Below are 461,373 nucleotides of genomic sequence, written 5' to 3'. Positions count from 1 at the left end.
GAAGATTCTGCCGGAGCTGGCTGACAAAATTGCTGCTCCGCTCGCCAAGGTAGACAAGATTACTGTCATCTCCCAGGACGGCACTTCCTCCGGCGTGAACAAAATTACCGGGGACATCGCCAAAATCATGGCCCAGGTTCCCGAGTTGACCAAGACGCTTACCGGCATGAACGTGACTGAGGCGCTTGGCGGGCTGCTCGGCCGGGATCAAGAGTAATCCCGGTAAGCATCAGCATAATTTACCGTTAGGTGGAGTTTGACACCACAAAGAGACCGTCCTTTAGATTACAAGGACAGTCTCTTTTTCATGGTTCGGTAGGATTGATCCCCGGACAGGGGGATAATTCAGTCTGGGATTAGCGTTGTACCGCTCTCAGGCGATAGGTGCAGCTTGCGTAATCGCCGCGCAGGTCGGAGACCACCAGGCCGATTCGCATCAGGCGGTCGCCGCCGAGCGGTGTGCCGCCAAAGGCGGCCCGGAACGGAGCGGCGCTGTCGCCCTCTGCTGTCGCAGAAGCCCCTGCACCGCCGTGGAGATGCTCGCTGCTACCGGCAGCCCCGGTCTCAATTACATAATCCAGCTCAGGGTTCAGTCCCTTGAGCGTAAGACGCGAGATGGGCGGATTAGGGATGGCGAGTACCCGGAAGTAGGCGACGAAGGCTTCCGTCTTGTCCTCGCTGACAAACATCCAGGCCGTTTCACCGCTGCCCTCGAACGGACTCAGCAGGCGGTACATGTCCCCCTGCTGCACCAGGGTGCGGATCTCTTTGTACTGGGCAATCTGCCGGGCCGCCAGATTCTTCTCTGCTTCAGTGAACTTCGTAAGGTCCAGCTCATAGCCGAAGTTACCGCTCATTGCCACATCGCCGCGCATAGCAAGGGAGGTGATACGGTCCACCTGATGATTCGGAACAGCGGACACATGGGCGCCCATGCTGCTGGCCGGATAGACAATACTGGTACCGTATTGAATAGCCAGACGTTCAACCGCATCGGTGTTGTCACTGGTCCAGGTCTGCGGCATGTAGAACAGCATGCCCGGATCGAACCGGCCGCCGCCGCCGGAGCAGCTCTCGAACAGAATGTCAGGGAAGCGCGAGGTCAGGCGCTCCAGGAGATCATACAGACCCAGCATATAGCGGTGGGCGGTTTCTTTTTGCCGCTCAGGGCTGGCTGCGGCTGATGCAATCTCCGTCATATTGCGGTTCATGTCCCACTTGACGTAGCTTATCGGTGCGCTAGAGAAGACGGTGCTCAAGGTCTCATACAGATAGTCGCAGACTTCGGGACGGGAGAGGTCCAGGATAAGCTGGTTACGGCCTTCCGTCCGGCGCCGTCCTTCGGCATGAAGGCACCAGTCCGGGTGCTTGCGGTACAGCTCACTGTCCGGCGAGACCATCTCCGGTTCAACCCATAATCCAAACTTAAGGCCTTCGTGATTGACCCGGCCTGCCAGATCAGCCAGACCTTCAGGCAGCTTGCGGCGGTCCTCGAACCAGTCGCCCAGCGAGCTGTTATCCTTGTCGCGTCTGCCGAACCAGCCATCGTCGAGGACAAAGAGCTCAATACCGAGCGGACCTGCTTCCTTGGCGATGGTCGCAATGGTGTCCGCGTTGAAATTGAAGTAGGTCGCCTCCCAGTTGTTGACCAGAATCGGCCGGGCCTGGTCACGGTGAACACCGCGGCACAGACGGGTCCGGTACAGCCGGTGATAGGTGCGCGACATTCCGCCAATGCCTTCGCTGGAATAGACGAGCACGGCTTCCGGGGTCTGGAAGGACTCTCCCGGCTCCAGCAGCCAGGAGAAGTCGAACGGATTAATCCCGATGCTTACCCGGGTCTGCCCGAACTGCTCCACCTCGGCAGTAGCGCTGAAGCTGCCGCTGTAGACGAGGCTGAAGCCATACACATCGCCCTGGTCTTCATCTGCACCAGAGCGGAGCAGCGCCAGGAACGGATGGGTCTGATGGCTGCTTGAGCCACGGCGGCTCTCGAGTGACAAGGCAGCACCCGGAGTAAGCGGACGGCGCTGAACATGACGTTCTCTGGCCCATGCGCCGCTCAGGTGCAGGCTGTCATAGGAGGAATCGGCGAAATCGACCGATGCGCTAAGGGCCTGCTCCAGCCGCAGCGGCGCTTGACCGTGATGCTCGAAGCGGACGGAACGGGTAACCGCGTTATGGTCAGCGAACACCGTATAGAGCAGTCTGACCGTCAGACCGGCGTAGTCATCCTTCAGAGTAAGCTCCAGTGTCTGTGCTTCTGCTTCACTCTCCGCGTAGACTGCTGGCAGTCCCTCAAGCGCCGGCTTGCCGGGTGTGATTACATAACCTGCATATTGGAGTTCAGAGATCCGTGTGCCGTCAGCAAGCTGAACCTGATAAGCCGGGCGCCGGAAATCGCTCGTCCCGTACTGCGGATACTCCTGGGGCAGGGCATCCAGCGAGAGGGAAGGCTTCGCCAGCACCGGGGTTGGCGAGAAGGAGGCACGTTCGCGCAGCTCAAGTGCCCCGGCCAGGCTGTTATCATGCCGGAGTCTGGCGCCCCAGTAGACATGGGCAGGATAACCTTCGATCAGTTGGATAATGTAGCTGGTGTCTTTGGACTGAAGGTGGAACAGCCCCAGCGATTCGTCTGCATAAATGTTCATATTCATAACTCTCCTTGTGAAGTGAGATACGGCCCGGATGCCTGGACCGTCTGAATCTTCTGTACCGGTGGTACGCATTACATGATTTCTGTGTGTACCGGGCTTTCTGTTACTTCGCTGTCCCGCCGCTGGTCTCCCGGACAATCAGCTTCGTGCCGATGATCGTATGCGACGGGGCCTCGCGCCCTTCGAACCGCTCGGCGAGCAGCTGGACCGCAGCTTTGCCCATCTGCTCGGGATAAGCGCGGACGGTAGTCAACGGGGGCTGCACGTAGGCGGCCATCTCGATATCATCGAAGCCGATGATGGCCATCCCGGCAGGCACCTCTACGCCGTGGTCATGCAGGGCGCGCAGGGCACCGACCGCCAGCGGATCACTGGCCGCGAAGCAGGCCGTGGGCCGCCTTACGCCTGACAGCAGCTCGCTCATCATCCGGTATCCGTCAGCACTGGTCCAGCTTCCCGTACGGATCAGTGCGGGATCGTAACAGCCCTGGCTCTGCATGATGCGGGCGAAATGATGCCTCCGGCGTTCTCCTTCGCTGCCGCCGCCGATGAAGGCGATATCGCGGTGGCCCAGCTCAAGCAGGTGGCCCAGCGCCTGATCAACGGCTTGCCGGAAATGCGTCCGCACGGAGTCATACTCCGGGCGCTCCGTGTATTGATCGACAAGCACGGTGGTGGTGCGGTCTGAATGCAGCTTCTCCAGCTCCCCCGGATGGAAGCCGCCGCCTACGACGATAAGACCATCACCGGCACGGAGCGGGGCGAACGCGGTGCGCCCGCGCAGCGTCTGGCCGAGGCGGATGCCGAGCTCCTCACAGCGCAGCTCTACACCGCGCCGGATCGAGCCGTAATAAGGGTCGTCCCGTTCCTCTTCGGCGGTACACCAGAGCAGGAGAGAGATCGTCTTGCTGCCTAGCTCCGTCTCCCGCTTAAGCTGTCTCACCCGGGAGGGCTTGTAGCCAAGCTGCCCGGCCACGGCGAACACCCGGCTGCGTGTCTCCTCACTGACTGCCAGAGACAGGTCATTATTTAGCACTCTCGATACGGTTGCGGCCGATACGCCGGCCTCACGGGCGATGTCTTTAATCGTTGCCAAGCTGCTCACGCCTTTTTAGTTAATAAATTTACTAAATCTTCGTCTTCATCCTACCATCACTTTAGGGTTCTTTCAAGCAGATTTTGAGGAGCGCTTACATTAAAATGTGCCACCTTTTTATGAAGGTGGTGAGGGGAACCCCTACATGTGGCTAATCTGCTGACATAAGGGCCCCTGAGTCCACAATACACAAGGAAAGTTGGTTTTTTGGCGTTATAGCGTCATCTGAGTCCGGTAGTTGCCACAGCCCGTTATCCAGTTTATATGCAATTAAAAAGAGGCTGCCTATGCAGGCAGCCTTGTCCGCTTTTCCGAGCAGGTAACGTCACCCTGATCCATATCATTCTAAGCTACGCTCACCGAATAAATGCCCCACAATCAGATCCGCGCACTCTTCAGAGGTGTTCTCATGCGTGTTCACCTTGAAGCCATACTCGATGTTACGGGCCATCAGCTTATGCTGCTCCTCCGACTGGCCTTCGCCTCTGTGTTCACGGGCAAGATTGCGCTGGCGGCAAACCTCCAAGGGACAGAACACTTCAACCATGGTTAACGGGTATCCGGCAAAAATACTTTGCACTTGTTCATAATGGGGCGCAAGCCCGGGTCTCTCCACAAGGATGCCATCAATTAGCACATGCTTGCCATGATCAGAGAATAATCTGGCTGTATGATACATCATGATAATAGCTTCACTAAGATACTTCCAGTAATCTTCACGCAAGTAACGTTCTCCGATCGTTTCTTCGAACAGATCATTGGCTACCACATAAAAGAATTCTGGCGATCTCGACTGTATAGCATCTACTATGGAAGTTTTGCCGGAGCTGGTAACTCCGTTTAGAAATACGATTTGCCCTTTGTTCATCTGTATATACTCCCTTTCATTATAAAACTCTCCCCATCCACCAACTCATGTCCCCCGCACATTCCCCGTATCCGCTTCGATCTGCTGCATGTAGTCCCGGGGAGAGAGCCCGGTGACCTTCTTGAATACCTTACTGAAATAAAAGGCGCTCTCGTAGCCCAGCTTCTGCGAGATTTCGTAGATCCGGCCTTCGCCGCGGAGCATCATTTCCTTGGCGGCGGTGATTTTGATCTCTGTGATATACTCAACATAGTTCACTTTGGCGACCTTGGAGAACAGATGGCTCAGGTAGTTGGGGCTGAAGTTGAACACATCCGCCACCTGATGGAGCGAGAGCTTGGTGCCGAGGTTTCTTTTGATATATTCCTGGACATTCTTCACGACCTGTTCCTTGTAGCTCTGTCTGCGGGTCGAGAGAATATCCGCACAGCCGTCCCGGAACTGGATCAGCCAGCCGGTGATCTCTTCGATGGTATGCATCTGATAGATGGCCCGGTAGCCCTCCGGTTCATGCTCGAAGATCTGCTCCACAATGTTCTCCCCGTCCGCGAGCAGAGAGGTCGCCATATACAGAATGTTGCAGGCAGCATCGGTGGCGGGAACCAGCAGGTCGGCCCGTCCGTCGAAGATCTCGATCATTCTGGAGATAATCGTGTAGAGGGCGCGGGTATCCATTTCTTCAAAAGCACGGCGGATCTCCGAACGCGATTCGGAGAAATCAAACAGCAGCTGCTCCTGAAGAGGGGCTTCGCCTTCTGTGAAGAAGACGAACGAACGCTCTCTAACGGCGGCAGGCAGCGCCTTCCGGGCAGCGAGATAACTCTCCCGCAGCAGATAAGGATCTTCCACCGCGAAGCCGATGGCCCCGATGATTGTCACATTGAAATAGTTGTGCAGCACGGAGGCCATATCCGCCAGCAGCTTCTGGATATCCTCCATCCAGAGCTGCGGATCAGTGCCCGGGACAGGCAGGGCCAGCGCGAAGTTGCGCAGATCCAGACTGGTTACATAGCAGGCACTGATGGATGAGAGGGTATCCTTCGCCATCTGTACGGTGCTTGAGCATAAGGCGACCAGCTTATCGCCGCGCGGCGGGACCGTATCCGGTCCGAGAATGCGGCAGGTACAGACCAGATAGGCCGGTTCGGACAGCTCCACCTCCAGATCTTCCTTTTGCAGAAGATACTGGTTTTTGTTCTCGAACAGATTGTTGAACAGGCGGATGAAGAATTTATCGCGCTGGGCCTGAAGATTTCCGCGGTGAACGAGCTTCGGATAGCTGTCGATGGATTGGTAGGCCTCCAGGGTTGCCGTCGCTCTGCGGATCGACTCCGCCAGCGCCTCCGGGGTCAGCTCCAGCTTCACCAGGTAATCCGAAGCCTGGACCTCAATCGCTCCGCGCGCATACTGGAATTCTTCATAGCTGGTCAGCATGATGAACAGCGGGAGCCGGCCGTATTTTTGCCGGACCGAACCGGCGACCTCCAGGCCGCTTTTAATCGGCATTTTGATATCGCTGATGACAATGTCCGGGCGGAGGGTGTCGATCATCTCTTCCTCCTGCGCACCGTTGTGGGCGATGCCGACAATCTCTATGTTGAATTGCTCCCACTTCAGCATGGACTGCAGTCCGATACAGACCAGAGCCTCGTCATCTGCGATTAATAATTTGATCACCGTTCATCACATCCTTGCTCAGATTGCTGTAATATCCTGCTAAATTGCGCACCCGCTGAAACATTACCTGCGAATACAATGCACCACTGCGGCTGTAACGGGCCAAATGTAAGCGAAAAACCGAACACAATGCACCAATGCGGCGGTAATGGGCCGAATGTAAGCGAAAAACCGAACACAATGCACCGCCGCGGCGGTAACGGGCCGAATGTAATCGAAAAACCGAACACATTGCACCACTGCGGCGGTAACGGGCCGAATGTAATCGAAAAACCGAATACAATGCACCACTGCGGCGGTAACGGGCCGAATGTAATCGAAAAACCGAACACATTGTACCGCCGCTGCGGTAACGGGCCTAATGTACGGCTATTCTTCCTGCAAGAAGGGCAGCAGCAGCTTCATAATGGTATAGCGGCCGACCTCGCTCTCAATGGACAAGCCGTACTCCCCGCCAAAAGCGAGCTGCAGCCGTTCATTCACACTGCGTAGCCCGACATTCTCCAGCATTCCCTTGGCTTCGTCCCCGGGGACGGATAGGATGGTTGAGATTTGCTCCTCCTTCATGCCGACACCGTTGTCCTCAACGGTGACAAGAAGGTCAGCGAAGCCGCTTCCCGACACCCTGATGATGATATCGCCTCTGCCCTTGGGCTCAATGCCATGGAAGATCGCATTCTCCACCAGCGGCTGCAGCGTGAAGCGCGGAATAAGCCCGGTCAGCAGCTCCTCCTGCTCAATCTCCTTGACCATGGTAACGGTGCTGCCGTAACGGTATTTTTGAATGAGGAAATAGTCATCAAGCAGGCTCAGCTCATCCTTCAGCGGCATTAACCGCCGGTTGTCCTTGGCAATGCTGCGGAGCAGCCGGGACAGGGAGGTCGTCATCTCCGCGATGCCGGTAGCATTCTGGATCGTCGCCATCCATTTGATCGAATTCAGGGTATTGTACAGGAAATGCGGATTAATCTGATTCTGGAGCATCCGGTATTCCAGCTCCTGCTTCTGCTTCTCGTCCGCCAGCCGGCTGTCCATAAGGGCCACGATATCCTGGGACAGGCGGTTAATACCCCGTCCGACATCGCCAAGCTCGCTGTTCCATTCAATATTGCGGTCCAGCAGGAAGTTGCCCTGGGCAATTTTGTCCATGCGCTTCTTCAGCTTCTCTACCGGGAGGCTGATCGTGCGGGTCAGATATACCGTAATGATAGCGCTTAAGACAAGAACGAGCAGACAGACGCTGAGCAGGACCAGAATCCATATATTTGATTTGGGCGCGAACTGGTCGTTCGATAGAGTCTGCGAGAGCATGACTCCGCTCCGTACGGGATAGGATACCACGATATGGCGTTCTGGCTCATCGCTGAGTTTAACCATAGACAGCTCGGTATCCGGTCCGACAGGCTTGTCATTGGTGTAAGCCACCGGTTCATACGGCCCGTCTATAGCATTCACCTGATCGCCGGTAAGCTGATAATGATGACCGCCGAGCGTAAGCAGCAGCCGGGAGTGCTCCGGCAAGGAATATCCTTTGAGCTTATCGGTGATGACTGAGGTACTCGCGAGCAGGTAGACCGTTCCGACCCGGGTGGCCCCCCGGCCATAGATCGGGAACACGAAGGGGATACCATAGGAATTGGAGAGCGGGTCCTTAATCACCCGGTCCCATTGTTCTTCAGCATCATTCGTAAGGCCGGTAACCTGGCCGATATTGTGGATCGTAAGCGGAATCGAAGTGCCGAAATTCTCAACCTGCAGAAACTTTCCGCTGTTATCCGTAGCAATCAGGCGGCGTACATAGCTATAGGAACGGTTGATCCGCAGATCCTCCTGCATGGCGTTGAAGACGTTGACCGCTTGCTTGGGACTAGACTCCGCCGAACCGAAGTATTCCGTAAGCAGAGTGTTCGTAGAAGAGTTGGTGCTGCTGGTCATCGCCAGCGTAGTCAGGTTGATCAGGTCCTGTTCAATAATATGGGAGACGAGCTGCAGGTTGAACTCGGTCGCCTGGATCGTGGTTTTGCGCTGATAATAAGTAATCAATTCATAGCTGAAAAAAGACAGCAGCGACGCAATCAGCAGGGCAAAGGCGGTCATGAGCAGGATGATGCGGCTTTTAATAGTAGATTTTCTTACCGTCGTGAACACTCCTTTAGGATAGGTGAAGAGTTATAAAGCGTTTTCACATACCATAGCATATTCCTGTGTTTCAATATAGAGTAAGGCGGATAAGCTGAGAATTTTACAGGTTTCGGATAAGAAATTACAGGTTTACAGCGGGCAGAGGAGCGAACAACACAGAAAAGTGAATGAACTGTGTTCGATATTGCATCCCAATCCGCTCTGAAAAGGCTTACACTTTGAACTGAGGCCGGGGGAACATGTGCCGGTCACTGATAGACCATTAGAGGATAAAGGGGATATTTGAATGAACTTGAAAAGATTCTACGGCATGACCCTTGCCACTGCGCTCTCCGTGAGCATGCTGGCCGGATGCTCCGGCAATAACAGCAATAAAGAGGCTGCTGCCACCAACGCACCCGCTTCGGGCAACGCTGCAACCGCTTCCGCTGAACCGGGCAAGGACCCTGTGACGCTGAAATGGGCACTGTGGGACTGGGAAGCCACTGCGTACTACAAGCCGCTGATTGATGCCTATAAAGCTGCACATCCGAACGTAACCATCGAATATGTCGATCTAGGCTCCACGGACTATATGACGATGCTCAGCACACAGCTCTCCGGCGGAGCGGACCTGGACGTTCTTACAATTAAAGATATTCCCGGCTACTCGAACCTGGTGAAGCAGAATCATCTGGAGCCGCTGAAGACCTACATGGGTGACAAATCCATTGATCCTTCCCTATATGGCGGCACCGTTGAACAGATTGAAGTGGGCGGCGAGGTGTATGCGCTTCCGTTCCGCAGTGACTTCTGGCTGGTCTACTACAACAAGGCCCTGTTTGACAAAGCGGGCGTGGACTATCCAAGCAACGACATGACCTTCGACCAATATGATGAGCTGGCCCGCAAGATGACCTCCGGCAGCGGTTCGGAAAAAGTATACGGTGCCCACTACCATACTTGGCGGAGCGCAGTTCAATTGTTCGGGATTCTGGACGGCAAGAACACCGTGGTCGGCGGTAATTATGATTTCCTGAAGCCTACCTATGAGCGGATTCTGAAAGAGCAGGAAGACGGCATCGTCATGGATTATGCGACCCTGAAGACCTCCAGCACGCATTACTCCGGCGTATTCTACAACAACTCCGTAGCCATGATGAACATGGGCAGCTGGTTCATCGCCACCCAGATTGAGAAGGTGAAGAGCGGCGAATCCCAATCTGCGGAATGGGGCATCGTGAAATACCCTCATCCTGACGGCGTTGAAGCCGGAACTACGCTGGGAACGATTACTTCCCTGGCTGTTAACCAGAAGTCCAAACACAAAGAAGCAGCGCTTGACTTCATGAACTTCGTAACCGGGGCAGAAGGCGCCAAGGTGATTGCTTCTACCGGTACGATTCCTGCGATCAAGAATGATGAGGTTATCAATTCTATCACTTCCATCGACGGCTTCCCGGCTGACGAGAACAGCAAGGCTGCTTTGAATACCGTTCAGACTTATCTGGAAATGCCGATTCACGAGAAGAGTGCAGACATCGAGGTTATTCTGAATGAGGCACATGATAACATCATGACCAAGAACGCTTCGATTGATGAAGGTCTGAAGGATATGAATGACCGTGTGGGCCAGCTTTTGAACAATTAATTAGACAGAGAACGTTAGAATCCCGGAGGGCGGGCACTGCCCGCCTTCTATATAAGAAGAGTATAAATAGAAGAGCATAAATAGAAGAACAGCCTAGCACCAGAATAGGTTTGGAGTTAATTCCTACTTTGCGGGGATGTTATATAAGGTTTGGAGGAGAACAAATGCAGAACGAAACCCTATTGCGTACAAATAAGAGCCCAAAAAGCCGGTTGTCGCGCGGCCTCCGGGATAACCTGGTCGCTTACAGCTTTATTGCGCCGAACTTTATCGGATTTGCCCTGTTCACACTGGTGCCCATGATCTTTGCCTTTATTCTTGCCTTTGTGAAATGGGACGGGGCCAATCCGATGAAGTTCATCGGGCTGGACAATTTCACCCGGCTGATCTCAGACACCACCTTCCACAAAGCGTTGTGGAACACGATTGTGTACACCATCGGAGTTGTCCCGCTAACCATGATTGTAGCGCTGGCTCTGGCCATTCTGCTGAACCAGAAGATTATGGGCCGTAATTTCATGAGAACGGTCTTCTTCTTCCCCTATGTGGCTTCCCTGGTAGCCGTTGCGGCGGTATGGAACTTCATCTTCAGCCCGACCATGGGTCCGATCAACAACATTCTGCATACCCTGACCGGTATTCCGCTGGAGGACCTGCCCCGCTGGGCGGCAGATAAGCAGTGGGCGATGTTTACGGTAGTTCTTTTCACGGTGTGGAAAAATATGGGTTACTATATGGTCATCTATCTGGCTGGCCTCCAGGGGATCAACCCTGAGCTGTATGAGGCGGCTGAGCTGGACGGTGCAGGCCCGTGGAGAAGGTTCCGCAATGTGACTGTGCCGCAGCTGGCACCGACCACCTTCTTTGTTCTGATGATTCTGGTCATCAACTCGTTCAAGGTCTACGATATCTTTATCAACCTGTTTGCCGGCGCCGATAACCAGCTAAATAACTCTACCAGGGTTATGGTCTATCAAATCTACAATACGGCGTTCCGCTCGCTTGATTACGGATATGCCAGTGCCATGGCGATTGTACTCTTTCTGCTGGTACTTGGCATCACCATCGTCCAGTTCCGCGGCGAGAAGAAATACGGACAATAGGGGGATCTATAAGATATGGTTGGTAAAAGTAAAGGACTTAGAATCAGCTTAATGGTGCTTGTATATGCCCTGTTAATTCTGACCGTGCTGGCGATGCTGGTACCGTATATCTGGATGCTGTCGTCTTCGCTCAAGCTGAACAAGGATGTCTTCTCCTTCCCGATGCAGTGGATTCCGGCGAATCCGCGCTGGGAGAACTTCGCGGATATCTGGACACGGATTCCACTCGGACGCTTCATCTACAATACAGCGAAATTATCGATTATTGTTACCATTCTGCAACTGCTGACTTCCAGCTTCGCGGCGTATGCGTTCTCCAAGCTGCATTTTCGGGGCAAAAATGTAATCTTCCTGGGATACATCGCAACCATCGCGATTCCTTGGCAGGCCTATATGGTGCCGCAATTCATTCTGATGCGCTACATGGGGCTGAATAATACTCACCTGGCAATCATTCTGCTGCAAGCCTTCTCGGCTTTCGGCGTGTTCATGATGCGTCAATTCTATCAGGGCGTACCTGATGAATTGTGTGAAGCCGCCCGGATCGACGGGCTCAGCGAATACGGAATCTGGGCAAGAATCATGCTGCCGCTGTCCAAGCCGGCCTTGTCCACACTCACCATTTTCACCTTCGTGGCGACCTGGAATGACTTCCTGGGGCCAATGATCTACCTGACAGACACGAAGCTCAAGACCATCCAGATCGGTCTGCGCATGTTCATCTCCCAGTATTCTGCCGAGTACGGGCTGATCATGGCGGCGAGTGTAGTGTCCATCATTCCGGTAGTGATTGTCTTCCTGGCGCTTCAGAAGTACTTCGTGCAGGGCGTGGCCGCATCGGGGATTAAAGGGTAGAAGAGTCTGATTAGAAATATATAGATTGTACTTATATTTTTTACTAGGGATTGCCGTGACTCCAGAGAATGTTTGGCCCTCCGGCCGCTGTGTGCTTAACTGCACTCTGTTGGTACAACTAAACTAACTTCTGTGAATAGGGTCAGACCCTGGAGGTTCCGTAAAAGGAAACTATACCGGCCAGTCGACCGGCCAGACGAGTTTGCTCCTAACGGACCTGAGAGACTCTATTCCCTGGAAAACGCCACTTTTGGCGGTTTAACGGACTGAGGAGCCCTTATCGTCTCTCTACGAGATGTTTAGAGCAGAGATTCCAAGAATAAAGTCCATGGGGTCCGTTACGCCGGGCCAAACGCCCCAAATGGACAAACTCCCGTCTTCGTCTGGGAATGGCACCTGAAGGGGTTGACTCCACTCCTTGGCTCCACTTCTGTAGTCCTTCAGGCATCATAGCGCCTCATCCACCCGTTTAAATCTGACGTTGTACTGGTTAGAGTAACAGCCTGGCAGTTGCAGCTTTTCGCAGTCTGCCAGGTATTTTTATATCCGCATTGTGAATTTAGACGAAGGTCTGCCCAAGTCAATCATTCTTCTAACGACTTGCTGAATACGCTTACTTAAATGAGAAGAGGAGGATTAATGAATGAACAGAAAGAACCGCGTTAACAAAAGGCTATTCTCCGTGCTGATGTCCGCTACACTCGTAGCCGGGATGTTCCCTGCCCTCGGTCTGCCGTCGGCATCGGCGGCTGCCGACGATACGGTCTATGCTGCGGCTTATATGGGCACTAAGACTACCGCAGGTACGACACTTCCGGCAAGCATCGAGATTGCAGGTCAGGCTGCGGCGGTGAACTGGAACATCGGCGAAGATACCTTCGATGTACCGTATGACACCGTGACAGTCACTGGAAATGCAAACGGCGGTCCGGTCACGGCAAGTGTGGAGGTGGTTCCGCCAGCCAGCAGTCCGCTAGTCTACTTTGTGGACAGCGGCAGAGGGGGCGATTCTTTTGGCAATGGTCCTTCTGCTTCACCTCTATACGAAGCGGTCAGAACACTGACCGGCAGTGAGCTGCTTAACCCGTCACCGGACCAGAGGTATGTCGCCGGTACCACAGACTGGGGATTCGATGATTCCATTCATAAAGTGAAAAATTCCAAGAACGGTAATCTTACCGATCCTGCCGCTGATCCAAGCCTATGGGTTGTCGGGCTGCGCGCAGACCCTGCCAGTAATGATATTATCTATAAATTGAAAGCGCTTCAGTCTGGGACCTATACGCTTAGCAGCGGTTTTTATGAATGGTATTCCGGTACCCGTAATCGTGTAATACAGCCCCGGCTGGAATATCAGAATAGCACCGGGGAAACTAAGACGATCCCGTTTGCTCAGTTCAACACGAATAGCACGAAATTTATTTCCGGTGAATTTACCATTCCCGGAGATATTGATACCAGCAGTCCGATGACGCTGACCTATGCTTATGTCTCCGGGGAGAAGCCGATCCTTAGCTGGTTTGCTGTTGCCAGGGGCGCGATCAAGCAAGAGATGGATGACGCCCGCCAGACCGCAGCTTTTACAACCAAGATTCTGCTCGATGGGAACGATATCCGGCCGGATAATGTCAACGGACTGACCTTCAAGGGGTTCGGTGTACTCAGCGGCAACAGCACAAGTTCCCTGCTGATGGACTATAAGTCAGAGCAGCCGGAGGCTTATGCCCAAATGCTGAAGATCCTGTTCGGCGGCGACCGCCCGCTAATCGACCATGTCAAGATTGAAATGGGCAATGACCGCAATAACTCTACCGGTCCTGACCCTTCAACGATGCGCACGGAGGATGAAGAGGCTAATGTAGCCCGGCATCCCGGCTTCCAGCTTGCGGCGGATGCCAAAGCTATTAATCCGGCGGTCAAGGTGAGCTTTCTGCGCTGGAATGCTCCAGCCTGGGCTAACAATAACGACAAGATTTATACCTGGTACAAAAACACCATTCTGGCCGCATACCGTGAATATGGCTATATGGTGGATTATGTGAATCCCCATATTAATGAGCACGCGCCGGATCTGGCCTGGACGAAGCAGTATGGCGAGAGGGTCAAGGGGGATGCTGAGGGCTTCAAAAACGATCAGGAGAAAGAGCTGTACCACAGTATCCAGCTGGTGATTTCCGACGAGGTCGGCATCGGCTCCTTCGGGGATGCCATGGTGAGCGATCTGTCGCTGCGTGAGGCGGTAGCTGCTGCCGGATTCCATTACAATACCGATGACGACAGCAAAGGCAATTTCAAACGGCTGGCCGATGAATTCGACAAGGAAATCTGGAACAGCGAGGCGCAGGCTACCTTCAGTAACTCGGCCTTCCGCCCCAATAATAATATGAAGGACCCGTCAGTGGCAGGGACAGGAATTGGCGGTACCGGCGGGCCGCTGGAGATGGGCAATACCATTATCAAGGGCTTCGTGAATTCCCGGCGGACGCATTTCATCTATCAGCCGGCGATTGGCTCCTTCTATGAAGGTGGACAATACTCCTTCAAAGAGCTGCTCAGTGCGCGTGACCCGTGGTCGGGCTTCATTCATTATGATGCGGGGCTGGTCATTCTGAAGCATTTTAACGGGTTCGCCAAAACCGGCTGGGAGAATGAAGACAATACGGCTGGCATCTGGAGAGCCGTTCCCGAGGCCAGCTACACCGGGGCAACGGGTACGAATCCGGTCAGCGGACGTAACGGCACTCCGAGCTACATGACGCTTGCCGCTCCTGACAAGCAGGATTTCTCGACCGTGATCATCAATGACAGCCAGTATGAGAAGATCTACAAGCTCCAGGCCGTGAACATGGGCTATACCGGAAATCCTTCGCTGGAGGTGTGGGAGACCCGTGCGGCTGACACAGGTCAGGCTTTTAACAGCAATTATATGAAGCCCCTTGGTGATGCCCACGCCGATGGCAGCGGCTTGTATACCGTACGTGTGAAGCCGTTCTCGATTGTAACCGTAACCACACTGGATAACCGCACGAATGAAGAGTTCGTTACGCCGCTTCCGGTTGAAGGAGAACGTACGGTGCTTGACACCGATGCTACCGGGTCCGTACAGAATACGGAGGATCAGATGCTGTATGCGGATGACTTCAATTATGGGGACAAAACCGTTCCCGTTATCGGAGAGGGCGGCACAATTACAGGCGTAGAGAGCTATGTTCGCTCACGCGGCGGGCCGCAGAGTGTAATTCCGCGCTATACCCAGGATCTCAACGGCGCGTTCGAGGGGTATCTGGTTAACGGCACGGATAACTATGTGCTGCGGCAACAGCTGGACCAGGTAACTACCGGCGTGGGCGGTGCCTGGAACGGCGGAGATCCGGTCACCGTAATCGGCGATTACCGCTGGACCAACTATAAGGCCAGCGCCGATGTGTCTTTTGAACAGAACAGTACGTATGGCGGGAACAATTACGCAGCGATTGGAGCCAGATATCAAGGCGGCCCGCAGACAATTAACGGTACTCCTTATGCGCTTAAGTTCTGGTTCGATGGCGGTTGGCAGCTGCTGTCCAGTGGCGCCGTTGTAGCCAGCGGCAATGCAGCCACCGGCACTGGCTCCGGCGGCGTGAAGATTGACGGATTTGACACCGCACATGATGCTTGGCATAACCTTGCCATCGAGGTTGCCGGTGACAAGATTACCGCCTATCTGGATGATGTTAAGCTTGCGGCATACACCGACCCGAATCCGAAGCTGTCCGGACGCGTGCAGCTCGCGAGCGGCTTCTACCATGTCCGCTTCGACAATCTGAAGGTGGAGAAGGTGGAGGGATATACGCCTTATTATTCAGAGCAGCTGGATAATCTGGAGATGGCTGATCTGGCGCAGGCACCAGCGGCGAAGCTGGAATACGAGGGTGCCTGGGCCCATGAGAATGGAAAAGGCATGTATGTATATCAGCGGTCCCTGTCTACCAGCCAGGGTGCGGGTGCGGTGCTGAAGTATACTTTTAACGGCACGGGACTTGATATTCTGGGGCCGAACGACGGCTCGGCCAAGCTGGAAGCTGTAGTGGACGGGGAGACCCAAGTGGTCTCGGGCAGTACGGCGGCAGCGAGGGAGCTGTATCAGGCCTTCACGCTGCGCGGGCTGAAATACGGTGAGCATACCGTCCAGATCAAGGTGCTGAGCGGAACCCTGGCCGTTGATTCCGTAGCGGTCATCGGCGGGGAAGGGGCTGGCAGCCCGGATACGGCGGGGCTTCAGCAGGCGGTGAATGCTGCGCTGGAGATCAGCAGAGAGGACGATTTCCCCGAGAAGGACTGGAATACCTTCGTTCATGCACTGGGCGCAGCCCAGGCAGCACTAAGTGATCCGGTTCTGAACAGATTGGACCAGGAAGGGGCTGCGCAGCTTGAAGCACGCCTGACGTTCGCCCGGAATATGCTGACTACGGGAGATGTGAGAGAGCTTGCGGCTATTCCGGACAGGGCGACCTATGTAGGGAGATTGCCGGAGCTTCCCGCCACCGTGGAAGCCACACGTGCAGACGGTACGAAATTACAGGTGGCTGTGAAGTGGAATCTGGAAGCGGTCAGCTTCAACAATCCTTTTGAAAGGGTGGCTATAACCGGCTCCTACGGAAGCTTGAAGACCACGGCTTATGTGGAGGTGGTGCCACAAGGGCTTGTGTACTTCCTGGACCCTGGAGTCCCAGCGGACGGCGACACCCCGCCATTTACGACGATTAAGAATTTCGCAGGTGAAGGCCTGTTGAATAACAAAGCAGACCAGCTGTCGGCAGAGGACACGGTATGGGGACATACCAACACGGGGGCGAACTATAACCCTAAGGGGCTGGGCGGTGCTGTAGTCACTACCGATAAGGCCCAGACAGGGGTATACAGCTCGAATACGAAGAATACGCCGCTCGTCTACAATCTGCCGCTCTCTGCGGGCCCATACACGATTACTTCCTACCATCTGGACTGGTGGAACAATGCCAGCCGGACCATGGATATTACACTCAGCTATGTGGATGCCGAGGGGAAGGTCGTGAATGAGACCGTTAAGACCGGCTTGGTTGCAGGCCCGAATGGGGTCATGGTTCAGCATGATTTCACGCTGCCGGTCAGCGGTACGGTGAAATATTCGGTGAATAATACGTTCAGTCAGGCTCCGCTAATCAGCTATCTGGCGGTAGCCAGAGATAAGTCCAGTGTGGAGAATGAGCAGGCTGTCACTGAGGCGAAGAGCATCCTTGAAGGCGCGAAGTACAGCGTGAAGAAGGAGACAGCGGGAAGTGTAGAGGCTGTACGGATCTGGCTGGCGCAGACCATCGGCGGATTGCCGGGCTTCAAGGGCACCGGGGTTACCCTGGGGGACATTACCTTGTCTGCATTCCGGGGAGCAACGGAGGACACAGAGGGCAGCTTCACTTTCTCGGTAACCTTAAGCAAGGGAGAAGCATCGGCAGAAGGTACTGCCAGCGGTACAATCACGCTACCGGTACCGGATAGGGTTCCGCCGGTGATTACCCTGAATGGTGAGACGACAGTTAATCTACCGGTTGGTGCGGAATACACCGATGCGGGAGCTACCGCCAATGATGATCAGGACGGAGATATAACGGACCGTATTTCGACAACGGTCACCAGCGAAGTGTATGGCTTGACGGAGCTGGATACTTCCAAGGTTGATATCTATACCATCCATTATAATGTCAGTGATAAGGCGGGCAACGCGGCTGCTGAAGTGACAAGACGGGTAGTGGTTGCGCTCGATCCGGATGTAACGAAGCCGGTAATTACCTTGCTTGGTGAAGCATCCGTTCAATTGGAAAAAGGTGCAAGCTATACGGATGCCGGAGCTACAGCGGCAGATGACCGGGACGGCGATATTACAGACCGTATCGTTGTAACGATTACGCAGGATGGGGAGACCGTGCTGACGCTGGATACTTCAGCAGCAGGCAGCTATGTGTATCATTATAATGTGACTGATACAGCTGGCAATGCGGCTGCTGAGGTGACAAGAACAGTCACTGTAAAAGAAGAGGAGCTGCCGCCGGAAGTGACTCCGACTCCGACACCAACTCCGACGCCAACTCCGGTGCCGACAGCAACGCCTGCTCCTGCGGAAGTGCCAGTATGGACACCGGCACCGGCACCGGCTGCAACGCCAGCTGTAGCCCCGTCATCTTCACCGCAGACGGAGAAGGTTCTTGCACCGGCAGATTTCCCGGCACCGGCTGGCGGAGTTATAACCGTTCAGCTTAGCGATGCTATAGCATCCGTGCTGCTTCCGGCAGATGTATCAGGAATAACAGGAGAGAATACCCTGCGTCTTGCCTGGAACTCAGTTGCCGTTGAACTGAGTCCGCAAGTGCTGAAGAGCATCCGGGAGAAGGCTGCCGTTGCTGGAAGACAGCCGGAAGGATCGGCGCTCAGGCTCTCTGCCGTGAAGACAGCGAGAGCTGCTGCGGAGCAGATCATAAATAACCCGGCGGTCAATGGGGCCGTTCAGTTAACGGCGGCAAGTGATGTGATCCGCTTCAGCCTGGAGCTTGTGGCTGCGGACGGCACTGCCGTACCGGTCACAACGTTTAACCAGCCGCTGACGCTTACCTTCACGGTTGATCCTAATGCTAACCGCAGCTTACTCGGCCTCTACTATATTGCTGCCAACGGGGCCGTGGAATACATGGGCGGCACGCTGACAGACGGTAAACTTACCGCTGGTGTGCAGCATTTCAGCCAGTATGCGGTGCTGGAGTATGACAAGACATTCTCGGATGTCAGCGGCAATAGCTGGGCCAGCGGTGTTATTAAGTCTATGGCTGCGAAGCATATCATCGAAGGGATTTCCAGCAGCGAGTTCCAGCCGCAAGGAGAAGTCACAAGGGCGCAATTCGCCGCGATGATTACACGTGCGCTTGGCCTTAAGTCGGCAAGCCCATCCGCATTTGCCGATGTGGACGCCAAGTCCTGGTACGCTGAAGCTGTGGCGGCAGTGAAAGAAGCGGGCATCGTGCACGGACGCAGTAAGGATGCCTTCGCTCCGAATGAACGCATTACCCGCGAGGAGATGGCGGTCATGATCGTCCGTGCGTACGAACACTTGAAGGGAAGCAAGAACAGCAGTGAATCCGCTGCCAGCTCGTTCAGTGACTATTCCCGGATTCAGGGTTGGGCGAAGAACGCTGCCGTTACCGCTGAACAGGCGGGCCTGATCCAAGGACGCGGCAACCAGCAATTCGCGCCGCAGGAGACCATGACCCGCGCCGAAAGTGCGCAAGTCATCGCTAATTTGCTGGGGCCATAGGTAAGCTGGAGATGTAAGCTTCAACTCTAAGTTACCGGCTTAACTCCAAACTAACTATAAGTCAAATAGAGCAGCGGTTCTCCAGTATAGGGGAACCGCTGCTCTTCGTAAACATACTGAAATGAAAGGGATAAGTCCCTCTGAATCCGCCGAAAGTGGGCTATACGTGGAAATGAGAGGGATGACTCCCTCCGAATCCGCCGAATATGGGCTACAGGTGGAAATGAAGGGGATAAATCCCTCTGAATGCTTCGAAAGTGGGCTACAGGTGAAAATGAAAGGGATAAGTCCCTCTGAATCCGCCGAAAGTGGGCTACGCGTGGAAATGAAAGGGATAAGTCCCTCTGAATCCGCCGAAAGTGGGCTACGCGTGGAAATGAAAGGGATAAATCCCTCTGAATCCGCCGAAAGTGGGCTACGCGTGGAAATGAAAGGGATAAGTCCCTCTGAATCCGCCGAAAGTGGGCTACGCGTGGAAATGAAAGGGATAAATCCCTCTGAATCCGCCGAAAGTGGGCTACGGGTGAAAATGAAAGGGATAAATCCCTCTGAACCCGCCGAAAGTGGGCTACACGTGGAAATGAAAGGGATAAGTCCCTCTGAATCCGCCGAAAGTGGGCTACGCGTGGAAATGAAAGGGATAAATCCCTCTGAATCCGCCGAAAGTGGCGCGTGGAAATGAAAGGGATAAGTCCCTCTGAATCCGCCGAAAATGGGCTACACGTAGAAATGAGAGGGAGGAGCAAAAGTGCACCTCATTCCGCCAAAAGCGGGCAGCAGTCGTGAAGGAGGAGCAAAAGTGCACCTCATTCCGCCGAAAGTGGTCAGCGGTCGGTAAGAAGGAGCAAAAGTGCACCTCATTCCGCCGAAAGTGGTCAGCGGTCGGTAAGGAGGAGCAAAAGTGCACCACATTCTGCCAAAAATGAGCAGCAGTCGTGAAGGAGGAGCGGTTGCTTGAAGGTTGGACATACTGTCGATTAATCCGGTTGATCGCAATGGAAAAAATGAGCTGTCTCCAAGCCAGCTTCGACTGGAAGAGACAGCTCATCTTTAACGCTCAATGATCAATAGGATGGCTGCCATGATGCTATTAGGATTGGTTGCGATAACCGGAAATAACATTTCTGACTTGGATATTATCGGTGCTTTCGGGACTCATCGGAATAGCGGGCAGGACCCTTGCGGTTGTCAGGTCAATTGGACGAACCGTTTTAGTTTGTCCCACGTAGACCTTGGTATCCGAGGAGAACGCCAGATCTCCTACATAAGGAAACCTGACTAACGGGAAATTGATACCGGTTAGAGTGTAGAGTTGCACCGCAGCGATCGGTGTAGTTGTGGGCTGAATGGTGACGCCAACATATATTTGCATACGCGAATAACGGATTTTATCCTGCCCCTTGTAGCTGGGGATATCTGCATAATCATCGAAGGTTATGTTTCCATCTTCATCAACGGCAAGGTTAATGATTTGTTTGATAATGCTTTTTCCTTCGTCCGTGGTGCAAAGTAACATTTTGTTGTCCAGGTAGACGCCGGATACTGTATTGTCCAGCAAACTTGACGTAACCGGCTTGCCAATTTGTTCATCAGTGTGAACCAGCATGCCGGAATTTCCCAGCGTGATTTGGGTGTGCCCATCCGGGTGAACGGTCAGGGGATTAAGGCCCTCGTAAAAGGTAAGCTCCATTTCCTTGCCATACGGGTAAGCGATGTGATCCTCAAAGGAAATGGCGACAACGTAATCTTTACCATCGGCAACCTTGCAGGCAACATAGATAAAGTTGCTGTTCTCATTACTCGCAAAGGCAAAAGGCTTGCCTGGGCCCACATCCACATCTTTTATAACATCATTCGTGAGGGTATCAACAATCACAACTGTTTTTTCACCGGAATTGGCTATATACAGTTTACCGCCCAAAGGAGAAGCGAAGATAGCAACAGGGTAAGAATCATTTGATTGGCCCACGCGAAAGCTAGTCAGAACGTCAAGTGTACTCGTATCAACGACGGTGACCGAGCTGCCCTTGCTGCTCAGCACGTAAAGTCTCTTTTCTTCTATATCCAGACACATAGGGCCAGGATCGAAGCCCACGGTAATAGTTCGGATAATCTCATCGTGAACAGGATCAATAACGGCAACATACCCGGCAACATAATCATATACATAACTAACATAGACGTAAGGATAACCTGAGGATAAAGTTCTATCTCTGTTTGCCGTTGCCTTGTTAGGATTCATGAATGATAACCCCCTTCATAGGCTCTACCTGATGGACCCGCCGGCATTTACTAGGATTGAGTGCGATAACCGGAGATAATATTCTTGACATTGATGCGGTCATTGCTTGCGAACCCAATCGGGATAGCGGGCAGAGCCGTTGCGGTTGACAGATTGATGGGACGAATTGCACTCAGTTCTCCTACATAGGCTTTGGTGTCTGAGAAGAAAGCCAGATCGCCAACAGAAGCAAGGGAAATGAACCTGGACTGGGTACCGGTTGAATTATAAATTTGCAGGCCACCCGTCGGGAAAGTAGTAGGCTTTATGGTGACGCCAATATACTTTTGATTACGCGACACACGAATTTTATCCTGGCCTTTGTAACTGTTAATATCTTTGAAATCTTCATAGGTTATGCTTCCATTCGAACTAACGGTAAGGTCAGTGAATCGTTTCAGATAGCTTCTTCCTTCTTGCGTGGTACAAAACAACAATTTGTTATCCAGGAAGACTGCGGATACCGTATTGTCCAGTAGACTAAACGTAGTAGGCTGACCTTTCACATTATCATCAAAAAAACACATGATACCGTTATTCCCCAGCGTGATTTGAGTATGCCCATCCGGGTGAACGGTCAAGGGATTACGGGTTCCGTCAAAGGTAAGCTCATATTCAATGCCAAAGAGATAACCACTGTCATCTTCAATGGAAATGGCGACAACATAATCGTCTCCATCGGCAACCCTGCATGCGGCATAGACATAGGGGCTATTCTTGTTGCTCGCAAAGGCGAAGGGCTTACCGGGGCCCATATCCACTTTTGTTATAACCGTATTTGTGCTGGTATTAATAATCGTAACGTCCTTATCGCTGGAATTGGCTACATAGGCTTTGTCACCGTAAGCGGCAACGAAGACCGCAACAGGATTGGAAGGTGTGGCATTACCATTGCCGACGAAAACGGTAGCGAGAATGTTAAAGGTTGCAGTATCAATGATGGTGACTGTATCCCCGCCAGTATTTACTACGTACAGCTTCTTCTCTGCGGGGTCCATGCACATAGGGCCAGGGTTCATACCCACCGGAATTCGTCCCTTAAGCCGATCTTCTACCGGATCAATAACAGCAACATATCCAAATTGATAGTCAACTTCATACGTTACAAAGACATAAGGATCACCTGAGGTTAAATTCCTGTTGTTGTTTGCCGTTGTCTTGTTCGGATTCATACATTAAATCCCCCTTCTTATGTTTGAACCTGATGGACTCGCTGGACCCGGCGGACCTACAACCAGGGTGGACAGCTGCAAGATTTTGTCCGGAATCCGCATTTGGATGTTTGTTATAAGTTATGTTTGGGGTGCAGGTATATGTTATCCTGCTCAAAAAAGAACTGCCCCCAAGTCGATTTCGACTTGAAGAGGCAGCTCTATTGCAACGCTAAATGACCATAGGTTTGGTTGCTATTCTGTTATAATGATTGCTTGCTAACCGGAAATAATATTCTTTACATTAATGCGAGTGTCGGTTGCGTACCCAATCGGGATCGCGGGCAAGGCCGTTGCGGTTGCCAGATCAATCGGACGAATCGCGCTTAGTTCTCCGACATAGGCCTTGGTGTCTGAGTAAAACGCCAAATCGCCGATAGAATCAAGCGCAACGAGCCTGGACTGGCTACCGGTTGGGTTTAAAATTTGCAGACCACCCGTAGGGAAAGTGGTGGGCTGTATGGTGACGCCAATATACTTTTGATTGCGCGACACACGAATTTTATCCTGGCCTTTGTAACTGGGGATTTCTGAAAAAGTATAGCCTTGATCATTTCCTTGCATATCAAGCTCCAGGCCAACTAATAGTTTCAGATAGCTTTTTCCTTCTTCCGTGGTGCAGAATAAATATTCATTGTCCAAGAAAACTGCAGATACCGTATTGTCCAGTAAACTAAACGTGCGGGGGACGCTTTGTGCAAAAAGATCAAGATAAGTAAGCAAACCGGTTGTTCCAAGTGTGACTTGGGTATGTCCATCCGGGTGAAGTGTCAAGGGGTTGTGAATTCCGTCAAAGGTAAGCTCATATTCGTTGCCATACTGAAAAGTGGAGTTGTTGTCAACGGAAATGGCAACAATATAATCTTTTTTATCAGCAAGCTTGCAGGCAACATAGACATAGGAGCTATTCTGATTACTCGTAATGGCGAAAGGTGTACCGGGGCCCGCATCCACATTGGTTATAACCGTATCTGTGTGGGCATCAATAATCGTAACACTATGATCTACTGAATTGGCTACATAGACTTTATAACCATTAGGAGCAAAGAAGATTTCAACAGGTTCGACATTTGCGCCAACGAGAGTGCCAACGCGAATGGTTTTGATAACGTTAAATGTATTCGCATCAATGACGGTGATCGTATTCCCGTGGGTATTCACTACATACAGCTTTTTCTCTACAGGATTCATGCACATAGGACCAGGGTTCATACCAACCTGAATCCGTTTGATAACCTTATCTTCTACAGGATCAATAACAGCAACATATCCAATGAAATAATCAAGCTCATAAGACACATAGACGTAAGGATCGCCGCCCGCGGGTAAATTGCTGATACTGTTTGCCTTCTCCTTGTTCGGATTCACGAATGAAATCCCCTTTCTTGTGCTCAGGGCCTATGTTGACTGATTGCTATAACCCGAAATAATATTCTTGACTTTGATACGAGTGTCAGTTGCGAACCCGATCGGGATAGCGGGCAAAGCCTTTGCGGTTGCCAGATCAATCGGACGGATCGCGTTCAGTTCTCCCACATAGGCCTTGGTGTCTGAGAAAAATGCCAGATCGCCGACATAAGAGAGTGGAACTAACCAGGAACTGGCACCGTGTACATTATAGATTTGCAGGCCACCTGTCGGTAAAGTAGTGGGTTGAATGGTAACACCAATATATTCTTGCGTACGTGACACACGAATTTTATCCTGGCCTTTGTAACTGGGAACATCTGCAACTTTATCAAAGGTGATGTTTCCCTTCCAATCAACAGTCAGGTCAGTAATCCGTTTCAGAATGGCCTTTTCTTCTTGCGTGGTACAGAATAATAATTTGTTGTCCAGGTAAACCCCAGATACCGTATTGTCCAGCACACTTGACGTGTTGGGCAAGCCAATACTACCATTTCCAAAATAGGTAGCCATGCCTATAGGCCCAAGCGTGACTTGCGTGGGTTCGTCCGGGTGAACAGTTAAGGGGTTGCGGATCCCGTCAAAGGTAAGCTCGATGCCTTGATTATACGGAAAAGCGTGGTAGTCATCTTCAACGGAAATGGCGACAACAAAATCTTTTTTATCGGCAACCCTGCAGGCAACATAGACAAAATCACTATTCTCATTACTCGCAAAGGCGAAAGGCTTGCCTGGCTTGCCAGGAACGATATCCAAATTTGTTATAACCGTATTCGTATCGGTATCAATAATCGTAACGTTCTGATCTCCGGCATTGGCTACATAGACTTTGTTACCGTAAGGTGAAGCGAAGATAGCAACAGGATCGGTATTTGTGCTGCCAACAGTGCCAACGCGAACGGTTTTGATAATGTTAAATGTACCCGTATCAATGATGGTGACCGAACTCGAACGGGTATTAAGTACGTAAAGCCTTGTCTCTGCGATATTAGTGCACATCGGGCCAGGGTTGTAGCCCACCTGAATCCTTTTGATAACCTTATCTTCTAGAGGATCAATAACAGCGACATACCCGATTTGATAATCAAGTTCATAAGACACATAAACGTAAGGATCCCCTGAGGGTAAATTCTTGCTGCTATTTGCCTTGTTCGAATTCACGGATGAAATCCCCTTTCTTGTGCTCTACCTGATGGACTCGCCGGGCCCGGCGGACTGACAACCATGATGGGCAGGCGCGCCAGATAGTATCCGGATGCCGCATTTGGATGTCTGTTATAGGTTATGCTTATATTTTCCACACAGAACAACCAAAACGTCCAGGAAGGCCACAAAAAGGGTTGGTGTAAAGTCGTTTACAATACATAAGCTCTTGTTATATCTGCTGTTATACCTGCTCAAAAAGAGCTGCCCCCAAGTCCATTTCGACCTGAAGAGACAGCTTCACGTAACGCTGAGTGACCCATAGGATGGGCCGCTATGCTGCTATAAGGATTGATAGCTATAACCGGAAATAATATTTTTGACAGTGAGGAGATCCATGAAGTTTATGCCAATCAGTATACCGGGGAGGGCTGTTGCCCTTACCACATCAATTGGAATAATCGCCATCATATCTCCTACATAGGCCATGTTGTCACCGGCAAACGCTAAATCACCTACAAGGGAGAGCGGAACAAATCGTGAACTAGCAGCGTTTACATCGTAGATTTGCAGACCACCTGTATGAGAATTAGTGGGCTGTATGGTGACGCCAATATAATTTTGATTACTTGAAGCACGGATTTTATCCTGGCCTTTGAAACTGGATATTTCTGTGAATTGATCAAAGGTAATGTGTCCCTTATAGTCAATTCGCAGGTTTTTAAATTGTTTCAGGTAGGTTTTATTTTCTTGGGAGATGCAAAATAATAATCCGTTGTCCAGATAGACCCCGGATACCGTATTATCCAACAGACTCAGTGTTTTGGACTGATAAACTTCATGGATTCCAAAATAAGTCAACATCCCAGTCGGCCCAAGTGTGACTTGTGTTTGTCCTAATGGGTGAGCGGTCAAGGGGTTGTGGGTCCCGTCAAAGGTAAGCTCAATTCCATCTCCAACTGGATAAACGCTATCATCCAGATAGGAAATGGCGACAACATTACCGTTATCAGTATCTTTAGACTTGCATGCAACAAAGACATAGGGGGCATTCTTATGACTCGCAAAGGCAAACGGGTAGCCACTTCCGGCTGGAACCATATCTACTTGCTTAATAACCTCATCCGTGACGGAGTCAATGATTGTCACGGCCCTGTCACCAGAATGGGCTACATAGACTTTGTTCACGCTAGAAGCAGCGAAGATAGCAACAGGAGCGCTATTGGTAGAGGGACTGCCAATGTGAACCGTTTTGATAACTTTTAAGGTATACGTATCAATGACAGTGACAAAATCCTGATCGATGTTCACTACATAAAGCTTATCCTCCTGGTAATTCAAGCACATAGGTCCGGGGTTGAAGCCTACCTTAATCCGTTGGATGACGGTATTTTGTGCAGGATCAACGACAGCAACATGGCCACCACCATTGCTAGCAACATAACTCACAAACACATAAGGATAACCTGATGCTAGATTTCTTCTGCGGTTTTCCATATTGGTATTCACAATTAAAAACCCCTTTCATGTGCTTCTAACTCATGGACTCGCCGGGCCCGGCGGACAGACAACCGGATGGGCAGGCGCGCCGGTTATGTCCGGAGGCCGCATCAGGTTGTCTGCTGTATGTTATGTCTTGATGCTCCGGCCCGAATAATCCATTCGTCCAAGAAAGCCACAAAAAGGCAGAGGTTACCCCTTCACCGCCCCCGCAGTAAGTCCGCTAACAATGTACTTTTGGCAGAAGATGTACAGGATCAGCACAGGCAGCGAGGTCAGCACCAGATCGGCGAAGATCAGGTTCCAGTCCCGGCTGTACTTGCCGTAGAAATTGTACACCGACAGCGGCATCGTCCAGTCCGAGCTGTCGGTCAGGAAGTAGAGCGGAATGGTAATGTCGTTCCAGACGGACATGAAGACCATAATCGCTACGGTGGCGTTGACCGGAACGATCAGCGGGGTCACAATTTTGAAGAACACATCGAACGTATTTGCACCCTCCAGAAAAGCTACCTCATCCAGCGCTTTGGGAATAGAGCGGATGAATCCGCTGTACAGGAACACGCTGAACGCCGTGTTGAGCGAAGCATAGATCAGGATGACGCTGGTGATGCTGCCGTAGAAGCCCATCCACTGCACAACGCGGATCGTTGTAATCGTGGACATCGGCGCAATCAGGCCCATGAAGAAGAACATGTACAGGAAATTCGACCATTTGGTCTCCCGGCGCACGAGAATGAAGGAGGCCGCCGACGAGGTGAAGATATTCAGAATAGAAGAGACGCCGGTAATCAGCATCCCGTTCAGGAACGCGCGCCCCAGTCCCCCTTCACGGAAGACCGTTGTATAGTTGGAGAAGTTCCACTTCTCCGGGAGCCGCAGGGAGAACTTCAGCACCTCGGCGCTGGTCATGAAGCTTCCGAACAGCATAATCAGCAGGGGCAGGATAATCAGCAGGGAGGCGAGGATCAGCAGCCCTTCGACTACATAGTTGCGCCAGGCCATTTTACGTGAAAAGCTCATTATTCCGATACCTCCTTACGCCGCATGAAGATCAGCAGGGGAATGGCAATGATCGTTACGGCAGCGAACAGCAGGGTGTTGACGGCTGTGCCCAGCCCCCAGCTTCCCTCTCCGAACGAGCGCAGGATGATTGTACCGACCACCTGGGAGGCATTGCCGGGTCCCCCGCCGGTGAGCACGAATACCTCGGAGAACACCTTAAGGCCGCCGATCAGAGTAAGCATCAGATTGATGTTGATCGCAGGGAGCAGCAGCGGAATCGTGATGCTGCGGAAGCTGCGCCAGGAACCGGCGCCGTCAATGGTGGCGGCTTCATAATACTCTTTGGAGATCGACTGGAGTCCGGCCAGGTAGATTGCCATTTGGAAGCCGGTATGCTGCCAGATGGACACGAAGGCTACGGTCCAGATGACAAGGGCCGGATTGGTCAGCCAGGCCTGGCTCAGCGAAGGCAGACCCACAGCTTCGAAGATGCGGTTAATCGTTCCGTCGGAGCGCAGCATGGGTGTGAACACAATGCTAATAACCAAAACGCTCAGGATTGACGGAGAATAGAAAATAGCCCGCAGCAGATTTTTGGATTTTAGCTTCATGTTCAAGCCGACCGCCAGCGCGATCCCGAGCAGATTCTTGCCTATAACGGTGACCACGGCGAAGATGGCCGTATTTTTGATGGCGAGCAGCAGGGTTCTGTCGGTGAAAATACGCTCAAAGTTGTCCCAGCCGATAAACTGGATATTCTCCCGGTCCAGCCGCCAGTCGGTGAAGGAATAGAAGAGTCCGGTTAGCGCAGGCAGCACGAAAAACACAGAATAGATCAATAGCGCAGGCCAGATCAGGTAATACGAGTATAGTCTCTTGGATACTTTCATCTCTTCACACTCCTCTATAGCCAGGAACAGAATAAAGCCCCGGACGGACTTTATTCTGCCTGTTGTAATGGTTATCCGCTCTAATTAAAAGCCTTCGACGCCTTTGTCCTTCATCAGCTGGCTGAATTTCTCATCCCAGGCCTTGAGCACGCCCTTGGCGTCCAGCCCGCCGGCGAACTCATCCTGAAGCAGGCGGTACAGCTCGCTGCGGTCTACGATCATGTAAGCATCGGTAGTCAGCGTAGTCTTCTTCGGTGTGATATATTGATCGACAATCTCCTGCTTGTATTCCGGAAGCTTCGGCGTAGTGACATCGCTGAAGTTGGAGACGGAGGCCTGGCTGTCAACCATTTTCTGTGCAACTTCTTTGGTGGCGAGGAATTCCAGGAATTTCTTCGCTTCATCCATATGCTTGGCTTTCTTCGGAATGAACAACTGGCCGCCCAGCGGGCTTGCGCCCAGACTTGCATCGTCAGAGGAAGGGATGGCGAACAGGCCCAGATGCACATTCGGATCTTTCTCCGCCACGTTCACGATCAGCCAGTCTCCCATGAACATCATCGCGGTTTCCTTGTTCAGGAATTTGCCCACGGCCATATCATAGCTGTCGCTGAGGATGTCAGTGTTGGTGTAGCCTTTCTTGTAGACCTCGTATTGCTGCTCCAGGAAGGTCGCGAATTCCGGAACATCGGACCACTTCTTGCGGCCGGCATTGATGTCCTCGAACAGGGAAGGTTCGTTCTTGGCCGCCCAGTCGGCAAAAGCGGCAGCCGGCCAGATATTCGCCGCCCAGTTATCCTTGAACGGCATGAAGACCGGTGTAACGCCGCTGGCCTTGATTTTCTCACACACCGCCAGGAATTCCTCGTAGGTTTTCGGAATGCTCAGCCCCAGCTCCTTGAAGATATCCTTGTTGTAGACCACTCCCTGCATCCCTGTATCCTGGCTGTAGTGGAAGCTGTATACATGACCATAGGCGGAGAGAACGTCCTTGTTCAGCAGCCGGCTTACCCACGGCTCATTGTCGAGAATCTCGAAGTTACGCTCCAGGTTAAGATCCGTGGTGGCACTGGCGAGATTGTATTGAATCAGGTCAGGGACCTCATCGACAGCAAGCTTGGTCTGTAGTACGGTGGCGGTCTGTTCTGCCGGAAGCAACTGGAGATTCACTTTGATATTGGTTTTCTGTTCGAACTCATCCAGTACATCCTGGGCCACAAACGCCGAATCCTGCGAGCTTTTGGAGATGGCCAGCTCAATGGTTACCTTTTTGCCGCCGCTGCTGCCACTGCCGCTGTTTCCGTTTCCGCCGCTGTTGGTAGCCGCGGCATTGCCGGAGCCTGAATTGTCTGACCCGCACGCCGCCAGGGATAAGGTCATTACACCGGCCAGTACGCCTGTTGCGATTTTTTTCAGTTTGCTATTCATGTGATCGCCCCCGTTATGAAATTTTCTGTAGATTGAATCCGTTTACATTTTTGATTATAGAATGAGGATTGCGTAAGGTACATGTTTGTACTTGACTCTTTCTGTGTAATATTCTGAACTCCGCGGCCGCTTGTCGGTTTGCCTGTTTGGTTGTAAAGTAAGGAGCATCAAACGCTTCAGGGAGGATTCAACTTGGCTAACCTACTGAACAAATTGGGCAGAGGCAGGGTTCAGGCCAGTCTGCAAACGAAGTTCTTCTTCACCTTCATGCTGCTCCTGCTGATTGTGCTGGGCTGCTTCCTGGTCTATGTGAACTATATGGTCATCCAGCCGCTGAAGGACAAGACAGAGAATGAAATGAAGCTGGCCGCCGTCAAAGTCAGCGATCAGCTGAACCTCTATATCTATAACCAGAACCAGTTGTCCCAGCGGATTCTATCGAATAAAGAGGTGTTCACACTCCTGTCCGAGGGCGATTACTCGCAACTGACCCTGGAGGGCCTTACCCGGAGCCGCAGGCTTAAGGATATTATGTTCCAGGCGCTGGGTCCGAGTCTGAACATTGAAGATATGATTATTTATGACCTAAAAGGGGCCGGGGTGGCCTCTTATATCGGAACCGCCGGGAACCCGGCTTCGCTTAGGCCATTCCTAGAGATCAGCGGCAAGCTGGCGACCTGGAATGCAAGCGGTTACGCGCTGTACCGCCACCCGGGGAATGCCATTTCTTTTGTGCGGGCGATTATGAACCAGAACGGCCAGGTGTTCGGCTATCTGGCGGTTCAGCTGGATCAGCGGTATTTGAACCGGGCGGCTGCGGGCCTTGCGGGCGGCAAGGTGTATATCATGGATCAGGAGCAGCGGCTGGTCTCAAGCTCCCCTGTGCTGCAGGAAGGAGAGAAAGTCCCTGAATTCACAGCCTCTGCACCATCTAACGGAATCTATCTAAGCAGCAGCCAGAACTATGTGGCCTATCACCGGTCTGCCGAAACGGGCTGGACTACGTATGTGGTGAACCCCCGCAATGTGGTGCTCGGCCCGGTCAACTCTGTCAAATACATCTCCATTCTGCTCATTACAGCGCTGATTCTGTTCTCGTTCATCTTCATCTACTTCTCTACGAAGAACCTGCTGCTTCCCATCCGTAAGCTGCGCAGCCAGATTCTGCGGGTGAACTATAGCAATCTGAATGTGAGGGCGGATACCCGGACCCACAACAATGAGCTGATTCAATTGAATGGAGCGTTTCAGGAGCTGCTTGAACGGCTGCAGGAATCCATTGAACGGGAAAAGCTTGCGCTGCATGAAGAAGTGAAGTCGCGGAATTCCGCCCTGCAAGCACAGATTGCTCCCCATTTCATCCATAATGTCCTGTACCTCATCAGCATTGCCGCCCAGGAAGGTAAAAATGGGGTCGTCTCTGACATGTGCAAGCACCTGTCGGACAGCCTGCGCTATATTGTATCGTCGCCTTATCAGCATGTGACGTTGACGGAGGAGCTGAAGCATACCCGGCATTATTTGTCCCTGATTCAGCAGAATTTCGAGGACGATCTGGAGTGGGAGATTGACGAAGACGGGGTGTATGACCGGATTGAGCTGCCCCGTCTGGTCATCCAGCCGTTCGTGGAGAACTGTATTGAACATGCCTTCAGGAATACGGACCCTCCATGGAAGATCCAGGTGCGGGTGAAGGTGTATAACGGCTTGTGGGCCATCGAAATCCGCGATAACGGAGAGGGCTTCGAGCCGGGCCGGATCAAGGAGATTCTGGATAAAATCGACGGCTCGGATTCAGGGGTGTACGAGCTTCAGCATCATACTTCGGGGATTGGCAATATGGGCATTGTGAACACCGTGAACCGGCTGAAGCTGATGTACACCAACCGGCTGTTCTTCAACATCTACAATCATTCCGGGGAGGGGCAGGGCGCCACAGTTCAGATTATCGCATCCATGAGCAAAGACTTCTACTAGACCGGGAGGGACAGCGATGTATACCGCTATTATTGCCGAAGACAGCAAGCCGATTCTACGGAATATTGAGGCCCTTATGCAGTCTATGGAGCTGCCTGTGCATATCGCAGCCACTGTATCGAACGGGCTGGAGGCCCTGGAATATATCAAGACGCATCCGGTGGATATCCTGCTGACCGATATCCGTATGCCCAAGCTGGACGGGCTTGCGCTGATCGGGCAGTGCAGGCAGGTGAATCCGAAACTGAAGGCTGTGCTGATCAGCGGCTACAGTGATTTTGAATATACGCGCAAAGCGCTGAACCTGCAGGTGTTCGACTATCTGCTGAAGCCTGTCGAGCGCGGGCAGCTTGCGGAAGTAATGGAGCGGCTGGTTGCCCATTTGCAGGAGCAGCAGCAGCAAGGCAGTGCCGAGGCTCTGCCGGATGGGATTGCCGAGCTACGGCAGCGGAAGAAGAGCGGCGAGGAGCTGTTCGGGCAGCTCGAGCAGTACTTGCAGCAGCATAAGTACTCCCAGCTCTCGATTACCGATGTAGCGCTTAAGTTCCATGTAAGCCCCTCCTATGTGAGCAGGATCTTCAAGAAATATTCGCACCAGACCTTCGTGCATTACACGATGCAGCTGAAGATTGCCGAAGCCTGCCGGCTTATCGCTGAGCGGCCGGAGCTGAAGGTGAAGGAGCTGTCGGAGGTGCTGTCCTTCGGAGACCAGCATTATTTCTCCAAGGTGTTCAAGGAATATACCGGCGTAAGCCCTACAGAGTATAAGGGAGGGGAGCGGTAGCGGCAGCCGGTATAAAGATCGATTTTAAAAATTTGAGTCGAGGGAAAAGTGGCGGAGGGGAATTTTGGAACTGGAGGAGCGATAGCGACCGCCTTTGTATTAGGATTTCTACCGCGAAGAGCGATTCAAATCAGGGAATTTTAATACAACAGCGGCCGGAAGTCCAAAACTTCTCTGGAGTCACGGCTAATCCCGCAACAACAAAATTATTAATTCTTACGCATAGACGGCAGCGCAGCTGATAGGGGCGGTGCCGTCTTTATTTTCCATATTTACCGGGCGGGATGCCGGTGATGTTCTTGAACGTGCGGATGAAGTTGGCATAATCATTGAAGCCGGACAGGTAACAGGTATCGGATACGGAGTTTCCGGCAGCCAGGAGCTGCTTGGATAACGCGATTTTTTTGAGCAGGACATAACGGTAGACGGTTCCGCCGGTCTGCTGCTTGAACAGATGGCTGAGATAGTATTTATCCAGGTTCAGTTCTCCGGCGATGTGCCCCAGCGACAGGTTCAGATGCAGGTGGTTATCAATATAGCTCATGGCGGATTGGATATGGGAAGAGATCATGCTGGGAACGGCGGAACGGGTACGGCTGTACAGCTCATTGACCAGCACCAGGATTTGAATCAGGTAAGTCAGGGCCAGCACCTCACTGCCATACTGCTTATGCTCCAAGGCCGCAATCAGAAGGCGGGCCAGGTCGGTATACTCCGAGAGCAGCGGCTCCTCCATCCGGGCCAGGTTATTCTCGCCGGGCTGGCGGTTCTGGAAGCAGGCGAGCAGATTGGTCGTCGCCGTACAGAACGGGTAGACCAGCGGAGCTTTGAAGTGAATCGTGAGCCGTTCGTAGGGGTCCGGGGACCGGTTGATGATTTTATGAATCTCATGGTTGTTGAAGAGAAGAACGTCGCCCCGCTGGAGCGGATAGCTGTACTGGTCCACGAATCCGTTCACGCTGCCGCCGAGAAACAGGAAAATTTCATAGTGGTCATGGATATGGAAATCCCGCGTCGGCGAGATCGGGGAATTGCCGATCCCTGCCAGAATATCCCCGTCGAACGATTGATAATACCGGGCGTGCTTCATCCGGGTGGCCCCTTTCCTAACTTGCTGATCACAATATACGCAATAAATCATCATTATTCGCAAAGACATTGCAATAATACCACAATACACTAGAGAAGAAGAATACCTGAAAGGGTGGAATGGCAGATGGATGGGATGGAACAGCGTACCTACTGGCTGGATACGATGCTGAAGATCGGGGGGCCGGTCCTGGAAGCCCTGGCTGCGCGGAGATTGAAGGAACTGCTTCCTACGGAGTTTCACAGTGACCGGAGCCAGTTTGCACATCTGGAGGCTTTTGCACGGCTGGCCTGCGGGATGGCTCCATGGCTGGAGCTTGAAGGGCTTGAGGGCGAAGAAGAACAGCTTAGGGTCCGTTATGCCGGGCTGATGCTGGAAGCCATAGATGCGGCTGTCGATCCGCAGTCGCCTGACTATATGGAGTTCAAGACGGAAGGCCAGCCGCTGGTCGATGCGGCATTTCTGGCCCATGCCCTGGTGCGTGCGCCGAAAGCGGTTACAGCCCGTCTGTCCGAACGGGTCAGAGGCCATCTGATCCTGGCGCTGAAAGAGACGCGCCGGACTGCTCCAAGCGGCAGCAACTGGCTGCTGTTCAGTGCGATGGTGGAAGCGGCATTATATATGCTGGGCGACCCGGAATATGACCGGATGCGGGTAGGGTATGCCGTCCATATGTTCATGGACTGGTACAAGGGCGACGGCGTATACGGAGACGGGAAGGATTTTCACTGGGATTATTACAACAGCTTTGTGATTCAGCCGATGCTGGTGGATATCTTGGCTCTTTTTGAACAGGAAACAGAGCAGTATGCTCTGCTCAAGCCACTCGTCATGGACAGGGCGCAGAGGTATGCCTCCGTTCTGGAACGGAGTATCGCACCGGATGGAACGTATCCATTCCTGGGGCGTTCGATCGTCTACCGCTTCGGTGCGTTCCAACTGCTGTCCCAGGCGGCGCTCCAGCATTTCCTGGAAGACACGCTGCCTCCGGCACAGGTGCGCTGCGCTTTGACCGCCGTGATCCGCCGGATCATGGAGTATCCGGGCACGCTGGATGAGAACGGCTGGCTGCGCCCAGGCATCTACGGCTACCAGCCGGAGCTGGCAGAGAGCTATATCAACACGGGCAGTCTCTATTTGTGCGCCGCTGTCTTCCTGCCGCTGGGGCTGCCTCCGGCAGATCCCTTCTGGTCGGGGGCAGACATGAAATGGACGGCGCTGAGCATCGCAGACGGCGAGAATGTGATGCGGGATCATGCTTTGGAATAGAAGGGAGAAGAAGTTATGAATCAACTGGAGCTAGCCGCCATCATACAGGACATGATACCGGCAGATCTAAGCTTATATTATCCGCAGGGAGATTCGGAAGCTTTTTGGACACAGGCGTTATCCTCGGAAATATTGCAGGCAGACCTTGCCGAGATCCGCGCAGAGGCGCAGAGGCTGGACGGGCAGCCCATACCGCAGCTTACGTACACTCTATTTACCCTGTATGGGCGGACAGGTTCGAGGCTGGAGTATGAACGTCCTTATTTTGAACGGAGAAGAAGGCTGAATACCTATGTGTTCTTAAGTCTGCTGGAGCCGGAGAATACGGAGCATCTGGAAAAGCTGGCCGATGTGCTGTGGGCGATATGCGATGAATATACCTGGTGTGTACCCGCCCATCTGCCCGCAGAACATGATGCCTCAGAGATTAACCGGCATATTGACCTGTTCTCCTCCGAGACGGGCTTTGCCTTAAGTGAAATATCGCTGCTGCTCGGAGAACGTCTTCCGCCGTTGCTCCGCTCCCGGATACGCAGTGAGCTGGAGCGCAGAATCTTCCAGCCGTTCCTTGAGCATGGCCCGTATTTCTGGGAGACCTCGACCCACAATTGGGCCGCAGTCTGCGCAGGCTCCATCGGGGCGGCAGCACTGCTGCTTGTGAAGGACCCGGCCAGGCTGACGGATATCCTGCTGAAGACGGAGAGCAGCATGAATTATTATCTGCAGGGCTTCGGGGAGGACGGGGCTTGTCAGGAGGGGCTGGGCTACTGGAATTACGGGTTTGGCTATTTCACTTATTATAGCGATCTGCTGCGGGCGAGAAGCGGTGGCAGACTGGACTGGTTCAAGCAGGAAAAGGTGGCACAGATTGCCCGCTTCCAGCAGCAATGCTTCATCGACGGCAGCTATGTCGCCAATTTCTCCGACTCGGTGCCTCAGGTTAGGGTGCATAGAGGACTCTCCCATTATCTGGCGGAGGTCTATACCGGTGTCCTGCGCCCTCCGTCTGCGCTGCGCGCCCCGTTCACGGAGGATCACTGCAGCCGCTTCGCCCCGGCTCTGCGCAACCTGATCTGGACAAGAGCGGGTAAAGAGAACATCACTTGGGAGGCAGGCAGCAGCTATCTTCCCGATGCCGCCTGGCTGGTATCGCGGCATGTGTCCACAGCAGGCGCCTTCGGCTTCGCCGCCAAGGGCGGCCACAACGACGAGCCGCATAACCATAATGATCTGGGCCAATTCATTCTGAGCGGACGGGGCGAGATCTTCGCCGCCGATCTGGGCAGCGGGGAGTATACGGCGGACTATTTCGGAGCCGGCCGTTACGGGTATGACTGCAACGGATCGCAGGGCCATTCGGTCCCGGTCATTGACGGCCAGTACCAGGGGGCAGGCCGCGGGTTCTGCTCCAAGGTGCTTCATGCCGCTGCGGCACCGGATAAGGATGAGCTGATGCTGGAGCTGGCGCGCGCCTATCCGGTAGCCGGACTGCAGTCCCTGGTCCGCTCGCTGGTATGGCATAAGGAGGAGCTGCCGCGTCTGGAGTTGACCGACACCTACCGGTATGCCGGGACTCCGGCAGGCTGGACGGAGCGGTTTGTCACCTGGCGCAGACCGGAGCTGGCGGAGCCGGGCAACGTGCTGCTGCCGGGAGCTGATGGCAGCGGCGTTCTGGTGGCTTATAATCCGCAGATCGTGCAGCCGGAGATTACGGTACATGCGTACAAGGATCATTTTGGCCGGGAGACGCAGTGGCATAGTCTGGACTTCCATGCGCTTCAGCCCGGGGCAGTGGGTGTATTGGCTTTTACTTTTCAATTTATATAAGTGACGATACAGGGTATATCATTCAGATAAAGGCGGGATTCAGATGAGCGGAACCACACAGCAGGCCTGGGTTGATGAGGCCTGGAGCAAGGCGCTGGAGAAGACGAGAAGGAACAGTGTGAGCATAGGGGCCGAGTTCCCCCATGCGAGCCAAGGCGGCAAGTATGTACTGGAGGCGCCGAGCTGGTGGACGGCCGGCTTCTGGCCGGGAATGCTCTGGCAGCTCTATGCCGGGAGCGGCGACGAGAGCCTGAAGGCGATTGCCGAGCGCTGCGAGCAGCGGCTGGACGAGGTGCTGGACGGATACGTGAAGCTGGACCACGACCTGGGCTTCATGTGGCTGCTGACCAGCGTAGCCAACTACAAGCTGACCGGCGCAGAGCAATCGCGGGTCCGGGCGCTTAAGGCTGCCAATTATCTGGCTGCCCGCTTCAATTTTAAAGGCCGTTATATCCGGGCCTGGAATCCGTGGAGAGAAGGCGAGGACAACAGCGGAGTCGCCATTATCGACTGCAGCATGAACACCAGCCTGCTGTTCTGGGCTTCCGAAGTCACCGGAGACCCGCGCTACCGGCATATCGCCGAAGCGCATATGGATACGGTGCTGGAGCATTTCATCCGGCCGGACGGCTCTGTCTATCACATTGTCAATTTCAACCCGGTTACGGGCGAAGTGGTGGAGAAGCGCGGCGGACAAGGCTATGCACCCGAGTCGGCCTGGTCGCGCGGCGCGGCTTGGGCACTCTACGGGTTGTCGCTGGCCTATCATCATACGGGCAAGCGGAGTTACCTCCATGCGGCCAAGCAGGTCGCGCATTTCTTCCTGACCCGTCTGCCGGAGGATCAGGTTCCGCATTGGGATTTCCGTGCTCCGGGTGAGGTTGGCGAGATCCGTGATACCTCGGCAGGTTCCTGCGCGGCGAGCGGTCTGCTGCTGATGGCCAGCCAGGTGGAGGCCTCGGAGGCTCATGTATACCGGAATGGGGCGCTGAGAATTACAGAATCCCTCTACCGGAATTATGGAACATGGGATGATGCAGAGGAACAGGGGCTGCTGCTTCACGGCACGAGCAATTATCCGGAGAACCGGAATATTGATGTGCCGCTGATCTACGGCGATTTCTTCTATGTCGAAGCACTGGCCCGGATCAAAGAAGCCGGCCCGTTCTACTGGGAGTAGGGGGATTATGATGACCAGGATAAGCGACAATCCGCTACAGACCCGGGAGGATCTGCTGGCCGCGCTTGAACAGCTTACAGACCCGCTGCGTCCGCTGTACAGCAAGGGCGGTGCAAGACTTGACATCGGCCGGACAGGGGCAAGTTATCCGGCAGCGACTGCCGGAATGGAGGGATTCTCCCGGGTGCTGTGGGGGCTGATTCCGCTGCTGGGCGGAGGCGGGGACAGTGAGCTCTGGCCCACAGTGCTGGACGGTATCCGGCATGGCACCGATCCCGGCCATGAAGAATATTGGGGAGAGGTGCGGGACTACGACCAGCGGCTGGTGGAGATGGCAGCCTTCGGGTTCGCGCTCGCAGCGATCCCGGACCAGATCTGGTCCCCGCTTGCCCCGCAGGAGCAGGAGCATCTGTATAATTGGCTGAATCAGATCAATTCTCATCCCTGCTATGACTGCAACTGGCTGTTCTTCAACGTGCTGGTGAATGTCGGGTTCCGCACGATAGGACGTCCCTATGATGAGGTTCAACTGGAGAGCAACCTGGAGCGGATGGATGCCTTCTATCTGGGTGAAGGCTGGTACAGTGACGGTGTGGACGGACACTGTGATTATTACGGACCCTTCGCCATCCATTATTATTCGCTGCTGTATGCGAAGCTGATGGGGCAGGAGGACCCGGAGCGGGCCCGGAAGTTCAAAGAACGGGCCCGGCTGTTCGCCGCTGAATTCGTGGCCTGGTTCGCCCCGGACGGCTCTGCGCTTCCTTACGGCCGCAGCCTGGCCTACCGGTTCGCCCAGTCGGCGTTCTGGAGCGCCTTGGCCTATGCAGAGGTCGAAGGCTTCTCCGCCGGCACTGTCAAAGGGATCATCCTGCGCAATCTGCGCTGGTGGTTCAGTCAACCGATCTTCGATGCCGCCGGTGTGCTGACCATCGGTTATACATATCCGAATCTGGTTATGGCGGAGAATTACAATGCCCCCGGCTCACCCTACTGGGCGCTGAAGACGTTCCTGCCGCTGGCCCTCGGTGCGGAGCATCCGTTCTGGAGGGAGCAGGAGCTGCCGCTGCCGGAGATTCCGGCAGTGAGTGTGCAGAAGCCCGCACATCTGGTCCTGGTACGGGAGCCTGCTTCCGGTCATACAGCAGCCTTCAACAGCGGGCATCTGTCAACCAATGAGCACACCCATACCTCGGCCAAATACGAGAAATTCGTCTATTCCACGGGCTTCGGATTCAGTGTGCCCCGTGCGGAATGGGGATTGTCGCAGGGGGCCTTCGATTCCATGCTTGCGCTTAGCGAAGCGGGGGAGCATCTCTACCGTGTACGGCGCCGGAACCTGGAATCGGAGATATTGGACAATCTCCTGCGGTCCGTCTGGAAGCCTTGGGCGGACGTAGAGGTGCGAACATGGGTAGTGGCGGGTCTGCCTTGGCATATCCGGGTACACCGGATCGAGACAGGCCGGGCGCTGGATGCCGCGGAGGGCGGATTCGCCCTGGGACAGGAGACCGGGCTTGCGCAGCAGCTCAGCGGATCGGGTGCGGCGGCGGCAACGGCGTGGGGAACGAGCGGTATCCGGGGGTTAACCGGCTATATGCGGGCAGAGCTGATCTGGCCGAATGCCAATACGAATCTGCTTCGCCCCCGGACGGTATTGCCGACATTGACCGCCTCCCTGGAGCCGGGAATTCATTGGCTGGTCTCAGCGATATACGGCGATCCTTCGGCTGTCCCTGTTCCTTCCGCTCAGCTAACGGAACTGCCGGGAAATATCCTGGAGCATGACCCGCTGTCTTTGCTGAACGTTACTTTGGACGAGGATAAGATTAAGGTTCTTACGACCGGCGGGGCAGAAGTTATTATTCCCTTGCAATAGAGAAGAAGGGCTGCATCTCCCGCAATAGGGAGGATGCAGCCATTCTTATGCCAGCCGGAGGGGTTACAGGGTTACGCCCTTATCCTCTACAAGGCTCACTTCAATAACGTTTCTGCCAGCCGGACCAGCTCATCTTTGGTGTAATCCTGGCCGCTCATCTCGTCGAGCTGATAATGGAGCATCTCCCGGCTGCCCGGAATTCCGGCTGTCCATGTCAGATTATTGCCGCCTCTGTACTTGGTGAAGAGCATCTCTACTCCCTTAACGTCCAGCTTCTCTGAGGTGAAATCAACTTGTTCGTCCATGTATTGTGTAACCGGGCCGTTGGTTCTGCTAATGTGTAGAGTGACTTCCTGGTTACCCTTCCGGTAAGCGGCAGTCAGACTAAGCAGACGGTCTGACAGTCCCACCGGCAGCATGGCATAATCCTTGCCGGACTGCTCAGCCTGCTTGCGTAGTCTGTCCGCTGTAGCGGCGGCTTCCTCAGGGGCAGGGGGATGGACCAGATTGACCGGCTCGAAATGAACTGAAGCACTATGGAAGGAATATCCGTCGCCAAGCCGCTCTGCAACCGTCACAGATTGTCCTGACAGCTTGGCTTGGAGTGACGCCAGGTCTGTGTAGCGGACAGGCTTGAACCGGGTATCCGTCACTCCGTCTGGGTTATGGGGCAGGACATAGAAGATGGCTGCGGTGCCCTCTTCAAGCAGTTCTTCCCCTAATTCCCTGCTGTAATCAAGCCGCCGGATATCCTCCGCCTGAACCTCCTTGAATTCTGCGGCAGGCTTAACCTGTAGAGTAATCTCTCCCTTCTTATTGCTTAAGCTCTGGTAGTGAACCGCAGCGAACCCGGAGGATGCGGTCAGCAGCATACCTGTAATAACCAGTATTCCAACTTTATATTTCATGAAAAAACGCTCCTTTTTATGTTGTTCGGCATACAGCTGTTTCATCACGCGGCCGCTCAGATCGACATCTCCAAGGTCTTCCTTAAGAAGGATTTCTTTCAGCTCCGTGTCTTTGTAAGACGGCATAATAATCCTCTCCTTTTGCCTCAGTATAATATTTGCGGAATTTCTTGGCGCTCCGCTCATACTTTTTCCTAAGTCGTGTGCTGCTCTGATGGAGCATCAGGCTGATGTCCTGATAGCTCAGCTCCTCGACACTTCTCAGGATCAACAAGCTGCGTTCTTCAGCCGATAACATCGCCATGGCCCGCTGAACCTTCTCATCCGGGAACTTGGCCTCGATCTGCTGATCCACCGGCCGGTACTCCCGCTCATCCTGATAGAAAAGGCTAAGCGCCTTGCTCAGCTTCCGTCTGCGGATCACATCAATACAGTGATGGTAAGCGATCTTGTACAGCCAGGCTGTGAACGGCACATCAGGCCGGTAAGCGGACAAAGAGCGGTAAGCTTTGAGAAAGACCTCTTGGGCGCCGTCTTCCGCTTCGGGATAAGAGCCGAGCATATGATAACAGTAGAGAATCAGCCGCTTCTGATAGTGAAGCAGGATACGCTCGAACTTATCGAGATTGCCGTCCAGCACCTCACGAATAGTATGATGTATAGTTTCATCCTCCAAGATTTCTCCCCCTTTCAATCTGTACAACGGATGATGAGGCAGGAATGTGACATGTTTTCAGAAAGACCTCAAAAATTATAGCTGAAAATACAGCCTAACAAAACCCCATGCCTGTGAGACGTAAGGCGGCTGGATTATCAATTGTCCCTTGCCGGATTTCCTGCTATAATTTTGGCATGTACGTTGATAGGGGGTTACACTGATGGCAACGAATTGCTCATTAGCTAGGAAGTCCTCATGCAGAGCCTGATCCGGGGCGATACTTTGCGTGGGGTGCGGCAGGAAGATCTTGATCGCCCAAACTGATTTTATCGTTTCTAATCGCAGGCTCTGCACCTTACTTGGTTTGATCAATACAAATAAGGGGCTGAAGAGCTGTGCAACCAACATTTATTAGAAACCATCAATATAATTACATTAAGAAGCAAGCGGATTTTGTTCTGAAAACACTGCGTTCTGTAGCGGACCGCCGGGTCCTGGAGACCGTGAGATACAGTGCTGAGTTGAAAGTGACGGGGGCCTTTGCTTCCCTGACCACCGATCAGGAGCACATGCTGAGAGCCATCTCTTCCTTCGAGAAGGCTGAGGATTTCCAGCAGTATACGAGCGGGCTGGAGCCTTATCTGGAGCCGTTTCCGCCGATTACCCTGAAGCAGATTCAGAAGCTGTTTCCCAAGAATAAGAAGATGAAGCTACCTGATCTGCAGTCGATTGATTTTCGCTATGTGACGTATCTGGCCTGGGTCGATATATCCACGAACAAGCTGTTCATCGTCTACCCGTACGAAGGTCAGTTCATTGGTGTAGAAGGCAGACTGATACCGACGCACAAGAAAGGGTATTGCCTGTTCTGCAACCGCCAGCAGGAGCTTGCCTTCCTGACGGTCAAGATCAAACCGGAGATTGCTGCGGCAGATAATTATGCTTCGGTGGGCCAATACGTATGTATGGATAATCACGGCTGTAATCAGAGTATTACGGATATAAGTGCGCTGGAGAAGTTCGTACTTTCGGTGCGCAAATAGGATAGAGCAGCGGTTCACCTTTTGGTGGACTGCTGCTCTATTTTTTTTTGTGTAGGCGTATAGGGGAGGACGGACAGAGTTGGAAAAAAGGCACTTAATTCTGCTGAATAAGAGTAATGTGAGGAAGCAGTTGGAAAAAGTACACTTAATCCGCCGAACCTTAGGGATTTAGCTAGAATGGGAGCGATTAAGCTACATTTTTCCAACTGCTTATTAGAATTGCGCCAATGGTGCGAAATTAGATGTACAATTTCCACTTAGATATGGCATCTATATAAGAAGCACAAAAGAAATAAACAAAAAGCAAAAGAAGCGGAGGGGGAATTTGGAACTGTAGGAGCGGTAGCGACCGCCTTTGTTCCCGGATTTCCACCGCGAAGAGCGGAATAAATCAAGAAATCTGGGGACGGGCAGCGGCCGGAAGTCCAAATGTTCACCGCAGTGACGACGAAGCCTCAAGTTCAAGACTTAAGTGCGTCTTATCTAGCTTACCTGCATCGTCAACTGGAGCAGCTCCTCCAGAAGCTGCTCCTCCTGGTTGATGATCTCACACATTCTTCGATGAATCTTCACCCGCGCCGCGGGCTTATTGCCGGAACACATCACCATGATGATGAATTGATTGACCAGATCCCATTGCTCTCCTGCATGCTGGTAGCCCTCAGCAGCCCGGGAGAGCGCGGGCGCACCGGCCTCGCGGTGAAGCAGCTCCAGGAACTGGCTGAACCGGATTCTGCTGATCGGCAGGGCATTGGCGTAGATCTTGAAGTTAGAACTGGCTTCAGCCGAACCATCGGAGGCGATCCCTGTCTCCAGATAGGCATTGGCATAAGCTCTAAGGTTGACGCCAACCTGATCCGGCAGCATCTCATTAGCCGGGCTGTTCAGCATTCCCTGAAGTGTGGTCTGCCAATCTGTGCAGGTATGCGAAGGCTCCCCAGGCTCGAATAAGGCATAGAAGTGACAGGCTTGCTCAAGGATATCGAAATCCACGGCTTCAAGTGTTTTGCCGTAGTAGGCATCCGTCAGGTAGATGATATTGCCGGGCCGGTCCAGACCCACGGCAAGACAGGCATGGCTGGTATGCAGCCTGCGGAAGGCCACGCACCAGGGGCAGTCATAGGAATCGAAGCCGACCAGAACCGGCATTCCCGAAGCTAACCGGCTCTCAAGCAGATCAAGCATATAGCTCTTCTCCAACGCCGGCCCCTCCCGCTCGATATAACTGAACGTAAGGCCGTGGTAGGCAGACAGGTAATCTGTACTGATCCGCGGCAGGCGTATCCGCTCAATCAGCGGCTGATCCGGGAACTGCTGCTTCTCCAGGGACATCTGCCAGGCATTGCCGTACATACACTTGCTGTCCCGTCCCTTCCATAGCGCTACAGACTGGATACAGTCATCAATACAACTGCGCAGGGTGGGGTAAGGAGTACTCTTAACGGGAGCAATGTTCAACACTGCTCATCATCTCCTTCGCTGACACATAGTGATGATGCAACCGGTTTCGGTAACAAGCGGGAGTCATCCCGCTATATTCACGGAAGAGCCGGTAGAAATATTTCATGTCGTAAATTCCGACCTCAAGGGCAATAGACTGTACCCCAAGCTCCGTGAACAGCAGCAGAATGCAGCTGTATTTCATCCGGATCTCCTGGAGAATCTGGATGTAGGACCGGCCGGTCTTATTCTTGAGTAACCGCTGAAATTGGCGGGAGCTCACCGCGATCTGCTGGCTCATCTCATTCAGCGTGATCTTCTCGCTGTAATTCGTGATCATATAGAGGATGACATCATGCAGCGGATCGTAGTCCAGCCCGGGCCGCTGAACGAAAGGAACGGCCGCTGCGGGCATAATGAGCTTCGCCAGCTGCCGCAGCAGCGGGTATAGCTGCTGCTGATCCTGAAGCGTGTTATTGTTCTGCATCCCCTGCATACGGCGGAGCAGGAAGGACAGCTCCTTGTTTTTCTCCCTGTATCCGAACCACTGCTTCACCTCCAGCAGCTTCAGTAGCGGCAAATGATCCTCTTCAGAGAATGGCCCGGCCAGCTCGCTGAGCATCCTGCCAAGCTCCGGCCTGAGCATACAATTGAGGATGAGCAGCGGCTCTGTCCCGCTCAGATCCTGCGGGTGAAAGACATGCGAAACGCCGGGAGGTATCACGAGCATATCCCCCTGCATCACCTGCATTTTATCCTCACCCGCCAGATGAATCCCTTTCCCTTGAACCACATAGGCCAGCTCTACGAAATCATGCTGATGACGTACGGAAGTGACCGTTTGGTGAGTCAGGAGCATTTGTACTGGCGAACAGGAGTCAAATAGATATTCCCCAGTAAATACCGGAAAAACTTCCATAAACAAACCTCCGTTTCCTGCTTCCTCAGGGTGTGTACCTGGAACCCATCCTAGTATATCTCAATATTTTGGCGCATTCAACCATATATTAACAGTTAGGGATTTGGTATATTCATCTTATTCATTCCAATTATGCCTACTGAAAGGGGTATTCACATGCAGCAGAAGGTCATTGAGATTATCGCAGAAATCAAGGAGGAGCCGGGCCTGCTTCAGACGCTGAGCGGAGCTTCCGATCTGACGCTGGACGCCGCACTTGATTCGCTGCAAATCATCAATTTTATTCTGAGAGTCGAGGACGAATTCAATGTAGAAGTAGATTTCGATACCTTTGATCTTGAACATTTGAAATCCGTTGACCGGTTCTCGGCTTATGTGGCCGGGCTTGCCGTACAATGAAGAACGCTGTGCACTGCGGCAGTCTGGAATCGGAACGGTACTGGCGGGAGGAGGACCTGGCTTCCCTGCCGGCCATTCCTGATGCGAAGGCACTGGGGATCGTACAGGCCATGGATGAAATGCTGTTTGCCTTCTGCGGAAACGGCGATATTCTTCTAACCCGCCATGGGATGGACCAGGCTCAATATGACTATCTGCAATCGCTTGGCTACTCTTTCCGGACCAATCTCCATCCAATGACCCTGGGAGCAGAGGAACCCGGTACAGGACTGGACGAACTGAATGTATTTGAACTGCTGGGCAGGTTGAACCCTGGACCGGAGCTAAGCGGGTTAATTCCGCCAGGATCGCTGCTTGAACCCTTTGCTGTGCTTCCCGGAACGTATGAGGCCGTAAGGCGGTACAAGCTTCTGCCCGTTCTCCCGGATGAAGAGACTGTACGCGCAGTCAACACCAAAACCTACTCTGCGGCCATGCGGGACAGGCTGCAGCTGCCGAATATTGCTCATGTGGTCCGTAGTATGGAGGAGCTGCTGCAATCGGGAGCAGCGCTGCTTGAGAAGGGGGCCTTTCTGATCAAGGACGAGTACGGGGTATCCGGCAAAGGCAATCAGCTCGTAGACTCTGAGCGGATGCTGCGGAGAATGGCCGGGTATCTGGAGTCCAGCCGGAACCAGGGGAAAAGAATCCGGTTTGTCCTCGAGCCCCTGCTGGACCGGGAGACAGACTTCTCCTGCCAATTTCATATTGACTCCGAAGGCCGGATCTCCATATTGTCCGTTCAGCAACTGGTGAACCAGGGCTTTGCCTTCGGGGAGTCCCATTCTCCCGGGCCGTCTCTGCTTGAGAAGCTGGACCGGGAAGGATACTGGGAGACCATGCACAGCATAGGACGCGAGCTGTATGCCGACGGTTATTACGGTGATGTGTGCGTAGACTCCATGGTGCTGCGCGACGGAAGCCTGGAGCCGCTGGTAGAGATCAATGCCCGCAAGTCGATGAGCCTGATTAAGCATCATGTGGACCGCCGTCTGAAGCAGGAGGGGATGTACACCTGTCTGGTACAGGTACCCCTGGCCGCTATGGGCAAGGTTCATTATGCGGAACTGCTGCAGCGGATGGAGGAGAACGGCAGCTTATTTACACTGGACCAGGGCGAAGGGGTGATTCCCTTGACCTCATCGGCACTCCAGCCGCTTGACCCCTCCCGCGCTACCGGTTCCACTAAGGGCAAGCTGTATGCAGCACTCGCCTACCGGAATGAGGACAGCAAACGTTGGCTCACCCGCACGCTGGATGAATCTCTTTTGCGCACCGGTTACACAATACTGCGATAAAGAAAGGAACCCTCCCATGAATAACACCGTGACTATTCTATGCTCCGGGTTTGGACTGGGCTTCTATGTCCCCGGCCTGCTGATGGAACGGAAATTCACAGCCCTTGGCATCCAGGCGGAGATTGAAGTCTTTGAGAGCCTAATGCCTGACAGCAAAAAAAAGCGGACGGACGACAACCGCAAAGCGTACCAGCAGAGCTTTGCCGTAGCCTTGACCTCACAGAAAATACCCTCCGATATCCGCAGCAGCCTGGATCCCGCCGCCGTTGAACGCTTGTTCCGGCAATGGAAGCAGGAGCAAAGACAGCATTTCATCGTATTGTCCGGGCACTGGGTCCATGTGATGGACAGGTACCGCGAGATTGCCGGGATGCCTGTGTATGCGGATTTGCTGTATATTGATGCCGACCTGTCGCCATCCTGGAAGAATCTGCGCAAGCTGAACCCCGGTTACGCGGAAGGCTACCGTGAAGTGAGCATGTATGATCCCGCGGCACGTGAGATCCTGTACAGCATTGATGCCGAGCCTGCGGAACCGCTGCCCGCTGCGGCCAGGAACGGGAGGCTGGTGGTTCATGGCGGAGGCTGGGGTATCGGAACCTTCCGCGAGAAGTTCGATGCCCTGGAGTCGGCAGGCTATGAACTGGACATCGCCGCTTACAGCGTTCAGGAGATTGGGCAGGCCGTCCGCGGGCGGCGTTATTATATGAATGACCCGCAGTGGCGGACCTGGCAACGTGACAGTAACGGGAAGTACACCTTCCCGCCTTTTGCCGAGGTGACCGGCACCGGGGCAGGGAGCTTCCCGCCCAGCCGTAACTATCAGGACGGGATGTACGGAGTGATCCGGCAGGCATCCGCCGTGATCAGCAAGCCGGGAGGCGGCGCACTGATTGATTCACTTGCTTCGGGTACCCCGCTGGTGCTGCTGGACCCCTTTGGCCCGCATGAGAAGATCAACAGTGATCTGTGGGTGGAGCTTGGTTACGGCATCCGTTACGGGGATTGGGCCGGGAGCGGCTATGATTATGATGAATTGCGCAAGCTGTCGGACAACCTCCGGTCGGCCAGAGGCCAATATCCGGATTATACGTCAAGTTATGCGGAGCTATTATCCGCAGCGGAAGGGAGACGCTAATGCAGCCAACCAGTAAAGTGAACCTTGATGCCAAGTCCTTCGAGGCCTTGAAGCGTACCATTAAGAACGTCGTAGTTCCGCACAGAGAGCGCAAGCTGGACCCCGGCTTCAAAACTGTCATGCCGGAGATTATGTCCCTGAAGCTGACCAACCGCTGTAATCTCCGCTGCAAGCATTGCTATCAGTGGAATGAATCCGGCTACCATCATGATATGGACGCCGACGAGCAGAACCTGGATATGGATCTGGGTATGATTCAGCGGCTGCTGGAGGAGACAGATGAAGCCCAGTCCCGTCTGTACTTGTGGGGGGGCGAGCCGCTGTTCCACCGGAATGCCAAGGAGATTCTGGAGCTGCTGAGGGAGCATCCCCGGGATACCACGATCTGCACCAATGCCTATATGATTCCTAAGTTTGAAGAGGAGCTGTGCGCCATCTCCGATAATCTGGAGCTGCTGATCCCCATTGAAGGGTTCGAGGAGGAGCATGATTTCCTGCGCGGCAAAGGGTCCTTTAATAAGGTGGTCAAGAGTGTTGAACGGCTGCTGGAGCTGCGCGAGCAAGGCCGCTTCCGCGGCCGGATCTCGGTGCACAATGTGATTAATGACAACATGATTGGGCGGTTGTATGAGCTGGTGGAGTTTTTTGAACAAAAGGGTGTGGATCTGGTCCTGCTCTGCTTCCCGTGGTATATCTCTGAGGAAACGAGTTTTGCGATGGACCGCTTCTACGATGAGCACTTTCAGTGGCTGGCGGAGCTTCCGCCGGATCACCGGAGCAGCTGGCATGCCTTCAAATACCACATCAAGCCGGAGAACATCTCCAGGCTGACCGAAGACCTGAGACGGATCAACAGCAACACCTGGCATAATACCCGGATTCGTTACCAGCCGGGGCTTGATTTTGATGAAATCGAGGATTTTGTAGCCGGTAAGCCGATGAAATCCCGCAGTACGTCCAAATGTCTCGCACTCAGCACCCGGGTGGATATTGCACCGAATGGCATGGTGAGTGCCTGCAAATTTTTTGGCGAGCTGGCCATTGGTAATGTGAAGGAGTACTCGCTGACAGAAATATGGAACTCTGCGCGCTACGACAGGCTGCGGCGGATTCTGGATGAAGGGCTGTCACCGGCCTGCTCCAAATGCAATGTGCTGTATCTGAACACCTATGCTGCGCTGACACATGTATGAAGACTGAAGGGGAACAGCCTGTCTACAAGCTAGGTATCCTGGGTGCCTCGAACATTGCCGTACCTGCCATGCTGGAGCCTGCGCGGGCTGTCAAGAAGATCAGCATTACCGCAATCGCCAACCGGACCGCTTATAAAGCGGCAGCAATGGCGGAAGCTTACCAGATTCCTTATGTGGCAGGCAGTCTGGATGAACTGCTAGGGCTTGGCGATCTGGATGGCGTATATATTGCACTCAGCAATGAGCTTCATGCAGAATGGGCCATCCGGGCGTTGCAGGCGGGGAAGCATGTATTGGTGGAGAAGCCGATGTGCCTGCATCCTGAAGAAGCGGAGCGGTTACGGCTGGTGAAGCAAAGCTATGCTGATCTGAAGCTCGCCGAAGGTCTGATGATTGCCTTCCACCCTTGGCAGCAGGCGCTGAAATCCATCGTGGACTCGGGAGAATTCGGCGCTCTACACCGGATCAGTACAAGAATCTCTGTACCCGCGAAGAACAGACATGCCGGGAATTACCGCAGTGTGCAGGCTAAGGGCGGAGGGGCTTTTGCCGATCTGGGCTGTTATTGGCTGCAATTCGTGCAGACCCTTGCCGGGCTCCAGCCCAGCAGGATTAGGGCGCAGTCGGCTTTCGATGGCCCGGATGGCTGCGATTGGACCTTTCAGGCGGCGCTGGACTATGAGAACGGCCTGAAGGCCGAGTGCCTCACTTCCTTCGAGCTGCCTTTCCGGGCATGTCATACGCTGTATTTCGATCAGACAGTCCTGACAGTCCCGGATTTCTTCCGGCCGGTCAAAGGCTTCTACAAAATCAAAATCCGGCACGATCTCCCGGACAACCGAAGCACCCTGTGCGAATTCGAGCCGATGAACTATTATGTGAGCCAGCTTGAAGCATTTGCGGAGATGATGAGCGGGCAACGGGCGGACAACCTGGAAGCTTCTTGGGAAAGGGTGCGCCTGCAAGCCCTGATCCTGGCTGAGGCGCGGCAGCAACGGGTCTATGAAGCCAATTATCTCTAAGAGGTCAAAGGGTCAAAATGTAAAAACAGCGACTTCCCTTCATTGGAGGTTCGCTGTTTTATTATGGCTGTATGATTAAAGAACACCCGTGCAATTCCCCGCACGGGTGTCCTACTGTAGTGAAATATAGGTTGATCTATAAATCTTCAGATAAAGGAGGGAGCAGCGGAGGAGATTTTGGAACTGTAGGAGCGTTAGCGACCGCCTGAAAGCTTTCCGCAGGAAAGCTCACTTCGGAAGCATCATCAGTTTCCGGATTTCCACCGCATAACAGCGGCATAAATCAAGAAATCTGGAAACAACAGCGGCCGAAAGTCCAAAATCTCCGCAGTGGCGACTACTCCTTTGATCTGTGCATTTAGGCTCAACTTATATGAATCCTTATTTGCTGGTCCACAACGCCACACGGTCCTGCACATATTTGGTGTAGCCTGCTTCCATTTTTTTAACGCCGGCTTTCTCCAGATCGGCCATATAATCATCCCAGATTTTATCGAATTCAGCCGGTTTGGCCAGAATCGCCTGCGGGATGCGCTTCCACGTAATATCCTTCATTTTATTACCCAGAATGGAGACTTCATCCTCACCGGGAATCGCAATGTTCCAGGCTGCGCCGTATGCTTTTTCCTTGAATTCCTCTTCTTTGGGGAACAGGTCTTTCCAGGTCGTGGCTTTGTAAGCCGCCAGTGTTTCTTTCTCAACATCGCTATAGCCCAGCACAAGCTGCTCAGGGAAGTTCTTGGTGTAGTAGTTGCCTGTAGCATCCTTGGCTCCGTCGCCGTAGTGAACCATCATGTTCCAGTAGAAGCCAATGCCTGTTTCCTTGGTGAAGGCGGTATTATCATTGTTAATGCGGTCCTGAACTTCGGCTGGCACCACCCGTTTGCCGTTCTCCACTTTGTAGTGTTTGCCTTCAATGCCCCAGTTGTTCAGTATCTGTCCCTCGTCGGAGGCCAGGTAATCCAGGAACTTGATCGTGCGGACCGGATCAGGATTAGTGGAGGAGATTGAGATTCCATAGCCGCCCATGAAGCCGGTAGGCCAGAAGCTGGTTTCTTTGTATTCTTCGGTTAAGGTGACAGGGTAGTGTCCGTAGGTCTGCTCGAATTTGCCCGCAGTCTTCAGAGCCTGCTGCGCGTCATTGTAGTCCCAGTCCTGGTCGATCAGGCCGAGTACGCGCCCTGTTGCCACTTTGGCTTTGTACTGGTCGTATTTCTGTACGAAGCTCTCCTTGTCGAGCAGGCCGATATCATTCATGTGGTTCAGCCAGCGGAAGTATTCCTTCTCCTCCGGGCGGCGGAAGTGATAGATCGCTTCGTGAGTCTCCTGATCAATGAAATATTCACCGTCATCGGAGCCGCCTGTTGTCGCAACCGCAGGGTTGGTTACAGAAATGTACATATGCCAGTCGTCTGCGTTCAGGGATACACCGATGTTTTTGTTGCCGTTCTCATCGGTAGGGTGCTTCTCCAGATAGGCCTTAATGACGTTCTCATAATCCTTGACCGTCTTGATCTCCGGGTACCCGGCTTCCTTCACCACCCGGTGCTGCAGCTCGAAGCCGCCGCCGGCCACGAATTTCTTCTCATCCACGGCTGCCCAGGTCGGGATGGCATAGATCGACTGGTCTTCATTGGTGTATTTGGCCCGGGCCAGATTCTCGCCCAGCACCCGCTTGATGTTGGGGGCATGCTTGTCGATCAGCTCGGTCAAGTCAATGACGGCACCGGCATCGACCAGCTTGCCGATATCGCCTTTGGCCGAAATAATATCGGGATATTCACCGCCGGCTGCAATCAGCGCAATCTTCTGCTGCGGATCACCGACAGCGAATTCGGCATCGAGGGTAACGCCTGTTTTTTGCGTAATGACGGTGCTGACCTCATCCTTCATGTTGTTCCAGTTCGGATTGGGGTCTTCCGCGAAGAAGGACAGAGTCAGGGGACTTAAGTCTTCGGCTGCCTCCGTAGCCTCTGCCGTTGCCGTAGCGTTGCCGCTGTTCGTGGCTTTGGCACCGGTATTCTCAGCCGTATTCTTGTTGTTATTGTTGCCCCCGCCGCAGCCTGCCAGCACACTGAGCAGCAAGGTCAGAACCATCAGCACCACATACGGTTTCGCTGTCTTTCTTGTCATGAATAGAAACCCTCCCTTTGTCTGGTGAGAACATATTGTATACAGGCCGGGGCCTGAGGATACCGCTGATTAAGGCGCACTAGCTTTTGACCGAACCCAGCGTCATGCCTTTGACGAAATAGCGCTGCAGGAACGGATATACAATCAGAATAGGTACGGTGACGACGATGGTAATGGCCATTTTGACGGATTCAGGGGAGATCTGGGCCATCACTTCGGTCATATTCCGCCCGCGGAAATTATCCGCGTTGGTGGTGGTGCTCTGAATGACCTTCATCAGCTCGAACTGCAGAGTGGTCAGGGAGTCCTTCGAGCCGTTATACAGGTAGGTATCAATCCACGCATTCCACTGGCCGACCGCCAGGAACAGGGCGATGGTCGCCAGCGCAGGCTTGGTTAGCGGCAGAATGACACGCCAGTAGATAGTGAAGTCATTGGCTCCGTCCAGCTTGGCGGATTCCTGTAAGGCATACGGCAGACCGTCGATGAAGGAACGGATGACGAACACGTTGAAGGCGCTGACCAGACCCGGCAGGACATACACGCTGAAGGTGCCCATCATATGCAGATCCTTAATCAGGATGTAGAAGGGGATCAGACCTCCCGATACGTACATCGTCAAGGCCAGAAAGGTGGAGACGAACCTGCGGGCCTGGAAGTCCACGCGGCTTAAGGTGAAGGCCAGCATGGAGGCGCTGATGAGTCCGAGCAGCGTTCCGATCAGGGTGCGCAGGACGGATATTTTGAACCCGGTAATCAGTCCCGAGAAGGCGAAGATCGTCTCATAGTTCTTGAAGGTGAACACCCGGGGATAGATCGTAATCCCGCCCTTGATGCTGTCCGTAGAGTCATTGAAGGAAATCGCCAGCACATTCAGAAAAGGGTACAGCGTGGCAACGGTCACCACAGTAATCGCAAGATAGACAACCAAATCGAAGATGCGGTCCGACCAGGATGCGGCGGCCAGTTTTTTGATTCGCATAAGGGCCTCCTATATGATGCTTTCCTTGGTTATTTTTTTGAAGATGCCATTGGCGGTAAAGAGCAGAATCACACTCACCACGGAGTTGAAAATATTAATGGCCGTTCCGAAAGAGAACCGTCCCATGCCAAGCCCGTAATTCAGCGCATACAGATCGAGGGTCTGCGAATAGTCACGCACCAGATTGTTGCCGAGCAGGAACTGCTTCTCGAACCCGATGCTGATGAGATGGCCGATGGAGATAATGAGCAGGATGACAATGGTCGCCCGGATGCCCGGCAGTGTAATGTTGCGTACCTGCTGCAGCCGGCTGGCCCCGTCTACCCTGGCGGCTTCGTACAGCTCCGGTCCGATCCCCGAGATGGCGGCGAGATAGATAATGGTGTTCCAGCCGGTCTCTTTCCAGACATCCGATGCGGTAACAATCCCCCAGAACAGGTTGCCCTTCGCCATGAACTGGATCGGTTCACTGATTATATTAAGGCCCATCAGCAGGTCATTCACAGCCCCGTTGTCGGTGGAGAGCATCTTGGTAATGATCCCGGCGGCAACCACCCAGGACACAAAGTGCGGCAGATAAGAGACCGTCTGCACAAAGCGCTTCAGCACCTGCAGTCTAACCTCGTTCAGCAGAATAGCGAAGACGATAGGAATGATGAATCCCGCCAGCAGTCCCATAATGCTCATCGCGAGGGTATTGCGCAGGGCATTGAAGAATTGCTCATCCTGGAACAGCTCCCGGAAGTACTGGAGGCCAACCCATTTTTGCTCGAAAAAGGATTTGCCCGGCTTATACTTCTGGAAGGCCATCATCCACCCCCATAACGGCAGATAGCTGAAAACAAACGCCCAGAGCACAAAAGGGACAGCCATCATATAGAGATATTTCTGCTGCCGGAACTTCGCCCAGAAGCGTGTAGCTGGGGTTCCCGGCTTCGGCTTCGTCATGGTGGTAATCGCTTTCATTTATGTCCCTCCTTCGATATAGCTTTATCATAATCTCCCGGCAGGCCAGGGAACACCCGAAGATTTAAGTGTAAAAACAGGGGGGAATCAGTTATTTTCGTAAGCGCTTTCTGAAAGGTCATTTTCATGCTCCGTGTCTTTTCTCCGGTAAGCGGAGGGAGAGATTCCTGCTATTTTTTTGAACTTCTCACGAAAATAATCGACATCGCTGAACCCGACCTTGCTGGCCGCCTGATGGATTTTGGAGCCTTGATCCAGCAGCTCCTTGGCCTTCTCTATACGGATGGTATCCAGATAAGTGTTGAAGGAGCAGCCCATGCTGTTCTTGAACAGCTTGCCAAGGTAGGCACTGCTGTAGGCGAATACATCTGCCAGAGTCTCCAGCTTCAGATTCTCGTCAAAATGCCGGTGGATCAGATCGACCATCCGCTTCATCAGCACATCCATATCGTCACGGGTAATCCCGGCTGCATATTGCTCCAGCAGACCAGAGATATAACGCTGGAGCTGGGGGAGAGAGGTATGTCTGTAGATTTGCTGGATTTGTCCGTCCATTCGGGTCTGGGCAAGGCCCAGCTCCTTATAATGAACAGAGAGCTTGCCCGATATTGAAGTGACTGCCCGGACATAGTAGGATTTCACCGCCATCTCGGACCATCCGGCAGCCGTCATGAGGCCGCCTGCTTCCTGAATCAGGGAAGGGATCGCACTCAGGTTACCGGTATCCATGGCGAAATACAGCCGGTCCATCACCGGGGCTAGGCGGTTCTCCGTATCCTGGGGATTCGCAGGCGGCCCCAGCTTCAGCTTCAGAGAATCCGGGCCGATCATCCCCGGCTCATCATAGAAGAAATGCTCCTTCATCCGGGCCAGCGCCGACTGATGGGAGACCGGGAGTCCGCCCAGACTATCCACCCTGTCCCCGGCGGTGATGATACACTCCAGCCCCTCTGCGGCAGCGGCTTCACGGATATGCTGGGCCATTAATTTGCTTACAAGCTCCTTCTGATAAGAGGGCTGAAGCAGTACGCCGAGATAAGAATCCAGTGAGAATACAATGCCCCAGTTGTTCTCCTCGAAGCTTACGGCAAGCCTGGACTTGACGCTGCTGGAAGGCCCGTTGTCCGCATGATCCTGCAGCAGCAGCCGGATCAGGACAACCTGATAGGAATCCCAGAGCAGCCCCGATTGCTGAGCTGACTCCATCAGAGCGGGTGCGGGCTGCACGCTGCTCTCCATCAGCAGGGATTGGGCGAGCATCTCCCGGCTCCAGACCTTAACGGCAGCATGATTCTTGCGGTCTGTAGTCCGCGCGTCCAGTATGCCGGACAGGTTGGTGAGATACACCTGCAGTTCATCTTCGTCCACCGGCTTAAGCAGATAGTTGTCGATATTGTAGGATAGCGCACGCTTGGCATAGCTGAAGTCGGCGTAGCCGCTCAGGATGAGGATATGCAGATCCGCCTGATCCTCCCGCAGCTCCCCGATCAATTCCAGACCGTCCTTCCCGGGCATACGGATATCCACAATCATCAGATCCGGGGAGTACAGCTCGACCTTATGCCTGGCTTCAATCGCGTTGGCCGCCGTGTCCACCACCCGGAAGCCCAGGCTCTCCCAGTCCAGCAGAGTGACAAGTCCTTCACGGATAGACAATTCATCATCAACAATTAACACGCTATACATAGGAATCACTCCTTAAAGGGATGGCGAAGCTAATCTGTGTGCCGTATCCGCTCTGGCTGGCCAGAATCAGCCCGCATTCCGGGCCGTAGGTCAGCTTCAGCCGCAGATGAATGTTACGCATTCCAATGCTGTGGGACTCATAGTCATCCTTGTTGTCCAGCATCTCGCGGAGTTCATCAAGCCGCGCGTCGGAGATGCCGACTCCGTTATCCGATACCTGAACCTTCAGAAGATCATCCTCCACCCGGATATCGACCCTGACCATGCCGCCGTCCATCCGGTCCTCCAGACCATGAATGACACAGTTCTCCACCAGCGGCTGGATAATCAGTGGCGGAATCCGGACCCCGTTCGCTGCCGGATCTACATACAATTCGTAGGCAAGCCGGTCATTGTAGCGGAATTTCTGGATCACCAGATAGCAATTGACGGTCTCCAGCTCACTTTGCAGGGTGATCCTGCCGCCGGCGACCTCTAAGTTTTTGCGCATCATCTTGCCCAGCAGCCGGACAACCTGTGCAATATCGGTCTGGCCGCGGGTGTGGGCCTTCATGCGGATGGATTCCAGGGCATTGAACAGGAAGTGGGGGTTGATCTGGCTGGCCATCATCTTGAATTTGATCTCATTCTGCTTCAGCTCGATGGCATTCTTCTGCCGGTTGGACTCCTGCACCTCACTCATCAGGTCGTTGATATTGCGCACCATATGGTTGAATTGCCGGGCCAGCTGGCCGATCTCATCTTTGCCGTCGATCACAAGCCTTGCTGCCAGATTCCCGGAGGCGACCTTAGAGATATGCTTGCTTAAGTGCAGCATCCGTCCGGTGAGCAGCCGGGAGAAGTAGTAGATTAGGATGATTGCGAGAAAGAGGGAGGAGAGGATGACGGATGAGGCCAGGGAGATAATCCGGTTGGGCTCGCCCACAATATCCTCTACCGAGAATATCGAGATAATCCGCAGGCTGTTCAGGCTCCCTCCGGGATGCCAGTCATCAATCAGCATTTTGGAGGGCTTGCCGTCAATCGTTATGTCCGCCAGTCCATGTCCGGTAAGGGAGGACAGCGGCTGGAGGTTGATGTCGCCCAGTGTCTTGCCAAGCGTATCCGCACGGTTGGAGGCGACGATGTTGTCATTCTCATCGACAATAATCGTCTCGAAGGTCTCCTGGTTCAGGATACTGTTAAGCTGGTTCGAGTTGACATTCACGATCAGTACGCCGGTGGTCCGCTGCTTCAGGAAATCCACCTTGCGGATCAGGCTGAGATAATACTGCCCGTTGCGGTTGTCGCGGATATAATTCCAGAAGACCAGTCCTTTCTGGGCGAGGGCAAGCTGGTACCAGGGCTCCTGTGTGACGGACGGATCAGCCTGGAGGAACTCCCAGTTATTCAGCACCGTCGGGTTGTCGATGTACAGCCGGATGCTGGAGATTTCATTGTACAGGCGGACAAAATCCCGGAAGTCGGGATAATCCCAATAGGCCTGCACCACATCGTAGACCGATTCATAGCGGTGGTTCGCGGCCTCCTCCAGCCGGCTGTCGTTGGATAGACGGTAAGCGATGTCCAGCGGAACGTTCAGCATCTCGCCGGTTCTTTTTTTCACCCGGTCGACGTTGGCCGTAATCTGCTTCAGCGCATTGTTCATCGCCATATTCCGCAGCTCACTGGTCAGGAACACCCCCACAATTAACACCGGAACCAGGACGACGCAGCCGAATGAGAGGAAAAGCTTGGTCCGGAGCTTCAGGTTGTTCATCAAGGTGATGATACGCGTGTACACGAATAGAATCCCCTCCGCATGTGATTTTGTGATAACGCTTACAGTAGAGTATATCGTGATAACTACTGCTAATAAATGTAACTCATTTGGCTTTTTTTGTCTTCTGTTATAGGGTTGGGGAGAAATATAATGAAGGGATGAAATATAATATCCATATCATAGATGAGGTGCGGTTATGAAAGAGAGAACCTTTGTCCTGGCACCCGATTCCTTCAAAGAGAGTATGAGCGCGAAGGAAGTTTGTATGGCGATGGAAGCCGGACTTCGCAAAATATACCCAGGCGCATCCTATATACATGTCCCAATGGCAGATGGGGGAGAAGGGACGGTGCAGGCTCTTGTCGATGCTTCCGGCGGAGAGATTCACTATGCGCAGGTAGCAGGGCCGCTGGGACAGCCGGTGACGGCAGCCTACGGAATTCTTGGTGACGGCCAGACAGCGGCAATCGAGATGGCCTCGGCCAGCGGGATTGGGCTGGTGGATAAGGCTGAGCGGAATCCACTGGTCACCACCACTTATGGGACGGGCGAGCTGATCCAGGAATGTCTGGACCGCGGCATCCGGAGAATTATTATCGGCATCGGCGGAAGTGCAACCAATGACGGCGGTGCAGGAATGGCCGAAGCGCTGGGGGTGAGGTTGCTGGATGAAGCGGGAGAGCCGCTCCCGCGCGGAGGCGGCAGTCTGGGCCGGCTGGCCAGAGTCGACATTACCTCCCTTGATGCCAGATTGCAGCAGGTCCAGCTAATAGTCGCCTGTGATGTGACGAATCCGCTCTGCGGCGACGAGGGAGCATCAGCCGTATTTGGTCCGCAAAAAGGGGCTACGCCCGATATGGTTCAGCAGCTCGACACCAATCTGGCCCACTATGCGGCGGTTGTGAAGCAGCAGCTTCACAAGGATGTGCGTGATCTTCCCGGAGCCGGTGCAGCCGGGGGGCTTGGTGCAGGTCTTATGATCTTCACGCAGGCGACGCTGCAGAAGGGAATCGAAATGATGATTGAATATACGGGACTCAGAGAGAAGCTGGTGGAAGCTGACTTTGTATTTACAGGCGAGGGGGGCATCGACTTCCAGACGAGACTCGGCAAAACCCCGTATGGCGTAGCCCGCACCGCCAAAGCCAGCGGCAAGACCGTAATCGCCTTGGCCGGATACATCGGCGAAGGCATTGAGCCGCTCTACTCGGAAGGCATCGGCGCCATCTTCGGGATTGTCCCGGGCGCATCAAGCCTGGAGAAGCTGCTGGCCGAAGGACCGGCCAACGTCGAGCGCACCTGCGAGAACATCGCCAGATTACTGAAGCTTAGCGAACAGGACTAATTTTTGAATGGGATTGCCCCGGGAAGGTTCCCGGGGCAGTCTTTTGGAATTATAGTATTTTTAGGTTTATAGGTTGCACTTTACAAATGTTCCTGCTATTTCGTGCTATTTCTCGCTATTTCTTTCTATTTATTTCTATTTCTCGCTGTTTCTCGCGCTACAACGCAAGCAGTTGGATTTTCTCCACTTGCTGATGGACGAATCCACGCTGCGAGAACAGGAGTTGGATAAACAGCACTTAAATCCTCGCATTTCACCCAAAGTAGCTGAATCGGCCACCAGTAGATGCTCTTTATACACTTCCTTACCCACAATCCGCCGAAACCGAGAGATTAAGATACGTTTTTCCATTTGCTTGCAGGCGGGGGGCGGTAGCGCTTCAGCGTTCCTTCGGCATCCCCCCGGCGTTCCCTCGGCATCCTCCCCGGCATTCCCTCAGCATCCCTTAATTGGATCTAAAGTTGCACGTTACAAATGATCCTGCTATTTCTCGCTATTTCTCACGCTGCAACGTAAGCAGTTGGATTTTCTCCACTTGCTAATGAACGAATCCACGTTGCGAGAACAGGAGTTGGTTAAACAGCACTTAAATAACCGCACTTCACCCAAAGTAGCTGAAACGACTCTCAGTAGATGCTCTTTATCCACTTGCTTCCCCATAATCCGCCGAAATCGAGAAAATAAGCTACCTTTTTCCACTTGCTCGCGGGCGGGAGGCGGTAGCGCTTCAGCGTTCCCTCGGCATCCTCCCCGGCATTCCCTCAGCATCCCTTAATTGGATCTAAAGTTGCCCGTTACAAATGTTCCTGCTATTTCTCGCTATTTCGTGCTGTTTCTCACGCTGCAACGTAAGCAGTTGGATTTTCTCCACTTGCTGATGAACGAATCCACGCTGCGAGAACAGGAGTTGGATAAACAGCACTTAAGTCCTCGCACTTCACCCAAAGTAGCTGAATCGGCCACCAGTAGATGCTCTTTATCCACTTCCTTACCCATATTCCGCCGAAACCGAGAAAATAAGCTACCTTTATCCACTTGCTTGCGGGCGGCGGGGGCAGCATCCCTTAGGTGTTCCCTCGGCATCTCCCCGGCGTTCCCTCGGCATCTCCCCGGCGTTCCCCCGGCATCCTCTGGCGTTCCCGCAGTCTCCACAGCTTCCCCCGCTACTTAGCCCTGAGCAATACCCGCCCGGCTGAAAATCTCCTTCAGACTCTGCTCATGCTCCGCACTCCAAGCGCCCGGTGAAGCCAGGCTGTAGGTGGATACCTGGACGCCGGATAGACGAACCGCTTCTTTGATAGAAGCGATGAAAGGATCATCTATGCCATACAGCGCCGGAATTTCAACGATCTGCTTGTTGAACTGAAGGACGCCTGCCAGGTCCCCCTTCTTGAAGCTGTCGTACACGCCAAGCATCAGCTGCGGAGCGAAGTTTGCACTGGCAGCGATCGCCCCGTCTCCACCGGCAGCCAGTGTTGGCAGCAAATATTCGTCAAAGCCGCACAAGACGGAGAAGTCAGGACTCACAGCCTTGACCTGCATGATCATCTGCCGGATATGGCTTAGCTGGTCCACGGTTTCCTTGATGCCGGCTACATTCGGATACTTTGCGGCAAGGCGGCTGACGAAGGCAGGACTCAGATCCTGGCCGGTCAGCGCCGGGAAGTTGTACAGCATGAGCGGCACATCGACCGCCTCCAGAATAGCAGCATAATGTGCGAACAGCGCGTCTCCGCTCAGCTTATAGTAATACGGATTAATGACGACGATGCCGGTTGCTCCGTGTTCAGCAGCATGGCGGGACAGCCGGAGGGTCTCGGAGACCGTGTTGCTGCCGGTGCCGATCCAGGCCGGAAGGCGGCCAGCGGTATATTCAAGGCAGAGCTCGGCGATCTCCTCGCGCTGCTCTGCGGTGAACAGGCTGAATTCTCCGGCAGTCCCAAGGAAAAACAGACCGTGAACCCCTTTTGAGACCAGGCTGTCAATCAGAAGCTTCATACCGGCTCGGTCGAATTTTCCGGACTGATCCAGAATCGTGGGAACGGGAGGAATTACACCTGCGGTGGGGTGGACAATTTTCATTTTATTTTTGCCTCCTGGTTTGGTATTATAAACACATGATTATTATAGTGAACTCGAAAGGCTTAATCAATGGATTTATGAGAGGGGAATGAAAGTGTGGACCAGAAGTATTGGGTTCCGGCGCTGGAACGGGCTGATCTGATTCTTAGAGCAATCTCAAGAACGCCCGGAGCGCATAAAATGACGGACCTGTGCGAGGAAACGGGCATTAACAAAAGCTCAATGTTCTCGCTGCTGCGCACGATGGAAACACTGCAATGGGTGGCGAAGGATGCGGGCGAGCGGTATGCGCTTGGTGCGGGAGTGTCCTACTATAACACGGTATACAATGAATCTCTTAAGCAGAACACGAATCTCGTGGAGCGGTTCCTGGCAGAGTCGGTGCAGAGTGTCAGGGCGGTGGGGGAGACTTTTCAGCTATCGGTGCTTGACCGGAATGAGATTATTTATCTGGCCAAGCAGGAGGGGCAATCCCTTGTGAGACTGGAGTCCAGTCCGGGGATGCGGTTCCCGGCACATGCGACAGCGATGGGCAAGATGATGCTGGCGCTGCTGCCGGAGGAAGAACTCGAACGGCGTTATCCCGGCAAAAGCTTATCTGCGGTGACCTCACACACGCTGACGGACTGGCCTGCGTTCACAGCGGCCTTGGCCGGTATTCGGCAGTCCGGCTATGCCATGGACCGGGAAGAGATTATTCAAGGCATCAGCTGTGTGGCTGCGCCGGTTCTCGATGCCGCAGGCAAGGTTATTGCTGCGGTAAGCACTTCAATGCTTCAGCATGCATTCACCGCGAAGCAGGAGGCTGCGGTCCGGGAGGTGCAGCGGCTGGCGAGGAAGCTCTCGTTGTGTTAAGTATTTTTGAGTCTTAGGAGTCTAGGTATCTTAAGCGTCATAGACATCTGTGTCATTACATTCTGAGGGAGAGAAGGAATTCATATGAGATTGACGGTGCAAGAGCTTATGAAGGAAGACGTTATTGAAGCTGTCCCTGTACATACCGCTGCCGAAGGACCGGCAGGCCAATTGCCGATTACCGGAGAGGTGCTGCGGAACGCCCCAAGCGGTGAAATCTTCGGCATGACACAGAATGCGGGGATGGGCTGGAATCCGCTTTTGCTGAACCGGCCGCAATATCTGATTCTCGGAACGATGGGCGGAATCCGGCGCGAGGACGGCAGTCCGCTGGCGCTCGGGTATCACACCGGCCACTGGGAAATCGGCGTAATGATGGAGGAGATCGCTGAGGAGATTACGGCCATTGAGGGGATTCCGTTCGCGGGTTATGTAAGCGATCCCTGTGACGGGCGTTCCCAGGGAACCACGGGCATGTTCGATTCCCTTCCCTACCGGAATGATGCAGCCATAGTGCTGCGGCGGCTGATTCGTTCCCTGCCTACCCGCAAGGGTGTGGTCGGGGTAGCCACCTGCGATAAAGGCCTGCCCGCCATGCTGCTGGCTATTGCCGGTATGCATAAGCTGCCGGGGATCATCGTTCCCGGCGGTGTTACCTTACCGCCGGTTGACGGGGAGGATGCCGGGAAGGTGCAGAGTATCGGGGCGCGGTACAGCAACGGGGAGCTATCCCTTGAAGAAGCGGCGGATCTTGGCTGCCGGGCCTGCGCGACGCCGGGCGGCGGCTGTCAATTCCTCGGCACTGCCGCAACCGCCCAGGTGATTGCAGAGGCGCTGGGCATGGCGCTGCCGCATTCGGCCTTGTCGCCCTCGGGGCAGCCGGTCTGGAAGAATATCGGCCGCCAGTCCGCCCGGGCGCTTCAGCAGATGGACCAGAACGGGATAGTAATGAGTGATATTCTTACGGACCAGGCGATACAGAACGCCATGGTGCTGCACGCCGCCTTCGGAGGCTCTACGAACCTGCTGCTGCATCTGCCGGCCATTGCCCATGCCGCAGGTCTGAAGGTTCCGACGGTTGAGGACTGGAACCGGATCAACCGGATGGTTCCCCGCCTCGTCAGTGTCCTGCCGAACGGTCCGGTGCCGCATCCGACCATCCGCGTGTTCCTGGCAGGAGGCGTTCCTGAAGTGATGCTCCATCTGCGGAAGCTGGGGCTGATCGACGAGTCCGTGCTTACGGTGACGGGACGGACACTGGGCGAGAATCTGGACTGGTGGGAGACCTCGCAGCGCCGGACGGAGATGCGGCAGCGGCTGCTGGAGGCGGACGGAGTAGACCCGGATTCTGTGATTATGAGCCCGGAAGAGGCCAAGCGTCAGGGCATGGCCTCCACGATGACATTCCCTACCGGGAATCTCTGCCCCGAAGGAGCGGTCATCAAGTCGGCGGCTATTGATCCTGCCGTCCTGGACAGTGAGGGAGTCTACCGCCATACCGGCAGAGTGAAGGTGTTCACTACAGAGAGAGCCGCCATCCGGAGCATCAAGCTGGGCATGGTTCAGGCCGGAGATATTCTGGCAGTCATCGGCCGTGGACCCAGCGGGACCGGCATGGAGGAGACCTATCAGCTGACCTCCGCGCTCAAGCATCTGCCTTACGGCAAATATGTCACGCTGATCACGGATGCCCGGTTCTCGGGTGTATCCACCGGAGCTTGTATCGGTCATATGGGACCGGAAGCGCTGGCGGGCGGTCCCCTGGGCAAATTACGGGATAATGACTGGATAGAGGTACTGATTGATACGGTGCGGCTGGAAGGAAGCGTGAATCTGGTGGGCGAAGGCGAAGAGCCGTTGTCCAAGGAAGCTGGCACCTTGATTCTGGCTTCGCGGACGCCGCATCCGGGCCTTGCAGTAGATCCGGGCCTGCCGGATGATACCCGGCTGTGGGCTGCACTTCAGGCGGCAAGCGGCGGAACCTGGCAGGGCTGTATCTACGATACCGACAAAATCATTGCCTTACTGGAAGCAGGACGGCAAGCATTGGGGGAGAAATAATGAGCCGAAACTTGATTCATAATCCGATACTGCGCGGATTTCATCCGGACCCGTCGATCTGCCGGGCGGGAGAAGATTATTATATTGCTACCTCAACCTTTGAATGGTATCCCGGTGTGCGGATTCATCATTCCCGCGATCTGGTGAACTGGCGGCCGCTGACTTATGCGCTCACCCGCAAGTCTCAGCTGAACATGGAGGGGGACCCGGATTCAGGCGGCATCTGGGCACCTTGCCTGACTTACGCTGATGGACTCTTTTATCTGATCTATACCGATGTCAAAAGCAGACAGGGTGCCTTCAAGGATACGCCTAACTATCTGGTGACTGCCGAGAATATCGAAGGTCCCTGGTCTGAGCCGGTGTATCTGAACAGCAGCGGCTTCGACCCTTCGCTGTTCCATGATGAAGACGGGCGCAAATGGCTGGTCAACATGCTGTGGGATCACCGCACCGGCAATAACAGCTTCGCCGGGATTGTGCTCCAGGAATATTCTCCGGCTGAGCAGCGGCTGACCGGTCCGGTCATTCCGATCTACAAGGGAACCGGGCTGAAGCTTACCGAAGGGCCGCATTTGTACCGGAAGGACGGCTGGTATTATCTCATTACGGCTGAGGGAGGCACGCAGTATAATCACGCGGTGACTGTAGCTCGCTCGAAGCAGATCGAAGGCCCTTATGAGACCGCTCCCGACAATCCGCTGCTGACCTCTGCCGGTAACCGTGAGCTTACGCTGCAAAAGGCGGGGCATGCCAGTCTGGTCGAGACGCAGACCGGAGAATGGTATATGGTGCATCTGTGCGGTCGTCCCGTGAAGGACAACTACTGCAACCTGGGCCGGGAGACCGCGATTCAGCGCGTCACATTCACGGCAGACGGGTGGCTTGCCCTGCCCGGCGGCGGGAACGCTCCTGCACTTACGGTGGAAGGCCCGGATCTTCCGGCGCATCCTTTTGCCGCAGCGGCTCCCCGCGACGACTTCGATGCTCCGCAGCTGGACGTCCGCTGGAGTACCCTGCGTGTGCCTGCCGATGATTCATGGCTTTCACTTCAGGAGCGTCCCGGAACTCTGCGCCTGCGGGGCAGGGAATCTATGAGCTCCATGCACCGCCAGAGCCTCGTTGCACAGCGCCAGCAGGCTTTTCATTGCAGCGCCGAGACTTCAATTGAATTCGAGCCGCAGCATTTCCAGCAGATGGCCGGTCTGATCGTCTATTATGACACGAAGGATTATCTCTATCTGCGGATCACTCACGATGAAGTCCACGGGAAATCCTTGGGCATCATCCGCTCCAAGGACGGGGTCTATGAAGATACCCTCACGCCTGAAGTTCCGCTGGAGCCGGGAGCAAGCGTAGGGTTGAAGGTGGTTATTGACGGCGAATGGGCGCAATTCTATTACAGTACCGGGGATTCCGCCTGGGAGAAAATCGGCGCTGCGCTGGAAATCTATCATCTGTCCGATGATTTCCCGGCCTATATCCGGTTCACCGGCACCTTCATCGGTATGTGTGCACAGGACCTTAGCGGGACGCTGCATCCGGCGGATTTTGATTATTTTGAGTACCGCGAGTTTGATGTACAGGAGTAGAGTAGACTGAGGATAGCTTCTAATTGCACTCTCTGCAATAGAATAAGGATAAAGAGGTCTGTGAATCGCATTTTAATGTATTTGCTGCAATAGAATTCGGTCATAGAGTGAATAAGCAGGTTACAGCTGCAAAAAGAAGACCGGGAGCATTGCTCCCGGTCTTTCAATATGGACTTAGACGTCTGCTCCATGGAGCATTCTATAATAGTACTCCACTGAAAAGGTACCGCCCTTAATTATGGGCGGTACAGCCATTTCTACGTGTATCCGTATATCCGGCTACACTCAGCCGATATACTTCTCCAGCGTAGCCCTTACCGCGCCAGGTCCGGCCAGCATCTCGGTGAACATGGCCTCTATAGTCCCGCCCAGTCCGGCGGCATACAGATCTACGCCGAAGATGGCCTGATCCTCCAGCACCGCCCGCACGCCTGCGGCCTCGGCAGCATCCGCGCCCAGCGTAATTCCTGCGAGACGCGCTTGCAGCGAATCCAGCAGCGGATCGGAACTTAGCGTGAACGCAGCGCCTTCATCGTTCACGCCAAGCAAGTACCGGCACCAGGCGGCGATCGCCAGCGGAATGGCAGTCAGCTGCGAAGGATCGAGATCCTCGCGGCGGATATACGACTTGATGGTCTCGCCAAAGCGGATGCCGACCTTCTGCGAGGTGTCGGTTGCGATCCGCTGCGGGGTATCCGGAATGAACGGGTTGGCGAACCGCTCCTGCAGCACTTCATCCAGGAACTGCTTCGGACTCAGGATGCCCGGATCTACCACAACCGGCAGCCCTTCCTTGTAGCCGATGGTCTCCACGAGTCTGCGAAGCGTGGCGTCCTTCATCTCATCGGCAATCAGTGTGTACCCGAGCAGACAGCCGGTTACAGCCAGCGCCGTATGCAGCGGGTTGAGACAGGTAGTCACCTTCATGGTCTCCACCTTGTTGACCGTATCGCGGTCCGTGAAGATGACGCCGGCATCTTCAAGCGCCGGGCGGCCATTCGTGAACTTATCCTCGATCACCAGATATTCGCTGATCTCGGCGTTGACGAATGGCGCAGTGTACGTATTCTTCGAGGTGACGATCACATCCATGCCGCCGATACCCTGCGCAAGCAGCGCTTCCTGAATAGATTCGGACGGACGCGGCGTGATTTTGTCGATCATGGACAGCGGGAACGTAATCTTCTGCTCATCCTCAAGATAGGACACGAAGCCTTCTTCCACATGGCCCTTGGCTGCCCATTCTCTGGCGATGGTGACCATGCCGTTCTTCAGCTTGTCGCCGTTATGCGAGCAGTTGTCCATGCTGACGAAGGTCATCGGGAACTGTCCCTTCAGATAACGCTTGTAAGCGAAGGAAGCGACTATGCTCATCGCATGGACCGGGTGATCCGGTCCGCCGGCAATATCTTGCTCGACGATGCCGAGATACTGGCCGTCCGGACCGGTGAGGGAGTAGCCTTTTTCCGTAATGGTGAAGCTGGCCATCTGCAGACTGGGATTCTCGAATACTTCAGTCAGGCGGCTGTAATCCGCTTCCCGGGTCTTGTCTGCGGTGATGCCTTCCACGATGCTGCTGACGATTCGCTTCTGGAAGTCGCCGCGCGCATTCATCAGCACCAATAGAGTCAGATTATCATAAGGCTTGTAGACCTTATCAATCATCTCGAAGTCGAAGGTCTCAGCAGCAATGATGCCGGTGTCTGCCTTACCGCTGTCAAGCAGCTTCTGGTGGGCATTGGCCACGAAGCCCCGGAAGATATTGCCTGCGCCGAAGTGAATCCACTCCGGCTTCTCCAGCGTATTCTGCGCGACCGCTGCGAAATCGAACTGCGGCAGCTCTACACCTGCGGCTTCCCAGGCTCCGCGGTCCGCAATGCTGCTTCTGGTGAGGCTCAGCATTATTTCGCCCCCTTGGCATTCTCCAGGCTGTCCCATACGCCGAGCAGGTACATGATGCCCATGGCTCTGTCGTATAGACCGTAACCCGGACGGCAGTTTTTCTCCTCGCCCCAGAGATGTCTGCCGTGGTCCGGACGCACATAGCCGGTGTATCCGTTCTCATGGTAAGCCTTGACAACCTCCGCTACATCGACGCTGCCATCTTGCCCCCGGTGGGATACTTCAATGAAGTCTCCGTTCTCGAATACCTTCACATTGCGGATATGGGCAAAATAAATCCGGTCATGGAACTCGCGGATCATCGCCGGAAGATCATTCTGCGGGTTGGTTCCAAGCGACCCTGTGCAGAAGGTAAGTCCGTTATACGGGCTGTCTACCATGTCGAGGAACCGGCGGATAGAATCGCGGCTGCGGATAATGCGCGGCAGTCCGAAGATCGGCCAGGCCGGATCGTCAGGGTGAATCGCCATACGGATATCCACTTCTTCACATACCGGAATAATGCGCTCCAGGAAATACTTCAGGTTGTCGAACAGAATGTCCTCGGTCACATCGGCATAAGACGCGAACAGCTCATCCAGCTTCGCCAGACGCTCCGGCTCCCAGCCCGGCATGGTGAATTCTCCGGCACCCTTCAGAATCCGGTCCACCATCTCGCGCGGATTATCGGTAATGGCAGCCTTTTCATAAAAGAGTGCATTAGAGCCGTCCGGCAGCTCCTTGTACAGCTCTGTACGGGTCCAGTCGAACACCGGCATGAAGTTGTAGCAGATGACCTTAACGCCAACCTTGGCCAGCTTGCGGATCGTATCAATATAGATGTCGATATATTTGTCGCGGGACGGCAGTCCGATTTTGATATCATCATGAACGTTGACGCTCTCAACAACCGCAGTGCTGAAGCCCTTGGCTGTAATCTGATCGGCCACCTTCTGAATTTCTTCCATCTCCCAGACCTCACCGGCAACCTTATGGTGCAGCGACCAGACGATGCCCATTACTCCCGGAATTTGACGCACGTGATCAAGGGTAATGTTGTCGTTGCCCTCGCCATACCATCTCCAAGTCATATTCATTGTCATTTCCTCCTTGTAGATAAACATAAATACAAATGATAACCATCTGAAGCCTTGGGACAATTGACCTTACGGATGAATCATTGTGTGGTAGAATGAACTTGTATACAAGATATGATTCGTAATGATCATAGAATACGCTCTCATCTTTGTCAATGAAATTCGTATCTCTTTTCTATATAATGGGGGGAGAAGAATCCCGTACAGAAAGTTGGTCTATTCCATGACTTCCAAAAAAGAAATAATGGCCTATCTGAAGCAGGAGATCCTCTCTCTTGAGCTGAAGCCGGGGGCGATGATCAGTGAGACTGCACTCTCCGAGCGCTTCCAGCTGTCAAGAACGCCGATCCGCGATGTGCTGAAGCAATTGGCCCTGGAGCAATACGTCGACATTTATCCCAAAAAAGGAAATCTCGTTTCGTACATAGATCTGGAGTCGGTGGAACAGATTATCTACCTCCGCAATGTGCTGGAGAAGGAGATTATGAAGTCGCTGGCCGGGAATTTCCCATTAAAGGGACTGCATATGCTGAAGGACAATCTTGCGCAGCAGCAGAGATGTATTGAGCAGGAGGAGGGAGCAGAGGTGTTCCTGCAGCTCGATGATCAATTTCACCGCACCATGTTCGGCCTGGCCGGCCGTGAATTCCTGTGGGGCGTGCTGCAGCAGTTCAATGTGCATTATATCCGCTACCGCAAGCTGCATATGCTGAAGGACGAGAAGCTGGCAGCGATTCGGCAGGAGCATCAGCAGCTACTGGATTATATCGTGCAGGGAGATACCGCCCGGATCGACGAGCTGGTGCATCACCATCTGCGGGCAGATATCGACTCCAAGAACCTTCAGGAGCATTTCGCTACTTATATCAAAAAGTAGTCCGTTACCCTGCCCGCTGAAACGCAGTGTTCTATTCACCGGACTCGCGGTATTCCCGGGGAGACTGGCTGCTCCAGCGCTTGAACTGCCGGCTGAAATGGGCGATATCACGGTAGCCGAGCAGGCTGGAAATCTGGCTGACAGACAGGCTGTGGTCATCCAGCAGCACCTTGGCCTCATGCAGCATCTGCTCAGAGAGATAGACCCGGGGGGAGATGCCGAATACCTGGCGGAACACCCGGTAACAGTGGGAAGCGCTGATCCCCAGCTCAGAGGCGATATCATCTATACCGTAATGGCTGTCACCCGGCAGCTCCTGCTTGAACTGCTGATAGACGAGCCCCTGGAGGCGGCTGCGGATCTGGTGGGCCAGCTCGATCTTCTCATAGGTGCCGGGGGAGGAGACATCGGCTTCCAGTGAGAAGACTTCCCAGAGCTGGGCGAACAGGTCGAAGACGGCAGCCTGCAGCCTCATGCGCTGAGACATGGTGATGCCGCCCGGCTCTGAGGCTGCAATCTCCACCAGCCTGCTCAGAACCGGTCCCAATCTGTGGGCAATATGGCTCTCTGAGGTGAACAGCACAGGGTTCAGACGGCTGAGCAAGGAGATCAGCAGCTTATCATCAATATCGAAATGGATGCAGAAATACGTAAAAGGCCTGCCGTTTCCGCTGCGGCTGGAATGCGTATCGCCCGGCCTTAAGAGGACCAGATCCCCGGCACGCTGGAGGAAGCTGTGGTTGTTAACAATCAGCTGCTGCTCTCCTTCAAGCACATAATTGAATTCATACTGGGGATGGGCATGCTGCGGATAATCCCATTCCGCGCTCACTTTGCGCAGGTGCATGCCGAACAGGTTAAGTGTGGTCTTCACATCCGGGATGATGGTCTCACTAAGACTTTGCCCCGGTACAGGCGGTACAAAAGCTGCCACCAATAGATTCGCCCCCTGACATTTTACATTGGATTAGAATATTAGAATGAATGGATGTACGCCATGCTTTATTCATTAAAGTATACAAGAGTTCAGCTTGAAACATAAGAAAGTATAGGTTCACTCGATAAACTATCCTTCTATTTCTCGCAGAAACGGTACCGCCCTCTTAAGGACGGTGAAGCCGTTTCTGCTTGATTTGGGTAAATAATAGCTTGATTTGACAATGTTCCGGGCTGCCGGCTGCGTGGTAGGATGAACCTGAACAGCATCTAGTATACAAGATGAACTGGAGGAGATAAGGACATGGGACAACAATCCGGGAATGGGAATGCCGCACGAAATGACAGCGGATACAATGCGTGGTTAAGCTATCCGAAGCTGCCGCAAGGACCTCTATATATGCAATACTCGAAATGGTGCGGAGCCGTATCCGTTACGGAAGAGCATGATACGCTCCAGGCTGCACTTCGTGAATGGCAGAGAGGCATCGCATCCCTGCTGGACATCCAGGCGGTGTCTGCTCCGCAGCCGGAGGGATTCCGGGTAGCGTTCGGTACCTTTGGCGGCGGTCATCCGCTGATTAAGGATATGTATGATAACAAGACCGTTAAGGCGGTGGGGGACGAAGGGTTCGTGATCCGCACCAGCCAGTCCCTGAAGTGCATCGCTATAGGAGCCTCCTCTCCGGCGGGTGTCCTATACGGGGTCTTCCATCTGCTGCGCCTCATCGCCAGCGGCAACGACATCGAGAATCTGGATGAGCTGGTGAATCCGGTGAACTCGCTGCGTATGATTAACCATTGGGATAATTTCGACGGCAGCGTGGAGCGCGGCTATTCCGGGCGGTCCTTCTTGTATGAGAATAATCAGTTCACGCAAGATATGGACAGAATCACGGATTACGCACGGCTGATGGCTACAGCAGGCATCAACGCCATTGCCATCAATAATGTGAACGTCCATGCGCTGGAGACGCTGTTCATCTCCACTTACCTGCCGGATGTTGCACGAATCGCCGGTATCTTCCGTATCTATGGCATCCGTCTGTTCCTGAGTGTGAACTTCGCTGCTCCTATGCATGAGGGTGAAGTGGGCACGGCAGATCCGCTGGAAGCCGGAGTACGGGAATGGTGGAAGTCCAAAGCAGCAGAAATCTATGCCGCCATTCCTAATTTTGGCGGGTTTGTGGTCAAGGCTGACTCAGAGAACCGTCCCGGTCCGTTCACCTACGGGCGGAATCATGCCGATGGCGCGAATATGCTGGCGGAAGCCCTCGAACCGTTCGGCGGCATCGTGATCTGGCGCTGCTTCGTATATAACTGCAAGCAGGACTGGCGTGACCGCAAGACGGACCGGGCCAGAGCAGCCTACGATCATTTCAAACCGCTGGACGGCCAATTTAACGACAACGTTATTCTGCAGATCAAGAACGGACCGATGGATTTCCAGGTCAGAGAGCCGGTCTCCCCGCTGTTCGGGGCACTGGAGCGGACGAATCAGGTCATTGAATTCCAGATTGCCCAAGAGTACACTGGACAGCAGCGTCATGTATGCTATCTGGTCCCGCAGTGGAAGGAGATTATGGAATTCGATACACTGGCCAAGGGCGGAACGGCTCCGGTGAAGCGGATTGTTGACGGCTCGCTGTGGGGCAACCGCTTAAGCGGAGTGGCTGCGGTATCCAATGTGGGTAATGACGCGAATTGGACCGGCCATCTGCTGGCCCAGGCTAACCTCTACGGCTTCGGGCGTCTGGCCTGGAACCCGGAGCTGAGTTCAGAAGCTATTGCCGCCGAGTGGATCGCTCTGACGTTTGGAACAAAGGCTGCCGCCGCTGGCGTGATCAGCCGGATTTTACTGGATTCCTGGGAGATCTATGAGTCCTATACGGCACCGCTTGGAGTGGGCTGGATGATCAATCCCGAGCATCACTACGGCCCGAATGTGGACGGCTATGAATATTCCATGTGGGGCACCTACCATTATGCGGATCATCAGGGCATTGGGGTAGACCGGACCGTGGCTACCGGCACCGGCTATAGTGCCCAGTATATGGGCAGCAACGCCCTCCGTTATGATTCACTGGAGGAATGCCCGGATGAGCTGCTGCTATTCTTCCATCATGTGCCGTATACCCATGTGCTGCATTCCGGCAAAACAGTGATTCAGCATATTTACGACACCCACTTTGAGGGTGCGGAGCGTGCCGAAGGGCTGCTGGACGCGTGGAGCGGACTGAAGGGCAGCATCGCGGACGGCCTATACACACAGGTGGAGGAACGCCTTAAGGGACAGGCCGCCCATGCCAAGGAGTGGCGTGATCAGATCAATACGTACTTCTACCGCAAGAGCGGAATTGAAGATGCCGGCAACCGCACCATCTATTGATCACCTGAGAGGGTAAGGGACATGAACAAGATCATACAGACTGTGTACCCCGGTCGTGAGGAGGGAAGCATGACACTGACCTTCGGAGAGGTTATCAGGCATTTAGAAGCAGGGATCCCGGAGCCGCACAATACTGTAGACAAGCTGGAGCCGGGTGCCCCCGAGACGGAAGTGCTGGGGATTGTGACCGCCTTCTCCGCTTCCCACGAGGTCATTGAGCAGGCGCTTACACTTGGCGCCAATCTGATTATTACGCATGAAGGTGTGTATTATAGTCATCAGGACCGGCGCGAAGGGCTGGAGAATGATTCTGTCTTCCGGCAGAAATCGGCATTGATTGCAGGTTCCGGGATAGGGATCTACCGCTTCCATGACTATGTGCACCGTTATACACCGGACGGGATTATGGAAGGGCTGCTGCGGGAGCTGGAATGGGAGCCGTATGTGGAGCGGAATCTGCCCCATGTGTCGATTCTCTCCATTCCCGGGATGACGGTATCAGAGATCGCCGGATATCTGAAAAGCAAACTGCATATTCCTTATATCCGTGCGGCCGGTAATCTGTCTGCCCGGTGCAGCAGGGTAGGCGTGCTGGTCGGCTACCGTGGCGGCGGTGCATCGACAATCCCGCTGTATGAGCAGGAGTCGCTCGACCTGGTTATCGCCGGAGAAGGCCCGGAGTGGGAGACCCCCGAGTATATCCGGGATGCACTCCGGCAGGGCCGGGACAGGGCGCTGATTATGCTGGGCCACGCCGAGAGTGAAGCGCCGGGGATGAAGCTGCTGGCAGAGCGGCTGGCCTTGCGGTATCCCGGCGTGCCGGTACATTTCATTCCGGTTCAGCCCGTTTTTCATATGGTATAGCAACAGAACCTCTTTGAAGGTAAGAAGGCCCGGGGAAGCTCCCTGCGGCTCTCCGGCCGGCAAAGAGGTTTTGTATATTCTGCTGCTGTCCGCCTTTTTGCGTTTTTGACCATCAATTCCCCATTTTGAATATTGAATGGTTACCAGATTCAGCTTACATTGGAGAGGCACCAAGTCCTCAGACTAACCTTATTACGGAGGTCTTATCATTGATGACATCATTGAGATGGAACAAGCCGCTTGCTGCTCTGCTGGGTCTCGCCTTGCTTGCCGCAGGCTGCAGCAGCCCCAGGAACCTTGACAGCGCTCCAAGCTCTCCTGCCGGGAATACGTCTGCTTCGCGTGAAGCCGCCGGCGGTTTCACTTATCCGGTGCCGGGCGGATTGGAGCTGACATATATGAACGAACAGCCGGGAGGCACGCCGGAGCGCCTGCCGGTTGATGAAGAATATGAGAAGCGCACAGGCATCTCCATCCGGCAGCTTGGCGGAGCACCCATGACCGACCAGAAATTCAGTCTGCTGCTGGCATCGGGCGAGCTGCCGGATATTTTCCTCAATACCTGGCTGCAATACCCGGGCGGTCCGGATCAAGCTGTGGAGCAGGGTTATATTCTGAAGCTCAATGATCTGATTGACCAGTATGCTCCTAATCTGAAGCGGACCCTTCAGGAGAACCCGGATATCGACAAAATGATCAAAACCGATGACGGCACCTACTACGCCTTCCCGTTCATCCGCTCGGAGATTGGGAGGGTCTACGGCGGGCCGATTATCCGCAGGGATTGGCTCGATGAGCTGAATCTCAGCCTCCCGGAGACGATTGAGGAATGGCATACTGTGCTGACTGCTTTTAAAGAAAAGAAACAGGCCGCATCCCCCTTAACCTTACGCACCATGTTCCTGGGGGAACGGACCGGCGGGTTCGCCGGGGCCTTCGGTGTAATGGGGAACTTCTACGTCAACGACGGAAAAGTGGTCTACGGTTATCTGGAGCCGGGTTACAAGGAGTACCTGAACACGATGAGCCAGTGGTACCGGGAAGGGCTGATTGACAAGGATTTCGCCTCGATTGATGCAGCTACCGTTGATAAGAAGATGACTTCGGGTGTCAGCGGGGCAACGATCGGCTGGCAGTACTATATTGAGAAATACAATTCGGCCGTGCAGGCCGGTGATCCAGAGGCAGATTTCGCGGCTGCTCCCTACCCCTCTGCTGTCAAAGGCGGACTTCCGGAGTTCGGCCAGCTGGATAATGCTTATGCCGGGACCAGCTCTGCGGCCATCTCGGCTACAACCCGGCATCCCGAGGCCGCTATGCGCTGGCTGGATTATGCTTTTACCAGGGAAGGCAGCATGCTGAATACGTATGGGATTGAAGGCATTACGTATACGCTGGAGGACGGCAAGCCTGTCTATACCGATCTTGTGGTCAAGAATCCGGACGGGCTGGGCAGCGACCAGGTCATGACGCAATATTCGCACGGCACCAACTTCCCGATGATCCAGCAGGACAATAACCTCCCGGCCAAATATCCGGCAACAACCGAATCCATCGGCATCTGGAAGCAGACCAATCATGAGAGCCACCTGCTGCCTCCCGTAACGCCGACTGCCGAAGAAGCGGATGAGATGAGCAGTATAATGAACGACATCCATACTTTTGTGAAGGAAACCGAACTCAAGATCATCCTGGGCATGGATTCCATAGACCATTATGACAAGTATGTTCAGCAGATGAAGGATCTGGGCATCGGACGGGCACTTGAAATCCAGCAAGCCGCCTATGAACGTTATTTGAACCGCTAAGCCCGGCTATGGGAATCCAGAGGAGGAAGCACAGCAATGAGTATAAGGAAGAAACTTAGCAACAATTGGCAGTTCTGCAAGCAGCCGCTTCATACTGGGCTCGCGGAGGCCGCAGCAGATAACGGATGGATGCCGGTTACGCTGCCGCATGACTGGCTGATCTATGATACCCGGAACCTCTATGAGAACGGAGAGGGCTGGTACCGCACCAGCCTCCGCTTCGATGAAGTGCCTGATGATGAGCTGGTGTCCCTGCGTTTTGAGGGAGTGTATATGAACTCGACACTATATGTGAACGGGCAGGCGGCGGGGGAGTGGAAATACGGATATTCTACCTTTGAATTTGACATTACCCCGTACCTGATAGCGGGAGAGAATGAGATCTATATGCGTGTGATTCACGAAGCCCCCAATTCCCGCTGGTACTCCGGGGCCGGAATCTACCGGCCGGTCTGGCTCAAGACGACGCCGAAGACCCGTATCGCCGCTGACGGGATTTATATTGTTGCCAGAGCAGGAGCGAGCGGGTCCTGGATAGTGGATGTAGATGCGGAGCTGCATCTCTCTGAAGAAGCTGCGGCACAGGGTACGAGGCTGAAGCTGCGGCACAGCCTTCTGGATGCGCAAGGAGCGGTAATTGCCGGGCATACCACGGAGGTGCCTGTGCAGGAGGGGCTAACCGTACATAGCCAGAGCCGTCTGACGGTGGATCAGCCCTTGTTATGGGATATTTGCAGTCCCAATCTCTATAGCCTGCAATCGGAGCTGCTCGCAGAAGATGAGGTCATTGAAACGGAGAAGGAGCGCTTCGGCTTCCGGACCCTGGAACTGGACAGTGAGAGGGGCTTCTTCCTCAACGGTCGTCATGTCAAAATAAACGGAGTCTGCCAGCATCATGATCTGGGCGCTCTGGGGGCTGCCGTGAACAGGGCGGCTCTGCGCCGCCAGCTCGTCCTGCTGCAGGAGATGGGAGTCAACGCCATCCGTACCGCGCATAATATGCCGGCTGTAGAGCTTATGGAGCTGGCCGATGAAATGGGGCTGCTGATCGTGTCGGAAGCCTTCGATATGTGGGAGCGCAGCAAAACGCCTTATGATTACGCACGGTTCTACCCGCAGTGGTGGAAGCTTGATGTTGCCAGCTGGGTGCGTCGCGACCGGAACCGTCCTAGCCTGCTGATGTGGAGTATCGGCAATGAGATCTATGACACTCACGCAGACAGCCGGGGCCAGGAGCTTACCCGGGAGCTGCAGGCTGAGGTGCTGGCCCATGATCCGCAGCGCAATGCGTTTGTTACCATCGGCTCGAACTATATGCCCTGGGAGAATGCGCAGCGATGCGCAGATATCGTTAAGGTGGCAGGCTATAACTACGCGGAGAAATATTACGGGCAGCATCACAAAGAGCATCCGGACTGGATCATCTACGGCAGTGAGACCTGTTCGACGGTGCAGAGCCGGGGAATCTACCATTTCCCGCTGGCCCAGTCTGTGCTGGCCGATGATGACCAGCAGTGCTCTTCCCTCGGGAATAGCTCGACCAGCTGGGGGGCCAAGAGTACAGAGGCTTGCATCACCGCTGACCGGGATGCGGGCTTCTCGCTGGGGCAGTTTCTCTGGACAGGCTTTGACTATATCGGGGAGCCTACTCCGTATCACACCAAGAATTCGTATTTCGGGCAGCTGGATACCGCCGGTTTCCCTAAGGATTCCTACTACATCTATCAGGCGGAATGGACAGATTACCGTAATCATCCGATGATTCATATCTTCCCGTACTGGGATTTCTCCCCGGGCCAGCTGATTGATGTGCGTGTCTGTTCCAATGCTCCCCGTATGGAGCTGTTCATGAATGAAATCTCGCAGGGCATTGTGGAGATCGATCATGCCCGCGGACACAAGCTGCTTGGAGAATGGCAGCTGCCTTACGCGGACGGTATCCTGCGGGCGGTGGCTTATGATGAGCAGGGGGAGATCGTTGCTGTAGAGCAAATCTCCTCTTTCGGAGATGCGGCTTCGCTTGTTCTTGCTCCCGACAAGCGGGTAATCACAGCAGACGGCACGGATCTTATCTTTGTAACGATCAGCACACTGGACCAGGAGGGGCGCCCGGTAGCGAATGCCAATAACCGGGTTCATCTCAGTATTGAAGGTCCGGGACGGCTGATTGGCCTGGATAACGGGGACAGCACGGACTATGATTCCTACAAGGGAGTAAACCGCCGGTTGTTCAGCGGTAAGCTGCTGGCAGTGATTGCCGGAACACTGGATGCCGGTATGATTACCCTGCGGGCAGCTTCTGAGAATCTGGCTTCTGCTGAGCTTACCCTACAATCGGTGCTTCCAGCGCCGGGAACGGCCGCCGAAGATGAGCTGTATCTGTATGCGTATAACCCGCTGGAGGCGGATGCTGTATCCGGGTATCCGGAGAGCGGCCGGGATAGAGAGATCCCGGTCCGCAAGCTGGAGATTATCTGTCCCGGAGGCAATGTTCTGACGCCGGAGCAGCCGTCGCTTCCGGTCCGCGTCAGGCTTCATCCGCAGGGTGCCTCGTGGCAAGATGTCGAGTGGCGGATTACCAATGCCGCCGGGATTGATGCCAATATTGCCACGATTGAGACGAATGGGCATGAGGCGGTAATTACGGCCTTGGGAGACGGAGAGGTGTATATCCGCTGCGGAACAGCCAATGGCGCTGACGGGATACGGCTCTATTCACAAATGGAATTCAAGCTGACCGGACTGGGTCAGGCCTATCTGAATCCGTATGAATTTGTCTCCTCCGGGTTCAGCAGCGGCCATAGCCGGAATCTGACCAACGGCAATGAACGGGGGGTCGCCACGGCCCGCGAAGGGGAGAGCCGGATCTGCTTCGAACGGATCGACTTCGGGGATTATGGAGCCGATGAGATCATTCTGCCGGTCTTCTCGCTCGATGATCAGGAATTTCCGATGGAGATATGGGAAGGTATACCCGGTACGCCTGGTGCCGAGCGGCTCACCACTGTGACTTACCAGAAGCCATCCCGCTGGAATGTATATCAGGAAGAGCATTATACGCTTCCCAGACGGCTGACGGGCATCACCTCTCTGTCCTTCGTGGTGCGCAAGAAGATTCATCTGAAGGGCTTCTCGTTTGTACGTAAGCCTAAGGCATTCGAGCGTCTGAATGCCCTGGACAACACTGCGGTCTACGGGGATACCTTCACTATTACGGAGGATGCCGTCGAGGGAATCGGCAACAATGTGTCGCTTATATTTGCCGGAATGGACTTCGGAGCAGCGGAATGCTCACGGCTGGTCATCTGCGGACGCTCGGCGCTTGCGGGCAATACCCTGCAGATTCTGTTCAGCGGTTCCGGCGGCGAAACGAAGCAGCTGATCGAATTCGCCGGAAGCGGCAGCTACACGGAGCGTGAATTCAGCCTGGACATGCCGGTCAGCGGCAGCCTGACCGTCACCTTCCTGTTCCTGCCGGGCAGCCGGTTTGACTTCAAGTGGTTCCAGTTCCTGCCGCCGTCACTCTAGAATCTGCACTATCCGGCGATCCGCCAGTGGATGGTCTAAGGACAGGCAACAGCTTTCACCGCGAATAAGGGATACCGCAAACAGCCGGGTGGTTGGCGTTTGGGGTATCCCTTTTGAGTGTGAGGCGGGATCTGCGAAGAAGCCCGGGAGCTTCCTGTCAGCAGCCGTAGTCCTTCCCGTCATCGCCTGCTTCACTTATCCGCACCTCTATAAGCTTCATTGGACTGAAGGCACGGACCGTATGTCGTTGTCCCCTGGCTATGGTATAGCTTCCCCCTGCAGCTGCGGCGGATGTGTGCCCGTCCACGGCTACCTCTCCATGACCGGACACAATCATCCAGGTCTTGGCGGAATGCGGACAGACTCTTTCAGGTATGTCATGGTCCAGCAGCAGGGTCAGCATTACCGTAAGGACAAGGCCGGCGCCGCCTGACTCACGGTCAAGGACAGTATAGCTGCCCCAGCCCGTTTCTCCATACCGCATCTCCTTTGCTGAATTCTCCATCAGAATATCCTTGATGAGGTTTGCTTCCTTCCTGCCGGCGATCAGGATGCCATCGGGACTGGCTACGGCGACTATACCGGGGACACCAATGACATGCAGCGGTATCCCCAGCTCGTTAATAAGCTGACTGTTCCCGCATTCTCCCCATAGCCCGCCTTCTCCAATGACCTGTGAAGGCAGCCGGTCCGTCAGCGTATCCCAGCTTCCCAGGTCGGACCATTCGCCTTCATGTCTTACGACGACAGCTCTGGTGCTGCGCTCCGCCACTTCCTTGTCGAAGCTGCGGACCGGGAGCCCCGGATACAACGCGGTCAATGCCGCGGATTCGGCAGGCAGCCCCAGCCTCTCCAGATGCTCCAGCAGGAAGCTCAGCCGCGAAGCGAATACCCCGCAGTTCCATAACGCCTGTTGTCGCATCAGCTCCCGGGCTCCAGCCACATCAGGCTTCTCTGCAAAAGATAATACCGGAGCATACACGCCGGAGTCACCCTGTGCCGGGACGATATAGCCGTATTGCTCCGAGGGATAAGCAGGCCCTGTTCCAAGCAGGAGGAGCTCAGCATGCGAGGCGGCCAGGATATCTTCAAATTGGTGAAACTGGCGGAAGAAGCCGTCATCCGCGAACATATCGGCCGGAGCGATACAGACGATGTCCTCCGGCTGTGCCTTTCCGGCAGCAAGCAAGTGCAGGGCGCCCAAGGCGGCTGCAGTGAAGGTGCCGCGCTTGCAAGGCTCCCCGATGACCGGATAACGGCTTCCGGTATACCGCTGTGTGAGGGCGACCTGCTCCTGGTGTGCTACCAGGAGCAGGGATTCGTCCAGTCCGGCATGAGCGAGCTGACGGCATACCCGCCCGAGCATGGACTCCGTGCCCCCGTCCGGTGCAGGAAGCAGCTGCAGGAACATCTTGGAGCGGATGCTGCCGGACAGAGGCCATAGCCGCTGGCCGGAGCCGCCGCACAGAAGGATAGTATGCATCACTTTGCGTGCCTCCTTAGGGCTTGCCCGGAGTAGAATATCCCTTGCGCTGATGGAAGGAGAGTGAACGGTAAGACCCGGCATACTTCTGAATCTGCGATTGCGTCAGGGAGCCTGCCGGGATCTTCAGCGATTTATTCTTGGCGTTCTTGAGCAGCACGGCGGTGCGGTTTCCGCTGTACACGTAGTTGGCATAGGTCTCGAATTCGGAGAAGCCGAACTGTCTCTTCTTGTTGATACTGCGGATAACGGCGGCATGCCAGGACATTCCGTGCCTTGCTTCAATGGTTCGTTTGAGACTGGCCAGCTTCGCGGACTCGAACAGCATATAGTGGGTGACACAAGATTTGGGGGCGGAGGCAGCGGCACCGAGCAGCTTGCGGTAGGTGCGGAAATACTCCGGCTGGCTCCAGTTACGGCAATAGAAGATGCTTTTCCCGCCGGAACGGAACCGATGGGGACGAATGAGCACCGTATCCGCATCAATGACCAGGAAATATTTCTCGCGGCAGATATGATCCCCGTTCATCTTAAGCAGCTGCTGATACAGCCAGCCTGAGCGGTTCCAGCGGGTGGAGGAATAGCGGATAGCTTTTTTAGTGAACGGCAGGACGGTGGTTTCATTGACAAAAACACAGCTTTTGCGGGAGCACAGTTGTCTGATTCTACTGTTATTCGGCGAGACAATATAGATATTGCTGATAGGGTGCTGGACATACTTGCGAAGACTATCAATCACATAAGGAAGGGTGGCGAGATCTTTTTCGATAGCAGGGATCAGGATGTCGATCGAAGGAGCACTTGAGGTCACACTTACCGTAGCAACGGACATGGATTCATCTCCATACATATATTGACATTTGAGCGTCTTCACTAGGGTATGCCTGGGGAGCGTCGGTTGATAGGGCCATCATCCTGATAAAGTTAATCTTTCCGTACGGGACAAATGATATATTCAAGGGCACCTCCAGCGGCATAGGATACAGTGAATATGTAATTATATGTAAAAAGGGAGCACTGGCTCCCATCCCGGACAGGAGAGTGCATAAGTGACCGCCAAAAAGGTTCAGTCAGGACAGAGCAAATGGTATAAGACACAATTGCTGCTTAAGAACGAGTGGATTAAGTCCTTCATCCCCGATACCCGGAGAATGAGCAGGCGCAATCTGGAGCAGATGATCCACAGTTACGGAATGATCTATATCAAGCCGGAACGGGGAACGTATGGCATTGGAGTAATCCGCGCGGAGCGGAGAGAGCGGGAGGGATATACGTACCAGTATGAGGAGACCCTCCGCCGGTTCACTACCTTTGAGGCTTTTCATCACAGTCTCGTGAAGAAGCTCGGTAAGAGGAGTTATCTGCTGCAAAAAGGCGTCCATCTGCTGAAGCATAACGGGCGCCGTTTCGATATCCGGGTGATGGTGCAGCTCAGTCCCAAGGGGGTCTGGGAAGCTACCGGGATTATCGGCCGGCTCGGGCATCCGCGCAAAATTGTGACCAATTACCACAGCGGCGGCAAACCGACCGCAGTGGAGCATTTGCTCTCCACCCATCTGTCTGCGCAGCAGCTTATGCAGCTTAAGGGGGATATGAACCGGCTGGGCACACGCATAGCGGTACAACTGAAGAAGACTTTTCCGCATCACCGGCAGTTTGGTGTAGACATCGGACTGGACCGCTCACTGAAGCCGTGGATTATTGAAGTGAACATGAATCCCGATCCTTATATTTTTAATCAGCTCAAGGATAAATCCATGTACCGCAGAGTGATGAGGTACCGGCGTTATGGCTTGAAGCATTAGTACGGCGTACCAGAGGTTGGCTCCCGGCATGTGGGGGGGCCGCCTCTGGTATTTGCCGTTTCGGGAAGCATACACTTCCCCGGCAGGAAGCCGTCAGGTTTCGGGAGGGCCCCTTCATGAACTGTCACCGGTAGCCAACGCGGGATAAGTGTAGTTTAAACTCAGTTTACATTCCGGCTGTACATTCAGACTACAGCAGCGCAATGAAGAATGCCGGAAGGAGGAGAGCCGGGTCTGCTTCGGCACCTGGATAGTTAGAACATTGACAGTTAGAGTTCTATGTATTATATTTGACTTGTTACTTATAATTCTATCTAAAATAAAAAGGGGACTTGAACATGACTGAACCCATTCTGCATACACCGTATTCCGATTTGTTCCGTGAGATTGGCCTCAAGCTTAAGAGCTCTGCCGATGCCCGGCTGAACGAGCTGGGCCTGAATTCCGCGCAAGGCCGGATGATCGGATATATCTATGAGAATCAGGACCAGGGCGTGATCCAGAAGGATCTGGCGGAGCAGTTCAAGCGGCGGGGAGCCAGCATCACCAGCATGCTCCAGGGTCTGGAGAAGAAAGGCTACATCGCCCGCGTCACCGATGAGAAGGACGAGCGGCAGAAGCGGCTTACCGTGCTGGAGAAAGGGGTTGTCTTGGTGGAGGAATTCAACCGGATGTTCGCGGATGTGGAAGCAGGCATTACCCGCCAGCTCACCAAGGAGGAGGCATCCGCCCTGCTAACGCTGCTGTCCAAAGTCAATCAAAGCCTGTAATTACGACCGGAGGTATGAATTATGAAACAAGAAGTGTCCAATCAATATTACCTGGAGTCCGCTCCAATGAAGAAGGCTATCTTCCATTTGTCGGTTCCCATGATGATCGGCATGTCAGTCGGAACGGTATACAATGTGATCAATGCGTATTTCATCGGCCTCCTGCATAACACAAGTATGCTGACGGCAATTACACTGGGCCTGCCGATTTTCACTGTTCTGATGGCTTTCGGTAACGTGTTCGGGGTAGGCGGCGGAACCTTCGTCACCCGGATGGCCGGGGAGAACAATACCGCAAAAGGCAAGCAGATCGCCGGATATACCTTCTATGCAAGCATTATTGCGGGCCTTGTTATCGCCCTGCTGGCCATGTTGGCCATTAACCCGCTCACGCGGCTGCTTGGGGCGGATGCGGCAACCTTCGGCTACACGAAGACCTATGCCCTGACGCTGTTCGCCGGCGGCTTTGCGGTCGTGCTCAACTTTGCGCTGGAGCAGCTAGTCCGCGCGGAGGGAGCGTCGAAGGAGTCCATGTATGGTATCTTTATCAGCACAGCGCTCAGCCTGATCTTTGATCCGCTGTTCATTCTGATCCTGGACTGGCATGTCGCAGGTGCGGCGCTGGCCATGTGCCTGGCTAACCTGGGGTCTGCGGTCTATTATCTCTATTACCTGGAGAAGCGGAGCCAGAATCTGCGGGGATTCCTGAAGCAGTTCAGAATATCCCTGCAGGATCAGCTGGAGATCTATAAGGTCGGCATCTCTGAGCTGCTGCAATGCGCTTTTCTGATCGTGTCCACCCTGCTGCTTAATAACTACTCCATCCAGTATGGTGAGAATGTGGTAGCCGGGTTCGGGGTAGCGCTGAGAATTGTGCAGATTCCGGAGTTCCTGTCCATGGGACTGTTCCTGGGCCTGATTCCGCTCTTCGCCTTCACCTATGCCAGCAAGAACAGGGCCAGACTTACCTCCAGCATGAAGTACGCCTTCAGTTATATTGCGGGCATCTCGTTAGTATTTGTAGCCCTGGTCTTTGCATTCAGAGGGCCGGTCCTGCATCTGTTCTCCAGCGATAACTCAGTGATCGGCATGGGAACCTATATCCTGGGGGCGATGCTGGTATCCGCGCTGTTCAACGGGTTCACCGGTCTGTTCATGAGTATCTTCCAGGCTACAGGCCAAGGCGCACAGGCCGCAGTTGTCGCGGTTACGCAAGGTGTACTCTATATCCCGGTCATTATCCTGCTGCATCACTTCTTCGGCCTGCACGGGGTGATCTGGTCGATGACCATTACCGAGGTAATCACTAGTCTCCTGGGAGCCATCCTCTTCATCGGCTTCAACCGCAAGCTACGGAAGCTGGGACAAGAGGGCAACCCGCAGAATGCGGTCCCCGCTCCAGCTGGACAGGTGTAAGCGGAGTGGAGAGTTGCGTGGGGGTGTGAGGAAAGGTAGATAGTGTGTAGGGAGTAGAGTTACTGGGAGAAAAAGTAGATAGTGTGTAGGGATTAAAGTTACTGGGAGGGAATGTAGATAGTATGTAAGGAGTAGAGTTACTGTGAGGGAATGTAAATAGTGTGTAAGGAGTAGAGTTACTGGGAGAAGAAGTAGATAGTGTGTAGGGAGTAGAGTTACTGAGAGAAAAAGTAGATAGTGTGTAGGAAGTAGAGTTACCGTGTGAGGATCATAGATATTAGCAGCATATAGCGTGAGGTGAGTGTAATAAGAGTTGCTTCTACCGTGGAAGGCAGGTTCGGTCAAGTATTCCGGTAACAACACGGATGGGAGTCCTGCTATCCGCCACTCACCTGACTATTAAGTTGATATCCGGACACTCATCCATAGTGTCCATCCAAAAAACCTTGAATCTTCAAGGTTTTTTGGTGTATGGAAAAGTTAATTGTCTTTCAAAGTTTATAAGTCCAATTTAACTAACGAACTTCCCATATCGAGAGGGATAAATCCCTCTGAATCCGCCGAAAGTCGGCAGAGTGGGGCAAGGAGAGGGATAAATCCCTCTGAATTTGCCAAAAGTGGGCAGAGTGGGGCAAGGAGAGGGATAAATCCCTCTGAATCCGCCGAAAGTTGGCAGAGTGGGGCAAGGAGAGGGATAAATCCATCAGAATCCGCCGAAAGTGGGCAGAGTGGGGCAAGGAGAGGGATAAATCCCTCTGAATCCGCCAAAAGTGGGCAGAGTGGGGAAAGCAGAGGGATAAATCCCTCAGAATTTGACTAAAAGCAGGCGGCTGCGGGAATAAGGAGCACAAGTGCACCTGAATCTGCCGAAAGCAGGCGGCAGGTGGGAATGAGGAGCACTAGTGCACCTGAATTTGCCAAAAGCTGGCGGCAGGCCGAAATAAGGAGCACAAGTGCACCTGAACGCATCATCATCGGCATAACTCCGGCATAGCTAAATCCCGGTGCTTTATAGTAAAATTAGATAAATTTGAACACAGGGGAGTTACTGTATGCTGGACGTTAATGAAATTCAGGCGCGGATTCCACACCGTTATCCGTTTCTCCTGGTAGACCGGATCACCGAGCTTGAAGAAGATATCCGGTGAAGCCGGGGGATCAGCTGCGCCTTGAATTTGAAGTGACCCGGGTCAAAGAAATGATTGTCAAAGGAACCGGGACCGCTACAGTAGACGGTGAACGAGTGTGCGAAGCTGAGATTATGTTTGCGTTCGGCGGGCAATAATTAGCGGAAAAGGTGGCTGAACAACCCTCATGACAAAAAGTGTTGTATTTAAAACGGTTTCATGCTATTTTATAAACTATAAAAACGTTTTTATTGAAGAGGAACAATGATATGGCAAAGATAACGATCAAAGACGTAGCCAGAGAAGCGGGGGTCTCCATCTCCACGGTCTCGAACGCCTTGAATGATGTGGATGTCCTCAATCCGGAGACCAAATCCCATGTGCTGAAGGTCGCCCAGCGCCTGAATTATGTTCCGAACCTGAACGGCAAGCTGCTGAAATCCGGTACCACCAAGATGCTGGGGTTCTTCACCACAAGTGTGTCAGGCCCGTACTTCTACAAGCTGGTAGAGTCGATGGCCCGTCAATGCGACCGCCTGGGCTATGGCCTGAATGTATTTGTCACCAAGGACAAACATGTCATTATGAGCAATATTCTCGGACGGCGCGTGGATGGTGTCATTATCTATGAAGAGCTGGGCATTGACGAGAAGGACATTGCCGCCATGAAGAAAGACAAGATTAAGGCGGTGTTTCTGGACCGGGTGCTGGAAGACGAGGGGATGGGCAGCATTATTTTTGATTCCTACGAATCCGGCTATGAGGCGACGAAGTATTTAATCAGTCTTGGGCATAAGAACATTGCCTATATCTCCGGCGTAGATACGATGTTCGACAGCGTACAGCGGCGGGAAGGTTACCTGGCGGCGCTGCGCCAATATCAGCTCCCGGTGGATGAGGATTATATTATTCAGGGTTATTTTGAGGAGGATAGCACCTATAATGCCGTGAAGTCCTTCATCCGCGTGCATCCCGAGAAGTTACCCGACGCCTTCCTGGCCGGGAATGATATCAGTGCAATGGGCTGTATTCAAGCGCTTAAGAGCTACGGCTATGAAGTTCCGCAGGACGTCAGTGTGATGGGCTTCGATGATATTGACATTGCCCCCTATTACTCGCCCCCGCTCACGACCGTACGGAATCAGATTGCAAGGCAGGGGATGCTGGCGATCGACCATCTGGTCCGGATGATTCAGGAGAAGGAGCAAGGCGCCGTGCAGAAGCTGCAGGGTGAACTTATCGTAAGAGGCTCAAGTCATGTGAAGCTGGAGCGGAAGGACCGCACTTAGCGTGCAGGAATGGTGTTAACTACATGAATAGCAGGGGGATTTTTCTGAAAGATAAGAATTTATATGCTTCGCGCAATAAATCTTGCTTTTCTTTCTCGCTGAAACGGATGCCATCCTTTTGAAGGTCGGTGCAGGCGTTTCTGCTTGCCCAAAAATAAAAACGTTTTTATTGAACCGGACATTTGCATGACCATTTCTTGATTGGGAGGGGAGAAGAACATGAGTAAAACAGCTCCAGCACCTTCAGCTTCAATACCGCCGTCCGCCAAGAAGTCTATGGGGCAGCGGATCAAAGAATTTGCAAGCGATTACAAAAGGCAGTGGGAGATTCAGTCGATGGTGCTGCCGGGCATTATTTTTATGATTATTTTCTGCTACATACCGATCTATGGCCTCAGCATCGCCTTCAAGAATTACACGGTCATTGATACGCTATCAACCGCACCCTGGGTGGGACTGGATAACTTCAAGATTATTCTGTCTGACGAATATTTCTGGGATGCGGTCGTGAACACCCTGGGGATCAGCTTCCTGAAGCTGGGGATCGGGTTCATCATTCCGATTATTCTCGCCATCATGATCTACGAGCTGAGTATGGGCCGCTTCAAAAAATTCGTCCAGACGATCTCCTATCTGCCGCATTTCCTGTCCTGGATCGTACTCGGCGGGATGCTGATCACCTGGTTCTCCACCTCAGGCCTGTTCAATGAGCTGCTGCTGAATCTCGGGCTGATCTCGAAGCCGTCCAACATTCTGCTAGATGCAGGCAAGTACTGGTGGATTGCCACGCTGTCCGATATCTGGAAGGAAGCCGGATGGGGCACGATTTTGTATCTGGCGATTATGGCCAAGATCGATCCGACCTACTATGAAGCGGCCAAAATAGATGGAGCCAGCCGGCTCCGCCAAATCTGGAACATCACCCTTCCGAACATGAAGCCGATTATCAGCCTGAATCTGATTTTGACGGTAAGCGGTCTGCTCGGCTCGAATCTGGATCAGACGCTGGTCCTGATGAACTCCCAGAACCGGGCCAAGGCTGAGGTTATCAACTCTTATGTATACCGCATGGGGATGACGCAGGGAGACTTCTCTTATGCCACCGCCGTGGGTTTGGGTGTCTCCATTGTGTCGGTGATCCTGCTCGTAACAGCCAACAAAGTCACCAGTAAATTGAACGATAATCAATCGGTGTTATAGAGGGAGGTCTTTGTGTGAATCGAAAGGTGGTTAAAGAAGATCTCGACAGCCGGATCTTTGATGCGGTCAATATGATTGTGCTCAGTGTGTTCATGGTTATTATCCTCGTTCCCTTATGGAACGTTATTATTTCATCGCTCAGTTCAGGCAAGGCGCTGGCCGAGGGCGGATTCATCTTCTGGTCTAAGGAATTCTCCCTGGAGAATTACCGGGCGGTATTTAATGACAGCAGCATCGGGCAATCCTTCATTGTCTCCGTCGCCAAAACGCTCATCGGGGTCATCACCCATGTGTTCTTTTGCGCCATGATCGGCTACGGTCTCAGCAAAAGATATATCCGCGGCCGCAAGCTGTATGTGGCGATGGGCGTCATTACGATGTTTTTCTCCGGCGGGATGATTCCGACTTATCTGCTTATTAAATCCCTCGGTCTCCTGAACAGCTTCTGGGTGTATATTATCCCGGCGTTATTCAGCTATTACGATGTTGTGATTCTGATGAATTTTTTCCGGAACGTCCCGGATTCGCTGGAAGAGTCGGCTAAGATCGACGGCGCAGGCGACTGGCATATTTTCCTGAAAATCTTCATTCCGCTATCCATGCCCGCTATGGCCACAATCGCCCTCTTCAACGGGGTGGGGCAATGGAACGACTTCATGACCACGAAGTTATATATCACCGATCAGGCACTGTACCCGCTGCAGATGAAGCTGTATGAGATTATTGTGCAGTCGCAGACCCAGTCCATGCAGAACATCGGCGGCTCCGTCGTAATTGAAACCACCACCAAAGGGGTTCAACTGGCAACCATTGTCATTACTACCCTGCCGATTGTTGCGATGTATCCCATTCTTCAAAGATACTTTATCTCCGGCATGATGGTGGGGGCAGTCAAGGAGTAGGGCAATGATTTCAATATCATATTTCAGGGAGGTATATTAATGATTAAGATGAAGAAATTCCCGGGTCAAAAGAGTCTGAAGCTCGCGCTGCTCCTGCTCTCGGCTATGCTGGTTGTGGCAGGCTGCAGTTCAAACGGCGGCTCCAAGAAAGCCAGCGAGGTGTCGATTGAAGACCGCTACACGGCAGACCCGGAGACCCCGGCCTGGAAGCTGGATAAGAAGAGTGAGACTACAGAATTAACCTGGTATGTCAACGCGGACTGGTGGAATACGGACTTCGGCAAGGATGTTGTAACCAAGAAGATCAAAGAGGATCTGAACATCAATATCAAGTTCATTACCGGGGACGATACCAAGCTGAACACCTTCTTCGCAGGCGGCGATATGCCGGATCTGCTGACGATCTTTGACTCGAATTCTCCGGTTGTGCAAAAAGCCGCTACCTGGGCGCTACCGCTGAACGAGCTGGCTGAGAAATATGATCCGTATTTCAACAAGGTGGCTGCTGCCGACACCCTGAACTGGTTCCAGCTGAAGGACGGCAAAACCTATGGCTATCCTAACTATTCCAATACACAGGCCGATTATGACAGCGGTAACATTCCGGCTAAGACGGCTTTTGTGATCCGCAAGGATGTCTATGAGGCGCTGGGCAGCCCGTCCTTCGGGACCCCGGAAGAATTCAAGCAGGTGCTGAGCGAGATCAAGGCCAAGTTCCCGGACATGATTCCCTTCGGCTTCAATGCGATTGGGGAGGGTACCGGCTCGCTGGGGGATGTACTGCAGGACTTCATCGGGGTTCCGCTGGAGACTGAAGACGGCAAGTTCTACAACCGCAATCTGGATGAGGATTATCTGGCCTGGCTGCGGACGCTGAATGCTGCTTACAGAGACGGGGCGATCAGTGATGACAGCTTCGCAGATGACGGCACAGGGTTTGAGGAAAAGGTGAAATCCGGTAAATACGCCACAATGCTGCTCGATGGTACGCCCCAGCAGGGCGGGAACCTGCAGATTTTCATGAGTGCCAATCCGGGAAAAGAGTATATCGCCATCGACGGCCCGCAGAGCACAGCAGGACATCAGCCTACCCTTAATCAATCCGGTATTACGGGCTGGATGATCAGCTACATCACCAAAGACTGCAAGGACCCGGCCAAGGCGATCCAAATCTTCACGTATCTGCTGAGCGAAGAGGGACAGAAGCTGATGAACTACGGGGTTGAAGGCGTGACCTACAAGACCAATGCTGACGGAACGGTTGAACTGCTGCCGGAAGTGAAGGATCTGCAGCTTAACAATGCGGATAAGTTCAAGAAGGATTACCGGATGGGTGAATTCATGTTCTTCGGACATGACCGCCACAAAGCGCTGAGCAAGGATGCCTTCCCTGAATCGATCAAGCAAATGCAGGAATGGGGCAAAGGCAAGCTGAAGCCGCATTTCATCCTGGAGAATATCAATCCTGATCAGGGGACGGCAGAAGCCCGCGGCCTGAGCGCGATCAATACCAACTGGAATACCTCCATGGTAAGCATGATCCGTGCGAAGGACGACGCGTCCTTTGAAAATACCTTGGCTGAGTATAAAGCCTTCCTGGATAAGAACGGCTGGGATAAGATCGTGGAGGTCCGCAGCGGCAAGATGAAGGCCAACAAGGAGAAGCTGGGCATTCAATAAGCGAGGCGCAGGAGGGAGGGAAAGAACATGCGGGATATTATCATGTACCAGTCCAGCGGAGAAGATGAGCTGTTTGTGGAAAAATCCACAGCAGAGCTGCCGCAGCCAGCTGCTGAAGCGGTTACGGTCACCGTAGAGATTGATGCCGGCCAGACTTATCAGGAGATGGATGGCTTCGGGGCATCCTTCACCGATTCGGCTGCCTATCTGATCCATCAGGTGCTTGACGAAGCACAAAGAACAGAGGTCATGAGCAAGCTGTTTCATGCGCAGGAGGGCATCGGCCTGTCCTTCCTGCGGAATCCCATGGGGGCGTCGGATTATGCCAGATCGGTCTATAGCTATAATGATCTGCCGGAACAGGAGACCGATCCTTCGTTGGAACGCTTTTCGATCGCCCATGATGAAGCAGACATTATTCCGTTATTACAGCAGGCGCTGAAGCTGAATCCGGAGATCAAGCTGATGGCTTCGCCCTGGAGCGCACCGGGCTGGATGAAGACCAGCGGCTCGATGATCGCCGGGCAGCTGAAGCCGGAGAATTACCGGGTGTATGCCGATTATTTTGTCCGTTATATTCAGGCCTTCGCGGCTCACGGTTTGCCTATCTATGCCGTTACCGTGCAGAATGAGCCGCTCTATGAACCGCATCATTATCCGAGTATGCTGATGCTGCCGGAGGAGCAGCGGGAGTTCATCCAGAGAGAGCTGAAGCCAAGCTTCAGGAAGCACGGGCTGAACACGAAGATCTTCTGCTACGATCACAACTGGGACCGGCCGGACTATCCGCTGACTGTTCTTGAGCAGGCAGAAGCTGAAGTGGATGGCGTAGCCTGGCACTGGTACGGAGGCGCTCCGGCTGCACAATCGGAAGTGCTGGCGGCTTACCCGGATACAGAGGTGCATTTCACCGAAGGCTCCGGCGGGGAGTGGATTCCGCCGTTTGAGCAGGCCTTCTCCAACGTGATGCGTACGGGGATAGAGATCCTGCGGAATCACAGCAAGTCGTTCGTACTCTGGAATATGGCGCTGGATGAACAGAACGGCCCGGCCGTTCCCGGCTTCGGCAAGAGCACCTGCCGCGGGGTGGTGACGGTCAACCAGCAGACCAGGGAGCTTACGTATACCTTGGACTATTATGCGCTGGCCCATTTCAGCAAAGTCATCCGGCCCCGGGCGCTGCGTCTCGGGACCACCGCCAGCCATGAACAATTGCGCTCCGTTGCCTTCCGCAACAGGGACGGATCGGTTGCGGTAGTCTTGTTCAACGATGGAGAAGCGGAAGAGACTGTAGCCGTGAAGCTCCAGGGGGAAGAGGTGCTGACCTTCTCCATGGCTCCGAAAAGCGCGGTTTCGCTGAAGCTGAGTGAGATGCAGGTATAGGGGACAATAGTGAGGCAAGGAAGGGAACAAGGACAAGGACTGAGACAACGACAAGGACAGGTACTCCTAGGGATAGGACGCCTGTCCTTTTTTTTAGGCGGCCGTCTGCGTTAAGATGAAGGCAAATACGAAGTTATATGCCAAGAGGAGTGATTCAGCCAGTGAATACCACCAAGCTTTGTTTCATCGGGGCAGGCTTCCATGCCGCCACGAATATCTATCCTGCGGCGGTGGAAGCGAAGGCGGAGATTCAGGCCGTTGCAACCCGCAGTCTGGAGCGTTCGGCAGCGGCGCTTCAGCGTTTTGGCAGCAGCGGCAGACCTTATGAGGATTATACGGCCATGCTGGAGAATGAAGATTGTGACGGAGTTGTGGTTGTGGCCCAGCCCGGGGATCAGCCTTGCCTTGTGCTGGACTGTCTCCGGGCCGGCAAAAATGTCTATGTAGACAAACCGCTGGGCTGGAATGCAGCGGAGGCGCTGGGGCTGGCAGAGGCTGCGGAGCAAGCCGGGGTTGTCCTGATGGTAGGTTTTATGAAGCGGTATGCCCCGGTCTATATGAAATTGAAGCAGCTGATTGACCAGGAAAGTCTGGGTGCCGCCAGATCTTTTCAGGTGAAATTCGCAGTGGACAGTACCCCCTTCTGCAAGGATGAGGAACAGTTCATTAAGCTTGCGGCTATTCATATGGTTGATCTGATCCGTTATTTGTTCGGGGAGGTTATTCAGGTGTCAGGCATGTCAGGCAGCAGCGGGGAGTATATCTCGATGAGCCTCTCCATGAAGTGTGCCGGCGGTGTGGTGGGCAGTATCTATTTCTCCGGCATGAGTGCCTGGTCCAGGGAGAGCGAGAGCGTGCTGGTTACGTTTGACGAAGGCTTTGCCGCGGCTGATGAGATGAACAGACTCACGATCCACAGATCATACGCTGGCAGCACACTGCCCTGGCAATCGCTGGCTGAAGAGGATACCATCCTGACATCTTCGGCATCTGCAATGTCCGGCGGCCTTAGGGACTTATACCTTCGCGGTTTTGTGGGGGAAATGGAGCATTTCATGGATTGCTGCCGGAAGGGGCAAGCACCGCTCTCCAGCGGACGGGATAATGTACAGACGATGGAGCTGTGCGGGCGGATATTGTCAGCGCTTGGCCCGGACAGAGAAGAAGCTGCAAGATTTTCAAGCTAAGCTGGTTTGCTCATACCAAAGGGATGCCCCCGCAGCCGTCGTATGGCCCGGGGCATCCCTTTTCCTCAGATCGCGGTTAGAAGCTTACTGGGTGCCCTTGCTGCTAAAAATATCCGCGATTTCATCCAGCAGCCGGTCAAGCGTGATCGGGTCGTCGAAGTTATACTTGCTGTCGAGCGTGTACACACGGCCTTCCTTGACGGCAGGAATGGCTTGCCATAGGCCGCTGTCCATAAGCGCTGTCTGTCTCGTAACCGTCTTGCTGCTGGTGTCCGTCAGGATGAACATATGCGTGCCTATATATTGCGTCAGTACCTCATCGGAGATAGTTGCGAACCGTTCATTGGCATCAATCAGCTTCTGTACGCCTTCACCAGGCTTGAATCCGAGCTGACCGTACAGCGTTTCGTTCAAGCCTTTGTTGCCCATGATGTACAGGTCGGAGCCAAGCACCAGCAGAGAGGTGGCGGTTTCGCCTTCCGTCAGGTTGAGCTGCTTCTTCACGGAGGCAACCTTCGCGTTATAATTATTGAACCAGGTATCCGCTTGTGCAGTGCGGCCGAACAAATCAGCGATTTGACGGACACGTTCTTCGGTCGGGAAGGTGCCGTCAAGTCCAACAACCACGGTTGGTGCAATCTGGCTTAATGCTTCAATCCCGGCTTCATCCCAGTCGTCGAAGATGATCAGGTCCGGGGATAAGGCAAGGATCTTCTCAGGTGAGAAAGGATAGCCGATATCTTCAATACCTTCGAGCAGATCGGGGTAAGCAACCTGTGTCCCGATGACACTAAGTGAAGCTCCCTTAGGCTTGACCCCAAGCGCAAGCAGATCACCCGGATTGCTGCCGACATACACGATGTTCTGGGGATGGGCGGGAATTTCGACCTTCCGTTGTTTGTAATCCGTATACGTCCGCGTTGTGGCCACAACTTCCGCTGTAGACGGGTTGGCCGCAGGAGATTCGGTTGCTTCACTTGTTGCGGTGGCAGTTAGAGCAGCGGTTGTCGTGTTATCCGGCTGGCCGCAGGAGGCCAGAATGAATGCCAAGAGAAGCAGGGTTAACGGAAGAAACAATTTCTTGATAGTTGGCATAGGTGAGGCTCCTTTGGGGTGTTTAATGGCTTAAATGAATATGATAATCATTCTCATTTAATTATAATAGAGAGGAACAAGAGAGTTGTCAATCCTCAAGATTGCCTGATCTGACGGATAAGGCGTCTTACTCTTTCTATCACCAGTCTGCTGGGAAAATCTGGTATAAGCTGATTTATTAGCAAATGACAGCATTAGCGGCTGTAAGATGATAGAATGATAGTTATAGTCTTCTACGGGGAGTGAATTTCTTATGAAAAAGATTGCGGCCGGATTCATTGCCGGAGCGATACTGATGGTGGGTGCGCAGGCGCTGGGCGCTTCTGCAACGCTTGTAGGAAAGGCCATTCAGGCGGAGTATATCGTGAAGGTGTACGGCAAAAAACTGGCCGATTCGGCCATCGTCATTGACGGCAAAAGCTATGCGCCTGTTCGCGCAATCGGCGAATTGGCCGGATTCCAGGTAACAGTAGCGGGCAAAACGATCAGTCTGGATGATAAAAAGGGATCGGCCCCTCCGTTATCCGACGAGAAGAGCTCCCTGGTCGGTCCTGTGCCGGTGAGTACACCTGATCCTGCCTTGAATGTATCCAAAAGCAAAATTGAGCTGATCGACGCCAGGATTGACTCCGTTGTCAGTAATATCCTGACTACCAGCAGTCTGCTGAAAGCGAGTCCAGGCAATGCCGAGCTCAAGCAGAAGCTGGAGCAATATAAGGAAGAATACGCTGACCTGCTGAAGGAAAAGGATCAGGAGCTGCAGAAATAAGCAGCTGCCAAGCGGAAGAGAGTAGCGCACACAAAGGAAGCAGGACCGGTGCTTCAGGAAGGTCTTCCACGGACAGCACGCGGGTGCCCCGCAGCCATGAATGATTGATTATTCATGGCTGCGGGGCATTCTTTTGGGTATGCCTTAGCTTGATGAATTTCTTCCACCGGGATATAAGAACGGATATAAGGCAGGATATAAGACTGGCTGGAAGAAAGCGCTATACAAATTTTTATAACACGTGTTATAATCTCTCCGAGGTGCTAATATGGGCAAAAAAAGAGTAACCAGCTTTGATGTAGCCAAGCGGGCGGGAGTGTCGCGCAGTGTAGTCTCTGCGGTGCTGAATAATACGCCGGGCATAGGGGTTGGAGCAGATACCCGCGAAGCTGTGCTGGAAGCCATCCGGGAGCTGAACTACCATGTGGACGCCGGAGCGCGCAGCATGAAGACTGGAAGAAGCATGACGTTAGCCGCTTATGGAGATACCCGTCATCCATTGTTCACCCGGCTGCTGGAAGGCATGCAGCGGGAGTGTGAACAGAGCGGGTATCATATTCTGCTCTGCTCGCCGCGCCATAAGGGGAACGCTGAGGGCAGGGCCGAGCTGCTGGAGCTGTATCATCGTCGAAAGATCGACGGGATTGTGACCCTGGATCATACCAGCTACCAGGATGAGGAGTGGGCATCCCGCATAAATAGCGCCGGAATCCCTTATGTCTCCGTCGAGGGATATGCCGAGGTACCCGGGGTGTACTCAGTACTCGCTGATTATTCAGGCAGTGTGGAGACCGCTTTGAATTATTTAATGCGGGAGGGTACACCACAGCACTTAGGGCCGGTCTACGCCGAGGTATACCATGAGCTTGAAGAGGATAACTGGGCGGAGCGGAACCGGCGCGAGGCCTACACGGGCTGGTGCAGCGCACATGGATTCGAGCCGCTTGTGATTCGCTTGGAGGAACATGGCGATGGATGGACAGAGTGCCTGCAGAGGCTGGCGCCGGATGGCGGGCAGGGACTCGCGCGGGATAGTCGTCAGGGACTGGTGCGGAATAGTCGTCAGGAGCTGGAGCGGGATAGTCATCGGGAGCTGGTGCGGGATAGTCGACAGCCCTATGCGCCGCTCCTGGTCAATTGGTCGAGTGCGATTCCCGACCTGTACCGCGCGGCTCATAAGCTGGGCCTGCGGATTGGTGAAGACCTGCGGCTAATGGCGGCAGATAATACGATTCAAGGCCACCGGCTGAGCCTGCCGTCCCTAAGCTGCGTAGAAATTCCATACGTCAGTATGGGAGAGGAGGCCGTGCGCTGCCTGCATACGCAGATGAGCGTGGGCAGCGAGAGAGTGCGGGTGGACAGGGACGGCGCGAAAGTACAGTTGGACAAAATTTGGTTGCCTGCGGTACTGCGGGCAGGAGAAAGCGCGTAAACGCGCTTGCAGCACGGTGGCAGCAACTATAGCATTGCAGCAGGAGCCGCGCTGGATGGACTGAAGCTACTATAGTCTACTAGGTGCCACCCCTTCTTAGGTGGAGGGGATCCTCTGGAATTAGGCTAAAGGCGGAACTGAAAGGGATAAATCCCACTGAAAGCGCCAAAAGCGGTCTGGAACTAGAAATGAGAGGGATAAGTCCCACTGAAAGCGCCGAAAGCGGGCTGGGAGCGGAAATGAGAGGGATAAGTCCCACTGAAAGTGCCAATAAGTGGACTGGGAGTGGAAATGAAGAGCAGAAGTGCGCCTCAATCCGGCAAAAGTGATCGTCAGGTGGAAATGAGGAGCAGAAGTGCACCTCAATCCGGCAAAAGCGAGCATCAGGCGGAAATGAGGAGCAGAAGTGCACCTCAATCCGCCGGAAGTGGGCATCAGGTGCAGATCTGGTGCAAGTTAGCACCTTCCTTTTGCTCGTTTAATAACACGTGTTATATATGGGAGGAGAATGAGAATGAAGATGTTCTGGACAGAAGAGAAGCTGGCTGCACGGTTGAGAGAGCTGGAGGGTTACCGGTACCGTGAGCGGATTGCGCTTGATGAATGGCAGGTTACTGAGGATCTGGAGGGAGAGAACGGTGTCTATCCCTCCACTCTTGCAGGAGAGAAGAAGCTCCGGACGGGGGAGTACTGGACCGGAAGTGATGTCTACCTGTGGCTGCACAGGAAGATAACGATTCCTGCTGACTGGCAGGGCAGACGTATTGTAGGATTGTTCGATTTCGGCCGCACGGGCGGGGGCAACAACAGCGGGTTCGAATCTCTGCTGTTCCTCGACGGCAAGCCGTATCAGGGGGTGGACTCGAACCATCAGGAGGTGTTTCTTGAAGACGATGCGGCCGGCAGGGAGCTGGATTTCACTTTCCGCTTATGGTCGGGTCTGAACGGGGACGGCCAGCTGATTCCCCAGGAACACAAAATCAAGCGGGCGGAGCTGGCTTATCTGGATGAATCAGCTGACAATCTGTATTATACCGGCAGAGCGGCGATCGGCACCTTCAAGCAGCTTCAAGAGAGCCAGGTGGAGAAGCAAGAGCTGCTGATGGCCTTGAACCGTGCCTTCAATATGCTGGACTGGTCCAGACCCGGAAGCGCTGAGTTCTATGCTTCCGTCCAGGAGGCCGAGAAGAGCCTGCTGGAAGCCTTGGCCCGGCTGGAGCAGGAGCATCCGGTTACGGTAACAGCCATCGGCCATACACATATTGATGTGGCCTGGTTATGGCGGCTTACCCACACCCGCGAGAAAGCGGCGCGCTCCTTCTCGACCGTACTGCGCCTGATGAAGCAGTTCCCGGAATACGTTTTTTTGCAGACCCAGCCTCAGCTCTATGCGTATATTAAGCAGGATTACCCGGAGATTTATAGCGAGATTAAAGAGCGGGTAGAGGAAGGGCGCTGGGAAGCCGGAGGGGCGATGTGGCTGGAAGCGGACTGCAATCTGACCAGTGGGGAGTCACTGGTGCGCCAGATTCTGTCCGGGACGAAGTTTTTCCGCGAGGAGTTTGGAGTGGACTGCAAATATTTGTGGCTGCCCGATGTGTTCGGCTATAGCTGGGCGCTGCCGCAGATTCTGCGCAAGTCGGGTATTGACACCTTCATGACGACGAAGATCAGCTGGAGCCAATACAACCGGATGCCGCATGATACGTTCCAGTGGAGAGGAATTGACGGCAGCGAGGTGCTGACCCATTTCATCACCACACCGGAGGGGCCTGAATCGGGTGCCTGGTATTATACGTATAACGGCCTGATCGAGCCCTTCTCTGTGCAGGGCATCTGGGACCAGTACCGTGACAAGAACCTGAACCGAGAACTGCTGTTGTCCTATGGTTACGGGGACGGGGGCGGCGGTGTCAACCGCGAGATGCTGGAGATGCGGCGGAGGCTGGATACGATGCCGGGTCTTCCCCAGGTGAAGACGGGGCGGGCGGCGGAATATTTCGAACGGCTCCATGAAACCATAGAGGGCACCGATCAATATGTGCATACCTGGGACGGGGAGCTATATCTGGAGTATCACCGGGGGACCTATACCAGCCAGGCCTATAATAAAAGAATGAACCGCAAGCTGGAGCTATTGTACCGTGAAGCGGAGTGGCTGCAAATGCTATGGGCGGCGGAGAGCGGCGGATTCACGCAATATCCTGTGGAATCGCTGCTGGCAGGCTGGCAGATTATTCTGCGCAACCAGTTCCACGATATTATTCCCGGCTCCTCGATTCATGAGGTGTATCAGGATTCACGGGTGGAATATGCGGAAGCAGAGCAGCTTGGTCTGGAGGCAAGGGATGCTGCGGCTGCGCGGCTTGTCAGCCTCGCCCTATCTGCTGAGCCGGAGAACGCTGGCCTTGTCGGCCTCGCCCCATCTGCTGAGCCGGAGAACGCTGGCCTTGTCGGCCTCGCCCCATCTACTGAGCCGGAGAACGCTGATCCTGTCAGTCTCACTCCATCTGCTGAGCCGGAGGACGCTGGCCCTGTCGGCCTCGCCTCATCTGCTGAGCCGGCAGATGCCCCGCTGCACAGGGAATATACGGTCTTTAACAGTGCCTTCTTTGCAGGCACCAGGCTGGCAGCCATTCCTCACAGCGCAGAGAACGTCACCTGGACAGATGCCGCGGGGAATTACCTGCCAGTCCAGCGCTCCGGCGGTCATTGGCTGGTCGAGACGGCTGCGGTACCGGCGATGGGCAGTGCAGTGATCACAGCTACGGCGGGCGGTGTACCGGGAGAGAGCCGGGAGCAGTCTGTTCCCTTTAGTCATCAGGATTCAACATTAACCACTCCTCACTATATTCTGGAGTGGAATGAGGCTGGTCAGCTTAGCCGGATCTTCGACCGCAGCGCTGCACGCGAGGTGCTGGCACCGGGTGAATGCGGCAACGTGCTGCAGGTATTTGAAGATAAGCCGAAGATGTTCGATGCCTGGGATATTGATCTGTATTATCAGGAGAAAATGCGGGTGGTCACCGATCTGCGCTCCGTCAAGCTGACCGAATGCGGCCCGCTGCAGGCAGTGCTGGAGTTCACCTGGAAGTACATGGATTCCACGATTATCCAGAAGGTCAAGGTCTATAGCGGAAGCGCGCGGATGGACTTCGAGACGCTGGTGGACTGGCATGAACAGCACCAGCTGCTCAAGACGGCATTCCCGGTTGCCGTGCGGGCAACGGAAGCCACCTATGATATTCAGTTCGGCAATGTGAAGCGTCCGACCCACTGGAATACGAGCTGGGACTATGCGCGGTTCGAGAGTGTGGGCCACCAGTGGGCCGACTTGTCGGAGCGGGGCTATGGCGTCAGCCTGCTGAACGACTGCAAATACGGATACGATATCAAGGATCATACGATGCGGCTGTCGCTGATCAAATCGGCAACCAGCCCGGACCGGCTGGCCGACCAGGGCGAGCACCGTTTCACCTATGCCTTGCTTCCGCATCAGGGGGATTGGGTGGAAGCGGGAACGGTGCAGGAGGCCTGGGCGCTGAATCATCCGCTCCTGGCCGTAGAAGGAGGATATGCCGCCGGAAGCGGCAAATCACTTCTCACCTGCGATGCCCCGAACATTGCCGTCGATGCCGTCAAGCTGGCGGAGGATGGCAGCGGATGTATTGTCAGGCTGCATGAGTATACAGGAACACGCTGCACAGCGAATGTCAGCAGCGATTATTCCGCCGTCTCCTGGCAGCTGCGCGATCTGATGGAGCGCCCGCTGGAGACAGAAGCGGTGGACGGACCGGCGATCCGCCTTGATTTTAAACCGTATGAGATTCATACGGTGCATATTGTCTTTGCCTGAGTAGCCGTTCGAGGGGATACACTATACGTGTCTACTCTATAAAAAAAGCAGTGTCTGCCTGTCAGGGCAAACACTGCTTTTTTGCATGATAATTTATCCTTCTATTTTTCACTGAAACAGTTGCTGCCCGTTAAAGGGACGGCATAGCCGTTTCTGCTTGGCGTACCGTATCAAGTGGATAGATATATCCACCCTGTTCGTAGAAGGATGGGATACGCTGAAATTGCGGTACTTGCTACAATAAGGCTGTAAGAATACAGAATGATTCCATCAATCACCGAGCCTACCAAAGGGGAGTGTATGCAATTGACAACAAAACGTTCATGGATGAGAACGCTGACCACGATGTTTGCCTTGACAGGAGTGCTTGCCGGCTGCGGCGGCAATAACAATGCGGGAAGCAGCGGCACGGCGGCTCCGGCCGGTTCATCGGCCACACCTGCAGCTACTGCTGCTGTGGTGCAGAAGGTTAATTTCTCCATGGTCTCAGCCAGACCCGGGGACGAGGCTTTTTACAAGGAACAAATGGACATTTTCATGAAAGCGAATCCAGACGTCAAAGTGACGGTCATCGCCAACCCGACGGAGCAGTATAACAATGCGCTTCAGCTGTCTTTTGCCGCCAATGAAGGCCCGGATATCTTCTTCATCGAAGGCGGCCAGCCGCAGGCAAGAACCGTCTACGACAACAAATGGGTGGAACCGCTGGACAGCTATATGGATGATGCGTTCCTGGCGCGGTTCCCGGAAGGCTCCTTCAGCCGCACCAGCCAGACCCGGGTGAACGGGGAGATCATCGGTGTCCCGGTCCGCGACCCGCGCTTCGATAAAGTAAGACCGTTGTATTACAACAAGGCCATTCTGGAGCAGTTCGGCTACAGTGAACCCCCGAAGACACACAGCGGATTCGTGGAAGCGGCAACGAAGATAACGAAGGAAGGCAAAGGGCAGGTATACGGCTTTGCCATGATGGGCAAGGCTCCGGCGGTGTTCGGATTAAGCGTGTCCGGCCTGGGGTCCGGGCTTGAAGGCGGTGTAATCGGATACGAGGGCAATACCATCATCAACCTGAAGAGCGGACAGTTCTCGGCGAAGTCAGCGACACCGGTGGTAGAGATCCTGCGCCAGCTGAACGCACAGAAGATTGTGGCGCCGGGCTGGGAGAACTGGGATACAGCGCAGATGCATCAGCAATTCGCAGCCGGACGAGTGGCGATGTTCATCGGTGCAGCCTGGCAGGCGGAGGAAATCCGCAAGCTGAACGAAGGCATGGATATGGGCATTGCGGCAGCGCCGGTTCCAGATGCGGGCCGCAGCGGATACCGGGATACACCAACGATTGCCGAGCCGCGGTATGCTATGAGCTCCCAGTCGAAGGTGAAGGAAGCGGCGTGGAAGGTGCTGGACTTCCTGGGCTCGCAAGAGTTCGAGCGGGCGAATTATGAATATGCCAAAGAGCTGGTGCTGATGCCGGCAGCTATGGAAGGCATTGAGATGTCGGCAGATATGCAGCAAATGGTGAAGGTGATGGATGAGACGATCAGGATGGCACCGGCGGTGAATACCAACAACCAGAACTATGACCAGTTCTCGAAGAGCATCAGCGACGCGATGCCGAAGCCCAAAATCCAGGAGGTTTTCCTGAAGGCGGTCATGAGTAATGAAGACCCGGTTCCGCTCGCAGAGGAATATGATGCCAAGGCGAACAAGGTAATTGATGAGCAGATCAAGATGGCTAACGACGGCGGTATTACCTTCTCCAGAGAGGATCTGAAGTACCCGGATTGGGACCCTATGCAGGACTATATCATCGAATAAGCGCTGCTTAGGGTCCGGAAACCCTATAGAAACAGACAGGAGTGAATACATTATGGGCTACGGCACACCACAGCAGACGATTCCTGCTCCCGCCGGCAAGGCTCCGTTCTCCAGAAGGGCGGAGCTGTTCAAACAAATCAAGAAGCACCGCTATCATTACCTGTTCGTGCTGCCGATGCTGGTGTTCTTTTCCGCCTTCACCTTATGGCCGATGCTCGCAAGCTGGTATTATTCGTTCTTCAACTGGGATGGCATCGGCTGGCCGACAGATTTCATAGGTCTGGGCAACTTCCGGGAAGTGGCCGCCGATCCGGGCTTCTGGAACGCTTTTATGAACACCTTCCTCTTCGCACTGACTCATGTCCTGATCCAGATGCCGCTGGCGCTTGTCGTGGCGGTGATTCTTAATAACCAGTTTCTGGCGGGGAGGAATATCTACAGGCTGCTGCTGTTTGTGCCTGTGATCTCAACAACGGCGGTTATCGGTGTTATTTTCTCGATTTTGCTGAATCCGCTGGGCGGTGCAGTCAACGAGATGCTGCTGAACACCGGTATCATAAGCGAGCCGATTAACTTTCTGGGATCTACTGCTCTGGCGTTGCCCACACTACTGGCTGTTTCGGTCTGGAAAAGCTTCGGCACACCGATGATTTACTGGCTTGCGGGGCTGCAGACAATACCGGCTGAGCTGTATGAGGCGGCCAAAATTGACGGGGCAGGCAGGATACAGAGCTTTTTCCGTATCACCATTCCTATGCTCGCACCGATTGGCCTTGTAATTACACTGCTCACTTTTATCAACAATCTGGATCCGTTTGATCTGGTCCGCACGATGACCGAAGGCGGCCCTGTCAAAGCTACCGATGTAGTCCAGACTTATATTTTCCGTTATGCATTCGAGCCGGAGAGCGGCTCTTCCCGGTACGGCTTTGCCTCGGCTGCAGGCATTCTGTTCAGTCTGGCGGTTCTCGTAGTAGTCATTATCCAGGTGCTGACCGGCAAATATGCCCGCAGATCCGGCACGAAAGGGGCGGAATAACCATGTACCGGCTAACCCGTCTGCTCAGACAACTGCCCGTCCAGCTCCTGCTGCTGGGCTTCACCTTAATCTGGAGTTATCCGTTTATCTGGATCATCTCCTCCTCCTTCAAGTCGCAAAGTGAAATGTTCCTGGGCGGGATTAACATTATCCCCAAAGAGCCGACCTTCGATAATTTCGTACGGGCCTGGGAGCTGGCTAACTTTTATCAATACTTCTTCAACTCGGTTATTGTCACTGCATCGGTGGTCATGCTCGTACTTGTAATTACCTCGATGGCGGGGTATGCGCTGGGCAGAGGTGCCATGCCTGGTAAAAAGCTGATTATGACGATGCTGATCATCTCGATGTTCCTGCCCAAAGGCTTCACTATTCTTCCGCTGTTCGAGCTGATCGTCGGACTGGGCTTCAACAATACGCTGATGGGAGTCATCCTGGCCGAGTCCGGCCCGTCCAAGATCGTATCGATCCTGCTGTTCGTCGGCTACTTCGCCTCGCTGCCCAAAGAGATGGAGGAATCCGCCACGATTGACGGCGCCGGTTACTTCCGTATGTTCTTCAGCATTATGCTGCCGCTGTCTAAGCCGATCCTGGGTACGGTGACTATATTCAGCTTCATCGGGGCCTGGAATGCGTTCTTTGTCCCGCTGACCTTTACGTTAAGCAAGCCGTCGCTTCGTACGCTGGGGGTCGGCATGTACAACTTCTTCGGGACCAACAGCGTGGACTGGACCGGACTGGCGGCGGGAGCAGTCATGTCTGTTGTACCGATTATCATCGTATTCCTGTTCCTGCAGCGGTATTTCATTGAAGGTCTGGCCGGTTCCATCAAAGGCTAAGCAACGGGAGGTGTGGACATGAGTCAGTTACACGCAGTGCAGGCGGATGTGCTTGTTGTTGGGGGAGGAACAGCCGGCTGTGTGGCGGCCATTGCGGCCGCCGAAGAAGGCGCCAGGGTTATTCTGGTTGAGAGCGATACCGCACTCGGCGGAGTCGCTACCCGGGGAGGAATCCACCGTTATTACTACGGGTCTCCCGGAGGGCTGCAGGAAGGGATCGACCGCCGGACTGCAGAAGCAGCCGCAGTCTTCGGCGGGAAGACCAAGGGCTTCCATCCAGACGCGAAGCGGGTGGTGCTCGCAGCCCTCTGCCGCGAACTAGGAATCGGGGTGTGGCTGGATTCTGTTGTCTATGAGGTGATCAAGGAAGCAGACGGGGTGGCAGGTGTGCTGCTTCTGACTCCTGCCGGGCCGCTTGAAGTCCGCGCCGGGGTTACCATCGACAGCACCGGCAACGCCCATCTGGTGCGCATGGCCGGCGGCAAGCTCCGGCACGGCCGTCAACTGGACGGCATCTATCATAACTATTCGTTCATCCCGCGCAGAGTCCTGGACGGCGAGATTGGTTATGACAATCTGGATGCCGGCTGGGTAGACCCTTATGATCCGTGGGACGTATCGAGAGCCTTCATCCGCGGCAGGGAGTGGGTCAGGCAAGGAGTTGAACAGGGGGCGCGTTATTTCGCCGTCTCCTCTATGCTCGGTGTGAGGGAAGGCGGACTTATTGAAGGGGACGCAACCATTGTGCTGCGGGATTACATCGAAGACCGGCCCTCCCCGGAGGTTATCGCCCGCAGTTATTCTCATCTCGACAATCACGGCTTCGATACAGGCAATGAGAGTGAATTCAGCCAGTTGTGGATTGCAGTCATGGGCTTGTTCGTCAAAGGGCTCTGGTGCGATATTCCGTATGGGGCGCTGCTGCCAAAAGGGCTGGAGCGGCTGCTGGTGGCCGGGCGTGCCTTGTCAGCGGAAAGAGATGTCAGTATGGGGATACGGATGCAGAAGGATATGCACAAAACCGGGGAAGCGGCCGGGGTAGCAGCGGCGTTAAGCCTGAAGGCGGACTGCACCCCCCGGCAACTGGACCGCTCCCTGCTGCAGAAGCGGCTGGTAGAGCGCGGCGTGCTGGAGCAAGAAGATCTGCAGCGGAGCACAGGGCGGAATCTCCGCTTCAGGCAGGGGGATCTGGCCGGTCTGGAGCTGGATGGGGACAAGGCCGTGAGGTATAGTGAGCAGCTTGCCGGTTATCTCGGGACGGAAGAGAGCTGGAAGGCGGTCTGGCTGCTGGGCCGTTCATCAGCCGCAGCCGGCGGCCCGGAGATCATCCCGTTACTGGCCGGCAAGCTTGAAGGCGAAGATGAGGCTGCCGGCGGCGCCTTCTGCTCAGCCATTACGCTGGCGATGCTCGGCAGGGAGGAGCCTGTGCCATATCTGCTTGGCCTTATAGCTGCAAGGGACAGCAACAAGCTCAGCAATCATCCGAAATGTGTGCCTTTCTGGGTCGCTTCATTTGTCCTCCTGCGTATGCTGAGGAGCCCTGCCGGGCTGAAGGAGGCCGTTATTGCCCTCGCGGAACAGCCGGGTGCTGTGCACAGCACTTTTCTGCTGGACTACTTGTCTTCCGTCTTGCGGCTCCTAAGCAGGGAGCAGCGAGCAGAAGCGGCGGCTGCGGTTAAGGCCTGGCTGGGGTCCGCCGGACTGGGGGAGGATTACCGGATGCACGGCGACCGGCCTGAATCGCTCCGCTGGAGCCTGGAGCTTAGGGCCGCCGCATTTCTGTCACAGGCCGGGGAGGATGACAAGCTGAGTATGAATATTGCCGCAGCCTCAGTCTCGGATTCAAGAGGGTATGTGCGCAATGCGGCTGCCCGCCTTATTCCCGGCAGTGCAGCAGGTACGCTGGACAAGGAGCCCGCTGTCCCGCTGCTTGGAACCTTCGACCTTGCAGTCATCGGGGCGGGAACAGCAGCGGTCATCTGTGCGGCTGCCCTGGGCCTGCGCGGCAAGCGCGTGGTGCTGCTTGCGCCTGGCAGTGCCCTGCTGACAGAGGTTACGAGATGCCGTGTCACTGCCTTCCAAGGGGCAGCAGAACAGGAGGATCATGCGGTCAGCAGGCTGATCCGCCTGCTCCGCAGGGAGGGGGCGTGGAACGGTGCACAGCTGGAGCCTGTACGGACACAACTGGCAGCAGACCGTTTCTTGGAGGAAGCCGGAGTAAGCGCCTTATATGAAGCCAGGACCCTGAGGTCATGGAAGGAAGGGGAGCGGCAGGCAGTTGAGCTCGCTACAAAGAACGGGCGCTGCATCATTTATGCGGGAGAATTAGTTCCGGCTGCGGGTGGATACGGGAGTACCCGCCCTGCGGCACCGGGAACGCTGACGGCAGTTCTCACATGTACAGAGCCGTTCGGACAGGAGGCAGACGGGCGCTGGAGCCCCTGGCTGTGGACCGCCTCCCGGCTGCTCCTGCGGCTGCGGCCGGGTTATTATCCGGAGGAGGCATACCTCGATATCCGCTGGCCGGAGGAAGCTGCCGGTACAGCAGCTTCAGGTGAGCTGCTGATGGTTCCGGCAGTAGGAGAGCTGCGCAGGCAGGGCCGGATTCCTGATACAGCTGCGCTTGCCTATATTGCGGATGACGTATGGCCGGAAGGCTTATCGGGGGAAGCGGGGAGCGGGCTGAATCCAGAGGATACCTTCATTGCCGACCAGATAACCGCCGGTCTGGCCGCTGCTGCCCGGCTGCCGGATCACTAAGCAGTCTGTTTTTGAACAAGCAAGCATAAGTTATCCATCCTATAATCCAAAGGAGCGATTATTCATGACTATTCTTTCTGCACTGCCGCTTGTCCGTATTGCTGAAATCCGGGTGGAGAGTGCACCGGAGCTTGCCGTAACCTTCACTTCCCTGGCCAGCCTCGTGCCTGCTGGCACGCGCCATCTGGTAGTTGAGGTGAACGCCGCGCAGACCTACACCGAGCGCAGATTCTGCGAGGTCATTCTGAATGGCGATACGGCCAGCCACTATAACCGCAGGGAATTCACGGCGGCCGGCTCGGCAGTAACAACAGTAAGCACTACGAATATTAATGCTGCACAGGGTGTGGACGTTCCTCCGGCAGCTGCCGGTTACGGAGGCGGCTATCTGCTGTTTCCGTTTGCCTTCCGCACCGACAACCTGAAGTTATGGCAGACGATGGGCTCTTCCCTGGAGACAAGATTGCAGCGTCATTCGGGGGCCTGGGAGAGCACGGCGGCTATCAGTTCCATTACCCTGCGGCCCTGGCAGAATGTTCCCGGCGGCGTCAACCAGTGGGCTGCCGGTTCTATTGTGACCCTGTATGCGGTAGATGAGGCACGGCTGGCTGCGGACCGTCTGCCTGACGAACGGTCGAAGAAATTCACCTTTGGCACCCTGCCTTCAGATGCCAATCATCTGCTCCTGCTGATGCATCTAAGATCCAGTCAGAACCTGGTCACCCGTCAGGGCGACCGGGTCTATCAGCAGCTTAATAATGATACGGCCTCCGCCAATTATCCCATTCAGCGTTTGGGCGGTGAGGGGATAGCGGACAATAAAATCATTGATGAATTTTTCACGGAGAAGCGGGTGGGCTGGTCAACCGCCGCTGCAGCCCCTGCGGATTCCTTCGGCAATCTGGTCGTCATGTACCCGGAGTACCGGAGTACCGTCTTCCATAAGCCGTGGATGAGCCAGCATGCCGAATTTGAAGAGGTCTTCTATCCGGTCAGCCAGGAGAACGGCCGCAGAAGGAACACGGACGCGCTGAATCACCTCCATTACTTCCCAGGCATAGGCGGGGAATATTATCTGCCCGGGTCGATCATCAGCGCCTATAAATCTGAAGTACCGGCTGCCCGGCATGTTGTATCTGCCTCCGGCGAAGCCTCCGTTACGCTCCAGGTTCCGGCAGGAGCTGTAGGGCTGCGGGCGGTGGCCGTTGCCAGAACCAATGGCGCCGGGAAAGAGGACCGGCTGCTGATGGAGCTGAACGGTGATGCTTCCGCTGCCAGCTATGCTGTCCGCCGGGCGTCAGCCAGTGAGCATACTCATGAGACGGCGCTGCAAAGCGATAATGAAATCGGGGTTATCCCCGGCGGTGAAGCGGAAGCCGGGCAGTACGGCTGCGGAGCGCTTGCCGTTGTCCGGCATGCCGACACTGACCGGCATAAGCATATTCTGTCCCTGATCGGCGCTTCCGGCGGACGGCTGGCCTTGTACGGCGGCCGGTGGAAGAACAACGCCGCCGTGACCTCCGTTACGTTTAAGCCGAAGGATGGAACGCTGTTTGCCGCAGGCTCTGTTTTTGAGCTCTTGGTTGCAGGAGACGCCTTGTAGAATTATAACCGGGTAACGAAGAGCAGTCCTAAAGTAAATATTCTACTGACCATTCAGCTATCAAATTTCTCAAAAGCTTCAAACGTTAAGAAACCAGCGATTCCCGTTATTGGGATCGCTGGTTTTTTGTCTTTTGGGTTGGGTAAGCTGGGCTTCAAGATTTGCACGACTGAAGGGATTTGGGGGCGAAAGTAGGATCGCTGCCGTCCGGCCAGCCACATGAAAGGAGGGCGATTTCTTTCGTGTTTGAAAAACTACTTTTTGCCCTTCCAGGCACCCTCCTCTTCCCGGTATTGACTGGGGGTCTTGCCGGTGAGCCGCCTGAAGATTCTGGCGAAATATTTATAATCGGGAATGCCGACCTGTTCGGCAATCTCACCCACCTGCTTATCGGTTTCCCTAAGATATTGCTTGGACCGTTCAATCCGGTAACGGGTGACATAGTCGGAGAAATTGATCCCGGTCTGGGACTTGAACAGGTGGCTGAAGTAATTGGGGCTAATGGCTGTGTACCCGCTGACATCCGCCACACTGATGGGCTCCTGGTAATGATGCGCTACATAACTCAGCGCCTTGCGGATTTCGGAGCGCTGCACCGGCTGGTCGAAGGAGAGGCGGCTCTCACTCGCTCTCCACAGGAACAGACTTAACAGAAATTCCTCTGTATCATGGATGGTTTCGATACCGTCAGTACCGGTGAGATAGCGGCTGCGGGAATGGGAGTCGGAAGTCGTCCAGCGCAGGGTGAGCTCCTTCATCCAGCGGAGCAGCACCTGCGGCTCCGGCTTCAACCGGACGATGGGCCGGATGTATTCCTCATGCACCAGCCGCTGAAGGTGGGAGGGATCGTCCAGTCCGTCAAGCCGTTCGGCAGGGTCGGGAAGCTCCGGGTTATCCGGAATATCAGGGGAAGAAGGGCTCACCGGGGCAGGGGCATTCTCTTTCCCGGCTCCGTACGCTGCGTCATGCTCATGATAGCCGCCATGACCGTGATAGAACAACACGGCATTCAATTGCTCCAATTCTTCAAATGCACTGCCGAATGCTGCCGGCCATGCCTCCGGTGAAGCATCCATCGGATGTACGGCACTTACCCGGACCGATACGGTAAAGGGCAGGTATTTGCGGGCGTGATGGAGGATGCTCTCATAGAACAGCTTATGCTGTTCTGCATGCCACTCCGGTTCCTGAAGCAGTATCCAGAGACCAATGCTCTGCGGGTCCCAGTCGAATACATTGCAGGAGACATTCTGCCCTGCAAGCTCCTCAATCATTCTCATCATTACATATTTGAACAGTGTGAGGTCCTTCGGGTGAAAGGTCTGGGACAGACGGCTGTAACCGTCAATACTGACCATTCCCAGGGCGAAGGCCGGTGCCGGTTTTTGCCAGTGCAAATAATCGCATGTCCCGCTAAGCCGGGTCAGAGAATGGACCGTTCCGCTGCGGATATCCAGTATAAGCTGCTTGCGGAGCAGCGGCTGGCTGTCCTGGAGCTGCCTGCGCTCCTCAATGGACAACAGCATCTTTTCACGGTCAGCCTCAATATCGCTGCGGGCCTGGTCCAGGATTTCGAGCAGCTCCTGATAGCCTGAGGTTACCTTCAGCAGATATCCCAGCGCCCCTAACATCACGGCCTTGCGGGCGAACTCAAACTCCTGGAAGCTGGACAGAATAATGACCTTGATCCTTGGCATCTGCTGCTTCAACTGCCCCGTTAGCTCCAGGCCGTTCATCCTTGGCATGACCACATCTGTTATGACGATATCCGGGCTGAGCTGTCTGCATAGCTCCAGCGCTTCTTCGCCGTCCTCCGCTTCACCTACGATCTCGAACCCGTGCTCCTCCAGCGGATAAGCATAACGGAACCGTTCCCGGATCAGCGCCTCGTCATCCACCACGATACAGCGGATTTTGTCCAGTACAACCGGATTACTGCTCATCTGTCTGTTCTCCTCTCACCGCCGGGAAGGTAATGTTGATTATCGTACCAGCGCCTTCTGCGCTCTCAATCTTCAGGCCATAAGCTTCACCGAAATGCAACTGCAGCCGTTCGTGTACATTCCGCAGGCCCATCGAAGAATAATGGGGGATGTCTCCGGCAGCAGCAGGTGGGGGCGTTAGCGGGTCCAGCAGTCCGGCAAGACGCTCCGGGGCAATTCCGGTGCCGTTGTCCTCCACAGAGAGCTGCACCAGTCTGGAGTTGAATAGCCTGCCGCGCACTGTAATATGGCCCTCTCCGCGCCGTTTGTCCCGGATTCCATGGAATATGGCATTCTCCAGAATCGGCTGAAGGGTCAGCTTCATGATTTTGCAGTCCAGCAGCGCTTCGTCAACGTCAATGCTGACTTCGAATTTGTGCTGATACCTGATCTGCTGCAGGTAGAGATAATGTCTTAACCCTTCCAGCTCCTTCTCCAGACTGGTCAATGCTTCCCCTTTGCCCATTGAATATTCCAGCAGATTCACCAGCGCATGCAGAACCTTGGCGATTTCATCCGTCCGCTTCAGATCGACCAGGGCATTAATAGAATTGAGGGTATTATAGAGAAAATGCGGATTGATCTGAGCCTGCAAGGCACGGAACTCATATTGCTTCTTCAGCTTCTCCGTCCGCAGCTTGTCATCAATCAGCTCACCGATATGGTCCAGCATAATATTGAAGGAATCTGCCAGGGTACGGAATTCATCCTTCCTCTTCAATTGGACGCGCAGCCCGAGGTTGCCCTTCTGGATCCGCCGCATCTGGAGGATAAGGCCGGAGATGGGGCCGTCAATGTAACGGGCGAGCAGGAAAGAGAGAATCAGTGACAGCAGGATGAAGAAGAGAACCAGGTAGATGGCATAATAGCGGAGCCGGGTGACAGGTGCGAGAATATCCTGCTTATCGACAAAGCTGACCAGCCGCCAGCCCTGTGAATTGGGACCGCCAAATAGCGCCACGAACTCTTCGTGATCATTATAGAGGGGGAGGACACCGTCCGCGTTATGCAGAAGAAAGCTTTGAATCTGGGGAAACAGACCGCTGTATTCATCCTGCCTGACCTTGACCGAGCTGAGGATCGGCTGCAGGTCCCGGTTGAACAGCAAAGTGGACGTTGTCGGGGACGGGTTCATACCGGTGATCAGCTCGTTGATGGCCAGGAGGTCAATGTCGGCTGCCAGTATTCCTTGAACATCCATGCCTCTGTAAACGGTTACGGCAATGGTGAGCACAAGGCCTTTGTTCTCGGATTGGTAGGGGCCGTAGGTCTGCAAGGAGGTCCAGGAGGACCTTGCTCCGGCAAAAAGCTGATTCATAAGGGCATCAGGCAGCACGGTGGTCTGTGCAGTTTCATAAATGGAATAATCGGGGGCAATGAAATACATGCCTCTTGAAAAAGGATACACCGAGTACTGGTACATCCGGAGCACGCCCTTTACAGCTTCGCTGGACTGGTCGGTCTCGGCCAGCTTTCCGGCGAGTTGTCCCAGCGGGGCTCTGATGTCTGACATAATCCGTTCCAGCTGCTCGAACTGCCGGTCGGCATAGGATTTCATCTGGCTCATCTGTTTCTCGGTCAGAAGGTCTGTAATATACCTGTAGGCAATCAGGCTGATGGACAGCGCAACCGTCAGCATGCAGGCAAGAATGATTACGAACATTTTGAAACGGATTTTATGCAGATATAGAAGAAGCTTCTTCATGTCTGATTGCCCCCTGCTGTGATCCAAGCGATATGTCCAGTTTAACGATTTTTTTTCGCTGCTGTCAATGCATAGGGCGAACAAGGGAAGCACACAGCAAAACAGAGCCGCCAAAGGCTGACTCTGCAAACTTGGGCGGGCCGGTGCACTGTCTTGCCCGAACCTCCGCTATGATATTATAAGTCTTCCAGACCCGTCTACAGCAGCTTAATCAGCGCCTCCAGCTCATCCATCAAACTTTGGGCAAGCTCGAAATCAGTAGCTTTTAGAGCCAATTCGATTTTGGTTTCCAATGCTTTTTTCTGCTGTTCCAGCTCCAGATAGTCCTTATCAAAATGCCGGGCATAGATCATCTTTTTGAACTTTTTGATCGTCATTCTTCTAACAGTCTTATCATCAATGATCAGCACATAATCCATCCCGTTGACCACTGAATAAAAATCATGGGAGATCATGAGAATCGCACCTTTGTAGTCCTGGATGGCCTGGTCCAGTGCGATTTGGGTGTAGGTGTCTAAATGGCTGGTCGGCTCATCAAGGAGCAACAGGTCTGCATTACTGACAGCAACCTTAGCCAATTGAAGCAGATTTTTCTCGCCGCCGGATAAAGATTCTATGCGCTGGTTGAGGATTTCCCTTTCAAAGCCATAGCCTGCAAGATGCGCCCGGATCTCATCATAAGTGGACATCCCGGCATCAATGAATTCTTCAAGCAGGGTATTGGAATCCTTCAGCACTTCGCCTTGAAGCTGAGAGAGGTAAGCGACTTTCGCATCCGCATGGAGCGTAATAGAATCCGGATGGTTGTTGGCAATATCCCGCAGCAACGTCGTTTTGCCGGTACCGTTGGGACCGATCAGGGCGACCTTATCCGTAGACTTCATCTCAAAGCTCACCTTGTCGAGCAGCAGCTCATCATAGGCGGCTCTATACTGATCGACCTTCAACACCGTGAGGTCCTGAACATCATGATCTATTCCAAAATGGATCTCCGGCTGCTTAATATCTACGAAGGGTGCTTTAATCCGGCGCGCTTCCAGCCGTTCCTGAAATTTCACTCTGGCCTTCAGTGCTCTCCCCCGGGAGGCTTCTGAATTATAAGTGGCGATAGCTCTAAGGTTGTCGATGATATTCTCGTTTCGCTCAATTTCTTCCTTTTCAGCGAGAGTGAGCTCCTGCAGCTCGATTTTGGTCTGAAGCAGGGAGAAGTTATATTCGATATACCGCCCGTCGTACTCCTGAATCTCCATGTTCTCCAGATGAATAATTTTGTTGAAGCAATGATTCAGCAGATACCGGTTATGCGTGACCACCAGCAGGATGCCTTTGTGGGAATTAATCAGCTGCTTGAGCGCATTCAGGTTATCGAAGTCGAGGAATACATCAGGCTCATCCATGATCATCAGGTCGGGACGGTTAAGCATTTCCTTCATGACTTGAACCAGCTTGAATTCCCCGCCGCTCAGATCGGATACCTTCAGATCTCTTCGCTTCATGAGATTAGCCAGATTCAGCTGCTTATGAATGTTGCTCTCGAAATCATTCCCGCCCATGGCATCAAAGGCGTCCAGCGCCAATTGATACTTGTCCAGCAGCGGCTCTATGTCGGATGACGTTTCCATTTCAGAGCAGATCGACTCGATTTCGTTCTGGAGCTTAATGAAGGATGCCCCGATGTATTCAAAAACGGTTGTATCCGCAGAGGTGTCCGGCTGGGCGAACTGGCTTACATACCCGATGCTGCAGCCGGGCTCCATCTCTAGCCTGCCATCGAACAAGTACCGGTCAGGGTCCATCAGGATATCAATTAGTGTGCTTTTCCCGCTGCCGCTTGTTCCGATGAAAGCGCAGTGCTGCCCCTCTTCGAGCGTGAACGAGATGTTTGTATATAGCTCCTTTTGCGGAAAGGAGAAGGACAGTTGTTCAACTTTTATCATAGAATTACCTTTCTGTGGAGCTGAAGTAGTGATGAGTTTACCGTTGATAGCCTAACACTATTTGCTGCTAACATCAATCCTTCTTCAGGATTACGTGTCTTGCAGCGAATCTTGGGTTCTATAATAGCTGAAAAGCGTTGTATATTTATAGGGTCAATCCTAGAAAAGACGGGGTGAGGTCCATGATAGCTGTCCAAAAACTGCGTGTGGAATACAGGGAGAATCCGCTGGGGCTGGATATCCGTTATCCAAGAATCAGCTGGCAGATGAGAGCGGATGAGCGTGATGTGAGGCAGCAGGCCTATCAGATTCAGATTGCAGGTGAACAGGATTTCGGCAGCAGCTTATTATGGGATTCAGGCCGGGTGGAGTCCGGGGAGTCTCTGCATCTGGAGCTGAAGGAGCTGGAGCTGCAGTCCAGGCAGCGGTATTATTACCGGATTACCCTATGGGACCAGCAGAACCGGCAAACCGGGTGGTCGGAGACGGCCTGGTGGGAGATGGGACTGCTCTCGCCGGAGGAGTGGGAGGCAGAATGGATTACGGCTCCGCTGGCTTGTCTGGACGTTCACGCAGATCAAGTACCGCTGCTGCGCGGGAATTTCCGGGTGGACCGGCAGGTGACCAAGGCCAGAATATATGTGACCAGTCTCGGCCTGTATGAGCTGGAGCTGAACGGCGCAAGAGTCGGTGATGCGGTTCTGACCCCCGGCTGGACCAGCTATAGAGAGCGCCTCCAGTTCCAGACGTATGATATGACCGGGCAGCTGGCGGTGGGGAATAATGTCCTTGGCGCCTGGCTCGGGAACGGATGGTACAAAGGTAACCTGGGCTGGAATCAGCAAAAGCATCTCTATGGCGACCGTACGGCGCTGCTCTTGCAGCTTCATCTCACCTATGAGGATGGCGGGGAGCAGATCATCGGAACGGGCCCGCAGTGGAAGGTATCGCCGGGTCCGATTCTGATGTCGGAGCTGTATCATGGGGAGACCTATGATGCCCGCCTGGAGCAGCGCGGCTTCAGCCAGCCGGAGTACGACGACAAGGGCTGGGTGCCGGCGGAGATCCTTCCGTATACCAAACAGATTCTGCTCGCACAGGAGAATGTTCCGGTAAGGGCGGTGCAGGAATTGACACCGGTAGCCCTCATTCATACTCCGGCGGGTGAGACCGTGCTTGATCTGGGCCAGAATATGGTCGGCTGGCTGCGGTTCACGGTAGAAGGGGAGCCGGGGCAGGAATATCAGCTGCGGCATTTCGAGGTGCTGGATCAGGAGGGCAATGTCTACACCGAGAATCTCCGTACGGCCAGGCAGACGGTAACCTATATTGCCGCAGGCGGGGGCCAAGAGAGCTATCAGCCGCGATTCACCTTCCAGGGCTTCCGCTATGTGCAGCTTATCGGCTTCCCCGCGCAGCCTGAGTTACAGAATTTCACGGGTGTGGTTCTGCATTCGGATATGGAGCCGACCGGGACCTTCACCTGCTCCGATCCACTACTGAATCAGCTGCAGCACAATATCCTCTGGGGTCAAAAAGGCAATTTCGTCGATGTGCCGACCGATTGCCCGCAGCGGGACGAACGGCTCGGCTGGACCGGGGACGCGCAGATGTTCATCCGCACTTCAGCATATCTGATGAATGTGGCGCCCTTTTTCAGCAAATGGCTCAAAGATCTGTCAGCGGATCAGCAGGAGGACGGCGGAGTCCCATACGTGATTCCCCATGTGCTGGGGGAGAAGGAGTATTCCTCTGCGGCCTGGGGCGATGCGGCGGTCATCTGTCCGTGGACGATCTACCAGTGTTATGGCGATAAGCGGATTCTGGAGCAGCAATACAGCAGTATGCAGGGCTGGGTGGAGTATATCCGCCGGCAGGGAACGGATGAGTTCCTGTGGAATACCGGCGTCCATTTCGGAGACTGGCTGGGTCTGGACGCCAAGCCGGACAGTCATGTGGGGGCTACAGACAGCAATTATATCGCCACAGCCTTCTATGCCTATTCGGTTCAGCTCATGGAGAAGACCGCGAAGGTGCTGGGCCGGACAGAAGACGCACAGCATTACTCGCTGCTTCACAGCGGGGTCAAGGCTGCGTTCAATCAGGCGTTCATCATCCCGGCGGGAGAGGGCGGTGCAGCTACCCAGACGGCCTGTGTGCTGGCATTAATGTTCGGACTGGTCGAAGGGACGGCGAAGGAACATACGGTTGCGAGGCTTATCGGGCTGCTGGAAGAGAGCGGGTATCACCTGACAACAGGTTTTGTCGGCACACCTTATCTGAATCTGGTGCTGGCTGACGCGGGCCATATGGAGGCTGCCTACAAGCTTCTGCTGCAGACCGACTATCCGTCCTGGCTGTATCAGATCACCCGCGGGGCAACCACGATCTGGGAGCATTGGGACGGGATTAAGGAGGACGGCAGCTTCTGGAGCAAGAATATGAATTCCTTCAATCATTATGCTTACGGGGCGATAGGGGATTTCCTGTACCGTTATGTGGCCGGTATCGAGCAGATGGAGGATTATCCGGGCTATAAGCAGTTCCTGATCCAGCCTCATCCGGGGGGAGGACTGACCTCGGCTGCCGCCGGACTGGAATCCATGTACGGGAAGATCCGTTCCGAATGGACGATAGCTTCCGGCCGGATAGAGCTGATCGCCGTAGTTCCGCCGAATACCTCGGCTACTGTGTATCTGCCGGACGCGGCGCTGCCCGGGGTGCTGGAGAGCGGGCAGCAGCTTCAGCAGGTCCGCGGCATTCATTCCGCAGAGCAGCTAGCGCAGGCGGTGAAGCTTACGCTAGGCTCGGGGGAGTACAGATTTGAATATACCTTTCAAAAGTGAGCGGAGTACAGAGTTCCTGAGAAATGACGGGACTCTGTTTTTTTTGTAAATATAAGGTCCCCACACTTGCAATTGTGCAGTATAAAATATATTATAGATAAATAAAGTCTGTGATTGAACCAAAGTCCATATGTAAGGTGGAACAAGACATGAAATACTCCAAGGCAACGAACTACGCGCTGCACACGATGCTGTTCCTGGTGGCACATACTCCCGATAAGCCGGTAGGGGTGCAGCAGCTTGCCGAGCGGCAGAACGTATCGCCTACGTATTTGTCCAAGATTCTGACCAAGCTGGTGAAGGCCGGGCTGATCGAGTCTGCATCCGGGGCGAATGGCGGATACCGTCTGCGGCGCAAGCAGGAAGAGATCTCTTTCCTGGACATTATCCATGCCATTGAAGGCACCGCTTCGCTGTTCGACTGCACTCTGGACCATCCCAGTGAGTGTCTGATTCAGCAGGAGATGGTTAAGGCTGAAGGGCAGATGGAAGATTATTTGAGGGGCAAGATGATGTCCGAGCTTGCCGAGAAAATGAGGTCCTGGCATTAAGCTCTGGCGTTAGGCTGTCTGCTGTTTTTTACAGCTATTCCCCGTTGAAACGGATACCGTCCCTAAAGGGCGGTATAGCCGTTTTTACTTGGCGGGTTTCATAGATATTCAAAGTCTGTTAAGTCTGTATAAAAACATCAGGAGAGGATGAAGTAGTGATGAACAACTATTTATTCGATGCTAAAGTCTGGGAGAAGGCCTGGCAGGAAGATCCCAAGGCAATGGCCAACAGGTTCAAGAAGATGGGCATGGACCCGCACAAGAGCTTCGATCATAAGGCAGAGGTTTTTAACGAGGAGGTATTCAGCAGCGCCGGGAGGGACAGAAGCGAACGGATTATCAGCTGGATGGAAGGGCAGGGCGTGGACTTCAAAGGCTTAAGCGTACTGGATGTGGGTGCGGCTTCGGGCGGCTTCACCGTCCCTTTTATCAAGCGGGGGGCCAAGGTTACAGCGGTAGAGCCTAACGTTCCATTATCCGAGCTGTTTCTGAAGAACACTGCCGGAGCGGCTCCCGGGCAGGTGGAGCTGGTGCGTGAAGCGTTTGAGCATATCGACATTGCCGCCCGGGGCTGGCTGAACGCCTTCGATCTGGTGTTTGTATCCATGTGTCCGGCCGTATTCGACTGGGAGAGCACGGAGAAGGTGATTAGCTGTGCCCGGCAATACTGTTATATCAGTACATCGGCGGGTGTTCAGGAGCATAGCCTGAAGAATGAAGTGCTGCAACTGCTGACCGGACAAGAAGCTCATATGGAGTCTTCGGACATGGCTTATCTGCTTCAGCTGTTATATTTGAAGGGCTACAGCTATGAATCTATTGTGACCCGGGAAACGAAAAGCAAGGAGCTGCCGCTGGAGGCGGCTGTTGATGAAGTCATGGAGCTGCTGCCGCTGCATCAGCTGGACGGGACAGAGTCTGTCCGCAAGGCAGTGACGGACTATTTGCATACAGCGTATCCGGGGCAACAAGTGGTTATCCGCCAAGGCGGACGGTTCGGCAAGGTGCTGATCAAGCTGCAGGACCTGAATATGTACAGCAGGGCAGCAGCGAAGTTGTGACATTATAAGGGACATTACAGGAGTATAAATACATGAGATTGTCTTTCCATAGAAAGATGCTATCATAGAGAATAGATCCCCACGCGGGATCTATTTTACTATTCGGGAGGACTGAGGGCTATGAGGTTGAACAAGCGTATTTTCGAGCATGACCTGATGAAGAAAGTGGGTGAAATCTACTATGAGCCATAGTCTCGGAACGGTTTCTTTGCGCGAAGAGCTAGTACAGCAGCTGGTCTATCTTGATGAGCATAAATTCTCTATTCTGGACAGAGGCAAGTGGGAATCACCGGCTGAGCGGGCCGAGGTTCAGGCCATAATCAAGAATTATCAGGAGACGGTGGAGCGGATTCTGTCCGGTGACGGCGAAGCGCTTGAACGTTCCATAGTTCTGGTCGGGTCCCGCGTGTCGCTGCGGATTGGTCAGGAGACGCTGACGGAGACGTACCGGATCGTAATCCCCGGTGAAGCCGAGCTGGATGAATTCTGTATCTCCATCTGGTCGCCCATGGGCAGAGGGCTGCTGCTGGCATGTCCGGGGGATACCGTAACGATTCAGACCCCGTTCGGCAGTGATGAAGTACTGATTCTTGATAATGTGTATGAATAATTGAAGCTGGCAATGGAGCAAAAAGCAAGAGGCGTCCCCCTCATCCTATGATGACCGGGGACGCCTCTTTGCGTTTGTCTTATGTTACAGGCTACAGCTCCTCAATCTCCCGCAGCCAGAGCGCGGCGGAAGCGTCGCTCGGCATCCGCCAGTCGCCGCGCGGCGAGAGGCTGACCGTACCGACCTTCGGCCCGTCCGGCAGGCAGGAGCGCTTGAACTGCTGGGTGAAGAAGCGTGTGACGAACACCTTCAGCCAGGCGGTCAGCTGCTCTCTGGGATAAGCTCCGCCGAAGGCGTGCTCGGCGAGATAGAGCATTTTGCCGGGGGAAGCGCCTGTACGCAGCATATAATACAAGAAGAAATCATGCACAATGTAAGGTCCCAGAATATTCTCGGTAAGCTGGACGATCTCTCCGGTGGCCGAAGGCGGCAGCAGCTCCGGGCTGATCCCGGTCTCGATGATGCTGTAGAGGAACTTGCCCGCTGTCTCATCCGCTTCGTGATCCGCATACCAGGCGACGACATACTGGATCAGTGTCTTCGGAATACCCGAATTGACGCTGTACATGGACATATGGTCCCCGTTATAGGTGCACCAGCCCAGCGCCAGCTCGGACAAGTCGCCCGTGCCGATGACAATGCCGCCGTTCTTGTTGGCCAGATCCATCAGAATCTGTGTGCGCTCGCGGGCTTGCACATTCTCGTACGTCAGGTCATGCACATCTTTGTCATGGCCGATGTCCTCGAAATGCTGGAGGCAGGCGGCTTTGATGTCAACGACCTTAAGCGAGGCGCCGAGTGCCTTGATTAAGCCGACAGCATTGTCGTAGGTCCGGCTTGTTGTGCCGAAGCCGGGCATCGTGACGGCAAGCACATCGCTGGCCGGACGCCCGAGCAGCTCCATCGCCCGCACGGCAACCAGCAGCGCAAGCGTCGAGTCGAGGCCGCCCGAGATGCCGATCACGGCCTGCTTGGTGCCGATGTGGCGGATACGCTTCATCAGGCCGGAGGTCTGAATCGAGAGGATCTCCCGGCAGCGTTCGTCCCGCTGGAGCGGATTGCCCGGTACGAACGGATTGACGCCTACGGGCCGCTTCAGCTCCCGGCGGCTCTTCCCGCTGACCGGCGAAGCGTAGAGCAGCTCGCGGTAGTTGCGGCCGCCCTTGCCGGCACGGAACGTTCCCATCACGGTGCGGGAATATTGCAGCCGGGGCAGGTCGATGTCAGCGGTAATCATCCGGCTCTCATGGGTGAAGCGTTCTGATTCGGCCAAGAGCTGGCCGTTCTCTGCGATCAGCGAATGTCCGCCGAAGACCACATCCGTTGTTGATTCGCCGGTATTGCAGCTTGCATAGACATACCCGGCCACACAGGAAGCGGATTGGCTGCCCACCAGCTGGCGGCGGTAATCAGCCTTGCCGACCAGCTCATTGCTGGCAGACGGGTTGAACAGCAGCGTGGCCCCGGCCTGGGCGAGAAGGCTGCTTGGCGGAACCGGCACCCAGAGATCCTCGCAGATCTCAACGCCGAAGGAGAGATTACCGTTACTCTCACAGGCAAAAATCAGGTCATTGCCTACCGGCACTACAGCACCGCCGATCCGCAGCTCGGACACTTCCAGCTCCTCGGCACCGGCGAACCAGCGCGGCTCGTAGAATTCGCTATACCCGGGAATGCAGGTCTTCACAACCAGCCCGAGAATCCGGCCTTGCTGGAGGACAGCCGCACAGTTGAACAGCCTGCTCTTAATGGAGACCGGCAGACCGGCAATGACGATCACCCGATGCTCTGCCGTTGCGGCAGTGATCCGGAGCAGAGCTTCAAGTGCAGCGTCCAGCAATGTAGGCTGCAGGAACAGATCCGCACAGCTGTAGCCGGTGATGCACAGCTCAGGGAGTACCAGGTACTCCACCTCCTGAGTTCGGGCTGAATGAATAACTTCAATAATCTGGTCTGCATTGAATACGCAGTCGGCCACCCGTAGCTCCGGGGAAGCGGCAGCGACTCTGGCGAATCCGTAATTCTGCATTCATTTCACCTGTCCTTTACCTGTTCCTTATGTTGAAGTACATTATCTAATAATTGTACCCATCATTTGGCACCGGTAACAAGCAGGGATTTGGACAAGCGCTTCCATTTGGCTTCAGCCGGGTATACACTAATATAACAATCTGGAATTTGACCGAGAGGAAGGGAGTATAGAGTTATGACTTTAGCAGGAAGAGAACTAATCGAAGAGATCCGGGCCACCGGGGTGCCCTATGGCTGTGTGGCCGTCTGGTTTCTGGGACAAGCCAGTGTCATTATCAAGGGAGCGGAGGTGACGGTGTATATTGATCCTTATGTATCACCGAACCCGGACCGGACATTCCCGCCGCCGATTGGACCCGGGGAGATTACGAATATGGACGTCTGTCTGATTACCCATGACCATTCGGATCATCTGGATGAAGAGGCATTGCCTGTGCTTGCCGGGCTGAATCCGGGGGCGAAGTTCATGGCTCCGGCAGTCTGCCTGGAGCGTCTGCAGGAGCTGGGCATTCCGCAGGAGCGGCTTACCGCTGCTGTGCCTGCCGATGCAGCAGAACCTGCCCATGGTCTGAAGGTCTTTCCGGTTGCAGCGGCTCATGAGGAGCTGGAGCGCGATGAGCAGGGCCATCCCAAGTACGTCGGCTATATCCTGGAGCTGAACGGAGTCACACTGTATCACGCCGGGGATACAGTTCTGTTCCCTGAGCTGATTGAAGAGGTCGGCAGCCGGAAGATTGACCTGGCGCTGCTGCCGATTAACGGACGCGACTATTACCGGGGCAGCCGCAATATTGTCGGCAATATGAATTACCGGGAGGCGGCGGAGTTCGCGGCGACCTCCGGTTTTGAGACGGTCATCCCGCTGCATTATGACCTGTTCGCCGGCAATGCGGAGAATCCGGGATATTTCGTGGATCACCTGTACCGCCATTTCCCGGAGCAGAAGTTCCATATGATGGCTAGAGCGGAAAGGTTTGTCTATGTTTCGGCTCAGGCTTTCCAGAACAACCGTTAAGTCTTCAACCCTGTACAGCAGGATAGAGCAGAGAAACCTGATATTTGCTGAGGAACTCAATCCATTCCCCGGACGGCTGCTGATCGGTGACGATATAATCAACCTTGTCGAAGCTGAACAGCCGGATGAAGGCGATCCGGTCGAATTTGGAATGGTCCGCCAGAAGTACAACTTTGCTCGCCTGCTGCTGCATTAGTACCTTAAGCTCGGTCTCCGCTTCGTTGGAATCGCAGAGTCCGCCGGTCATGGAGAGCGCCTTGCAGCTGAAGATCGCCACATCCACATTATATTTCAGAATGGTCTGTGAAGCCGTCGGACCTACGAAAGAGCTGGTCTCCGGCCCCAATATACCCCCCGTGGAGATAAGCTTCTGCCCGGAATGCTGGAACTCTGACAATACCGCCAGGGAATTGGTGATGATGGTCAGATTTTTTTTGTCCTCTACGATTCTCCGCAAGCCTTCAAAAGCCGTCGTGCTGGTGTCCGTCATCACACTGTCACCGTCATTGATCAGCTCCAGCAGACATGCGGCAATGCGCCGCTTCGCCTCAAGGTTGACCTGATGCCTGTGAGAGTAGGAGGGGTCCTCGTTGGTATGGGCGTTCAGAATAGCCCCGCCGTAATTCTTCTTGGCAATGCCCTCTTTATCCAGCCGGTCGAGATCGCGCCGGATCGTCTCCTCCGACACCTTGAATTTCTGTGCGAGGTCCGCTACGTGGACTTTTTTGTGCCTGTAGAGTTCGTTAATGACCAGATCCCGCCGTTCAAAAGCCTTCATATCGTTGCCCACCCTTAGTTACATAGTTCTATTGCTTAGTATATAAGACGCACTTAAGTATTGAACTTGAAGCTTCATCGTCACTGCGGTGAACATTTGGACTTCCGGCCGCTGCCCGCCCCCAGATTTCTTGATTTAAACCGCTCTTCGCGGATGAAATCGGGGGACTGCTGATGCTTACGATGCTAGCTTTCCTACGGAAAGCTTTCAGGCGGTCGCTACCGCTCCTACAGTTCCAAATTTCCCCTCCGCTTCTTTTGCTTTTTGTTTATTTCTTTAGTGCTTCTTATATAACTACTAGTGTACTACAACCCGCCACAAAACATAAACCATTCAAACAGGAACAATACCACAATATATTCAGATTATATCACACAAAACCACATAAATATCAAATTAAAGTGTGGAATAGTGTTGACTTTAAGGGTCTGGAAATCTATGATGGAGAAGAAAGAGATTAGTCGGCGGGCAATAGCCATAGTATGCAGACAGCAGCAGGCTGTATTTGATAGCGCTTACTAATCGGAGTGTGCAGCTCCAATGTAATTATTTTATCCAATCATCTATTCATTCACGGGGAGGAACAGCAGTGACAGCACATTATCCGAAGATTGGTATCCGGCCTACGATTGACGGCAGAAGACGCGGGGTACGTGAATCGCTGGAGGCCCAGACGATGGGCATGGCGCAGCGCGTGGCAGCATTTTTGCAGGAGCATTTGTATTATCCGGACGGTTCTCAGGTGGAATGTATTATTGCCGATTCTACGATTGGCGGCGTGAAGGAAGCGGCGGCGGCGGCGCAGAAGTTCGCGGGTGCGGGAGTAGGCGTATCCATTACCGTGACTCCGTGCTGGTGTTATGGTTCAGAGACGATGGACATGGATGCTTCGATCCCGCATGCGGTATGGGGATTCAACGGAACAGAGCGCCCTGGAGCGGTGTATCTGGCGGCTGTCCTGTCTGCTTATGCGCAAAAAGGCATTCCCGCCTTCGGGATCTACGGGGAGGATGTCCAGGAATCCAGCAGCGAGGAGATCCCGGCTGATGTGCAGGTGAAGCTGCTGCAATTCGCAAGATCTGCGCTGGCGGCCGCCCTGATGAAAGGCAAGTCGTATCTGTCGATGGGCTCCGTGTCCATGGGAATCGCCGGTTCCATCGTGAACGAGCAGTTTTTCCAGGAGTATCTTGGCATGCGCAATGAGTATATTGATATGTCTGAATATGTACGGAGATTTGAGGAAGGGATCTATGATCCTGAGGAATTCACGCGGGCGCTGGCCTGGGTGAAGGACAACTGCCGTGTGGGAGCGGACAATAACCCGCCGCATCTGCAGCTCAGCGAAGAGATCAAGGAAGAACAATGGGAGACCTGTGTCAAAATGGCGCTGATTGCCCGCGATCTGATGATCGGCAACCCGGAGCTTGCGAAGCTCGGCTTCGAGGAAGAAGCGAACGGGCACAATGCCCTGCTGGGCGGCTTCCAGGGCCAGCGTCAATGGACAGACCACTTCCCGAACGGTGATTTCATGGAGACGATCCTGAACTCCTCGTTCGACTGGAACGGCAGACGGGCGCCTTATATTGTCGCTACCGAGAATGACAGCCTGAACGGGGTAACGATGCTGTTCAATTATCTGCTGACGAACACGGCGCAGATTTTTGCCGATGTGCGTACGTTCTGGAGTCCGGCGGCCGTCAAGCGCGTGACCGGCTATGAGCTGGAGGGAGCAGCGGCAGGCGGTCTGCTGCATCTGATCAACTCCGGCTCGGCGGCGCTGGACGGCACCGGAGAGCAGAGCATGGACGGCAAACCGGCCATCAAGCCGTTCTGGGACATCACGGATGAAGAAGCGGCTGCCTGTCTCGCGCAGACCCAGTTCCGCCCGGCTTCGCAGGAATATTTCCGGGGAGGCGGCTTCTCCACAGACTATCTGACCAAAGGCGGAATGCCGGTTACGATGGCCCGGCTGAATCTGGTCAAGGGCCTGGGACCTGTCCTCCAGCTGGTGGAGGGCTTCACTGTGGAGCTGCCGGGAGAAGTGCATGATACGCTTGATCAGAGAACGGACCCGACCTGGCCGACGACCTGGTTCGCGCCCAAGCTGACAGGCAAAGGCTCCTTCCAGTCTGTATATGATGTAATGAATAATTGGGGCGCCAATCACGGAGCAATCAGCTACGGGCATATCGGAGCGGATCTGATTACGCTGGCCTCGATCCTGCGGATTCCGGTCAGTATGCATAATGTGGAAGAATCGCGTATTTTCCGTCCGCGCGTCTGGTCGCTGTTCGGCACAGAGGATCTGGAGAGTGCCGATTACAGAGCCTGCCGTAACTTTGGCCCGCTCTACTAAATCTTCAAAGTGAAGCAGGTGTGCAGATAATGGGTGACAACGGAATTAAGCTGCTGGCCATTGACCTTGGGGCAAGCTCCGGCAGAGTAATGCTGGGCAGCTTCGCGGACGGAAAAGTGGAGGTGGAGGAAATCCACCGTTTTCCTAATGGTCCTGTAGAGATTGCAGGACAGCTGCACTGGGATGTGCAGCAGCTGCTGCAGGAGATGAAGCAGGGAATAGCTGCGGCTGCCGGAAGATACGGGCCGCTCCAGTCGCTAAGTGTTGATACCTGGGGGGTCGATTACGGTCTCCTGGATGATCAGGGCGAACTGCTGTATGCCCCGCATCATTACAGGGACCAGCGGATGGAGGGCATCGCTTCAGTGCTGGAGACGGCCCTGCCTCCCGGAGAACAATTCAAGCTGACGGGCAACCAGTCCAGCCTGATTAATACGGTATATCAATTATTTGCTGATCTTCAGGGGAATCCGGGGCTGCGGGGTACGGCCAGGCAGCTGCTGATGATGCCCGATCTGTTCCATTATATGTTCAGCGGCGTTGCAGCCGCCGAGCAGACCATCTGGAGCACCAGCGGCCTGCTGAATGCGGACTCAACGGTACCTTCGGAGGAAGTGCTGCGCAGGCTGGAGCTGCCGGCGGAGCTGATCCCCCGGCTGGTTCCTGCTGGCACCGTGCTGGGGGAACTCCGGCCTGCCCTCCAGGAAGAGCTCGGCACCGGCCCGCTCAAGATCATTGCCGGGGCTTCGCATGATACGGCTTCCGCCGTGGCTTCCATCCCGTATGACTCTGGCTCTGTCGGTACTGGCCGCATTAGCGGCCTTAATCCTCCGCAGCCAGCCGCCGCGTTCATTAGCTGCGGTACCTGGTCGCTGGTAGGCCTGGAGACCACGGAGCCTGTGCTGAGCGATGAAGCCTTCGCCTGCGGATTCACGAATGAGAGCTGCTTCGGCGGCACGAACCGGCTGCTGAAGAATATCACCGGCCTCTGGCTGCTGCAGGAGACCCAGCGGAGCTGGACCGAAGCGGGGGAGCCGCTCACCCATCAGGAGGCAGCGGAGCTTGCTGTGAATCTGGACCGTTCCAAGGCGGATATTGCCATTCTGGACCCGAATGATCCCCTCTTCAGCACACCGGGGGATATGCCGCTGCGGATCGAATCTTACTGTATCCGCACCGGGCAGCCGGTGCCGCAGACCCGTGCGGAGATCATCCGTTCCATTCTGGAGAGCCTGGCCTTGTCATACGCAGGCACGATCCGCGAGCTGGAGGCCATTACAGGCCGAACGGTGAGCTGCATTCACATGGTCGGCGGAGGAATCCAGAACAAGCTGCTGTGCCAGCTTACTGCGGATGCCACCGGCAAAGAAGTCATCGCCGGACCGGTAGAAGCGAGTGCCATCGGTAACATCGTGGTGCAATTGACGGCGCTGGGAGCTATCCAAGCCCCGGAAGCCCGGAGAGTTGTAGCCCGTTCCTGCACGCCCGTCCGGTATCAGCCGGCTGTATCTAATTATTTCTACCCACAGTAATCAAGGAGGCAATTATGAATAAGCATGAAGAAGAATTGCGGCGGCTAATCTGTGATATCGGCCGGAATCTGTTCAACAAGGACTTCATTGCGGCCAATGACGGCAACATCTCGGCCCGCCTGTCGGCAACCGAGGTGCTTGCTTCGCCAACCGGAGTCAGCAAAGGCTATCTGCAGCCGCATATGCTCGTCAAAGTAAATCTGCAGGGTGACATCCTGGAAGCGGCGGAGGGCTATCGGCCGTCCACAGAAGTGAAGATGCACCTGAAGATTTACAATGAATTGCCCGAAATGGGCGGCGTGGTTCATGCGCATCCTCCGTACGCGACCGCTTTTGCGATCAAAGGTGAAGCCCTGGACAAGATGATGATGCCTGAATCGGTAATAGCCATGGGGGATATTCCACTGGCGGTATACGGGACGCCTTCAACCGAAGAAATCCCGGATTCGCTAACCCCCTTCCTTGGCAAGAAAACCGCTGTTCTGCTGGAGAGTCACGGTGCCCTGACTTGGGGCAAGGATGTAATGGCTGCTTACATGAACATGGAGCGGCTTGAATATACAGCGAAGCTGACCTTCCTCACCCGCATGATCGGCGGAGAGCGTGAGCTGCCGCAACACCGGATTGATGAGCTGGTAGCCTTGAGGTCGTTCTACGGAATGTGATCAGGGAGAGGAACGGAGGGAAGGTTATGCTCAAAAAAATACCCAAGCTGCTCTCCCCGGAGCTCGTCCGCACCCTGATGGAGATGGGCCACGGGGATGAGCTGGTCCTGGCGGATGCCAACTATCCGGGACATGCGCTGCATTCCAGAGTCTTAAGAGCTGACGGAATCGGCATTCCTGAACTGCTGGATGCCATCCTGGAGCTGCTCCCGCTGGATCATTATGCACCGGCTCAGGCAGCCTTCATGGCTGTAGTGGAGGGGGACCCCACGGTTCCGGTGATATGGGATAAGTACAAGGAGATTCTGGCCCGGCATGACCGTACAGCGCAGATCGAATATGAAGAACGTTTCGACTTCTATAACCGCTCCAAGAGCAGCTATGCCATTCTGATCACCGGGGAAGAATCGCTGTACGGGAATATTATTCTCAAAAAAGGCGTAATCTCCCCTGCTGCCGGGGAATAGCGCTGCTTCCCTCTGCGTTCCGGCAGAGGACCTGATGAATGCTGCAGCGGGCTCTGCAAACACAATAATGTGCTCCTCGATGAAATGTTGTATATTTTGCAATTTGCTGTCCCTAATAACCGTAGCTGGGGGAGGAATGTTGCAGGAAATGCAGGAATTGTCTCCACTTAACTGCTTATTAGCAGAAGAATGTTGACATTGGTGCAACAATTTTACCTGAGACGTTATCCATCAGGAGAAGAGTTGCAGTCTGTGCAGCATTTTAATTGCAAATATGAAAATAGCACCCCAAAATGCCCCGTTCGCCAAATTGGCCGGGGCATTTTCTTTTTATTCCCGCTAAAACGGGTACGTCCTTTATAAGTTATAAGGACGGCGTAACCGTTTTGGCTTAGAACTGGTTTTACCATTTAGAGCTCATCATACAATCTCCGCAGGAATTGCGCGCTGTCATTCAGATTCGCTTCAGGAGTACTCTCCAGCAGGCCATGGATATGCGGACGCTTATACTTCATGTAGTGGAGCAGCGGAGCGAAGTTCAGCATTCCCTGCCCTGCTGGAACGATGGTGATAACGCCGCCCAGTACTGTGAAATCCTTCAGATGCAGGACAGCGATCCGGTCGCCCAGCAGCTCAAGCGCGTCTGCAACGATCTGCTCCTGCTGAAGGTAATTCTCTACCGTCATCAGATTCGCAGCATCCAGAATGATCTGCAGATTATTAGACGGCACCTCATCAAGCAGCCGCCGGGTTAGCTGTGCCGTATAGAGCGGATGATTGATGCCTGCTTCGATGCCGACAGTCACCCCGAATCTCTCGGCTTCCGCAACCATGGCTGTAACCGACTCCACCACCTGTTGAAAGGCTTCCTCTGTGAAATTATCCGTTGTATATCCCTGACCTACACTGCCTGTCTCCGTCCCCACCAGACTTGCGCCGAAGTCACGGGCCAGCCGCAGATGGGTGCTGAAGTCGCTCAATGCCTGTGTGCGCCTGGCAGGATCGGAATCAATGATATTGACATAACAGCCGAGGACGGCAATCCGGATACCAGCTTGTCTGAAGGCATCGCCATAATAGGAGGCAGCCCCCGGACTCAGTGCACCCAGTCCAGCCACACTCTCCGGAAAAGACTTATGCAGCGCAAATTGAATCGCCGGGAAGCCATGCTCCTTCAGCTTATCCACCAGCTGCGGCAACGGACACCGGTTGATGTCGTGGGCGCGGACGCCCAAGTGAAACGGAACGGTCATTAGGTATCTCCTTTGAGTTCAGTCCTTAAGTTGGTGCAAAGCGGTTATTCTTCGCAAATAAGGCCGCTTGTGTCCTTAAGGTCCACAGGCGGCCCAATTCGTTATCCAAGAGAAGCCGTGTAACACGCTACACCCTCAGATACGGCTGTAGCCCGGCAAGCGCCGCAGACTGAGACACGGACTCTACAAGCGCTTCTGCAACCAGGGCTGCGATCTTCTGCGCCCCGGCCTGGGAGAAATGCGTGTCATCCGCAATGCCATCCGGGTAGTTGGGGCGATTGCCCGGCGGCAGATGCATGAACAGCTCCATTGAAGCTTCCGCTCCCAGTGTGCGGTAGAGCTGCTGGGAGGCGGCAAAAATATCGAGCAGAGGGGTTCCGGTCTCCACTGCAACCTCACGCATGACCTGCGGATAGAGTCCGACCGCCTGCGGATCAGGTTCACCGTCTGCGGTGAAGCGGCGGCGGCTGACAGAGGTCAGCAGCAGGGGGACGGCTTCCCGGCTGCGGGCGGAATCAATGAAGCTCTTGAGATTCTGGCGGTATTCGGTATGCGGCTCCGTGTAACGAAGAGGGTCCTCAAGCTTCTGGTCATTATGGCCGAATTGGATCAGCAGGAAGTCCCCGGGAAGCAGATCCCGCTCCAGATCCGTAAGCCTGCCCTCGGCGAGGAAGGAGCGTGTGCTCCGTCCATTCATCGCACGGTTCATAATCCGCACCTCACGGCTGACATACGCCTGGAGGAATTCGCCCCATCCGGCCATCGGCCATTCCCCGCCGCCCTTCTGGGCAGCGGTTGAGTCTCCGGCGATATAGATTGTCGGCATTTTCAGCAGCCCTCCATCTAGACGGGAAGCCCGGATTCGCTGCCGGCGGTCTGGAATCCGAAATACCCGGCGGCGTTATTATAGGAGATACCCTCGACCATTGCACCCAGTAGCCCAAGATCGTCCGGCGCTTCACCGCGTTCTGCGAGTTCACCGAGCAGCCCGCACAGCACCCGGCGGAAATATTCATGCCGGGTATAAGAGAGGAAGCTGCGCGAATCGGTCAGCATCCCGACGAAGTTACCCAGCAGGCTGCCTTCAGCCAGCAGAGTCAGCTGATGGCGCATGCCGCTGCGCGTATCATTGTACCACCAGCCGGAGCCGAGCTGGAGCTTGCCGGGAGTATCCTTCTGGTAACAGCCCAGCAGAGCCAGCAGGGACGGGTAATCGCCGGGATTCAGCGAGTACAGAATCGTCTTCGGCAGCCCGCTGCCGCTCTCGGCCCGGTCAAGCAGCTGCGACAGCGCGGTGGTCAGCGGCAGATCGTTAATCCCGTCATATCCGGTATCCGGTCCAAGCTTCTGGAACATCGGCGTATTGTTGTTGCGGTAAGCATGGAGATGCAGCTGCATGGTCCAGCCTTTGGCCTGATAGAAGCCGATCAGCGCCGTCAGCAGCTCTGTACGGTAGAGTGTGATTTCTTGTGGCGAGAGCGGCACACCCTGCAGTCTTTTGGCGAAAATAGCTTCAACGGCTTCCGGCTCCCCCGCCTCATAACGCAGCACATCCAGCGCGTGGTCCGACAGGCGGCAGCCGTTCTCGTGGAAGAACTCCACACGGCTACGCAGGGCATCCAGCAGCGCCGCATAGCTCTTGACCGGCTGGCCGGAGGCCAGCTCCAGCTTGCCGATCCAGGCCCCGAAGCCTTCTGCGTCAATGTTCAGTGCCTTGTCGGGGCGGAAGGTCGGGAACACCTGGAAGGCGGTCTCACTATCTCTCAGCAGCTTGTGGTACTCCAGCGAATCGGCAGGGTCATCGGTAGTACAGATGATCTTCACGCCGCTGCTGCGGATCAGGCCGCGCCGGGTGAAGGCCGGTTCCGCAAGCTTGCGGTTCACCTTCTCCCAGATGGCCGGCGCAGAGGCTTCGTTCAGCAGCTCCTCCACGCCGAAGAACCGGCGCAGCTCCAGATGGGTCCAGCTGTACAGCGGGTTGCCCACTGCCTTAGGCAGTGTACGGGCCCAGGCCAGAAATTTATCGTAATCAGAGGCGTCGCCGGTGATATGCGATTCAGGCACACCGTTGGCGCGCATCAGCCGCCATTTGTAATGGTCACCGTAGAGCCAGGCGGCGGTCACGTTCTCGAATGGCTGATCTTCATAGATTTCGCGCGGGTCCAGATGACAGTGGTAGTCGATAATCGGCATGGTTTTGGCATGGTTATGATAGAGCTGCCGCGCCGTTTCGCCGGATAACATGAAGTCCTCGTTTAGAAACATGGATAGGATCTCCCTTTGGATGGATTATGATAAGTTCTATAAAGTTACGCCTGTTTTGAAAATAGCCAGCTCACGCACTTCATTCTGCTCGTTCCGGGTTTTTTGGCCGCTGGCGACATCAATGATATAGGAGATGAATTCCTCCAGCACATCGGCCATCGGCGTTTCCAGCAGCGGACCCGCGTTGAAGTCCATCCAGTGGCCTTTTTTGGCAAACAGATCGTTATTGGTTGCCACCTTAACCGTAGGCACGAAGCTGCCGAATGGCGTGCCGCGGCCGGTAGTGAACAGCACGAGCTGGCAATCCGAAGCGGCGAGCGCAGAGGCGGCGACCAGATCGTTGCCGGGAGCCTGCAACAGGCTCAGCCCTTTTTTGCGCAGCTTCACGCCATACTGCAATACATCCACCACAGGCGACGATCCGGCCTTCTGCGTGCAGCCGAGCGATTTGTCCTCCAGTGTGCTGATGCCGCCGGCCTTGTTGCCGGGAGAGGGGTTCTCATAGACAGGTTCGCCGTAAGAGAGGAAATACTGCTTGAAGTTATTGATCAGCGATACGATATCTTCATAGACCTCCCGGCTCTCTGCGCGGGCCATCAGCACCTTCTCCGCACCGAACATTTCGGGTACCTCTGTCAGCACCGACGTTCCGCCCTGAGAGATAATGAAGTCAGAGAACGCACCCAGCAGCGGGTTGGCCGTAATGCCGGAGAATCCGTCGGAGCCGCCGCATTTCAGGCCGATATTCAGCTCACTTAGCGGCACCGGCTCACGGACATCATTCTCAGCAGCTACGTACAGCTCCTCCAGCAGCACAAGACCGGCTTCCAGCTCATTACCCACCTCCTGGGCCACCAGGAACTTCACCCGCGACTCGTCATAATCGCCCAGCATGCTGCGGAACTCGGAGACAATATTGTTCTCGCAGCCGAGGCCGAAGACCAGCACGCCACCGGCATTGGGATGGTTGACCGCGTCAAGTAGAATACTGCGGGTCATCCGGTGATCATCGCCAAGCTGGGAGCAGCCGTACGGGTGCTTCAGCACCGTTAAGTTGTCGAACCCGCCAAGATCGGGATGCTCGGCTTTGAATTCCTGAAGCATTTGTTCGGCAATGCCGTTCACACAGCCTACGGTTGGTATAATGAACAGATCATTACGGATTCCGACCTTACCGTTACTCCGCCGGTACCCCTGGAAGGTCAGATCACGGCGCGGATAGATCACCGGATGAACGTCAGGCACATACTCGTATTCTTCCTCGCCGGACAGATTGGTTTTGATATTATGCGTATGAATCCAGTCACCTGCCGCAATGGGAGCCGTGGCATGGCCGATCGGGGAACCGTATTTAGTAATGATATCTTCGCTGCTGAAATCCGTCAGGGCAATCTTATGACCCTGCGGAATATCCTGCGCTGCCCGCACCGTTAATCCGTCGATGGACAGTTCTTCACCGGCCGCAATCGGCCGCAAGGCTACAGCTACCGTATCTCTCGGGTTCATCTTCATTAAGTTCTTCATGTTGGCCCTCCTAAAAGTTTGTCTTGCGGAAAATGGTTCAGCCGACGAGTTCCTGTAAGGCCGTGCGGGAATCCTCACGCTCCAGCCGTTCAAGGTGGGCGGTGATGGCGGCGCCCATTCCTGGAAGCAGGGTCAAATCCTGTCCCCAGAGGCTGGTGTCGCCAAGAATGGTATTCACGAAGCTAGACGGCTCGCTCCAGGCCTGATCGAACACGGCCAGCACTTCCGCACTGTCCTGCCGGGCAATCCGGTCTCCCCGGTAGCTGAGCAGCAGGGCAGCGAAGGCGAGCGTGATCCGCTCTGGAAGTCTGCCGCGTTCCTTCTGGTATCGCAGCATTACCGGAAGCAGGCGTGTCTTGAACTTGGAGATGCTGTTGAGCGAGATGGAGGTCAGCTCATGGCGGATGAACGGATTCCTGAACCGCTCCTGCACAGCACCGGCGTAAGACAATAGCTCCTCAGCGGGCAGATCCAGCATAGGAATCAGCTCTTCTTCAATCAATTGCTTCACGAAGCGGGAGAAGGTCCCGTCATTCATCACATCTTCAACGGTCGCAAGACCCGCGAGCAGACCCAGAGGGACCATAGCGGTATGCGGACCGTTCAGCAGATGAACCTTGCGCTCCCGGTATGCCGTCATATCAGGAGTCATCACAACATTTAGTCCTGCCTTGGCCAGCGGCAGACGCTCCGTCAGGGATTCAGGGCCTTCAATCACCCAGAAGAGAAAAGGCTCAGCTGTCGCCATAACCAGATCGGTATAACCGAGTTCAGCTTCCAGAGCAGCGGCCTGTTCATGCGGATAGCCCGGGACAATACGGTCTACCAGACTGCAGCAGAAGGTGTTCTCTGACTTCAGCCATTGCAGGAATTCCCCGCCCAGGCTCCAGTCGGCTGCGTAACGCTCTACGATCTCCTGCAATTTCTCGCCGTTGCGGTCAATCAGCTCACAGGGGATGATAACGAAGCCTTTTTTGCCAAGCTCAAACCGGCGGTAGAGCAGTGCGGTAAGCTTGCCCGGGAAGCTCACCGGAGGCGTGCTGTCCGCACGGTCACCGGGAAGATAGGCAATGCCGGCCTCGGTAGTATTGGAAGTAATGAATTCCAGATCATCATTCTCTGCGAGGGCAAGATAAGCTTCATAATCCATATATGGGTTAATCACCCGGCTGACAGAGCTGATAATCTCGCGGGAATTGACGGTCTCGTTGTCCATGATGCCGTTAAGCAGCACCGTATAGAGATTGTCTTGCTCAGCCATATGCTCGGCTACTCTGCCGACGGATTGGGCAATGGGCTGGACGATTACAGCGCTTCCGTTGAATAATCCCTGATTGTTCATTTGCTGCAGCTGCCAGTCAACGAAAGCACGCATGAAGTTGCCACCGCCGAATTGGATCATCCGTTCACGATGCAGGGGTAACCCCGGATGAGTGCTTCTGGATAAACGGTTTGTCATAATGGTCATGATCTCCTTTAACATACAAGATAATTTGCACACGTTAACATTTTATTTTGAACAGGATACGGATCACCTTCTCTTGTCCAGGAAGGCTCCGTACCCTGCAGAAAATAGCAGCTTGTCATCCGGCCGGGCTATCCACCCGCCACTGTATCCCGTACAACCAGCGAGGTCTTAACGAATAGCTGCTGCGGCAGGGTCTCCGGCTGCTGAAGCAGCTGGATCAGCATGGTCATGCCCAGCTCACTGATCTCTGCAATGGGCTTGCGGACGGTGGTCAGGGCAGGATTCGTATAGCGGGCGAACATGATATCGTCGAATCCGATCAGCGAGATCTGCTCCGGCACATCGACCTTGTGGGCATAACAGGCATTCATGGCGCCAATCGCCATATCGTCATTGGAGCAGAATACAGCCGTAGGCCGATCCTCCAGATTAAGCAGCCTGCTCATCGCCGCATATCCGCTCTCAATACTGTAATCTCCGGAGATGAAATACTCGGGATTCAGCGGAAGACGTCCGGCAATCAGGCTGTCCAGGAAGCCCTGCTTGCGTTCGCTTGAGGATTTGAAGCCGGGTTTGCCTTCAATAATAGCCAGCTTGCGGTGTCCTAGCTGAACAGCATGATCAATAGCTTCCTTGACACCTTCGCGGTCATTGGCCACAACATTCATAATGCTTGGGTCCTCCAGCTGGCGGTTCAGCACGACCAGCGGAATGCCCATCTTCTTCACATGATAGATGAAGGCATTGTCCTCATCGCTCTGGCTCATGACCAGAATGCCGTCGAAGCGCTGCGGCTGAATGTTGCTGTAATGCCGAACACCGTCTATCCCGTTGACCGTCAGATTATAGTTCTCGTCGAGAATATGCGTAATGCCCTTGATGGCATCCACCAGGAAGCTGGCCGATGTCCCCTGCTCAATACTGGAGAAGAACAGGCCGATGATGAAGGATCGCTTGGTGACCAGGCTCTTGGCACTGTAATTCGGCACATAGTTCATTTCTGCGGCGATCCGTTCAATCTTGTCCCGGGTGGCCTTCTTGATCAGCGGGTTGCCGTTCAGTGCCCTGGATACGGTAGTATGGGACACGCCGGCAACGCGGGCAATATCTTTGATGGTAATCATAGGTTCACTCCGGGAAAATAGAATTGTTAACGATTTCATTTTAGTTCTCCGGCAGCGTCAAGTCAATAGTTTAATGGAATGCACACGTTAATATTTTGTGAAAAATAATTGCAAAAACAGACCCGGATTCCGGTCCTGGGTCTGTCTTAAGCATAAGAAGGGGAGGCTTATTGAAAACGGCTTATTCTCAGCAGAGGAGCGGGAAACATCAGCTGTGGTTACGCTGGAATTTCGTGATGTCCCGGGCGTAATGCGAGGTGGTGCCGTCGTATCTTTTTAGCCGCACATACTCTTCGGAGAACTTCTCAACGACCCCGGTGCCTACCTGAGAGTACATCCCGTCGGGATCAAGCTGAAGTGCGGACACAAAGGTCTGTGACAGGGCGGCAACGAAAAAATCAATATTTTTAACAAGCGTCTGTGGCAAAAGTCCCAGTCCTTTCATCGGGTTATTCATCATATTTTACGACAGGCTGACGGTTTTGAACATAGGCTTAGCCTTGTGTATATATATCCAGCCGAAGAAAGTCACTCCGGGGAATATGACACAAGGCTGTCCGGTTTGGTATGTTACGATATACAAACAATGGGATGGAACAACATCAGCAGGAGGAATTGAAGAATGGCGGAACCCCTGAAAGCAATGTACAACAAGGAATTCTTGCACAGCTTCGGTATGAAAATTCATACCGTCTACGGTTCGTTTGAGGTGGAGCGCTTCGTTGCAGCAGCCATGAAGGAGCCTTGGGAGGAGCTGGAGCTTAAGGCGCGGATGCGGCGGATCACGGAGACGCTGGGCAGCTTCCTGCCCCCGGCCTATGAAGAAGCGCTGAGAATATTATATGCGATAGATAAAGACTGTGTCGGCTTCCCGTATCTGATCTTCCCCGACTTCGTTGAGGTATACGGGGGAAGCGGGGAGCATTGGGAGCTGTCGATGGAGGCGCTGGAACGGTTTACTGAGAAATCCTCAGCGGAATTTGCCATCAGGCCGTTCCTGCTGCGTGATCCGCAAGCAGTGATGGCCCGGATGCTGCTCTGGGCAGAGCATCCCAGCGAGCATGTCCGGCGGCTGGCCAGTGAAGGCAGCCGTCCCCGTCTGCCCTGGGGCCAGGCGCTGCCGATGTTCAAGCACGACCCGTCTCCGGTGCTGCCGGTGCTGGAGAAGCTGAAGGCAGATCCGTCCCGCTATGTGCGCAAAAGTGTTGCCAACCATCTGAATGATATCGCGAAGGATCACCCTGATATCGTTATAGCGACAGCCCGCCGCTGGAAGGGCGGTAATGAGAACACGGACTGGATCGTGCGGCATGGCTGCCGCTCGCTGATCCGTAAGGCAGATCCGCAGATTATGGAGCTGTTCGGCTATGCTCCCGAGGAGAGCGGCGCGCCACTTGTCTCCGCGGCTGTCCTCGCGGCTCAGCCGGCTGTGCTGAGGATCGGTGACAGCTGTGAGCTGCAATATACGCTCACCATCCGGGAGGGGGAGCCGGTGCGTATCCGCATCGAGTACGGGATCGACTTCGTGAAGGCCGCAGGCAAGACCTCGCGCAAGCTCTTTCTGTTATCCGACAAAACCGTCCCCGGAGGTTCCAGACTGAGCGGAACGCGGACGCACCGCTGGGCTGACCTGACCACCCGCCGTCATTATCCCGGCGGACATCAAATCACGCTGCTGGTGAACGGCCGGGAAGCAGCAAGCACATCCTTGCTGCTTGAAGGCCAGGCTGAAGCTGTGAACATACAATAAGGCACAACAAAACGGATGCAGCGGCAGCCCTCTGAGGACCGCCGGTGCATCCGTTTTTTGTTCCCTATATAATTGCCCCGGCACTTAGTCCTTGATATTGCCCGCCATCTTAAGGCGTTTGGCAATTTCCTTGAATTCTTCTTCGGAGATCCCCGGTGCGAATTCCTCTTTGGACTCGGGAGCCTCAGGAATCGGCACGCCTTCAGGAACACCCTTGATCACCTCAAGCGGCAGGCCGTCCTCCGGATGGGTGCCTTTCCAGATCTGGTCAATGGAGCTGAAATCCTTATCGCTCCAGGTGTACAGCTTGGTGTGAACCCCTTTTTCCTCGTACTTTCTGGCTTCATTGAATGCCTTATTGTCAAGGGACGGAATCGGTACCAGCTTGGTTACGTTGACGCCGGTGGCAATCTCCAGTGCTTTGGCATAGGCAACCACATGAACGCCTCCGCGGACAAGGAGGAAGCCGACAACTGCGCGGGCAGCCGGATGGTCAGTCATTTCGTACACCTTCATCTTGTGTGTTCTTGCACCGCACTCCAGGAAGAAGTTATGCAGCAGATCCTCGACCAGATTCCCGCTGTTGAATACATTGGCTCCGGTCCACGGGTTGCCCATGGAATCGAATGGCATGGCACCCTGGGCTCCGGCCAGGAAGTGGTAGGACAGCCTTGCATCCTTGACCGCATCCAGCGGAGTGGAGTCGGGCTTCTTATATGCTGTTGAACCTCTAAGACATTTGTTCACAGCATGGGAGACCAGTTCGACATGGCCTAACTCCTCAGCTGTGATGCTCATCACCAGATCATAGAAGGGCTTCAGCTTCTCCTTGGAACGGAAGTTGAAGGATTGATACAGATAGTTGTTGAGTGTGGACATTTCACCAAATTTACCGCCAAGCAGCTCCTGTACAGCCGCAGCGGCGTTAGGGTCCGGTTTCTCAACGTCTGGGATTTCAATCATAATCTCATCCATACGTGTGAACATAATGATCATCTCCTCAGCAAAATAGGTGTGTTTATACTTGTCTATTTTACACCTATTTCCACTTCTTCAAACATCACCTCTCCTGTAGCTGCACATGCAGCCTGTGGTTATTCTCCGGTTCCTGTGCGGCCATTCCCAGGACATAACTCCTCATCCCGCTGGCGGGAGCCTTGTGCCAGAGCCGGTAACCTTCTGTGGCAATTACAGCAGCATTGCCGGTGCCTGCAAAATAATTCTCGTTCAGCAATCCCACCACATCAGCCATCTCGCGGAGCTCAGACTCCGTATAATCGGCGTAAGCGGGGTCCTCTGCCAACCGGGCAAGACTGCGGGAAGCCGAACGTTTGCGGAAACTCGCCTCACTGTAGGCACTGAAGCCAAGCAAATTCGGATCTGTCTGGCCTGTGGCTGCAGCCCAAGGCTCCATGCCTAATCGGGCTGTGCTGTAATCCAGCGTCTGACGGGCGGATGAGTAGCTTAAGAGTCCGTATTGATGGGGGAAAACCGATAATGCACTGCCGGCAATGTCATATATGCGGTTGCCGCCCTCCTGATATTCACTGATATCCTGAATATGAATATGTCCGCTGAGTGTAATTTGAATTCCATTGCGCCTAAGGGCAGCGATGACCTGTTCGTTGTCGTCCACCGTGAAGCCTTCCTGAATGAAGTCACTGTGATCCATCAGGCTGTGGTGCATGACCGCTACAATATGTGCACCCTTTGCCGCCGCCAGCTCACCGCACCTATCAATCCATTCCAGGGTATGGGCGCTTACTCTGCCTTCCAGCTGGGGATGGCCCAGGGCTGTGTTGTTCCCGTACTGTGCAGTATCCAGCATAAGCAGCCATAACTCCTCTGACGGGGCGGCCAGATAGCTGAGCGAATCCTCGTCAGTCAGCAGGGCTTCCTGATAACCGAAGCTGCCATAGATCTTGCGGAACTCTTTGGCGTTAACGGAATCGGTAGCGTTTTGGCGCTTATTCTGAAATTTCCGGGCCCAGGGATTCCGGATATCGTGATTGCCGGGGATCACGTATACCCGCGTTCCGGTCTCCCGCTCAATCTTACTCAGATGTCCGGCCAGGTCCTTGTGGCTGGCTTCTTCGCCGTTGTTGCTGAGATCCCCGCTGATGATGACGGCGTCCGGCTTGCGGATACCGATGTCATAACCCAGCGCTTCCAGCATCTCATTGCTGTATCCGAGCTGCTTGCCGTCTCCGGCAGCCAGGAACTGATGGAAGGCAGGTCCGAGATCCCTCAGGCTTTGCGATAAATAATGTGTATCGGTCGTTGCAAGAATACTAAGATCATGGCCGGATTGAATACGGTATTGCAGCTCCTGCTGCGCTTCTTGTCCGCTGCAGGAGGAGAGCATCAGGAGCAGAAGGGGGAGTATGGCGTATTTACGGATAGTTATCATGATAGGACAACACCTCTTTTTCGCGGATAAAAACCCAAAAGGGGTGCTCTCCCCGGTCAACTTGCCCGAAGCGGAGCACCCCTGAACAGTCTGGATTTATTGTTTCACTTCAGTTACACCGGTTACCTTACCCTGGTCTGATGCCGAATAGGTAGCCTGGTACTTGGCATCGGAGAAATACACATTGCCTTCGATAGTCGCATTCACTACCGCGAAGCCGTCCGCCTCCACATAGACATCACCCACAAAGGTGCCGCCCTGAATCCGGGCATTCTCACTGCGGATCGTTAATTTGGGCGCTGTGAGCTTGAAGGAATTCGTGATGTTGTGATCGGCATCCTGGGTATAGAGCGCGATTTTGCGGGCAGGCTCTTCCTTATTGATGAACTGTCCGTCTACCACAAGCTCCTCGGTGAAGGTCAGATCGTTCAGGGTTGCTGCAATCCAGGTGCCGTCTTTGCTGATCGCTTTCTTGAAATCCTCCCCGTTATTGACCACCGAAGCCGAGGTTACAGCATCCGGGGCGTCTGTAGCGGCGGCGGTATTGCCTGGGTTTGCGGGCGTATTTGTATTTGCCGCGTTGTTGTTCGAGTTGCCGCATCCGAGGATCAGGGTCAGGGTGAATGCCGCAAGCAGTACTGCGATCTTTCTCATGTGAATAACCTCCTTGGGGTGTGTAATGCTTGAACGTGCTTTTGCTTTAAAATTAATATAGAATGATTAGTGCGGAATTAATGTGATGTATTTAACATTGGTAACATAATATTTACCGAGCGTTCTATAAATGGTAAAATAGACCCCGAAAGGAGCATGATCATGGCGAGAAGCAAAGAATTTGACATTGATGATGTTTTGCTCAAGGCAATGAATATTTTCTGGCAGCAGGGTTACGAAAAAACCTCGATGCAGGATCTTGTAGCCGGCATGGGAATTCACAAGCGAAGCATGTATGATACCTTTGGAGACAAGCATACCTTATATATAAAAGCGTTGGAGCGGTTTGCATCCATTCAGAGTTCACGGCTGGAGAGCCGTATCGAAGGGATTACTTCCGCCAGAGCTGCGCTCCGCCTCTTATTTGAGGCAACGATCCTTAGAGCTGAAGCGGAACCGAAAGGCTGCATGCTGGTGAATACGGCTGTTGAGCTGTCGAACCATGATCCGGAAGCAGCTGCCAGAGCCAATGAGGCCTTCCTGAACACTGAAGGTCTGATGGAACGGCTGATCCTGCACGGGCAGGAAGCCGGGGAGCTCTCCTCCCGTTACGAGGCTGCGGCGCTTGCCGCTTACCTGCATAATGCCCTTGTCGGACTGCGGGTGATGGTCAAGGCCACCAGGGATAAAGACAAGCTCCAGACAATTGTTGACACTACGCTTGCCGTGCTGGAATAACACTGCCGTAATAGTATGAACGCGCCTGCTGCGAATTATCCAATTTATATTTCAGATTACCAGCAGGCTCTGAGGTGTATTTGTACTTCAATATCGCGTTTGTTTGGATTACAATATGATTTCGGACGATTGTTATGCCCGTCAGGAGGGAACGCGAGGAATGGCTAAGCAGAAATACTATGTTGTATGGGAAGGCAAGCAGCCTGGAGTCTACAGCACATGGGCGGAATGCCAGGCGCAGACGGATCATTATACCGGAGCGAAATACAAGTCCTATGAGAGCAAAGCGGCTGCCGATACGGCCTTCAAGGCAGGCTGGAAGGGCAACTGGGGAACAGGTGCAGCGTCCTCCGGTGCGTCCGGCAAGAGCAAGACAGCCCGGACCTGGAGCCGGAGTGCAGGTGTCGAGACCTCTGAAGAGATTGATTATGACAGCATCTCGGTGGATGTCGGAACCCGGGGGAACCCCGGACCTGTGGAATACAAGGGTGTGGATACACAGACCGGGGACGTTATTTTCTCCTGCGGTCCGATCCGCAAGGGGACGAATAACCTCGGAGAGTTTCTGGCGATTGTTCATGCACTGGCTCTGCTTAAGCAAGAAGGCAGCAGCAAAACGGTCTATAGTGATTCGGTAAATGCGATGAAATGGGTCAAGCAGAAGAAGGTAGCCACAACCTTGCCCCGCGACGCGTCTACAGAGGAGATCTGGGTACTGATTGACCGGGCGGAGAGCTGGCTGCGCAGCCATACCTATGACAACAAGGTGCTGAAATGGCAGACGAAGGTATGGGGAGAGATCAAGGCGGACTATGGCCGCAAATAAGTTCCTCTTATTTTGGTTAATAACAGATAATGAAACAATACTAACCGTAGAGTATGTGGGAGGAGAATAGGATGTTTGGGAATGATTGGGATGAGGTGCTGCAGGAGGAGACGCAGAAGCCTTATTTTGAGGAATTGCGGTATGCCCTGGCACGTGAGTACAAGCAGTATACGGTCTATCCCCCGAAGGACAAGCTGTTCTCGGCGCTGAAGCTGACGCCTTACAGTAAGACCCGGGTAGTCATTCTGGGACAGGACCCGTATCACGGCGCGGGACAAGCGCATGGCCTAAGCTTTTCGGTAGAGCCTGGTGTACGGATTCCGCCGTCTCTGCGCAATATCTATGCCGAGCTGCATAGTGATCTCGGGGTGGCGGTGCCGAATCACGGATCGCTGCTGCATTGGGCGGAAGAAGGGGTGCTGCTGCTTAATGCAGTGCTGACGGTACGGGAAGGCCAGCCGAACTCGCATAAGGGTCTGGGCTGGGAGACCTTCACGGATGCGATTATGGAGAAGCTGAATGAGCGTACGGAACCGATGGTGTTCATCCTGTGGGGCAGTCATGCCCAGCTCAAGGGAGCGGCGATCGACCGCAGAAAACATAAGGTTATCCAGTCTACACATCCGAGTCCGTTCTCTGCGCACCGCGGATTTCTTGGCAGCCGTCCGTTCTCGCAGGCGAACCAGTATCTGGAGCAGCATGGGCTTACAGGCATAGACTGGTCCATACCGAACGTATAAGCAGCACAGGCACAGCGAAGGGGGTGGAGCCATGAAGCATTGGGTAGGCAGACCGGTCATTATGTACTGCGGAGAGCAGCCATATACGATCATGAAAGGCGTTCTGCGCAGATGGGATCTTGCAGCTTCGGTAGCCGTCATTGGACATCAGGAGATTGCCGTCCCTTTTCGCGATATAGTGTATATCAAAGCCCTGGCTCCCAAAGAGAGGGCGTTGCCCCCGGTTCTCCATTCCGTAGGATACATAATGAGAGAACGCCAGCAGTTTGACAATGCCGTCTATTTCAAATCAGCGGTTACCGTCTGGAGAGGGGATCAGCTGGTTGCACTCAATGCGACCATCGTCGCCCATACCAAAGGTGCGGTTACGCTGCGTGACGGCCAGAACCTGCCTAAGGGCAACCACATCTTCGTGGTCCGCTCCTTGCGGGGCTGAGATACCGGCGCGGAGGTATTACCACATGCAGCAAGGCGGGCAGGTCCCCATATCGGAGACCTGCCCGCCTTTTCGATTTAACATGGATGAATGCGGTGGAAGAAGCGCTGATTTGAGCATGAACGTGAATGACCCCAGGTGATGCTACTTAGAGCATGAGCGCGAGAGTCCCGCTGTAATGATACCGGGAATTAGTTGGATTTTGTCCACTTGCTGATGAACGAATGGCCGCGTCAGGAACAGCAGTTGGAAAAACAGCACTTAAATAATCACATTTCACCCAAGTTAGCAAAAACCAATAGAATTAGATGCCGTTTATCCACTTGCTTCCGGGTAATCCTCCGAAATGGGCAAATTAGGATACGTTTATCCACTTGCTTACATAGGTGGCGATCCGCACTCAGCAGCCCCGACCTCGGCAATCCCATGTCGGTCCGCACTAGCCTCCGCCCCGGCAATCCCCGTGTCGGTCCGCACACAGCAGTCTCCGCCCCGGCAATCCCATGGCGGTCCGCACACAGCAGCCCCCACCTAAGCAATCTCCCCAGGCGGTCCGCCAGAGAACGTGTTACACCTTATCCTCCTTGGTGATCTCAATCTCAATCCCCGGCGGAGCGCCGGACTCGGCAACGGCCTGGTCCACACGTTCCGCGACAATGATCTCGTAAATACTCATGAAGAGGATTTTGAGAATCATATATACCGGAAGCGCAATGAGCACGCCGATAATACCATAGAAGTCGCCGCCTACCAGTACAAGCACAACGGTTGTCAGCGGATGGACATCCAGTGACTTTCCGTAGATGATCGGAGACAGCACATTATCCTGAATCTGTTGCGCGATCAGAACGACAACCAGCGACCAGATAGCCATCGAAGGGGATTCAATGAACCCTACGATAATAACGGGAACCGCCGCCAGCAGTGAACCGACATAAGGAATAAAGTTCAGCGGAATGGAGATTACGGCCAGCAGGAGCGAATAAGGCAGGCCGATCAGCAGGAATCCGATGTAGAGCAAGATGCCCAGCACCACATTGAGCAAGACCCGCGTAACGATGAAGCCGCTGAGCGCAGTGTCGATAGCCTTCAGGATATCCTGGCCTTCCTTGCGGTATTTTCTCGGGACCAGACCCTGAAGAATCGGCGATAGCTTGTGGCCATCCTTCAGCATGTAATAGAGAAGGATCGGCAAGGTTGCGATAACCACCACAATGCTGGAGACGACTGAGATGAGATTGGACATCGAATTGGTTACCCAGTTAATAGCCTCATTCAGATAATCGGTCAGGCGTGTGGTCATATCCGTGTCGCCCTTGAAGAAGCGGGAGAGTGACGGATCATTCTGCAGCTTGTTGAACTGATTCTGTATACCCTCTACCAGAAAAGGCGTATTGTCGATGAAATTCTGGATCTGCTCGCGCAGTGTCGGCCAGACCAGCACCCAGAATAGGACGAACAGCCCGGCAAACACCAGATAAATCAGCAGAACGGCGAGCCCGCGGTTGATTTTTTTGGTCCCCAGGTAATTGACGAGCGGCCGCAGCAGATAGAACATGAAGCCTGACAGCATCATCGGTACGAGCAGCAGATTAATGATAGATACGAGCGGCGTGAATAGAAAAATGACCTTGGAGCCCAGATACAGAATCGTCAAAAAGGCGATAATGGCCAGGCAGGTCCGGAAATACTTGCTTTGAAGCACAGCAGCCCCCCCTGTCTCTTAAGATAGTTTATGTATACGTATCTTTATAACCGAATTAGAAGAGATTGATTCACTTCGGGCCATAACCCCGCCAGGTTCAAGCCTCAGGCAGAGTGGTAATACCAAGATTACAGGAGGGATGCCGAGTGCCTACATTGGTATTGGGGATTTTTGGACACCGGAGTGATGCTGCGCTTGCAATCGAAGAATTGAAGGAGAATGGAATGAAGGCCAAGCATATATCCGCAGTCACGAAGCAGAAAAATACACTGGAGATCATCAGCCATGATACCGGAATTGGCGCTGCACAAACGGGGCTGGGGAACGGGGGCTTGTTCGGTACAGCCCGCGGCCTTGGAGTGGGGCTGGATATGGTGGCCGATTCTGCGGTCGCCGCAGGTCCGGCAGCACGCAAGCTGGCGGGGGCAGAGCTGGAGACAGATAGTCTTGCGGTTAGTCTGATCGGGATAGGAATTCCGCAGGAGGACGCAGAGGCCTATGCCAGACATGCTAATCTGGAGCATATTATTGTGATCGTTCTCCTCTCCGATGAGGAGCTGAGGGAGAGTGTAGAGGTTATTTTTGCGAAGCATAATGTAATACCACTGGGTTCAGACTAACCAGAGATCAGCGCAGCCGGCGGGATTTTCGTCGGGCTGCTTTTTTTGTGCGCGACTGCACGAACAGAAACGGGTCCAGACCCGTGCCTCCCTGTCCGCCGGTTTCCTTGGTCACCTGCTTGGCTTTAACCAGTGAGAGAAAAGCGAACAGTTCCCCGAGAACACCGAAGCCGGCGGAAATAATCGCATAATCCTCAGCACTGAGCTCCTCGGTTTCCAGGAGTCCGTCACTGTCTGCTCCTGCGTTGTTGTAATTGCCGCCGGCATTGTTGCCAATGCCGCCTGCGCTGCCGTATCCATTGTTCCTGTTGTAGGCCATCTCCTGTTCACCCGCTTTTCCCCATATGTAATATAAATATGTCGCGGACTGCCGTTATGAAATAGGCGAATAGGAGGTAATTTGCTGCCCACGCCCGGAATGAACCGGAATGATCCGGGATGAAATGAGCAATAATGAGCATAGATGCGCCAATGCTTACGGAATTAAGCTGGAAGGTCTTCAAACGAAAGGGAAATTGAAGCCTTTTGAGGGAGGGAAATAAGCATAAAAAAGCTCTTTACAGCTTATGAAAACGCTGTTACAATCATAAATGAGCACAAATGATCAATAATAGTCAATAATGACTGTTAACCAGTCCATCTTATAATCCAACTCAAATAGACGATGTGTATATAGGAATCCGGCAGCGGGTAGCTGCACATCCTAAGGAGTGAGCTGCATGTTTGAAGAGGAACGCAAGCGGATGATTCTGCAGTATATCGAGATGCATACAAGAGCCTCTGTTCAGGAGCTGGGCCAGGAGCTGTCCGTCTCTGAATCCACCATCCGCCGGGATCTGCGGGAGCTGGAGGAAGCGCGGCTGCTGAAGCGTACGCATGGCGGGGCGGTGTCTCTGCAGAGTGTGAATTATGAAGCGGCTGTTCCCGATAAGGAAGACCGGTTCCTGGAGGAGAAGCTGCGGATTGCACGCAAGGCTGTAGAGATGATAGAGGAAGGCGATGCGATTCTTCTGGACGGGGGAACCACCACTCTGCACATTGCCCGGGCGCTGAAATCGTTCCGTGATCTCAAAGTAATCACCAACTCGATCATGGCGCTTAATGAGCTGAAGGATTGCCGTCATATCGAGGTTTCGATTACAGGCGGGATGCTGCGGCCGGACACCATGGCTTTCGTCGGACCGATGACGGAACGCTCGCTGGATATGGTACGGGTTGACAAGGCATTCCTGGGGACCAACGGGCTGGATATACGCGAAGGCATCACGACGCCGAACATGCTGGAAGCCGCCACCAAGCGCAAGATGATCGCTGTGGCGAAACAGACGATCCTGCTGGCAGACCATAGCAAGATCGGGCAAATCTCCTTCTGCAAGGTTGCGGATCTGACGGAGATGGACCACTGTATTCTCGACACGGATACCCCGGACAGCTTCCGCCGGCAGCTTGACAAGTTGGACGTTGATTATACGTTGGTGTGATTGGATCGCAAGACAAACATTATAAATGAGGGATGAATGATGATTTACACTGTGACACTTAATCCTTCCGTCGATTACATCGTGGAGGTTGAAGAGCTTACACTAGGCGGGCTCAACCGGATGAAGCGGGATATGAAGCTGCCCGGCGGGAAAGGAATCAACGTATCCCGTGTGCTGAAGCAGTTAGAGGTTGAGAATACGGCAACCGGATTCCTGGGCGGCTTTACTGGGGGATACATTGAGACCTGGCTGCGCCAGGAGGGGATATCCTCCGATTTCGTTCCTATAGAGGATGACACACGGATCAATATCAAGCTTAAGGCCGGTCAGGAGACGGAGATTAACGGGGCCGGGCCTGTAATTACGGAGTCTGAGACTGCTTCTCTGCTGCACAAGCTGGATGCTCTGAAGCCGGGGGATATTGTGATCCTGTCGGGGAGTACGCCACCTTCGCTTGGCGGAGATTTCTATAGCAGGCTGATTACGGTATGCAAGCAGAAGGGCGCGGAGTTTGTCATTGACACCACCGGGCAAGCGTTGCAGGATGCTCTGCCCCACGGACCGCTGCTGGTTAAGCCGAATCACCATGAGCTGGCTGAACTGTTCGGCGTTCAGATCCGCACTAGGGAGGAGATCATTACTTACGGACGCAAGCTGCTGGAAGGCGGTGCCAAGCATGTGCTGGTCTCCATGGCTGGCGAAGGCGCATTGTTTATATCGGAGCAGGGAGTCTACCATGCCAGCGCTCCTGCAGGCCAGGTGAAGAATTCAGTGGGTGCGGGTGATTCGATGATTGCCGGGTTCGTGGGCACCTTGTCACTGACAGGGAACGTGCTGGAAGCCTTCCGGGCCGGTGTTGCTTCAGGGAGTGCGACAGCGTTCTCCGATGATCTGGCAGACAGAGCGCTCATTGAACAGCTTCGGCCGCTGATTGTAATGTCTCCGCTATGAATTACAAAGGTAAGAAGTTCAAGTACATTCGGGGAGTTGAGCATTTATGAAAATTACAGATTTGATGATCCAGGACACAATGATCATGGAGCTGCAGGCTACGACCAAGGAAGCCGCCATCGACGAGCTGATTGCAAGTCTCTCGGCCAGCGGACGCATTAATGATGCGAAGCTGTTCAAAGATAAAATACTGGACCGTGAAGCCCAGTCCAGTACAGGAATCGGCGGGGGCATTGCGATGCCTCATGCCAAGACTACAGCCGTTAACGAAGCCACGGTGGTCTTCGCCAAGAGCAGCGCCGGAATCGACTTCGCTTCTCTGGATGAAGCACCGGCTCACTTGTTCTTCATGATCGCCGCACCGGACGGAGCTGGAAATATGCACCTGCGGACACTCGCAGCATTGTCCAGGCTGCTCATTGAAAGCGAGTTCATCGAACAGCTTATGGGAGCCAAGACTCCTGCTGAAGTGACCGCCTTGTTCGATGCCAAGCAAGCGGAGGCAGAAGCCCAGGCCGAAGCGGAAGCCAAGGCATCTGCTGTGAAGGCTGCACCGAAAGCCGCCGCTCAGGCGCCGGAACCGGCACGGATGATTACAGGGAATCCGGATTCACAGAGCTTCGTGGTTGCTGTGACAGCGTGTCCTACAGGAATTGCCCATACCTTCATGGCAGAAGATGCCCTTAAGAAGAAGGCCAAGGAGATGGGAGTTAATATCCGTGTCGAAACCAACGGCTCGGAAGGTGCGCAGAATGTGCTGACGGCGGACGAGATCGCCCGGGCCAGCGGAGTCATTATTGCCGCCGACAAGAACGTGGAGATGGAGCGCTTCAACGGTAAGCCGGTACTCCAGCGCCCGGTAAGTGACGGTATCCGTAAGTCAGAGGAATTGATCCGCATCGCTGTCAAAGGAGACGCGCCGATCTACCGCGGCTCCGGCCGCAATGAAGAGGGGACAGCGTCCGTGAAGTCCGGTTCTATTGGAAGCAAAATCTACAAGGACCTGATGAACGGCATCTCGCATATGCTGCCGTTCGTGGTCGGCGGAGGTATTCTGCTGGCTATCTCATTCCTGATTGAACAGGTTGCCGGTGTGGATAATCCGCTGGTTAAGCTGCTCCAGACCATCGGGGGCGGTGACGGAGCCTTCCACTTCCTGATTCCCATTCTTGCCGGATTCATCGCGATGAGCATTGGTGACCGCCCTGCGCTTATGCCGGGTATGGTCGGCGGGATTATGGCCCTGAATGCCAACGCCGGATTCCTGGGCGGCCTGGCTGCCGGATTCCTGGCCGGTTATGTCGTAATTATGCTTCGCAGAGCCTTCTCCGGTCTGCCTCGTACCCTGGACGGTCTGAAGCCGATCCTTCTGTATCCGGTGTTCAGCCTGCTGATTACCGGGGCAGTCATGTTATATCTGCTCAATCCGGTATTCAGCTGGATCAATACAGGGATGATAGATACGCTGAATCACCTGGGCACAGGCAACAAGGTTCTGCTGGGCCTGGTGCTTGGCGGTATGATGGCCATAGATATGGGCGGCCCGTTCAACAAAGCGGCTTATACCTTCGCTATCGGCGTATTCGCCTCCAGCGGCAACACGAACGGACTGATGATGGCTGCTGTTATGGCCGGAGGGATGGTGCCTCCGCTGGCGATTGCACTGGCTACCTCGTTCTTCAAGAACAAATTCACCGAGACTGAACGTAAATCCGGTTTAACGAATTATGTACTGGGCTTGTCGTTCATCACTGAGGGAGCAATTCCGTTCGCTGCGGCAGATCCGCTGCGGGTGCTCACCTCCTGCATCATTGGTTCAGCGGTGGCCGGCGGACTTACCCAATTGTGGAATCTCAATGTTCCCGCACCGCATGGCGGGGTATTCGTAGCCTTCCTGTCCAACAATGCGGCGCTGTTCCTGCTGGCCGTAATCATCGGTTCCGTGATCTCCGGGCTGATGCTGGGACTCTGGAAGAAGCCGATTGCGGCCAAATAATAGATCATGTCTATCCCCGGAACCGCCGGGAAGCAGAGAATTTCATCTGTTTCCCGGCGGTTTCTTTGCTTGCCACTCCATTTTACTGTCGTATTTCGGTATAATCAGAAGTATACATACAGAGAAGGTAAAGGAGAATGCGAAATGATTCTGCACAGAGGTGAAGTCTTGTTCCGGCAGGGAGATGGCGGCCAGAACCTGTTCAAGGTCAAGAGCGGGCTGTTCAAGGTCACGAGACTGCATGAGAACGGGAACATGGTACTGTTCAACCTGCTATACCCGGGTGAGACGGTCCCGCATCATTCCCTCATTTCGCCGAAGGAGGCGCATGGCACAGCAGTGGCGATGATGAAAAGTGAAGTCGAGCTCATTCCGGCTGCGGAGTGGTACCGCGAGCTGCGCGAGGACCCCGATAAGGTGATGGAGGTCGCCCTCCTGCTTCAGGAGAAGGTCCGGTTCATGCAGACGAGGCTCGACCATCTCACGGTTGGAACGCCCGGGGAGCGGATGGCCCTGCTGACCCGCTGGCTGACTGAATATTCACATGGCGCCCAGCTAACAGATCTGCTGACACAGGAAGAGATCGGACAACTGATCGGTGTCCGCCGCGAGACCGTCAACCGTCTGCTCCGGCATCAGGGCTGATTGCCCATTTTTGCTGGAAACTGTTTAGAATGGCCCCTCCGCGTGGTATAATCTATTCAGAACATATCAAACTAAAGAAAGGATCAGGATACCATGTGTCCCCGAAGGACGATTCCCCAAAGGACGATTTGGAAACGTTATGATCTGTCTTACACTTAGCTTCCCTGTAGAATGTGCGCGAATCGTTGTTCATTGACGAGGCCGTCTCTGCGAGGGAAGGGGAGTATTGTATGCGAAGGAGCAACACCTCCGGTTTAACCCGTCGTAGAGGCTGGTGGGACGTCTAGCCGCCATTTACGATAAGGGGAGACCGAGTATGAGGAAACAAGACAGTGGCATGGGTTTGCCGCTTCGACTAGCTGTTATTTTGTCTGGAACATTATTGCTTGCATTTACGTATTATCACATCAATTATCAGAACCACTTGACCGAAGGCGGATTCGTAGGTTTGTCGCTGCTAGGCAAGTATGTACTGGGGATTTCGCCATCACTAACCATTCTGGTCCTGGACATTCCAGTACTCTTAATCGCAATCATCTTCAAAGGAAAATCCTTCGTGGTGAACACGTTCATCTCCGTCATAGCCTTCACGGTATTCTACGGACTGATGGAACGTTATTCCGGATGGGTGATTGATCTGCAGGATAACTTGCCGGTTGCGGCACTGTTGTCCGGTGTACTGACAGGTCTTGGAGCGGGAATGGTCCTGCGAGGCGGCGGGGCGAGCGGCGGTGACGATATTCTGTCGCTGCTGATCAGTGAGTGGAAGGGAATTAAGGTGGGAACCGTATTTATCCTGATGGATGTAATCGTACTGGCATTGTCCCTTTTCTATATGCCTGTAAGAGAAACCTTGTATACAGTGATGGCTGTAGTAGTCGCCGGTTATGTAATCACTTTTACAACTTCTCTGGGCAGACCGAAGCGGGTCAAAGCACCGAAGATTCAGTCCGCACTAGCCAAGACTCAGGATAACAAGGTTAATGTAAACAATGCAGTGTAAACTCCGTAATACGCGGGGATGATCAAAGGTCAGCGGACCTTAAGTCCGGCTGGTCTTTTTTTTGTGAAAAACCTGCCGAAACGGTACCATCCCCGCAGCACATAAGCTTCCTGTTCGTTACAGCTTCACCGCAGACAGCAGCAGGAACATCGGACGCCGGGTCTCCTCCTGCCAGGCTGCATTCTTCTCCAGCATTTCAGGCGTAGGCTGCAGCTCCGATATTCGCTTCAAGGTGAAGCCGGAATCTATCAGCGTATTTAGGTAGGTGGCGGTGGTCCGGTGGTATTTGGCCACTTCATGATCGAGGAAGTTGGCCTGCCGCAGCCCCTCCAGATGATAGTTGTCCACAGGCCAATGCTGCTTCTCCCCGTCCGGGCTGTAGTGCCAATCCTGCGCAGCCAGCGCGGTGTAGATTGGATGCTCGACCGAGAATACGAAGGCTCCTCCGGTCTTCAGGCAATGCTGCACCTGGCGGCAGAGACTGCCGAAGTCTTCAATATAGTGAATTGCCAGCGAGCTGATAACGGTATCATATGAATCTGCGCCAAAGGCGGCATCCTCAATCGCCAGCTGAAGATACTCAATCTTCGGATCGCTGGTCATGGCTCTAGCGCGCTCCAGCATATTGGCGGAGAGATCTATGCCCACCACAGAAACAGCTCCCTGCTCCCGGGCATACCGGCAGTGCCAGCCGAAGCCGCAGCCGAGATCCAGTACCCGCTGGCCTGACAGCTCAGGCAGCATCCCGCGGAAGGTATCCCATTCTCCGGCAGACTCCAGTCCGCCCGTGGAGCGCGGCATTAAGCTGTAATTCTCAAAGAAACCCGAGTCATCATATTTATTCTGCTTCATTACACTGAACCTCCCAATCGCTCACTTCTTATAGAAAGTATATCGCACATCGGGCCGGAACGCAGGTACAGTATTGCTCTATTTGCTGCGGGTCCGGTAGCGGAGAATCAGAAGGACAACCATGGACACAACTGCCAGCGACAGGGAATTGGTGATCAGAAAAGCAAGTCCAACCCCCTGCGCGGCCAATTGAACCGCATAAGCTTCCATTAGTAGGATGCCCAGCAGCATCAGCAGGTAGGACTTCAGGCTAAGGTCTGCGACAGACTTGGTCTTGATTATCTGTACAATCTGTGGAATCCAGCCTACAGAGAGTATAATGCCGCCAATCAGCTGCATAACCGTGAATACCATGCGTACACCCCGCTAATCTTCTTTTAGTATGATGTATGCTCCGGGAGCAATAGTGGTTCTGCCGGGAAAATTGTAAGTTTCAGAAATAGCTGTGGATGTTTACAGTTATTAAGAAGACCAATCAAAGGAGGATAACCATGGAGCTGTTGACCATTGTCAAAGCAATTATATTGGGAATTGTAGAAGGCCTTACCGAATTTGCTCCGGTATCCTCGACGGGCCACATGATCATCGTGGATGATATGTGGCTCAAATCCCAGGAGTTCCTGGGAAAGTATACGGCGAACACGTTCAAAGTAGTGATTCAGCTCGGCTCCATTCTGGCGGTAGTGATCATCTTCCGTAACCGGTTCATTGATCTGCTCGGGCTGAAGAGATTAAGCCGCAAGGAACTGGCAGTAGTCCCTGAAGGACAGCCCCCGGCACCTGCCGAAGGCCGGCTGAAGCTGGCTCAGGTCATTGTAGGACTGATTCCTGCCGGAATCTTCGGTTTTCTGTTAGAGGATTATATTGATGAACATCTGTTCTCCACCTCTACCGTACTGATTGGACTTGTGGTCGGGGCTATATTTATGATCTGTGCCGACCGGTTTGCACCTAGAATCACCACCACAGAGAGTGTCGATCAAATTACATATAGGCAGGCGCTATCGGTCGGATTGATCCAGTGTATCTCCCTGTGGCCGGGCTTCTCGCGTTCGGGATCGACGATCTCAGGCGGTGTTTTGCTGGGCATGAGCCACCGGGCGGCGGCCGATTTCACCTTCATTATGGCCGTGCCTATTATGGCCGGAGCCAGCCTGATCTCCCTGCTGAAGAACTGGCAGTACTTCACGCTGGACGCCTTGCCGTTCTTCGTTGCCGGCTTCATCAGCGCCTTCGTGTTCGCGCTGGTGTCGATGCGTTTCTTCCTGAAGCTGATCAACCGGGTCAAGCTGCTGCCCTTCGCGATCTACCGGATTGTACTTGCAGGTGTGGTCTATCTGGTCTGGTTCTGATTCGGGCGGTACGGACAGCTTAAGCTGCACCTCCTTCGTGGAGAGTGCGGCTTTTTGCTGTTCCGCTATAGGGAATCTGTATAACTGGAATCGCCGGAATCTGTTGCCGGGCGCGGGATCCGTGCAGTAAGATGGCATCAGATTAAGGGTTACAGGCATAAGCGAAAGAACAATATAAGAGGAGTGGACACCTATGAGCAAGGGATTAAAGACAAGCAGCCTCGGTTATCCGAGAATCGGCAAGAACCGTGAATGGAAGAAACTGCTGGAAGCCTATTGGGCCGGTAAAATTGATGAGCAGAGCTTCCGCTCGCAGATGGAGGAGATTCAGCTTCAGCATTTGCAGACCCAGCAGCAGGCTGGAATTGATCTGATTCCTGTGGGGGACTTCACCTTCTATGATCATGTACTGGATACTGCCGCGATGTTCGGTATAGTACCGGCGCGTTACGGATATAAGGGCGGCGAGATTCCGCTTGACCTATACTTTGCCATGGCCCGCGGGAATGCCGGGGCTACAGCCTGCGAGATGACCAAATGGTTCAATACGAATTACCATTACATCGTTCCCGAGATCGGCAGTCTAACCCCTGCGCTGACAGAGAATAAGCCGCTGGCCGCTTACCGTTTCGCCAAAGAGCGGGCAGGCATCGAGGGCAAACCGGTTATAGTCGGACTTTATACCTTCCTTAAGCTGTCCAAAGGCTTCCCGGCCGCAGACATCGCAGCCGTTGCTGCACGTTTCCTCCCGCTGTATGTACAGCTGCTGCAGGAGCTGCAGGCAGAGGGAGTCGCATGGGTACAGATTGATGAACCGGCTATAGTGACCGGCTTGACCGCAGAGGAGATCGCTCTCTTGGAGAACATCTACGGCGGCATCAGCGCCGCTGTGCCAGGCCTTAACATTATGCTGCAGACGTATTTTGAAGCTGCGGAGCCGCTTGAAGCGCTGCTCGCACTGCCGGTGCAGGGGATTGGCCTTGATCTCGTCCATGACGGCGGCAAGAATCTGGAGTCGGTTGCACGCCTGGGCTGGCCGCAGGATAAGACGCTCGGCGCCGGTATTCTTGACGGCCGCAACATCTGGCGGGCAGATATTGATGCCAAGCTGGAGCTCGTTGCCAAGCTGCAGCAATATGTGCCTCAGGAGCGGCTGATTCTCCAGCCAGCCTCCAGCCTGCTGCATGTTCCGGTCACGGTTGAAGGAGAGGCTAAGCTCAAGACAGCGGTTAAGAATGCCTTGGCGTTCGCCAATGAGAAGCTTGCGGAGCTGGTGCTTATTGCGGCAGCCGCAAGCGAAGGGAAAGAGCGTTACGCCGCTGAGCTGGACCGCAGCCGTGAGGTGCTGGCTGTATTCCGCGCCCTTCCAGAGCGCGGGCGTGAGGATGTAGCAGAGCAGGTGCGTTCCCTGGCACAGCTGCCGGACCGCCGCAGCCTTCCCTTTGCAGAGCGCGTCAAGGTTCAGCAGGAGAAGTGGCGCCTGCCGCTGCTGCCGACAACAACCATCGGCAGCTTCCCGCAGACCGCCGAAGTCCGCCAGGCCCGCCTGAAATGGCGCAAGGGAGTCTGGAACCAGGAGCGTTATGACTTGTTCATCAAACGCCAGATTGCCGAAGCCATTACTCTGCAGGAGGAGCTTGGACTGGATGTGCTGGTACACGGTGAATTCGAGCGCACGGATATGGTGGAGTTCTTCGGAGAGAAGCTGGCCGGTTATCTCTTCACCGCAGGCGGCTGGGTTCAGTCATATGGCTCACGCTGCGTGAAGCCGCCGGTTATCTATGCCGATGTTGCTTTTATCGAGCCGATGACCGTCAAGGAAAGTCTATATGCCCAGTCGCTGACGAAGCTGCCTGTCAAGGGAATGCTGACCGGTCCGGTCACAATCCTGAACTGGTCGTTTGTCCGGGACGATCTCAGCCGCGAGGCGGTGGCGGGACAAATCGCCCTTGCCCTGCGCCATGAAGTATCTGCACTGGAGGAGGCAGGCATCGAGATGATCCAGGTCGACGAGCCGGCCATCCGCGAAGGCTTGCCGCTGAAGGCGAGAGATCACGAATACTACCTGAACTGGGCGGTGAAGTCCTTCCGGACGGCCACGAACCATGTCAAGGATACAACCCAGGTGCACACGCATATGTGCTACAGTGAATTCAATGACATGATCGGTTCGATCTCTGCCATGGATGCGGATGTGATCTCGATTGAGACCTCGCGCAGCCATGGGGAGCTGATCGTCAGCTTCGAGGAGCAGGAGTATGATAAAGGCATCGGACTCGGTGTGTATGATATCCACAGTCCGCGCGTACCTGTTGTAGAGGAGATGACTTCGGCTATCGAACGTGCGCTGCGCGTGCTGGATGTCCAGCAGTTCTGGATTAATCCCGACTGCGGACTGAAGACGCGGGGCTGGGAGGAGACTACAGCGGCACTGCGCAATATGGTGAAGGCTGCGGTTCTGGTAAGAGAGAAGAACGGTGCGGTTAGCCGTTAAAAAGCTATCAGCAGTCTGGACGTCTGCTTAAGGGTACAGAAAAACCACTGCAATCGGGATGACATCCCGGTTCCAGTGGTTTTGTTTTTTGCCGGAAACACTTGATAATAATTCTCATTCTTGATAGAATGAGAAAAGGAAAAGAAGGAACCGTGGAGGGTCCCTTCAATGTTCATTCATTATTTGCTTTCAAAGGTTTTGCAATCTGTTTCTTCAGATTGTGTAGGCTGCTTGGAGCTGTGATAAGCAACGAAGATGGACTCGGCGTTGCATTTGTTCTCTTCAGCCCAGTAGGTGCAAGAATTAACTGCGCACAATACGTCTTTTGCCATGAGGGTTCACCTCCTCTTATAGTTGTAGGCAACATAAACCGGCAAGAAAGAACTGAATACAGCTGTCCGGCAAGGTGGAGCTTGTCCGAACAGTGCCCTACCCTTATTCTAGTCGAATAGAATAGGGGTATTTGGTGTTTTTTTGCCGTTTTATCTCGTAATTGTAACAAATAAAGCGGGACTACGCAAACAGGACCCTGCACAGCGCAGCGGTTCTGTTTGTTATTTTCCGAATTGGGCTGCAACTTTCCAGCTTCTGGAACGTCAAAGGGATAAGCGCGGAGGAGACCCGAGAGAGAGAACGGCCTTTCGCTGCGGAAGCTGCATACTGGAAGCGTTATACAATTACATTTATTGGAGGAATGAACATGCGAAAATGGGGTCTGCATTATTTGTTGTGTTTATTGGTAATGGCGGTGGTTCTGTCGGGCTGCGGTGCGGCGGACCGGGATTCGAATTCGGCAGCACCGTTAGCAAATTCACTCACCTCTGAATCGGAGGCAGATGGTTCAACGGACAGCGTACCGGCGGCCAAGGAAGTCAGTGAAGAGAGTGCCAATACTGCGGGCGCTGTTAATGATCAGGCAGGACAGCAAGGCGGCGGTGCGAATCCGGCGGTGCCTAAACCGGGAGCAGAGCAGCAGGCAGACGCTTCAGCGGGATTCACCGGAACCGATGTGGTCGCAGGACTGAACAAGAAGCTGATCTATAAGGCTAACCTCAATATGGAGGTACCCGATTACGGGGCGGCACAGACAGAAGTGCGGAATATGATTACACTCGCAGGCGGCTATATTATTGAATTCTCGGAGAATATGTCCGAATACGAACAGGGCGGAACATTCGTCCTTAAGATGCCGGCGTCCGGCTTCTCATCATTTCTTAACAACCTGGAGAAGGTGAAGCATGATGTGCTGCAGAGAAGCATTCAGGGACAGGATGTCTCGGAAGAATATGTGGATCTGGAGTCCCGGCTCAAGGCCAAGCAGCTGATGGAGACGCAATATATTGATTTTATGAAAAAAGCGACCAAACCGGCAGATCTCGTACAATTCGCCAATCAGCTTGGGGCAATCCAGGAACAAATCGAACAGATCAAGGGCAGAATGCGTTATATCGACCAGAATGTATCCTTCTCGACTGTGGAGCTTCGCCTCTACCAGACGGAAGAGAGCCTTGCCGTCACGCAGACCAAGGCTCAGGGACCGCTTGCTGAACGGGCTTCGGAAGCGCTTAAGAGCAGCATGAAGGCATTGTCTGTGATGTTCCAGTGGCTTGTAGTTGTGCTGGCGGCTGCACTTCCTGTGCTGATTGTGGGCGGGGTGGTGGCGGCAATCGTCCTCTGGTTACGGAGAAGCTTGAAGCGGCGGGCGCAGGTTCAGAGTGAACAGATGCGCCAGAACAACCGTGAGTTGAACCAGGAGCGGCTGAACCCGCCCGCAGAGGCTTCAGAGGCGGCGGCTCCAGCTCCAGCTGAGAATGAGCTTGACAAGGATAATATTAAATAACCGCATCGGGCGGTAATGTATAACACAAAGCCTCCAGACCCTGATTACTGGGCTGGAGGCTTTTGGCTGAATTATATAACTGTCAGTATGGAGAGGTACCACCTTGATCACCTATATCAGGCATGCTGGAAAAGAACACGGTATTCGCCGTAGCCTTCCTTCTCCAGATCTTCTTTGGGAACAAAACGCAAGGCCGCTGAATTGATGCAGTAGCGCAGTCCGTTCGCACCGGGACCGTCATTAAAGACATGACCGAGATGGGAATCAGCAACCTTGCTGCGCACCTCGGTGCGGACCATGAGATGGCTGAGGTCGCTTTTCTCCTTGACCGCATAGTCACGGAGCGGACGCGTGAAGCTCGGCCAGCCGCAGCCGGAATCGTACTTGTCCTGTGAGCTGAACAGCGGTTCACCTGACACAATATCGACGTAGATCCCGTCCCCGTGATGATCCCAGAATTCGTTGCGGAAAGGGGATTCCGTAGCGTTGTTCTGTGTCACTTCATACTGCAGCGGGGTCAGACGCTCCTTCAGGCTCTTAGGGTCTTCCTTGTGCGTCCAATGGGCTTCGATAAAATCTTCCCGTCCTGAGCCCTTGCGGTAACGCTTGTAATGGCCCGGATTCTTGTGGTGATAGCCCTGGTGATATTCTTCCGCCGGGTAGAACGGCTTGGCCGGAAGAATCGGAGTCACAATCGGCGCGGAGAAGCGCCCGCTTGCCGCAAGGGCTGCCTTGGAAGCCTCGGCCTGCAGCCGCTGCTCTTCTGAATGGGTAAAGATGGCCGTCCCGTAGGAGGTGCCGCGGTCATGGAATTGTCCTCCCGCATCGGTAGGATCAATCTGCTGCCAGAACAGCTCAAGCAGCTTGCTGTATGGGAAGATATCTGGGTTGAACGTGATCTGCACAGCCTCGACATGTCCTGTCGTTTCCGAGCAGACCTCTTCGTATGTCGGATTTATGGTATGTCCGCCTGTATAGCCGGAGATGACCTCAACGATACCGGGGAGTTCTTCAAAAGGGGATACCATACACCAGAAGCATCCACCAGCGAAGGTGGCTTGTTCAGTCTTGAAGTTTATAGAATCAGATTGAAATTCACTCATTGTTATCCCTCCATCTGTAGAATGCAATTAAATAGATCACAATCTAATTATAAATCAAACAGAGGCTCACTGCCAGCATGCCGGAGATTCTTCAGGCTCAGCGGCCGGCAGAAGAGCGCGGACGCATGGATAATCCGGCAACGCTCAGCACCGCAAGGTACACAATGACAGCCAGGGCTGCACTGCGCGGATGCTGGAACATTTGTCCTCCGAGGAAGGCGTATAGGGCGATGCCGGGGATTTTGCCGAGAGCGGTGGCTCCGAGATAACTCCAGAACGGCAGTCCGGCAGCACCGGCATAGATATTCACGGCCATCTGCGGAATGATCGGCGCCAGCCGGGCGATCACTACGGAGGCAAAAGGGCGCCGCTGCACAGCTGCGGTGAATTTATCCAGCACGGAAAGGTTGTTCAGATAAGCCATGGACTGGTTCTGGAACATATATTTCACGAACCCATATACAAGGGCTGCAGCTATAGTCGTGGCAATCCAGCAGATTATGGCACCATTCAGGCTTCCATAGGCATATCCGAACAGACCGATGATGAGCTTGTAGGGCAGGACCGGGAACAGCGCCAGTACGGTGGCGGCGAGCATGGACCAAAACAAATTATGATCCTCTTTGAGCCAGGCCAGAATATCATACCTGTAGATAAACGCGAGGATGATGCACGAAACATACAGAATAACCGTTAGCCATTTGCTCATTGTACTATGCCCCTTCTTCTCTCCATTCATCTCATCATACTGAAAAAAAAGTAATTATTGAAGCAAAGATCATTGTCCCGGCAGCTTGTCACGGTATAATACACCTATAAGGGATAGAAATCACCCCCAAGTAGGAAGGGAGATGCCTTAATGAATAGTCCTGTCCGTAAAAGAGTGGCAATGATCGGCATCGGCGATATTGCCCGTAAAGTTTATTTACCGCTGCTCTCCCGGCATGATCAGACGGAGGTTGTAGGGGTACTCAGTCATTCTACAGCCACGGTAGAGCGTGCCGTTCAGGCTTATCGCCTTCAGAGAGGAACCACCGAACTGAAGGAGCTGCTGTCCTGGGATCTGGATGCGGTATTCGTACATAGCCCCACAACTACGCATTATGAAATCGTTACCTCTTGCCTGGAGCAGGGGGTGTCCGTATATGTGGACAAGCCGCTGTCCTATGATCTGGAAGAGTCCCGGCGGATGGCAGAGCTTGCAGAGAATAAGGGGCTGCTGCTGGGAGTGGGATTCAACCGCCGCTATGCCCCGATGTATGCGGCGGCCAAATCCTGGCTGCATAAGGCGGGAGGCATCAGCCAGTGCAGTGCTGTCAAACACCGGACGAAGCCCCAGCAGAATAGCAGTCATGAGACGATTCATGATGACCTGATCCATATGCTGGATCTGCTGCTCTGGCTGTCCGGCGGTGATTATGAACTGCTTCACGGCAGCTTGAAGGCGGATGCTGATGACAGGCTTTTGCAGGCTTCAGGGATGCTGGGCTGGAGTAACGGGACCACTGGCCACTACAGCATGGTCCGGGATGCCGGGGCCGATCTGGAGAAGCTTGAACTGCACGGGCACGGCAGATCCGTTGAGGTGACGGATATGGAACGGGTTATATTATATGAGCAGGGTTCATTGCCCCGCACGCAGAGCTTCGGCAGCTGGGATACTGTGCTGGAGCGCAGAGGCTTCAGCGGAGTGGTCAACCATTATCTGAGCAATATAGCGACCCCCGAGCAATGCGGCATATCTGCATCGGCCGTATTACCGAGCCATGAGCTGGCAGCGAAGCTAAGCCGTTGAGACCGGACTCGCAACAGAGAGGAGAACAACATGGAGGATTACGACAACAAGTCAATGGAAGAGCGGATTATCGAGAGCTATAAGCGGGATGAGGAAATGATGATTCTGGTGTTTGCCCAGTGGTGTGTGAATAACCGGCTGGACCCGCACGCCCTGTATCTGCAGGCCTATCCGCAGCAGGAGGGCAATCAGGCACTGGCCAGAGCGCTGGCGTTGACGGTGTCTGAGGAGGAAGCCGGATATATTTCGGATGATACGGTGCTGGGCGTACTTTCCCTGTACAGCAATGACGACCTAGCCTATGTGGTTACGGAGGCCATTCAGCTAAGGGAGAAGGCAGCAGACACCAAGGATTGACAAACGGGATATAATAGTTGTGGTTAATGAACTTTTTTTTGGTAAACGATGTTCATTCCAGAATAAATGTGGTAAAATTATATATACTAACTAATTGTAAGCTTCATATGTGAGAGGTGATAACCATGGAAGAACATCCACTTACGATGTGCCCGAGATTTGAAACGGCTTTTTCGTTTCTGGGCAAACGTTGGAATGGACTTATTATTCAGACATTGATGAGCGGCCCTAAGCGGTTCAAGGATATTTCCGGGCTGATTCCGTCAATGAGCGATAAGATGCTGTCCGAGCGCATGAAGGATCTGGAATGTGAAGGTATTCTGGTCCGTCATGTATACCCGGAGACTCCGGTACGGATTGAGTATGAATTAACGGTCAAGGGCCGTGCGCTTGAGCCGGTCATGCAGCAAATTCAGTCCTGGGCCGAGAGCTGGGTTGAATAGTAACGAGTTTTGATGACAACCCCTTGCCGGGAAGCCGGTAAGGGGTTTATTCTTTGTTAACAGCAGCCTGAATTTGCATTTTTAACAAATTTTATGTTCTGTTTAGTCAAATAAGACTTGCACTTAGGCCAAACCTGTGTAATATAATAGAACAAACTAATATTACGGATGTGGAAGCGTTAACAAAAGTAGGAAAAGCCCAAGGGTAAAGAATAAATGATGTTGGTAAGTATAGCGCTCAGGATCAAGAAGATGCTTTCGATGCAAGTTTTGAACGATGCTGATTCAAAGGATGTTTAAGCACACAAAACTTTTAGGAGGCGAGGATCATGACCATCACCTTGTTTTCCCGGGAAATAACCTATGGAAAAAAGGATGTCGCCGAACTGGAGAACGCTTCGATCAGAGTGCAGCTAATTTATGACAAGGTGTTGTTCATGCTTCATAGCCATCTCCCCGCTTCTCTATGGGATGCATGGATCGGTGTACCCTATGAGATTATATCTTCCCTATACAAAGGGGACAATGACAGCGGCAGCGTATTTCAGAAATGGATTCAAGGTCCGTCCGGCTGGAAATGTATCGGCTGTGAGAGGCATTGCCTGGAACCCGTCACGGATGGGGAAGGGGAGGCTTCCGGTCCTAAGCGCCGGTTTACTTTTCATAATGGAATTAGCCAGAGCATGGTACTCCAGGCTGTGATCTGGTCGATGTATGAGAATACCCTGCTGCTCCAGCCTTATTTGGGTGAAGAGGCTTTTCTGAGTGAGGAGGATCTGGAGCTGATTTCTGTCTATTTCGTGCCCACCTATCTGACACAGGCCCCCCTGATGGAGCTCAATAAACCCGCCAAAGAATATAAGGACAAGAATATCAGAGTGTACCAGGAATGGATCTCCGCCCCCGATCTGGTGCTGCAGTGGAATGGAGGCCTGACCGAAGGCAGATGGATGACAGGTGTATATGTGGATCATTCGCGGTTCGCCGGACTTGGCCCCTATCTGAAGGATGCACAAGGCAAACGGACCTATATGCAGGCGACAGTACAATAGATCACTGGGAGAGTGCTGCTCTCTATGTCTCATTTCGCCCGGAGAGTTAAAAATTTGTGTTCATTAAAATTTGTTATATTCAGTGCGTACAATCACTAGTTTGGCCTACCGCCAGTGTTAAGGTGTAAAGGTAATCAGCAACGAAAAACCTATACCTAACATGAGGAGGGGCCAACAATGGCGTCCAATCAATTAAACGATATAACAATTCAACCGGGGTTCACTTCGGAAGCAATGGTAAGGGATATTGTCCTTCAGTTCCCTAAGGCCGCAGATTACTTCAAGGCTAAGCGGATTGATTTCTGCTGCGGAGGTGCGAAGCCGCTGGCTGAAGCCGCTGCAGAGAAGGGGCTTGACCCGGAAGCAATGGTTCAGGATCTCAATAAGCTTCAGGATGAGCATCCGGTGCTGGAAGAAGATACGGCCTGGAACGAAGCTTCCTCGGAGGAGCTGGTGAATTATATCGTGAACAAGCATCACCGTTACTTGCGTGAAGAGCTTCCGTTAATCAGCCAGAATGTTACCAAGGTCTTCCGGGTTCATGGAGAAGATTCACCGCATCTGGGTGAGATGCATCGTCTGTTCAACTTGCTGCGTGAAGAGCTGCTGCAGCATACGGCGAAGGAAGAAGAGAGCGAATTCCCTAAAATGCTGGCCTACACTCAGAATCCAAGTGAAGAAGGACTCGCTGAGCTGCGCGGACTGCTGCACAATCTGGAAGAAGAGCATGACGGCGCCGGTGAGATTCTGCGCGAGCTTCGCAGAGTCACGAATGATTACACACCGCCTGCCCATGCCTGCACAACTTACCGGTTGACCTATGCCCGCCTTGAGGAGCTGGAAGGTATGACCTTCGAGCATGTGCATCTGGAGAATAACATCCTGTTCCTGCGGTATCAATAGAACCGGTAGGGCGGAGGCTTGGAATATGGTTTAGCAGAAACAGACCGCATCCTTTGACCAGGGCGGTCTATTTCTTGTTGAGGTAGTTAAGCTCACGGCAATCCCAGCAGAAATAATTTGAGAACCCTTCTCCTATGCGGTATTCTTAAACAGTCAGGGAGAATACATATGAAGGCGGTGCCGTGGAATGTCCACGAAATGGATGCGCTTGTTGCTGTGCCTTATCCTGCTTGCCACGGCAAGCGGCTGCGGCTTCGGATCAGGGAATACAGGGAGCGGTAACAGGGGCGAAGGATTAACTTTTTCCGTGCTGGTGGGTGAAAGTGAATTAGCCGGAAGCTCTGTCAGACTGCTTAACGAAGCCTATGTTAAAGGTATTTCGATAGTAGAGCTGTTCAAGAAGAGCGGCGTTGTTAGATTGGCAGCCGACGGGCACAGTATTCTTGAGGTGAACAAGGTTGCACTGGATCCGGTTATGAGCTGGGAGATCCAGGTGAACGGCAAAAGCATTCAAGAATTGAACACGATCGTAGAACCTGGGGCAGCAATTGTTATAGCGGCAAGGCCGGCTGCGATAGGAACGGTGTTCTATCCTGTCATCATTACCGTGAACGGGGGGAGCGAGCAGCCTGAGCTGACGCATTCTCATGTTCTTCCCTTTGTAGAGGATATGTCAGTAAGAGCACTGATGAAGAACAGTGGAATGGTTAAGCTTGCGGATGATAACCGGACGGTACTCACTGTAATGGAATATACCCCGCTCAGCAGTGAAGAATGGAGGCTGAAGGTCAATGATAAAGCTCTGCTGGGAAATGGAGTGGACATGAAGCTGAAGCCGCAGGACAAGCTGGAGATTGCTCTGGTGTTGAGATAATGGAATAGAGAGTAGCGGATAAGCGGATTTCTGTGCGAAAAGCATAGAGATCTGCTTATTTTAAAATATAAAAATCTAGTTGTTGCACACGATAACTCATCCTTTAAAAGAACCGGAAAAGCCGCTTTCACTTGTTGTGAAAAATTTCACATCTAGTGTGACTGGGGTCACACTTGCCGTGGAATTTGGGGCAGTATAATTTCACTATGAGGTAAGTATTAGTAGAAACCAGATTTTCTGAAGGAGGGTCTACCAGTGGCAGCGGAAAGAGAAAAGTTAGTGCTGATTGGCAATGGCATGGCGGGAGTAGGCACTATTGAGCAGATTCTAAAGCTGGGCGGGGCTTATGATATTACGGTCTTCGGCAGTGAGCCGCACCCCAATTATAACCGGATTATGTTGTCCTATGTACTTGAAGGAAGTAAAACCATTGAGGATATTATTCTGAATGACCTCGGATGGTATGAAGATAATCACATTACACTGCATACAGGAACAACAGTTGTCCGTATTGATGAGAATTCCAAACAGGTTATTACAGATACAGGGATGGCCGTTCCCTATGACAAAGCCATTATTGCAACAGGCTCGAATTCCTTCATTCTGCCCGTACCCGGCAGCACCAAGGATGGGGTCGTCGGCTTCCGTGATATTGCGGATTGCGATGCGATGCTGGAAGCAGCGAAGCAGTACCGTACGGCGGCTGTGATCGGCGGAGGACTGCTTGGTCTGGAAGCAGCGAAGGGTCTTGTCAATCTGGGCATGGATGTTACCGTTGTGCATCTGCTGGAGGATCTGATGGAGCGGCAGCTGGACCGCACGGCTTCATCCATGCTGCAGGCAGAGCTTACGCGTCAGGGTGTGAAGTTTGCCATGGGCAAACAGACTGTTGAGCTGACCGGCGATGAACGGGTTACGGGTCTGCGCTTCAGTGACGGCAGTGAACTGCCGGCAGAGTTTGTGGTTATGGCCGTCGGCATCAAACCTAACGTTCAGCTTGCTAAGGACAGCGGCATTACGGTTAACCGCGGGATCGTGGTTGACGATTACCTGCGGACCTCTATGGCTGATGTGTATTCCGTCGGCGAATGTACAGAACACCGGGGCACCTGTTACGGATTAGTAGCACCGCTTTTCGAGCAGGGCATGGTTCTGGCCAAGCATTTATCGGGAGTACAGACTCCAGGGTATGAAGGTTCGGTCGTTGCAACCAAGCTCAAAATTTCCGGGGTAGATGTATTCTCGGCAGGAGAATTCACCGAAACAGCAGAGCATACGGTCATTTCTGCCAAGGATGAATGGAAGAGAACGTATAAGAAGATTTTGCTCAAAAATAATGTAATTGTCGGTGCCGTACTGTTCGGTGATGTTACGGAATCTGCCAGTCTGCAGAAGCTTGTGAAAAACGGCACAGAGATGACCAATGAGATCTACGATGAGGTTATGGGCACCAGCTGCTGCGGCGGAGGCGGAGCCAAGAAGGGGATGTCCGTTGAAGCGATGGCCGATGAAGAAATCGTCTGCGGCTGCAACGGGGTTACCAAAAAGGCTATTGTGGATGCAGTTACAGAGAACGGCTTCACTACAGTGGATGAGATTAAGGCTTGTACGGGTGCAACCCGCTCCTGCGGCGGCTGTAAGCCTGTGGTTGAGCAGATTCTGCAGTTCGTTCTGGGAGACAGCTTCCAGCAAAGCGCCAAGCAAGGCATCTGCAGCTGTACCCCGCTAAGCCGGGATGAGATTGTAGCGGAGATTACAGCCAAAGGCCTCAAAACCACCAAAGAAGTGATGCATGTGCTGGACTGGAAGCAAGCGGAAGGCTGTTCTAAATGCCGTCCTGCGGTGAACTATTATCTGGGCATGATCTATCCGGACACCCATGAGGACGAGAAGGAATCGCGCTTCGTCAATGAACGGATGAGCGCCAATATTCAGAAGGACGGAACGTATACGGTTATCCCGCGGATGTACGGAGGGGTTACCACTCCCGAGGATTTGAAACGGATTGCCGATGTTTCCCTGAAATATGATGTGAAGGTTGTGAAGGTGACGGGCGGTCAACGCCTGGATCTGATAGGTGTCAAAAAAGAGGATGTACCGAAGGTATGGGAGGAGCTGGATATGCCGTCCGGCTATGGCTATGCGAAATCCCTGCGCACGGTGAAGACCTGTGTAGGTTCGCAGTTCTGCCGCTTCGGCACACAGGATTCCATGGGCATGGGCGCTATGCTGGAGCGTAAGTATGAGCGGCTGGATATGCCGGCCAAGTTCAAAATGGCGGTGAACGGCTGTCCGCGCAACTGTGCGGAATCCTGCACGAAGGATATCGGCATTGTCGGCAATGACGGCGGCTGGGAAGTGTTCATCGGCGGCAACGGCGGGATTAAGCCGCGGATTGCGGATGCCTTCTGCAAGGTGAAAACCGACGAAGAGCTGGTTGAGGTCTGCTCCGCGGTCATCCAGTATTACCGTGAAACGGGGAATTACCTGGAGAGAACCTCTGAATGGGTAGAGCGTATGGGCCTGGAGCATATCCAGACTGTAGTCATGGGCAGTGACGACAACCGTAAGGAGCTGGCGGCACGTATAGATTTTGCCCTGGCACAGGTCAGTGATCCATGGAAAAAAATGCTGGATGACAAAAACACCCGCACCGCGTTGTTTGAACAGACACAGGTATAGTCTTAAGGGGAGAGGGAGAGAGCATAATGGAACGGAGTAACCGGGAGTATACAGTAGGAGCTGTGGAAGATTTCATGCCCCAGATTGGCCGGGTAGTGAATGCAGGAGAGGTGGAATTAGCCATATTCCGCACATCGGCTGGCGCCTTATATGCCGTTAAGAACCACAGTCCCCACCCCAAGGGCGGCCCGCTCGCTGAGGGGATAGTATCAGGCTATTATTTGTATGATCCGTTGCATGATTGGAAAATCGATCTGCGCACCGGAGAGGTTCAGGCTCCGGACCAGGGCCAGGCCGAAGTCTATCCGGTAGCCGTGGATGGCGGAGTCGTCAAGGTCACTTTGCCTGCGGCAGTAGCAAGGCTATAAATTTAAAGAAGAGCAGGTGCTGATATGTTTACGCAGAGCGTAGAGAATATCGTTGAGACAGCCGTAGGCAAACGCGACAAGATGAATGAGAGCCTGCCCAAGTATTTCTTGGCGGCACTCCTGGCAGGAGCTTATGTAGGTATTGGTATTATTCTGATCTTCTCGCTGGGGGCGCCGCTGGCTGCGATCAAGTCACCGTTCCAGCCGCTGATAATGGGCGCATCCTTCGGGATTGCCCTAACCCTGGTTGTATTCGCAGGCTCAGAGCTGTTCACGGGAAATAATATGTTCTTCACGGTAAGCACGCTTGCCGGGAGAACTACGGTCTGGGACACCGTGAAGAACTGGGTCCTGGTATTCCTCGGTAATGTAGCCGGTGCAGTAGTTCTGGCCCTGCTGATTCAGGGATCGGGTCTCTTCAAGGCAGCGCCTGCCGAGCATCTGATCTTCGCGGCAGCAGCCAAGAAGATGAGCCTGCCGTTCTCGGAGCTGTTCTTCCGCGGCATTCTCTGTAACTGGCTGGTCTGCCTGGCGCTCTGGATGTCCTCCCGCGCCAAGAGTGAAGCGGCGAAGCTGGTGCTGATCTGGTGGTGTCTGTTCGCCTTCATCGCAAGCGGCTATGAACACAGTGTAGCGAACATGACGCTGCTGAGCGTGGCAGTACTGCTGCCGAATCATCCTGAGACCGTCAGCATCGCCGGTTGGCTGCACAACATGATTCCTGTTACGCTAGGCAATATCATCGGCGGCGGTGTATTCGTCGGCATGGCCTACTGGCTGATCTCACCTGTGCGAACTCCGCGTAACGTATCTGCTAATATGCAGACTAAGAAAATAAGCTAGATTCACAAAAAGCCCCGCAGCCGGAATATGGCTGCGGGGCTTTTTGTCGCTCTATCCCTGCTATAATAGGGATAATTCTTACCAGGAGGTTATTTTCATATGAATATATTGATTCTTGGTGCCACCGGCCGGGTGGGAAGCCACATTGTTACCCATGCTCTTCAGGATGGACATCATGTGACAGTGTTGGTCCGCACGCCGGAGAAGGTTCAGCCGCTCCATGCCAACCTGACGATCATCGAAGGTAATGTTCTTAATCAAGAAGATGTCGCCCGGGCAGTGCAGGGAAATGATGTAGTTATTAGTGCATTGAACACCGATGGGACAACCACGCTTTCAGACAGTATGCCTTTTATCATTGCAGCCATGTATCAGGAAGGAATAGAGCGCATTATTACCGTAGGAACTGCGGGTATACTCCAAAGTGAGCTTTCGCCTGAACTCCTGCGTTACCAATCCAGCGAATCTAAACGCAGGTCTACCCGTGCCGCAGAAGAACATGAACAAGCCTATCGTTTGCTGGAGCGATCGAACCTTAATTGGACCATTGTGTGCCCAACCGCTCTGCAGAACGGAGAACGCTTGGGAACCTATCGGGTGAGACAAGACATTCTACCCCAAGGCGGTACTGAAATATCTGTAGCAGATACAGCGGAATTCACCTATAGTCAAGTTGAAGCTAGCGATTTCATAAGAGCTCGTGTGGGTATAGCTTACTAATGAAGGGGAGCAATCCAGAAAATGAACCGAGGAGAGGGCTGCGATGGAAAGCTTTAACCATTTTGGCGTATATGGAATTTGCCAGCGTAAAGGCAAGCTGCTGGTAATTCATAAAGGAAGAGGCCCGTATAGCGGAAGATACGATCTGCCGGGGGGAAGACTGGAGGCTGGTGAATCACTGGTTGACGGATTGATCAGAGAGTTCATCGAAGAGACTGGTTATACAGTAAAGGTACAACAGAACCTGGGCACTTTCGATTTCTTTATCCGGTATAACGAAGATAACTTTACGCATATGCACCATCTGACAGCCCTATATCAGGTTGAATTGACCGGGAAAGAGGGGCCTGTTGCTATTTCAATGTTCGAAGAACAGGATTCCCGTGGGGCGGAATGGGTGGATATCACTAGAATAACCCTAGATTCTGCTTCTCCGCTAGCCGTATATGCTGCGAAGTTCCTGAGGGGTGAGGATCTGCCTTTAGCACCAGAATATTATGATAATTGGGAAGTAAAAGGTACATAGGATGTGCCTCTAGAGCGGTGAATTCATCTTCAGACAAGAAAAAAAGACGCCGGACAGGGCGCCTTCGACCACTCTATTAAATTTATGGGGTCAGATATGTTTCAATGAGGTGAATAGAGGGTATTATTGATAGGAAATTAAATTCGGCAGATTTCATTCGGGCATAATTCGCAATGGCAGATTTCCTGAAGCATCGCGAGATCCTTGATGACAATCATGCCATTCTCATACTCTACCGCGTCTTTTTTACGCAGATCACTCAGCATGCGGTTGACGCTCTCACGGGTAGCGCCGATCATGTTGGAGAGATCAGTGTGGGTGATTTTTTTGTTGATGAGAATGCTGTCGCCGGTCTTCTCGCCATACGTATTGCCCAGACGGATCAGTGTGGAGCAGAGTGCACCCGGTTTGCCGTACATCATAAGGTCGCGGAATTTCGTCTGTGTGAGACGGTGATGAATGCCCATCCATTTCATGAAGTCGATCGCGAAGTCGCAGTGCTGGCAGATCAGAATCTCAAGATCCTTCTGCTCGATAACGCCAACCTCACTTTCCTCAATAACTTCTGCTGTGAAGCTATGCTTCGTGCTGAAGAACGGGTCTGCCTGGCCTACCATGTCACCTGCCTGATACATATACAGAATCAGTTCTTTGCCTTCGTCTGTTGATTTGGTTAATTTCACTCGTCCACGTTTGATATAAAACAATTTATCCGAAAAGTCGCCTTCCCAAAACAGGTGAGAACCCTCTGGGACCATGCGTTCCTTCATTGTGACCAAAAGCCGGTTAAAGTTCTGTTCGGAGAAACAGTTTGTATTGCCGCGGGCTTCGATAACATTATAATGTTCCTTTATCATAATCGACATCCCCTTTATTCCCTCAGTTTTTCAGTAAATTTTAAATTAATTATACCTTGAAATTCCTCATTATGGGTAAATATTTTCCCGTCAAAAGTGTCGAATTTTTAACATTGTGATAATTTTCACTTCATTTGTGTGAGAGTTGGTGTATTTTCGCCCCAGAACGGGTTCAATTCCCCTGTTTTACAGAATATTATAGCAGCTGTCTCCTAATCCGGATAGATCCTGGGAGCAAGCGGCTTTTTTGCGTTGGTCACAGATTTCCGCATTCCGTAAAAATACACATAACTCTCTTACGCACAGACCTTGGTCCAGAAGGAGCTTAGAGATACTCTGAAACTGAGCGTCTGTGCTTCCGTGGACAAACGGCGGGACGGGCGGAGCATTCCCTTAGGGAAGGAGAGTTCGTAAATGGCAAAAGTAGCTGATAAATATCTGAAGGTCGATCCATGGGCAATTATTGAAGAAGGCTTTGATCCGGAACGCAACCGGACTTCGGAATCGGTTTTTTCACTGGGCAACGAGTATATGGGGGTACGGGGGTATGCGGACGAGGGCTATAGCGGGGATTCGCTGCCGGGCAGCTATTTCAACGGCTTGAATGAAGAGATGGAGGTAGGCAACCACTACAAGGGGATCATCCGGTCGCTGCGTTATATGGTCAATGCGGTGGACTGGCTGTATACCCGGATAGCGGTGGATGGTGAATCACTGGATCTGGCCCGCAGCAACGTTAAGGACTATACCCGCAGACTGGACCTGCGGACCGGAACCTATAAGAGGGAATTCATCTGGCATCTGGCGGGTGGCAAAAAGCTAAAGATCAGCTTCACCCGGCTGGTCAGCATGACGATGTCACATCTGGGGCTGCAGCAGGTCACCTTCGAGCCGCTTAACTTCACGGGCACGGTGGATATTTGCACGGGTCTTGATTTCGGGATGGTTCATGAGGAACGCGGCCAGAGCATGTGGAAGCGGCTGCGCAGCGGCGGAGAAGGGGCAGTTACGGCTATTATGGCAGGTACGCTGACCACCGGGAATAAGCTGTTCTCGGGGTTTCTGCTGAAGTCCTCCCAGCCTGTAAATACAGAGCTTGTGGAGCGTGAGCGGTTCATCGGCCGGACATTCTCGCTTGACCTGTCTCAGGGAGAGCCTGCTTCGTTCACTAAGCTCGCAGTCCATGTCGCTGACAGCAGTGCGTCACGGACAGAGGAGGGTCTCTGGACAGAAGGGATGGAGCTTGCAGCAACGGCTGACCGGCTGGAGGAGCGTGAGGTGTTCGCCGATCAAGCCTCTTATTGGAGCAGCATCTGGGCCACCAGCGATATCACCATTGAAGGAGACCCTGAGAATCAGCAGGGCATCCGCTTTTGTATCTTTCAGTTAGTTCAGACCTATCACGGGGATCATCCCGGTTACAACATCGGTGCCAAAGGATTAACAGGGGAAGCCTACCGGGGGCTTGCTTTCTGGGATACGGAGTCTTACTGTCTGCCGTTCTATCTGTTCAATAATCCCAAGGCTGCCCGCAGTCTGCTGGAATTCCGCTACAAGACTTTGCCGGAGGCGCTGCAGCGCGGGAAGGAGGTAGACTGCGAAGGCGCCTTCTATCCGATTGCTACGATTGACGGGACGGAGAGCTGTGACCTGTGGCAGCACTCCAACCTTCAGCTTCATGTCGGGACGGCAGTCTCCTACGGCATATGGCATTATGTGAAGAATACGGGCGACCGGGAATTCCTCTACAGCAAAGGGGCCGAGATGCTGATTCAGATCAGCCGTTTCTACGCCTCCCGCGGCCAGTGGGGACAACGCAGCGGGAAATACGGATATTTTGGCGTAATGGGACCTGACGAATTCCAGCTGATGGTCAACAATAACTGCTATATCAATCTGATGGCGAAAAAGTTGTTTGAATTCACACTGGATACGGTTGCCGAGATGAAGCAGAAGGTGCCGGATGAGTATGCCGCCGTCGCCGCCGCAACCGCGCTCCGCGATGAGGAATTGGCCGATTGGGACAATAAACGCGAACACATGAAGATTCCGCTGGACACGGAGAGCGGCGTGTATGAGGAGCATGACGGATTTTTTGATATGCCGCATATTGATATTCATTCGATTCCGGTCACCGAATTCCCGTTATACTCCAATTGGTCATACGACCGCCTGTACCGTTACGATATGATCAAGCAGCCGGATGTGCTGATGTTCATGTTCCTGTATAACGGGGAGTTCTCCAGAGAAGCCAAGCTGGCGAATTACGAATATTATGAATCCAGATGTATTCATGAGTCCTCGCTCTCGCCATCCATTCACTCGATTCTGGCCTGTGAAATCGGTAAGCCGGAGGAAGCCTACCAATTCTTCGAGTTCGCCACCCGGCTGGATCTGGATAACTATAACCGCAACACCCGAGAAGGGCTGCATACTACTTCGATCGCCGCAGCCTGGATGAACATTGTGTACGGCTTCGGCGGCATGCGTTCCGATGGCCCCTGTCTATCCTTCCGTCCAACGATGCCCCGGCAATGGACCTCTTACAGCTTCCAGGTGAGGTACGAGGGGGTACTGCTGGGCATCACAGTGAACAAAGACTCGGTGAGCTTCAGAGCTGTCGATGGCGGACGCACGGAAGTTCTGATCTATGATCAGCCGGTGATGGTGGACGAAGCCGGAACTGAGCTTCCGCTGGGTGAAGGGATGATGGCGTGATGAACTGGACGGTAAGCGAGCACAGCTTCGAGTCTGACAGGATCACAACCAACGGCAACAAATATATGACCGGCAACGGATATATGGGCTTCCGGGGAGTGCTTGAGGAATACGGTAAGGAGCAGCTTACGGCTGTTACTCTGGCCGGGATATATGACAGGTCGGGTGACAAGTGGCGCGAGCCGGTGAACGCTCCGAATGGACTATACACGGTTATCAGCTGTGACGGAGAAGTACTTAGTGTGCTGGAGACAGAACCGCTGGCTCATACCCAGAGTCTGGATCTCCGCACAGCAGTCCACCGGAGGGAGACGGTGTTCAGTACCCGTGAAGGCGGGAGGCTGACTCTGACTGCCGAACGGTTCGTCAGTATGGATCAGCTGCATGTGCTGGCTGCCAAATGGACGGTTCACAGCACTGTAGATTGCCGGGTTGAGATTAAGACAGGAATGGATAGTAGGGTGTGGGATATCAACGGCCCCCATCTGCTGGAGCAGCGGATACAGTCCGTCAGCGGGGCGCTGCTGTCAACGGCTGTTACCGGTGAGCTGCGGTTGCCGGTGGCGGTCGCGGAGCTTGCTGAGTTCGGCTTAGCGGAACGGGTAACGGATACCGGGACGGATAATAACATGGACATACGCATGGGAGTAAATACAGATACGGACCCAGAGCTGGCGCTCCGTCATCTTTCTTTTGACGTCAAGGCGGGTGAGACCTATGAGTGGACCAAATATGTGGCTGTATTCACGGGTCTTGATGCGGAAGGCAACCCCGGGGAAGCGGCGCTGTCAACAGTCAGGAGTGCAGCCGGGGAGGGGTATGCCGGACTGTTGGAGGCTCACCGGCGGAAGTGGGAGGAGAGATGGTCACGCAGCGATTGTGTAATTGAGGGAGATGAAGAGGCGCAGCTCGCCCTGCGGTATAGTATTTATCAGCTGCTGATCATTGCACCTACGATGTCGGAGAAGGTATCCATTCCGGCCCGCGGTCTGTCCGGTCAGGTCTATAAAGGCGCGGTATTCTGGGATACGGAAATGTTCATGCTGCCGTTCTTCCTGCACAGTGATCCCGGCATCGCCCGCAATCTGATGATGTACCGCATCCACACGCTGGACGGTGCCCGCCGGAAGGCGGCGGAGTATGGATATACGGGCGCATTTTATGCCTGGGAGAGCCAGGATTCGGGTGACGATGCCTGCACGCTGTTCAATGTGAACGATGTATTTACCGGACGTCCGATGCGGACCTATTTCCGGGATAAGCAGATTCATATCAGTGCAGATGTTGTGCATGGGATTTGGGAGTATATCAAGTTCACGGGGGATAACAGTATACTGGCGGACGGCGGGGCGGAGGTGATCTGGGAGTGCGCACGCTTTTACTACTCCTATGCTTACTATAATCCGCTGAAAAAACGTTATGAGCTTCTGGATGTCACCGGACCGGATGAATATCATGAGCGGGTGAACAATAATGCCTTCACGAATGCCCTGGTGCAGGAAGCCCTGGAGATTGCCCTGCGGGCAGCGGAGCTGCTGGAGGACAACTATCCCGCTGTGTATGCGGAGCTGGCTGAATCGTTTGCAGGCGGGCCGTTCCTGGCTGAATTCACAGAGATGCTGGAGCAGTTGTATGTTCCGCAGCCGGACCCGGACAGCCTGCTGATCGAACAGTTTGACCGCTATTTCAAGCTGGAGGAGGTAACCCTGGCTGAGCTGAAATCAAGGGTCATCCACTCTCATGAATATTGGGGCGGGGGCAACGGACTGGCGACGACTACCAGAATACTGAAGCAGGCGGATGTCGTGCTGATGCTGAATCTGTTCAAAGGGAAGTTCAGCCGGGAAGTGAAACAGGCCAACTGGGAATTCTATGAGCCGCGCACCGAGCATGGCTCCAGCTTAAGCGCATGTATCTACGCCCTTGCCGCAGCGGACATCGGCATACCGGACTGGGGATATCCGTATTTCATGCGCACAGCCACGGTAGATCTTACCGGTGAATCGAAGCAATATGTTGGTGACCTCTATATTGGCGGGACTCATCCTGCGGCGAATGGGGGCGCATGGATGGCCGCGGTCCTTGGCTTCGCAGGTGTGCAATATGACGGGGGGACGGTTACCTTGAATCCGGCACTGCCGAAGGCGTGGAAGTCTGTCCAGGTGCCGGTTGTGCTGCGCGGCAGCAGCTTCCGGCTGGAGATTGGCCGGGAAGCGATCGTGGTTACGGCAGCGCCAGGCAACAGTGAAGCGGTAGCCTTCGCCGGATTCGGCGGCGCACCTGAGCTGTGCCTGCCGGGGATGGAGCTGCGGATTGTTGTATTTTGGGAGGAGGACTTATAAAAGATGCTGGAGCATATGAAGGGTGCTATTTTTGATCTGGACGGTGTAATTGTTGATACTGCGAAGTATCACTATCTGGCCTGGCGTTCGCTTGCCGGAGGGCTTGGATTCCAGTTCACGGAAGAACACAATGAACGGCTCAAGGGGGTCAGCCGGATGAGATCCCTGGATATTCTGCTTGCGATCGGCGGCCGGGAATTCAATGAAGCGGAGAAGCTTGCAATGGCAGATAAGAAGAACCGTCTCTATGTAGAGTATATCTCGTCTCTGGATGAATCGGAGCTGCTGCCCGGCGTCAGAGCTTACCTGAGCGGACTCAGAGCACGGGGTGTGGCTATTGCCCTCGGTTCCGCCAGTAAGAATGCCGGATTTATCCTGGATAAACTGAATATCGCCGGGCTGTTCGACGCTGTTGTTGACGGCAATAAGGTAGCCCGGGCGAAGCCGGACCCTGAGGTGTTCCAGACCGCCTGCCGGGAGCTGGGGCTTCAGCCGGAGGACTGCGTGGTATTCGAGGATGCCGAGGCCGGAGTAGCCGCCGGCAAGGCTGCAGGAATGCAGGTCGTTGGCATCGGTAAGCCTGAAGTGCTGAAGGATGCCGATCTGGTGATCTCCGGATTGCATGAACTGTAAGACCTTGATAGAATGGCCCTTGAGGAGCTATTGTCCTCTATTATCTATTCTATTATAGAAGGAAAGCATGAGGGATGATGATGGAAACGTTGTTGTTATGGCCGGAAGGTGCGCCTGGAGCGCTTGGAGACAGTGAAGAAGACCAGCCTGCGATTACACCTTATCTGGTGGGCGGCAAGCAGAACGCTGCTGTGCTGGTATGTCCGGGAGGCGGGTATGCGATGCGGGCTGATCACGAGGGCGGCCCGGTTGCACAGTGGCTCAATACTCTGGGAATCTCAGCATTCGTGCTGCGCTATCGTGTAGCACCTTACCAATACCCGAGTGCGCTGGAGGACGCGAAGCGGGCGCTGCGCACGATCCGCTTCCGGGCGGACGAATACGGCATTGACCCGGACCGTCTCGGCATTCTGGGCTTCTCTGCCGGCGGACATCTGGCTTCAACAGCCGGGGTATTATATGATCTGGGAAATCCCGATCATCCGGAGCCGCTGGAGAGGCTGTCAAGCCGTCCGGACCGCCTGATCCTGTGCTATCCGGTCATCTCGATGACCGAAGGGATAACGCATCAGGGCTCGAAGGAGAACCTGCTGGGAGCTACCCCGGATGAGCAATTGCCGCTGCGGCTCAGCAGTGAGTTCCAGGTGAACGCAGAGACTCCGCCGACATTCCTCTGGCATACCTCGGATGACGCTTCTGTTCCCGTAGAGAACAGCCTGCTGTTCGCCGCAGGGCTGAGCCGTCACCGTGTTCCGTTCGATCTGCACATTTATGCGCATGGCGTACATGGGATTGGGCTTGGCACCGAAGAGCCTCATACCCGGACCTGGACAGATGCCTGCGCCTCCTGGCTGCAATTGAACGGTTACACCAGAGCATGAGCATCGGCTGCTATGTCCGCGCCCAAAGGAGGTACATATTATGAAGCTTAGATTTCTACGTGTGCATTCAGCGGAAGAAACTGCTGAGGTTGCCCAGTTAGCGGCACAGATATGGCGCGAATATTATATCACCCTTATTACTTCTCAGCAGATCGAGTATATGCTTGGCAAGTACCAGTCGGTTCCAGCGATTACGCAGCAGATCCATGATCAGGGTTACGAATATTACTTAATCCATAATGGGGAAGGCTCCACGGTGGGGTATCTGTCGGCCAGACAAGACGAAGGGAAGCTCTTCCTTAGCAAGTTCTATATAGGCAAGGAGCACAGGGGCCGCAGCTATGCCAGTCAAGCACTGGCCTTCCTGGAGAAGCTGTGCCAGGAGCGGAACCTGACTCATATTTGGCTAACGGTCAATCGTGATAATGAATCCAGTATTGCGGTCTATACAAGAAAAGGCTTTCGGACCCTCAGGGAACAAGTGGCGGATATCGGGAACGGATTCGTCATGGATGATTACATTATGGAAAAAGAAATCCCGGTCTCCTGAGAGAGGAACAGCTTATTCATGAACAAGGATTCTTCCTATAATCAATCGGTGACCTATTGGAAGCAATATCAGAAGTTTTTCCCGGATGACATGCAGATCAATGAAGCCCATTTACCCGCAGAAGAGTGGATGACCTGGAACCATGCTCATATTCATCTGGATCGTATGCCTGCTTCTGACGCACCTTTAAAAATTATTTTCATTCATGGAGCTGGCGGCAATGGCCGGTTGCTCGCGCCTTATGCACGAATGCTGCAAACCTACGGTTATGAAGTAGTGTCGCCGGATCTGCCGCCTTATGGTCTAAGCTACACCGATTCAGTGGAATCATTGGAATATCAGCTCTGGATTGACCTCCTTAATGAATTGATCGAACAGGAGCTCAGCAGGGACGGCAAGCCTATTATTCTGCTGGGCTCCAGTATTGGAGGCATGTTAGCTTATCACACTGCTGTGCAAAGTCAACGGGTCCAAGGGTTAATTGCAACGACATTTGTGGATACAAGTGATGCCAAGGTTCGTGATCAGTTAGCTCCTAACATACTCATTAGCCGGTTGGGGGGATGGTGTATGAATCAATTCCCTGCCCTGCTAGACTCCCTGCAGATCACTGTGAATAAAGTATCCCGGATGAAATGGATCACGAACAACGCCGAGCTGACCAGACTCATTATGAATGATCCCCATGCCGCAGGCACATCTATTCCCTTACGCTTATTAAGAACGTTCTTGAATATGAAACCGGTGATTCATCCTGAGGATTTTGAGGGTTGTCCGGTATTGCTCGTTCATCCTCAATTAGACCCCATGACTCCTTACCGCTTCAGTAAACCGTTTTACGATCATCTCAAAAGCAGAAAAGAAGTTGTGATTCTAGAGGGCGCAGGCCATTTTCCGATTGAACCACAGGGGCTGGAGCAGATGATTGTGGCTGTGCTTGCTTTTTTGAGAAGGATAGAGGATGAACTTTAGAAGCAGGAACGCCAGCTATAAGTACTATTCAGTAAAAACCAGTCTAACACGGTATGTTCGTGTGTTGGCTGGTTTTATTTTATGGCTGATGCAATGGTGAAACTCCATACAAACAGACATAAAGAACTTTGAAATAAACCTGTGTAAGCGCTTGTAGGTTTGTTAAAATATAAGAACTTATATGTTTCACACGATAACTTATCCTTCTATTTCTCGCTGAAACGGTACCGTCCTTTAAAAGGACGGCAACGCCGTTTCCACTTGTATTATTGAAACTGGAGGTGAATCCAGATGTTGTCCATGCTTATTAAACCCATCGTTAAGCTAAATGTCAAGCAGCAGCTGATCCTGCTGTTCCTGATCATGATCTCGCCCATCCTGATTCTGAACAGCTACGGCAACTACAAGGCGGAGGAGATTCTCAAGCGCCATGTGACCAATGCCTATGTGGAGCTGAACAAGCAGAATTTCGCGATCATTAACAGAGATATTGATACGGTTAACAAAATAACGACCACCATCATCCAGAATCCGGTCCTGCAGCAGCTCAATATGAGCGGGAATGATACAGTGCTGGAGCGCGTGGAACGTTATGAGACAATAGAGAAGCTGCTGGGCAGCTATTCGCAGGGAGCGGAACGCGGCGACGGAATTTACTATTCGCTGTACGTGTATGATCCGGATAACTACTACTTTTTCGCCCCCAATTTTCCGCAGGTGAAGAAGGCGGGGGTTTATTTTTTCTCCAAGGGGGAAATGCCGTATTGGTTCGAACCAGTGGTGCAGCAGAAGGGCCATGGTTATCTGATGTTCACCGAGAAGTTAAGCCCGCAGGCTGAGAATCTGAGGACACTCACTTATGTCAGGGCAGTCAATAATATCTACCGGGGAGAAGGGACGATCGGCGTGCTGGTCGTGACCAAGATGGAATCGAAGATCGGCGAGTCGCTCAAATCCATCTCTCTGCCCGACGGGGAAATCTATCTGACGGATATGGAGAACCGCGTACTGGCCTCTACAACGAATTCTACGGGTGAGATGATTGCGCTGCCGGACGGCTCCAAGGCGGGAGATCCCGAGGGGACCGAGGATATCATCACGGATGATTTCATCTATGTGGTGAACAACAATCATGCCTTTGAGCAAAAGCTGGTGTACAAGGTGCCTGTCAAGTCGCTGCTCCAGCAGCAGAACGAAATGAAACGTGTCATTCAATACATAACGGTGGCGTACGCGCTGTTCGGACTGATTATTATTACCTACTTCTGGCGTTCGCTGATGACTCCTTTGCAGAAGCTGGCTTTTTTTGTGCGCAAGTATGAGCCCGGCAACCGTGTGCCCGAGACTCCCCGGAGGGGAAGCAACGATGAGGTCAGTGTGCTGATTGCGTCTACCTACGACATGGCCCGCAGGCTCAACAGCCTGATTATGTACAAATACCAGATGGAGATCAAGCAGAAGGAGGCGCAGCTCCAGCTCCTCTATCAGCAGATTAATCCGCATTTACTGTACAACACCCTGGAGAGTATTTATTGGAAAAGCTCGCTGGAGGGCAACGTGGAGTCTGCGGAAATGATCAAGGAATTATCCAAGCTGATGAAGATCAGCTTAAGCCGGGGCCGGGAGCTGATCACGCTCGAAGAGGAGCTTGAACATGCCAGTGCCTACATCAAGCTCCAGCAGCACCGGTACGATTATGTGTTTGCTGTCAGCTGGAACATCGCTCCTGAGACCACAAGCAATCTGATTCCCAAGATCACGCTTCAGCCCTTAATCGAGAATGCCATTATTCACGGAGTCAAAAACATGGGCGAGGACGGCGAAATCATCATCACCTCCGTTCTGCAGAAGGACAGGATTCTGATTACCATCGAGGATAACGGTTATAAGCAGGTCGATTATAAGGCCATTGACCACGTGCTGAATGATGACAGCCCCAGCCCGGTCAGCGGATACGGTATACGCAATATCAATCAGCGCGTGCATCTGCATTTCGGCCCGGACTACGGCATCAGCTATGGGCCGCGTGCCAGCGGGGGAACCGTGGTGACGGTGACACTTCCGAAGTCAGAGACTATAGAGTAGAGGAGAGAACCTTATGTTCAATATATTGGTTGTGGATGATGAGCCGCTGATCTGCAAAGGACTGAGCAGCCTGCTGGCTGCCTCCGGGCTGGATATCGACCATATTTACACCGCCAGCAGCGGCTTTGAGGCACTGGACTGTATCCGGATGGAGGAGATTGATCTGCTCGTCACTGATATACAGATGGGTGCGATGAGCGGGATCGAGCTGATGCAGCATGCCAAAATGGCCAAACCCTGGATGCAGACGATCGTCATCTCTGCGCATGAGACCTTTCAATATGCCCAGATGGCTGTCCGGCTGGGAGCCAAGGATTATCTGATCAAGCCGCTGAACAGTGAACAGTTCCTTGATTCAGTCCGCAGTGTCGTCCTCAAGATGGATAAACCGTCACAGGAGCTGGCTACCTATATGGATGGGACTGGAGATAGCTTCCGCCTGGAGGAGCCGCTTCCAGAATATAGCGAGCTGCTGAATACGCTGCTAACGGAAACTGCGGCGGTGCTGGGAACTGAGGAGAAGCTGCGCAAGCTGGATGAGCTGAGGCTGCAAGGCCCGTTTTTTGCCGTGATCAGAATCAAGCTTCCTTTGCCGGAAGATCGGCGTGAGCAGAAATATACCCCCCGCGACCACAATCTGCTGCGCTACGCGGCCCTGAATATCGCCAAGGAGCTGCTGGATCAGGAGTGGAATTCCACAGCCTTCTACTCCCCGGACGGAGAGATTACAGTGATCATTCAATGGGATGAGCAGAGCTACGAGGAACCGGCAACCGGCCAGGTGAGCCGGCTTGATGTGCTGGGACGCAGCCTGCATTTCAATATTCACCGCTATTTGCAGCTGAATGCCGTCATCGGCATCAGCCAGATTCTGAAGGGGCTTAGCTTCATGGATGTACTGAACCGTCAAGCCGGGAAGGCCATTCTCTGGAACAACGAGCATGCCGATCATTATGTGTTCTACTACGGGGATTTCAACTGGAATAACTATGCCGCTGATCCATCGCCCGAGGAGCTGCATTCGCACAGCAACCTGATTGTGCAGAAGGCGAAGGAGTATATTGACGCGAATTATGCCCAGAAGGGTCTGACCATCCACGAGGTGGCGAAGAAGAATCATGTCAGCCCCAACTACCTGAGTTATCTGTTCAAGAAGAATACAGGCTACAACCTGTGGGAATATGTCATTAAGCTGCGGATGGAGGACAGCCGGGAGATGATTCTGAGTACCGATTTGCGCCGGTATGAGATTGCGGAGCGGGTAGGATACGAGTCGCCGGAGCATTTCAGCAAGATTTTCAAAAAATACTACGGTATCAGCCCCAGTGAACTGAAGAAGTAAGAACGCTTACGATTACCATAGATATAGACATGTTAACTCTCTCCCTCATTTCCTACAATGAAGACAGGAGGCACTTTCCTATCAAGTGCTGAAAGACGACAGGAATGAGGGAGCTGCAATGAACCAGTCTGCTGCGTTACATGATCACCTGCCAGCGGAGCTAGAGAGTAAGCCGTACAAGCAGAACCGCTGGAAAAAGAATTTTTGGGGCTTTATGTTTCTTATCCCCGCGCTGATTATTTTCATCATGTTTATGTGGGTGCCTATCTTCAAAGGGTTCCTGTACAGCTTCTACACCGTAGATTTTGTCAAAGGAAATACCTTTGTCGGAATGGACAATTATGCGAGGGCGCTGACCGACCCGGATGTGCTGATTGCTGTGAAAAACACCTTGTACTACATGCTGCTCTGCATGGTGATCGGCTTCTGGGTCCCGATTGCTTTTGCCATTGCGATCTCTGAGCTGCGGAAATTCGGCGGATTCGTCCGCGTGGCCGCCTATTTGCCATATGTAATGCCGGCTGTAGTCCTGTACGGGCTGTGGCGGTGGCTGTATGATCCCGTAGGACCGATTAATGCGGTAATTGGCAGCACGGGGGCAGAGCAGATCGCCTTCCTGACGGATACCCGGTGGTCGATGATCTCACTGGTATTCATGGAGACCTGGCAGCAGTTCGGTTCGGGGATGCTGATCTATCTCGCTGCGGTGCTAAGTATTCCCCGGGACTGGTATGAGGCTGCTGAGATTGACGGAGCCGGAGTCTGGGCGCGTATCCGCCACATCACGCTGCCTTCGCTGCGCAATCTGATTCTGCTGATGCTGATTCTGCAGGTGATTGCTACCTCTCAAGGCTACCAGTCGCAGATGGCCCTGCTCGACGGAGGACCGAACAATGCGACGCTGACCTATGCGCTGCTCATTGTGAAGTATGCTTTTACAAGACTGGATTATGGTACCGCGACTGCGCTGGGGATGCTGATGTTTGTTGTTCTGGGCGGTTTGGGCATTGTACAGTTCAAGCTTAACAAGGAGGACAACTAGGATGAAGAGCGCAGACAGAGGGATTCTCTCCGAACACGATCTGAAGAAGACCAGCAACAGAGTCGTATACGGAATCATGGTGTTTTTCATTCTATTAATGATTTTCAGCATGCTGTATCCCATACTCATGACAATGTTCAACGGACTTAAGTCCAACGTCGAGGTCAATTCCTTCCCGCCGCATTTTTTCCCGCAGGAGTGGCATTTCGCCAACCTTAAGGATGCGCTGGATTACATCGACCTGCCGATGTTCCTGCGGAATACGCTGTACATTTTTGCCGGAAATATGGTAGCTACCCTGGTGGTTCTGGGACTTGCCGCCTTCAGCATCTCGCGGATGAATGTGCCTTACCGGAAGGTCTTCTATTTCTTCTTCCTGATGACGCTGTTCATTCCGGCCACCAGCTATATGATTCCGAACTTTGTCAATCTCAAGGAACTCGGGCTGCTCAATCAGTATGCCGCGTTCTGGCTGCCGGCGGGTGCGAATACCTTCTTCTTCCTGCTGCTGAAGAATTTCTTCGACGGGATTCATCCGGAGATTCTTGAAGCCGCGCGGATTGACGGAGCTTCGGAGCCGAGAAGCTTCTTCACCATTGCCGTTCCGTTGTCCATTCCGATATTTGCAACGCTGGCGATCTTTATCTTCTCCACAGCCTGGAACGATTGGTTCTGGCCGTCCCTTGTGATGCACAGTGAGGACAAATATACACTGGCAACTGCGATCTATAAGTACGTTATCAATGTAAAAGCACTGAATACGAACATCAAATTCGCCATCCTGTTCCTGGTGTCGCTGCCGCCGATTCTCGTCTTCCTGATCTTCCAGAAGTTCATTATGCGCGGAGTGTCGTTGTCGGCGGTCAAAGGATGAGCAGGAAGAGGCTATAGGGCGCAGCGGATCGTATACCTGCACATGAAAGGAATATGATTACACCTCGTTTGCAAACGGTTTCTCTTTTAAGATGAATTTGTAAGTACATTATGAATGGAAAAGGGGAGTTTCAATGCGTAAATTTTCCAGCGTGTTAGCCTGTCTCCTGGTGACGGGAACGTTATTGTCCGCCTGCGGCGGCAATAATAACGGGAACAAGCCGGCGGCAAATGGAGGAGATGGGGCACCTGCACCTGCGGCGACCACTGCGTCAGAAGAAACCACTGCTCCTACAGAGGCGCCGGTTGATGATATCACCCAGAGAAAAGTAACGATCAAAATCCACTATCCCACACCTGACCTGACCGAGGTAAGAGCGCAGGAGGATGACAAGATCAAGCGGTTCCAGGAAGTCTATCCGAACGTGGAGATAGTCAAGGATGACTGGCAGTATAATGTAAGTGAGATCGGAGTGAAAATGGCTGCGAACGAAGCGCCTACCTTCTTCAATACCTATGCGACTGAAGCGAAATTCCTGGTGGAGAAGGGCTGGGTCGCCGATGTTACGGATCTGTGGAACAACTATGAGTTCAAGGATCAGATCAATCCTGTGCTGCAGAACCAGTTCATTATTGACGGCAAGGTGTACGGTGTAACGCAGAAGGGTTATGTCACGACAACAATGATTAACAAAAAGATGCTCGATGCCAAAGGTGTAGCCGTCCCGGCAATGGATTGGACCTGGGAGGATATGCTGAACACGGCCAAAGGAGCAGCAGATCCCAAGAAGGGAATCTCGGGTATTGCTCCAATGGGGAAAGGCAACGAAGCAGGCTGGAACTGGACCAACTTCCTGTTCGAAGCAGGCGGGGAGATTCAGAAGATTGAAGGCGGCAAGGTAGTGGCAACCTTCAATTCCGAGGCCGGTATCAAAGCGCTGGACTTCTATAAGAAGCTGAGATGGGAAGCCAAAGCGGTTCCCCAGGACTGGGCGCTTGGCTGGGGCGATGCGGTAGGCGCCTTCCAGCAGGGCCGCACAGCGATGGTTATGGCCGGATCAGACGGTGTCATTGAACAGGCGCTCAATCAGGGCGGACTGAAGCCTGAGGATGTTCTGACCTACCCGATGCCGGCGGCTGAGAAGGGCGGGAAGCATACCGGCGTACTCGGCGGAGATTATCTGGTCATTAACCCGAACGCCACCAAGGATGAGCAGGAGATGGCCTTCCGTTATATTACCTTCGATTATTTCTCTGACAAAGGCCTGGAGGCGCTTGATGCGATTCTGCAGCAGCGCAAGGCGGACGGCAAATACTTCATTCCGCCGCTGCTCGATTACTATGCTGCGGATTCCGAGTTCGGCAAGAAGACCAAATCGGTATACGACAAGTACTCCGACATTGTCTATCAATATAATACGGACATTATGGCACTGCTGGACGGCAAGCCTGAAGCCCAGTACAATACCCAGGATTACTATGCGACGATGTCCAACGTGATTCAGGAGCTGTTCGCCAAGGAAGGCACGGACTCCAAGGCGCAGCTAGATGCCGCAGCTTCAACGGTGCAGAAGAAATTCTTCGATACCATCAAAGTGGAGTAGTACCCGGCGATAATAATCAAGCAGGAGACGGCAGCGATGCCGTCTCCTGTTTTTTGTACAAATATAAGAAGTTATATGTTGCACACGATAACTTATCCTTCTATTTCTCGCTGAGATTTATATTTATAATTTGGGCACAGTGTACCTGGATGAACGCGGGGGCAAAACATCTATTGAATAATTGGATGCGGTTACCATTATTTAGAGGTGACAACCGGGAGAAAAGCGAGAATGGATCGAGAATGAACACACTAAAGATGGAACTGGAGGATTGCAGTTCGCAGAACAGACAAATATCAATTAAATATTACATATAATATGGAAAAAATGCCGGTATATGATCGAATGAAAGCGCTTTGAAAACAACTCAAAAAAAACTTTAAACTTTGTGAAAGATTTCACTATACAAGGTGAAACGGATGTGCTAAGATAAATGTATAGAAAGAAACAACCTAAAAATTGACAGGAGGACGAGGGAGATGGCAGTTAAAAACGAAGTCGCCGCCCAAGTGAAACAAACCACCGCTGAAGAGTATATTCAGGTTTTGGTGGATAAAGCAAAGAAAGCCCACGAAGCGTTCATGGGCCTGGATCAAGAGCAGACAGACACAATCGTTCATGCAATGGCACTGGCGGGACTCGACAAGCATATGTACCTGGCAAAACTGGCTGTTGAAGAAACAGGACGCGGAGTATACGAAGACAAAATCACGAAGAACATCTTCTCCACTGAATATATCTGGCACGGAATTAAGTACGACAAGACTGTAGGCGTTATTGAGGATAACGTTTATGACAGCTTCCAGAAGATTGCTGAACCAGTCGGAATCATTATGGGTATCACACCGGTAACCAACCCAACATCCACCACGATGTTTAAAGCTTTGATTTCCGCTAAGACACGTAACCCTATTATATTCGGTTTCCACCCGTCAGCGCAAGAGTGCAGTGCGGCAGCAGCCAAAATTCTGCATGATGCAGGCGTAGCAGCCGGCGCACCTGAGAACTTCATCCAATGGATTGAACTTCCTACAATGGATAAAACAAACGCACTGATGAACAATCCGGACGTTGCTCTGATTCTGGCAACCGGCGGATCGGCAATGGTTAAGGCAGCTTACAGCTGCGGCAAACCGGCACTCGGCGTAGGTCCTGGTAACGTACCTGCCTTCATTGAGAAGAGTGCTGACATTGATCAGGCTGTCACTGACCTTATTCTGTCGAAGACTTTCGATAACGGCATGATCTGTGCTTCCGAGCAAGCGGTTATCATTGAAGAAGCTATTTTCGACCAAGTGAAGAAGAAGATGATTGCGAACGGCTGCTACTTTGTTAACAAAGAAGAGGCTGCCAAGCTGACAAGCGGCGCAATGAACGTAGAGAAATGTGCGGTTAACCCAGCAATCGTCGGTCAATCCGCTGTGAAGATCGCTGAAATGTGCGGTATCCAGGTTCCTGCCGGAACGAAGATCCTGGTAGCTGAGCTTGAAGGCGTAGGTACGAAATATCCGCTGTCCGCTGAGAAGCTGAGTCCGGTTCTGGCTTGCTACAAAGTGAAGAATGCTGACCAGGGTATCGAACGCGCAGCTGAAATCGTTGAATTCGGCGGCATGGGCCACAGCTCGGCGATCCACTCGAACAACGAAGAAGTTATCATGAAGTTCTCGAACCGTCTGCAAACCGGACGTATTCTCGTCAACTCGCCTTCAACACACGGCGCAATCGGCGATATTTACAACACTAATATCCCTTCATTGACACTGGGCTGCGGATCTTACGGACGCAACTCTGTATCGCAGAACGTGACTGCAATCAATCTGATCAACGTGAAAAGGGTGAACCGTCGGACCGTGAATATGCAATGGTTTAAAGTACCTGACAAGATTTACTTCGAAAAGGGAGCCACTCAGTATCTGGCCAAAATGCCTGACATCACTCGTGTAGCAATCATCACTGACCCTATGATGGTGAAGCTGGGCTATGTTGAAAGAGTGGAGCACTACCTGCGTCAACGTCAGACTCCTGTAGCGATCGAAGTATTCTCTGAAGTTGAACCAGATCCGTCAACCACTACTGTAGAAAAAGGCGCGGCTATGATGAACAGATTCCAGCCGGATTGCATCATTGCACTCGGCGGCGGTTCCCCAATGGATGCTGCCAAGGGAATGTGGCTGTTCTACGAACATCCTGATGCAGACTTCAACGGTCTGAAGCAGAAGTTCATGGATATCCGCAAACGGGTATACAAATTCCCTAAGCTCGGCAACAAAGCAAAATTCGTTGCGATTCCAACAACTTCGGGTACCGGTTCTGAAGTTACATCGTTCGCAGTTATCACAGACAAGACAACAGGCAATAATACGAAGTATCCTCTGGCCGATTATGAGCTGACTCCAGATGTAGCAATTATTGATCCGGAGTTTGTATACAGCTTGCCTAAGACCGCTGTTGCCGATACAGGTATGGACGTATTGACACATGCCATCGAAGCTTATGTATCTGTAATGGCCAGTGACTACACCGATGGTCTGGCAATCAAAGCGATTCAGCTGGTATTCCAGTGGCTGGAGAAATCCGCACTGCAAGGCGATAAGCTGGCCCGTGAGAAAATGCACAACGCTTCTACACTTGCCGGTATGGCATTTGCGAATGCATTCCTGGGGATTAACCACAGCTTGGCGCACAAATGGGGCGGACAGTATCACACAGCACACGGCCGCACGAATGCGATCCTGATGCCGCATGTTATCCGCTACAATGCCAAGAAGCCCACGAAGTTCGCTTCATTCCCTAAATATTCGCACTTTGTAGCTGACGAACGGTATGCTGAAATCGCCCGTATTCTGGGATTGCCGGCACGTACTACCGAAGAAGGCGTAACCAGCCTGATCAATGCAATCCGCGATATGAACAAAAAACTCGGTATCGAAGAATCCTTCTCGGCTCTTGGTTTCGATCCTAAGGACTTTGAATCCCGTGTAGATTACCTGGCTGACCGTGCATTTGAAGACCAATGTACAACTGCCAACCCTAAAATGCCGCTGGTATCTGAGCTTGCTGATGTATACCGCAACGCATTCTACGGCAAATTCGATAACTAATTAACGGTTGCCTGGCAAAGAATAAGGTTAAAGGTTAATATGGGACTGGATGGAAGTGACAAATATCACCGAAAGAGTGATATTTGTCACAGTCCTTTTTCAGAAAATAAACTAAAATGTTTATATAAACAAAGATCCCAGTTATACAGTCACGATTGTGAATTTTATAACAACCAGTAGCTACGGGATCACGAGACACGGGATTAACCTTCAAGCCCGCGATCTCTACAAATATACTAAATATAAATGGAGGGATTTAGCATGTCGGTGATTGAAAAAGAAGTACAAGAGGTTAAGTCGGGCTGGAGAAGTTTTGCAAAAGGTACATGGGCTAAGAAAGTTGACGTTAACAACTTTATCGCCAAGAACATCAAGCCTTACGAAGGAAACGAAGAATTCCTTGTAGGTCCTACCAGCAATACTACTGAACTGTGGAAGATTATCTCCCAACTGAGCAAGGAAGAAAGAGAAAGAGGCGGCGTATGGGATGTATCCCTCGATACTGTCTCCACCATTACTTCCCACAACCCGGGATACATTGACAAAGACAAGGAACAGATTGTAGGCGTTCAGACTGATGCGCCATTCAGACGTTCCATTCAACCGTTCGGCGGTATCAAGATGATGATCGACGCTACTAAGGCTTACGGCTTCGAGCTTCCGCAGAATATCGTTGACATGTTCACGAACATCCGCAAAACGCATAACCAAGGCGTATTTGATGCATATACACCAGACATGAGAGCTGTGCGTAAATCCGGTGTAATCACAGGTCTTCCTGATGCTTATGGCCGCGGACGCATCATCGGCGACTATCGCCGTATTGCTCTGTACGGTATTGATTTCCTGATCAAGGACAAGAAGCAACAACTGACTGAGCTTGAAGTGGATTCCATGACAGAAGACGTCATTCGTCTTCGTGAAGAACTGTCCGAGCAAATGCGCGCTCTTGGCGAACTGAAGCAAATGGCTGCAGCTCACGGTATGGATATTTCCAAGCCGGCTATGAACTTCAAAGAAGCTACACAATGGGTATACTTCGGTTATCTGGCAGCAGTGAAAGAGCAGAACGGTGCGGCAATGTCCCTTGGACGCGTATCCTCCTTCCTCGACATCTATGTACAACGTGACTTTGAAGAAGGCACTCTTACTGAAGAACAAGCTCAAGAAATCGTTGACCATTTCGTAATGAAGCTGCGTATCGTGAAGTTCCTGCGTACGCCTGATTATAACGACCTGTTCTCCGGCGATCCTACTTGGGTAACTGAATCCATCGGTGGTATGGCTGAAGACGGTACAACACGTGTAACCAAGAACAGCTTCCGCTTCCTGCATACCCTGTACAATCTGGGACCTGCACCGGAACCTAACCTGACTGTACTGTGGTCCGAGAAGTTGCCTGAAGGCTTCAAGAAATATTGTGCCAAGGTTTCCATCGAAACCAGTGCCATCCAATATGAGAACGATGATGTAATGCGTCCATACTGGGGCGAAGATTATGCGATTGCCTGCTGCGTATCCCCAATGCGTATCGGTAAGCAAATGCAGTTCTTCGGTGCCCGTGCCAACCTGGCAAAAGCTCTGCTGTATGCTATCAACGGTGGTGTGGATGAGAAATCCGGCGCTCAGGTAGGTCCTGAATATCCGGCGATTACTTCCGAATATCTGGATTACAATGAAGTAATGAAACGTTTCAAACCAATGATGGAATGGCTGGCTAAGACTTATGTCAACACGCTGAACATCATTCACTATATGCATGACAAATATTCCTACGAACGTATCGAAATGGCGCTGCATGACCGCGACATTCTGCGTACAATGGCTTGCGGTATCGCCGGACTGTCCGTTGCTGCTGACTCCCTGAGCGCCATTAAATATGCGAAGGTTAAACCGATTCGCAACGAACAAGGCATTGCCATCGACTTCGAAACTGAAGGTGAGTTCCCTTGCTACGGTAACAACGACGATGCTGTTGACAACATCGCAGTTGAGCTGGTTGAAACCTTCATGTCGATGATCCGCAAAAACAAAACTTACCGTGATGCTGTGCCGACTCAATCGGTACTGACAATCACTTCAAATGTTGTATACGGCAAGAAGACTGGTACAACTCCAGACGGACGTAAAAAAGGCGAACCATTCGCTCCTGGTGCTAACCCAATGCACGGACGCGACAAGAAGGGCGCCCTGGCATCCCTGAACTCTGTTGCGAAACTGCCTTACTCCGATGCACAGGATGGTATCTCCAACACCTTCTCCATCGTTCCTAAGGCACTGGGTAAAGACGAAGATTCCCGTAAGTCCAACCTGGTCTTCATGATGGACGGATATTTCCACAATAACGCTCAGCACTTGAACGTTAACGTATTTAACCGTGAGCAACTGCTTGACGCTATGGATCACCCAGAGAACTATCCGCAATTGACCATCCGTGTATCCGGCTATGCTGTTAACTTCATCAAGCTGACCCGTGAACAACAGATGGATGTTATCAACCGTACGTTCCACGATTCCATGTAAGAATGGTTCTTGCTCTAAAAGAATTGAGATAATGAAGGAGCTGCCGCCCTTGAAAGAGGGCGGTAAACTCTTGTTAAAAATTAATTAAAATTTTAAGGTTTTTTTGAAAGGATGACATCTCATGCTTAAAGGACATATCCACTCCTTGGAAACGTTTGGAACGGTGGATGGCCCGGGTATCCGCTTCGTGCTTTTTATGCAGGGCTGCCTGCTTAAATGTCAGTATTGCCACAACCCGGATACCTGGGAACTGAATGAAGGCAAGGAAATGACCGTCGAGGAAGTGTTGGCGGAAATTGAGCCCTACCTGAATTATTATAAAACCTCCGGCGGCGGGCTTACGGTATCCGGCGGTGAACCGACACTGCAGGCGCATTTCGTCAAACAGTTATTCACCGAGGTGAAGAAACGCTGGAACCTGCATACCACGCTTGATACCAACGGCTATAATGACGGCTCCAAAATCAGCGATTTGCTGGATGTTACCGATCTGGTACTCTTGGATCTGAAGCATATTGATGATGAAGCTCACATCAAGCTGACCGGTAAATCCAATGATCGTACCTTGAAGCTGGCCCGCTGGCTATCAGATAATAACCGTAAAATGTGGATTCGCCATGTGTACGTTCCCGGCATTCACAATAAGGAAGAGGATCTGCAGAATCTCGGCCGCTTCATTGGCACGCTGAATGGAGTAGAGAAATTCGAAATCCTGCCTTATCATGTGATGGGCATCTACAAATGGAAGGAGCTGAACCGTCCCTACGAGCTTGAAGGGGTGGAATCACCTTCCGACGAGGAAGTGCAGCGTGCGTACCGGCTGATTGAAGAAGGCCGCAACCAGTCTGCTCTGGTATAATCTCATACCTATAATGAACAAGCGGAGCTTCCATTTGAGAAGCTTCGCTTTTTTGATGTCATTAAACCTGACTGATTTCGCTTACATTAGAGGATTTTATCCCTATTGAAGATGAATCTTAACCTTACGATTACCCAGTTGATTTCCTATAATTAGAATTGTAAGGGAAACCACTAAATAGGGAGGGTCACCCGTAATGAGAAAAAGCTTAACACTGCTATTGTCCCTGATGTTTGTTACCTCAGCACTGCTGACTGGCTGTGGAGACACGAAAAATAATGCGGCCAACAACAAAGGGGAAGCGGCTGCGACCAATGAGGCGGCTGCTACCACCGCAGCAGCTACGGAAGAACCGGTTAGCGCTGAGCCTTTTGAAATGACAGTACGTCATACCCAGGTAGGTGCAGACAAGCAGAAACGGCTGGCGATTCTGGAGGATGTGGTTGGCAAAGTGCAGGCAGATGTGCCTGGACTCACCTTCAAGCTGGATGGTGTAGATTCGGATGTGAACCGTAAGGAGAAGCTGCGCGGTGAAATGGCGGCCGGCAATCCGCCGGAGATCTTCGACCTGTTCGGCAGTCCGGATTCTAAGATCTATGCCAAAGAAGGCAAGCTGCTTGATCTGACCCCGATTCTGGATGAATTAGGCATTAAGGATAAGTTCTCCAATCTGGACCCGTTCACATATGAAGGTAAAATCTATGGCCTGCCCATCGGCGGCTCAGGTGAAGGCTTCTTCTATAATAAAGAGTACTATACCGGTAAGGGCTGGAAGGCTCCGGCCACCTTCGCCGAACTGGAGCAGCAATTGGCCGATATCAAGGCTGACGGTAAAGTGCCGCTTGCCGGTGCCTCCAAGGCGGGCTGGGTACCGCTGATGCTTGCGAACCATCTCTGGTCCCGGTATGCCGGACCGGATGTTACCGCCAAGTTCGCTACCGGTGAAGCGAAGTGGAATGACCCGAATGTGATCAAGGGCTTGGCGAAATACAAGGAATGGGTGGATAAAGGCTACTTCAAGAAGGGCGAGCTCGGCTTCGAGTATGCTGAATATACAACCCAGTTCACCAGCGGTGAAGCGATCCTGATGTATGATGGCACCTGGAAGTCTTCCGTATTCAAGGCTGGACAATCCGGAGAAGGTCTGATTGGCAAAGTCGGCTTCTTCAATATTCCGCCGGTTGACGGAGGAGTAGGCGACCAGACTGCCCTAATGCGTGATGTGAACAACGGTTATGGCTTCTCGGCTTCAGCAGGTGAAGATGAGCGCAAGCTTGCGGCGGTCAAATCCTTCATTAAGAATATGTTCAATGAAGAAATGCAGCTGCGCGGTCTGGTGGAAGACGGGGTACTGCCGGCTATGAAGGTTGATCAGGCTGTGCTGAATAAGAATATTACGGATGATCTGATGAGTGAGATTGTAGCGGTGCTTAACAGCTCCCAGTCTTCCTTCCCGGCCTTTGACTCCCTGGTGCAGGCAGATGTGACCACCGAGATCAGCAATATCCAGATTCAGAGCCTGATTGGCGGGCAGACGACTCCTGAGAAGATGGGCGATGCCCTGCAGAAGATACAGGAAGAGGCCAACGCAGCAGTTGAATAACAGGCGGTAAATGGAATGTACCCTGGTGCTTGCTCCAGGGTGCATTTTTAAAGAGATATAGGTTTCGGGGTCCCCGCAAAGTTCCTGAGTGAGCCTCGAAGCTATAGCCCCACTGTGTGGGGTAGAGTGATGTCTAAGCAATTTGGAGGTAGTTATGAATAAGGCACTGAGAAACCCTCTGGTGTTCATCCTGTTTGTGATCCCGGCAATGGTTCTGTTCATTATGTTCTTCATCTATCCCATCTTCAGCTCCATCTACTATAGCTTCACCAGCTGGAATGGGGTATCCGATACGGTCAAATACGCCGGACTGGACAATTTCAAAAAAGCCCTGGGAGATGAACGCTTCTGGGTTTCTGTTAAAAATAACGGCTGGTTCATTCTGTTCTCCGTAGGGGTACAGGTGCCGCTGATTGTCTTCTTCTCCTTATTGATTGCTAATGTGAAGAAGCTGAAGGGGCTGTATAAGACGGCTGTATTCATGCCATCTATTATGTCTACTGCGGTTATAGGGATTCTCTGGGGCTTCATCTATGAGCCGAATATTGGCTTGTTCAACAAAGTGCTTGGCCTTGTCGGCATTGAGCCTGTCTACTGGCTGTCGGATGAACGCTTCGCCATGCTGTCAATTCTGATTACGAACGCCTGGCAGTGGACCGGATTCTACATTGTGATGGTGCTGGCGGCCATTCTTTCCATTCCAGGTGAACTGGACGAGGCTGCTGCGATAGACGGCGCTACAGGGTTCCAGCGGGCCACACGCATCACTCTGCCGCTGATAGTTCCGATTATCTCGGTAGTGATTATGCTGTCGATTGCCGGAGCGATGAAGGCAGCTGATATCGTCATTGTCATGACCAAAGGCGGTCCTGCAGGTTCAACAGAGGTGATGGCCACCTACATGATCAAATATGCGATTACCAACTTCAAATACGGGTATGGCAATACCATCGCCGTTCTGATCTTCATGTTCACGCTCGTGGTAACCGCTCTCTACCAGCTGGTGTTTGCCCGCCGTACGGAAAGGATTGAATACTGATGCCGCGCGCTCTGAAGAAAAGTCTGCCGCACATCGCCTTGCTCGGGTATCTGCTTATTGTGCTGTTCCCGTTCCTCTTCGTCCTGTTCTCCTCGGTGAAGAAGGATAACAATGCGATTGCCCTGAATCCTTTTGGCATCCCGAAAAGCTTTGAATTCTCCAACTATGTGGAAGCCTGGGTGAACGCCAAGATCAGCACTTATTTTTTCAACAGCTTATATATTTCGATTCTGGCTTCTGTGGTCTCTATTCTGCTGGCTTCGATGTTTGCCTTTGCGGTCACCCGGATGCGCCAGGGCAAGTGGAACCAGATTCTGTTCTCGCTGGTCCTGATCGGGATGCTGATTCCGAACAACGCGCTGATGCTGCCCATCTACACGATTGTCCGCAAGCTGCATATCCTGAATACGCACTGGGCGCTGATCATTCCCTACATCGCCAATGCGATTCCGTTCACGATTATTATTCTGGCGGCATTCATGCGTTCCCTGCCCAGTGAAATTGAAGAAGCGGCGGTCATGGATGGCTTGAAGGCCCCGGGTATCTTTGCTAAAATTATTGTACCTTTGACAGTTCCTGCTATGGTTACGGTATTCATTGTTAATTTCCTGGGAAATTGGAACGAGTTCCTGCTGGCCAACTATTTCCTCTCCAATGACGAGCTGCGCACGCTCCCTGTGGGCATGGTCCAATTCCGCGACCAGTATCAGATGAATTACGCTCAGATGTCGGCGGGGATTGTGTTCAGTGTAGTTCCGGTTATTGTGATCTATGCCATTTTGCAGGAGAAGATTATTGAAGGCGTTACCGCAGGCAGTGTAAAAGGATAACATCATTTTTGTCAGGAGTCCGGGCCGATGAATCTGCGCTACAAATTATTTACGGCATTCTTAGGCCTGATTATCATTCCGTTATTCATTCTTGGCATGATTATGTTCTTTGTCACTTATAATTCGATAGAGAAGAAGTACAGCCAGCAGTCCGAATATTCGCTAAAAGCGATCAGTTACAGTATTTCCAGTGTGTTCAAGGATATGGACAATGTGACAGACAACGGAATTGCGACCTCGGTGTTTCATATGGCGCTGAGCGCGGATGATCCCTCCACCCAGGATTTGACCGATGCCGAGCAGCTTAGTCTGAACGCCAGCCAGCGCAACTTCCGCAGTCTGCTCTATAATCATCCGTCGATCAGCTATGCCTTCCTGTATAACTTCAATGGCAAAGGCAGCTCGGAGATCGTATCGGTCTTCAATAAAGAGAACTTCCGCACACTTCCCTACGATAAATTCAAAGGCAGCGAGCTTTACCAGGAGGTTATGAAGCTTAACGGGGTCCCGAAATGGCTGGCACCGCATGAGTATCCCGAACTGACGGGGACGGAGGCTGTGTTCACGCAAATCCGGCTGATTAAGGAGCTTAGCTTCTTTCAGAACATCGGCATTCTGGTCGTCCAGATCAAGAACTGGGAGTTCGAGTCGATATTCCGCAATCTTAAGATCGGGGGTACCGACCAGAAGGTGTCTTTCATGCTGGTTAATGATGACGGGATGATTCTCCTTGACCCGGACCGGAAGCTGGACGGACAGGATTTTCGTGATTTCACCACGAAGGATATAACGTTCAAACCTGGTTTTCAGAGCTTCAAGACACAGTTCGACGGCTCCAAAAGCATTCTGTCGGTTTACCATCTGAAGGACTATCCCTGGAGCCTGGTCTCCGTCACCTCCTGGGGCTCCCTGTCTCGTGAGGTAACAGTATTTGCCCGCTGGTTCGTGATCGTGATGTTTCTGTGCCTGCTCGGAGCCGTCATCTTCAATCTGTTCTTCATGAACCGGATTACAGGAGGAATTGCTGTAATCGTGCGCTTCATGCGCCGGGTGGAGGACGGGGACCTTACGACCCGTGTCGAGGAGAAGGGCAATGATGAAATGACGCTGCTGGCCAGAGGCTTCAATGATCTCATGGACAAAATCAACACGCTGTTCAGCAGGGTTCATGTCGAGCAGCAGCGTAAGAACCAGGCGGAAATGCGCGTGCTGCAGGCGCAGATCAAGCCGCATTTTCTATTCAATACCCTGGAGTCGATCAATGTGCTGGCTGTGCAGAATGAAGGCCGCAAGGTCAGTGAGATGGTATACCGGCTGGCTAGCATCCTGCGGATCAGCATTCAGGACAGGGATGAAATTACGCTGGAGGAAGAGATTAAGCATCTGCGCAATTATCTGGACATCCAGAAATTCCGGTTCGAGGATCTGTTCGATTACGAGCTGGAGGTACCCGTAGAGCTGCTGGGCTGCGGGATTCTGAAGCTTACGCTCCAGCCGCTGGTGGAGAACAGCATTCAGCACGGTTTTGAGGGGATCGGGTACAAGGGTTTGTTGAGCGTTAAGGTCTGGGAGACCCAAGGTAATCTGATTCTGCGGATACAGGATAACGGGATCGGGATGACTCCGTCCCAGCTGTCCATGTTTCAGTATATGGTGAACGATACTGCAGAGCAGAAGCCGGAGGGTAAGCCGGGTCAGGGTATACATCTCGAACGGCGGGGGCTGGGAGTCCGCAGTGTCGCAGACCGCATACGTATAGAATATGGCGACCTGTACGGGATTTTCATATGTGCCAGTCCAGGTGAAGGAACGATCATCCAGTGCGTCATCCCAAAATACGGGCAGGGGGAAGATCATTATGCTAAAAGTATTATTGGTTGACGATGAGGCGCCTATCCTGAATAATCTGAACAGAGTTCTGCCCTGGCAGGACATGGGGATGGAGGTTGCGGGGATGGCCCGCAGCGGAATGGAAGCTCTGCGCATGGCTGAGGAGCAGCCGCCGGATCTGGTGCTCTGCGATATCCGTATGCCGGTGATGGATGGCCTGGTGTTCATCGGGAAGCTGCGGGAGATGGGGCTGGAGAGCGAAGTGCTGCTGCTCAGCGGCTATCAGGAATTCGATTATGCGCGCGAAGCGATCCGTCTGGGCGTGAAGGAGTACATCTGCAAGCCGATCCACTACGGGGAGTTGGGTGACAAGGTGCGGGAGATCGGCGCGCTTATCCGCAGCAAGCAGTACAAGGATAAATTGTATAACAGCATTCCGTTGTTCCAGGAAGTTCCCGCGGCTGAGGATACCGTCAAAAAAACACCGGAGCAGCTCATGAATCAAGCCGTACAATACATTACGGAGCGCCTGAATGCTGACCTGGGCATCGACGAGGTGGCGAACAGGATCGGCATCAGCAGTAGTTATTTCTGCCTGTTGTTCAAAAACCATTTTGCGATGACCTTCGTGGAGTATATCACGCAGCAGCGGATTGAAGCGGCCAAATTCATGCTATCAAGCAGCGATAAAAGCATCACCGTTATCAGCTCCGGGGTCGGCTATCAGGAACGTCGTTATTTCACCAAGGTATTCCAGAAGCAGACGGGAATGACGCCCAAGGAATACCGCAGCAAGTACAGGACGGCTGAAGTCCGTTAGTTCATAGTCAGGATGGAAGAATGGCGGTTGTCCCGGGAGAGGGCAATCGTTTTTTTTGTGTCAACATATTGGATGTTATCTAGTAATTAATGGATAATCTTTGATTTTCTTTTACATGGAATGAAACTTTTCGCTGTTCCTTGCGTCTAATACTATGTTTTGTAAAATGAACGTGGCAAAATATACTGCCGTCCTGCGAAGGGCGGTTGCGTTTTTGCGGGGATTATAAGGTGGAGAGAAAGCAATGAAGATACTGCCTTATACACTACAAATGGGAGCAGAAGGAGTCGTACAATGAATTTGAAAAAAATGTTTTTAGTGGCAGTATTGGCTGTGTCGCAGTCCGTGGCAGCCGTTCCGGCTTTTGCAGCGCCTGTCAGCACACAGACTACAACAACCGAGAATGTGGGCGCAGCGGTAGACACAGAGGTAACACCGCTTCAGCCTGAGGCAACAGATCCGCTGCCGCCGCTTGTTACCGAGCCGCCAGCAGGTACAGTGATTCCAACCCCAACACCGGTTCCGGCAGTAGTTGTTCCTACAGCAACACCAGCTCCGGGAGTAACGGAAACACCGATTCCGGCGGCTACTGTAGCTCCTGAGGCTACTATTGCTCCTGTTGACGGTACTATGCCAACGGATGCGGCAATGCCTACAGCTACTCCGCCGGTTGCCACTCCAGGTATGACTACCTCTTCTACAGGCGGAGGCCAGCTGATCCTGATGATGAACAGCAACAAGATGTTCAGAAATGGTACCCCGTACACTGCCAATCAGCCAATGGCTGTCAAGAATGGTGTCTCGTATGTATCCATTCGGGCAATGGTGGAGATGGTCGGCGTTGCCTTCACTTATGACGCCAAGACCAAAGAGGTTATTGTGACCAAGGGCACCAGCATTATGCGGTTCAAGACGGACAGCAAGATATACACAGTCGATGGTACCAAGGTTACCATGAAGGGTCCTGCTTACCAGTTCAAAGGCACCTTCATGATTCCGTTAACCTCTATAACTTCTGCACTCAAAATTCCCTACACCGTTGACAATGTGCAGAAGCGGGTTATTCTTACGCTGAATACGAAGCCGACAGCCTCCTTCACCGTTCAGCCGAAGGAAATCTATGCCGGTGAGACTACAGTGAATTATCTGACCACCAGTTCTTCACCAAACGGTGTTCCTATTGTTGAAGAGCTGTGGAGCGGCAATAAGATGGATGTGTATGATCAGCCGGGATTCTATACGATTACTTATTCTGTGCGTGATGCGAATAACCTGTGGAGTGATCCTTACCCGGTAACGATCCAGGTATTGCAGCCTAACCAGCCGCCAGTGGCTCAATTCACAACAGACAAAGAAGAATACAAAATGGGTGAGCCGGTAACCCTGACGGATACCAGCTATGATCCTGAGAATGAAGAGCTGACGGTCACCTGGAACAACCGGGCCCTGGCTTACTTTAACCCGGGACCGACGTCTATTCAGCTGACGGTTACGGATAAGCACGGTCTTAGCAGTACTTTTGAGAAGACGATTACAATCACCAGTGAACAACTGTATACGCAGGATGAAGTAACGAAGCTGTTCACCATTCCGGGGGATATCATCAGCATGGACGGCGGACTGATCCCGGCGCTTCCTAACCTGCCGTATACGCTGTCGTCCGAAGGCTACTTGTTGATCCGCAGTAACAGTCCTGAGACCGTTAATACGGAAGGCGTACTGTACCGTGAGAGCTCTGTAGGCAATACTCGCTTCCTTGTGCACCATATGAACAACATGGCTACCAGACAGAAACTCTACGTAATTGCTACGAACAACAACCTGTATCCGACGACAATTAAGATCCAGTACCTGGGTATTGCCGGTCCGGTTGTATCACCGGAATATACGGGTAAGATTTCGATTCAGAAATATTTTGATTCCATGGTAACAGGGGCAACCCAATCAGAAATTACCCTGCAGCCGGGTCAAAGCATCCCTATTATGACTGATCTGAACAAGATTGCCATGAAGCCCAAAGAAGTACTATCGCTTAGTGCGGATCTGTTCAGTGATTTGCCGGTGCAATACAACGTAGTGATGGTGGAACAATCCAAAGATCCGGTCGCTGAGCTGCCATACCTGCCTGTTCTCGACCGCGATGGTGTGCATACCCGGGGAACCTTTCCTGATTCTACGCGCATCATGAATGTGACGGATCTGGTGGGTGCCACACAATCCAAGCTGATTCTGGGCGATAACGTCAACGACAAGAACCTGGATGGCATTGACCCGATGAACCAAACTACAGCCTCGAATGCCGGTAACTTCGGCGTGCTGTACAAAATTGTCCTGGAACGAGTTGCGGCGAACACCCTGATTACCTTCAACCCTCGTGGAGGCGGTTATCTGGGATCTGTTCTGGTGAACGGCACGATTGTAAATCTGCCGAACAAGGGCAAATTAGATAAGTCGGACATGAATGCGGTAGTCTATCGTACCGGAGAATACGAAGGAAGAGTGGAGCTTGTCTTCTCCGTGGCTTCCGGCAGTAATCTGCCCGTTAACTTCGTCTTCACTCCGCTTCCGGCCAAGAAATAAATATTCTCTATAGCACAGACGGCAGCGTTCCTGATGGAACGGCTGCCGTTTTGTTTTCTGATGCAGATCTGTGGATACGGGAGCTCGAAGGCAGTTTTATTGACGGGGCAGTGCTTTTGGGGCATTATAAAGAGAGTGCAATACAAACGACCTAATTTTATGGGAGATGAGCGAATGCTGTCGACAGATCAAATACTGGAAGCCATGTCGGGGCAGGGGCTGCGAATCACCGATCAGCGCAAGACGCTTGCCAGATTATTCGGCGAGAATACGGGATATTTGTCTGCGAAGGATGTATATGAGCATATGGGCCGCAAGTACAGCGGGCTCAGCTTCGATACGGTCTACCGCAACCTGCGTGTCATGGAGGAGCTTGGGGTACTGGAGCAGATTGTATTTGAAGAAGGTGTCAAATTCAAGGCAAGCTGCAGTCAGGATCACCATCACCATCATATGATTTGTCTTCAATGCATGAAGACTTACCCGATTCAGTTCTGTCCGATGAATCTAACAGATCCGCCCGATCAGTTCCGGGTGGTCAAGCATAAATTTGAGGTGTTCGGTTACTGTAAGGATTGTGAGCAGGGAAGAGAAGAAGTGCCGGCTGTGGCGACTCACGGCAAAGAGGGGCACTGAATATGGCTACCTTACGAAGAACGGTACAGGCCCCTATCCGGGTCTACCGCAAGTTCATCTCGCCGCTGAAGCCTGCAACCTGCCGGTTCTACCCTACTTGTTCGGCGTATGCGCTGGAGGCCATCGAGGTTCACGGTGCACTGAAGGGCTCGTGGTTGGCTGCGCGGCGGATTGCCCGCTGCCATCCCTTCCATCCGGGGGGGCTTGACCCGGTGCCACCCCGCGAGGAGCAATCCTCCGGGAAGAAGCCGCTGCATACGACTTGACATGGACAGCTTGGATGGGTATATTTTGAATAATACGTAATATTCCGAGGAACGGATGAGTAGATGTGGACGACCATTACAGAGAGCCGGGTGCTGCTGGGAGCCGGTATGGGATGCCAGATTGAATATGGTCCGGGAGGATCTGTATTCGAGCGGGAGCCGGTAGTCACGGCTGCGTAAGATAACAGCGTGTTCCAGCGTTAATGGACAGTTCCGAGAAGGGACTGGCGAAGCCTGTGCTCTGTGAGGAGCCGGGGAACTTTGGGTGGTATCGCGTGAGTATACTCTCGCCCCATATAGGGGCGGGAGTTTTTTGCGTCAGGATATGTAAATACGAGATGGTATAACGAAGGGATGACAACAGAATGAGTGAGAACAAAACCTTTTATCTAACAACACCGATCTATTATCCGAGCGACAAGCTGCACATTGGACATGCGTATTCGACAGTAGCCGGTGATGCTATGGCCCGCTACAAACGTCTGCGCGGCTATGAGGTGCGCTACCTGACAGGAACAGACGAGCATGGGCAGAAGATTGAAGAGAAGGCAGGCAAGGCAGGCAAGACCCCTCAGGAGTTCGTGGACGGGATTGTGGTAGGCATTAAGGATCTGTGGAAGAAGCTGGACATCTCCAATGATGACTTCATCCGTACCACTGAGGATCGCCACAAGAAGGTGGTTGCTGATATTTTTGACCGCCTGCTGAAGCAGGGCGATATCTACAAAGGAGAATATGAAGGCTGGTACTGTATTTCGGATGAGACCTTCTACACCGAGACCCAGCTCGTAGACATTGAGCGTGACTCAGACGGCAAGATTACCGGCGGCAAAAGCCCGGACAGCGGCCATCCGGTGGAGCTGGTCAAGGAAGAGAGCTACTTCTTCCGCATGAGCAAATATGCTGACCGCCTCTTGCAGTTCTACGAGGAGAACCCGGAGTTTATCCTGCCGGAATCGCGTAAGAATGAGATGATTAACAACTTCATCAAGCCGGGTCTGGAGGATCTTGCCGTCTCCCGTACAACCTTTGACTGGGGTGTGAAGGTAAAGGGTGACGAGAAGCATGTGGTGTATGTGTGGATTGATGCGCTTACCAACTATATTACTGCTCTTGGCTATGGCTCGGAGGACCGCAGTCTGTACGAGAAGTACTGGCCTGCGGATGTACACATCGTCGGAAAGGAAATTGTCCGTTTCCATACGATTTACTGGCCGATCATTCTGATGGCGCTGGGTGAACCGCTGCCGAAGAAGGTCTTCGCACACGGCTGGCTGCTGATGAAGGACGGTAAAATGTCCAAGTCCAAGGGCAATGTGGTTGATCCAGTTACCCTGATTGACCGCTACGGACTGGATGCCCTGCGTTATTACCTGCTGCGCGAGGTTCCCTTCGGCTCGGACGGAACCTTCACGCCGGAGAGCTTCGTGGACCGCGTTAACTACGACCTGGCTAATGACCTGGGCAATCTGCTGAACCGGACCGGAGCGATGGTGGAGAAATACTTCGGCGGCGAGCTTCCGGCTTACGCAGGCCAGGTAACCCCGTTTGACGGTGAACTTGAGACGGCCGTGCAGAACACTTATGCCAAGGTCGAAGAAGCGATGGAGAAGATGGAATTCTCCGTAGCCCTGACTGCGATTGGCGCGCTGATCAGCCGGACGAACAAATATATCGACGAGACCCAGCCATGGGTACTCGCCAAGGACGAGAGCCGCAGCGGGGAGCTGGCTTCGGTGATGAGACATCTGGTAGAGGGACTGCGCACCGCGTCCATTCTGCTGCAGCCGTTCCTGACCGGCGCTCCCGCGAAGATCTGGGAGCAGCTTGGCATCCAGCCGGGCGAGCTGACCACCTGGGAGAGCGGCAGATCCTTCGGCCTGATTCCAGCGGGAACCAAGCTTGTGAAGGGCGACCCGATCTTCCCGCGCCTGGATGTGGCGCAGGAGGTGGCGTACATCGCCGAAGCGATGGGAGCCGGCAAGCCTGCAGAAGCAGCTGCGGAAGCTGCGCCTGCAGGGGCTGCTGTGACTCCGGAAGCGGCGGGTGCCGATCCGGAGGAAGAGGAGCATAAGGAAGAAATCGGCATCGACGATTTCGCCAAAGCAGAGCTGCGCGTAGCCCAGGTCATCGCCTGCGAGCCGGTGAAGAAGGCGGACAAGCTGCTGAAGCTGCAGCTCGATCTTGGATACGAGCAGCGCCAGGTCGTATCCGGCATTGCGAAGTTCTACACACCGGAGGAGCTGGTGGGGCGCAAGGTGATCTGTATTGTGAACCTGAAGCCGGTGAAGCTGCGCGGCGAGCTGTCGCAGGGCATGATCCTGGCCGCTTCCAAGGGCGAGCAGCTGACGATCGCTACTGTACCGGACAGTATGCCGAATGGAGCCATTGTGAAGTAAAGGCAGGCTGAGCCTAACCGCATTAGATAAGATAAGCGCAATCCCCGCAGGCACCAGGCAGCGGGGATTGCTGTGCTTACAGATCGGAGTTGACTTATCGTAACCATTACTATTATAATTCTAATAGTAAAATTTACGATTTAAGGGGTCGATAGAGAAATGTTGTATAAAAGCTTACAAAAAGGGCTGTTGTCCTCCGCTGTCCTGCTGCTTGTACTGGCACTCGCCGCATGCGGACCTAAGAGCAGCGGCAGCATCACCGAGGGGAAAGTTAATGTTATTACTACCTTTTATCCCATATATGAATTCGCTATTGAAATCGGCGGGGAAGATATCAACGCGATCAATCTGCTTCCTGTTGGGGTAGAGCCGCACGACTGGACACCGCGCAGCCAGGATATTATTAATACTTCTAAGGCACAATTGTTCCTTTATAACGGAGCAGGACTTGAAGGCTGGGTGCCTAATTTCCTCAAAAGCCTTGACAGTGACAGTGAAGCCAAGGCCGTGGAAGTCAGCAAAGGGGTGAAGCTGATTATGACCGACGAGGAAGACGGGCATGATCACGGGCATGATCACAGCCACGGTGAAGAAGAAACAGAAGCAGAACATGGCGACAGCCTGCATACGGACCCTCATACCTGGGTGAGTCCGAAGTCGGCGCTTGTCATGGCCAAGAATATCAAGGACAGTCTTCAGGCTGTTGATCCCGCACATACAGCAGGTTATGAAGAGCGTTACCAGAAGCTTGCAGACCGTCTAAGTGCGCTGGATGATAAGTTCACTGAAGAGCTGGGCAAACTGCCTAACAAGGAGATTGTCGTATCTCATCAGGCATTCTCGTATCTGGCACGTGACTACGGCCTGTCGCAGCACGCGATTATGGGGCTGTCACCGGATGCCGAGCCGCGGGGACAGGATCTGGTCAAGCTGGCGGCACTGATTAAGGAAGAGGGCATCCGCTATATTTTCTTCGAGGAGCTGGTGTCCGATAAGCTGGCCAAAACACTGGCAAGTGAGACTGGCGTGTCTACGATGGTACTGAATCCGGTAGAAGGGCTGACCGAGGCGCAGCAGAAGAATGGGGACAATTATTTCACGCTAATGGAGAAAAATTTGCAAAATCTCATTCTGGCCTTACAATAAAAAGGAAAGTATAAGTGAAAGGCGGTACTTCACATGCAACCGGTATCCCTGGACTGCCATCAGCATATGATCGAAATACAGGATTTGTCCTTCTCTTACGGCGAGCAGAAGGTCATCCATAATCTGAATTATACGGTAAAAGAACGGGATTTCCTCGGCATCCTCGGCTCCAACGGTGCGGGTAAGACCACGCTGCTTAAGATGATTGTCGGACTTCTGCCTGCGACCAGCGGGGAGATCAAATTATTCGGCCAGCCGGTGCGGAAGTTCAAGGACTGGGAACGGATCGGCTATGTGCCGCAGAAGAATGCGTTCAACCCTTTGTTCCCGGCGACCGTGCGCGAGGTAGTATTGTCCGGACTGTATAACAACAAGAACCTGATCCGGCGTGTATCCAAAGCCCAGCATAGACAATGTGAGGATGCGCTTGAAGTGATGCGGATTCAGGACATCGCCGAGAAAAGAGTCGGACAGCTGTCCGGCGGCCAGCAGCAGCGTGTCTTCCTGGCCCGCGCGCTGATCAACCATCCGGATCTGCTGATTCTGGATGAGCCTACCGTCGGTATTGATGCCGAGACACAGGCCGGATTCTTCGAGCTGATTATGCACATGCACGCACATCACCACATGACCTTCCTGATGGTCTCGCATGATATCGACATGATGAAGAATTATCTCGGCAGCGAGCCGGTCCAGAAGAACGGTAAGATCAATTTCTACTGCCGCCATTCTCATGATGCCCAGGACTGCGCCGTTGATAATCTGCAGCATACCCTGTCCTGATAGTATCCGGAGGTGAGTTCGTTCAGTAACATCAGCTTCTCCTGCTCAGCGCTAGAACACAATTCGTTTGTATGGATGATGTTCGTTTGATCAATTTATACTAATGCGCTGTTCAGTTTTCTATGTTGCTTAAATTATACTTCTGTTGTATTTTGTACATTAGATTGTTTACTATGGCTGCCCAATTTGCAGTTCTATTGTATTTTGTACATTCGATTCTTTTGAAATGGCCTATATTTAAGCTTTTTGCCACTTTCAATTGCACAGAATACAATAGAATGGAATCTGATGGTTCAAAATCAAGAATCTATTGCACATTATGCAATAGACCTGCTCTAGCCGCTCATTTTATTATTATCTCTCAGGTCGTCCATTGTACAACATAGGACGACCTTGTATTCTTATTTGTTGACTTATTAATTTCCCTTAACCGTAGTTAGATCCCGCGATTTGTGAAGCGTATCCCGCAGGGAGGAAAAGCGTTCCTTTCACCACCGTCCCTAAACTGCGACAATCCCTCCTCCCACGCCAGTTGCACTTAACGGGTGTCCAGAGGGCAGAGCCCTTGGGGCCCTCCCTTGGCGAAGGGAGGGTTTGGGAGGGATCGAAAAAGGTTTGATAAAGCTTTCGCCTGAAAGGTTTCGCCCTGATAGGTTTTCAGCATTTGAATAGCTTTAATTGGAAAAGGAGAAAAACATCTTGGAAATCCTGTTTAGTGACTTTTTTCAGCGGGCGCTGGCCGGCGGGCTGATGATTGGGATTACGGCGCCGTTGATCGGCGTTTTTCTGGTGCTGCGGCGCCTGTCCATGATCGGAGATACGCTGGCACATGTGACGATCGCCGGGGTAGCGCTGGGCTTCCTGACCGGTTTTTATCCGCTGGGAGCGGGGCTGATCTTCGCTGTGGTGGCCTCGTTTGCGATTGAGAAGCTGCGCAAGGCTTATAAAAGCTACGCCGAGCTGTCCATTGCCATCATCATGTCGGGCGGGGTAGCGCTGGCTTCACTGTTCTTCACCCTGGGCAAAGGGTATAATGCAGATGTAATGAGTTATCTGTTCGGCAGCATTTATACGCTGAATAATATTGATCTTATCGTGGTGGGAATCGTGACGATTGCTGTAGTGGTGGTAGTTACACTATTCTTCAAAGAATTCTTCCTGCTTAGCTTCGAGGAGGATGCGGCCAGTGTCAGCGGACTTCCGGTGAAGCTGCTCAATATGCTGATTACGGTGCTGACCGCGCTGGTGATCAGTACGGCGATCAAGATTGTCGGCTCGCTGCTGGTATCTGCGCTTCTGACTATCCCTGTAGCCATCAGCCTGCTGCTGTCGCGGAGCTTCAAGTCTTCGGTTATCCTGTCTGTAGCGATTGCCGAGATTGCCGTGATCGGCGGGCTTGTAATCGCAGGCGTATGGAACCTGGCTCCGGGAGCGACGATTGTCCTGCTGCTGATTGCACTGCTGACCTTAACGCTGATCGGCAAAAAAGGGCTGCCTGCGTAAACCAAAAACCAAAATTGTACGTTTGGTAGGTTTGATTCAGCACAACTACATATCACAGCTACTGCTATACGAAGTGACCCCGAGTATGGAAGGAGAGATGCGCCCAGTGTCCAACCTGAATGCAGGAATCGCTTTTGCCGCCGGAGTGGCGTCATTCATATCACCGTGCTGTCTGCCGCTCTATCCTTCATATCTATCTTATATTACCGGATTATCGGTGCAGGAGCTGAAGAGCGGAAGCAACAGCAAAGAGGTCCGTCTCCGGACCCTCTCGCATACGCTGGCTTTCATCCTGGGCTTCTCGGCAGTGTTCTATACCCTTGGCTTCGGAGCCGGGCTGTTCGGCGAATTCTTCAATGAACAGCGGGATCTGATCCGCCAGTTGTCGGCAGTCTTAATCATTGTGATGGGGCTCTTCCTGCTGGGTGTGTTCCAGCCGCAGTTCCTGCTCAGGGAACGCAAGCTGGAGCTGAGATGGAAGCCTGCGGGATACCTGGGCTCCTTCATCTTCGGCATTGGATTCTCTGCGGGCTGGTCTCCATGTATCGGGCCGATCCTGACGGCAATTATCGCGTTATCCGCCAGTGATCCGGGAACGTGGTTTACCATGATTACGGCGTACAGTATCGGCTTTGCGCTGCCGTTCTTCGGACTGGCCTTTTTCCTGGGCGGCGCGCGGAAGATTCTGAAATACTCCAATCTGCTGATGAAGCTGGGCGGCGGGCTGATGGTGTTCATGGGCATTTTGCTGTTCACCGATCAGATGTTCCGCATTACGATATGGCTGCAGGGAATCACGCCGCGCTGGCTGATTTTCTAGCTTAAGTGAAATAATCAATGGCCGCTTCCGGAAAATGCTCAAAAATCCGCTCTGTGATGAATTCGCGCAGGGCGGTTTGCTGTTCGTCAGGGTAGACATATTTGTTCTGTCCCCATTTGCCCCATTTCTTCTTGCGCTTCTCGATGTCCATCTCCAGCTTCGACTTCGGATAACGTTTCTCGATCACCGTCTTCGCTGTTTTGGTGAACCGGTGCTGGATCATTTCAAAGGTCAAGCCGTTGCCTATTCCGGGCGGCAGGGCATGGGCCAGCTTCTCCAGGAGCTCCGCATAGCCTGCTTCCCAGCCGTCATGCCAGATAATAGGGGCGATGATGAAGCCCAGCGGATAACCGGCACGGGCGATTTGACCGGCGGCCTCAATCCGTTCCTCGAACCGTGAGGTGGCAGGCTCGAAGTTCTTGATGACATAATCGGCATTCACACTGAAGCGTACCCGGGTATGTCCGTTATGCTTCAGCTTAAGCAGGGGCTCGACATGCTGGTACTTGGTCACGAAGCGTAGCCGCCCGAGCGGCTCCTCCGCCATGAATTCAATTAATTCGGTCAGGGAGCCGGTAATATGCTCAAGCCCCAGCGGATCTGAGGTACAAGCGGCTTCAAATGTCGTGATTTCCGGGGAACGCTCTACGATATATTTTTTGGCCGCATCCATGATATCTCCGGTATTCACGTAGACACGGATGTAGGGCTTGGCTCCAAGCGTGGTCTGCAGATAACAGTAATGGCAGTGACCCATACAGCCTGTGGCAATTGGAATCGCGTAATCGGCAGACGGCTTCGACTGGTCAAAGGTCAAGGTTTTGCGCAGACCGACTACGAGCGTTCTTTTGGCGATTTTGTATTGCTCTACCTCGGTCTCGCCGGGCAGATTGGTGATCCGGTTATGCGAAGTCGTCATGCGGTAGGGGATATTGCGGGACTTGACCCATTCCATGATCCGCTCCCCTTTGGGATAGTTCAGGGCGTCAGGTTCAAAAAAAACTAGCTCCGGGATGAACAGGCCGGTAGGCTTGCGCTGTTTTTTGGCAGGAGGGTGTTCTGGAGTTATTATGGTCATCATTTCACGCTCCTTAGGGATGAGGATAGCCTTATTGTGCCGATCTGCAGGCGAATGGAATCCTGGTAAACATCGCTAAGCGCAGGTAAGTCCGAGCGGCAGGACTTGCCAAGGAGCGGCAGAAACATGTATCATTGTTAGAGCAAGGCCCGGTCCCACCGTTACGTTCATTATAGAAAAGAGGTAAGCCAGAATGCCAACACCCAGCATGGAGGATTATTTGGAGCGCATATATAAGCTCATCGACGAGAAGGGTTATGCGCGGGTCTCGGATATTGCCGAGGGACTGGAAGTCCATCCCTCCTCTGTGACCAAGATGATCCAAAAACTGGATAAGGACGAATATCTCATCTATGAGAAATATCGTGGGCTTGTCCTAACAAGCAAAGGGAAAAAAGTGGGGAAACGTCTTGTGGACCGCCATCAGCTGCTGGAGGAGTTCCTCGGGATTATCGGGGTACAGCAAGAGCATATTTATAAGGACGTTGAAGGCATTGAGCATCATTTGAGCTGGGATTCCATCACCCGGATCGAAACGCTGGTGGAGTATTTCCGCCGGGATGAAGCGCGTCTGCAGACCTTATACGATATTCACCATGAGATGGCCAGCGATTCGTAAATGTGGCTTTTTTTGTTTGATTAGCGCAACCTTTCCAGTTTTATTACGTCAAAACGGAGACCGTTCCTTTTTCATCAAGGAAGGATTCCGTTTACAAAAGAGCGGCCTTCTCCCTTATCCAAGGACGAGAGGGTCATTTTTTTGTTTACATATAACTTCAATACCTGGGAGGAATTATGAATTACCGTAAATGGATTGTGGGATTATTAGTGGTTATGCTATGTCTGCCTATGTGGACGCCTGGTGCGCGTGCGGCTTCCTTGCAGATTACCATTGAACTGGATGGAGAGACCCTGAACAGTGACGTACCGCCTTATATTACGCGTTCCAATGTAACGATGGTGCCGGCCGGAGTGATCAGCCAAGGACTTGGCGCCGGTGTGAAGTGGGATCAGGCCAGCAAGACAGCAACCATCAGTAAGGGAAATGATGTCCTGAAGCTGACCAGCGGGAGCAAGAGTGCTATCGTTAACGGGGCTTCGGTAAGTCTGGATACTTCCGTGCAGATTACGCAGGGCCGGGTAATGGTTCCGCTGCGGTTTGTCAGCGAGCAGCTTGGGCTGCAGGTGGTCTGGAACCAGGCTACGAAGCATATTGCTTTATATTCAAATATAGAAATCGGCGGACCGGCAACACCTTCAACACCGGCTGTTCCGACTGTACCTGCACCTACCGTGCCCACGCCTGTAGTGCCGATACCGACAGTGCCAACGCCAACGGTACCCTCCATTCCCGGGGCCAAAACCAGTAAGGCAATGAAGGGGGCCTGGGTGTCCACCGTGTATAATCTGGATTGGCCTTCAACGTCTTCTGCCAGCAATGCCGACAAGCAGAAGAGGGAATTCGACAGCTTGCTGGACAAGCTGAAGGCTGCCGGGTTCAATAGTGTGTTCGTGCAGGTCAGACCCTCCGGGGATGCGCTCTATCCTTCACAGATTGTTCCCTGGTCGAAGGTGCTTAGCGGCACACAGGGGAAGGAACCCGGCTACGATCCGTTACAGTATATGGTCAGCAGTGCCCACAGCCGGGGGATGCAGCTACACGCCTGGTTCAATCCGTTCCGGGCTACGACAGATGCCTCCACGAGCGGTCTTGCCCCTAACCATGTAGCCAAGCAGCATCCGGACTGGATCGTCAAAGCCGAGAACAAGCTGTACATCAATCCGGGGGTTCCGGAAGCGCGGCAGCATATCATTGACACCGTGATGGAAGTGGTCAGAGGGTATGATATTGACGGTGTGCATTTGGATGATTATTTCTATCCCTCCAACGTAGCCTTTGCTGATGAACCTGCATTCAAGGCTTATAATTCGCAAGGCATTGCAACCAAAGGAGACTGGCGGCGGGATAATATCAATCAGTTCATCCGACAGCTGGGGCAGGAGATTCATGCAGCGAAGCCGTCGGTATCCTATGGTGTCAGTCCGTTCGGGGTATGGCGCAATAAAAAGGCGGACAGCAGCGGCTCGGATACTACCGCGGGGGTGTCTGCTTACGATGACATGTATGCAGATGTGCGCACATGGATCAAGAGCGGCTGGATCGACTACGTCGCCCCGCAGGTCTATTGGAGTCTCTCTTTCAGTGCTGCTCGTTACGACAAGCTGGTAGACTGGTGGGTGAACGAAGTCACTGGAACGAACGTCAAGCTATACATCGGCCTGGCCTCCTACAAAGTAGGAGATACCAAGCAAACTGCGGAATGGCAGAGCGGGGAACAGATTATCAACCAGCTCAAGTATAATGAGAAGTACGATCAGGTTGCGGGCAGTATTCTGTTCCGGGCCAATGATATTGTAGTACGTAATCCTTATGGCCTGGCCGGTCTGCTCAGCTTTTATTTTAAGAATTAATAATGTGTAAGTTAAGCCATAATCTCATGTCATGAATAGTCCCCCGTGCTCATAGATAACAATACAATCTATGGAACGGGGGTTTGCCATGTATGGAGATTAACGCAGTTTTTGAAGGCGGAGGGGTCAAAGGGATTGCACTGGCAGGCGCGGTGGAAGCGACGGAACGGGCAGGGCGGACCTTTGGGCGGGTAGCGGGGACCTCTTCCGGCTCTATTATTGCCTCACTGCTGGCAGCGGGCTACAGCGGGGAGGCGATGAGCCGGATCATCCGGCAGACGCCGTTCACCTCCTTTCTGACGAGGGGGGCACTGTTCAATACAGCCTTCGTCGGACCGGCCTTGCGTGTGCTGCTGAAGAAGGGCCTGTACTCGGGTCAGGCGCTGGAATCGTGGATTCGCAATCTCCTGCGGGAGAAAGGGGTGGTTACCTTTCGTGACTTGCCGCGCGGCAAGCTGAGGGTAATCGCTTCAGATATTACAAGCGGGCGGATCGTTGTGCTGCCCGATGATCTGGAGCTGTACGGAATTGCACCGGACAGCTTCGAAGTAGCCAAAGCGGTGCGGATGAGCTGCAGCATTCCGTACTTCTTCGATCCCGTGATCCTGCGGCTGGCCGGGGAGGCGGCAAGGGGGAAATCTTTTACCGGGCAGATGATCTATATGGTAGACGGAGGGGTACTGAGTAACTTTCCGCTCTGGCTGTTCGAGGAGAAGAAGCACGGCTTCCCGTCTGCCAAGCACAGAACGCCTACGGTAGGCTACCAGCTGATCGGGAAGACGTCCCCGCAGCCGCATCAGATCACCGGGCCGTTCAGTATGCTGCAGGCGATGGTGGAGACGATGCTGTCTGCGCATGACGAGCGGTATATTGAGACGGATAAGTTCGTGCGTACCGTTAAAATTCCTACGCTGGGCATCTCCACCACCCAGTTCCGGCTCTCCCGGGAGCAGAGTGATGCACTGTATACCGCAGGCATTCTGGCGGGGGAAGACTTCTTCACCCATTGGCGGCCCGCATATCCTACATACATCCGGGAGCAATCCCGTCAGCTTACCTCTCCTAAGCGATAACCAAAAAGGCATCCCGCACGTGGTCTTAACCACGCGGAGATGCCTTTTGCAGCTTGTATTTAGCTTTCAGTGATATTTGGGAAGCTGGTCGTCATTCTTGCCCTTGCTGCCTTCAATCACCTGGAAGGGATAGCTTTTGCGCTTACTCGGTACGCCTTGGGTTTTGCGGATTCCGGCAACCTTGGACATCGTCTTGGCCGAAGGCTTGATCTTGGTGCGCGGCCGTCCGGGCCCGCCTCCCATTCTGCCGGGAGCCACCTTGTAGGCGTAATATAGCAGCGCCAGCAGGACGAGCGGGAAAATAAAGAAAGACAGGGCCGCAATGCCGCGTACCATCAGATCCACTACCAAACCCCATACTGCAAGAGCTGTTGTAATCCAAAAAATCAAAGCATGTCTGATCATTGGCCACTCATCCTTTCGCAGGATCCAAAATGCCGCCTGACACACTTGCCTCCGAATATCCTCTTGCTTCTATTGCGGCGTCCAGCTCCCGCATCCGGTTGAACGAGGCGATCGACACCTCAACCATATCGTCCTTGGGTTCCTTAGTAGTTAAGAGCTGAAGCCACAGTCCCGGATACCCGAGATACTTGAGGCCGGGAACATCTCTTACCGCATTCGTGCCCTTCAGAACCTCGAACGAGATTCCAATGACAACCGGCAGAAGGATGATCCGCTGCAGCACCCGTTCCATTAGACTATCCCATGGGACGACGGAGTAGATAATGACACCGAGGATAATGGTCAGCATCATGAAGCTGCTTCCGCAGCGGTAATGCAGACGGCTGTATTTCTGTACATTCTGTACGGTCAGTTCTTCGCCGGCTTCAAAAGCGCTGATTACCTTATGCTCAGCCCCATGATACTGGAAGAGCCGCTTGATCACCGGGGTCTGCGAGATCGCCCAGAGATACACCAGCAGGAGGATCAGCTTGATGCCGCCTTCCACAAGGTTGTGCAGAATATAGCTGTCAAATACATTCTTGAATAAAAAATCTTCGACGAATACCGGCACCAGGGTGAAGATCAGCTTGCCGAACAGGAATGAGAGAATACCCATCACGGCTACGCCGAAAATCATGCCAAGACTCCAGCCTTCGTCTTTCTTCTTCTCCTTGCCCTTGGCCTGCTGCTTCGCAAGCTCCTCCGGCTCCGTCTCATCCTCGGCATAGGATTCAGCCGAATAGTTCAGGTGCTTCGAGCCTTTGGCGCTGGAATCTATAATACTGACAATGCCGCGAAGCAGCGGAATCTTGCGCAGTCTAAGGACCCAGCTCTTGTCGCTCTTCGGCACCTCCAAAAATGTAATCTCCTGATTCTTCCGTCTTACGGCTGTTACGTTGATATGCTTGCCGCCGAACATGACGCCTTCAATGACGGCTTGGCCGCCGTAACTGGGAGTTTCCTGGGACAACCAATTCACCTTCCCGTATTTTGATATGATTTATATAATACATTGTAACTAATTTTTAACCACATTACTAGTTGGATTGCCTTTTGCTGTACATACTAGCTATAGAGAGCGGAGTGGAAACCGGGTTAACCCCATACCGAAAGTGAGGGAGCTCTATGAGTTCTTCAAGCAAGCAAAAGACAGTCCAGACGAATCCCTTTTATTTTTCCATTGAACTGGGTTATTTCGCCGGTTTGATCTGGGGAGGGGCGCACTGGCTGATGTATGTCCTGCATTTTACCAAGGTCATTCCGGGATTTTTGGCGGAGCCCTTTTTCAAGCATGATTTTTTGCTGACGCCTGCCGGGTATCTGCTCGGATATTTATTTTTTATCGCCTTCTCTGTCCTGTCGTCCCTGATCTACGTGCTTATATTCCGCAAGCTTAACGGGCCTTGGCCGGGGATGTTATACGGGATTCTCTGGTGGTCGGCCCTGTTCCTGGCCTGTTCCCGCTGGTTCCTGCTCCAGCCGCCGTTCAAGCTGCCGTGGACTACGGTGATCAGCGAATTCTGCCTCTTCCTGCTCTGGGGACTATTCATCGGATATACAGCGGCGATCGAGTACACGGACGAGCGCAAACGCGAGCAGCAGACCAAGCTGGCCTGAGCCTGCGAAAAAACTTCTCAGTTGGCCTGCCACTATGTTAAAATACAATGTGGCTATTTCGAGAGGAGAATGAAAATGGGCAACAAGCGCGTCTCCAAGCTGCGTAAGGTTTTGCAGGAACAGGGACTGGATGCGATGTTAATAACCAGCGGCTATAACCGCCGCTATTTGAGCGGATTCACCGGCTCCTCCGGTTATGTGCTGGTTACCGGGGATGACAGCTATCTGCTGACGGACTTCAGGTATATGACACAGGCATCGGAAGAAGTAACCGGACTCAAGGTTGTTCAGCACGAAGCGAAATTCATCGACACAGTACGTGAGCTGCTGCCGAAGGGCGGACAAGCCCGGGTGGGCTTCGAGCAGGATGATGTGACCTTCAGCGCGTACACTGCGTATGCCGAGGCTCTGCAGCCGGCTGTCATGGTGCCGTTGTCCAAGACTGTTGAGAACCTGCGCATGTTCAAGGACGAAGAAGAGCTGGCTGTGATGCAGCGGGCGGCCGATCTGGCTGACGCCACGTTCAGTCATATCCTGAATGTGATCAAGCCGGGCATGACTGAACGTGATGTCGATCTGGAAATGGAATTCTACATGCGTACGCATGGTGCGACTTCGTCTTCGTTCGATACGATTGTCGCCTCCGGCGAACGTTCGGCTATGCCGCATGGGGTTGCCAGCAGCAAGATTATCGGGAACAACGAATTCGTCACCTTCGATTTCGGTGCCCTGCTGGACGGCTATTGCTCGGATGTAACACGTACAATTGCTCTGGGATCACCGGACCCCAAGCTGAAGGAAATCTATGATGTTGTACTGGAAGCGCAGCTTCACGCGCTGGCGCATATCAAGCCCGGTATGACCGGCCGCGAATGCGATGCCCTGGCCCGGGATATCATCACCCGTTACGGGTATGGGGAGTATTTCGGCCACAGCACAGGCCATGGTCTCGGGATGGAAGTACATGAGTGGCCGCGGTTGTCCAAGCTGGCAGATGAAGTGCTGCAGCCGGGGATGGTCGTCACTGTGGAGCCGGGAATCTACCTCGCCGGCCTTGGCGGTGTGCGGATTGAAGATGATATCGTCATTACCGACAGCGGCATCGCGCTGCTGACTCATTCATCTAAGGATTATACGGTACTGTAAGACATTACTATTCAGTTAATTTATCAATTCCAGGAGGGATTTTTTGTGATTTCAGTTAATGATTTCAAGACAGGCTTGACCGTAGAAGTAGAAGGGGACATCTTCACCGTCCTGGATTTCCAGCATGTTAAGCCGGGTAAAGGCGCAGCCTTTGTCCGCTCCAAGCTGAAAAACCTGCGTAACGGCAATACGGTTGAGCGCACCTTCCGTGCCGGCGAGACCATTGGCCGCGCCATCATCGAGAACCGTGGTGTACAGTACCTGTATGCTAGCGGTGCGGAGCATGTGTTCATGGATAACGAAACCTATGACCAGTTCGAATTGACTGCCAAGCAGCTCGAATGGGAGCTTAACTTCCTTAGAGAGAACATGACAGTGAACATCGTCAGCTACCAGGGTGAGATCCTCGGGATTAACCTGCCTACAAGCGTGGAGCTGAAGGTGACTGAGACCGAACCGGGCGTTAAAGGCAACACGGCTCAAGGCGCAACCAAAGCCGCTACGCTGGAGACCGGTCATACGGTACATGTTCCACTTTTCATTAATGAAGGAGATGTTCTCCTGATTGATACCCGCGAAGGTAAATATATTTCCCGCGCGTAGGAGCTGATTTCCGCTCAGGGTTCCACAGGTTTCATCCGGCCTCCCCGCATTTTGCGGCGGAGGCATTTTATTTTGTGAAACCATTAACGCATGGTATGATTTTCGTATTATACTGTGTTAAAGCATTAACCAAAATATAAGCTACTACTTAGAGCGAAATAGGGAGTGAATGGAACTTTGTCACTTTATGTCATGAAATTCGGAGGCAGCTCCGTCGGCGACATTGAACGCATGAAGCGTGTTGCCGGGCGTATCGCAGCCAAGCAGGATGAAGGACACCGCTGCGTGGTGGTGGTATCCGCTATGGGGGATACGACAGATGAACTGATCGATCAGGCGAAACAGCTGAACGGGCAGCCTCCCGCACGGGAGATGGATATGCTGATGACTACGGGGGAACAGATCTCTGTAGCGCTTCTGTCTATCGCTCTTCACGGGCTGGGACGGAGTGCGGTCTCCTATACAGGCTGGCAGGCGGGGTTCCGTACCGATGAGACTCATGGCCGTGCGCGGATCAGCGAAATCGTTCCACGCCGTGTTCTGGAGTCGCTGGAGCGCGAACAGATTGTGATCGTTGCCGGCTTCCAGGGAATGACGCTGGATGGCGAGATCACTACGCTGGGCCGCGGAGGTTCGGATACCACAGCGGTAGCGCTGGCCGCAGCCATCAAAGCGGATGTCTGTGAAATCTATACCGATGTGGACGGCATCTATTCCACAGACCCGCGTATTGTGAAGACAGCGCGGAAGCTGAAGGAAATCTCGTATGACGAGATGCTGGAGCTGGCTAATCTCGGTGCAGCTGTGCTGCATCCGCGTGCCGTAGAATATGCCAAACGATATCAAGTGAAGCTGGTCGTCAGATCGAGCTTTAATCATAATGAAGGTACTGTTGTGAAGGAGGAAGCAAGCATGGAGCAGGGTGTGGTAGTAAGCGGAATAGCATATGACAAGAATGTGGCCCGGATCAGTATTCTCGGGGTACCGGATGTACCGGGTGTACTCGCCCAGGTATTCGGCAAGCTGGCCGATGAGGGTGTGGACGTTGATATTATCGTACAGAGCGGGGTGCAGAATGAGACTGCTGATTTCTCCTTTACTGTAGCGCTCAGTGATCTGGTGAAGGCCAAAGAGGTCATCGAAGGACTGCATAGCGCGCTGCCGTACCGTGAAGTAACTTCCGAGGACAGTCTGGTCAAGGTGTCGATTGTCGGCGCCGGTATGGTCAGTCATCCGGGGGTTGCCGCCAAGATGTTCGAGGTGATCTCGAATGAAGGGGTAAGCATCAAGATGGTCAGTACTTCCGAGATTAAGGTATCTTGTGTGATCGAATCCGGCAACCTGCAGCAGATTATTCAGGCGCTGCATACGGCGTATAATCTGGATACGGCAGAGCAGGCCTTCGTCGGAGGTCCGCAGGACCGCCGCTAAGCCGCTGAAGGGCTAGTCTACAGCATAACCATACATCAGGGATGTTCTCCGGCAGGAAGGCTGGAGGGCGTCCCTGTTTGGCTTCTGGCGGCGGGTGAGTCTAAACGGATTAGGAGCATGGGCCGGATATTTGCGAAAACCGAACACAATTGGACTGGGAGCGCCGGTAGGCCAAATGTAATCGGAAAACCGAACACAATTGGACCGGAAGCGCCGGGTAGGCCAAATGTAATTGAAAAACCGAACAAAATTGGACTGGACGCGCCGCATAGGCCGAATGTAATCGAAAAACCGAACACAATTGGACTGGGATCGCCGCGTAGGCCAAATGTAATCGAAAAATGTAATCGAATAAACCGAACACAATTGGATTGTGAGCGCCACGTAGGCGGAATGTAATCGGAAAACCGAACACAATTGGACTGGACGCGTCATGTAGGCCGAATGTAATCGGAAAACCGAACACAATTGGATTGGGAGCGCTGCGTAGGCCGAATGTAATCGAAAAACCGAACACAATTGGACTGTGAGCGCCACGTAGGCCGTGCGTTTATCGCAGGTTGTGCAAGAAGTATTTTCACAGAAAACCGAATACACTGTACCATCGTAAAATTAAAAAGAGTGCTGTTACCCGCTTCTGTGGGAGCAGCACTCTTTTATTTTGCCGCAGGATATGCCGCTTGCCGGGCGCTCCCGCGAACAGGCGGTAAGTTCGCTCCTTCTCAGCTCAGGCGTCTGAACCGGCCCATGATCTCAACCGTCTCCAGCACATTTACAAAAGACTTCGGATCGGTCTCAAGAATCGTCTTGCGCAGATCAGCCAGCTCGTAGCGCGTAGTTACGGTCATCAGCATGGTATTGCCCTCGTGGCTGTACCCGCCTTCGGCATTAACCACCGTGATGCCGTGAGGCAGACTGGTCAGACGGTTCAGCATCTTCTCCCGTTCCTTCGTGACAATGAAGCAGGTCAGCTTGATATGGCGGATGTGGATCATGTCCACCACCCGGCTTTTGACGAAGATACAGAGCATCGCGTACAGCGCGGAATCCCAGCTTTTGAAGAAGCCCAGGCATAGAATGACGACACCGTCCATTACGAACAGCACAGTCCCCATAGGAATATCCCGCTTGCGGGTAATGATAGAGCCGAGAATATCGAAGCCCCCGGAGGAGCCCCCCGCCCGCAGCGAGAAGCCTACCCCGCCCGCAATAATCACCCCGCCGAATATACTGGCCAGAATCGGGTCCTTGGTCAGCTTCACCGCAGGAATGAGGTTCAGGAACCAGGTGGTGGAGAGGACGGACAGCATGCTATAGCAGATGTATTTCTTCCCCACAGCAACGAACCCCCAGACCAGGATGGGCAGGTTAATGGCGAAATAATACAGCGAGATAAACTTTGGATGTGTCACATAACCGATGATAGAGGCCGTTCCCGCTACACCGCCGCTAAGCAGCTGATGCGGAATGAGGAACAGGCGAAGCCCCGCCGCTACCAGGAAGGCTGAAAATAGGATAATGGCTACTTCTTTTACCTGTCTGACTATGGTTCCTGATACAAGCGGTACTACTAAATTACGAACTTGCATGACTGTGCTCCCCTTCTTTGCCCTAATATAAGAAAAATTAATTTTATCATACCGATGATATTTTTTTATAGCGTATAGGACTATGATTTCTTTCACACTCCCGGAAATATGTGCTAGTGTCCATCATTTCTTCTTGTCTAAAGCAGCCTGCCGCCGCATATCCATGGATAACATAGATTTGAACAAAGGAGTGGGGAAATGTGGACAAGTATGTAAGCTGGATGGCGGTGTTGCGGCTGCTGTCGGGCAGCGTGGAGATTGCGGCTGCCATAATTATGCTGAAGCTGAACCAGGTGGATAAGGCGCTCGCCGTCAATTCCGGGCTGGCGCTGGTCGGACCGACAATTCTCGTTCTGACCACGGCAATCGGGCTTACAGGGATGGCAGAGCAGTTGTCATGGGGCAAGCTGGGCTGGATCGGCTGCGGGGTGGCTTTTCTCTTAATCGGAATTCTGAAGAAATGATAGATGATAGTCATAAACTACAAGTACAAGCATAAATATGGAATAAAGCTATTTAGTAGAGGACAGCTTGGGGGTACCTGGTATGGCTAATGATTGGCTTCTGTTGTTTCCCGAGAGAGTAAGAGCACTGCTCGGCGGCCTCCCCGTTGCGCTCTTGGACAAGGTGGAGGAGATTCGTGTCCGTGAGGGACGGCCGCTTGAGATTAACTATTCCGGCAAATATCATTTTGTAGGCGCTGGCGGCCGTCTGACCCTGCTTCCCGGTGAGGCGTACAAGCCCGACCGGGAGGATTCGCACCGCTTGCTGGACCTCATCAGCAATCATTCACTCTATACGATGGAAGAGGAGCTGCGCAAAGGCTTCATCACCATCCCCGGCGGGCACCGGATCGGCCTCTCCGGCCGGACGGTCCTAAGCGGAGGCGGGGTTGAGCATCTGCGCGATATTACCGGCTTCAATGTGCGGATTGCCCGTGAGGTGCACGGCATTGCCGACGGAGTGCTGCCGTATCTGCTGGACCGGGGGCGGCAGCGGGTCATGCATACGCTGATCCTGTCCCCGCCGCAGCATGGCAAGACAACGCTGCTGCGTGACCTGGCCAGGCAGCTCTCGGCCGGAGGGCGGGGCGGCCGCGAGGGCAGCCGTCCGGGGCTGAAGGTCGGCATCGTCGATGAACGCTCTGAGATTGCCGGCAGCCGCCGGGGAATTCCCGCCTTCGATGTCGGGCCGCGTACGGATATTCTGGATGGCTGCCCTAAGGCGGAAGGCATGATGATGATGATCCGCTCGCTGTCGCCCGACGTGCTGATTGCCGATGAGATCGGCCGCATGGAGGATGCAGAAGCGGTAACAGAGGCGCTGCATGCGGGAATCTCGGTGGTCGCTTCCGCGCATGGCAAGGATGTGTCCGAGCTGGCCCGGCGGCCCGGGCTAGGCGGGCTGCTGGAGCACCGCATGTTCGAGCGGTATGTGATTCTGCACCGCGCAGAGTCGGGCTTGTCCTTCCGCATTCTGGACGCCCAGAAGCGGGCGCTGCTGCTGACGCCGGAAGACCGGGCGGAGCCGGTGAGCGGAGGTGACCGCCATGCTTAAGCTGCTTGGTGCAGTACTCATCGTACTGGCCGGTACGCTGGCCGGCTTCAAGCGGGCAGCCCAGTATGCCGACCGGCCCCGGCACATCAGAGCCTTGATTGCAGCGCTGCAGCGGCTGGAGACCGAGATCCAGTATGGATACACGCCGCTGCCGGAGGCGCTGCGCCGGATCGGGACGCAGACGAAGGAGCCGCTGAAGGCCTTCTTCCTCATGGCAGCGGCGGAGATGAGTCCTCCGCAGAACTGCACTGCCGAAGAAGCTATCCGGCGGTCTATGGAAGCCCACTGGAGCAGCGCATCGCTGAAAGGAACGGAGAAGGAGATCGTCCGGCAGCTAAGCTGCACGCTCGGAACCAGTGACCGGTCCAACCAGAGTACGCATATTGCACTGGCTTTACAGCAATTGAAGCAGGAGGAGACAGCGGCCAGAGAAGATCAGGGCAAATATGAGAAAGTGAGTAAAAGCCTGGGTCTGCTGCTTGGAGCATTGATCGTCATTTTGATCTTTTAGCGAGGTGCCAGGAATGAATATTGAAGTCAACGCGATCTTTCAGATTGCCGGCATCGGCATCATTATCGCCATGATCCACACGGTGCTTAAGCAGATGGGCAAAGAGGATATCGCCCACTGGGTAACGATTGTCGGTTTTATTATCGTGCTGTTTATGGTCATCCGGATGCTGGACGGACTGCTTCAGGAAATCAAAACGATTTTTCTTTTTCAATAGGCTGACGTTATGGAAATCATTCAAATCGTGGGAATTGGCATCTTGTCGACCGTCCTCATCCTCGTACTGAAGGAACAAAAGCCGATATTCGCCTTCCTGCTCGCTACGGCGGCAGGCATCCTGATCTTCCTGTTCCTGATCGGCAAGATCGGAATGATTCTCGGTACGCTGGAGCGGGTCGCGGAATCCTCCGGGATGGAAATGATCCACATCAAAACCGTGTTCAAGATCATCGGCATTTCATATATTGCGGAGTTCGGGGCACAGATCGTACGGGATGCCGGGCAGGAATCCATTGCCTCGAAGATAGAGCTGGCCGGGAAAGTACTGATTATGGTGCTGGCCGTGCCGATTATCAGCATCATTATCGAAACGGTGATGAAGCTGCTGCCGGCCTGAAGCAGAGGAGAAACCGGACAAGTTGGAGGGAAACGGAGGTGAGGGGAATGCAGGAGCACAGTGTTTTTCGTCCGCCCAAAGGTTACAGGCTGCTCTTGCTTCTGCCGTGTCTTGTGCTGGCGCTTCTGCTGCTGCTGTGCGGAAACACCGCCAGCGCCTCAAGCGCCGCTCCGGCTCCGGCAGCCCCGTCCTCAGGCGACAGCGGAGGCTCACCGTCCCCTGTGGACCAGTGGGTAAGGCAGCAGGCCGAGAATCTGCCGAAGGATAAGGTGGAGTCTTACTGGGATCAGCTGATGAAGGATTACGGGGGATTTTTCCCCGAAGGCCGGACCCCGTCCCTGATGGATATGCTGCTGCCGGGAGATGAGGGCTTAAGCTTCAAAAGCGTATTGTCAGGCCTGACCAACTTCATGTGGCACGAGGTGCTCTACAACGGCAAGCTGCTGGTCACGATTGTGATGATCAGTGTGCTGAGCATGATTCTGGAGACGCTTCAGACCGCTTTTGAACGGAAATCAGTCAGCAGGATCGCTTATATGCTCTGTTACATGGTTGTGCTGGTCATCGCTGTCAACAGCTTCAACATCGCCATCGGCTACGCCAAGGATGCCATCGACCGGATGATCGACTTCATGATGGCCATGATTCCGCTGCTGTTCGCGCTTCTGGCTTCGATGGGCAACATCGTCACGGTGTCGGTAACCCATCCGCTGATCGTGTTCATGATTCATACCGTAGGCACACTTATTCATACCCTGGTCTTCCCGCTGCTGTTCTTCTCGGCGGTGCTGCATCTGGTGAGCGCAATGTCGGAGAAGTACAAGCTGACCCATCTCGCCAACCTGCTGCGCAATATCGGGGCCGGATTGCTTGGAGTGCTGCTTACGGTCTTCCTCGGCGTGATCTCGGTCAGAGGGATTACAAGCTCGGTAACCGACGGGGTGACCATTCGCGCCGCCAAATATATTACAGGCAATTTCGTACCGGTAATCGGCAAAATGTTCGCGGACGCGACAGACACGGTGATCTCGGCCTCGCTGCTGGTGAAGAACGCCATCGGGCTCTCGGGAGTGATTATTATCCTCTTCCTCTGCGCTTTTCCGGCGATCAAAATCCTGATTCTCGCCCTGATCTACAATCTGGCCGCCGCCGTGATGCAGCCGCTGGGCGAGACGCCGATTGTAATCTGCCTGCAGACGATCGGCAAAAGCATGATATACGTCTTCGCTGCGCTGGCTGCGGTGTCACTGATGTTCTTCCTGGCCGTCACCATTATGCTGACTGCGGGCAATGTGACCGTCATGATGCGGTAGAAACTCACATTTCAAGGGAGGTGCGCCATGTCCTGGCTCAGCAGCTGGCTTCATGAGCTGATTCTGGTAGTGCTGATGGCTGCATTTGTGGAGATGCTGCTGCCCAGCAAATCCATGGAACGCTACGCCCGACTGGTCCTTAGTCTGCTGGTGCTGCTGACGATGCTCAGCCCGCTTGTCTCTCTGCTGAAGGGGGATGCCAGCAAGGAGCTCAGCGTGGCAATGCAGCAGCAGGAGAGAAGCGGGGGACTCTTATCCGGGGAAGATGATGGCGCAGACTCGCTGGAGAAGATTCTGGCGGACGGACGGATGCTTGCCGCCGGAGCACAGGATCAGAGCCTGAAGCTGGCTGCCGAAGAGATTGCCGGCCAGATGCGTGACCAGATTGCCGGCAGTACCGGCATCGGCGGGGTGAAGGTTACGGTTGCCCTCGCTATGGGGCCGAATCCAAGTGCTCCGCTCGGCAAGGATGTGCCGCTGATCTCCTCGGTCACGGTAGCTCTTCCGGCAGCGGAGAGCGGCGCTCAGAGCGCTGTCCCGGGCTCTGGTGCCGCTGCCCTTCCATCAGGCCGTCCGATACAGATTAACCCTGTCCAGCCGGTCCAGGTCAGCCTGGAGGACGGCAGCGGGGATGGCGAAGCTCAGGGAGCGGCCCCGGGGGTTGCAGAACCGGCAGATCCGGCGGCTTCAGCCGCAGGGACGGAAGCAGGAACCATTATCGAGCTGCTGGAGAAGAACTGGAACCTGGACCCCGATCTGATCAAGGTACAGAGCACCGGGTCCGATACTGTGAAATCATAAGAGAAGGAGGGAATTCAATGGGCAAATGGATGAAAAAGCTGGAGCAGTGGGCCGGAGGCGGAAACGGCAGCCCGAAGCGCAGCCACACATTCCGCTGGCTGATTATTCTCGGCCTGCTGGGTGTAGCGATCATGCTGTTCAACTCCTTCGTGAATGTGAAGAAGCTGGACAACGAGAACACGGGGCGTGAACCGCCGGTTACCGAGACCTCGCAGACCGTCATGCAGCAGGAGGCCGGGAACGCTAATTCTTTTGACGGCCTCGAACTGGCGATGGAGAACCGCACGAAGGAAATCCTGGAGAAAATTGTTGGAGTCGGCACAGTAGATATTATGGTCACCGTAGACTCCACAGAGGAAATAGTTGTGCAGCGCAATATGAATGATTCGCAGCAACAGAGCGAGGAGACGGATGCCAGCGGCGGCAAACGCCATACCACGCAATATTCCAGGGACGGGGAGATCGTCACCTACAGCCAGTCAGGCGATGAGACTCCGATCATTACCAAACGGATCAAACCCCAGGTGCGCGGTGTGCTGGTAGTCGCCAAGGGGGCAGAGAACAAAGTTGTACGCAACCTCATAGAACAAGCGGTGGAAAAAGGGCTTAATGTGCCAAGCTACCGAATCTCTGTCGTCCCGCGCAAGCAGGAATAGGCATTCTGTGGAAAGTCCAAGCATATGCTTCTAAGGAAGTCTTGTACCAGGGCAGTCACGGAGGATATGCAACAACATTTTAGGAGGAATATACAATGAAGGGCAAAAGACAAACGATTTGGCTGGTTTCCATGCTCAGTTTGATGGTGGTGCTCTCGGCATATTACCTGTTCACGGAAGACACGGGCACCCCTATCCCCAAAGAAACGGCAGGCAGCATTCAGGTGGACACAGTGAAAGACGGGGCGGGCGGCGGAACGGCCACTACGCTGGACAGCGGACTTGTCATCAAAGAAGTCAGCACCGACAAAGGGATCGCAGTGGGAACTGTGAATGAGAGCGGCAAGACCGCTAAGGATGAAGAGACAGCGGCAGTTGTAACCGAAGACGATACGACTCCAGCCGTGACAGAGGACACTGGTGTGGTGGCTGACACCGGAACTACTGACAAGGATAAGGCTAAAACTGAAGACAAAGCTGAAGACAAAGCGGCATCAGCCACAGTCGACAAAGACAAGGACACGAAGGATGCCAAGGACACCAAAGACACCAAGGAGACTGCAGCCTCCGCCAAGACTCCGGAGAAGAACGACGAGGCTATTCTGGACGAAGTGGCTTCGCAGAGCGTATCGGCCAGCAGCCTGTTCACCAACTATCTGTACGAACGGGAGCAGAAGAATCTTAAGGACCACAATGATCTGCTGGCGCTGATTAATGATATGGATAAGACGCCTGCCGAGAATGCGATGGCTCAGGAGCAGCTCAGCAAGCTGGAGGAGAAGGAGTCCAAAATCACCGGAATCGAAGAGAAACTCCAGCAGAAATACGGGGAAGCGATTGTGAAGGAAGAAGCAGGCGACGCCTATACCATCGTTGTACTCAGCGACAAGCTGGATGTGAAGCAGGCTGTCGGTATCGTGGACTTTGTAATGAAGGAATTGAGTGTAACCCAGGACAAGATCAAGGTCCAATACGTCTCCGAGCAATAAGTCTCCTGAATAAAATCAGAGAAAATAGAATAAAATGCCGAAAGAGCCCGGGGTCGTCCCAGGCTCTTTCCATTTCTAGCGTTTGTGATATAATACATAAAGTTATCTATGCATATAAGAAGAAGATTGCGCAGGCAGCGGTTACACAGAGCACCGATTCAAGAGAACCAGGGGCAGACCGGCTCACAGGTTTGCTTGTCAGAACGGATACGTACCCTGCACAGCCCGCGTCCAAAATGGCTTCGAGAGAAAGCTGAAGGAGTGAACTACCCAATGTTCAAGTTAAGCGAGATTAAGGAATTAATTAAATTGCTGGACCAGACTTCCTCCGTGCACGAACTGGAGATTGAAAGCGAAGGTATGAAGCTGGCTATCCGCAAACCGGATCGCTCTGAAGCTGATGGAACAGTAATTCAGGCGACTCCTTATGCGTACCCCTTTACGCCAGCCCCGCAGCCGCAAAGTCCACAGATTGTTGCCCCTCCGGCTGTCAGTGAAGTCCCTGCTGCCACGCAGCAGCAAGCACCCTCCGCTGAAGGCGCATTACATAAAATCGTCTCGCCGATGGTAGGGACCTTCTATAGCGCAGCTTCACCGGAAACGCCAGCCTTCGTCAATGTAGGAGACCGGGTGGGCGAGAAATCCACGGTCTGCATCATTGAAGCGATGAAGCTGATGAATGAGCTGGAAGCGGAAGTGAAGGGCGAGATTGTCTCTGTCCTGGCTGAGAACGGCCAGCTGGTCGAATACGGACAGCCGCTGTTTCTGGTGAGAGCGGAATAATTGCCGCGAGAATTAGGAGGAGCTTGCAAGCTTCGCTAAACTTTGGGAGGAAACGCATGAACATTCAAAAAGTGCTGATTGCCAACCGCGGCGAAATTGCGGTCCGCATTATACGGGCCTGCCGCGAGCTGGGTATTTCCACCGTGGCTGTCTATTCGGAGCCGGACCGGGATTCCCTGCATGTCCGCCTGGCTGACGAGGCGTATTGCATCGGACCGATGCCCGCCAAGGACAGCTATTTGAACTTTACCAATATTATGAGCGTGGCTACGCTGACAGACTGCGATGCTATTCATCCGGGCTATGGCTTCCTGGCCGAGAATGCGGACTTCGCCGAGATTTGTGAATCCTGCAATATTACCTTCATCGGTCCGTCGCCGGATGCGATTACGCGGATGGGCGATAAGGCTGTTGCCAAAGAAACGATGAAGCTGGCCGGTGTTCCGATTATACCGGGCTCGGACGGGATTGTCGGGGATATAGAGGAAGCGGTGATGCTGGGGCGTGATATCGGGTACCCGATTATCGTCAAGGCTACCGCAGGCGGCGGAGGCAAAGGCATCCGTATCGCCGAGGACGAAGAATCGCTGGTGAAGCAGATTACAGCGGCCCAGCAGGAAGCCCAGAAGGCTTTTGGCAATGCCGGGGTATATCTGGAGAAGTTCCTTACCGGCATGAAGCATGTGGAGATTCAGATTATCGCCGATAATCACGGCAACGTAGTCCATCTGGGCGAACGGGACTGCTCTGTGCAGCGCCGCCGCCAGAAGCTGGTGGAGGAAGCTCCATGCTCCATCCTGACACCGGAGACCCGCGAAGCGATGGGCCAAGCGGCTGTACGGGCTGCTCAGGCGGTTAACTACTCGGGAGCGGGCACCCTGGAATTCCTGCTGGGACCTGACGGCCAGTTCTATTTCATGGAGATGAATACACGTATCCAGGTGGAGCATCCCGTAACGGAGATGGTTACCGGAGTGGATCTGATCAAGGAAATGATCTCTGTGGCGGAAGGCAATCCGCTCTCCTTCACCCAGGAGGAGATTGTGATTAACGGCTGGTCGATCGAATGCCGGATCAATGCCGAGGACCCTGAGCGTAATTTCATGCCGTCTCCGGGCAAAATCGGCTTCTATCTGCCTCCGGGCGGACTTGGAGTACGGGTGGACAGTGCGGCGTACCCGGGCTATACGATCTCACCTTTTTATGACTCGATGATTGCCAAGCTGATCGTCTGGGCGCCGACGCGGTATGAGGCGGTCGCCAAGATGAAGCGGGCACTGGCCGAATTTGCTGTGGAGGGCATACATACTACGATTCCTTTCCACCAGAGACTGCTGGAGCATCCGGTGTTCTTGGACGGTAATTTCGATATTAAGTTCCTCGAAGAGTATGAAATTTAGGACGACTTCTCATCGTTTGTCATAAAGTTCGCCAAATGATATAGTATGTTTAATAAGAGGCGAACTGCCCGCTTGAAGTGTACCAACAACTTTTTTTTGCAGGAAAGGTGTGAAGTCCAAAATGAGTACATTGCCGACAGAATATGAACGTACGGAAATCGGTGAAATCCAGATCGCTCCTGAAGTGATTGAGGTTATCGCCGGTTTGGCAACCGTCGAGGTTAAAGGTGTGGCCGGAATGAGCGGCGGTTTCGCCGGCGGAATCGTGGAGCTTCTAGGACGCAAGAACCTGTCCAAGGGAGTTAAGGTTGAGGTTGGGCAGCGCGAGGCTGCGGTTGATGTGTCCGTGATCATTGAATACGGCAACCGTCTTCCCGAAGTGGCTGCTGAAATTCAGCGCAACGTTAAGCGTTCCATCGAGACCATGACCGGTCTGACCGTTGTGGAAGTGAACGTGCATATTCATGATGTGCAGTTCAAAAGCAATACAAGCATTGACAAGAGCGAAGATACAGATGCGGTTATCCGTGTGAAGTAAAGGCTTTGTTCTTTCCTAAACCCTCGGGCAGTACGTCGAGGGTTTACCTTAATTTAAGGAGGTTGTGAGACTCGTGGCCAAAATTCTGGACAGGCTTCTGCTGTTCCTTTACAGCTTAAGTATTGGAATACTATCTGTAATTGCCATCCTCCTCTTAAGCGGTGTCATCCCGGACAAGTATGAAATTCAGGACGGACCGGCGGTATATATCGCTGCGATCTCTGTGGCGGTCATTCTGTTCCTGCTGAGCATCCGTTTCTTCTACATCTCCCTGCGCCGCGACCGTGCTTCCCTGCCCTCCGTTGATCAGCGTACCGAATATGGGGATATTCAGATCTCAATGGAGACGATTGAGAACCTCAGTCTGAAGGCAGCGGGCAAAGTGAAGGGCATCCGTGACCTGAAATCGCGTATCCGTGTCTCACAGGCGGGTCTTGAGATTATGATCCGTGCGGTAGTCGACGGCGAGCATTCGCTGCCCCTGCTTACTACGGAGGTACAGCGCCAGGTGCATGATTTCGTGCAGGAGACAACCGGGATTCCGGTTGCAGATGTGTCCGTATACATTGCTAACCTCACACAGTCCCCAAGCTTCAAAAGTCGAGTGGAATAGAGGTGGGTTTCCCTTATGTCCTGGAGAGAAGTATGGGAAAGTCACGGGGGTAGAATTACCGGAGTTACCTTCGGTGTCTTTCTCGGATTGATTTATCTGATTAGCGGTTTTTGGGATATGCTGTTCTTTGCACTGGTAGTGTTCATCGGATATACGTTCGGCAAAAGAAAGGATACCGCGCAGGGTCCCCTGTTTCAATGGCAGGAGATTGTGGCACGGCTGTCCGGACGCTGGCGTCCCTTCAAATGAACCGCGATAGTCTTTCTCCCGGAAGCCTGGAACCCGTTACTTTGAGTTGCTGACCTGCGGAAGAAAGGCTGCGCGGTTTTTTGCAGCTTGGGAATTGATTTATCTCGCTGCCAAGTGGGCGATGTGAGGAAATGAAGAGTATAAATGCACTTGAATCGCTCCAAAGTGGGCGATGTGAGGAAATGAAGGGTATAAATGCACTTGAATCGCTGCCAAGTGGGCGATGCGGGGAAATGAAGGGTATAAATGCACTTGAATCGCTGCCAAGTGGGCGATGCGGGGAAATGAAGGGTATAAATGCACTTGAATCGCTCCAAAGCGGGCAGTGTGAGGAAATGAAGGGTATAAATGCACTTGAATTGCTCCAAAGCGGGCAGTGTGAGGAAATAAAGGGTATAAATGCACTTGAATTGCTCCAAAGTTGGCGTTGCGAGGAAATGAAGGGTATAAATGCACTTGAATTGCTCCCAAGTGGGCGATGCGAGGGCCAGTAGTTGTAGTTGAAAAATGATACACCATACCGTAGGAGGAACAGATGAAGAGACGTTTAGCGAGAGAAATTATTGTTCAAAGCCTGTATCAGATGGAAATGAACGATGTTGAGGTTACCGAGGCGGTTGAGATGCTGATTGAAGAGGCGGCGGATGAGAATGAGACCGAGCGCGTCATTACGGATGAGATTGAGCTGAAAGCGTATGTCATTCTGCATGTCAACGGCGTATGGGAGCACAAAATGGCGATCGACGATATGCTGGAGCATTACCTCAAGGGCTGGCAGATGAGCCGTCTGTCACGGGTAGACCGTCAGATTCTGCGTCTGGCTACCTTCGAGATGATCTTCGCCAGCGATGTGCCGGCCAAGGTTGCCGTCAATGAGGCGATTGATCTGGCCAAGCATTTCGGTACCGACGATTCCGGTAAATTCGTGAACGGTGTCCTCGGCAAAATGATTCAGGATGTGGATACGCTTAGAGCAGAGCTATAACCGACCGGCCGTTAGGGGCAGGCAGCAGGCAGTTTTAACAGGCTCATAAAGCTTGATTCAGATAAAAGGGGAGAGACTTACATGACAGCAGCAATTATCAGCGGTAAACAGGTATCGGACGACATTCGGATCGGGATTGCCCGGGAGGTTGCAGACTTAGCAGAGCGCGGCGTGAAGCCGGGTCTTGCTGTCGTTCTGGTCGGCGAAGATCCCGCTTCTCAGGTCTATGTGCGCAACAAGGAGAAGTCCTGCATCGAGCTGGGCTTCCATTCCGAGGTGCACCGGCTGGATGCCGCTACAACCCAGCAGGAGCTGCTGGCTCTGGTGGCAGATCTGAACAGCCGTGACGATATTGACGGAATACTCGTGCAATTGCCGCTTCCTAAGCATATTGAAGAGAAGGCGGTCATTGATGCCATCTCGGTGGAGAAGGATGTTGACGGCTTCCATCCGGTCAATGTGGGGAATCTGGTCATCGGGGATGACAGTCTGCTTCCCTGCACGCCTGCCGGAGTCATTGAACTGATCAAGCGGACTGGCACGGATATCTCCGGCAAGCATGCTGTGGTGATCGGCCGCAGCAATATTGTCGGCAAGCCGGTATCCCTGCTCCTCCAGCGTGAGAATGCGACTGTTACCATGTGCCACTCGCGCACAGCGAATATGGCTGAACTCAGCCGCCAGGCCGACATCCTGGTAGTCGCTATCGGGCGTGCCAACTTCATAGATGCCTCCTTCGTGAAGCCGGGTGCCATTGTTATTGATGTAGGGATGAACCGTCTGGATACCGGCAAGCTTGCCGGGGACGTTGATTATGAGAGCGCCCGGGAAGTCGCCGGGTATATTACGCCGGTGCCGGGCGGAGTAGGGCCGATGACGATCACAATGCTGATGAGCAACACGCTGATCGCAGCCAAACGCCGTCACGGCCTGAAGTAGGCTGGCTTATGGCGGCAGAGCGGCAGATCTACTCCATCAAGGAGCTTAACAAGTATATCCGCATGAAGCTGGATTCCGATTCTCTGCTGTCCGATGTATGGATTCGCGGTGAAATCTCGAATTTCACCCATCACGGAAGCGGGCATATGTATTTCACGCTGAAGGATGAGAGCAGCCGGATCAAATCCATCATGTTCGCCTCGCATAACTCACGGCTGCCGTTTGTGCCGAAGGAAGGCACCAAGGTGATTGCCAGAGGGAATGTGACGGTATATGAACGGGACGGGCAGTACCAGTTCTATGCGACACACATGCAGCCTGACGGAATCGGCAGCCTGTATCTGGCATACGAGCAGCTCAAGAGCAAGCTGGAGAAGGAAGGCCTGTTCGCAGCGGAACGCAAGCGTCCGCTGCCGCGTTACCCGCGTGTGATCGGTGTGGTTACCTCACCGACAGGAGCGGCTGTGCGGGATATCATCATCACCCTGCAGCGCCGCTATCCGCAGGTGGCGGTTGTTCTCTACCCTGTTCTCGTACAGGGTAAGGGGGCAGGCCCGTCCATTGTGCAGGCCATAGAGAACCTGAACGCCATGGGCGAAGCCGATGTGCTGATCGTCGGGCGCGGCGGCGGCTCCCTGGAGGAGCTGTGGGCCTTCAATGAAGAGGCCGTCGCCCGGGCCATTGCGGCATCGGGGATTCCGGTGATCTCGGCCGTCGGCCACGAGACCGACTTCACGATCGCCGATTTCGCTGCCGATCTCCGGGCAGCAACCCCCACGGCAGCGGCGGAGCTTGCCGTGCCGAGCGCAGCCGAGCTGGCCGGGCAGCTGCGCATTGCCCGGCAGCGGCTGCGCCAAGCGCTGCTGCGCCGCTCGCAGCGCGGCGGCGAACGCCTCGCGGCGCTGCAGCGCTCGCTGGCGCTGGCCGGCCCCCGCCGGCAGCTGGCCCAGCACGCGCAGCGGCTCGACATGCTGCGCGCGGCCCTGCTCCGCGCCGCCGAAGCCAGGCACAGCCGCGCACAGGGGCGCAGCGCGCTGCTGCACCAGAGCCTGCAGCGCTTCCATCCGCTTAGCAGCGTCAGCGCTGCCCGCCGGCGCACGGACAGCCTCACCCGTGAGCTGGCCGGGGCCATGCAGGCGCGCCTTGCCGATAAGCGCGCGCGTTACGGGGCTGAGCTGCGCCATCTGGATGCGCTCAGCCCGCTTAAGGTCATGTCACGGGGCTACAGTCTCGTCTATGACGAGAAGGAACAGCATTTAATCAAATCGCTGAAGGAAGTAGAGCTTGGCGATGTGGTCAACATAAAGCTTAATGACGGACAGCTGAACTGCCATGTATGGGGAATGAAGGAGGATGTTAGAGACGATGACGAAGGAAGCGGAACTGGATTTTGAAGGAGCCATGGAACGCCTGGAGGGTATCGTGCGTGAGCTTGAGCATGGCGACGTTCCCCTGGAGAAGGCGATTGATTTATTCCAGCAGGGAATGAAGCTCTCGCAGCTCTGCGGCAGCAAGCTGGAGCAAGTGGAACGCAAGATTGAGATGATCACATCGGAGGATGGCGAGCTGCGCAAGAAGCCGTTCGGTGCCCGGCTGGAAGGCGATGGCGATGAGTCGTTCTGAGTATCAGCCATCCGGCAGCCCGGCAGAGACACAGGCGCGTGAACCGCTGAAGCAGTACATTGCCGAAGTGGGCGACTGGGTGGCTGAGGCGCTGGGCGCAATCGTGCCTGCGGAATGGATCGTGCCTCAGGTGCTCCGGGAGGCGATGGACTACTCGCTGCAGGCAGGCGGCAAACGCCTGCGTCCGCTGCTGGTCATCGCCGCCTGTGAAGCCCTGGGCGGCAGCCGTGAAGCTGCACTGCCCGTAGCGGCAGCGATTGAGATGGTGCACACCTACTCCCTGATTCATGATGATCTGCCAGCCATGGATAATGATGACTACCGGCGCGGCAAGCTTACGAATCATAAAGTATACGGAGAAGCTGCGGCGATCCTGGCCGGAGATGCCCTGCTGACCCATGCCTTTTACAGTGTCGTGCAGTCTTCCCGCAAGCATGGCGTTCCAGCGGAGAATGTGCTGTCCATCGTGGAGGATCTGGCCGAGATGGCCGGTCCGCGCGGAATGGTCGGCGGGCAGGTTGCGGATATGGAAGGCGAGCAGGGATTAACCGACCTGCATCAGCTTCAGTATATCCATCTGCATAAGACCGGCGATCTGATGATCTTCTCGCTGCTGGCGGGAGGCAGAATTGCCGGTGCGGACGAAGGTCAGCTGGAGGCGCTGCGCCGGTTCGGGACTCAGATTGGTCTGGCTTTTCAGATCCAGGATGATATTCTTGACCTGGTTGGTGATGAGAGCAAGCTGGGCAAAAAAACCGGCAGCGATGTCAAGCAGCAGAAGGTGACCTATCCTTACTTCATCGGCCTTGAGGCTTCACGTGAAGAGGTGAAGCAGCTGACGGCTGCGGCGCATAATGCGGTTCTTGAGGGCGGGTTCCAGGACCCTTCCCGTCTGCTTGAGATTGCAGATTATCTGATGTCACGCGATCATTAGAGGAATTTCGGGAACGGCTGTGTTTCGACAGCCGTTTCGTTTGTGTTATAATGGGGTTTATATTTTACAACATCTAGGAAAGCGGGGAATACTCGTGCTGCTTCCACAAATAAATGATCCTCAGCAACTTAAATCTCTATCAGTCGGGGAACTGGCTGCACTTGCGGAGGAGATCCGCCAGTTTCTGATCGAGAAGCTGTCTGTAACAGGGGGGCATCTCGCATCCAATCTGGGCGTCGTGGAGCTTACACTGGCCCTGCACTACTGTTATGACAGTCCACGTGACAAAATGATTTATGACGTAGGGCATCAGGCGTATGTCCACAAAATATTAACCGGCCGCCAGGACCGGTTCGATTCCCTGCGCAAGCATGGCGGATTATGCGGCTTCGTCAAGCGTACAGAGAGCGAGCATGATGTCTGGGAAGCCGGACACAGCAGTACCTCTTTGTCTGCAGCCATGGGTATGGCGATGGCCCGTGATTTGAAGGGCGGGGACAATAAGGTAATTGCCGTGATCGGCGACGGTGCCCTTACCGGCGGGATGGCTTTTGAAGCCCTGAACCATATTGGCCATGAGGGCCGCAAGCTGATGGTTATCCTTAATGATAATGAAATGTCGATTGCTCCGAATGTAGGGGCGATGCATAATTATTTGAGCAAAATCCGTTCGGACCGCCACTATCTGCGGGCGAAGGATGAGGTGGAAGGCCTGCTGAAGAAGATTCCGGCCATTGGCGGACGGCTGGCGAAGACGGCGCAGAATGTGAAGGACGGCCTGAAGAATATGCTGGTTCCCGGCGTTCTGTTCGAGGAGCTCGGATTCACTTATCTCGGACCGGTGGACGGTCATGACCTGGAGAAGATGATTGATACCTTCCACCAGGCGGATAATGTAACCGGCCCGGTTCTGGTGCATGTACTGACCACCAAGGGCAAGGGCTACAAGCCGGCGGAAGTCGATTCTTATAAATGGCATGGCATCTCCCCTTACAAAATCGAATCAGGCCAGGTGCTTCAGGCCGTCGGCAATCCGATGTACACCGAGGTGTTCGGACAGACACTGATTGAACTGGGGCATCAAGACAAACGGCTGGTAGCCGTAACCCCGGCGATGCCGGGCGGTTCGGGACTGTTCCCGTTCGCTAAGGAGTTCCCGGGCCGGATGATTGATGTCGGGATTGCCGAGCAGCATGCCGCCACCTTGTGTGCGGCGCTGGCCATGGAGGGAATGAAGCCGGTCTTTGCCGTCTATTCCACCTTCATGCAGCGGGCGTATGATCAGATTGTTCATGATATCTGCCGTCATAATGCCAATGTTATGTTCGCCATTGACCGTGCGGGCTTCGTGGGCGCTGACGGGGAGACCCATCAGGGCGTCTACGATATCGCCTTCATGCGTCACATTCCCAACCTGGTACTGATGATGCCGAAGGACGAGAATGAGCTGCGCCACATGATGAAGACGGCGCTGGATTATGATGATGGACCAATCGCTTTCCGCTATCCGCGGATTAACGGCACAGGCGTGGCACTGGATGCAGAGCTTCACAGCCTGCCTATTGGCACCTGGGAGCGGCTGCGCGCCGGTGATGATTATGCGGTGCTTGCCTGCGGGCCGATGGTTCAGGTGGCTGAAGAGGCTGCTGAGCTGCTGAAACGTGAAGGCATTCAGGTCGGTGTAGTGAATGCCCGCTTCCTGAAGCCGCTGGATAACTCCATGCTGCTGGATCTCGCACATGCCGGAACCAGCATGGTGGTGCTGGAAGAAGCAAGCCAGGCGGGCAGTCTGGGCAGTGCAGTGCTGGAATTCTATGCGGAGCACGAAATTTATGATGCCCGTGTCCACCTGATGGGGATACCGGATAGTTTTGTCGAACATGGCTCGATCAAAGAGCAGCGCCAGGAGACAGGGCTGACCGTTGAAGCGTTGTGCGGGCGAATCAAGGCGATGAAGGCACTCAGCACTTATACTTATAAGTCAACTTCCACCTCCTGACAACAGTGATGGAAGCCGGACTGCAGTGATCGGGAGATGAACATGGAACACCCTAAGGAAAGAATAGATGTACTGTTAGTGGAACAAGGATTCTACGACAGCCGGGAGAAGGCCAAAGCGGCCATAATGGCCGGCCTTGTCCTGGCGAATGAAGAACGGATCGAGAAGCCGGGAATGAAGGTGCTGCGCAGCTCTGTCCTGAGAGTCAAGGGAGCGGTGCATCCCTATGTCAGCCGGGGCGGCCTGAAGCTGGAGAAGGCCCTGCGGCAGTTCGGCATTGCACTGAACGGGCGGATTATGCTGGATATCGGCTCCTCCACAGGCGGCTTCACCGACTGTGCGCTCCAGAATGGTGCGAGCCATGTGTATGCAATTGATGTGGGCCAGAATCAGCTGGACTGGAGCCTGCGAAGTGATGAGCGCGTAACCGTCATGGAGCAGACCAATTTCCGTTACATGACCCCGCCTGATCTCAAGGGGCCTGTGCCTGACTTTGCCAGTATTGATGTGTCGTTCATCTCGCTGAAGATTATTCTGCCGCCGCTTAAGGCGCTGCTGAACCGCCCCGCCGACATCGCTGCGCTGATCAAGCCGCAGTTCGAAGCCGGCCGTGAGAAGGTGGGCAAGTCGGGAGTGGTGCGCGAATCGGCTGTTCACAGAGAAGTGCTTGTCAACGTGCTCTCCATGGCGGCTGACCTGGGCTACAGACTGGAAGGGCTGACCTTCTCGCCGATTACCGGAGGGGAAGGGAATATCGAATTTCTGGCACACTGGAAGCTGCTGCCTGAAGCTGCGGAGGGTACTTCCGTGGAGCAGCCTTCTGCGGCTGAAGCACAGCCGAATAATTTCGCCGCGCTTGCAGATTCCGTTATTAAGGAAGCGAATGCAACCTTTAGCGCTGCGAACCAGGGAAACTCATCGAAGCGATGAGTTTCTTTTGCTGCAAGAATAAGAATTTGCAGGATTTCACCCGCCCTCACGCGAATAATTCACCGAGGTGATGGGAGTGGCGAGCTCGGACAAGGCCGTAGTGGCACTTATGGGACTGGCGGCGGCAATCTTTATCATTTACAGAATCTACATCTGGCTGCAAGGCTCTCCGCAGTCCTTCCTGAAGGACCGGGTGCCGATCAACAAGGTGATCCAGCGCCATCCGTGCATCGGTCTGCTGGAGGATGCCGGTTATGAGGTGGTCGGCGGCAAGCTGAAGATCCCGCTGTCTTTTCAGGTGAATGGCGCACCGATGTACAGCAGGCTGTTTATTGATTATGTAGCCCTCAAGAATGAGGAGCATTACTATCTGGTGATCCTGTCGCGTCCCCGCAAGGAGCTTGAATTCACCGGCAGCGGCCTGCGCGACACCTTGCTTCCTTATCTGCTGATTTATCCGGATTGCAGCGGTGTATTGTATGTGGATACGGTGAATTCCAACATTCATGTGATCAATTTCGGTAAGGACGACGGGGAATCCAGCTAAGCACAATATAAATACAGGAGGCAACAATGAAGGGACACAGGCACATCAAAATAAGAGAAATTATATCGCAAATGGAAATCGAAACCCAGGATGATCTGGTGGAAGCTCTGCGCGAAGCCGGATTTCAAGTCACCCAGGCTACCGTATCCCGCGATATCAAGGAACTGCTGCTCATTAAAGTGCCTATGGATGACGGGCGTTACAAATATTCTCTGCCTACGGACCAGCGTTACAACCCGACCCAGAAGCTGAAGCGGGTGCTGGTGGACAACTTTGTACAGATCGACTATTCCGCGAATCTCGTCGTGATGAAGTGCCTTCCGGGAACGGCGAATTCCGTGGCTGCACTGATTGATAATATCGACTGGCCGCAAATTATGGGCACCATCTCAGGGGACGATACGATTCTGATTATCTGCCGCCAGCCGGAAGACAGTAAGAACGTCATTGCACAAATTATGGGATATATATCGTAAGACTGATTATGGAGAGATAAGCGATCATCTTTTCGGGGGTGCTGTAATCGTGTTAGAAACATTGTCTATACGCAATCTGGCCGTTGTTGAGGCGGTGGATGTGCACTTTTATCCGGGGTTCCATGTCCTTACAGGGGAGACCGGTGCAGGGAAGTCGATCATCATTGATGCGCTTGCGCTCATTGCCGGAGGCCGCGGTTCAGCGGACTCTATCCGGTATGGGTGTGACAAGGCGGAAATGGAAGCGCTTTTCAGTCTGCCGGGAGGTCATCCGGTCTGGGATACGCTGGAGCGGCTTGGCATCGGAGCAGAGCGCGAAGAGCATCTGGTGATCCGCCGGGAGATTACCTCCCAGGGCAAAAGCACTTCACGGGTGAACGGCCAAATGGTCAACCTGAGCATGCTGCGTGAAATCGGCGAGCTGCTGGTCAATATCCACGGACAGCATGAGCATCAGAATCTGCTGAAGGCAGAACGTCACCTGGGATTGCTGGATACCTATGGAGAAGCTGTGATTGGTCCGCTCAAAGCGGATTATCAGGAGAAATATACGGCCTTTGCCAAAGTGGAAAAAGAACTCCGGGAACTTCAGGAAACCAGCCAAAAAGCGTATCAGATGCTGGATTTGTACCGTTTTCAGCTTGAGGAAATTTCTGCTGCGGGACTAAAACCGGGAGAAGATGAATTACTTGCCGAAGAACGGGTAAAACTATCCCACAGTGAGAAAATGATGGATTCAGTATCCGGCGCATACGAGCTGCTGTATGACAGGCAAGGGCTGGAGTCCATTGGAAGTGTCATTTCCAAGCTGGAGGATGCAATCCGGTATGACGAGAAGGGCTTAAGGGCAGTTTTCGAGCAATTGCAATCATCTTATTACCAGCTGGAGGATGTAGCGTTTCAACTGCGTGACTACAGGGAAGAGATCGAATTCAATCCGGCCCGGCTGGAGGACATTGAGAACCGTCTGGATCTGATCACCGGACTGCGGCGTAAATACGGGGACAGCGTGGAGCAGATTCTGGAATATTATGAGCAGATTCAGCGGGAGACCGATCTTCTGGAGAATAAGGATGAATACATTGAGAAATTAACGGCCAAACGCGATGACCTGCTCAGCACCTTAATGAAAGCGGCCCGGGTCCTAAGCGCAGCGCGGCGGCAGTGTGCGACGGAGCTCGCTTCCCAAGTGGAGAGTGAGCTGAAGGATCTGCAGATGGAGCGGACCTCACTTCAGGTCAAGATGGATACGCTCGAAGACCCGCGCGGGATGGAGTATGAAGGGCGGCGTTACCGTCTGACCCGGCAGGGGATCGACAGCGCTGAGTTCATGATCTCCCCGAATCCGGGTGAGCCTTTGCGTCCGTTGGGCAAAATCGCCTCCGGCGGTGAGCTGTCACGGATCATGCTGGCGATGAAAAGTATTTTTGCCCGGCATGATGCCATTCCTGTTCTGATCTTCGACGAAGTGGATACCGGGGTCAGCGGGCGTGCAGCCCAGTCCATCGCAGATAAATTGTTCAAGCTATCCTTCACTTGCCAGGTGTTCTCCATTACCCACCTGCCGCAGGTGGCCTGTATGGCAGATCATCAATACCTCATTGTCAAAAAAGTCGAAGACGGACGCACGATGACCGAAGTGGACTCCCTCTCGGCAGAAGGCCGGGTGATGGAGCTGGCCCGGATGCTGGGTGGTGTGGAAATTACCGAAAAAACATTGCATCACGCACAGGAGATGCTGGGTCTGGCCGAGGCCAGCAAGGCAGCTGTAAGCTAAGCGGGACAATGATTGACAGTAATAAAAGCCTGGGGGCAAGGTTATCTTATAGGTACGCAATTGGCGACCACCTTTTTCGTCAAGCGAAAGAAGCAAAAGGGAGCGTGACAGCCATTGAAGCCTAACCTCAGGAAGTTTTTGCCCGGCCTTTTATTTGCCTTCTTTCTCAGCTTATCAGGCATAACGGGACCCGCGCAGATCCAGGCAGCACCACTTGAACATCAGCCGCTTAAGGCGGTACAGGGGACCGGGAGTGAGCTTAAGGTCATCCCCGGAGGCCAAACCATTGGCGTGAAGGTGAAGTCAGCAGGCGTGCTGGTTGTAGGGCATCATCTGATTGAAGTATCGGAGCAGTCCAAGACTTCACCCGGTGAGAACAGCGGCCTTATGCCGGGGGATCTGATGATCTCCATTAACGGAGTGAAGCTGGACGAGGTATCCAAGGTCGCGAAGCTGGTAGAGCATGCAGGTAAAAGCAATAATTCCCTAAGCATTGTGTACAAACGCGGCGGTAAAGAGCATACAGCTCAGCTTAAGCCCGCCTATGACCGCACGGACAAGGTGTGGCGGCTGGGCCTCTACATCCGTGATTCTGCGGCAGGTGTTGGGACACTCACTTTCTATGCTCCGAAGCAAGGGGTGTACGGGGCACTTGGACATGTTATAACCGACATGAACACAGGAACTCCAATCGTGGTGGGCAGCGGGCATATCGTGCAGTCCAGTGTCACCTCCATCTCCAAAAGCCAGGACGGTGATCCGGGCGAGAAACGGGCCCATTTTCTGAAGGAAAGCCAGGTGCTCGGCAATGTAGAGAGCAACACCGATTTCGGCATCTTCGGCAAAATGACCCGCAATCCCGAGCACAGCCTGTATCAGGAACCGATTCCGGTAGCCATGAGCACTGAAGTGAAGGAAGGCCCGGCGCAGATTCTCACGGTAGTCGATGGTCAGCAGGTCGAACGCTTCAATGTGGAGATTATTCATGTAGCCCGTCAGCAGACTCCTGCGACCAAAGGAATGGTGCTGCGCATCACTGACTCCCGTCTGCTTGATAAGACCGGAGGGATTGTCCAGGGGATGAGCGGCAGCCCGATTGTCCAGAACGGCCGGCTGATCGGTGCGGTAACTCACGTATTCGTCAATGATCCGAAGTCGGGTTATGGCTGCTTCATTGAATGGATGCTGAGGGATTCCGGTGTAGTTCAACAAGATCAGGAGCCTCAATACAATCTTAAGGCGGTTTAGCCTTAAGATTTTTTTGTCGAAGAGCGCCGATTAACATCGAATCGTGAAACAAAATATTTAATTATAAATCAACGTCCAAAAAAAATAAAGAAAAATAATTTTCGACAGAAGGATATTCAATCCAGATGTCGAAACTTAGTCGAAACTTATAGGGAGAGAAGATGATCATTATTTTCTGAATAGCAGATATAAATGAGGAGGAAGCAGCCAGTGCAGAATATTGAAATATTGTTGGCCGATGATAACAGGGAGTTCACGAACTTGCTTGCCGAGTACATTACCGAACAAGAAGATATGACCGTGACAGGCATCGCCTATAATGGGGAAGAAGTGCTTCAAATGCTTAGCGGAGCGCGCAAAATTCCCGATGTCCTTATTCTAGATATCATTATGCCACATCTGGACGGCCTTGGCGTTCTGGAACGCCTGCGTGATATGGATCTGAACCCTCAACCCAAGATCATTATGCTGACCGCCTTCGGACAGGAGAATATTACCCAACGGGCCGTTCAGCTTGGAGCTTCTTATTATATTCTGAAACCGTTTGATATGGAGGTTCTGGCGAACCGGGTGCGTCAGCTTGTGGGCACACAGGGCAGCATGAGCACTTCTGCAAGCATGTCCGGCTACTCTTCTTCCAGATCTTCCAGTAATGTGGTTCCGCTGTCCAAAGGCAAGAATCTGGATGCCAACATCACCTCGATCATTCATGAAATCGGCGTACCTGCCCATATCAAAGGATACCAGTACCTGCGTGAAGCCATCACCATGGTCTATAATAATATTGAGATCCTTGGAGCCATTACCAAGACGCTATATCCTGCCATTGCCGAGAAATTCAAGACAACGCCATCCCGTGTAGAGCGCGCCATCCGTCATGCGATTGAAGTCGCCTGGACGCGCGGCAACATCGACAGCATCTCCCTCCTGTTCGGCTATACCATTAATATCTCCAAATCCAAGCCAACTAACTCGGAATTTATTGCCATGGTAGCCGACAAGCTGCGCATTGAGCATAAGGTGTCTTGAAAGGGTTAGGATAAGGATAAGTGAAGGGTTTAATGGGGGATTTCGATATTTGAGGTAATGCAAGAATACCGATATACATCGGAAAATGGTCAATTTAAACCGATAAATGTTTTTTACCATGAGCTATATATACCGCTATTTATTGGGTTTCCAAAAATCCAATAAAAGGCGGTTTTTTATTGGCAAGTTATGAGCAAACATTAAAATTGTACTGCGGACAATTAGTCCATACGATGATTGATTACAGAGATTAGAGAGTATACGGCGAGAGAAAAAATCAAAAAGAATACGATTCCTTCTTTAACAATAAAATAAACGATTCCAATTATAATTAGCCCTATGACATTAAAAAAGAAGAGTCTCTTAAACAAAGAACTCTTAGTACTTTTTTTAACAGCAAAGCCAACTAAGCTAATTACAAGATGCATTACGTATAATATTAGAAAGAAATACACGAATATAACTGCTCCACCAGGATCACTTACGTATGGTGCTTCAGTCACTAATTGATTATCTACATTCACAATTAAAAAACTATACAATAAACTTAGTACTAAGGAAACACCCAAAAGATTTAATACCAACTCTTTTTTCATTTTGTCCATGGTTCTGACTCCTAGAAGATGTTATTTATTATATAATAAAAGAAAAAATGCTAAAATTCCAAATTTTAAATTTTAAATATGAAAAAGGCGACGCAAGCATAGCTGGCACCACCCAGTTATTAATACCAATCAATCCCTTACACTCCTACCTCTTAGAGAGCCAGTTTCAGGTTTGGTATGCTAACATAGGTCCCATTCGTGAGTGGCTTTTTTCAAAAAACACCTGGGTCATTACATGTGGAATCTATAGCAGCTTGTTACCGGATTGGCTGTTAAATCAGGAAATGTAATTTATGATTCAGAAAAGGAATTTTAATTATAACAACTAAGCCCCTGAGACATCCTCTTAGGGGCTTAGTTGTATGCAATGATATTAACTTTTTCAATTAATTCCTGCTCCAGCTCCATACAAATTCGCGTATGTCTCAATTACCCTGTTCTATCTCTCAATTAACCGCCTGGTTGCCCAGGCTGTTCAGGTAAGCATCGGCTTCTTCGTAGGTAGGGTAATGAACGGCGAATTTGCCGAACAATCGCTTCATTTGCATTTTCCATACCGGGGAGTCTGCGACGTATACCCAGCCGCCAACCCCTGCCTCAATAGCGCGGTCACCGGTGGGGGCGAGCAGAGCGGCTACTTCAGGCGAGAGTACTGTCGGGGAACCCGTTACATCGGTTACTCCGGTGAATCCTGGCTTCAGCTTCTGCAGCGCGTTCTCGAAATCGGATATGTATGCAGGTACGTCACTTTCTGTAAGTCCATAAGCTCTAACGATCACCTGGTTTTTGGCAACATTGACTTCCATTGTGTAAGACATGAACATTCCTCCAGTTGTGGTTTTATGTTTACATTAGTTTTTATCGGATAAGAATGGGACGTATTTGAGAGAATAAGGAAATCAGAACAAACCTGTTCTCAATTATGGAAATTACATCCATACAATTAGAGCGGGGTGCCAGCGCATATATTGTACTTAAGGGGCCATCCCGGGGATTTAATGATTCTCGTCCAAAGAATTTACACAAACAATTGTTATTATGAAACACAAATTGTTGTCTTGTGTTATGATATAGGTAGAGGTGGCTCTTATGAACGATTTCGATAATTACCCCGATGAGCTGGGGAATTTCATCCGGCACTTCCGCAAAGCCCGAGGATTAACCCTAAGGGGGCTTGAAGAGAAGAGCGGCATCAGCTATTCACAGCTCAGTAAGATTGAACGGGGGGAGAGTATTCCGCTGAAGGATAACCTCGATAAGATCATTGAGGCACTTGGTGGGGATCTTAAGAACCGGATGTATCATCTGGCAGATTATATGCCTGATATTGAATACATCAAGACGCTCAAGCAGGGATATAAGCTGCCACAGCATAATCAGTCCCAGGATTACATTTACGAAACGGCGTTCAACAAGCTGAAGGAATTCCGGGCGAAGGAAGACAAAGAAACGTCATACGTTTCCTTTGATTCTGACGAAGTTATCGTTTATGAAACGGAATATGGGGCAGGAATGGTAATAGAGAAGATCGAGAAATACAACCTGACCGATGTGCTGAACGATAAGTTCGAAGGAAGTCTGGACAGCTTGCGCCGACAGCCTCGTCAGGGCCGCCAAGCGTACTTATTCGGAGAATGGCTGCGTGAAGGCATTTATGAGCTGAAGGAAGAGGAACAGGATCTGGTTATTCAGTCCTTGAAGGAATTCGCCCAGTTCAAAGTTCAGCAGATCAAGGGCGTATATAAGTAAAGAAGGGCCTGGCTTAGCTAGCTTCAAAAATGAATAATGTTGCCCTTTCTTGCAGCCATCTATTCATCTTGATCCATAAACAAACTACAAATGGTTAGACAGAAAAGGGGATACGAAACATGAGAATCAATATGAAGTTTACCAGCAAAGGAAAAGCTGCAATCGAGAATTTTAATAACGATGAGCTGCTGGAGATTTTTGCAAGATACATCAAGACGCTTAGCAAAAAATACGATATTGAAGTGGATGTACCGCTTGAAGTGAACCAGAATATCGTTGGCGACGGAACCGTTATTGCCTTGGCCCAGAACGTGAAATGCGATGCAGAGACCTTCTTCAAGGAGCTGGGACGCGATATCAAGGTTCCCCTCAAGAAGCGGCTCGGCGGTAAGCTGGAGAATGTCTTCAAGACAGAAATTATCGAATAGACCGTATATCCCAAAAAGCCATCCCCGCACTGATGCGGAGGATGGCTTTTTGGCGTCCGATGCGGCTGCGGTTTGGTTAAAAACCGCCTCTGGAGTGAATGATCTGACCGGTAATCCACCCGGCATCATCGCTGGCGAGAAAAGTGATCAGGCGTGCTGCATCTTCAGGAATACCGATCCGGCCCATTGGGAATTGGGGCAGCAGCGCTTGCTTGACCTCATCAGACATCCAGCCGGAGTCGGTGGGTCCGGGATCCACAGCATTTACGGTGATGCCAAGCGGTGCCAGCTCTGCGGCCAGAGATTCGGTGAAAACAGAGATGGCGCCTTTGGTAGCAGCATAAGCAAGGTTTCCGGGCATCGGCCCCTTCCCCTGACCAGAAGTCAGGTTAATAATTCGTCCGCCGAACGTGCCGGGGGAGGAAGAGGAAGTGTGTTCTGCCTCGAACCTGCGGGCGAATTCTGCGGATAACATGAATGTTCCCCGGATATTCACCGCACAGTGTGCGTCGATGAGCGCCTCGTTCAATTGCCTGAAATCTGCATCGACGCTATACGCGGCATTGTTGACGAGTATGGTCGGAGAACCCAGTGCTTGGCTGGCTTCGTCCAGCAGTAAGGAGCCTGCACCCGGCATGGCAAGATCCAGCTTCATATGTTCAGCTTGTACACCGAATTGGCGCAGCTCCTTAGCGAAAAGCTCAGGCCAGCTTTCATCGGCATCACTTGGATTATTGCTTTGATCATAGTCATACAGATGGGTGAAAAATAGGCTGGCTCCTTCAGCGGCCAATGCCCGGCAGATGGCCGCCCCGATTCCGCCGGGACGGCTCGCCCCTGTGACTACAGCGATTTTTCCTTGTAATCTGTTCATTGGAATGTTTACTTTACAGAAGCAGATAACAGATTGGAGATTACTTTGGCCGCTTCAGCCCGGGTAGCAGTCGCCTTAGGGGCAAAGCTGCCATCTGTGCGTCCGGCAATAATCTTCTTATCGGCAGCGACGGCTACAGCGGTGGTCGCCCAGGCGCTGATGGAGGCAGAATCGCTGAAGTGGAGCGCTGCACCTGCGGTTAATATTTTGCCAGCGCGCAGATCAAGCCCCTGCTTCACCATAACGGCCATCTGTTCACGGGTAATGGACTGATTGGGAGCGAAGGTATTGGCGGTTACACCGCTAACCAGCTTGTTCTCATGCGCTGCAGCAACGGCCCCCGCATACCACGCAGACGCTGGTACATCCGTGAAGGCTGTTGAGACATTGACCTTCAGCTTCAGGGCTTTGGTCAGCAGACTGGCGAATTCTGCGCGGGTGACCAGACCGTTCGGATCAAAGGTATCGGCAGTTTTGCCGGAGATGATCTTGTCTTCAGCCAGCTTGTTGATGTAACCTGCCGCCCAGTGCGTCACAGGAACATCTGTGAATACAGGAATTGCCGGCTGTTCAGCAGGCGGATCGGTCACAGGAACCTCGGGGGTTACCGATTTGCTTACATCAAGGGTGAAGATGCCGAAGCCTTTGTCATCCATTTGGCCGGTATAGGCAATATTATCTGTTGTCTTGGCATAGACTTCCGCCTTAGGCGATGAAGTGAAGGTAACCTTCACATTACCCGGGACCGGAGCAATCGACCAGTTGTTGTCAGCGGACGGATTAATGGTCTTGCTCGCCGTAATGTAATCCATCAGAATCTGGCGGTTCTCATCCGGTGAGTCGATGATGTATTTGCTGCCTTTGACACCAGGGAAGTTCCCGCCGCCGCTTGCACGGTAGTTATTGGTGGCCATGATGAAATCCTGATTCGGATCAATCGCTTTGCCGTTGTACTGCAGGTTGATGATCCGGCTGGAGGAAGCGTCATTCACGGAGCCGTCCGGCTTGTACTTGGCTGCCTTGGTTACATCTACCTGATACGTTACACCGTCGATGATGTCGAAGTTGTAGACCGCGAAGGAGGAGTTCAGCAGCTCCTGCGCCTCTGTTCTAGACGGGTCAATCTGATTGAATTTGCCGGCAGACATCTCCAGCCATTCCTTGACGACCGAGCCCTTCACCAGAATCGCCTTCAGGGTATTGTCGTACAGATAGAGGTCACCGGCACTCTTAATGGCCAGAGGCCCTTGTGGAATGTCTGTGTACTCTTCCGGTCCGTTGCGTCCGGCCTTGAATGGAGCGCCGACCGACAGAACCGGAATACCCGCATATTGCGGCAGGTTGGCTGCGATGTATTTCTCTACATACTGTTTCTGCGCCGTGGTAACGATCTGCACCGACGGATCATCCTGCACCAGCCCGAAGTAGCTGTAGATCGGCGCGGTAGTCGTACCTATCGGACTGTTCGCATAGGCAATCGTTGCCTCATGATCGGCCTGCACGGCATCAACAATGGCCTGATCTGCGTCTACCGTAGATTTTTTGGCCACGGCATCATAGATGGCTTTGGTGGAGGATTGTGAGGCAGCGACCTTCCACTTGCCGCCCGATTTCTCCAGAGTCAGATCAATCAGGCCCAGATTACTGCCGCCGTATCCGGCCTGAACCGCAGGGACACCGTTGATGGTTCCTTTGGCATTGTCAACGCCGGGCAGGATTTTGCCCGAGGCATCCTTGAAGAGCACATCCAGCGACTTCTCGTCGGCAGCAGGGAAGACTTTGTGCGTGTGGGAGAAGGTAATAGCATCAATACCGGCAACCTTGCTCAGCGGGAAAATAGCGTCCTCTGCCTTAACGTAAGGCTGGGCATTGCCGCTGAAGCCCGAGTGAGTCATCGCAATAATCAGATCCGCACCGGCAGCGCGCATCTGGGGGATGAACTTCTCTGCGGTTGCTACAATATCCTTGGTAATGACTTTGCCTTCCAGATGGCTCTTATCCCATTCTGTGATCTGCGGAGTTACCAGCCCCAGCACACCGATCTTCAGCGTCTGTACGCCGCCGGCTTCGTCTTTGTAGGATTTCGTAATGATTTTATAAGGGCTGTATTTGTTGACATCGTTATCGGGATTGCCGTCTTTGTCATCTACATACACGTTGGCGTTAACATAAGGGAAATTGGCACCTTGGATCGCTTGCTCCAGATAATCCAGGCCGTAGTTGAATTCATGATTGCCAAAGGTGGCCGCGTCGTAGCCCATCAGATTCATGGCTTTGTATACAGGATGGATCTCAGAGCCCTTGATGGGGCTGACAAGCGCCTTGTACGTTCCTAGCGGAGTTCCCTGAATGAGATCTCCGTTGTCCACGAGAAGCGTATTGGCGGCCTCCTGGCGGGCCTGCTTCACAAGATTGGCGGTCCGGGCCAGTCCGACTGTAAGGGCGGTGGAGCTTTTGTAATAATCATAAGACAGCAGGTTGGTGTGGATATCCGTAGTCTCCATAATCCGCAGCTTCATCGTGGAGTCGGCTGGGGCTGCTGCCGCATACATTCCGCCTAAGGGCAACACAGTCAAAGTAAGTGCGAGTGAAGATAGAAACGTTTTATGCAGCAAATGCTGTAAATTATGCCTCATGCAATCTTTCATCCCTTCTGTTGTCAAAATAGGTAACAAACACAATGAATATTATAGCGGAAAGATATTGAAATTAACATAAAAATTAAACAATTCAGCATAACAAAAAGTATGTTACCCCGGCAGTACCGGGCCAACATACTAATACAAACAGGGTAGGACTGGATAGTGAATGATCAAAGGCTGGAACACTACAGGTTAAGCATCGTAATGATCTCTGTCTGATAGATTCCGTACAGTGAGGACATTCTTGATAATTTGGATAAAGTCAGGTGAAGCCTTGGCTTCCAGCGCCAATTCATAGATGTTTATTAATTGTTCGTCAGACAATAGCTCAAGTGATGAGGGGCGCGGAGAAGGATGAAAGTAAGTTTCCATTGAATTCCTCCATCATGGTTGAGAGTGTTAGGGAACGCTTGATATCTATTCAAAGGATACGAATCTATTTAAATGGTACCATCTGGAAGAAAATCCGTCTGCTGTCATTCGCCCTCTGAATTTATCTTTACATAAGTTGGATAATATGTGATAATAATTGATTTTGAGTTGGGGAGAGGGGGAGTAGGATTGACGGGAGCGCTTTGGATGGACGCTCCGCAAACGGACCGTTGTTTGGGTCGCTGTTGTCCCCAGATTTTATTGATTCTCCTTAGCGGTGAAAATCCGGGGACAAAGGCGACCGCTGACGCTTTTACGCGGGTCGTTCCGTTCTCTCCGCTGTTTAAGCGGGGGACCATCCAATCATTTCAAAAGGTGAAATTTCTCAGAGCCAAAAAAAGAGCGATCCTCCAATAACGGAGAATCGCTCTTTTTTGACATTTTAAGGACAGAAGATAAGTCCTTTATACATCGGTTTGGCGTGTACTCAGGTATTTCTTGATTCTGGATTCATTGGATTCTGATACAGTAGCAAATTGTTCTCCTTGATTGAACAGAACGATCTTCCGTTCCGAATCATAACCGTCAATATTGCCAATGTTCACTACATTACTGCGGTCAAGACGTTCAAAGCCTATGCCCCCGTATGCTGCATATAAATCGGAAAGAGTGGTGGGGAGAACAAATTCGCCTTCTTTCGTATGGACGAATATTGTATTCTTATGGTTGGAGAAATACAATATATCTTCTTCCCTGATACTAAGGGAGGAACCGTCGTTTAGTAAGATACGCATGTTTTCCCCATCCTTGTGTGATTACTTACGCAATTCTTTTGGTGCTTCCGGGCTGTGAATCGCTGGCTTCATAATTGAAACAAAGAAACGTGCAGATCCAGCAAGAACGGCAGAGGCTTTTTTAGCAATAGTTTTTTTCAACGTTGTCCCCCCTTGTCCAAGGAATTACTGTTAATGATTGGACTAAAAACGCCAATCCGATTACAGCCGAATGAAGGAAAAAATTAGAGGATACTATTACTATAGAAACCAACTTCAATATAGGATATATAGAAGTGGGAATTCTTGCATTTTGGTCCGGGTTTGGAGCAAATAAAACTACTATTACTAAGCTGATAATATTAATGATCCAAAGTGCTGAGTCTGAAGGGGAAATTAGTGAAGGTAACAAGGTACTTAATAAAGTAGTGACAATATTACATGCCATAGCTGTCTTTAAATGAAAACCGCCAGAGGTTAGGCGTAGTATGCAGAAGCATAGCAGAAAGGTTAAACATTCTTCAAAACGGCCGAAAATAAGACCTATGAATGCTGTACTCACTATGATTAACAGTGTGTTTAAAATAATGCCCAATGAGTATTGCATGACTTCAACTGAATGGGTTTCCTCAGGATTTGCATTTTTGATTGCAATTGCAATTCTATTAGCTAATGAATTCATTGTGAGTTCGATCCTTTTTATATGAAAGATATAGGTAAGCATAGAGCAGAACGGCATAAACCATGGGCATGAGGAAGAAATATTGCGAATATCTTTGTGTTAGGATCACCATTAATATAACAAAGATTAAGGATGGTGCACTTAGAATAAAGATTTTGATTTCACGAAGTTCAATGTTTACTTTGACATTTTGTTTGTCAGGAACGAAATCAAATCCTTTTCTCTTTTTGCCTATATAAAACCCAGTAATCATTGCAGAGATAGCAGAAATAAATTGAAGAATAAAAACACCCATTGTCGTATAAGGCAAATCCAGATAGTACAAGCCTGTTAATTTCAGAATGAAGTAGCTTGTGGACTGAATGAGCATATAGGCAAGGTATGTTAGGCCAGTCATAGAAACAGCATAAAAAATATGAATTCTAAACAAAAGCCATAAAAAGCAGAAGGTCAACAGATATTGAAGAGCTACATCTGTTAATATCAATTCATAATCATTACGGAGAACGTACGATACAAATGCCATAAGTACGCCAGCGAATAACATTTCTTTGGGATAAATATCAATCTTGAAAACTTTGAAAGCTAAATAAAACATTGCGTAAGTTTCCAGTATTGAAAATACCATATACAGCACGAAATCCAACATGCTTACACTCCCAAATTCCAAAGTTGCTAACTTCCTGATATTATACATAATAGGATAAAATTCAACAACAGCTTTTGACACTTTCCGGCAAATATTTCTTAAAAAATGTATTTGAGAGGAGTTTTCCCATGATCGGACGTCCAGAACAAGGCGAATACAGCGAATTTCAGTCCAGATATATTTCCCTGGTTCCGCCAGAAGGTGAATTGAAAGTGATTCTAAGAGAGCAGACCCGGCAGGTACTCGCTCTGCTCGGCGGACTGACGGAGGAGCAAGGCGCGTACCGCTATGCCCCGGAGAAGTGGAGTATCAAGGAGGTCATCGGACATCTGACGGATAACGACCGCATTATGTCCTACCGATTGCTGTGTTTCGCCAGGGGAGAGCAGGCGCCGCTGCCGGGGTATGAGGAGAATGATTACGCGGCTGCGGGTGAATTCGACCGCTTCTCGCTGCAGGAGATGATTGCGCACTACCGGATTGTCCGGGAGTCCACCTTGGCGCTGATAGATAGTCTGACAGAGGATGCCTATACCCGCAGGGGCAGCTTCGGGACTATAGCTATGTCGGTCAGAGCCCAGATCTGTCTGATCATCGGACATGAACTGCATCATCTGCGGATTCTTCAGGAACGTTATTTGAACTAGAGGGCTACACAGGGACAGGAGGGGAGCGCATGGCAAGCGTACTGAAAGGCATCTGGCATTTCTTCATCCCGAGGGAGCGCACATTAATATACACCACCTTTGACCAAGGACAATATTTCAGAGTCAAAAGCCGCCTCTCGGCAGCAGGCGTACCGCATCGTTCCAAGATTAACGGCGGGATGTCTGCGACCACCCAGCGGGCCGCCTTCGGAGGCAAGGCAACGGTACAGCATGAGCTGTATGTCCATAAGGAAGATGAGCACAAGGCGCTGCAAGCGATTCATTAGACTGAACAATCAAAAGGAACTGTCTCACAAGTAGGTTTCTACGGCGAAAGACAGTTCTCTTCATTCTTAATGCTACAAAAAGTGAGCAGAGCAGCCATTCTCGCGTTATTGGAGGATCGCTGCTCTGCGTTTTTGGTCATTGGTGGCAGTGGTAGCTGTCACGGCCGCCGCCGGGATAGGCAGCGTCAAAAATGGCGTTGTCCAGCCGATTGACGGCGGCATTCACGAGCGCGAACGAGGTGACTTTCCGGGATATCTTCTTCCAGATCCATTGGCAAGCAAAGTGGGTCCATGGACTATTGAATGTACAGAAAACTCTCCTTTGAAAGGGTTGTATGGTAACTCCATTTTACCAAAGGCCGGTTTCTCTTTGTGATTTTAGAAAGATTTTAGAAACTTTTCCCGCTTAAACAGCGGAGAGGACGGAACGATTGTGGAAAAGCGGAAGCGTTCGCCTTGGTCTCCGGATTTTCACCGCCAAGGGGAATGAAAAAAATCTGGAGAGCACAGCGATTGGAACAACGGTCCGTTCACGCAGCGTCCACCCAAGTGCTCACGTTGATCTTACTCCAAAACAAAGGGCTGTCCCAAGCCGCCATTTCATGGCTTTTGGGACAGCCCCTTTTGTGTTTTTCTCTATAAAATGATTAAAATCCATAACAATAGGCTAAATAGGATCGGAAGGTAATTTTACAAAGGAGGGTTCTTGTGGCATTTGCGGCAGACCGGGTAATAAGCTTCATTGCCGCCAATCTGAATCTGTTTGCCGCTGTATACGGGCTTGCCGTTCTCCACCCGAAGCGCCATCGTGGCTTTCCGTGCGCAGAACCAGCAGATAGTCTTCATTTCTTCGATCTTGTCGGCGTAGATCAGCATATATTTGCTGCCCTCGAACAGGTTGTTCTGAAAATCATTTTTGAGGCCGAAGGCCATCACCGGAATCTCAAGTTCATCCACTATACGCACCAGCTGAAGGATGCAGTCTTTGCTCAGGAACTGGCACTCGTCAATCAGCACACAGTGGGGCTTCGGCAGACTGGTGCTGACGATGCTGTAAATATCCGTATTCTCGTCGATAGGGATGGCCTGCTTGCGCAGTCCGATCCGGGAGGAGATATAACCGACTTCGTCCCGGTCGTCAAGGGATGGAGTGAAGAGGAGCACCGACTTGCCCTGCTCTTCGTAATTATGTGCAACCTTGAGAATCTCAATGGATTTGCCGCTATTCATAGCTCCATACCTGAAAAACAACTGTGCCATGTCCATCTATCCTTTCGCTGTTCAGCTTGTCTAATATTCATCCGAAAAAGGCGACCTTACTAGAGTATCATATTCGGGCCTGGGGGTGCCAGTGAAAACATTGCTCCTGCCCGGGATGTGATATAATGAACCCAATTGTGTCTTCAGCAGGTGAATGATGTGAACAGAAGGGAAGTTGGTCAGGGTGACAGAGAAATTGGAGCAATACAAGGAGCGGGTGGACCTGCTTCGGGAGAAGGGGGAGCTGGCCCCGGATACGGAGATTTTGCTGGCTGAACTGCTGGCTGAGCTGACCGAGCTTGAACGGAGCAATAAGGCACTGCGGCGGGTTATTCTGAAGTCGGGACAAGGCTCTGCCATGTCTACCCGTCTGCGGGAAGCGCTATACGAATAAACAAATGGGGTATCTTCGATGAAGCTGACATTCACTTATCTTAAAAAATACCGTGTCGCCGCCATTGCCGCGCTGGTCATGATGCTGATCGAACTGGCGGTTGAGCTGTCGCAGCCGCTGCTGATCTCCAAAATTATAGATGACGGTATCCGGCAGCAGGATACGGCTGTCGTCTGGCTGTGGGGCGGTGTGCTGGTGGGGAGCGCGGCAGTGGCTTTTCTTGCGGGAATACTCAGCTCCTTTTTTGCATCTCATACAAGTCAGGGGTTTGCGTTCGACCTGCGGGATAAGCTGTATGAGAAGGTACAATCCTTCACTTACGATGTATTCAGCCGTTTCCCGACCTCGTCGCTCATTACACGGCTGACCGGTGATGTGTCTCAATTGCAGGATACGATATTCATGGGTCTGCGGTTCATGACCCGTATTCCGCTGGTTGTGATAGGCAGCGTGGTTATGGCGCTCGTGGTGCATGTCAAGCTGGGGCTGCTGCTTACGGTAACGCTTCCGTTTCTGGTGATCTTCATGATCTGGCTGATGCGCCGGGCCTCTGAGCTGTTCCGCAATGTACAGAACCGGCTGGACGGCGTCAATGGGGTCATTCAGGAGAATCTGACCGGTATCCGGCTGATTCGTGTATTTGTGCGGATGGGCCATGAGATTGGCCGGTTTGCTGCGTTCAGCGGGGAGCTGATGAGATCGACTGTGGCTGCGCTGCGGCTGACGGAGACCTCGACACCGTTCATCATGATCATCGTGAATGCAGGGATTCTGGCAGTGTTATGGTTCGGACGCATCGAGATTTCCACAGGGGATGCGACACTGGGGCAGACGGTTGCGGTTATTAATTACTCCTTGCGCACCATGGGAGCGCTGTCAGCACTGTCCTGGATTATGGTGAGCTTCTCGCGCGCCCGGGCTTCTTCTGTGCGGATTGCTGAAGTGATGTCGGCAAGTGAAGGCCCGGGAGAGCTCGGTATGACGACCGGGAACGGAGCTACGCCAGTACAAGCTGGTCTTTCTTCACAGCATGGTCAGAGCCAGAGTGTATTCCACAAGGGCTCTGACCATCAGGCGCCTGCTGTTCAAGGTAAGGTTGAATTCCAGCAGGTCAGCTTCAGTTATCCGGGCAGTGATATTAAGGTGCTGGAGGACATCTCCTTCACCGTGCAGCCGGGCGAGCGTGTAGCGATCATGGGGGCAACCGGCTCCGGCAAATCCTCTCTGGTCACGCTGATTCCCCGCTTGTATGAATGCGGCAGCGGTATGATCCGGGTGGACGGAAAAAATCACACAGAAATGGATATACAGGCACTGCGGCGCTCGATTGGCTATGTGCCGCAGGAGGTGCTGCTGTTCACCGGCTCCATCCGTGAAAATATTGCCTGGGGGAACGACCAGGCGAGTCAGGCGGACATTGAACAGGCGGCGGCAGCGGCCCAGATTCATGAGACGGTTGCAGCGCTGCTGCAGGGGTACGACACCCAGCTCGGGCAGCGCGGAGTCAACCTGTCGGGCGGGCAGAAGCAGCGCCTGACGATTGCGCGGGCGCTGGTTCGCAGGCCCGCGATACTAATTCTGGATGACAGCACCAGTGCGCTGGATGCGGTGACTGAGGGGCTTTTGCTGGCGGAGCTCAAAAAAATGTCCTGCACGACGTTCCTGATTACACAGAAGATCAGCTCGACCGCATCGGCAGATCTTATTCTGCTGCTGGATGAAGGCCGCCTGATTGCGCAAGGGACCCATGCCGAGCTGATGGAAGAGTCCGCGCTGTACCGTAAAATCTATCAATCGCAGACAGGGGAGGCGCAGCATGTTCAAAGCACTCATTGAGCCGTTCCGCTATCCGAAGCTGGAGGTAGGTCACGGGGAGGCCAAAGTCTTCGGGGCGATGGGCAGCCGGAAGCCGAAGGCCAAGGCTAAGAACTGGTCCGGCACATTAGGACGGATATGGCATTACCTTGCGGAGCGCAGGGCCAAGCTGGTACTGGTGCTGTTCATGGTTCTGTTAAGCTCCGGCCTGTCGCTCCTTGGACCTTATCTGATCAGCCGGGCGGTGGACGATTACCTAGGCGGGGCGGGAGGCAGAACCTGGGGCATTTTCCTGCTGATACTGGCTCTGGTCTATCTGCTCAACTCACTGGTCTCCTGGCTGCAAAATGTCTGGATGATCGAAGTGGCCCAAGAGACGGTCTACCGTATGCGGACGGAGTTGTTCGCGCACCTGCACCGCCTGCCGATCTCCTTCTTCAACCGCAGGCAGCAGGGAGAAATTATGAGCCGGCTCACGAATGATATTGAGAATATCAGCTCGACGCTGAACAGCTCGGCGATTCAGATTTTCTCCAGCATCCTGACGCTGGTCGGCACCGTCGGTGTAATGCTGTGGCTCAGTCCCTTGCTGACGCTGCTGACCTTCATTGTAGTGCCGCTGATGATGCTGGGTATGCGCTGGATTACCCGGCGGACCGGTCCGCTGTTCAAGGAGCGGCAGCGCAATATGGGAGAACTGAACGGCTTCATCGAAGAAACGTTGTCCGGGCAGCGGATTATTAAGGCCTTCTCACAAGAGGAGCGGGTGATTACCGGCTTCAGGGAGCGCAATACGCGGATTATGCTGTCGGGATACTGGGCCCAAGCAATTTCGGGCTTTATCCCCAAGCTGATGAATGGCCTGAACAACCTGAGCTTTGCTATCGTTGCCGGAGTCGGGGGGCTGCTTGCGATCCGCGGGCTTGTGACGGTAGGGATTATTATCGCTTTTGCCGAATATGCGCGCCAGTTCACCCGTCCGCTGAACGATCTGGCGAATCAGTGGAATACGCTGCTGTCGGCTATCGCCGGAGCGGAGCGGGTGTTCGAGGTATTGGATGAAGAGACGGAAGCCCGGGATGAAGGCGCGGCGGTCAAGCTACAGCATGTGGAAGGAGCGGTGAAATTCTCGGGCGTGTCCTTCTCCTATGAGGGGGGCGCGGATACGCTACAGGATATTTCTTTTGAAGCGAAGCCCGGTGAGATGATTGCACTGGTTGGACCTACCGGGGCGGGTAAAACCACTCTGATCGGCCTGTTGTCCCGCTTCTACGATCCGAGCCGGGGAAGCATTACGCTGGACGGACGGGAGTTGTCCACGATTACCCGGGAAAGCCTGCGCAGCCAGATGGCCTTCGTCTTGCAGGATTCCTTTCTGTTCAAAGGCACGATCCGCGATAATATCCGCTACGGCCGACTGGATGCCACGGACGAAGAGGTCGAGGAAGCGGCGAAGCTTGCCAATGCTCATGCCTTTATCATGAGGCTACAGGACGGTTACGACCGGATGCTGTCCGTAGACGGCAGCGGCATCAGCCAGGGACAGAAGCAATTGCTGGCTATTGCCCGGGCAATTCTCGCGAATCCGTCCATGCTGGTGCTGGATGAGGCTACGAGCAGCATCGACACGGTGACCGAGATCAAGATCCAGGAAGGCCTCCAGGCGCTGATGCGCGGCCGGACCAGCTTCGTCATCGCCCACCGACTGGGCACGATCCGGGCTGCCGACCGCATACTGGTGCTTGAGGGCGGACGCCTGCTTCAGCAAGGGTCCCATGAGGAGCTGCTCCAGCAGGGCGGCCTCTACAGCGAGCTGGTGCGGGGGAGTAAAGAAGCGGCTGAGGCATGAGTGAGAAATAAGTGAGTCATAAGTGAGACATAAGTGAGTGATAAGTGAGACATTGCTGAGGCATGTGTAAGACATGGGTGAGACATGGGTGAGGCATGAGTGAGTCATAGCTGAGGCATGAGTGAGGGGAAGGGTAAGGGGAAGTGCGTAAGGCGGCAAGTGTGGTAAGTGAGGTAAGTACGATAAACGCGATAAATGCGATAAATGCGACAAGTATGGGAAGTACGGAAAGTGCAGTAGGTATTGTAAGTGCAGTAAGTGTAGTAAGTGTAGTAAGTTCAGTAAGTGCTGTAAGTGCGATAAGTACGGTAAGTGTGGAAAGTGTTGTAAGTGAGAAGAAGCGGGGTAATGCTCACACTGGTGCATACGGCGAATGGAATGCAGAAGCTGCGGCGCATGATTTATAAGGTAACTGTATTTTGTGCAATAGACATCTGATTTTTCAGCGGGAAATTGCATTCTATTGTATTTGGTACACTAGATTTTGATGATTTAGGGTGAAAAGCGGGTTTTGCCTGAATTCTGCTGTACGAAGTGCAATAGCCTCTGAATTCTGCCTGATATTACTCTTTTCTGTTGTACATTGTGCAATTGTGCTGTTGGTAAGCTCTACTATCGAACCGCATACTGTGAATCGTATCTCGTATCTCGTAATCTCACGGATAGTTGTATTTCATACAGCTATAAAGCTGCGAATTACCGAATAAGTTCGGATAGATGCATTCCGTACAACTAAGATCGGGCACATTAGTCTACCTCTCCATGGACCGAAATCGAGCATTATAGTTGTACAAACTACACTTAGCGCTTGGGTGACAGGCTCGTAGCGCATGAGAGTTAGAGTCGCAGCGCCTGAGCGATAGATTCGTAGCTCATGAGTGTTAGGCTTGTAGTGCCTGAGCGATGGACTCGTAACCCTTGAGCGATAGACTCTTAGCCTGTGAGCCGTAGACTCGTAGCGCATTCTCACAGAGCACATTGTGCTGTTCACGCGGCGTCTGGTGTGAATCGGGAGTCCTCCAGTTAAATGTTCAATAGCTAACAACAAGGGGATGCCTCGCAGCCGGTTCAATGATGGCTGGAGGCATCCCCTGCTTCTATATGTTATGAACAAAAGTTGGCTTAGGACGGGGGCTGCTCGGCTTTTTGTTTCTCTCTGAAGCGGGGGCCCACATAGTTCTTCTTGCGGTCGCGGGTCAGAATCCAGCCGCCCAGGAAGCTCATTCCGGCCAGGAACAGCACCAGTCCGCCGCCAAAATGCAGCCACGCGAAGTCCGGTACGACCGTGTCGTCGCCATGCATCGCGAAATAGTTGAACAGATCATCTTTCATCATCAGGAAGCCCGTCATCGCCAGAAGGCCGGGGATCACCAGGATCAGGATGGCAATGAAGCGTGAAATCAGCAGTTTCATAACAGTCGCTCCTCTTCGCAGCCGTTGGAATTTACCCATATGATAACGCTTCAATCTGTAAAAGTCCATGCATACATGACGTTTGTAAGTTTTGTATTACCAGCGAAAGAGAGTACAATATAATAGGTTAGGCTGAACTTTAGAGGAATGACTGGAGGATACATATCATGACAATGACCTGTGATGTGGCGATACTTGGCGGAGGTACCGGCGGTTATGTGGCGGCGATCCGCGCTGCGCAGCTGGGCAAATCCGTCGTCGTTATTGAAATGGACAAGCTGGGCGGAACCTGTCTGCACCGCGGCTGTATTCCCAGCAAGTCACTGCTGCGCAGTGCAGAGGTATTAGCGGAAATTAATGAGAGCGAAAGCTATGGCATAAAGACAACAGGCGTAGAGCTGGTGTTCCCCAAAGTGCAGCAGCGCAAGGAAGCGGTTGTGGAGCAGCTTCATCAGGGCGTGCAGTATCTGATGCGCAAGCATAAGATTCAGATTGTAAAAGGCAAGGGCCGGATTATCGGCCCGTCGATCTTCTCCCCGCGCAGCGGCGCAGTGGCCGTGGAGATGGAGGATGGCGAGATGGAGACCGTGGTCTCCACGAATCTCATCATCGCCACCGGCTCGCGTCCGCGTGTTCTGCCGGGCCTTGCGCCGGACGGTAAGGTAATTCTGAGCAGCGAGGAAGCGCTGACGCTTGAGGAGCTGCCGGCATCCATTATTATTGTGGGCGGCGGAGTGATCGGAGTGGAGTGGGCTTCCATGCTGGCTGATTTCGGTGTGCAGGTCACTGTAGTCGAAGCTGCCGGCCAGCTTTTGCCGCAGGAGGATGAAGAGGTGGCCCGTGAGCTGCTGCGCCTGCTGAAGAAGCGCGGAGTCCGGGTCTTGACCGGCACCACGGTAGATGCAGAGACTTCCAAGGTGTCGGAGACGGGGATTACGATTGAAGCCCGCAAGGGGGAGCAGAGTCAGAGCCTGTCGGCCGAGAAGCTGCTGGTATCGGTTGGACGCGTGGCGAATATCGAGAATCTTGGACTGGAAAATACAGATATCCGCTACGACAAAGGCGTCATTGCGGTGAATGCCAATATGCAAACCGGTGAACCGCATATCTATGCCATTGGGGATTGCATCGGCGGATTGCAGCTGGCCCATGCCGCCAGCCATGAAGGCATCCGTGCCGTCAATCATCTGGCGGGCGAAGCCCTCCATCCGTATGAAGCCCATCTGGTCCCGCGCTGTGTCTATACACGGCCCGAAGTGGCAAGTGTCGGTTATACAGAGAAGGAAGCGAAGCAGCTCGGCCGCGAGACCGTGACCGGCAAGTTCCCCTTCTCCGCTATCGGCAAAGCGATTGTCTACGGAATGAAGGACGGCTTCGTGAAGGTGGTTGCCGACGCGAAGAGCGGGGATATTCTCGGGGTACAGATGATTGGGCCGCATGTGACCGATCTGATCGGTGAAGCCGCCTTGGCGCAGCTCCTGGATGCAACACCTTGGGAGGTCGGTGAGGCGATTCATGCCCATCCGACGCTCTCGGAGATTATCGGGGAAGCGATGCTGGCGGTGGATGGAAGAGCAATCGGATACTAGGATACGATACAGAGGTTATACAGTTAGCCGGAAGGAGCTGAAGGCGCGTGAAGCGCCTAAATGACTCTATACCGGCTATATTAGGTCCCTGGACAGTAGCTGAGTCCAGTTTCACCCTAAAGACTCCGCGTGGTGGGGTGATTTTGGCTTTTCTTTTTGGAGGGAAAGGGATTATAATGGATTTAGTACCTGGTTATAGGATCAGGGCAAAGCACAAGCTAAGTCATAGCTTAACACATCAGGTGAACACTTCCGAGCCGGCAGAACAGTTGCGGACCCGGAACGGTTAACACCAACCAAACTTTTAGGAGGTACCTCTTATATGGAATCCCAAGGTACTGTAGAAACGGTTAACAGACATAAGCAGCTTGGACTCACTGACGGCCAGGTTATTGATATGTACAGATTCATGCAGCTGGGACGGAAATATGATGAGCGCAGTCTGCTGCTGCAGCGCGCGGGGAAGATCAACTTCCATGTATCCGGCATCGGGCAGGAAGCGGCGCAGGTCGCGGCTGCATTTGCGCTGGACCGGGAGAACGACTATTTCCTTCCGTATTACCGCGACTATGCTTTTGTTCTGACGGCGGGAATGACCACGCGTGAGCTGATGCTGTCCGTATTCGCTAAGGCGGAAGACCCCAACAGCGGCGGCCGGCAAATGCCGGGCCACTTCGGCAGCAAGCGCCTGCGTATTGTAACGGGCTCTAGCCCCGTAACGACCCAGGTTCCACATGCGGCAGGCTTCGCGCTGGCGGCCAAAATGCAGAAGAAGAAGTTCGTCTCCTTCGTCACCTTCGGGGAAGGCTCCAGTAACCAGGGAGATTTTCATGAAGCCTGTAACTTTGCGGGTGTGAATAAGCTGCCTGTCATTATATTTTGCCAGAATAACCAGTATGCAATCTCCATCCCGGCTCATAAGCAGCTTGGCGGCAAGGTCAGCGACCGTGCGCTGGGGTACGGCTTCCCCGGCATCCGGGTGGACGGCAACGATCCGCTTGAGGTCTACCGTGTAGTGAAGGAAGCCCGGGAGCGTGCGGTTGCCGGAGAGGGACCAACCTTGATTGAAGCGATGATGTACCGTCTCTCTCCGCATTCCACTTCGGATAATGATCTGGCTTACCGGACCCAGGAAGAAGTCGATGCGAACTGGAAAAAAGACGGCATCGCCGCGTTCCGCACGTATCTCACCGGACTCGGTCTGTGGAGTGACGAGCAGGAGCGTGATCTGGCTGCCGAATATAATCTTGAATTGAAAGAGGCCATAACCTACGCGGAGAATGCACCGTTCCCGAAACCGGAAGATACGCTGCTGCATGTGTACGATGAATCCGGCCTTAAGGGAGGAGCTTAAGCCATGGCGATGATGGAATATATTGATGCAATCCGGCTGGCAATGAAGGAAGAGATGGAGCGCGATGAGTCGGTATTCGTGCTGGGTGAGGATGTCGGCGTGAAGGGCGGCGTGTTCACAACTACCAAGGGACTCCAGGAGCAGTTCGGCGAAGAACGTGTGCTTGATACCCCGCTTGCGGAGTCAGCCATTGCAGGGGTTGCTATCGGCGCTGCCATGTATGGCATGAAGCCGATTGCCGAGATGCAGTACTCCGATTTCATGCTGCCCGCAACGAACCAGATTATCAGCGAAGCGGCCAAAATCCGTTACCGTTCCAATAATGACTGGAGCTGTCCTATCGTTATCCGCGCCCCTATCGGCGGCGGAATCTTTGGCGGACTGTATCATTCCCAGTGTCCTGAATCCATCTTCTTCGGTACGCCGGGACTGAAGATTGTGGCCCCATACTCGGCAGCAGATGCCAAGGGATTGCTTAAGGCCGCTGTCCGTGACCCGGACCCGGTTCTGTTCTTCGAGAACAAGAAATGCTACAAGCTGATCAAGGGCGATGTGCCGGAGGGCGACTACACGGTGCCTATCGGCGAAGCGAATCTCCTGCGTGAGGGCAGCGATATTACGGTGATCGGGTATAGCCTGCCGCTGCATTTTGCGATGCAGGCAGCGGAGGAGCTGGAGAGCGAGCATGGCGTTACCGCGCATATCCTTGATCTGCGCACGCTCCAGCCGCTCGACCGCGACGCAATTATTGCGGCTGTCCGGCAGACCGGTAAAGTGCTGATTATCCACGAGGACAACAAGACCGGAGGCATCGGCGCCGAAGTGGCGGCGATCATTGCCGAGCATTGTCTGTTCGATCTGGATGCACCTATCTTCCGCCTGTGCGGGCCTGACGTCCCGGCGATGCCGATTTCTCCGCCGATGGAGAAGTTCTTCCTGCTGAGCAAGGACAAGGTGAAGGCTGAGATGCTGCGGTTGGCGGAGTACTGATATTGGAACATGAGAATTGACATATGGAACAGCAGGTGAGCTCCTCACACTTAAGCTCACCCTGCTATGTATATTGGGCATGAATGTTGCAGTTATTGCAACTTGGATTCGGGATTAGCGGTGGGGTGGATAGATTGCTGCATGAAATGCAACAATTCACTCGCTTATCCGCTTGGATGATGAGGAATGCTGCCTTTTGTGCAACTTTTTTGACTTCTGGCCGCTTTAAGTGGTGGAATGTTGTATTTGAGGCAGGATTTCGTGCGTATGCTTTCGAAACCAGTTTGTACTAAGCGGATTCGTGAAGTATAGGCTTACCAAACTTAAGCGTATGCTTCCGAAGCCAGTTTTGTCGAAGTGAATTCAGGAAGTGTATGCTTACCAAACTTAAGCGTTGCTTCCGAAGCCAGTTTTGTCGAAGTGAATTCAGGAAGTGTATGCTTACCAAACTTTAAGGAGTGACATTATGTCTGACAATACAACGCTGACGGATGTAATTATGCCGCAGCTCGCGGAATCGCTGGTATCGGCAACCATCGGGAAGTGGCTGAAGCAGCCGGGCGATCCCATTGAGCAATATGAGCCGATCTGTGAGCTGATTACGGATAAGGTGAACGCGGAGCTGCCTGCGACGGTGGACGGCACGCTGGTTGAGCTGCTCGCGGAAGAAGGCCAGACGGTCAGCGTCGGCGAGATCATCGCCCGCATCGCAGTGGCTGGTTCCGCTGCAGCCGCGCCAAGCCCTGCCGCCCAGCCGCAGGCAGCGGCTGGGGACAGACCCGCAACTGCCGCTGTACCTGCGGCAGTATCCGGCACCGCGCCGCAGCCGCCTCACGCCGCCGCGCGGCCGGCAGCACCGGCTGCCGCGGCTTATGATGCCGCGGCTCCGATGCGCTCCCGTTACTCTCCGGCTGTGCAGACGCTGGCCGCCGAGCACGGCATCTCCCTTGCGGCCGTGCCGGGCACCGGCCTGGGCGGACGTATCACACGCAAGGATGTGCTCACGTTCCTTGCAAGCGGCGCCTCTGCCGTTCAGCCGCCGGCACCCGCAGCCACAGCACCCGCAGCAGCACCCGCCGCTGCGCCTGTACCTGACTCCGCTCCTGCACCGGCAGCGCTGCAGCCGGTGTTCCAGCCGGTTCATGATGTGCATCAGCAGGTGCGCAATTCCGGCCTGCATCTCAGTGAATCGCCGAAGATTCCGACGATTGAGATCGAAGGCGGACGGGGCAGCAGCTCGGAATATCTGATTGATGTTACACCGATCCGCAATACCATTGCGACAAGAATGCGCCAGAGTGTCTCGGAGATTCCCCATGCCTGGACGATGATCGAGGTTGATGTGACCAATATGGTGGTGCTGCGCAACAAGCTGAAGGACGAATTCAAGCGCAAAGAGGGCATTAACCTGACCTATCTGGCTTTTCTGATGAAGGCTGTTGTCAGTGCCATCAAGGATTACCCGATCATGAACTCGGTCTGGGCCGTTGACAAAATCATCGTCAAACGCGATATCAACATCTCGCTTGCCGTAGGCACGGAGGATTCCGTAATGACGCCGGTCATCAAGAAGGCCGACCAGAAGAATGTTGCCGGGCTGGCCCGCGAGATCGACGAATTGGCGCTGAAGACACGTGAAGGCAAGCTGCGGCTGGATGATATGCAGGGCGGCACGTTCACGGTGAACAATACCGGCTCGTTCGGCTCGATTCTGTCTTACCCGATTATTAACTATCCGCAGGCGGCGATTGTAACCTTTGAATCTATCGTCAAAAAGCCTGTCGTCATCAATGATATGATTGCCGTGCGGTCGATGGCCAATATCTGCCTGTCGCTGGATCACCGGATTCTGGATGGGGTCATCAGCGGACGGTTCCTGCAGCGCGTGAAGGATAACGTGGAAGGGTATACGCCGGATACGAAGCTGTACTAATTAATTCAAGTTAATCAAGGCCGCTGTGGACTCCTGGGACAGGGAGAATGAGAAGCAAAGGGGACCTTATGATCATGGATGACCTGAACTTAAGCAAACTGGAGGTTACCTATCTCCCGCTGATGGAGTACGGGGCGGCCTGGGAGCTGCAAAAGCAGGCGGTACAGGCAATTGACGCAGGTACCGCCTCCGAGCGGCTGATCCTTGTGCAGCATCCGCCTACGTACACCATCGGTTCACAGAATCATCCGGAGCATCTGCTCCTCAGCGGGGAACAGCTCAAGAAACAAGGGATTGCGCTGTTTGAGATTGACCGCGGAGGAGATATTACATATCATGGCCCCGGCCAGCTCGTCGGCTATCCGCTGCTGAAGCTGGGCGAGAACGGCAAGGTCGATCTGCACGGGTATCTGCGCAGGCTGGAGTCCGTGATCATTGCCTATCTGGAGGGTTATGGGATTACAGGAACCCGCAAGCAGGGGTATACCGGAGTATGGGTCGGCGATGAGAAAATATGTGCGATTGGCGTCAAGTTCAACAAGTGTAAATTCCGCAGAGGTTTTGTCACCAGCCATGGCTTCGCCTTCAACGTATCGGCCGGAATCGGTCAGAGCGGCTTCGCGGGGATTATCCCTTGCGGCATCGCTGAATACGGAGTGACTTCGCTTGCGGAATGCACCGGGCGCTCTTTCAGCGTAGAGACGGTGGCTTCCGAGCTGCTGCCTTATTTCCTGCAACAATTCCCGTATGAAGCGGTTGCCGGGGCGGTAAGTTCGGCCGAGTAAGGAACAGGCATACAGGCATAGTCAAACAGCGCCCGGGTCTCCCGGGCGCTGTCACTTACGCGCTAAGCGTGATTAACCGGCCATAAACGGTTCGATGACGAACAGCACTGTAGAGGCGATCATGGCGAACAGCATGATGTAGATGATGATTTTGAACCATTTTTGTCGTTGCATGAGTGACTCCTTTGAGATTAGTTTAAGTTAAGAGCGTAGGCTCTATATTGAACGCAGTACAACCATTGTAACGTATCCGCGAAAGAGAGGGAAGTCCAAGTGATATCACAAGAACGGTTAATCAATGAATTCATGGAGCTTGTCCGTATTGACAGTGAGACCCGTAATGAACGGCGGATTGCCGACGTGCTGAAGGAGAAGTTCGGCAGCCTGGGGCTGAGCGCAGTGGAAGATGATTCCATGGAGAGAACGGGGCACGGGGCAGGCAACCTGTTCGTTACCTGGCCTGCGGACAGCGGAGTGAGCGCACCGAAGCTGCTGTTCACCTGTCATATGGATACCGTGGTTCCCGGCCAGAATATCAAGCCTTCCCTGGGGGAAGACGGCTGGATCAGAAGTGACGGCAGCACGATTCTCGGAGCGGATGACAAAGCGGGACTGGCAGCTTTGTTCGAAGCGATCCGGGTCATTCAGGAGCAGAAGCTCCCGCACGGGCAGATTCAGTTTGTCATTACGACAGGCGAAGAATCCGGCCTGATGGGCGCCCGTGCGATGGACCCGGCGCATCTGGATGCAGAGATGGGCTTCGCGCTGGATTCCAACGGTGAAGTAGGGGCCATCGCCATCGCTGCGCCGACTCAGGCGCGGGTAACGATGCAGATCTTCGGCAAATCGGCCCATGCGGGTGTGAACCCGGAGGATGGCATCAGCGCCATTCAGGTAGCAAGCAAAGCGATCTCGGCCATGAAGCTCGGACGGATTGATAAGGAGACCACAGCGAATATCGGCAAGTTCGCCGGCGGCGGACCGACGAATGTAGTCTGTGACCATGTCCAGCTCGATGCGGAGGCACGCAGCATTGTGCAGGAGAAGGTGGAGCTGCAGATTGCCTCTATGCGGGAGGCGCTGGAGACTACGGCACGCGACAACGGCGCACAGAGCGAATTCCGCAGTGAGATCATCTATCCGGCGTTCAGCTTCAACGGGAATGATCCTGTAGTACAGCTGGCAGACCGTGCGATTACCTCCCTTGGCCTGACTACCCGGCTGTTCGCTTCCGGAGGCGGCAGCGATGCGAATGTGTTCAACGGTCTGAAGGTTCCGACAGTGAATCTGGCGGTTGGCTATGAGGATATCCACACGACGCAGGAACGGATCAAGGCCGAAGACATCGTCAAGGTGGCCCGCCTGGTTGTAGCGATTGTGGCGGAGAGTCTCAAAGGCTGATCAAGATTCAAGTCCTTGCAGGCACACGGCAATCCTAAGGAAGCCTGCCGGGACTAGGGAGTACAAAGAAGGAGCTGCTTCCGGGATTCACCGGGAGACAGCTCCTTCTTGTTCAAAGATAACTTATATGCTTAACGCAATACGATGCGGCATTATCCTGCCTTCGAAGCTGTGATCCGCGATTCTGCCTGGAGCAGCAGGATGTAGGAGAGGGGCATATCACGCCCGTACTGCTTCATCCACCCGGCCAGTACGGCCTTGATCTGTTCCGGTTTACCTACCATTGTAACTGCGGATGAGCTTGCTTGGACAAGACAATGATTCATGCCTGCATTCCTTCTTTCCTCTTAAGTTTGCTATAATACACCCTATGCATAACCATGCCAAAGGAGACCACCAATCTATGAAAAAAGATGAAATCAATAGCAATCCCGCCTTGGATGAAGAAACGTTATCGACGAAGCCGATTTTTAGCGGAAACATTATATCCCTCCAGGTAGACACCGTGAAGCTGCCGGACGGCAATACCGCCACCCGTGAGGTTGTGAAGCATCCGGGAGCCGTAGCCGTACTGGCGCTGAATGACGGCAAAATGCTGGTAGTGGAGCAGTACCGCCAGCCGATGCACCGGACCGAAGTGGAGATTCCGGCAGGCAAGCTGGATAAAGGCGAAGATCCGCTGGCCGCTGCGGGCCGTGAGCTTCAAGAGGAGACGGGCTTCCACAGCGGCGGGCTGAAGCTGCTGAAGTCGTTCTACACCTCTCCCGGCTTCGCCGACGAGATTATTCACCTCTATGTGACCGAGGACGCCCAGCCGGGTGAGATGGCGCTGGATGAGGATGAATTCCTGGAGGTCTCCGAGCTTACGCTGGAGGAGGCGTACCAATATATCGCAGATGGACGTATTGCCGATGCCAAGACCATGATGGCTGTCTACGCCTGGCATCTCTATACGCTGACTGGACAATGGCACTAGAGGCGGCGCTTCAGAGCATATACTGTGACCTGCACGTGCATATCGGGCGGACTTCGGAGGGGCAGGCGGTCAAAATCAGCGGCAGCCGCGACCTGACCTTCGCCGGGATTGCCAAGGAGGCGGCGGAGCGCAAGGGGATCGGCCTGATCGGCATCATCGACAGCCATTCCCCGGGGGTGCTGCGGGATATTCATGCTGCGCTTGACTCCGGCGAGATGACGATAGCAGAAGGCGGCGGAATTGCCTACAGGGGGACAACGATCCTCCTGGGGACCGAGATCGAGATCCGTGAGCCCGGGCGGCGGGAGTGCCATGTCCTGGCCTTTATGCCGGACCTTGGGACGATGGAGGATTTCAGCCGCTGGATGAGCGCCCATATGCGCAATGTGAATCTCAGCTCCCAGCGTCTCTATGCCCCCTCCAGGGAGCTGCAGGACGAGATTACGGGACGGGGAGGGCTGCTGATTCCGGCACATATTTTCACTCCGCACAAGGGATTATACGGCTGCTCAGCGGAGCGGATGGCTGAACTATTCGACCTGGACCGCATCGCGGCAGTGGAGCTTGGCCTCAGCGCGGATTCGGAGATGGCCGGATATATCTCGGAGCTTGACCGCTACAGCTTCCTGACCAATTCCGACGCCCATTCTCTCGGCAAAATCGGCCGCGAATATAATGTGATTGAGATGCAGCAGCCTTCGTTCCAGGAGCTGAAGCTGGCCCTGATGCGCTCGGAAGGACGCCGGGTCAGCGCCAACTTCGGGCTGAACCCCCGGCTGGGCAAATATCACCGCACGTATTGCGGCGGCTGCGGCAGCATTATTGATGAGGCCTATGCCACTTCAGAACGCTGCCCGTACTGCGGCAGTCCGAAGCTGGTGCAGGGCGTGCTGGACCGCATTCTGCACATTGCCGACCGTCCACTGCCCCAGGTCCCGCAGCATCGGCCGCCGTATCATTATCAGGTGCCTCTGGAGTTCATTCCCGGGCTAGGCAAGCGTAAGCTGAATACGCTGCTGGAGGCGTTCGGAACAGAGATGAATATTCTGCATCAGGCGGGTGAAGCCGAGCTTGCTGCAGTTGCCGGACGGGAGCTTGCCGAGCTGATTGTGCTTGCCCGTACAGGCGGGCTTGCGCTCTCCTCAGGAGGCGGAGGCACTTACGGCAAGGTGATCAGGACCTAAGGACAAGTCATAGATCGGGACATTCCCTCATATGGTGTAACATGTGACCGGAAAGGGGAATGTCAGGTGCGCAGTTTAAGGCTGATGCTGAAGGAACAGACGCCACTTTATATTTTTGTCGCGGTATTATTTCTGGTCGGGGTTGTATTCGGAGCGCTCATCGTCACTGCACTTACGCTGGATCAGCAGCAGGAGCTGGGGGATTACTTAAGCAACTTCTTCGTGACCGTTGATCAGCAGGGACTGCCTGCCGCGCAGGATTCGTACTGGAGTATCGCTGCCTTTCATCTGAAATGGGTCGGCCTGATCTGGGTTCTCGGCTTATCCGTGATCGGGCTTCCGGGGATTCTGATTCTGGATTTCCTCAAAGGCGTGCTGATCGGCTTCACCGTCGGCTGTCTGGTCAGCCAGTACTCCTGGCACGGGATGTTGTTTGCGCTTGTCTCTGTGGCCCCGCATAATCTGGTGCTGATTCCGGTGCTGCTGGTATGCAGTGCGGCAGCCCTGGGGTTCTCCCTGCTGATGATCCGCAGCCGGGTGCTGGGACAGCAGCGCCGCACTCAGGTGACCCGGCCTTTCTTGATGTATACTCTGCTCTCCTTGGGGATGGCACTGCTGGTGATGGGGATCTCGGGATTCGAGGCCTGGGTTACGCCGGCGATGATGCGATGGGTGACGCCAATGCTGGTGTCGGCAGGGTGAGGGAGCGGCCCGGACGGTTCTGGCCGTCCAGACTAATATTCAGACATTCAGAGCGTGCTTCTCCATGTGCTAAAAGCGTTTGACTTCTCAAACGCAATCCCCCTATAATGGAAGAAGTGGCTTGAAGCCCGGTGCGGTAATTTTCCAAGGGGGAGGCAGACAATGGAAGCCCGGATAGACAAAATTAAGCAACAACTACAATCCCAAGGATACAAGCTAACACCTCAACGGGAAGCGACCTTAAGAGTTCTCCTGGAGAACGAGGATGATCACTTAAGCGCTGAAGATGTATTCATGCTAGTGAAAGAGAAGGCCCCAGAGATCGGTCTTGCCACCGTATATCGTACCCTGGAACTGCTTAGCGAGCTTCATGTCGTGGAGAAGATCAACTTCGGAGACGGTGTTGCCCGCTATGATCTGCGTACGGATACGGCGAAGCATCATCATCATCATTTGATCTGCGTGCAATGCGGAACCATGGATGAGATTCGTGAGGACTGGCTGGGACCGCTGGAAGAGCGGCTGGAGAAGGAATATAATTTCACGGTTGTTGACCATAGACTTGATTTTCACGGAATTTGCTACCGCTGCAGGGACAAGAATAATGCAGACGGCAATACTCCCGAATAAGCGTATATAGAACCTGAACTCATATACAGATGAGGAATTACCGCGCAAGCTCTCCCCGGCTGAATGGCTGGAGGGAGCTTTTTCACTTAAGTATACATAACATAATCCTCCGGCGCATACAGTGAAGGACGAGTTCTGTACGAAGCAGATTCAAGCTGCTATATCAACTCATCTTTTGAGGAGGAATGTCCGGATGATTGTTTCTCTGCCCCGAACTGTGCGCCGGCTGTACTTCATGACTCTGCTGGTTGCGATAAGCTGTGTGCTGTATTATGCCTTGAGCTGGGTCAGCGCATGGATCAGTCCGGCCCGCAATGTTGAAATTCCGGAAGGCACAGCCGTCCGGGCGTTTCAGGATGTCCAGTACAGTGAGCAGGGGCTTAGCGCCGCCGACCGCCTGCGTCTCTACTACTGGTATGGGGAGTAACGGCTCCGCTTGAAGGATAAAGGAAGAGGACTGTCGAATCCTTCTATAGCATGTCATGGAACGTATGGCTGTTCCGGCTGCTGGACCTAAACCCGCTGCGAAGCCGCATGAAGCAGCCTGAGTATGACAGGAGCGTGAATTGATGAAGTCACACTTGCAGCCGTTTATGCAGTATTTGTCCGGGGACAAAGGATTGTCTCCTAGTACACTGGAATCCTATGGACGGGATATTTCGCAGTTTCTGGAGTTTACGGAAGAACGCGGGTTGACCGCAGGGGAAGAGATCAGAAGATCACATATCATGCTCTATCTGGGTTCCCTGCGCGGAGCGGGCAAAGCAGCGGCAACGGTGAACCGCAATACGGTGTCGCTGCGTGCCTATTTTCATTATTTGCTGAAGGAACGGCTGATCGGCCAAGATCCCACTCTGGATATGGAGGCCATCAAGCCGAGCAAGAAGCCGCCGATGATTCTTAGCATTGAAGAAATCGAGCGTCTGCTGGCTGCTCCAGATGAAGCCGCTCCCCAGGGGATGCGCGATAAGGCTATGCTGGAGCTGCTCTATGCAACAGGTATCCGTGTGACGGAGCTGATCTCGCTGAATGTGGAGGATGTGAACACGGCCTTGCGGTTCGCACGCTGCAGCGGCGCCTCCGGCAAGGAGCGGGTGGTACCGATTGGCAGGATCGCTGCGGACAATGTGGCCCGCTACACCTCGGGGATGAGGGACAAGCTGCTGCGCGTTAATCAGGAGGAGCCTGCGCTGTTCCTGAACAGTCTGGGCGGACGGCTGACCCGGCAGGGCTTTTGGAAAATCATCAAAAAATACGCGCGTGAAGCCCGGATCGAGCAGGACATTACCCCGCATACCCTGCGCCACTCCTTCGCTGCGCATTTGCTGGAGGGCGGGGCAGACCTGCGTTCCGTACAGCAGATGCTGGGCCATTCCGATATATCGACCACGCAGATTTACAGCGGAATTGCCCGCAAGAATATGAAGGAAGTCTACGAGAATCACCATCCCCGGGCGAAGCTGCCGGATCTATAGGATGAGGCAGCCCTGGAAGTGCCGGGCGACGGAAAAAGATGCTTTTTGTGAGTAAGAAAGTTATGATGGAATCATACTGAAGAAACAGCTCCCGGGAGAGGCTCTCCCGGAGTTTCTTCCTGCTTAGAGCAGACTCTAAGATTATGCAAACTACTGAAGGAGTGAAGACGGCAATGTCCTCATTTAAACGCATCGGATTTATTGTTCTGGATAGTGTAGGTATCGGCGAAGCGCCGGATGCCGCTAATTTTGGAGATACAGGCTCCCATACGCTGGGACATATTCTGGAACGGGTTCCGGGTCTTAAGCTTCCGAATCTGCAGCAGCTCGGACTTGCCAATATTGCTCCGCTCCCGCCGCTTGAACCGGTAGCAGCCCCTAGAGGCTATTACGGCAAAATGCAGGAGGTGTCGGTAGGCAAGGATACGATGACCGGTCACTGGGAGCTGATGGGGCTGAAGATCGAGGTTCCCTTCAATACGTACTTCGACGGCTTCCCTGCGGAGCTGATCGAGAAATTTGAAGCGGCCACCGGACGTAAGGTTATCGGCAACAAGCCGGCTTCCGGCACCGAGATTCTCGTTGAATACGGCGAGGAGCAAATGAAGACCGGCGCATGGATTGTATACACTTCGGCGGACAGCGTATTCCAGCTGGCAGCGCATGAAGATATCATTCCTCTGGAGGAACTATACAGCGCCTGCAAGATCGCCCGTGAGCTGACGATGGCCCCGGAATTCTCAGTAGGCCGCGTGATCGCCCGTCCTTATGTCGGCGAGCCGGGGAATTTCGTGCGTACGCCGAACCGGCATGATTATGCGGTGAAGCCGCCGGAGCCGACGGTGATGAATGCACTCGAGGATATCGGCAAGGATGTCATTGCGGTAGGTAAAATCAATGATATCTTCACTGGCGAAGGAGTTACGGCTACGTACCCTACAAAGAGTAATGAGCACGGCATCCAGATCACCATTGATGAGCTGCGTAAGCCATTCAATGGGTTCCTGTTCACCAATCTTGTGGACTTCGACTCCCTGTACGGCCACCGCCGTGACCCTGAAGGCTACGGCCGTGCGCTGGAGGTATTCGATCAGGCGCTGCCTGAGCTGCTCTCGACCCTTGGGGAAGATGATCTGCTGATCATCTCCGCAGACCACGGCAATGACCCCATTCACGCCGGAACGGATCATACGCGTGAGTATGTGCCGCTGCTGGTCTACAGCCCGAGATTCAAGACTCCGGGCAGTCTGGGCATCCGCCAGACCTTCTCTGATGTGGCGGCTACCATTGCCGATAACTTCGGGGCGAAGGCGCCGCAGTATGGGACGAGTTTCCTTTCAGAGCTTGTCTAAATATCAAACCAAGATGAACTTAAGGAAATAGCCAACAAGCTTGAAGGAACAAAGGGGATATTTGGAACTGTAGGAGCGGTAGCGACCGCCTTTGTCACCGGATTTCTACTGCGTGGAGCAGTATTCAATCAAGAAATCTGGGGACAACAGCGGCCGGAAGTCCAAATATCACCGCAGTGACGAATCCGCTTTGCGCTGGTAACTTAAGTTCATCCCACACACCCCAAGGAGGAACCACCCATGACCACAGTAACCTCAACCCATATCCAAGAAGCAGCCGTATACATCAAAGATAAATGTACCGTCGCCCCCGAAATCGGGCTGATCCTGGGCTCCGGCCTCGGTGTTCTGGCGGATCTGATCACAGAAGAAGTAGTCATTCCTTATCATGAAATTCCCCATTTCCCGGTGTCCACGGTGGAAGGACATGAAGGCGAGCTGCTGATCGGCATGATTGAAGGCCGCCGCGTGGTCATGATGAAAGGCCGCTTCCACATGTACGAAGGCTATGGCCCAGAGACTACAGCGTTCCCGGTACGCGTAATGAAAGAGCTTGGCGTAACCAGCCTGCTGGTAACCAACGCTGCCGGTGGAGTTAACACCGATTACACCCCCGGCGATCTCATGCTGATTACCGATCACCTGAACCTGACCGGGCGCAACCCGCTGACCGGACCGAATGACAATGCTCTGGGCGTACGGTTCCCGGATATGTCTTCCGCGTACAGCCCGCGCCTGATTGCAGCCGCCAAGGAGGCTGCTGCAAGTATGGGCTTCGAGTTCAAGGAAGGGGTATACGCCGGTCTGCTCGGACCGAACTATGAGACCCCGGCTGAGATCGTTATGCTGCGCCGCCAGGGAGCAGATGCCGTAGGCATGTCTACCGTGTCGGAGACCATCGTAGCCCGTCATGCGGGGATAGAAGTGCTCGGGATCTCTTGTATCACCAACATGGCTGCGGGTATTCTGGAACAGCCCTTGAACCATGCAGAGGTGATGGAGACAGCGGAGCGTGTACGCGAGCAGTTCCTGAAGCTGGTGCTGGCTTTTATACCGAAAATGTAAGATCTGCTTCATGCCATAGAACACCCTATAATACACAATTCATATCCGGGAGGATCAACCTATGACAACATCAACAACCGTCCCATACGGCACTCAGGTTCAAGAAGCTGCTGCCTATATTCAATCCAAATTCGGCGCGTATACTCCGGTCATCGGTCTTATTCTGGGTTCAGGTCTTGGAGACCTGGGCGATCAGATCGAAGATGCGGTATATCTGCCTTATGAAGAAATTCCGCATTTCCCGCGTTCAACGGTAGAAGGCCATGCCGGACGGTTCGTGATCGGGAAGCTGGAAGGCAAGGATGTTATGATCATGCAGGGCCGTTTTCACTATTATGAAGGGTATGAGATGCGCAAAGTAGTGCTGCCGGTCTATGTAATGGCCAAGCTTGGCATAGGCACACTTGTCATCACCAATGCAGGCGGCGGAATGAACAGAGCGTTCAAAGCGGGTGACCTGATGCTGATTACCGATCACCTCAATATGACGGGCGACAACCCGCTGATCGGACCGAATGATCCGGAGCTGGGCGTACGTTTCCCGGATATGTCCCGTGCCTATGACCCCGAGTATATCGCACTTGCCAAAAAGCTTGCAGCCGATGTAACAGGGGTGGACGGTGAAGCGCTTGTCCTGCAGGAAGGCGTATATGCCGGTATCAGCGGCCCGACGTATGAGACTCCGGCTGAGCTCAAAATGCTTGCCTTTCTCGGCGGCGATGCTGTGGGAATGTCCACCGTGCCGGAAGTGATCGTAGCCAGCCACAGCAAGCTGCGTGTGCTCGGCATTACCTGTATCACCGATATGGCGATCGGGGATGAGCTGGAGCCGTTGACCCATGAGCAGGTGGTGAAGGTGGCGAACCTGACCAAGCCTAAATTCATCGGACTGGTGCGCTCCTTTGTCCGTGAGGTGCAGGTATAATGCGTGCTGTTGATCTTATTCAGAAAAAAAGAGACGGCGGCGAGCTCAGCCGTGAAGAAATAGCTTTTCTGATCCAGGGGTACAGCAAAGGGGAAATCCCGGATTACCAGATATCCGCCTGGGCGATGGCCGTGTATTTCCGCGGAATGAACGCGCGGGAGACCGGCGATCTGACGCTGGAGATGGCAATGTCCGGTGATCAGGTGGACCTCAGCCCGATTGCGGGCATCAAGGTGGACAAGCATTCTACCGGCGGAGTGGGCGACAAGACTACCGTGGTGCTGGCGCCGCTGGTTGCGGCTGCCGGAGTTCCGGTAGCCAAGATGTCCGGGCGCGGCCTCGGCCACACCGGAGGCACGCTGGATAAGCTTGAGTCGATCACGGGCTTCTCTGTGGAGATGGACCGGGAACGCTTTTTTGCCCAGGTAGGTGAGATCGGCGCGGCTGTAATCGGCCAGTCCGGCAACATCACGCCTGCGGACAAGAAGCTGTATGCCCTGCGTGATGTGACGGCAACTGTGGAATCCATTCCGCTGATTGCCAGCTCCGTCATGAGCAAGAAGATTGCCGCAGGCGCGGATGCTATCGTGCTGGATGTGAAGACCGGCAGCGGCGCGTTCATGAAGACGCTGGACGATTCCATCGCGCTTGCCCAGGCGATGGTGGATATCGGCACTCATCTCGGCCGCAACACCGTTGCTGTCATCAGCGACATGGACCAGCCGCTGGGCTTCGGCATCGGCAATGCCCTGGAGATCCGGGAAGGCATCGAGACCTTGAACGGCCACGGGCCGAAGGATCTCCAGGAGGTCTGCCTGATCCTGGGCAGCCAGATGCTTGTCCTCGGCGGCAAGGCGAAGGACGAAGCAGAAGCGCGCTCCATCCTGCTGTCCCATATCGAAGACGGCAGCGCGCTCGATAAGTTCAAGCAGATGGTGTCTGCCCAAGGCGGCGATGTCACACAGATTGAATCGCCGGACACCCTGCCGTCCGCCCGCAAGTTCATCGAAGTGAAGGCGGCAACGGCAGGTTATGTGGAGAGTATCCAGGCCGAAGAGATTGGCGTTGCAGCGATGCTGCTGGGTGCCGGACGCGAGACGAAGGAATCCGTCATTGATCTGGCTGTCGGCATCCAGCTCTCGCTTAAGGTCGGTGACGCTGTAGCCGCAGGCGATATATTGGCTGTGCTGCATGTGAACGATGCCAGTGAGAGCAAGGTGCTGGAGGCCGAAGCCAAGGTGCTGGAGGCTTACCGTATCTCCGCCCAGCCGGTTCCGCCGCAGCCGCTGGTATTCGCACTGGTGACCAAGGACGGCGTTACGCGGTATTAGAACGGACTCCGGTTCCGTCGTTCCGGATAGCGGATAGCTGAATTCCATAGGAATGACCAAACAAGCCGTACAATCAGCAAATTGCTGTTGTGCGGCTTGTTTTGGTTTGGTTTTGGGTTTGGTTGGTTTGGTTTGTTTTGATCTGGGTTGGGTTGGTTGGGCTGGGCTGGTTGGGTTGTTCAGGAAACCCTGTAGGATGCAAGTGGAAAAAGGGCATTTAATTTTCCTTGAATGAACGATAATTGGATTTTAGTTGGAAAAAGTACATTTAATTATCCAAGATACCCGCCTAAGAGGAGGAATCAGTAAAATTAAGTGACGTTTATCCATTTATTGTAGGGGGTGCGGTCGTTATGCTGGAAGGAAGTGTACAAATTCCACTTATTTCATAATTCTGTGTGCTGCTCCGTGCGGACACACCTTTTTACCGCGGTAGAATTTCCTCCACGGCCAGCATCATCCGGTAGACATCTCCACTATGGTTGCTGAGAGCAGTGAAGGTTACACCGTTTGCCGGATAGACTGCGGAACGGAAGCTGATGCCTGGATCGTAGCCCATGACATGGTATTTTAACACCTCATTATTACTCACCGAGATCCAGACTCCATAGCCATAGCGGGTGTCCTCATCCACATGAATATGCGGTGTGAGCAGCAGGGCAGTCGTCTCGGGCTGCAGCAGCTTGTGCGCGAGCAGGCCTGTCCACAACTTTTGCATGTCCGCTGCTGTAACAAAAGCACCGCCATCGCCGCCGCCCACAACCGGAAGAGAGTAGATGTTACTGATACTTTGACCGTTACCGTTGTCTATATAACCGAGAGCGGTATTGGCGGGAAGTGCATCAAAGGCGAAATAACCGGAATCCTGCATTCCGCAAGGCCGGAAAATATGCTGCTCCACATAATCCGTGAACTTCATCCCGCTGAGCGTTTCTATGAGCAGACTAAGCATAATGTAACCCGCATTATTGTAGTGGAACCGCTCGCCGGGACTGAATTTCATCGGCAGTGCCGCGAACATGGGCAGGAAATCAACGGGACGCCTCAGTGTATACATCGGGGTATCGTTCCAGAGTGCAGCGAAATCCTCCATCGTCTCCTCGTCAAAATAATCCGGAATCCCCGAGCTATGCGTCAGCAGCTCATGCACCGTGATCTCCGGGTTAAACAAAGGAAACTCCAGTTCATGCAAGATCTCCAGTACTTTGCTGTCAAAAGAAAGCTTGCCCTGCTCTGCCAGCTGGCAGACGGCTATCGCTGTGAATAGCTTGCTCCCGGAAGCAATCCCGAAGCGGGTATTCACCCGGTTGCCCCGGTCCTCCGCCATATTGGCCTGGCCGTAAGCCGCTGCTGCGAGGGTCTGTTCCTTGCGCGAGACCTGCACCACCCCCGAGAACCCGGAGCGCCGGGCTTCTTCAGCGATGATCTCATCGAGCTGTTCTGGTTGTACTTTCTGTTCCCGCTTCATGTACTTACCTCTTTTCTGACATTCTGATGGTGTAGCCTTTCTTAATAATCTCTTACTATTCGCCGATTTGGGGACAATTCCCTTTATTTTACTAGCTGAAACGGTACCGGCCTTTCCAAGTATGACATAGGCGTTTCCATTTGGTTGCGGTGTACTAAGGCTGAGGCCTGGCATCTGGAGGAAGAGTGTCCTCGGACGTAAGGTTTATCTGCAAAGGACAAGAAATGCTGTCTACGTTTGGCAGGGCGGTACATTGTGGACATTTTGTGGTTTGAGATAGTATAAATGCAAACATCACAAACATGAGCATGCAACCGGGGAGGAATCAGAATGGCACTTCATCAAACGATTACAGTCTTGAACGCACTGGACAGCGCTTATGTTAACGGTAAGCAGGTCAAGCAGTTATTCGCAGAATATCCTGCGGTTAAGGTTGAGGTTCAGAAGGTGGAAGGTGACAAGGGCAGCACAGAATTCGTCAAAATCACGATCCCGGGCAGCGCCGGCAAGCTTGGCGGCGGTTCAGCACCAACATTCGGCATTGTCGGCAGACTTGGCGGCATTGGGGCGCGTCCCAGCCGGATCGGTATTGTCTCTGATGCAGACGGCGCGGTAGCGGCTATCGCATCGGCGCTGAAGCTGGCGGACATGCAGGCCAAAGGGGATGTATTGCAGGGCGATGTACTGGTGACCACCCATATTTGCCCGGATGCCCCGACCCTGCCGCATGAGCCGGTGGACTTCATGGATTCCCCTGTGGATATCCTGCAGATGAATGAACATGAGGTGCTGCCGGAGATGGAAGCGATTCTGTCTATTGATACGACCAAAGGCAACCGCGTGGTGAATCACAAGGGAATCGCCATTTCGCCTACCGTCAAGGAAGGTTACATTCTGCGGGTCAGCGAAGATTTGCTGCGGATCAAGGAGATGACGACCGGACAGTATCCGGTTACTTTTCCAGTGACCACTCAGGATATTACGCCTTACGGCAACGGGCTGTATCATATTAATTCGATTCTTCAGCCTGCGGTGGCTACCTCAGCTCCGGTAGTAGGCTTGGCGATCACTGCCCAGTCTATGGTACCCGGCTGCGGCACCGGCGCCAGCCATGAGGTGGATATTGCCCAGGCGGTGCGATTCGCGATTGAGACTGCCAAGGAAGTCACTCAAGGCAGCTGCTCCTTCTATAACGAGGAGGAATTCGCACAGATTACCGAGCTGTACGGTTCAATGAAAGTGCTGCAGACGCTGGGTAAACCGGCGGTAGCCTCTCACTAACTTTTGGCTAACAGGATAACGGATTCACAGGCAGGCGCTGAGCTTCAATCAGCGCCTGCTCTACGATTACATTCTCAGCGGATACCAATAGCGTGCGGAGGGAAGCGGATGAAGAATATCGGGTTGATCACGATTGGACAAGCGCCGAGGAATGATGTTGCGCCGATTATTGAGAAGTATCTGGAAGGCAAGGCCGGGCTGATACAGTCCGGGGTACTGGACGGATTCACGGCTGCCCAGGTCAGTGAATACTACAGTCCCGGCCCGGGGGAGTATGTGCTGACAACCCGTATGGCAGACGGAACGGCTGCGGTGATCTCCCGGGAGCGGATACAATCCGTGCTGCAAGGGAAGGTTGATGCCATGGAAGCCGCAGGCATTCGGACGATTTTGCTGGCTTGCACCGGTGTTTTTCCGGGGCTGCGTACGTCTGTTGCCCATCTGATTGAACCGGACCGGATCATTCCTCCGGTTGTGCAGGCAATGCTGGACGGGCGCCGCCTGGGACTGATCGGTCCGCTGCCGGAGCAGGAGGACAGTATGATTGAGAAATTCGCTGGTGCCGGAATGCGGCTGCCGTTCGCAGCGGCTTCACCGTACACCGGCACAGAAGCAGATTTCCGCGCTGCTGCTGAACGTCTGCGGGACCATGCGGATGTGATAGTGCTTGACTGTATGGGTTATGTGGAGCAGCATAGACAGTGGGCGGCCTCCGCAGGAGTGCCTGCCGTGCTGTCCAATGCCCTGATGGGCAAGCTGGTAGCAGAAATGGTATAACCCGGGAGGAAATGAAGATGAGTGAGCAAAGAATACGGATCAGCATGAATGTTCTTAAGGATTGTCTGGGGCTAGGCAGCGGTGAGCTGCTGGCTGTAGTGGCCGACGATGATAAGCGGGATCTGGCCGAATCCGTCTATGAAGCAGGCAAGCGGCTGGGGGCGGAATCCATGCTGCTGATTATGCAGCCGCGGAGCAAGTCCGGGGAGGAGCCGCCGGCTCCGGTTGCCGAAGCTATGGCCAAAGCGGATGTGGCCGTATGTATTACGACACATTCGATGACACATACGGCGGCGCGCAAGCAGGCCGCCGCAGCGGGAACCCGGGTGGCGACCATGCCGGGGATGACGGATGATATGTTCAGCCACGGCGCTATCACGGCCGATTACGCGCAGGTGAAGACTCTGACCGAGCAGGTCGCTGCGCTGCTGTCTGCGGGAAGCCGGGTGCGGGTGGAGAAGGATGGACTATCCTTAAGCTTCTCCATTGACGGCCGGGACGGTGTGCTTAGCACCGGCTTGTATCTGAATCCTGGGGAGTCGGGCAACCTGCCGTCAGGGGAGGCTTATATTGCACCGCTGGAAGGCACAGCCACCGGACAGATTAAGGTGGACGGCTCGATTGCAGGCATTGGCGCACTGGATAGTCCGATGATCCTGACGGTGGAGCAGGGACGCCTGAGGAGCGCCGAAGGGGAGAATGGCGGCAAGCTGCTGGCTATGCTTGGAGACGGTGACGGCAGACTGCTGGGCGAATTCGGTATCGGGACCAACAACAAGGCCAGAATTACAGGTGTGGTGCTGGAGGATGAGAAGGTCTATGGGACCATCCATGTGGCTTTTGGCAGCAATAATACGTTCGGCGGGGTAGTAGCGGCTGGCGTTCACATTGATGCCGTGGTCATGAAGCCGGATGTCTATATTGATGATAAGCTGATTATGCAGGCTGGGGAATTGCTGTAAGCGGGCGGTTGTTGAACGTTCACACTATAGCTGAGCAGGAGGAGATGGGAATGCTTGGAATTATACGTGTAATTACGCTGCAGGAGGACTCCGCGATCCGGCTGCACGGGGAACTCATTGAGCGCCGGTACGGTCTGCCGGTGATCAGCCGCTGCATTCCGGATCAGCCCCGGGGTGTGTTCAATGAGGAGACGGAAGCAGAGTCCATTCCGAAGATTATCACGCTTGCCCGGGAGCTGGAGCAGCAGGGGTGTACGGCAATCGGCATCAGCTGTGCCGCTGATCCGGCGCTGGCGGAGGCGAGGGCGGCGGTGGGAGTTCCTGTTCTGGGGGCGGGCTCCTGCGCAGCCCTGATGGCCCTGGCATATAGCAGCAGGATCGGCGTGCTGACCATCCTGGAAGAGGTGCCGCCACTAATCCGCAGCATTCTCGGCGGGGCTTATCTGGGCATGGGCCGTCCTGACGGCGTTACAACTACGCTGGATCTGGGTACGCCTGCCGGACGGGCCGGCGCTCTGGCCGGAGCTGCCCGGCTGGTGGAACGCGGTGCCGAAGCGCTTGTCCTGGCCTGCACCGGCTTCGCTACGATTGGACTGGCAGCAGAGCTGGAAGAACGGCTGGGCATCCGTGCGTTCGATCCCATACTCTGTCTTGGTGCGGCTGCTGCTGCGTCCGCCTCGGCCTCACCCCCAAGAGCTGTGTAGCGGAAGGCGTGTCCATTTATCCGGGCCCCCGTCCCTTGTGGCCCGGTATCTTTAAGCTCTTGTTATACACTTTCCGAATTTACATTTCTCAATTGGAATTTTAGGCAGTCTGCTTAATCGCAGACACACTCTTTCGAAGCGTTCGTCCTGGCTCAGGCCTGGGGGACGCTTTTTTGATGGTTAGGGAATTCTAGGCTTTTTCTAGGCTTCTTATTTACTCATGCGGCCTTCGAATCATTTAAAGAGCACTTCTCCCCACTATGCCCTTTTATCCACATCAGACAGATAGAAGATTATATGTGAAAAACCAAATATAATGTGCTGGTGCGAGTAGCGTGGGCCGGACGTATGTGAAAACAAACATGTCTTTCAAGGCACAACTCCAGCATGAAAATGAGCAGCGCGGCTAAAAACAGAACGTCGTCTGTTCATCTATTTAACAAATTTTAACGGAAAGCCGAACACAATTAGACCGGGTGGGTAGCGTAAGCCGAATGTAATCGAAAAACCGAACACAATTGGACAGGGAGCGCCGCGTAGGCCAAATGTAATCGAAAAACCGAACACAATTGGACTGGGAGCACCGCGTAAGCCGAATGTAATCGAAAAACAGGCATGACAAGACAGAGGCCTTGTCACCCCCAGGAATGAAAATAAGTGGGTGGCATCCGTCGCATCCATTCTAAAAGATGCTGTAGTCGTCAACACTACATATACAAATCAAAGGGCGGAAGCGGTTACTGGGATACACCCCGTGCGAAAAACCGTTCTATTGCGCTTTTCGAGCATCGCCTATTGTACCCCCCAAAAAGTACGTGTATTAAATTACACTCACTCGAGCGCATGATTTGTAAGCTGACGATGGAGGATGATTGGAATGGATGCTGTACGTATGTGTTGCGCGGGTCTAGACGTGCACCAGGAAACCGTTGTGGCCTGCGTGTTAAAAGGACCGATCGAACAGAAACCACAATGTCACCTGAAAACCTTTGGGACGACAACCCGAGAATTGTTAGGACTGCAAGATTGGCTGAGTGAACACGGGTGCCTTGAGGTGGTGATGGAGAGTACCGGCGTGTTTTGGAAACCGGTATGGAACATCTTAGAGGGCAGTTGTGATCTTGTCTTGGCCAACGCCCAGCGGGTAAAGAATATGCCGGGTCGAAAAAGTGACATGCAAGATGCGCGCTGGTTAGCGCAATTGCACCGTTGCGGGCTCATTGAAGGCAGTATGGTGCCAGAACAAGACATCCGGGATTTGCGAGACTTGACCCGTTACCGGAGTAAGATGGTGCAGGCGGTGACGGCGGAGAAAAACCGCATCCACAAAATCCTGCAGGATGCCAACATCAAGCTAACCACCTTTATGTCCGATCTATATGGGGTTTCGGGACGGGGCCTGCTCCAGAAGATCATGGACGGCGAGGTCGTAGACGAAGTGACCGTTAAAAACCTGGTCAAAACCCGTTTAAAAAAGAAAGTTCCACAGTTGCTAGACGCGCTCAATGGCAAGTTGCGCCGTCATCATCGCGAGATGATTCGAGACCACTGGGACCACTTGGTCTATTTGGAGAAAAGGATCACGGAACTGGAAGCTCGAATCGAGGCGAAGGCAGAACCCTACCTGGAGAGGATTGAACAAATTGACTCCATTCCAGGAATTGAGCGGACGTCTGCCGTGACCATCTTTGCAGAAGTGGGGCCGCATGTCGCGGAAATGTTCCCGAGTGATGCGCAGTTTGCTTCATGGGCGGGGGTGTGTCCAGGGAACAACGAAAGCGCTGGAAAGCGAAAAAAGTCAAAAACGATGCAAGGGAACAAGCATCTGAAAGGGGCCTTGTGCCAGGCAGCTTGGGCGAACTCTCGCTCATCGAACCGGATCGGCCAATTCTTTCGACGAATTCGTAAGAGACGGGGAGATAAAAAAGCAAACGTCGCCACCGCGCATTTGCTGATTAGAATTCTCCATGCCCTGATGCGGGAGAAAAGGTCATACCAAGAAATAGACGTCTCACTAGGCGATGAGACGTCCAAGAAAAACCCGTTGGATAGGTATGTGAAATATATCCAGCAGTTAGGATATAGCGTGCAATTAAATCCTATCCAATAGTCTCCCCTTTTTCAAAAAAACGAAACGTTATTTTGGGGCGGTGGGTCTTTTTTTGTCAAAATCCAGTCTGCGGCGCATTTTCCGATACTTTTATTTTCGTATTAAACCGAACACAATTGGACTGTGGGCGCCACGTAGGCCGAATGTAATCGGAAAACCGAACACAATTGGATTGGGAGCGCCACGTAGGCCGAATGTAATCGGAAAACCGAACACAATTGGACTGGACGTGCCACGTAGGCCGTGTGTAATCGGAAAACCGAACACAATTGGACTGCACGTGCCACGTAGTCCGTGCGTTTATCGCAGGTTGTGCAAGAAGTGTTTTCACAGAAAAACCGAATACAATGTACTGGTGCGAGGGTGCTAGCTATACAGGCTGTCTGGCACCACAGATGTTCTTACAGTACCCACCCGCAGGGCGATGTTGTTCATGGTTGCTAATGTACATAAGACACACTTAAGGTTTGTATTTGATGCTGAGTCGTTACTGCGGCGGTGAACATTTGGATTTCCTACGACTGCGCCGAACGACCGAACACGGCCCACCGCCCGGAATCAGAGGGATAAATCCCTCCGAACGCGCCGAACACGGCCCACCGCCCAGTATCAAAGGGATAAATCCCTCTGAACGAGCCAATTGTGGCTCACCACCCGAAATCAGAGGGATAAATCCCTCCGAACGCGCCGATCACGCCCCACCGCCCAGAATCAGAGGGATAAATCCCTCTGAACGAGCCAATTGTGGCCCACCGCCCGGAATCAAAGGGATAAATCCCTCCGAATGTGCCGAATACGGCCCACCGCCCGGAATCAGAGGGATAAATCCCTCCGAATGTGCCGAATACGGCCCACCGCCCGGAATCAGAGGGATAAATCCCTCCGAATGTGCCGATCACGGCTCACCGCCCGGAATCAGAGGGATAAATCCCTCTGAACGGCCGAACGCGGCCCACCGCCCAGAATCAGAGGGATAAATCCCTCTGAACGGGCCGAACGCGGCACACTCACCTCGCCCTAGGCCCGTACAAGCTGACTAATCAAAGCCCCAGCCGCGCGCAAATCCGATATTATACGCAGTTGGATATATATTTCCTGTGGCGGAGCGGGCATCTCTGATAAAATATCTGGAATGCGAATGTAAGCTGGCGGCATGGCTTAGGGCATATTTCAGGAAAAATCATGAAATACTGAAGACAGCAGAGGGAGGCGGAAGGTTGAATACACGAGGAATAACGCTACGGGAGCTGATGGAGCTCTCTGTTCTGGGAAAAGCGAAGGTCATTAGCGGCGAGCAGGGACTGGACAGGGTGGTCCGGTTCGTGGACATTATGGAGGTCCCTGATCTGAAGGGCTGGATCAGCGAGGGGGTCATGCTGCTGACTACAGCGTATTCGATCCGGCATGATCCTTCGCTGCTGACTGAGCTGATCTACACGCTCGACAATCTGGGTGCAGCGGCGCTGGCGATCAAGCCGGCCCGCTTCCTGAAGGAGATCCCCCAAGGAGCGATCGAGGCCAGCAATGCCTGCGGTCTCCCGATTGTGGAGATTCCGCCCGAGATTCCATATACGGATATCACCCAGCCGGTCATGGAGCTGCTGCTCGGACGGCAGGCGATGCTGCTGCGCCGTGCGGAGGAGGTCTACCGCACACTGACGACAATGGTCCTGGAGAATAGCGGAATCCAGGCGGTCAGCGACAGTGTGGCGGATTTCCTCAAAGCCCCGGTTGCACTCGTCGATACGGACCGGAAGATCATTGTGTCCTCACCGGCCGATTACGACTGGTCGCAGAGCAGTACTCCGCTGAACTGGAATATCCATGTGGACCGCCGGACGGTTGCCCGGCTGCTGGTGGACAAAGAGCAGCTGGATGATATGGAGGAAGTGGGCATCGAACAGGCCCGGCTCGTCTTTGCCCTGGAGCTGATGCGGCGGAAGGTTGCCGAGGATACCGAATTCAGGCTGCGCGGCAACTTCATCGACGAACTGCTGACCCCGCCGCTGCCGTCGAGGCATGAGGTGCAGCGCCGGGCCCGCCAGCTGGGGATGAATCCTGAGCATAAGTGGGAGGTTGCCGTTATTGAAGGCGAGACGGCGCCGAGTGAGGAGACAGTGAACCGGCTGCTGGAGCGCGAAGCGAAGAAGCGCGGAGTCACCCCGCACGTAGAGTACCGTTCGAGCCGGGCGGTGTTGTTCCTGCCCACGCAGGAGGGGCGCAAATTCACGCCGGGCGGTGATGCGGAGGAACGGTGGGAGAAGACGCTGGCAGGCTGGCTGCAGGATAAGACCGAAGGATTGAGCGGCTACCGGTGCGGCATCGGGACCTCCGAGTACCTGTGGGATATCCATACCAGCTATAACGAAGCGCGCAAAGCGCTGTCGATCTCCCGGAGGCTCGGCCAGGGTCCGGGCGGGATCACCCGTTATGAAGAGATGGAGGTCTACCACCTGCTGGAGGGGCTGGGCGGTCCGGGGTTCGAGCGTCTGTTCGAGCGGAAGCTGGGCAAGCTGCTGCAATATGACCAGGAGCATGACAGCAATATGCTGCTGACCTTCTACCATTACCTGGAGTGCAGGGGGAGCCTGATTGAGACCGCGAACAGCCTGTACATCCACCGCAACTCAGTTAAATACCGGCTGGAGCGGATTCGGGATATTACCGGCTTCGATCTGAATGATCCGCGCGAGCAATTCGTCTGCCATTTGTGCCTGATTTACTACTACCTACAGGAAAAATAGACCAGATTGGAAGATTCGCGGAACAACGTGTCAGTAAATGTGACATTAATAGTGGTTAATAGTGCACAACCGACAAACGGTTGTGCCTTTTTTTAGCTGAACGGGACGTAGAGGGGTTGTGAAATTCTATGTAGAATTAGCTCAACACTTTAATAAGACACAGTAACAGGCTGTACCTGACATGAGCGCGGAATTTCGTCCACAAAGCGGATTCACAGCATGGTTGGCACAGAAGTCGTAAGGGGGTTGATTCATTGTTCGCTTATACACTAAAAAGACTTGTGCAGATGATTCCAGCCTTGCTCGGCATTATCGTCATCACCTTCATTCTGTCGAGAGTACTGCCGGGTGATCCTGCGATTATGCTGGCCGGAGAGCAGGCGCCGGAGGAGATTGTGAACAAGATCCGCCAGGACATGGGGCTGGACAAGCCGCTGTATATCCAGTTCTTCGCGTATATCGGCCAATTGCTGCAAGGCGATATCGGTTATGCCTATCACACCGGGCATTCGGTGGCCAGCGATCTGGCCTCGCGCTTCCCGGCTACGATTGAGCTGACGCTGGCCAGCATTCTGATTGCGGTTCTGGTAGCCATTCCGGTGGGGATTGTCGCCGCTACCCGCAAGGAATCGCTGCTCGATCACATCTCACGCGTATTCTCCCTGATAGGCGCGTGTGTGCCGATCTTCTGGCTCGGGTTAATGTTCATTTATGTCTTCTATTCCATTCTGGGCTGGGCACCGGCCCCGATGGGACGGATCAGCGGCGACCTCAACCCGCCGGTGCATATCACCGGACTGTATGTGCTGGACAGTCTGCTGTCCGGTGACATCGCCGCACTGCGGAGCAGCCTTGCGCATCTGCTGCTTCCGGCCATCTGCCTCAGTACCGGCACGATGGCGATCATCGCCCGGATGACCCGCTCCAGTATGCTGGAGGTGGTCGATCAGGACTTCGTCCGCACCGCCCGGGCCAAGGGGCTGCGGGAATCAGCCGTCATTTACAAGCACGCGCTTGTCAATGCGCTGATTCCAACTCTGACCGTGCTCGGCTTGCAATTCGGGTTCCTGATGGGCGGCGCAGTCATTACGGAGACCATCTTCTCCTGGCCGGGGATTGGCGGTTATGTGACCGACTCCATACTGGCGGCGGATTATGCGCCAATCCAGGCGTTCACCCTGGTCAGTGCCGTGCTCTACTGCGGAATCAACCTGGCTGTAGACCTGATCTACGGCTTCATTGATCCGAGAATCCGTTATGAATAGAACAGCTTGTGTGAGAGGAGGAGATTGCTTGTGAGCACTGCAGCACATTCAGCACAGGGCAGCCCGGGCAGACCGGCCCCGGCCAAGCCCCGGACATTATTATCCCTGCTGCTGCACAACCGCCTGGCGGCCATAGGGTTAACCTTTATCCTGATCTGGACGGTGGTAGCCGTCTTCGCCCCCTGGCTGGCTCCGCATGATCCGTTCGTCACGGATATGGCTAACAAGCTGCAGGCACCTTCCGGCAGCCACTGGTTCGGCACCGATAACTTTGGCCGCGACATTCTCAGCCGGGTGCTGTACGGCGCACGGATCAGCATCTGGACCGGTCTGATCGCCGTCTCGATCTCCTTTCTGATCGGGATGCCGCTGGGCGGAATAGCCGCTTATTACGGGGGCCGTACCGGAACCATCATCATGCGGTTCATGGACGTACTGCTGTCCTTCCCGTCCCTGGTCTTGTCGATGGCGATTGCCGCCTCGATTGGAGCCGGTCTCAGCAGCGCGATGATTGCCGTCGGCATTGTCGGCATCCCTGAATTTGCCCGGCTGATGTTCGGGCAGACCGTCTCGCTCCGGGAGAAGGAGTATATTGAAGCAAGCCGGGCCATCGGTGTGAAGAATTCGGTGATTCTCTACCGTCACATTTTGCCCAATGCACTGGCTCCGCTTATGGTGCAGGCTACACTCGGGATGGGCTTCGCCATCCTGACCGCTTCCAGTCTCAGCTTCCTCGGGCTTGGGGTCAGACCCCCGATTGCCGAATGGGGCGCGATGATCTCCGAAGGCCGGGAATACATCATTTCCGGGCAATGGTGGCTGGTTACTTTTCCAGGACTCGGTATTGCCACTTCCATCTTAGGCTTCAATCTGCTCGGAGACGGTTTCCGGGATGTGCTTGATCCGCGGTTGCGTTCGGGCAAATAATGCGGAGCAGGGGACAACCCCGATTGCTCTGCTTAGCCCCCGATAAATATAGATCATGGCTCGCCGGAGCATCAGCGGCAGATGATCACAAGCAGCACCAGCGTTGTTATGCAGGCAGGATATAGAAAAGGGAGGAATTACCCGATGAAAAAAGTTAAACTGTTATCCACACTCGTCGCTTTTTCGATCATGCTTGCCGGATGCGCCAGCAGCGCCAATCCGCAGACCCCTGCTGCCACTCCGGCAGGAACAGGGAACACAGGGACGGCTGCTCCGGTCCAGAAGAATCTGACCGTGGCTTACTCCGAGGGCGGCACCACGCTCGATCCGGCAGAAGCCAACGATCTGACCTCCGATACGCTCGTGCTTGCCGCTTATGATCAGCTGGTCACCTACGGCATCAAGACCGAGAATGGCGCAAGCATCGCCAATACCGAAGACATCAAGCCCATGCTGGCAGAGAGCTGGGAAGTGAATGCTGACAACACGGTGTATACCTTCAAGCTGAAGTCCGGCGTGAGCTTCCAGAGCGGCAATCCGGTGGATGCCGAGGCGGTAGCGTACTCTTTTGACCGCGTGGCGAAATCAAGCTCCGGCAGCTTCCTCTACGGAATGGCCTCGATCAAGACTGTTACGGTAAAAGACGCCTCGACGGTAGAAGTTACGTTGACCAATGCCAATCATAATTTCCTGCAGATTCTGGCAATGTACACCTTCTCCATCGTGGACAAGAAGGCTGTAGAAGCACAGGGGGCTGACTACCTCAAGACGAATGCCGCCGGCTCCGGCCCGTTCAAGCTTGAGAAGTGGGACCCCGCAACAGAAGCGGTCTTCACCGCGAATCAGAGCTACTGGCAGGGTGCGCCAAGCCTGGGCAAGGTAACCCTGAAGTTCACGAAGGAAGCCTCGAACCGCGTGCTGCTGCTGGGCAAAGGCGATGTCGATATGGCGATTGAGATTCCTCCGAAGGATGTAGCCTCACTGGAGAGCAATTCTGCACTGACCGTCGCTTCCAATGCGAGCAACCGGATTCTCTTCTTCGCCATGAACAACAAGGTGAAGCCGTTTGACAATGTAAAAGTCCGTCAGGCAATCAACTATGCCATCCCTTACGATGAGCTGCTGAGCGGTGTGATGTACGGCCAGGCCAAGCAGATGAAGAGCGCGGTAGCCAGCAACACGCCAGGCTTCACCGATGCAGGTTTTGTGTACGAGCATAATCTGGACAAAGCCAAGGAGCTGCTGAAGGAAGCGGGTTATGAGAAAGGCTTCACCTTCGACTTCACCCTCGGTTCCGGGTTCGACGACTGGGAAGATGATGCCGTGCTGATTCAGGCCGAGCTGGCCAAAATCGGTGTAACCATGAAGATCAACAAGCTGGCCCGCGCCCAGTTCCTGGAGCAGCAGAAGACCAACAATCTGACCTCTTATATCTCCAAATGGACTTCATTCGTCAATGATCCCGGCTACCATCTCGGCTTCCTGCTGTACGGCAAAGGTTCCTCCAACTACATCAACTACCAGAATGCTGAAGTAGACAAGCTGTGGGACCAGGCGAATCTGGAGACCGATGCAGCGAAGCGGAGTGAACTCTACAAGCAGGCTCAGGAGATTATCACAACGGAAGCGCCTTGGGCGTACCTGTACGAATACAACCGCATTGTAGGCATGAGTAATACAATCAGCGGCTATGCCTTCTACCCGGATGAAGTGATCCGCTTCTATCCATTGTCCATTCAAGAATAATCTGTTTGCTCTATAACCAATACAGAGGAGCCCCGTGCCTGGTCTGAACGGCCAGTGCCGGGGCTGCAAAGGAGAACTCACACGATGACTGACTGGAGAAGCAAAGTGCTGGAGGCCATAGATGCCGGGCAGGAGGAGCTGCTGGAGCTGTGTTCGCAGCTTATCCGTTTCCCTTCGGAGAATCCGCCGGGCGATTCGCGGGAGATCAGCGCTTTTATCATTAATTATCTGAATGAAGCAGGGATAGGCACTTCGATCTATCCGGCCACCGAAACGATGTTCAATCTGGTGTCTACCCTGGGTGCAGGGGCCGAGGACCGGACCGGCAAAAAGCTGATCTACTGCGGACATACAGATGTCGTTCCTGCCGGAGACCGGTCGCGCTGGGACTTTGATCCGTTCAGCGGCGATATTGTAGACGGCTATCTGCTGGGGAGAGGCGCCTCAGATATGAAGGCGGGCCTGGCCGGATTAATCTACGTAACCGCTCTGTTAGCGAAGCTTGGTGTTCCGCTCAAAGGCGACTTGTCCCTCCTGATCGTGCCCGATGAAGAGACGGGCGGTCATCTGGGTGTGCCCTGGGTGCTGGAACGCGGCCTGATCACCGGAACCGCGGCGGTGATCGCCGAGCCTTCCGGCCCGCTGAACCCGACCATCGGGCAGAAGGGGAGCTGCTGGTTTGAATTCACCGTGGAAGGTACGCCGGGTCACGGCAGTCTGTCGCCGGTGGTCGGAGACAGCGCCATAGTCAAGGCGGCCAAAGGCATTGAAGCCTTGCAGCGGTTATGGGATATTAAAGTGGATATTCCCAAGGAAGTCCAGGACATTATCCGCATCTCACAGGATTATGTGAAGGGAAGCGAAGAAGAAGATTCACTCGCTTATCAGGTGTTCGACCATGTGACGGTCAATATCGGAACCATCCAGGGCGGAACCAAGGTGAATGTGGTGGCTGACCGCTGTACGATTCAGGTCGATTCCCGTGTCCCGTTCGGGGTAGATTACCGCGATGTGCTGGACCGTGCCCGCTCCCTGCTGCTGGAGGCAGGCATTGAGTCGGAAGTGAAGGGCTTCGGCTTCCAGGGGAATGCCAACTGGACCTCCAATGAGGAGCCGGTGGTCAAGGATCTGGTGGAGAGTATCTGCGAAGTAAGCGGGGAAGAGGCCTACGGCGTGCTGCAATGGGCATCCAGCGATGCGCGCCATTTCCGGACGCATAACATTCCGGTGCTGCAATACGGCCCGGCCGAGCTGTCTACGATTCATAATTTCAATGAGAAAGCGCCCGTCTGGCAGATTATCCAATGTGCGAAGGTATATGCTTTGACGGCCCTTAAATATCTGGGCGTGGAAGATAGAGAGAGCTGATTTTTATTTTGGGGCCCCCGCAAAGCACTTGAGTAATCATCGAAGCTAAAGCATCACTTTGCGGGGATATTTAAGGAGGGGCAATCATGACAGAACTGCTGGAAGTATCAGGGCTATGCACCGAATTTCAGACAGCGGCGGGTACAATCCGTGCGGTGGACGGCATCAGTCTGTCAGTGCGCAAAGGAGAGACGCTGGGCATTGTAGGCGAATCCGGCTGCGGCAAAAGCATTACCTCACTATCGATCATGCAGCTGCTGCCTAAGCGGATCAGCCGGATTGCTTCCGGCCATATCCGTTTTGAAGGCAAGGATATGCTGGAGATGTCGATGAATGAGGTGCGGAATATCCGGGGGAACCGGATTGCGATGATTTTTCAGGAGCCCATGACCTCGCTGAATCCGGTGTTCAAGATCGGCCGCCAGATCTCCGAATCCGCACGCTACCATCTGAAGCTGAGCAAGAAGGAGGCGGCTGAGCGGGCGGTGGAGATGCTGCGCAAGGTGGGGATTCCCCGGCCGGAAAAAATTGCGCAGCAGTATGCCCATCAGCTCTCCGGCGGGATGCGGCAGCGGGTTATGATTGCAATGGCGATGGTCTGTAATCCCCAGCTGCTGATTGCCGATGAGCCTACTACGGCGCTGGATGTGACGATTCAGGCCCAGATCCTCGATCTGATGCGGGATCTGCAAAAGAATGAAGGCATGTCGATTCTGATGATCACGCATGATCTGGGCGTTGTCGCCGAGATGTGTGACCGGGTTGTCATTATGTATGCCGGTCAGATCGTCGAGGAGACGGATGTGGCTACTCTGTACAGCAATCCGCTGCATCCTTACACCCGCGGGCTGCTGGCTTCCCTGCCCCAGCTTGCGGGAGACGAGGAGCGGCTCAGCTCGATCCCGGGGCAGGTGCCTAATCCGGCCAACCTGCCGTCCGGCTGCCGGTTTGCGCCGCGTTGCCCGGTAGCGGTGGACCGCTGCCGGGAGCAGCTTCCGGAGCTGCTAGAGGTGCAGCCGGGCCATACATGCCGCTGTATCCTGCAGCAGGAGGGGGTATTATGACCACATTACTGGAAGTCCGCAATCTGAAGAAGCATTATCCCGTCCGCAAAGGCTTTTTCTCGAAGCAGGTCGGTGCTGTAAAAGCCGTGGACGGCATTACGTTATCCGTGGAGCAAGGGGAGACCCTTGCTGTGGTCGGCGAATCCGGCTGCGGGAAATCCACGACCGGCCGGGCCATCCTGCGGCTCATCGAGCCGACGGAAGGCGAGATTATATTCGGCGGCACCGATGTGCGCAGCCTGAATACCGAGCAGTTGCGCCGGTTCCGTACGGATATGCAAATGGTGTTCCAGGACCCCTATGCTTCACTCGACCCCCGCTGGACGGTCCAGCGCATTCTGGAGGAGCCGCTCCGTACCCACGGTTCTGCTCCCGCCGGTGAGCTGACAAGCAGGGTCGAGCAGCTGATGGAGGTGGTGGGCTTGTCCCCCTATCAGGCCCACCGCTATCCCCATGAATTCTCCGGCGGCCAGCGGCAGCGGATCGGGATCGCCCGGGCGCTTGCGCTGAATCCGAAATTCATTGTCTGCGATGAGCCGGTATCTGCCCTGGATGTCTCCATCCAGGCCCAGGTGCTGAATCTGATGCAGGATCTGCAGGAGCAATACGGCCTTACCTATATGTTCATTTCCCATGATCTGTCGGTGGTCAAATTCATCAGCGACCGCGTGGCCGTGATGTATCTTGGGCGGATTGTCGAGCTGGCGCCGACCAAGGAGCTGTTCGCCAAGCCGCTGCATCCGTATACACAGGCATTAATGTCAGCCGTTCCGGTGCCGAATCCGGGACTGAAGAAGCAGCGTATCGTTCTGAGCGGGGATGTTCCCAACCCGGAGACGCCGCCTACAGGCTGTGCCTTCCATCCCCGCTGTCCGTATGCGATGGACCGCTGCAAGTCAGAGGCTCCAGTGCTGCGGGAGCTGGGTCCGGGCCATCAGGCGGCCTGCCATTTGTATTAATCATAGTTGCAGTGACTAGGGCCATCCGGCAGCGGGTGGCCCTTTGCTTGTATCGGATACGAAAACAAACATTAACGGAAAACCAAACACAATTGGACTGGGAGTGCCGAGTAGGCCAAATGTAATCGAAAAACTGAACCGTACCGCAGACTTTAGCCCTATTGAGAAGCCCGGATGGGGCAGTGTCCCACGTCTAGGAACAACGTCTTATTTTTGCAGAGTGTTCCGCGTTGTTAAGTGAATTTACTTTCAGGAATACCGATGAAATTTTTCATGTAAGTTTGAAAAGAAAAATAAACCCTTCTATAATTGTATTAAATTAAAACTGATTTGGGAGGAGATGGGAGGAGAACGTGAACAAACCACGACAATTATGGATTGATGCCGCCAAGGGATTCAGTATTATATTTGTAGTAATGGGCCACTCCGGCGATGCGGCAGCGAATCATTATCTGTCCTGGTTCCGGATGCCTTTGTTCTTCATGCTTAGCGGACTTGTATTTAAGCCGGTTGAACCTGGACGGTATTTGGGCTGGGCGGCCAAACGGACCAAGGGGCTGATGACTCCCTATTTTGCCTACGGACTCCTGATTGCTTCCGTGCTGCTGCTGTTCAACTTCAGTGTACGGGGATTCGCCGAGAATGTAGCGAGACTGCTCTACGGGGGATTGTCGCTTACGGGCCCTTACGGGGTGTTCTGGTTCATCACCTGCCTGCTGTTCACCCAGCTGCTCTTCGGATACATTGTCCGTTATTCCCGCCGCACGCAATTTCTCCTGATCGCTTCTGCTTACCTCCTGTCACATCTCATCTCCCTGACCGCGCTCAGGAACTTCAATCTTCCCTGGAATGCAGATGTGTCCCTGCTCGCCATTACTTATTATGCGATCGGATTCTACGGCAAACAGGTGATCCCTGCGCTGATCCGCCGCTATTCGGCGTTGCCGGTGCTGCTTCCGCTATGTGCTCTTGTGCTGCTGCTGGAGCGGTCAGGTGTGCTTCACTACAGCCTGAATATGAAATACAAGGAATATACTTCCCTGCTGCTTGATCTGGCCGTGCCGCTGCTCATCTCATTGACGATCTGCGCTGCGGTGTACCGTCTCTCGAAGCTTGTTCCGCTGGACTGGATGGGCAGCCTGGGACGTAACTCCATTGCGATCATGTACCTGCATTTGCCGTTGAATTACGGGCTCAAATATCTCCTCGGGACGGATTACGGGCTGTTGCCCTTTACGCTGATCGGAGTGGGGGTGCCGCTGCTGGCCGCCAATTGGGCGGTGCGTTCTCCTTTATTGTCCAGACTCTATCTGGGGCATAAGGGCGGCAGCCGTCCGGCCGTGAATTATAGCAACGCACGCTAAAAAATAGGTGAAACTAGTGATAGAAATGCACAAGCTCTTTTTCATATCTTTCATATACTTTAGTAGAATATGAAAAGGAGTGATAACGCATGGTCAAAACACTTTTGGATTATAACGCATCCGTAGTTACACCTATTACTAACGGGGTCTCCATCCCCGTCCCTATTTCTCCGGCAGGTATACAGATTGCAGGAACATCGGTTTATATTGATCCCGCAGTTCCAGGACATTTCCCCAATAAGGTTGAACTGAAAGCCACCATCGGCGTGGATGTTACGCTGGATACGCCCAATGTGCTGGTCCGCATCTGGCGGGCAGGCACCGAAATCTTCTATGCACGGGTAGAGCTGGAGGAGACTTTCAATGACGACGGCATTATTTCGCTGCATATGGTAGATATCAATGTCCCGGCCGGTGTCCAGAACTATCAGCTGATTGTAGAGAACCAGGATGTCGGCTCCGTTGCCACAGTGGTGGGACCTGTTATTTTCAGCGCTTTAGCTATCGGCGGCTAAGCTATTCATAGCCTTACCGAAAGGGGCTTTCTCAAGTATCTGTGAAGATACCGGGGGAAGCCCTTTTTTTTGTGCGTGAATTTGTGCGTGAAATGGAATAATTTCCTGCCTTTCTGACGAAACTGGAACACAGTACCTGTGAAATGAAGGTTAATGTTCAGGAGGGGAACTATTGTGAGGAAAATTCGTTATATTATGCTTGTGCTGTGCATCGCTGTATCGGTTCTGGGAGGAGCAACAGGAGCCTGGGCGGAGGAAAAAGCCAAAGGCACCGCTAATTCCGGCAATGCCGGAGGGGCTGCCGCTGCTGAACTGGCGCCGGGGGCGCGTTCTGCCATTCTCATGGATGCCGATACAGGCACCGTTATCTACGAGAAGAACAGCCATGATAAACTTCCGCCGGCCAGTATTACCAAGATTATGACGATGCTGCTGACCGTGGAGGCGCTGGACGAAGGCAAGCTGCAGCTCACCGACAAAGTACGGACCAGTGAGTATGCGGCGTCGATGGGCGGTTCGCAGATTTTTCTGGAGCCGGGTGAAGAAATGACGGTAGACGATATGCTGAAGGGTATCGCGATGGCCTCCGGCAATGACGCTTCTGTAGCCATGGCGGAGAAAATCGCCGGCTCGGAGAGCGCCTTTGTGGATCTGATGAACCAGAAGGCCGAGGCCTTGGGCCTCAAAGATACTCACTTCGCCAACTGCAACGGCCTGCCGGCTGCGAATCATTATTCCTCCGCGCATGACATTGCCGTAATTAGCCGGGAGCTGCTGAAGCATGAGCAGATTATCAAATACACCGGCTCTTATCAGGATTACCTGCGCAAGGATTCACCCAAGCCGTTCTGGCTCGTCAATACGAACAAGCTGGTGCGGTTCTATACAGGGGCTGACGGTCTGAAGACGGGCTATACCTCTGAAGCGAAGTTCTGCCTGTCCGCGACAGCGGCCCGGGACGGACTGCGTGCTGTGGCGGTGGTGCTGGGCGAGCCGAACACCAAAACCCGCAACAGTGAAGTATCGGCGATGTTCGACTACCTCTTTTCCCAATATAAATTGCATACGATTCACAAGGAAGGCGACACCATCGGTACGGTAAGGATCGAGAAGGGTGTGAAGACGCAATTGCCGCTGGTGGCGAAGGAGAACTATAGTGTGCTGCTCCGCAAAGGAATTACCCAGGAGGGTATCCGTCATGAGCTGGTGCTGGATGAGCATGTGAAGGCTCCGGTGGCCGAAGGCCAGACGGTCGGCAAGCTGGTAGTCTACCAGGGAACCGGTATTCTGAAGGAATATGAGCTGAAGGCAGGCGAAACAGTAGCCAAGGCAGGCTGGTGGAAGCTGTTCAAGCGGGCAACGGGCTCTATGTTTACGAATGATTAATTTCTTGCATTTTGTAGATTGATCGCGTGCTTTGTGTAAGTTCTTAGGGGTTTTCTTCTAGTTTTGTCGTGAGGCAGGAATCCTCAATTGCGGTGTAGAAACCTTGTCCTTGTAGGGGAAAGTTAAAAAGTTACAGGGCGGTTGTCCAAGCAACGAAGAGGAGAGTGGCAAGTATGAATTCTCATGTGGAGATGGAGCATCACCGGGGTGTGCTGATTGTCCGGTTGTCCGGGGAACTGGATCATCACGCAGCCGATTATGTACGTATGGATATGGATGAAGCAATAATGCGGGGCCAGGTGGAGCATCTGATCCTCAGTCTGAGAGACCTGCAGTTCATGGACAGCTCAGGGCTGGGTGTCATTCTCGGAAGGTACAAGCTGATCCGCAGCAAGGGCGGAAAAATGGCAGTCTGCGATGCCACCGCACCCGTGAAGCGCCTGCTGGAAATGTCGGGCCTGTTCAAAATCATGCCCCTATATGACGACGAGAGCGCCGCACTCTCGGATTTGGAGGTTGCGTTATGACTAGTAGCGAAGCTCGTAACTTCATGAGTGTCCAGTTTGCCGCACTGTCGGAGAATGAATCGTTCGCACGTGTAGTGGTGGCTGCGTTTGTCTCCCGGCTCGATCCGACGATGGAGGAGCTGAATGACCTGAAAACCGTAGTCTCTGAGGCGGTTACCAACTGTATTATCCACGGATATGACAGTGATCCCTCAGGCGTTGTCACGATATCCGCTTCCCTTGACAATGAGACCGTACATCTGACCATTGAGGATCAGGGCCGGGGGATTGAGGATCTGGAGCTGGCCCAGCAGCCGCTGTATACCTCGAAGCCGGAGCTGGAGCGGTCGGGTATGGGGTTCACCATTATGGAGAACTTCATGGATGAATTCGAGGTCACCAGCGAGCCGGGACGCGGGACCTCCATCTCGATGAAGAAAACCATCGTTTCGAAAAAAGCTTTATACAATTAGGGGTTGGAGCCATGGATGCAGGGTCAAAAAAAGCTCCGCCGACCTATTTGGACGATGCGGAGGTCAAACGTCTAATCGCACTCAGTCAGGCCGGGGACCATACGGCCCGCGATACGCTGGTGAATTGCAATATCCGACTCGTCTGGTCGGTGGTACAGCGGTTTATGAACCGCGGATATGAACCGGATGATTTGTTCCAGATCGGCTGTATCGGGCTGCTGAAGTCCGTTGATAAATTCGACCTCAGCTATGAGGTCAAGTTCTCCACCTATGCGGTGCCGATGATTATCGGCGAGATCCAGCGCTTCCTCCGCGATGACGGCACGCTCAAGGTCAGCCGCTCGCTGAAGGAAATGGCCAACAAGGTGCGCAAGATGAAGGATGAGATGTCCAAGACACTCGACCGTCTGCCGACCATCGGTGAAGTGGCCGAAGCGCTGGGCGTGACACCCGAAGAAATCGTCTTCGCCCAGGAGGCCAACAAGCCGCCGACCTCCATTCACGAGACCGTCTTCGAGAACGACGGCGATCCGATCACGCTGATCGACCAGATTGCCGACGAGTCGCAGGAGCGCTGGTTCGACAAGCTGGCCTTGAACGAGGCCATCGGTGCCTTGACCGAGCGGGAGCGCCTGATCGTATACCTGCGTTATTACCGCGATCAGACCCAGTCTGAAGTCGCCAGCCGCCTCGGCATCTCGCAGGTGCAGGTGTCGCGGCTGGAGAAGAAGATCCTCGCGAACATCCGCGAGCAGATTGCGCAGTAGCGCGGGTGCGGCGGTCGGATGCAGCAGTAGAGTGAAGGCAGCGGTGCGGCGGTCTGATGCAGCAGTAGAGCGAAGGCAGCGGTGCGGCGGTCTGATGCAGCAGTAGAGCGAGGGCGACGGTGCAGCAGTCAAGCACCCTCTGCTGGCGGTAGCCACCGGAGGGCCGGATTACCAGTAAGGCTTGAGCGTGATTCAAGTATGTGATGTACAGTGACGGGTGCAAGGAACGGCAAGGTGTATGTGAAGCAGTTGGGACCGCCCCTTCCGGGGCGGTTTTTTGCGCGTGATATTGCTCGCTGATCTGAACAAACCAGAGGTTATGAGAACCGGGAATAGATGGATTTTCTCCACCTGCTGAAGGGGAATGAAGGCCTGCTACATCAGCAGTTGGAAAAATGGCACTTAAATTCACCCATTTCACCCGAAGTCACGAAAACGAATAAATTAGATGCTGTTTTTCCGCTTGCTTCGGTCCATTCCGGAAAAAGGAGCGAATTAAGATACACTTTTCCACTTACTGTAACTGATCGCTGCACCTGTAACCGAAAGTTGCAACTGCTGTAACTGATAGCTGCACCTGTAAACGAAAGCTGTAACTGCTGTAACTGATAGCTGCACCTGTAAACGATAGCTGTAACTGCTGTAACCGAAACCTGTAACTGAATTTCAAGCCGCCCCGCTTACAAAAGGATCATTAATGGCCTTCTCAGTGTTATGTTGGCATCGTAATATGTGATACACTCTTAAACATACGTAATCATATAGGTTGTTTTTGGCACCAATAAGACATTTTAGTGAGGGGACTGGCCATGGATTATTCAAAGCTCAGTAAAGAGGTTTCTTATGCGCTGCGTCATGCGCCTTGGGAATATGAACTGGAATTAGATCCTGAGGGCTTCGTAGAGATCGGACAGTTGCTGAGTGCCTTGCACCTTGATCAGCAGTGGAACTCAGTTACGGCTGAGGATCTGGCTAAGATGATAGAAGCATCGGCTAAACAACTGCATGAGATGGTGGAAGGCAAGATCAGGGCGCTGTACGGCCACTCTGTGCCCCAGAAGATCGCCAAGAAGGATGAGACTCCGCCCCCGGTACTGTATCACGGGACTGCCAGACAATGGGTGGAGACGATTCTGCATGAAGGCCTGAAACCGATGAAGAGGCAGTACGTTCATTTCTCGGTGGACACGGATACGGCAAAACTGGTTGGTGCACGAAAAGATTCCAGACCTGTAATCTTAACCATTGATGCCGGGCGTGCAGCAGCTGAAGGGATTAAATTCTACCACGGCAATCATAATATCTGGTTAGCAGACTACATTCCCCCGGAATTCATCTCAGACCCACAGCCATCCGTACCGAGATGAAATTTATCCTGATCCCCAGCGCAGCTCCGCTGCCCGGATGCTCTGTATTACTGTATTTGCTTCCCAACCCCAAAAAGCGTCCCAGCCAGCCATTCACGGCTCGCGGGACGCTTTTATTTAAATATAATTTACAGAAACGGTACCGCGTCCTTCAAAAAGCTGGCAAGGCTGCTTCCGCTCATCTCTGTATGCCTTGCTACTTCCTATTGACCTAAGGTGCTACAATCACACCCGTAGTGATCATATCATTCCCCGGTGCCCGATAGTTACCAGCATCGTCGCCGGATAAGGTGTAGACTACCGTGATAAGTTTGCCGCTCCCCGCAGCAGCATCGCTATAGGTGGCAGTTGCGCTGAGGGTTACATCATCCCCCGGAATAATTCCGTTTAGCGTGCCCGGAGTGACTTGAGCGGATCTGGTTCCGTCAAAAAGCTTGGACTCCGTGATAACTGGTGCGGTAATGTTCAACTGCAAGGCAGTGATGATACCGGTACTTATAGTATAGCTGGCAGGCGGATAGTAGTTGCCCGCATCTAACCCTGTCAGGGAATAGGAGATGGTAATGAGTTTGTTCACGCCTACGTTGGCATCGCTATAGGTGCCCGCAGCATGTACAGTCACATCATCCCCAGGGAAAATGCCGGTAACCGCACCGGCAGTCACCGCCGCTGCCGTAGTTCCGTCATAGATTCTGGTCCGGGTGATCTGATCCCGGTCAATCTCACCAGTGGTGACCACGTAGTTCACAGGTGCAATATAATTCCCTGCGTCGGCTCCGCTCAGGGTATAGATTACAGTTATCGTCTTATTTGTACCCACTGCGGAGGTATCATAATTGGCAACTGCGCTCACACTGACATCATCCCCGGAGACTATCCCGATGAGCTGGCCTGGGGCCACCGCCGCTGCCGTAGTTCCATCCTTGAACTTCGCCAAGGTCAAATCAGGGGTCTCGATAGTCAACTGATTGAGCGTGATACTTCCCGTATTTACGATCGTTGGAGCAGGTGCAATATAGCTCGCTGCCTGTGCTCCGCTTAAGGTATAGCTCACGGTGATCGCCTTGTTCACCCCAAGTGCTGCGCTGTCGTAGGAAGCTGAGGCATGGACTTCGACTTCGTCGCCGTTCAGTATACCAAGCGGCGAATCCGCCGTTACTGCTGCTGTAGCTGTGCCATCATAGATTTTGGACTCCGTCAGGGAGACGGGGAGACCTATGGTCAGTTCAATAGCTGTAAGCTCAATTGTGCTGGAAGGGGCCGAAATATTGCCGGAGCTGTCTACAGCGTACAGCACATAATCATTGGCGGGCAGACCCTGCGTGTTCAGTGAAGAGTAGACGGAGGCGGTTACTGCAAGCTTTTTACCTTGAGCAGCAAGGACGGAATTCTCCAGGCCCGCCGTGGTCACCGCAACAGTGGAAGGGACCAGATACAAATAACCCGCTTCATTGCTTGTGCCATAGACATTATCTCCGACAGAAACCGCTCCATGAGTTACGCTGGTTAGCAGAGGGGCGGAGGTATCTCCCGGATCTACTGGTTCTGCTGTGGGTGCCGGTGTCGCTGTAGGAGTTGGTTCCGGTACTGTTGTAGGTATTGGTGTAGGTGTAGGCGTTGGGAGAGAAGGCTCGTATACGTTGTATACAGGTGTAGGAGTGGCAGTGGGTGTAGCTGTAGGACTGGCTGTAGGAGAAGCTGTCGCCGAAGGCGTGCCCGCATCGTCAATGCCCGGGGTACTGGAAGGGGCGGCCTCAATGGTCTTGGTCCGTGTCAAGGAGACTACCGCTTCCGCGCGGGTGATATCTCTGCCGGGTCTGAAGCTGTTATCCTCGGAATACCCTTTCATGACTCCTGCAGAGGTAACTGCATGTACAGAACTTAAGGCCCACGGAGCAATCTCCCTGGAATCGGAGAAAAGAGTACCGGTCTTCCCTGCATCCAGCTTCAATAACCGGTTGATGATTACAGCAGCCTCTTGCCTGCTGATGGTCTTGCCGCTGCCGATTGTACCATCGGAGTACCCTTTGATATATCCTGCTTTCACTGCTTTGGCAACCTCGGCATAGGCCCAGTTGCTTGAAGAGAGATCCTTATAGGAGACAGGAGCAGCTTCAGTGAAGCCGAAGGCACGGTTAATCAGCGCCATGAATTCTGCTCTTTTCAGACTATTATCCGGCTTGAAGCTGCCGTCGGCGTATCCCTGAATGAACCCTTTGTCCATCCAATCCGTAATTTCGTCCTGTGCCCAGTGGCCTGTAATGCCTGTTAGTGAAGGTGCTGCACTGACCGTGGCGGTTCCTGCTGAAGTGTAAAGTGCAGTAACGATCATTAGAGTGGAGAGAAAAAGCTTGCCGGGTGTATGATTCAATGTTGCGCCTCCTGAAATTGGTTTTGTCTCCGGTGAATAAGGCCATGGGGTGTGCTAAAGATCCTCCCGGCAGCAGTTTTGGCCTGCATAATCTTGCTAAATGAAATAATAGTATCACAAACTATTAAAAATTAATCGAATTAAATTTAATTAATGTAAATTAAATTTACCAAAATATAAACCTGCCACTGGTCAATAAATACAGGGAGGGTGGCGGAGAGAGACTGTTCCGGCTGCGGGACAAGAACGGGACAAATTCATGTAACCTTTTGCCTCCGGAAGGGCACTTATTATTAGAACCATCTAAAACATACAGAAATGAGGTTCGGGAGACCTATGCTGCAGTGGATTGAAGAAGCGCAGAAGGGGAATGCCGAGGCATTCCGGGAGCTTAGCAGGCATGTCCGGGGGATGGCTTACGTTGTGGCCTATGACATGCTTGGAGATGTACAGCTGGCTGAAGACGCGGTGCAGGAAGCGTTCCTTGAGGCCTATATGAACCTTGGCAGCCTGCAGGAGCCGGCGGCGTTTCCGGGATGGTTCAAAACGATTGTAGTCAGGCAGTGTCACCGGCAGCTGAGACGTGAGCGCCTGGCACTGCTGCCTATGGAGGCTGCTGCACATGTCGCGGAGTCTACTCCCGGCGTTGCGGAAATTGCCGAACGCAAAGAATGGACCCGGGTGCTGCACAGCTCCGTGGCAGAGTTATCCGCCAAGCTGCGGGTACCGTTGCAGTTGTTCTATTTCTACGGCTATTCGCTTCAGGAGATTTCCGTGTATTTAGGAATACCGCCAGGGACGCTGAAGAAACGGCTGCACGACGGCAGACGCAAGCTGAAGGGAGCTTTTCCCGTTGCTGATCTTGCCGCTGCATTTCATCTGTTACAAGAGGGAGGACAACGTATGCTGCATATTGTGAATGGGGATTCGGTTGGAGATAAGCTGAAGCAGGGAATTGTCCAGGGAGATGTGCTCGTCTGGAGGGAAATCTATTCGGCCGGGCCGATATTCATAGATCTGTCCAGAGAGCAGGAGCGGCGGCTGCGGGCGGAGGTTCTGGAGGCCACACTGGGCATTCCGGCGGCTGAGTATATGACAGGATGTGCGGAGCAGGAGCGGATTCTCGGCGGATTCCACGGTTATGATGAGGTGGTGCTGTGGTTCGAGCATGATCTGTTTGACCAGAGTATGCTGGCCTATCTGCTGCATTGGTTCAAGGGGCGCAAGCTTGGCCGCACCAAGCTGAGTCTGCTCTGCATCGGCGAATTCCCTGGAATTGAGCCGTTCCATGGTCTGGGACAGCTTACGAAGGATCAGCTTAGCACCTTGTCCGGGACCTGGCAGAACCTTGGCAAGAAGGAGCTTCAGCTCGGGAGCCTGCTGTGGGAGGCTTACGCCTCAGCAGATCCCGGGAAGCTGGCAGCATTGCTGGAGGAGAGAAGGGATGAGCTTGGGGAGGGTGCGCTTTCTTTTGCCTATGATGCCTTCAAGGCCCATCTCTCACGGCTGCCTTCGGTAGAGAACGGCCTCGGTATTGTTGAGCAGACAACCCTTCAAGCTGTAGCGGACGGAGTGGATACACCGCTTAAGGTGTTCCGCCGGGTTACGGATGAACTGCACCGGCTGGGGATGGGCGATACTGAATATTGGAAGGTTCTGCGCACACTGACCGCCGGGGGGCATCCGCTGCTGGCGATTGACGGTACGGCAGAAGTTACAGACTACAGGGAAGTACCTGAATTCCTGAGCCGCCCGGTTATGCTGACTCCGCTTGGAGGGCAGGTGTTGGCCGGAAACGCTGACCGGGTAAAAGTACAAGGAGTAGACGAATGGTATGGTGGCCTGCATATGCAGGGGCATGAGGCGTCATGGCGCTGGGACAGCACTGCCGGGCGGCCTGTGCATGACCAGACTTCCACACAAACGGAATAGTGCGATGTCCAAATAGAGCGATGTCCAAATAGAGCGATATCCAAATAGTGCAATATCCAAAGAGGTTTCCCGGCTAATTCGAAGCTGGGGAGCTTCTTTGGTGTTTGGGTGGGGATAGAAGATGGAAATAGAGAATAGGAGTAGGGTATACGAGGCAATCAAAGGGAGAAATCCCTCTGATTCCTCCGGAAGTAAGAGATGTGGGGAAATCAAAGGGAGAAATCCCACTGATTCCTCCGGAAGTAAGAGATGTGAGGAAATCAAAGGGAGAAGTCCCACTGATTCCTCCAGAAGTAGGAGATACGAGGAAATCAAAGGGAGAAATCCCTCTGATTCCTCCGGAAGTAAGAGATACGAGGAAATCACTCAAAGGGAGAAGTCCCTCTGATTCCTCCAGAAGTAGGAGATACGAGGAAATCAAAGGGAGAAACCCCTCTGATTCCTCCGGAAGCGGGAAATATGAGGAAATCAAAGGGAGAAATCCCTCTGATTCCTCCGGAAGCAGGAGATACGAGGAAATCAAAGGGAGAAGTCCCTCTGATTCCTCCGGAAGTAGGAGATACGAGGAAATCAAAGGGAGAAGTCCCTCTGATTCCTCCAGAAGTGGGAGATGGGAGGAAATCAAAGGGAATAATCCCTCTGATTCCTCAAGAGTAAGCGATATGGAGAACTCAGGCAGCGGTCGACCAGGAGGAGCAAAAGTGCCCCTCATTCTGCCAAAAGCGGACGGCGGGCGGCCAGGAGGAGCAAAAGTGCACCTCATTCCGCCAAAAGTGAGCGGAGGTAGGCGAGGAGGAGCAAAAGTGCACCTCATTCCGCCAAAAGTGGTCGGTGGTCGGCGAGGAGGAGCAAAAGTGCACCTCATTCTGCCAAAAGTAGTCAGAGGTGCTCATTTCCATACAAACCACATCCGCCGCAAGCCAAATAACATGCAAAAAACAGCCTGCAAACATACCTTCAGCAGCCGGCCCATACACAAATTCAGCAGCCGGACCATGCAGAGCTCCGCTTTTATAAGTATAATGATTACTCTGAGCCTAAGAAATCTAAGCAGAGGGGGAGCGACTATCCGAACATTAGTGATCAGTGACATTCATGGCTGTGTACAGGAATTCAACCTGCTGCTGCGCAGGGCCAATTACAGACCCGCCGAGGATCAGTTAATTCTGCTGGGCGATTATGTGGACAGAGGGCCGGATAGCAGAGCGGTGGTTGAGCAGGTGAAACGTCTCGCCGAAGACCATGGGGCCATCGTATTGCGGGGCAATCATGACCAGATGGCGTGCGATGCGCTGACGGGGGAAGATGATAAGCGGGATACCCACTGGATGACGGGCGGGGGCTTCCAGACCTTGCTGAGTTATTGCGGAGGCCGGGAGTCGGTTCTGCTGCGCCCGGATTCCAGCTGGAAGGACTACGCAGAGATGAAGGAATATATGCGCAGTGAATATAAAGAGCATCTGGAATTCTTAAGCTCGCTGCCTTTCTATTATGAGACGGACACCCATCTGTTCGTACATGCCGGGATCGATCCTTCCCTTGCGGACTGGAGGAGCCAGCGGGAGTATGATTTTATATGGATACGTGAGCCCTTCTATAATCATCCCGTAACTTCTACTGTGAAGACGGTCGTATTCGGACATACCTCTACACTGGATTTGCAGGATGGGGCAGGTGTCTGGTTCAGCCCGCTCGGGGATAAGATTGGAATAGACGGCGGCTGTGTATATGGGGAACAATTGAACTGCCTGGAGATTCATGAAACCGGGTATAAGACCTATTCCGTCCGGTTCGGCGAGCGTGCCTGACTAAGGCGGCGGAGTCGTAAGGGTGAAATCCGGGATGAAATTGGTTATAATTGGAATATTAAATCCAGAGTCCAGGAGGAAGAGATGGCCAATTCACTTTTAACGAAGAACGCTTTGGCCCGGTCACTCAAAAAGCTTATGCTCACTAAGCCGCTGAACAAAATAACGATCCAGCAGCTTACCGCAGACTGCGGGGTGACCCGTCATACGTTTTATAACCATTTTCAGGATATCTATGAGCTGCTCGGGTGGATCTATAAGTCCGAAGTGATTGAAGGGCTTGAGCAATATTGCTGCTGGGCCGGTTGGAAGCAAGGATTCCTGAGTGTCCTGCGCTACACCGTGAATAACAAAACCATCTGTCTGAATACCTTCCATTCGCTTGGCCGCGAGCATCTGGAGACGTTCCTGTACGGGGTAATCTATAGCGTTATGATCCGGGTAGTGGAAGAGCTGGACGCGCAGGAATGGCCGGGACAAGAGCTGATTCCGGAGCAAGTGCGTGTACAGGCCAGACTGGATATAGCCGATTTCTACACACTGGCGATCCTCGAACAGATCATCCACTGGCTCAGAGCAGGTGCGAACACAGACCCGGCCGGGATCGTGGACAAGGTGTCGCGGATTATGGATGGAAGTATTGCCCGGGGGCTTGCGCATTATCAGTCGGCTGTTCATTCAGCCAAGTAATGACACAATGTCCGGCGGATGTGTAATCCCTATACAGTCACTCCAAGCTGTCCATAGAATTCATTGATCACCGTGGGTATAGTGAAGGCAGTTAGCAGGCACTTATCCCACATCAAGGAAGGAAGAGGACACATGGGTACATATCAAAGAATACATCCGCAGGTTCAGGAAGGCATCGCTTCGCGCAAGGCTTATCTGGTTGGAGGCGGGATCGGCTCCCTGTCGGCAGCGGCATTCCTGATCCGTGACGGGCACATGCCCGGCCGGAATATTCACATTCTGGAGCAATCGGCAGTATATGGCGGTTCGATGGACGGGGCAGGCAATGCGAAGGACGGCTACAGCGCCCGGGGCGGACGCGAGATTGAGGAGCATTTTGAATGCTTCATGGAGCTGTTCGGCTTCATTCCATCATTGACCAACCCGGACCGGACAGTCCTGGATGAGTTCCGTGAGCTGAATCTGGCAGAACCGATTGAATCGCATTGCCGCCTGGTAGAGAAAGAAGGCACACCTGCAGACTTCTCTACGCTTGGACTCTCAACGGCACACGCGCTGCAGCTGGGCAAGCTGACCCTTGCCACTGAAGACAGACTTGGCGCGGTGACGATTGAGCAGTTTTTTGACCCGAGCTTCCTGGAGACGAATTTCTGGTATTTCTGGCGTTCGATGTTCGCCTTCGAGAATTGGCACAGCGTAGTTGAGGTTAAGCGTTACATGGAGCGGTTTATGCACCTGATCTCCGGCATGAACCAGCTAAAGGGCATTCTGCATACCGAATACAACCAGTTCGATTCGCTGATTCTGCCGCTGATGAAATGGCTGGAGCGTGAAGGCGTTCATTTCGACAAGGGTCACCAGGTAACCGATCTGGAGCTTGATTTCAGCGGCGGCGAGAAGGTGGTAACCGCGATTCAGCTCCTGGTGAACGGATCGCCTAAGACCATTTCTACAGCACGCGGAGATCTGGTGATGGTCACGAACGGCTCAATGACAGAGAATTCCACCCTGGGCGATATGGACCATCCGGCCGTGCTGAACCGGTCCGTCACAGAGCGCGGCTGCTGGAGTCTATGGGAGAAGCTGGCCGCCAAATCCCCTGATTTCGGCCATCCCGAGGTATTCTGCGGAGACATCGACAAGTCGAAATGGCTGTCCTTCACGATGACCTTCACCGATGACGAGATTGTCTTCCCGCATCTGCTTGAGCTGACGGGAGATGCTCCCGGAATGGGCGGGGTAGTGACGATCAAGGACTCCAGCTGGATGATGTCCTGGACCGCACCGAAGCAGCCGCATTTCATCAACCAGCCGGATAACGTGAAGGTGCTATGGGCGTATGGCCTGTTCCCGGATGCCGAAGGCGACTATATTAAGAAGAAAATGAGCGATTGTACCGGCCGCGAGCTGCTGGAGGAGCTGTGTTATCATATGGGGCTGAAGGACCGCATCCCGGAGATTCTGGAGCATACCACGAACGTGATCCCTTGCATGATGCCTTATATCACCTCCCAGTTCATGCCGCGCGTAGCGGGTGACCGTCCGCAGGTTGTACCGCAGGGAAGCATGAATCTGGCCTTCCTCGGCCAGTTCGCCGAAGTGCCGGACGACTGCGTCTTCACTGTGGAATATTCGGTACGTTCCGCGATGATGGCAGTATACAATCTGCTCGCGCTGGAGAAAGAAGTGATTCCCGTCCATCCGAGTAAATATGATGTCCGGGTGCTGCTGACCGCGCTCAGAACCTGCCTGGGCAACAAGGCGCTGCCGCTGGACAAGACGCTGGGTGAACTGCTGGCCGGAACCGTGATCTCCAAATTAATATAACAGATAGACATTCGCCGCTACAGTCATGCCCGGCATCCGGCAGACATAGGATGGTAATAAGCAAGCGCTTTTACTATTTCTGTTACTGCAGGAGGAGATCGTGTGAACGATAGACTGGCAGCCCTTATTCTGCGGATAGACACGATTGCCACGGAGATCCTTGAACCGCTGCGCCGTAAGACCATTAACGAAGCAGCTCTGCTTGAGCTGTACGAGGTACTGGATGAGACCTGTCTGCTGATCGGGCATGAGCGGCAGATTGACCGGGAACTCGCTTCGAACCTGTTCCTGATCTATTCACAGCTGGTGACCCAATCCAATTATGTATATGACAAAAGCCTCTTCGTGCCGCATATCGGCAAGCTGCAGGGCGTTATACGCAAATTATTCGGCGGCACGCTTCAGAAGGTATAATACCTTCCTTCCGGCATTGCCCTCATATGTCAGCAAGTCCAATTGGCAGCCTATGCTCCCGGTGCATCTTTAACAGGATGTATTCAGGAGGATAGGCTGTTGTTATTTTTCATTTGTCCATTGCCAACAGGGGCCTGTTCCTTTACAATATGATAATGAGAATGAGAATCAATTTCACGGAAACAGGTGACCAACATGAATCATCAGGCAGTGTCCGGGAGCGGACTAGACCGGAAGGCAGAACCGCTGAAGCTGCGGTCCCGTCCCTGGGCGGCAACATTAATTCTAATTGGCGGTCTGATTGCGCTGGCGCTGGGCGTCGCTGTTTCAGTATCGTTCGGGGCGGCAGATATTAAGCTTTCTGTCGTATGGACCGCCGTCTTTCATTTCAATCCCGATATTACAGAACATCAGATAATCCGTGAGCTAAGGCTGCCGCGTGTGCTTGGCGGAGTAATGGTCGGAGCCAGCTTTGCTGTGGCAGGGGCAATTATGCAGGGAATGACCCGCAATCCGCTGGCGGATTCGGGACTGATGGGCATTAACTCTGGAGCAGGCTTTGCGCTCGCCGTCTGCTTTGCCTTTTTTCCGAATCTGTCGTTCATGTATCTTATTCTGTATTCCTTCATCGGGGCGGGAGCCGGAGCAGGTATCGTCTACGGCGTAGGTTCGCTGGCGAAGGGCGGGCTTACCCCGGCCCGGCTGGTATTGGCCGGCGCTGCGCTCAGTGCGCTGCTCTCGGCGATGAGTGAAGGCATCGCGCTGTATTTCAAAATAGGACAGGATCTCGCCTTCTGGTATGCAGGCGGCTTGGCCGGAACCAAGTGGCTACAGCTCCAGATTATGTCCCCATGGGTGGGCGCGGCAATCCTCGGAGCCATTGTTCTCTCACGTTCCATTACGATGCTCAGCCTGGGTGAGGATATTGCCCGGGGGCTTGGACAACGTACCGGGCTGGTGAAGCTGGCCGGTACCCTGATTGTTCTGATTCTGGCCGGTGCCTCGGTAGCTATAGTAGGAGCCGTAGGGTTTGTCGGTCTGATCATTCCCCATCTGACGCGTTACCTCGTAGGGGTGGATTACAGATGGATCATTCCTTGCTCGGCGGTGCTGGGTGCGCTGCTGGTTGTGGGGGGCGATCTGACTGCCCGGATGATCAATCCGCCGCATGAAACGCCGGTAGGCGCGATTATCGCACTGATTGGGGTGCCGTTCTTCCTGTATCTGGCCCGCAAAGAAAGAAGGGAGCTGTAAGGATGCAGAGTCATAAGCTGACTTCCTCAGAAGTGGCAAAGCGTAAGCGTGGCCTGACGATACTCGGCGTGCTGGCCATTCTGATTATTATGATGTTCATTATAAGTATGAATACAGGATACATACGATTAACTCCGTCTGAGCTGCTGGATACGCTGCTCGGCAAGGGGACGGATAAGCAGGAGCTGATCCTGTTCCAATTCCGCCTGCCGCGGATTGTAATCTCCCTTCTGATCGGTACAGCCCTTGCCGTCTCCGGTGCGGTAATGCAGGGGGTCTTCCGCAATGATCTGGCGGACCCGGGAATTCTCGGCATCAATGCCGGAGCCGGACTGATGGTCATGCTGATGGTGTCATTCTATCCGACGACCTCGGCCGCACCAGTCTATCTGCTGCCTGTCGTTGCCTTTGTCGGGGCGGCATGTACTGCCGCTCTGATCTATACCCTTGCCTACAAGCGGCATCAGGGCATTGCCCCGATCCGCCTGCTGCTTACCGGTGTTGCAGTGGCCGCAGGGATGAGTGCCGCGATGATCGTGCTGACTCTGCGCCTCGACCCGGACAAATATCAGTTCGTCGCCACCTGGCTGGCGGGCAGTATCTGGGGAACAAGCTGGAAGTTCGTATTGTCGCTGCTTCCCTGGATCGTCATTCTCCTGCCTTACGTCTTCTATAAGGCTCGGGTAATGAATGTGCTTAACCTGGGCGAGCAGACGGCTACCGGACTCGGTGCCCATGTGAGCAGAGAGCAGTTCCGCCTGCTGGCGGCGGCGGTCGGGCTTGCGGCATCCAGCGTAGCCGTAAGCGGAGGCATCGGCTTCGTCGGGCTGGTCGGCCCGCATCTGGCCAGACGGCTGGTGGGGCCGAAGCATCAGCTGATGCTGCCTGCGTCGGCCCTGATCGGTGCGCTGCTTGTCGTGACGGCCGATACGATCGGGCGCCGGATTCTGCAGCCGTCCGAGATTCCTACCGGTATCGTGGTGGCGGTGATCGGCGCTCCGTATTTTCTCTATCTTCTGGCCCGTACCAAATCTTAAATACACCTAGACCTTGGAGGGATAATATATGAACGAATCAATGGAACTGTACGATGTGACGATTATTGGCGGAGGCCCCGCAGGGATGTACACGGCATTCTACAGCGGGATGAGGGATCTGAAGACGAAGCTGATTGAAGCGAAGGAAGAGCTGGGCGGAAGAATGCTGATCTATCCTGAGAAAATGATCTGGGATGTCGGAGGAGTAACGCCCATTCTCTGCCGCCAGTTAATAGATCAGCTTGCGGAGCAGGCCCGCACCTTCGATCCTACCATTGTATTCGGGCAGCAGATTGTACATCAGGCCCGGCAGGAGGACGGAACTTACATCCTGACTTCGGCAACAGGCGAGCAGCACTGGACACGGACCGTTATTCTCACCATCGGATACGGAATTCTGAAGATGGCGAAGCTGGAGATTGAGGGGGCGGACCGTTACGAAGTGACGAACCTGCACTATACCGTGCAGGAGCTGGAGCCGTTCCGCGGCAAGCGGGTACTGATCTCGGGCGGCGGTGATTCCGCAGTGGACTGGGCGAATGAGCTGGAGGGGATTGCCGCAAGTGTAGCGGTGGTGCACCGCCGGGAGCAATTCGGCGGACATGAGAAGAACATTGCCCGGATGAAGGCTTCCTCTGTGGATGTGCGTGTGCCGTGTGCCGTAAGCCAGCTGCACAGCAGCGACGGCGAGCAGATTAATCAGGTGACTGTCTGCCATCTTCAGACCGGTGAGCATGAGCAGCTTGAGGTGGATGCCGTTATTGTCAACCATGGACTCCGGAGCGACTTCGGTCCGCTGAAGGATTGGGGGCTGGATATGGGCGAGTGGTGCGCCAATGTCAGCGGGAAGCTGGAGACGAATCTGCCCGGTGTCTTCGCTGCCGGGGACTTCGTGGATTATGAGAGCAAGGTGAGACTGATTGCCGGAACGTTCACGGATGCGGTGCTTGCCCTGAACAGTGCGAAGCTCTATATTGACCCTAACGCTGAGAAGGTAGCCTATGTCTCTTCGCATAATGACCGGTTCAAGGAGAAGAATAAAGCGCTTGGCGTAGCAGATAACCACTAGTTATCCCCCTAGTTAGCCCCTGCATAAGCTGTCCCTTATACGGATTATTCCGTAGGAGGGACAGCTTATTTTTGCATGAGAGCAGCCCTCTCTTACACATTCCATATGCTGTATAAAAAAAGGATAGGGGGCGAATAGTAAGGGCAGGAGGTGCAGATATGGATAACCGTACACAACAATCCGCTGATGCTGCACAAACGGCAGGCAGCACTAGCCAGCAGGCCAATAATTCGCCGATCTCCACTCAGCTGGAAGAGACAATCCGCGCGATTCAAGCCAGACTGGGGAACAGTCCGGATCTGGTTGTACGCACTTATGATTTAATTAATAGATCAGCCCGTGTGGCTGCTGTATATATGACCGGCATTACAGACCGAGGAATGGTGGAGGACTTCATCTCCCATGTAATGTCCTTTCAAGCCTTGAATGACGGTGCGATGCTTGCGGTAACCCCGGAGGAAGTGCACAGCTATATCAAAGAGAATGCCCTCAGCATCGGCAAGGAGAAGCTGGTTAAGGATATCAACGGGCTGCTTGAAGCGCTGCTGTCGGGAGACACGGTTATTCTGATCAACGGGCTGGGGGAAGGGGTCAGCGGAAGCACCTGCGGCGGTGAGGTCAGACCCGTTACGGAGGCGGGGACCCAGGTCGCTATCCGCGGCTCCAAAGAAAGCTTCACAGAGACCATCAGCACGAATATCGCCCTGGTCCGCAAAATCATTAAGAACCCCGATCTCTGGACCGAAACGATGAAGCTGGGCGATATCACCCATACTGATATCACTATTATGTATATCCATGGGGTGGCAGACGAAGAGACGATTAAGGTGTTCAAAAAAAAGCTTCAGGAGATCAAGGTCGATTCCATTCTCGAATCGGGCTACATTGAACAGATCGTTGAGGATAACAAATATTCCCCGTTTCCAACGCTGTATAATACGGAGCGGCCGGATAGCGTGGCCGGAAATCTGCTGGATGGACGGATTGCCATCTTTGTGGACGGCACTCCGTTTGTGCTGATAGCACCGACGACCTTCTTCATGTTCTTTCACACGGTGGAGGATTATTATCAGCGTTATGATATCTCCTCGCTGATAAGGATGCTCCGGTTCGTGTGCCTGATCATTTCTATGTACGGCCCGGCGATCTTCGTCGCCGCGCTCAACTTCCATCAGGAGATGATCCCGACACCGCTGCTGATCAATCTGGCTTCACAGCGGGAGGGAGTCCCTTTTCCTGCCTTTGTAGAAGCGGTCATGATGGAGATTACCTTTGAGATTATCCGTGAAGCGGGGGTGCGTATGCCTTCCCCGATCGGGCAGACGGTGTCCATCATCGGAGGTCTGGTGCTTGGGACGGCGGCAGTTCAGGCGGGGATCGTCTCCCCGGCTATGGTCATTGTGGTCTCCCTTACCGGGATCTCCAGCTTCGCCACACCCGCCTTCAACATGGCGCTCTCCATCCGGATGCTGCGGTTTGTGATCATGGGCATCGCCGCCTTTATGGGACTGTATGGCATCGCTATTTTTACGATTATGCTGATTGCCCATCTATGCAGCCTGCGTTCCCTCGGAGTGCCTTACATGATACCTATGGGTCCGTTTGTGCCCGAGAACCTGAAGGATACCTTCATCCGCTCGCCCATCAGCTTCATGAAGCTGAGAAAACGCCTGCAGACCAACACCGGCAGCACTTCCGCCTCTCCCAAAGGAGCCTCAAAGAGGAAATCCGATGAACGCTAAGGGACTGCTGCGCCTGATAGCCATAGCGGTAATTCTAATGCCGCTCGGCGGATGCTGGAACAGCCGGGAATTGAATGAACTGGCCGTGGTGAGCGGCATAGGAATGGACCTTGTGCCGGAGACTGATGAATACCGGGTGACCTTTCAATTGGTCAATCCTACCTCAACGGCGACGAGTGCGTCACCGGGCAGCGGGAAGCCTGGTGTTGTCGTCGTATCTGCCACAGACAAAACCATGTTCGGCGCCTTGCGGCGGGCCTCCAAGCATGTGACGCGCCAGCTTTTTTTCGCCCATACCCAGCTTATTGTTCTGGGGGAGAGCTTGGCGCGGAGTGGAATTAACGATGTGTTCGATATCTTCGAGCGTTCCCATGAGCTGCGCCTGAATTCGGCAATATTGGTCGCCCGTGGCAGCGATGCCGCATCTGTGATGAAGCTGCTGACGGCTGTGGAGAGTCTGCCGGCTCTGGGGCTGGTCAAAAAAACTCAAAATACCTCCCGGGTATGGGGAGAGAACCGGACCATCAGCGTATTCGATGTAATTAAAGGCATCACAGGTGAAGGAGATCTGACGATCAACGCGGTGAAGATCAATGGCGATGCTGAAGAGGGGAAGAAAAACAGCAATCTGGAGCAATCCGAGACGCCTACCAAGACGATGATGAATGGGCTTGGGGTGTTCAGACAAGGCAAGCTGCTCTATTGGATGAAGGATTCGGAAGCACGGGGAACCGAGTGGCTGCTTGATAAAATAGAAGAAACGGTGATCAACATTGATTCAGAGTATAAAAAAGAATCCATCGCCGTCAATGTCATCTATTCAAGAACGGAGGTACGGACCAGCATGGAGGGCGGACTTCCGGTCTTCCATGTGACGATTGCTGAAGAAGGGAGCGTCAATGAAACGGACAGCTTCGTGGACCTCGGCAACAGAGAAGAGATCTTGAAGCTCGAACGGGAGCTTGAGAAGCAAACGCGGGATGAAGTGATGCAGGCTTTTCAGAAGGCGCAGGAGCTGGAAAGTGATATTTTCAATTTCGGCAACGAGCTGAAGCGGAAGAATCCTCAGGTATGGGCGACGCTTGACAAAGACTGGGGCAGGCTCTTCGCTCAAGGCAGACTGGACCTCCATATCAAAGGGTATATCCGCAGTACAGGCATGAGTCTGAAGCCCTATATTCCCGAAGGTAAATAAGCAGCTTGAATGCAGAGATAAGGTGAATGGTGTATGAGAAAAGAAGTGGTCGGCCCAAGCCAGCTGCTTGCGATGATTATTCTGTTTGAGCTGGGGACAGCCGTACTTGTCCCTATTGGCCTTGAGAGCGGACATGCGGTCTGGCTCTCTGTTCTGTTTGCACTTCCTGGAGGAGTCTTGCTCTATCTGGTGTTCGCACATCTCTATCTCCAGTTCCCGGGCCAGATTATCAGCGGGTATACACGTACTATTCTCGGACCTTGGCTGGGCTGGCCGGTAAGTCTGCTGTTTCTGCCGGTGCTGCTCTATAACGGCTCGAGAAATCTCCGGGAAGCCGGGGATTTGCTGATTACGGCATCCTATGACAAAACACCGATTCTTATCATTAATTCCATCATGATTATTGCCGTAATGTACATCCTGAACAAAGGGATTGAGGTATTCGCCAGGACTGCCGAGATTTTCCTGTGGATCGTAATTATTATGGGGTGCATCTGTATTCTTGCCGTGATTGCTGCGGGGCTGGTGGAGTACAAGAATCTGTTCCCTCTGCATATGAGTGACTATGTGGAAGCGCTGGATTCCGCTTACCCCAGCATCTGGATCTTTCCGTTCGGAGAACTGGTGTGCTTCACAACGATCCTGCCCCAATTCAGCAGATCGCGGAAGGTTAAGAAAACCGGAATGGTGGCTGTCATCATAAGCGGTTGTCTGCTCAGCTTCACACATGCCATTGAAATGGCTGTACTTGGAGAGAATCTGTACAGCCGGACAACCTTTCCGATGTTTACTACGATCACCCTGGTGAATGTGGCCAACTTCGTCCAGCGCCTGGATGCGCTTGTCATGCTTACCCTGATTATCGGGGTATTCTTCAAGCTGACGGTCTACTGCTATGCCGCCGTAGCTGTAGCCAGCGATCTGTTCAAGGTTACTGACACAAGAAGGCTGGTGATTCCGGCAGGCGTTGTTATGCTGTTCAGCTCTTTTGTGAGCGCGCAGAACTACTCGGAGCATATGAATGACGGGAAGGCTTTTCTGGAGACTATTCTGCCGGTGTTCTGTGCGGTTATCCCGATCCTGCTGCTGCTGATTCATCTGGTCCGGCGCAGATTCGGCTTATACCGTTAACTTGGGCAGCATTATTGGGACGGCTTGCGGCGCGGGTGGCGCTGGTAGTAGGTGTGAACGGCAACCTGAATGAACGGGAGAATGAGGAAGATCATGATACATATGAATTCCTGCAGTGTGGTTGTGGCAAAGATGGTCGAGAGGGAGTGAATGGATTCAGTCACGCGGATTCCCGCTATTACATCAATCAGTGTAATCATGGAGAGAGTAAGCACAGCGAACAGGGCATAGATGCTGATAATCTTCATAGAGTAAGCTCCTTCATGCTCCGCAGGCTGATTTGCCGGGTCCGGCAGGCGGGCTACAGGTATTATCTCCAATAATGGATAGGGTAAACAACAAAAAAGCTGCCGGAAGCCGTTCAAGGCCCCCGGGCAGCTTGATTATCACTCTCTTACTGTGCCGAAGTCAGCCAGTCGGCCAGCTCTTCCGTCTGAGCCAGAACGGCAATCGGGTCATAGTACCAGGAACGCTCTTCTTTCCATACATAGAGGTTGCCCTTCTTAACCGCCGGCAGACTTCCCCAGATCGGGTCTGCCTGGAAGTCTTCAATAGTCCGTGTATTATCGGTTATGACCAGATAATCACCTGCGTATTTGCCAAGGGTCTCGGCGGATAACTCAGCCCACTGCTTCTCCATAATTTCAGCGGCCACATCTGCCGGCGGCTTGCGTCCCAGGGCCTGGTAGACCGGCTGTCCTCCGCGTCCGAAGTTGTCTCCGTAGACCCAGGTGGACTTGTCAGAATGCTCCAGAATACTGAAGGTGGCACCGGCGGGAATGGCAGCATCCACCCGGGCCTTGGCATCGGCAATACGCTTATCATAATCGGCCAGCCAGGCTGCAGCTTCCTGCTCCTTGCCCAGCAGCTTGCCGAAATAGGTCAGCTCTTCATGGGCATTCTTCAAATCGCCGTACGGCACAATGACCGTAGGGGCAATCTGGCTGAGTGCCGCATAGCTGTCTGCGTTACCGGAGATAATCAGGTCCGGGTTCAGCGCGAGGATATTCTCCGGTGACATTTTTCCGTACGTACCGGTATCTGCGACTCCCGCGAGGGACTCTTTGAAGTAGATATTCTCAAGCGTCAGTCCGGGAGCGCCGACTGGAATGGTATCCAGTGCAATCAGGCTGCCCAGATATTCTTCTGCGACAATCCGCTCTGGTGCAGTCGGCACTTCAATATCCCCATTAACAGTCTTCACTGTATGGAAGGCGGGAGCTGCTGTGGCCTCAGCTTTGCCAGGCTGCGTGGAGGATGCGGGTGCCCCGGTAGCCTGAGCTCCAGCAGCACCGTTACTTTGGTTAGAGGTGTTGTTTCCACAAGCCGAGGCTATTAGCGTCAGTGCCAGCAGTAGCGGAAGGAACAGCCAATGTTTCAGATGAATACTGCGTGAATAGGGATGGTTCAAGATGTAGCCTCCTTATGTAGAACGATTATCATTCTCAATAACACTCTACAGAGTTTGCTCTATTTACACTAGGGCTGAATGTGATGTCCTGCCATGTAAATTTATGATGTCAGCGCCTGCAGGAGGACCTTGAGCTGGGCCTCAGAGGAGAGCGGATCGAAGCCGTAGAACATGGCCGGCTGATTCAGGAAGTAGATCTTCCTGCCTGAAGTGCCTTCCATATGCCGATGATCAGCAGGGTGAAGAAAGGCACGGAGCGGCTCCAGCGCTTCCGCAGCACCGGCACTGGAGGTAATAAAGATGTGGTCGGCAGGATAGCGGGCGATGTCGGTGAAGGCCATCTCCAGGTAGCCCTTATCCATGAGTCCCTCCGCAACGAGGCTGAGTGGTGGCCGGAAGCCCAGATCATCATACAGAATCTGTGTTCCGCGTCCATAGCTGCTGCTGAAGCAGTAAGCTGCTTCTGCACCCAGCTCCCAGACGATTGCGGTTCCCCGGCCGCCTATCCTGCGGTCAAGCTGCTGGTTAGCCTGGTGGCATTGCTCATCATAGAGATTTAGCCAGGCTTCCGCCTGCGGCTTACGGCCTGTTACTTCGGCAATCAGCCGGAACTGCTCGCGCCAGTTCATCTGCATGAAGGGAATCTCAATAACCGGTGCTACGGACAGGAGCTGTTTGTTCTTGTCAGGCAAGGAATAGCTGATAATCACATCCGGCCGTGCTGAGGATAATCGGTCGTATAGACCTGTGGAGCTGCTGCCTTCATCCTGGAGCTTGTGCCCTGAGGGAACAGGCAGCCTTCGCTCCATCCAGGCCGAATAGACACCGAGACGGGGAACCACTTCAAGTGCCTGAAGGCTGGCGGTGTGATTGAAGTTCAGCGAGACAACGGATTTGTTCTTGCGGTGGTAGGCGGCAGGAGAGATTCCTACGACCTGTTTGAACTTGCGGCTCAAATAAGTTCCTTCGCTGTAACCGACTTCAAGCGCAAGGCTGCTCAGATTCGGCGCACCTGTAAGGATACGCTGCTGGGCCTTGCGGATGCGCAGCAGGGTTACATATTCATTAAAGGTCTGGCCGGTGGATTTACGGAATGCGCGGGAGAAGTGCTCCGCGCTCACTCCGGCAAGCTCGGCGGCCTGTCCTCTTGTCAAATCCTCATTATAATGGGACTCTATATATTGCAGCACAAGGTCAAGCCAGTGAACCGCCTGTTCTGTGTATTCCGGATTACTGTCATACAGCTCCGAGAGCAGCTGCGTGAATAGTAACTGCAAGGCGAACGGCGGTTTCTGCTCCGGCTGGTTCCAGCCGCTTAGCAGCCGTGCAGCCAGTGCGCCAATATGGGGCGGACAACTGCGGAGCGGTTCACCGCTATTTAACGGGCTGAAGCGGTGGCTGCTGCCGGGGATCACGGCATATTCGATCCACACGCCCTGTAGCTTATGCGGCAGAGTAATCTGTGCAGAGCGGTCACTGCATAAGATATGGCCGCCGGACAGACGAATCCGTTCTCCGTCCAGCTCGATCATCCCGCTGCCTCCGGTAACTACAACCAGCAGGGAAGAGCAGGGCCGGCTGGCCTCCTCCCGGCTAGAAGTAGCCTTATCCAGCGCCGTAACACGTACAGGGATGTAGAAGCTGTGAGGATTGGGCAATGTACTGCCGGAATGTGGCGTGTGCATGTTGGGAGTCACTCTTTTCATAGTTGATAATCATTCTCAGTATTAGTATAACAGCCTTTCCTTCTATTGACGATCCTCTATAAGACAGGTAAGTTTAGGGTTACAGACAAGCAGGGTATAGTTGTAGTAGAGGGGAGCGGGAAGTCCATGACGACTTGGAATCTGCAAGGAACGGTCAGCCATCTGCTGATCTGTAACGGAAGCGACTGCAAGAAGCACAAGGGAGAAGAGGTCGCTGAAGCGATAGAGGATGAGATCACGAAGCAGGGAGCAGATGCTCTGATTCATACGACAGTTACCCGCTGCAATGGAAGATGCTCGGATGCATGTGTCGTAATTGCTTACCCGGAAGGTGTATGGTACAGGGATATCACCCCCAAATCTGCCAAAAGCCTGGTACGTAAAGTCCTAAAGGGAGAACAGCTCGAAGAGAACCTGCTCTATACGTATGAGGAAGGCCTTCAGGCCGCAACGCCCAAGGGGGCAAAGGGTAAGAAGAAGAAGTGATAGTGCAGGATAAATGCAGCCCGCTGGAATAATTCAGCGCGGGCTGTTTATTTTTTCCAAGGGGAGCTTTAGAATAGATAGAAAAGCTCTAGGAGGGGGAAGCCGGATGTTTGTAAGCTTTGGGCCGGATGACAGTGTGCTGCACAGCAAGGCATTCATGCAGGAAGAGGCGGAGTATAATCTCATTCATCTGATCGCGGGGAACAAGGAAGCGCTACGGATCAAGACGCCCGAGGATGATCTGATCTTCGCCCATGCGGCGGGGTTCAATCCCTGGCTGTGGATCTCGGCGGAGATGGATGCGGGGAAGCGTAATTCCCTTGTTCAGCAACTGTTGGAGAATCTGCCGGACCGGGAATTCCCTGGAGTTACGGGTACCCCGGAGACGGGCAGACTATTTGCGGAGGCTTACTCCAGGAGAACCGGCAAGCAAGCCCGCGTCCATATGTTGATGGAAGCCTATCATTGCCCTCAAGTGCAGCATCCGCATAATGTCAGCGGTAGGCTTGTGCAAGCGGATGAGAGTTACATCCCGGTAATTGCTGAGTATTTGGCCCGTTTTGTGGAGGATGTGTTCGGTACAGAGAGTGCACCGGAGAACTTCCTCGGCCATGCCAAAGAGGTTACAGACTCTGGTAAGCTACGTTTGTGGATCGATCAGGGCCGGGCAGTGTCAATGGCGAATCTGGCCCATCAATCGTTCAGACACGGGCGGATTAATGAGGTCTTTACTCTCCATGAATTCCGTAAGCAAGGCTATGCCAGCGCGGTTGTAGCGGAATTATGTGCAGAGCTGCTTAATAGCGGCCTTACCCCTATGCTCTATGCCGATGCCGCTAACCCTGATTCCAACAAGGTCTATCAGTCGATTGGCTTCAAGCGGACAGGCAGTATTGCAGATTTGCGGTTTCAATAGACAGTTAACAGTTAATTCATAGAGGATTATCAGATGAAGGAGAGTTAATGGATGCTGCAGGGAATGAAGATGATTGTGACGGGAGCCGCTTCCGGGATCGGCGAGGCGATTGTTAAGCTCAGCTTGCAGGAAGGGGCTGAAGTGATTGCGTGCGATCTGGATGGTCCGCGTCTGGAGGAGCTGCGTGCTGAATTGGATTCAGACAAGCTGTACACCTACCGGCTGGATGTGAGCAATTACGTGGAGGTGGAAGCCTTCTTCGGATACATACAGCAGGAACATGTTGATGTGAGCGGTCTGGTCAATAATGCAGGCATCTATCTGGGTCGCAGTCTGCTGGAGTATACCCCGGAGGAGATTGACAGAGTGATGGATATCAACATCAAAGGATATGTCTATTGCTCGCAGGGCTTCGGGCGCCTGCTGCTGGAGCGGAAGCGTCAGGGGGTTATCCTCAACATGTCCTCCCTATCCGGCCAGGAAGGCAGCTCCGATGCCGTGTATGGCTTGACGAAGGCGGCAGTCCTCGGATTGACCAAAAGCTGCGCCATGAACTTTGCCCCTTATATCCGCGTGAATGCCGTGGCCCCGACGATGACCAGCACGCCCATGATGGATCATATCCCCGCCTGGAGGCAGCAGGAATACCGGGAGCATCAATTAACCCCGGAGCCGCTGCTGGCGGAGGATATTGCAGGTACGGTAACTTTTATGCTGAGCAGCAGAGCCAGGGCGTACACCGGAGCGACTTTTGATATTAACAATGGCTGTTATTTACGTTGAAGCGTCTGGCGGGCGGGGAACCGGAGGAACAGGCCGGAAATTTGACTTGCAGGCACCGGATTACTATGCTTATACATAGTGCATTTAATCACACTTAAACAGGTAAGTGTTGCAGCAAGGGGGCGGCAGGATATGGAGAGACGGCAAGTATGGCCGAATAAATTCAAAAGGTTTTTTCTGAACAACAAGTTTGTGGTGGGGCTTCTGATTGCGCTGCTGATTGGTTTGACGGTGCTCATATTCTCAAAGATTCCGTTTGTGTTCAAACCTCTGTCTGTGCTTCTGCATACGGTGGCAGCACCGCTGCTGCTCTCGGGGATCGCCTATTATCTGCTGAATCCGCTGGTTGACCGTATGGAGCGGAAAAGCAAGCTGAAGCGCGCTTACGGCATTGTAATCATGTACCTCGTGATTGCCGGAATTATCACGCTGATCCTGCTTATGGTGATTCCCATTATCCGTACCCAGCTGATGGGACTGATCGATAATTTCCCTCAATACAGTACCCAAATTCAGGAGGAGTTCCTCCAGCTAACAGGCAGTGAGCTATTCAACAAGATTCAGAGTAGTGTAGGCACGGATCTCAGTGATATCACCGGCAAAGTGACGGCTTGGGGCACTACCTTCCTGAATAATGCCGCCAGCGGTGTGGGCAACTTCGTAGGAACGCTGACCGAAATTGTGCTGGCCGTAGTGACTACACCCTTCATTCTCTTCTATCTGCTGCGCGACGGCAAAAGATTGCCGGACTACCTCATGAAATTCATTCCTACCGCCCTGCAGCCGCAGTCCCGGATGGTCATGCAGGAAATGAACAGCCAGGTGGCCTCGTATATCCGCGGTCAGATTATTGTGAGCTGTTGTATCGGTGCGCTGCTGTATATCGGGTACCTGATTATCGGGCTGGAGTATTCCCTGGTACTGGCTATCGTTGCCGCATGTACGGCTGTAGTCCCTTATCTGGGACCGGCTATTGCGATTACACCTGCGCTGGTAGTAGCGATGGTAACCTCGCCGTTTATGCTGCTGAAGATGGTGATTGTCTGGACTGCCGTCCAGCTGATCGAAGGGAAGTTTATCTCGCCGCAGATCATGGGCAAATCGCTGAAGATTCACCCGATTACGATTATTTTTGTTATTATTTTTGCCGGTAAAATGTTCGGTGTGCTCGGTATCATTCTTGCGGTTCCGGGCTATGCCGTGCTTAAAGTGGTTGTGACCCATATCTTTCAGTGGTTCCGCTTCCGCTCAGGGCTCTACAAAGTAGTGGTTGAAGAAAAAGCTGAGGAATAAAGCGAAAAGGATGAGTGCAATGACAGGACAACTGGTGGATACAGCCTATGGGAAACTGAAGGGGGAACAGGGCGACGGAGTGAATGTCTGGCGCGGCATCCCGTTTGCTGCCCCGCCTGTCGGGGAGCTGCGCTTCCGCGCGCCGCAGCCGCCGGAATCCTGGGAAGGGGTGCGGGAGGCGACGGCCTTCGGACCGGTCAGCCTTCAGCCGGTGAGCACCAGCAGTACGCGGTTTGGCGGCAGCAATCCGGTATATTCCGAAGATTGCCTGTACCTCAATGTCTGGTCCCCGGCAACAGAGCAGGAGGATGCTCTGCCGGTTATGGTCTGGATTCATGGGGGCACCTTCGTCACCGGCGCGGGCAGCCAGCCGATGTTCGACGGTACCCGCATGGCCGCCAGCGGCCGGGTAGTGCTGGTTACGGTCAATTACCGGCTCGGTCCGCTCGGATTCATGCATCTGTCCCCGCTGGGAGCGGGGCTTGGCTCCAATCTGGGCCTCCTGGACCAGATTGCCGCTCTGGAATGGGTGCAGCAGAATATTGCCGCATTCGGCGGCGATCCGGGGCGCGTCACGGTATTCGGAGAGTCGGCAGGGAGCATGAGCATTGCCGCGCTGCTGGCGATGCCTGCGGCGAGGGGACTTTTCTCACAGGCGATCATGGAGAGCGGGGCGGCACAGACCTTAAGCAGCCCGCAGGGGGAACAGATCGCAGCCGCTTTCCTGGCAGAGCTGGGCCTTCAGCCTGGCGGTGACACGCAGCCGCTGCATACACTCCCGGCTGCGGAGATTATGGAAGCTGCAGCCCGGATGGCTTATAAGCTGTCCGGTGACTCGATGAGCATGTATTTCCAGCCGGTAGTTGAGCAGGCCACCCTGCCGGTTGAACCGGCACAGGCTATTGTTGAAGGCGCCGCCAGCGGCATTCCGGTACTGATCGGAACGAATCTGCACGAAGGAAATCTGTTCTTCCGTGAGGGGCAGGGAGGCGACAGCTTTGAGCGTTCCCTCAAATCCCTGGAGCAGCTGATGGGTATTGAGGACCTCTCCGAGCTGACTTCGGATTACAGCCATACCTGGGAAGGGCAGGCGGAGGTGCTGACCGACCTGTTCTTCTGGGCCAGCTCGATTTCGTTCGCGGAGAAGCAGCTGGATCATGCTCCCGTATGGATGTACCGGTTCGATTGGACGGTCCCGGGACATCCGTTGCTGGAGAAGGCCATTCACGGCGCGGAGATTCTGTATGTCTTCAATAATCTCCCGCTGCTGAAGCAATACGGCCTGAGTGTGACACCGGAAATGGCCAAAGTCGCGGAAGCGATGAGGGCGGCCTGGACGGCCTTCGCCCACCATGGAGATCCGGCTGTGCCGGAGCTTGATTGGCCGCAGTATACACCGGAGAAGCGTGCTACGATGGTGTTTGATAAGGTGTCACATGTAGTGGAAGATCCGGACGAAGCGAAGCGCAGACGGATTTTTGAGCATTACAGAGGGTGAGTGATCATACCTGATAGAATAGCAGCGCCTTGCACAAGCAGCAGACCCTTCACCGGAAAAGACTTCCCGGAGGGTCTGCTGCTTATTTGCTATGCAAGCCGATACTAGATGGATTTTATACACTTGCTGATGCACGAATGAACTCTGGCGGGATAGCAGATGGATAAATGGCACTTATATAAGCAGAATTAAGCGAATGAGGCCAAACCAACAAGATTAAATGTTGTTTTTCCACTTGCTTGCTTGCGATTTCGGAAAGCTTATAAATTAGGATACCTTTCTCCACTTGTTTGCAGAGGGGATTTGTACGCTGTCCGTTATTTCACCGGAGTATACCCTGTCTTCTCGACCAACTCCTGCCCTTCAGCAGACAGGATCCAGTCCAGGAACGGTTCGATATTCGGGTTGGTGCTTCCTGCCGTTACTGCGTAGAACTCGGTAGTGAGCGGGTATTCACCGCTGCGGATGCTCTCCTTGGAAGGCGGGACATTATCAATCTCCAGCAGCTTGATCTCATCGCTGGCATTCATCTGCGAGGCATAGAACAGGAAGCTGAAGCCCAGCGCATTATTGTAATTACGGTAGCTGGCCGTGAGGCTGATAATCCCGCTCATAACGTCTGCAACATTGTCCTTAGGGGGATTCATGAGCTGGCGGTCCCCCATGATCCGCTCCAGCATAGACTGGCTGCCGCTATTCTCCTCGCGTTGAAAGGCCCGGATGGATGCCTTCTTGCCGCCGACCTGCTTCCAGTTGGTCAAGGTGCCGGAATAGATATCCTTAATCTGCTCCGTCGTCAGGCTGTTCACCGGATTGCGCTTGTTGACGAAGAAGACGAACGCTTCACGCCCGATCGGGGTCAGCTTCAGCTCACGGCCCGCCAGCTTCGCCTGTTTCGTCTGGGCGAGTGAAGGGGCAGCGGCAAAGATAATATCGGCGTTGCCCGCGATCAACCGTTTGTAAGCCTCAGAGGTGCTGGTACACAGGACGAGATCATTCCCGGTAAGCTCGATGCTGGAGTTATAGGTATCCTGCGGATATACGGCCTGTGCAAAAGCGGAATACAGCGGATACAGTGCAGTCGCACCATCCAGACGGGGCATTTGCTCTGTGAGCTGGTAGGATGCCTTATGGTCCAGGACAGCAGCTTTGGTATTCACCTCAAAAGGCGCATACTGGTGCAGGTCCACCTCCGGCTCTCTTACTTCAGCAAGGCTGTTCACATAAGCCTCTCTGATCTCATGGCCTGCAGCTGCCAGGACACAGATTCCGGCAAAAGCGGCCAGGATGATCCGGCGCAGCCGTCTGCTGAACAGGCCGAAGATAGTGATCACGGCGAATAAGGCCAGTCCTGAAGCGATGACCAGCATAAGCGGAGCATAGAAGAGCATCCCGCCGGTAAATGAAGCGATAACATAAGCGATGAAGCCGGTAATGGCGATTCCGGCCAGGGCAAGAATGGAATAGAGCAGATTAGTCAGAAATGATCTTTTCACAGTGACCTCCAAGCCAATTAGTGATCTTAAGGATAATTCATTCAATCCTGATCTATTCTACAATAAGCCTGCGTTTCTGCCAAATGAAGCAGAATATGGATTTGAGCATGAAGTATTCTCTTCATGCTACAAGAAGCACTAAAGAAAATAACAAAAAGCAAAAGAAGCGGAGGGGAAATTTGGAACTGTAGGAGCGGTAGCGACCGCCTTTGTCACCGGATTTCACCCGCGAACAGCGGTTTAAATCAAGAAATCTGGGGACAACAGCGGCCGAAAGTCCAAATGTTCACCGCAGTGACGACGAAGCTTCAAGTTCAAAACTTAAGTGCGTCTTATATAAGAAATGCTTTTTAAGGAATGCTGGAATGATTGTGAAATGAAAAACTCTGATGTTTTTTCATAAAAAGCTGGACGAAATGAAGAAACGGAGTTATCCTGAGGTTGTGAAAATAATAACAGAATACAAGATTCTCGGGGTAAGGTGAAATTCCTGACCGGCGGTGATGTTCAAGCGAACTAAGCCCGCGACTCGTTACTCTATCACAAGAGGAGCGACTGATCTGGTGACAATCCAGAGCCGACGGTAAAGTCCGGATGGGAGAGGATCATAAGATAAAGGCGACGGGTGTATTCCGTTTGTCTTTATTGATAATGGCCCCCGATGTTTGTCCTGTTTCCAGGAGACGCGGGGGCTTTTGGTCTCTTATCGAGGGTTTGTATCGACAAGGAGAATGAACGATGAGTAATGTATCTGCTTCATCCCAAGGAGTCCGCACCGCACCGGTGCGCAGCGGGTTCTGGCTGGTGGTTCTGGGGGCGGCGTTATGGGGTGTTGACCCGCTGTTCCGGATTATCCTGCTGAAATCGCTGACCTCCTCCCAGATTGTACTGCTTGAGCATGTTGTGCTCTTTCTGGTGGCGGCTCCGGTACTCTGGCGCAACCGCGCCGAGCTGAAGGGCGTCCGCCTGCGCCAGACTGCGGCGCTGCTCGTTGTATCATGGGGCGGCTCAGCCGTAGCTACGATTCTGTTCACCAAGGCTTTATCCAGCGGAGACTTCAATGCCGTGCTGCTGCTGCAAAAGCTTCAGCCCCTGTTCGCCATTGGTCTTGCCGCTGTTATTCTTAAAGAGCGCCTGCCGCGTAACTTCGCACCGCTGATTATCGTTGCCTTGGCCGGAACCTATCTGCTGACCTTCGGCTGGACGATTCCCTTCGGCCATGTGAACAGCTTCATGGGCGTAGGCAGTCTTATGGCGCTTGGCGCTGCCGCCTTATGGGGCGGCTCCACGGTAATGGGCCGTTATCTGCTCGGTTCGATGAAATACGAGACGGTAACCTCGCTGCGCTTCATTCTTGCGCTGCCGTTATTGTTCGTGATTACCAGCATGGAGGGCGCCCCGTGGCAGATGACCGGCGGAATAGGCAGTTCGGCTGCTGTAGCCATTAATCTGCTGCTGCAGGCATTGCTGCCCGGACTGCTCAGTATGCTGCTCTACTACAAGGGACTGAACACCACCAAGGCTTCGGTAGCCACGCTGGCCGAACTTAGCTTCCCGATGACAGGGATTCTGATCAACTGGGTAGTATATCACCAGCTCGTGACCCTGCCGCAGATCATTGGCTTCGCCTTAATTTGGACGGCTCTGTTCTTCATCTCCAACCAGCAGAGGGGCCAGATGGAGACACTCAAACCTAACTAAATTCCGAATGGCCGCAGTCTGAGGGGACAGACCCCAGGACTTTGCCACACTACAAAGAGGATGTTCCTATACGGCCGCGCCGTCCGGGAACATCCTCTTTTTGCTATGGAGACAGGGGTAAGTCTATAGAGTCATTACACTCATGCTCTAGTGAAACGCGTTATTACTTCAAGTAAGGCGTTAACTTGATGCTCTTGTAGCCGAGCTCCTTCAACTGCGCCGGTGCGATATACAGCCTGCTGGCCAAATTGAAGCTGTTCACAGGCGTAAGAACCGCAGCTCTGCCGTTGTTCGTAATCTTATAGATGTAAGCGGCAGAAGGATCGCCCGTCTGGGTAATATTCATCACTTCCAGCTTCCAGCCCAGGGCGGCGGCAAGCGGCTTCACGGGTATCCAGTCTTGTCCGCCCTCGGAGAATATCGTGGATACATCGACACTTGCCCCGTCCAGATTCACATTATATTCATAGGCTAAAGTGATGGGCATCTCCATGACAGGCAGGTCCTTCAGCACCATATCCTGCGGCAAGGAGGCTTCCGGCTTCGGGGATGGAGAGACAGGGAACAGGACTTCTAGTTCGCTAGAGTCTTTGACCAGCCGTGATGATCCGTCCTTCAGGCTGTAGATCCACGGCTGACGTTTTGGTTCGTTTTTGACATATTGGAGGATGCCCTTCGTCAGGTTCCAGTTGTTCAGGGTACCCTTCAGCAGCTCGTGCCGCTTCCCGGTGGACGGGTCATAAGTGCTGATTACATTCTGCCTGGCAGCCTCATTATATCCGCTCTCAAGCAGGGTATGCTGGTTAATCCATAAGGCATGATAGTAGCTCGTGGTGGAATGATAGACGGATACTTTGCCGGTTGCCGTATTTCTCAGATACTGATCATTAAATTTAGCCGTGTATTCATATAGGGTGTCTGATGTATTAGCCGGAACCCGCGCGTAACGTGAACGCTCCAGAATCCCCCAGCGGCCGTCAGGTGAGAGGGTGTAGTCGCTTTGCCGCACAATGGACTGGCTCTGTGTATCGTACATATAAGCTTGCTCCGGATCATCCTTCCCCGTTAACTGCAACATTCCTTTGTCATTCTTCCGGAAATATTGAAAAGGCTCCTGCCACTTGGCGTACGTCCCGTCCGGCTGCCGGGCAATGACTGCATTGATGTACTTGTCCCCGTCTACCTGACTCACCGAATACAGCCGGACACCGCTGCTCTTGCTGGTATAGGAATCGTATACATAAATCTCTTCTGCTGCATGTGCGGTAAGCGGTGATACGAACCCCAGAAGCATAGATGCAATAATAACCGTCCGTAACGGACCATGCCATGTCTTTGTCATTGGACTTCCATCCTCTCTATGTAAATAACTGTTAATATAGACGGTCCGGTTGCAGAAAAAGTTTCGCCTGCCCCCAAAGTATAGATGAATTGCAGACTTCAAGAGTAAAAATAAGCCTTTTCTCCCATACTACCGTTATTCTTCCCGTTTCACCTGCTTCACACCCTAACTAGAGGAGGCGCCGCAGATGAACCCTGACCACACGGCTCCAGTCATTTATATCCAGCTTAAGAACCGGGTTACGGTGCCCAAAGGCCATGGGGTGATGCTGCGTGATGTAGCTTATCTGATCACTGAGCCGGAGTGGCGGGAGCCGCTATATTCGCTGCTTCTGATCCAGCCGCAGCAAAGTGACGGCAATCTGATTCTGATTGATCTGATGACCGTCATTCCGCGGATTCATGAGCTGTTCCCCCATGCGGAGATTCAGCCGATCGGCGAAGGGCGGACGATTGTACAGATTGAAGGTCCTGCGACGGCAAGCAAGCCTTCCCTGGCTCTGTTCGTATTAGTGTGGCTGCTGCTGTTCTTCGGCTCGGCGCTGACGATTATGAATTTCCATGCCGATGTCAGCATGCAGGAGGTGCAGATCCGGATTGTGGAGATGCTGACCGGCCGCAGGGACGAGCATCCTTATGTGTTTCAGATCGCCTACTCGCTGGGCATCGGGTTTGGGATGGTGATTTTTTTCAATCATCTGTTCAAAAAGAAATGGAACGAGGAGCCGACCCCCCTTGAGGTGGAGATGTTCCTGTATCAGAAGAATATCGACCAATATGTAGTCAATGAGGAGTACAGAAAAACACAGCGGCGCGGAGACGGCACCTCCGGTAACCAGGGGGAGTGAGCATGACTGCACAATTATCGCTCGGACTTCATCTGCTGCTCGGCATTGCCGGAGGGATTGCTGTGGGCGGCGGGGTGATCGCGTTATTCATCGTGCTGGATATGGTTCCCCGGCTGGCGCAGCTGACCTCTTCCTACGACAAGGTTCACTGGTATGAAGGAGCCATGGTCGGGGGTTCGCTGCTGGGGACCATGAGTGATTTCTGGAACTGGAAAATGTCGGCGGGGCCTCTCATCGAGCTGGGGGTCGGCCTGTTCGACGGAGTATTCATCGGCATGCTGGCTGCTGCGCTGACGGAGGTGCTGAACGTCCTGCCTATATTGGCCAAACGCCTGAATATGACCCATATGTTGTTCGGCCTTCTGATGGCGATGGTATGCGGCAAGGTGGCGGGATCGTTGTTCGACTGGTTTGTCTATCAACAGTAAAAGGAGGCGGCGGGGTGGTTAGGTATATTCATAGCGGCGATCAGGTGAAGGCGGATTCCAAGCAAGACAAGCCGGCGCTGGAAAAGAGACAGGAGCATGCGCCGGAACAGGCAGACCCTACTCCGGTGCCTGGGAGCGGGCGGGGTCAGGAGATGGAGGCATCGGCGGAGCTTGAAGCCGTGACCCGCCCGATTGAGGGCGGGCAGGAGAGCCCATCGGGCCTGGATGCTGCGTCAGATCCCGGCAGCGCCGGAGCTGGTGCAGTAAGGGCTGAAGGCGGCGAGGAATCCGGAGACGGAGCGGCAAGCGAAGGGAATAGCGCAAATGCAGTAGGTGGCGAGGAGAGCGAGGGGAGTAGTGCTGATCCCGGCAGCGGGGCTGGCGCAGCACGGACTGAAGGCGGGGAGGAAGCCGGAGACGGTGCGGCAAGTGCCGGACATCGGTCAGATGCCGTAAGCGGCGAGGAGAGCGAGGGGCATGGTGCTGATGCCGTAGGCGCGGAGGAGAACGCGGTCTACGGCAGCACAGAGGCTGACGGAAGCGGCGGAGCAGGCGCAGCACGGGCTGAAGGCGTCGAGGAGAACACACCCTACGCCAGCGCAGAGGCTGACGGCATCGGCAGGGCTGGCGCTGCACGGACTGAAGGCGGGGAGGAAGCCGGAGGCGGTGCGGCAAGCGCCGGACATCGGTCAGATGCCGCAGGCGCGAAGGACAGCTCAATTACAGGTGACGCTGCTGCCGAAGATGATGCCAGTGCGGAGAGCGGAACCGGTGACGCTGCCGGAAGTAATGACGATCAGGCAGCGTCCGGCGGAGGTGTCAAAGGATTCTTCAGCAGTCTGTTTGGTGATGACGCCGGGGCGGAGGAAGAGGCCGGGAACGGCTCCGGGAATGAGGACGGACAGCGTCAGGATATGGAAGCCGGAGATGAGCTGGGCAAGTCCGGTCAGCAGCAGGAGGATTCTGCTGATGCCGGGTCTGAAGGCCAAGCGGCAGACGATTCGCAGCAGGCGGCAGATAACTCTGGGGATTCTGCCGCTCCCGGAGACCAGGAACAGGATACAGAAGCCTCGGATGAGCTGGGTGCGCAGACGGAGGACAAGAGCCACAAAGGCTTTTTTGCCAGATTATTCGGGGATGATGAGGAAGAGCCGGAGAATGAAGAGGACGAGCTGGGGCGTAATAGCCTGCCAAGGCAGCCGGAGAAGCCGGCCCCGAAGAAGGCCAAATCCAAACAGGGCGCGGATTCCGCAAGCAAGCCCCAGGATCTTTTGCAGCAGAAACGGGACAATGAACGGTCCGACTCCCTGGAGGAGTCCATTAAGTACTGGCAGGGCCACGACAAAATCTCGCCGGTGCTGGAGGATAACCACAGAACGCTGACCGAGGTCATGGGACTGGGCTCCTCTTTTGATATCGTCTTCAGGGAAATGTCGTTTGCCGGCCGCCGTGCGGCGCTGCTCTGCATCAGCGGGTTCGCCAAGGACACGATTATTGATGAAATTCTGAAGCGCCTGACCTATCTGACCCCGGATAATCTATCGACCGATGTGTTCGCCAGCTTCATGAGCGAGTATATTCCCCATGTCCAGGTTGAGAAAGGCGAGCTGCTCAGCGAGAGCATCAACAAAGTGTTATCCGGCATGAGCGTGTTCTTCATTGAAGGGGAGACGCAGGTCATCATCATGGATACCCGTTCGTATCCTTCCCGGAGCCCGGATGAACCGACGATTGAACGGGTGGTCCGCGGAGCAAGAGACGGCTTCACGGAGACCCTGCTGAGCAATATCGCCCTGGTCCGGAGACGTATCCGCGACCCCGGGCTGAAGCTGGAGATGCACCAGATTGGACGGCGGACGCGGACGGATGTCTGCTTAGCCTATATCGACGATATTGTGGACAAAACCCAGGTGCAGGCGGTGACCGATAAGCTGAAAAGCGTCAATCTCGACGGCATTCCCCTGGCGGACAAGCAGCTTGAGGAGGCCATTGTCGGCGGCGGCTGGAACCCTTATCCGCTGGTCCGTTATTCGGAACGGCCGGATATTGTCGCTTCCCATCTGCTGGAGGGGCGGGTAGTTGTTTTTGTCGATACTTCGCCGAGTGTTATGGTTCTGCCGACAACCTTCTTCGATCTCTGCCAGCATGCGGAAGAGAACCGCCAGACCCCTTTTATGGGAAGTTATCTGCGCTGGGTACGTTTTCTGGGTATCTTTGCCTCGATGTTCCTGCTTCCGCTATGGATGCTGATGGTTCTTCATCCGGAGCTTAAGCCGCCCATGCTGGACTTTATCGGTCCGCAAAAGTCGGCTAACCTCCCGCTCATTGCCCAGTTTCTGATCGTTGAGCTGGGGGTGGATCTGCTGCGGATGGCTGCGGTGCATACCCCGACTCCGCTCGGCTCCGCGATGGGGCTCATTGCAGCGATCCTGGTCGGTGATATCGCTGTACAGACCGGATTGTTCGTGAACGAAGTGGTGCTCTACATGGCGGTAGCTTCGATAGGGATGTTCGCAACACCGAGCTATGAGCTGGGGCTGGCCAACCGGATTGTCCGTCTGGGGCTGCTGCTCGCGGTGGCTGCTTTTGGCATTCCCGGCTTCATGATCGGGACGACGCTGCTGGTGGTGCTGCTGACCACTCACCGCTCCTACAATTCTCCTTATATGTGGCCGTTTATACCGTTTAATGCAAAGGCCATGGCTGAAATTCTCCTGCGCCAGCCGGTGCTCAGCTCCAAAACAAGGCCATCCTTCAACAAAACAAGGGATAATACCCGTATGGCTCCTGTCAAGGAAGATGAGCACAAGTCGTAGGAAAATACAAAACAACTGCAAATTAGTCCATTCTATGGAGTTCCCATTGTCTGTTATACTGAATATACTTAATAGCCCCGTAATAAGCCGGATCTCATTTCTGGAGACCTTTTTCAGGAACGCTGCGGGGCTCCAAAACATATAATAGACAGGGTGGAACAGATCATTCCACAGAAACTGGAGGATTGCGCAATGTTTTTACACGGGACGAGCCGAATTAACGATGCAGGACATTTGGAGATCGGCGGATGTGATGTAACAGAATTGAAAGCGGAGTACGGTACACCGCTATATATAGTGGACGAGCAATTAGTCCGTCGCCGTTGCCGTGAATACATGGAGGCATTTACCGCGTCGGGTCTTGGCTTCCAGGTGGCATACGCCAGCAAAGCTTTTTCAACGATGGCTATGTGCCGTCTGGCCGATGAGGAAGGGCTGTCGCTGGACGTCGTTTCCGATGGAGAGCTGTACACCGCACTGCAAGCCGGATTCCCGGCAGAACGCATTCACTTCCACGGCAACAACAAGACACCGGATGAGATTGAAATGGCCATTGATGCGGGGATCGGCTGCTTTGTCGTCGATAATCTGGTAGAACTCCGTCTGCTGCAGGCCATTGCTGCCCGCAAGGAAGTGACCGTCGACATTCTGCTGCGCGTCACACCTGGGGTGGAAGCCCATGCCCATCATGCGTATGCTTCTACGGGACAGACCGATTCCAAATTCGGCTTCGATATCGGCAACGGTTCGGCGAGTGAAGCGGTCAGACAGGCAGACAGCCAGGCCAATCTGAACCTGCTGGGGGTTCACTCCCATATCGGTTCGCAGATTTTTGAGACTGAGGGCTTCCAGCTTGCCATTGAACGGATCGCTGAATTCACGCGTAAAGTCAAGGAAGAGCTGGGGATCAGCTTCCCTGTAGTCAACCTGGGCGGCGGCTTCGGAATCCGTTATGTGGATGGCGATACACCGCTGGAAGTGTCGGAATATGTCGCAGCGATTACAGAGGCAGTGAAGACGTACTTCACCGGCATTGGCGATGCGCTGCCGCAGATCTGGGTGGAGCCGGGCCGGAGCATCGTAGGCGATGCCGGAACGACCCTGTATACGGTGGGGACCAGCAAGGAGATCCCGGGTGTACGCAAATATGTAGCCGTCGATGGCGGCATGACGGATAATCCGCGTCCGGCCTTGTATGAATCCAAGTACGAAGCGCTGCTGGCGAGCCGTGCGACGGAGCCGAACGAGGAGACTGTATCCATTGCCGGCAAGTGCTGCGAGAGCGGAGATATGCTTATCTGGGATGTAGAGCTGCCCAAGGTGGAGAGCGGCGATTTGCTGGCTGTTGCCTGCACAGGCGCCTACAATTACTCCATGGCCAGCAACTATAACCGCATCCGCCGTCCGGCGGTAGTGTTCGTACAGAACGGGCAGAGTGATCTGGTTGTGCGCCGCGAGACCCATCAGGATATCGTGGCCAATGACCTTGTACCTGCACGTATTGCCAAACAGGCCGTTGCCAAATAAGCCCGCAGGGGCAGTCCTATAGCCGCAAGCGGGAAGACTTCCCGCTTGCTTTGCTTTGTGACCCGTTTCATAGTAAACTAATAAAAGTGTTCTACATCTGTCATTTCGAAAGGGGTCATTTACATATGGCTAAGCAAGCGAAAATTACACTCGAAAACGGCGGCGTGGTACTGATTGATTTGTTCGATCAGGATGCGCCTAATACAGTAGCAAACTTTGAGAAGCTGGCTAAAGACGGTTTCTACAACGGATTGTTGTTCCACCGTGTCATCCCTGGCTTCGTAGCACAAGGCGGCTGCCCTAACGGAACCGGCGCCGGCGGCCCGGGATACACCATCAACTGTGAGATCAACCCTAACAAGCATGAGCGCGGCTCCCTGGCTATGGCCCATGCCGGCAAGAACACAGGCGGAAGCCAGTTCTATATCGCTTATGCTCCACAGCCTCACCTGGACGGAGTACACACTGTATTCGGCAAAGTGGTTGAAGGTATGGACCAGGTTGACGCCTTCAAAGGCCGCGACAAGATGGTGACCGTTGAAGTTGTAGAAGTATAATACAAGTAAGCTATAGAGGCCGAAGGGGAGATTTATTCTCTCCTCGGTATCGCCAAAGCACCCGGCTGGGTTATCCAGCCGGGTGCTTTTTTGGGTGCTAATTCCTCTGGTATCGCTGGAGGTAGGCGTGAAGCGGGACAACCAACTCTACAAGGTTCTTCTCCCTGCGTGGGCGCGGCGGGCGGTGTACAGCTCCGGCAGCTTGAAGAAAATCAGAAACATCAGGAGGAAGATGACCAAGGCGAAGCCTTCTTCCACCAGCAGATAGTAGGGATAAGGGCCGAAATAATCGAGCACCGAGAAGGTGCTGGGCTTGCGCATCAGGAACATATAGTTGGAGTCCAGCAGTACGTTGGCGGCATACACACAGGCGGCGACAAGGTTCAGGCAGAGCATAGTGAACAGCAGCGACCGCCAGGCAGGCCTGTATCCTTCCACCCAGGTCATATACAAGGACGCGAGAATAATCGAACCGTGGGCGATGAAGAACAGCAGGAAGCGGAAATGCGGGAACGGATAGACCAGATTAGGCGTAAGCAGAGCGATGAATGCACCGCCGATCCCGGCAAAATAAAGAAAGCTGTACAGCAGCCTGCTGCGTGTGAGCAGCATGATTATGGATAAGAGCAGGGTAATACCGCATAGTTCCAGCGGCAGGGAGGAGCTGCGACTCCAGCTATCCTGGGAGAGATACCAGACATGCAGGCCTGCCTCGGAAGCGGCCAGCAGCAGGATCAGCAGCAGGCGTACGAATAGCCGCAGGCCGGAATGCCGGCGCAGTGCGAAGCGGGCTGCGAAGAGCATCAGGCAGCACAGGGCAATCACAGACAGGGCAATGAGATGTGAGGCTGAGAGCATTACGAAATCGCTGTCATGGGGACGGTCCCAAAATAAATTCCGGTTCACTGGAATCTCTCCTTGAATCCTGAGATAAATTACCAAACATATTTTTGCTTAAATTTAATTATATCTGATTCTAAAGTTCTACTCTTAGGTGATATAAGTATATATCGTATGTAATGGACAGAAAAGTCAAGTTTACTGGTTTATTTACATAAGATGGACTCTAAGCCCGTATACATAACGAGACTTCAGGTGGAGTGTGTCTTTACCGGTGCGTACAGCCATCTTTTTAGCATGCTTGCTTCAGAACAAACGAAAGAACGGGGGATTATAGGAAAATGGTAAAAAAAAGAACAAGCCTGGCAGTGGTCCTGATGATGTTATTCGTACAGTTTGCCTATGGCCTGGGGTTCACCCAGCAGGTTACAGCGGCGGCGATTGAACAGGACAGGGACATTATTACCAGTGTGTCCATGGCGGTATATGGTCCGGATGGCCAGACGGTGACCGGCAGCGTCTACGATGTGGATTCGACAGTGGTGCTGGATTATACCTGGGCGCTTCCAAACGATCATGGCTATAGCCAGGGAGACAGCTTCACCTTCCAGCTTCCTGAGCAATTCCAGCTGTTCAATGATATTCAGGGCGGACTGGAATCGGAGGACGGGAGTGTAGGTACCTTCACAGTCAACCAGTCCACACATCAGGTAGTGATGACCTTCAACGACTACATTGAGAGTCATGCCAATGTTCAGGGCACCTTACGTATTAATACCCAATTTGATAAAAAAGTGATCAGCGGCAGCATCGTCCAGCAGATCCTGTTCCCGGTGAACGGCGGTGTGCAGACGATTACGGTATCGTTCAAGCCTACAGTAGGTTCAACTATTGCCAAGAAGGGGATCTCCAGCGGCTTCAACGCAGATCATATTTCCTGGACGGTCGATGTTAACAAAAGACTGGAGCCGGTCAGCCATGCGGCTGTGACCGACCCGATCCCGGCAGGGCTGTCCTTGGACAGCACGGCTACCCTTGCAGTGTACCAGCTGAATGTTCTGCTAGACGGCACGGTAACGCAAGGCCAGCTTGTAGACAGCAGCAAATACACTGTGGACGTCTCCGGGGGAGCTCTGACACTTCGGTTCACAGACCCCGTGATTACAGGAGCATACCGCATTGCCTATACGACACAGGTAGTCAATGACAACTTGTCCAGCTTCACCAATACGGCAACCTTCACAGGAGATGGCCGTGACCCGGTAAGCGCTTCGGATACGGTCGTTATAGAACGCGGCGGCAGCCTTAACAAAAAAGCAGTCCGCTATGACTGGGGCACTCAGACCATTAACTGGGCCATCGAATACAATTACAATAACCGGACGATCTCCCCGGAGAATGCGGTTTTGACGGATGTGTTCAATCCTTCCCAGCTGCTGGTCGAGAATTCGGTCAAGATTTATCCTGTTACCCTGAATTCAGCGGGAGAAGCAGCCAAAGGCCCAGCTCTGACCGCAGGTACAGACTACACTGTAAGCCCTGTTACTGACGCATCCGGCAATGGATTCAGACTGGAGTTCAAGAATACAGTGAAATCGGCTTATCTGATCGAATATACGACTAAAGCCGCAGACCGTGTGTTCAGCGATACCAAGATCACCAACACGGTCTCTGACAGTACCTACAGCAGCAAGGCGACTCAACTGATCCGGCCTATTATTATCTATAAGAATCTGTCCGGCGTGAATTACAATACACACACCACGGACTGGAAAATCACATTCAACGGCGATAATTATCCGATGAACGAAGTGGTGGTTACCGACAGTTTTCCGCAGGGCGGACAGAAAGTTATCCCGGGTTCACTGGTAGTCCGTACCCTATCCGGTACAGTGGTTAACCCTTCGGCCTATACCCTGCTTGTGAATTCGCCGGTTAAGCCCAACGATGGCTTCAAGGTGAAGTTCAACTCACCGGTTACTGGAACTTATACGATTAGTTATCAGACAGAATTCAGCAATGACTGGCTTACCGGCAATACGAATGATTTCATCAATGTCGCACGGATTGACTGGAAGGACGCTCAGAACAAAGCACAGTGGACGGAAGCCAGCGGGAAGTTCATTCCTAATCCTGAGGTGAAGAACAATGGGTTCAAATCCGGGACCTATGATGCTTCTTCCAAAGAGCTGACCTGGACCGTGGGCGTCAATTACAACAGCAAAGCCATCGCTAATCCCGGGGTTACAGATGTACTGGGCGACGGACAGTCCCTGGTGCCGGGTTCACTCAAGATCTTCAAGATGAACATTGCGAAGGACGGAACCCATAGCCCGGGTGCTGAGGTTAACGGGAATGAGTACAGCTACAGCGTGGGCAGTAACAATGAGCTGAGGGTTGATTTTGCCAACGCCATTAATTCGCCCTATTATGTGGTATTCAAGACCAGCCTGGCAGGACAACTGATTGGAACCAAGGTAGCCAATACGGCGAAGCTGCTGGATGGCACGAAGCAGGTCTCCAAAGACTTGAAGGCTGTGGTAGACATCCCGCATGGGGACGAATATGTGTTCAAAAAAGGTGTGCAGAACGGAGATAAGCTGAACTGGACGATTGCGATCAACCGCACCCAGTCCCATGTCAAGAATGCCGTTATTACTGACGTACCTAGCACGAATCAGATCCTGTTGCCTGACAGCTTCCAACTGTACCGCACAGTAACATCCGCGAACGGAGAGATCACGAAGAGCGGTGACAAGCTGGTGAAGGATACGGATTACAGCTTGAATATAAGTGCGGATGCACAAGGCAAGCAGACATTTGTCCTTAGCTTCCTCCAGGATATTCATTCCGCTTATGTGCTTGAATATCAATCGCTGATCGTAGCGAACACAGGGGATAAATTGGTCAACAGCGTTAACTTCAGCGGCAATAATGTTAAGCTTGTCAATAAGGATACCACTACAGAGGTTATTGTAGGTGTATCCAGCGGATCTGGAACCGGCAGCGGGGTCAGAGGTACGCTGAACATTCATAAGCTGGATGCAGGCGACACAACCAAATCACTGGCCGGAGCAACCTATGAGCTCTACCGCCTGAATGGAAGCGACCGTGTGCTGGTGAATACCCGTACCACGGATGCGGCAGGCAGGGCTGTATTCAACAACATATGGCTGGGAAGCTATATCCTGATTGAAACAGTAGCGCCTGCAGGCTACGTGCTGGATACTACCGAGCATCCGGTGACTATTGGCTCATCAGCCGCTCTGAATCTGACGCTGTATAATACACTTGCGGCTCAGCCGACCGCTACGCCGACACCGGCAGTCACACCGGTACCAACGGATACACCGGTAGAGACTCCAGTTCCGACAACAGCTCCGTCGCCAGTGCCGACAGATACAGTGGGTCCAGGGGTTACTCCTGCTCTTACAGCACCGCCGGTTGGCCCTGTGTTTACACCAGTTCCTACACCGGCAGGTACGTCTACGCCAGGCATTATCATTGACGATGCTGAGATTCCAGCCGGCCCGGGCCTGCCTGGAACAGCGCAGCCATCGGCTCCGGCAGCGTCAGCTACTCCAGCGCCGACTGTAACGGAGACGGAGACAGCTATTGATGAGGACCTCCCGCTCGGCACTGTGGATGCTGAAGATGAGGAAGTCCCTAAGGGAACCCTCTCCAGTACAGATGGTAGCGGTACGCTGCCCCAGACAGGGGAGAGCAGCCCGCTGCCGATCTACCTGACAGGGATGGGCCTGATTCTCGCAGGCTTCATACTCAGCCGGGTATTCCGCAGAACACGCAAACAGGATTAGGGCAGACCAGAGATAGATCAGCGATTGACCAGAGATAGATTAGTGATTGACCAGAGGTTCACCAAAGATAGACATGATTAGCAGCAGGTATACGGACGGTACACGTTCGTATACCTGCTTTTTTATCTTTCTCACTGAAGCGGAAGCGGATGCTGCGCTTTTGAAGGACGGCATAGCCGTTTCTACAATCAAGAAATCAGGAGAAACAGCGGCCGAAAGTCCAAATGTTCACCGCAGTGACGATGAAGCTTCAGGTTCAGATCTTAAGTGCGTCTTAAATAGATTGAGAACGGCTGAGTAGGCTTGGTTGGCAGGGGACTGGAAATAGCAGTTGGATTTTGTCCACTTGCTGATGGAGGAATGGGCTTTGGTGAAACAATAGTTGGAAAAATGCAGCTTAAATCATCCCACTTCTTCCAAAGTTGAGTAAACGCCCAGTAACAGATGCTGTTTTTCCACTTGCTAAGGCCTTTTCTTCAAAAAGCGGCGAAATAAGATACATTATTCCATTTACTTGCAGAAGCAGGTTAGTGTTGCGGTGGCGGGACTGTTGCTGTAGCAGGGAGCGTTATCCCTCGAGACTATTCCACGGCATACTCCTTTTTGTTCTGTGGAAGGAAACTTTCCGCATCAGCGTGTTTAAACCAATCTATAAATGCTATAATAATTTCAAATTCAAAGTTTCGGAGGGAGTATCGTGATGTGGAAAGAATTTAAAAGCTTCGCTATGAAAGGCAATGTGCTGGATCTGGCGGTAGCAGTGGTTATTGGAGCAGCGTTCGGCAAAATTGTAACCTCTCTGGTGGCTGATATCATTATGCCGCTGATCGGCCTGATTAGTGGGGGCATTGATCTGAAGGAGCTTAGCTTTGGCGTAGGCAAGGCGGAGGTGAAGTATGGACTGTTCCTGCAGACCGTGGTGGACTTCTTCATTATTTCCTTCTCGATCTTCATGGTGGTGAAGCTGAGCAGCCGGTTCAGACGCAAGGAGACGGTTAAAGTTGAAGTGGTAGAGACACCAGCTCCGGCACCGGAGGTAGTCCTGCTGACAGAAATCCGTGATCTGCTGAGAACGGACAAACAGCGGGAGTCAGGAATGCAGGGGAACTAAGTTACATAAATATAGTAAATTTCTGAAACACACTTGCATTTCACGCAGCGAAGTGATAATTTTGTTGTAGGCAAAACTTGTTACTTAACTGAATAGATCAATCCTTCAGGGCAGGGTGTGATTCCCTACCGGCGGTGATGCTGCTGGATCTGGCTGAGTATAGCCGATTCTGACGCTTAGTCCGCTACCCGATTCGTATGAGCTTCATACGGACGGTGGACCCGGTGCAATTCCGGGACCGACAGTATAGTCTGGATGGAAGAAGGAGAGATTCACGTGCCGCGCTTCGTAGGCGGCCGGACTGCAGTGTTTTCGATTATTATGTGCGAACTTTCACAATGCCTGGGATCAGGCGTTTATTTACGCATATTTTTACTCTAGCTGCCGTTACCTCTCGTATATCCCGTCTTGAACTCCTCCTGGAGATTAAGGCGGGTTTTTCTGTTTGGATTGTACACATTATAGAGAATACAGCCAGGGATAGGAGGCAAGACATGGATAAGATGAATGATGAGTTCTATATGTCCCTTGCGCTGGATATGGCGGAGAGGGCACAGGGACAGACCGGCATTAATCCGGTGGTCGGCTGCGTAGTCGTGAAGGATGGCGTCATGATCGGTATTGGAACCCATCTGCAGCGCGGGACCGGACACGCCGAGGTTCATGCCCTGAATATGGCAGCGGGTAAAGCGAAAGGCAGTACGGCATATGTTACGCTCGAACCCTGCAGCCATTACGGAATCACGCCGCCATGCAGCCAGCGTCTGATTGACGAAGGTGTGGCAAGAGTGGTAGTCGCCTGTGAGGACCCTAATCCTCAGGTGGCAGGCCGGGGCATTGAGATGCTGCGCGAACAGGGGATTGACGTCGAAGTTGGTCTGCTGCGGGGCCGTGCTGCCCGGCTGAACGAGAAGTTCATCAAGTATATTTTGACGAAGCAGCCGTTCGTGACCCTGAAGAGTGCCAGCACGCTGGACGGCAAAATCGCCACCCGGACCGGTGACAGCAAATGGATCTCGAATGCTGAATCCCGGGAGCTTGTACATACCCTGCGTCACCGCCATCAGGGGATTATGGTCGGGGTGAATACAGTGATTGCCGATAACCCTTCGCTGACGACGAGGCTGAATGTGCCGGGACTGAACCCGCTCCGGATCATTATTGACTCTTCGCTGCGGCTTCCGCCGGACAGCGCTGTAGTAACTGACGGGCTGGCTCCTACGGTGGTTGTAACTACAGAAGCAGCCGATCCTGCCCGCAGAGCAGCGCTGCTTGCAGCAGGGGTACAGGTGATTGCTGCAGGGAGCGGTCCCCGGGTTGATCTGCAGGCTGCTATGGCTGCGCTTGGCGCAATGGAGATTGGTTCGATTCTGCTTGAAGGCGGCGGTACGCTGAACGGGGCGATGCTGGAGCAGGGGCTTATTGACCGGGTCGTGCTTTTCTTCGCTCCGAAGATTGTAGGCGGCGGCGCGGATGCGGCGGGGGCTTTCGATTTCAGCGGTGTGGAACGGATGCGCGATGCGGTTACGCTTGAAGGATTGGAAGTGGAAGTGCTCGGAGATAATGTGTGTATCAGCGGTGTTCCGGTACGTTAACATTACAGCAATTTATGAAGGAGGGATGGTATGTTCACCGGCTTGATAGAAGAGGTGGGTGTCCTCCGCAGCGTCACCAGCGGCGGGGAGATGATGGTGCTGAATATCGGAGCCTCACTTATTATGGGAGATCTGAAGATCGGCGACAGTGTGGCTGTTGATGGTGTCTGTCTCACGGCAACCTCACTCGGAGACCATCACTTCACCGTTGACGTCATGCCCGAGACTTATCGCAACAGCACGCTCAAAGAGCTGCGCACCGGGGGCAAACTGAATCTGGAACGTGCGATGGCTGCCGGCGGACGCTTCGGGGGACATATTGTCCAGGGGCATGTGGATGGAACCGGCGAGATCCGCAGCGTGAGGCGTGACCAGAATGCAGTCGTATTCGAGATTGCGCCGGACCGCAGAGCCTTGTTCAAATTCATTATTCCCAAAGGCTCCATTACGATAGACGGCATCAGCCTTACGGTTGTGATGACAGAAGCCGGAACGTTTACCGTGTCGATCATTCCGCACACGCTGGGTGAAACGGTGCTGGCCCACAAGCGTCCGGGTGACCGTGTGAATATCGAATGCGATGTGCTGGGTAAATACGTGGATCATCTGCTCCATTACGGTTCGCGTGCAGGCAATGAGGACGATGCAGGAAGCTCGAAGATCAGCCATGAGTTTCTGGCGGCTAACGGGTTCGTATAATTTATAGATTAGGCATACGGCAGCCGTCAGGCGGCGTATAGCCATCAGGAGGACAGCAATATGAGCCAGCAAAATAATAAGGACAGCGTCCTGGACCCGATTGAGGATGCGATCTATGATTTGATGCGCGGTAAGGTCGTCATCGTGGTGGATGATGAGGACCGCGAGAATGAAGGAGACTTCGTCGCTCTGGCAGAGCGTGCCACGCCTGAAGTCATTAACTTCATGATTACCGAAGGACGCGGCCTGGTCTGCGTACCGATTACGGCGGAACGTGCAGAAGAACTGGACCTGCACCCGATGGTTAGCCAGAATACCGATAATCACGGCACCGCGTTTACCGTTTCTGTGGATCATGCAGATACGACTACCGGTATCTCTGCCGGAGAACGGTCCCAGACCATTAAGGCGATGCTGGACCCGAATGCGAAGCCGGCCGACTTCCGCAGACCGGGGCATATGTTCCCGCTGATCGCCAAGAAGGGCGGAGTCCTGCGGCGTTCCGGCCACACCGAAGCTGCTGTGGATCTGGCCCGTATGTGCGGGGCTTATCCGGCAGGCGTTATCTGCGAAGTGGTGAAGGTGGACGGTACCATGGCCCGCCTGCCTGATCTGATTGAGATCGCCGAGAAGCACGATCTGAAGCTGATCAGCATCAAAGACCTCATTCACTACCGCAATGAGAAGGAGCATCTGGTTACCCGCGAGGTAGCGGTGAATCTGCCGACGGATTTTGGGGATTTCCAGACCATTGCCTATACTAACGAAGTGGATGACAAGGAGCATGTTGCCCTGGTCAAGGGCGATATCTCCGGTAGCGAGCCGGTATTGGTGCGTGTGCATTCCGAGTGCCTGACCGGTGATGTGTTCCATTCGCACCGCTGCGACTGCGGGCCGCAGTTCGAAGCGGCGCTGCGCCAGATTGAAGAGGCCGGCAGAGGCGTTCTTCTCTATATGCGCCAGGAAGGCAGAGGAATCGGCCTGATCAATAAGCTGCGCGCCTACAAGCTGCAGGAAGAAGGGCTGGATACCGTGGATGCCAACCTGAAGCTGGGCTTCGCGGCTGACCTGCGGGATTACGGCATCGGCGCACAGATTCTCAAGGATCTGGGGATACGCCAGATTCGGCTCCTGACCAACAATCCGCGCAAGATTAAGGGGCTGGAGGGCTACGGCCTTGAGGTGGTGGAGCGCGTAGCGATCCAGATGCCGGAGAACAAGGACAACACCAAGTATCTGCATACGAAGCAGGCCAAGCTTGGCCATCTGCTGAATTTTGACAAGATCGAACAAAATGAGAATACCAAAATTTAATCATAGATTACCTATCCTATACACGAAGGGTTGATGAGTATTATGCCGAATTATTTTGAAGGACACTTAGTATCTGAGGGTTTGAAATATGGGGTTGTCGTTGGACGTTTCAATGAGTTCATTACCAGCAAGCTGCTCTCAGGCGCACTCGATGCATTCAAACGCCATGGTGCAGCCGATGATGAAGTGGATGTTGCCTGGGTCCCGGGGGTATTTGAAATTCCGCTGATCGCTCAAAAAATGGCCGAAAGCGGCAAATACGATGCGGTAATCACACTCGGTACGGTGATTCGCGGTTCTACAACACATTATGATTATGTGTGCAATGAAGTGGCCAAAGGGGTTGCGGCCATTAATCTCAAGACCGGTGTGCCGACGATTTTTGGTGTAGTCACTACCGAGAATATTGAACAGGCCATTGAACGTTCCGGGACCAAAGCGGGCAACAAAGGCTGGGATGCAGCGACTGCCGCTATTGAAATGGCAAACTTGAACAAGCTTTTCAAATAATCCCCCTCTTGACGGATCAGCCTAAGTCGTGCTTATTTATAGGTATGAGAAGAAAGCATGAACATAGATCTTTCTACTTGTGTAGCGTCCGTGCGGCGCTGCACTTTACTTTTTTTGGGCTGGAGGAAACCGCGTGACTGTATTGTACAAGCTGGAGACGTTCGAAGGTCCGCTCGATCTGCTCTTGCATCTGATTGACAAAGCGGAAATCGACATCCAGGACATTCCGGTCAGCGAGATCACGGAGCAGTATATGGAATACCTGCAGGGGATGCAGGAGCTTGAACTTGATATCACCAGCGAATTTCTGGTAATGGCTGCCACCCTCTTGTCGATTAAGAGCAAGCTGCTGCTGCCGAAGCCGCCGGTGATTGAAATCGAGGACTTCGATTATTACGAGGATGACGGCTATGATCCGCGTGCAGAGCTGGTGCAGCGACTGATTGAATACCGCAAGTTCAAGAGCATTGCTGTGCAGCTGCTGGATATGGAGAGTGAGCGCAGTCTAATTTTTACGAAGGAGCCGGAGGATCTGGGCCCCTTTGTTCCTGCGCAGACTGACCATACGCTGAAGGGTCTGCATACCGCCGACCTGATCGCTGCGTTCCGCAAGGCACTCAGCAAGGCCGCCCGGAGAACCTCCTATCAGCGGATTACCCGGGATGAGATTTCGGTCAAGGACCGGATTCGCGAAGTATCGGAAGCGTTGCAGCGCAAAGGTACGGGCGGCAGACTGCGGTTCTCGTCCCTGCTGCATGAGGAGATGGACCGGCATGAGATTGTCGCTACCTTCCTGGCGATCCTGGAGCTGATGAAGATGAAGGCTATTCTCTGCTATCAGGAGAAATTATTTGACGATATTGTAATGGAGTGGAGAGGAGGAGAGGATGTCAATGGACTACAACACGCTGAAATCAATTATTGAAGGTCTGCTGTTTCTCTCCGGCGATGAAGGTCTGTCGGTCCGGCAGATTGCCGAGATTACCGAGCAGCGGCCCGATCTGGCTACAAGGGCACTGGATGATCTGAAGGAGGATTACCTCTCGCAGAGCCGCGGCCTTCAGGTGGTGCAGATTGCCGGTAATTACCGGCTGGCGACACTTCCTGAGCATGCGCAATATTTCGAACGTCTGGCGTATTCGCCTTCAAGGTCATCGCTGTCCCAGGCGGCGCTTGAGACACTCGCCATTGTGGCTTACCGCCAGCCTATTACGAGAGTGGAGATTGAAGAGATCCGCGGTGTGAAATCCGAACGGGCGATTCATACGCTGGGCAACAAGGATCTGATCCATGAAGTGGGCCGGGCTGAGGCTGTCGGCCGTCCGATCCTGTACGGCACGACCAAGTCCTTCCTGGACAGCTTCGGGCTGGCCAGTCTGAAGGAGCTGCCGGAGCCGTCGAGCTTCGATACCTCCGAAGGTCTCGAAGAAGAAACCCAGCTGCTGTTCAGCAAGCTTGACAGCCAGATGACCTTTGATGAACCGGAAGAATAACCGCAGCGCACTGCCGCTGTACAGATATGCCGTTGTCCCGCCGGGACAGCGGCATTTATTTTTTGGGGAGACAGATATACTTTCTTGGAGATGTTTGCGAAATAGCCGAATTTTATCCAGCCACAATTGCCATACTAATCCAGAGGCACCACATTACATTACTCTATAGGCTGCTTGGAGGTTAAGCTTGTGACGTTATGGCTGGGAATACCATTAATCCTGCTGTTGCTTGTGATTCTGCTGTTACTGCTGGTTCTGGCGTCATCGATCCATTTTCATTTCCGTTTATGCAGGCTGGGCAAGGATGACCGTATCGAATTTGACATCAAGGCTGTATTCGGACTGGTTAAATTTCATTATGAGGTGCCCGCGCTGGTATTTGAAAGTCTCGAACAGGGGATCAAGGTCAAAGTCGAAAAAAGCGGAATTGCTCCGGTGAAGCTGGACAGTGACAAGGAAGGCCAGGTTGATAAGGAATCTGTAACGGAATGGTTGAAAAATATACGTACCGCGTTGCAAGCCACCCGGGGACTCAAAAAATGGCTGAAGGACACCTTATCCCATGTGAAGATTACCAAGCTGGACTGGTCAACGGATTTCTCCCTGGGGGATGCTGCGGCAACCGCAACGGCGGTAGGGGCACTCTGGGGACTCAAGTGGACGATGATCGGCTGGGTATCGCGCTTCGTCAGACTGCTGCATAATCCGAGAATGTTTGTGGCACCTGTATTTCGGGATGAGCCTTCGTTTGCAACGGAAGCGGTATGCACAGGCAAGCTTTCGGCCGGATATGCCATGTATGCAGGGCTGCTACTGCTGCGCCGTGTCTCCAAGGTAGAAGGCGGCTTGGGCCGGTGGAAGAAACTACTGAGCCGGGAGCGTTCATAAAAAAACTACATACTCCATTCCATTGTGGGCAAGATAAATACTGCAGGTACATTTATATACACACGAGGAGGAGAAAAACAATGTCAGATCATCCGATTCAAGGTCTCATGCAGACCGCAATGGAAAATATCAAAGGCATGGTTGATGTGAATACAATTGTTGGAGATCCTGTAGAAACGCCGGATGGCAGTGTCATTCTGCCAATCAGCAAGGTGGCGTTCGGGTTCGCTGCAGGCGGCAGTGACTACAGAGTGGAGGACGATGCTCCAGGCGTAAACGGCAGCGGGTCCGGTGTCAAAATGCTTCCTTTCGGTGGCGGTAGCGGTGGCGGCGTGTCTATTCGTCCGATCGCATTTCTGGTCGTTGGCAGAGAAGGGGTACATATTGTGCCGCTCGATAATCAAACCCATCTGTTCGAGAAAATTATTGATGCCACTCCTAACCTGATTGATAAAATCCAGAATATGTTCCAGCCCAGCGGCATTCCTGCGGGGGCAGAGGTGCACAGCGCCAAAGTGACCAAAACGGTAGTGGAGACCGAGCCGTCCACCCACTAACCGGTACTCGCTCACGGGCAACCAACCATAGAGTATAAATATTTGGGGATATCACCTTACAAGGTTGGTATCCCTTTTTTTCGGGCAAATAGAGGATAGGACATACCTGCCCCATGACCCGCATACACTTGTACAACCAGGCAAGACTGAAGAACCGTTACCCCAGGAACGGATAAGAAGCCGGAGGATGAACATGAAGACACTAACCCGAAAATCTTTGCTGTCCTTACTATTGTGCGTGCTGCTGCTTGCGCTGGTGCCGGTGCCATCCATCCGGGCTGAGAACACTTCGATCTCTACCCATGCCAGGGCGGCGGCGCTGATTGATGTAGCATCCGGAAGAATCCTCTACAGCAGCCGCGGGGATGAGCCTATGCTGATTGCCAGTCTGACCAAAATAATGACTGCACTTGTGGCAATAGAGAATGGCGACATTACGTCAAAGGTCAAGGTTGGCAAAAATGCTTTTGCCAAGGAGGGCTCCTCGCTGTATCTGAAGCTGGGCGAAGAAATGACGCTGAAAGATATGCTGTACGGGCTGATGCTGCGCTCCGGTAACGATGCTGCAACCGCCATTGCCGAGCATGTCGGCGGCTCGGAGCAGGGATTCGTCTATCTGATGAATGCCAAGGCACAGGAGCTGAGTTTGACCAATACCCATTTCGCCAACCCGCACGGGCTTGATGCCGAAGGCCATTATTCCAGCGCGAATGATCTGGCCGTACTGACTGCGTATGCGATGCATAACCCGGTGTTCAAGGAGATTGTAGCCACCAAAGAGAAGACGGCGGACAATCCTTATGAGAAATGGGACTACAAGTGGAGCAACAAGAATAAAATGCTGCGTCTCTACGAAGGGGCAGACGGGGTGAAGACGGGGTATACCAAAAAAGCGCTGCGCTGCCTGGTCAGCTCCGCTACACGTGACGGGCAGCAGCTTGTGGCCGTTACGCTGAACGACGGCAACGACTGGAATGACCATTCTTCGCTGCTGGACTTCGGGTTCAACCATTATCCGCTGAAGACGCTGGTAGAGCGGGGAGAAGGCGTCAAAGGCTACAGTCTGGTGACCGGCAAGGACTTTGCTTATCCGCTCGGAGCAGGGGAAGAGGCAAGGCTTGTCAACAAGCTGGTATTGAGCGGGGAGCATGGGGCAGCGTGTACGCAAGCTGGTAACGGAGCGGCTACAGATACGCGCGGTAATGCAGGAGCGAACGGCGGTGACGGGGTAAATAAGGGCGGCAATACTGGCGGCACTAACTTCGGGCTAAAGGGTGTGATTATCCTCCAGCTGGGCGGCAAGGAGATCGGCCGGGTTCCGGTGTATACCCCGGATCAGCTGCCGCCGGAAACTTCGGCGTATGTGAAAAAATACAGTTCGGCCAGTGCCTTGGCTTATCCGGCGGGCAACTGGCTGCAGGCATTCGGCAGCGCGCTGCGAGCCTTGCTACTGAGCGGAAATAACGGATAGACAGATAAACAGTATTCAGAATGAACCGGGGGAGGGGATAGGTATGTTAAATGGAATCTGGCTGGGGATGATCCTGATCGGGTTCGTATTCGCAGCGGTCAACGGGCGGATGAATGAATTCACCGCCGCCGTATTCGACGGTGCGAAGAGCGGAGTTACCGTAAGCTTCGGGCTGATTAGCGTGCTGGTGTTCTGGCTGGGAATCATGCGGATTGCGGAGGATGCCGACCTGCTGAAAAAAATCGCCAGAGTGCTGGGCCCGGTAGTATCCTTTCTATTCCCGGATGTGCCCAAAGGCCATCCGGCCATCGGCTATATCCTCTCCAATATGAGCGCCAACCTGCTCGGACTCGGGAATGCGGCTACACCGATGGGGATTAAGGCGATGCAGGAGCTGCAGACACTTAATCCGGATAAAGAGACCGCGACGCCGGCCATGTGTACGCTGCTCGCTCTGAACACCGCCAGCATCACGCTGATTCCGGCGACCCTGATTGCCATCCGGCTGAATTACGGATCGGCGGACCCGGCGGCCATTGTCGGTACCACGCTAGCGGCGACCGCGGTGGCTACCCTTGCCGCTGTTGCGGCGGACAGGCTGTGCCGCCGCCTGACTCTGCTGCGCAGGCCGCCCGGACCGCCGCCGCACCTAAGGAACGGCACGGCCGCAGCGAACGGGAGCGGGGCGCTCCCGCATTCTTCTGTGAAGGGGTGAGGCGTCCTTGTTACAACTGATCAGTCTTATCTCTGCCTGGGCAATCCCGGTAATGGTTACCTTTATCCCGCTGTATGCCTTCACCCGCAAGGTTCCGGTCTATGAATCGTTCGTTGAAGGAGCGAAGGACGGATTCGGTACGGCGATTTCCATTATCCCCCATCTGGTCGGTATGCTGGTGGCGATCAGTGTCTTTCGCGCTTCGGGTGCGCTGGACTTCCTCATGGGCTTTGTAAGCCCTCTGATGCAGGGGCTTGGTATTCCGTCTGAAGTTCTTCCGCTCGGTCTCTTGCGCCCGCTGACGGGCACTGGATCACTTGCCTATACCACAGACCTGATTCGCGTCCACGGCCCGGACTCCCTGATCGGAATGATTGCTTCTACTATACAGGGCAGCACAGATACAACCTTATATGTACTGACCGTCTATTTCGGCGCCGTAGGCATCCGTAACGGCCGTTATGCTCTTAAGGTAGGCTTGTTCTCGGATATTGTCGGCTTCATCGCGGCGATCGCTGTATGTCTGCTGGTGTTCGGGTAGCTAGATAAGTGAAGTGAAGTGAAGAAAATTAGTTGGAATTCCTCCACTTGCTGATTAACGAATGGACGTTGCTGCAACAGCAGTTGTATAAACAACACTTAATTATTCGTATTTCTTTATGGAGCTGGTAAATTGAATAAATTAAATGCTCTTTTTCCACCTGCTTCACCATATTTCCCCGAAACCAATAAATTAAGATACGTTTTTCCAATTGTTGGCCTTCAGGAGAGAGTAAATGAAGGGTATTAATGCACCTGATTCCAGCAAAAGTCGGCCCGATGAGCAGATGAAGGGTATTAATGCACCTGATTCCAGCAAAAGTCGGCCCGATGAGCAGATGAAGGGTATTAATGCACCTGATTCCAGCAAAAGTCGGCCCGATGAGCAGATGAGGGGTATTAATGCACCTGATTTCAGGAAAAGTCGGCCCGATGAGCAAATGAAGGGTGTTAATGCACCTGATAAAGGTAGTGCTCATTCCCAAGCGCTGCCCGGCAGCCGCTTGCCCTTGTCCCTGCCCTTGCCCTACAGTCCTCACCCCCACCTGGAGGTGAGGACTGTTTGTGATTAGGTCTACCCGTGCGTGGACGGAGGAACGGAGAGGGATTTTGGAACTGTAGGAGCGTCAGCGACCGCCTTTGTCTGCGGATTTCAACCGCTTACAGCGGTCTAATCAGGAAATCTGCAGACAACAGCGGCCGGAAGTCCAAACATTCCTCGGAGTTACGATTAGTCAACGCCCTTTCTTTGGCTCCCAGCCGCCCCAAACATTTTAACAAACATTCCTCACCGCCCGCCCCCTCCCTTCATATGCTATTTCAGCAAACGGAGGGAGGCTGACAAAGGGTGGAATACAAAGGCTTTATTCTGCATCATTCCCGCTGTCCGTCCATCAACGGCAAAGGATTTGACTTCTGGGTCGGGCTAGGCGGGGCGGTCTATGCTGCGCCGCTGCTGACAGACCCCGAGCATATTCATATTTGTCTAGAAGGCAACTACGGTGAGGCGGACCAGATGCCGCAGCTGCCGGAACGCCAGCAGCAGTTATTTGCCGCAGGAAAACTCATTCTGGAGCTGGCCGGACGTTATCAAATGTCGCCTTTGGTCGTTGAGCCGCATAGCCAAACTTGCCCCGGCGCATTTTTTCCGTGGAATGATCTTGTGATTTATGCCTCCGATGGTTATCATTAACCTGAGGTGAGTAGTCGAAAATGGAAAGATTACAGAAAATATTGGCGCAAGCAGGCGTGGCGTCCAGACGCAAATGTGAAGAAATGATTTTGGCCGGTAAAGTGGAAGTCAACGGGGAACTCGTAACTACGCTTGGCACGAAGGCGGACCCCGCAACAGATATCATCAAAGTCTCGGGCAGACTGATCCGGGGCGAGAATAAGATCTACATCATGTTCAACAAGCCCAAGGGCGTAATTACAAGCGCCTCGGATGACAAGGGCCGCAAGGTTGTAACGGATTACCTGAAAGGCATTACAGAGCGCGTGTACCCTGTAGGCCGTCTGGATTACGATACGGAAGGGCTGCTGCTGCTGACGAATGACGGTGAGTTTGCCAACCTGCTCACGCATCCGAAGCATCATGTGCCCAAGACGTATCTGGCCACGGTCAAGGGTGTGCCGCACGGCACAGCGCTGGACAAGCTGAAGGCCGGCATTAAGCTGGAAGACGGCATGACCGCTCCGGCGGAGGTCGAATACAAGGATATTGATGAAGCCAACAAGGAAGCGGTTATCAGCATTACCATTCACGAAGGCCGCAACCGTCAGGTCCGGCGGATGTTTGAAGCGGTGTCGCATCCGGTTCTCCGTCTGAAGCGGATCTCTTTTGGAGACATCATGCTCCAGAATCTTAAGCGCGGCTCCTACCGCCATTTGACCAAGGATGAGATCAATCATCTGCAGCAAATTGCCAAAGCCGGAATGCTGCGGGACAATCAGACACGCAAAGACACATAAAGTTCACAATTAACCCTCCTAAAACTGTGACAATATTCGTTATAATGTTCATAGGATGTTCACACCTGACAACTAAAGTAATGAGTTGCGTCACAGAAGGGGGCACCCTTGTATGGGCAAAGCCAGGAAGCCAATCCAAATCGTGATACTATTGTTAATTGTTCTGCTTGGTGGTTATGCGATCAGCTCCTCGGTGTTCGGGGGGGACGGCAAACCCAAGGAAGGCGGAAAAGCGCCAAACTTTGAACTGCTCGGACTGGACGGCAAGACCCATACGCTGGAGGAATACAAAGGGAAGTCAGTGGTGCTTAACTTCTGGGGTTCCTGGTGTGCTCCCTGCGTGAAGGAAATGCCTGCCCTGCAGGCACAATGGGAGAAGTGGAAAGATCAGGGCGTAGTGGTATTAGGCGTTAATGTAGGCGAGGATCAGATGACAGTGGACAATTTCGTGAAGCTCGTGGACATTGATTTTCCGGTTGTGATGGATAAGAATCGTGATGCTGTCCGCAGCTACGGGATTTCGCCGCTGCCCACCACCTTCTTCATTAATACGAAGGGCAAGGTGGACAATATTCATATCGGCCAGCTGGATCTGAGTTCGCTTGAGGAGCAAATCGGAAAGCTGGTGGGACGATGAAGGAGCATGTGCCGCTGATCAGTAACACCAAATGCGAATGCGGTCATCAGAATCCTGTTGGGACTGTTCTCTGTGAAGCCTGCGGCAAGCCGCTGGATGAGAAGGAATGGAATTCCTCCGAGAACCTGGAGATGCGCTACGATGGGGTTGCCCGCCGTTCCCAGCGTGTAAGTCCAGGGGTAATTGATAAGGTCTGGAACTTTTTTTCATCAGTCAAAATAGCCATCTACCTGATCGTGCTGACGCTGCTGGGTGCGATGCTCGGTACGATTTTTCCGCAAGAGAGCACCTTTCTGAATATTGACGCTTCAACCTATTATCAAGAAAAGTATGGAACAGCCGGGAATATATATTATAGACTCGGCCTTTCGCATACCTATGAATCCTGGTGGTTCGTGACGCTGCTTGTTATGATCGGAGCTTCTCTGGTCATTTGCAGCCTGGACCGCGTGCTTCCGCTCTACAAGGCCTTAACCCGGCAAAAGATCCGCAAGCACCGCCAATTCCTGACCCGTCAAAAGCTGACGCTGAGTACAGAGGTTGAGCAGGAGCCGGAGGAATGGGTGGCACGAATAGTGCAGCCGCTCAGGAAGAAAGGGTACCGCGTCCGGACGGATGGCGGCGCTTTACTGGCCGAGAAACACCGTTTCAGCCGCTGGGGACCTTATGTAATACATATTGGCCTGATTATTTTTTTACTCGCAGTGCTGGCAAGGGGACTTCCCGGACTGAATATGGACCAGCATCTTGCCTTTCCGCAGGGAGAGACGGTGAGGATACCGGATACCAGCCTGTACCTAAAGAATGAGAAGTTCACCGCAGAATTCTATACCGCAGAAGAGATGCCCGAAGAATTCCGGGACAGGAAGGTTCTCCCGAAGCTCTACGAGACGAAGGCGGTTCTCTATGAATGTACTGCTGATTGCGGCGACCCCTCCAAGGAGCCTCAGCTTGCAGAAGTGGCCAGGCATGATATTCAGGTGAATTCTCCGCTCAGCTACAAAGGATTGAAAGCGTATCAGTTTGACTATGATCTGACGCCTGTGCTGCGTTCAGTGCAGCCTGATCTGGTGAATAAGGCGACTGGAGAGAGCTATGGCAAGTTCAAGCTGGATATGAAGAACCCGGAGCGCAGCTTCAAGGCCGGACCGTATACCCTTGAGCTTAAGGAGAAATATATGGATTTCGGATTGAATGACGAAGGCCGTCCGGTATCCAAATCGCCTTATCCGAATGCTCCGGCGTTTCTGTTTCTTATAAGCGGGCCTGAACTGCCGGCAGGGGGGCAACAGTACTTCTATTTCCCGAAGCAGGTAGACAAGGAGCAATTCCAGCAGAACGCCATCAACGACAAGCTTGGAGGCGGCGGGCGGTTTCTGGAGTTTGAGGTCGGCAGCATGAGTGATGTTGATTTCTCGGAATCCACGACCTATCTCAATGTGCGGGTGGACCGGGCTATGCCTTTTGTCTGGATCGGTGCGGGAATTGTTATGCTGGGGCTGATTCTCGGCTTCTATTGGCAGCATAGACGTATCTGGCTGATCGTTGAAGGCGGGCGGCTGGTGCTGGGAGGCCATACGAACAAGAACTGGTTCGGCTTCCGCCGTGAGCTCGTCTTCATTCTGGAGAAGGTAGACATGACAGTCGATGAAAAATCATTGGACAACGGAGGAGGCCTGGCATGAGCTTACTCGATTTCAGCAGTGACGTCTTTATAGCCGCATTCTTCTTATACAGCGGTGCCTTCATGTTGTTCACCATTGCTATCATGGGCCGCAGATGGTCGGGCAGGAAGCCGGAGGAGCATACCGCAAGGTGGGGAAGAATTGCTTTTATCGCCTCCTCGCTCGGGCTGCTGTGCCATATGGCTTACTTCATTACCCGCTGGATGGGTGCCGGACATATTCCGGTAAGTAATATGTATGAGTTCATGACCTTTTTATCAATGATGGTGATGGTTGCCTTCACTGTGATCTTCGCGATCTACCGCAAAATTATCCTCGGGGTATTCGCGGTTCCAATCTCGATTATTGTGATGGCCTATGCGGCGGTATTCCCACAGGAAGTGCAGCCGCTCATTCCTTCGCTCAAGTCGATCTATCTGAATATTCATGTCACGCTTGCCGCGCTCGGGGAGTCCTTCTTCGCTGTCGGCTTCGCGGCCGGGCTGATGTACCTTCTGCGGACTGTGAATTTCGACAGCAAGGAACGCAGTGACCGCAAGCAGCAGCGGCTGATCGAATTTACTCTGTTCTCGATCATTGTTATAATTGGGTTTCTTGGATCTGTTTTTGCCTTCCGCGGTGCGGGCTATGAATCTATTTTTGTCCGTACGAACGTAACGATTGACAGCCCCGGGCAGGAAGATAGTACAATAGAGAAAGTGAGTTATAAAATGCCGCCGATTGTGGCACCTTACCATAGCGAAATTGAGAGCTTCCAGCCGTTTCTGGGGTTGCAGAAGCCTTTGTTTGAAGCGCCCTCCTGGATGAACGGCGTCAATGCAGGACGCAAGTTCAATACCGTGATCTGGTCACTGCTGTCCGGGTTGCTTCTCTATGGTATTCTTCGGCTGGCCGTGCGTAAGCCGCTCGGCAAGGCCATTCATCCGGTACTTGATGGAATTGATGAGAATGATCTTGATGAAATTACCTACAGGGCGATAGCCATCGGGTTTCCGATTTTCACCCTGGGGGCTTTGATTTTTGCAATGATATGGGCGCAAGTGGCTTGGGGCAGATTCTGGGGCTGGGACCCCAAGGAGGTCTGGGCACTCGTCACCTGGCTGTTCTACAGTGCTTATCTCCATTTGCGGCTGGCCCGCGGATGGCAGGGGCGCAAGTCTGCCTGGCTCGCTGTACTCGGCTTTCTAATCGTAATGTTTACCCTGGTCGGTGTTAATCTGGTGATTGCCGGACTTCATTCATATGCGGGAACGGACTGATGAGCCTTTGCTTCTCCGGGCACGCGTATGATCCAGGGTGACGTTCTACTGTATTTGATGAAGGGGTTGTTGTGTAAATGGCTGAGCACTTGAATAGAATTCTGGTGGTGGATGACGAAGAACGTATCCGCCGCCTGCTCAAAATGTATCTTGAAAAAGAAGGCTATGAGATTGATGAGGCGGAAGACGGGGAGATCGCCCTGCGCAAAGCAACCGCGAACGATTATGGTCTGATTCTGCTGGATGTCATGCTGCCGGGCATCGACGGGATTGAAGTGCTGACCAGACTCAGAGGGGTGAAGTCTACCCCTGTCCTGATGCTTACGGCCAAGGGTGAAGAGATTAACCGGGTACAGGGCTTTGAGATGGGGGCAGATGACTATGTCGTCAAGCCATTCAGTCCGCGCGAAGTGATCTACCGGGTCAAGGCGATTATGCGCCGTTCTTCCGCAACCGCATTTTTGTCCAAAGAGAGCAATTCCAGTAACAATATCGTGTTCCCGTTCCTGATTATTGAGCATGATGCCCACCGCGTAAGCGCAGGCGGCCAGGAGGTAAGTCTGACTCCCAAGGAATATGAGCTGCTGCATTACCTGGCTATCTCACCGGACAAGGTATTCTCGCGTGAAGAGCTGCTTAAGGATGTATGGAATTACGAGTTCTTCGGAGATCTGCGTACCGTGGATACCCATGTCAAGCGTCTCCGCGAAAAACTAAATAAGGTATCCCCGGAATCGGCAGCTATGATCACAACGGTATGGGGAGTCGGCTATAAGCTTGAGGTGCCTAAATAAGTGAACTTCTGGAGAAGCCTTGTCGGTAAGCTGTGGATCACGATCATCTGTCTGGTTGCTGTCGTGCTCATAACACTCGGGCTGTTTCTGCTGCCTTATATCGACAGTAATTTCACCAATTCCGGGGCGATTAAGCGATTGTTCATGTATACCTGCATGATCGGGTTTTCATTAACGACCTTCTTTGCATTATTCCTGTTTACGAAGATCACACAGCCGATGCAGCAAGTCATTGAAGCTGCCAACGATATCCGCCGCGGCGAATACGGAACCAGACTGACACTGGTTACAAGCGATGAGATCGGCCAGCTGGCCACCTCATTTAACCACATGGCTGCAGAGCTGGAAGAGAATATACGCAGTCTGAATAACGAGAAAGGGCATTTATCCAGTGTCCTGCGCAGCATGAGCGATGCGGTGATCACCTTTGATATTGAAGGACGGATCATTCTTACCAATCCTCATGGACAGACCCTGCTGGAAACCTGGAGTGATCTTGCCTGGGAGCAGGAAGAGGAGAGCGGGCTATTGCCGCCGGGCGCCGCCTCGAGTGAGGTGCCGCCGCCGCTGCGTCCGCTGTTCTTCAGCACACTGAGGGGCGGGGGCGATGAACGCTCCAATATCCATGTCCGGCAAGGGGTATGGTCTGTGCACATGGCGCCGCTCTATTCCGAAGATAATCTGCGCGGTGCCGTTGCTGTTCTGCGTGATGTGACAGAGGAGGTGCGTCTGGAGAAGATGCGGCGCGATTTCGTTGCCAATGTATCGCATGAGATCCGCACTCCGCTCTCCATGATGCAGGGCTACAGCGAAGCGCTGCTGGACGGAATGGCCTCCTCTCCGGAGGAGAGCAGCGAGCTGGTTCAGGTCATTCACGATGAATCGTTGCGTATGGGACGTCTGGTTAAGGATCTGCTGGATCTGGCCCGCATGGAAGCGGGACATACCGACATTCTGAAGGCACAGGTGGATGTGGGAGAATTGCTGGAACGGGTGTACCGCAAGTTCTCGGTCCGGGCCAAGGAAAGGGATATTATGCTTGAACTGAAGTTACCTGAACGGGAGCTGCTCCTTAAGGCTGCTGACGAAGACAAGCTGGAGCAGGTGCTGACCAATCTGCTGGATAATGCCTTCCGCCATACCCCGGCGGACCGGAGGATCTCCATCCTTGCGGACACTGCTACGCTGGAAGGCCGGAGTTATGTAGAGATACAGATCAGAGACCAGGGGGCAGGCATTAACCCCGAGGATCTGCCGTTTATCTTCGAAAGGTTCTACAAAGCCGACAAAGCCCGCCTGCGCGGGGAGACGGGCGGTACCGGGCTTGGACTTGCCATTGTGAAGAATATCGTCGAATCGCATCGCGGCAGTATTTACGCCTCCAGCAAGCTTGGAGAAGGCACGACATTTACCCTGCGGCTTCCTGTCGAAAAACAGTAAACTGAGACCATGCATGACAGCGCCTCTGAGAGCAGAGGTGCTTTTTGTTGAAACCACTACATTAATCTTGTTCATCGTGGAACATATATTTCAAGCTAAGGCTTGCAGGAGGCTGGGCATTATGATCTTATCCTTAGACCAAGGTACCACCAGCTCACGGGCGATAATCTTCAATGAAGAGGCGGAAACAGTCTCGCAGGGGCAATATGAGATTAAGCAGTCCTTCCCCCGTCCGGGCTGGGTTGAGCATGACCCGGAGCAAATCTGGGAGAGTCAGCTTGCTGCAGCCAGAGACGCCATTGAAGCAAGCTCTGCACCGGCTGAACAGATTACGGCTATCGGGATTACCAACCAGCGGGAGACTGCGCTGATCTGGGACAGAGTGACAGGAGAACCGATCTATCCGGCGATTGTCTGGCAGGACCGGCGGACTGCAGAGCAATGTGAGGAGCTGAAGTCCCGGGGAATGGCCGGAGTGATTGGGGACAAGACGGGGCTTGTCATCGACGCGTATTTCTCGGCGACCAAGCTGGCGTGGATTCTGGACCATGTACCAGGGGCAAGAGACCGGGCAGCTAAAGGGGAACTGCTGGCGGGAACGATAGACACGTGGCTGATCTGGAAGCTAACCGGAGGCACTGTACACGCGACAGACGTTACCAATGCTTCACGGACTATGCTGTACAACCTGCATGAGCGCAAATGGGATGAAGGGCTGATGGATGCGCTGCGCATTCCGCGCTCCATTCTGCCGGAGGTAAGGATGTCCGGCGGAGACTTTGGAGCATGTGATAAGCAGTGGTTCGGCCTGGAGATCCCCATCCGGTCTGTGCTGGGCGATCAGCAGGCGGCGCTGTTTGGACATACCTGCTTAGAAGCCGGCAGCGCCAAGAATACTTATGGAACGGGCTGCTTCATCCTGATGAATACAGGGACGGAAGCCGTTGCGTCCAGCCACGGTCTATTGACCACGATAGCCTGGGGCATGGGTGATGAGCTCTATTACGCGCTGGAGGGCAGTGTGTTTGTGGCTGGAGCGGCAGTGCAGTGGCTGCAGGAGGGGCTCGGACTCATCGTTGCTCCCGCAGACTCAGAAGAGAAGGCCAGCGAGGTGGAGGAGAGCGAGGGGGTTGTGGTGGTGCCGGCCTTTACCGGACTGGGCGCGCCTTATTGGGATATGTACGCGCGGGGGGCGATATTCGGATTGACGCGGGGCACAACGTCCGGACATCTGGTGCGGGCGACGCTGGAATCGCTGGCCTTCCAGTCCCGTGATGTGATCGGAGCGATGGAAAAGGATGCAGGGATGCCCCTCACCGGCCTGAGAGTGGACGGCGGTGCGGTACGCAACAATCTGCTCATGCAGTTCCAGGCAGATATTCTTGGCAGCGATGTGACACGTACTACCTATTCGGAGACTACAGCCCTTGGCGCTGCACTGCTTGCCGGACTGACCTCGGGAGTCTGGACCCGTGAGCAGCTGGAGAGCTTCAACAAGGCCGAGAAGGTGTTCTCACCGCAGATGGAGCCGGAAGAGCGCGAACGCCGCTACAACGCCTGGCAGGATGCGGTATCGCGTACTATGGGCTGGGAGAAGCACGCAGGCAAGCAACAGGACGGAGCCTGAAGCAGACGCAAGATAATCATAATGTACCCTCTAACACAAACGGCCCGCTGGCAGAAATCTGCTGCGGGACGTTTTGTATATCTGAATTAGAAGAAGATTAGTACTCCATTACGAACGCGACATTCTGCCAGCCCGCGCCTACCGTCCAGAAGAGGACCTTGTCTCCGCGTTCAAGCTGTCCGGTGGTGACGGCTCTGTGCAGGGCGATGAACGGGCTGCTGGTTGAGGTGTAGCCGAATTCATCGCCGATGTAGACTGCTGCCTCCGGGTTAATGCCGGTTTTGCCGGAGACCGCCTTGATGTTCGGGAGGGACAGCTGTGAGAAGCAGGCTGCCTTGACCGACTCAGGAGCGATTCCGTTATTGCTAAGCAAGGTGTTGATGGATTCAGAAGCGGCGTCCACACAGATGGAATCATCGAACGGAATGAACTTCACATTGAACTCTCCTGCTGCTACACCGGTGCGCCCAAGCTGTGCCAAGCCTTCTGCCGGGAAAAGAGAGTTACCGTACACACAGGTGTCCGTCTGGTAGATGGAGTCAATGAAGCCCACCGCATTCTCATCGCGTTCCAGAATGAGCGCGGCAGCAGCATCACCGAAGTTCGCATAATAGACCGGATCATTCTTATTGGCATGAGGTGCAACGTAATCAGAGCCGATGACCAGGGCGCGGCGGATTCTTGGGTTCGCCATCATCTGGCGGCTGACCTGTTCAACTGAAGCGGTCATTCCTGCACAGTTGGCATTGCTGTCAATACAGATCGTATGCGAAGCTCCGTTGATTAAGCGGTGAATCATCAATGAGTTCGTCGGGAATATATATTCAGGAGTCTGGCTTGCGTAAGCGATCAGATCAATATCAGGACCGGTAAGTCCGGTCTTCTCCAGAACATTGCTCGCGGCTTCAAAAGCCATAGTCAGGGAGTTCTCATCCGGGCTGTCGATGCTGTAGCGATTCTCACGGCCCAGAGTAGCCAGCAGTCCACGGATATCAATACCCTTGTCGTCAAAATGCTGAATGAAAAAATCATTGCCGATTCTTTTGCCTGGATGGTAGATATCAATATCCTTAATGCGAATCCCTGCCATAGTAAACCTCCTAAAAGTATGGTTAGCGATACTTCTCATGAAGTTGCTGTTATGAACCAAGTCATGCGTTTCAAGCTGCTGATTTTGGTTTAATTTTAGTTCATTAAGCTTGTGTCGTCGAAGTGATTTCCAGGTTTTCGAGTCCCGCTTTGCGGCCCAGGCGTGCCAGCTGCATTTTGAGGATCGGGTTGTTCTCCAGCGTAAGACTTACTTTCTGGAAGCCGTCAGACTTGAACATGATGAAGCAGCCTTCGAGCAGCGGCACAACATCAGGTGCGGTTACATTCAGCTTGCGGCAGTCGATATCCAGTGCATATTCAGCAGGGGTAATCGGGTTGATGGTCTGCTGGTAAGCCTGTATGGATTTGAGCCCGTCCTCGTTAGAAAAGGTTCCCTCCAGCTCGATATTGATTACTTTCTTCGCAGTGTCAGTCTTCAAAATAAATTGTCCCATGTTGTTTATCTCTCCCTAATTGTAAGTGGTGATACCCTAAAAACATTGCCAGATAATTCTTAAATGTGCAACCTGAAAGTCGAAATTTGTAAAATTGTGCAGATGATTATCTCACTTCCTCCAGGGTCTCCAGCAGGACATTGAAGGCTGAAATCACCCGTGGAGCCCCCACACAAGGGACGAGATGAAGCAGCACGCCTTTGATCTGCTCAACAGTCATGCCTACCCGCAGCGCCATTACATAATGCACTCCGAGCTGTTCATACTGACCCATCGTAATCAGCGAAGAGATCACAGCAATCTCTTTCCAATCCGATCCGATAGTGGTCCGCTGAAAAATATCACCATAGGCATTGCCCATGATATACTCGGCTAATTCCGGAAAATGCTCTTTGATTGGTGCTAGGGCTTTGGCCCCATAATCCCCTGAAAGATTAGCGAAATGTTCAAGTCCGCTGTTCATGTTCTTGTTCACGCGTCTGCCTCCTGATAGTAAGTTAAGGACTTCTGTATGATACTACGGCTTATGTGAGATCCAGTGTGCGATGGGCCGTAGGAGGCATTTCATCACGGTCGGTCAGCAGCTCGATCACGGCTACCCGGTTAAGGGCGACAGCCTCGCTAATCGCAGCGGCGAACTCGTCCTGAGTCTCACAGCGGAAGCCGGCTGCACCAAGAGACTCGGCGAACTTCACGGCATCTACCGGAACCTCGAAGATCGTACCATCAATCCTGCCGGTTGTTTTCTCCATCCCTTTGAGGGCCATATCCAGCTGCATATTGTTCACAACGATGAAAATAACCGGAATGTCCTTGCAAACAGCTGTGTTTATTTCAGTTCCGAGCATCATAAAACAGCCGTCCCCGGTAATGCAGAAGACTGTCTCCTCCGGAGCGGCAACCTTGGCACCGATCGCCATGCCAATGGAGTTGCCCATACAGGCAAAGTAGGCATCGAAGATAAAACTGCCGGGCTTCTTCACATTGAACCATTTCACAGCATTGAAGCCATGGCTGCCGTCATCAACAAACACGCTGCTGTTGTAAGGAATCAAATCGCTCATCGTGCTCAATACCGAAGCCAGCGAGAGTCCTGTCAGCACGGGCAGCTCATCATTGTAATCGTTAGGAACCGCTAATTCATGTCTGGTTACCGCTGAGGGGTCCACCAGCTGAAGATATAGCGCCAGGTTGTCCCGTACATCCCCGCCGACAGCGAGGGTCGGTGAGGTGAGGATTTTGCCGACAAAGGTCGGATCTACATCGAACTGGATTAACTGCTGCGGGTGATTCTCCGGCTTCAGATTACAGATGGTCATATCGCTGAGACGGGAACCCATGACGATAAACAGATCGCTGTTGTTCATGAGCTCATCCCCGTGTGTAGAGCCTCCTACTCCGACCGGACCATGGTAGAGCGGATGATCATAAGCAATCGCCCCTTTGCCTCCGGGAGAGGTAACCACAGGAATGTTGAAGGTCTCGGCGAATTGAACTAATTCCTGATGTGCGCCGGAGCGGTTGACCCCCTTGCCGGCAATGATGAGCGGTCTGGTTGAAGCATTGATCGCTGAAGTAATCCGTTCATAGTTCTGATAGCTTACGAGCTTACTGCGTTCCGGCAGAACAATCCGGCATTCTTCAAGCCGCTCTGTCTGGACATCAAACGGCATACACAGATGGACGGGGCCTTTGCGGTCACCGAGGGCGATCGACAGGGCATGATTGAAAATGGTGCTGAAATGGTCGCCGCGTTCAACCAGCTTGCTGAAGAGGGTGGCGGGTCTGAACATTTCAGCCAAATCCGCCAGATAGGAAGTGGAGTCCTGGCATTGGGGAATGCCTAGCTCCTTAATGGATTGATGCCCGGTAATAAAGAGGACCGGGAGATTATTGGCCTTGGCGTGTGCTGCTGCGGTAAGCAGATTCGTTCCGCCCGGACCGGAGGTGCCGAAGGCAACCCCGAGACTGCCGGTTTTTAGCGCATAACCGCCGGCTTCAAAACCCGAGCTCGCCTCATGCCGGCCGGGAATAAACTCAATACCATAGTCAACCAGTTTCAAAGCGATGGGGCAAATAGATTTGCCTATGATTCCAAAAGAATGGGTTACTCCTAGATTACGTAATGCTTCCGCCATATAATCTGCAACTGTCTTCAGAACATCCACCCCGCAAGTTGTTATTTGTTTATGCCAGCAATAGAAAACCTGTACTCAAAGTAGGAGCACAGGTCTGTTGCACGAAGCACCATAAAAAACGCAAAAATCAGGCGTTCACAGTTTTTCAGCAACCTGGCAGTCATGATCTCACCTAATAGAAATGAGACTGTAGATCCATGGCTTTGCGTCATTCCCTTTCGGAGAATTTTGCCCGGTATGTTGTTATAAATCAATGAATGGAGAATTTTCCTTTACAATATATTCCTCGCTCTGCTTTTGTCAATAACCCCTGGGAGAAGAAACTCGGAATTTGACGAATATTCAGATCAAAAAACCGATAAATATTTAGATTTTCAAACTTTTGAAAATGGGTACGTCTGGAAGACTAAAGTCTTAAAATGCAAATAGGCAATAACCGCTGAAATTGTACGGGTTGAGTCCAAAGACTTATTGCATCCGTCTATTGCTGCTAAGAGACATGGATAGTTTAGAATTACAGGGCTGAAGTATTCTCCAATAGGTCTTAAGAATTACAACGCTTGAAAAACGAATGAACAGCCGGAATCTGGTTATAAAGCATCAATTGTAAAGAAGTGCAAAGCTGTATTTTAGGCCTTATGCACAATTTCAACAATTTGTGAATATTACATAACAATCTTTTATTTTGTTGAAAAAAGAGACACCTCCCGCAAAAAATTCTGCAGGCGTGCCTCTCTTCGGGAATGCTAGAATTTGAAAATATGAATTGTTTTTTGCAGATTGAACACCGCTGAGGTCATCTTCTCCGTCTCGTCGGCTACGGATTGCAGGGCGTGAATCTGTTCATTCATCGCTGCGGATACCTCTTCCGTGCCTGCGGCCGTCTCCTGGGTAATGGCTGAGATATTCTCAATCGCCCCGGAGATCTTAAGTGCGCTCTCCAGCATGAGGTCACTCTCTGCTGAGAAGGAGGCGATCTGCTCGGTTATGTATTGGACACTATGTACGATCTGAGCAAAGATATGGGCCGTCTCCGTAATCATCTCATTCTGTACCTGAACAACCTCTTCGTTGATAGCAATGTTATCAATGGCCTGCTTGATATCCGCCTCAATGCTGCGTACCAGTCCGAATACTTCTTTGGTCGAAGCGGTTGATTCCTCAGCCAGCTTGCGGACCTCCTGGGCTACCACAGCGAAGCCGCGGCCATGCTCGCCTGCACGGGCTGCTTCAATCGAAGCATTCAGCGACAACAGATTGGTCTGTTCCGCAATCTCGGTGATCGTCTTGGTGATCATCGTAATCCCGCGGGCATTCTGGGAGAGGGCTTCAATGGTATCCGCAACCTTTTGGGTAGCCTGAATGTTCTTCCGCATGCCTTCTGCCTGAGTATCTACCGATTGCCGACCCTGTTCAACCAATTCCAGCGTATGTACGGAGCGTTTGTTCATTTCTTTGGTTGAATTGGTATAGTTGGAGACTTTGGTTTCAATATCCTTGATGGATTCTGTCATCTCGGCGATATCGGTTGAGATTTCATTGGCGCCCAGTGCCAGCTCATTGGAGGAGGAGGCCACCTGTGCCATTACAAACTTCAGGTTCTGATTCTTGTCTTCAATCCCGCGGCTGGCATCCATCACCTGCCGGGTAATCTGGGAAGCGTCGGTGAGGATTTTTTTTAATTTATCAATCATGGTATTGAACGAACGGCTGATGTCTCCCATGGAGCCGCTCTCGTCGGCACGGCTGGTGAAGTCGCCTTTGGCAATCGTGTGCGTCACATTGGAAATGTCCTCGAACGAAGATGTAAGCGTTCTCTCAATGAAGCGTGCAAGCGGGTAAGTCAGTGCGGCCAGGATCGCCACAAGAATGATGCCGATGAGCAGCCTGTCCATGATAATCAGCGTAATTAACACCGGGACAGCGAATAGAGCGGCAACCAGGTAACAGCCGGTAACAATCTTTTGTTTCAACGGCAGCTTGTTCATCCAGTCCATAATGGTAAGTTCCCCCTAAATAATAATGATGTGTATTGTAATATTATAGGGGATAATAGTGCAATTGGTCTATTGTAAGATATCATATAATGCTGCAGCCTCATGCAGAGAGGAAGCGACCGTACCCGCAAGGATGCCAGCCCGCACCGTCGATACGAATCCGCTGGCTGAGGAAGCTGAAGGGAGTGACCAGCTGCCTCGTAGCGGCAGCCTGCAGCTTGCGGGCTGCCGAGGAGAACTCCTCCTGGATTCCCAGAGCCCGCAGAATCGCCGGATCAGCGGGCAGGAGAAGCGCTGCAATCTCTTTGGGGTTCATGCCTGTCAGGGAGGTCCGGTAGCCTTCTGCCAGCTTCCAGCCGCCTTCACGGCCGCGTTCAGCCAGAACCGGAATGCCGGAGAAGCTAAGGGCCTCCATATCCCGGAAGATCGTCCGTTCGGATACCTCCAGAGTCTGCGCCAGCTCCCTGGAGCTGATTTTCCCGCGGCTCTGCAACAGCAGCAGAATATATAATAAACGGTCAGCTCTCATGGGTTGCCTCCTGAATAGATTCATTATATATGTCAGTTGTTGTCATATATAAGGTATATATTAATAATGATTACGAAATGAAGCAAGTGAGAGGAGCGAATCATATGACTAATCTTCAGGGCAAAATCGCACTAGTAACCGGAGGGAGCAGAGGGGCAGGCAGGGGGATCGCGCTGGAACTGGCAAAAGCAGGCGCCTATGTATACATTACGGGCAGGAATCCCGGCACACCGCAGGGGGCGGGCGAGCGGACTCTTGCAGGTGTGCTGGACGAAATTCACCGTTTAGGCGGGTCGGGTGCAGCGATCCGCTGTGACCATACGAAGGATGGTGAGACAGAGGCGGCTATCAGACAGATTGCTGCAGAGCAGGGCAGACTGGATATTCTGGTCAACAACGTCTGGGGAGGCAATAACCTGCCCATCCTGAACGACCCGTTCTGGGAGCAGGCTCCTGAGCATTGGGACAATATGTTCACTGCAGGTGTCAGGGCACAGCTGATGACCAATTATTACGCTATCCCGCTGATGCGCAGCCAAAGGGCAGGGACGGGGCTAATCCTTCATACCACCTTCTGGGATGAGTACAAGTACACGGGGAACTTCTATTATGATCTGTCCAAAAATGCGCTGGTGCGTATGGCCTACGGGTTATCCATTGAACTGGCTGCGGATAGCATCGCGGTGATTCCCCTGTCTCCGGGCTGGATGCGGACGGAGCTGGTCCTGGAGAGCTTCGGTACAGACGAAGCGCACTGGCAGGAGAAGGAGGGGCTTGAGACTACCGAATCTACAGCCTATGTCGGACGCGCAGCCGCCGCACTCGCTGCTGATCCTGAAGTGATGACTATGACGGGGATTCCCCAGAGAGTAGGAGATCTGGCGGAGAAATACGGCTTTACGGATATTGACGGCCGGAAGGTTCCGGCATTCCGCATTTCCGGTTAAAAGAAAGAAAACACTCTAGAGGGGTGACCGGCTTCTGCCGGTACTCCTTTAGAGTGTTTTACTTAATAGTACATAAAAGATATATTAGAGCGTTCTAGAGCAGAATGATTTCCTCTGCGGTGTTGATCTCCGGCAGTCCGGCCAGCTTAACCAGGACCTCCTTCGGAACAGCCTTGTCAACGGTCAGCAGCATAATGGCTGCTCCCCCGACGATTTTACGGCCCACCTGCATGGAAGCGATATTGACGTTGTTCTCCCCGAGCAGAGTGCCGACCAGTCCGATAATCCCCGGCTTGTCATTATGGGAGATTACAATCTGATGCCCTTCAGGAGCGATATCCACCGGGAATTTGTTGACCTGTACAATCCGTTCGCCGTAGCCCTGCAGCAGGGTACCGGCTACCAGACGCTCTTCGTCATGCTCAGCCTTGAGCGTCACGGTAATGAGATTCGTGAAGCCTTTGGTTTTGGAAGCCTTAGTCACTACCACGTTCACATCACGGGTCTTCGCCAGATGCATGGAGTTGACGATGTTCACATCACCGGCGAAGTGGCGGGTGAGAACGCCTTTAACGACATAACGGGTCAATGGCTGGGTATCCACATCCGAGAGATCGCCGGCATATTCGACATGGATCTCACGGATTGCTCCGTCTGTAAGCTGGGTAGCGAAGCTGCCCAGCTTCTCGCCGAGCGTGAAGTACGGCTGCAGCTTGTTCATCACACTTGGAGCAACCGGCGGAATGTTGACCGCGTTGATGAACGGCTCATTACGCAGGATATGGAGCACCTGCTCCGATACATCAATAGCCACATTCTCCTGGGCTTCTATCGTGGAGGCACCCAGATGCGGAGTTACGATGATCTTAGGATGCGTAAGGAACGGATGATCCGCCGCTGGCGGCTCCTTCTCGAATACATCGAAGGCGGCACCGGCTACAATGCCGCTGTCAATCGCTTCAACCAGAGCCATTTCATCAATGACACCGCCACGGGCACAGTTGATGATGCGCATGCCTTTTTTCATGACTTCAAATTGCGGGCGCGAGATCATGTGGCGGGTCTCCGGGGTCAGCGGGGTATGAACGGTAATGAAATCTGCTCCGCGCACAATGTCGTCCACCGAGGCCAGCTTCACTTCCATTTTCTCTGCACGGTCTGCCGTGAGGAACGGATCGTAGGCCAGAATGTCCATGCCGAAGGCTTTGGCGCGTTTCGCCACCTCGCTGCCGATCCGGCCCATTCCGAGCACGCCCAGTGTTTTGCCGCGCAGCTCTACACCCAGGAAGGTCTTTCTGTCCCATACGCCGGAGATTGTCTTGGCATAAGCTTGAGGAATATGGCGGGCCAAGGCCATCATCATGGCAAAAGCATGTTCACAGGTTGTAATCGTATTGCCGTCCGGGGCATTAATAACGACTACACCGCGCTGTGTGGCTGCCTCCAGCTTGATATTGTCTACGCCCACTCCGGCACGGCCGATAACCTTGAGATTAGTACCGGCTGCGATAATTTTGTCCGTTACGGTAGTCTGGCTGCGAACGAGTAAGCCGTCATATTCGCCAATGATTGCAATAAGCTCATCTTCACTAAGTCCTGTTTTTTTGTCTACAGTCACATCGCTTGCGTCCATCAATTGCTGAATACCCAAATCGCTGATCGGGTCCGATACTAATACTTTGTACATGGTCTCTTGTCCTCCTTCAAATGGGAAAGCTAATATATATGCCAAGGATTGCCCGGTAGGGGTAATCCGCAGTACCTGATCTCACAATCCTAGCTTAACACTGAAGTAACGCGCTGTCGCATAAAAGAAAAAGCGTGCAGAAATGCCTGATTCGGGCGCTATAGGGCAATAAAAAAACTCCCAACCCCATACTACTGCCGTAGTAAGGGACGAGAGTTGTCGTGGTACCACCCTAATTCACTGCATCGGTTAAGAAGCAGCCTCATTCGCCTGCAAAGGCCACACTGGTAACGGAGTGATCCGATTGTATCTACTCAAGGTTCAATACAATATCTCAGGAGCGCTAAAGATTAATGTCCGCCACCGGTTCTCACCACCCACCGGCTCTCTGAAGACTGCAAGTAATCTTTGTTCCATCATCGGTTTTGCTTGATTAATTTGTCATAATGTAACATGGTGATGCCAAGTGTGTCAATACTATTCTTCCGTTTCGTGCTGCCTTGAAGTGAACCGTGTTTTTCGTTATGATGCAATAACTGGTCCTACTCATAGAAGAACGGGAGCTGCGGCATGATTTCCTTGCCGTAATATTGTTCCCGCCATTTGATGAAGTCCTGCTCCTGCACCGCACCGGTTGAGATGAGCAGGGTGACTGAGGACTGAATATCATTCAGTCTCAGCGAGCTGGCTGTCCCGGAATAGATCATATCGTCAATCTTGGCGGTTATATCCTGGGGATCGTAGCTGGCATAGATGCCGCGGTTCAGCATCATGTCGGCGATGGATGCATTCTTCAGCAGCAGCGGCATTTTTTTCCACTGGATGAAGGTGAGCGTCTTCTGTCCGCCGGACTTCTGCGGAATGGCCGGGCTGGTCTTCGACCCCCATTTGAGCATGGAGTCATAGAAGTTCTTCTGTGCCAGCAGGCCGAACTTCACGGCGCTGGTGGTGAAGTTGTCGCTTTTCAGTATTTTGGCGGCTTCCGCGCCGGAAGCACCTGCCGATACCTTGCCCGAGGCCTGGGAGAAGAGCGTGAGACTCTTAAGAATATTCAGCTGTGATTCATAGAGCAGCGGAGAATTGGTGAAGAGGGAATCCTGGGTCACCTTGTCATACTGCTTGTCTGCCAGAAGACCCAGGTTCTTCAGCGTGGCCGCGTTCTGGCGTTCGTCTGTGCTGCGTGCAAGACTGTCCACCTGATCGTTCCAATTGCGCTTGAATTCCCGATACGGCAAAAATACGTTATGATAAAAGGTAACAAGATCCTGCTGCTGGTAGGAGCCGGAGAATTCCTCGGCACTTTTGTCGCCGGCCAGCTGTGCATATTTAGCCTCGGTCTTGTCTGCTCCAACCTTTACTCCCGTAAAAAATGAAGCGAATGCGGATATTAGAAAAAACAAAAAACCTAGTGTGTACAACATTTGAGTGCGGGAGGTACGGCTGTTCATGATTAGGTGCTCCTTCGTATAGGTAAATTATCTTATGTCAAAACATTTATAGAACAGGCAGGTTATAATGAAAAAATTCAAATTGGGTGAAATCAAAATTAAAAAGGCCGATCCACAGCAGTTAACAGACAAGCTGTTACTCATTAATCTGTATATTACGCAGGGCCTTACCTTATTTATCGGTTTGATATGGATATTATTGCAGAAAAGAAATCCTATTCACATATTAAATTTTCCGGAGAGTCTACATTTCGTGTATTGGGGCCTTGGCCTTGCGGTAATTATGCTTGCCGTTGATTTCCTGTTGACCCATATTGTTCCTGAGGATGCCATGGATGACGGGGGAATTAATGAACTTTTGTTCGGCAAACGGCCTTTGTGGCATATTATTGTCATTTCTGCGGTGGTGGCAGTCTGTGAGGAGCTTTTGTTCCGCGGAGCGATCCAGCATTCCCTCGGACCGTATTGGACCAGTATTCTGTTTGCCGTTATTCATGTCCGTTATCTGCGCCACTGGCTTCCTACAGGCTGGGTATTCCTCAGCAGCTATGGTCTCGGGCTTATTTATATCCATTCGGGCAGTCTGTGGGCACCGATCTTGTGCCATTTCCTTATAGATTTGTTCTCCGGTATGGTCATTCGTTACAGGAGGGTATCATGACAGAACAATTAAGCCGGGTGAGGTCCCGCCAGAAACAGCGTAAGCGTGAAGAACAACCTCCAGTCCAAACGAATAAAAGAACCCCTGCTTCTAATACAGCTGCAGAACGGACGGACAATCCGGTGGTCGCGGCAGGAACCTTGTCCAGAAAGGACCGCTTATCAGGCCGCAGGGCCTCCAGAAGGCCTGAGCGTGAGGCGGTGCAGCAGGAAGGGGAGGATACCCCGTCGCGTACGCAGAGTTATCCGTCGGAACGAATCCGCTTCAGCAAAATGTTCGTGAATTCACTGATTGTCCTGTTTCTTATGCTGCTCGGGTTCCTGCTCTGGTGGGGATTTGCGGGGGCACCTGAACTGAGAAAATTATGGAATTGACCTGGCTGCTCATTCTCTTGGCCGTGTGTCTGGGAGTGGCGGGGGTTATGGGCATCCTGATGGTTGCTGCCGCCTTCAAGAAACAGATTATAGCCGAGGATATTGTGCTGGAACGGCTTCCTGCCGCGTTCGACGGCTTCCGGATTCTGTTCATCACCGATATTCACCGCCGCCGGCTTCCGGAGGATATGCTGAACCCGCTGCGGGGGAAGGTGGACGCTGTTCTGCTGGGCGGTGACCTGACAGAGAAGGGCAGCCCCATCGAGCGCCTGCTGGACAATCTGACGCTGGCCGCCTCGATTGCGCCTGTGTATGCGGTTCACGGCAATCATGATTACCGGGCGAATATCACGCTGGTGGACCGTATGATCCGGGGCAGCGGCGCCATGCTGCTGGAGGACGAGAACCATTCCATGGAGCGGGCCGGAGCACGGCTTATCCTTACGGGGGTTGATTTTCCGCGAAAAGGGGGCAAGATGGCCTATTCGTCTCTGCCCGGCGTGTCTGAAGAGGATGCCGGAGCTTTCCGGATGATCCTGGTCCATGATCCGCTCTGGCTGTCCCGGCAGCAGGAAGTGCCTGCAGATCTGATTCTGGCCGGACACACGCATGGCGGGCAGGTCGTTCTGCCCTTGCTGAGGAATAGACATACCGATGAGTTCTACCGTAAATATAATGCGGGGATGTACGAAATTCCCCGGGCCGGAGAGTCCGCCCTCCCGCCGCTGAAGATGCTGATCAGCCGGGGGTACGGCACCGCACATCTGCCGCTGCGCTGGGGCAGTCCCGCCGAGATGCATGTGCTGACCCTGCGCTGCGGGGAGAAACAACATTCTGTGTAATGCAGAGCTACATACAAGCGGACATGAAGAAACGGCTGCCCCCTGCGGGACAGCCGTTTCTTCCAGCTTATCAGACGTATTCGGAAGAGCTTAGCGCATCTTCAGCTCAATACTGCGCGGATCGACAAAGCTGTACCCCTTGCCTTCAAGTGTGGTCAGCAGGGTATCAAGCGCCTCCACTGTCCAGGGCAGCTCATGCATCAGAATGTTGCTGCCGGAATGGAGCTGGCTGGTCACATTAGTGATCAGCTTCTCCGTTTTGCCCGTGTCCTTGGCCTTCATCTCCCAGTCCAGGGAGCCGACAGACCAGGTCATATAGAGCATGCCGTTCTCAGCGGCGATCTTCTTGCCTACATCACCGCCAGCGCCGTGCGGCGGACGGAAGAAGTGTGGCGTCTCTCCGGTAATCTCCTTGACGATATTCTGAACATCCTCAATCTGCTTCTTCACTTCGGCTTCGGACTTGTCCTTCAGCACAATGTGATCCCAGCTATGATTGCCGAGAATGCCGCCCCGGTTGTGAATCAGCTCCAGCAGCTCGGGATGCTCCTTCACCCGGTAACCGTTGACGAAGAAAATAGCTTTGGCCTTATGCTTGTCCAGCGTATCCATCAGCGGATTGATTAATTCCGCTTCCTTCGGCCCGTCATCGAAGGTCAGCAGGACCACCTTTTTGTTAGTGGCGGCATCGTTCGGGATGATGTCGTAATTCTTGTTCATATGGTACAGCAGCGGTACCTCTTCAGCGCTGGCTGCCGTTGTCGGCTGTGCGGCGGGGCTGTTCACCTCACTGGAGGCGGAGGGTGCGGCCTCCGGCGATGCAGTCGCGCCTGGCGAAGCAGTTGCCTCCGGTGATGCCTCCGTAGTTGCCGTAGCCGCCGCCGGCTGCTGGGTTGCCGAAGTCTTAGGATCATTCTCTGCGGATTGGTTGCCCGAATTTCCGCCGCTGCTGCAAGCTGACAGCAGACAAGCTGCAAGGAGCAGCGTTATTGTTGCTTTACCCACTTTTTTCATCTCGCTTTCTTGTTGTTTGGCTGTATGAGCCGCTGTCTTTCCGCGAACACTAAGCATGATTTTACCATACAAGGAGGTTAGAGATATGAATACTTCGTCATTTCTGTGCGGAGTGCTGATGGGGGCAGCCGCCAGTATGATTATGTCCAAAAAACGCAGCGCCATGATGTCTGCTCTGCTCAACTCGAACGGTTCTTCCCACAATGCAGCGGATAAAGCCAAGGATAAAATTATGGGAATGGCCATGACGGGCTTCGGAAGCACTGCTGCGGGCAGCAGCCATGAACCTTCAGGCTCACATGTATCCGGCGGCAGCGCCCATAAAGAGGAATCCCTTAAGTCCAAAGAATCGAATTTGAACATGCTGAAGGATTTCATCCGCAGCAATCCCGATGTGAAGCATGAGGTAGAACAGATTCTCAAAGACACTCATACAGCCATACCGGGTTTGTAACCGGATTTAGCCGCTGCAGAATCATTTTGGCGATGCTGGCATCGCCGGAGTGATTCTTTTTTTTAGTTCAACGGTCCCGCTTTACATATAATGGGCGGCAAATCGGGCCTAATCTATATTTATTTACGTGCATTTGTAGCGTCAAAATGATAACATACATACATAGTAACCATTTTTGGCTCATTACTCGGGACTCATCATACATTAATATTAAATGAGCTTGCAAAAGGAGGATCCTGTCATGAGAATAGAGCGATTAAGTCAAGATAAGATACGGATTTTCCTCACTTTTGACGACCTGAGCGAGCGGGGCATCCAGAAGGAAGACATGTGGCAGGAGGTTCCCAAGGTGCACGACCTTTTTACGGAAATGATGGATCAGGCGTACAGTGAGCTTGGATTTGACGCCACAGGTCCGCTTGCCGTGGAAGTGTTCGCATTGCCCGCGCAAGGCATGGTCGTTATAGTGACCCGGGGGAAATATGATCACCATCAGTACGGTGGGGCCGGGGAAGATGAATTGCCTGAAGAGATTTACGAAATGGAAGTTACTCTTGAACAAAGCGACTCCATTGTATATGCATTCCGCGATTTCGAGGTTCTGGTGGAAGCGGCTCACGTACTCATCGGCAATATTACTTCTCAAGGACAACTGTATTCTTATAATGATAAATGGTACCTCTACTTCGACCCGAAGGAATTTGAAGAGTCAGCCTTATCAGGGCTGGTAGGCGTGCTTGCAGAGTTCGGAGATGCATCTCCGGTGACCCAGGCCGTGCTGGCTGAATACGGCAAGACAGTGATGGCGGAGAATGCCATACAGCTGTTATGCACTCATTTTAAGCGCCAGGAATAGGCGGGGCGGTTCTTAACCCCATTCAGCAGAAAATCAGGTTTTAGCGCAGGGGAGGCTATTCGGTGCTTTTGTTATCGGTCATTTCGTCAGCAGTAGCACCGGGACTCGCGCTGCTGACTTTTTTCTATCTGAAAGACAAGTATGATCAGGAACCGCTCCATATGGTGCTGAAGGTGTTTTTGCTTGGCCTGCTTGTTGTTTTCCCCGTGATGATCATCCAGAGAGGCCTTGTGCTTGGTCTGGACGGCGGTCCGTATGTGGATTCCTTTTTGATCTCAGCCGGTGTCGAGGAAGCCCTGAAGTGGTTCGTGCTGTACCATATGATTTATAATCATACCGAATTTGACGAGCCTTATGATGGAATACTATATGCCGTAGCGATTTCGCTCGGTTTCGCAACGATAGAGAATGTAATGTATGCATGGTACAGCAATGCTTCAATCGGCTCCATGATTTTGAGGGCGCTGCTCCCGGTCTCCGGACATGCCATGTTTGGCGTGATTATGGGATATCATATGGGCAGAGCCAAGTTTTCGGGCGGGGTCAAGACAAGAAGAATACTGCTGATTTCCTTGCTGCTGCCTTGGCTTTGGCATGGAATCTATGATTTTCTGCTGGTCACCACAGCGAACTACTGGATCTGGTTTATCGTGCCTCTGATGGCCGTCTTATGGTACGGGGGCATGGGGAAGGTAGCGCGGGCCAACAGCCGTTCCCCGTTTCGTTTTTTGAAGCGTGAGGAAGAGGTTAACCTATAAAACAGATGGACACACTTAATCCTACAGGGCAGTTCCGTTAGGCCAGGAATTCCAGAAAGGAGAGAGGTGTCTTTTTTTGCGCGTAAAAGTTCGGATTGTCTGCAAGCAGTGCGGTGAAACCTACATATTAAGAGGAAATAAGGAGCAGGGGGTTATCCAGACCGGCTTCAAGCAGTGTTTGTGCAGCAGTGTTAGCGGCTTCGAAATCGAGGAACGGGTGTAAGTGGGAAGTATTCACTTCCTTTATTGGGTACAGCGGGTGCATAAGACTTCTCAGTTATTGTCAAACTAACGGCAATAAGCTACCGAAAGGAGTTATGCGGACCTATGTACAAAAGATTAAGTGCCATAATGTTCCCGCTTACCGCACTCTTGCTGCTTGGAGCGCTGGTCTGGGGGTATCAGGAGAATCAGGAGAAGAACTCTATTCTGATCAAGGCGGAGAATCAGTATCAGCGTGCGTTCCATGATCTGTCCTTTCATGTGGAGCGGCTGCACGGGGAGCTGGGGAATACGCTTGCGGTGAATACCACCTCCAACGGAATGCACCGTAAGGGACTGGTCAATGTATGGCGGATTACCAGCGAGGCACAGAACGAGATTAACCAGCTGCCGCTGACATTGCTGCCGTTCAGTGAGACGGAGGAATTCCTCTCCAAAATCGCAAATTTCTCTTACAAGGCGGCGGTACGTGATTTCACCAAGAAGCCGCTCTCAGAGGGCGAGATGGCGAATCTGAAGACACTCTACGAGAATTCCGCCGAAATCTCCAGGGACCTGCAGAAGGTTCAGGACAAGGTAATCGGCAAGAAGCTGCGCTGGATGGATGTCGAGACAGCACTCGCCACAGAGGAGAAGGCTGAAGACAATACGATTATAGACGGGTTCAAAACCGTTGACAAACGCGTGGCGGCTTATCCGGAACTGGATTATGGCCCTTCAGTGGCGAGCATCTATGACAAGCGTTCGGTGAAGAAGCTGGGCGGCAAGCCCGTTACAGGGGAGCAGGTCAAAGCCAAGGCGCTGAAATTCGCCGGGCTGGGCGGGAAAGCTCAGGTGAAGATTCAGGAGAACGGCAAAGGAACCGAGTGGGCCTCTTATACTGCCACTGTAACATCCAGTGACCATAAGGAACCGGTCTCCATGGATTTCACGGCGGAAGGCGGCCTGCTGATCTCTTACAACGACAACCGGGAGGTGGGTCCGGCCAAGGTGTCCATGAAGCAGGCGGTGGAGAAGGCGGGCAGCTTCCTGAAGAAGAAGGGATACCCCGGCATGACCGCAGTCAGTGCGGACAGATATGATAATCTGGGCAATCTGACCTTCGTCAGCAGCCAGGACGGCGTTCTGATCTATCCCGAGAAAATGACCGTGCGCGTCGGGCTGGACACAGGTGAAGCTACAGGCTTCCAGGCCAGCGATTATGTGCAGGAGCATAAGGAGAAGCGTGTATTGCCGAAGCCGAAGCTGTCCCTGGCTGAAGCCAGAGCGATGCTTAATCCGGAGTTCGAGGAGTTGTACAACCGGCTGGCCTGGATTGAGAATGAAGATGCGGTGGAGCTGCTCACTTATGAATTCGGCGGCAAAATCAACGGCTCGCAGTTCAGGATCTATCTGAATGCCGATGACGGTAATGAGGAAGCTGTAGAGCAGGTGCGAACCTCTTCGGGAGCGCAGGATAAATAACCGGGCTCTTCGTCCCGGCGAGACAAGCTATGCTATAGAACTGGCGTATTTCCGGTTGCGGGAATGCGCCTTTTATAAATTATAAGGACCAGCCGCGAGGGGCCATGCTATAATCGGTTTAGCATTAATTACTAACTCAAGCGGCGGTGACTGGTTTGTATCCCAAAATCAACGAATATATACACCTTCAGGTAGCATCCAGCGATGCAGCGGAGTCTGAGACTGAGTACCGGGCGCGGATTGCCGACATGGAGGATGAGAGCTTTCTTATAGAAATCCCTATGCAGGAGGGCAACGGACGGCTCAAGAAGCTGTTCGTCGGAGACGAGCTGTCGGTCTATTTCATTACAGAGGGCGGCATTAAGAATTATTTCAATACCCATGTGATCGGGTTCAAGGAAGAGGTCATCCGGATGGTCCGGCTGCGCAAGCCTGCGGCGGAATCCATCTTCAAAATTCAGCGGCGCAGCTTTTTCCGTGTCAATGCCGAACTGGAGCTTGCCGTTAAAGATGCCATGGGCAGCCGGTTTCTGGTGCGTACCGAGGATATCGGCGGCGGAGGAACGTCATTCTTAAGCGATGCCAAGATTACTTTGAAGGTGGCGGATAAGCTGGTCTGCTGGCTGCTCGTATCCTACCGCAACGGAAGCACAGAGCATGTTCATTTTGAAGGCGAGATTGTGCGGATGAAACCGCTGGATACCGGGCGGAATCTGGTCATGGTCAAATTCTCGGCAATTTCCGATGCGGAACGCCAAAAAATTATCCGGTATTGTTTTGAACGCCAATTTGATTTCCGCAACCGCTGATCCGCTGCGCGGGAATCTTCAAAAGGCATCAAAATAAGCTTTTTTCTCCCCAAAAAACCTCACAGTCATTTTGCACTGAGTGTTAAACTGTGGTATAATTTTATAAGTCGCAGGCAATGCCTGCTTTTTTCTTGATAATATCAGCAAGTTCCTAGAGAGACATGTCGATAGGCATATTTCCTGCGGAAGAGTAGTTGAGGAGGAATGCCCCGTTGGACAGGCAGGGTACACATACTAACGACAGAATTAACGTCGCCATCGACGGACCTGCCGGGGCAGGCAAGAGCACTGTAGCCCGATTGGTAGCACGGGAGCTGTCTTACATCTATGTTGACACGGGTGCGATGTACCGGGCAATCACCTGGTATATGATTCGTGAAGGCATAGCTGCGGAGGAGCATGAGCTGGTGGACCGGAAGGTCCAGGGCATGGTGATTGAGCTTCTCCCGGAGAAAGATGTGCAGAAGGTGCTGATTAATGGGGAAGACATGACCCCGCATATCCGCAGTCTTCAGGTCAGCGGCCAAGTGTCGCAGTATGCTAAGATTGAAGGTGTAAGATCCAGACTGAGTCAATTGCAGCGCCATATGGCGCTCCGCAAGGGAGTCGTAATGGATGGCCGGGATATCGGTACGACCGTACTGCCGGATGCCGAAGTGAAGATTTTCATGACGGCAAGTGTGGAGGAGCGTGCTCTCCGTCGTTATAAGGAACTGAAGGATACGGAAACAGTGACTCTCCAGCAGCTTGAACATGATATCGCAGCGCGGGACCGGCTTGATGAAGGCCGTGAAATTTCACCGCTGTGCCGTGCCGAAGATGCCATTCTTCTGGATACGACGCATATGGATATCCATCAGGCCGTGGAAGCCATCGTCTCCCACTGCAGAACTTATGTTGACGGGGAGAGAAATTAGCTATGATTTATGCCATTTGCGTTGCCTTGCTTCGCCTGATTTATGCCATTCTGTTCCCGCTTAAGATTGTGGGAAGAGACAATGTGCCGAAGGAGGGCGGGGTCCTGCTCTGCGCGAATCACATCAGCCTGCTTGATCCCATGACGCTCGGCATTAAGCTGAAACGACAGGTAAGATACATGGCCAAGGCGGAATTGTTCGACGTTCCGGTGCTGGGCTGGCTCATTAAGAAAGTGGGCGCTTTTCCTGTCAAACGTGGCGGCGTAAGCAAAGAATCCATTAAGACGTCCCTTAACACGCTCCGCAGCGGACATGTAATGGGCATCTTCCCGGAAGGAACGCGGAATTCCGATTCCGGTTCAGCCAAGAAAGGGGCGGCAAGCTTTGCGCTCCGCAGCGGCGCAGCCGTTGTACCGGCAGCCATTATCGGTTCCTACAAGCCGTTTCGCCGGATGACTGTGGTATATGGTGAGCCCATTGACCTCAGTTCGTTTGAAGGTGCGGGAAGCGATTCTCTGGAAGCGGTAACCGATGTGATTATGGGCCGTATCCACGAAATGATCAGTACCGGCAAGCCCAGTTCGCGGTAAGATAAGGGCAGGATTTCATGGTTCCTTGAATAGCTTATTAATAACAGCATAACCGCTATTTTTTGGAACATACTAATTTACAAAGTGAAATTGGTTTTACCAAGCGTAATGATTGTTTTGAACTCTGCTCTACGCGGGTTTAAATAAATGGGGTTTTGAATCGAGGAGGGTAATCACATGTCTGAAGAAATCAAGAATCAAGAAGCTGCGGATAACGTTGAGAACAACGAAACCGTGGAAGTGACAGAAGCTGTGGAATCCACAGAAGCTGTTGCAGGTACTGAAGAAGAAGTGACAAGCCAAGAAGGTATGGAAATTATTTCCTTGAAAAAAGGCGATACCGTGAAAGGAACAATCGTCAAAATCGAAGATAACCAAGCTTATGTAAGCATTGGATATAAATACGACGGCGTTATTCCTATTCGCGAATTGTCTTCCGTTCAGCTGGACAATGCCGCAGCAGCGGTAGAAGTCGGCCAAGAAGTGGAATGCAAGGTTGTCAGCATCAACGACAACAAGGAGAGCCTGGTGCTTTCCAAGCGTGCAATCGACAGCGAGAAATCATGGGAAGATCTGGAGAAATATTTTGCTTCCCAGGAATCCTTTGAAGTTACTGTGGCTGACGTTGTCAAAGGCGGCCTTGTGGCTGACGTTGGCGCGCGCGGCTTCATCCCTGCTTCCATGGTTGAACGTCACTTCGTTGAAGATTTCAGCGACTACAAAGGCCGCACTTTGCGTGTCAAAGTGAAAGAGCTTGACCGTGAGAACAGCAAGGTGATTCTCTCCGCCAAAGAAGTTCTGGAAGAAGAATTCGAAGCTAACAAGCAGAAGATTATGGCTGAGCTGTCCGAAGGACAAATCATCGAAGGTACGGTTCAACGTCTGACTCAATTCGGCGCATTTGTTGATGTTGGCGGCGTTGACGGACTTGTTCACGTATCCGAGATCGCTTGGAACCACGTGGAGAAGCCATCTGATGTAGTATCTGAAGGCGATAAGGTTCGCGTTAAAGTACTTAAGGTTGATCCTGAGAAGGGCAAAATCAGCCTCAGCATCAAAGCAGCAGCTCCAGGTCCTTGGGATTCCGCTTCCGGACAGATCAACATCGGCGATGTAGTTACAGGCGAAGTTAAACGTCTTGTGAACTTCGGCGCATTCGTTGAACTGCTTCCAGGCGTTGAAGGCCTTGTGCATATCTCCCAGATCTCCCACAAGCACATTGGTACTCCGCATGAAGTGCTCAAAGAAGGACAGGAAGTACAAGTGAAAGTCCTTGACTTCAATCCATCCGAGAAGCGCGTAAGCCTGAGCATCAAGGAAACAGAAGAAGCTCCGGCTCCTTCGGCCAGACCAGAACGCAGCAACAGCAGAGACAGAGCGCCTAAGGAAGTGCTGAACAATCCTAACGTATCGCTCAGCAACGAAGGCCTCAGCTTTACACTGGCTGAACGTTTCGGCGACAAGCTGGACAAATTCAAGGGTAACAACTAATCCCTTTGTTATCTCATCATAACGGGTAAAGTAATCGGCGAGCCCTCGATAAGAGGGTTCGCCGATTGTGTTTTACAGGGCTAATACAGATTGGCAGGACAGTGATTAGGCAGTTAGCCAATTGTAAGGTTTTTTGCTATGATGAGTAACGTAGGAAGACAGGAGGAATGTATATGGCAAGACCCGTAGTGGCCATCGTAGGCAGGCCTAACGTCGGTAAATCGACGATATTTAACCGGCTGATTGGCGATAGACTGGCCATCGTAGAAGATAAACCGGGGATTACACGCGACCGGATATATGGAGTATCAGACTGGAACGGCAAATCCTTCAGTGTCATTGATACTGGCGGGATTGAAATTGACGGTGAAGACGCTATTCTGAAGTCGATCCGCGTTCAGGCGGAGCTGGCTATCGAAGAAGCGGATGTAATCGTCTTTATGTGCGAGGCGAAGAGCGGACTTACGAGTTCGGATGAGGAAGTCGCACAGATTCTGTTCCGTTCCGGCAAGCCGATCGTTCTGGCTATTAATAAAGTGGATAACATGAAGCGCACAGAAGATATTTATGAATTCTACAGCCTTGGAATTGGCGATCCGATCGGAATTTCAGGAAGCCACGGAACCGGAATCGGAGATTTGCTCGATGCGGTTGTTGAACGTCTGCCTGATAAGACTGAGGTGGAATATGATGATGATGTCATCCGGGTGGCATTGATCGGCCGTCCGAATGTAGGGAAATCCTCGCTGGTAAATGCTATTCTTGGCGAAGAACGCGTCATTGTCAGCGATGTTGCGGGTACTACACGCGATGCGATTGATACGCCTTTTGAACGGGACGGCCAGCGTTATGTGCTGATCGACACTGCAGGTATGCGCAAACGCGGCAAGGTCTATGAGAACACAGAGAAATATAGTGTTATGAGAGCCATGAAGGCGATTGAACGCGCGGATGTTGTACTCGTTGTGATCAACGGCGAAGAAGGCATTATTGACCAGGACAAGCATATTGCCGGTTATGCCCATGATGCGGGCAAAGCCTCGATCTTTGTCGTCAACAAATGGGATGCCATTGAGAAAGACGACAAGACCATGCAGAACTTTGAACGCAATATCCGGGATCACTTCCTGTTCATGAGCTATGCCCCGGTCGTGTTCCTGTCTGCACTTACGAAACAGCGTCTGCAGAAGCTGCTGCCTGTCGTACAGCATGTAGCTCAACAGCACGCTCTCCGCATTACAACGCATCTGGTGAATGATGTCGTATCAGATGCCGTGGCGATCAATCCTCCGCCAACGGACAAAGGACGCCGTCTGCGCATTAATTATGTAACCCAGGTTGCTACGAAGCCGCCGACCATTGTGGTATTCGTCAATGATCCTTCGCTGATGCACTTCTCCTACGAACGTTACCTGGAGAACAAGCTGCGCGCAGCATTCAATTTCGAGGGTACACCGATCCGTCTCTTTACACGGCGCAAATCCGAAAACGAAGGTTAGGGGAGAAGAGTAGTGGCGTTTGAACTTCTGGTGATCGTTATAAGCTATCTGCTTGGCTCCATCAGCTTCAGCGTATTGCTCGCCCGGCTGCTCAAAGGGATTGATATCCGCCAATATGGAAGCGGCAATGCAGGAGCGACCAATACACTGCGTGTGATGGGGAAGGGACCGGCCATACTGGTGCTGTTTCTGGACGTACTGAAGGGAATTGCCGCAGTCTGGCTTGGTACATGGGCCGGCGGCTGGGGAACCTGGGTTGCAGTGGCCTGTGGCCTCGCTGCCATCATCGGGCATAACTGGCCGGTCTATTTTCACTTTCGCGGAGGAAAGGGCATTGCTACGACGATTGGCGTAATGGCTACGCTTGTATTTTGGCCTGCGCTTATTGCCGGTGTTATTGCCATTCTCGCTATTGTTCTTACCCGGTATGTCTCGCTGGGTTCACTGATTTTTGTGGCCCTGACTCCGGTATTCCTGCTGTTCACGGATTATACGGCCCCAGAGCTGTGGGGAAGTCTGATCATCGTACTGTTCGCGTTCTGGCGTCACCGCAGCAATATTGTGAAGATCTCGCAGGGCCGTGAGAACAAAATCGGCTCCAAAGCCAAGGAGGGGAATCGCGTTGTCTGATAAAGTAACCGTGCTGGTCGCGGGCAGTTGGGGAACTGCGCTGGCTACTGTGCTGGCGGCTAACCACTCGGAGGTTTATCTGTGGACGCGAAAGCCTGAACAGGCTGCCGAGATTAACGGGGCGCATACGAATCATCATTTCCTGCCGGGGATCAAGCTTCCCGGGAATATTATAGCCACTACGGATATGGAGACTGCCGTCTCCGGCTCCAAGGCGGTGGTCATTGTGGCGCCTTCTTCCGGGATGCGCCAGGTTGCGCACAGCCTGAAGCCGTTCTGGAAGAAAGACATGCTCTGTATTCACGCCACGAAGGGCTTTGAGACCGAGACCATGAAGCGGATGTCGACAGTGATCTCGGAGGAGCTGGGCTGCAGCGAAGGCGATATTGTTGTGCTCTCCGGCCCCAGCCATGCTGAGGAGGTTGTACGGCTCTGCCCGACGACTGTTGTGGTGGCTTCGCCGGATGAGAGCCGTGCCAAAGCGGCGCAGGGTCTGTTCATTAACAATGACTTCCGGGTGTATACCAACAGGGATCAGCTCGGGGTAGAACTGGCTGGTGCGCTGAAAAACATTATCGCGCTCGGTGCAGGACTGTCCGATGGTCTGGGCTTCGGGGACAACGCGAAGGCAGCGCTGCTTACCCGCGGCCTGGCCGAGATCTCGCGTGTCGGTGTTGAGATGGGGGCGAATCCTCTGACGTTCTCCGGCCTTGCCGGACTCGGTGACCTTGTCGTAACTGCAACCAGCCAGCACAGCCGTAATTGGCGTGCCGGTTCCATGCTGGGCCAGGGTCAGCCTCTGGCGGAGGTGCTGGAATCCATGGGCATGGTTGTCGAAGGCATCCGGACTACGGAGGTCGCTTATGCCATCTCACTCAAGCTGGGAGTGCAGATGCCGATTACAGACCAGATCTATCATGTGCTGTTCAAGGGCAGAACACCGCGTAATGCTGTGGAAGCCTTGATGGGCCGTGACCGCAAGACTGAGATGGAAGTTATCTCTCAGGAGACCTGGGAGCAGTGGCATTCCTGATCACGTTCACCTTTTACCGGGGGTTCTCATATGTTGTAATGGGGACTTACGGAGGAGGGATGAACAGTGAGCAAAGATTTTTCCAAGGATGCTTTGAACGCCATCAACAAGAAGACGGGCAAAAACATCTCCGAAGGCGCCATCAAAAAGCTGGCCGGAACGGTCAAGCCGGGGACCACGCAGAATGAAGCCCAGCTCCGCCAGTTAATTAAACAGGTGTCAGCCATGGCCAAGGTACCGGTCAGCGAGGCTACCGTGCAGGAGATCGTCAATGCTGTTAAAAAAGGCGGCGCCGGTTCCGGTACGATGGAGTCATTAATGAAAATGATGCTGAAAAAATAGCATATCCGTAAGGCAAATCCATCCCCGCCGGGATGGATGCTGTTCAGACTGGGCATAGACACCGGAATCATTCTGATTTCGCGGTTTATGCCTTTTTTTGTGGCGGCCTGAAAATTATACTTAAAAAAGTTCGGAATTCACGCTATAATAGTCGCAATCCCGGTAAAGTGAAATGGAGGCGCATGAAATATGGACCCGATGACAAAAATGTGGCTGTCACTGATAGCGGTACTGATTATGGGCTTATCCGTTTTTTTGATTACTTTTGCACGCAGCAAGACCAGAGGCCTGCTTAGAGCCGTTCTTTCCGTGATCGCATTTGTATTCCTGCTGATCGGAATTTTGGGCGGGGCCGCTTCAATTATGTAAGCATTTACATTATATTCAGACAGACGTATTTCTGACAGAATCGATAGATGATTTTACAGGAATGGGGCGTGTGTGATCAATGGCCGGTTCAGGAATTCCTTATGCAGTGGAGACCGCGCTTGGCAGCATCGTGGAGAAATTAGACTTCTGCGGATTCGGCAAGCCGCCGGTGTGGCTGCTTGGTGGAAGCTGCGGACTGTTGCTGCATGGGGTTCAGCTGAATACTCTCCCGCGTGATATTGATCTCTATTGCGATCTGGAGGATACCCTGCGGCTTCATCAGGCACTGCTGAGGTATACCGTAAGCAGCCCGGAAGAGGACTTCAGCGGCAGCTGCTTCTCCATGCGCGGGCTCTATTTCATTGGAGAAGTGAAGGTTGAGCTGGTGGGCGGGTTCAGAATCGGTGCCGGCTCCCTGCAATATGCTGTGGATGTCGGTACGCTGCAGCAACATGCCCCTACAAGTCATTATGAAGGGATTGGCCGTCTGTCACTGATGCCGGTCGTCCATGAGCTGATCTTCAATCTCCTGCGCGGCAGGGAGGATCGCTGCCTGGCCATCGCGGAACTCATCAAGGGGGATGTGGCTGCCCATCTGCCGCTCCTGCACCAGCTCATTGAGGAGAATCACCTGGAACCGGAGGTGCAGTCGAGACTGGACGGGCTTCTGGGGATATCGGAATCGTTGCAGATCTAAGTGAATGACAGGAAAGGACGCATGTAGAATGAACGCTCAATCTAAAATAACGGTTACTTTCCTTCCGGATAACAAGAGCGCCTCCGTTAAGCCTGGAGTCTCGCTGCTGGAGGCCGTACGCAAGGCCGGAATCGTGTTGCCTACCCGCTGCGGCGGCAAGGCTGGATGCATGATGTGCAAAGTGTCAGTGGAGAGTACGGAGCAGGCAGCGCTTAGACCTCCTGCCGAAGCGGAGAAGCGCAAGCTGGGCAGTCTGCTGGATGAAGGGGTCCGCCTGGCTTGTCAGGCCGCCGTGTGGGGCGATGTTCGCGTGCGTATTCCTGAGGACCCGCTTAAGGCGGCTGTACGCCGCAGACTGGAAGCGGCGCGCCGTGGAGAAGCGGAGGAGCTGTGGTGACAGTCAAGGCTGACGTCTGCACGCAGAGAAACCAACAAAGAGGAGGTTGTGAATGGACTCCAGACAGCAGGTGAAGCTCACGGAGAGACAGAGGAAGAGGCGGAGGAGAGCAGCGATGCTGCCGGTGCTCATCCTGCTGATCTTGTCACTTGGCGGCTGTATGTACCCCGGAGACCAGCAGAAGCCCGGCGGCGGAGCCCGCGAGAGTGTGAAGCGGGTGCAGGCCGCGGTAGACGATTATCAGGAGCAGGAGGGGCTGCTTCCGATCTTGACCAGCGGGGAAGCCACGCCAAGATATGAGAAATTTGTGATTGACCTGAACAAGCTCCAGCAGGAGGGATACCTCGATGAGATCCCGGCTGCTGCATTTGAGAAGGGCGGCAGCGCTTATTTTCTTATTCTGGATGAAGAGACTGACCCTAAGGTTAAATTGATGGACCTGGTGACCGTACAGAAGGTAAACGATATCCAGCGTAAGGTGAACCAGTATAAGTCTGCACACGGCGGGAAGCTGCCTGCGGAAGACGAGATGTATCCGGGCCTGTCGGCTATTGATTCCAAACGGGCAGGGACGGAGGGGATTAAGCTGAACAGTGTATATTCCGGCCAGCCGCTCGGGTTCCTGATGGACAAGGAGGGGGCCGTCTATGTAGATTACGGCGCGGATATCACTTCAGCTATGGATAAGAATGACGGTGTGCCTGAGGCAGACCGTGATCTGCGGCTGGAGCTGGTGCAGGCCTCCTATTATGTGCCTGTGAAGTCGCTCCCTTACCTGTGGGTGGAGGGCCGTCCCGTCCCGCAGGCGCCGCAGCAGTAGAAGCTACAGGCGGTCTCCTATCAGGAATTTATTACCTTTATAGTATATGCAGACACAAAAACAGCGATCTCCGGTTATTGGAGATCGTTGTTTTTTTAAGCAAAATAGCTATATAAGAAGTACTAAAGAAATAAACAAAAAGCAAAAGAAGCGGAGGGGAAATTTGGAACTGTAGGAGCGGTAGCGACCGCCTTTGTCACCGGATTTCCACCGCGAACAGCGGTATTAATCCAGAAATCTGGTGACAACAGCGGCCGGAAGTCTAAATGTTCACCGCAGTGACGACGAAGCTTCAAGTTCAAACCCTTAGTACATCTTAATAACTTCAGACCCCGATAAACAGCAGTTCTAGGCAGCAAACCGGCCTCATAGAATTGATGAGAAGACTTCCGGGCGTCTTGACGCAGTGGCGAGCTAGAGCGGGCATACGAAATTTCAGATGCAAAAATGCGCGGACGCTGGTCATAAATCCATTACGGATACATATGATGATACTAGTCCAAATGCATGTCCGAGCATTCGGAGTTTAGCGCGGGGCAACATGTTCCGCCTCAGGCAGTAGCTAGGCTTCGGGCGGGCAAAGCTTAGTCCGGTGGTTGTCCTGCAAGGGTCAGTTTGCCGGCGGAACGCGAAGTCGATGCTCTTCAGGCATTTTTTCTTCGGAGTAATATGAGGAGGGGATCTCTTTTGGAAAAAGTGGATATTTTCAAGGACATTGCCGAGCGTACCGGCGGAGACATTTATCTCGGCGTCGTCGGCGCGGTTCGCACGGGGAAATCGACATTCATCAAGCGCTTCATGGAAACGATTGTTCTCCCGAACATCACCAGTGAAGCAGACCGGGTAAGAGCGGTTGATGAGCTGCCGCAAAGTGCGGCAGGCAAAACAATCATGACGACTGAACCGAAATTTGTACCCAACAATGCGGTGCAGATCAAGGTGGCAGAAGGCCTGGAGGTCAACGTCCGGCTGGTCGATTGTGTGGGGTATGCGGTTGAAGGTGCAAAAGGGTATGAGGATGAGAATGGTCCGCGTATGATCTCGACTCCATGGTTCGAGGAGCCGATTCCCTTCCAGGAAGCGGCTGAGATCGGGACACGCAAGGTGATTCAGGAGCACTCTACACTGGGTGTGGTAGTAACTACGGACGGTACGATTGCCGAGATTCCACGGAACTCGTATGTCGATTCCGAAGAACGCGTCATCGCAGAGCTGAAGGAGGTCGGCAAGCCGTTCGTGCTTGTCATTAACTCCACCCGGCCGCGCAGCGAGGAAGTCCAGCAGCTCCGCAGCGAGCTTGCCCTCAAATATGATATCCCGGTCATGACGCTCAGTGCAGCGAATATGACGGAGGACGATGTAACCGGTGTACTGCGCGAAGTGCTGTATGAATTCCCGGTACACGAAGTCAATGTGAATCTGCCAAGCTGGGTCATGGTACTGGGCGAGAACCACTGGCTGCGCAGCAGCTATGAGAATTCTGTCCGCGATACCGTGAAGGATATCCGCCGCCTGCGTGATGTGGACCGGCTTGTGTCCCAGTTCACGGAATATGATTTCATCGACAGGGCAGGCCTCAGCGGAATGAATATGGGCCAGGGCGTAGCCGAGATTGACCTCTACGCTCCGGAAGAGCTGTATGATCAGGTACTCATGGAAGTTGTCGGCGTAGAGATTCGCGGCAAGGACCACCTGCTCCAGCTGATGCAGGACTTCTCCCATGCTAAGCGTGAGTATGACCGCTTCTCGGAAGCACTGGAGATGGTCAAAACGACCGGGTACGGCATCGCCGCTCCTTCCCTTGCCGAGATGGCTCTGGATGAGCCGGAGCTGATCCGCCAAGGGTCGCGGTTCGGAGTCCGGCTGAAGGCCACAGCTCCATCCATTCATATGATCCGGGTGGATGTCGAGTCTGAGTTCTCGCCGATTATCGGTACAGAGAAGCAGAGCGAGGAGCTGGTGCGCTATCTGATGCAGGACTTTGAGAATGACCCGATCAAAATCTGGGAATCGGATATCTTCGGCCGGTCCCTGCATTCCATAGTCCGCGAGGGCATCCAGGGCAAGATTGCCATGATGCCGGACAATGCGCGCTACAAGCTGCAGGAAACACTGGGCCGGATTATCAACGAGGGCTCAGGCGGCCTGATCGCCATCATCCTCTAAAGCTGAATAAGATTTCCATTCAGAGCGGGAGCCTTTCCCGCTCTTTTTGCGAGGTCTGGACCTTGGCGGGCTTCAACTGTGAATCCATGAATGGTAGACTGAAAAGGGGAATTCTCCCTGGAACGGCTCCGTTTTTACGGAATAATTGGCAGTAATATACTGCGCGGATGAAGCAAAATCAGCGTGAACCTGCTACTTTCTGCTCCTTTTTTGAGGAACGCCTTGAAATTATGGGTGGGCTGTATTACTATAAGTTTGTTGCGCTTCTAGAAGAGAGGTGCCAGTATCTAGTAATAAACGGGATTATCACGTATATTTTACGTTGAAACGGAAACAGTGTATGATACCGGAACTTTTACCCAGGGAGGTGAGAAGACATGAATAAATCAGATTTGATCAACGTAGTTACAGAAGCAACTGAACTTCCCAAGAAAGATGCTACTAAAGCGGTAGACGCCGTTTTTGAAGCGATCACAGGTGCCCTGCAAAGCGGAGATAAGGTTCAGCTGGTTGGCTTCGGAAACTTTGAAGTGCGCGAACGTTCCGCACGTAAAGGCCGCAACCCGCAGACTGGTGAAGAAATCGAAATTCCTTCGAGCAAAGTACCGGCATTCAAACCCGGTAAAGCGCTGAAAGACGGAATCAAATAAAGATTTCTACATATCTGCCCCATAGTCTCTGAATAACAACTATGCCGCCCTCCAAGGCGGCATTTGTTTTTGAAAGGCTTATAAACTTTGAGGAGGATCACAATGACTGAGAAGAAGAATGAAGTGAATCCTGTACCGTCCGGCAGCGACTACATCGTAGTGAAGGCCAAGGAGAACGGTGTCCAGGTGATCGGGCTGACCAGAGGGCTGGACACACGGTTTCACCACACGGAGAAGCTGGATAAAGGCGAGGTGCTCATCGCCCAGTTCACCGATCACACCTCAGCAATGAAAATCCGCGGCAAGGCAGAAATCTGGAGCAAGCACGGCCAATTAGAGAGTGAAAGCTGAAAAGCAGGCATAGCCTGCTTTTTTTCAAAATATAACTAGAAACATGAGTATTACAGGTTGGAGCAAGGGAGGCTTGTCATGAACCGGAACTGGCTAATCGGAACGGCAATAATGCTCAGTGCGGCCACTACTCTGGTGCTGCCGCAGCTGGCCGGCAACGCTCTAACTGCCCGGGGGAATTATGGCGTGCTGCAGACTATCGGACCAGGTGCTGTGATCCTGGAGGATGATAATCTGGTGGATGCGCTTAGCGGGATTCCATTTAGTCTGATGATTGACAAGGCCGGCTGGGAGAACGGCGTATTGTCCCTGGATCTGAAGGTGAACGGTGATGCCCATGAACCGCAGGAGCTATATCAGAATATGGCTCTGGCTATCGCTTTCGCCATTCAGGAGACGGGGAACGTGGATCAGCTGCTGCTGCGTGTAGTGGCAGAGGATCAATGGCTGAATACCCGCCGCCTGCTCCTTGCCGGAGACATCCGCCGGAGTGAATGGACTCCTCAGCTGCAGGAAACACTCCGGAATGCAGGCAATACCCCCCTTCCTGACCCGCTTAAGAACGGATTCCGCATTAGTGAAAGCGAGCTGTGGAAAAAGCAGTTCATTTATCCCTAATACGGGTAAATGAAACTGGAATGCATCAACCGTGCGTGACAAAAAAACATGTGATATAATAGACAAGATTGTGAACAAAGATATAGTCAAACGTCAATGGCTTCGGAGGCTGAAATGAAACCGTACCGCATACCGCAACTGGCTAAACCCTACACCGACTACGACATGATTCAGCGGCATACGGAACTGCCGCCGTTCTCAGACGGGCGGGGTCATTTGTTATATATTTTTCTGGGCTGCAGCCGGGGGACCGGATTCCAGCAGGGGGAGCTGTTCACGCTGGTGACCAGCCTTGTCCAGCTTGGACTGGATACCCATGAGAGCATCGACCGTTATCAGGATGAGCCCGGGGGCGATGTCATGCGCACCCGCCAGCTCAAAGTACTGGCCGGTGATTACTTCAGCAGCTGGTTCTACCATCTGCTCGCGAGACAGGGACAGATTGAGATGGTGGGTATGTTAAGCGCGGCTATCGCTGATTTCAACGTGATGAAGGCCAATCTGTACGGCCAGATGAGCGGAAGGCTTGTCCCGGCTGAACAATACTTGAAGCACACGGTACAGCTCAATATGCGGCTGTTTCTTTCTTTTACACCGATGATTGAAGAATCGCTGAGAGACATCTGGGAGAAGCTGCTGGTTGAATTCAGCCAGTGCGAGACTGTAGCGCAGGAATTGCGCCGGGGAGCAGCCCCGGCAAGTGCGCTGGGGGGCTATGCCTACTGGAGGGTGATGGAGTCGGCCACCGAAGAGGAGCGTCAGCAGCTTCAGGGTCAGACGCTGGATATTAAGGACTGGAAGAAGCTTAAGCTGAGATGTAAATGCGATGCCCAGCTGACGGACAAGCTGCACGGGTCGCTTGAGTCCATTCAGGGACTGCTGCAGGGCATCAGGGACGAGGAACTGGCCGGCCAGCTTAGAGCTGCACTGGACCGCCTTCTTCTGCAAATGAAAATTTCCGGACAAGCTGCCGTGGAGGGTTAGAGAATGACAGTAGATAAAGCTACCGTAATAGGTGAGCAGGGCGACAAGCCGAAGGAGCAGTTTGTCCATTCGGTATTTGAGAGCATTGCCGGCAAATACGATCTGATGAATGATATTCTGAGCTTCCGCCGCCACAAGGCATGGCGGAAGTTCACCATGCGCAAGATGGGCATGAAGCGCGGGGACTCGGCAGTGGACCTCTGCTGCGGAACCTGCGACTGGAGCATTGCCCTGGCGGATGCCAGTGAGACCGGATGTGTAATGGGGCTGGACTTCAGCGCAGGTATGCTGGAGGTAGGACGGCGCAAGGTGGAAGCGCGGGGACTCCAGGACCGCATCTCCCTGATTCAAGGCAATGCGATGGAGCTGCCGTTCGGCGACAATTCCTTCGACTACGCCACAATCGGCTTTGGGCTCCGCAATGTGCCTGATCCCGTTCAGGTGCTGAACGAGATGAAGCGTGTGGTGAAGCCGGGCGGAATGGTGGTGTGCCTGGAGCTGTCCAAGCCGATGAAGCAGCCGTTCAAAGGCATCTATTATTTTTATTTCCAGCGTGTGCTTCCGCTGCTGGGCAGGCTTTTCGCCAAGCGGTATGAACAATATAAATGGCTTCCTGAATCCCTCGCGTTATTCCCGGACAGGGAACAGCTGGAAGTGATCTTCCGGGATACCGGACTTACCAAAGTGGAATCGTTCCCCTTGAACGGTGGCATCGCGGCATTACATATTGGACTCAAGGAGAACTGTAATGGTTAAGAAAATCGGCATCTTTTTACAAATGATCAAGTTCGAGCATACGGTATTTGCCCTGCCCTTTGCGTTTATGGGAGCTTTGCTGGGTTCTGTAGTTATGTTTGGTGAACTGCCCTCCTGGAGCCAGATCGGCTGGGTGATTATTGCCATGTTCGGCGCACGCAGCGCGGCCATGGGGCTTAACCGGTTAATTGACCGGATCAGTGATGCGAAGAATCCCCGGACAGCGGGGAGAGCCATCCCGGCAGGACTGTTGAAGGTTGGAGAAGTATCGCTGTTTATCGCGTTCTCGTTCTTTTTGCTGTTCTGGGCGGCCTTCAAGCTTAATCCGTTGTCGGCGAAGCTGCTGCCGATCGCTGTGTTCCTGCTGGTCTTCTATTCGTTCACCAAACGCTTCACCTGGGCTTGTCACCTGATCCTCGGCCTTACGATTGCCCTTGCCCCGCTCGGCGGCTGGGTAGCAGTTACAGGAACGGTGGACGGGACAGCCATGATTTTTTATTTCACCATCGTGTTCTGGACAGCGGGCTTTGATATCATCTATTCCTGTCAGGATGTTGACTTCGACCGGAAGGAAGGTCTGTATTCCATACCGGTCCGCTTCGGAGTAGCCCGTGCGCTCGGCATTGCCAAGGTCTTTCATCTGCTGACGGCCCTTGGTTTCATCTCGCTGCTCTTTATTACCGATTTGAGCTGGTGGTATGTCGCCGGTATGCTGATTGCCTATATTATTATGTTTTATGAGCACTATATCGTGTCTCCGAGTGATCTGAGCAAGCTGCAGACGGCATTCTTTACGATGAACGGCGTGCTGAGCATTGTTGTCTTTTCCTTTACTCTGATTGACCTGGTGGTGCAGTTCTACAAATGACTGAACTTAAGACTCGAAACTTCGTGGTCGGCATTACCGGCGCCAGCGGGGCGGTCTATGGCATCCGGCTGACAGAGACGCTTCTCTCGCTCGGTTACACGGTACATCTGGTGGTGAGTGGTGCGGGCTGGCGTGTCTTCAAGGAAGAACTGGGCTATGCTGTCTCCGACCGGGAAGGCTTGTTAACCGGGCTGTTCGGCAGCTATCCCGGTTCTCTTCTGTATCACCCTGTACAGGATATCGGCGCTTCGATTGCCAGTGGCTCCTTCCGGACGGAGGGCATGATTATTATGCCATGCTCCATGGGAACACTGTCTGCTGTAGCACATGGCAGCTCGGATAATCTGATGACACGGGCTGCGGATGTCATGCTGAAGGAAGGCCGTCCGCTCGTCCTTGTTCCGCGGGAGACTCCGCTGCATGCTATCCATCTGGAGAATATGCTCAAGCTGTCCCGCATGGGCGTCAAGCTGATTCCGGCGATGCCGGCATTCTATTATGGACCTTCGACCATGGATGACCTGGTGAATTTCATGGTCGGGAAGGTGCTTGACAGCTTCAATATCGAACATACTTTATTTCGCAGATGGGGGGAATGAAGGATGACACAGCCGGAACGCACCGTTATCGGCAAAATCAGCTATACCAATTCATGGCCGGTCTATCATCATTTCCATCCTTCTTCTTTAAGTTTTCCTGCAGAAATGGTGAGTGAAGTACCGGCTGTCCTTAACCGGGGGATGGCAGCGGGGGATATCCATGTAGGCGCTTTATCCTCCTTCGCCTATGCAGCAGCCAGCGACCGGCTGGTGCTGCTTCCCGGCCTGTCCGTCAGTGCGGACGGGCCGGTCAAATCTATTTTTCTTTTCTCCAAAATGCCGGTACATCAAATAGGTAATGCAAGGATCGCCGTAACGAATACCTCGGCTACCTCAGTTAATCTGCTGAAGATTCTGATGCACAAGGCCATAGGTGCAAGCCCGGAGTACATCAGTGCCGATCCCGATCTGAACGTTATGATGAACCAGGGGGATGCCTGCCTGCTGATTGGTGATCATGCCATCCGCGCTTCGTGGCAGGATCAGGGATATCATGTAACGGATTTGGGCGGGCTGTGGAAGGAATGGACGGGCTGTAGCATGACCTTTGCCGTATGGGCGGTTAACCGGGCGGCGGCAGCCCGTAATCCGGAGGCTATTGCCGAGATTGCGGAAGCCTTCGAGCTAAGCAAGAGACGCGGCCTGAGTAATCTGGGACCTGTAATTCAAGAAGCCTGCTGCACTATCGGAGGCACAACCTCCTATTGGAATGATTACTTCCGTAATTTATGTTATGACTTTGGGGAAAGGCAGCAGGAAGGTCTGAACCTCTATTTCCGCTATGCCTATGACATGGGCCTGCTGCCGCAGGAAGTGAAGATGGAGCTTTGGAGCCACAATCTGCTGACACGGGTGAAAGAATGAAGCGACTGCAAATGTTCGGCTTGCTGAACAAAGACATGGATCAGATTGAGAAAGAGCTGTACCGCAGCGTCCAGGGGGACGATGACCTGCTCAGCGAAACCTCGCTGCACCTGCTCAAAGCAGGAGGCAAGCGTCTCCGGCCGGTATTCGTCCTGATGGGCGGCAAATTCGGAGAATATGACCTTGATAAGCTGAAGCGCGTGGCGATCCCGCTGGAGCTGATTCATAGCGCCTCGCTGGTTCACGATGATGTCATTGACGATGCGGATCTCCGGCGGGGAGAGCCGACCGTCAAGGCGAAATGGGGCGACAAGATCGCCATGTATACCGGGGACTATATTTATGCCAAGGCCCTCGTGATGACTTCGGGGCTGAAGAATCCCCTGATTCATCAGATTCTCTCCAAAGCCATGGTAGAGATGTCCATCGGAGAGATGGAGCAGATCCGCGATTTCTTCAACAGCGGGCAGAGTGTGCGCCATTATCTGCGGAGAATCCGCCGCAAGACAGCGCTGCTGATTGCCGTCAGCTGTCAGCTTGGCGCTCTGGCAGCGGATGCGGAGCCGGAAACGGCACGGCTGCTCTATAATTACGGATACAACGTAGGTATGGCGTTTCAAATCCGTGATGATCTGCTCGATCTCTCCGGAACGGAGAAGCAAATCGGTAAGCCTCCGGGAAGTGATATGCGGCAGGGGAATATCACACTGCCAGTGATCTACAGCCTGCAGGATGCGAGGCTCCGCGAGGGGCTGCTCGAAGAGCTTGACCGGATTCGGAAAGGCAGCAGCGGGGCTGGACGGGCCATTGATCTGATTCTCTCCGGAGAAGGGATATCCCGTGCGGAGGAGCTGGCTTCCCGCTATATCGCCAAGGCGCTAGAAGCGCTGGACCAGCTGCCCCGCAACCGGACTAAGCGCAATTTGCGCGACATCGCCTTTTTTATTACCGGCCGCGCGTATTAGACTTATAACACACATGCAAATTTACGTTCACAGATGCCGGGGTTTCTGATAATATGTGACCATAAACAGCCTATTCATTAGAATAAGGGGAATTGGAGAGTGACTCTATGGAACAAACGTATCTGATGATCAAACCGGACGGTGTACAGCGCGGGTTAATCGGGCGCATTGTTACCCGCCTGGAGGACAAGGGATTCAAGCTGGTTGCTGCCAAGCTGATCACCGTTACAGAGGGACAGGCGAAGAAGCATTACGCAGAGCATGAAGGCAAGGACTTTTTCCCGGAGCTGGTGAGCTTCATTACCTCGGGTCCGGTGTTTGCCATGGTATGGGAAGGCGATGATGTCATAGCGTTATCCCGTCTGCTGATCGGCAAAACCAAAGTGGGCGAAGCATTGCCGGGCACTATCCGCGGTGATTATGCCAGCCACACTCCCCTTAATCTAATCCACGGATCGGATTCGCCAGAAAGCGCAGCACGTGAAATCGCTAATTTCTTCGCTCCGGATGAACTGGCACAGTATGATAAAGACATCGCAGCCTGGATGTAAGATCCGGGCGGGAGACAGGAGAATATTATGGCTGAACGTGAAGAATCCTCATTGGCCCCGGACCCGGATTACACCGGATTTATTCATAATATCAAACAAAGCACAGGCATTGATCTAGCCCAGTATAAGGAAGCACAGATGAAGCGGCGTTTGACGACGCTCCGCATGAAGAACGGGTACAACACGTTTAATGATTTTTTTGCGGCAATGATGAAGGATAAGGCGTTATTCTATGAATTCCTGGACCGCATGACGATCAATGTCTCTGAATTCTGGCGTAACCCGAACCGCTGGGAGGTGCTCAGGGATGTGATTCTGCCGGATCTCCAGCGTTCCGGCCGCAGGCTGAAGCTGTGGAGTGCCGCCTGCTCCACCGGGGAAGAGCCCTATACGCTGGCGATGATCCTGTCGGACAAGAATATTCTGGCCCAGACCGGTATTCTGGCTACAGATATCGACGACGGAGCTTTGGCCAAAGCGAAGCAGGGGCTGTACCTGGAGCGTTCTTTGAAGGATGTGCCCAAAGATGTAGCGGAGCGGTATTTCACTCCGGACGGCCCTGTGTTCAAGGTCAGTGACGGATTGAAGAAGAATATTGACTTCCGCAAGCAGAATCTGCTGCTGGATAAGTTCGATGAAGGTTTTGATCTGATCATCTGCCGTAATGTGATGATCTATTTCACGGAAGAAGCCAAGAATAAGCTGTACCACAAATTCTCGGCCAGTCTGCGGCCCGGAGGGTATCTGTTTGTGGGCAGCACGGAGCAGATTTTCACACCTGCACAGTATGGCTTCGAGTCTACCGAAACCTTCTTTTACCGCAAGAAATAACGGCTGGAGCACTGGGGCGTGATCACTTGGCTCAGGTATACTTTAACCGCTTTTCAGTGATAATGAGAAGTAGGAAGAAACCTAACGCCAAGTGAAAGGTCGTTAATCCAGATGGACAAAAGCATGGTTATAACCGCGTATAGACGGGGGTTCCTCACGATACGCGAATGCGGGCAAATTCTCGGGATGGAGGAGCTGCAGCTGCAGTGCCTGCTTACCGTGGAAGAAGGCAGAACCTCCAGCCGCCTTCCTGCACCGGGCAGTGATAGGCTGGAGACAGGCTCCTGAACGGGGACGCGCACAGCAGCGCCGCTTCTACTCGAAAGAGCAGGAGCGGCGTTTGTTTTGTACCTGGAGCTGCTGCTGATAAGGCCATTGCATTCTTGTCAAAGCCGGGAGCCTATACTATAATAAGCAAAGACATTTAACATTTTAGCGGTTTACAGTCTAAAAGTGTGAAGGGGGAACGCAGCATGAGTTTACGCTATTTAACAGCGGGGGAAACGCACGGCCCCCAGCTTACAGCCATTATTGAGGGATTGCCCAGTAATTTGACACTTAACTTTGAAGAGCTTAATTTCCAGCTGCACCGCAGACAGAAGGGCTACGGCCGTGGACGGCGGATGCAGATTGAGAAGGATACCGCGCAGATTGTTGGCGGTGTGCGCCATGGTTATACCACCGGAGCTCCGGTCGCACTTGTGGTGGAGAACAAAGACTGGACCCACTGGAAGAACATTATGAATATTGAACCGGTTCCCGGCAGCGACGAAGAGAAGCGCCGGGTGAACCGTCCGCGTCCCGGTCATGCTGACCTGAACGGGGGACTCAAGTATAACCACACTGATCTGCGTAATGTCCTGGAACGCTCCAGTGCCCGCGAGACGGCAGCGAGAGTAGCCGTAGGTGCAGTAGCCCGTCAGCTGCTTGCCGAATTCGGGGTGAAGATTGCCGGACAAGTGATCCGGATCGGAGAGATTGAAGCGCCGGCTAACGGGCTGTCCGCCGATGAGCTGATCGCGTTGACTGAAGAATCCTCTGTGCGGGTAGTGGACAAGGAGACCGAGCAGAAGATGGAGGCTTACATAGACAAGATCAAGGAAGAAGGCGACTCCATCGGCGGGATTGTGGAATGTATTGTCGAAGGCCTGCCTGTCGGCCTTGGCAGCTATGTGCAGTCAGACCGCAAGCTGGATGGTGCCATTGCCGGAGCGGTTATGTCCATCAATGCCTTCAAGGGTGTGGAGATCGGGATCGGATTCGAGGCCGGCAAGCTGCGCGGCTCACAGGTCCATGACGAGATTATGTACGAAGCTTCTAAGGGATACTACCGGGCAAGCAACCGGCTTGGCGGGTTCGAAGGCGGAATGACCAACGGAATGCCGGTAGTTGTCCGCGGAGTGATGAAGCCGATCCCGACGCTGTATAAACCGCTGCAGAGCGTAGATATTGATACGAAGGAACCCTTCACTGCCCAGGTGGAACGTTCCGATGCTTGCGCCGTTCCGGCTGCCTGTGTCGTCCTGGAGAATGTGGTTGCCTGGGAGATTGCCAAGGCGTTCCTGGACAAATTCGGCGGAGATTCCCTGGAGGAGATCCGCGCTAACTATAATAACTACCTGGCTCAGCTGGAGAGCTACTAAGATGCGCAGCATTACAGTAGAGCTGGGAGAACGTTCTTATCCTATTCATATCGGCAGCGGCCTGCTGAACAGCATAGGCGAACGCTGTAGTGAGGCCGGGTTCGCGCAGCGCAGTCCGCTGCTGCTGGTCAGCGACAGTGAAGTGGCTCCGCGTTATCTTGCTCAGGTAGAGGCTTCCTTGCGGAGCAGCGGATATACGGTGGTCAGCCACATTATTCCGGCGGGAGAAGCATCCAAATCCCTGGCGGTGTATGAAGAAGTCATCTCGACAGCGATTCAGGGCGGACTGGACCGCAGCTCTGCGGTGCTGGCGCTAGGCGGGGGAGTGGTCGGAGATCTGGCCGGATTCGTCGCAGCTTCTTATATGCGGGGAATCGGATTCATGCAGATTCCAACCACCATTCTCGCTCATGACAGCAGTGTCGGCGGCAAGGTTGCTGTTAACCATCCGCTGGCGAAGAATATGCTGGGCGCCTTCTACCAGCCGTCCATGGTACTGTATGATCTGGACACATTGGCTACACTTCCTCCCCGGCAGGTCGCTTCAGGCCTGGCGGAAGTGGTGAAGCACGGGCTGATCCTGGACCGTGAGTTCGCTTACTGGTGCCTTGAGCATGCCGGTGAGCTGCTGGCTCTGGACCCGGAAGCGCTTGGATATGCGCTGGAACGCGGCTGCGCGATCAAGGCGGCTGTCATCGGCAATGATGAACGGGAACAGGGGCAGCGCGCAATTCTGAATCTGGGACATACCATCGGACATGCCATTGAGGCGGTCGGCGGTTACGGCACCTTCCTGCATGGCGAGGCTATTTCCATCGGCATGGCCGGTTCTGCTCTCCTGGCAGCGAAGCTGGGGCGGGACAGACAGATCTATGAAGATACGGTGTCCATGCTGACGGCCTTGTCACTGCCTACCCGGCTCCCGTCGCAGTATAGCGAGGAAGAGCTGATGGAAGCGATGATGCACGACAAGAAGTTCAAGGAAGGCCGAATGACTTTTATCGTACCCGAAGCCATTGGTGCTGTCAGCATCGTGAACGATGTGCAGGCAGGCGATGTGCGTGAAGTCATAGCTCAGCTTAAGAAGGAGGGGAGCCCATGGTGAACCGGGGCATACGCGGTGCAACAACCGTAACCCAAAATGATGAAACGGAAATTTTACGTGAAACGGTTGTTCTGCTTAGAGAAATTGTTGAGCGTAATGACGTTATCGCAGAGGATATTTGCAGTGTGTGGATTACGATGACCGGGGATCTGGATGCGACGTTCCCGGCGCGGGCCATCCGCGAGATTGAAGGCTGGGAAATGGTGCCGCTGATGTGTTCGGTTGAGATTCCTGTAAAGGGCAGTTTGCCGAATTGTATCCGCCTGATGGTGCAAGTGAATACGGACAAATCCCAGCGGGATATCCGCCACGTGTATCTGAACGAAGCCCAGCGGCTCCGCCCGGATCTCTCACAGAGCAAGTAATAAATTACGTATACGGGGTTGTCAATGACCTCTGTCATCATGTATAGTGAAGTTAGCCGAGTAAAGCAGAGTTTAGAATGAGTTGAGTTGAGTATAGTTGAGCTGAGTGCAGGACTTTATGATAGGGCAGACCTTTGATTGTCAGTGTTCTTTTTTTGGCATACCTGTATAGCGGTAACTTATGTGTTGCACACACGCTATTCCTGTATCCATAGGAGAATCTGCTGCATTCGATTGGGTTCATGCCGGTCCGAGGCGCTTAATCACATACTGACTACCAACAAACCTCTACTCCGGTAGAGGTTTTTCTGTATTTCGGACAATACCTTAACTAACCCTAGGAGGTTACCCAAGTGACGAATCCGAGCATTGAAGAAGTGGTGTCGCTGTCGCGCGAATATAATCTGATCCCGGTCGTGAAAAGACTGCTGGCTGACATGGAAACGCCTATCCGCCTGTTCCAGCGTTTTGCCGAGCAGGATCGCGCATTTTTGCTGGAGAGCGTAGAAGGCGGCATTCAATGGGCGCGCCATTCTTTTATCGGCAGTGATCCGTTCCTGATGATCTCCGGTAAAAAGGGGTTAATCCATGTGGAGGTCGGCGGTGAGAAAAAGCAGCTCTCAGGCAAACCCGTAGAGGAGCTCAAAGCGCTGCTTCGCTCTTACCGCAGTCCCAAGCTGGACGGGATGCCGCCGTTTACGGGCGGGGCCATCGGATTCTTCGGCTATGATCTGCTGCAGTATTATGAGAAGCTGTCCGCACATGCCGTGGATGATCTGAATATGGATGATATCCGCTTCATGTTCTGTGACCGCATTATCGTCTTCGACCATGTGAAGCAGCAGATCCTGCTCGTGGGCAATCTGCATATCAAGGATGGCGATACCGATTCCGATATCCGGGCCAATTATGAGGAGTTAAGCTGCCGCTTAGAGAATCTGGCGGAGGAGCTGCAGAAGGAAGGCCCGAAGGAGAACGTCAACCGCCGCAGTATTCCGCAGGATATTGAACTGGGCGAGATTCACTCCAACCTGACGAAGGAGCAGTATATCCGCAATGTGGAGCAGGCCAAGGAATACATCCGTGCCGGTGATATCTTCCAGGTAGTGTTGTCGCAGCGGATGCATATAGAGACTGAGGTATCCCCGCTGCATGTGTACCGGATGCTGCGTACCCTGAACCCTTCGCCTTATATGTATTATCTGAAAATGGATGAGGAGATTATCGTCGGCACCTCACCGGAAGCGCTGGTTAAGGTGGACGGCGGCCGCGTGGAGACCCGGCCCATCGCCGGAACCCGGCCGCGCGGAGCAACAGAGGCAGAGGACCAGCAGCTTGCCGCAGAGCTGCTGGAGGATGAGAAGGAACGCGCCGAGCATCTGATGCTCGTAGACCTGGGCCGCAATGATCTGGGCCGGGTCTCGAAATTCGGCAGCGTGAAATGCAATTCATTCATGGAGATCGAGAAATACTCGCATGTGATGCATCTGGTCTCGAATGTAACCGGAACCCTGGCAGAGGATAAGGATTTCTTCGATGCCTTCCTCTCCTGCCTTCCGGCGGGCACCGTATCGGGCGCACCGAAGCTGCGGGCGATGGAGATCATAGCCGAGCTGGAGCAGGAAGCGCGCGGCGCTTATGCCGGGGCCATCGGGTATCTCGGCTTCTCCGGGAATATGGATTCGTGTATCACCATCCGCACGATCATCTTCCGCAAAGGCCGGGCCTATGTGCAGGCTGGAGCAGGGATTGTCTGGGATTCCGTTCCGGAGAAGGAATACGAGGAGACGGTGAACAAAGCCAAGGGGATGCTGAAGGCGATCCGGATGGCTGAGGCCATGTTCCCTGCCGAGGTGAAGGAGAAGCAGGTCATTAACCAGGATTACATGTACGAATATACCCCGTGAGCCGGGAATAGCAGAGAAGTTATTACGAAGCCGAGCCGAGCAGAGAATGCTCCATACTACTTTTAGCGTATGCTTTCGGAGCCAGTTTTGTACGAAGCTGATTCAGGAAGTACCCCTAACAAAACTTTTAGGAGGACAACACTATGGAAGCAAGCCAGTTAATACAGTCAGGAATTGCCGGTCTAATTGAGGGCAGAGATCTTACCCGCACACAGGCCCGTGAGATTATGGGCACTATTATGGAGGGGGCGGCATCTCCGGCCCAGATCGGGGCACTGCTGACGGCTCTGCGGATCAAAGGAGAGACCGTGGAAGAAATCACCGGCTTCGCCGAAGCGATGCGCGGCCACGGGACTCATGTGCTTACAGAGCGGAGCCAGTTGCTGGATACCTGCGGCACAGGAGGCTCCGGCATCCATAAATTCAATATTTCCACGGCTTCGGCGATCATCTCTTCCGCCGCTTCTGTGCGGGTTGCCAAGCATGGCAACCGTTCGGCCTCTGGCCGGGCGGGCAGCGCGGATGTGCTGGAGGCGCTAGGCGTCAATATTCATCTGAACGCAGATCAGGCGCGGCAATGTCTGGACAGTATCGGCATCTGCTTCCTGTTCGCCCAGATCTATCATCCTTCAATGAAGCATGCCGCTGCTCCCCGCCGTGAGCTGGGAGTGCGGACAGTGTTCAATATGCTGGGCCCGCTGACCAATCCGGCAGGAGCAGACCGGCAGCTTATGGGCATCTATGACCTTAACAAGACGGAGACCGTGGCCAGAGTACTGGGTGAGCTGGGCTCCAAACGGGCGATGATTGTCAGCAGCCTGGATGGACTGGATGAGATCAGCATCTCCGCACCGACACAGGTCTCCGAACTGAAGCAAGGCGTAGTCACCACGTATGAAATTACGCCGCAGGAGCTTGGCCTCAGCCAGCATCCGCTGGAGGATGTCATGGGCGGCGACGCAGCCGAGAACGCGGCTATTATTACTACCGTGCTGGAAGGCCAGATGAATCCGTACCGCGATATCGTGTTAGCGAATGCCGGGGCTTGTATCTATGTCGCCGGACTTGCAGCTACCCTGAGAGAAGGCGTTGACCGTGCAAGAGAAGTTGTGGATTCAGGTGCGGCACTCCGCAAACTGGAACAGTTAAAAGCGATGACAAAGGAGCTTGATTATGTATCTTGACCGGATTGTTGCCACCAAAGTAAAAGAGGTTGAAGCGTTAAGCGCGCGATTGTCGATTAGCGAAGCGGAGCGTTCCATTGCAGCGCTGCCTGCAACCCGGGGGTTCCGTGCAGCGCTGATGGAACGGCGGAACCGGCAGATGGGACTGATTGCCGAAGTGAAGAAGGCCTCGCCGTCCAAGGGCTTGATCCGTGCCGATTTTGATCCGGTAGCGATTGCCAGGGGCTACGAAGCGGGAGGAGCCGATTGTCTGTCTGTATTAACGGACAAGGATTATTTCCAGGGCAGCGGGTTATATCTCCAGCAGGTAAGAGAGGCGGTGAAGCTTCCGCTGCTGCGCAAGGACTTCATCATTGATGAGAAGCAGATCTATGAGGCCCGCCTGCTTGGAGCGGATGCCATTCTCCTGATTGCGGCGATTCTATCACCGCAGCAGCTCGCAGGCTTCACGGATACCGCCGCCGCGCTTGGACTGGACATCCTCATTGAGGTTCATGACCGTGCCGAGCTGGAAATGGTACTCGCTACCGGCAGAGCCGGACATCCCGGTGTCCTGCTGGGCATTAATAACCGGAATCTCAAGACCTTTGAGACGTCGCTCTCCGCTACGGCGGAGCTGGCAGCCTTGCTTCCGGAGGGTCTTCCGGTAATCAGCGAGAGCGGGATCACCGGACCGGAGGATATCGCTTATCTTAGCAAGACCCGGGCAACCGGTGTGCTGGTGGGGGAATATCTGATGCGCCAGCCGGATGTGGAGCAAGCCGTCTATCAGTTGCTCGGCCCCCTTCCTGCAGGGAAGGACCGTGAGCGGCATGGCTGATACGCAGGTAAAAATCTGTGGACTTCAGGACGTTGAAGTGCTAAAATCTATGAAGAGTTTGCCGCTGGATTATGTCGGCCTGGTATTTGCCCCCAGCCGCCGCAGAGTTACCGCTGAAGCGGCTGCGGAGCTGATCGCCGAGCTGCGGGATTGGGAGTCTGAGACAGCGCCCCGCTCGGTGGGCGTGTTCGTCAACCCGGATCGCGAAGAGCTGGCAGAGCTGCTGAGAGCTGTTCCGCTGGATGTCGTACAGCTTCACGGACAGGAGAGTCCGCAGGTTTGCGCGGAGGTCAGACAGGCATTTCCGCAAGTTAAGGTGTGGAAGGCTCTGTCGGTTGCCGGCCGTGATACTAATGCTGCGGAAGACATTCATGCGCTCCTGGACAGCTACGCAGGCACCATCGACGCGCTGCTGCTGGATACTTATGATCCACAGGGCAGCGGCGGTACTGGCCGTACGTTTGAATGGGAGCAAATCCCCCTATACCAGCAAGCGGCGGCGAACCATAGGCTGCCTTTATTTATAGCCGGAGGACTTCACCCGGACAACGTGAATGAGCTGCTGGACGGATATTCCCCTTATGGCGTGGATGTATCCAGCGGAGTGGAGAGTAACGGCAGTAAGGATATTATAAAAATGACAGCTTTCGTAGAAAGGGTGAAGCAATTATGATACAAGTACCGGACAAGGACGGACGTTTTGGTTCTTTTGGAGGCCGCTTCGTTCCTGAGACCTTAATGACTGCACTGATTGAGCTGGAGGAGGCCTACCGCGAATTCTCGGCAGACCCGGCCTTTCAGGAGGAAATAGATTATCTGCTGAAGCAGTATTCCGGCCGCGAGACCCCGCTGTATTATGCCGAGCGGTTAAGCAAGCATCTGGGCGACGCCAAGATCTACCTGAAGCGCGAGGACCTCAATCATACGGGTGCCCACAAGATCAATAACGCCATTGGACAAGGCATTCTGGCCAAAAAAATGGGCAAAACCAAAGTGATTGCCGAAACCGGCGCAGGCCAGCATGGAGTAGCTACAGCTACGGTGGCCGCCTTGCTCGGCATGGAATGCAAGGTGTTCATGGGCGAAGAGGATACCCGCCGCCAGGCGCTGAATGTCTTCCGGATGAAGCTGCTCGGTGCAGAGGTCATTCCGGTGACCTCCGGCTCCAGAACATTGAAGGATGCCGGGAACGAGGCACTCCGTTACTGGGTGAGCAATGTTGAGGATACATTCTATGTGCTCGGTTCTGCGGTTGGCCCCCATCCTTATCCGATGATGGTCCGCAATTTCCAGCGGATTATCGGAGATGAGACCCGGCGCCAGATTCTGGAGGCGGAAGGGCGTCTGCCGGATCTGCTGGTTGCCGCTGTAGGCGGAGGCAGTAATGCCATCGGCATGTTCTATCCGTTCATGGAGGATGAGCAGGTGGCGATGATCGGTGTAGAAGCGGCCGGTAAAGGCATTGATACACCGTTCCATGCGGCAACCATGAGCAAGGGAACCCGCGGGGTGTTCCAGGGCTCGCTCAGCTACCTGCTGCAGGATGAGCATGGACAGATCATAGAGGCCCATTCCATATCGGCCGGACTCGATTACCCGGGTGTCGGACCTGAACACTCCTATCTGAAGGATATTCACCGTGCCCAGTATGTCCCGGTTACGGATGCGGAAGCGCTGGACGCGCTGAAGCTGCTCTGCGTGACGGAAGGGATTATTCCCGCGCTGGAATCAGCTCATGCCATTGCCCATGTGGTGAAGCTGGGCAAGACACTGACCAAGGATGATGTTGTGGTCATCTGCCTGTCGGGCCGGGGCGACAAAGACGTTGAATCCATCATGGCGTACACGGAAGGGGCGCAGAACCAATGACAACCGAAACCACGAACCGGATGGATCTGACCTTTCAAAAGCTGAAGACAGAAGGCCGGGCTGCTCTGATTCCTTTCCTGACGGTAGGTGATCCTGATCTTGAGACTACCCTGGATATTATTTCTGAGCTGGAGGCTGCCGGTGCGGATATGCTGGAGCTTGGCGTTCCTTACTCCGATCCGCTTGCTGACGGTCCGGTCATTCAGCGGGCCTCCTCCAGAGCCTTGCGCAGCAACGTTCATCTCCGTACTTGTATGGAGACGGCGCTGAAAGCCCGCCAGGCCGGCAGTGAACTGCCGTTCATCCTGTTCACTTATTATAATCCGGTGATGCAGATGGGGCTCGATACATTTTTTGCCGCGCTGGATGCCCATGAGATCAGCGGGCTGATCATTCCCGATCTGCCTGTTGAGGAATCAGAGGAGATGCGTGAACGCAGCCGTGCGGCCGGAGTGAACCTCATTCCGCTGGTTGCCCCGACTTCCAGTGAACGGATTGCCCGGATTGTCTCAGGTGCCAGCGGGTTTGTCTATTGTGTATCTTCCTTGGGGGTGACCGGTGAACGGTCTGCCTTCCACAGCGGAATAGATGAGTTCATTGCGTCTGTGCGCCGGTCTACCGACCTGCCTATCGCTGTAGGCTTCGGGATCTCCACCGGAGAGCAGGTATCCCGGTTTGCCAAGATCTGCGATGGGGTAGTAGTCGGAAGCGCGATTGTCCGCAAGGTGGAGGAGGTCATTCCTTTGCTGGCCGAGCCGCAGACGAGAAGCGCCGGACTGTTGCAAATTCGTGAATTTGTGGCACAATTAAGACCATAATGGTTTTTTTAGACCTAATTAACCTTTGGAGAGCGAGGATCACCCATGAATCCAAAACCGAATATCGTTGACCTTCCTGTCTATAAGCCGGGGAAACCGATTGAAGAAGTCAAGAAGGAACTGGGCTTAAGCGAAGTGATTAAGCTGGCATCCAACGAGAACCCTTACGGGGCTGCGCCAAGTGCAAAGGCTGCTATTATAGCTGAGCTGGATAACCTGTATTTATATCCGGACGGCTCTGCCGCCGAGCTGACGGCAACGCTTGCTAAGCATCTGGGTGTTACGGATGAGCGGATTATTTTCGGATGCGGATCGGACGAGATTATTGCCCTGATTGCCCGGGCCTTTTTCCTGCCTGGTGATGAGACGATTATGGCCGATCAGACCTTCTCTGTATATAAGAGCAATGCAGATATAGAAGGGGCGGTATCCATTGAAGTCCCTCTGAAGAACGGAACGCATGATCTGGATGGAATGCTGGCTAAGATTACAGAGCGGACCAAGATCGTCTGGATCTGCAATCCGAACAATCCAACCGGAACCATTGTGCCGGAGGAGGCTCTGATTTCGTTCCTGGATGCAGTGCCTGCCGGAGTGATGGTTGTGCTGGACGAGGCCTATTTTGAATATGTGACGGATCTGAGTTACGCTGACGGGATTAAGCTGATTGATACTTATCCTAACCTTGTAGTACTCCGTACCTTCTCCAAAATTTACGGTCTCGCTGCACTCCGCATCGGTTATGGCGTAGCCAGCCCGCAGATCATCTCTTTGATTAACCAGGTGCGTGAGCCGTTCAATACTACCCGTTTGGCCCAGGTCGCGGCTGTCGCGGCACTCTCCGATCAGGAGTACGTGCAGCAGTGCCGCGCACTGAACAGTGCGGGAATTGTGCAGCTTCAAGCCGAATTCAAGCGTATGGGGCTTGAATCCTTCCCGGCTCACGGCAATTTCATTATGGTGGATGTGCGTAAGCCGGCCTCGGAAGTCTTCGATGCCCTGCTGCGGCAGGGTCTAATCGTGAGAACGGGCTTTCACTGCTATCCGACCTACCTTCGGGTTACCGTGGGCTCCGCCGAGCAGAACACAGCCTTCATTAACGCTCTGGAGCTGGCACTTCAGGAACAGGAAATTCGTGCATAACTGCAAGCAGAAGCTGAACTGACGATACCACAGAAGGCAGGTAGTTCTAAGAACATGACGACAAAAATAGCAATTTTCGGTGTCGGCCTGATCGGCGGCTCACTGGCCCTTTGCTTCAAAGGCAAGGAGGGCCTGACCGTTGTAGGCCATGCCCACCGCCCTGAATCTGCAACCAAATATCTTAACAGAGGTGTAGTCGATCAGGCTACACTGTCGCTTGAGGAAGCTGCGCTGGACGCGGATTATATCTTTCTGTGTGTGCCTGTAGGCAGGCTTGAGGACTATCTCCAGCAGTTAAGCAAGCTGCCGCTGAAGCCCGGCTGCATTATTACAGATGTCGGCAGCACAAAGGCCAGTATTGCCGCTTGTGCCCTTACGCTGGATCTGCCCGGCGTACATTTCATCGGCGGTCATCCTATGGCCGGATCGGAGCGCTCGGGCGTAGAGGCGGCCTCCTCTTTACTGTTCGAGAACGCGTACTATGTGCTTACGCCTCCGCCGGGTGTGCCGGAAGCTGCATACCAGGCGCTGGAGTCTTTGCTTCTACATACGAGAGCGCAGATTGTCCGGCTTGAACCGGAGCGCCACGATGAGATTGTTGGAGCGATCAGCCATCTGCCGCATATCATTGCCGTAGCGCTGGTGAATCAGATTCAGGCCTATGATAATTCGGACTCCTTGTACAGCACACTGGCTGCGGGGGGGTTCCGCGATATTACGCGGATTGCCTCAAGCGATCCGATCATCTGGCGTGATATTCTGCTGAATAACCGCTCAGTGATGCTTCGTCTGCTCAAGGACTGGAACGATGAGGTAGCTTCATTTATTCATCTGCTGGAGAGCGGGGATGGGGAGGGGATTGAGTCGGCCTTCCATGAGGCGAATCATTTCCGCAGCCAGCTCCCTGAGCGGCGCAAAGGAATGATAGCTCCGCTCTTCGATCTGCATATTGATGTTCCCGATCATCCGGGCATCATCGGACGTATTGCTACGGAGCTGGGCGATCAGGGGATTAACCTTAGCAACGTGCAGATTATTGAGAGCCGGGAGGATGTTCCCGGCATCATGCGCCTCTCCTTCCGTCAGGAGAATGATATGGAGCGGGCCAAAGTTCTGCTGCAGGAGAATGATTACACCGTATATATGTAACGTGGAGCCGGGGCGGATGCCCCGGCTTTACTTATGCTGTGGGGGCATTCCCCCAATTGTTCGCAAAAATGGGCAAAAAAAAGACCGCTTACATAATAAGCGGTTACAGTTCACAATTAATTGGAACCGTGCAGTGTTTGGATAGGAGTGGAGAGAAACCATACTGTACTTTTATTATATGTATCCGTTTACATTTTGTCAACACTTTATTCAAACTAAATAACACCGCTTTCATCCTCCGGTCTTTTTCTAGTCTAGGAGTCTAGTAATGCAATCCTGTTAGTAACTATGCTATACTGGGTTAAGTATGTTTATAGATTCTTTCCAGGTATAGGAACATTTTTAGTTTTTGAAAAGGAATCTGAGTTTTGTAAGTCTGCGTTTTTTTTCTGTATTTACATACACCAAGCCTTAAATAACGGTGAGTTGAATATACATAGGAAGTATTGGATGTAGTCATGCAAATTTGAAGCAATGCCGCAACTTTTTCTTACCTGCCCGGTATAAGTAGATACGGACCGGACGGGATTACACGTGCAAGGGCGAGGAGGGCCGACTCACCATGACGGATTCCCAGTTGATCCAGCTAATCAAGCAAGGAGATACAGAATTATACTCGGAATTGATGCGCCGTTATCAACGCAAAATACTGGCGTTTGTGTATCACATGCTGAAGAACTCCCATATGGAGCTGATTGCCGAAGACCTCTGTTCAGAGACCTTCTACAAAGCCTTCCGGAGTCTTCATTCCTTCCGTGAAGTAGATGCTTCTTTCTCTACATGGCTGTATACCATTGCCCGCAATACCGTACTTAGCGAGCTGCGCAAGAACCGTGCCGGGAATGTATCGCTTGAAGAGAGCGGATATACTCCTGTGGCACCGCTGGAGGTTGCCCCGGAACAGGCAGCACTGCGCAAGGAACGGATGGAACTCGTACGGGAAGCGATAAACAATCTCCCGGAGAAGCAGCGCTCTGCGCTTATTCTGCGTGAATATGATCAGATGGATTATCAGGAAATTGCAGTGATTCTGGATCAAAGTGTCAGCTCGGTGAAATCACTGTTGTTCCGGGCGAGGAGCAGTGTGAAGCTGCAGCTTGAATCCTATTTCTATGAGCCTGAAGCTGAAGAGCAGGCTGAGAGGGTGTAAGTCCTATGAATTGCAGGGAAGCGCAGGATTCCATTCCACATTTGTGGGACGCTCCCCCCACAGATCCCAGGCGGATTCGATTGGAGAGACATATTGCCGGCTGCTCTTACTGCAGTGCCGAATGGGCGCTGTGGCAGGAGACCAGCGAGCTTATGCAGGATACAAGATTTGATGTCAGTGATGAGCGGGCAGAAGTCATTAACCTTAAGGTTATGGAGCGGATCTACCTGGAGAGTCCGTGGCTTATGCCCGGCGATGGTAAGTCTGCGGGGAGTTCGACGGTTTTCCGCCACCGCTTAACCCTCTGGATTGCCTGTTTTCTGGCCGTGTTTATCTCCAGCTTTTTATATTTCACGGTGTTCCAGACCCCTGCGAATACCACTGCGGCTCAGAGCGGGATCGTCGAGACAGGTGTGGCAGGTCTAACCCTGGATTGGTCCTCTTCTTATCCGGTGGAAGCTGAAGGCGGCATTATTGAACCGCTGGTGGCCAATATGGGCCCTACCCACCCGCAATACTGGATGGTATTGTCGACGCTGGGCGTCGGATTGTCTATATTCCTGCTGGTACGCCTGAACCGGTACCGCAGACAATGAAAGCCCCCTTCCCTAATCATAGGAAGAGGGCTTTTGTGTGACATTTGTTTGTATTCGTGTTACATTATTAAGCAAACATAAATGGAAGGGAACGGTGATAGGCGATGCTGATCGGCTTAATACGCCATGGGCTGACAGATTGGAATGCGGAAGGCAAAATTCAGGGACAAAGCGATATCCCGCTTAATGATGAAGGCCGCAGGCAGGCTGAGATGCTGGGTGACCGGCTTCTGCAGGAGCCCTACCACTGGGACTACTGTATAACCAGCAGTCTTTCCCGTGCAGCAGAAACCGGCAAGATTGTTGCCGCTAAGCTGGCTATTCCTCTGCTGGACCCCGATGAACGCATCCGCGAACGCGCCTATGGCCAGGTAGAGGGCATGACGGCTGCCGCCCGCGAAGCCAAGTGGGGCAAGGATTGGAAAGAGCTGTCTCTGGGACAGGAGAGCGATCAGGCGCTTCAGATCCGGGGGCTTGCGTTCCTGGAGGATGTCACGGCCCGGTTCCCGGACAAGAATGTACTTGTCATCTCCCATGGAGGGTTTCTTGCACAGCTGTACACGGCACTCTACAAAGACAAATACTCGGAACGGCTCGGCAATCTCTCGCTGACGATTCTGGAGAAAAATGAGCAGGAATGGAATCCGTTACTGTACAATTGTACCCGTCATGTTTTACAACAACAGCATTAACCCGACCCTTCGGGTTATTTTTTTTGCGGCAAAAGGAATAAAAAGGGCTGTATTTCCCATAATGGTAGTAAAACGGTGAGGCGATGAGAGATGAATCTGGCGGATATGCTCACTTACGCAGACATTGGTCAGCTTACCGCCATTGCGGGACGCTACCAGTGTGAGTGCAAACGGAATTCCAAACATGATTTGATTCAGAGTATATTAATCACCTTGGGCAGCCGGGAGTTCATGGAGTCCCACATCAAGGGGAGTTCCCCGGGAGAACTGCGTTTTCTGAATACGCTGCTCTTCGATGAACGCAGCCAATTCAGCCTGGAAGACCTGCTTGCCGCAGCCCGGCAGGCGTCCTTCGATACTGCGCCCGGCAAGAGCGGGGACTACCGTGAACTGGTCAGCCGGTTCAAGAACGGGGGATGGCTCTTTAATGGCGCTTCCCAGCAGAACAGGTATCTGTTCCAAGTTCCGCTGGATTTGAAGAACCGCTTCCGTGAACGGATGGGGGAGCATTTGAAGGAACGCATTGTTCAAAGTCCGGAACCGGCGATGTACCGGGGCGAGGGGGATTTGCTGTCGGGGGATCTGCTGCTGTTCCTGCGGTATGTGAAGGAGAATGAGCCTGAGCTGAACCAGGAAGGCGCGCTCTACAAACGTAATCAGCAGGGTGTGATGAATGCGCTGCAGATTGCGGAACCTCTGCTCGGCAAAGGCGGCTGGAGATTCGGCTACGGCAGAGCATGTGAGCATTATCCGCCGAGATTTGCCCTGCTGTATGATTATGCCCGCCACCGCCGCTGGATCTCCGAGGAGGGTTACAGGCTGCAGCTTACAGCCGCAGGCAGTCATTTTCTGGAGGAGGGGAAATTGGAAAAGCTGATGCAGTTATTCTCCTTTTGGTTAAGACTGTATAAAGGGGCGATTCCAAATTTACCCTCGCTGGTCTACTGGATCAGTCTTAGTGCAGACAAATGGGTGACCACAGCCTCGCTCGCTGAGGGGATCGGCTGGCTGATCAAACCGTTTTATTACGATGACGCCGTTTCGATTCTGGAACAGCGTGTTCTGCGGATGATGCTTCATCTGGGTATGCTTAGGCTGGGTGAGGATGCCGGAGGATCAGTGGTCATGATGACGCCCTGGGGATGTGAGGCGGCAGTGCCGAAGCATCTGCTCAGGTAAGGGGGAGAGAGATGCGGATTGCATATGGGAGTTACATACCGCAGCTTGATGAATCAGTATATGTGGCGGAAGGCGCTAAGCTCGTTGGCGATGTAAGGATAAGCAAACAATCCAGTGTCTGGTTCAATGCCGTTCTGCGGGGGGACCTGGCTCCGGTGATCGTCGGGGAGCGCTGCAATATTCAGGACGGTGTTGTCGGCCATGTAGCGGAGGGATTGCCGCTGGTGCTTGCGGATGATATCTCGGTGGGCCATTCAGCAATCATTCACGGCTGCCGGATAGGCAAGGGCACATTAATCGGAATGGGTGCAATTGTATTGAACGGAGCAGAGATTGGTGAATATGCTTTAATAGGAGCCGGCTCCGTTGTAACCGAGAACAAAATCATTCCTCCGTACACGCTCTCCTTGGGCACACCGGCCAAAGTGGTCCGCGAATTGACGCAGCAGGATCTGCTGCGAATGGCACGCACAAGTGAAAGCTACGTGAAAAAGGCATTGGAATACGGAATTTCTTAAACAGCGGAGGTGTATCGAATGGACAAAATGAAGGCTACTTATGAAGTGATGCTGGGGCTTGCTGCAGAAATGGTTTGGGATGAAGCGTTAAGAAAGCGTCGTACCGACATCTTGTACCGGAAGATCGACACGGCGCTGGCTGCCGGAGATGAGGCGGCTTTCCGGAACCTGACTGAAGAACTGAAAAGTTTGGCATAGGGAAATGCGCCTGGCGCATTTCTTTTTTTGAATTAATGTTGCACTCGATATTAAAGATTGCCAAGTCGATTCTACTTGATTATGATGCTTTTAGCGTGATGATTATCGTTGCCGGATTCGGCATGAGGAGGCAAGTCTATGAAATTCAGTGATTTTGATACTAAAAGCTGGGAGACAGATGGGCACTTCTATGATACTTGTGTAATTCCTTTTAGCGGACTTCAGGGTACCGAGACTCCTCCTGAGACCGTATCGCTGCTAGAGCGCCAGCGGGATTTCCTGGAGCTGATCGAACAGCCGTTTCAGGGGCGGGTAGTTACATACCCGGCGGTACAGTATGCGGGACCCGGCAGTGCGGCTCTGATTAATGAGCTTTGCCGAAAAGTCAAATCCAGTGGCTTCCAGTACGCCGTTGTGCTGTCTGCCAATGAGCGGCTGTCCGGGGAGGAGATCTATGAAAGCGATTTACTGCTTAGCCTGCCTGAGATAGCGGCGGATTCCCGGACAGCTGTCAGCACGCATGTGCGGGGTGAAATTCAGGGCTTATGGCAGAAGGGGAAATGAAGTAAATGTGACGGAAAATCAACAATTTGTTAAAAAACAGCCTCAAACGCCTGTCACAATTTAGACAATATTCTTGACGGGTTTTAGACCCTAAGCTATGATTAGGATGAACTTATATGTTATGTGATATTTTTCATTGAAAACGGATTTTTTACCTTAGATGTCTATGTAATAACTCTGCAGAAGCCTTCTCACATTTTGAAAAGGGGGTTACACACAGTATGAGCAGCCTTAATGAAGAGCAAGAGTCACTTCCGCAAGAAGCAGAACCGCCTCGCCGAAATGAGATGTCGCGCAGACAGTTTTTGACCTATACGTTAGGCGGCGCGACTGCTTTTATGGGAGCCGGAGTTATCCTGCCGATGATTCGATTTGCCGTGGACCCGATCTTACATAAAAAAGGCGAAGGAGACTTCATCAAGGTAGCGGAAGCGGCCAAAATTACCGACGTACCCCAGGAGTTCACCTTCGAGCTTCCACAGCAGGACGGCTGGTATGCCAGTACAGCGATGCTGACGGCATGGATCCGCAAAGACGAGAGCGGAGAAATTTATGCGCTTTCACCCATCTGCAAGCATCTTGGCTGCACGGTGGGCTGGAACAATGACAAGGCGTACCCTGATGAATATCATTGCCCTTGCCATGGCGCCCGTTATACGAAGCAGGGCCAGCATTTGGCGGTGGCTGCGAAGCCGCTGGACCAGTACACCACCAAGATTGACGGGGGCTGGGTCTATCTCGGTGAAATCGTTCCTAATACGGAAGCCAAGAAGGAGGCGTGAACGGCGTGTTCAAAAACGTATATAACTGGATTGACGAACGTCTGGATATTACACCGATCTGGAGAGATGTTGCCGACCACGAAGTGCCTGAGCATGTCAATCCGGCACACCACTTCTCAGCCTTTGTGTACTGCTTCGGCGGACTTACTTTTTTCATCACCGTAATTCAGATTCTATCCGGCATGTTTCTGACCATGTATTATGTACCCGATATTATTAATGCCTATGCCAGTGTGGAATATCTGCAGACGAAGGTCGCCTTCGGCAAAATCGTCCGCGGCATGCACCACTGGGGGGCGAGCCTGGTTATTGTTATGATGTTCCTTCATACCATGCGTGTGTTCTTCACCGGTTCTTATAAGGCCCCGCGTGAAATGAACTGGGTGGTGGGGATGCTGATCTTTTTCGTCATGCTGGGGCTGGGACTCACCGGTTACCTGCTTCCGTGGGACAATAAGGCCTACTTCGCTACCAAGGTTACGCTGGAGATTGCCAATTCGGTTCCGTTCATGGGACCTGTACTGAAGGAGCTGATGCAGGGCGGTACAATTGCCGGCGCCGAAACGCTGACCCGCTTTTTTGCCTTGCATGTATTCTTCCTCCCGGCGGTGCTGCTTATTCTGCTAGTCGGACATTTCATCATGATCCGCAGACAAGGCATATCCGGTCCTTTGTAAAAAAACGTATAGGAGGCACTGTCATGGCACACGGAGACGACTCCAAAGAGAAGGTGGTATTCGTCGGGGATTCCCGGGTCCGCAGAGGGAACGGGTTCATTACCCCGCCGGATTACACGGCTTATCCGGGCAAATCGGAGGCCTTTATCCCTAACTTTTTGCTCAAGGAATGGATGGTTGGCGTAGTGGTGCTGGTGGGAATTCTGGTTCTGACGATCTCAGAGCCGGCACCGCTAGGATTCCCCGCCAATCCGGCAGCGACGGTAATTCCTATCCCGGACTGGTATTTTCTCTTTCTCTATCAATACTTGAAGCTCCCGTACGCATCCGGTGATTATATCGTGCTTGGAACGCTGGGGGTAACGGGCGTAGCCTTCGGGGCGCTGCTGTTGGCTCCGTTCCTCGATACAGGCCGGGAGCGCCGGTTCTACCGCAGACCGATTGCCTCCTCGCTGATGTTCGTGTCCCTGGCGGCCATCATCTACTTGACCAATACGGCCTGGACAGAGTACAAACATGAGATGGCTGAATCGAACATGATCCCTGAGGATATCCTGCGTGAGGAGAAAGCTGCCGAGAATAAGGCTGCAGGCTTGCCGACCACCAGTGCCGTTCAGCCAAAGGCCATTGCCATTGTGGACAAGGATGATCCGGCGATGGCTACCTTCAAGCAGGCGACTTGCATATCCTGCCATGCAACGGACTTGAAGGGTGCAAGCGGGCCCTCCCTTCGTGGTGTAGGGGATAAACATGATAAGGCGGCTATCCTTGCTATTATCAAAGAAGGCAAAGGGCAAATGCCTCCAATGTATGATACGGCCATAGGAGCAGGATTGACCGACCAGGATATTGACGGGCTGGCCGACTGGCTTGCCAAACAAAAAAGCGAACAGTAAAATAAAATTAACGCAAACCTGATCGTACAATGCGGTCAGGTTTTTGTGTGTGATGAAGTGGTGGTGAAATGAAGCTGCATAGTCGGGAGGAAGTTGTTGAGATGCCGGGTCATTGGTTAGAGAGATTATTTAGGGACAGAAGAATCATATGGCTGCTGCTGATAGTGAATCTGCTGGGGACGGTGTACGGATACATGTGGTATGGCAATCAGCTTGCGTTCACAGCGAAGACTGAACCGCTCTGGCTGCTGCCGTTTGTTCCCGACAGTCCTACCGCGAGCCTGTTCTTCACGGCTGCATTGCTGCTGCTGCTCTATCCGCCGAAGGGGCTTACAGGAACGCTGGTCCGTCAGTTAATCGAAGCGCTGGCTGTAGTGACCTCTGTGAAATATGGGATCTGGGCAGTCAGCATGATCGTGGCAGGCGGTTATCAGGGCGACTCCATCACCTGGAAGGATTGGATGCTGATGATCTCGCATACGGGGATGGCGGTAGAAGCACTGATCTATGCCCGGTTCTTCTCCTTCCGGAGAATGCTGCCTGTTGCGCTGTTATGGACGTTCGCTAATGATATGGTGGATTATTCGGCAGGCGTATACCCGTGGCTGCCTTCGGTGCTTGAGGATGATGTGGTGGCCGTGCAGTATTTCACCATGGGGCTTACGCTGTTCAGTACAGCCGCTGCCTGGCTGTTCTGCGGCAGGACAAGGCGTCCGGCGCTTCCGGGCAAAGCTGCCGCGAAGCGCTGATCCTCAGTTCTAACTCTTGTCCCTCCGCCATAGATTAAGGTGGGAGGGATGTCTCATGCCGCGCAGAAGAATATTCATATGGTCAGGAATGATGCTGTGCTGGCTGCTGGCCGGCATTGGCGGGTGGAGCCTTCAGGCTGAAGCGGCTGCTGCCCATTCGGGTTCCGTAAGCAAAGTATACATAGATGCAGCCGGTGCCCCCAGTGATCCCGCTGCACTCACTGCCAGAAGCGGAGCAAAGCGGCTGGAGGCGGCGGCGGAAGCCTTATATGGTTATGTGCTTGAAGGCGATGTGCTTAAGGCCCGGAAGGAAGCAGAGGAGATCTCACAGATCTTTATTGCTTCGTCCTTTGAAGGATTAACCTCCGTGGAGGGAGTCAACGCTCTCTCGTCCGTGATCCTGGATATGAAGTCAGAGCTGGCTGCGGCTCAGCCTGCCCCGCAGAGATGGGAAGCTGCTGCAGCCAAGCTGCGGCTTGCCGCCAACAGTCTGAATCATCCGCGGCAGCCGATGTGGCTGCAGTATTATAAGCTGGTCCGTGAGGACCTGAATGATATGGAGCAAAGTGCCGCAGCAAGTGATCTGAAGAGCTGGACAGCGGCACTGGCAAGACTGCAGAGCAGGTATGCGAATATCCGGCCAGCAGTGATCATCTCCCGCCCTGCCGAGACGGTGAAGGAATTTGATTCCTGGATATCCTATGCCGGAGGGGCAGCAAGCTCAGAGCAGCCGGTGGAGCGGACCCGCCTGCTGGAGATCGTATCCTACGGACAGGATGCTGCCAGGGTGATGTTCGGCAAAGAACGTAATGAGCCGGCTCTGTCGCTGCCGCTTGCTCCGCAGCAATACGGCGGCTGGGGGCTTCTGGCAGGAGCGTTCATTCTTACCGTACTGGTCTATGCTGCGTACCGCAAATACCGCGGCCAGAAACGGGATATGAAGACTGTGTAACGAAAAGCTAAAAGCTCCCTTCCCGCAAGGCGGACGAAGGGAGCTTTTTGGATGTAAGGGCATCTGAATGCGATTTCGGGAAGATACGCGGTTCAGGTCTCCCGGAAGCCTTCACCGTGAACATCATGAACGTCGCTGATAATGACGAAGGCCTTAGGGTCAATGGACTTGACCAGCAGGCTGAGGCGGCGGATCTCTTGTCTTGAGACCACGCAATACACCATATGCTTGGCCTGCTTGGAATAGGCTCCAATCGCCGGGATCAAGGTTACGCCGCGTTCCAGCTCAGCAGTGATCAGCTCGGCAATCTGCGGAGCCTCATCACTGATGATGGTGAAGGCTTTGGCGGCGTAGGCCCCTTCCTGAATGAAATCAATTACGCGTGATGCGATGAAGACGGCCACGAGGGTGTATAATATTTTTTCGCGTGGGATGTAGAGCAGGGATACCCCGATGATGATCACATCAACCGCCAGAATGATCTGCCCCATACTCCAGCCGAACTTGCGTCCAAGAATCCGCGCTACAATATCTACACCCCCGGTAGTGCCCCCGAAGCGGAAGACAATCCCCAGCCCCAGGCCCAGTGTGACCCCTGCATATAATGAAGCAAGAATGAAATCATGCTCTGTACTGAACGTTACAATCCAGCCCGCTTTGATCATTCTTTCAAACAGCCAGAGGAATAAGGACAGCGAGCCGATACCCACTCCGGTATAGATGATCTGATTCCCCCCGAGCACCTTCCAGCCGACCAGGAAGAGCGGAAGATTGAGCAGCAGTGTCGTCAAAAAGATGGGTATGTTAAAGGCGTAATTGAGCAGGATGGTAATCCCGGTGACTCCGCCCTCCATCAGCTGGTTGGGGACAATAAAATACAGTAGTCCGAATGCGTAAATGGCAGCGCCCAGCATGATGGGGGCCACTGCTTTGCTGATGGTGCCTAATTTAATGGATGAACTCATATAATCCCTCGCCTATGCCTCTAATTGGGCAATTTAATATGTAATGATCAAAAAAGATTTGTCTTCAAAACGTCTTTACGATAACATAGGGGCAAACAGAAGGCAAGAACATACGGGGGTGAAACAACAATTTATGGAAAAAAGTCTTGCTGACATTCAGCGTGAGGTAGATGCTTATATCTCACAATTTAAAGAAGGCTATTTCAGTCCGCTCTCCATGCTGGCCCGGATGTCCGAGGAAGTCGGTGAGCTGGCCCGCGAAGTGAACCATCAATTTGGCGAGAAGCCGAAAAAAGCGGATGAAGCCGACAATTCAATTGAGCTTGAGCTGGGTGACATTCTCTTCATTACCGTTTGTTTCGCCAATTCACTCGGTATAGACTTAACCGAAGCGCATAATAAGGTGATGCACAAGTTCAATACCCGGGATGCGGGGCGCTGGACACCCAAAAACACCGATTAGGCCTATGCTACATATGCTGTACCAAACTAACGGGATTTAGCCGTGAGGATGGTGAGAATATGGATCATAATGATTATGTAAAAGCGGCATACCGCTCGATTCTGCGCAGTGACTTCGCGGAGGCGATCACTCTGTTCGAGGCGGCCATCGCAGCAAGTCCGGATGATGCGGAAGTAAGATACCGCTGTTCGATAACCTATGCCCGCAGCGGTATGCTGGACAGAGCGCTTGAACATGCTGTAGCCGCTCGAAGACTGGATGGGACCAAACAGGAGTACCAGCTCCATCTTCAGCATCTGCAGGCGCTGCAGCTCGTGCAGGAAGCGAAGCGGCTGCTGGAGGATGAAGTCGCGGAAGCGGTGAATCCATACCATCCGATTACGCTGCTGAAGGAAGCTGTATCGCTTGACCCACTATATGGGGATGCTTATGTATGGCTGGCGATTGCGCACAGCCGGATGAATGAACATCTGCAGGCGATTGCTGTATTAAAGGAAGTGATGTCGCTGCACCCGGATGACAGCGGACTGCGTCTGCTGATGAAGGATCTGCAGAAGTCACTGCAAAAATATATCCAATAATAGATGAGACAGGGAAAGCGGGGAGAATTCATTTGAGTGACAAGATCAGAGTTATTGTTTCCGGAGCAGGAGGCAGAATGGGCAAAGAGGTTGTGAAGCTGGTATTGCAGGATGATGAATTGGAACTGGCAGCGGCGGTTGACCGATCTGCACAAGACAGAGATGCCGCCCGTCTGGTTGGCCTTGAGGATTGCGGGGTGCGCGTGACTTCGAATCTGGAAGCCGCGCTTGCGGATACGGCTGCGGATGTAATGGTGGACTTCACTATTCCGCAGTCCGCCTACAGCAATACTGCACTGGCTATCAAATACGGCGTTCGTCCGGTGATCGGAACTACCGGATTCACGCCCGAGCAGATCACCGGGCTGGACAAGCAATGCCAGGAGCGGGGAATCGGCGGGCTGATTGCGCCGAACTTCTCGATCGGTGCGATTCTGCTGATGAAATTTGCTGCACAGGCCGCCAAGTATTTCCCTCATCTCGAGATTATCGAATATCACGGAGACCAGAAGCTGGATGCTCCTTCAGGTACGGCGATCAAGACGGCAGAGATGATCTCTGAGGCGCGGCAGGAGCTTCGCCAGGGACATCCCAAGGAGGAAGAGCTTATTGAAGGCTCACGCGGAGGGTATTATAATGGCTTCCGCATTCATAGCGTACGTCTTCCGGGAGTTTTCGCCCAGGAGGAAGTGGTTTTCGGCGGCTTCGGACAGTCGCTGAAGATCCGCCATGACTCGTATGAGCGTGCCGGTTATATGCCGGGAGTCAAGCTGGGCATCCAGAAGGTGATGGGCTACACCGGCCTCATCTACGGGTTTGAGCATTTTATAGAATAGACAGGGGAGAGCTATATGTTGAAAATCGCTTTTATCGCACATGACCGCAAGAAAGATGAAATTGTTAATTTTGTTACCGCTTATGAGCATGTCTTTCATGGGCATCAGTTATATTCCACCGGAACCACCGGTCAGCGTATTATGGAAGCAACGAAGCTTATCATCCACCGCTATATGTCCGGTCCGCTGGGCGGAGACCAGCAGATTGGCTCTATGGTGGCCACGGATGAGCTGGATTTGATTATTTTCCTGCGTGATCCGCTGATGGCACAGCCGCATGAACCGGATATTACGGCCTTGCTGCGTCTGTGTGATGTATACGGAATTCCGGTAGCCACCAATATTGCCACAGCAGAGATTCTGGTAAAAGCCATCGACCGCGGAGATTTCGGCTGGCGTGAGCTGGTACATAAATACAAACCGGGTGTGGATGAGTCATGAAGCTCGATATTCTGGTATTCGGCGCCCATGCGGATGATGCCGAGATCGGTATGGCGGGAACGATTGCCAAGCATACCGCTGCGGGCTTCAAGGTGGGAATGTGTGATCTGACACAGGCTGAGATGTCCTCGAACGGAACCGTGGAGCTTCGTAAGCAGGAGGCGCAGCAGGCAGCCGAGTTGCTGGGTGCGGTTGTGCGTACTAATCTCGGACTGCCTGACCGCGGCCTGTATATGACAGAGGACCATCTGGCAGCTGTGACTGCGGAAATCCGCCGTTTCGCTCCGTCCATTGTGTTCGCTCCCTACTGGGAAGACCGTCATCCGGATCATATTGCCTGCAGCAGACTGGTGGAGGAAGCTGTGTTCAACGCCAAGCTGCGCAAATATATGCCGGACAAGCCTTCCATTCCTGAACCGCAATTATATTTCTATTTCATTAATGATCTTGGACGGACCGATCTGATTGTCGATGTGACCGCACAGTATCCGCTGAAGGAGCAGGCATTGTCCTGCTACCGTTCACAGTTCACGGTCGCACCCGGAGAGGATGCCGTGTCAACTCCTTTAACCGAAGGGTATATAGAGCGCGTCCGTTCAAGAGACATGCTGCTCGGTCAGCGGAGACTGATTCCGTATGCCGAAGGGTTCGCCAGCAAGGTGCCCTATACTGTAGATGTGTTCAGTGCTGCCTGTCAATAAATGAAGCCTTTGAAAAAGCCCGGAAATCAACTATAATAAATTCATATCATTACTTGAAGTAATAGACCTATGTTAGATGAAGGGGCGGAGCTATGGAGCGGCTTAAAATAGGCATCACCTGTTATCCGTCTCTGGGCGGCTCGGGGGTTGTGGCAACTGAACTGGGCAAGCTATTGGCCGAAAAAGGTCATGAGGTCCACTTCATTACCCACAGCATCCCGTTCCGGCTGGGAACGTTTCAGAAGAATATATTCTACCACGAGGTAGAGGTTAACGATTATTATGTGTTCCGTTATCCGCCGTACGATCTGGCCCTGGCGACCAAGATGGCGCAGGTTGCCAAAATGCAGAACCTGGACTTGTTCCATGTGCATTATGCGGTGCCGCACGCGGTATGTGCTTTTCTGGCCAAGCAGATTCTGGGCAACGACATCAAAGTGGTTACCACCCTGCATGGCACGGATATTACGGTTCTGGGCCAGGATGAATCCCTGAAGGATCTGATCCGGCTGGGCATTAACGAGAGCGATGCCGTAACGGCGGTCTCCCGGGACCTGATCAACGAAACACGCAAGGCGCTGGATATTACGCGCGAAATAGATCTGACGTATAACTTCGTGGACAAACGGGTGTATTATCCCCGCGATGTCACTGACCTGCGCGGCGATTTCGCCTCGCCGGATGAAAAGATTCTCATGCATATCAGTAACTTCCGCCCGGTCAAACGGGTGAGTGACGTAGTGGATGTATTCGCCAGGGTAAGCCAGCGGATACCATCCCGACTGCTGCTGGTCGGCGAAGGGCCTGACCTGCCGAAGATCCAGGCCAAGATCAGCGAGATGGGCCTGGATGACAAGGTCAGATTCCTGGGCAAGCAGGACGAGATTGCCCAGGTGATCTCTCTGGCGGATCTGCTGCTGCTGCCTTCAGAGAAGGAGAGCTTCGGGCTTGTCGCTCTGGAAGCGATGGCTTGCGGAGTTCCAACCGTCGGCTCGCAGACCGGAGGGATTCCGGAGCTGATTCAGCATGGCAAGACCGGGTTCCTTGCACCGGTCGGCGATACAGTATCTATGGCGGATTATGCCATCCGGCTACTGTCGGACGATGCGATGGTAGAGAGCTTCCGGCGGGCTTGTCTGGAGCGCTCGTGCAATGATTTCAGCCGGGATATGATTACCAATCAATATGAAGATATCTATTACCGTGTGCTTGGACGCAAGGTACTCGGACTCGATGGAGTCCGGGGGTAAGGAGCACCGCATGGAATGGACAATGGCACCATCCGGCATGGCCGAAGCCGCCGGCGCTGTAGTTGCAGGTCTGCTGGCAGGCGGCCATGAAGCTTATTTCGTGGGCGGCTGCCTGCGTGATGAGCTGCTCGGCCGTCCGGTGCATGATATAGACATTACTACCTCGGCATTGCCGCAGGAGGTTATGGACCTGTTCCCCCGCTGTGTCCCTACAGGATTGGCGCATGGCACTATTACTGTGCTGGAGGCAGGCCACAGCCTGGAAGTTACGACCTACCGGACGGAGAGCGGCTATGCCGATCACCGCCGTCCGGAGCATGTCGTGTTTGTGAGGGATGTGCGGGAGGATCTCCGCCGCCGTGATTTCACCATCAACGCCATCTGCTGCGGCCTGGACGGGAAGCGGATCGACCCCTTTGGCGGACAGCGTGACCTTAAGCTCCGTATGATCCGCTGTGTAGGTGAAGCGGAGGAGCGCTTCGACGAGGATGCGCTGCGGATGCTGCGCTGCGTACGTTTTGCCTCCGTGCTGGATTTCGCCGTGGCGAAGAATACCTGGCGCGGACTGCTGCGCCAGCGGGACAAGCTGGCGCATATTGCTGTGGAGCGGGTGCGCGCGGAGGTAGAGCGCATCGTCCTGGGCCCGCACCCGCAGCGCGGGCTGGGTCTCCTGCTGCGCAGCGGCCTGCTGCCGCGCGGCAAAGCGCCGTTCCCTTGGACCGGCCGTGAGCTGGCGGCAGCCGCCGCACGCACAGCCGGTCTCGGGCACCTGCAGGACGCCCGCCTGCGTTGGGCGCTCCTGCTGCATGCCCTGGGATCGTCGGCCGCTGCGGCCGATGAGCTCCTGCGGGCATGGACGTTCCCCGGGGCGACGCGTGCTGGCGTCGTCGCCGTGCTGCGCGTCCGCGAAGCCTGGGACGCGGCGCTGTCATCGGCGGCGCCGGAGGTGTCCGGCGCCGGGGAACTGCTGCGGCGGCGGTGGATCGCCGCCGTGCTGGCCCACGGCACGTCAGCCGCCGAAGGGTGGCTGACGCTGCTCGAGGCGGCGGGGGCCACAGCCGCCCCGGTCCCTGGCGCAGCCACACCGGCTGCTGCTGCCGTTCCTGATGCTGCCACATCTGGCGCGGCCCCCGCTCCTAATGCTGCCGCCCCAGTCACCACCAGCCAGCTGCGGTCCTGGGCCGCAGCTATGCCGCTCCGCACACTCGGGGAGCTGGCGGTGACCGGCCATGAGGTGACAGCGGTGCTGGATAAGCGGCCCGGCCCTTGGCTGGGCGTGCTGCTGCACCGGCTCCTTCAGGCAGTGGCTGCCGGAGACCTTGCGAATGACCCCCAATCACTGCTGCAGGCAGCGCAAAGGATGGATCGAGATGAATAACAAGCATGTTCAGCCTCCGGGAGCCTTGCTGCGGGAGGACTTCGTATCGGGCTGGCCTGGCGAGATCGTACGGATGAATCGGGTAGCCTCCACCCAGGAGGAAGCCAAGAAGCTGGCGGAGATCGGTGCCCCCGAGGGCACGACGGTAATGGCTGAGGAACAGACCGGCGGCCGGGGCAGGATGGGCCGTAAATGGCATTCCCCGCATGGCAAAGGGATCTGGATGAGCCTGGTGCTGCGTCCGGAGCTGCCGCTGGCCTTAACTCCGCAGCTGACTTTACTGGCCGGTGTGGCTGTCTGCACAGCCATCCGTGAGGTAACCGGTGTGCCTGCCGGAATCAAGTGGCCCAACGATCTGCTGGCGGGAGGCCGCAAAATCTGCGGAATCCTGCTTGAATCCTCGCTTAGAGAAGGCGGGCTTCATTATTGTATCGCCGGTATCGGCATTGCCGCCAATCTGACAGAGGCGGACTATCCTGAGGAGCTTAAGGGAATTGGAACCTCGCTGCTGATTGAAGGCGGCGGCATTCCGGTAGACCGGACAAGACTTGCGGAAGCCGTGCTGGAGGAACTCGAATATTTGTATGCCCTGTACCAGGAGCGGGGCTTCCAGCCTGTGAAGGAGCTATGGGAGTCGATGTCGGTCACACTGGGCCGCCAGGTGAGCGTGAACACTCCCCAGGGACGCACCGAGGCGACTGCTGTCGGGCTTGATGATAACGGCGGACTGCTGGTGCGCAGCGGGACAGGCGGTATTACCAGCGTGCTGTCCGGTGAAGTTGAAATGATCTGAATGGCAAGGGTCACAGCCCTTGTCATATTTTTTGGTGTTATTTGTTGTAATTTTTTGATATACTGTGTTCATAGGCGGCATCGCATTGGCGAGCTGTACTTGTGTAAGAGAAGCTTATACCAGGAAGTTGTGTTACCGGATATACCTTCATAACTGGATGTGACGGTTACGTTGGATTCTGCTCTGAGCCGTAAGGACCGAGACAGAAGGGACGATCGCGAGTGACTCTTTTTTGCCCTTCGGACCTATTTAGCGGACTAATGCTAAAGGGTTTTTTTGTTTGCGCGGAGAACGCGTATTTTATGGAAAAGGGGAATGAGAGCGAATGGCAGACAAACATGCACTGAATATTATCAAAATGAAAAAAATGAAAACGGATGGTGTGCCCCTAAGCATGATCACCGCTTATGATTATCCTTCAGCCCTGTTGGCTGAGGAAGCAGGAATAGACCTGATTCTGGTAGGCGATTCACTGGGGAACGTCGTGCTTGGTTATGATACAACGTTACCGGTTACCATAGAGGATATGGTCTACCATACCCGGTCGGTGAAACGCGGAGCACAGCATACTTTTATTATCGCGGATATGCCGTTCATGACCTATCACGGCAGTGTGGATGAGACCTTGCGCGGTGTGCGCAGACTGATGCAGGAAGGTCAGGCCCATGCGGTCAAAATGGAAGGCGGACTGGAGATCTGCTCCACCGTGTCCGCAGTTGTGTCTGCGGGCGTTCCCGTCCTCGGCCATATCGGCTTAACCCCGCAATCGGTCAATATGATCGGCGGCTACCGGATTCAGGGTAAGGACCCCAAGGATGCACAGCGTCTGATGGATGAAGCCAAGGCGCTGGAAGCTGCCGGAGCCTTCGGGATCGTGCTTGAACTAGTGACGGAGGAAGTGGCTGCGGCCATCTCCAAGGCAGTCAGCATTCCGACTATCGGGATCGGTGCCGGACGTTATTGTGACGGTCAGGTGCTGGTGTTCCATGACGTTCTGCGTTATGCCTCTCCTTACCGGGAGAAGAAGTTCGTCAAGACCTACGCGGATGTAGGCAGTCTGATCCGTGAAGGAATCAGCAGCTACGTTCAGGAAGTGAAGGACCGCTCGTTCCCGGCGCAGGAGCATGTGTTTAATGCGGACGAGACGGTGCTGGAATCTTTATACGGCAATGCCGGCAAAGGAGCGAAATAAGATGAAAGTCCTCAGAACCATTGCAGAACTGCGCGAAGCGCTTGAATATATGCGTCAAGGAGGACACGGACCCGTTGGGTTTGTGCCTACGATGGGATATTTACACGAAGGACATGCCAGTCTGCTGCGCAAGGCGGGGGAGAAGAGCGGCACCGTGGTGATGAGTATTTTTGTCAACCCGCTGCAGTTCGGGCCGAATGAGGATTTTGCATCCTATCCCCGCGATGAGCAGCGTGATCTGGAGCTGGCCGAACGCGAGGGTGCCGATCTGGTGTTTATTCCGAGTGTGGAAGAGATGTACCCGCAGCCGATCCGTACAGGGGTTTCGGTCTCCTCACTGACCACACAGCTCTGCGGTGCGTCCCGGCCGGGGCATTTTGACGGAGTAACTACTGTGGTCAGCAAGCTGTTTCATATTGTGCAGCCGGACTATGCCTTCTTCGGATTGAAGGATGCCCAGCAGGTTGCTGTTCTGCGCCGGATGGTAGCTGACCTGAACATGAATGTAGAGATTATCGCATGTCCGATTGTCCGTGAGGAAGACGGGCTGGCGTTAAGCTCACGCAATGTCTATCTGAGCGCGGAAGAGCGCAGACAGGCCCTGGTCTTGTCCCGTTCGCTGCGTGAAGTGCGTCAGGCTATTGAAGAGGGCAGAATCAGTACGGTGGATGAAGCGCGCGGTATGCTGGGTTCGGTGATTGCTGAATCTTCCCTCGCGGTCATTGATTACGCAGAGATTCTAACCTTCCCTGACCTTGAGAGTCTGGAAGGCGGCAGCAGGCTGAGCGATGCGGAAGGCGAAGTTATTATCGCACTTGCCGTGAAGTTCGGCAGAACCCGGCTGATTGACAATAACGTATTTATTCCTAAGGAGGCGCGCGCACTTGTTTAGACATATGATGAAATCCAAGATCCACCGGGCTACGGTCACTGAAGCCAATCTGAATTATGTGGGCAGCATTACCATTGATGAGGACTTGATGGAAGCCGCAGACCTGCTGGAGAACGAGAAGGTGCAGATCGTGGACAATAATAACGGTTCCCGTCTGGAGACCTATGTCATTCCCGGCCCGCGGGGCAGCGGCGTCATCTGCCTGAACGGGGCGGCAGCCCGCCTGGTGCAGCCTGGAGATACCGTCATTATTATCTCGTATGCTGTGATGTCCTCCGAGGAGCTGGCGTCACACAAGCCCACTGTAGTGTTTGTCGATGCGGACAATAAGCCGGTGAAGCTGGCGGATCATGAGCTACACGCGACGATTGCCTAAATCCCGCTGTTTGAGCCATGTAATCAATGGCAGGGATGAAGACACCTGTTCTTGTGAAAAATGAAGGCAGGCAAGCTTAAGCTGACTTCATTATCAGTAAGGGTGGGATGTCCGGTGTTTCAACATTTATTTGCTGAGATGAACAAGATGCTGCAGGAGATCCAAACCGACTTCCCTACTGCGGAGGGTGACCGCCGAAGCGACCTTTTATCTAAGTATAATATGCTCCACCGGATCAGCGATAATGTAATGGATGAGTGGCTGGTCTTTGCCGAAAAGCTTAGCGAATTCCGTGAACAGGCGGACTTTCAGGTTCCGCCGGAGGAGTTGCCCGAAGAGGAAGCGCCTGAGCTTGGCATGGACGCTTTTGTCAGGGGGCAGGGCTATTACAAGCTGCTGATGTACCGCAAATGTATTGAACAGTTCCGGCAGGTCACGGATAAACACCCTGACAGTCTGGCAGCCCGCCTATATTTGGCCATGGCTTATCTGCAGGAAGGCGAGGCGGAGACAGCCTGGGGACACCTGAACCATATGCTGGGCCTGATCCGTGAGGCGAAGCTGAAGGCGATGATTTATAATGCGCTTGGCTGTATCCGTGCTTCGCAGGAACGTTTCAATGAAGCCAGTGAGCTGTTCAGCCAGGCCTTGCAGCATGATCCGGCCCTTCCGGAGCCGAACGTTAATCTGGAGGTGTGCCGCAGGCGGGGCGGGAAGCTCCAGTTCGGACATCAGCTGGTTTCGCTTTTATAATTTATCTTCGGTTCCTTCAAGCGATGCGACCTCCCCACTTCCCGGGGGTTTGCATCGCCTTTTTTCGTAACTTCTGTTATGCTGATAAAGAGTCTCAAGTGAAAGGGAATAGAACTTATAATGAAATTTGCCGTGCTTGATTTTGAAACTACGGGAACCCAATCTGTGGGTGAAATCATCCAGGTTGGCCTTGCCATTATAGAAGAAGACGGGACTATCTCCAGGGTGTATGGTTCCTACGTCAAGCCCGGAGCACCAATTCCTCCTTTTATTACGGGCCTGACCGGAATTACTGACAGTGATGTGCAGGATGCGCCGGAGCTGGATGAGATGATGATGGAGCTGGTGCCGCTGCTGGATGATGTTGTCCTTGTTGGTCACAATGTAGCCTTTGATTTTCATTTTCTGCAGAATGCGCTGGACCGCTGCGGCTACCTGCCGTTTCAGGGGCGTATTCTGGATACAATTGATTTTCTCAAAATATGCTTCCCCTCGCTGAGCACCTATCAGCTTGGCGCGGTGAGCCATCATTTCGGCATCACGCATGAGCGTCCCCATCAGGCGGACAGCGATGCGCTGGCCACGGCTATTTTGCTGCTTAAATGTCTGGAGGAGCTGCACAGTCTGCCTCTCCTGACGATTCAGCGGCTGAATGAGCTGTTCGCGGACGAAGACAGTGACCTGTCCTGGTATTTCGACGGTCTGCTGCGAGAGCGGGAGATGGAGACCTTTCAGCCGGAAGGTGAGCTGACCTTCTACCGCCAGCTGGCGCTTGCCGTGGGCGACTGGGCGGAGCTTCCCTCCCCGCGGGAGGAAGGAAGCAGTAATCCGCTGGAGAACATTACCTTCCAGGAATATATGGATGAGGTAACCAAGCGGCTGAAGGCTGCTCTTCCCCAGTATGAGAGCCGTGAGGCCCAGGAGCTGATGATCCATGAGGTCATGACGGCGCTGGAGCAGGATAAGCATCTGCTGATTGAAGCGGGAACAGGCACCGGCAAATCGCTCGGATATCTGCTTCCGGCTATCTATCACAGTGTCCGCAGCAACCAGAAGGTTATGGTCAGCACGCATACGATCAACCTCCAGGACCAGTTGCGGGAGCGGGACATCCCTCTGCTGACCAGTGTGGTGCCGTTCCCGTTCAAAGCTTCGATCTTCAAGGGAAGAGGGCACTATTTGTGCCTGCGCAAGTTTGAACACAGAATTAACAAAAAAGACTTCACAAGTCCAAGGGAAGAAGCGCTTACGGCTGCCCAAATGATCGTCTGGCTGACCCAGACGGAGACCGGGGATGACGAGGAGCTTAACTTAAGCGGACGCGGCGGTGATTTCTGGGAGACGGTTGCCAGTGACACTGATTCCTGTCTGGGCCGGGCCTGTCCCTGGTTCCGCAAATGTTATTACCACCGGGCCAAACACGAAGCTGGGATATCCGATGTAGTGGTTACCAATCACTCCAAGCTGTTCGCTGATGTCAAGGCCGGCCATCAGCTCCTTCCGGCTTATGAGCATCTCATCATTGATGAAGCTCATCATCTGGAGGATATCGCCGGCAAGCATCTTGGCATGCAGATGAAATACTTCACTGTTGCCCATACGCTTACCCGCTTGTACAAGGATAGCCGCAGCGGCCAGCTGCCTGCTCTTCGCATGGCTCTGCAGTCTTCCGGCAGTGAGCAGGCTTCCGAATGGAGCGGAGTGATCGACCGGATCTATCCCGATCTGTTGACGGTGAAGGAGTCCTGGGATGCGCTTAGCGACAGGCTCTTCGGGCTGCTGCCCGAGCGCAGCGATGCCGGTGCCGGGGAAGCCGGTCAGCTGGTGGCCCGGCTGCAGCCGGGCAAGAAGCCCAAAGACTGGGAAGAGCTGGCTGCCCTGGAGAATACGCTTAACCTCAGCTTGAGCGATATCATCCGCAGGGGTGACAAGATGCTCAGTGAGATGCGTGACACGGACAGCCAGTCCTCCTCGGACGGTCTTGTCACGGATATTAGCGGATTGTTCAAGGATCTGGCCTCCATCAGGGAACAGATCCGTTTCTTCATGAATCTGAATGATGAGAACATCGTGTACTGGCTGGAGGGAAGCGGTAACTATAAGGGGAAGTCGCTGCAGATGTACGCCGTTCCCGTGGATGTCAGCACCCAGCTCAGGGAGCTGTTCTTCGACAAGAAGAAGAGCGTTATCCTGACCTCGGCCACATTGTCCGTAGATAAGTCCTTCCAGTTCATGATTGATAATCTGGGTCTTGGCGAGGCTGCCGAGCACGGGCAGCTGATGACCGCACTGCTTCCGTCGCCGTTCAAATACCGGGAGCAGGCTTTGCTGGTGATTCCCCGTGACTTCCCGAGCGTCAAGGGAAGTATAGGGGATGCCCGTTTTGTGGACACGCTGGTGCATTCCCTTGCTGAGACCGCTGTAGCTACCCGGGGACGGATGCTGGTGCTGTTCACCTCGTACAAGATGCTGCGCCAGGTCTATGATCCGCTGAAGGAGGCGCTTGCCTCGCAGGATATCGCGGTGCTTGGACAAGGGGTGGAGGGCGGCAGCCGGAGCAAGCTGATCCGTCGCTTCCAGGACAGCTCGGCTTCTGTGCTGCTGGGGACCAGCAGCTTCTGGGAAGGGGTGGATATCCCCGGGGAAGCCTTGACCTGCCTGGCGATCGTCAGACTTCCGTTCCAGCCGCCGAATCATCCGCTGGCTGAGGCGAAGTCGGAGCTGCTCCAGGCACAGAAGAAGAATCCGTTCATGAAGCTGTCCGTCCCGCAGGCCGTCATCCGCTTCAAGCAGGGCTTCGGGCGGCTGGTCCGCACGGCGCAGGACCGCGGAATCGTTATTGTATATGATACCAGGGTCATTGAATCTTATTATGGCAAATACTTCCTGTATTCTCTGCCCGGCCCCAAGATGGAGCATATGCTGACGGATCAGATGGTCCCGAGGATCGCCGAATGGCTGGAAGAAGGCGGGGTTTCCTAATTCCTCTGCTATTGATATGATGAATAAGTTATGGTTAACCTGAAGATCCGCGCCCCGGCTGTAGCTGCCGAGTTAGGCAGGCGGCGGGGCACGGTTCCTATAATCGGCTTTCGAGGCAAGTTTAGCTAAGTTATGCAAGGAAGCGTATGCTATCCAAACTTTTAGGAGGAGAAAACATGAAATCGGATAAAATATCGGAGGCTGTCGTCCGCAGGCTTCCAGTGTACCTGCGTTTCCTGAACGATCTCCAAAAACGCGAAATCTCAACCGTTTCTTCTCAGGAGCTGGGACAGAAGCTTGATCTGAACCCTGCTCAGATCCGTAAGGATCTGGCTTATTTCGGTGATTTCGGCAGAAAAGGCATCGGCTACGATGTATCCTATCTGATCGAGAAGATCCGTCATATTCTGAAGCTTGACCAGCAAATCAACGTTGCTCTTGTAGGCGCCGGTAATCTCGGTCATGCCTTGTCCAATTACAATGCCTATCTGAAGGATACGATGAAGATTACGGCCGTCTTCGATGCTTACCCGCCGAAGGTGGGCCAGCAGATCAACTCCCTGGTTGTGCAGCCGATGGAAGAGCTCGGCGATACGATCCGTTCCCAGGGAATCCGCATCGGGATCATTACCGTACCGGACAGCGAAGCCCAGAACGTAGCTGATATTCTTGTAGACTCCGGCATCGAGGCTATTCTGAACTTCGCACCGGTTATTCTCAAGACTCCTGCCAATATCCGGATTCATGCCGCAGACTTTACCACCGATCTGCAGAGCCTGGCCTATTATTTGCATGATGGAAAGGAAGAGACCGAAGATGAGCAGCAATAAGACGATAATCAAGCATGGCCGTTTCCTGGTTCCGGGCAGTGACAAGCCGGTCTTGAACGGGTATATGACCATTGAGGACGATCTGATTACTTACATAGGTGAAGCTGAGCCTGTCATGGAAGAGAACGCTCAGGTGGTGGACGGCAGCCGTCTGCTGTTCATGCCGGGTCTTGTGAATACCCATGGGCATACGGCAATGTCGCTGCTGCGCGGATACGGTGATGATATGGTGCTTCAGACCTGGCTGCAGGAGAAGATGTGGCCGATGGAAGCGAAATTCACTGGTGATGATGTATATTGGGGAACCTCGTTGTCCGTACTGGAGATGCTGAAGGGCGGGACGACGACTTTCCTCGATATGTATGATCATATGGACCGGGTAGCAGAAGTGACCGGACAATCCGGGATTCGGGCTGTGCTGATGCGCGGCGTGATCGGGCTATGCCCGGAAGAGGAGCAGAAGTCCAAGCTCGCAGAGGCGATTGCATTTGCCCGTGACTGGCACGGCAAGGCCGACGGCAGAATTACTACGATGCTCTCGCCGCATGCCCCTTACACCTGTCCTCCAGAGTTTTTCATGAAATTTGTAGAGGCTGCGCATGATCTGGATCTCCCGATGCACACCCATATGTCCGAGACGCGCCATGAAGTGGAGCAGAATGTTGCCGACTACGGACTCCGTCCGGTAGCGCATCTGGAGAAGCTGGGGATGTTCACCCGTCCTTCGCTGATTGCGCATGGTGTCCATCTGAACGATGAAGAGATCGGCATCCTGGCCCGCCATCACGTTGGCGTGTCACATAATCCCGGCAGCAACCTGAAGCTGGCCAGCGGTGTAGCCCGTGTCCCGGAGCTGCTTAGAGCAGGGGTTAAGGTCTCGCTGGGTACTGATGGCGCAGCAAGCAATAACAACCTGGATATGTTTGAAGAGATGAGACTGGCGGCGCTGATCCACAAAGGCGTAAGCGGCGATCCTACAGCGGTACCCGCACCTGAAGCGCTGCTGATGGCGACGGAGTATGGAGCGCAGTCTATTTTTCTGAAGCAGGTAGGCAGGCTTGCAGCAGGGATGAAGGCCGACTTCATTGCGCTTGATATTGACCAGCCGCATCTGCTGCCCCATAGCGATCTGCTCTCCCACGCCGTCTATTCGGCAAGTGCCAAGGATGTGGAGCATGTATGGGTCAACGGCAAGCAGGTGGTGAAGCACGGGCAATGCCTGACACTCGATGAGGAAGCGATCCGCCGCAAAGCACAGGAAACATTCGAGAGCCTGCTTAAACGGTAATACAGAGGTTTTGGAAAGGGAGCTGTATGGTGAAGAAGAGGAGAAAATGGCTTCTGCTGGGGATTTCCCTGGTTCTGCTCCTTCTGTTCGGACTAAGCCAGTTTTATGCCTACATTATGAAGGATCAGTGGAACGAGCGGAGTGAAGCCAAAGAGCTGGCCAGAACGCGAGCCGGGTTAACAGAGGTCACCAAGGCCCAGAAATCAGTCTGGAATGAGAATGAAATCTATTGGGTCTTGACCGGCAAGAATGAGGCAGGGACGGAGATCATGGTGTGGGTCCGTTTTACCACGGAAGGCAAGCCTGCCGGAGGCGCCAATGATCTATATGCTGAAGAGCTGAGCAAAGGAACCCCGGAAGCGAAAATGCGCGAGATCATTACCGCCCAGCTGCCGGATATTACGATTAAACGCCTGCTGCCTGGAGTATATAACGGAGAGTATGCCTGGCAGCTCTTTTACAAAAAAGACGGGCGTTACTATTACAACTTCTACCGCTTCACAGACGGCAGCGCCATCGGTGAAGGGTACAGTCTGCCCAACCGTTAATCGTCTGCATGATAAGCGGCCGGGTGGTAAGGCTTGAACCATAGCAGAAGCGGGGGATACAGTTGAACTGTTCTCCCGCTTTTTTGTTACCGAAGCGGCTCCACGCTGCTCTGCTGTTCATTCGGATACACGGAAGTATACACTCATAGCAATACCATTCATGTATATCGGATCAGCAACACTACGCGGAATTTTATGAAGCAGGAGGGAATTTTGAAATGGAAATTTTGGCATATCTGAATCAGGCGGTGGAATTGTTCAAGGAGGAGCTGGGGGCAAATCTGTCCGGGATTTATGTGCACGGGTCGCTGGCGATGGGCTGCTTCAATCCGAATACCAGCGATATCGACTTGCTGATTGTTGTCCATGACAAGTTATCTGGGGAGGTCAGTAAGAGACTTGCGAAGAGGGTAGTAGCGTATCACAATAGCCTGCCGAATCAGGGGGGAGTTGAACTAAGTGTTGTCCTGACAAGTTATCTGAAGAACTTCGTGCATCCGACGCCGTTTGAATTCCATTTCTCGAAGGGTCATCTGGAGCGCTACAGTCTGGAGGAGGATTACATTTGCGGCGGTTTGGAGGATGGGGATCTTGCCGCTCACTTTGCTGTCGTCTATCAGCGGGGATTCATTCTGTACGGCGAACCCATACGCGAAGCCTTCCTGCCGGTAGACCGGCAATATGTTCTCGATTCCATTCTGGGCGATATTGAGGATGCCAGGCAGAATATTATTGATGCTCCGGTGTATTACACACTGAATCTGTGCCGGGTGCTGTATTATGCGCGTGAAGAAATTGTGTCTTCCAAAAAGGAAGGCGGAGAGTGGGGATTGAAGCATGTGCCACAGTGCTATCACGGGCTGCTGAAGGACTGTCTGGATCAATATAGCGGTGCGGTCAGCAGCATAGGCAGCAACCCTGAGCTATGGATAGAATTCGCTGAGTATATGGCTAAGGAAATCAATCTCTCTACTGAAACATCCAGAAATTAGTATCAAAAATTTTAAATATATTCACACTTTTATGTAAAATCGTATATACACCTGTGATATACTACTACTTGTATCAAGACATGCTTAAGAGCATGTCAGTCTCGGATGGGCGCTAGACACGCTGGTTGGTCATTATTATAGATGGATGTTCGGTCATTATTGAGAGGAGGACGTTTCTTGAAACTGCGTCTTGTGCCTGTACTGCTAACGTCTCTGCTGTCTGCTGCATTATTATTTGGTGGCTGGTATGCTTACCGTCAATTTGTGGTGCAGGAGCCGCTGCATAAGCTGGTATCTTCTTATGAGGGAGTGAAGGATTCCCATATTACTATTAAACGCAATGAAGTCACTTTGAAACTTGAATTGCAGCCGGGTACGAAATTACGTGAGCTGGTACAGTATGTGTCGAAGGAAGGCAGTGCAGCCATTAATGGCCGGACACTGAAGCTTGATGTGGAACAGGATACCAGCGCTCTGCTGGATGAATATTGGGATAAAGCGATGTTCTCTGTGGCGGAAGCCATGGAGAGCCGGAAGTATACATTAATCCCCGCCAAGCTTGATGGACTTAAGGAGCAGGACAGCAAGTACAGCGGGGTTACCGCTACAACAGAGATTGATGATAATAATGTGTATGTGAGCCTGAGCAATGGCACGGAGAGCAAGTTTATTATTTTACCGCGTGTGGCAGCCAAGATGGGAGTGTGGAACAATGCTTAAGTATTGGAAAGAAATACTAGCCGGAGCTGTTCCGGTCATGCTGATTTTTATGGTTTTTGTCGGGATTAATATCTTTCCGGTAATCATAGCGCTCGGCATGGTCTCTGCACTTCTATTCATTGCCCATGCGCGCGGCGGTCTGGCCGTCAATGCAGGCGCAGATAAGAAACGCAAGAAGAACGGCCCGTCCAAGCTGACCTTTGAAGAAATCGGCGGACAGGACAATGCCAAGCAGGAGCTGCGTGAAGCCCTTGACTTCCTCATCCGTCATGAAGAAATCAGCAAATTCGGGATTCGCCCGCTCAAGGGAATTCTGCTTACCGGCCCTCCGGGAACAGGCAAGACCCTGATGGCCAAAGCTGCCGCCCATTATACCAACTCGGTGTTTGTGGCTGCTTCAGGCAGTGAATTTGTAGAGATGTATGTCGGCGTCGGTGCCGGGCGCGTCCGCGATCTGTTCAAGGATGCCCGCACGCGCGCGCTCAAGGAGAACAAGGAAAGCGCCATTATTTTCATTGATGAGATCGACGTCATTGGCGGTAAACGCGAAGGCGGACAACAACGTGAATATGACCAGACCCTTAATCAGCTGCTGACCGAGATGGACGGGATCTATAACAATGATGCCCCGCGTATTCTGCTGGTAGCCGCCACGAACCGCAAAGAGATGCTGGACTCGGCGCTGCTGCGCCCTGGCCGTTTTGACCGGCATATTCAGGTCGATATGCCTGACAAGAAAGGCCGCAAGTCGATTCTCGATCTCCATGCCAAGAACAAACCGCTGCACGAGACGGTAAGCTTGGACAAAATTGCCGAAGAGGCCTACGGCTTCTCAGGGGCACAGCTGGAGAGCGTGATGAACGAAGCGGCGATCTACATGATGCGTGAGAATCTGACCCAGGTGGAGCAGCGTCATCTCTCGATGGCGATCGACAAAGTGATGATGGGCGAGAAGACCGACCGCGAGACCAACCATGAAGAGAAGAAGCGTGTGGCGATTCACGAACTTGGACATGCTATTATGGCTGAACTGCTTCGTCCCGGAAGCGTCAGTCAGGTCACGCTGACCCCGCGCGGGCAGGCTCTCGGATATGTACGGCATAATCCGCAGACCGAGCAGTATCTGTATACGAAGGATTATCTGGAGAATCAGATTATGATTGCCTTGGGCGGAGCCGCCGCCGAAGAGATGTATTACGGAGGACGCAGTACCGGCTCCCGCGGAGATTTCGACCAGGCGCTGAATATTGTCGAGACCATGATGAAGTCAGGACTTACCTCACTCGGAATTGCGAATCTGCAGATGGTTACCACGGAAGAGCTGATGAAGGAGAATAGTAAAATCCTGGATGAACTGATGATCCGTACGAAGGAGCTGCTGGAGAAGCAAAGAAATGTATTTGATTACTCTCTTGACATTTTAATGAAGGAAGAAGTTCTCTCCGGAGAGCAATTTCGTTGTCAATTTCGTGACAGTGTCCTTTTACCGGCATAATTCTTTATGCCGGTTATTTTTTTTTACTTTTCAGACATGCTAAGATATCATTATATGTCGGGCTACTTATTTTTTACGACAGACAAGGTACAATACAGAAGTATAGATACCTGAAAGGATGGAGACTTTTACATGAATTTTAAAAAGATCGGTGTCATCGGCGGAGGCACAATGGGACAAGGGATTGCCGAAATGCTGGCAGCCAAGGGCCTGGATGTTATGCTGGTGGAGAAAACTGCAGAAAGACTGAACTACTCCTACGAAATGATTGAGACCAGTCTCGACAAACAGCTGGAGAAATGGGCGATTACCCAGGCGGAGAAAAAGCTGATTCTGGCCCGCATCCAAAAAGTGACACATTTCGCTGAACTCAGCTCCTGCGATATGGTCATTGAGACCATCGTTGAAGATCTGGAAGCGAAGCAAAAGGTATTCAATCAGCTTGATCAGGTGTGTCCGAGCCACATTATTCTTGCCAGCAATACGTCAACGCTCAGCTTGACGGAGCTTGCAAGCTCGACAATGTATCCGGAACGCGTGATCGGCATGCACTTCATACATCCTGTAGGAAAGGTAGATCTGGTTGAAATCGTGCGCGGCCTGAAGACCTCAGACAGCACTTTTGAAGATACCAAAGCCTTTGTTGATGAGATTGTAGAGAAAAAAGGCGTCATGATCTACGAATCCCCCGGATTTGTATCTTCGCGCCTCATTTGCCTGTTCATTAACGAGGCTATGCATGTGCTGCAGGAAGGTGTCGCTTCTCCTGAAGATATTGATGACGCTATGCGTATTGGCTACCAGTTCCAGAACGGGCCGCTTGAAATGGCAGACCGCTTCGGTCTGGATTCCGTTCTTGCCGCACTTGAGAACATGTTCCGTGAATACGGCGAACTCAAGTATCGTCCATCTACAATTCTCAAAAAGATGGTGCGTGCCGGACAACTGGGTACAAAATCGGGCGAAGGCTTCTTCAAGTATGACAAGGATGGTGACCGGGTATGAAAGTATTAGTAATTAACGCAGGCAGTTCTTCTTTGAAATATCAGCTCTATGACATGACGGATGAATCCGTACTGGCGAAGGGTCTTGTAGAGCGTATCGGTATGGATTCCTCCATTCTGACTCACAAACCAACCGGTAAGCAGGAAGTTACAGAAGTCAGTGAAATTCTGGAACACACTACGGCTATCCGCAAGGTTCTGGCTAATCTGACTGACAAAGAGCATGGCGTCGTTGCTTCCATCAACGAGATCAATGCTGTGGGACATCGCGTGGTACACGGCGGAGAGAGCTTCAAGGAATCCGCGCTTGTCACTACGGAAGCCAAAAGTGAAATCCGCCGTCTCTTCGACCTGGCTCCGCTGCATAACCCTGCTGCGCTGCTCGGAATTCTTGCTGCCGAGAGCAATATGCCGGGTGTACCTCAGACGGTTATTTTCGATACAGCCTTCCATCAGACGATGCCAGAGAAAGCATACCTGTATGCAATCCCAAGAGTGCTGTACAGCAAATATAAGATCCGCCGTTACGGCTTCCACGGTACTTCCCATGATTATGTAAGCAAGGCAGCGGCAGAATTTGTCGGACGTCCTCTGGAAGAACTGAAGATTATTACTTGTCACATCGGTAATGGTGCAAGTCTGACGGCTATCGAAGGAGGTGTATCTGTAGATACTTCCATGGGTATGACTCCGCTTGAGGGTCTGATGATGGGCACGCGCAGCGGTGACATTGACCCGGCCATTGTTCCTTATGTGATGAACAAGGAAGAATTGACTCACGGTGAGGTCAACTCTATGCTTAACAAGCACAGCGGTATGCTGGCGATCTCCGGGATCAGCAGCGATATGCGTGAGATTATTGAAGGGTACGAGAAGGGCGAGCCGAATGCTTCCCTGGCTTTTGAAATGTATGAATACCGTCTGCGCAAATATATCGGAGCTTATACCGCGGCCCTTAACGGTGCGGATATTATCGTCTTTACCGCCGGTGTAGGCGAGAATGCTTCACTGCTCCGCGAGAAGGTGCTGAACAACCTGTCTTACCTGGGCATTGAGCTTGACGCAGAAGCCAACAAGGTTCGTTCGGGCGATCCGCGGCGTATCTCTACAGAGAATTCCAAGGTACAGGTCCTTGTGGTACCCACGAACGAAGAGCTTGTGATCGCTCGCGATACTTATCGTATTGTGCAAGGAATCAACGGCTAAATTAGAGGAGAGATTGTAGGCATGGCTAATAAGAGTGTAATCAAGAACGTGAACGAGCATGTCGGAGAGAGTGTTGTGATCGGATCTTGGGTCAACAACAAGCGCTCCAGCGGTAAAATTCAGTTCCTGCAGCTTCGCGACGGTACCGGGTATATTCAGGGTGTCGTGGTGAAATCAGAAGTGCCCGAGCAGGTCTGGAATGATGCCAAGAGCCTGACCCAGGAAAGCTCACTGTATGTGACCGGGATTATCCGCGAAGAGCCCCGCAGCCAGTCGGGCTACGAGATGACGGTTACGGGAATTGAGATTATTCATCTGACCGAGAATTATCCGATTACCCCGAAGGAGCATGGCGTCGATTTCCTGATGGATCACCGTCATCTCTGGCTGCGTTCCTCCAAGCAGCGGGCAGTTATGGTGATTCGTGCGGAGATTATCCGCGCGGTTCAGCAGTTTTTCAATGAGCATGGCTTCACGAAGGTAGATCCGCCGATTCTGACGCCGACGTCAGCAGAAGGGACTACCAACCTGTTCCATACGAAGTATTTTGAAGAGGATGCCTATCTGACCCAAAGCGGACAGCTGTATATGGAAGCCGCAGCAATGGCTCTGGGACGCGTATATTCGTTCGGACCTACCTTCCGTGCAGAGAAATCCAAAACCCGCCGCCACTTGATCGAGTTCTGGATGATCGAACCGGAAATGGCCTTCACGGATCATGAAGAGAGCCTGTGCGTGCAGGAAGAATTCATCAGCTTCGTGGTGCAGTCCGTACTTACGAACTGCCGTGCCGAGCTGGAAGCGGTTGGCCGCGATGTCTCGAAACTGGAGAACATCAAAGCTCCGTTCCCGCGGATCAGCTATGACGATGCCATCAAGTTCCTGAATGAAAAAGGCTATGAAATCGCCTGGGGCGATGATTTCGGGGCTCCTCACGAAACGGCAATTGCCGAAATGAGCGACAGACCGGTATTCATTACCCATTATCCGGCTTCCTTCAAGGCCTTCTATATGAAGCCGCATCCTGAGCGTCCTGAAGTGGTGCTGTGTGCGGATATGATCGCTCCTGAAGGTTACGGGGAGATCATCGGCGGATCACAGCGTATTGACGATCCGGCGCTGCTGGAGGCCCGCTTCAAAGAACATAATCTTTCGATGGACACCTACAAATGGTACATGGATCTCCGCACCTACGGCACGGTTCCACACTCCGGCTTCGGTCTGGGGCTGGAACGTACAGTAGCATGGATTTGTGGTCTAGACCATGTGCGTGAGACGATTGCCTTCCCTCGTACACTGTACCGTCTTTACCCGTAAGGAAGGGCAAAGGGGGCTAACGTATGGACGGAAAAGGTTGGAGTACCTGGGGCGAAGGCGTTGCTTTTGGCCTGGAGAACGGCATGGCCGTCATTCCTTATGCACTCTTGAAATATTACAGGAAGCTGAATCTCACCGGCAGTGAGGCGATGCTGCTGATTCACCTGCTCTCCTTCAGGCAAGTGGAGGGCATAGACTTCCCTTCACTGGAGGAGCTGCAGGCCGTAACCGGGCGCAGCATCTCAGTGCTTGCCGGAGAGCTGCAGAAGCTCATGAAGGAAGGGTTCATCAGCATCGACGGAGATAACGACGAGCTGCGGGACATCCATTATGAGCGCTACAACTTCTCCGGCCTGTACGCCAAGCTCGGCGGTTTTCTGGCGGAAATCGCGCAGGCGAATCCTCAGGAGAAGCCGGGCCGGGCCGGGAGTGAGCCGGGTTCACGGGCAGCTGCCCATTACTCCGGGGCTCCCGCCCCGGAGGGCGGTTATGGCCGTCCGGCGGCACCGGCGGGGCAAGACGCCGAGGAGAGCCGGAGTCTGTTCAGCATTTTCGAGAAGGAATTCGGCCGCCCGTTGTCACCGATGGAATGTGAGTCCATCTCCGGCTGGGTGGATGAAGACCGGTATCCCGAAGAGCTGATTCTGCTGGCGCTCAAGGAATCTGTCTTCGCCGGCAAAGTTCATTTCCGCTATATTGACCGCATCCTGCTGGAATGGGCCCGCAACCGGGTCAAAAACGCCCAGGATGTCAAAGCCTATTCCCAGAAGTTCCGGGGTGGGGGACGGTAAGTGGGCTGTGAGTGAGCGTAAGTGAGCCGTTGGTGAGCTATAAGTGAGCCGTAGTGAGCTGTTGGTGAGCTATAAGTGTGAGCCATAGGTGAAATGTGAGTGAGTTATACATGAGCTGTAGATGAGCTTATAAGCGAACTGTGAGTGAGCTGTTGGTGAGCTAGGAGTGAACTGTAGGTGAACGAAACAGCTTAAGTTAGTAAAATTGGATTGAGGGGCACACTGCCCCGGATCAGCAAGAACACCCCCGCAGCTTCCTGCGGGGGTGTTCTTGCTGATGCGATGGTTGGGAGTTCGTCTGTTGGGAGTAAAAGTGAAGGTCGCCCGCAGTACACCCCATTCCGCCGGAAGTGAGCGGGAAGCGGGAATAAGAAGCAAAAGTGCACCTCACTCCGCCGGGGGTAGGCGGGAGGCGGGAATAAGGAGCAAAAGTGCACCCCATACCGCCGGAAGTGGGCGGAAAGCGGGGATGAAGAGCAAAAGTGCACCCCATACCGCCTGAAGTAAGCGGGAGGCGAAAATAAGGAGCAAAAGTGCACCCCACTCCGCTGGAAGTAGGCGGGAAGCGGGAATAAAGAGCAAAAGTGCACTCCATTCCGCCGGAAGTAGGCGGGAGGCGAAAATAAGGAGCAGAAGTGCACCTCATTCCGCCGGAAGTAGGCTAAAATTGGAAACCAGAGGTATAAATCCCACTGATTCCGCCAAAAGTGGGCGGGATGAAGAAACCAAATGTATAAATCCCATTGAATCCGCCGAAAGTGGGTGGCGTGAGGCAACCAAAGGTATAAATCCCACTGAATCCGCCAAAAGTGGGCGGAGTGAAGAAACCAAAGGTATAAATCCCTTTGAATCCGCCAAAAGTGGGCGGTATGAAGAAACCAAAGGTATAAATCCCACTGATTCGGCTGAAAGTGGGCGATATGAGGAAGCCAAAGGTATAAATCCCACTGATTCCGCCGAAAGTGGGCGGTGTGAGGAAACCAAAGGTATAAATCCTACTGAATCCCCCAGAAGCAGGCGGAGTGAAGAAACCAAAGGTATAAACCCTTCTGAATCTGCCGAAAGTGGGCGGCAAGCAAGATTCAAAGGTATAAATCCCACAGATTGACGGAGGCTGCGGCCTAAGCTCCAACGTATTTCACAGAGTTCGGTATGTATCAAAGAGTCCAGCGTGTTTCACAGAGTTCGCTATGTATCAAAGAGTCCAGCGTGTTTCACAGAGTCCGGTATGTTTCAAAGATCTTAGTGTGTTTCAAAGATCCCAGTGTGTTACACAGAGTCCACGATGTTTCACAGCTTAAGCCAAGTTTGTTCTTGTAATACCTGTAGGTTACCCCTAGTTTACCCGCAGACAGCAGACAACCCGCAGTTCCTTCCTCCGGAAGAATCTGCGGGCTGTCTGTGTTAGAAACAGTAGCTCAAAATAATAACAGGAATAATGCCAATAGATTAACGCAGCTCGTTCTCAAGAGCCGAGCCCATTTCACGGGAGCGTTCGGCGCAGCGGTTGACAGCAGCGATTACAGTCTCGAAGAAATCACCGCGTTCCAGCACTTCAATCGCCGCTTGGGTAGATCCGTTCGGCGAGGTAACCTTTTTGCGCAGAGAGGCTGGTTCTTCACCGGTCTGCTGTACCATTCTTGCTGCTCCGAGCACCGTCTGGACAGTCAGCTCGCGGCTCTGCTCCAGCGGCAGTCCGCCGCGGATACCGGCGGCAATCATCGCCTCCATCATGTAGTAGATGTAAGCCGGTCCGCTGCCGGAGATGCCGGTTAAGGTCTCCATCCGTTCTTCATCAATGACAGCCGTTAAGCCAACCGCTTCAAAAATGTTAAGCGCAGTACGGCGGCTCTCTTCGCCAACCTCCTTGGAGAAGGCGATACCGGTTGCCCCGAGGCCGATGGAGCTTGAGGTGTTAGGCATCGAGCGGACAATGGGCTGCGGTGTGCCTAGCAAGCCTTGCATCGTACGGATGGTCAATCCGGCGATCACGGAGATTACGAGCTGATCCGGCGACAGCAGCGGGCCCAGAGTGCGGAGTGCCTCGGCTGCGTCTTTGGGCTTCATCGCCAGGACGATGACTGGCGCAGTGCGCAGGGCCTCGGTTTTTTGCTCAGGAGCATTAGTGCCGAGAACGCCATAACGGCTGCGGAGTTCAGCCAGGCGTTCGTTGCTGCTGCGGTTCAGCATAGTGATTTTACCCGACTCCACTACATTCCGGGCGATCATTCCCCGCACAATGGCTTCAGCCATGGAGCCTGCGCCATAAAAAACGATATTATGATTGATGAGCGGAATTGCTGGTTGCTGGCACATGGCTGGCAGTCCCCCTATAAGTTGAGTGAGTTATCCCCTGATTTGGCCGGAGCCGTGAATCATATATTTGGTTGAAGTCAATGCAGGCAGCCCCATAGGACCGCGGGCGTGAAGCTTCTGTGTACTGATGCCAATCTCGGCGCCGAATCCGAATTCAAAGCCGTCCGTAAACCGGGTAGAGGCATTATGATATACAGCCGCAGCATCAACCTCCTGCAGGAAACGGGCAGCCTGAGCGGCATCCTCTGTCACAATACACTCGGAATGCTTGGTTCCGAACTCGGCGATATGTCCGAGAGCTGCTTCAAGAGTGTCCACGATGCGGATATTAAGAATATAGTCGTTGTATTCCGTGGCGAAGTCCTCCGGCGATGCAGGCAGAGCCCAAGGGATTAGAGCTACGGTATCCGCGCAGCCGCGCAGCTCCACACGGGCTTCGCGGAAGGCTTCTGCGAGTGCAAGCAGATGCTGGTCTGCATAAGTACGGTGAACCAGCAGCGTCTCCATGGAATTGCAGACCGAAGGCCGCTGTGCCTTCGCGTTCACACTAATGCGCTCTGCCATTTCCGGATTGGCGCTTGCATCCAGATAAGTATGGCATATGCCTGCACCTGTTTCAATCACGGGTACTGTAGCATTAAGCACCACATTCTGTATCAGGGAGCTTCCCCCGCGCGGGATGATAACATCCAGCAGTCCGTTCAGCTTCAGCATTTCATCTACGGAGGAGCGGTTCGGATCTTCAATCAGCTGCAAGGCATCCGGAGGAAGGGCTGTTCCCGCAAGCGCGCGGTGCAGCACCTCTGCAATCGCACGGTTAGATGAGAGGGCGGAGGAACCGCCGCGCAGGACGACAGCGTTGCCTGTTTTGAGGCACAGACCGGCAGCATCAACGGTTACGTTAGGGCGTGCTTCATAGATAATGCCGATCACTCCAAGCGGGACCCTTACCTTCTCGATGACAAGACCGTTGGGCCGTTCAATGGTCTCCAGATTGTCGCCAACCGGATCTGGCAGCACAGCGATCTGCTGCAAGCCTTCAGCTATACTGTCAATCCGTGAGGTATCCAGTGCCAGCCGGTCGAGCATTGACTCTGGCGTGCCGTTGGCCCGTCCGCGCTCCAGATCCTCGGCGTTGGCGGCAATAATGTAGTCAGCTTCTGCACGGAGAGCTGCAGCCATTGTAAGCAGTGCTTCATTTTTCTGACAGGTATTCAGGCTTGCAAGCACTCCGGTGGTCGCTTTGGCCAGCGTTGTTTTGTGTACCACTTCACTCATGACCATTCCCCCTAAAAGTTTTGTGCGCATATGCTTCTCTGAAAGAGCTTCTTACAAAACTCGCTTCGAAAGCATACGCTAAAAGCTTGGTGAGCATACGCTAAAAGCCTGGTGAGCTTAACGAAGCGTAATCCATTCGTCACGGTGGATAACCTCCAGCCGGTGTACTTCACCCAGCTTGGGAACAATCTCGCGGCTGGGAAGCCCCTGGATGCTGCGGAGCTGGGTATCATCATAATTGACGATGCCCCGTCCCAGCAGCTTCGCATCCGGGCCGAGCACTTCAACAACGTCCCCGGAATGAAAGCTGCCTTCGATGCGCCGGACACCGACCGGCAGGAGGCTGTGGCCTCCGTGCAGCAGAGCCTCAACGGCTCCGTCATCGACGTATAATGATCCCAGCGGTGTGGACATGAAGCCCAGCCACTGCTTCTTGACCGGCAGGGAGGAGAGGGTGGTGGCAAAATACGTGCCTTTGCCGGTTCCGGCCGCTGCGAGTGATAAATCGCCGGGTTCCGTCACCCTGCCGACGAAGACCGGGACGCCGCCCCGTGTGGCAATCTTGGCAGCGTCAATCTTGGATCTCATGCCGCCGGTGCCTACACTTGAGCCTGCACCGCCTGCAATCGCATAGATTTCCGGCGTGATCTCTTCAATATGCTGATACCGCACCGCATCGGGATGCTTGCGGGGATCGCCGCTGTACACGCCGTCCATATCGGTCAGCACCAGCAGGTGCGAAGCCTTCAGGAGATTGGCGACCAGCGCCGACAAGGTATCATTATCGCCGAATTTCAGCTCATCCACCGATACGGTATCATTCTCGTTGAACACGGGGACGGCTCCCTGCCGCAGCAATTCCTCAACAGTCATCATGGCATTGTTCATGGCCCGGCGGCTGCAGAAGTCCGTGCGGGTCAACAGAATCTGTGCGGTGGGGATGCCATGCTGTGCGAAGGCCTCCTGATAGGCCTGCATCAGCATAACCTGTCCTACCGCTGCCGCTGCCTGCTTCTCATGCAGCAGCCTTGGGCGGGAGGAATAGCCGATGCCCCGGAATCCGGCAGCCACAGCCCCTGAGGTTACCAGCAGCACTTCACAGCCGTCCTTGCGGAGGGCGGCAATCTCGGATGCGAAGAACGCTACCGCCTCCCGGTTCAGGCCGCCTTCAGGACCCGTGAGCGAGCTGCTGCCGATTTTGACCACAACTCTTGTTGTCATTGTCTTTCACTTTCCTCTCGAGTATTAATGCCTGTTAAGCCCGAAAATGACAAAAAGCCCCCATCCTTAGACTTAGCAAAGGACGAAAGCATGATTAACTTCCGCGGTACCACCTTCATTGATGAGGGTTCATCCGACTTCATTCTCATAACGGGAGTATCCGTCCTGCGGGGCAGGCCGCTCGGGGGTAGGATTCAGAATGGTCATCCGCGGTAAATTCTCCCAGCCTTCAGGAATTTACTCTCTGCACACGAATATACGCCTATTCTTACTGGTCCCGTCAGCACGTTTCACTATTTGACACTTAGGATACCATGGGGCAGCGGGGTTTGCAAAGAGGCGCAGACAAATTTATTCCGGCAGTGCAGGCGGCGGATTGGATGTTTGGGCTTCAGGGGAACGGGTAAAATACTTATAATCTATGACCAGGAGGTGGATGATTTGAGTAAGAGCAGCGATGCAAGGCAGGATCAGAGTCACAATGCCAAGGAAGCAGCCGAATTTCAAAATCAGACGATCCGCGAATTTGTAGAGGAGAAGGCCGGAGATAACCGTACCAAGGGACCTGTTGACGGGAGCACAGCACGCCTGCCCGATGATCAGAACCGTCTGATTTCACAGCATAATCTGCGTAAATAATATTCTAGATATACTAAGTTACAACAATGCCCGTCCGGCATCACTTCATAAGCCGGACGGGCATTTGACGTTCATAACGCTTATTTAGGAGTTCTAGTGGTCTGTGAGACCGGCAACGGTTGCCTTGAAGGTTTCAATAAAAGCTTCCGCCGCGCGGGATAAATAACGTCCGCGCCGGTAGGCTATCACCAGGGTACGGCTGGGCACCGGCTCCGCCAAGGGAAGATAGACCGGCACGAACTCGCTCCGGGGAGCGCGCGCGATGAAATGCGGCACCAGTGTAACGCCCATCCCGGCCGCAACCAGCGACTGCACCGTCTCCATATTGTTGCTCTCAAAAACAATCCGCGGTTCAAATCCGGCTGCGCGGCACAGCTCCACTGTCATTTTACGGAAGCCCTGCCCCTCCTTAAGGACAATGAACGGTTCATCCTTAAGCTCTGCCAGGCTTGTGCGGATATCCTGTGATTCACGGCCAGCCAGCGGATGCTCCGGCGGGACTGCAAGATCAATCCGCTCCTCACCAAGCACCTCGTAGGCCAGAGTCGGAATGGCGAGCGGCAGAGAGAGGAGGCTGAGATCGGTCTGTCCGCTGGCGGTCAGCTTCTCCAGATTCATGGAGGAGTCCTCCAGCAGGGTGATTTCGACCTCGGCATATTTATGCTTGAATACAGGCAGTACATGCGGCAGCAGATGCGCTCCGGTGATCGGCATGCTGCCGACCATAACACGGCCGGTGCGCAGCTGGGAGATGTCGGACATCTCTTGTCTGAGCAGCTCCACGGCATCAATAATAACCTGGGCCTGTTCAACGAATTTCTCACCGGCATGGGTCAGCTCCACAGAGCTGGTATTCCGCTGGAAGAGTAGCACCCCGAGTTCCTTCTCCAGCTTGGACAGCTGCTGGCTTAGCGAGGGCTGGGCGATATGCAGCTTCTCTGCGGCGCGGGAGAAGTTCCGTTCGGCTGCAATCTGCAGCGTATATTGCAATTGTCTAAGTTCCATATATAAAGCTCCTTTAATAGGGTAGATCATCTCTTTATAAGTATAACCTATGAACCCTATAGAAATCATATCTTGGAATTATAAACGTACTGATGTTATATTTAGAACATTCAAGAGGGACTCCACACTCTCTTCAAATGAACGATTCTACTATATGAGGTGAAATTCATGGGCAACAAGACAATGTTTGAAAAGATTTGGGATAATCACGTTATTCATCAAGAAGAAGGTAAGCCGAGCATTATTTATATCGATCTTCATCTGGTTCATGAGGTTACTTCTCCGCAGGCCTTTGAAGGACTGCGCCTGAGCGGCCGTAAGGTCCGTCGTCCGGGACTTACCTTTGCTACGATGGATCATAACGTGCCTACCAAGGACCGCTTCAACATTACCGATCCGATCTCCAAGCAGCAGATTGATACGCTCTCACAGAACTGCCGTGATTTTGGCGTAAGATTGTTCGATCTGAATGATATTGACCAGGGTGTCGTTCACGTTATGGGACCTGAAATTGGCCTGACCCATCCCGGCAAGACGATTGTCTGCGGGGACAGCCATACCTCCACACACGGAGCATTCGGTGCCCTGGCCTTCGGAATCGGTACCAGCGAAGTTGAACATGTGCTGGCCACCCAGTGTCTGCAGCAGTCCAAGGCCAAGACCATGGAGGTCCGCTTCACCGGCAGCCGTAATCCGGGAGTGACTGCCAAGGATATGATTCTCGGCGTGATTGCCAAATACGGAACAGACTTCGCTACAGGATATGTTATTGAATATACAGGTGAAGCTATCCGTGAACTGTCTATGGAAGAGCGCATGACCGTCTGCAATATGTCGATTGAAGGCGGAGCAAGAGCGGGACTGATCGCACCGGATGAGACGACCTTCAACTATCTGCGCGGACGCCAGTATGTACCGCAGGGCGAAGCGTATGATGCCGCAGTGGAGATCTGGAAGGGTCTTGTAAGTGATGAAGGCGCTGAGTATGATACCGTCGTGGAATTCGATGTTGAAACACTGATTCCGCAGGTTACCTGGGGCACCAGCCCGGGTATGGGTACGGATATTAACTCCCGTGTACCGAATCCTGCTGACTTCACCACCGAGAATGAACGCAAAGCAGCCGAGAAGGCGCTTGAATATATGGATCTGGTTCCTGGCACTCCTATCTCTGAAATCGGGATTGATTATGTCTTCATCGGTTCCTGCACCAACGGCCGGATTGAGGATCTGCGGGCGGCGGCTGAGGTTGCCAAAGGCCATAAGGTATCCGACAAAGTTACAGCAATCGTTGTTCCTGGCTCGGGACGCGTGAAGATGCAGGCCGAGAAGGAAGGTCTGGACAAAGTCTTCACCGAAGCAGGCTTTGAATGGCGTGAGGCCGGCTGCAGTATGTGCCTGGCGATGAATCCGGATGTTCTCCAGCCGGGACAGCGCTGTGCATCTACTTCCAACCGTAACTTTGAAGGACGCCAGGGACGCGGCGGACGCACGCATCTGGTCTCTCCTGCTATGGCGGCTGCGGCTGCAATCAAAGGGCGGTTCACGGATGTACGGGATTGGAATTACAAGACGGAAGCCGTCAACTCATAGAATATTTGAGAGAGCAGGAGGATACAGCAAATGGAAGAGTTTAAGAAGCTAACAGGAATTGTAGCCCCGGTAGACCGGGTGAATGTCGATACGGATGCGATTATTCCCAAGCAATTCCTGAAACGGATTGAGCGTACGGGATTTGGACAATTTCTTTTTTACGAATGGCGTTTTGATGAAGCGGGACAAGACAATCCGGAATTTGAGATGAACAAACCGCGTTATCAGGGAGCCTCTGTGCTGATCTCCCGCGCGAATTTCGGCTGTGGCTCCTCGCGGGAGCACGCTCCTTGGGCGATCATGGATTACGGCTTCAGAGTGGTGATTGCGCCGTCCTATGCCGACATCTTTTACAACAACTGCTTCAAAAACGGCATTCTGCCGATCAAGCTCTCCGAAACTCAGGTTGATGAGCTGTTCAGCCGCACGGCTGAGCATGATGGCTACACCCTTACAGTGGATCTTGAGAACAACAAGCTGAGTGATAATTATGGCCTTGCCATCACGTTTGAACTGGATGAGCACCGCCGGCAGTTCCTGCTACAGGGGCTGGATGATATCGGTCTGACGCTTCAGCATGCGGATGAGATTGCCGCTTATGAAGAACGCCATGCGGCCAAGCTTTTCGCCTAAACTGGGGAAGAGATTCGTCAAGTTTACTAATTTTACACAAAACTTCTATTTCCGGGTGTCGGAAATAGAAGTTTTTTTGTTATAATCGAGATATTATTGCCTGTGTAGGCAACTTTTGGGGATTAGTGTCGTCTTAATCTTATCTGCAAATCTATCAATCGACCAAAGGAGAGGAAAGGATGAAGAAAGCCGGACAACGGATGTTGCTTCTATTACTGCTGCCATTGCTCCTACTGTCGTTCGCCGGCCATGAAGCTGCGGCAGCCGGGACAACGCCCGGGAAGATCGTGATGGACAGCAAGGAGCTTGCCCTGCCCAAAGGGGTGATCCTTGAGAACGTGAATGGAAGCGTTATGATCCCGATCCGCGTAGTGGTGGAGAATCTTGGTTTTGAAGTGCTGTGGGAACAGAGCAGCCGCAAAGTAACCGTCCAGCAGGACGGTAAGTCTGTCCAGCTCGCTGTGGGCAGCACAACGGCCCAAGCCGATGGGGTAAGCCTGACGCTCAACGCCGCGCCTAAGCAGAACGGCGGTACTGTGCTGGTGCCTATCCGTTTTGTCGGTGAGCAATTCGGACTTAGCGTCGGCTGGGATAATACCGATAAGACGGTCTACTTAAGCGGGGGAGTGCCAAGTGATACACCGGCCACTGCCAATCCGCTGCCCACAGCTACTGTAGCCCCGGCAGCCTCATCTGTGCCTGCTGGAGTGTCTGCTTCACCGTCTCCGACCCTTCCGCCTCAGACGGGCACAGAGATTCCGGAAGAGGTAGGAGGAAGTATTACAGCTACCCCCACTCCAGCAGCTACATCACCGGTAGTCAAAGGGGCTGTATTCAGCGAGAACCGGCTGATTGTCGCCGCTGCCGGTGGAGCCAAGGCTACGGTTACGAGAGTTACCGGACCCGACCGGATTGTAGTGGATTTTGCCGGAGCGGTATTCGCCCCTGATTTCAGCGGGAGCTTCCCGGGAGTGTCCACCGGCGGCAGTCCGCAAGGCAAGCTGGATGTCAGCGGTTACCCGCATATATCCGAGATACGTTACGCGTTGTTCAGCACGAATCCTGCAACCGTCAGATTTGTCATTCAAACGACGGGCTACCAGAATTATCAGGTCAGCACGGATGAGAGTACCGGACTGGTCACTATTGATCTCAATGCGGCGAATAGCGGGCCGGGGACACCCGTGAATCCGGGATTCACCGGAAGACCGGTTATTGCACTGGATGCCGGGCATGGGGGCAAGCAATCGGGGGCTGTCAGCCTTACCGGCAAGCTGGAGAAATCCTTCAATCTCGCAGTGATCCTTAAAGCCGGGGCTATTCTTACACAGGAAGGCTGGGCAGATGTTATCTATACCCGTACTTCAGATGTTACGCTGGGTCTGCAGGACCGGGTGAATATTGCCCAGGCGGCGAACGCTACACTGTTCGTGTCACTGCATGCGAATTCACTTGATAAAGGATACCCGAACCGTGACAAAGTCAACGGAAGCGAAACCTACTACAGCCGCAGCGAAAGCCTTCCACTGGCCGAAATCATGCAAAAGCATCTCGTAGCGGGAACTGGCTTCAAGGACAATGGTGTCCGCTCGAAGAGCCTGCATGTTACCCGGGAGACGAAGATGCCTGCGATTCTGCTGGAAGCAGGCTATCTGACCAATCCTGGAGACGAAGCAGCCTTGTACAGCGAACAGCTGCAGGACAATCTGGCCCGTGAGATCGTAGCTGGAATTAAGGAATATCTTGGATTGTAAACACAGGGAATACACAGACATTTCCACTTTGTATGGTATTTATTCGCAACTTTTAAGGTCTAAGGGCGTCTTAACTATGTCGAAGGTTGTCAGTTGGCATGCCATCAAGAACGCTCGAGTGGGGGCGGAATACTAGAGTCTTAGAGGTGAAGAATGAAGAAATTTGCTTTGATGCTGTTGCTGATGCTGCTCTTTGTTGTGGTGCTGCCGGGGCATGGACAAGCCGCTGCCGGCCAGAACAAGATCCTCCTGGATGGCCAGGAACTGACTGCAGGACAAGGTGTTCCGGTGGAAAATGTAAATAACTCCATCATGGTGCCGCTAAGAATGATTGCTGAGAACCTTGGATACAAGGTGGACTGGAATCAGACAAGCAAGACCGTTACGATTGAACAGCAAGGAAAGACCATGCAGCTGATTGTAAATCAGACGGCTGCCTCCGTTGACGGGAAGACGGTGATCCTGAACACGGCACCTCTCCTGCGGAACAATACGACTCTCGTACCGATCAGGTTTATCGGGGAGCAGTTCGGACTTACAGTCAAATGGGATAACACGAAGAAGATTGTAGAGCTTATTACCCCGCAAGTTCCTGATCCTAACATTGACACAGGAGAAGGTAACGGAGGCGGCGGGGGTGTTGTAGTGCCGCCGGGTGAACCGGCAAGCAACCTCAGCATGATTAACGGCATAAGCTTCAATGAGAACAGGCTGTCCATTGCCCTGGAGGGCAACGTCCAGCCTAGCGTCAGCAAAATGAGCGGGCCGGACCGGATTGTGATCGATCTGCCGAATGCCACGTTCTCTGATGTGTTCGGTTCAGGACAAGCGCTTGATCCTAACCTGAACGGCAAGCTTGAAATTACGGATTATCCGGATGTTTCAGGTATCCGCTATTCGCTGTATAGCACCGATCCGTATACTGTCCGTTTTGTAATTGATCTGAATACCGCCAAAAATTATAGCGTGGATATATCCGGGGACAGTTCCAAACTGATTGTTGTCGATTTAAATGCACAGAGTACAGTCGATACCTCCACTCAGCCTGGCAACAGCGGGCGGAAGCTGGTAGTGCTCGATGCAGGACATGGCGCCAAGGACTCAGGGGCTGTAGGCGTTACCGGCAAATATGAGAAGAACTTTAATCTGGCCGTCATTCTGAAAGCGGCTGAGCTGCTGAAGCAGGAGAACAAAATTGATGTGGTGTTGACGCGCAGTGACGATACTTTCCTTGAACTGAAGGACAGGGCGGCAATGGCGAACAACCTCAAAGCGGATTTGTTCATATCCGTCCACGCCAACAGCAGCGGGTCATCTGCTGCGAGCGGAACGGAGACCTATTATCAGCGGGAGGCAAGCAAGGCTCTGGCGAATGTGATGCACAAGTATCTTGTAGAGGCTACCGGACTTAGTAACCGGGGTGTGCGTTACGGCAACTTCCATGTCATTCGCGAGACGAAGATGCCTGCGGTACTGCTTGAAGTCGGTTATCTCAGCAACAGAAAAGATGAGGCGCTGCTGTTCACCGAAGCATTGCAGAACAGCGTTGCCGCATCAATGGTAAGTGGAATTAAAGAGTATCTCGGAATTCAATAACAGCGGGCGGCAGCAGGGGCTGCAGAGTCGGATTTGGACCCTATTTTGAGGTCAAAGGGACTTTGCGGCCCCGGCCTGCCCGTATTTATCTGGAGGGGGTTCATCGAAATGAACAAGAAATTGACATATGCAGGAATGGCAGCAATACTGCTCCTGGTAATTTCGGGCTGCGGCGATAAACCTACGGCTGCACCGGCGGCCACATCCGCTCCGGAATCAACCTCGGTATCCAGCGGTGCTGGAGGAAACAATGCCGTGAATGAGAGCCCCACGGCTACACCGGAGGCTACAAGTACACCAGAGCCAGAGCCTACAGCAACGGTGACTCCGGCAGCTACCGATAAGCCGGCTGCTCCTGAGAAGCAGAGCCTGCAGATTAAGGCTTATTATACGGACCAGGAACAGAACGAATTAGTTACGGCGGAGGTCTCTATAACCTTTAAGGATGCCAAGGACAAATATACAGAAGCCTTCAAAACGCTGCAAAACAGCAGCGATGCCAAGCAAATTCCGCTATGGAACAAGATTGAACTGAAATCGCTGGAGTTCTCGAATGGACAGATTGTGCTGGATATCCATAAACCGGATGAGGCACAGCTTGGTGCAGGCGGCGAAGCCCTGGCCATCAGCGCATTGTCCCAGACCTTCTTCCAGTTCGATGAGGTCAAGAATATCGATGTACTGGTAGACGGAGAGCAAGTGGAGAGTCTTATGGGGCATGTGGATCTCGTGCATCCCATCACCCGTGAGAACAACGGATTGTAGGCATTAGGCAGGAATAAGCCGGATGGCTGACGAAAGTACCAACGTAGAAAATTCAGATGAGCCATAGAGAGGGGAATATCGAATTGTCCGGTCCAAAAAGAATAAAACGTACGGTGCAATCTTATTCTGTTAAAGCGGTATCTGCCGTGCTGGCCGGTGCGATGGTGCTTGGCGGAGCAGGGACTGCTTTTGCCGATAACTCTTCAACCGGGGCAACAGTAGGTGCGGCAGCCCCGCAGACTGCTGTACAGGCTGGTGGAATCTTCAGTGATGTCAAGACAGGCTTCTGGGCCGAGAAACATATCTATAAGCTGGCGACCCAGGGGATTGTTGTCGGCAATAACGGTTTATTCCGTCCGGGGGATTCCGTTACCCAGCAGGAGGCTGTGCTGATGGCACTGCGCTTCATGAAGCTGCAGGGCAATGTGAATACAAGCGCAGATGTTGCCCTTCCGAATGACTTTCTTGTTACGAATTATTATAAGCCGTATGTGATCCTGGCCTTCCAGCAGGGACTTCTGGATAAGACCACCGAAATGGCAGCGGATAATCTCAAGAACTCGTGGGGAGAACGCAAGGCCAGCCGTGAATGGGTTGCGGAATTGCTGATCCGGGCTCTGGGTAAGGGCGCTTCAGCATCGGCGGCAGCCGGTAAGCCGACGGGGTTCGCCGATGATGCCAAGGTCTCTGCGAATAAGCGCGGCTACATTAACACAGCCGTGGAGCTGGGACTGGCGAACGGGCTTACGGGTAACCGCTTCGACCCGCAAGGCGCAGTTACCCGCGCACAGCTCGCTACCTTCTTCAGCCGTGCTGAAGCACATAATACGCTGGATTATGACAATACCTTCAAAGGAACAATCAGTTCATTGAAGGATGGCAAGCTGTCACTGTACAGTAATGGCGGCGCTCTGGAGTTTACTTTGAATGCGAATACCGCTTATTTCACAAGCAGCTCCGAGAACCGGATCTCTCTGAATGAAATTCAGCCCTACACGAAGGTCACTGTGATTGGAGCAACCTATAACGCCTCTTATGTGGAGCTGACTGATCCGGCCCTTCAGGTTGAACAGGCGGAAGGCGTATTTACCAAGCTTACACCGGGTATAATCTGGGTCGATTCAGCTAACGGATACGATCAGTATGGCTATGATGCTGCAACTGCCTTCCTGGATGTGAACGGGGCGGTCATTCAGCCTTCTTCCATTACCGCAGGCAGCAAAATTACGCTGCTCCGCGAAACCTTCAGCGGGTCCCGCAAGGTTGTGAAGGTGCAGGTCACTTCCGGTATCGTCAATAAGACGGCTAAGGGCACGGTTCAAAGCGTGGATGCTGCGGCCAAGAGCATTACCTTCAAGAATGCGGACGGCACAGTGGAAAGCTTCAAATGGGAAGACGGAACGACATTGTTCAGCTCCCAGAGTACGATCATCCAGCCGGCAGAATTGAAGACCGGAGCTGCAGTCTCGTATACCATTAAGGATAATGTGATCCGTTCTGTAGAAGTCACCTCTGGAGTAGAACGCATAGTGAAGGGCTTCATCTATGAGCTGACGGATTCCACGATCGTCTACCAGAAGAGTGATGGCAGCCGTGAGGTTAACCTGCTCGCAGCCACTCCGGCCATTGTTATTCCAAATGTCACCAGCCCGGTAATGACTGATCTGATTGCGGACAAAACAGGCGGAGACAACGTGCAGCTTACCCTGAACAGCAGTGATCAGGTGACGAAGATTGAAGTGCTTAGCCGTCAGATTGAACAATACACCGCAGCTACTGTCGTGGATTACAATTCTAAGACCCAGTACCTGACCTTCACAGATAATAATGGTAAGGCCCATGTGGTCAAATTAGATGAGAAAACAAAAATGGCTTACGGCGGATTGATTACGACTTCGCTGACCACCATGGGAGCAAGACTGACGGAGAACCGCAAGATAGATGTGACCTCCATTAATGAACGTGCGATGTCTGTTGAATTGACTACCAAATACACGGGAACCTTGACGGCCATTAATACTACGTCCAGAACGGTTGTGCTGAAGGTGGGCAACGGACAATTGCTGACGATGTCGTATCCGTCCTCCATTGATATGTTCGGCAAAAGCGGGGCAGCCATCACGGACGTACCTTTGAATGTGCCGGTAACGGCAGTTCTCTCGAACAATCAGGATATGATCTCGATTCTAAGGGTGACCGGGAGTACTCAGCTTGAGATAGCGACTGTGAATGCCAACACGAACAAGATGACTGTGAAATTAGAGGGCGGCAGCACCAGCAGCGAGCTGAATCTGTTATCTGTCCCGCTTATCAATGAAGCAGGACAGAAGATTGCACTCAGTGAGCTGAGGGCCGGAGATTTCGTGAACATCGCCTTTGACGGGTCCACACCGGTCTCCCTGCAGTCGGTTAAGCAGGTTGCCGGACAAGTCTCGGCAGTGGATGCGGCGGCGGGTACGTTCAGCGTGAAGGATTATGCCGGAGCCTCCCAGTCTTTCAATGCTAGCGCTGGAGTAAGAATAATGCGTGACGGCGTAGCTTCGACCGCTCTTAGCGGTATCAGCACCTCGGACCGGGTATGGGTACGTAAGGATGCGGGCGGTGTAATGATCATTTCTGTGTTCAGCCAGCTTAACCGGACCTTCGCCCGTTATGAGAGCGCAACGAATGAAGTGCTGACCAAACGCGCCACACTGAATGATAATTATAAGTTCGTGCTGGCTCCGAATGTATATATTCATCAAGGTGACACGACTTTACCCGTGCAATCTCTCAAAGAAAATGATAATATTATAATGTATTTCAACAACGACAAGGTTGTAGAAATTGTGAAACAATAATCGTTTTGGTGATTTTCCGTGTGAAACACCGTCTTGATCCCTGGTTCTGCCCTGGATCAAGGCGTTTTTTTTGAAATATAAGGGCAGCACGGTGTTCGCTTGAACGCTATGAAAGTATACGATATAATGTATCTTTGCTTATATTTCTTCAGACTTGAGACCGTATGACTGCGAGGGACAACTTGCGGGCATATACTCTGTGGAGGGGACGCTATGAAAGCTGCAGAGGTCCGCCACATCCTGGATACCATCGGAGGCATGTTTCCTGATGCGCATTGCGAGCTGAATCACAGCAACGCTTTTGAGCTTACCATTGCGGTGCTGCTCTCAGCCCAATGTACGGACGCAACGGTGAACAAGGTGACCGAGGACCTGTTTCAGAAGTACAAGGCTCCAATCGACTATATTTCCGTGCCGCTTGAAGAGCTGGAGCAAGATATCCGGCGCATTGGATTATTCCGCAACAAGGCCAAGCATATTCAGAACCTCTGCTCTATTCTGATTGAGCAGTATGGGGGAGAAGTGCCCCAGGCTCATGATTTGCTGGTAACCTTGCCGGGGGTCGGACGCAAGACTGCGAATGTGGTCGTGTCCAATGCTTTTGGCGTTCCGGCTATTGCCGTGGATACTCATGTGGAACGGGTAGCCAAACGGCTCGCACTCGCGGGCTGGAAAGATTCGGTGCTGGAAGTGGAGAAGAAGCTGATGAAGGCGGTGCCGCGTGAGGAATGGACGCTGACCCACCACCGGCTGATCTTTTTCGGACGATATCACTGTAAGGCCCAGAATCCGCAATGTCAGATCTGCCCGCTGCTGGATGTATGCCGGGAGGGCAAAAAACGTATGAAAACAGCTGTAATCAGGAAAGATAAGGTTCATACGAAACCTAACAAAGAATTAGAGAAGAAGAGGATGGGATAGAGATGAAATGCATTTCTGTATACACCGATAATTTTGAAGCTTTTTCCGATATTTTTGACCGTGTAGTGGACAGCCCGATGGAAGAGAATGAAGAGCAGGAAGTGGAAGGCATCACCATCAGCCATTCCGGCGATGTGCCTGAATTCTACCTGGAACGTATGTCTGTGAAACCAGAGGTTGTCGTAATGAAGGACAAAGCCCGCGGTTTGACTATTCTCCAGCACGGCAAAGTTTTCGAAATTCTGCTTCCAGTCCTGGAAACAGCTTAATTTAATTTTATTTACGATAGAGAGGTTGTCCGGTAGCCAGGAAGTGGCTGCCAGGGACAGCCTCTCTTTTTTTGCGTAAATTTGGGGGAGCTATATAAGAAGCACTAAAGAAAATAACAAAAAGCAAAAGAAACGGAGGGGAAATTTGGAACTGTAGGAGCGGTAGCGACCGCCTTTGTCACCGGATTTCATCAGCGAAGAGCGGTTCAAATCAAGAAATCTGGTGACAACAGCGGCCGGAAGTCCAAATGTTCACCGCAGTGACGGTGAAGCTTCAAGTTCAAATCTTAAGTGCGTCTTATATAGCGTGAAATAGTTGGAATTACAACACTTGCTATTGAAGAAATGGACGAGGGTGGGGAGGTAGTTGGAAAAACAACACTTAAATAATCAAAATTTGCGTTAGAATGGCATAATCACTGGGAGCAGATGCTGTTTTTCCACTTGCTTAGCTGTAACTATCAAAAGTTGATGATTCAAGCTACAATTTTCCACTTGTTTGTCGAAAAGGAAACGTTCTCTTTCCCTCAAAGGTGATATTGTTCTGGGAAGGGTATTTTGCGAAGTCTAGTTTTTCGTGAAGGATTATAGCTGATTTTGTAAACGTGTATATTTGATTTGTGACGATCTGATGATAAAATGGAATTGTTCTATTCTTGCAGTGAAGTAAGTCATACAAATGTAATAATTATGGAGAAAGTTACTGAATTCAATATAACCTAAATCACAAGTTATAGATTGCAGCAAAGGTGGGCTTGTCGTGGGAGCAGAACGGAGTAGGGTGGAAGAGCAAGTATCCGGTACATCAGCGCTTATGCGGCTGGAAGAACGGCTGAGCACATGGGGAGAAGCAGAGAGTGCACAGATTGTTGCAGATCTTAAGGTTAAGGAGCAGGCGGGTGAGCTGACTCTGGCGTTCTGCGGGCATTTCTCGGCGGGAAAGTCGAGCATGATTAATAAGCTCTGCGGAAAAGCCGTGCTGCCATCAGGACCGGTACCGACCAGCGCAAATATTGTATCCATTCGCAGCGGAGCCCCGGAGGTACTGCTTCACCCGTATAACGGGAGTGCCGCAAGGAGTGCCGAGGTAATTAAGACTACGCCGGGGCGTCTTCAGGATTACTGCCGCCAAGGGACTGAATATTCGGCGATAGAGGTCTGGGAGGAAATCCCGCTGCTTGGGGAGCACGGTGTGCTGATGGATACGCCTGGCGTGGATTCCACGGATGAAGGCCATCAGGCGGCTACCCGCTCGGCGCTGCATCTGGCGGATGCGGTGTTCTATGTGATGGACTACAATCATGTGCAGTCGGAGAATAATCTGGCGTTCGCCAAAAGTCTTAGCGACTGGGGCAAGCCGCTGTATCTTATCATTAATCAGATCGACAAGCACAGGGAACAAGAGATCTCCATGGAGGAGTACCGGCAGCAGGTGGAAAGCGCTTTCCTTGAATGGGGCATTCATTCTGCCGGTCTTCTGTTTACTTCGCTCAAAGTGGAGGGGCATCCCCTGAATCAATGGAAGGACCTGCTGGCCGTGATCTCCGGGCTGCTGGAGCAGCGGCGGGAATTGCTGGACTACAGTCTATCCCGTTCCATGCACCATACTGCGGCAGCCGTACTTACGGCTTACCGTGAGGAGCAGGAGGAGGAGCGGGCCGGACTGCTGGAAGAGGCTGGCGGTGCACAGGCGGAAGCCGTGGAAGCTGAGATTCGGGGGACCATGCAGGACGAGGCATTGCTGGAGGAGCGGCCTGAAGAGGCGCGGCTTGATCTGCGCAGCAGGCTGGACGCCCTGCTCGGGAACACCAATCTGATGCCGGCTGACCTGAGGGATGCGGCGGGAGCTTATATCGAGAGCCTCCAGCCGGGCTTCCGGCGCGGCCTCTTCTTCACCGCTGCGAAGCGGGAGAAGGAGCAAGCCGCGCGGCTGCTGCACTGGCACAGCCTGCAGATCCGGGAGATCACTGCCCAGCTGGAATGGCATACGCTCCAGCTTGTACGCGACTGGGCCGAAGGCCTGGGGCTGTGGCAGGAGGGGGCAGAGCCGCTGCTGAAGCAGGCGTTCCCGGCGGTGAGCCAGCAGTGGCTGGCGGATCAGGTGAAGCCGGGAACCGGTGCATCCGGCGAGGCGCTGCTTAATTTCTGCCGCACGCTTGCGGCAGAGATCAAGGCGCAGTTCCGCCGGGCGGTCCTGGCCTTCGGCGAGCCGCTGCTGGATGAGCTGCCGCCTCTTGTGGAGGAGCGGCGCGCGGAGCTTACGCGCCGCCGGGCGGCCCTGCAGCGGCAGGCGCACGCGCTCGCCGCGCTGGCCGCCCTGGACCGCGCGGCGGCTGCGCGCGCGGACGAACTTACGGCGCTGCTGCCGCCGCGCCGCACCCTCACCCCCGGCGCGTTGCCGGGGGTGCAGCCCCTGGCGGCGGCTGCGCT

The 461,373-nt window shown here is 53.4% G+C and carries 413 protein-coding genes, 1 pseudogene, 3 riboswitches and 1 other annotated feature (1 of these 418 only partly in view); of the genes and pseudogenes, 320 read left to right on the top strand and 94 right to left on the bottom strand.

What is annotated here, in order from left to right; genetic code table 11:
• Positions 1 to 217, top strand: the end of a protein-coding gene (locus HQN87_RS07430; RefSeq protein WP_173129994.1) for a flotillin family protein. Its footprint begins 1,202 nt before the window's first position; 217 of the gene's 1,419 nt are visible here — the last part of the coding sequence; the start codon falls outside the window, past its left edge; it ends in the stop codon at positions 215 to 217.
• Positions 218 to 356: 139 nt separating this feature from the next.
• Here the strand turns inward: HQN87_RS07430 and HQN87_RS07425 are convergent, their stop codons facing one another.
• From HQN87_RS07425 to HQN87_RS07405, 5 genes are all read right to left on the bottom strand, one after another.
• Positions 357 to 2,651, bottom strand: coding sequence for an alpha-galactosidase (locus HQN87_RS07425; RefSeq protein WP_173129992.1), 2,295 nt, complete (start codon positions 2,649 to 2,651; stop codon positions 357 to 359).
• A 109-nt stretch (positions 2,652 to 2,760) separates the two neighbouring features.
• Complete coding sequence (locus HQN87_RS07420; RefSeq protein WP_173129990.1) at positions 2,761 to 3,753, bottom strand: LacI family DNA-binding transcriptional regulator; 993 nt, start codon at positions 3,751 to 3,753, stop codon at positions 2,761 to 2,763.
• A 340-nt stretch (positions 3,754 to 4,093) separates the two neighbouring features.
• Positions 4,094 to 4,621 carry a phosphotransferase-like protein gene (locus tag HQN87_RS07415; RefSeq protein ID WP_173129987.1) on the bottom strand — a complete coding sequence of 176 codons (528 nt, stop codon included), beginning with the start codon at positions 4,619 to 4,621 and terminating at the stop codon, positions 4,094 to 4,096.
• Positions 4,622 to 4,666: 45 nt separating this feature from the next.
• A complete protein-coding gene (locus tag HQN87_RS32950; RefSeq protein ID WP_173129984.1) occupies positions 4,667 to 6,298 on the bottom strand; it encodes a helix-turn-helix domain-containing protein in 1,632 nt (543 codons plus the stop codon).
• Between the two features lie 369 nt (positions 6,299 to 6,667).
• Positions 6,668 to 8,395: a sensor histidine kinase gene (locus HQN87_RS07405; protein WP_173130198.1), complete on the bottom strand. Its 1,728-nt coding sequence runs from the start codon at positions 8,393 to 8,395 to the stop codon at positions 6,668 to 6,670.
• Positions 8,396 to 8,726: 331 nt separating this feature from the next.
• Between HQN87_RS07405 and HQN87_RS07400 the strand changes: the two genes are divergently transcribed.
• From HQN87_RS07400 to HQN87_RS07380, 5 genes are all read left to right on the top strand, one after another.
• Positions 8,727 to 10,070 carry an ABC transporter substrate-binding protein gene (locus HQN87_RS07400; protein WP_173129981.1) on the top strand — a complete coding sequence of 448 codons (1,344 nt, stop codon included), beginning with the start codon at positions 8,727 to 8,729 and terminating at the stop codon, positions 10,068 to 10,070.
• 164 nt (positions 10,071 to 10,234) lie between these two features.
• Entirely contained in the window at positions 10,235 to 11,173 is a 939-nt protein-coding gene (locus HQN87_RS07395) for a carbohydrate ABC transporter permease (RefSeq protein ID WP_173129978.1), read from the top strand.
• Between the two features lie 15 nt (positions 11,174 to 11,188).
• Positions 11,189 to 12,028, top strand: coding sequence for a carbohydrate ABC transporter permease (locus tag HQN87_RS07390; protein ID WP_173129975.1), 840 nt, complete (start codon positions 11,189 to 11,191; stop codon positions 12,026 to 12,028).
• A gap of 643 nt (positions 12,029 to 12,671) precedes the next feature.
• Positions 12,672 to 19,346 carry an S-layer homology domain-containing protein gene (locus tag HQN87_RS07385; RefSeq protein WP_173129972.1) on the top strand — a complete coding sequence of 2,225 codons (6,675 nt, stop codon included), beginning with the start codon at positions 12,672 to 12,674 and terminating at the stop codon, positions 19,344 to 19,346.
• 166 nt (positions 19,347 to 19,512) lie between these two features.
• Positions 19,513 to 20,028: a hypothetical protein gene (locus HQN87_RS07380; RefSeq protein WP_173129969.1), complete on the top strand. Its 516-nt coding sequence runs from the start codon at positions 19,513 to 19,515 to the stop codon at positions 20,026 to 20,028.
• Positions 20,029 to 20,436: 408 nt separating this feature from the next.
• Here HQN87_RS07380 and HQN87_RS07375 read toward each other — a convergent pair whose 3' ends face one another.
• From HQN87_RS07375 to HQN87_RS07340, 8 genes are all read right to left on the bottom strand, one after another.
• Complete coding sequence (locus HQN87_RS07375) at positions 20,437 to 21,588, bottom strand: YncE family protein (protein ID WP_173129966.1); 1,152 nt, start codon at positions 21,586 to 21,588, stop codon at positions 20,437 to 20,439.
• Between the two features lie 50 nt (positions 21,589 to 21,638).
• Positions 21,639 to 22,799: a YncE family protein gene (locus tag HQN87_RS07370; protein ID WP_173129963.1), complete on the bottom strand. Its 1,161-nt coding sequence runs from the start codon at positions 22,797 to 22,799 to the stop codon at positions 21,639 to 21,641.
• A 258-nt stretch (positions 22,800 to 23,057) separates the two neighbouring features.
• The gene (locus HQN87_RS07365) at positions 23,058 to 24,206 is read right to left on the bottom strand and encodes a YncE family protein (protein WP_173129960.1); all 1,149 of its coding nucleotides are present in this window, start codon (positions 24,204 to 24,206) and stop codon (positions 23,058 to 23,060) included.
• A gap of 30 nt (positions 24,207 to 24,236) precedes the next feature.
• Positions 24,237 to 25,406 (bottom strand): YncE family protein, encoded by a 1,170-nt coding sequence (locus HQN87_RS07360; protein ID WP_173129957.1) that lies wholly within the window; start codon positions 25,404 to 25,406, stop codon positions 24,237 to 24,239.
• Between the two features lie 324 nt (positions 25,407 to 25,730).
• On the bottom strand, positions 25,731 to 26,897 hold the full coding sequence (locus tag HQN87_RS07355; protein ID WP_173129954.1) for a YncE family protein: 1,167 nt from the start codon (positions 26,895 to 26,897) through the stop codon (positions 25,731 to 25,733).
• 183 nt (positions 26,898 to 27,080) lie between these two features.
• Complete coding sequence (locus HQN87_RS07350) at positions 27,081 to 27,911, bottom strand: carbohydrate ABC transporter permease (protein WP_036698703.1); 831 nt, start codon at positions 27,909 to 27,911, stop codon at positions 27,081 to 27,083.
• A complete protein-coding gene (locus tag HQN87_RS07345) occupies positions 27,911 to 28,783 on the bottom strand; it encodes a carbohydrate ABC transporter permease (RefSeq protein ID WP_036731615.1) in 873 nt (290 codons plus the stop codon). Before HQN87_RS07345 ends, HQN87_RS07350 begins: the two co-directional genes overlap by 1 nt.
• A gap of 84 nt (positions 28,784 to 28,867) precedes the next feature.
• Positions 28,868 to 30,211 carry an ABC transporter substrate-binding protein gene (locus tag HQN87_RS07340; protein ID WP_173129951.1) on the bottom strand — a complete coding sequence of 448 codons (1,344 nt, stop codon included), beginning with the start codon at positions 30,209 to 30,211 and terminating at the stop codon, positions 28,868 to 28,870.
• Positions 30,212 to 30,403: 192 nt separating this feature from the next.
• Between HQN87_RS07340 and HQN87_RS07335 the strand changes: the two genes are divergently transcribed.
• Together HQN87_RS07335 and HQN87_RS07330 are read left to right on the top strand one after the other, a co-directional pair.
• The gene (locus tag HQN87_RS07335; protein WP_254075387.1) at positions 30,404 to 32,188 is read left to right on the top strand and encodes a cache domain-containing sensor histidine kinase; all 1,785 of its coding nucleotides are present in this window, start codon (positions 30,404 to 30,406) and stop codon (positions 32,186 to 32,188) included.
• Positions 32,189 to 32,204: 16 nt separating this feature from the next.
• On the top strand, positions 32,205 to 32,972 hold the full coding sequence (locus HQN87_RS07330) for a response regulator transcription factor (RefSeq protein ID WP_173129947.1): 768 nt from the start codon (positions 32,205 to 32,207) through the stop codon (positions 32,970 to 32,972).
• A gap of 259 nt (positions 32,973 to 33,231) precedes the next feature.
• Here HQN87_RS07330 and HQN87_RS07325 read toward each other — a convergent pair whose 3' ends face one another.
• Positions 33,232 to 34,062: a helix-turn-helix domain-containing protein gene (locus tag HQN87_RS07325; protein WP_173129945.1), complete on the bottom strand. Its 831-nt coding sequence runs from the start codon at positions 34,060 to 34,062 to the stop codon at positions 33,232 to 33,234.
• Between the two features lie 126 nt (positions 34,063 to 34,188).
• On the opposite strand from HQN87_RS07325, the gene HQN87_RS07320 reads away from it, so the two are divergent.
• The 4 genes from HQN87_RS07320 to HQN87_RS07305 are packed head-to-tail and all read left to right on the top strand — an operon-like array spanning position 34,189 to position 40,217.
• Positions 34,189 to 35,331 carry a DUF2264 domain-containing protein gene (locus HQN87_RS07320; protein WP_173129942.1) on the top strand — a complete coding sequence of 381 codons (1,143 nt, stop codon included), beginning with the start codon at positions 34,189 to 34,191 and terminating at the stop codon, positions 35,329 to 35,331.
• Positions 35,332 to 35,346: 15 nt separating this feature from the next.
• Complete coding sequence (locus tag HQN87_RS07315; RefSeq protein ID WP_173129940.1) at positions 35,347 to 37,158, top strand: heparinase II/III family protein; 1,812 nt, start codon at positions 35,347 to 35,349, stop codon at positions 37,156 to 37,158.
• 43 nt (positions 37,159 to 37,201) lie between these two features.
• Positions 37,202 to 38,338, top strand: a complete 1,137-nt coding sequence (locus tag HQN87_RS07310) for a glycoside hydrolase family protein (protein ID WP_173129938.1) — start codon at positions 37,202 to 37,204, stop codon at positions 38,336 to 38,338.
• 7 nt (positions 38,339 to 38,345) lie between these two features.
• Positions 38,346 to 40,217 carry a DUF2264 domain-containing protein gene (locus tag HQN87_RS07305; protein ID WP_173129936.1) on the top strand — a complete coding sequence of 624 codons (1,872 nt, stop codon included), beginning with the start codon at positions 38,346 to 38,348 and terminating at the stop codon, positions 40,215 to 40,217.
• Positions 40,218 to 40,312: 95 nt separating this feature from the next.
• Here the strand turns inward: HQN87_RS07305 and HQN87_RS07300 are convergent, their stop codons facing one another.
• Positions 40,313 to 41,251, bottom strand: a complete 939-nt coding sequence (locus HQN87_RS07300) for a hypothetical protein (RefSeq protein WP_173129934.1) — start codon at positions 41,249 to 41,251, stop codon at positions 40,313 to 40,315.
• Entirely contained in the window at positions 41,208 to 41,801 is a 594-nt protein-coding gene (locus HQN87_RS07295) for an RNA polymerase sigma factor (protein WP_173129932.1), read from the bottom strand. Before HQN87_RS07295 ends, HQN87_RS07300 begins: the two co-directional genes overlap by 44 nt.
• 377 nt (positions 41,802 to 42,178) lie before the next feature.
• On the opposite strand from HQN87_RS07295, the gene HQN87_RS07290 reads away from it, so the two are divergent.
• Entirely contained in the window at positions 42,179 to 42,826 is a 648-nt protein-coding gene (locus HQN87_RS07290) for a FusB/FusC family EF-G-binding protein (protein ID WP_173129929.1), read from the top strand.
• A gap of 483 nt (positions 42,827 to 43,309) precedes the next feature.
• Here the strand turns inward: HQN87_RS07290 and HQN87_RS07285 are convergent, their stop codons facing one another.
• Together HQN87_RS07285 and HQN87_RS07280 are read right to left on the bottom strand one after the other, a co-directional pair.
• Entirely contained in the window at positions 43,310 to 44,287 is a 978-nt protein-coding gene (locus HQN87_RS07285) for a hypothetical protein (RefSeq protein ID WP_173129925.1), read from the bottom strand.
• Positions 44,265 to 45,185 (bottom strand): AraC family transcriptional regulator, encoded by a 921-nt coding sequence (locus tag HQN87_RS07280; RefSeq protein ID WP_173129922.1) that lies wholly within the window; start codon positions 45,183 to 45,185, stop codon positions 44,265 to 44,267. The genes HQN87_RS07285 and HQN87_RS07280 overlap by 23 nt, the downstream gene beginning before the upstream one ends.
• 156 nt (positions 45,186 to 45,341) lie before the next feature.
• On the opposite strand from HQN87_RS07280, the gene HQN87_RS07275 reads away from it, so the two are divergent.
• Genes HQN87_RS07275 through HQN87_RS07255 form a run of 5 tightly spaced genes read left to right on the top strand, consistent with a single transcriptional unit; the run spans position 45,342 to position 50,274 of the window.
• Positions 45,342 to 45,584 (top strand): acyl carrier protein, encoded by a 243-nt coding sequence (locus HQN87_RS07275; protein WP_173129918.1) that lies wholly within the window; start codon positions 45,342 to 45,344, stop codon positions 45,582 to 45,584.
• Entirely contained in the window at positions 45,581 to 46,921 is a 1,341-nt protein-coding gene (locus HQN87_RS07270; protein WP_173129916.1) for an ATP-grasp domain-containing protein, read from the top strand. The genes HQN87_RS07275 and HQN87_RS07270 overlap by 4 nt, the downstream gene beginning before the upstream one ends.
• Positions 46,922 to 46,937: 16 nt before the next feature.
• Positions 46,938 to 48,059, top strand: a complete 1,122-nt coding sequence (locus HQN87_RS07265; RefSeq protein WP_173129913.1) for a UDP-glucuronosyltransferase — start codon at positions 46,938 to 46,940, stop codon at positions 48,057 to 48,059.
• Positions 48,059 to 49,252, top strand: a complete 1,194-nt coding sequence (locus HQN87_RS07260; RefSeq protein WP_173129910.1) for a radical SAM/SPASM domain-containing protein — start codon at positions 48,059 to 48,061, stop codon at positions 49,250 to 49,252. Before HQN87_RS07265 ends, HQN87_RS07260 begins: the two co-directional genes overlap by 1 nt.
• Complete coding sequence (locus HQN87_RS07255; RefSeq protein ID WP_173129908.1) at positions 49,249 to 50,274, top strand: Gfo/Idh/MocA family protein; 1,026 nt, start codon at positions 49,249 to 49,251, stop codon at positions 50,272 to 50,274. The genes HQN87_RS07260 and HQN87_RS07255 overlap by 4 nt, the downstream gene beginning before the upstream one ends.
• A 381-nt stretch (positions 50,275 to 50,655) precedes the next feature.
• On the opposite strand, the gene HQN87_RS07250 is transcribed toward HQN87_RS07255, so the two are convergent.
• The 5 genes from HQN87_RS07250 to HQN87_RS07230 all read right to left on the bottom strand — a co-directional run bounded on the left by HQN87_RS07250 (position 50,656) and on the right by HQN87_RS07230 (position 57,800).
• Positions 50,656 to 52,407, bottom strand: coding sequence for an ABC transporter substrate-binding protein (locus HQN87_RS07250; RefSeq protein WP_173129905.1), 1,752 nt, complete (start codon positions 52,405 to 52,407; stop codon positions 50,656 to 50,658).
• A 79-nt stretch (positions 52,408 to 52,486) separates the two neighbouring features.
• A complete protein-coding gene (locus HQN87_RS07245; protein WP_173129902.1) occupies positions 52,487 to 53,389 on the bottom strand; it encodes a carbohydrate ABC transporter permease in 903 nt (300 codons plus the stop codon).
• A gap of 9 nt (positions 53,390 to 53,398) precedes the next feature.
• On the bottom strand, positions 53,399 to 54,355 hold the full coding sequence (locus HQN87_RS07240; protein ID WP_173129899.1) for an ABC transporter permease: 957 nt from the start codon (positions 54,353 to 54,355) through the stop codon (positions 53,399 to 53,401).
• Between the two features lie 87 nt (positions 54,356 to 54,442).
• On the bottom strand, positions 54,443 to 56,041 hold the full coding sequence (locus HQN87_RS07235) for a response regulator transcription factor (protein WP_173129895.1): 1,599 nt from the start codon (positions 56,039 to 56,041) through the stop codon (positions 54,443 to 54,445).
• Positions 56,034 to 57,800: a sensor histidine kinase gene (locus tag HQN87_RS07230; protein WP_216857178.1), complete on the bottom strand. Its 1,767-nt coding sequence runs from the start codon at positions 57,798 to 57,800 to the stop codon at positions 56,034 to 56,036. Before HQN87_RS07230 ends, HQN87_RS07235 begins: the two co-directional genes overlap by 8 nt.
• Before the next feature lie 199 nt (positions 57,801 to 57,999).
• On the opposite strand from HQN87_RS07230, the gene HQN87_RS07225 reads away from it, so the two are divergent.
• Positions 58,000 to 59,148 carry a glycerate kinase family protein gene (locus HQN87_RS07225; protein WP_173129889.1) on the top strand — a complete coding sequence of 383 codons (1,149 nt, stop codon included), beginning with the start codon at positions 58,000 to 58,002 and terminating at the stop codon, positions 59,146 to 59,148.
• 1,167 nt (positions 59,149 to 60,315) lie between these two features.
• Here the strand turns inward: HQN87_RS07225 and HQN87_RS07220 are convergent.
• The gene (locus tag HQN87_RS07220) at positions 60,316 to 61,230 is read right to left on the bottom strand and encodes a dihydrodipicolinate synthase family protein (protein WP_173129885.1); all 915 of its coding nucleotides are present in this window, start codon (positions 61,228 to 61,230) and stop codon (positions 60,316 to 60,318) included.
• 96 nt (positions 61,231 to 61,326) lie between these two features.
• Here HQN87_RS07220 and HQN87_RS07215 point away from each other — a divergent pair, with 96 nt between their 5' ends.
• The 3 genes from HQN87_RS07215 (at position 61,327) to HQN87_RS07205 (ending at position 65,738) form a co-directional block, all read left to right on the top strand.
• On the top strand, positions 61,327 to 62,085 hold the full coding sequence (locus HQN87_RS07215; protein WP_173129882.1) for an IclR family transcriptional regulator: 759 nt from the start codon (positions 61,327 to 61,329) through the stop codon (positions 62,083 to 62,085).
• 84 nt (positions 62,086 to 62,169) lie between these two features.
• Positions 62,170 to 64,146, top strand: coding sequence for a YjhG/YagF family D-xylonate dehydratase (locus HQN87_RS07210; RefSeq protein ID WP_436836458.1), 1,977 nt, complete (start codon positions 62,170 to 62,172; stop codon positions 64,144 to 64,146).
• Positions 64,146 to 65,738 (top strand): glycoside hydrolase family 43 protein, encoded by a 1,593-nt coding sequence (locus HQN87_RS07205; protein ID WP_173129879.1) that lies wholly within the window; start codon positions 64,146 to 64,148, stop codon positions 65,736 to 65,738. Before HQN87_RS07210 ends, HQN87_RS07205 begins: the two co-directional genes overlap by 1 nt.
• A 285-nt stretch (positions 65,739 to 66,023) precedes the next feature.
• Here the strand turns inward: HQN87_RS07205 and HQN87_RS07200 are convergent, their stop codons facing one another.
• On the bottom strand, positions 66,024 to 67,640 hold the full coding sequence (locus HQN87_RS07200; RefSeq protein ID WP_173129876.1) for a mannitol dehydrogenase family protein: 1,617 nt from the start codon (positions 67,638 to 67,640) through the stop codon (positions 66,024 to 66,026).
• The gene (gene uxuA, locus HQN87_RS07195; protein ID WP_173129873.1) at positions 67,640 to 68,716 is read right to left on the bottom strand and encodes a mannonate dehydratase; all 1,077 of its coding nucleotides are present in this window, start codon (positions 68,714 to 68,716) and stop codon (positions 67,640 to 67,642) included. Before uxuA ends, HQN87_RS07200 begins: the two co-directional genes overlap by 1 nt.
• A 223-nt stretch (positions 68,717 to 68,939) precedes the next feature.
• Here uxuA and HQN87_RS07190 point away from each other — a divergent pair, with 223 nt between their 5' ends.
• Positions 68,940 to 69,593 (top strand): GntR family transcriptional regulator, encoded by a 654-nt coding sequence (locus HQN87_RS07190; RefSeq protein ID WP_173129870.1) that lies wholly within the window; start codon positions 68,940 to 68,942, stop codon positions 69,591 to 69,593.
• Positions 69,594 to 69,624: 31 nt separating this feature from the next.
• On the opposite strand, the gene HQN87_RS07185 is transcribed toward HQN87_RS07190, so the two are convergent.
• A complete protein-coding gene (locus HQN87_RS07185; RefSeq protein ID WP_254075386.1) occupies positions 69,625 to 70,530 on the bottom strand; it encodes an AraC family transcriptional regulator in 906 nt (301 codons plus the stop codon).
• Between the two features lie 303 nt (positions 70,531 to 70,833).
• Between HQN87_RS07185 and HQN87_RS07180 the strand changes: the two genes are divergently transcribed.
• The 4 genes from HQN87_RS07180 to HQN87_RS07165 all read left to right on the top strand — a co-directional run bounded on the left by HQN87_RS07180 (position 70,834) and on the right by HQN87_RS07165 (position 79,118).
• Positions 70,834 to 72,918, top strand: a complete 2,085-nt coding sequence (locus HQN87_RS07180; RefSeq protein WP_173129867.1) for an alpha-glucuronidase family glycosyl hydrolase — start codon at positions 70,834 to 70,836, stop codon at positions 72,916 to 72,918.
• A gap of 69 nt (positions 72,919 to 72,987) precedes the next feature.
• Positions 72,988 to 73,782, top strand: coding sequence for a Nif3-like dinuclear metal center hexameric protein (locus HQN87_RS07175; RefSeq protein WP_173130187.1), 795 nt, complete (start codon positions 72,988 to 72,990; stop codon positions 73,780 to 73,782).
• 212 nt (positions 73,783 to 73,994) lie between these two features.
• Positions 73,995 to 75,590 (top strand): extracellular solute-binding protein, encoded by a 1,596-nt coding sequence (locus HQN87_RS07170; RefSeq protein ID WP_173130184.1) that lies wholly within the window; start codon positions 73,995 to 73,997, stop codon positions 75,588 to 75,590.
• A 36-nt stretch (positions 75,591 to 75,626) separates the two neighbouring features.
• The gene (locus HQN87_RS07165; RefSeq protein WP_173129864.1) at positions 75,627 to 79,118 is read left to right on the top strand and encodes a glycoside hydrolase family 2 TIM barrel-domain containing protein; all 3,492 of its coding nucleotides are present in this window, start codon (positions 75,627 to 75,629) and stop codon (positions 79,116 to 79,118) included.
• Between the two features lie 157 nt (positions 79,119 to 79,275).
• Here the strand turns inward: HQN87_RS07165 and HQN87_RS07160 are convergent, their stop codons facing one another.
• Positions 79,276 to 80,601: a sugar phosphate nucleotidyltransferase gene (locus tag HQN87_RS07160; RefSeq protein WP_173130181.1), complete on the bottom strand. Its 1,326-nt coding sequence runs from the start codon at positions 80,599 to 80,601 to the stop codon at positions 79,276 to 79,278.
• Positions 80,602 to 80,617: 16 nt separating this feature from the next.
• Complete coding sequence (locus tag HQN87_RS07155) at positions 80,618 to 81,433, bottom strand: DUF6492 family protein (RefSeq protein ID WP_173129861.1); 816 nt, start codon at positions 81,431 to 81,433, stop codon at positions 80,618 to 80,620.
• 217 nt (positions 81,434 to 81,650) lie between these two features.
• Between HQN87_RS07155 and HQN87_RS07150 the strand changes: the two genes are divergently transcribed.
• From HQN87_RS07150 to HQN87_RS07105, 10 genes and pseudogenes are all read left to right on the top strand, one after another.
• Entirely contained in the window at positions 81,651 to 82,406 is a 756-nt protein-coding gene (locus HQN87_RS07150) for a YheC/YheD family protein (protein ID WP_173129859.1), read from the top strand.
• Positions 82,407 to 82,744: 338 nt separating this feature from the next.
• On the top strand, positions 82,745 to 83,176 hold the full coding sequence (locus tag HQN87_RS07145; protein ID WP_173129857.1) for a MarR family winged helix-turn-helix transcriptional regulator: 432 nt from the start codon (positions 82,745 to 82,747) through the stop codon (positions 83,174 to 83,176).
• A 21-nt stretch (positions 83,177 to 83,197) separates the two neighbouring features.
• Positions 83,198 to 84,592 carry an MATE family efflux transporter gene (locus HQN87_RS07140; protein ID WP_173129855.1) on the top strand — a complete coding sequence of 465 codons (1,395 nt, stop codon included), beginning with the start codon at positions 83,198 to 83,200 and terminating at the stop codon, positions 84,590 to 84,592.
• Positions 84,593 to 85,644: 1,052 nt separating this feature from the next.
• Positions 85,645 to 85,877, top strand: a pseudogene (locus tag HQN87_RS07135) (hotdog family protein).
• A 111-nt stretch (positions 85,878 to 85,988) separates the two neighbouring features.
• Positions 85,989 to 87,008, top strand: a complete 1,020-nt coding sequence (locus HQN87_RS07130; protein ID WP_173129853.1) for a LacI family DNA-binding transcriptional regulator — start codon at positions 85,989 to 85,991, stop codon at positions 87,006 to 87,008.
• 219 nt (positions 87,009 to 87,227) lie between these two features.
• Entirely contained in the window at positions 87,228 to 88,208 is a 981-nt protein-coding gene (locus tag HQN87_RS07125) for an ABC transporter permease (RefSeq protein WP_173129850.1), read from the top strand.
• A gap of 14 nt (positions 88,209 to 88,222) precedes the next feature.
• A complete protein-coding gene (locus HQN87_RS07120) occupies positions 88,223 to 89,110 on the top strand; it encodes a carbohydrate ABC transporter permease (protein WP_173129847.1) in 888 nt (295 codons plus the stop codon).
• 48 nt (positions 89,111 to 89,158) lie between these two features.
• A complete protein-coding gene (locus HQN87_RS07115) occupies positions 89,159 to 90,790 on the top strand; it encodes a type 2 periplasmic-binding domain-containing protein (RefSeq protein WP_436836461.1) in 1,632 nt (543 codons plus the stop codon).
• 27 nt (positions 90,791 to 90,817) lie between these two features.
• Positions 90,818 to 92,173 (top strand): glycoside hydrolase family 30 protein, encoded by a 1,356-nt coding sequence (locus HQN87_RS07110; protein WP_173129839.1) that lies wholly within the window; start codon positions 90,818 to 90,820, stop codon positions 92,171 to 92,173.
• A gap of 161 nt (positions 92,174 to 92,334) precedes the next feature.
• Positions 92,335 to 93,360, top strand: coding sequence for a Gfo/Idh/MocA family protein (locus tag HQN87_RS07105; protein ID WP_173129836.1), 1,026 nt, complete (start codon positions 92,335 to 92,337; stop codon positions 93,358 to 93,360).
• An 84-nt stretch (positions 93,361 to 93,444) separates the two neighbouring features.
• Here the strand turns inward: HQN87_RS07105 and HQN87_RS07100 are convergent, their stop codons facing one another.
• Positions 93,445 to 94,455, bottom strand: a complete 1,011-nt coding sequence (locus HQN87_RS07100; RefSeq protein ID WP_173129833.1) for an ABC transporter substrate-binding protein — start codon at positions 94,453 to 94,455, stop codon at positions 93,445 to 93,447.
• Positions 94,456 to 94,708: 253 nt separating this feature from the next.
• Between HQN87_RS07100 and HQN87_RS07095 the strand changes: the two genes are divergently transcribed.
• The 8 genes from HQN87_RS07095 to HQN87_RS07060 all read left to right on the top strand — a co-directional run bounded on the left by HQN87_RS07095 (position 94,709) and on the right by HQN87_RS07060 (position 108,571).
• Positions 94,709 to 95,224: a hypothetical protein gene (locus tag HQN87_RS07095; RefSeq protein WP_173129830.1), complete on the top strand. Its 516-nt coding sequence runs from the start codon at positions 94,709 to 94,711 to the stop codon at positions 95,222 to 95,224.
• 268 nt (positions 95,225 to 95,492) lie between these two features.
• On the top strand, positions 95,493 to 96,656 hold the full coding sequence (locus HQN87_RS07090; RefSeq protein ID WP_173129827.1) for a LacI family DNA-binding transcriptional regulator: 1,164 nt from the start codon (positions 95,493 to 95,495) through the stop codon (positions 96,654 to 96,656).
• Positions 96,657 to 97,176: 520 nt separating this feature from the next.
• The gene (locus HQN87_RS07085; protein WP_173130178.1) at positions 97,177 to 100,512 is read left to right on the top strand and encodes an alpha-mannosidase; all 3,336 of its coding nucleotides are present in this window, start codon (positions 97,177 to 97,179) and stop codon (positions 100,510 to 100,512) included.
• Positions 100,513 to 100,818: 306 nt separating this feature from the next.
• The gene (locus tag HQN87_RS07080; RefSeq protein ID WP_173129824.1) at positions 100,819 to 102,330 is read left to right on the top strand and encodes an ABC transporter substrate-binding protein; all 1,512 of its coding nucleotides are present in this window, start codon (positions 100,819 to 100,821) and stop codon (positions 102,328 to 102,330) included.
• Positions 102,331 to 102,382: 52 nt separating this feature from the next.
• Positions 102,383 to 103,369: a carbohydrate ABC transporter permease gene (locus HQN87_RS07075; RefSeq protein WP_173129821.1), complete on the top strand. Its 987-nt coding sequence runs from the start codon at positions 102,383 to 102,385 to the stop codon at positions 103,367 to 103,369.
• Positions 103,370 to 103,371: 2 nt separating this feature from the next.
• Entirely contained in the window at positions 103,372 to 104,208 is an 837-nt protein-coding gene (locus tag HQN87_RS07070; RefSeq protein ID WP_173129818.1) for a carbohydrate ABC transporter permease, read from the top strand.
• A gap of 18 nt (positions 104,209 to 104,226) precedes the next feature.
• Positions 104,227 to 106,968, top strand: a complete 2,742-nt coding sequence (locus tag HQN87_RS07065; RefSeq protein ID WP_173129815.1) for an FAD-dependent oxidoreductase — start codon at positions 104,227 to 104,229, stop codon at positions 106,966 to 106,968.
• 64 nt (positions 106,969 to 107,032) lie between these two features.
• The gene (locus tag HQN87_RS07060; RefSeq protein WP_173129810.1) at positions 107,033 to 108,571 is read left to right on the top strand and encodes a hypothetical protein; all 1,539 of its coding nucleotides are present in this window, start codon (positions 107,033 to 107,035) and stop codon (positions 108,569 to 108,571) included.
• A 254-nt stretch (positions 108,572 to 108,825) separates the two neighbouring features.
• Here HQN87_RS07060 and HQN87_RS07055 read toward each other — a convergent pair whose 3' ends face one another.
• The 3 genes from HQN87_RS07055 to HQN87_RS07045 all read right to left on the bottom strand — a co-directional run bounded on the left by HQN87_RS07055 (position 108,826) and on the right by HQN87_RS07045 (position 114,195).
• Positions 108,826 to 110,514 (bottom strand): response regulator, encoded by a 1,689-nt coding sequence (locus tag HQN87_RS07055; RefSeq protein WP_173129807.1) that lies wholly within the window; start codon positions 110,512 to 110,514, stop codon positions 108,826 to 108,828.
• The gene (locus HQN87_RS07050; protein WP_173129804.1) at positions 110,504 to 112,258 is read right to left on the bottom strand and encodes a cache domain-containing sensor histidine kinase; all 1,755 of its coding nucleotides are present in this window, start codon (positions 112,256 to 112,258) and stop codon (positions 110,504 to 110,506) included. Before HQN87_RS07050 ends, HQN87_RS07055 begins: the two co-directional genes overlap by 11 nt.
• A 197-nt stretch (positions 112,259 to 112,455) precedes the next feature.
• Positions 112,456 to 114,195 carry an ABC-F family ATP-binding cassette domain-containing protein gene (locus tag HQN87_RS07045; protein WP_173129801.1) on the bottom strand — a complete coding sequence of 580 codons (1,740 nt, stop codon included), beginning with the start codon at positions 114,193 to 114,195 and terminating at the stop codon, positions 112,456 to 112,458.
• 182 nt (positions 114,196 to 114,377) lie between these two features.
• On the opposite strand from HQN87_RS07045, the gene HQN87_RS07040 reads away from it, so the two are divergent.
• The 4 genes from HQN87_RS07040 (at position 114,378) to HQN87_RS07025 (ending at position 119,263) form a co-directional block, all read left to right on the top strand.
• A complete protein-coding gene (locus tag HQN87_RS07040; protein ID WP_173129798.1) occupies positions 114,378 to 117,041 on the top strand; it encodes a glycoside hydrolase family 78 protein in 2,664 nt (887 codons plus the stop codon).
• Positions 117,042 to 117,190: 149 nt separating this feature from the next.
• Positions 117,191 to 117,592, top strand: a complete 402-nt coding sequence (locus HQN87_RS07035) for an RrF2 family transcriptional regulator (RefSeq protein ID WP_173129795.1) — start codon at positions 117,191 to 117,193, stop codon at positions 117,590 to 117,592.
• 158 nt (positions 117,593 to 117,750) lie between these two features.
• Positions 117,751 to 118,653, top strand: a complete 903-nt coding sequence (locus HQN87_RS07030; RefSeq protein ID WP_173129792.1) for a class I SAM-dependent methyltransferase — start codon at positions 117,751 to 117,753, stop codon at positions 118,651 to 118,653.
• A gap of 181 nt (positions 118,654 to 118,834) precedes the next feature.
• Complete coding sequence (locus HQN87_RS07025; RefSeq protein ID WP_173129789.1) at positions 118,835 to 119,263, top strand: GreA/GreB family elongation factor; 429 nt, start codon at positions 118,835 to 118,837, stop codon at positions 119,261 to 119,263.
• A gap of 91 nt (positions 119,264 to 119,354) precedes the next feature.
• On the opposite strand, the gene HQN87_RS07020 is transcribed toward HQN87_RS07025, so the two are convergent.
• Positions 119,355 to 121,292: an NAD(+) synthase gene (locus tag HQN87_RS07020; RefSeq protein ID WP_173129787.1), complete on the bottom strand. Its 1,938-nt coding sequence runs from the start codon at positions 121,290 to 121,292 to the stop codon at positions 119,355 to 119,357.
• A gap of 177 nt (positions 121,293 to 121,469) precedes the next feature.
• Between HQN87_RS07020 and HQN87_RS07015 the strand changes: the two genes are divergently transcribed.
• Complete coding sequence (locus HQN87_RS07015) at positions 121,470 to 122,309, top strand: MBL fold metallo-hydrolase (RefSeq protein WP_173129785.1); 840 nt, start codon at positions 121,470 to 121,472, stop codon at positions 122,307 to 122,309.
• A gap of 4 nt (positions 122,310 to 122,313) precedes the next feature.
• Here HQN87_RS07015 and HQN87_RS07010 read toward each other — a convergent pair whose 3' ends face one another.
• Entirely contained in the window at positions 122,314 to 123,087 is a 774-nt protein-coding gene (locus HQN87_RS07010) for a DeoR/GlpR family DNA-binding transcription regulator (protein WP_173129783.1), read from the bottom strand.
• A gap of 589 nt (positions 123,088 to 123,676) precedes the next feature.
• On the opposite strand from HQN87_RS07010, the gene HQN87_RS07005 reads away from it, so the two are divergent.
• From HQN87_RS07005 to fucU, 4 genes are read left to right on the top strand one after another with little or no spacing between them, the layout of a single operon-like run.
• Positions 123,677 to 125,443, top strand: coding sequence for an L-fucose isomerase (locus HQN87_RS07005; protein WP_173129781.1), 1,767 nt, complete (start codon positions 123,677 to 123,679; stop codon positions 125,441 to 125,443).
• Between the two features lie 29 nt (positions 125,444 to 125,472).
• A complete protein-coding gene (locus tag HQN87_RS07000) occupies positions 125,473 to 126,975 on the top strand; it encodes a rhamnulokinase (RefSeq protein WP_173129779.1) in 1,503 nt (500 codons plus the stop codon).
• A gap of 14 nt (positions 126,976 to 126,989) precedes the next feature.
• A complete protein-coding gene (locus HQN87_RS06995) occupies positions 126,990 to 127,640 on the top strand; it encodes a class II aldolase/adducin family protein (protein ID WP_173129776.1) in 651 nt (216 codons plus the stop codon).
• Between the two features lie 26 nt (positions 127,641 to 127,666).
• Complete coding sequence (gene fucU / locus HQN87_RS06990) at positions 127,667 to 128,107, top strand: L-fucose mutarotase (protein WP_173129774.1); 441 nt, start codon at positions 127,667 to 127,669, stop codon at positions 128,105 to 128,107.
• 410 nt (positions 128,108 to 128,517) lie between these two features.
• Here the strand turns inward: fucU and HQN87_RS06985 are convergent, their stop codons facing one another.
• The 7 genes from HQN87_RS06985 to HQN87_RS06955 all read right to left on the bottom strand — a co-directional run bounded on the left by HQN87_RS06985 (position 128,518) and on the right by HQN87_RS06955 (position 136,201).
• Positions 128,518 to 129,360: a sugar phosphate isomerase/epimerase family protein gene (locus HQN87_RS06985; protein ID WP_173129772.1), complete on the bottom strand. Its 843-nt coding sequence runs from the start codon at positions 129,358 to 129,360 to the stop codon at positions 128,518 to 128,520.
• A gap of 127 nt (positions 129,361 to 129,487) precedes the next feature.
• A complete protein-coding gene (locus HQN87_RS06980; RefSeq protein WP_173129770.1) occupies positions 129,488 to 130,186 on the bottom strand; it encodes a rhamnogalacturonan acetylesterase in 699 nt (232 codons plus the stop codon).
• Positions 130,187 to 130,203: 17 nt separating this feature from the next.
• Complete coding sequence (uxaC, locus tag HQN87_RS06975) at positions 130,204 to 131,625, bottom strand: glucuronate isomerase (RefSeq protein ID WP_173129768.1); 1,422 nt, start codon at positions 131,623 to 131,625, stop codon at positions 130,204 to 130,206.
• 36 nt (positions 131,626 to 131,661) lie between these two features.
• Positions 131,662 to 133,149, bottom strand: a complete 1,488-nt coding sequence (locus HQN87_RS06970) for a UxaA family hydrolase (protein ID WP_173129766.1) — start codon at positions 133,147 to 133,149, stop codon at positions 131,662 to 131,664.
• Positions 133,150 to 133,186: 37 nt separating this feature from the next.
• Entirely contained in the window at positions 133,187 to 134,608 is a 1,422-nt protein-coding gene (locus tag HQN87_RS06965) for a tagaturonate reductase (RefSeq protein WP_173129764.1), read from the bottom strand.
• Positions 134,609 to 134,745: 137 nt separating this feature from the next.
• Positions 134,746 to 135,741 carry a LacI family DNA-binding transcriptional regulator gene (locus HQN87_RS06960; RefSeq protein ID WP_173129762.1) on the bottom strand — a complete coding sequence of 332 codons (996 nt, stop codon included), beginning with the start codon at positions 135,739 to 135,741 and terminating at the stop codon, positions 134,746 to 134,748.
• A gap of 208 nt (positions 135,742 to 135,949) precedes the next feature.
• Positions 135,950 to 136,201, bottom strand: a complete 252-nt coding sequence (locus tag HQN87_RS06955; protein WP_246552857.1) for a hypothetical protein — start codon at positions 136,199 to 136,201, stop codon at positions 135,950 to 135,952.
• A 162-nt stretch (positions 136,202 to 136,363) separates the two neighbouring features.
• Here HQN87_RS06955 and HQN87_RS06950 point away from each other — a divergent pair, with 162 nt between their 5' ends.
• Positions 136,364 to 137,491 carry a DNA alkylation repair protein gene (locus HQN87_RS06950; RefSeq protein WP_173129760.1) on the top strand — a complete coding sequence of 376 codons (1,128 nt, stop codon included), beginning with the start codon at positions 136,364 to 136,366 and terminating at the stop codon, positions 137,489 to 137,491.
• An 84-nt stretch (positions 137,492 to 137,575) separates the two neighbouring features.
• Here the strand turns inward: HQN87_RS06950 and HQN87_RS06945 are convergent, their stop codons facing one another.
• The 3 genes from HQN87_RS06945 to HQN87_RS06935 all read right to left on the bottom strand — a co-directional run bounded on the left by HQN87_RS06945 (position 137,576) and on the right by HQN87_RS06935 (position 140,555).
• The gene (locus tag HQN87_RS06945; RefSeq protein WP_173129759.1) at positions 137,576 to 138,478 is read right to left on the bottom strand and encodes a manganese catalase family protein; all 903 of its coding nucleotides are present in this window, start codon (positions 138,476 to 138,478) and stop codon (positions 137,576 to 137,578) included.
• 73 nt (positions 138,479 to 138,551) lie between these two features.
• Positions 138,552 to 139,901 carry a metallophosphoesterase gene (locus HQN87_RS06940; protein ID WP_173129758.1) on the bottom strand — a complete coding sequence of 450 codons (1,350 nt, stop codon included), beginning with the start codon at positions 139,899 to 139,901 and terminating at the stop codon, positions 138,552 to 138,554.
• Positions 139,902 to 139,997: 96 nt separating this feature from the next.
• Positions 139,998 to 140,555 carry a hypothetical protein gene (locus HQN87_RS06935; RefSeq protein ID WP_173129757.1) on the bottom strand — a complete coding sequence of 186 codons (558 nt, stop codon included), beginning with the start codon at positions 140,553 to 140,555 and terminating at the stop codon, positions 139,998 to 140,000.
• Positions 140,556 to 140,717: 162 nt separating this feature from the next.
• Here HQN87_RS06935 and HQN87_RS06930 point away from each other — a divergent pair, with 162 nt between their 5' ends.
• The 4 genes from HQN87_RS06930 to HQN87_RS06915 all read left to right on the top strand — a co-directional run bounded on the left by HQN87_RS06930 (position 140,718) and on the right by HQN87_RS06915 (position 143,295).
• Entirely contained in the window at positions 140,718 to 141,293 is a 576-nt protein-coding gene (locus HQN87_RS06930; RefSeq protein ID WP_173129756.1) for a TetR/AcrR family transcriptional regulator, read from the top strand.
• 160 nt (positions 141,294 to 141,453) lie between these two features.
• On the top strand, positions 141,454 to 142,119 hold the full coding sequence (gene rnhA, locus HQN87_RS06925) for a ribonuclease H (protein WP_173129755.1): 666 nt from the start codon (positions 141,454 to 141,456) through the stop codon (positions 142,117 to 142,119).
• Between the two features lie 71 nt (positions 142,120 to 142,190).
• Positions 142,191 to 142,859, top strand: a complete 669-nt coding sequence (locus HQN87_RS06920) for a uracil-DNA glycosylase (protein ID WP_173129754.1) — start codon at positions 142,191 to 142,193, stop codon at positions 142,857 to 142,859.
• A gap of 31 nt (positions 142,860 to 142,890) precedes the next feature.
• Positions 142,891 to 143,295, top strand: coding sequence for a hypothetical protein (locus tag HQN87_RS06915; protein ID WP_173129753.1), 405 nt, complete (start codon positions 142,891 to 142,893; stop codon positions 143,293 to 143,295).
• A 378-nt stretch (positions 143,296 to 143,673) separates the two neighbouring features.
• Here the strand turns inward: HQN87_RS06915 and HQN87_RS06910 are convergent, their stop codons facing one another.
• Together HQN87_RS06910 and HQN87_RS06905 are read right to left on the bottom strand one after the other, a co-directional pair.
• On the bottom strand, positions 143,674 to 143,826 hold the full coding sequence (locus HQN87_RS06910; RefSeq protein ID WP_173129750.1) for a hypothetical protein: 153 nt from the start codon (positions 143,824 to 143,826) through the stop codon (positions 143,674 to 143,676).
• Positions 143,827 to 143,863: 37 nt separating this feature from the next.
• Positions 143,864 to 145,000: an AI-2E family transporter gene (locus HQN87_RS06905; RefSeq protein WP_173129748.1), complete on the bottom strand. Its 1,137-nt coding sequence runs from the start codon at positions 144,998 to 145,000 to the stop codon at positions 143,864 to 143,866.
• A gap of 146 nt (positions 145,001 to 145,146) precedes the next feature.
• Between HQN87_RS06905 and HQN87_RS06900 the strand changes: the two genes are divergently transcribed.
• Complete coding sequence (locus HQN87_RS06900) at positions 145,147 to 145,620, top strand: general stress protein (protein ID WP_173129744.1); 474 nt, start codon at positions 145,147 to 145,149, stop codon at positions 145,618 to 145,620.
• Between the two features lie 7 nt (positions 145,621 to 145,627).
• On the opposite strand, the gene HQN87_RS06895 is transcribed toward HQN87_RS06900, so the two are convergent.
• Positions 145,628 to 145,939: a hypothetical protein gene (locus HQN87_RS06895; protein WP_173128933.1), complete on the bottom strand. Its 312-nt coding sequence runs from the start codon at positions 145,937 to 145,939 to the stop codon at positions 145,628 to 145,630.
• Positions 145,940 to 146,339: 400 nt separating this feature from the next.
• On the opposite strand from HQN87_RS06895, the gene HQN87_RS06890 reads away from it, so the two are divergent.
• The 5 genes from HQN87_RS06890 (at position 146,340) to HQN87_RS06870 (ending at position 151,696) form a co-directional block, all read left to right on the top strand.
• Positions 146,340 to 147,101 carry a DeoR/GlpR family DNA-binding transcription regulator gene (locus HQN87_RS06890; RefSeq protein WP_173129740.1) on the top strand — a complete coding sequence of 254 codons (762 nt, stop codon included), beginning with the start codon at positions 146,340 to 146,342 and terminating at the stop codon, positions 147,099 to 147,101.
• Between the two features lie 39 nt (positions 147,102 to 147,140).
• The gene (gene pfkB / locus HQN87_RS06885) at positions 147,141 to 148,052 is read left to right on the top strand and encodes a 1-phosphofructokinase (protein WP_173130172.1); all 912 of its coding nucleotides are present in this window, start codon (positions 147,141 to 147,143) and stop codon (positions 148,050 to 148,052) included.
• A 46-nt stretch (positions 148,053 to 148,098) separates the two neighbouring features.
• Complete coding sequence (locus tag HQN87_RS06880; RefSeq protein ID WP_173129737.1) at positions 148,099 to 150,048, top strand: PTS fructose transporter subunit IIABC; 1,950 nt, start codon at positions 148,099 to 148,101, stop codon at positions 150,046 to 150,048.
• Between the two features lie 144 nt (positions 150,049 to 150,192).
• Positions 150,193 to 150,693, top strand: coding sequence for a Crp/Fnr family transcriptional regulator (locus HQN87_RS06875; RefSeq protein WP_173129734.1), 501 nt, complete (start codon positions 150,193 to 150,195; stop codon positions 150,691 to 150,693).
• A 316-nt stretch (positions 150,694 to 151,009) separates the two neighbouring features.
• The gene (locus HQN87_RS06870; RefSeq protein WP_173129731.1) at positions 151,010 to 151,696 is read left to right on the top strand and encodes a YitT family protein; all 687 of its coding nucleotides are present in this window, start codon (positions 151,010 to 151,012) and stop codon (positions 151,694 to 151,696) included.
• A 117-nt stretch (positions 151,697 to 151,813) separates the two neighbouring features.
• Here HQN87_RS06870 and HQN87_RS06865 read toward each other — a convergent pair whose 3' ends face one another.
• Positions 151,814 to 152,548, bottom strand: coding sequence for a class I SAM-dependent methyltransferase (locus HQN87_RS06865; protein ID WP_173129729.1), 735 nt, complete (start codon positions 152,546 to 152,548; stop codon positions 151,814 to 151,816).
• A gap of 78 nt (positions 152,549 to 152,626) precedes the next feature.
• A complete protein-coding gene (locus tag HQN87_RS06860; protein WP_173129727.1) occupies positions 152,627 to 152,902 on the bottom strand; it encodes a PQ-loop domain-containing transporter in 276 nt (91 codons plus the stop codon).
• 137 nt (positions 152,903 to 153,039) lie between these two features.
• Here HQN87_RS06860 and HQN87_RS06855 point away from each other — a divergent pair, with 137 nt between their 5' ends.
• Positions 153,040 to 153,900 (top strand): undecaprenyl-diphosphate phosphatase, encoded by an 861-nt coding sequence (locus tag HQN87_RS06855; protein ID WP_173129725.1) that lies wholly within the window; start codon positions 153,040 to 153,042, stop codon positions 153,898 to 153,900.
• Between the two features lie 193 nt (positions 153,901 to 154,093).
• Positions 154,094 to 156,394, top strand: a complete 2,301-nt coding sequence (gene metE, locus HQN87_RS06850) for a 5-methyltetrahydropteroyltriglutamate--homocysteine S-methyltransferase (RefSeq protein WP_173129723.1) — start codon at positions 154,094 to 154,096, stop codon at positions 156,392 to 156,394.
• 179 nt (positions 156,395 to 156,573) lie between these two features.
• Here metE and HQN87_RS06845 read toward each other — a convergent pair whose 3' ends face one another.
• Positions 156,574 to 156,726: a DUF1540 domain-containing protein gene (locus tag HQN87_RS06845; RefSeq protein WP_076079942.1), complete on the bottom strand. Its 153-nt coding sequence runs from the start codon at positions 156,724 to 156,726 to the stop codon at positions 156,574 to 156,576.
• Between the two features lie 368 nt (positions 156,727 to 157,094).
• On the opposite strand from HQN87_RS06845, the gene HQN87_RS06840 reads away from it, so the two are divergent.
• Positions 157,095 to 158,234 carry a DUF4349 domain-containing protein gene (locus tag HQN87_RS06840; protein WP_254075385.1) on the top strand — a complete coding sequence of 380 codons (1,140 nt, stop codon included), beginning with the start codon at positions 157,095 to 157,097 and terminating at the stop codon, positions 158,232 to 158,234.
• 116 nt (positions 158,235 to 158,350) lie between these two features.
• Here HQN87_RS06840 and msrB read toward each other — a convergent pair whose 3' ends face one another.
• On the bottom strand, positions 158,351 to 159,337 hold the full coding sequence (gene msrB, locus HQN87_RS06835; RefSeq protein WP_173129718.1) for a peptide-methionine (R)-S-oxide reductase MsrB: 987 nt from the start codon (positions 159,335 to 159,337) through the stop codon (positions 158,351 to 158,353).
• A 97-nt stretch (positions 159,338 to 159,434) separates the two neighbouring features.
• Positions 159,435 to 160,046: a TVP38/TMEM64 family protein gene (locus tag HQN87_RS06830; RefSeq protein ID WP_173129716.1), complete on the bottom strand. Its 612-nt coding sequence runs from the start codon at positions 160,044 to 160,046 to the stop codon at positions 159,435 to 159,437.
• Between the two features lie 150 nt (positions 160,047 to 160,196).
• On the opposite strand from HQN87_RS06830, the gene HQN87_RS06825 reads away from it, so the two are divergent.
• The 11 genes from HQN87_RS06825 to HQN87_RS06775 all read left to right on the top strand — a co-directional run bounded on the left by HQN87_RS06825 (position 160,197) and on the right by HQN87_RS06775 (position 169,900).
• Positions 160,197 to 161,132: a Gfo/Idh/MocA family protein gene (locus HQN87_RS06825; protein ID WP_173129713.1), complete on the top strand. Its 936-nt coding sequence runs from the start codon at positions 160,197 to 160,199 to the stop codon at positions 161,130 to 161,132.
• A 30-nt stretch (positions 161,133 to 161,162) separates the two neighbouring features.
• Positions 161,163 to 161,489 carry a protein YxiS gene (gene yxiS, locus HQN87_RS06820; protein ID WP_173129710.1) on the top strand — a complete coding sequence of 109 codons (327 nt, stop codon included), beginning with the start codon at positions 161,163 to 161,165 and terminating at the stop codon, positions 161,487 to 161,489.
• A 125-nt stretch (positions 161,490 to 161,614) separates the two neighbouring features.
• Positions 161,615 to 161,932, top strand: coding sequence for a winged helix-turn-helix transcriptional regulator (locus HQN87_RS06815; protein WP_173129707.1), 318 nt, complete (start codon positions 161,615 to 161,617; stop codon positions 161,930 to 161,932).
• Between the two features lie 329 nt (positions 161,933 to 162,261).
• Positions 162,262 to 162,984 carry a hypothetical protein gene (locus tag HQN87_RS06810; protein ID WP_173129704.1) on the top strand — a complete coding sequence of 241 codons (723 nt, stop codon included), beginning with the start codon at positions 162,262 to 162,264 and terminating at the stop codon, positions 162,982 to 162,984.
• 177 nt (positions 162,985 to 163,161) lie between these two features.
• On the top strand, positions 163,162 to 163,887 hold the full coding sequence (gene ric, locus HQN87_RS06805; protein WP_216857175.1) for an iron-sulfur cluster repair di-iron protein: 726 nt from the start codon (positions 163,162 to 163,164) through the stop codon (positions 163,885 to 163,887).
• A 187-nt stretch (positions 163,888 to 164,074) separates the two neighbouring features.
• Positions 164,075 to 164,761 (top strand): hypothetical protein, encoded by a 687-nt coding sequence (locus HQN87_RS06800; protein WP_173129701.1) that lies wholly within the window; start codon positions 164,075 to 164,077, stop codon positions 164,759 to 164,761.
• A gap of 255 nt (positions 164,762 to 165,016) precedes the next feature.
• Complete coding sequence (gene nirB, locus HQN87_RS06795; RefSeq protein WP_173129698.1) at positions 165,017 to 167,443, top strand: nitrite reductase large subunit NirB; 2,427 nt, start codon at positions 165,017 to 165,019, stop codon at positions 167,441 to 167,443.
• A gap of 26 nt (positions 167,444 to 167,469) precedes the next feature.
• Entirely contained in the window at positions 167,470 to 167,811 is a 342-nt protein-coding gene (gene nirD / locus HQN87_RS06790; protein ID WP_173129695.1) for a nitrite reductase small subunit NirD, read from the top strand.
• 24 nt (positions 167,812 to 167,835) lie between these two features.
• Positions 167,836 to 168,654: a formate/nitrite transporter family protein gene (locus HQN87_RS06785; protein WP_173129691.1), complete on the top strand. Its 819-nt coding sequence runs from the start codon at positions 167,836 to 167,838 to the stop codon at positions 168,652 to 168,654.
• Between the two features lie 99 nt (positions 168,655 to 168,753).
• Positions 168,754 to 169,374, top strand: coding sequence for an NAD(P)-dependent oxidoreductase (locus HQN87_RS06780; protein ID WP_173129688.1), 621 nt, complete (start codon positions 168,754 to 168,756; stop codon positions 169,372 to 169,374).
• Between the two features lie 43 nt (positions 169,375 to 169,417).
• The gene (locus HQN87_RS06775) at positions 169,418 to 169,900 is read left to right on the top strand and encodes an NUDIX hydrolase (protein WP_173129685.1); all 483 of its coding nucleotides are present in this window, start codon (positions 169,418 to 169,420) and stop codon (positions 169,898 to 169,900) included.
• Between the two features lie 137 nt (positions 169,901 to 170,037).
• Here HQN87_RS06775 and HQN87_RS06770 read toward each other — a convergent pair whose 3' ends face one another.
• Positions 170,038 to 170,757 (bottom strand): Crp/Fnr family transcriptional regulator, encoded by a 720-nt coding sequence (locus tag HQN87_RS06770; protein WP_216857174.1) that lies wholly within the window; start codon positions 170,755 to 170,757, stop codon positions 170,038 to 170,040.
• A 414-nt stretch (positions 170,758 to 171,171) separates the two neighbouring features.
• Between HQN87_RS06770 and HQN87_RS06765 the strand changes: the two genes are divergently transcribed.
• From HQN87_RS06765 to HQN87_RS06635, 27 genes are all read left to right on the top strand, one after another.
• The gene (locus HQN87_RS06765) at positions 171,172 to 173,475 is read left to right on the top strand and encodes a glycoside hydrolase family 65 protein (protein ID WP_173129682.1); all 2,304 of its coding nucleotides are present in this window, start codon (positions 171,172 to 171,174) and stop codon (positions 173,473 to 173,475) included.
• Positions 173,475 to 175,817 (top strand): glycoside hydrolase family 65 protein, encoded by a 2,343-nt coding sequence (locus HQN87_RS06760; protein WP_173129679.1) that lies wholly within the window; start codon positions 173,475 to 173,477, stop codon positions 175,815 to 175,817. The genes HQN87_RS06765 and HQN87_RS06760 overlap by 1 nt, the downstream gene beginning before the upstream one ends.
• Positions 175,818 to 175,820: 3 nt before the next feature.
• Positions 175,821 to 176,450, top strand: coding sequence for a beta-phosphoglucomutase (gene pgmB / locus HQN87_RS06755; protein WP_173129676.1), 630 nt, complete (start codon positions 175,821 to 175,823; stop codon positions 176,448 to 176,450).
• A gap of 80 nt (positions 176,451 to 176,530) precedes the next feature.
• Positions 176,531 to 177,331 (top strand): alpha/beta hydrolase, encoded by an 801-nt coding sequence (locus tag HQN87_RS06750; RefSeq protein ID WP_173130166.1) that lies wholly within the window; start codon positions 176,531 to 176,533, stop codon positions 177,329 to 177,331.
• A gap of 40 nt (positions 177,332 to 177,371) precedes the next feature.
• A complete protein-coding gene (locus HQN87_RS06745; RefSeq protein ID WP_173129673.1) occupies positions 177,372 to 177,881 on the top strand; it encodes a GNAT family N-acetyltransferase in 510 nt (169 codons plus the stop codon).
• Between the two features lie 90 nt (positions 177,882 to 177,971).
• Positions 177,972 to 178,853 (top strand): alpha/beta hydrolase, encoded by an 882-nt coding sequence (locus tag HQN87_RS06740; protein ID WP_254075384.1) that lies wholly within the window; start codon positions 177,972 to 177,974, stop codon positions 178,851 to 178,853.
• Positions 178,854 to 179,144: 291 nt separating this feature from the next.
• Entirely contained in the window at positions 179,145 to 180,938 is a 1,794-nt protein-coding gene (locus tag HQN87_RS06735) for a cache domain-containing sensor histidine kinase (RefSeq protein WP_173129667.1), read from the top strand.
• A 13-nt stretch (positions 180,939 to 180,951) separates the two neighbouring features.
• On the top strand, positions 180,952 to 182,280 hold the full coding sequence (locus tag HQN87_RS06730; RefSeq protein ID WP_173129664.1) for a response regulator: 1,329 nt from the start codon (positions 180,952 to 180,954) through the stop codon (positions 182,278 to 182,280).
• 214 nt (positions 182,281 to 182,494) lie between these two features.
• Positions 182,495 to 183,322 carry a carbohydrate ABC transporter permease gene (locus HQN87_RS06725; RefSeq protein ID WP_173130163.1) on the top strand — a complete coding sequence of 276 codons (828 nt, stop codon included), beginning with the start codon at positions 182,495 to 182,497 and terminating at the stop codon, positions 183,320 to 183,322.
• A gap of 1 nt (position 183,323) precedes the next feature.
• Positions 183,324 to 184,196, top strand: a complete 873-nt coding sequence (locus tag HQN87_RS06720) for a carbohydrate ABC transporter permease (RefSeq protein ID WP_173129662.1) — start codon at positions 183,324 to 183,326, stop codon at positions 184,194 to 184,196.
• 133 nt (positions 184,197 to 184,329) lie between these two features.
• Positions 184,330 to 185,799, top strand: a complete 1,470-nt coding sequence (locus HQN87_RS06715; RefSeq protein WP_173129659.1) for an ABC transporter substrate-binding protein — start codon at positions 184,330 to 184,332, stop codon at positions 185,797 to 185,799.
• Positions 185,800 to 186,278: 479 nt separating this feature from the next.
• Positions 186,279 to 188,900, top strand: a complete 2,622-nt coding sequence (adhE, locus tag HQN87_RS06710; protein ID WP_173129656.1) for a bifunctional acetaldehyde-CoA/alcohol dehydrogenase — start codon at positions 186,279 to 186,281, stop codon at positions 188,898 to 188,900.
• Positions 188,901 to 189,161: 261 nt separating this feature from the next.
• Positions 189,162 to 191,423, top strand: a complete 2,262-nt coding sequence (gene pflB, locus HQN87_RS06705; RefSeq protein ID WP_173129653.1) for a formate C-acetyltransferase — start codon at positions 189,162 to 189,164, stop codon at positions 191,421 to 191,423.
• A gap of 121 nt (positions 191,424 to 191,544) precedes the next feature.
• A complete protein-coding gene (gene pflA / locus HQN87_RS06700) occupies positions 191,545 to 192,282 on the top strand; it encodes a pyruvate formate-lyase-activating protein (RefSeq protein ID WP_173129650.1) in 738 nt (245 codons plus the stop codon).
• A gap of 196 nt (positions 192,283 to 192,478) precedes the next feature.
• The gene (locus tag HQN87_RS06695; RefSeq protein WP_173129647.1) at positions 192,479 to 193,885 is read left to right on the top strand and encodes an extracellular solute-binding protein; all 1,407 of its coding nucleotides are present in this window, start codon (positions 192,479 to 192,481) and stop codon (positions 193,883 to 193,885) included.
• Between the two features lie 154 nt (positions 193,886 to 194,039).
• Positions 194,040 to 194,924 (top strand): carbohydrate ABC transporter permease, encoded by an 885-nt coding sequence (locus HQN87_RS06690; protein WP_173129644.1) that lies wholly within the window; start codon positions 194,040 to 194,042, stop codon positions 194,922 to 194,924.
• The gene (locus HQN87_RS06685; RefSeq protein WP_173129641.1) at positions 194,924 to 195,754 is read left to right on the top strand and encodes a carbohydrate ABC transporter permease; all 831 of its coding nucleotides are present in this window, start codon (positions 194,924 to 194,926) and stop codon (positions 195,752 to 195,754) included. Before HQN87_RS06690 ends, HQN87_RS06685 begins: the two co-directional genes overlap by 1 nt.
• 27 nt (positions 195,755 to 195,781) lie before the next feature.
• Positions 195,782 to 197,635, top strand: coding sequence for a cache domain-containing sensor histidine kinase (locus HQN87_RS06680; RefSeq protein ID WP_173129638.1), 1,854 nt, complete (start codon positions 195,782 to 195,784; stop codon positions 197,633 to 197,635).
• A complete protein-coding gene (locus HQN87_RS06675; protein WP_173129635.1) occupies positions 197,613 to 198,404 on the top strand; it encodes a response regulator transcription factor in 792 nt (263 codons plus the stop codon). Before HQN87_RS06680 ends, HQN87_RS06675 begins: the two co-directional genes overlap by 23 nt.
• Before the next feature lie 294 nt (positions 198,405 to 198,698).
• On the top strand, positions 198,699 to 200,984 hold the full coding sequence (locus HQN87_RS06670) for a stalk domain-containing protein (protein WP_173129632.1): 2,286 nt from the start codon (positions 198,699 to 198,701) through the stop codon (positions 200,982 to 200,984).
• A gap of 174 nt (positions 200,985 to 201,158) precedes the next feature.
• Positions 201,159 to 201,620, top strand: coding sequence for a Fur family transcriptional regulator (locus HQN87_RS06665; protein ID WP_173129630.1), 462 nt, complete (start codon positions 201,159 to 201,161; stop codon positions 201,618 to 201,620).
• Between the two features lie 2 nt (positions 201,621 to 201,622).
• Positions 201,623 to 201,886 (top strand): membrane protein insertion efficiency factor YidD, encoded by a 264-nt coding sequence (gene yidD / locus HQN87_RS06660; protein WP_173129627.1) that lies wholly within the window; start codon positions 201,623 to 201,625, stop codon positions 201,884 to 201,886.
• A gap of 365 nt (positions 201,887 to 202,251) precedes the next feature.
• The gene (metG, locus tag HQN87_RS06655; protein ID WP_173129624.1) at positions 202,252 to 204,285 is read left to right on the top strand and encodes a methionine--tRNA ligase; all 2,034 of its coding nucleotides are present in this window, start codon (positions 202,252 to 202,254) and stop codon (positions 204,283 to 204,285) included.
• 159 nt (positions 204,286 to 204,444) lie between these two features.
• Positions 204,445 to 205,431, top strand: coding sequence for a metal ABC transporter solute-binding protein, Zn/Mn family (locus HQN87_RS06650; protein ID WP_173129621.1), 987 nt, complete (start codon positions 204,445 to 204,447; stop codon positions 205,429 to 205,431).
• A 33-nt stretch (positions 205,432 to 205,464) separates the two neighbouring features.
• Positions 205,465 to 206,214 (top strand): metal ABC transporter ATP-binding protein, encoded by a 750-nt coding sequence (locus HQN87_RS06645; RefSeq protein ID WP_173129618.1) that lies wholly within the window; start codon positions 205,465 to 205,467, stop codon positions 206,212 to 206,214.
• A 699-nt stretch (positions 206,215 to 206,913) separates the two neighbouring features.
• Positions 206,914 to 207,717, top strand: coding sequence for a metal ABC transporter permease (locus HQN87_RS06640; RefSeq protein ID WP_173129617.1), 804 nt, complete (start codon positions 206,914 to 206,916; stop codon positions 207,715 to 207,717).
• Between the two features lie 106 nt (positions 207,718 to 207,823).
• Entirely contained in the window at positions 207,824 to 208,537 is a 714-nt protein-coding gene (locus HQN87_RS06635; protein WP_173129615.1) for a cytochrome c biogenesis CcdA family protein, read from the top strand.
• Position 208,538: 1 nt separating this feature from the next.
• Here the strand turns inward: HQN87_RS06635 and splB are convergent, their stop codons facing one another.
• A complete protein-coding gene (gene splB / locus HQN87_RS06630; RefSeq protein ID WP_173130160.1) occupies positions 208,539 to 209,615 on the bottom strand; it encodes a spore photoproduct lyase in 1,077 nt (358 codons plus the stop codon).
• Between the two features lie 193 nt (positions 209,616 to 209,808).
• Here splB and mntR point away from each other — a divergent pair, with 193 nt between their 5' ends.
• The 3 genes from mntR to HQN87_RS06615 all read left to right on the top strand — a co-directional run bounded on the left by mntR (position 209,809) and on the right by HQN87_RS06615 (position 213,160).
• Positions 209,809 to 210,234 (top strand): transcriptional regulator MntR, encoded by a 426-nt coding sequence (mntR, locus tag HQN87_RS06625; protein ID WP_042215975.1) that lies wholly within the window; start codon positions 209,809 to 209,811, stop codon positions 210,232 to 210,234.
• Positions 210,235 to 210,410: 176 nt separating this feature from the next.
• Positions 210,411 to 212,087, top strand: coding sequence for a family 10 glycosylhydrolase (locus HQN87_RS06620; RefSeq protein ID WP_173129613.1), 1,677 nt, complete (start codon positions 210,411 to 210,413; stop codon positions 212,085 to 212,087).
• A gap of 92 nt (positions 212,088 to 212,179) precedes the next feature.
• Positions 212,180 to 213,160, top strand: a complete 981-nt coding sequence (locus HQN87_RS06615; protein ID WP_173129611.1) for a patatin-like phospholipase family protein — start codon at positions 212,180 to 212,182, stop codon at positions 213,158 to 213,160.
• 66 nt (positions 213,161 to 213,226) lie between these two features.
• On the opposite strand, the gene HQN87_RS06610 is transcribed toward HQN87_RS06615, so the two are convergent.
• The gene (locus HQN87_RS06610) at positions 213,227 to 213,565 is read right to left on the bottom strand and encodes a hypothetical protein (RefSeq protein WP_173129609.1); all 339 of its coding nucleotides are present in this window, start codon (positions 213,563 to 213,565) and stop codon (positions 213,227 to 213,229) included.
• Positions 213,566 to 213,572: 7 nt separating this feature from the next.
• Positions 213,573 to 214,526, bottom strand: coding sequence for a DUF1385 domain-containing protein (locus HQN87_RS06605; protein ID WP_425517068.1), 954 nt, complete (start codon positions 214,524 to 214,526; stop codon positions 213,573 to 213,575).
• 206 nt (positions 214,527 to 214,732) lie between these two features.
• Here HQN87_RS06605 and HQN87_RS06600 point away from each other — a divergent pair, with 206 nt between their 5' ends.
• From HQN87_RS06600 to HQN87_RS06585, 4 genes are all read left to right on the top strand, one after another.
• Entirely contained in the window at positions 214,733 to 215,224 is a 492-nt protein-coding gene (locus HQN87_RS06600; RefSeq protein ID WP_173129605.1) for a YqhR family membrane protein, read from the top strand.
• A 75-nt stretch (positions 215,225 to 215,299) separates the two neighbouring features.
• Positions 215,300 to 216,370: a M24 family metallopeptidase gene (locus tag HQN87_RS06595; protein WP_173129602.1), complete on the top strand. Its 1,071-nt coding sequence runs from the start codon at positions 215,300 to 215,302 to the stop codon at positions 216,368 to 216,370.
• Between the two features lie 45 nt (positions 216,371 to 216,415).
• Positions 216,416 to 216,973: an elongation factor P gene (gene efp, locus HQN87_RS06590; RefSeq protein WP_173129598.1), complete on the top strand. Its 558-nt coding sequence runs from the start codon at positions 216,416 to 216,418 to the stop codon at positions 216,971 to 216,973.
• Positions 216,974 to 217,150: 177 nt separating this feature from the next.
• Entirely contained in the window at positions 217,151 to 218,404 is a 1,254-nt protein-coding gene (locus HQN87_RS06585) for an aspartate kinase (protein WP_173129595.1), read from the top strand.
• Positions 218,405 to 219,126: 722 nt separating this feature from the next.
• Here HQN87_RS06585 and HQN87_RS06580 read toward each other — a convergent pair.
• The gene (locus HQN87_RS06580) at positions 219,127 to 219,993 is read right to left on the bottom strand and encodes a YitT family protein (protein ID WP_173129592.1); all 867 of its coding nucleotides are present in this window, start codon (positions 219,991 to 219,993) and stop codon (positions 219,127 to 219,129) included.
• A gap of 200 nt (positions 219,994 to 220,193) precedes the next feature.
• On the opposite strand from HQN87_RS06580, the gene HQN87_RS06575 reads away from it, so the two are divergent.
• The 27 genes from HQN87_RS06575 (at position 220,194) to spo0A (ending at position 242,506) form a co-directional block, all read left to right on the top strand.
• Positions 220,194 to 220,457 carry a YqhV family protein gene (locus tag HQN87_RS06575; protein WP_425516960.1) on the top strand — a complete coding sequence of 88 codons (264 nt, stop codon included), beginning with the start codon at positions 220,194 to 220,196 and terminating at the stop codon, positions 220,455 to 220,457.
• An 82-nt stretch (positions 220,458 to 220,539) separates the two neighbouring features.
• Entirely contained in the window at positions 220,540 to 221,550 is a 1,011-nt protein-coding gene (gene spoIIIAA / locus HQN87_RS06570) for a stage III sporulation protein AA (RefSeq protein WP_173129589.1), read from the top strand.
• Positions 221,543 to 222,061: a stage III sporulation protein SpoIIIAB gene (spoIIIAB, locus tag HQN87_RS06565; RefSeq protein ID WP_173129586.1), complete on the top strand. Its 519-nt coding sequence runs from the start codon at positions 221,543 to 221,545 to the stop codon at positions 222,059 to 222,061. Before spoIIIAA ends, spoIIIAB begins: the two co-directional genes overlap by 8 nt.
• A 13-nt stretch (positions 222,062 to 222,074) precedes the next feature.
• Positions 222,075 to 222,278 (top strand): stage III sporulation protein AC, encoded by a 204-nt coding sequence (spoIIIAC, locus tag HQN87_RS06560; RefSeq protein ID WP_020426549.1) that lies wholly within the window; start codon positions 222,075 to 222,077, stop codon positions 222,276 to 222,278.
• Positions 222,279 to 222,287: 9 nt separating this feature from the next.
• A complete protein-coding gene (gene spoIIIAD, locus HQN87_RS06555) occupies positions 222,288 to 222,677 on the top strand; it encodes a stage III sporulation protein AD (protein ID WP_173129583.1) in 390 nt (129 codons plus the stop codon).
• A gap of 47 nt (positions 222,678 to 222,724) precedes the next feature.
• The gene (spoIIIAE, locus tag HQN87_RS06550; protein WP_173129580.1) at positions 222,725 to 223,990 is read left to right on the top strand and encodes a stage III sporulation protein AE; all 1,266 of its coding nucleotides are present in this window, start codon (positions 222,725 to 222,727) and stop codon (positions 223,988 to 223,990) included.
• 27 nt (positions 223,991 to 224,017) lie between these two features.
• Positions 224,018 to 224,791 (top strand): stage III sporulation protein AF, encoded by a 774-nt coding sequence (gene spoIIIAF, locus HQN87_RS06545; RefSeq protein WP_173129577.1) that lies wholly within the window; start codon positions 224,018 to 224,020, stop codon positions 224,789 to 224,791.
• Positions 224,792 to 224,808: 17 nt separating this feature from the next.
• Positions 224,809 to 225,447, top strand: a complete 639-nt coding sequence (spoIIIAG, locus tag HQN87_RS06540) for a stage III sporulation protein AG (protein WP_173129574.1) — start codon at positions 224,809 to 224,811, stop codon at positions 225,445 to 225,447.
• A gap of 95 nt (positions 225,448 to 225,542) precedes the next feature.
• Positions 225,543 to 226,436, top strand: coding sequence for a SpoIIIAH-like family protein (locus HQN87_RS06535; protein WP_173129571.1), 894 nt, complete (start codon positions 225,543 to 225,545; stop codon positions 226,434 to 226,436).
• A gap of 273 nt (positions 226,437 to 226,709) precedes the next feature.
• On the top strand, positions 226,710 to 227,219 hold the full coding sequence (gene accB / locus HQN87_RS06530) for an acetyl-CoA carboxylase biotin carboxyl carrier protein (protein ID WP_173129568.1): 510 nt from the start codon (positions 226,710 to 226,712) through the stop codon (positions 227,217 to 227,219).
• 56 nt (positions 227,220 to 227,275) lie between these two features.
• A complete protein-coding gene (accC, locus tag HQN87_RS06525) occupies positions 227,276 to 228,619 on the top strand; it encodes an acetyl-CoA carboxylase biotin carboxylase subunit (RefSeq protein ID WP_173129565.1) in 1,344 nt (447 codons plus the stop codon).
• Between the two features lie 121 nt (positions 228,620 to 228,740).
• On the top strand, positions 228,741 to 229,157 hold the full coding sequence (locus HQN87_RS06520) for an Asp23/Gls24 family envelope stress response protein (protein ID WP_173129562.1): 417 nt from the start codon (positions 228,741 to 228,743) through the stop codon (positions 229,155 to 229,157).
• A 73-nt stretch (positions 229,158 to 229,230) separates the two neighbouring features.
• The gene (gene amaP / locus HQN87_RS06515) at positions 229,231 to 229,770 is read left to right on the top strand and encodes an alkaline shock response membrane anchor protein AmaP (RefSeq protein ID WP_173129559.1); all 540 of its coding nucleotides are present in this window, start codon (positions 229,231 to 229,233) and stop codon (positions 229,768 to 229,770) included.
• A gap of 15 nt (positions 229,771 to 229,785) precedes the next feature.
• Positions 229,786 to 230,019, top strand: a complete 234-nt coding sequence (locus HQN87_RS06510) for a DUF2273 domain-containing protein (protein ID WP_173129556.1) — start codon at positions 229,786 to 229,788, stop codon at positions 230,017 to 230,019.
• A 131-nt stretch (positions 230,020 to 230,150) separates the two neighbouring features.
• Positions 230,151 to 230,513: a hypothetical protein gene (locus tag HQN87_RS06505; RefSeq protein WP_173129553.1), complete on the top strand. Its 363-nt coding sequence runs from the start codon at positions 230,151 to 230,153 to the stop codon at positions 230,511 to 230,513.
• Positions 230,514 to 230,554: 41 nt separating this feature from the next.
• Positions 230,555 to 231,004 (top strand): transcription antitermination factor NusB, encoded by a 450-nt coding sequence (nusB, locus tag HQN87_RS06500; protein WP_173129550.1) that lies wholly within the window; start codon positions 230,555 to 230,557, stop codon positions 231,002 to 231,004.
• An 81-nt stretch (positions 231,005 to 231,085) separates the two neighbouring features.
• Positions 231,086 to 231,943, top strand: coding sequence for a bifunctional methylenetetrahydrofolate dehydrogenase/methenyltetrahydrofolate cyclohydrolase FolD (gene folD, locus HQN87_RS06495; RefSeq protein ID WP_173129546.1), 858 nt, complete (start codon positions 231,086 to 231,088; stop codon positions 231,941 to 231,943).
• A gap of 8 nt (positions 231,944 to 231,951) precedes the next feature.
• Positions 231,952 to 233,337, top strand: coding sequence for an exodeoxyribonuclease VII large subunit (gene xseA, locus HQN87_RS06490; protein ID WP_173129543.1), 1,386 nt, complete (start codon positions 231,952 to 231,954; stop codon positions 233,335 to 233,337).
• Positions 233,309 to 233,566, top strand: coding sequence for an exodeoxyribonuclease VII small subunit (gene xseB / locus HQN87_RS06485; RefSeq protein WP_173129540.1), 258 nt, complete (start codon positions 233,309 to 233,311; stop codon positions 233,564 to 233,566). Before xseA ends, xseB begins: the two co-directional genes overlap by 29 nt.
• Entirely contained in the window at positions 233,553 to 234,500 is a 948-nt protein-coding gene (locus tag HQN87_RS06480) for a polyprenyl synthetase family protein (RefSeq protein ID WP_173129537.1), read from the top strand. Before xseB ends, HQN87_RS06480 begins: the two co-directional genes overlap by 14 nt.
• A gap of 94 nt (positions 234,501 to 234,594) precedes the next feature.
• Entirely contained in the window at positions 234,595 to 236,499 is a 1,905-nt protein-coding gene (gene dxs, locus HQN87_RS06475; protein ID WP_173129534.1) for a 1-deoxy-D-xylulose-5-phosphate synthase, read from the top strand.
• Positions 236,500 to 236,541: 42 nt separating this feature from the next.
• Positions 236,542 to 237,429: a TlyA family RNA methyltransferase gene (locus HQN87_RS06470; protein ID WP_173129531.1), complete on the top strand. Its 888-nt coding sequence runs from the start codon at positions 236,542 to 236,544 to the stop codon at positions 237,427 to 237,429.
• Positions 237,430 to 237,538: 109 nt separating this feature from the next.
• The gene (locus HQN87_RS06465) at positions 237,539 to 237,976 is read left to right on the top strand and encodes a hypothetical protein (RefSeq protein ID WP_254075398.1); all 438 of its coding nucleotides are present in this window, start codon (positions 237,539 to 237,541) and stop codon (positions 237,974 to 237,976) included.
• 26 nt (positions 237,977 to 238,002) lie between these two features.
• The gene (gene ahrC / locus HQN87_RS06460) at positions 238,003 to 238,452 is read left to right on the top strand and encodes a transcriptional regulator AhrC/ArgR (protein WP_173129525.1); all 450 of its coding nucleotides are present in this window, start codon (positions 238,003 to 238,005) and stop codon (positions 238,450 to 238,452) included.
• A 49-nt stretch (positions 238,453 to 238,501) separates the two neighbouring features.
• Positions 238,502 to 240,229 carry a DNA repair protein RecN gene (gene recN / locus HQN87_RS06455; protein WP_173129522.1) on the top strand — a complete coding sequence of 576 codons (1,728 nt, stop codon included), beginning with the start codon at positions 238,502 to 238,504 and terminating at the stop codon, positions 240,227 to 240,229.
• A gap of 114 nt (positions 240,230 to 240,343) precedes the next feature.
• A complete protein-coding gene (gene spoIVB, locus HQN87_RS06450; RefSeq protein ID WP_173129519.1) occupies positions 240,344 to 241,477 on the top strand; it encodes a SpoIVB peptidase in 1,134 nt (377 codons plus the stop codon).
• Positions 241,478 to 241,687: 210 nt separating this feature from the next.
• Positions 241,688 to 242,506, top strand: a complete 819-nt coding sequence (gene spo0A, locus HQN87_RS06445; protein WP_173129516.1) for a sporulation transcription factor Spo0A — start codon at positions 241,688 to 241,690, stop codon at positions 242,504 to 242,506.
• A gap of 221 nt (positions 242,507 to 242,727) precedes the next feature.
• On the opposite strand, the gene HQN87_RS06440 is transcribed toward spo0A, so the two are convergent.
• On the bottom strand, positions 242,728 to 243,111 hold the full coding sequence (locus HQN87_RS06440; RefSeq protein ID WP_173129513.1) for a hypothetical protein: 384 nt from the start codon (positions 243,109 to 243,111) through the stop codon (positions 242,728 to 242,730).
• 446 nt (positions 243,112 to 243,557) lie between these two features.
• Positions 243,558 to 243,929, bottom strand: a complete 372-nt coding sequence (locus tag HQN87_RS06435; RefSeq protein WP_173129509.1) for a hypothetical protein — start codon at positions 243,927 to 243,929, stop codon at positions 243,558 to 243,560.
• Between the two features lie 271 nt (positions 243,930 to 244,200).
• Between HQN87_RS06435 and HQN87_RS06430 the strand changes: the two genes are divergently transcribed.
• Positions 244,201 to 244,860 carry a helix-turn-helix domain-containing protein gene (locus HQN87_RS06430; protein ID WP_173129506.1) on the top strand — a complete coding sequence of 220 codons (660 nt, stop codon included), beginning with the start codon at positions 244,201 to 244,203 and terminating at the stop codon, positions 244,858 to 244,860.
• Between the two features lie 119 nt (positions 244,861 to 244,979).
• Positions 244,980 to 245,288 carry a hypothetical protein gene (locus HQN87_RS06425; protein ID WP_173129503.1) on the top strand — a complete coding sequence of 103 codons (309 nt, stop codon included), beginning with the start codon at positions 244,980 to 244,982 and terminating at the stop codon, positions 245,286 to 245,288.
• Between the two features lie 76 nt (positions 245,289 to 245,364).
• On the opposite strand, the gene HQN87_RS06420 is transcribed toward HQN87_RS06425, so the two are convergent.
• From HQN87_RS06420 to HQN87_RS06390, 7 genes are all read right to left on the bottom strand, one after another.
• On the bottom strand, positions 245,365 to 246,162 hold the full coding sequence (locus HQN87_RS06420) for an SDR family oxidoreductase (protein WP_173129500.1): 798 nt from the start codon (positions 246,160 to 246,162) through the stop codon (positions 245,365 to 245,367).
• Between the two features lie 8 nt (positions 246,163 to 246,170).
• Complete coding sequence (locus tag HQN87_RS06415) at positions 246,171 to 248,798, bottom strand: bifunctional 2',3'-cyclic-nucleotide 2'-phosphodiesterase/3'-nucleotidase (RefSeq protein WP_436836457.1); 2,628 nt, start codon at positions 248,796 to 248,798, stop codon at positions 246,171 to 246,173.
• Positions 248,799 to 248,996: 198 nt separating this feature from the next.
• Positions 248,997 to 249,176 carry a sporulation histidine kinase inhibitor Sda gene (locus tag HQN87_RS06410; protein ID WP_173129495.1) on the bottom strand — a complete coding sequence of 60 codons (180 nt, stop codon included), beginning with the start codon at positions 249,174 to 249,176 and terminating at the stop codon, positions 248,997 to 248,999.
• Between the two features lie 464 nt (positions 249,177 to 249,640).
• A complete protein-coding gene (locus tag HQN87_RS06405; RefSeq protein ID WP_173129492.1) occupies positions 249,641 to 249,970 on the bottom strand; it encodes a LytTR family DNA-binding domain-containing protein in 330 nt (109 codons plus the stop codon).
• Between the two features lie 21 nt (positions 249,971 to 249,991).
• Positions 249,992 to 250,111: a cyclic lactone autoinducer peptide gene (locus tag HQN87_RS06400; protein ID WP_173129489.1), complete on the bottom strand. Its 120-nt coding sequence runs from the start codon at positions 250,109 to 250,111 to the stop codon at positions 249,992 to 249,994.
• Positions 250,092 to 250,631 (bottom strand): accessory gene regulator ArgB-like protein, encoded by a 540-nt coding sequence (locus HQN87_RS06395; RefSeq protein WP_173129486.1) that lies wholly within the window; start codon positions 250,629 to 250,631, stop codon positions 250,092 to 250,094. The genes HQN87_RS06400 and HQN87_RS06395 overlap by 20 nt, the downstream gene beginning before the upstream one ends.
• Positions 250,615 to 251,280, bottom strand: a complete 666-nt coding sequence (locus tag HQN87_RS06390) for a hypothetical protein (RefSeq protein ID WP_173129483.1) — start codon at positions 251,278 to 251,280, stop codon at positions 250,615 to 250,617. The genes HQN87_RS06395 and HQN87_RS06390 overlap by 17 nt, the downstream gene beginning before the upstream one ends.
• A gap of 128 nt (positions 251,281 to 251,408) precedes the next feature.
• Here HQN87_RS06390 and HQN87_RS06385 point away from each other — a divergent pair, with 128 nt between their 5' ends.
• From HQN87_RS06385 to HQN87_RS32040, 3 genes are all read left to right on the top strand, one after another.
• Positions 251,409 to 251,927 (top strand): DinB family protein, encoded by a 519-nt coding sequence (locus HQN87_RS06385; protein ID WP_173129480.1) that lies wholly within the window; start codon positions 251,409 to 251,411, stop codon positions 251,925 to 251,927.
• 29 nt (positions 251,928 to 251,956) lie between these two features.
• On the top strand, positions 251,957 to 252,214 hold the full coding sequence (locus tag HQN87_RS06380; RefSeq protein WP_173129476.1) for a hypothetical protein: 258 nt from the start codon (positions 251,957 to 251,959) through the stop codon (positions 252,212 to 252,214).
• A 142-nt stretch (positions 252,215 to 252,356) separates the two neighbouring features.
• Entirely contained in the window at positions 252,357 to 252,590 is a 234-nt protein-coding gene (locus HQN87_RS32040) for a hypothetical protein (RefSeq protein WP_216857170.1), read from the top strand.
• 314 nt (positions 252,591 to 252,904) lie between these two features.
• Here the strand turns inward: HQN87_RS32040 and HQN87_RS06375 are convergent, their stop codons facing one another.
• Entirely contained in the window at positions 252,905 to 253,474 is a 570-nt protein-coding gene (locus tag HQN87_RS06375) for a thymidine kinase (protein WP_173129472.1), read from the bottom strand.
• Positions 253,475 to 253,658: 184 nt separating this feature from the next.
• Here HQN87_RS06375 and HQN87_RS06370 point away from each other — a divergent pair, with 184 nt between their 5' ends.
• The 4 genes from HQN87_RS06370 (at position 253,659) to HQN87_RS06355 (ending at position 257,939) form a co-directional block, all read left to right on the top strand.
• A complete protein-coding gene (locus HQN87_RS06370) occupies positions 253,659 to 253,868 on the top strand; it encodes a hypothetical protein (protein WP_173129469.1) in 210 nt (69 codons plus the stop codon).
• An 18-nt stretch (positions 253,869 to 253,886) separates the two neighbouring features.
• Positions 253,887 to 255,704: an ABC transporter ATP-binding protein gene (locus HQN87_RS06365; protein ID WP_173129466.1), complete on the top strand. Its 1,818-nt coding sequence runs from the start codon at positions 253,887 to 253,889 to the stop codon at positions 255,702 to 255,704.
• Entirely contained in the window at positions 255,685 to 257,532 is a 1,848-nt protein-coding gene (locus tag HQN87_RS06360; RefSeq protein WP_173129462.1) for an ABC transporter ATP-binding protein, read from the top strand. Before HQN87_RS06365 ends, HQN87_RS06360 begins: the two co-directional genes overlap by 20 nt.
• A 215-nt stretch (positions 257,533 to 257,747) precedes the next feature.
• Positions 257,748 to 257,939, top strand: a complete 192-nt coding sequence (locus HQN87_RS06355) for a hypothetical protein (RefSeq protein WP_173129459.1) — start codon at positions 257,748 to 257,750, stop codon at positions 257,937 to 257,939.
• A 715-nt stretch (positions 257,940 to 258,654) separates the two neighbouring features.
• On the opposite strand, the gene HQN87_RS06350 is transcribed toward HQN87_RS06355, so the two are convergent.
• On the bottom strand, positions 258,655 to 258,945 hold the full coding sequence (locus tag HQN87_RS06350) for a DUF2627 domain-containing protein (protein ID WP_173130154.1): 291 nt from the start codon (positions 258,943 to 258,945) through the stop codon (positions 258,655 to 258,657).
• A 167-nt stretch (positions 258,946 to 259,112) separates the two neighbouring features.
• On the opposite strand from HQN87_RS06350, the gene lpdA reads away from it, so the two are divergent.
• The 5 genes from lpdA (at position 259,113) to lipB (ending at position 265,596) form a co-directional block, all read left to right on the top strand.
• Entirely contained in the window at positions 259,113 to 260,534 is a 1,422-nt protein-coding gene (lpdA, locus tag HQN87_RS06345; protein ID WP_173129456.1) for a dihydrolipoyl dehydrogenase, read from the top strand.
• A 322-nt stretch (positions 260,535 to 260,856) separates the two neighbouring features.
• Positions 260,857 to 261,888, top strand: a complete 1,032-nt coding sequence (locus HQN87_RS06340; protein ID WP_173129453.1) for a thiamine pyrophosphate-dependent dehydrogenase E1 component subunit alpha — start codon at positions 260,857 to 260,859, stop codon at positions 261,886 to 261,888.
• Between the two features lie 3 nt (positions 261,889 to 261,891).
• Complete coding sequence (locus HQN87_RS06335) at positions 261,892 to 262,878, top strand: alpha-ketoacid dehydrogenase subunit beta (RefSeq protein WP_173129450.1); 987 nt, start codon at positions 261,892 to 261,894, stop codon at positions 262,876 to 262,878.
• 466 nt (positions 262,879 to 263,344) lie between these two features.
• Entirely contained in the window at positions 263,345 to 264,811 is a 1,467-nt protein-coding gene (locus HQN87_RS06330) for a dihydrolipoamide acetyltransferase family protein (protein ID WP_173129447.1), read from the top strand.
• A gap of 47 nt (positions 264,812 to 264,858) precedes the next feature.
• Entirely contained in the window at positions 264,859 to 265,596 is a 738-nt protein-coding gene (gene lipB / locus HQN87_RS06325; protein ID WP_436836456.1) for a lipoyl(octanoyl) transferase LipB, read from the top strand.
• Positions 265,597 to 265,668: 72 nt separating this feature from the next.
• Here lipB and prli42 read toward each other — a convergent pair whose 3' ends face one another.
• Positions 265,669 to 265,770: a stressosome-associated protein Prli42 gene (gene prli42, locus HQN87_RS06320; protein WP_173129444.1), complete on the bottom strand. Its 102-nt coding sequence runs from the start codon at positions 265,768 to 265,770 to the stop codon at positions 265,669 to 265,671.
• 99 nt (positions 265,771 to 265,869) lie between these two features.
• Between prli42 and HQN87_RS06315 the strand changes: the two genes are divergently transcribed.
• Positions 265,870 to 266,997 (top strand): M20/M25/M40 family metallo-hydrolase, encoded by a 1,128-nt coding sequence (locus HQN87_RS06315; RefSeq protein ID WP_173129441.1) that lies wholly within the window; start codon positions 265,870 to 265,872, stop codon positions 266,995 to 266,997.
• Between the two features lie 152 nt (positions 266,998 to 267,149).
• Here the strand turns inward: HQN87_RS06315 and HQN87_RS06310 are convergent, their stop codons facing one another.
• Positions 267,150 to 267,323, bottom strand: a complete 174-nt coding sequence (locus tag HQN87_RS06310; protein ID WP_173129438.1) for a hypothetical protein — start codon at positions 267,321 to 267,323, stop codon at positions 267,150 to 267,152.
• 77 nt (positions 267,324 to 267,400) lie between these two features.
• Here HQN87_RS06310 and HQN87_RS06305 point away from each other — a divergent pair, with 77 nt between their 5' ends.
• The 10 genes from HQN87_RS06305 to HQN87_RS06260 all read left to right on the top strand — a co-directional run bounded on the left by HQN87_RS06305 (position 267,401) and on the right by HQN87_RS06260 (position 276,637).
• Positions 267,401 to 267,973 (top strand): NUDIX hydrolase, encoded by a 573-nt coding sequence (locus HQN87_RS06305; protein ID WP_173129434.1) that lies wholly within the window; start codon positions 267,401 to 267,403, stop codon positions 267,971 to 267,973.
• Entirely contained in the window at positions 267,964 to 269,157 is a 1,194-nt protein-coding gene (locus tag HQN87_RS06300) for an endonuclease Q family protein (protein WP_173129431.1), read from the top strand. The genes HQN87_RS06305 and HQN87_RS06300 overlap by 10 nt, the downstream gene beginning before the upstream one ends.
• 66 nt (positions 269,158 to 269,223) lie before the next feature.
• Positions 269,224 to 269,859 carry a stage II sporulation protein M gene (gene spoIIM, locus HQN87_RS06295; RefSeq protein ID WP_367272668.1) on the top strand — a complete coding sequence of 212 codons (636 nt, stop codon included), beginning with the start codon at positions 269,224 to 269,226 and terminating at the stop codon, positions 269,857 to 269,859.
• Between the two features lie 162 nt (positions 269,860 to 270,021).
• On the top strand, positions 270,022 to 270,489 hold the full coding sequence (fur, locus tag HQN87_RS06290) for a ferric iron uptake transcriptional regulator (RefSeq protein WP_173129427.1): 468 nt from the start codon (positions 270,022 to 270,024) through the stop codon (positions 270,487 to 270,489).
• 193 nt (positions 270,490 to 270,682) lie between these two features.
• Positions 270,683 to 270,916, top strand: a complete 234-nt coding sequence (locus HQN87_RS06285) for a DUF4227 family protein (RefSeq protein WP_173129424.1) — start codon at positions 270,683 to 270,685, stop codon at positions 270,914 to 270,916.
• 142 nt (positions 270,917 to 271,058) lie between these two features.
• Positions 271,059 to 271,964, top strand: coding sequence for a site-specific tyrosine recombinase XerD (gene xerD / locus HQN87_RS06280; protein ID WP_173129421.1), 906 nt, complete (start codon positions 271,059 to 271,061; stop codon positions 271,962 to 271,964).
• 173 nt (positions 271,965 to 272,137) lie between these two features.
• On the top strand, positions 272,138 to 273,316 hold the full coding sequence (gene deoB, locus HQN87_RS06275) for a phosphopentomutase (RefSeq protein ID WP_173129418.1): 1,179 nt from the start codon (positions 272,138 to 272,140) through the stop codon (positions 273,314 to 273,316).
• Positions 273,317 to 273,556: 240 nt separating this feature from the next.
• Positions 273,557 to 274,381, top strand: coding sequence for a purine-nucleoside phosphorylase (locus tag HQN87_RS06270; RefSeq protein WP_173129414.1), 825 nt, complete (start codon positions 273,557 to 273,559; stop codon positions 274,379 to 274,381).
• Between the two features lie 61 nt (positions 274,382 to 274,442).
• A complete protein-coding gene (locus HQN87_RS06265) occupies positions 274,443 to 275,306 on the top strand; it encodes a purine-nucleoside phosphorylase (protein WP_173129411.1) in 864 nt (287 codons plus the stop codon).
• On the top strand, positions 275,306 to 276,637 hold the full coding sequence (locus HQN87_RS06260; protein WP_173129408.1) for a pyrimidine-nucleoside phosphorylase: 1,332 nt from the start codon (positions 275,306 to 275,308) through the stop codon (positions 276,635 to 276,637). The genes HQN87_RS06265 and HQN87_RS06260 overlap by 1 nt, the downstream gene beginning before the upstream one ends.
• A 424-nt stretch (positions 276,638 to 277,061) precedes the next feature.
• Here the strand turns inward: HQN87_RS06260 and HQN87_RS06255 are convergent, their stop codons facing one another.
• Entirely contained in the window at positions 277,062 to 278,105 is a 1,044-nt protein-coding gene (locus HQN87_RS06255) for a serine hydrolase domain-containing protein (RefSeq protein ID WP_173129405.1), read from the bottom strand.
• Between the two features lie 330 nt (positions 278,106 to 278,435).
• On the opposite strand from HQN87_RS06255, the gene HQN87_RS06250 reads away from it, so the two are divergent.
• From HQN87_RS06250 to HQN87_RS06160, 19 genes are all read left to right on the top strand, one after another.
• Positions 278,436 to 279,386: a DUF1177 domain-containing protein gene (locus HQN87_RS06250; RefSeq protein WP_173129402.1), complete on the top strand. Its 951-nt coding sequence runs from the start codon at positions 278,436 to 278,438 to the stop codon at positions 279,384 to 279,386.
• Positions 279,387 to 279,494: 108 nt separating this feature from the next.
• A complete protein-coding gene (locus HQN87_RS06245) occupies positions 279,495 to 280,163 on the top strand; it encodes an AroM family protein (RefSeq protein WP_173129399.1) in 669 nt (222 codons plus the stop codon).
• A gap of 17 nt (positions 280,164 to 280,180) precedes the next feature.
• Positions 280,181 to 281,125, top strand: coding sequence for an aminopeptidase (locus tag HQN87_RS06240; RefSeq protein ID WP_173129396.1), 945 nt, complete (start codon positions 280,181 to 280,183; stop codon positions 281,123 to 281,125).
• A gap of 50 nt (positions 281,126 to 281,175) precedes the next feature.
• Positions 281,176 to 281,829, top strand: a complete 654-nt coding sequence (locus tag HQN87_RS06235; RefSeq protein WP_173129393.1) for an aspartate/glutamate racemase family protein — start codon at positions 281,176 to 281,178, stop codon at positions 281,827 to 281,829.
• Between the two features lie 877 nt (positions 281,830 to 282,706).
• Entirely contained in the window at positions 282,707 to 283,939 is a 1,233-nt protein-coding gene (locus HQN87_RS06230; RefSeq protein ID WP_173129390.1) for an IS110 family RNA-guided transposase, read from the top strand.
• Between the two features lie 1,217 nt (positions 283,940 to 285,156).
• A complete protein-coding gene (locus HQN87_RS06225; RefSeq protein WP_173129386.1) occupies positions 285,157 to 286,683 on the top strand; it encodes a PucR family transcriptional regulator in 1,527 nt (508 codons plus the stop codon).
• Positions 286,684 to 286,937: 254 nt separating this feature from the next.
• Positions 286,938 to 287,948: an ABC transporter permease gene (locus HQN87_RS06220; protein WP_173129383.1), complete on the top strand. Its 1,011-nt coding sequence runs from the start codon at positions 286,938 to 286,940 to the stop codon at positions 287,946 to 287,948.
• Positions 287,949 to 287,978: 30 nt separating this feature from the next.
• Entirely contained in the window at positions 287,979 to 288,875 is an 897-nt protein-coding gene (locus HQN87_RS06215; protein ID WP_173129380.1) for an ABC transporter permease, read from the top strand.
• A 144-nt stretch (positions 288,876 to 289,019) separates the two neighbouring features.
• Complete coding sequence (locus tag HQN87_RS06210; RefSeq protein WP_173129377.1) at positions 289,020 to 290,621, top strand: ABC transporter substrate-binding protein; 1,602 nt, start codon at positions 289,020 to 289,022, stop codon at positions 290,619 to 290,621.
• An 84-nt stretch (positions 290,622 to 290,705) separates the two neighbouring features.
• Positions 290,706 to 291,989, top strand: coding sequence for a M20 family metallopeptidase (locus HQN87_RS06205; RefSeq protein ID WP_173129374.1), 1,284 nt, complete (start codon positions 290,706 to 290,708; stop codon positions 291,987 to 291,989).
• A gap of 86 nt (positions 291,990 to 292,075) precedes the next feature.
• Complete coding sequence (locus HQN87_RS06200; RefSeq protein ID WP_173129371.1) at positions 292,076 to 293,053, top strand: ABC transporter ATP-binding protein; 978 nt, start codon at positions 292,076 to 292,078, stop codon at positions 293,051 to 293,053.
• Positions 293,050 to 294,012, top strand: a complete 963-nt coding sequence (locus HQN87_RS06195; protein ID WP_173129368.1) for an ABC transporter ATP-binding protein — start codon at positions 293,050 to 293,052, stop codon at positions 294,010 to 294,012. Before HQN87_RS06200 ends, HQN87_RS06195 begins: the two co-directional genes overlap by 4 nt.
• A 353-nt stretch (positions 294,013 to 294,365) precedes the next feature.
• Positions 294,366 to 295,376: an acyltransferase family protein gene (locus HQN87_RS06190; RefSeq protein WP_173129365.1), complete on the top strand. Its 1,011-nt coding sequence runs from the start codon at positions 294,366 to 294,368 to the stop codon at positions 295,374 to 295,376.
• An 89-nt stretch (positions 295,377 to 295,465) separates the two neighbouring features.
• A complete protein-coding gene (locus tag HQN87_RS06185) occupies positions 295,466 to 295,891 on the top strand; it encodes a hypothetical protein (protein WP_173129361.1) in 426 nt (141 codons plus the stop codon).
• Positions 295,892 to 296,086: 195 nt separating this feature from the next.
• Positions 296,087 to 297,277 carry a D-alanyl-D-alanine carboxypeptidase family protein gene (locus HQN87_RS06180; protein WP_173130145.1) on the top strand — a complete coding sequence of 397 codons (1,191 nt, stop codon included), beginning with the start codon at positions 296,087 to 296,089 and terminating at the stop codon, positions 297,275 to 297,277.
• Positions 297,278 to 297,450: 173 nt separating this feature from the next.
• Positions 297,451 to 297,804 (top strand): anti-sigma F factor antagonist, encoded by a 354-nt coding sequence (spoIIAA, locus tag HQN87_RS06175; RefSeq protein WP_173129358.1) that lies wholly within the window; start codon positions 297,451 to 297,453, stop codon positions 297,802 to 297,804.
• Positions 297,801 to 298,256: an anti-sigma F factor gene (spoIIAB, locus tag HQN87_RS06170; RefSeq protein WP_173129355.1), complete on the top strand. Its 456-nt coding sequence runs from the start codon at positions 297,801 to 297,803 to the stop codon at positions 298,254 to 298,256. Before spoIIAA ends, spoIIAB begins: the two co-directional genes overlap by 4 nt.
• Positions 298,257 to 298,267: 11 nt before the next feature.
• Positions 298,268 to 299,023, top strand: a complete 756-nt coding sequence (sigF, locus tag HQN87_RS06165) for an RNA polymerase sporulation sigma factor SigF (protein WP_173129352.1) — start codon at positions 298,268 to 298,270, stop codon at positions 299,021 to 299,023.
• 809 nt (positions 299,024 to 299,832) lie between these two features.
• Entirely contained in the window at positions 299,833 to 300,390 is a 558-nt protein-coding gene (locus tag HQN87_RS06160; protein ID WP_173129349.1) for an RNA 2'-phosphotransferase, read from the top strand.
• A gap of 211 nt (positions 300,391 to 300,601) precedes the next feature.
• Here the strand turns inward: HQN87_RS06160 and HQN87_RS06155 are convergent, their stop codons facing one another.
• Positions 300,602 to 302,761: a YDG domain-containing protein gene (locus HQN87_RS06155; RefSeq protein WP_173129346.1), complete on the bottom strand. Its 2,160-nt coding sequence runs from the start codon at positions 302,759 to 302,761 to the stop codon at positions 300,602 to 300,604.
• A gap of 318 nt (positions 302,762 to 303,079) precedes the next feature.
• Between HQN87_RS06155 and HQN87_RS06150 the strand changes: the two genes are divergently transcribed.
• The 13 genes from HQN87_RS06150 (at position 303,080) to HQN87_RS06090 (ending at position 316,860) form a co-directional block, all read left to right on the top strand.
• The gene (locus HQN87_RS06150; RefSeq protein ID WP_367272666.1) at positions 303,080 to 304,693 is read left to right on the top strand and encodes a sigma-70 family RNA polymerase sigma factor; all 1,614 of its coding nucleotides are present in this window, start codon (positions 303,080 to 303,082) and stop codon (positions 304,691 to 304,693) included.
• A gap of 121 nt (positions 304,694 to 304,814) precedes the next feature.
• Positions 304,815 to 305,081: a hypothetical protein gene (locus HQN87_RS06145; RefSeq protein WP_173129342.1), complete on the top strand. Its 267-nt coding sequence runs from the start codon at positions 304,815 to 304,817 to the stop codon at positions 305,079 to 305,081.
• A 71-nt stretch (positions 305,082 to 305,152) separates the two neighbouring features.
• Positions 305,153 to 305,350, top strand: a complete 198-nt coding sequence (locus HQN87_RS06140; protein ID WP_173129339.1) for a hypothetical protein — start codon at positions 305,153 to 305,155, stop codon at positions 305,348 to 305,350.
• A 422-nt stretch (positions 305,351 to 305,772) separates the two neighbouring features.
• Positions 305,773 to 306,501: a metallophosphoesterase family protein gene (locus tag HQN87_RS06135; RefSeq protein ID WP_367272665.1), complete on the top strand. Its 729-nt coding sequence runs from the start codon at positions 305,773 to 305,775 to the stop codon at positions 306,499 to 306,501.
• Between the two features lie 84 nt (positions 306,502 to 306,585).
• Positions 306,586 to 307,191, top strand: coding sequence for a TetR/AcrR family transcriptional regulator C-terminal domain-containing protein (locus HQN87_RS06130; protein ID WP_173129332.1), 606 nt, complete (start codon positions 306,586 to 306,588; stop codon positions 307,189 to 307,191).
• A gap of 132 nt (positions 307,192 to 307,323) precedes the next feature.
• Positions 307,324 to 309,018, top strand: a complete 1,695-nt coding sequence (locus HQN87_RS06125; RefSeq protein ID WP_173129328.1) for an oleate hydratase — start codon at positions 307,324 to 307,326, stop codon at positions 309,016 to 309,018.
• Positions 309,019 to 309,120: 102 nt separating this feature from the next.
• Positions 309,121 to 309,432 carry a hypothetical protein gene (locus HQN87_RS06120; RefSeq protein WP_173129325.1) on the top strand — a complete coding sequence of 104 codons (312 nt, stop codon included), beginning with the start codon at positions 309,121 to 309,123 and terminating at the stop codon, positions 309,430 to 309,432.
• Positions 309,433 to 309,627: 195 nt separating this feature from the next.
• Positions 309,628 to 310,686, top strand: a complete 1,059-nt coding sequence (locus HQN87_RS06115; RefSeq protein ID WP_173129322.1) for a FecCD family ABC transporter permease — start codon at positions 309,628 to 309,630, stop codon at positions 310,684 to 310,686.
• A gap of 2 nt (positions 310,687 to 310,688) precedes the next feature.
• Positions 310,689 to 311,723, top strand: coding sequence for a FecCD family ABC transporter permease (locus tag HQN87_RS06110; protein WP_173129319.1), 1,035 nt, complete (start codon positions 310,689 to 310,691; stop codon positions 311,721 to 311,723).
• A 28-nt stretch (positions 311,724 to 311,751) separates the two neighbouring features.
• Positions 311,752 to 312,792, top strand: a complete 1,041-nt coding sequence (locus tag HQN87_RS06105) for an NAD(P)/FAD-dependent oxidoreductase (protein ID WP_173129314.1) — start codon at positions 311,752 to 311,754, stop codon at positions 312,790 to 312,792.
• A 158-nt stretch (positions 312,793 to 312,950) separates the two neighbouring features.
• Positions 312,951 to 314,534 carry a spore germination protein gene (locus tag HQN87_RS06100; protein ID WP_173129311.1) on the top strand — a complete coding sequence of 528 codons (1,584 nt, stop codon included), beginning with the start codon at positions 312,951 to 312,953 and terminating at the stop codon, positions 314,532 to 314,534.
• The gene (locus tag HQN87_RS06095; RefSeq protein ID WP_173129309.1) at positions 314,524 to 315,729 is read left to right on the top strand and encodes a Ger(x)C family spore germination protein; all 1,206 of its coding nucleotides are present in this window, start codon (positions 314,524 to 314,526) and stop codon (positions 315,727 to 315,729) included. The genes HQN87_RS06100 and HQN87_RS06095 overlap by 11 nt, the downstream gene beginning before the upstream one ends.
• A gap of 33 nt (positions 315,730 to 315,762) precedes the next feature.
• The gene (locus HQN87_RS06090) at positions 315,763 to 316,860 is read left to right on the top strand and encodes a GerAB/ArcD/ProY family transporter (RefSeq protein WP_173129306.1); all 1,098 of its coding nucleotides are present in this window, start codon (positions 315,763 to 315,765) and stop codon (positions 316,858 to 316,860) included.
• Positions 316,861 to 316,871: 11 nt separating this feature from the next.
• Here HQN87_RS06090 and HQN87_RS06085 read toward each other — a convergent pair whose 3' ends face one another.
• The 3 genes from HQN87_RS06085 to HQN87_RS06075 all read right to left on the bottom strand — a co-directional run bounded on the left by HQN87_RS06085 (position 316,872) and on the right by HQN87_RS06075 (position 319,977).
• Entirely contained in the window at positions 316,872 to 317,108 is a 237-nt protein-coding gene (locus tag HQN87_RS06085; protein WP_173129303.1) for a YczF family membrane protein, read from the bottom strand.
• A 146-nt stretch (positions 317,109 to 317,254) separates the two neighbouring features.
• The gene (locus HQN87_RS06080; protein WP_254075383.1) at positions 317,255 to 318,271 is read right to left on the bottom strand and encodes an ABC transporter substrate-binding protein; all 1,017 of its coding nucleotides are present in this window, start codon (positions 318,269 to 318,271) and stop codon (positions 317,255 to 317,257) included.
• 101 nt (positions 318,272 to 318,372) lie between these two features.
• Positions 318,373 to 319,977, bottom strand: a complete 1,605-nt coding sequence (locus tag HQN87_RS06075; RefSeq protein WP_173129300.1) for an AraC family transcriptional regulator — start codon at positions 319,975 to 319,977, stop codon at positions 318,373 to 318,375.
• A gap of 126 nt (positions 319,978 to 320,103) precedes the next feature.
• Here HQN87_RS06075 and HQN87_RS06070 point away from each other — a divergent pair, with 126 nt between their 5' ends.
• From HQN87_RS06070 to HQN87_RS06050, 5 genes are all read left to right on the top strand, one after another.
• Positions 320,104 to 320,463: a (2Fe-2S) ferredoxin domain-containing protein gene (locus tag HQN87_RS06070; protein WP_173129297.1), complete on the top strand. Its 360-nt coding sequence runs from the start codon at positions 320,104 to 320,106 to the stop codon at positions 320,461 to 320,463.
• Between the two features lie 106 nt (positions 320,464 to 320,569).
• Entirely contained in the window at positions 320,570 to 321,379 is an 810-nt protein-coding gene (locus HQN87_RS06065; RefSeq protein WP_173129294.1) for a GNAT family N-acetyltransferase, read from the top strand.
• Positions 321,380 to 321,430: 51 nt separating this feature from the next.
• Positions 321,431 to 322,162 (top strand): SDR family NAD(P)-dependent oxidoreductase, encoded by a 732-nt coding sequence (locus HQN87_RS06060; RefSeq protein WP_173129291.1) that lies wholly within the window; start codon positions 321,431 to 321,433, stop codon positions 322,160 to 322,162.
• Positions 322,163 to 322,294: 132 nt separating this feature from the next.
• Positions 322,295 to 323,455 carry an AI-2E family transporter gene (locus HQN87_RS06055; protein WP_173129289.1) on the top strand — a complete coding sequence of 387 codons (1,161 nt, stop codon included), beginning with the start codon at positions 322,295 to 322,297 and terminating at the stop codon, positions 323,453 to 323,455.
• Between the two features lie 19 nt (positions 323,456 to 323,474).
• Positions 323,475 to 324,953, top strand: a complete 1,479-nt coding sequence (locus HQN87_RS06050) for a carboxylesterase/lipase family protein (RefSeq protein ID WP_173130139.1) — start codon at positions 323,475 to 323,477, stop codon at positions 324,951 to 324,953.
• A 317-nt stretch (positions 324,954 to 325,270) separates the two neighbouring features.
• Here the strand turns inward: HQN87_RS06050 and HQN87_RS06045 are convergent, their stop codons facing one another.
• Positions 325,271 to 326,449 (bottom strand): PstS family phosphate ABC transporter substrate-binding protein, encoded by a 1,179-nt coding sequence (locus HQN87_RS06045; RefSeq protein WP_173129286.1) that lies wholly within the window; start codon positions 326,447 to 326,449, stop codon positions 325,271 to 325,273.
• A gap of 463 nt (positions 326,450 to 326,912) precedes the next feature.
• Positions 326,913 to 327,059, top strand: a riboswitch (FMN riboswitch).
• 128 nt (positions 327,060 to 327,187) lie between these two features.
• Between HQN87_RS06045 and HQN87_RS06040 the strand changes: the two genes are divergently transcribed.
• The gene (locus HQN87_RS06040) at positions 327,188 to 328,150 is read left to right on the top strand and encodes a DMT family transporter (RefSeq protein ID WP_173129284.1); all 963 of its coding nucleotides are present in this window, start codon (positions 327,188 to 327,190) and stop codon (positions 328,148 to 328,150) included.
• Positions 328,151 to 328,313: 163 nt separating this feature from the next.
• On the opposite strand, the gene HQN87_RS06035 is transcribed toward HQN87_RS06040, so the two are convergent.
• Complete coding sequence (locus HQN87_RS06035; RefSeq protein ID WP_173129281.1) at positions 328,314 to 329,492, bottom strand: hypothetical protein; 1,179 nt, start codon at positions 329,490 to 329,492, stop codon at positions 328,314 to 328,316.
• A 187-nt stretch (positions 329,493 to 329,679) separates the two neighbouring features.
• Here HQN87_RS06035 and HQN87_RS06030 point away from each other — a divergent pair, with 187 nt between their 5' ends.
• The 5 genes from HQN87_RS06030 (at position 329,680) to HQN87_RS06010 (ending at position 335,667) form a co-directional block, all read left to right on the top strand.
• Positions 329,680 to 330,339 carry a stage V sporulation protein AA gene (locus tag HQN87_RS06030; protein ID WP_173129278.1) on the top strand — a complete coding sequence of 220 codons (660 nt, stop codon included), beginning with the start codon at positions 329,680 to 329,682 and terminating at the stop codon, positions 330,337 to 330,339.
• Between the two features lie 2 nt (positions 330,340 to 330,341).
• Positions 330,342 to 330,767: a stage V sporulation protein AB gene (locus HQN87_RS06025; RefSeq protein ID WP_173129276.1), complete on the top strand. Its 426-nt coding sequence runs from the start codon at positions 330,342 to 330,344 to the stop codon at positions 330,765 to 330,767.
• Between the two features lie 1,172 nt (positions 330,768 to 331,939).
• Positions 331,940 to 333,583 carry a spore germination protein gene (locus HQN87_RS06020; protein WP_436836460.1) on the top strand — a complete coding sequence of 548 codons (1,644 nt, stop codon included), beginning with the start codon at positions 331,940 to 331,942 and terminating at the stop codon, positions 333,581 to 333,583.
• 192 nt (positions 333,584 to 333,775) lie between these two features.
• The gene (gene lysA, locus HQN87_RS06015; RefSeq protein ID WP_173129273.1) at positions 333,776 to 335,110 is read left to right on the top strand and encodes a diaminopimelate decarboxylase; all 1,335 of its coding nucleotides are present in this window, start codon (positions 333,776 to 333,778) and stop codon (positions 335,108 to 335,110) included.
• A 125-nt stretch (positions 335,111 to 335,235) separates the two neighbouring features.
• Positions 335,236 to 335,667, top strand: coding sequence for a peptidylprolyl isomerase (locus HQN87_RS06010; RefSeq protein ID WP_173129271.1), 432 nt, complete (start codon positions 335,236 to 335,238; stop codon positions 335,665 to 335,667).
• Positions 335,668 to 335,814: 147 nt separating this feature from the next.
• Here the strand turns inward: HQN87_RS06010 and HQN87_RS06005 are convergent, their stop codons facing one another.
• Positions 335,815 to 336,573, bottom strand: coding sequence for a YwaF family protein (locus HQN87_RS06005; RefSeq protein ID WP_367272664.1), 759 nt, complete (start codon positions 336,571 to 336,573; stop codon positions 335,815 to 335,817).
• Between the two features lie 275 nt (positions 336,574 to 336,848).
• Here HQN87_RS06005 and HQN87_RS06000 point away from each other — a divergent pair, with 275 nt between their 5' ends.
• The 22 genes from HQN87_RS06000 to glpK all read left to right on the top strand — a co-directional run bounded on the left by HQN87_RS06000 (position 336,849) and on the right by glpK (position 360,631).
• Positions 336,849 to 340,325, top strand: a complete 3,477-nt coding sequence (locus HQN87_RS06000; RefSeq protein WP_173129268.1) for an LPXTG cell wall anchor domain-containing protein — start codon at positions 336,849 to 336,851, stop codon at positions 340,323 to 340,325.
• 700 nt (positions 340,326 to 341,025) lie between these two features.
• Positions 341,026 to 341,436 carry a large conductance mechanosensitive channel protein MscL gene (mscL, locus tag HQN87_RS05995; RefSeq protein WP_173130130.1) on the top strand — a complete coding sequence of 137 codons (411 nt, stop codon included), beginning with the start codon at positions 341,026 to 341,028 and terminating at the stop codon, positions 341,434 to 341,436.
• A 97-nt stretch (positions 341,437 to 341,533) separates the two neighbouring features.
• Positions 341,534 to 341,707, top strand: a riboswitch (FMN riboswitch).
• Between the two features lie 223 nt (positions 341,708 to 341,930).
• Positions 341,931 to 343,031: a bifunctional diaminohydroxyphosphoribosylaminopyrimidine deaminase/5-amino-6-(5-phosphoribosylamino)uracil reductase RibD gene (ribD, locus tag HQN87_RS05990; protein ID WP_173129266.1), complete on the top strand. Its 1,101-nt coding sequence runs from the start codon at positions 341,931 to 341,933 to the stop codon at positions 343,029 to 343,031.
• Between the two features lie 30 nt (positions 343,032 to 343,061).
• Positions 343,062 to 343,730, top strand: a complete 669-nt coding sequence (locus HQN87_RS05985; protein WP_173129263.1) for a riboflavin synthase — start codon at positions 343,062 to 343,064, stop codon at positions 343,728 to 343,730.
• 60 nt (positions 343,731 to 343,790) lie between these two features.
• Positions 343,791 to 345,044, top strand: coding sequence for a bifunctional 3,4-dihydroxy-2-butanone-4-phosphate synthase/GTP cyclohydrolase II (locus HQN87_RS05980; RefSeq protein WP_173129259.1), 1,254 nt, complete (start codon positions 343,791 to 343,793; stop codon positions 345,042 to 345,044).
• 42 nt (positions 345,045 to 345,086) lie between these two features.
• Complete coding sequence (gene ribH / locus HQN87_RS05975; RefSeq protein ID WP_036698212.1) at positions 345,087 to 345,554, top strand: 6,7-dimethyl-8-ribityllumazine synthase; 468 nt, start codon at positions 345,087 to 345,089, stop codon at positions 345,552 to 345,554.
• Positions 345,555 to 345,687: 133 nt separating this feature from the next.
• On the top strand, positions 345,688 to 346,479 hold the full coding sequence (locus HQN87_RS05970) for a segregation and condensation protein A (RefSeq protein ID WP_173129256.1): 792 nt from the start codon (positions 345,688 to 345,690) through the stop codon (positions 346,477 to 346,479).
• On the top strand, positions 346,448 to 347,047 hold the full coding sequence (gene scpB, locus HQN87_RS05965) for an SMC-Scp complex subunit ScpB (protein ID WP_173129253.1): 600 nt from the start codon (positions 346,448 to 346,450) through the stop codon (positions 347,045 to 347,047). Before HQN87_RS05970 ends, scpB begins: the two co-directional genes overlap by 32 nt.
• A 189-nt stretch (positions 347,048 to 347,236) precedes the next feature.
• Positions 347,237 to 347,935, top strand: a complete 699-nt coding sequence (locus HQN87_RS32945) for a DUF2953 domain-containing protein (RefSeq protein WP_173129250.1) — start codon at positions 347,237 to 347,239, stop codon at positions 347,933 to 347,935.
• Between the two features lie 80 nt (positions 347,936 to 348,015).
• Positions 348,016 to 348,492 (top strand): GerW family sporulation protein, encoded by a 477-nt coding sequence (gene ytfJ / locus HQN87_RS05955; protein ID WP_173129246.1) that lies wholly within the window; start codon positions 348,016 to 348,018, stop codon positions 348,490 to 348,492.
• Positions 348,493 to 348,679: 187 nt separating this feature from the next.
• Positions 348,680 to 349,963: a D-alanyl-D-alanine carboxypeptidase family protein gene (locus HQN87_RS05950; RefSeq protein WP_254075382.1), complete on the top strand. Its 1,284-nt coding sequence runs from the start codon at positions 348,680 to 348,682 to the stop codon at positions 349,961 to 349,963.
• 43 nt (positions 349,964 to 350,006) lie between these two features.
• Entirely contained in the window at positions 350,007 to 350,678 is a 672-nt protein-coding gene (locus HQN87_RS05945; RefSeq protein ID WP_173129239.1) for a nucleoside recognition domain-containing protein, read from the top strand.
• A 7-nt stretch (positions 350,679 to 350,685) separates the two neighbouring features.
• On the top strand, positions 350,686 to 351,219 hold the full coding sequence (locus tag HQN87_RS05940; RefSeq protein WP_301953156.1) for a spore maturation protein: 534 nt from the start codon (positions 350,686 to 350,688) through the stop codon (positions 351,217 to 351,219).
• Between the two features lie 235 nt (positions 351,220 to 351,454).
• Positions 351,455 to 351,790: a hypothetical protein gene (locus HQN87_RS05935; RefSeq protein ID WP_173129237.1), complete on the top strand. Its 336-nt coding sequence runs from the start codon at positions 351,455 to 351,457 to the stop codon at positions 351,788 to 351,790.
• A gap of 275 nt (positions 351,791 to 352,065) precedes the next feature.
• Positions 352,066 to 352,410, top strand: a complete 345-nt coding sequence (locus tag HQN87_RS05930; RefSeq protein ID WP_173129234.1) for a peptidoglycan recognition protein family protein — start codon at positions 352,066 to 352,068, stop codon at positions 352,408 to 352,410.
• A 20-nt stretch (positions 352,411 to 352,430) separates the two neighbouring features.
• A complete protein-coding gene (locus HQN87_RS05925; protein WP_173129231.1) occupies positions 352,431 to 353,189 on the top strand; it encodes a pseudouridine synthase in 759 nt (252 codons plus the stop codon).
• A gap of 112 nt (positions 353,190 to 353,301) precedes the next feature.
• Positions 353,302 to 353,826 carry a thiol-disulfide oxidoreductase ResA gene (resA, locus tag HQN87_RS05920; protein WP_173129228.1) on the top strand — a complete coding sequence of 175 codons (525 nt, stop codon included), beginning with the start codon at positions 353,302 to 353,304 and terminating at the stop codon, positions 353,824 to 353,826.
• Entirely contained in the window at positions 353,823 to 355,511 is a 1,689-nt protein-coding gene (gene resB, locus HQN87_RS05915) for a cytochrome c biogenesis protein ResB (RefSeq protein WP_254075381.1), read from the top strand. Before resA ends, resB begins: the two co-directional genes overlap by 4 nt.
• Positions 355,508 to 356,770, top strand: a complete 1,263-nt coding sequence (gene ccsA, locus HQN87_RS05910; RefSeq protein WP_173129225.1) for a cytochrome c biogenesis protein CcsA — start codon at positions 355,508 to 355,510, stop codon at positions 356,768 to 356,770. Before resB ends, ccsA begins: the two co-directional genes overlap by 4 nt.
• 77 nt (positions 356,771 to 356,847) lie before the next feature.
• Positions 356,848 to 357,564, top strand: a complete 717-nt coding sequence (locus HQN87_RS05905; protein WP_036727360.1) for a response regulator transcription factor — start codon at positions 356,848 to 356,850, stop codon at positions 357,562 to 357,564.
• Positions 357,565 to 359,004, top strand: coding sequence for a HAMP domain-containing sensor histidine kinase (locus HQN87_RS05900; protein WP_173129222.1), 1,440 nt, complete (start codon positions 357,565 to 357,567; stop codon positions 359,002 to 359,004).
• Between the two features lie 121 nt (positions 359,005 to 359,125).
• Positions 359,126 to 360,631, top strand: coding sequence for a glycerol kinase GlpK (gene glpK / locus HQN87_RS05895; RefSeq protein ID WP_173129219.1), 1,506 nt, complete (start codon positions 359,126 to 359,128; stop codon positions 360,629 to 360,631).
• Positions 360,632 to 360,728: 97 nt separating this feature from the next.
• On the opposite strand, the gene HQN87_RS05890 is transcribed toward glpK, so the two are convergent.
• From HQN87_RS05890 to HQN87_RS05865, 6 genes are all read right to left on the bottom strand, one after another.
• Complete coding sequence (locus HQN87_RS05890) at positions 360,729 to 361,721, bottom strand: 3-oxoacyl-[acyl-carrier-protein] synthase III C-terminal domain-containing protein (RefSeq protein ID WP_173129216.1); 993 nt, start codon at positions 361,719 to 361,721, stop codon at positions 360,729 to 360,731.
• A 103-nt stretch (positions 361,722 to 361,824) separates the two neighbouring features.
• The gene (locus tag HQN87_RS05885) at positions 361,825 to 362,175 is read right to left on the bottom strand and encodes a hypothetical protein (protein WP_173129213.1); all 351 of its coding nucleotides are present in this window, start codon (positions 362,173 to 362,175) and stop codon (positions 361,825 to 361,827) included.
• 106 nt (positions 362,176 to 362,281) lie between these two features.
• Positions 362,282 to 362,650, bottom strand: a complete 369-nt coding sequence (locus tag HQN87_RS05880) for a carboxymuconolactone decarboxylase family protein (protein ID WP_173129210.1) — start codon at positions 362,648 to 362,650, stop codon at positions 362,282 to 362,284.
• A gap of 49 nt (positions 362,651 to 362,699) precedes the next feature.
• Positions 362,700 to 364,343, bottom strand: coding sequence for a thiamine pyrophosphate-binding protein (locus HQN87_RS05875; protein ID WP_173129207.1), 1,644 nt, complete (start codon positions 364,341 to 364,343; stop codon positions 362,700 to 362,702).
• 114 nt (positions 364,344 to 364,457) lie between these two features.
• Positions 364,458 to 364,556, bottom strand: a riboswitch (cyclic di-GMP riboswitch).
• Positions 364,557 to 365,059: 503 nt separating this feature from the next.
• Positions 365,060 to 366,310, bottom strand: a complete 1,251-nt coding sequence (locus HQN87_RS05870) for a methyl-accepting chemotaxis protein (protein WP_173129204.1) — start codon at positions 366,308 to 366,310, stop codon at positions 365,060 to 365,062.
• Positions 366,311 to 366,410: 100 nt separating this feature from the next.
• Positions 366,411 to 366,839, bottom strand: coding sequence for a helix-turn-helix transcriptional regulator (locus HQN87_RS05865; RefSeq protein ID WP_173129201.1), 429 nt, complete (start codon positions 366,837 to 366,839; stop codon positions 366,411 to 366,413).
• Positions 366,840 to 366,943: 104 nt separating this feature from the next.
• Here HQN87_RS05865 and HQN87_RS05860 point away from each other — a divergent pair, with 104 nt between their 5' ends.
• Positions 366,944 to 367,786: an SDR family NAD(P)-dependent oxidoreductase gene (locus HQN87_RS05860; protein WP_173129199.1), complete on the top strand. Its 843-nt coding sequence runs from the start codon at positions 366,944 to 366,946 to the stop codon at positions 367,784 to 367,786.
• A gap of 94 nt (positions 367,787 to 367,880) precedes the next feature.
• Here HQN87_RS05860 and serA read toward each other — a convergent pair whose 3' ends face one another.
• Together serA and HQN87_RS05850 are read right to left on the bottom strand one after the other, a co-directional pair.
• Positions 367,881 to 369,473, bottom strand: a complete 1,593-nt coding sequence (serA, locus tag HQN87_RS05855; protein ID WP_173129196.1) for a phosphoglycerate dehydrogenase — start codon at positions 369,471 to 369,473, stop codon at positions 367,881 to 367,883.
• Positions 369,474 to 369,675: 202 nt separating this feature from the next.
• Positions 369,676 to 369,902: a binding site (T-box leader), on the bottom strand.
• Positions 369,903 to 370,015: 113 nt separating this feature from the next.
• Entirely contained in the window at positions 370,016 to 370,921 is a 906-nt protein-coding gene (locus tag HQN87_RS05850) for a hypothetical protein (protein ID WP_173129194.1), read from the bottom strand.
• Between the two features lie 67 nt (positions 370,922 to 370,988).
• Between HQN87_RS05850 and HQN87_RS05845 the strand changes: the two genes are divergently transcribed.
• The 3 genes from HQN87_RS05845 to HQN87_RS05835 are packed head-to-tail and all read left to right on the top strand — an operon-like array spanning position 370,989 to position 372,798.
• Positions 370,989 to 371,582, top strand: a complete 594-nt coding sequence (locus tag HQN87_RS05845; protein WP_173129192.1) for a CPBP family intramembrane glutamic endopeptidase — start codon at positions 370,989 to 370,991, stop codon at positions 371,580 to 371,582.
• Entirely contained in the window at positions 371,579 to 371,956 is a 378-nt protein-coding gene (locus tag HQN87_RS05840; protein WP_173129189.1) for a hypothetical protein, read from the top strand. The genes HQN87_RS05845 and HQN87_RS05840 overlap by 4 nt, the downstream gene beginning before the upstream one ends.
• Positions 371,947 to 372,798: a metallophosphoesterase gene (locus HQN87_RS05835; protein ID WP_173129186.1), complete on the top strand. Its 852-nt coding sequence runs from the start codon at positions 371,947 to 371,949 to the stop codon at positions 372,796 to 372,798. The genes HQN87_RS05840 and HQN87_RS05835 overlap by 10 nt, the downstream gene beginning before the upstream one ends.
• A gap of 90 nt (positions 372,799 to 372,888) precedes the next feature.
• Here HQN87_RS05835 and HQN87_RS05830 read toward each other — a convergent pair whose 3' ends face one another.
• A complete protein-coding gene (locus tag HQN87_RS05830) occupies positions 372,889 to 373,803 on the bottom strand; it encodes a polysaccharide deacetylase family protein (RefSeq protein WP_425517067.1) in 915 nt (304 codons plus the stop codon).
• Between the two features lie 94 nt (positions 373,804 to 373,897).
• On the opposite strand from HQN87_RS05830, the gene HQN87_RS05825 reads away from it, so the two are divergent.
• From HQN87_RS05825 to HQN87_RS05565, 53 genes are all read left to right on the top strand, one after another.
• Positions 373,898 to 374,266, top strand: a complete 369-nt coding sequence (locus HQN87_RS05825; RefSeq protein ID WP_173129180.1) for a hypothetical protein — start codon at positions 373,898 to 373,900, stop codon at positions 374,264 to 374,266.
• Between the two features lie 241 nt (positions 374,267 to 374,507).
• The gene (locus HQN87_RS05820) at positions 374,508 to 375,122 is read left to right on the top strand and encodes a genetic competence negative regulator (RefSeq protein ID WP_173129177.1); all 615 of its coding nucleotides are present in this window, start codon (positions 374,508 to 374,510) and stop codon (positions 375,120 to 375,122) included.
• Between the two features lie 62 nt (positions 375,123 to 375,184).
• Positions 375,185 to 375,880: a glutamic-type intramembrane protease PrsW gene (prsW, locus tag HQN87_RS05815; RefSeq protein WP_173129174.1), complete on the top strand. Its 696-nt coding sequence runs from the start codon at positions 375,185 to 375,187 to the stop codon at positions 375,878 to 375,880.
• Positions 375,881 to 375,956: 76 nt separating this feature from the next.
• The gene (locus HQN87_RS05810) at positions 375,957 to 376,103 is read left to right on the top strand and encodes a hypothetical protein (RefSeq protein WP_173129171.1); all 147 of its coding nucleotides are present in this window, start codon (positions 375,957 to 375,959) and stop codon (positions 376,101 to 376,103) included.
• Positions 376,104 to 376,207: 104 nt separating this feature from the next.
• On the top strand, positions 376,208 to 377,566 hold the full coding sequence (ypeB, locus tag HQN87_RS05805) for a germination protein YpeB (protein WP_173129168.1): 1,359 nt from the start codon (positions 376,208 to 376,210) through the stop codon (positions 377,564 to 377,566).
• A 155-nt stretch (positions 377,567 to 377,721) separates the two neighbouring features.
• A complete protein-coding gene (locus HQN87_RS05800; protein WP_173129165.1) occupies positions 377,722 to 378,375 on the top strand; it encodes a flagellar brake protein in 654 nt (217 codons plus the stop codon).
• 212 nt (positions 378,376 to 378,587) lie between these two features.
• Positions 378,588 to 379,292, top strand: a complete 705-nt coding sequence (gene cmk / locus HQN87_RS05795; protein WP_173129162.1) for a (d)CMP kinase — start codon at positions 378,588 to 378,590, stop codon at positions 379,290 to 379,292.
• A gap of 2 nt (positions 379,293 to 379,294) precedes the next feature.
• Positions 379,295 to 379,882 carry a lysophospholipid acyltransferase family protein gene (locus tag HQN87_RS05790; RefSeq protein WP_173129159.1) on the top strand — a complete coding sequence of 196 codons (588 nt, stop codon included), beginning with the start codon at positions 379,295 to 379,297 and terminating at the stop codon, positions 379,880 to 379,882.
• Between the two features lie 309 nt (positions 379,883 to 380,191).
• A complete protein-coding gene (gene rpsA, locus HQN87_RS05785) occupies positions 380,192 to 381,373 on the top strand; it encodes a 30S ribosomal protein S1 (protein WP_425517066.1) in 1,182 nt (393 codons plus the stop codon).
• A gap of 173 nt (positions 381,374 to 381,546) precedes the next feature.
• Positions 381,547 to 382,872 carry a ribosome biogenesis GTPase Der gene (gene der, locus HQN87_RS05780; protein WP_173129153.1) on the top strand — a complete coding sequence of 442 codons (1,326 nt, stop codon included), beginning with the start codon at positions 381,547 to 381,549 and terminating at the stop codon, positions 382,870 to 382,872.
• Positions 382,873 to 382,884: 12 nt separating this feature from the next.
• The gene (gene plsY / locus HQN87_RS05775) at positions 382,885 to 383,502 is read left to right on the top strand and encodes a glycerol-3-phosphate 1-O-acyltransferase PlsY (protein WP_173129150.1); all 618 of its coding nucleotides are present in this window, start codon (positions 382,885 to 382,887) and stop codon (positions 383,500 to 383,502) included.
• The gene (locus HQN87_RS05770; protein ID WP_173129147.1) at positions 383,495 to 384,535 is read left to right on the top strand and encodes an NAD(P)H-dependent glycerol-3-phosphate dehydrogenase; all 1,041 of its coding nucleotides are present in this window, start codon (positions 383,495 to 383,497) and stop codon (positions 384,533 to 384,535) included. The genes plsY and HQN87_RS05770 overlap by 8 nt, the downstream gene beginning before the upstream one ends.
• Before the next feature lie 66 nt (positions 384,536 to 384,601).
• The gene (locus tag HQN87_RS05765) at positions 384,602 to 384,877 is read left to right on the top strand and encodes a stage VI sporulation protein F (protein ID WP_173129144.1); all 276 of its coding nucleotides are present in this window, start codon (positions 384,602 to 384,604) and stop codon (positions 384,875 to 384,877) included.
• Between the two features lie 189 nt (positions 384,878 to 385,066).
• Positions 385,067 to 385,246, top strand: a complete 180-nt coding sequence (locus HQN87_RS05760) for a DUF2768 family protein (RefSeq protein ID WP_173129141.1) — start codon at positions 385,067 to 385,069, stop codon at positions 385,244 to 385,246.
• Positions 385,247 to 385,325: 79 nt separating this feature from the next.
• On the top strand, positions 385,326 to 385,943 hold the full coding sequence (locus HQN87_RS05755) for a hypothetical protein (protein ID WP_173129137.1): 618 nt from the start codon (positions 385,326 to 385,328) through the stop codon (positions 385,941 to 385,943).
• A 28-nt stretch (positions 385,944 to 385,971) separates the two neighbouring features.
• Positions 385,972 to 386,340, top strand: coding sequence for a 2Fe-2S iron-sulfur cluster-binding protein (locus HQN87_RS05750; RefSeq protein ID WP_173129134.1), 369 nt, complete (start codon positions 385,972 to 385,974; stop codon positions 386,338 to 386,340).
• A 52-nt stretch (positions 386,341 to 386,392) separates the two neighbouring features.
• The gene (locus HQN87_RS05745; RefSeq protein WP_254075380.1) at positions 386,393 to 387,160 is read left to right on the top strand and encodes a DUF3939 domain-containing protein; all 768 of its coding nucleotides are present in this window, start codon (positions 386,393 to 386,395) and stop codon (positions 387,158 to 387,160) included.
• Between the two features lie 687 nt (positions 387,161 to 387,847).
• Positions 387,848 to 389,326, top strand: a complete 1,479-nt coding sequence (gene spoIVA, locus HQN87_RS05740; RefSeq protein WP_173129131.1) for a stage IV sporulation protein A — start codon at positions 387,848 to 387,850, stop codon at positions 389,324 to 389,326.
• Between the two features lie 377 nt (positions 389,327 to 389,703).
• The gene (locus tag HQN87_RS05735) at positions 389,704 to 389,976 is read left to right on the top strand and encodes an HU family DNA-binding protein (protein WP_019909963.1); all 273 of its coding nucleotides are present in this window, start codon (positions 389,704 to 389,706) and stop codon (positions 389,974 to 389,976) included.
• A gap of 102 nt (positions 389,977 to 390,078) precedes the next feature.
• On the top strand, positions 390,079 to 390,327 hold the full coding sequence (gene mtrB / locus HQN87_RS05730) for a trp RNA-binding attenuation protein MtrB (RefSeq protein WP_173129128.1): 249 nt from the start codon (positions 390,079 to 390,081) through the stop codon (positions 390,325 to 390,327).
• A gap of 78 nt (positions 390,328 to 390,405) precedes the next feature.
• Positions 390,406 to 390,945, top strand: a complete 540-nt coding sequence (locus HQN87_RS05725; protein WP_173129125.1) for a hypothetical protein — start codon at positions 390,406 to 390,408, stop codon at positions 390,943 to 390,945.
• A 114-nt stretch (positions 390,946 to 391,059) separates the two neighbouring features.
• On the top strand, positions 391,060 to 391,929 hold the full coding sequence (locus HQN87_RS05720) for a heptaprenyl diphosphate synthase component 1 (protein WP_173129122.1): 870 nt from the start codon (positions 391,060 to 391,062) through the stop codon (positions 391,927 to 391,929).
• Positions 391,930 to 391,932: 3 nt separating this feature from the next.
• Positions 391,933 to 392,685: a demethylmenaquinone methyltransferase gene (locus HQN87_RS05715; protein ID WP_173129119.1), complete on the top strand. Its 753-nt coding sequence runs from the start codon at positions 391,933 to 391,935 to the stop codon at positions 392,683 to 392,685.
• Positions 392,678 to 393,553 (top strand): UbiA-like polyprenyltransferase, encoded by an 876-nt coding sequence (locus HQN87_RS05710; protein ID WP_173129116.1) that lies wholly within the window; start codon positions 392,678 to 392,680, stop codon positions 393,551 to 393,553. Before HQN87_RS05715 ends, HQN87_RS05710 begins: the two co-directional genes overlap by 8 nt.
• The gene (locus tag HQN87_RS05705) at positions 393,550 to 394,152 is read left to right on the top strand and encodes a UbiX family flavin prenyltransferase (protein ID WP_173129112.1); all 603 of its coding nucleotides are present in this window, start codon (positions 393,550 to 393,552) and stop codon (positions 394,150 to 394,152) included. The genes HQN87_RS05710 and HQN87_RS05705 overlap by 4 nt, the downstream gene beginning before the upstream one ends.
• Before the next feature lie 3 nt (positions 394,153 to 394,155).
• Positions 394,156 to 395,016 (top strand): menaquinone biosynthetic enzyme MqnA/MqnD family protein, encoded by an 861-nt coding sequence (locus tag HQN87_RS05700; RefSeq protein ID WP_173129109.1) that lies wholly within the window; start codon positions 394,156 to 394,158, stop codon positions 395,014 to 395,016.
• A complete protein-coding gene (locus HQN87_RS05695; RefSeq protein WP_173129106.1) occupies positions 395,013 to 395,981 on the top strand; it encodes a polyprenyl synthetase family protein in 969 nt (322 codons plus the stop codon). The genes HQN87_RS05700 and HQN87_RS05695 overlap by 4 nt, the downstream gene beginning before the upstream one ends.
• A gap of 107 nt (positions 395,982 to 396,088) precedes the next feature.
• Complete coding sequence (gene ndk / locus HQN87_RS05690) at positions 396,089 to 396,532, top strand: nucleoside-diphosphate kinase (RefSeq protein WP_173129103.1); 444 nt, start codon at positions 396,089 to 396,091, stop codon at positions 396,530 to 396,532.
• A gap of 27 nt (positions 396,533 to 396,559) precedes the next feature.
• Complete coding sequence (locus HQN87_RS05685; protein WP_246552797.1) at positions 396,560 to 397,363, top strand: CheR family methyltransferase; 804 nt, start codon at positions 396,560 to 396,562, stop codon at positions 397,361 to 397,363.
• Between the two features lie 111 nt (positions 397,364 to 397,474).
• Positions 397,475 to 397,651, top strand: a complete 177-nt coding sequence (locus HQN87_RS05680) for a hypothetical protein (protein ID WP_173129100.1) — start codon at positions 397,475 to 397,477, stop codon at positions 397,649 to 397,651.
• 185 nt (positions 397,652 to 397,836) lie between these two features.
• Positions 397,837 to 399,006 carry a chorismate synthase gene (aroC, locus tag HQN87_RS05675; RefSeq protein ID WP_173129097.1) on the top strand — a complete coding sequence of 390 codons (1,170 nt, stop codon included), beginning with the start codon at positions 397,837 to 397,839 and terminating at the stop codon, positions 399,004 to 399,006.
• 1 nt (position 399,007) lies between these two features.
• Positions 399,008 to 400,111, top strand: coding sequence for a 3-dehydroquinate synthase (gene aroB / locus HQN87_RS05670; protein ID WP_173129093.1), 1,104 nt, complete (start codon positions 399,008 to 399,010; stop codon positions 400,109 to 400,111).
• On the top strand, positions 400,105 to 400,476 hold the full coding sequence (aroH, locus tag HQN87_RS05665) for a chorismate mutase (protein ID WP_173129090.1): 372 nt from the start codon (positions 400,105 to 400,107) through the stop codon (positions 400,474 to 400,476). Before aroB ends, aroH begins: the two co-directional genes overlap by 7 nt.
• Positions 400,477 to 400,829: 353 nt before the next feature.
• Positions 400,830 to 402,383, top strand: a complete 1,554-nt coding sequence (trpE, locus tag HQN87_RS05660) for an anthranilate synthase component I (protein WP_173129087.1) — start codon at positions 400,830 to 400,832, stop codon at positions 402,381 to 402,383.
• Between the two features lie 143 nt (positions 402,384 to 402,526).
• Positions 402,527 to 403,567 (top strand): anthranilate phosphoribosyltransferase, encoded by a 1,041-nt coding sequence (gene trpD, locus HQN87_RS05655; protein ID WP_173129084.1) that lies wholly within the window; start codon positions 402,527 to 402,529, stop codon positions 403,565 to 403,567.
• The gene (gene trpC, locus HQN87_RS05650; RefSeq protein WP_173129081.1) at positions 403,557 to 404,387 is read left to right on the top strand and encodes an indole-3-glycerol phosphate synthase TrpC; all 831 of its coding nucleotides are present in this window, start codon (positions 403,557 to 403,559) and stop codon (positions 404,385 to 404,387) included. The genes trpD and trpC overlap by 11 nt, the downstream gene beginning before the upstream one ends.
• Entirely contained in the window at positions 404,380 to 405,060 is a 681-nt protein-coding gene (locus HQN87_RS05645) for a phosphoribosylanthranilate isomerase (RefSeq protein ID WP_173129078.1), read from the top strand. Before trpC ends, HQN87_RS05645 begins: the two co-directional genes overlap by 8 nt.
• On the top strand, positions 405,057 to 406,256 hold the full coding sequence (gene trpB, locus HQN87_RS05640; RefSeq protein ID WP_173129075.1) for a tryptophan synthase subunit beta: 1,200 nt from the start codon (positions 405,057 to 405,059) through the stop codon (positions 406,254 to 406,256). Before HQN87_RS05645 ends, trpB begins: the two co-directional genes overlap by 4 nt.
• Positions 406,253 to 407,074, top strand: a complete 822-nt coding sequence (trpA, locus tag HQN87_RS05635) for a tryptophan synthase subunit alpha (protein WP_173129072.1) — start codon at positions 406,253 to 406,255, stop codon at positions 407,072 to 407,074. Before trpB ends, trpA begins: the two co-directional genes overlap by 4 nt.
• Before the next feature lie 45 nt (positions 407,075 to 407,119).
• The gene (gene hisC / locus HQN87_RS05630; protein ID WP_173129068.1) at positions 407,120 to 408,217 is read left to right on the top strand and encodes a histidinol-phosphate transaminase; all 1,098 of its coding nucleotides are present in this window, start codon (positions 407,120 to 407,122) and stop codon (positions 408,215 to 408,217) included.
• A 54-nt stretch (positions 408,218 to 408,271) separates the two neighbouring features.
• A complete protein-coding gene (locus HQN87_RS05625) occupies positions 408,272 to 409,366 on the top strand; it encodes a prephenate dehydrogenase (RefSeq protein ID WP_173129065.1) in 1,095 nt (364 codons plus the stop codon).
• 562 nt (positions 409,367 to 409,928) lie between these two features.
• Positions 409,929 to 410,516, top strand: coding sequence for an RNA polymerase sigma factor (locus HQN87_RS05620; RefSeq protein WP_173129062.1), 588 nt, complete (start codon positions 409,929 to 409,931; stop codon positions 410,514 to 410,516).
• 5 nt (positions 410,517 to 410,521) lie between these two features.
• Positions 410,522 to 411,112 (top strand): zf-HC2 domain-containing protein, encoded by a 591-nt coding sequence (locus HQN87_RS05615; RefSeq protein WP_173129059.1) that lies wholly within the window; start codon positions 410,522 to 410,524, stop codon positions 411,110 to 411,112.
• A 104-nt stretch (positions 411,113 to 411,216) separates the two neighbouring features.
• Complete coding sequence (locus tag HQN87_RS05610) at positions 411,217 to 411,804, top strand: histidine phosphatase family protein (RefSeq protein WP_173129056.1); 588 nt, start codon at positions 411,217 to 411,219, stop codon at positions 411,802 to 411,804.
• A gap of 90 nt (positions 411,805 to 411,894) precedes the next feature.
• Entirely contained in the window at positions 411,895 to 412,983 is a 1,089-nt protein-coding gene (locus HQN87_RS05605) for a hypothetical protein (RefSeq protein WP_173129053.1), read from the top strand.
• 11 nt (positions 412,984 to 412,994) lie between these two features.
• Positions 412,995 to 413,501 carry a gamma carbonic anhydrase family protein gene (locus tag HQN87_RS05600; RefSeq protein WP_173129050.1) on the top strand — a complete coding sequence of 169 codons (507 nt, stop codon included), beginning with the start codon at positions 412,995 to 412,997 and terminating at the stop codon, positions 413,499 to 413,501.
• Between the two features lie 18 nt (positions 413,502 to 413,519).
• Positions 413,520 to 413,699 (top strand): IDEAL domain-containing protein, encoded by a 180-nt coding sequence (locus HQN87_RS05595; protein ID WP_039309877.1) that lies wholly within the window; start codon positions 413,520 to 413,522, stop codon positions 413,697 to 413,699.
• Positions 413,700 to 413,837: 138 nt separating this feature from the next.
• Positions 413,838 to 414,263, top strand: a complete 426-nt coding sequence (locus tag HQN87_RS05590) for a DUF2487 family protein (protein ID WP_173129047.1) — start codon at positions 413,838 to 413,840, stop codon at positions 414,261 to 414,263.
• A gap of 221 nt (positions 414,264 to 414,484) precedes the next feature.
• Positions 414,485 to 415,045, top strand: a complete 561-nt coding sequence (locus tag HQN87_RS05585) for a Rieske (2Fe-2S) protein (protein ID WP_173129043.1) — start codon at positions 414,485 to 414,487, stop codon at positions 415,043 to 415,045.
• Positions 415,046 to 415,050: 5 nt separating this feature from the next.
• The gene (gene qcrB, locus HQN87_RS05580) at positions 415,051 to 415,722 is read left to right on the top strand and encodes a menaquinol-cytochrome c reductase cytochrome b subunit (RefSeq protein ID WP_173129040.1); all 672 of its coding nucleotides are present in this window, start codon (positions 415,051 to 415,053) and stop codon (positions 415,720 to 415,722) included.
• Between the two features lie 23 nt (positions 415,723 to 415,745).
• Positions 415,746 to 416,618, top strand: a complete 873-nt coding sequence (locus HQN87_RS05575; protein WP_173129037.1) for a menaquinol-cytochrome c reductase cytochrome b/c subunit — start codon at positions 415,746 to 415,748, stop codon at positions 416,616 to 416,618.
• Positions 416,619 to 416,686: 68 nt separating this feature from the next.
• Positions 416,687 to 417,367 (top strand): DUF1405 domain-containing protein, encoded by a 681-nt coding sequence (locus HQN87_RS05570; RefSeq protein ID WP_436836455.1) that lies wholly within the window; start codon positions 416,687 to 416,689, stop codon positions 417,365 to 417,367.
• A 55-nt stretch (positions 417,368 to 417,422) separates the two neighbouring features.
• The gene (locus HQN87_RS05565) at positions 417,423 to 418,319 is read left to right on the top strand and encodes a sporulation protein YpjB (RefSeq protein ID WP_173129034.1); all 897 of its coding nucleotides are present in this window, start codon (positions 417,423 to 417,425) and stop codon (positions 418,317 to 418,319) included.
• 92 nt (positions 418,320 to 418,411) lie between these two features.
• Here the strand turns inward: HQN87_RS05565 and HQN87_RS05560 are convergent, their stop codons facing one another.
• Entirely contained in the window at positions 418,412 to 419,284 is an 873-nt protein-coding gene (locus HQN87_RS05560; RefSeq protein WP_173129031.1) for a YitT family protein, read from the bottom strand.
• Between the two features lie 133 nt (positions 419,285 to 419,417).
• On the opposite strand from HQN87_RS05560, the gene HQN87_RS05555 reads away from it, so the two are divergent.
• The 23 genes from HQN87_RS05555 (at position 419,418) to HQN87_RS05445 (ending at position 442,113) form a co-directional block, all read left to right on the top strand.
• A complete protein-coding gene (locus HQN87_RS05555) occupies positions 419,418 to 419,747 on the top strand; it encodes a nucleotide pyrophosphohydrolase (protein ID WP_173129028.1) in 330 nt (109 codons plus the stop codon).
• Positions 419,748 to 419,806: 59 nt separating this feature from the next.
• Positions 419,807 to 420,328 (top strand): tetratricopeptide repeat protein, encoded by a 522-nt coding sequence (locus HQN87_RS05550; protein WP_173129025.1) that lies wholly within the window; start codon positions 419,807 to 419,809, stop codon positions 420,326 to 420,328.
• Between the two features lie 32 nt (positions 420,329 to 420,360).
• On the top strand, positions 420,361 to 421,164 hold the full coding sequence (gene dapB / locus HQN87_RS05545; protein ID WP_173129022.1) for a 4-hydroxy-tetrahydrodipicolinate reductase: 804 nt from the start codon (positions 420,361 to 420,363) through the stop codon (positions 421,162 to 421,164).
• Positions 421,165 to 421,179: 15 nt separating this feature from the next.
• The gene (mgsA, locus tag HQN87_RS05540; RefSeq protein ID WP_173129019.1) at positions 421,180 to 421,605 is read left to right on the top strand and encodes a methylglyoxal synthase; all 426 of its coding nucleotides are present in this window, start codon (positions 421,180 to 421,182) and stop codon (positions 421,603 to 421,605) included.
• Positions 421,602 to 422,306, top strand: a complete 705-nt coding sequence (bshB1, locus tag HQN87_RS05535) for a bacillithiol biosynthesis deacetylase BshB1 (protein WP_173129016.1) — start codon at positions 421,602 to 421,604, stop codon at positions 422,304 to 422,306. The genes mgsA and bshB1 overlap by 4 nt, the downstream gene beginning before the upstream one ends.
• Positions 422,307 to 422,398: 92 nt before the next feature.
• Positions 422,399 to 423,556 (top strand): N-acetyl-alpha-D-glucosaminyl L-malate synthase BshA, encoded by a 1,158-nt coding sequence (gene bshA, locus HQN87_RS05530; RefSeq protein WP_173129013.1) that lies wholly within the window; start codon positions 422,399 to 422,401, stop codon positions 423,554 to 423,556.
• Positions 423,557 to 423,566: 10 nt separating this feature from the next.
• Positions 423,567 to 424,934: a CCA tRNA nucleotidyltransferase gene (locus HQN87_RS05525; RefSeq protein WP_254075379.1), complete on the top strand. Its 1,368-nt coding sequence runs from the start codon at positions 423,567 to 423,569 to the stop codon at positions 424,932 to 424,934.
• Positions 424,927 to 425,727, top strand: coding sequence for a biotin--[acetyl-CoA-carboxylase] ligase (locus HQN87_RS05520; RefSeq protein ID WP_173129009.1), 801 nt, complete (start codon positions 424,927 to 424,929; stop codon positions 425,725 to 425,727). Before HQN87_RS05525 ends, HQN87_RS05520 begins: the two co-directional genes overlap by 8 nt.
• 325 nt (positions 425,728 to 426,052) lie before the next feature.
• Positions 426,053 to 426,919, top strand: coding sequence for a 3-methyl-2-oxobutanoate hydroxymethyltransferase (panB, locus tag HQN87_RS05515; RefSeq protein ID WP_173129006.1), 867 nt, complete (start codon positions 426,053 to 426,055; stop codon positions 426,917 to 426,919).
• Between the two features lies 1 nt (position 426,920).
• The gene (gene panC, locus HQN87_RS05510; protein ID WP_173129003.1) at positions 426,921 to 427,811 is read left to right on the top strand and encodes a pantoate--beta-alanine ligase; all 891 of its coding nucleotides are present in this window, start codon (positions 426,921 to 426,923) and stop codon (positions 427,809 to 427,811) included.
• Entirely contained in the window at positions 427,804 to 428,187 is a 384-nt protein-coding gene (gene panD / locus HQN87_RS05505; protein WP_173129001.1) for an aspartate 1-decarboxylase, read from the top strand. Before panC ends, panD begins: the two co-directional genes overlap by 8 nt.
• Before the next feature lie 114 nt (positions 428,188 to 428,301).
• Positions 428,302 to 428,940 carry a tetratricopeptide repeat protein gene (locus tag HQN87_RS05500; RefSeq protein WP_173128998.1) on the top strand — a complete coding sequence of 213 codons (639 nt, stop codon included), beginning with the start codon at positions 428,302 to 428,304 and terminating at the stop codon, positions 428,938 to 428,940.
• Positions 428,941 to 429,060: 120 nt separating this feature from the next.
• Positions 429,061 to 431,922 carry an ATP-dependent DNA helicase DinG gene (gene dinG, locus HQN87_RS05495; protein WP_173128995.1) on the top strand — a complete coding sequence of 954 codons (2,862 nt, stop codon included), beginning with the start codon at positions 429,061 to 429,063 and terminating at the stop codon, positions 431,920 to 431,922.
• 176 nt (positions 431,923 to 432,098) lie between these two features.
• Positions 432,099 to 432,752 (top strand): redox-sensing transcriptional repressor Rex, encoded by a 654-nt coding sequence (locus HQN87_RS05490; RefSeq protein WP_173128992.1) that lies wholly within the window; start codon positions 432,099 to 432,101, stop codon positions 432,750 to 432,752.
• Positions 432,739 to 434,040 (top strand): amidohydrolase, encoded by a 1,302-nt coding sequence (locus HQN87_RS05485; RefSeq protein WP_173128989.1) that lies wholly within the window; start codon positions 432,739 to 432,741, stop codon positions 434,038 to 434,040. Before HQN87_RS05490 ends, HQN87_RS05485 begins: the two co-directional genes overlap by 14 nt.
• Before the next feature lie 29 nt (positions 434,041 to 434,069).
• The gene (locus HQN87_RS05480; protein WP_173128986.1) at positions 434,070 to 434,588 is read left to right on the top strand and encodes a cell wall elongation regulator TseB-like domain-containing protein; all 519 of its coding nucleotides are present in this window, start codon (positions 434,070 to 434,072) and stop codon (positions 434,586 to 434,588) included.
• Positions 434,589 to 434,806: 218 nt separating this feature from the next.
• The gene (locus tag HQN87_RS05475; RefSeq protein ID WP_173128983.1) at positions 434,807 to 435,580 is read left to right on the top strand and encodes an aminoglycoside adenylyltransferase domain-containing protein; all 774 of its coding nucleotides are present in this window, start codon (positions 434,807 to 434,809) and stop codon (positions 435,578 to 435,580) included.
• A 177-nt stretch (positions 435,581 to 435,757) separates the two neighbouring features.
• Positions 435,758 to 436,300: a hypothetical protein gene (locus HQN87_RS05470; RefSeq protein ID WP_173128981.1), complete on the top strand. Its 543-nt coding sequence runs from the start codon at positions 435,758 to 435,760 to the stop codon at positions 436,298 to 436,300.
• Positions 436,293 to 437,795, top strand: a complete 1,503-nt coding sequence (locus HQN87_RS05465; RefSeq protein ID WP_173128979.1) for an AAA family ATPase — start codon at positions 436,293 to 436,295, stop codon at positions 437,793 to 437,795. Before HQN87_RS05470 ends, HQN87_RS05465 begins: the two co-directional genes overlap by 8 nt.
• 132 nt (positions 437,796 to 437,927) lie before the next feature.
• Positions 437,928 to 438,800: a 3-hydroxyacyl-CoA dehydrogenase family protein gene (locus tag HQN87_RS05460; RefSeq protein WP_173128977.1), complete on the top strand. Its 873-nt coding sequence runs from the start codon at positions 437,928 to 437,930 to the stop codon at positions 438,798 to 438,800.
• A complete protein-coding gene (locus HQN87_RS05455) occupies positions 438,797 to 440,005 on the top strand; it encodes an acetate/propionate family kinase (protein ID WP_173128975.1) in 1,209 nt (402 codons plus the stop codon). The genes HQN87_RS05460 and HQN87_RS05455 overlap by 4 nt, the downstream gene beginning before the upstream one ends.
• A 21-nt stretch (positions 440,006 to 440,026) precedes the next feature.
• Positions 440,027 to 441,322: an asparagine--tRNA ligase gene (gene asnS / locus HQN87_RS05450; RefSeq protein ID WP_173128973.1), complete on the top strand. Its 1,296-nt coding sequence runs from the start codon at positions 440,027 to 440,029 to the stop codon at positions 441,320 to 441,322.
• Positions 441,323 to 441,345: 23 nt separating this feature from the next.
• Positions 441,346 to 442,113, top strand: coding sequence for a DnaD domain protein (locus HQN87_RS05445; protein ID WP_173128971.1), 768 nt, complete (start codon positions 441,346 to 441,348; stop codon positions 442,111 to 442,113).
• 661 nt (positions 442,114 to 442,774) lie between these two features.
• Here HQN87_RS05445 and HQN87_RS05440 read toward each other — a convergent pair.
• The 4 genes from HQN87_RS05440 to proB form a co-directional block, all read right to left on the bottom strand.
• A complete protein-coding gene (locus tag HQN87_RS05440) occupies positions 442,775 to 443,245 on the bottom strand; it encodes a hypothetical protein (RefSeq protein ID WP_216857165.1) in 471 nt (156 codons plus the stop codon).
• A 317-nt stretch (positions 443,246 to 443,562) separates the two neighbouring features.
• Positions 443,563 to 444,429 carry a pyrroline-5-carboxylate reductase gene (gene proC, locus HQN87_RS05435; RefSeq protein WP_173128968.1) on the bottom strand — a complete coding sequence of 289 codons (867 nt, stop codon included), beginning with the start codon at positions 444,427 to 444,429 and terminating at the stop codon, positions 443,563 to 443,565.
• A 30-nt stretch (positions 444,430 to 444,459) separates the two neighbouring features.
• Positions 444,460 to 445,707, bottom strand: a complete 1,248-nt coding sequence (locus HQN87_RS05430) for a glutamate-5-semialdehyde dehydrogenase (RefSeq protein WP_173128965.1) — start codon at positions 445,705 to 445,707, stop codon at positions 444,460 to 444,462.
• Between the two features lie 117 nt (positions 445,708 to 445,824).
• The gene (gene proB / locus HQN87_RS05425; protein ID WP_173128962.1) at positions 445,825 to 446,928 is read right to left on the bottom strand and encodes a glutamate 5-kinase; all 1,104 of its coding nucleotides are present in this window, start codon (positions 446,926 to 446,928) and stop codon (positions 445,825 to 445,827) included.
• Between the two features lie 441 nt (positions 446,929 to 447,369).
• Between proB and HQN87_RS05420 the strand changes: the two genes are divergently transcribed.
• On the top strand, positions 447,370 to 447,567 hold the full coding sequence (locus HQN87_RS05420; protein WP_173128960.1) for a hypothetical protein: 198 nt from the start codon (positions 447,370 to 447,372) through the stop codon (positions 447,565 to 447,567).
• A 93-nt stretch (positions 447,568 to 447,660) separates the two neighbouring features.
• On the opposite strand, the gene HQN87_RS05415 is transcribed toward HQN87_RS05420, so the two are convergent.
• Positions 447,661 to 448,572: a LysR family transcriptional regulator gene (locus tag HQN87_RS05415; protein WP_173128958.1), complete on the bottom strand. Its 912-nt coding sequence runs from the start codon at positions 448,570 to 448,572 to the stop codon at positions 447,661 to 447,663.
• A gap of 168 nt (positions 448,573 to 448,740) precedes the next feature.
• Here HQN87_RS05415 and leuC point away from each other — a divergent pair, with 168 nt between their 5' ends.
• The 9 genes from leuC to HQN87_RS05370 form a co-directional block, all read left to right on the top strand.
• Complete coding sequence (gene leuC, locus HQN87_RS05410) at positions 448,741 to 450,165, top strand: 3-isopropylmalate dehydratase large subunit (protein WP_173128956.1); 1,425 nt, start codon at positions 448,741 to 448,743, stop codon at positions 450,163 to 450,165.
• Between the two features lie 30 nt (positions 450,166 to 450,195).
• The gene (gene leuD, locus HQN87_RS05405; protein ID WP_173128954.1) at positions 450,196 to 450,798 is read left to right on the top strand and encodes a 3-isopropylmalate dehydratase small subunit; all 603 of its coding nucleotides are present in this window, start codon (positions 450,196 to 450,198) and stop codon (positions 450,796 to 450,798) included.
• Between the two features lie 179 nt (positions 450,799 to 450,977).
• Positions 450,978 to 452,552 carry an N-acetylmuramoyl-L-alanine amidase family protein gene (locus tag HQN87_RS05400; protein WP_173128952.1) on the top strand — a complete coding sequence of 525 codons (1,575 nt, stop codon included), beginning with the start codon at positions 450,978 to 450,980 and terminating at the stop codon, positions 452,550 to 452,552.
• A 153-nt stretch (positions 452,553 to 452,705) separates the two neighbouring features.
• Entirely contained in the window at positions 452,706 to 454,148 is a 1,443-nt protein-coding gene (locus HQN87_RS05395) for an N-acetylmuramoyl-L-alanine amidase family protein (protein WP_173128948.1), read from the top strand.
• Between the two features lie 108 nt (positions 454,149 to 454,256).
• Positions 454,257 to 454,913, top strand: a complete 657-nt coding sequence (locus HQN87_RS05390) for a GerMN domain-containing protein (protein WP_173128946.1) — start codon at positions 454,257 to 454,259, stop codon at positions 454,911 to 454,913.
• Positions 454,914 to 454,969: 56 nt separating this feature from the next.
• Positions 454,970 to 457,753, top strand: a complete 2,784-nt coding sequence (locus HQN87_RS05385; protein ID WP_173128943.1) for an S-layer homology domain-containing protein — start codon at positions 454,970 to 454,972, stop codon at positions 457,751 to 457,753.
• 213 nt (positions 457,754 to 457,966) lie between these two features.
• Positions 457,967 to 458,674, top strand: a complete 708-nt coding sequence (gene nth, locus HQN87_RS05380) for an endonuclease III (protein WP_173128940.1) — start codon at positions 457,967 to 457,969, stop codon at positions 458,672 to 458,674.
• Positions 458,675 to 458,676: 2 nt separating this feature from the next.
• Positions 458,677 to 458,943: a hypothetical protein gene (locus HQN87_RS05375; RefSeq protein ID WP_039308864.1), complete on the top strand. Its 267-nt coding sequence runs from the start codon at positions 458,677 to 458,679 to the stop codon at positions 458,941 to 458,943.
• A gap of 760 nt (positions 458,944 to 459,703) precedes the next feature.
• The coding region (locus HQN87_RS05370; protein ID WP_173128936.1) for a dynamin family protein at positions 459,704 to 461,373 on the top strand (1,670 nt) is incomplete at its 3' end.

Source organism: Paenibacillus tritici, assembly GCF_013204885.1.
GTDB classification, from domain to species: Bacteria; Bacillota; Bacilli; order Paenibacillales; family Paenibacillaceae; genus Paenibacillus_AQ; species Paenibacillus_AQ tritici.
Note: the sequence above shows the minus strand (reverse complement) of the source record. Positions and strands in the feature narration are given on the sequence as shown.

Bases quoted from the DNA above. Each gene is read 5' to 3' on its own strand.
- HQN87_RS06405 (WP_173129492.1), bottom strand. From the start codon at position 249,970: ATGCGTATCTTACTAAACGACGGTTCCTCCCTTAGTATCAGGGAAGAA.
- HQN87_RS06965 (WP_173129764.1), bottom strand. From the start codon at position 134,608: ATGACAAACCGTTTATCCAGAAGCACTCATCCGGGGTTACCCCTGCAT.
- spoIIIAC (WP_020426549.1), top strand. From the start codon at position 222,075: ATGAATATTGAAGTCAACGCGATCTTTCAGATTGCCGGCATCGGCATC.
- HQN87_RS06980 (WP_173129770.1), bottom strand. From the start codon at position 130,186: ATGCCGACAATCTATATCGCCGGAGACTCAACCGCTGCCCAGAAGGGC.
- HQN87_RS07040 (WP_173129798.1), top strand. From the start codon at position 114,378: ATGATAGCTGTCCAAAAACTGCGTGTGGAATACAGGGAGAATCCGCTG.
- HQN87_RS07115 (WP_436836461.1), top strand. From the start codon at position 89,159: ATGAAGAAATTCCCGGGTCAAAAGAGTCTGAAGCTCGCGCTGCTCCTG.
- HQN87_RS07255 (WP_173129908.1), top strand. From the start codon at position 49,249: ATGAAGACTGAAGGGGAACAGCCTGTCTACAAGCTAGGTATCCTGGGT.
- HQN87_RS07300 (WP_173129934.1), bottom strand. From the start codon at position 41,251: ATGCCGTCTTACAAAGACACGGAGCTGAAAGAAATCCTTCTTAAGGAA.
- HQN87_RS05835 (WP_173129186.1), top strand. From the start codon at position 371,947: ATGGAATTGACCTGGCTGCTCATTCTCTTGGCCGTGTGTCTGGGAGTG.
- HQN87_RS06410 (WP_173129495.1), bottom strand. From the start codon at position 249,176: ATGGAAACTTACTTTCATCCTTCTCCGCGCCCCTCATCACTTGAGCTA.
- HQN87_RS07100 (WP_173129833.1), bottom strand. From the start codon at position 94,455: ATGCCAACTATCAAGAAATTGTTTCTTCCGTTAACCCTGCTTCTCTTG.
- ytfJ (WP_173129246.1), top strand. From the start codon at position 348,016: ATGTCAGATCATCCGATTCAAGGTCTCATGCAGACCGCAATGGAAAAT.
- HQN87_RS05590 (WP_173129047.1), top strand. From the start codon at position 413,838: ATGAAATTCAGTGATTTTGATACTAAAAGCTGGGAGACAGATGGGCAC.
- HQN87_RS06195 (WP_173129368.1), top strand. From the start codon at position 293,050: ATGACCACATTACTGGAAGTCCGCAATCTGAAGAAGCATTATCCCGTC.
- fur (WP_173129427.1), top strand. From the start codon at position 270,022: ATGGAAGCCCGGATAGACAAAATTAAGCAACAACTACAATCCCAAGGA.
- HQN87_RS05710 (WP_173129116.1), top strand. From the start codon at position 392,678: ATGGTTAAGAAAATCGGCATCTTTTTACAAATGATCAAGTTCGAGCAT.
- HQN87_RS06125 (WP_173129328.1), top strand. From the start codon at position 307,324: ATGGGTACATATCAAAGAATACATCCGCAGGTTCAGGAAGGCATCGCT.
- HQN87_RS06205 (WP_173129374.1), top strand. From the start codon at position 290,706: ATGACTGACTGGAGAAGCAAAGTGCTGGAGGCCATAGATGCCGGGCAG.
- leuC (WP_173128956.1), top strand. From the start codon at position 448,741: ATGGGCAACAAGACAATGTTTGAAAAGATTTGGGATAATCACGTTATT.
- HQN87_RS07405 (WP_173130198.1), bottom strand. From the start codon at position 8,395: ATGACCGCCTTTGCCCTGCTGATTGCGTCGCTGCTGTCTTTTTTCAGC.
- HQN87_RS06720 (WP_173129662.1), top strand. From the start codon at position 183,324: ATGAAGAGCGCAGACAGAGGGATTCTCTCCGAACACGATCTGAAGAAG.
- folD (WP_173129546.1), top strand. From the start codon at position 231,086: ATGACAGCAGCAATTATCAGCGGTAAACAGGTATCGGACGACATTCGG.
- HQN87_RS07345 (WP_036731615.1), bottom strand. From the start codon at position 28,783: ATGAAAGTATCCAAGAGACTATACTCGTATTACCTGATCTGGCCTGCG.
- HQN87_RS06435 (WP_173129509.1), bottom strand. From the start codon at position 243,929: ATGTCTTACACAATGGAAGTCAATGTTGCCAAAAACCAGGTGATCGTT.
- HQN87_RS06355 (WP_173129459.1), top strand. From the start codon at position 257,748: ATGGGAAGTACGGAAAGTGCAGTAGGTATTGTAAGTGCAGTAAGTGTA.
- HQN87_RS07090 (WP_173129827.1), top strand. From the start codon at position 95,493: ATGGGCAAAAAAAGAGTAACCAGCTTTGATGTAGCCAAGCGGGCGGGA.
- mntR (WP_042215975.1), top strand. From the start codon at position 209,809: ATGCCAACACCCAGCATGGAGGATTATTTGGAGCGCATATATAAGCTC.
- HQN87_RS06730 (WP_173129664.1), top strand. From the start codon at position 180,952: ATGTTCAATATATTGGTTGTGGATGATGAGCCGCTGATCTGCAAAGGA.
- HQN87_RS07425 (WP_173129992.1), bottom strand. From the start codon at position 2,651: ATGAACATTTATGCAGACGAATCGCTGGGGCTGTTCCACCTTCAGTCC.
- prli42 (WP_173129444.1), bottom strand. From the start codon at position 265,770: ATGCAACGACAAAAATGGTTCAAAATCATCATCTACATCATGCTGTTC.
- msrB (WP_173129718.1), bottom strand. From the start codon at position 159,337: ATGAGTGAATTTCAATCTGATTCTATAAACTTCAAGACTGAACAAGCC.
- HQN87_RS07085 (WP_173130178.1), top strand. From the start codon at position 97,177: ATGTTCTGGACAGAAGAGAAGCTGGCTGCACGGTTGAGAGAGCTGGAG.
- HQN87_RS07030 (WP_173129792.1), top strand. From the start codon at position 117,751: ATGAACAACTATTTATTCGATGCTAAAGTCTGGGAGAAGGCCTGGCAG.
- HQN87_RS05600 (WP_173129050.1), top strand. From the start codon at position 412,995: ATGCGGATTGCATATGGGAGTTACATACCGCAGCTTGATGAATCAGTA.
- HQN87_RS06085 (WP_173129303.1), bottom strand. From the start codon at position 317,108: ATGAAGATTATCAGCATCTATGCCCTGTTCGCTGTGCTTACTCTCTCC.
- HQN87_RS06870 (WP_173129731.1), top strand. From the start codon at position 151,010: ATGAGGAAACAAGACAGTGGCATGGGTTTGCCGCTTCGACTAGCTGTT.
- HQN87_RS07235 (WP_173129895.1), bottom strand. From the start codon at position 56,041: ATGTATAGCGTGTTAATTGTTGATGATGAATTGTCTATCCGTGAAGGA.
- HQN87_RS06380 (WP_173129476.1), top strand. From the start codon at position 251,957: ATGGCAAGCGTACTGAAAGGCATCTGGCATTTCTTCATCCCGAGGGAG.
- HQN87_RS05460 (WP_173128977.1), top strand. From the start codon at position 437,928: ATGAATTTTAAAAAGATCGGTGTCATCGGCGGAGGCACAATGGGACAA.
- HQN87_RS07400 (WP_173129981.1), top strand. From the start codon at position 8,727: ATGAACTTGAAAAGATTCTACGGCATGACCCTTGCCACTGCGCTCTCC.
- HQN87_RS06350 (WP_173130154.1), bottom strand. From the start codon at position 258,945: ATGAAACTGCTGATTTCACGCTTCATTGCCATCCTGATCCTGGTGATC.
- spoIIIAB (WP_173129586.1), top strand. From the start codon at position 221,543: ATGCTTAAGCTGCTTGGTGCAGTACTCATCGTACTGGCCGGTACGCTG.
- HQN87_RS05705 (WP_173129112.1), top strand. From the start codon at position 393,550: ATGACTGAACTTAAGACTCGAAACTTCGTGGTCGGCATTACCGGCGCC.
- HQN87_RS05575 (WP_173129037.1), top strand. From the start codon at position 415,746: ATGGCACACGGAGACGACTCCAAAGAGAAGGTGGTATTCGTCGGGGAT.
- xerD (WP_173129421.1), top strand. From the start codon at position 271,059: ATGAAGTCACACTTGCAGCCGTTTATGCAGTATTTGTCCGGGGACAAA.
- glpK (WP_173129219.1), top strand. From the start codon at position 359,126: ATGATCTTATCCTTAGACCAAGGTACCACCAGCTCACGGGCGATAATC.
- HQN87_RS05735 (WP_019909963.1), top strand. From the start codon at position 389,704: ATGAATAAATCAGATTTGATCAACGTAGTTACAGAAGCAACTGAACTT.
- HQN87_RS05475 (WP_173128983.1), top strand. From the start codon at position 434,807: ATGGAAATTTTGGCATATCTGAATCAGGCGGTGGAATTGTTCAAGGAG.
- panB (WP_173129006.1), top strand. From the start codon at position 426,053: ATGGCAGACAAACATGCACTGAATATTATCAAAATGAAAAAAATGAAA.
- HQN87_RS06840 (WP_254075385.1), top strand. From the start codon at position 157,095: ATGCGAAAATGGGGTCTGCATTATTTGTTGTGTTTATTGGTAATGGCG.
- HQN87_RS06595 (WP_173129602.1), top strand. From the start codon at position 215,300: ATGGGCAACAAGCGCGTCTCCAAGCTGCGTAAGGTTTTGCAGGAACAG.
- HQN87_RS06335 (WP_173129450.1), top strand. From the start codon at position 261,892: ATGGCGATGATGGAATATATTGATGCAATCCGGCTGGCAATGAAGGAA.
- HQN87_RS07270 (WP_173129916.1), top strand. From the start codon at position 45,581: ATGAAGAACGCTGTGCACTGCGGCAGTCTGGAATCGGAACGGTACTGG.
- HQN87_RS06260 (WP_173129408.1), top strand. From the start codon at position 275,306: ATGCGTGCTGTTGATCTTATTCAGAAAAAAAGAGACGGCGGCGAGCTC.
- HQN87_RS06920 (WP_173129754.1), top strand. From the start codon at position 142,191: ATGTTTGGGAATGATTGGGATGAGGTGCTGCAGGAGGAGACGCAGAAG.
- mscL (WP_173130130.1), top strand. From the start codon at position 341,026: ATGTGGAAAGAATTTAAAAGCTTCGCTATGAAAGGCAATGTGCTGGAT.
- HQN87_RS06580 (WP_173129592.1), bottom strand. From the start codon at position 219,993: ATGCAAGTTCGTAATTTAGTAGTACCGCTTGTATCAGGAACCATAGTC.
- HQN87_RS06250 (WP_173129402.1), top strand. From the start codon at position 278,436: ATGGCACTTCATCAAACGATTACAGTCTTGAACGCACTGGACAGCGCT.
- metG (WP_173129624.1), top strand. From the start codon at position 202,252: ATGAGTGAGAACAAAACCTTTTATCTAACAACACCGATCTATTATCCG.
- HQN87_RS06890 (WP_173129740.1), top strand. From the start codon at position 146,340: ATGTTTGAAGAGGAACGCAAGCGGATGATTCTGCAGTATATCGAGATG.
- HQN87_RS07060 (WP_173129810.1), top strand. From the start codon at position 107,033: ATGACTATTCTTTCTGCACTGCCGCTTGTCCGTATTGCTGAAATCCGG.
- HQN87_RS06300 (WP_173129431.1), top strand. From the start codon at position 267,964: ATGGCACTAGAGGCGGCGCTTCAGAGCATATACTGTGACCTGCACGTG.
- HQN87_RS05395 (WP_173128948.1), top strand. From the start codon at position 452,706: ATGAAGAAATTTGCTTTGATGCTGTTGCTGATGCTGCTCTTTGTTGTG.
- HQN87_RS06715 (WP_173129659.1), top strand. From the start codon at position 184,330: ATGCGTAAATTTTCCAGCGTGTTAGCCTGTCTCCTGGTGACGGGAACG.
- HQN87_RS05905 (WP_036727360.1), top strand. From the start codon at position 356,848: ATGGCTGAGCACTTGAATAGAATTCTGGTGGTGGATGACGAAGAACGT.
- HQN87_RS07340 (WP_173129951.1), bottom strand. From the start codon at position 30,211: ATGAATAGCAAACTGAAAAAAATCGCAACAGGCGTACTGGCCGGTGTA.
- rpsA (WP_425517066.1), top strand. From the start codon at position 380,192: ATGGAAATTATTTCCTTGAAAAAAGGCGATACCGTGAAAGGAACAATC.
- HQN87_RS05840 (WP_173129189.1), top strand. From the start codon at position 371,579: ATGACAGAACAATTAAGCCGGGTGAGGTCCCGCCAGAAACAGCGTAAG.
- HQN87_RS06130 (WP_173129332.1), top strand. From the start codon at position 306,586: ATGGCCAATTCACTTTTAACGAAGAACGCTTTGGCCCGGTCACTCAAA.
- HQN87_RS07050 (WP_173129804.1), bottom strand. From the start codon at position 112,258: ATGAAGAAGCTTCTTCTATATCTGCATAAAATCCGTTTCAAAATGTTC.
- HQN87_RS07180 (WP_173129867.1), top strand. From the start codon at position 70,834: ATGGGACAACAATCCGGGAATGGGAATGCCGCACGAAATGACAGCGGA.
- HQN87_RS06090 (WP_173129306.1), top strand. From the start codon at position 315,763: ATGAGAAAAGAAGTGGTCGGCCCAAGCCAGCTGCTTGCGATGATTATT.
- HQN87_RS06760 (WP_173129679.1), top strand. From the start codon at position 173,475: ATGAACTGGACGGTAAGCGAGCACAGCTTCGAGTCTGACAGGATCACA.
- HQN87_RS07160 (WP_173130181.1), bottom strand. From the start codon at position 80,601: ATGCATACTATCCTTCTGTGCGGCGGCTCCGGCCAGCGGCTATGGCCT.
- uxuA (WP_173129873.1), bottom strand. From the start codon at position 68,716: ATGAATATGACTTGGAGATGGTATGGCGAGGGCAACGACAACATTACC.
- HQN87_RS07395 (WP_173129978.1), top strand. From the start codon at position 10,235: ATGCAGAACGAAACCCTATTGCGTACAAATAAGAGCCCAAAAAGCCGG.
- HQN87_RS05415 (WP_173128958.1), bottom strand. From the start codon at position 448,572: ATGGAACTTAGACAATTGCAATATACGCTGCAGATTGCAGCCGAACGG.
- HQN87_RS06600 (WP_173129605.1), top strand. From the start codon at position 214,733: ATGAGTTCTTCAAGCAAGCAAAAGACAGTCCAGACGAATCCCTTTTAT.
- HQN87_RS06025 (WP_173129276.1), top strand. From the start codon at position 330,342: ATGACTGCACAATTATCGCTCGGACTTCATCTGCTGCTCGGCATTGCC.
- HQN87_RS05755 (WP_173129137.1), top strand. From the start codon at position 385,326: ATGGCCGGTTCAGGAATTCCTTATGCAGTGGAGACCGCGCTTGGCAGC.
- HQN87_RS06075 (WP_173129300.1), bottom strand. From the start codon at position 319,977: ATGAAAAGAGTGACTCCCAACATGCACACGCCACATTCCGGCAGTACA.
- HQN87_RS05455 (WP_173128975.1), top strand. From the start codon at position 438,797: ATGAAAGTATTAGTAATTAACGCAGGCAGTTCTTCTTTGAAATATCAG.
- HQN87_RS05870 (WP_173129204.1), bottom strand. From the start codon at position 366,310: ATGGACTGGATGAACAAGCTGCCGTTGAAACAAAAGATTGTTACCGGC.
- HQN87_RS05820 (WP_173129177.1), top strand. From the start codon at position 374,508: ATGAGAATAGAGCGATTAAGTCAAGATAAGATACGGATTTTCCTCACT.
- HQN87_RS07245 (WP_173129902.1), bottom strand. From the start codon at position 53,389: ATGCGAATCAAAAAACTGGCCGCCGCATCCTGGTCGGACCGCATCTTC.
- HQN87_RS05570 (WP_436836455.1), top strand. From the start codon at position 416,687: ATGAAGCTGCATAGTCGGGAGGAAGTTGTTGAGATGCCGGGTCATTGG.
- HQN87_RS05720 (WP_173129122.1), top strand. From the start codon at position 391,060: ATGAAACCGTACCGCATACCGCAACTGGCTAAACCCTACACCGACTAC.
- HQN87_RS07280 (WP_173129922.1), bottom strand. From the start codon at position 45,185: ATGGAAGTTTTTCCGGTATTTACTGGGGAATATCTATTTGACTCCTGT.
- HQN87_RS05980 (WP_173129259.1), top strand. From the start codon at position 343,791: ATGAGCCAGCAAAATAATAAGGACAGCGTCCTGGACCCGATTGAGGAT.
- HQN87_RS07095 (WP_173129830.1), top strand. From the start codon at position 94,709: ATGAAAAAGATTGCGGCCGGATTCATTGCCGGAGCGATACTGATGGTG.
- HQN87_RS06915 (WP_173129753.1), top strand. From the start codon at position 142,891: ATGAAGCATTGGGTAGGCAGACCGGTCATTATGTACTGCGGAGAGCAG.
- HQN87_RS06665 (WP_173129630.1), top strand. From the start codon at position 201,159: ATGCTGTCGACAGATCAAATACTGGAAGCCATGTCGGGGCAGGGGCTG.
- HQN87_RS05565 (WP_173129034.1), top strand. From the start codon at position 417,423: ATGCCGCGCAGAAGAATATTCATATGGTCAGGAATGATGCTGTGCTGG.
- lysA (WP_173129273.1), top strand. From the start codon at position 333,776: ATGTTTTTACACGGGACGAGCCGAATTAACGATGCAGGACATTTGGAG.
- HQN87_RS06935 (WP_173129757.1), bottom strand. From the start codon at position 140,555: ATGAGAAAGATCGCAGTACTGCTTGCGGCATTCACCCTGACCCTGATC.
- HQN87_RS06100 (WP_173129311.1), top strand. From the start codon at position 312,951: ATGGATAACCGTACACAACAATCCGCTGATGCTGCACAAACGGCAGGC.
- HQN87_RS05860 (WP_173129199.1), top strand. From the start codon at position 366,944: ATGACTAATCTTCAGGGCAAAATCGCACTAGTAACCGGAGGGAGCAGA.
- HQN87_RS05585 (WP_173129043.1), top strand. From the start codon at position 414,485: ATGAGCAGCCTTAATGAAGAGCAAGAGTCACTTCCGCAAGAAGCAGAA.
- HQN87_RS06265 (WP_173129411.1), top strand. From the start codon at position 274,443: ATGACAACATCAACAACCGTCCCATACGGCACTCAGGTTCAAGAAGCT.
- bshA (WP_173129013.1), top strand. From the start codon at position 422,399: ATGGAGCGGCTTAAAATAGGCATCACCTGTTATCCGTCTCTGGGCGGC.
- HQN87_RS06520 (WP_173129562.1), top strand. From the start codon at position 228,741: ATGAGTACATTGCCGACAGAATATGAACGTACGGAAATCGGTGAAATC.
- HQN87_RS07045 (WP_173129801.1), bottom strand. From the start codon at position 114,195: ATGATAAAAGTTGAACAACTGTCCTTCTCCTTTCCGCAAAAGGAGCTA.
- HQN87_RS06425 (WP_173129503.1), top strand. From the start codon at position 244,980: ATGAGAATCAATATGAAGTTTACCAGCAAAGGAAAAGCTGCAATCGAG.
- HQN87_RS07165 (WP_173129864.1), top strand. From the start codon at position 75,627: ATGAGTATAAGGAAGAAACTTAGCAACAATTGGCAGTTCTGCAAGCAG.
- ahrC (WP_173129525.1), top strand. From the start codon at position 238,003: ATGAAGGGACACAGGCACATCAAAATAAGAGAAATTATATCGCAAATG.
- HQN87_RS06365 (WP_173129466.1), top strand. From the start codon at position 253,887: ATGAAGCTGACATTCACTTATCTTAAAAAATACCGTGTCGCCGCCATT.
- HQN87_RS06185 (WP_173129361.1), top strand. From the start codon at position 295,466: ATGGTCAAAACACTTTTGGATTATAACGCATCCGTAGTTACACCTATT.
- HQN87_RS05760 (WP_173129141.1), top strand. From the start codon at position 385,067: ATGGACCCGATGACAAAAATGTGGCTGTCACTGATAGCGGTACTGATT.
- HQN87_RS06895 (WP_173128933.1), bottom strand. From the start codon at position 145,939: ATGGCCTACAACAGGAACAATGGATACGGCAGCGCAGGCGGCATTGGC.
- xseA (WP_173129543.1), top strand. From the start codon at position 231,952: ATGGCGGCAGAGCGGCAGATCTACTCCATCAAGGAGCTTAACAAGTAT.
- HQN87_RS06775 (WP_173129685.1), top strand. From the start codon at position 169,418: ATGGAAAGCTTTAACCATTTTGGCGTATATGGAATTTGCCAGCGTAAA.
- HQN87_RS06605 (WP_425517068.1), bottom strand. From the start codon at position 214,526: ATGTTCGGCGGCAAGCATATCAACGTAACAGCCGTAAGACGGAAGAAT.
- HQN87_RS07010 (WP_173129783.1), bottom strand. From the start codon at position 123,087: ATGAAGGCTTTTGAACGGCGGGATCTGGTCATTAACGAACTCTACAGG.
- HQN87_RS05595 (WP_039309877.1), top strand. From the start codon at position 413,520: ATGGACAAAATGAAGGCTACTTATGAAGTGATGCTGGGGCTTGCTGCA.
- pfkB (WP_173130172.1), top strand. From the start codon at position 147,141: ATGATTTACACTGTGACACTTAATCCTTCCGTCGATTACATCGTGGAG.
- ypeB (WP_173129168.1), top strand. From the start codon at position 376,208: ATGTACAAAAGATTAAGTGCCATAATGTTCCCGCTTACCGCACTCTTG.
- mgsA (WP_173129019.1), top strand. From the start codon at position 421,180: ATGTTGAAAATCGCTTTTATCGCACATGACCGCAAGAAAGATGAAATT.
- HQN87_RS07140 (WP_173129855.1), top strand. From the start codon at position 83,198: ATGAAACAAGAAGTGTCCAATCAATATTACCTGGAGTCCGCTCCAATG.
- HQN87_RS06860 (WP_173129727.1), bottom strand. From the start codon at position 152,902: ATGGTATTCACGGTTATGCAGCTGATTGGCGGCATTATACTCTCTGTA.
- HQN87_RS07265 (WP_173129913.1), top strand. From the start codon at position 46,938: ATGAATAACACCGTGACTATTCTATGCTCCGGGTTTGGACTGGGCTTC.
- HQN87_RS05555 (WP_173129028.1), top strand. From the start codon at position 419,418: ATGGAAAAAAGTCTTGCTGACATTCAGCGTGAGGTAGATGCTTATATC.
- HQN87_RS05445 (WP_173128971.1), top strand. From the start codon at position 441,346: ATGGACGGAAAAGGTTGGAGTACCTGGGGCGAAGGCGTTGCTTTTGGC.
- rnhA (WP_173129755.1), top strand. From the start codon at position 141,454: ATGGCTAAGCAGAAATACTATGTTGTATGGGAAGGCAAGCAGCCTGGA.
- asnS (WP_173128973.1), top strand. From the start codon at position 440,027: ATGGCTAATAAGAGTGTAATCAAGAACGTGAACGAGCATGTCGGAGAG.
- HQN87_RS06180 (WP_173130145.1), top strand. From the start codon at position 296,087: ATGCTTGTGCTGTGCATCGCTGTATCGGTTCTGGGAGGAGCAACAGGA.
- panC (WP_173129003.1), top strand. From the start codon at position 426,921: ATGAAAGTCCTCAGAACCATTGCAGAACTGCGCGAAGCGCTTGAATAT.
- HQN87_RS05985 (WP_173129263.1), top strand. From the start codon at position 343,062: ATGTTCACCGGCTTGATAGAAGAGGTGGGTGTCCTCCGCAGCGTCACC.
- proC (WP_173128968.1), bottom strand. From the start codon at position 444,429: ATGTGCCAGCAACCAGCAATTCCGCTCATCAATCATAATATCGTTTTT.
- HQN87_RS07230 (WP_216857178.1), bottom strand. From the start codon at position 57,800: ATGAACAACCTGAAGCTCCGGACCAAGCTTTTCCTCTCATTCGGCTGC.
- HQN87_RS05790 (WP_173129159.1), top strand. From the start codon at position 379,295: ATGATTTATGCCATTTGCGTTGCCTTGCTTCGCCTGATTTATGCCATT.
- HQN87_RS06610 (WP_173129609.1), bottom strand. From the start codon at position 213,565: ATGATCAGACATGCTTTGATTTTTTGGATTACAACAGCTCTTGCAGTA.
- HQN87_RS07330 (WP_173129947.1), top strand. From the start codon at position 32,205: ATGTATACCGCTATTATTGCCGAAGACAGCAAGCCGATTCTACGGAAT.
- HQN87_RS06395 (WP_173129486.1), bottom strand. From the start codon at position 250,631: ATGAATTCATTAGCTAATAGAATTGCAATTGCAATCAAAAATGCAAAT.
- HQN87_RS06115 (WP_173129322.1), top strand. From the start codon at position 309,628: ATGAATCATCAGGCAGTGTCCGGGAGCGGACTAGACCGGAAGGCAGAA.
- HQN87_RS07325 (WP_173129945.1), bottom strand. From the start codon at position 34,062: ATGAAGCACGCCCGGTATTATCAATCGTTCGACGGGGATATTCTGGCA.
- HQN87_RS06930 (WP_173129756.1), top strand. From the start codon at position 140,718: ATGGCGAGAAGCAAAGAATTTGACATTGATGATGTTTTGCTCAAGGCA.
- HQN87_RS06970 (WP_173129766.1), bottom strand. From the start codon at position 133,149: ATGAAGAACTTAATGAAGATGAACCCGAGAGATACGGTAGCTGTAGCC.
- spoIIIAG (WP_173129574.1), top strand. From the start codon at position 224,809: ATGGGCAAATGGATGAAAAAGCTGGAGCAGTGGGCCGGAGGCGGAAAC.
- HQN87_RS07305 (WP_173129936.1), top strand. From the start codon at position 38,346: ATGATGACCAGGATAAGCGACAATCCGCTACAGACCCGGGAGGATCTG.
- HQN87_RS06785 (WP_173129691.1), top strand. From the start codon at position 167,836: ATGTTTACGCAGAGCGTAGAGAATATCGTTGAGACAGCCGTAGGCAAA.
- HQN87_RS06010 (WP_173129271.1), top strand. From the start codon at position 335,236: ATGGCTAAGCAAGCGAAAATTACACTCGAAAACGGCGGCGTGGTACTG.
- HQN87_RS06695 (WP_173129647.1), top strand. From the start codon at position 192,479: ATGAGAAAAAGCTTAACACTGCTATTGTCCCTGATGTTTGTTACCTCA.
- leuD (WP_173128954.1), top strand. From the start codon at position 450,196: ATGGAAGAGTTTAAGAAGCTAACAGGAATTGTAGCCCCGGTAGACCGG.
- aroC (WP_173129097.1), top strand. From the start codon at position 397,837: ATGAGTTTACGCTATTTAACAGCGGGGGAAACGCACGGCCCCCAGCTT.
- HQN87_RS05925 (WP_173129231.1), top strand. From the start codon at position 352,431: ATGGAAAGATTACAGAAAATATTGGCGCAAGCAGGCGTGGCGTCCAGA.
- lpdA (WP_173129456.1), top strand. From the start codon at position 259,113: ATGACAATGACCTGTGATGTGGCGATACTTGGCGGAGGTACCGGCGGT.
- HQN87_RS06865 (WP_173129729.1), bottom strand. From the start codon at position 152,548: ATGAAGCAGAATAAATATGATGACTCGGGTTTCTTTGAGAATTACAGC.
- xseB (WP_173129540.1), top strand. From the start codon at position 233,309: ATGACGAAGGAAGCGGAACTGGATTTTGAAGGAGCCATGGAACGCCTG.
- HQN87_RS06740 (WP_254075384.1), top strand. From the start codon at position 177,972: ATGCAGATCAATGAAGCCCATTTACCCGCAGAAGAGTGGATGACCTGG.
- HQN87_RS05695 (WP_173129106.1), top strand. From the start codon at position 395,013: ATGAAGCGACTGCAAATGTTCGGCTTGCTGAACAAAGACATGGATCAG.
- nusB (WP_173129550.1), top strand. From the start codon at position 230,555: ATGAAGAGACGTTTAGCGAGAGAAATTATTGTTCAAAGCCTGTATCAG.
- trpC (WP_173129081.1), top strand. From the start codon at position 403,557: ATGTATCTTGACCGGATTGTTGCCACCAAAGTAAAAGAGGTTGAAGCG.
- HQN87_RS06095 (WP_173129309.1), top strand. From the start codon at position 314,524: ATGAACGCTAAGGGACTGCTGCGCCTGATAGCCATAGCGGTAATTCTA.
- HQN87_RS06040 (WP_173129284.1), top strand. From the start codon at position 327,188: ATGAGTAATGTATCTGCTTCATCCCAAGGAGTCCGCACCGCACCGGTG.
- HQN87_RS07000 (WP_173129779.1), top strand. From the start codon at position 125,473: ATGGGTGACAACGGAATTAAGCTGCTGGCCATTGACCTTGGGGCAAGC.
- bshB1 (WP_173129016.1), top strand. From the start codon at position 421,602: ATGAAGCTCGATATTCTGGTATTCGGCGCCCATGCGGATGATGCCGAG.
- HQN87_RS07025 (WP_173129789.1), top strand. From the start codon at position 118,835: ATGAGCCATAGTCTCGGAACGGTTTCTTTGCGCGAAGAGCTAGTACAG.
- HQN87_RS06680 (WP_173129638.1), top strand. From the start codon at position 195,782: ATGAATCTGCGCTACAAATTATTTACGGCATTCTTAGGCCTGATTATC.
- spoIIIAE (WP_173129580.1), top strand. From the start codon at position 222,725: ATGCAGGAGCACAGTGTTTTTCGTCCGCCCAAAGGTTACAGGCTGCTC.
- HQN87_RS05715 (WP_173129119.1), top strand. From the start codon at position 391,933: ATGACAGTAGATAAAGCTACCGTAATAGGTGAGCAGGGCGACAAGCCG.
- HQN87_RS07385 (WP_173129972.1), top strand. From the start codon at position 12,672: ATGAACAGAAAGAACCGCGTTAACAAAAGGCTATTCTCCGTGCTGATG.
- HQN87_RS07250 (WP_173129905.1), bottom strand. From the start codon at position 52,407: ATGACAAGAAAGACAGCGAAACCGTATGTGGTGCTGATGGTTCTGACC.
- HQN87_RS05390 (WP_173128946.1), top strand. From the start codon at position 454,257: ATGAACAAGAAATTGACATATGCAGGAATGGCAGCAATACTGCTCCTG.
- HQN87_RS06535 (WP_173129571.1), top strand. From the start codon at position 225,543: ATGAAGGGCAAAAGACAAACGATTTGGCTGGTTTCCATGCTCAGTTTG.
- HQN87_RS05890 (WP_173129216.1), bottom strand. From the start codon at position 361,721: ATGGCAGGGATTCGCATTAAGGATATTGATATCTACCATCCAGGCAAA.
- spoIIAA (WP_173129358.1), top strand. From the start codon at position 297,451: ATGAATTCTCATGTGGAGATGGAGCATCACCGGGGTGTGCTGATTGTC.
- HQN87_RS07370 (WP_173129963.1), bottom strand. From the start codon at position 22,799: ATGAATCCGAACAAGACAACGGCAAACAACAACAGGAATTTAACCTCA.
- HQN87_RS05490 (WP_173128992.1), top strand. From the start codon at position 432,099: ATGAAATCGGATAAAATATCGGAGGCTGTCGTCCGCAGGCTTCCAGTG.
- HQN87_RS05845 (WP_173129192.1), top strand. From the start codon at position 370,989: ATGAAAAAATTCAAATTGGGTGAAATCAAAATTAAAAAGGCCGATCCA.
- HQN87_RS06245 (WP_173129399.1), top strand. From the start codon at position 279,495: ATGAAGAATATCGGGTTGATCACGATTGGACAAGCGCCGAGGAATGAT.
- HQN87_RS06875 (WP_173129734.1), top strand. From the start codon at position 150,193: ATGATTCTGCACAGAGGTGAAGTCTTGTTCCGGCAGGGAGATGGCGGC.
- HQN87_RS05685 (WP_246552797.1), top strand. From the start codon at position 396,560: ATGGCTGAACGTGAAGAATCCTCATTGGCCCCGGACCCGGATTACACC.
- HQN87_RS05605 (WP_173129053.1), top strand. From the start codon at position 411,895: ATGAATCTGGCGGATATGCTCACTTACGCAGACATTGGTCAGCTTACC.
- HQN87_RS06340 (WP_173129453.1), top strand. From the start codon at position 260,857: ATGGAATCCCAAGGTACTGTAGAAACGGTTAACAGACATAAGCAGCTT.
- HQN87_RS07175 (WP_173130187.1), top strand. From the start codon at position 72,988: ATGACACTGACCTTCGGAGAGGTTATCAGGCATTTAGAAGCAGGGATC.
- HQN87_RS06035 (WP_173129281.1), bottom strand. From the start codon at position 329,492: ATGACAAAGACATGGCATGGTCCGTTACGGACGGTTATTATTGCATCT.
- yidD (WP_173129627.1), top strand. From the start codon at position 201,623: ATGGCTACCTTACGAAGAACGGTACAGGCCCCTATCCGGGTCTACCGC.
- HQN87_RS05935 (WP_173129237.1), top strand. From the start codon at position 351,455: ATGAAGGGTATTAATGCACCTGATTCCAGCAAAAGTCGGCCCGATGAG.
- HQN87_RS05465 (WP_173128979.1), top strand. From the start codon at position 436,293: ATGCTTAAGTATTGGAAAGAAATACTAGCCGGAGCTGTTCCGGTCATG.
- serA (WP_173129196.1), bottom strand. From the start codon at position 369,473: ATGTACAAAGTATTAGTATCGGACCCGATCAGCGATTTGGGTATTCAG.
- HQN87_RS05485 (WP_173128989.1), top strand. From the start codon at position 432,739: ATGAGCAGCAATAAGACGATAATCAAGCATGGCCGTTTCCTGGTTCCG.
- HQN87_RS06065 (WP_173129294.1), top strand. From the start codon at position 320,570: ATGTTTGTAAGCTTTGGGCCGGATGACAGTGTGCTGCACAGCAAGGCA.
- HQN87_RS06955 (WP_246552857.1), bottom strand. From the start codon at position 136,201: ATGATGAATAACCCGATGAAAGGACTGGGACTTTTGCCACAGACGCTT.
- HQN87_RS06810 (WP_173129704.1), top strand. From the start codon at position 162,262: ATGACCATCACCTTGTTTTCCCGGGAAATAACCTATGGAAAAAAGGAT.
- HQN87_RS05430 (WP_173128965.1), bottom strand. From the start codon at position 445,707: ATGAGTGAAGTGGTACACAAAACAACGCTGGCCAAAGCGACCACCGGA.
- HQN87_RS07225 (WP_173129889.1), top strand. From the start codon at position 58,000: ATGAAAGAGAGAACCTTTGTCCTGGCACCCGATTCCTTCAAAGAGAGT.
- yxiS (WP_173129710.1), top strand. From the start codon at position 161,163: ATGGAGGATTACGACAACAAGTCAATGGAAGAGCGGATTATCGAGAGC.
- HQN87_RS06230 (WP_173129390.1), top strand. From the start codon at position 282,707: ATGGATGCTGTACGTATGTGTTGCGCGGGTCTAGACGTGCACCAGGAA.
- ribD (WP_173129266.1), top strand. From the start codon at position 341,931: ATGGATAAGATGAATGATGAGTTCTATATGTCCCTTGCGCTGGATATG.
- HQN87_RS07275 (WP_173129918.1), top strand. From the start codon at position 45,342: ATGCAGCAGAAGGTCATTGAGATTATCGCAGAAATCAAGGAGGAGCCG.
- HQN87_RS07055 (WP_173129807.1), bottom strand. From the start codon at position 110,514: ATGAGCAGTAATCCGGTTGTACTGGACAAAATCCGCTGTATCGTGGTG.
- aroB (WP_173129093.1), top strand. From the start codon at position 399,008: ATGCGCAGCATTACAGTAGAGCTGGGAGAACGTTCTTATCCTATTCAT.
- deoB (WP_173129418.1), top strand. From the start codon at position 272,138: ATGTCCTCATTTAAACGCATCGGATTTATTGTTCTGGATAGTGTAGGT.
- HQN87_RS07220 (WP_173129885.1), bottom strand. From the start codon at position 61,230: ATGAAAATTGTCCACCCCACCGCAGGTGTAATTCCTCCCGTTCCCACG.
- HQN87_RS05725 (WP_173129125.1), top strand. From the start codon at position 390,406: ATGAACCGGAACTGGCTAATCGGAACGGCAATAATGCTCAGTGCGGCC.
- HQN87_RS07035 (WP_173129795.1), top strand. From the start codon at position 117,191: ATGAAATACTCCAAGGCAACGAACTACGCGCTGCACACGATGCTGTTC.
- spoIIIAA (WP_173129589.1), top strand. From the start codon at position 220,540: ATGGCTAATGATTGGCTTCTGTTGTTTCCCGAGAGAGTAAGAGCACTG.
- HQN87_RS07350 (WP_036698703.1), bottom strand. From the start codon at position 27,911: ATGAGCTTTTCACGTAAAATGGCCTGGCGCAACTATGTAGTCGAAGGG.
- dinG (WP_173128995.1), top strand. From the start codon at position 429,061: ATGAAATTTGCCGTGCTTGATTTTGAAACTACGGGAACCCAATCTGTG.
- HQN87_RS05520 (WP_173129009.1), top strand. From the start codon at position 424,927: ATGAATAACAAGCATGTTCAGCCTCCGGGAGCCTTGCTGCGGGAGGAC.
- HQN87_RS06235 (WP_173129393.1), top strand. From the start codon at position 281,176: ATGCTTGGAATTATACGTGTAATTACGCTGCAGGAGGACTCCGCGATC.
- HQN87_RS06855 (WP_173129725.1), top strand. From the start codon at position 153,040: ATGGAGCTGTTGACCATTGTCAAAGCAATTATATTGGGAATTGTAGAA.
- HQN87_RS06255 (WP_173129405.1), bottom strand. From the start codon at position 278,105: ATGAAGCGGGAACAGAAAGTACAACCAGAACAGCTCGATGAGATCATC.
- HQN87_RS06140 (WP_173129339.1), top strand. From the start codon at position 305,153: ATGAGGAAATCAAAGGGAGAAATCCCTCTGATTCCTCCGGAAGCAGGA.
- HQN87_RS06480 (WP_173129537.1), top strand. From the start codon at position 233,553: ATGAGTCGTTCTGAGTATCAGCCATCCGGCAGCCCGGCAGAGACACAG.
- HQN87_RS06105 (WP_173129314.1), top strand. From the start codon at position 311,752: ATGAACGAATCAATGGAACTGTACGATGTGACGATTATTGGCGGAGGC.
- HQN87_RS06825 (WP_173129713.1), top strand. From the start codon at position 160,197: ATGAATAGTCCTGTCCGTAAAAGAGTGGCAATGATCGGCATCGGCGAT.
- HQN87_RS06735 (WP_173129667.1), top strand. From the start codon at position 179,145: ATGTTGTCCATGCTTATTAAACCCATCGTTAAGCTAAATGTCAAGCAG.
- HQN87_RS06465 (WP_254075398.1), top strand. From the start codon at position 237,539: ATGGGACTGGCGGCGGCAATCTTTATCATTTACAGAATCTACATCTGG.
- hisC (WP_173129068.1), top strand. From the start codon at position 407,120: ATGAATCCAAAACCGAATATCGTTGACCTTCCTGTCTATAAGCCGGGG.
- HQN87_RS05645 (WP_173129078.1), top strand. From the start codon at position 404,380: ATGGCTGATACGCAGGTAAAAATCTGTGGACTTCAGGACGTTGAAGTG.
- HQN87_RS06055 (WP_173129289.1), top strand. From the start codon at position 322,295: ATGGAGAGACGGCAAGTATGGCCGAATAAATTCAAAAGGTTTTTTCTG.
- HQN87_RS07260 (WP_173129910.1), top strand. From the start codon at position 48,059: ATGCAGCCAACCAGTAAAGTGAACCTTGATGCCAAGTCCTTCGAGGCC.
- HQN87_RS06430 (WP_173129506.1), top strand. From the start codon at position 244,201: ATGAACGATTTCGATAATTACCCCGATGAGCTGGGGAATTTCATCCGG.
- HQN87_RS06950 (WP_173129760.1), top strand. From the start codon at position 136,364: ATGGCGGAACCCCTGAAAGCAATGTACAACAAGGAATTCTTGCACAGC.
- HQN87_RS05620 (WP_173129062.1), top strand. From the start codon at position 409,929: ATGACGGATTCCCAGTTGATCCAGCTAATCAAGCAAGGAGATACAGAA.
- HQN87_RS06000 (WP_173129268.1), top strand. From the start codon at position 336,849: ATGGTAAAAAAAAGAACAAGCCTGGCAGTGGTCCTGATGATGTTATTC.
- HQN87_RS06615 (WP_173129611.1), top strand. From the start codon at position 212,180: ATGGAGATTAACGCAGTTTTTGAAGGCGGAGGGGTCAAAGGGATTGCA.
- HQN87_RS06240 (WP_173129396.1), top strand. From the start codon at position 280,181: ATGAGTGAGCAAAGAATACGGATCAGCATGAATGTTCTTAAGGATTGT.
- HQN87_RS05865 (WP_173129201.1), bottom strand. From the start codon at position 366,839: ATGAGAGCTGACCGTTTATTATATATTCTGCTGCTGTTGCAGAGCCGC.
- HQN87_RS06670 (WP_173129632.1), top strand. From the start codon at position 198,699: ATGAATTTGAAAAAAATGTTTTTAGTGGCAGTATTGGCTGTGTCGCAG.
- HQN87_RS06420 (WP_173129500.1), bottom strand. From the start codon at position 246,162: ATGAACAGATTACAAGGAAAAATCGCTGTAGTCACAGGGGCGAGCCGT.
- HQN87_RS06650 (WP_173129621.1), top strand. From the start codon at position 204,445: ATGTTGTATAAAAGCTTACAAAAAGGGCTGTTGTCCTCCGCTGTCCTG.
- ndk (WP_173129103.1), top strand. From the start codon at position 396,089: ATGGAACAAACGTATCTGATGATCAAACCGGACGGTGTACAGCGCGGG.
- HQN87_RS07020 (WP_173129787.1), bottom strand. From the start codon at position 121,292: ATGCAGAATTACGGATTCGCCAGAGTCGCTGCCGCTTCCCCGGAGCTA.
- HQN87_RS06150 (WP_367272666.1), top strand. From the start codon at position 303,080: ATGAGGTTCGGGAGACCTATGCTGCAGTGGATTGAAGAAGCGCAGAAG.
- HQN87_RS06770 (WP_216857174.1), bottom strand. From the start codon at position 170,757: ATGATAAAGGAACATTATAATGTTATCGAAGCCCGCGGCAATACAAAC.
- HQN87_RS06305 (WP_173129434.1), top strand. From the start codon at position 267,401: ATGAAAAAAGATGAAATCAATAGCAATCCCGCCTTGGATGAAGAAACG.
- HQN87_RS05700 (WP_173129109.1), top strand. From the start codon at position 394,156: ATGACACAGCCGGAACGCACCGTTATCGGCAAAATCAGCTATACCAAT.
- HQN87_RS06505 (WP_173129553.1), top strand. From the start codon at position 230,151: ATGAAGAGTATAAATGCACTTGAATCGCTCCAAAGTGGGCGATGTGAG.
- HQN87_RS06110 (WP_173129319.1), top strand. From the start codon at position 310,689: ATGCAGAGTCATAAGCTGACTTCCTCAGAAGTGGCAAAGCGTAAGCGT.
- HQN87_RS05610 (WP_173129056.1), top strand. From the start codon at position 411,217: ATGCTGATCGGCTTAATACGCCATGGGCTGACAGATTGGAATGCGGAA.
- ribH (WP_036698212.1), top strand. From the start codon at position 345,087: ATGCCGAATTATTTTGAAGGACACTTAGTATCTGAGGGTTTGAAATAT.
- HQN87_RS05625 (WP_173129065.1), top strand. From the start codon at position 408,272: ATGACGACAAAAATAGCAATTTTCGGTGTCGGCCTGATCGGCGGCTCA.
- HQN87_RS07200 (WP_173129876.1), bottom strand. From the start codon at position 67,640: ATGCTGAGCCTCACCAGAAGCAGCATTGCGGACCGCGGAGCCTGGGAA.
- sigF (WP_173129352.1), top strand. From the start codon at position 298,268: ATGGATGCAGGGTCAAAAAAAGCTCCGCCGACCTATTTGGACGATGCG.
- HQN87_RS07065 (WP_173129815.1), top strand. From the start codon at position 104,227: ATGAGTCAGTTACACGCAGTGCAGGCGGATGTGCTTGTTGTTGGGGGA.
- ccsA (WP_173129225.1), top strand. From the start codon at position 355,508: ATGAGCTTACTCGATTTCAGCAGTGACGTCTTTATAGCCGCATTCTTC.
- HQN87_RS06070 (WP_173129297.1), top strand. From the start codon at position 320,104: ATGACGACTTGGAATCTGCAAGGAACGGTCAGCCATCTGCTGATCTGT.
- HQN87_RS06765 (WP_173129682.1), top strand. From the start codon at position 171,172: ATGGCAAAAGTAGCTGATAAATATCTGAAGGTCGATCCATGGGCAATT.
- HQN87_RS05560 (WP_173129031.1), bottom strand. From the start codon at position 419,284: ATGAGTTCATCCATTAAATTAGGCACCATCAGCAAAGCAGTGGCCCCC.
- HQN87_RS06285 (WP_173129424.1), top strand. From the start codon at position 270,683: ATGATTGTTTCTCTGCCCCGAACTGTGCGCCGGCTGTACTTCATGACT.
- HQN87_RS06360 (WP_173129462.1), top strand. From the start codon at position 255,685: ATGTTCAAAGCACTCATTGAGCCGTTCCGCTATCCGAAGCTGGAGGTA.
- HQN87_RS05950 (WP_254075382.1), top strand. From the start codon at position 348,680: ATGAACATGAAGACACTAACCCGAAAATCTTTGCTGTCCTTACTATTG.
- fucU (WP_173129774.1), top strand. From the start codon at position 127,667: ATGCTCAAAAAAATACCCAAGCTGCTCTCCCCGGAGCTCGTCCGCACC.
- HQN87_RS05850 (WP_173129194.1), bottom strand. From the start codon at position 370,921: ATGAACAGCCGTACCTCCCGCACTCAAATGTTGTACACACTAGGTTTT.
- trpB (WP_173129075.1), top strand. From the start codon at position 405,057: ATGATACAAGTACCGGACAAGGACGGACGTTTTGGTTCTTTTGGAGGC.
- nth (WP_173128940.1), top strand. From the start codon at position 457,967: ATGAAAGCTGCAGAGGTCCGCCACATCCTGGATACCATCGGAGGCATG.
- HQN87_RS06830 (WP_173129716.1), bottom strand. From the start codon at position 160,046: ATGAGCAAATGGCTAACGGTTATTCTGTATGTTTCGTGCATCATCCTC.
- uxaC (WP_173129768.1), bottom strand. From the start codon at position 131,625: ATGTTTCTAAACGAGGACTTCATGTTATCCGGCGAAACGGCGCGGCAG.
- trpA (WP_173129072.1), top strand. From the start codon at position 406,253: ATGACAACCGAAACCACGAACCGGATGGATCTGACCTTTCAAAAGCTG.
- HQN87_RS07145 (WP_173129857.1), top strand. From the start codon at position 82,745: ATGACTGAACCCATTCTGCATACACCGTATTCCGATTTGTTCCGTGAG.
- HQN87_RS06880 (WP_173129737.1), top strand. From the start codon at position 148,099: ATGAAAATTACAGATTTGATGATCCAGGACACAATGATCATGGAGCTG.
- splB (WP_173130160.1), bottom strand. From the start codon at position 209,615: ATGACCATAATAACTCCAGAACACCCTCCTGCCAAAAAACAGCGCAAG.
- metE (WP_173129723.1), top strand. From the start codon at position 154,094: ATGAGCAAGGGATTAAAGACAAGCAGCCTCGGTTATCCGAGAATCGGC.
- HQN87_RS05825 (WP_173129180.1), top strand. From the start codon at position 373,898: ATGAATACTTCGTCATTTCTGTGCGGAGTGCTGATGGGGGCAGCCGCC.
- HQN87_RS06330 (WP_173129447.1), top strand. From the start codon at position 263,345: ATGTCTGACAATACAACGCTGACGGATGTAATTATGCCGCAGCTCGCG.
- HQN87_RS06620 (WP_173129613.1), top strand. From the start codon at position 210,411: ATGAATTACCGTAAATGGATTGTGGGATTATTAGTGGTTATGCTATGT.
- HQN87_RS05745 (WP_254075380.1), top strand. From the start codon at position 386,393: ATGGACTCCAGACAGCAGGTGAAGCTCACGGAGAGACAGAGGAAGAGG.
- HQN87_RS06815 (WP_173129707.1), top strand. From the start codon at position 161,615: ATGGAAGAACATCCACTTACGATGTGCCCGAGATTTGAAACGGCTTTT.
- HQN87_RS06375 (WP_173129472.1), bottom strand. From the start codon at position 253,474: ATGGCACAGTTGTTTTTCAGGTATGGAGCTATGAATAGCGGCAAATCC.
- HQN87_RS06690 (WP_173129644.1), top strand. From the start codon at position 194,040: ATGAATAAGGCACTGAGAAACCCTCTGGTGTTCATCCTGTTTGTGATC.
- HQN87_RS07415 (WP_173129987.1), bottom strand. From the start codon at position 4,621: ATGAACAAAGGGCAAATCGTATTTCTAAACGGAGTTACCAGCTCCGGC.
- HQN87_RS07310 (WP_173129938.1), top strand. From the start codon at position 37,202: ATGAGCGGAACCACACAGCAGGCCTGGGTTGATGAGGCCTGGAGCAAG.
- HQN87_RS07070 (WP_173129818.1), top strand. From the start codon at position 103,372: ATGTACCGGCTAACCCGTCTGCTCAGACAACTGCCCGTCCAGCTCCTG.
- HQN87_RS06160 (WP_173129349.1), top strand. From the start codon at position 299,833: ATGGATTATTCAAAGCTCAGTAAAGAGGTTTCTTATGCGCTGCGTCAT.
- HQN87_RS06210 (WP_173129377.1), top strand. From the start codon at position 289,020: ATGAAAAAAGTTAAACTGTTATCCACACTCGTCGCTTTTTCGATCATG.
- HQN87_RS06270 (WP_173129414.1), top strand. From the start codon at position 273,557: ATGACCACAGTAACCTCAACCCATATCCAAGAAGCAGCCGTATACATC.
- HQN87_RS07240 (WP_173129899.1), bottom strand. From the start codon at position 54,355: ATGAAAGCGATTACCACCATGACGAAGCCGAAGCCGGGAACCCCAGCT.
- HQN87_RS07210 (WP_436836458.1), top strand. From the start codon at position 62,170: ATGAGATTGACGGTGCAAGAGCTTATGAAGGAAGACGTTATTGAAGCT.
- HQN87_RS06645 (WP_173129618.1), top strand. From the start codon at position 205,465: ATGCAACCGGTATCCCTGGACTGCCATCAGCATATGATCGAAATACAG.
- HQN87_RS07130 (WP_173129853.1), top strand. From the start codon at position 85,989: ATGGCAAAGATAACGATCAAAGACGTAGCCAGAGAAGCGGGGGTCTCC.
- HQN87_RS06940 (WP_173129758.1), bottom strand. From the start codon at position 139,901: ATGATAACTATCCGTAAATACGCCATACTCCCCCTTCTGCTCCTGATG.
- HQN87_RS06995 (WP_173129776.1), top strand. From the start codon at position 126,990: ATGAATAAGCATGAAGAAGAATTGCGGCGGCTAATCTGTGATATCGGC.
- HQN87_RS06845 (WP_076079942.1), bottom strand. From the start codon at position 156,726: ATGGCAAAAGACGTATTGTGCGCAGTTAATTCTTGCACCTACTGGGCT.
- HQN87_RS07390 (WP_173129975.1), top strand. From the start codon at position 11,189: ATGGTTGGTAAAAGTAAAGGACTTAGAATCAGCTTAATGGTGCTTGTA.
- pgmB (WP_173129676.1), top strand. From the start codon at position 175,821: ATGCTGGAGCATATGAAGGGTGCTATTTTTGATCTGGACGGTGTAATT.
- HQN87_RS06945 (WP_173129759.1), bottom strand. From the start codon at position 138,478: ATGTTCACACGTATGGATGAGATTATGATTGAAATCCCAGACGTTGAG.
- pflB (WP_173129653.1), top strand. From the start codon at position 189,162: ATGTCGGTGATTGAAAAAGAAGTACAAGAGGTTAAGTCGGGCTGGAGA.
- HQN87_RS07155 (WP_173129861.1), bottom strand. From the start codon at position 81,433: ATGTCCGTTGCTACGGTAAGTGTGACCTCAAGTGCTCCTTCGATCGAC.
- HQN87_RS06510 (WP_173129556.1), top strand. From the start codon at position 229,786: ATGTCCTGGAGAGAAGTATGGGAAAGTCACGGGGGTAGAATTACCGGA.
- resA (WP_173129228.1), top strand. From the start codon at position 353,302: ATGGGCAAAGCCAGGAAGCCAATCCAAATCGTGATACTATTGTTAATT.
- HQN87_RS06060 (WP_173129291.1), top strand. From the start codon at position 321,431: ATGCTGCAGGGAATGAAGATGATTGTGACGGGAGCCGCTTCCGGGATC.
- HQN87_RS05550 (WP_173129025.1), top strand. From the start codon at position 419,807: ATGGATCATAATGATTATGTAAAAGCGGCATACCGCTCGATTCTGCGC.
- HQN87_RS05680 (WP_173129100.1), top strand. From the start codon at position 397,475: ATGGACAAAAGCATGGTTATAACCGCGTATAGACGGGGGTTCCTCACG.
- der (WP_173129153.1), top strand. From the start codon at position 381,547: ATGGCAAGACCCGTAGTGGCCATCGTAGGCAGGCCTAACGTCGGTAAA.
- HQN87_RS06030 (WP_173129278.1), top strand. From the start codon at position 329,680: ATGAACCCTGACCACACGGCTCCAGTCATTTATATCCAGCTTAAGAAC.
- HQN87_RS05400 (WP_173128952.1), top strand. From the start codon at position 450,978: ATGAAGAAAGCCGGACAACGGATGTTGCTTCTATTACTGCTGCCATTG.
- HQN87_RS07015 (WP_173129785.1), top strand. From the start codon at position 121,470: ATGACTTTAGCAGGAAGAGAACTAATCGAAGAGATCCGGGCCACCGGG.
- HQN87_RS07110 (WP_173129839.1), top strand. From the start codon at position 90,818: ATGCGGGATATTATCATGTACCAGTCCAGCGGAGAAGATGAGCTGTTT.
- HQN87_RS07125 (WP_173129850.1), top strand. From the start codon at position 87,228: ATGAGTAAAACAGCTCCAGCACCTTCAGCTTCAATACCGCCGTCCGCC.
- ric (WP_216857175.1), top strand. From the start codon at position 163,162: ATGGCGTCCAATCAATTAAACGATATAACAATTCAACCGGGGTTCACT.
- mtrB (WP_173129128.1), top strand. From the start codon at position 390,079: ATGACTGAGAAGAAGAATGAAGTGAATCCTGTACCGTCCGGCAGCGAC.
- HQN87_RS05750 (WP_173129134.1), top strand. From the start codon at position 385,972: ATGAACGCTCAATCTAAAATAACGGTTACTTTCCTTCCGGATAACAAG.
- HQN87_RS05885 (WP_173129213.1), bottom strand. From the start codon at position 362,175: ATGGGACAATTTATTTTGAAGACTGACACTGCGAAGAAAGTAATCAAT.
- HQN87_RS05945 (WP_173129239.1), top strand. From the start codon at position 350,007: ATGTTAAATGGAATCTGGCTGGGGATGATCCTGATCGGGTTCGTATTC.
- HQN87_RS06780 (WP_173129688.1), top strand. From the start codon at position 168,754: ATGAATATATTGATTCTTGGTGCCACCGGCCGGGTGGGAAGCCACATT.
- HQN87_RS06745 (WP_173129673.1), top strand. From the start codon at position 177,372: ATGAAGCTTAGATTTCTACGTGTGCATTCAGCGGAAGAAACTGCTGAG.
- lipB (WP_436836456.1), top strand. From the start codon at position 264,859: ATGAGAAGCAAAGGGGACCTTATGATCATGGATGACCTGAACTTAAGC.
- adhE (WP_173129656.1), top strand. From the start codon at position 186,279: ATGGCAGTTAAAAACGAAGTCGCCGCCCAAGTGAAACAAACCACCGCT.
- HQN87_RS07375 (WP_173129966.1), bottom strand. From the start codon at position 21,588: ATGAATCCTAACAAGGCAACGGCAAACAGAGATAGAACTTTATCCTCA.
- spoIIAB (WP_173129355.1), top strand. From the start codon at position 297,801: ATGACTAGTAGCGAAGCTCGTAACTTCATGAGTGTCCAGTTTGCCGCA.
- HQN87_RS06050 (WP_173130139.1), top strand. From the start codon at position 323,475: ATGACAGGACAACTGGTGGATACAGCCTATGGGAAACTGAAGGGGGAA.
- HQN87_RS06145 (WP_173129342.1), top strand. From the start codon at position 304,815: ATGGAAATAGAGAATAGGAGTAGGGTATACGAGGCAATCAAAGGGAGA.
- HQN87_RS06310 (WP_173129438.1), bottom strand. From the start codon at position 267,323: ATGAATCATTGTCTTGTCCAAGCAAGCTCATCCGCAGTTACAATGGTA.
- HQN87_RS05375 (WP_039308864.1), top strand. From the start codon at position 458,677: ATGAAATGCATTTCTGTATACACCGATAATTTTGAAGCTTTTTCCGAT.
- trpD (WP_173129084.1), top strand. From the start codon at position 402,527: ATGGAAGCAAGCCAGTTAATACAGTCAGGAATTGCCGGTCTAATTGAG.
- spoIIIAF (WP_173129577.1), top strand. From the start codon at position 224,018: ATGTCCTGGCTCAGCAGCTGGCTTCATGAGCTGATTCTGGTAGTGCTG.
- accB (WP_173129568.1), top strand. From the start codon at position 226,710: ATGTTCAAGTTAAGCGAGATTAAGGAATTAATTAAATTGCTGGACCAG.
- HQN87_RS07320 (WP_173129942.1), top strand. From the start codon at position 34,189: ATGGATGGGATGGAACAGCGTACCTACTGGCTGGATACGATGCTGAAG.
- HQN87_RS06985 (WP_173129772.1), bottom strand. From the start codon at position 129,360: ATGACCGTTCCGTTTCACTTGGGCGTCCGCGCCCACGACATCAACCGG.
- HQN87_RS05525 (WP_254075379.1), top strand. From the start codon at position 423,567: ATGGAATGGACAATGGCACCATCCGGCATGGCCGAAGCCGCCGGCGCT.
- HQN87_RS05385 (WP_173128943.1), top strand. From the start codon at position 454,970: ATGAGCCATAGAGAGGGGAATATCGAATTGTCCGGTCCAAAAAGAATA.
- HQN87_RS06440 (WP_173129513.1), bottom strand. From the start codon at position 243,111: ATGGACAAAATGAAAAAAGAGTTGGTATTAAATCTTTTGGGTGTTTCC.
- HQN87_RS06415 (WP_436836457.1), bottom strand. From the start codon at position 248,798: ATGAGGCATAATTTACAGCATTTGCTGCATAAAACGTTTCTATCTTCA.
- aroH (WP_173129090.1), top strand. From the start codon at position 400,105: ATGGTGAACCGGGGCATACGCGGTGCAACAACCGTAACCCAAAATGAT.
- HQN87_RS06685 (WP_173129641.1), top strand. From the start codon at position 194,924: ATGCCGCGCGCTCTGAAGAAAAGTCTGCCGCACATCGCCTTGCTCGGG.
- scpB (WP_173129253.1), top strand. From the start codon at position 346,448: ATGGACTACAACACGCTGAAATCAATTATTGAAGGTCTGCTGTTTCTC.
- HQN87_RS06200 (WP_173129371.1), top strand. From the start codon at position 292,076: ATGACAGAACTGCTGGAAGTATCAGGGCTATGCACCGAATTTCAGACA.
- HQN87_RS06470 (WP_173129531.1), top strand. From the start codon at position 236,542: ATGGAACACCCTAAGGAAAGAATAGATGTACTGTTAGTGGAACAAGGA.
- HQN87_RS07170 (WP_173130184.1), top strand. From the start codon at position 73,995: ATGACATCATTGAGATGGAACAAGCCGCTTGCTGCTCTGCTGGGTCTC.
- spoIIIAD (WP_173129583.1), top strand. From the start codon at position 222,288: ATGGAAATCATTCAAATCGTGGGAATTGGCATCTTGTCGACCGTCCTC.
- HQN87_RS06960 (WP_173129762.1), bottom strand. From the start codon at position 135,741: ATGATTACCATCAAAGATATTGCCCGCGTTGCCGGCGTGTCCCATACT.
- HQN87_RS07075 (WP_173129821.1), top strand. From the start codon at position 102,383: ATGGGCTACGGCACACCACAGCAGACGATTCCTGCTCCCGCCGGCAAG.
- proB (WP_173128962.1), bottom strand. From the start codon at position 446,928: ATGACAACAAGAGTTGTGGTCAAAATCGGCAGCAGCTCGCTCACGGGT.
- HQN87_RS06675 (WP_173129635.1), top strand. From the start codon at position 197,613: ATGCTAAAAGTATTATTGGTTGACGATGAGGCGCCTATCCTGAATAAT.
- HQN87_RS06385 (WP_173129480.1), top strand. From the start codon at position 251,409: ATGATCGGACGTCCAGAACAAGGCGAATACAGCGAATTTCAGTCCAGA.
- HQN87_RS07205 (WP_173129879.1), top strand. From the start codon at position 64,146: ATGAGCCGAAACTTGATTCATAATCCGATACTGCGCGGATTTCATCCG.
- nirD (WP_173129695.1), top strand. From the start codon at position 167,470: ATGGAACGGAGTAACCGGGAGTATACAGTAGGAGCTGTGGAAGATTTC.
- HQN87_RS05615 (WP_173129059.1), top strand. From the start codon at position 410,522: ATGAATTGCAGGGAAGCGCAGGATTCCATTCCACATTTGTGGGACGCT.
- HQN87_RS06800 (WP_173129701.1), top strand. From the start codon at position 164,075: ATGTCCACGAAATGGATGCGCTTGTTGCTGTGCCTTATCCTGCTTGCC.
- HQN87_RS06725 (WP_173130163.1), top strand. From the start codon at position 182,495: ATGTTTCTTATCCCCGCGCTGATTATTTTCATCATGTTTATGTGGGTG.
- HQN87_RS07190 (WP_173129870.1), top strand. From the start codon at position 68,940: ATGACTTCCAAAAAAGAAATAATGGCCTATCTGAAGCAGGAGATCCTC.
- HQN87_RS06390 (WP_173129483.1), bottom strand. From the start codon at position 251,280: ATGTTGGATTTCGTGCTGTATATGGTATTTTCAATACTGGAAACTTAC.
- HQN87_RS06750 (WP_173130166.1), top strand. From the start codon at position 176,531: ATGGAAACGTTGTTGTTATGGCCGGAAGGTGCGCCTGGAGCGCTTGGA.
- pflA (WP_173129650.1), top strand. From the start codon at position 191,545: ATGCTTAAAGGACATATCCACTCCTTGGAAACGTTTGGAACGGTGGAT.
- accC (WP_173129565.1), top strand. From the start codon at position 227,276: ATGAACATTCAAAAAGTGCTGATTGCCAACCGCGGCGAAATTGCGGTC.
- HQN87_RS07315 (WP_173129940.1), top strand. From the start codon at position 35,347: ATGAATCAACTGGAGCTAGCCGCCATCATACAGGACATGATACCGGCA.
- resB (WP_254075381.1), top strand. From the start codon at position 353,823: ATGAAGGAGCATGTGCCGCTGATCAGTAACACCAAATGCGAATGCGGT.